The sequence below is a fragment of the Amycolatopsis sp. NPDC000009 genome (assembly GCF_055563465.1).
The window spans coordinates 149279-523020 of the sequence record NZ_JBVHDI010000004.1 but is presented as its reverse complement, the minus strand read 5'-3'; the positions used below and the strand labels follow the sequence as shown (position 1 = coordinate 523020).

Here is a 373742-nt window from a genome sequence, read left to right as displayed (position 1 = left end):
TCACACCCACAACGGAACGCTACCCCACGCCCCGTTACAATCAGCAACAACACCAACACAGCCAGAGCCAGCGGCCAGCTAAGTAAGTGGCATTGCCCAGGGATGGGTGGGGGGTGGGGTCGCGGGATTCAGCCGAAGTTTTGGGATTCGCCTCGGTAGGTGGGGACGGTTCGGTCGACGCGGTCGCCGACGACGACGTGGTAGTGCGTGAAGCGTTCGGCGAGTTCGCCGGCCTTCGCGTGGCGCAGCCAGACGCGGTCGCCGAGGCGTAGGTGCCGGGCGGCCTCGCCGGAGACGGGGGTTTGGACTTCGCCGGCGCCTTCGAATCCGAGCAGCGAGAGTCCTTCGGGCAGGTAAGGCGTCGGGAGTCGCGAAGACTCGGCGGGGCCCGAAGCGATGTAGCCGCCGGAGAAGAGCGTCGCGACCTTCGGCGCCGGGCGGCGTACCACGGGCAGCGCGAACATCGCGGCCGGGCGCGGCGAGAAGTGCGCGTAGCCGTCGAAGAGCGTCGGCCCGATCAGGCCCGAGCCCGCCGCGATCTCGGTGACGGCCGCTTCGGCACCGGTCGATTCGACGCTGCCGCTGCCGCCGCCGTTGACGAACTCCAGATCCGCCAGGGCCCGCACCGCGCGGACCGCGGCCGCGCGGCGTTTCGCGATTTCCACAATGGACTTCCGCTGCATCCAGCCGACGAGCGAGTTCTTGACGCCGCCGCCCGCCGCGTCGCCGAGCCCGGCGATCTGACCTTCGTACGCCATCATCCCGACGAGCCGGAAACCCTTGCGGGACAAGATGGTCCGCGCCAGATCCGCGGCCTGCCGCGGGCTGAACACCGGCGACCGGCGGGTGCCGACGTGCACTCCGGGCAGCGGCCGCCACGAAGCGTCGAGCTCCAGGCAGACCCGGATTTCGGGATGCCCCTGCCCCAGCGCGGCGTCGACCAGGTCGAGATGTTCGGGCGAGTCGACCATGATCGAGATGGCCGCCCGCGCCCGGTCGTTCGCCGCCAGCCGGCGCAGCGCGCCGTGGTCGGCGGTCGGATACGCCACCACGATGTCCTCGGACGTCCCCTGCTCGACATGCCAGACGGCTTCGGCGAGCGAGTAGCACATGAGGCCCTCGAAACCGGGCCGCGCGAGCACCCGTTCGAGCAGATACCGGCAGCGCACGGATTTGCTGACCACACGGATCGGCTTCCCGGCGGCCCGCCGCAGCAGGTCGGCGCCGTTCGCGTCGAACGCATCCAAGTCGACAACCGCGAACGGAGGATCCAGGTCCTTCGTCGCCAAGTCGTACACCGTCGCACTGGTCACCCGAACTAAGGTACGACAGAAGGGCTTGAAACGCGAATACTATTCACTTACTGTTTCGGCACTCGAGCCTCTCGGAATAGGTGGGCGCATGACTCGGTGGACCAACTGGGCGGGAACCGCGGCGGCTTCACCCCTTCGCGTGCATCGGCCGCGGGACACGGCCGGGATCGCCGAGGCGATCGGCCGGACCACCGCGGACGGGCGGCGTCTGCGCCCGCTCGGCAGCGGCCACTCCTTCACGGCGATCGCCGCCGCGAACTCCGACGCCATGGACCTGACCGGCTGGACCGGTATCGCGTCGGCCGACGTCGCGAAAGGCCTGGTCACCGTCCGTTCGGGCACCACGCTCAAGCAGCTCAACGCCGAACTCGACGCGCTGGGCCTTGCCATGACCAACCTGGGCGACATCGACGCGCAGACCGTCGCGGGCGCGATCTCCACCGGCACCCACGGCACCGGCGCCCGGCTCGGCGGGATCGCCACCCAGATCGCCGCGCTCGAACTCGTGCTCGCCGACGGCACCGTGGTCACCTGTTCGGCGGACGAGCGCCCCGATCTCTTCGCCGCGGCGAGGGTCGGGCTAGGCGCGCTCGGCGTCATCAGCACGGTCACCCTGCGGTGTGAACCTTCGTTCCTGCTCTCCGCCCAGGAGCGGCCGGAACCGCTCGAACAGGTCCTCGAAGGCTTCGACCAGTTCGCCGACGAGAACGACCACTTCGAGTTCTACTGGTTCCCCTACGGCAAGAACGCCCTGGTCAAGCGCAACAACCGGCTTCCGGCGGGTAGCGAACACCGGCCGCTGAGCAGGCTGAAGGAGTTCGTCGACTACGAGGTCACGGAGAATGTCGCGTTCGGCGGCCTGTGCCGCCTCGGTCGCGCGGTGCCGAAACTCGTCCAGCCGCTCGGGCGGTTCGCCTCCAACATCCTCTCGGCCCGCGAGTATAGCGACACGTCGCATCGCGTCTTCGTGACTCATCGGGGTGTGCGGTTCGTCGAGTCGGAGTTCGCGATCCCCCGCGAAGCGCTGCACGACGTCTTCTCCGAACTCCGCGCGTTCGTCCCGAAGCTGGAGAATCCGGTCGCGTTCCCGGTCGAGGTGCGTGTCGCCGCCGCGGACGACATCTGGCTTTCGACCGCGAACGGCCGCGACTCCGCCTACCTCGCGATCCACCAGTTCCTCGGCATGCCCTACCGCGAGTACTTCGCCGGATTCGCGTCGATCGTCGGAGAGGTCGGCGGCCGCCCGCACTGGGGCAAGATGCACGACCTCGACGCCGCGACACTGCGCTCGCGGTACCCGCGCTTCGACGACTTCCTGCGGATCCGCAAGGAGGTGGACCCGGCCGGCGTCTTCACGAACACCTACCTCGACCGGGTCCTCGGCACCGCTTAAGCCGTTTCGAACAGCGCGCTGACCGACTCGCCGTTGTGGATCCTCCGCATCGCCTCCGCCAGCGCGGGCGCGATCGACAGGACCCGCAGCTTCGGGCTCTGCTCCTCCGGCGGGATCGGCACCGTGTTCGTGCAGACGATCTCCAGCACGTCGTCCTGCTCGCCGATCCGCTTCAGCGCACCGCTGGAGAAGAGGCCGTGCGTGCAGGCGACGCGGATCGAACGCGGTTTCAGCTCGCGCAGCTTGGACAGCAACTCGATCACGGTGCTGCCCTTGGCGATCTCGTCGTCGAGGACGATCACGTCGCGGCCGGTGATCTCGCCGATCACCGAGCTGATCTCGACCCTGTCGTCGGCGAAGCGCTGCTTCGCGCCGGCGGCGACCTGAACGCCGAGCAGCCGGGCGAAATGCGCGGCCTCCTTGGCGTTGCCGAGGTCCGGCGAAACGACGGTGGTCGCGGAGAGGTCGTACTGGCGGAAGTGCTTCGCCAGCTCCTGCAACGCGTGCAGGTGATCGACCGGCACGCTGAAGAAGCCGTGCACCTGCGGCGAATGCAGCGTCATCGCGAGCACCCGGTCGGCGCCGGCGGTCGCCATGAGATCGGCGACGAGACGGCCGCCGATCGAGATCCGCGGCGCGTCCTTCTTGTCCGAACGAGCGTACGAGTAGTGCGGCATGACGACGGTGATCCGCTTGGCCGACGCGCCCCGCGCGGCGTCCAGCATCAGCAGCAGCTCGACGAGATGTTCCTGCACCGGCCGCACCAGCGGCTGGATCAGGAAGACGTCACGCTCGCGGCAGTTGGCTTCGAGCTGGACTTCGAGACAGTCGTTGGCGAAGCGCTGCACCTTGACCGGATGAAGGGGAACACCGAGATGGGCACAGATCTCTTCGGCCAGCTCGGGATGTGCGCTGCCACTGAAGACCGCGATGTCCTCGCGCAAGGACCTACTCCGTTCATTCAAAAGACGGATTACGTCCACACACTACGGTTTCACAGAGCGGAAATGGCCTGAGAGATAGCAGTATCACCCGAGATCGCTTCGAGGACGCGGCCCGCCGTCGACGGGGTGTCGAGCAGCGCGACGAGGATCGCGGCGACGTCCTGCCGGGGAATGGGCCCACGGCCGGTGGATTCGGCGATCCGGATCTTGCCGGTGCCCTCGTCGTTGGTGAGTTGTCCCGGCCGGAGGATCGTCCAGTCGAGGTCGCGGGCGCGCAGATCGTCTTCGGCCGCTTTCTTGGCCTTGAGGTAGATCCGGAAGTCGTCCGGGACGTCCGCGGTCTCCCATTTGTCCGCTCCCATGGAGCCGACCTGGATGTGCCGCCGGACGCCCGCCTGTTCGGCGGCGGCCGCGAAGAGTTCCGCGGCCGCTCTGTCCACAGTGTCCTTGCGAGCCGTGCCGCTGCCAGGCCCGGCGCCCGCCGCGAAGATGGCGGCGTCGGCGCCGTCGAGCACCTTGGCTACGGCGTCCACATCGGACTGTTCCAGGTCGAGGACGACGGCTTCGGCACCGGCCGCCTCGAGATCGGCGACGTGACCGGGGTTGCGCACGATCCCGACCGCCTGATCACCGCGCGAGGAGAGGAGTTTCTCCAGTTTCAGCGCGATCTGTCCGTGTCCACCCGCAATGACTACTCGCATGGACCCGACGGTAGCGCGTTCAGTCCACTTCGGCAGGGAGCTCGGTTTCGCGGAGCAGCTGGTCGTAGACGATCTCGTTGACCAGGCGCGAGACCGGGTCCTCGTCGAGGATCATGCGCTCGCCGTGGCCCTCGAGGTCGAGGTCGGTGACCGCGTTGGGGTCGGCGGTGACGATGCCGAGCCCGTAGGCGCGGGCACGCGGCAGGCAGTTGCCGACGTAGTCTTCCGTCAGTACGGCAGGCGATGGGAGAACCATCGCGGCCTCGCCGTAACGTGCGAACGGAACCGCGGAGGCCATCGCGGTGCGCCAGTGCCGGGCGACCGCGAGGACGCCGATGATCTCGGCGGCCGGCGCGGGTGCGGTCGCGGCCAGCTCTGGCCATGTCCAGGTGTCGACGGTGGCGCGATCGACGACGGGACCCATGCCCATCGCGATGCGCTCGGCGTGCACGTCGGTACGGAGCCGGGCGACCACGCAGATCTTGCGGCCGAGCACGGTGGTCTCCGGCAACACGATGCCGTTCCAGCCGAGCAGGGCCGCCGCCTTGCGCGAAAGCTCCCCGACGCTCGCGGGCAGTTCGATCGGCGGCACCACCCGGCTCGGCAGTGACCGGCTGCGCTTCGCGCCACCGGCGACCGTCGAGCTCTCCATGTTCGGTGTAGCCGCCACGTTCCGCCTCCTTCGAACCTGGTTTCCCTAGGGCTCTTCATCCCGTGCCACCTCGGTGGAAGCGGCACATGAACTGTCTAACAGGGCGGGGAGGCGACGGCGCCGGACAACGGGAGTGGCTGCGATCGGCGGCGCCTTGTCATCGGTGACCGGTCGGTAGGCGGTCATCGGACTTCAGTCCGACGTGCCGCCAACCGAGTGAGGCGGAGGTAAGTGGCGTTACTCGGCGTCTCCGAACGGTCACGGACGACGAAGTGGGACGTTAGGCCATTCAGCCCAACGAATACTCATTCCACTGTGGACCTTCGCAGGTCAGGTCACGAGATCGTCGCGGTGCGGAGGAGTTCTTCGACACCCGGTGTCCGCCACTCGTCCATCACCACGATTTGCCTGTCCGCAACGAACCAGATCCGCTGGGTCACCTGTGTCTCGCCGCTTCCGCCCGTCTGTCCACGAGGAACACACTGGATCGTCCACTCCTCGTAGTTCGCCGAAGCCCCGCTGACCGGTGCGATGGTGGAAACCGTGCGGACGGCGTCACCCTCTTGGCGGAGGTCCTTTCGCCCGGCGGCGTTGCAGGCCCGGCCGCCCGCGCTGCGCCGGTAGAACTCACCGGGCCGGTACGGCGGCTGCTCGGCGGACTGCAGGCTGTTGTCCGTGAGGAGGACGTACTTGCAGTTGAAGTACTTCTTGGGATCCGGGCAGCCCGGAGCGACGAGTACCTTCTCCAGCCCCTGCGACACCACGGACCAGTCCTGCGGCAGATGCAGGGTCAGCGCGCCGGCCGAGACATCGGTGAAGCCTGGCGCGGGCGGAGCGGACGAAGTTCCCTTCAGCGGTTTTCCGCCGGTCACGCCCTCGACGAGCTCCGGGTTCAGGAGACCGGCCAGCTTGTCGTAGGGCAGCGTGTAGTCCTGGACTCCGCAGGCGGTGGCGAAGCCGAGAAGGTTGAGGTCGACGGTGACTTCGACGGCCGCCGGGGTGAACGCGAGCCACACCTTCGGCTCTTCGGCGAGGTCAGCGGTCTTGAGCGGCTGGTACGGGAAGGTGCTGCTGAGGGCACCGCACTGCTGTTTGTCCGGCCAGAGCAGTTCGGCGAGGGTCCGCAGTCCGTCGTCGGTGAACTTTCCGGGCGCGAACAACTCGGCGGGCGTGAGCGCCTTGCCCTCCTTCAGGTCGATGGTCACCGCGGCACGACCATTTCCCCAGGTCGAATGCGGTTTGTTCTCGAGGTCGTGCGTGTAGCGCACCGAGAGGTACCGCTCGTTCTGCGAGCGCACTTCGGCCTTGGTGAGGAGCTTGTACGGGCCGCGTTCCGGCTCCAGCTTGGCGGCGCCCGGGCCGGTCTTGCGGTTCCACTCGTCGATCGGCGCCGCCAGGGCGTCGTTGACGCGCTTCAGCCAGGCTTGATCGGGCGAACCGGTCACCTCGGGGTGGTCCCCGCTGTAGGGGAGGGTCGTCCCGGGCACGGTCCCGGACCGGGTCTTCATGGCGACCTTGAGCGCGACTGCCTGCTGCGTGGTCGGCGGTGACGGCGGCGGTGTGCTCGCGTCGGAGAAGACGACCACCGAGCCGACCACGGCGGCCGTCGCCGCGGCGACACCGATGGCGATCTTCAGTCCGGCCGCGATCCCGCCGGTCGACGCGGCCGCCGCGCCCGTCCCGGCGGCGGCGACCCCGGGCGCGGCCGCCGTACCGGCACTGAGCAGGACCAATGGCGTCGCCGCGGCGAGCACGCCCGCCGCCTTCGCGAGCCGTGACCAGCCCTTGCGTTCCCATTCGTCGCCGTAACCCGCACGGGCGACGCGTTCCAGTTCACCGACGAACATGAGCGCGTCGACCGGCCGGTTCGACGGATCCTTCGCCATCCCCAGCGCGACGATCTCGTGCACCGGCTGGGGGACTTCGCCGAACGGGATGGGCGCGTGTTCATGCAGCGTGCGGAGCACTTCGGTGTCGTCGGCCTGATACGGCCGGTGCCCGGCGACGCACTGGAAGAACACGCACGTCGCGGCGTAGACGTCGGTGGCGGGCGTGGCCTGTCCGCCCGACCACTGCTCGGGCGCCATGTACGCGGGTGTGCCGACGGACGGGCCGCGTTCCCCCGCCAGGACGGCCGTGCCGAAGTCGACCAGCTTGCTCTCGCCGGTGTCGGCGACGAGGACGTTGGCCGGTTTGTAGTCCCGGTGGACGACATTCGCGGAATGCGCCGCGGCCAGCCCGAGCAACGAACCCTTCAACACCGCGAGGGCGGCCTCGGGTTCGAGAGCGCCTTCGGCCTGGAGCACCGAACGCAGGGAAACGCCGTTGATCGCCTCCATGACGATCGCCGCGCCCTGCGGCGTCTCGAAGAACTCGTGCAGCTTCACGACGTGCGGACTCGACACCCGGTGGAGCGCCATCGCTTCCTGCCGAAACGCGGCCAGATGCGCGGGGTCCGCGGCGAAGCGGGAGAAGAGGTACTTGATCGCGACGACGTGGCCGGTGTTGTCCTGGCGGGCGAGCACCACACGGCCGAAGGTGCCGGTGCCCAGCTGCTCCAGCTCGGTGAAGCCGGGCAGTCTCCACTCGTCGCTCAGTTCCACTGCGCCTCTTCCAGAATCTTGTCGAGACCTGGAGTGTTCCATTCGTCCACGATCACGAGCTGCGTTTTCGGCAGGAACCAGACCCGCTGGGTGACCGTACCGCCGCCAGAACACGTGAGCCGCCACTCTTCGTAGGCGGCCCGCTTCGACCCGACCGGGCGGAGCTCCTTCACCTGGAGGACGGGCGATCCCTGGGTCTCACCGGGTGCCCCGATGGAGTGGCACGGACGCGGGCCGGACGAGCGGTTGTAGGGCTTGCCCGGTTCATACGCCCGCTTGGCGGGGTCGGTCCGCGAGTTGTCGCTGAAGACGACGCTCGCGCACTGGGCGGGCTGCATCCCGCCGCCCGCGCACTGGTCGGCCGTCACCAGGTAGCGCTCGATGGGGGCGCCGGAGAGCAGCGACCACTTCTCGGGGGTGGTGATGGTGAAGGCGCCGACGTCGGCCTCTTTGGTGCGTTGCCCCTGTGGGCCACCGAGCAGGTTCATGACCTCTGGGCTCATCAGGTGGAGGAGGTGGCGGTATTCGACGGTGACCTGCGTCGGGTCGCAGACCCGGGGGTAGCCGAGCACGGATCCGTAGACGTAGAACGTCATCCCGTTCGCGGTCGGTGCCGCCTGCAGCACCGGGTCGCCGGTGACGGACCACGGATCCGACAGCGCGCCGACCGGCAGGTGTTCGGGCTCGCTCGGCGCGTCGGCGAGGCAGTCACCCGGCTTGGCGGCGTCGAAGAGCATGTCTTCGAGCATGCGCATCCGGTCGGCGGTGCCGTCGACGTTGTCGAAGAGGCGCGCGTTGGGGATCTGTTCGCCCTTCGTCAGATCGATGACGATCGGGCGGATGCCGAACCCGCCGTGGTTGCCGAACTGGACGGAGTCGATCGAGCGTTTGTAGACGACCGTGAGCAGTTTGTCGTCCTGGCGCAGGATCTCGGCTTCGGTCTTCATATGCGGGATGTCGCCGTCGGGTTCGCGCTGTGGCGGGTAGCCGTCGGGCCAGACGTTCGCGAGCCAGCCGTCGATCGGCGCCATCAGCGCCTTGTTGACCCGCTCTTCGGCCACCTTGTCCTTCAAACCGCTGATGCGGACGTACTTGCCGTTGTAGTCGAAGCCGTCGAATTTCTCGGTTCGGGTGAGGAGGTCGACCTTCATCGCGGCGACGGTCGTCGTCGGGGGCGGCGTTTCGTCGCCGTCGGCGTTGACCACGACGACCGTGCCGACGGCGGCCGCGGTGACGGCGGCGATCGCGGCGGTCACCTTGAGGCCGACCGCGATCCCGCCGCCGGTGGCCGCCGCCGCTCCGCCCGCGACGACCGGTGCCGCGGCCGTCCCGGCGCCGAGCAGGGCCAGCGGAGAGAGGGCGACCAGGACCCCGGCGCCTTTGGCGAGCCAGTGCCAGCCGTTGCGCTCCCAGTCCTCGCCGTACGCCTTCCTGGCGGACTCCTCCAGTTCGGTGACGAACTCGGCCGCGCCCGACGGCCGCTGGGCGACGTCCTTCGCCATGCCGCGCGCGATGAGGTCGCGGACCGGTTCGGGGACCTCGCCGAACGGGATCGGAGCGTATTCGTGCAGCGTGCGGAGCACTTCGACCTGTTCGGCCTCGTACGGCCGGTGCCCGGCGACGCACTGGAAGAACACGCACGTCGCGGCGTAGACGTCCGTCGCGGGGGTGGCGATACCGCCCGCCCACTGCTCGGGCGCCATGTACGCGGGCGTGCCCGCGGCGACCCCGGTCTGCCCGGCGAGCACGGCGATGCCGAAGTCGACGAGCTTGCTCTGCCCCTCGCGGGTGACCAGGACGTTGGCCGGTTTGTAGTCGCGGTGCACGGTGCCCGCGGCGTGCGCGCCGGCGAGTCCGAGCAGCGAGCCCTTGAGAATGGCCAGCGCGGCTTCGGGTTCGAGCTTCTCCTGGCGGCCGAGGATCTCTTTCAGGGAGATTCCGTGAACGGCTTCCATGATGATCGCGGCCCCTTGCGGGGTCTCGACGAACTGGTGCAGGCGGGCGATGTGCGGCCCCGCAACGCGGCTCAGGATCTGCGCCTCATGGCGGAATTCGGCCAGGCGCAGCGGGTCGGCCGCGAACCGCGCGTACAGGTATTTGATGGCCACGACCTGCGCGGATTCGTCGTGGCGAGCCAGCACGACCCGGCCGAATCCACCTTCGCCCAGCGACCCCATCTCGGTGAAACCCGGCAAGGCCCAGTCGTCCACAGATTCCTCCGCGATTCCCGATCGTGTCCCCTTGGAGGTGAGCTGCGCCGCAGCGGTTCCCCGCCTTCCGGGTTTAGGGTTACTCGTCGGTCACTTAGCCCGTTGCGATGGAGGAACGATGCGTTCGCCGAAGGATTTCTTCGCCCCGCTCGCGGTGGGGGCACCGGAACCGCTCCGCCAGATCCCCGTGCCTCCTTCGCGGATGATCCACTTCTTCGATCCCAGCAACGAGAAGATGGCCGCCAAGGTCCCGGACATCGCCAAGAAGGTCGACGTCCTGCTCGGGAACCTCGAAGACGCCGTGCGCGCCGACCGCAAGGAGGCCGCGCGGAACGGGCTCGTCTCCATCGCGAAGTCGACCGACTTCGGCAAGACGCAGCTGTGGACCCGCGTCAACAGCCTCGACTCGCCTTGGGTGCTCGACGACCTGATCACGCTGGTCACCGAGATCGGCGACAAACTCGACGTGATCATGGTGCCGAAGGTCGAAGGCGCGCAGGACATCCACTACGTCGACAGGCTGCTCGCGCAGCTCGAAGCGCGGGCCGGGCTGACGAAACCGCTGCTGGTACACGCGATTCTGGAGACCGCCTCCGGCGTCGCGAACGTCGAAGAGATCGCGGGTGCGAGCCCCCGGATGCAAGGCATCTCGCTCGGCCCGGCCGACCTCGCCGCGAGCCGCCGCATGAAGACCACCCGGGTGGGTGGCGGACACCCCGGTTACCTGGTGCGCACGGACCCGACCGGCGAAGACCTGAACGAGGGACGCACGACGTACCAGCAGGATCTGTGGCACTACACCGTCGCGCGGATGGTCGACGCCTGCGCGGCGAACGGGATCCTGCCGTACTACGGGCCGTTCGGCGACATCCGCGACGTCGTGGCCTGCGAGGACCAGTTCCGCAACGCGTTCCTGCTCGGCTGCGTTGGCGCCTGGAGCCTGCACCCGGTGCAGATCGACATCGCCAAGAAGGTGTTCTCGCCCTCGCCCGAGGACGTCGCCTGGGCGCGGCGCGTGATCGCCGCGATGGGTGACGGCACCGGTGCGGTGATGATCGACGGGAAGATGCAGGACGACGCCTCGGTGAAACAGTGCCGGGTGGTCGCCGAACTCGCGGACGCCCTCGCCGCCGACGATCCTGAACTCGCCGCCGCGTACGACGCCGCCAGCAGTGTTTGACATCGCGCGATCGCGGACCCGTCTACGGGCCGCGACTGATCGAGTACCCGTCAGTCGCCACCGCACGGCGACCCGCAGCCGCGTCAGCGAGGCCTGCCGGCCAGAACGCGCGACCCGAAAAGATCAGGAGGCCTCCGAATGAACCCGCGACGTTCCGTCCTCTACATGCCCGGCGCGAACGAAAGAGCGCTGGAAAAAGCCAAGACGCTGGACGCGGACGGGCTGATCCTCGACCTCGAAGACGCCGTCGCGCCCGACGCGAAGGAAGCCGCGCGTGAACGCGTTTGCGCGGCCGCGTCGTCGAAGGAGTACGGCAAGCGCGAAGTGACCATTCGCGTCAACGGCCTCGACACCGAATGGCACGACGCCGACCTCCGTGCCGCCGCGCAGGCGGGCCCGGACGCGATCGTGGTGCCGAAGGTGAATTCCGCCGCCGAGGTGCACAACATCGAACGCGCGCTGGAACTCGGCGGTGCGCCGGACCACACGAAGATCTGGGCGATGGTCGAAACCCCGGTCGCGATGCTGCACGCGGAGGAGATCGCGTCGGCGTCCGAACGGCTGACCGTGCTGGTCATGGGCACGAACGACCTGGCGAAGGAACTGCACGCCGAGTTCGTCCCCGGCCGCGCGCCGCTGCTGGGCGGGCTTTCGCTCGCGCTGCTGGCCGCGCGGGCGACCGGCAAGGCGATCCTCGACGGCGTCTACAACGACGTGAAGGACCTCGAAGGCTTCGAGGCGGAATGCGTGCAGGGACGTCAGTTCGGCTTCGACGGCAAGACGCTGATCCACCCGTCGCAGCTGGAGCCGTGCAACCGGATCTTCGCGCCGTCCGAGGAGGAGATCACGCGCTCGCGCAAGATCATCGCGGCGTTCGAGGAGGCGCAGGCGGCCGGGCAGGGCGTGGTGACCGTGGACGGGCGGATGATCGAGAACCTGCACGTGGACAACGCGCGGCGGATCCTGGCGCTGGCCGAAGCGATCGGCGGTTAGGGACGGGCGGCCAACAGCCGCGCACACGAGCTGTTGGCCGCGATGTAGGCGGCGACCTGGGGAGAGATGAGCGCGGCGAGATCCCGGACGTCGTTCCAGTGACCTTGTACGTCGAGAGTGAGCAGCGGCTCGTGATGAGCGACGCGGTTCCTGAGCCGGTGCAAACGCTCGGCACGCTTGTCGACGTCGCGGCGATCGGTACCGGCTTGAAAGGCCAGGTGCAGGTAAGGAACCCACAGCGGGTCGTGATGACGTCGCGCGGACAAGTATCGCCAGAAGCCGAAGTTCAGCTCGGCGATCACCTTCCCCGGCGACGGTGACGCGGGGTGCTTGACCTTCGGGGTCGCGTTCCTGATGGCTTCGGCCACCAGCCTCCTGCTTGTCTCGTTGACGTCATAACGCGTGCCGTTCGCGGATTTGTGCCATCGCGAGGGGAAGATCGTCGTCGCTTGGAAGACCCAATGCGTCCCTCCTGTGGCAGCGTGGCTCAGAGCCCGGTCATACGCGTTGCGCAGAGCCACTTCCAGGTGACACAGATCGTGGTGGAACGCCGCGGATACCGCCGTGTTCCACTCGTACAACCTCATCGCCAGCTCTCGGTCCTGGTTCGCCGCTTGCAAGTAGACCGTGAACCTCGGCTTCGACAACCAGATCTCGATCCAATCCCCCGCGCGAGCGCTGGTCACTCTCATGGCTCCTCTGCTAAGCTGACCGACGAATAGCCCCGGATGGCCCCTGACCTGTTGGTCATGTCACCGGGGCTTTGATCTTTCTGTTGCCGGACGGCAAAGCAACGCGCACCTGACGCATTTCGTCCTCTGGATGCGGTCGTTGCACGCGCAAGGACCGCATTCAGAGGACGAAATGCGGGGGTCTCAGGGCCAGGGGCGCGGAGTGGGCCGAAGGGTTTCGAAGGCGGCAGCGGCGCGAAGGACGTCGAGGTCGGCGAAGCGGCGCCCGCTGATCTGCAGGCCGATGGGCTGGTCGTCGCTCGTGTAGCCGCAGTTGATCGAGACCGCGGGCTGGCCGGACATGTTGTACGGCACGGTGAACGCGATGTGCTCGAACGGGCGGCGCGGGTCGTTGGTCGGCGAGGGCCACTCGGCGGGCGGGGCCGAGACCGGGCAGGTCGGTGACAGGACGACGTCGAAGCGTTCAGTCGCGCGCAGGGTCGCGACGGCGATGGCGTCGATCTGCGCGAAACCGCGGTAGGCGTCGACACCGCTGACGTCGGCGCCGCCGGCTGCCCAGTCGGCAATGTACGGCAGCACCTTCGCGCGGCGGTCCTCGGGCAGGGCGGACATGTCCGACCAGGCGCGGACGCGCCAGAAGGTGTCGAGCCCGTCGAGCATTTCGCGGCGCAGGAACGGCGAAACCGGCTCGACAACGGCGCCCGCGGCTTCGAACAGCCGCGCTGCTTCGGTGACGGCGGCGATCGTCTCCGGCAGCACGGGTAGTCCCACGCCCGGATCGAGATGGAGTCCGATCCGCAGACCCTTGACCTCGGCCGAAAGCGACGACCAGTCGAGAGACAATGGTGGCAGCGAGAGGTGATCGCGACCGTCCACACCGGACAGAACGCTCATCAGCAGCGCGGTGTCGGCCACGGTCCGCGTCATCGGCCCGGCGACGCGGCCCAGGAACGGCGGATCCACCGGCACCCGGCCGAAGCTCGGCTTCAGCCCGACCAGGCCGCACCAGCCGGCGGGCAGCCGGATCGAGCCGCCGATGTCGGTGCCGACGTGCAGCGGGCCGTAACCGGCGGCGGCCGCCGAACCGGCACCGGCGCTGGAGCCGCCGGGCGTGCGCGTGGTGTCCCACGGATTCCGCGACGCGGTGTGGAAACTCGACAGCCCGGACGTCAGCATCCCGTAGTCCGGCATGGTCGTCTTGCCCAGCAGGACCCCGCCGGACTCGCGCACGCGAGCGCCCGCCGGGGCGTCTTCGGGCGCGGGCGCCAGTGAGGTGGCGGCCGTGCCGAGCGGAACCGGGGTGCCGCGGGTCGCGATGTTCTCCTTCAGCGTCAACGGAACGCCGTCGATGGGACCGAGCGGTTCTCCCGCGTGCCAACGGCTCTCGGACGCCTTCGCGTCTTCACGCGCGCCGCTCGGGTCGTACGCGTAGAGCGCGTGCAGTTCGGGTTCGCGCGCCTCGACGCGGGCGAGGACGGCTTCGGTGACCTCGACCGGCGACAGCGTCCCGGCACGGTACTGCGCGACCAATTCGACAGCGGTCAGATCAGGCAACTCCGGCACAGCAAGGCTCCTTACGTCGCGGGCGGTTCGAAGCGGCCGTCGACCGCGGTCCAGCCGCCGTCCACCGCCAGCACGGAGCCGGTGACGAACGACGACGCGTCCGAGGCCAGGTAGACGACGGCGCCCGCGAGTTCGTCCGGGCGCGCCCATCGGCCGAGCGCGCCTTTGGTCGCGTACGCGTCGTACCAGCCCGGATTCGCCTTGATCTGCGCGGTCAGCGGTGTCTCGACGACGCCGGGCGCGATCGCGTTCACCCGCACGCCCGCCGGGCCGAACTCCGCCGCGGCCGTGCGGAACAGCTGCACCAGCCCGGCTTTCGTCGCCGCGTACGGCCCTTGACCCGGCTCGACGGTGGTGCCGCGGATCGAGGAGAACCCGATGATGCTCCCCCGCCCGCGTTCGACCATCCCGGCGCCGAACGCGCGGACGACCTCGAAGGTCGCGCCGAGGTTCAGCGCGATCACCCGGTCGAATTCCTCGCGCGTGTACTCCAGCAGCCGTTTGCGCACGTTGGTCGCGGCGGTCAGGACCACGATGTCGATCTCACCGAGTTCCGCCGCCGCGCGGGCGGCCGCACCATCCGAAAGCAGGTCGATCTCGTATGCCTCGCCCGCGCCGGTTTCCTTGGCGGCGGCGACATCGCGGTCCGCGACGATCACCTCGGCGCCGTGCGCGGCCAGTGCTTTCGCGGATTCGCGGCCGATCCCGCTGCCACCACCGAGGACGACGGCTCGCCTTCCGTCGAGCCGGAACAGGTTCGCATAGCTCACGGGCGCAGCACCGCCATTCTCGTCACGGTCAGTTCTTCGACCGCGAACCGCGGTCCTTCCCGCCCGATCCCGGAATCCTTCACGCCGCCGTACGGCATGGTGTCGGACCGGAAACCGGGTACCTCGTTGACCACCACGCCGCCTACTTCGAGCTCGTCGAGCGCGCGGAACGCCGTCTTCAGGGACGTGCTGAACACCGAAGCGTGCAGCCCGTAGCGCGACGCGTTGACCGCGTCGAACGCTTCGTCCACAGAGGACACGGTGCGGACGCAGACCACGGGGCCGAAGATCTCCTCGTCCCAGCACTCGACGCCGTCGGGCACGTCGAGCAGCACGGCCGGCCGGATCACCGTGCCGTCGACACCGCCCCCGACCAGCCGCGCACCGGCCGAAGTCGCTTTGTCGACCCACTCCTGGACGCGCCTCGTCGACCCCGGGTCGATCAGCGCCGAGACCCGCGTCTTCTCGTCGCGGGGGTCACCGATGACGACCTCGCCGAGCCGCGAGAGCACCCGTTCGGTGAATTCCTCGGCGACCGCGTCGACGACCAGCACCCGCTGCACCGAGATGCAGGCCTGGCCGGACGCGTAGAACCCGCCGCGCAGCACGGCGTCCGCGGCCGCGTCGAGGTCCGCATCCTCGGCGACCACCAGGGCGGCGTTGGAACCCAGCTCCAGCAACGTCTTCGTGGGCGCGGCGTCCCGGGCGATCCGGTGCCCGACCAGCGCCGATCCGGTGAACGACACCGCGCCAACCCGCCGGTCCGTGACCAGCGCCGAGCCGACTGCCGCGTCACCGGTGACCAGCTGGACCATCGCGGGCAGGTCGGTCAGCGAACGCACCAGATGCACGAGCCACAATGTCGCCAGCGGGGTCTGCGGCGCGGGTTTCACCACCACCGGACAACCGGCGGCGATGGCGGGCGCGATCTTGTGCGACGCCAGGAGCAGCGGATAGTTGAACCCGGCGATGCCGACCACGACCCCGATCGGCTTGCGTTTCCAGAACCCGGCCAGCCCGTCGCCGGAGGGCAGTAGATCAAGCGGCACAGTCTCGCCGTGCAGCCTCGAGACCTCCTCCGCGGCGGCCTGCCAGGTGACGATCGTGCGGGCGACCTCGACGCGGCAGTCGACCAGCGGTTTACCGGTCTCCAGCACCAGAAGCTGCTCGAATTCGGAGCGCCGCGCTTCCAGAGCGGCGGCGACGTCGTTCAGGAGCGAACGCCGGGTTCGCGACGGCAAGGCCGCGACCTGCTTGAACACCGCGACCGCCTCGTCGATCGCGCGGGTGGCCAGCTCCGGCGTTCCGACCGGTGCCCGGCCGATCTCGCTCCCGTCGTACGGGAAGCTCACCGGCAAAGTGTCCACAGTGGATACCCAGCCGTCACCGATCGGCAGGCCCTCCGGAGCTTGCGCCCATGGACCCTCAGCGGAAAAAAGTACTTCGGGTCTAGCCATCGTCCCCTCCCCGCAGCCTGGCCAGCTCGGCCCGCAGATTCGGCGCGGCCGCCAGCAGTTCCCTGGTGTACTCGTGTTCCGGCGCGTCGTAGACCTGGTCGACGTCGCCGATCTCGACGATTTCGCCGCGCCTCATCACCGCGACCCGGTCGCAGACGTGCCGCACCACGCCGAGGTCGTGCGAGACGAAGATCAGCGTCAGCGAGTACAGCTCGACCAGCGACGCGAGCAGGTCGAGGATCTGCTTCCGCACCGAGACGTCGAGCGCGCTCACCGGCTCGTCCGCGATGAGGACGCTCGGATTCGGAGCGAGCGCCCTGGCGATCGAGATGCGTTGCCGTTGGCCGCCGGAGAACTGGTGCGGATATCGCCCCGCGGCATCCGAAGGCAGGCCGACGGCCTTCAGCAGTTCCGAAACCCGCGTGGGATCCCGGCGGCCCAGAGGTTCGGAGATGATGTCGCGCACCCGCATCCGCGGGTCGAGCGAACCCATCGGATCCTGGAAGACGATCTGCAACTCCGACCGCAGGAAGCCGAGTTCGCGCTCCGGCAAGGTGTCGACGCGCTTGCCCTGGAACGAGACGCTGCCCGCCGTCGGCTTGTCGAGCGCGGCCAGCAATCTGACCAAAGTGGACTTTCCGGAACCCGATTCGCCGACGATGCCGAACCGCTGACCAGCTTCTACGTCGAACGAAACGCCGCGCAGCGCATGCACATCGCGGCGCGTGTAGCGGCGTTCCAGATCTCTGACCGAAATCATCATCGGCTCGCCTCCAGATCCGAAGCGGCCAAGAGCTTCTTCGTGTACTCGTGTTTCGGTGCGGTGAGCACCTCGCGGGTGGTTCCGGCTTCGACGATCTCGCCGTCCAGCATCACCAGCACCCGCTCGCAGACCGACGCCACGACGGCGAGATCGTGGGTGATGAACAGCAGCGCGCTGTCCCTCTCCCGCACGCCGTCGAGGATCAGTTCCAGGATCTGCGCCTGCACGGTGACGTCGAGCGCCGTCGTCGGCTCGTCGCAGATCAGCAGCTTCGGATCGTTGGCCAGCGCGATCGCGAGGACGACCCGTTGCCGCTGCCCACCGGACAGTTGATGCGGATACGCGCGAGCGACGCCGGGCAGGCCGACGGAAGCCAGCAAAGCCTCGGCATCCTTCCCGCCGTTTCGGTGGATCCGCATCGGCTCGGCCACCTGCGCGCCCACCCGCATCGCCGGGTTCAGCGCGGTCATCGGTTCCTGGAACACCATCGACATCTCGTTGCCGCGCAGCCGGGATAGTTCCTTCTCCGACGCGCCCAGCAGCTCGCGGCCGCCGAGTTTCACCGAGCCGGACGCGGCGAGCTCTTCGGGCAACAACCCCATGATCGACAACGCCGTCAACGACTTCCCGGAACCCGACTCGCCGATCAGCCCGACGCGCTCACCGCGCGCGATGCCGAACGAGACGTCGCGGACCAGCCCGGAGATGCCGAGACCGTGGACTTCGAGCGTCATAGCCGCGCCGCCAATCGGGGGTCGAGACGATCGCGGAGGCCGTCACCGAGCAGGTTGAAGCCGAGGACGGCGATGGCGATCGCGACGCCGGGCACGAGTGCGAGCCGCGGGTGCAGGGTCAGGAACATCTGGGATTCCTGGAGCATCCGCCCCCACGACGGCGTCGGCGGCCGCGTGCCGAACCCGAGGAACGACAGCGCCGCTTCCGCGAGCACGGCGATCGCGAACGACACCGACGCCTGCACGATCAGCAGCCCGGAGATGTTCGGCAGCACGTGCCGCGCCGCGATGTTCAGCCGTGAGCGCCCGGCCGACCGCGCGGCCAGCACGAACTCGCTGCTCATCACCTGCAGCGTCCCCGAACGCGCGATCCGCGCGAACGACGGGATGGTCGCGATGCCGATCGCCACCATGGCGGTCAGCGTGTCCGCCCCGAACACCGCGCCGAACATGATCGCCAGCAGCAGCGCGGGGAACGCGAGCACGAGATCGTTGACCCGCATGACGAACTCGCCGAGCCAGCGCGACGACATCCCGGCGAGGATGCCCAGCGGTGTCCCGATCAGCGCGGCGATGCCGACCGCGACCACGCCGACGTACAGCGTCGTCCGCGCGCCGACCATGAGCTGACTCAGCACGTCGCGGCCGAAACTGTCCGTGCCCAGCGGATTGGCGCCGCTGAAATCGTGCAGCCGGTTGGCCGCGTCGACCTTCACCGGGTCGAACGGCGTCCACACGAACGAAAGCAGCGCGGCGACGACGATCAACGCGACCAGGACGCCGCCGATGACGAGAGTGCGGCTACGCATCAGGAACCCCGCAATCTCGGGTCGAGCACCGTGTAGAGGACGTCGACCACGAAGTTCACCAGCAGCACGCCGACCACCAGGACCAGCACGATCCCCTGCACGGACAACAGATCCCGCGACGCCACCGAGTCCAGCAGCATGCTGCCGAGGCCGGGCAGGACGAACACGCGCTCGACGACGACCGCGCCGATCAGCAGGGTCGACAGTTGCAGGCCGAGCACCGTCACCACCGGCACGGCGGCGTTGCGCAGACCGTGGCGGAACAGCGCTTGGAACGGTCGCAGCCCCTTGGATCGCGCCGTGCGCAGATAGTCCTGACCGAGCGTGTCGAGGACGGCGGACCGGACGTAGCGCGTGAGCACCGCGCCCTGTACGAGCCCCAGCGACAGCGCGGGCAGGACCAGGCCGCGGAGGAATTCGCCCGGATCCTGCACGGGCGGAGTCCAGCCGCCAGAGGGCAGCCAGCGCAGCTGCACCGCGAAGATCTGCACCAGGATGATGCCGGCGAGGAACGCGGGGATCGCGACCCCGATCTGCGACAACCCGGAAACCGCGGTGCCGTCGGCGTTCCGATGCCGCACCGCGGCGAACGTCCCGGCCGGGATCGCGATCAGCAGCGCCACCAGCATCCCGGCCCCGACCAGCCACAACGTCACGCCGAGCCGGTCGGTCAGCGCGGGTCCGATCTCCTCGCGCGTGACGTACGAGCGGCCGAAGTCACCTTGCAGGACACCGCCGATCCAGTCGAAGTACTGCGTCACCAACGGCCTGTCGATGCCGAATTCGGCGCGTGTCTTCGCGACCAGCTCCGGTGTCGCGTTGACGCCGAGCGCGACCTGCGCCGGATCACCCGGCAGCACGGCCATGAACAGGAACACCACGATGGACGCGACCAGCACGCTGGCCACCAGGATCCCCAGGCGGCGGAGCACCTTGACCGTCATCGCGGCGCCAATCCCGTGAGATCGAAGGACTCGCTGACCTGGTTGCGGACGAACCCGGTCACCTTGTTCTTCGCCACGATCACGTTGGGGAACAGGAAGAGCCAGTCGGCGGCGGCGTCTTCGGACAGCCGCCGGGCGACCTGGCGCATCGCGTCGATCTGCTCCTGAGGCGTGCCGGCGTCCGCCTTCGCCAGGTTCTGCTGGACGGGCTTGCTGTCGTAACCCCAGTAGTACTTCGGCCTGCCGAAGGTGACGATGTCGCGCGCCTCGACGTGCTGGATGATCGACAGGTCGTAGTCGCGGTCGGTGAAGACCTGTTTGAGCCACACCGCCGGGAAGTCCAGCGGTTCGATCGTCACCGTGACCCCGACGTCCGCCAGTTGCGACGCCACCACCTGCGCGGACGAGACGGCGTACGGCAGGTTCGGGATCCGCAACCGCAGCGAAGAATTCGGCTGGCCCGCTTCCGCGAGCAGCGCTTTCGCCTTCGCGGGATCGAACGGGTACGCGTTCGACAGGTCCTCGTACCAGGGGTCCGTCGGCGGGACCATACTGCCGATGAGCGTGCCGCGGCCGCCCCAAGCCGTGTCCAGCAAGGCCTTTCGGTCGATGGCGTACGACAGCGCTCGCCGCACCCGGACGTCGTTCAGCGGTGGGCGCGCGTTGTTGAACGCGAGCGTGACCTCGCTGTTCGTCGTGCCTTCGACGACGGTGAACCGGTCGTCGCTCTGGAACTGCGGGATCGAATCCGGCACGGTGATCGCGGAGATGACGTCGATCCCGTTGCTGAGCAAGGCGTTGTTGAGCGCCGTCGGATCCTTGATGTACTTGAGGACCACCGTCGAGTACGCCGGTTTCCGGCCCCAGTACGCGGGATTCTGCTTGAGCACGATGGAGTCGCCACGCCTGCGTGAGGACACCGTGTACGGCCCGGTGCCGATCGGCTTGTTGGCCAGATCCGCGACACCGGTGCGGCTGAACATCGCGCCGAGACGGCTGGTGAGGCTGAACAGCCAGCCGTTGCTGGGTTTCGTGAGCACGACCCGCGCGTGGTCCGGCGCCACGACGTCGACCCGGTCGACGACGTCCATTGTGGACTTGATCGACACGGTCCAGTCCGTCTTCACGCGCATCAGCGAGAACTTGACGTCTTCGGCGGTGAACGGTGCCCCGTCGCTGAACTTCGCGTTCTTCCGGAGCTTGAAGTCGTAGGTCCTGCGGTCTTCCGAGATCGTCCACGATTCGGCCAGCAGCGGCACGATCTTCGCGTCCGCGTCGAGTTTCACCAGGCCCTCGTAGACGTTGTAGAGCAAGGCCTGCGGGATGGCGGCGCCGTCCGTGCGGGTGAAGTCGAAGTTCGCGGGTTCGGCGGTGTAGCCGATGGCGAGCGTGCCCGGATCCTTGGCCACGGTGGCACTCGATCCGGCGGAGCAGCCGGACGCCACCAACAGCAACGCCACTGCCGCGTGAATCCGGGCTTTCATCCTGCCCCCTGACCGGTAGACTGGTCTGACCAGTAAACCAGACGAGACGGCAGGGTCAAGATGGAATTCGAGCCGGTCGCCCCTGTCCGCGCGTACCAGCGTGTCGTCGAACAGATCGAGGAAGCCGTGTTCAGCGGCCGGATCAAACCCGGCGACCGGCTGCCGAGCGAACGCGAGCTGATGGTCCAGTTCGACGTCGGCCGCTCGACGGTGCGCGAGGCGCTGCGCGTGCTGCAGGCGGCGGAAATGATCCGCTCGCGCCCCGGGGATCCGCGCGGGCCCGAGGTGCTGGCCGCTTCCCCCGCCGCGTTGCACCGGTCGATGCACCGGCTCGCCCGCGCCGACCACATCGGCCTTTCCGAGCTGTTGCAATTCCGCATGGTTCTCGACGGTTCCGCACATCTGCTCGCCGCGCAGCTCAGGACCGAAGCCCATCTCGCCGAGCTCGCCGCGGCGCTGGAGGCGATGCGTGAGGGCGTCTCGAAGGGTTTCGCGGAGTTCTCCCACGCGGACGTCGCGTTCCACGAGGCCATCGCCCGCGCGACCGGGAATCCGCTGCTGGTGATCAGCGGCGAGGTCGTCCGCGGTGTCGTACTGGAACTCATCGAGGACAAGCTGGAACACGCCGACGACCGGACGGCCCTGATGCGCAACTGGCTGGCGCATCACGAAGAGGTGCTCGGCGCGATCCGTGACTCCGACGGCGAACGCGCGTCGCGGCTCGCGAAACAAGCGCTCTACGACAACTACGCCGAGTACGTCCCCGAGGAGCAACGTCGCCTCTTGCGGCCCCTCCTTGCTTGACCCGCCCCTACACTCACTCAGGTGGGGGATATCAAGAAGCCTTCGACGACGCGCCAAGGCGTCGGTCTCGCCCTGTCCGGCGGCGGCTACCGGGCGATGTTGTTCCACACCGGGGCGCTGTGGCGGCTCAACGAACTCGGCTGGCTGTCGAAGATCTCGACGGTTTCCAGCGTCTCGGGCGGCTCGATCGCCGCGGGTGTGCTCGCGCACGCGTGGCCGGACCTGAAGTTCGAAAACGGTGCCGCGAACAACTTCTACGACGAAGTGGTCGCCCCGGTCCGGAACCTCGCGCGCACCCGGCTCGACATCCCGGTCACCTTGCTGGCCATGGCGATCCCGTGGCGGAGCGCCGGTGAGGAGCTGGCGCGGGTGTACGCGAAACACCTGTTCGGCGACTGCTGTCTCAAGGACATCGACCCCACGGGCCCTCAGTTCGTCTTCACCGCGACGAACCTCCAGGACGGTGCGCTGTGGTGGTTCTTCCGGCAGGACGGACCGCACGGGAACATCCCGCTCGCGACCGCGGTGGCCGCGTCCTCGGCGTTCCCGCCGATGCTTTCGCCCGTCGTGCTCCAGGATCCTCATTCGGACGACCGGAAACGCAAGATCGTGCTCAGCGACGCCGGCGTCTACGACAATCTCGGCCTGGACCCGGTCGAAGGGCACGCGACGGTGCTGGTGAGCGACGCGGGCAAGCGGATGAAGGTCAGGCGGAAGATCAACCGCGACTGGGGGCGGCAGCTGCTGCGCGTGCTCGACGTGATCGACAACCAGGTGCGCGAACTGCGGCGGGGCGCGTTGCTGAAGTCCTATGTGGAGAAGGATTTCAGCGGCGCCTACTGGGGTTCCTACGTCGATCTCGAGAACTTCGAGCTCAAGGATTCGCTGGACGCGCCGGTGGATCTCACGCACAAGCTGGCGGAGACCCCGACGCGCCTGACGAAAGTGCCGGAAGTACTGCAGGAGCGGTTGATCAACTGGGGTTACACGGCCTGTGACGCGGGGATGCGGAAGTGGGTCGACACCGAAGCGACCGCCCCCGACGGGTTCCCGTTCCCGGCCGCCGGCCTGGGCTGAAAGCGTCCTTCACCGCGTCAGACGTGACGAAAGGGCCCTTCACCGCATCGGATGCGGTGAAGGGCCCTTTCATAGCGCTCGTCAGGCGACCAGGTTCGCGTACACGATGACGTTGTCCTTGTAGCTGTGCTCTTCCTGGTCGAAGACACCGCCACAGGTGATCAGCCGCAGCTGCGGCTTGTCCGTGTTGCCGTAGACCGCTTCCTCGGGGAACTGCTCCTTGGGCACCTGGTCCTTCTTCTCGACCACGAACTTCAGGCTCTTGCCGTCGCTGCGGTCGACGACCACCTCGTCACCGGGGTTGAGCTCGTTGAGCTTGTAGAAGATGCCCGGCTGCTTGTTGCCGTCGACGTGGCCGAGCAGGATCGCCGGTCCGACGTCGCCGGGCACCGGGGAAAACCGGTACCAGGCGGCCTGCATCGGGTTCTTCGCCGACGGGACGGACATCTTGCCGTCCTTGCCGATCGCGACCGTGACCAGGCTCGATTCCGCGCCGATCTTGGGGATCTTCACGTTCGTCGGGCGAGCCCCGTTGAACGGTTTGACCACCGGCGGTGCCGATTCCGCCGCCGGCTGCGCGGCGGGCGGGGCGGGTTCGTCGGTGCCGCATCCCGTCAGCGCGAGAGAGAGCACAAGGGCGGCCGCGACCAGGCGGCCGCCCTGCGTGAGGAGCTTCATCGGATCAGGCCGCGGTGGCGCCGAAACCGGTCTCGATGCCGCCCTTGGGCTTCAGCTTGACCTGCTTCTTCGGCTTGGCCTCCTTGTCGGCGCCCGGCGCGGTCGCGCCGCCGCCGATCTCCTCGATCTCGATGTCACCCTTGCCCGGCTTGCCGTCGCAGGTCCAGGTGAAGGTGCTCGAGGTGCCGTTGAAGCCGGGCTTGGCCTCGATGGCGTAGACCCAGATGAAGGCGTCGGCGCCGTCCTGGAACGAGTCGGTGATGATGTAGTCCGGCGCGGTGACGTCGGTGGGCTCCGAACCGCAGAAGATGGCCAGCGCGCCTTCCTTGCCCTCGACGTATCCGGCGCCGACGTTCAGCTCCGGCAGCGGCGGGGTGGTGGTGGTCGGCTTCTCCGAGGTGGAGGTCGGCGACGGCTTGGCGGAAGTCGGCTTCTCCGAGGTGGAGGTCGGCGTCGGCTCCTGCGAGGACGACGAGGCCGGAACGCTCGTCTCGGTCGTCACCTTGCCACCCGTGTAGGACGGCTCGGCCGGAGTCGAGGTCGCGGTCTCGCTCGACGGAGCCGGCGGCGTGGTGGTCGTCTCGGTCTGCGCCAGCGCGACCGGCGTCACGGCCAGCGAGATGACGGCGCCGGCCAGCACCGCGCCCGCGATGCGGCCCAACGTCTTCTTCAAAATGATCTCCCAGTGGAAACATCGCAACACAGGGTGACCCCCACCCTGCCACCACCCGAAAGGAATCACGCATTCGGGTGACAGCGCGATCCTGCCGGAAAAGTACGGAGGGACGTAGCGGATAAGACGTGACAAGAACCACCGGGAAAACCGGTAACGCTGGAATGTCCCTGCCCGATACATGGGGCCGAAAGTCGCTCAACAGAGGGAAAATCTCGCGGCGACGAACGAATGTTAACACCCGGAGGGCCGGAACGGTTGCGTTGCGGAAGTATTTTTTCCCCGGCCGCCGAACGGCCCGGATTCGCCGCTCACCCTGGCCGGATCTCCCTTTTTCGAAGACTCTCCGCACCCTTGTCACCGACCGGTTCACACGTTCGGACCACCTTTCGGTGAAACCCTGACGATTTATGACCGGACGCCGGTGCCTGGCAACCCGATGGTCACGATCAGAACACCAGGAACAAGGCCACGGCGAGGGAGAGCGCGCCGAGGAGGCCTGCGACGAGCAGCCAGGGCTTCGGCGACGTCCGGTTCCGCACCGCCCGGCCCCCGCCCACCACCGCGATCAGGAGACCGAGGCCGAACCCGATCGCGGGCAGGAAGGTGGCGAAGGTCCGGTTTTCGGCGGCACAGGCCCAGATCGTGTCGTTCGGGCAGGGTGACGCCGCGAGCTCGGCCAGCAGACCCGCCGCGACGATCGCGAGAAAGCCCAGCACCAAGAGCCAGAACAGGCCCCACAGCAACTGACCGAGCCGCCGAGGCGGTTTCGTCTCGTCCACGGGCTAGCCGAGCGCCGAGGAAAGGTCCGTCCAGAGATCTTCCGGATCTTCGAGCCCGACGCTGAACCGGACGAGCCCGGCGGGCACGTGGGCGTCGCCTGCCAGCCACGCCCGGCGCTCGACCAGGCTCTCCACCCCGCCGAGGCTGGTGGCGGCGCGGATCAACCGCAGCGAACCGATGACCTTGTCCGCGGTCTGGGCGTCCGGGAGTTCGAACGCGATCATCGTGCCGGAGCCGGGGTAACGCACCCGCGTGATGGCGGGGTGGTCGACCAGCCGCGCGGCCAGCAGCGCGGCTGTGCGCGTCTGCTCGGCGAGGCGGACCGGGAGCGTCCGCAGCCCGCGCAGGGCCAGCCACGCTTCGAGCGCTCCCGGCGTCGCCCCCAACCTGGTGCGCGCGTCGCGCAGATCCTTCGCGACGCCTTCGTCGGCCGCGATGGTCAGGCCGAGCAGCAGATCGCTGTGCCCGCCGATGAGTTTCGTCGCGCTGTGCACCACGATGTCGGCGCCGAGGTCCAGCGGTCGCTGCCCGAGCGGCGTGGCGAACGTGTTGTCGACGGCGACCAGGCCGTTCGCGGCGGCGGCGATCGTCTCGATGTCGATGACGTCGAGCGTCGGGTTGGTCGGCGATTCGAGCCAGAGCAGGTCGGCGTCCGCGGCGGCGACCCACGCGGCCGTGTCGTCCGGCGCGATCTCGGTCACCACCAGGCGCCCGGTGCGCTGCGCGTGGGCGAGCAGGCCACGCGATCCCGCGTAGGAGAACGTCGGGACGCAGACCTTCGCGCCGACCGGCAGGGTGTCGACGACGGCGCTGAGCGTCGCGATCCCCGAGGCGAACGCGGTGGCGTGCCCGCCTTCGAGCGCGCCGATCGCGGCTTCGAGGGCCTCCCAGGTCGGGGTGCCGTGCTCCCGTGAATACGCACGGTCGGCGCCGGCGTCGAAGGTGCTCGCCGCGACGATCGGTACGTTCAGCGGTTCGCCGGGGCCCTCCGGACGTCCGGCGGCGACGGCGAGGGTGCGGGGTGACCAGTCGTTCGTGTCCACCCCGCCACCGTAAACCGTGCCCCGCTAGTGGGCATACACCTCGAACTCGTAGAGGGAGTAGCCGTACTTCGTGCCGCGCTGGACCCCGGCCATCCGGATATGACGGGCGTCCACGGTTTCGAAGGCGACGTTGTCCCGACCGCCGTCTCCGTCCACTATGGACGCCACGTCCCGCCAGTTCGTCCCGTCGGACGAGACCTGCACCTTGTACGCCTTCCCGTACGCGGACTCCCAGTGCAGGACGACCCGGGAAACGCGCCGCACCGAGCCAAGGTCCACGGTGATCGACTGGTTGTCGCTCCAGTCGCTCGCCCAGCGCGTCGAGGGATTCGCGTCGATGGCGTTGGACGGCGGCGAGTTGTACCAGCCCGTCTCGTGGCTGGTCGCGCTCACCGAGCGGCCGGTGGCGAGGTTCGTGATGTCGTCGCCGCGTTTCGCCGGGAACTCCACGACCTGCTGGAAGGTCGGCCGGTTCTGGGTGCTCATCTTGTCCTGCGTGATGCCGCCGAGCGCGCGGTGGATGATCGTGTCGGCACACCACTGGTCGCCCGCGGCGCAGTCGCCGTCACCGGGGTACACGGTGTTGGCCGGTTGCGCGGCCGCCTGCGTCAGCGAGTCGAGCAGTACCCGACGGCAGGCATCGACATCCCCGCCACCGCAGTACTTCACGGCGAGCGGACCGGCGACGGGCTGGCCGAGCACCGACCGGATGTCCTTGTGGACGTAGCCCCACCAGCCGGCCTGGTACGACGAACCCGCGTGCGCCTGGCCGACGTGCTTGCCGGGGACCTCGTTCTGCCAGCCCGACGGCGACTCGTTGATCTTCAGCACCCCGACCATGGCGGCGTAGGCGTCGCCCATGCCGGGTTTGAACTGGGCGTTCACCAGCAGCGGCCACCAGGCGTCCATGATGCGGATCGCGTCGGCGTCGGCGTAAGCCTTGCTGCCCGGCGAGGTCTCCGAGCGGAGGCCGCCCGCGGCGAGCCAGGTCTTCAGCTTCGCCACCGCGTCCGCGGCCGGACCGGTCACCGGCGCCTTGTCGATCACCTTGAACAGCTCCGGCAGCACCTTCTCCGCGCGGAGGTCGGCGAGCGCGGCCTCCTCCATGGCCTGCGTGAGGTTGACCCGCGTGACCTTGGTGCCGTTGGAGATCATCTTCTTGACCCGCGCGTCGATCAGATCGCCGCGGTGCACGGAACTCTTGTCCGCTCCGCTGGCCGCGTAGCCCTTGGCCTGCGCGTTGTTCCAGCTGATGTAGTAGTCCTGGTTGATCGACTGCGGATGCTGCGACGACGGCGTGTAGTTCGCGAGGTTGCCGTCGGGGTTCCAGCCCTGCCAGTCGAATCCGGCGTCGCCCCGCACCGGCATGGCCGGGTCGACGTTCGGGTTGCGGACCGGGTTCGAGCCCGAGTTGAAGTACGCGACGTCACGGGAGTCGGCGTAGAACCAGTTGTAGGTCTGGTTGACGTCGGCCGCCGCGGCCTGGAAGTCCTGCGCGGATTTGATCGCGTCCGGGTCGTTGAACTTCTGGAAGCCGATGATCGTGTCGATCTCGTGCTGGAACGTCGACCGCAGCGACGCGTACGCGACCGGTTTGCCGCCGACCAGCGCCCGGCTCGTCACCGGCCCGTACTTGGTGCGGAAGCTGCGCAGCGTGTACGAACCTTCGGCCGTGCCGTCGGCGACGGTGGGCTTCCAGGCGTTCTTGCGTTCGACGATCTCGAACGGCAGGCACTGGCCGCGGAACCGGTAGAAGTTGGAGTTCTTCGTCGGCGCGGAACCGTTCTGCTCACACAGTTCGACGGCGTAGGTGTCGACGATGTCCTGCGACGCCGAGGTCGCGCTCCACGAGTAGTCCTTGCCGCGGCCAAGCAGCACGTACATGCTGATCCCCGCGAACGAGGCGCCGCGGGCGCTGATCCCGGGACCCTGGATCTCTTGCAGCATCAGCAATTGCGGCGCGAAGTAACCGGCCTGCGGGCCGAAGACGGCGACCGGGTGACCGCTCGCGGTCTTGGCGCCGGAGACCACCAGCGCGTTGGACATGCCGTGCTTCTCCGACAGCATGTTGCCCGGCAGGACGCCGTCGTCGAAGATGCCGCGGACGGCTTTCTGGTCCTCGGGCGCGGGCACGTCCACCTTGGCGGGTGTCGCCGTCCCGGCGGAGCCGGTCGGATCGAAGACCAGCTGCTGCCCGGTGACCGAACCCTTGTCCGGCATCGCGGCGCCCTGCGGATTCGACGGCGCCTTGCCATAGTCGAAGGTCTGTCCATTGTGGAGCGTCTTGACGGTCTCGGGGTCGTCCTCGGACCGCAGGCTCCGCCAGACCTTGTCGCCATGCTCGAGACCGTACTTCTCCTGCATCGCCAGCTTCGCGATGGCGTTCTGCACCTCACCGCCACCGCCCGCCCCGAACTGGGCTCCGACGACGGCGGCGAGGACGACGAGGTCGGTGAGCTTGAACGGCTCGATGGTCCCGGCGTTCGTGATCGCGTCGACGTGCCCGGTGAGCACGTACTCGCCGGGGAAGTAGCGGCCGCTGTGCGCGTCGGAGATGTACTTGTTGACACCTTGGACGTAGGCCTCGGCGTCGGCCTTGCCCTGCGCGCCGCGCGGGCCGCTTGCCGCGGCGTTGTCGACCTGCTTCTGCAGTTCCTGTTCGGTGTACGGCGCCGAGGCGAAGAAGCTCTGCTCGAGTTCGCGGTTGCCCTGGGCGCCGCCGGCGAACGAGGTCAGCTGGCCGCGGCCGACGCGGCGCATGATGTCCATCAGCCACAGGCGGTCCTGCGCGGCGGCGTATCCGGCGCCGTACATCGTGCCCGGCCGCGTCGTGCCGACGATCCGGGGCACGCCGGTCGCCTTGTCGCGGGTGATCGTCACGTCCGAACGCGGTTTGATCGTGCTCTCGACCTGCCCGGACGGAACCCCGAACGAGGCGTCGTTGAAGAACTGGTTGATCTTGTCCGTGGTCAGCGTCTTGTAGCCGTCGGCGAGCGAGGCGTATTTGCCGAGCTGATCGGCCGAATGCGCGGGCCGGGTGCCGAACGCCTTGTGCGCCAGGATCTCGGCGAGGGTGGCGTTCCCCTTGGTGCCGGGCGGGAGGATGTCACCGCACTGGCCGCCGCAGTAGTCGTCGAGCGCGGCCGCCACCACCGAGCCGGGTGGTGCTTCCGCGGCGTTCGCCTGAAGTGCCGGGACGGTGCCCGCCACCAGCGTCAGCCCCGCCAGCGTCGTCAAGACCCGTATGCCTCGTCGCATGAAAGACCTCCGTCGTCGGAGAGTGACGAGGCGCACACTACCCACGGGTATCCAAATTTGTGAAGACTATTCGCGTTCTTGCCACCGTTCGGCGGAACACTCGCCCTGCGAACCCAGGACCAGCACAGGTAGCTTATGGACATGTCTTTGGAGAAGCCCCAGATCGACCGCCCCGAGGGGCCCGCGCCCGCCGAGCTGGAGACGACCGACATCTCCGTCGGCGACGGCCAGGAGGCCAAGTCCGGCAACACCGTCACGGTGCACTACGTCGGCGTCTCCCACTCGACCGGCGAGCAGTTCGACGCGTCGTGGGACCGCGGTGAACCGCTCCGCTTCGGCCTCGGCGCCGGACAGGTCATCCCCGGCTGGGACCAGGGTGTCGCCGGGATGAAGGTCGGCGGCCGTCGCAAGCTGGTCATCCCGCCGCACCTCGCCTACGGCGAACGCGGCGCCGGCGGCGTCATCAAGCCGAACGAGACCCTGATCTTCGTCGTCGACCTCGTCGGCGTGAACTGACCCACACCCAGTGAGCCGAAAGGGCCCTTCACCTCATCACACGAGGCGGGGGCCCTTTCGCTACTTCCAATGAGGCGAAGGACCCCCTTCAGCCCCACCACCCCGCCAACCACCCCACCAACCACCCGCCAACCGCCGCCGACCGCACCGTGGGGGGTCCGGGGGGCTCGGCCCCCCGGGTACTGACGACCGACGACCACACGAAAAGAGGCCCGGCGCGCTAGCGCCGGGCCTCTGACCACAAGTGGGCGAGGAGGGAGTTGAACCCTCACGTCCTTTCGGACACACGGACCTGAACCGTGCGCGTCTGCCATTCCGCCACTCGCCCGAGTGCTTCGTTCTCTGACAGCTCGCAAAGCGTAGCAGGCTGATTTCACGGGTTTCACCGGGGGCCGTGTCCGACTGGCCGTACCCGGATAGGATCGACGGGGAAGCACACGTGTGAGGAGGTTGCCCGGTGGGCCGCGTCGAACGCTTTGACAGACGGCTCGAGAACCTCGTGGGCAATACCTTCGCGCGCATGTTCGGTGGCAACGTCGTCACGCAGGAAGTGGCGGTGGCGCTTGAGCGCGAGAGCGAGGAGAACGTTCGTGAGCTGGCCGGTGGTCGACAGCTCGCCCCCAATCACTACATCGTGTCGCTGGGGCAGGCTGATCACGAGCGGATGGCCGGAGACGAGCGTCGGGTCACCACGGTGCTGGCGGAGGCGGTCAAGGAACACCTCGCCGAGCACGGATGGGACACCTATGGTGACGTCGTAGTTTCGCTCGAGCGCAACGAGGCGCTGCATACTGGACAGTTCAAGACCCGTTCGTCCGTCGATCCCGACGTCAAGCCCCACGGCGCCGAAGGTTCGCCACGGTCGGCACGACCCAGCAACGCAGGAGACCCAGCAATGAGCCAGCCCCCCGGCTACGGCCAATACGACCAGGGTGACCCGTACGGCCAGCAGGGCCAGTACGGCTACGGACAGCAGGCTGGCCAGCAGCAGCCCGGGTACGACCAGGGTTATGGCGGCCAGCAGCAGGGCGGCTACGACCAGGGTTACGGCGGCGCCGCGCAGCAGCCCGGCTACGACCAATACGGCGGTGGCCAGCAGCCCGGGTACGACCAGGGCTATGGCGGCGCACAGCAGCCCGGCTACGACCAGTACGGCGGCCAGCAGCAGGGCGGCTACGACCAGGGCTATGGCGGCGCGCAGCAGCCGGGTTACGACCAGTACGGCGGTGCCCAGCAGCAGCCCGGGTACGACCAGGGTTACGGCGGCGCACAGCAGCCCGGCTACGACCAGTACGGCGGCCAGCCGCAGCAGGGCGGGTACGACCAGTACGGCGGTGGCCAGCAGCAGTACGGCCAGCCCGCCGCGGACCCGTACGCGCAGGGCGGCGGCTACGGCGGCCAGCCGGCGGCCGGTCGTCAGCTCTCCGCGAGTCTCCAGCTGGACGACGGCTCGAACCGTTCGTACTCGCTGAAGCAGGGCGGGAACGTCGTGGGCCGCGGCCAGGACGCCGACTTCCGGCTCCCGGACACCGGCGTCTCGCGCCGTCACCTGGAGATCACCTGGGACGGCCAGAGCGCGACGCTCGCGGACATCGGTTCGACCAACGGCACGACCGTCAACGGCACCCCGGTGCAGACCTGGCAGCTGGCCGACGGCGACGTGATCCGCGTGGGCCACTCGTCTCTCGTGTTCCGTACGCAGGGCTGACCGGCGGCGTCCGGAAGGGGTATCGCAGAATTGCGGTGCGGGACCTGTGGTGGATCGGCGCCTCGGGTCGTATGCGGAGAGCAGGGCCGTTCGGAGCCGACCATCCCGGACGGCACGCGCTCTCCGCGGCGTACAGGAGAAACGGGAGCGGACACAACAAGTGCCAGAGCTGGTCGTTCAACTCACCAGGGTGGGCTTTCTCGTGCTGCTCTGGCTCTTCGTGTTCGCCGCGTTGCGTGTCGTCCGTTCGGATCTGTACGCGGCCTCCGGGCTGCGAGTCGCCGTCCCGACGTTCGGCCGCAAGAAGAAAGAACCCAAGAAGCCGCGCGGCGGGAAATCGCCGCAGCAGCTGCTCGTGACCCATGGTGCGCTGGCAGGAACCAGGATCGCCTTGGACGGCAGGCCGATCCTGATCGGCCGCGCCGACGACTCGACCCTGGTGCTGGACGACGACTACGCGTCGACCCGCCACGCCCGGATCGCCCTGCGCGGGGAGGATTGGTACGTGGAAGATCTGGGCTCGACGAACGGGACGTACCTCGACCGGGCTAAGGTCACGGCACCCCTCCGGGTCCCGCTCGGAGTCCCCATCCGGATCGGCAAAACGGTGATCGAGCTTCGCCCATGACTCTCGTCCTCCGCTACGCGGCTCGCAGCGACCGGGGCCTGGTGCGTTCCAGCAACCAGGACTCCGTGTACGCCGGTCCCCGCCTGCTCGCCCTCGCCGACGGCATGGGCGGTCACGCCGCGGGTGAGGTGGCCAGCAAGGTCGTCATCGCCTCCCTCGCCCCACTCGACGACGACGATCCGAGCGACGATCTCCTCGCTCAGCTGCGTGAGGCCGTCCAGAACGGCAACGCGGCCATCGCCGAACTGGTCCAGCAGGACCCGGACCTCGACGGGATGGGCACGACCCTGACCGCCGTGCTGTTCGCCGGTTCGCGGATGGGTGTCGTGCACGTCGGCGACTCGCGGGCGTATCTGCTGCGCGGCGGTCAGTTCTCGCAGATCACGCGGGACGACAGCTTCGTCAACGAACTTCTCGAACAGGGCCGGATCACGCCGGAAGAGGCCGCGGTGCACCCGCAGCGGTCGCTGCTGCTGAAGGCGCTGACCGGCCACGAGGTCGAGCCGAGCCTGACCGTGCGCGAAGCCCGCGCCGGGGACCGGTACCTGATCTGCTCGGACGGCCTGTCCGGCATGGTCAGCGACGAGACGCTGTCCGAGGCGATCCAGATCCCGGATCCGCAGGCCTGCGCGGACCGGATGATCGAGCTGGCGCTCAAGGGCGGCGGCACGGACAACGTCACGGTGATCATCGCCGACGTCGTCGACGTCGACTTCGGTGAGGACGCGCCCATCGTGGGCGGCGCCGCCGGGGACGGCAGTGACGAATTCCACCAGGGCGACTCCCCCGCCGCCCGCGCCCGTGCGCTGACCCAGCCCGCGCCGCAGCCGCGGCCCGAGGTCCAGCCCCAACAGGAGGACCCCAAGGTCAAGCGCCGGAGGCGATTTCGCTGGCTGGCGGGAGCGGTGGTCGTCCTGATCGTGCTGGCCGCGGCGGCGATCGCCACGCGGTATTTCGTGCTGAGCCAGTACTACGTCGGCGAGGGACCCGGCGAGGAGGTCGTGATCTACCGCGGCGTCCCCGGCAGCGTCCTCGGCATCGACCTGCACGCCTACGAGCAGGGCTCGTGCCCGCCGGGCGGCCTGTGCACCGACAAGCTCCTGGTGCCGGCGCTGCAGGAGGACGCGCGGATCGCGGTGAAGAACGGCGTCAAGAAGGACAACCTCGACGACGCCCGCAAATACATCGACGACTTCCTGCGGCCGCACAAGCAGCTGGCCGACTGCAAACCGAATTCCAGCTCGACTTCCACGCCGCCCACCGAATCGGCACCGCCGGTGTCGTCGTCGGCAGCCGCCCCTTCTACCCCCGCCTCGCCGAGTTCGGCGAATCAGCCAGCGGGGAGGGACTGCTCGACGCCGACCACGGCAGCACCAGGGGGCGGTAACTGATGAGCACGCCGCTCGCCGATCCGGCTTCGGCCCAGTTCGCCACGAACCCTCCGCGCGAGCTGCCCAAGCGGCGCGGCACCGAACTCGTCCTCCTCGCGTTCGCGACCTTCATCGTCACCCTGGCGCTCGTGCTGGTGGAGGCGAACCAGGAGCAGGAGCTCACCAGCTCGATCATCTGGCTGGGGCTTTCGTATCTCGCGGTGCTGACCGCGGCGCATCTGGCGGTCCGCCGCTGGGCGCCGTACGCGGATCCGGTGATCCTGCCGTGCGTCGCGCTGCTGAACGGGCTCGGCCTGGTGATGATCCACCGGATCGACCTGGCGCTCGCGGAACGCGCGGTCCAGCAGGGCAGGGAGTACACGCCGGACGTCACCAAGCAGGTGCTGTTCACGGCGATCTCGCTGGTGCTGTTCGTGGTGGTGCTGGTCGTGATCAGCGATCACCGCACGCTGACCCGCTACGGCTACACCTGCGGTCTGGTCGGCATCGTGGCGCTCGCGCTGCCCGCGGTGCTGCCGTCGAGCCTGTCCGAGGTCAACGGCGCGAAGGTCTGGATCAAGCTGCCGTTCTTCTCGATCCAGCCGGGTGAGTTCGCGAAGATCCTGCTGATGATCTTCTTCGCCTCGTTCCTGGTGACGAAACGCGACCTGTTCATGGTCGCGGGCAAGCGGATCGTCGGCGTCGAGCTGCCGCGTGCCCGTGACCTCGGCCCGATCCTCATCGCGGCGGCCGCCTGCCTCGGCGTGCTGGTGTTCGAGAAGGACCTCGGCACGTCGCTGCTGTTCTTCGGGGTCACGCTGGTGATGTTGTACGTCGCCACCGAGCGGATCATCTGGGTCGTGCTGGGGGTCGGCTTCTTCGCCGTCGGCGCGATCATCGCCTACAACCTGTTCACGCACGTCCAGCAGCGTGTCCGGAACTGGATCGACCCGCTGGCCACCTACGACGACCCCGGCGGCGGCTACCAGGTCGCGCAGGGGCTGTTCGGGCTCGGCACCGGCGGGGTCGGCGGGACCGGCCTCGGCGCCGGACGGCCGGACATGGTCCCCGAGGCCAAAACGGACTTCATCACCACCGCGATCGGCGAGGAACTCGGCCTGATCGGGCTCACGGCGATGCTGATGCTGTACCTGATCCTGGCGATGCGCGGGATGCGCAGCGCCCTCGCCGTCCGCGACACCTTCGGCAAACTTCTCGGCGGCGGTCTGTCGTTCGCCCTGGTCATGCAGATCTTCGTCGTCGTCGGCGGCGTCACGAACCTGATCCCGAACACCGGCATCACCGCCCCGTTCCTCTCCCGCGGTGGTTCTTCACTGCTCGCGAACTACATCCTGGTGGCCCTCCTGCTCCGAATCTCCGACGCCGCCCGCAAACCCGCCGTGCGGCCGAAGCCGCAGCAGCCGCAGGCGCCGCTCGCCGAAGCGCACACGGTGATGGTCCAGCGGCCGCCCGCGACCGGTGAGGGGAGCCCTTCGTGAACACCCCGCTCCGCAAGGTGGGTGTCGCCATGCTCGTCATGGTGGTGCTCCTGATGGCCAACGCCACCTACATCCAGGTGGTCAAGGCCGACGACTACCGCACCGATTCACGCAACGTGCGCGTGCTCTACGACGAGTACTCCCGCCAGCGAGGCCTGATCGTGACGCCCGACGGCTCCGCGCTCGCGAAGGTCGACCCGTCGAACGACAAGTACAAGTTCATCCGGACCTACGCCGACGGTCCGATGTACGCGCCGGTCACCGGCTACTACTCGATCAACTACGGCTCGGGTGGTCTGGAGCGGTCCGAGGACGACGTCCTCAACGGCTCCGACCCGCGGCTGTTCGTGCGGCGCCTTTCGGACATGGTCACCGGCCGCGACCCGCGCGGCGGGAACGTGCGGCTGACGATCAACCCGGCCGTGCAGAAGGCCGCGTACGACCTGATGACGCAGAAGGGTTACACCGGCGCGGTGGTCGCGATGGAGCCCAAGACCGGGCGCATCCTCGCGATGGTGTCGACGCCGTCGTTCGACCCGAACAAACTGGCCTCGCACACCACCAAGGAGCAGGTCGCGGCCTGGTCGCAGTGGCGCGACGACCCGAAGAAGCCGATGCTGAACCGCGCGATCTCGGAGACGTACCCGCCGGGTTCGACGGCCAAGCTGCTGGTCACCGCGGCCGCGCTCGAGGACGGCAAGACCGCGGACATGCCGGTCAACACCGCGCCCAACGTGAAGCTCCCCGGTACGCAGACGACGCTGGAGAACTACGGCGGCGCGGCCTGCAAGGGCAGCACGCTGAAGGAAGCGCTGCGGTACTCGTGCAACGTGCCCTTCGCCGAGATCGCGGGCGAGCTCGGCAAGGACAAGCTGAACGCGACGGCCAAGAACTTCGGCGTCGGCGAGGACCTGACCGTGCCGATGCGGGTCGCCGGTTCCTCCCTCGGCCCGCTCGAATCGAAGGCTGCCCTGTACCAGAGCGCCATCGGCCAGCGCGACGTGCGGCTGACGCCCCTGCAGGACTGCCTGCTCTCGGCGACCATCGCGAACAACGGGATGGCGATGAAGCCGCAGCTCGTGCAGGCGCTGCTGGCGCCGAACCTGTCGACCATCGAGGACTTCACCCCGACGGAACTGACCGGTGACGCCGCGATGTCCAGCGCGAACGCCGCGATCCTGCGCGACATGATGCTCGCGTCGGAGGAGAACACGAAGGGCGCGGGCAAACGAGCCGACATCCAGATCGCCTCCAAGACCGGCACCGCCGAGCACGGCAGCGACCCGAAGAACACCCCGCCGCACGCCTGGTACACCGGGTTCGCGCCGGCGATGGACCCGAAGATCGCCGTCTCGGTGATCGTCGAGTCCGGGGGTAACCGCGGGCTCGAAGCGACCGGTGGCACCGTGGCCGCGGAGATCGGCCGCGCCGCCGTCAACGCCATGCTCGGGGGTGGATAGCGGATGCTGTCCTCGGGTCAGCTGCTGGCCGACCGGTACAAGCTGACGAACCGGATCGCCGTCGGCGGGATGGGCGAGGTCTGGCAGGCCAGTGACACGCGGCTGGACCGCACGGTCGCGGTCAAGATCCTGAAGGCGGAGCTGTCCGGCGACGCCGAGTTCCTGCACCGGTTCCGGACCGAGGCCCGGATGACGGCGTCGCTGAACCACCCCGGCATCGCCGCGGTGCACGACTACGGCGAGACGGTCGCGGACGAGCTGTCGATCGCGTATCTGGTGATGGAGCTGGTCGAAGGCGATCCGCTGGCCGCCATCATCACCCGCGAAGGACGGCTGAACGCCGAGCGAACCTTGGACATTCTGGAGCAGGCCGGTAACGCACTGCAGGCCGCGCACGAAACCGGTCTTGTGCACCGCGACGTCAAACCGGGCAACATCATGGTGACGCCGGCCGGGCAGGTCAAGATCACCGACTTCGGTGTCGCGAAGGCCGCCGACGCCGCCCCGGTGACCAGGTCCGGCATGGTCATGGGCACCGCCCACTACATCGCCCCCGAGCAGGCGCTCGGGCACAACGCCGAACCGGCGAGCGACGTCTACTCGCTGGCCGTGTGCGGCTACGAATGCCTCACCGGGCACCGGCCGTTCCTTTCGGAGAACGCGGTGACCGTCGCGATGATGCACATCCGCGACCTCCCGCCGCCGCTGCCGCCGGACGTGCCACCAGGTGCCCGCGCGGTGATCGAAGCGACCCTGATCAAGGATCCGAGACAGCGGTACAACAGCGGTGGCGAGTTCGCCGCCGCGGTGGCCGCGGTCCGCGCCGGGCTTCCGCTGCCGACGCCGTCGGGGCTGGTCAACGTGGCGTATTCGGCGGGGCAGCCCGTGATGCAGCAGCCCGGCCCGCACTCGCCGCCGAACCCGATGGTGGCCGTGGGGCCCGCGTCGCATCCCGCGATGCACCCGGTGACCGGACCGCCACCCATGGCGGTCCGCCGTCTGCCGGGCAGACGGCCACAATGGGGCTGGTGGGTGCTGCTCGCGGTGATCCTGATCGCAGTACTGGTGGCAGGAGCCTTCCTCATCGTGAGACTGGTCGGTTCGGGCAACGGACCGCAGTCGGGCGGCGTGGAAACGAGTGAACAGGTGCCGGCTCCGGGTAAGAAGTCTGAAGGTCCTCCGCCGACATCCGCATACCCAGCGGTGCCGACGGAGGGCGGCACCGAGGAGCCGGCCGGACAGGCGAATCCGGGAATGATGAGCAGCAAACCTTGGACGGAATGGAACGGCACGCAGAGATGAGCACACCAAGACTGCTCAGCAACCGCTACGAGCTGGGCGAAACGCTCGGCTACGGAGGCATGTCGGAGGTCCACCACGGCCACGACGTGCGCCTGGGCCGGGAGGTGGCGATCAAGATCCTGCGTGCCGACCTGGCGCGGGATCCCCAGTTCCAAGAACGTTTCCGTCGCGAGGCACAGAACGCGGCGGCACTGAACCACCCGGCGATCGTCGCCGTCTACGACACCGGCGAGACGAACACCGAGTTCGGCCCGCTGCCCTACATCGTGATGGAGTACGTCGAAGGACGGACTCTGCGCGACATCGTGAAGACCGAAGGGCCGATGTCGCAGAAGCGGGCGATGGAGGTCATGGCCGACGTCTGCGCGGCATTGGACTTCTCGCACCGGCACGGCATCGTGCACCGCGACGTCAAACCGGCGAACGTGATGATCACGAAGAACGGCGCCGTCAAGGTGATGGACTTCGGCATCGCGCGCGCCATGCACGACGGGCAGTCCGCGATGACGCAGACCGCCGCGGTGATCGGCACGGCGCAGTACCTCTCGCCGGAGCAGGCACGCGGTGAGTCCGTCGACGCGCGTTCCGACGTCTACGCGGCCGGTTGCGTGCTGTACGAACTCATCACCGGCGAGCCGCCCTTCACCGGCGACTCGCCCGTGGCGGTGGCGTACCAGCACGTCCGGGAAGACCCGCACCCGCCGTCGTCGGTGAACCCCGCCGTGGCGCCCGAGCTCGACGCCGTCGTGCTCAAGGCGCTCGCGAAGGGTCCGGCGAACCGCTACCAGTCGTCGGCGGAGATGCGTTCGGACCTGGTCCGCACGCTGTCCGGTCAGCGTCCGGCGGCACCGATGGTGATGTCGGAGGACGAGCGCACCCAGGTCATGGACTCCGACCGCCGGGTGCCGCCGCGCTACGACCAGTACGAGGACGAAGACGAAGATCCGGCCGCGAAGAAGAAGCGGCGCGCCTGGCTCATCGCCGGTCTCGTGGTGTCGCTGGCCGCCGTGGTGCTGCTGATCATGTGGCTGTCCAACGCGTTCAACAGCACCGGCGCGGAGAGCAAGGCCATCCCGAAGGTCACGGGCCAGTCCGAGGCCTCCGCGAAGGACACGCTCCGGGGCGCGGGCTTCAACGCGTTCGAGCCGACCAAGAAGGTGCCCTGCACCGGGGAGTCCGTCAACGGCTTGCCCGCCTGCGACGAGAACATGATCGACAAGGTCATCGCGATCAGCCCGGCCGAAGGTCAGGTGACGCCGGTCACGGACAAGATCACGCTGACCATCGGTGCGAAGCCGGAGAAGGTCAAGACGCCGGACCTCAAGGGCAAGAGCGTGGCCGAAGCCACGGCCGCGCTGACCGAAGCCGGCCTGAAGCTCGGCGCGACCACCGAGGAAGAGACCGAAGACACCAACGAGGCCGGCAAGGTCATCTCGCAGAACCCGGCTCCGCAGGCCGAGGTCGACCAGGGTTCGAAGGTCGACATCACGGTCGGCAAGTCCAAGGAACTGAAGACGGTCCCGAACTACAAGGGCAAGACGCAGACCGAGGCCGAAGCCGGGTTGAAGGCGGCCGGATTCACCCCGCAGAGCACCAACGTGGACTCCGACCAGCCCAAGGGCACGGTGCTCGAGCAGACGCCGAACGGCGGCAAGCTGCCCGTCGGCAGTGTGGTCAAGCTGTCGGTGTCGAACGGCAGCCAGGAGACCTTCGACATGCCGAACCTGAAGGGCATGACGGACGATCAGGCGATCCGGCAGTTGCAGCAGTTGGGCTGGTCGGGGCAGCTCGACACTCAAGCCGACAAGAACGGTGACCGGGATCAGGCGGGCAAGGTCAGCAAGACCAACCCGCAGGCCGGTGCGAAGGTCGCGAAGAACGCGCCGATCACGCTGTTCATCGTCGAAGGTGACGAGACGCCGACGACGTCGAGTTCGCGGCTCTTCCCGCCAGGCTGACAAGGCTGAAAAGGGCCCCGCACGGTTTCGTGCGGGGCCCTTTTCATGCCGGTACGATCAGGTCGCTACAAAGCGCTACACTGCGGCTATGGTCCGGCAGATCACTCAACGCGAGCTGCGCAACGACACACCGAACATCATGCGCGCCGTCGAAGAAGGCGACAGCTTCGTCCTCACGCGCAATGGCACACCTGTCGCGGACATCGTTCCGCACAGCCAGAAGCCGACCTTCGTTCCGTTCGGTGAGCTGCTCGAACTCCTCGGGGATCTTCCACCGGAAGATCCCGAGCGGTTCTTCGCCGACGTCGATCGCGCGGCGGACCCTGATCCTCACCGTGGCCCGGGAGAGCCGGAGCAGTGACCGAAGCGGTTCTGCTCGACACCTCGGCGGTCATCGCCCTTCCTCGTCCCGAGGAACTCTCACTCGACGCACCTGCGGCCATCAGCTCGATCACGCTCGCCGAACTGGCGGCCGGAGTACACGGCGCTGCCCGCCCCCGCGACAGAGCCTCCCGGCTGGTACGCCTCCAGCGCGTGGAGGCACGGATGGTCTGCCTCCCGTTCACTCCGGAGGCCGCTCGCATGTACGGCCAGCTGTACGCCATGGTGCTCGACGGCGGCAGGCAGCCACGGGGGCGGCGAATGGATCTCCTCATAGCGGCGGTCGCGGCGATCCATCGCATTCCTTTGGTCACCCGCAACGGCCCGGATTTCACCGACCTCGCACCGTTGGTCAAGGTGATCGCCCTGCCTGCACTGTCGACCACCGACTAGGGCGCCAAGCTGTCCAGAAATCCTTGGTAGGCCTGCTGAATCCGGCCGGCGCTGGTGTGCACCACGACCGCCTTCGGTCGCGCCGCGACGAGTTCCACGAGCCTGTCGTACATGGCCGCGAGCTTTTCGGGGCCGCCCAGCATCTCGTGTGCCTCGACGTGGTCGGGCTCGGCCGCGGCGCGGGTGCGCTCGGCGAACCGCCGGAGCACGTTGTCCTTCGTGTCGAGGAGGACGATCTCGTGGAACTCCGCGGCCGTCTCCCCGGCGAGCGTTTCCAGTCGTTCGAGGAACGCGGCGCGGCCGAGGAACTGCGGGACGATCACATCGTGGCCCGCGAGCAGATGGGTCCGCGCGGCGCTCACGGCGAGGTCGCGGGCGAGCGTTCCGGCACTCGCGGGGTCGTCGCGCCAGGAGCCGAGGAGGCCGCGGATCCGGTCGATGTCGAGATTCAACGTCAACGGGTGATCATCGGCGTACCGCCGGGCCAGCGTCGACTTCCCGCAGGCGGGTGGGCCGTTGAGCACGATGAGACGCGGCATCAGGCGTTGCGCCGCAACAGATGTCCGACGGCCGTCGCGCTCAGCAGCAAGGCGGCGACCGCCGTCACCGCGGCCACCGTGAACGGGACGGCCAGCGGCTTTTGCGAGGTCAAGGCCCGCAGCAGCGGGTTGGCCAGCGGCAGCCACTTGACCAGGAGCACGGCCGCGAGAGCGAAGATCGCGGCCAGCACGGACCAGCCGACGCGCGGGACCAGCAGCCGCGAACAGGGCAACCCGATCGCGATCCCGAACAGCGCGCAGAGCGCGTGCGCCGCGGCGCCGAGGGCGAGGGCGCCGATCGGGAAGCCGCCGGAGCGGAGGCCCGACCACGCCAGCGTCACGACGATCAGCACCGCGGCGCAGCCGAAGACGGCCAGCGTGGCGCCGCCGAGGACCGAGCGCCAGCGTCGTGCGTGGCTGAAGGTCACCAGCCGCTGGACCGGGTCTTCGACGTCGAGCATCGCGATCGTCAGCCAGCACGAGACCACCAGGAGCGAACCCGCGCTGATCCCGTACTGCGGCAGCAGCGGCGACTTCGGATCCGTGTAGAGCACGGTGTTCACCGCGAGATAGGCGAGGATCGCGGGCAGGTAGCGCTGGGAATGCCCGAGCAGCGCGAGGTAGTAGCGGGTCATGGCGAGCACGGCGCCACCTCCCGGACCGAGAAGCCGCGGTTGAGCGCACGCAGCAGGACCGCGTCCGTTTGCCCGGCTTCGACGGTCAGGACGGTTTTCCCGCCTTCGGCCACAGCTTGGCTGACCCCGGGTTCCGAGGACCAGTCGCCGTCGGGTCCGTGAAGGACGATCCTCGTCGCGCCCGCTTCGACGGGGGTCAGCAGGCCGGCGTCCATCCGGTACACGACGTCGGCGTGGGCGTGCACGACGGCCGCGCGGTGGTCGGTGAAGACCACGCTCGCGCCCCGGTCCTTGGTCTCGGCGACGAGTTCGCCGAGCACCGTGTGGGCTTCGACGTCGAGCCCTGACCAGGGCTCGTCGAGGATCAGCAGTTGTGGCTCGGCGAGGACGGCCTGCGCGAGACCGACCTTCTGGGCGTTGCCCTTCGACAGGGTCCGCAAGGGCGCGTCCGGGCCGCCGACCAGCGCCAGCCGGTCCAGCAGCGGATCGATTGCCGCCAAGTCGACATGACCGTCGACGCGGGCCATGTGCCGGAGGTACGCCCTGGCGCTCATCCGCTGACCCGCCGGGAAGCGGTCCGGCAGGTAGCCGACCCGCGGACTGCCCACGACGTTCCCCGAAGTCACCCGGGAGAGTGCCGCGAGGATCCTGAGCAGCGTCGACTTCCCCGAGCCGTTGGAGCCGAGGACGCCGATCACGCGACCCGCTGGGATGTCGAGGTCGACGTCGGCGAGCACGGGTTCGCCGCGGCCGTAGCGCTTACCGACTCCTTCGAGCCGGATCAGCGAGGTCACGCAGCAGCGGCCTTCTGCAGCGCGCGGGTCTCCTGTTCGAGCTCGTTGACCGTGGCGTCGGAGACCGGGTGCCCGGCCGAAGCCATCCAGTTCGCCAGCATCCGGTGCCCGCCCTGGGTGAGCACGGATTCGGGGTGGAACTGGACGCCTTCGAGCGGCAGCTCACGGTGGCGCATGCCCATCACGACACCGGACTCGGTGCGGCCTGTGATCTCGAACACGGCGTCGTCGATGGTTTCGGGCAAAACGGTCAGCGAGTGATACCGCGTGGCGGTGAATTCCGAAGGGAGCCCGGCGAGCACACCGTCGCCCGAATGGTGGACTTGACTGGTCTTGCCGTGCAGCAGTTCCGGGGCGCGGTCGACCGTGGCGCCGAAGACGACACCAAGGGCCTGGTGGCCGAGGCAAACGCCGAGCATAGGGATGCGTTTCCCGGCGCATTCACGGATGACGTCCATGCTCTGACCAGCGCGTTCCGGGGTGCCGGGGCCGGGAGAGACGAGCACCGCGTCGAACTCGCCGAGCCTGTCGAGCTCCACCACGTCGTTACGCCAGACGGTGCAGTCGGCGCCGAGCTGGGCCAGGTACTGGACCAGGTTGTAGACAAAACTGTCGTAGTTGTCGACGACGAGCACGCGCATGAAGCCAGCTTAGCGGCTCCCACCAGGTGGACCGTACGCCAGATCACAATGATTGTTAGGACTACCTAACTTACCGTGGTAGGAGTGAGCCGTTCTCTTCGTGTAGCCATCGTGGGTGCCGGTCCGGCCGGTATCTACGCCGCCGACATCCTCGACAAGTCCGACGCTGACGTGACGATCGACCTGTTCGAGCGCATGCCGGCGCCGTTCGGGCTGATCCGGTACGGCGTCGCGCCCGACCACCCCCGGATCAAGGGCATCGTCACCGCCCTGCACAAGGTCCTCGACAAGCCGAACATCCGGCTGCTGGGCAACGTCGACTACGGGACCGACCTGAAGCTCGACGACCTGCGCCAGTTCTACGACGCGGTGATCTTCTCGACCGGCGCCATGGCCGACCGCGCGCTCGACATCCCCGGGATCGACCTCGACGGCAGCTACGGCGCCGCCGACTTCGTCTCCTGGTACGACGGGCACCCGGACGTGCCGCGCACCTGGCCGCTGAACGCCACCTCGGTCGCGGTCCTCGGTGTCGGGAACGTGGCGCTCGACGTGGCGCGGATCCTCGCGAAGACCGCCGACGAGCTGCTCAGCACCGACATCCCGGACAACGTCTACCAGGGGCTGAAGGCCAGCCCGGTCACCGACGTGCACGTGTTCGGCCGTCGCGGCCCGGCACAGGCGAAGTTCACGCCGCTGGAGCTGCGGGAGCTGGACCACTCGCCGAACGTCGAGGTCATCGTCTACCCCGAGGACATCGAGTTCGACGAGGGCAGCATCGCCGCGCTGCGGGCGTCGAAGCAGATCGACATGGTCGTGAAGACGCTGCAGGAGTGGGCGATCCGCGACCAGGGCGACCGGCCGAAGCGGCTGCACCTGCACTTCCTGCACTCGCCGTGCGAGATCGTCGGTGAGGACGGCAAGGTGACCGGGCTGCGGACCGAGCGCACCGAACTGACCGGTGACGGCAACGTGCGCGGCACCGGCGAGTTCCACGACTGGGACGTCCAGGCCGTCTACCGCGCGGTGGGCTACCTGTCGTCGCATCTGCCGGAGATCCCCTTCGACCACACCACCGGCACCGTGCCGAACCAGGCGGGCCGGGTGCTGGACATCGACGAGGAGCAGGTGCCTGGCGTCTACGTGACCGGCTGGATCAAGCGTGGTCCGGTCGGCCTCATCGGCCACACCAAGGGCGACGCGGCCGAAACGATCGCGAGCCTGCTGGCCGATGCCGACAACCTCACGGCTCCGGCCGTCGAGGACCCCGACGCGATCCTCGGTTTCCTGACCGAACGCGGCGTTCCCTTCACCACCTGGGAGGGCTGGGGCAAGCTCGACGCCCACGAGAAGTCGCTCGGCGCGCCGCACGGCCGGGAACGCGTGAAGGTCGTGGAACGCGACGAGATGACCCGCATCTCGCGCTCCTGAGCTAGTTCCGTGAAGGCCTCCTTCCCTACTCTCAAGGTAGGGAAGGAGGCCTTCACGGCGTTCCCAGGTAGGCCAGGACCGCGAGAACGCGGCGGTTCGTGTCGTCCGAAGCGACGATGCCGAGCTTCGCGAAGATGTTCGCGGTGTGCTTCCCCACCGCCCCTTCGCTGAAGTGCAGCCGCGAAGCGATGGCGGCGTTGGAACAACCCTCGGCCATCAGCCCGAGCACTTCGCGTTCGCGCGGGGTCAGCGCGGACAGGGGGTCGGATGCGTTGCCCGCCACCAGTTTCGCGATCACTTCGGGGTCCATCGCGGTCCCGCCACCAGCCACCCGCCGCACCGCGTCGATGAACTGGTCCGCGTTGAACACCCTGTCCTTCAGCAGATAGCCGATCGCGCCGGCGCCATCGGCGAGCAGCTCACGCGCGTACAGCTGCTCGACGTGCTGTGACAGAACGAGGATCGGCAGGCCGGGGATGTCACGCCGCACGGCCAGCGCGACCTGGAGTCCTTCGTCGGTGAGCGTCGGCGGCATCCGGACGTCGACGACCGAAACGTCGGGCCGGTGCGTGCGCAGCGCCCGGTCCAGTTCCGGCCCCGTGCCCACCGCCTCGACGACGTCGAAACCGTGCGCGGTCAGCAAATGCGTCAAGCCGTCTCGGAGGAGGTACTGGTCCTCGGCGACGACGCATCGGGGTCGAGCTGGCACGGGATCTCCATGATCGCCTTCGTCGGCCCGCCGAGCGGGCTGGTCAGCGCAAAACTACCGTCGAAGGCGCCCAGCCTGCGTTCGATCCCGCGAATCCCGCTCCCCCGGGCCGCGTTCGCGCCGCCCTTGCCGTCGTCGGTCACGTCGATCCGCAACAGACCGTCTTCGTAGCCCAGTTCGATCGACACTCGCCGTGCCTCGCCGTGTTTCGCCGCGTTGCCCAGCAGCTCGCTGACCGCGAAGTACGCGCACGCCTCGGCGGGCTGCTCCAGCCGAGGCAGGACGCCGTTCACCGTCGCCCGCAGCGGACTGTCGAGCGCCATCGCCCGCACCGCGTCACCGAGCCCGCGCTCCGACAACACCGGCGGGTGAATCCCGCGCACCAGCAGCCGTAACTCGGTCAGCGTCTCGGACGACGTCTGCCGAAGCTCGGCGGCCAGCCGTTTCGCCGCGGCCGGATCGCTGTCGATCAGCGCTTCGACCGCGCCCAGCTTCATCCCCATCGCGACCAGCCGCGACTGCACACCGTCGTGCAGGTCCCGCTCGATACGCCGCAGCTCGGCGGCCTGCGCGACCGACGCGTCCGTCCGCGTCTGCTTCAGCCGTTCGACACGCTGCGCCAGCCGCGAAGCCTCTGTCGGCCCGAGAAGCAGCTTCGCGAAGCGCGCTCCCGAGCGGGCGAGCCACGGCGTCGCGAGCAGCCCGGCGACGATCGCAGCCACCGCGACAGGAGTCAGCGCGAGCGCTTGCCCGAACGGCCGCGAGATCCAAAGGGCGGTCAAGCCTCCGATACCGCCGAACACCAGCGCCGCCGTCGGCACCACCATCAGCAGCAACACCACGGTGTCGACCACCGCTGCCGCCAGGTCGCGCCAGGTCGCGCGGTCTCGTATGACCCAGCGCAAGCGCGCGAGCCGCGCCGGCCACCACGGTGTGTCGTACAGCTGCCGTCCGTACTGGTACATCCCGTCCGCCCGGGGGACGGGGAACGGCGGCTCCGGCAGGTACGGGCGGTCGATCCGCACACCGGTCCAGTTCTTGGCCTCGCGGCGCAGGGTGTCGGTCACCGTGCGGCCGGCGACGACCATCGTCGTGAACAGCGGCGACGGCCAGATCAGGCTGAGCAGCGTCGGGACCGCCATCCCGAGCTGCGCGGCCGAAAGCGCGAGCAGGCCCAGCTGGAACCCCAGCGCCTTCGATCCCCTCCTCACCCAGCCGTCGCCGGTGCGAGCCGGGCGGGGTCCGAGCCACCAGCGCGTCCACTTCCCGTACAGCCGGAGCGCGCGCGGCCCGGACAACAGAACGGCGGGCATCAGCAGCAGGCCCGCGATCGGGTTCCACAGCTGCCAGCCGAGGTCGCGGCCGGTCGCGGGATCGTCGGAGATCCATTCGAACCGTTTGGTCCACTTGATGAACCACGACCGCTTGAACAGGCTGTTCCCGTCGCGGTACCAGCCGTCGCGCTCGCGTTCCGGCTCCGGCGGCGCCGGCCGGTAGGGCGGTTCGACGTCGGCACCGCACCAGCGGCCGGCCAGCCGCCTGGTGAGCGCGGCGCGCGGACGCGTCCCTTCGAGGGCCAGGGTGTAGGCGAAGACCAGGCCGACACAGAGCAGGCAGAAACCCACCAGTTCGAGCAGCAGGTCCAGCCAGCTCACCAGCGCCAAGCCCGCGAGCGCGAAGCCTCGGCGCACTGAGGTGAGGTAGGTGCGGATCATGCGGCGAAGTCTTCCCCACCGCACCGGCCCGGCACAGTGACCGCAGAACCCCGATCAGGGTGGGTCCAGCCCCACCCCGGTTGTGGGTTCAGCGCCATTCTGGCCAAGTCCGTTGCGCCATAACGTTTTTCGCATGCCACTCATCGAAGTCAGCAATCTCCGCAAGACGTACGGGGAGCACGTCGCGGTCGACGACGTTTCGTTCCACGTGGAACAGGGCGAGATCTTCGGGATCCTCGGGACCAACGGCGCCGGCAAGACCACGACCGTCGAATGCCTCCAGGGCCTGCGGACGCCGGACTCCGGCACCATGTCGGTCCTCGGCCTCGACCCCGGCAAGGACCACACCGCGCTGCGGCAGCGCCTCGGCTCGCAGCTCCAGGAGAGCCGTCTGCCGGACAAGATCAAGGTCCACGAGGCGCTCGACCTCTACGCGTCCTTCTACGCGAACCCCGCCGACACCGGGGATCTGCTCGCGAAACTGGGTCTCACCGAACAGCGGGACAAGTACTTCGGCAAGCTTTCCGGCGGCCAGAAGCAGCGCGTCTCGATCGCGCTCGCGCTGGTCGGCCGTCCCGAGGTCGCCGTCCTCGACGAGCTGACCACCGGACTGGACCCGCACGCCCGCCGCGACACCTGGAAGCTCGTCGAGACCGTGCGCGACACCGGTGTCACCGTCCTGCTCGTCACGCATTTCATGGACGAGGCCGAACGCCTTTGCGACCGCCTCGCGATCTTCGACGCCGGACGCGTGGTCGCCACCGGCACCCCGGCCGCACTCCGCGACCGCGCCGGTAAATCCACTTTGGACGAAGCCTTCGTGGCCCTGACCGGCCGCGACTGAGCAGAGGAGACGAAATGAACACACTCGCCAAGATCACCCTGACCGAAACGAAACTCGCTCTCCGCACGCCCGGCTTCGTCCTCGGCGGACTGCTCCTGCCGACGGCCATCACGGCCGTGCTCGGGGTGATCCCCGGCATTCGCGCGGAGAGCGGAACGACGACGGGGATGCGCTTCCTCGACGCCTGGGTGCCGTCGATGATCGTGCTGGCCATGGCCATGATGGGCCTGCAGGCGATCCCCGGGATCATCGCGTCGTACCGCGAACAGGGCATCCTCCGCCGCTTCGCCACCACCCCGGTGCACCCGGCCCAGCTGCTGGTGGCGCAGCTGATCATCAACGTCACCGTGACGATCGGCGGGGTCTGCATCCTCCTCCTGACGGCGGGCGTGGTCTTCGACGTCCCCAGCCCGCGTCACCCGCTCGGCTTCCTGTTGACGTTCGTCCTCGGCACGATCGCGATCTTCGGCCTCGGCCTGATCGCCGCGGCGGTCGCCAAGACCAGCCGCGCCGCGGGCGGGATCGCGATGATCGCCTACGTCCCGGTCATGTTCCTCGGCGGCGTCTGGCTGCCGCGCCCGCTGCTGCCGGAGGCCATCCGGGAGATCGGCGCGTACGTCCCGCCGGGGGTGAAAGCCCTCGAAGACGCCTGGACCGGCACCGGCGCCCAGCCGCTGCAACTCGCCGTTCTGGCGGCTTTCGCGGTGGGCAGTTGTGTCGTGGCGGCGAAGCTTTTTCGCTGGGAGTGACGGTGGCTTCCGCCAAAGTGGTGATGATGATCGTTTTCTCTTGTGGCTTGGCCCGCGGGTGAGTAGTCAGGAAGACGGCCCACGTTCACTGTCTCCCTCGGAGGTTCGATGTCTCTGGATGTATCGCCCGCGCTGCTGGAGAAGGCCGAGCGCGGGGAGGTCTCCGACGCCGAATTCGTCGCCTGTGTCCGGGAATCCCTGCCCTACGCCTGGACCGTGATCACCGGTGTCATCGCGGAGGCCGAGGGCGCGGCCGACGGGTTCGCCGACAACGAGACGCCGCCGCCGAGCGAGGCCGAACGCGGCCAGCTGCTGCGAGCGCTGGCCTCGGACGCCATCCGCGGCGGGCTGGAGCGCCACTTCGGTGTGAAGCTGGCGTTCCAGAACTGCCACCGCGTCGCGGTGTTCAAGAAATCCCAAGTGGACAGCGACCGGTACCGCGCGTTCGTCTCCGTCCGGGGCCAGCTGCTGAACCAGAGCCCGGAACTCCGCGACTGCTAGCCCCTTCGCAGCGTGGGGAGGACCTCTTCCCCGATCCGCGCGATGTTCTCGAGCGTTCCCTCCGGCGTACCGGACGCTTCCACCATCATGATCACGTGGGAGACCCCGGTACGCCGGATGCTCGTTCCCAGCCGGTCGACGCAGTACTCCACGCCGCCGATCGGGTGCATCTCGCACAGCTTGTCGGTGTAGGACACCGGATCCTTGTCCAGCCCCCGCTTGCCGTTCAGGTAGACGTGCCCGGCGAATCCTTCTTTCAGGGAACCCGGCAACGCGGAGCGCACGACGTCCAGCGCGTCGTCCCCGACCTGGCACATCACCGTCGAGACGTGTTCGGCGGCGGAATCCCCGTACGCGGCAAGGGTTTCGATTTTGCCGTCGTCGTCGGTGTGCAGCCCGAGCAGCATCGGCAGCCCGCGATCGGCGGCGAGCCGGACCGCGCGCGAACCGGCGTCCCCGCAGGCCACGACCATGCGCGGCGCCCGCTCCGGCAGCGGCACCATCGGCACCTCACGGAAGTCGAAATGCTCCCCCTTGGCCGAGACGGTCTTCGACGTCATGGCCGTGAGCAGCAGGTCGAGACTCTCCTCGAACCCGGTTTCGTAGCGGGCCGCGCCGGTGCCGAAGACCTCCAGGTCCTGCCACGGCCCGCCCCGGCCGACACCGATCCGCAGCCGTCCGCCGGAAACCGCGTCGAGCAGCGACCACTGTTCGGCGAGCGCCACGGGATGCGCGACCGACAGCACGCTCACCGCGGTGCCGACGGTGATCCGCTCGGTGCGGCCCAGCACGTGCGCGGCGAGGGTGATCGCGGACGGGCAGACGCCGTACGGCATGAAGTGGTGCTCGGCGAACCACACGTCGTCGAACCCGGCCCGCTCGGCCGCGATGGCGGCGTCGACCGACCGGCGCAGGACATCGGCGTCCTCCTGCCCGGGAAACCGCCCGGAGACCAGAAACACCCCAAACCGCACCATCACAGACCCCCGAACGCGACTCGAACTCAGCCCAACGGTCTCCCAAAGGGCGCCCCGCGCCCGACGGAGACTTCACCGTCGAGCGCCCTCTTTCGGGCCGAAGGCCCACGGAAATCTTTTGCAGGGCGCCATCACGCCCTCGTGAGCCACCTACGATCCGGCGCCCTGCGAAATATTTCCGTCAGCGCTCGACAGATATCTCGTTGAACCACAACCGTGGCTCCAACCACGGGAAGACGACGAACATCAGCAGCGCCACGACCCCGAGCGCCAGCACGACCGCCGTCGCGAGCTTCACCGCGAAGGGCCCCGGCAGCTTGCGCCAGATCCAGCCGTACATCAGCGCGCCTCCGAGATCTTGGGCAGGAGTTCGGCGTAGGAGCCGACCTGGTTCTTCGGCACCTGCTGGGCCAGCACCGCGTGGATGATGAGCCGTTCCTTCGCCGAGAACTTCGGGTGACACGTCGTCAGCGTGAGCAGCGAGACCTGCTCGGCCTTCGGCAGGATCTCCGGGTCCTTGTACGGCACCGGGTTCACCGTGTCGCCCTTGGTCGGGAACACGATGCGGCGGCCGTTGGTCTCGCCGTAGGGGCCGCCGTCGACGGCGTTCGGGTTGCGCAGTGTCCCGACGTTCTTGCACTTCGGCTGGGCGCCCTTGCCCGCCGCCCAGCCTTCGACCTCGTCCTTGTACGGCAGCACCTTGTAGATGTAGAAGTCGGTCTGCGTCTCGATGATGATCTGGTCGCACGAGCTGAGGTTGTCCAGGTCGTTGAACGGCGCGCCCTTGCCGACCCGGTGGCCGGCGATGGCGAAGTTGCCCGGCTCGCCCGGCAGCGCCGTGCCCTTGTAGTGGCCGGGGCCGACTTCGAGCGCGGCCTCGGTGGTGCCTTCCTGGATGGTGAAGTTGAAGTCGGCGCCGAACACCGGGATGTGGATCCTGGCGAACGCCTTCCCGTCGACCAGGTCCGGATGCAGCTGCCGGTCCTTGCCCCACTCGCCGTCCAGCTCCGAACTGGCCTCGGACTGCTTGTTCGCGGAGAAGAGGTCGGTCACGTAGACCTCGTAGACCATGAACAGCAGCACCACGAGGCCCGCGGTGATGAGCAGTTCGCCCACGGTCCGGATGGCGGCGCCGCCCTTGCCCAGTTCGCGTGGCGGCGGACGTTCCTCGGTCGCGGTGCCACCGCCGACCGGTTCGAAGATGACGGTCTCCTCGGTCGACCCCGGCGGAGGCGCGGGACGACGGCGAGGCGGCGGCGCGTCCATCCGGCGGCGCGGCGGCGGCCCGTCGTAGGTCCTGCCCTCCGGCGGCCTCCGGCGAGGCGTCGGCGCCTCTCCCTGGGCACGACGGGGCGGAATCGCGTCCTCCGGCCTACGCCGGGGGGCCGGACGGCCTCCGCCGGGGGGTCGTTCGGGGTGGCGCCGTCGGCCCCCACCCGGCTCTTCCCGCTCAGCCACGCAAGCTCCTCAGTCTCGAACCAAGCCGCAGTGTCGAACCAGCACAATGTCGAACCGTGTGTGACACCAGTGTCACAGTGCGGGAAATCGACCGGTCCCGGACGGTGCCCAGCGGCGCTCGTTTACGTTAACGTGTGCACGTGGCGCTGGTTGCGCACCCGAAAGCGGGTCATCGCCACCAGGGAAGCCGAACAGTACGCGAGGAACACGATGCCGAAGTCCAAGGTCCGCAAGAAGACGGCGTACACCCCGCCGACCGATCGCCGCACGCCGGTGAAGGTCAAGGCCGCGGGCCCGTCGAACCTGTTCTACAAGATCGTGATGTTCGGCCTCATGTTGATCGGCCTGTTGTGGCTGGTCGTCAACTACATCGCGGGCGACAAGATCCCCTTCATGGCGGATCTGGGCAACACGAACTTCGCCATCGGTTTCGCACTGATGATCGCCGGGTTGCTCATGACGATGCGGTGGCGGTGAGCATTACCCCGGATGGCGGCTTGACGCCTAATTACACCGGTGTGACTCATCCCCAGTGTGGATAACCCCTGTGGATAACTACCCCACCTCCTGGGCGCCGCAACAGAACGTTGTGGTAGTGGCCTGGGTGATCACCCTGTTGTTGCTGGCAGGCGTGCTGTGGCTGGCCTTGGGCGGCGACGTCGGCGGCACGCTGCTGACCGGGGTCGCGATGCTGTCCGTGGGCGCTCTCGCGCTGCACGGCACCCTGCTCCGTCCCCGGCTGGCCGCCGGACCCGAAGGAATCCTGGCCAGGACGGTCGGCGGCGCGCACCGCTACTCCTGGTCCGAAGCCCGGCTGCGGGTCCGCACGACGCGACGGCTCGGCCGGGACAGCCTCACCCTCGAGGTCGAATCCGGCGACCACCTGCTGGTGTTCGGCCGGATCGACCTCGGAGAGGACCCCAGGGACGTCCTGGACGTCCTCACCGCCCTCAAGGGTCAGGCGTTGTCGTAGTAGTGGACGTCGCCGTTCGGGCCGTGTGACCAGCCCGGGACGGCCGGGCCCACCGCGGGCGGCGCGTATTCCCCGAAGATCTCGTACGGCGAGGCCGGCGAGCAGATCGGGTTGATCTTGACGACGCAGGTCCGCAGCGACCCGCTGAACTTCGCTTTGACGTGGCGGGGCCGCTGGTCCTCGACCACCGCCGAGCCCGCGGTGATCTCCCAGCCGGTGGCCGCGCCCGGCCCCGTCGTGCCGACGGTCTGCGTGGCCACCGCGGACGTCACGCCGGGATCGCCGAAGCAGATTTTCAACGCCGAATCGACATAGGCGACACGCAACGTGATGGCGCTGCCGGAGCCGAGGAAATAGCGTTTGGTGTACGTCTGGCAGGTCTCGGCGGCCTGCCCGGCCTGCGCGACCGAGGGTGCCAAGGCCGACGCCAGCACGGCGACGGCGGCGAGAGCTGCTGCTTTCCGGATCTTCATCTCAACCCCCAAGTTGATGATGTCAATGATCAACTCGAAGGTACCCGGATTCGTTGCTTCTCCACCGGGAATTCGGATGACCCACTCGGGGGAACTGGGACTACTCCGGGTAGCAGACGTACGTCGGCGCGCCCCGGCTGGTGGTGAGCTCACAGGACGCGGAAATCGTCTGCGAGTCCTTCCAGACGATGAGCCCGATCATCGCCACCACGACGATCGCGATCCCGCCGAGCTGCCACTTCAGCCGGTTCTTGTCCGGGGCGTACAGCAGCGCGAAGGTGACCAGCAGACCGGCGACGAAACCACCGGCGTGCCCGAGGATGGAGATACCGGGCACCTGGAACGTGATGAAGACGTTCAGGCCGAGGATCACCAGCAGCCAGGTCGGATTGAGCCTGAGCTTGATGACGATGACCGTGTACGCGCCGATGAGCCCGAAGATGGCCCCGGACGCGCCGACCACCGGGACGGCGTCGAGCCCGCTGAACACGAGGTTCGCGGCCGAACCGCCGAGCATCGAGACGAAGTAGAGCACCGTGAACGGGACCCGGCCGAGCGCGGTCTCCAGCGGGCGGCCGACGAACCACAGCGAGAACGCGTTGCTCGCGATGTGCAGCAGGCCGAACTGGAGGAAGCCCGAGGTGAAGACCCGCCACCATTCGCCGGCGGCCAGCGTCGCCGGATTCCACAGCTGGCCGAGCTGGAAGAGCTCCGAGAAGTTGTTGTTCGTGACACTGCCGGCCTGCGCGACGGTGACGAAGAAGATGATGACGTTGAGCGCCAGGAGGACAGGCGTCACGACAGCCGTCTGAATGGGCTGGGCGCCCGCGAGCGTGCGCGCGCCGTAGCCCGCGTCGCGGTACTGCTTCTGCTGGACGCGGTCCTGCTGCCGTCCTGCCTGGATGCAGTCGGTGCAGTGGAAGCCGACGGCGGCTTCGCGCAGGCAATCCGGGCAGGCCGGACGACCGCAGCGTGAACAGCTCAGCCCGGTCTGACGGTTCGGGTGCCACCAGCAGCCGGGCATGGCGGCCTGCTGGTACTGGGGATTCGGTGGTTGGCTCACGATGCCACCAACCTACCGAAATCCCCAGTGACAGGCTCTGCGATCAGCCCTCGCGGCTGATGCTGACCTTCTCGATGACGATGTCCTGCAGCGGACGGTCGGCCGGACCGGTCGCCGTGCGGCCGATCGCGTCGACGACGTCGCGGGAAGCCTGGTCCGCGACCTCGCCGAAGATGGTGTGCTTGAAGTTCAGGTGCGTCGTCGGCGCGACGGTGATGAAGAACTGCGAGCCGTTGGTGCCGGGTCCGGCGTTGGCCATGGCCAGCAGGTACGGCTTGGAGAACTGGAGCTCCGGGTGGAACTCGTCGCCGAACTTGTAGCCGGGGCCGCCGCGGCCGGTGCCGGTCGGGTCGCCGCCCTGCAGCATGAACCCGTCGATGACACGGTGGAAGATCGACCCGTCGTAGAACGGGCCCGAGTTCGTGCCCTGAGCGTTGGGCTGGGTGTACTCCTTGCTGCCCTCGGCGAGCCCGACGAAGTTCGCGACCGTCTTCGGCGCGTGGTCGGGGAACAGGTTCAGGTTGATGTCACCCTGGTTGGTGTGCAGAGTGGCCTTCAGCGCGCCACCAATGAGGGATCCCTTGCTTTCAGTCACGAGCTTCATCGTGCCATCTGCGGCAAGATCTGGGGAAAAGGGGCACGATAGGTTACAAGCAACGAAGCAGAATCAAAACGATTGATGAGGTGAAGGCCATGACCCGGGCCGCAGATTCGGTGAGCGAGTCGGCGAAGGCCGGCGCGCTCGGCCTGCGCAAACGTGCCGTCGAGGCGGGTAAGGAAGCCACCGCCCACGCCGTAGAGGTAGCCGAGCAGAAGCTCTCCGAGAGCGCCGGTGAGATCGCTAAGACCAGCCGTCGCGCGCGCAAGAAGCTCGCGAAGAAGACGGAACTGACCCGCAAGGAGCTCAAGCGCAGCTCCAAGGCGGCTCGCAAGGAGGCACTGGCCAGGATTTCCGAGATGCGGAAGCCGGGCCGCAAGGCCCGCAAGGCCGCCATCCAGGCCGCGAAGTCCGCCGGTGAGTCCAAGCGCCGGGGCAAGAAGGACTTCAAGGCAGCGAAGAAGGACTTCAAGGCCGCGCTCGTCGAGGCGAAGTCCGCCGCCAAGGGGACGCGCAAGCGTCGCCGCTGGCCGTGGGTGATCGGTATCGCCGTCGTCGGTGCCGGTGCCGCCTACGCGCTGCGTTCCAAGCAGGAGCCGCCGGTCGCGCCCGCGCCGCCGAAGGCTCCGCCCGCTCCTCCGGCCAAGCCCGCCGCTCCGGCCGCGGCCGCTCCGAAACCCGCTCCGGCGAAGCCTGCCGCTCCCGCGAAGCCCGCCGCTTCCGGTCCGGCTCCGGCCAAGCCCGCGGCGCCGAAGAACGGGCACCAGGCTTCGAACGCCGGCTCCGCCGACAAGAAGAACTGACGCTTCACCCTTTCTGCTGACGCGAAGGGTCGCCCAGGACCACAGTCGGGTCCTGGGCGGCCCTTTCACGTTCTGGTGACCAGTTCGTAGCCCGCTTCTTCGACGGCGGCGCGGACGTCGGCGATGTCGAGGTCGTGGTCGCTGGTCACGGTGACCGTGCCGTTGTCGACGTCCACCGCGACGGCGGTGACCCCCGCGATGGTCTCGATCTCCTCGGCGACGAAACCCGCGCAGTGCCCGCAGGCCATGCCGCGCACGGTGTAGGTGCGCGCGCTCATGTCGCCGGCACGGTGCGGGTGAGCGTATGTCCCCGGCGCATCCGCCCGTCGGCGGTGAACTCCCCGAAGAAGTAGACCTCCATCGTGAGGTCCTTGCCGCGATTCGTCACGTACAGGGTGCTCCGCGCGGCGATCCGATCCCCGTCCGCCACCGCGTCATGGACTTCCATCCGGCCGGTGGGCCGGTTCTTGCGGACCGGACGGGTGTGCGCGATGAGCTTCTCCCGGTCCATCCGGTGCCCGTCGGCGATCTGCACGATGTCCGGCGTGTGATAGCGGTCGACGATCACGCCCGCGTCTTCGTCGCTGTTCACCAGTTCGTCGTGGAAGGACGCGTGGAAATCCGCGATGAACTTCTTCGGATCGGTGCCATCGAAGGGCGTCATGGTGCTCCCCAAGCCGCATGCTTTATCTCTTACACGATGTAAGATATCTGCGAGCACCTACTTTGACAAGCTGTAAGAATTACGAAGGGGCGCCGTCGCCCCCGACGTGATGTCGAGAGCGGACGGCGCCCCTTCGGGTGTTCGAGCTCAGCGCGCGGCTGAACGGGTCACGCGTTCGCGGCGTGCTTGTCGATCAGCTGGCCGAGGCGGGGAAGGGCCTCCTCGACGTTCTTCTTGCCGTTCGGGCGCAGCTTCGAGTAGACCTTCTTGATGCTGTCGCGGCTGCTCTTCTCGGCGCGCGAGTCGGTGACCGACAGGAGCGCGTCCGAGGCCTCGTCGCTGCGGCCGACCAGGTAGGCACCGAAGTCGTTGCCGCCCTTGGCCTTGTAGTCGCCGTAGAAGGGCTCGAGGGCACCGGTGAAGTCGTCGAGCAGGGTGTCGACGGCGGCGGGGATGATGCCCGGCTTGATCTTCTTGACGGCGGCGAAGCCGGTCTTCACGACGGCACCCGAAACGCCGCCCTTGTCCGAGACCTCGGCGTCGACGAGACCTTCGAAGTCGCTCACGACCGCCGGGCGACGGGTGGAGTCGAGCAAGATTTCCTTGAGGGTGTCAGCCACGAAACCTGTCCTTTTGTCTTATGGGGAGAAATGATCTTTTGTGCCGCCGAGCCACACCGCAAGGCGGCCTCCGCCGGATCTGGCGCCCGCGCTGGTCCCGCGAAACCTCGCGCGTGCGGCACAGGGTAGTACAAGATCAACTTCACTCTGACGTGTGGATACCACTACCTAGAGCTTCAGCTCACCGATAGCCTCCTTCGCCACCGTACGTGCCTTGATGCTCTGCTTCTGGTTGGTGGTCACGACTACCGCGTGCCCACCCTTCGCGACCGCGTAGACGGCGCCTTCCCCGGAAGGCTGGTAGCCGCCCTTCCAGCCCGCCGGCTCGTCGGCCGGGTTCGAGGTGTCGATGGGCGCGGCCTGGTCCACCAACGCCTTGGCCACGGCGGGTTCCCCGACGTACACGCGCACGGTGAGCTGCAGTTTCCCGCTCAGCGCGTAGAAGAAACACGTCGGATGCGGCTGATCGGCCGAGGTCTTGACCTTGGAGACCTTCTGCCCGTTGGCATCCGAGACGAACTCGTTGCCGAGGTACGGGCACGGGCCCTTACCGGTGGGTTCCGGTGCGGGCGGGATGCTGGGCGCCGCGGTACTCGACGGCGCGGGCGAACTCGCCGCGGGCGGCGGCTGTTCCGTCGGCCCGCAGGCCGCCAGCAGCGGCACGACGAGCGGCAAGATCAGAAGACGTCGCATAGTGGCGTCCAGTGAAGCAGATCGCCGTTTTCGTGCGACGATGGCGCTGCGCGAGGAGTCTTCGGGAGGGTCAGTGCTCAGCAAGGAGCAGTACCTGGGTGCGGTGGCAGAGCGTATCCAGCGCAGCGGGGGCAGGCTGAACACCGTCCAGATCGGCCCGAGCGCGGCCGTCGTGGGCCTGTTCACCGAGTCCGTGATGATGTCGACGATGAACTACTGCGTGGTCGCCGCGGCGATCCCGGAGATCACCGCGCCCGCGTTGTACGACTTCACCAGGCTGGCGACGCAGCACGCGCGCGCGAACGTGATGGGCACGGTCGGCTGGACGGCCGCTTCGGTGGTCATCGCCGGGCTGATCGGCGACCGGGTGTACCCGGACGCCGCGCAGGCCGCGTCGGCGAAGTCCGGCAACCAGTTCGGCGGCGAGACGCGCATGGTGGCCGTCGACGTTTCGGCGGCGCAGATGTACGCGTTCGTCGGCGGGAAGCTGTGGGGCGCGGCGGTACAGGGTTCGGTCAACGCGAAGCTGACGTTCTGTTTCCCGCAGCCCGCCGAGGTCTATCAGCAGGTGCAGTGGGCGCAGTCGCAGGGCCAGCAGCCGCCTATGCCGCCGGGGCCGCCTCAACCGCCGCCCGGGCAGCAGCCGCCTCCCGGCTGGCAGCCGCAGCAGCAGCCGCCGCAGTACCCGGTCGGGCCGCCGCCCGCGCAGGGTCCGCCGCCGGGTCAGCATCCGCCGCACTATCCGCCGCCCGCGCCCGGCTATCCGCCGCAGCGCCCTCCGGGGTACTGATGAACCGCACGTTGCGCGGCTGGCCGTCGTTCCCCGAAGAGCTTCCGGAGTTCGACACCGAGGCCGCACCGGCGAGCCCCCGCGAGCTTTTCCTGGAATGGCTCGAAGAAGCGGGTGAACACGTCCTGGCGCCGCACGCCGTCACTCTGTCCACAGTGGACTCCGATGGGGTGCCTGACGCGCGGGTCGTGATCCTCAAGGACGTCGACGGGGACACCTGGGCGGTCGCGACGAGTTCCGAAAGCCCGAAAGGTGTTCAGCTGGCGAAGAATCCGTTCGCCGCGCTGACCTTCTTCTGGCCGGGACGAGGCCGTCAGGTGCGCCTGCGCGGCCCGGTCTCGGCCGCCGACCCCGAAGTGTCCGCCGCCGATTTCACCGCCCGGCCACCGGCGTCGCGGGTGGAGGCGTTCATCGGCAGGCAGTCGCAGGTGCTCGGAGATCCGGCCGATCTCGACCGTGCGGCCGGGGAAGCCGAGCGCTGGGTCGCCGAGAATCCCGGCGTGGCGCCGGAAACCTGGACCCGCTACCTGGTGACGCCGTCCGAAGTGGAGTTCTGGCAGGCGAGCCACGACCGGCGGCACAAGCGGCTGCGCTACCGGCGCGAGAACGGAAGCTGGCTCAGAGAACGCCTCTGGCCATAAACGGTAACTGGGAACGACGATCGTCGGGTTGTCGTGGATGATTCACGTCGGCGACGGTGAACGCCACCTTGTCCCCAGATCGTTCGGAGGCGAAATGTCCACACGCCGTCGCATCGGGGGCGCCTTGGCCGCCACAGGGCTCGCCCTGCTGGCCGTCACGACGCCCGTCGCGAGCGCCCAGACCGGCGACCCGGCGAGAGGGCTGTACTCGGTGGAGGGCGCCTCCACCCCGGACAAACGCACCGAGGTCGCCCGTACCGGCGTCGACGTCGCGGGCTCGCGCGGCGGCGCGCTGACCGTCGTCGCCACGCCGGGACAGGCCGCGGCCCTCCGCGCGAACGGCTTCGGCCTCAAGCCGCTCGGAGACTTCGACAGCATGCTGAAACAGCGGAGCGGCCGGGCGGGCACCGCGGCGGTCGCCGGCGACTTCCCACCGGGCGACGAGGCTTACCACACCTACGCCGAAACGACCGCCGAGCTGCAGAAGGCCGCGAAGGACCACGGCGACATCGCGACGCTGTCCAGCATCGGCAAGTCCCACGAGGGCCGTGAGCTGAACCTGCTGAAGATCAGCGACAACGCGGGCACGGACGAGAACGAGCCCGAGGTCCTGTTCACCTGCAACCAGCACGCCCGCGAACACCTCACCACCGAGATGTGCCTGCGGATCGTGCAGCGGTTCACCAGCGGTTACGCGACCGACGCGGCCATCAAGAAGATGGTCGACGAGCACGAGATCTACGTGATCCCGAACGTCAACCCGGACGGCTCCGAGTACGACATCACCGGCGGCGAGTACCAGGGCTGGCGCAAGACGCGGAAGCCCGTGCCGGGCAGCAGCGCGATCGGCACCGACCCGAACCGCAACTGGGACTACAAGTGGAACTGTTGCGGCGGGTCGAGCAACAGCCCGTCCGCCGAGGACTACCACGGCCCGTCGGCGTTCTCCGAGCCCGAGACCAAGGCGGTCGCGGACTTCGTCGACTCCCGGGTGGTCGGTGGCGCGCAGCAGATCAAGACGCACATCGACTTCCACACCTTCTCGGAACTGGTGCTCTGGCCGTACGGCTACACGAAGGCCGACACCGACACCGGCCTGAGCGAAGAGGAAGCGAAACGCTTCGCCGACGTCGGCAAGCAGATGGCCGCCACCAACGGCTACACGCCGGAGCAGTCCAGCGATCTGTACGTCACCGACGGCGACGTCAACGACTGGGCGTGGGGCAAGCACAAGATCCTCAGCTACACCTTCGAGATGTATCCGAAGGACGGCGGGATCGACGGCTTCTACCCGCCCGCTTCGGTGATCCCGGAGCAGACCGCCCGCAACGACAAGGCGGTCGACATCCTGATCAACGAGGCGAAAGCCTGAGATCGGCCACTCGCGACGCCCGGCTCTTCGGCGAATCCAAGCTGAAGCTCCGGGCGTCGCCCAGTTGGTCACGGACGAATTCCCCGGTCCGCGCGATCGTCTCGCGCAGCGCGGCGTCCTCGTCGCCGAAGAACTTGTGGACGATCTTGCCCGTCTCCGTGTCGAACTCCCACAGGCCGGCGATGCGGCCCCGGTCGACGATGACGTGGCTCGGCGGATCCGCCTGCCCGCCCAGCGTCTCCCCCGCGCGGCCTCCGGGGACCGGCCGTTCGACGTCGGCGTCGGCGAGCAGCCGGGGCAGCTCGCGATGCAGGAGGTGGATGCCGTCGATTCCGGCGAGCAGCGCGTACGACGGCTCGGACGGCACGGTGAACGCGGCGAACTCGTCGGCGATCTCCTTGGGCATCAAGAGATCGGTACCGTCGAGCGGCACGAGGTCCAGCTGTTCCGCGATCTTCTTCGCGCTTGCCGCGGTGAACCCGGAGAACCAGCGGAAATGCTTCAGCGACGCCGGGGCGGCCCACGAGAAGTACCGCCGGGCGAGTTCGGTCCGCGCGGTGTCCATATCGGACAGTCCGCCGCGCGGGGACGGCGTCCAGCGGACGTAGGCGTAGCGCTGCTGGTCCAGCCGCCCGTCGACGGGGACCCGGCGGATGTCGCCGCGGGCCTGGAGCAGGCCGAGTGCGAGCGGCAAAGTCGTGGTGGTGCCGCGTTTACGGCCCGCCTCCCCGAGATTGCGGACCGCCGATCCGGTGGCTTCCTTGATCGCGGCCGGGGTGAGCGGTTCGCCGGATCCGTCGAGCAGATCGGCGACGGTGACGCACAACTGCTCGATCTCGGCCTGCGTGACACCGAGGTATTTCTCCGCGGCCGCGAGTTCACCGGCAGGCGCCGCGGCGCCGACGGTCAGGCCGAGCTCGAAATCCGCCGACGGCAGGACGTAGGTGCAGCCGCGCGCCGAAGGCAGTTCGTGGATGGCGAGCCGCGCGACGTCCGCGTCGACCGTCTCGCGATCGAGGCGGGCTCTGGCGAACAGCCCGAGATAGGGTGCCGATCCGCCGACAGACCGCATCCAGCCGGTCCGCTCCAGCACGGCGGCCGCCGTCGATCCGTGCAGCGTTCCGTCGAGCCCTTGCCGATGTGCCCACCACGCGCGCAGCTTGTCGGTCGCCATGACTCCACGGTAGGCGGCGCCTCGCGGCCTGGCACGATGACCGGATGCTGGTCGAACTGGCCATCGGCGACGCGTATGGCGGCTCCTTCGAGCACGCCTACCCGAGCTTCGTCGCCGAACACAACAAGCTGACCGGGTACGTGCCGTATCACGGGCAGCCCGGCGCCCCGGCCGGTCGCTACACCGACGACACGCAGATGACGATCGCGATCGCCGAAGTGCTCGTGTCGGGACGCCGATGGACGCCGTCGCTGCTCGCCGAGCAGTTCGTGCGGGCGTACCACCGCGACCCGCACGACGGCTACGCGCCGCGTTTCCATCAGCTGCTCAGCGAGGTCCGGGACGGCGAAGAACTGCTACGGCGGCTGCACCCGCAGAGCGACAAGAGCGGTGCCGCCATGCGCGCTGGGCCGATCGGGCTCCTGCCGACCGTCGACGACGTCCTCTACCACGCGAAACTGCAGGCCAGGATCACCCACGACACCCCGGCCGGGATCGCCGCGGCGCAGGCCGCCGCGCTGGCCGTGTACTACTGCCACCATCGGGTGGGTCCGCTCGCCGAGGTCGCGAGGTGGGTCGACGGCGTCCTTCCGGAGGACGTCGGGCACGGCGGCTGGGCGCTGCCGTGGTCGGGCAAGGTCGGGCCGCAGGGCTGGATGAGCGTGCGCGCCGCGTTGACGGTGTTGACCGGCGGCGGAGGTCTCGCCCGGATGCTCCACTCCGCCGTCGCGCTCACCGGCGACGTCGACACCGTCGCGACGATCGCGCTCGCCGCCGCTTCCCGCTCGCCCGAGGTGGCGCAGGATCTGCCGCCGGTGCTGTGGCGCGACCTGGAGAACGGCGAGTTCGGCCGCGACTATCTGGCCGGACTCGACGAGCGGCTGCTGCACATCTGACGTAGGCGGGGCTCCACGGAACGCGGACGCGCAAGACTGCCGGTTTCGGCAGACTGAGCGGGTGAAGTGGCTGATCAGGAGTGGAGCCGTCGTGGCTTGGCTCGCGGTGAGCGCGCTGCTCGTCGTGGGCACGGCGAACCTGGAGCCCGATCTCGGGGAACGCCCTGTCGACGCGTTCGGCTTCGCCGTCGTCGCGGTCGCTTGTCTCGCGCTCGCCGCCGCCTGGCGGCTCCCGGTGGCGGCGGCCGGGACGGAAGCGTTTGCGCTCTTGCTCTACCTGGGGCTCGGCTATCCCGACGGTCCGGTGTTGTTCGCCGGTCTCGTGCCGCTGTTCGCGCTCGGAACGCTGCGTCCGCGGCGGCTCGCGTACGCCGTCGCGGGCGGTATGGCGGTGATAGTCGTCGGCGCGAACCTGGCCACCGGTGGAGCGGGCGTCCTCGATCTGGTCTTCGTCGGATGGGCGGGCTTCGCGGTCTTCGCGGCCGACGCGCTTCGAGCGCGGCGTGAGCGGGCCGCGGCCGCCGAGCAGGCGGAACGCGATCGCGTCCTCGGCGAGCGGCTGCGTATCGCCCAGGATCTGCACGACAGCGTCGGCCACGCGATGGCGGTCATCAACGTCCAGTCGGGAATGGCCGAGCACGTGATCGACGATCACCCGGAAGTGGCGAAGGAAGCGCTCGGTGTCGTCCGAACGGTCAGCGGGACGATCCTGGACGAGCTGAACGCGATGGTGCGACTGCTGCGCGACGACTCCGCCCCGCTCCGGCCGACGCCGGGTGTCGCGGACATTCCCGCGCTGGTCGCGTCGGCGAATCAGGCGGGCCTGGCGGTCACGCTGGACCTCGACGCTCCCGGAATCGGGCAGCCGGTCGGCGGCGCGGTGTACCGGATCGTCCAGGAATCCCTCACGAACGCCGCGAAACACGAGGCATCGGCGGCCGGGGTGACGGTGCGAGCCGACGAGAGCGGTCTGCGGCTTGACGTGGTCAACGAGGTCCGTGCGCCCGGTCCGGACGTTCCCGGCGCCGGGATCACGGGAATGGGTGAACGTGCCAGGGCGACCGGCGGCACACTGAGCGCGGGCCGTGAGGACGGGAGGTTCCGGGTGAGCGCGCGATGGCCGTGATCAGGGTGGTGCTCGCCGACGATCAGCTGCTGGTGCGGTCCGGGTTCGCGGCGCTGCTCCGGGTGGAAACTGGGATCACCGTGGTGGGGGAAGCGGACGACGGCGAGTCGGCGGTCGCCGTCGTCGCGGAAACCGTGCCCGACGTCGTGCTGATGGACATCCGGATGCCGGGCACGGACGGGCTGGAAGCCACCCGCCGGATCATGGCGGACGACCGGCTCGCCGGTGTCCGCGTCCTCATGCTGACGACTTTCGACCTCGACGAATACGTCTTCGAAGCGCTGCGCGCCGGAGCGAGCGGCTTCCTGCTCAAACACACCAGGCCCGCCGATCTGATCCAGGCGGTCCGCGTCGTGGCGGCGGGAGACGCGCTCCTCTCCCCGAGCGTGACCAGGCGCCTGATCGCCGAATTCACCGCTCGGCCGTCACCTTCGCTGCCCCGCGCGGACGGTTCGGCGTTCACCGAACGAGAGCACGAAGTCGTCCTTCGCGTCGCGCGGGGGATGTCGAACGAGGAGATCGCGCGGGAGTTCGTGATCAGCGCGGCGACCGTGCGGACCCACGTCAGCCGGGCGATGACCAAGGTCCACGCCCGCGACCGGGCCCAGCTCGTGGTGTTCGCCTACCAGAGCGGGATGGTGCGCGTCTGACGTAGCCGTCGATCCCCACACCGGCACGACGACGCGACCCTTGCCCGCGAGCGACGCTTTCGCCATGAAATTCATCGCGAAGGCCGCTCTGCTCACCACACTCCTTTCCCTGACCGGGATCACGACGGCGACCGCCGCCGAAAGACCGGCCCGCTGCGCCGAACACCGTTTCGCGGTCCAGGTGAACGGCGAACGCCAGACGGTCGCGGGCGAACTCTGCGTCCGGGGGAGGCTCACCCCGCGCACGCCGGTCCAGATCCTGTTGCACGGCGGGACCTACGACCGCGCGTACTGGGACTGGCCGTATCAGCCGCGTCGATACTCCTATGTGGACAGTGCGACCCGCGCGGGCTACGCGACGCTCAACCTCGACCGGCTCGGGTACGGCCGCAGCAGCCGCCCGGATCCGGAGACGCTCGACTTCGAGGCCGGCGGCGAGGCCGTGCACCAGGTCGTCCGGCAGCTGCGCCCGCGGTTCCGCACCATCGTCCTCAATGGACACTCAATGGGCGGGCTCGTCGCGGAACGGGCCGCGGGACGGGGCGGCGTCGACGCCGTGATCGTCAGCGGTATCCCCCGGGACCGGCCCGGCGCACGGACCGAGGCCGCGTCGCCCTTCCACCCGGCCGAACTGGACCCGAAGTTCGCCGGAAAGCCCTGGGCACGCGGCTATTTCACGACAGTCCCCGGCACTCGCGCGCGGACCTTCCACCACCCCGGCACGTACGACCCTGCGATCATTCCGGTCGAAGAAGCCCTCAAGGACACACTGGCGTCGGCGGAACTCCGCTCGGTGGGACCCGGCGCGGCGAACCGGTCGGCGCCGACGGTCCCGACGGCGTACGTCCTCGGCGAACACGACACCCTGGTCTGCGGGAGCGGCGACTGCGGCGCCGACGAGATCGTGCGGGGCAGCGGCCACTCGATCAACACCAGCCTCGCCGCGCCGGCCTTCTACCGGTGGACCTTCACCTGGCTGGCTCGAAAGTTAGGGTAACCTAACTTAGACTGGTCGCATGGATTCCTTGACGCCGGTTCGCGAGGCCGCCGACCATTTCGGGCTGGCGATCTCGACCCTGCACTACTGGGAACGCCGCGGGCTCATCACGGCCTTCCGCCGCTCGGGCAAGCGGTACTACGACGACGACCAGCTGTACCGCATCGCGCTGATCAGGCACTGGCGGCAGATCGGCGGGCTGGGCCTGGCCAGGATCACCGAACTGCTCGCCGAACAGCACCGCTGGCGGGAAGTGGTGACGGGACAGCTCGCCGAAATCGAACGGGAGCGTGCGCGGCTCGACACCGCGCACGACTACCTGGTCGAACTCCTCACCTGCCGCCGCGAAGGAAACCTCGAGGACTGTCCCTGGTTCCGTGACCGGGTCGACCTGCCTGCCGAAGCGGCGGCATCGTCACCGCCGCGACCACCGCGGCGGCCGTGAGGCAGACGGCGGAAGCGAGGAAAGCGGCGGTGTAGCCGTGCACCAGCGCCTCCCCTCTCGGCAGGCCGGCCGGTGAACCCGCGGTCACGGCCGCCGCGAGCGCCGTCGACGCGGCGAGGCCGAGCGCGCCGCTGGTCTGCCGGACGGTGTTCAGCAGACCGGCGGCCAGTCCGTTCTGGCGTTCCGGCACCCCGGTGGTGGCGGCCATGGTGATCGGGGTGAAGGCCGCGGCCGTCCCGAAGCCGAAGACCATTCCCGGTACCAGCACGGAAACGACGTACGAAGCGTGCGCACCGGCCAGCACCGCGACCCCGGCGAAACCCGCGGCACCGATCGCGCAGTACAGGGCCGCCGCACGCCGGGGCCCGATCCGCACCGACAACCCGCTCGCGCTCCGGGCACCGGCGAACATCGCCACTCCCACCGGCAGATAGGCGAGTCCGGCCCGCAGCGGCGAGTACCCGTGGACATCCTGCAGGTACAGCGAAAGCAGGATCGGGCTGGCGAGGAAACCCAGTCCCAGCAAGAAGATCACCACGTTGCCGCTGCTGACCGAGCGCAGCCGGAAGATCCCGAGCGCGACGAGCGGTTCGTCCGCCCACCTGTGCTGGTGCACCAGGAACACACCGAGCAGGACGAGCCCGCCGATCAGCGGGAGCAGCACGGACGCGCTTCCCCAGCCGTCGGCCGGAGAACGCATCACCGCGTAGACCACGCCGACGAGTCCCGCCGCCGACAGCACCGCGCCGAGCACGTCCAGCCTGCCGCGAGGCCGGCTTCGCTCCCGGAGCGGCAGCACCGCTCCGGCGACGAGAACGGCCACCACACCGATCGGGACGCTGACGAAGAACACCCATCGCCAGCCCGCCCACTGGGTCAGCAGGCCGCCGATCACCGGACCCGCCGCCGCACCGGCCGCACCCACCGCGCTCCAGGTGCCCAAGGCCCGCGCGCGACGGGCGGGTTCGGTGAAGGTCGTGGTCAGCAAGGACAACGTCACCGGCATCAGCAGCGCGCCGCCGAACCCTTGCACCGTGCGGGCCACGAGCAGGGTTTCCGGTGAAGCGGCCAGCCCGGCGGCGAGCCGCGCGACGGTGAACAGGCTCATCCCGGCCACGAAGATCCGCCGGACGCCGAATTCGTCGCACAATCGGCCGCCCAGCAACAGGAAACCCGCGAAGGCGAGCGTGTACGCGTTCACCACCCAGGTCAGCGCGCCGTCGGAGAAGCCGAGGCCGAACCGGATCGCGGGCAGGGCGACGGAAACGATCGTCGCGTCGAGGATGACCACGAACGATCCCGCGCAGGCCAGCGCGAGCACGATGCCTTCACGTTTCATACCGTCACCCTCCGCCTCCGGCGGCGGATGATCTTCCGCCGCCGGGCCAGCGTGCACGCTGAAGCGCGCTTGAGGGCAAGCCGTATTACCAGGAAGGCCGGTACCGCAGGCCTTGCTCGTAGTACTGATCGTCGGATTCGGCCGGTTCGGGCTGATCGTCCCCGGCTGGTCCGGCCGGTTCCTCCGAACGGTCTTTGAGCACCACGTTCTCGGCGCCCGCCACCGGCCGACGCGGCGCCGGTGGCGTGACGGTCTCCCCGGCCTCCTGGAACGAAGGGGTGAACCCGAGCCGCCAGCGGAGCCTGTCGGTGATGTAGCCGGCGTTGCCGATCGGCGCCATCAGTTCCGCACTGCGTTTCGCGGATCCCTGCTGCGCTTCCTGATAGGTCCGCATGACGGTGTCCGCGATCTCGGCGGGCGACATCCGCGAAACGGCTTCGCTCACCCGGAGCCGCGTCATCACGCCGTCGGTGTTGACCGAAACGGAAACGGCACCGTCCGGCGAGGACGCGTCCACCGAAAGGGCGGCCAGCGCCTCGAGCATCGCTTGCCGGTCGTTACCCGGTTTCTTGGGTGCCGGTTTGTCGGCCACGCTCACTCCTCGATGGGTGCCAGCTCCCGCGGCGGTTCCTGGAACTTGCCGTCGTTCGAGATGTCGATGTTCCGGTCCCGGACCCGCTGTTCCGTTCCCTTGTCGGTGTTCTCCGTTTCGAAGTTGCCGGGGTCGAACGTCTCACCGGGGCTGACGTCCGGCGGTTCGGGAATGATCGGCAGGTTGTTGATCTCGGTGTTGATCTTCGAGATCAGCGACTCCGACGCGCGGAACATGCTTTCCCTGATGTTGACCACGCTGTCGTGGAAGCTGTTGTAGATCATTTCGGGGCTGTCCCCGACGATGTCGGCCTGCACGGTGGCCGCCGTGGCGAGCCCTGCCCCGGCCGCGGCACCGGCGACCTGCACTCCGTTCGCGGTGGTGAAGAACGCCGCCGCGGTGAGGCCACCGGCCGGCGGCACGGCAGCCACGAGGAGAGCGGTGACAGCGGCGGCGAAGGTCGCGGCCAGCGCCTTCGACAGGGCGGATTCGTCTTGTCGTTCCTTGTCGTCCTGATACTTTTCCGCGGCGGTCAGGAAAGAAGCGGCGAGATTGCTCAGGTCGGCCCGCGCGGTCGCGATGGCGTCCCGCGCGGCCACGATGTCGGCTTCCAGCACGGTGAGTTTGGTGCCCACGCGGGAATAGGTGTTCGCGAGCCCCTGGATGTAGCTCTTGGCGCTCTCGGCCCCTTCACCGCGCCACCAGCGAAGCAATGTCAGAGAACGGTCGAGCGGCGCTTTCGTGTCCTGGAAAGCGTTCCAGAGACCTTCGTAGGCCTCGATCATGGTCTGCAGGCTGTTCTCGCCGACGAGTTCCGCCTCGGAGAACTCGAGGAAGACGTCGCGGATCTGTTCCTTCAGACCACCGCTCATGTCCACGTCGGTACCGAAGAACGGCGGGTAGAGGAAGTCCACCGCCAGGAAGGCCTTCTCGGCCCCCGCGGTGAGGTCGTGGGAGATCCCCTCGAGGAGTTTGCTGTTGTCGCCGAATCCGGCGGTGGTTTCCGCGTCCAGCGCGTTGAAGTACCCGTCCACGCCGCTACCCCTGGTTCCCGTATGCCGCGCGGTTCATTCGCTGCTTGTTGTCCTCGTCCACGGATTCGTACAATTCGGCGACCCGCTCCAAGGCCCGGGACGCGTCCTGCGTGCTGCGGTGCAGCTTCGCGAGCATCTTCTCGACGGCCTGGCGGTGTTCCTCGTAGGCCGCCGAAACCCCGCGCATGCCCAGGGTTTTCCCGAACGCGGTGTCCGGCGCGAAAAGGCCGGGGAGAAGGCTTCCCGTGACCTGGTCGGGAGCGGGCACGTCCTGCCCTCGCACACCGGTATGGGCGGTACTGACGATGTCCGCGGCATTCTGCAGTTCCTTGCTCGACAACCTGAGATCGTCGAGGTCGGTTTCGAAACTGACCATGTTCACCTCGCTGTCCGGATTCACCCCCATGTAAGCAGCGTTGACTTGGCTGGGAGCGAGACTTTGTCATCCGCGTACGGTGACGAACGTCACCACTCAGACGCAGACCCAGCAGTACAGGCGGTCGCCCCTGGTCGTGGCGGTGCGGGCGAGTCCGGCGAGGTCGGTCAGCACGGCGGCCAAGTCGGCGGGGCCGGCCTGGCCGCCGAACTCCTCGGTCCGGGACCAAGGCTCGGCCACCTCACGCAGGCGAGCCTCGTCGGCGTCGGACAGCGCGACGGACAGCTCCCCGGTCAACGCGACGACCAGACGCGCGCCTTCGTCGGCCATGGCGACCGGGGCGATGTCGCGTTCGATGATGGTCTCGTAATCGACACCGGTGAGCAGGGACTCCAGCGTGCCCAATTGCACGAACGGGTCCACCCCGTTGAGCGCGACGGTGGGAAAGGGCACCTCGTCCGGGCCGCCGACAAGGTCGATCGTGGTGGCCGCGGCGTCGTTGTCCGGCGCGGCGAAGTAGTCGAAGAGAACACCCATGCGCGCATTCTGCCCGGAAACGAAAAAGCCACCCGGTGTGCGGGTGGCCTTCGTGGAGTGGAGCTGAGGGGAATCGAACCCCTGACCCCCGCCTTGCAAAGGCGGTGCTCTACCAATTGAGCTACAGCCCCGGGTCGCAGGCGATCATGATAACCGCCCGCGCCGAAATCAGTTGTTGCGGGACGCGTCCGCGGCCTTGGCCGGGGCGCTTCCGTTGGTGGAAGCGGATCCCAGAGGACGCTCGGTGGGAGCGGTGGCCTCACGCCAGAGGTCGGCCTCGGCCTTGGCGGCCTTGTTGCGCTTGATCACGAACAGCACGCCGCCCGCGATGACCGCGAGCGCCAACAGCTTCTTCATCAGAAGCCCCCTCTTTCCGCCGAGTTGCTCCGCTTCCCCACCGATGCTACTGCACCACGTTCCACGTGGAACCGAAGACCCTGCCGGGAAGAGAAGACCGGCAGGGCCCACCGGTCTCAACACGGGCACGCCCCGGAACACTCCCGTGGCAGGCATGACCTCGGCCACCCTCGACGGCAGGATGTGCTCATGCGAGATGTGAAGGCCTGAGCGAGCGCGAGTACTTCGCCTCCGTCGCCGAACGACCACGCTTGCTCCCTCACCGAGGGAGGGGCCGACGCAGGCAGCGAAAAAGCCGACCCGCGAGAATCGCGAACCGGCTTTCGGAGTGGGCCCACCAGGACTTGAACCTGGGACCTCTTCGTTATCAGCGAAGCGCTCTAACCGCCTGAGCTATGGGCCCGAACGAGGAGAAGATTACAGGACGCCTTCCGGCGCCCTGCAACCGGGTCACTCTCGTTCGGAAAGGGTCACTTCCAGGCCTCCGGCGAGGTCGGCGGAGACGTTGTAGATGAAGGCGCTGACGGTCGCCAGCGCCGAGATCAGCACGATGTTGATGGCGCCGAGGATGGCCGCGATCCCGAAGACACGGCCGGCGCTGATCAACGGGTCGGCCGGCGCGTCGGCCCCTTCGCCGCCGACGAGCGACGAGTAGGTCCCGTTGAGTTTGTCCCAGACGCCCATGCCGTCGAGGACGGTGTAGAGGACGCCGACGGCGACGAGCCACACGAAGAACAGCGCGACGCCGAGGACGAGGGACAGTTTCAGCACCGACCAGGGGTCGAAGCGTTTGATCTGCAGGCTGGCGCGACGCGGTCCGCGGCCGGGGCGGCGGAGAGCGGTGGGCGCGGCACGGGTGCGGGAGGCCGACGGGATGGCGGAGGGGGCGGGGTCGCCCTCTCCGCTGTCGCCGAAAAGCCTCTTCGCGGCTGTGCCGCTGACCCCGTGATAGTCGGTCACGGTCGTCGCGTCCCGCTTCGGGTCCGAGTGGGCCACGTCTTCGGTGGCGACCGAAGACACCGAGACCGTCTGCTCGCTGGAGCCTTCGGGTTCCCCGGCGCCGCTGTCGCGCTGCCAGGGCGGGCTCGACGAACCCGCCTGCGCGCCGCCTGCTTCGGGCTTCTCGGATGGTGTCACGAGGTGTCAGTCCTTACCCAGTACGTGGGGCGTCGTCTACTCCTGCTCCGACGCCGGGGTTTCTTCTCCTTCAGTACTACCTGCAGTGGCGACGTCTGAGGGCTCGTCCGCGTTGCGTGCGACCGCGAGAAGAGTTGTTCCTTCGTCGAGATTCATCAGCCGCACTCCCTTCGTCTGCCTGCCTGCCTTGCGCACCTGTCCGGCCGAAGTCCGGATCACCCCGCCGCTGGAGGTGATCGCGTACAGCTCGTCTTCGGCGTCGACGATGACCGCGCCCACCAGCCTGCCACGTTTCTGGTCGTACTGAATGGTGAGCACACCCTTGCCGCCGCGGCCTTGCACCGGGTAGTCGTCGGTCGGCGTGCGCTTGGCGTAGCCGCCGCCGGTGGCGACGAGGAGGAACTTGTCCGGCTGGACGACGTTGATGCCGAGCAGTTCGTCGCCGTCGTTGAACCGCATGCCCAGCACACCGGACGTCGCGCGGCCCATCGGGCGCAGGGCTTCGTCGGTGGCGTGGAAGCGGATCGACTGGCCTTCCGCGGAGACGAGGAGCAGGTCGTCCTCGGCGGCCGCGAGGACCGCGCCGACCAGTTCGTCGCCTTCGCGCAGGTTGACGGCGATGAGGCCGCCGGCCCGGTTGGAGTCGAAGTCGGTGAGCTTGGTCTTCTTCACCAGGCCGCGGCGGGTCGCGAGCACGAGGTACGGGGCGACCTCGTAGTTCGGGATCTCGATGACCTGGGCGATCTGCTCGTCGGGCTGGAAGGCGAGCAGGTTCGCGACGTGCTGGCCGCGCGCGTTGCGGTTGGCCTCGGGCAGGTCGTACGCCTTGGCCCGGTACACGCGGCCCTTGTTCGTGAAGAACAGGATCCAGTCGTGGGTCGAGCAGACGAAGAAGTGCTGGACGATGTCGTCCTGTTTGAGGGTCGCGCCCTGGACTCCCTTGCCGCCGCGTTTCTGCGAGCGGTACAGATCGGTTTTCGTCCGCTTGGCGTAACCCGTGCGGGTGATCGTGACGACGACGTCCTCGACCGCGATGAGGTCTTCGACCGAGACCTCGCCGTCGAACGGGATGATCTTGGTGCGCCGGTCGTCGCCGTACTTGTCGACGATCTCCTGCAGCTCCTCGGCGATGATCGAGCGCTGCCGCTCGGGCTTCTCGAGGATGTCCTTGAGGTCCGCGATCTCGAGTTCGATCTCGGCGAGGGTGTCGATGATCCGCTGCCGCTCCAGTGCCGCGAGGCGGCGGAGCTGCATGTCGAGGATCGCGGTGGCCTGGATCTCGTCGACGTCGAGCAGGCTCATCAGGGCGGGCCGGGCCTCTTCGGCCGAAGGCGAGCGCCGGATGAGGGCGATGACCTCGTCGAGCATGTCCAGCGCCTTGACCAGACCGCGCAGGATGTGGGCGCGTTCCTCGGCCTTGCGCAACCGGAAGCGGGTCCGGCGGACGATGACGTCGATCTGGTGCTTCACGTAGTGCCGGATCATCTGGTCCAGCCGCAGCGTGCGGGGCACGCCGTCGACCAGGGCCAGCATGTTGACACCGAAATTCTGCTGCAGCTGGGTGTGCTTGAACAGGTTGTTCAGCACGACCTTCGCGACCGCGTCACGTTTGATCGTGACGACGATCCGCATCCCGCTGCGGCTGTTGGACTCGTCGGCGATGTCGGAGATGCCGGTGAGCTTGCCGTCGCGGACCAGGTTCGCGATGTTCTCGACCAGGTTGTCCGGGTTGACCTGGTACGGCAGCTCGGACACGACCAGGATCGTGCGGCCCTTGGCGTCCTCTTCGACCTCGACGACCGCGCGCATGCGCACGGAGCCGCGGCCGGTGCGGTACGCGTCCTCGATCCCGGAGTTGCCGAGGATCATCGCCCTGGTCGGGAAATCCGGGCCCTTGATCCGGACCAGCAGCGCGGCGAGCAGCTCGTCGTCGCTGGCCTCGAAGTTTTCCAGCGCCCATTTGACGCCGTCGGCGACCTCGCGCAGGTTGTGCGGCGGGATGTTGGTCGCCATCCCGACCGCGATCCCGGAACCACCGTTGACCAGCAGGTTCGGGAACCGCGACGGCAGGACGTCGGGCTCCTGGGTGCGGCCGTCGTAGTTGTCGGAGAAGTCGACGGTCTCTTCTTCGATGTCCTGCAGCATGTGCATCGCGAGATGCGCCAGCCGGGACTCGGTGTACCGCATGGCGGCGGCGGGGTCGTTGCCCGACGAACCGAAGTTGCCCTGGCCGTCGATCAGCGGGTACCGCAGCGACCACGGCTGCGCGAGCCGCACGAGCGCGTCGTAGATCGCGGAGTCACCGTGCGGGTGGTAGTTGCCCATCACGTCGCCGACGACGCGGGAGCACTTGTTGTACCCGCGGTCGGGGCGGAAGCCGGAGTCGAACATCGAGTACAGCACGCGGCGGTGCACCGGCTTGAGGCCGTCCCGCACGTCCGGCAGCGCCCGCGACACGATGACGCTCATCGCGTAGTCGATGTAGGAGCGCTGCATCTCCTGCTGGATGTCGACCGGTTCGATCCGGTCGTGGTCCGGAGCAGGCGGCAAGGTTTCCGTCATGAGGTCCTTCTCGTGGGAGCAGTCCTAAGGGGACAAAAGAGCGGGACGTCGCTAGACGTCTAGGAAACGCACGTCCTTGGCGTTACGCGTGATGAAGGAACGGCGCGCTTCGACGTCCTCGCCCATCAGGACGGAGAACAGGTCGTCGGCCTGCGCGGCGTCGTCCAGGGTGACCTGGCCGAGCAGCCGGTTCGCCGGGTCCATCGTGGTCTCCCACAGCTCTTCGGCGTTCATCTCGCCGAGACCCTTGTAGCGCTGGATCGCGTCGTCCTTCGGCAGCTTCCGGCCGGCCTCGACACCCGCCTGGATGACGGCGTCGCGTTCCCTGTCGGAGTAGGCGTACTCCGGGTCCTGCCGCGGCCACTTGATCTTGTACAGCGGCGGGCGCGAGAGGAACACGTGCCCGTGCTCGATCAGCGGGGGCATGAACCGGAACAGGAAAGTGAGCAGCAGCGTGGTGATGTGCTGGCCGTCCACGTCGGCGTCGGCCATCAGCACGATCTTGTGGTAGCGCAGCTTCTCGATGTCGAACTCTTCGTGGATACCGGTGCCGAGCGCGGTGATCAGCGACTGGACCTCGGTGTTCTTGAGGACACGGTCGATCCGGGCCTTCTCGACGTTGATGATCTTGCCCCGGATCGGCAGGATCGCCTGGTACATCGAGTCGCGGCCTTCCTTGGCCGAACCGCCCGCCGAGTCACCCTCGACGATGTAGAGCTCGCATTCCGACGGGTTCGTCGAGCGGCAGTCCTTGAGCTTGCCGGGCAGCCCGCCGATCTCCAGCGCGCCCTTGCGGCGGACCAGGTCGCGCGCCTTGCGGGCGGCCATCCGCGCCTGCGCCGAGGAGATCGACTTGTTGATGATCGTCTTCGCCTCGGTGGGGTTGCGCTCGAACCAGTCGGCCAGCCATTCGTTCGAGGTCTGCTGCACGAACGTCTTGGCCTCGCTGTTGCCCAGCTTGGTCTTGGTCTGGCCTTCGAACTGCGGCTCGGAGAGCTTGATCGAGACGATCGCCGCGAGCCCCTCGCGCACGTCGTCACCCGAGAGGTTGGCGTCCTTCTCCTTGAGCAGCTTCTTCTCGCGCGCGTACGCGTTGACGACGCGGGTGAGCGCGGCGCGGAAGCCCTCTTCGTGCGTGCCGCCCTCGTGCGTGTTGATCGTGTTGGCGAAGGTGTACACCGACGGCGTGAAGCCGTTGTTCCACTGCATGGCGACCTCGACCTCGAGGCCGGTGCCCTTGGCCTCGAAGGAGATCACGGACGCGTGGATCGGGTCCTTGCTGCCGTTGATGTGCTTGACGAAGTCTTCGAGACCGCCCGGGTAGCAGTAGGTCTTCTCCTTGACCCGCGCCGCCTGGCCGGAAGCGTCCGCTTCGGTCTCTTCGTCGGCGACGCGCTCGTCGCGCAGCGACAGGGTCAGGCCCTTGTTGAGGAAGGCCATCTCCTGGAGACGCCGGGAGATCGTCTCGAAGTTGTACGTCGTGGTTTCGAAGATGTCGCCGTCGGCCCAGAAGGTGATCGTGGTGCCGGTGTCCTCGGCGGGGCCGAGATCCTCCAGCTCACCGGGGATCTGGTCGGTGTACACCTGTCGCCAGCTGTGCCCGCCGCGTTTGACTTCGGCGATCAGCTTGGTCGAGAGCGCGTTCACCACGGAGACGCCGACACCGTGCAGGCCACCGGAGACCGCGTAGGAGTCGCTGTCGAACTTGCCGCCCGCGTGGAGCACGGTGAGCACGACCTCGAGGGTCGGCTTCTGCTCCTTGGGGTGCATGTCGACCGGGATGCCGCGGCCGTCGTCGACGACGCGCACCCCGCCGTCGGCCAGCAAGGTAACCTCGACCTTGGTCGCGTAGCCGGCCATCGCCTCGTCGACGGAGTTGTCGACCACCTCCTGGACGAGGTGGTGGAGGCCGCGTTCACCGGTGGAACCGATGTACATACCGGGACGCTTGCGGACGGCTTCGAGGCCTTCGAGCACCGTGATCGACGACGCGTTGTACTCGCTCTTGTTCTCGGTCACAGGCGTTGATTCTCCTCGTCTCGCCCGAGCGGACGCTCGCTCATCTCCAGTGTACTTGGCCGCGTTCGCAGACATGCGGCAAGGACACCCCTGATTTGCTCACAGGCGCGCTAATTCGTTCAAAGAAGAGTCTTGACTCATCCGAAGCACTCTGGGCGCCTTCTCGGCGCTTTAATGGGCACTGTCGCGGCGAAGCGCAACTCGGGTCAGCCGTACGTGTCACGCGGGCCGCGTCCCGGCACGTGCCGGGGCCCTTTTCGCCAACTCGGCGCCGTCGGTCCCTGGATCCGCATCTTCTTCACCACGCCGTGCCCGACGCCCTTCGCGATCTTCGCCAGCAGCTGTCCCTGGAGCAGGCGAAGCTGCGTCGCCCACGCCGTCGAGCTCGCGCGCACGGTCAGTTCGCCGTCCTTCAAGGCCACCGGCTGGGCGTGTTCGGCGACCTCTTCACCCACAAGCCGCGTCCAGCTTCCGAAGACCTGACCGTTGGCCAGCCGCGTGTTCCAGCCGCGGTCGACCGCGATCCGGGAAGCCAGCCTGCCCAGCGGTTGCGGGTCGCGGGCGTCGGCACCCGGCCCCGACCAGCGACGACGTCGCGGGCTTTGCCCTACCGAACCGGCTCCCCCTCCGGTGATACGGCCGCGGCGTACGCCCGGTTCAACCCCGCGGGCCTTTGCTTTGGCCTTCGCGGCGTCCAGAGCGGCCCGAGCGAGGTCACGCCCCGTGGCCGGTTCCTTGCTTTCGGTATCGGTTGCACCGTTCGGTACCGCAGGGGGTTCACGCTGCGTGTCGAACAAAGCTCCCTCACCCGGGTTACCGCCCGGGTGGGGGGTGTCAAGCCGCTTATCAGGCCCCTTGGTCACGCGGGGCGATAACGCTTTCCTGGTGTTATCCACACTGTCCACAGGTTTGTCCCCAGATCGGTGGGCAACTGCTGTGGCGCCGATCACCCCGGGTATCCGCTTCACGGATCACCCTCGGTTGATCTCACCATCCGCCACGAGGAACCGGTGTCCGGCCAGTTCGGCGGGCACGTCCTCGTCCACGGCGGCGGTCACCAGCACCTGCTCGGCGCCTGCCGCCACCTCCGCCAGCCGGGCCCGGCGACGCCGGTCCAGCTCGGCGAACACATCATCCAGCAGAAGCACCGGTTCCCCGGCCTCGCCACGCAGGAGCTCGTAGCTTCCCAGACGCAACGCGAGGGCGAACGACCAGGACTCCCCATGGCTCGCGTAGCCCTTCGCGGGCGCTTCGCCGAGGATGAGGTCCAGTTCGTCCCGGTGCGGGCCGACCATGCTCACCCCGCGCTCCAGCTCCAGGTTCCGCGCTCGTTTCAGTGCCTCGACCAGCACGTCCTTGAGTACGGTCTGGTCGGCGCGAGGACCGTCCGGCGTGCCGTAGCCCTCCGGCATCGCGTCGCCCAGGCTCGACTTGTACGCGATCTTCGCCGGGCGAGAGTCGGGCGCGACCCCCATGTACGCGGCGGCCGCGTACGGCGCGAGGTCCGCGATCAGGTTCAGCCGGGCGGCCAGCAACGCGGCACCCGCCACCGAAAGGTGGTCGTCCCAGACGTCGAGCGTCGACAACGCGTACGGGTCTTCGCGTCCCGTACGCCGCTTGCCCGCCGTCTTGAGCAGGGCGTTCCGCTGCTTCAGCACCTTCTCGTAGTCGGCGCGGACCCCGGCGTATCGGGGAGCGCGCAGCACGAGGAGCTCGTCCATGAAGCGGCGGCGTTCCCCGGGATCCCCGCGCACGAGCGCCAGGTCCTCCGGGGAGAACAGCACCGTGCGCAGGATCCCGAGCACGTCGCGGGGCTTGCCGACCGCGCCGCGGTTGACCCGCGCGCGGTTCGCCTTGCCGGGCGTGATCTCCAGCTCGACCGTCAGCTCGCGGTCCTCGTTGATCACCGCGACCCTGATCAGCGCGCGTTCACACCCGTGCCGCACCAACGGCGCGTCGGTCGCGACGCGGTGCGAGCCCAGGGTCGCGATGTAGCCGATCGCCTCGAGGAGGTTCGTCTTGCCACGGCCGTTCTGTCCGACGAGGACGGTCGGGCCGGGTTCGAGCGCGAGATCGGCTTGTGGCCAGGACCGGAAGTCGGTGACCTGGAGATGTCTGAGATACAACCGTCTTGCCTAGTCGCCGGCTTTCTTGACCGAGTGCCCGCCGAACTGGTTGCGCAGCGCGGCGACGGCCCGCATCGCGGCGGAATCCTCCTGGCGCGAAGCGAACCGCGCGAACAGCGCGGCCGAGATGACCGGCGCCGGGACCGCGTTGTTGATCGCCTCTTCGAGCGTCCACCGGCCTTCGCCGGAGTCCTCGACGTAGCCCTCGAGGTCGTCCAGCTCCGGGTCCTCGTCGAGCGCGCGGACGAGCAGGTCGAGCAGCCACGAGCGGACGACGGTCCCCCGCTGCCAGCCCTTGATCACCGAGGGCACGTTCTCGACGACCTTCGCGGCTTCGAGCAGCTCGAAGCCTTCGGCGAAGGCCTGCATCATGCCGTACTCGATGCCGTTGTGGATCATCTTCGCGTAGTGACCGGATCCGACGGCGCCGGCGTGCGAGAAGCCCTCGTCACGCGGACCTTCGGGGCGAAGCGCGTCGAAGATCGGCATGGCCTTCTCGACGTCCGAAGCCGCGCCGCCGACCATCAGGCCGTAGCCATTGTCCTTGCCCCACACGCCACCGGAAACCCCGCAGTCGAGGTAGCCGACCTTCTTCGTCGCGAGCAGGTCCGCGTTGATCCGGTCGTCGGTGTACTTCGAGTTGCCGCCGTCGATCACGAGGTCGCCCTCGGACAGCAGGTTGCCGAGCTCGGCGACGGTCTGCCGAGTGGGTTCACCGGCGGGCACCATGATCCAGACGATCCGGGGACCGTCCAGTTTGGACACCATGTCCTCGAGTGAGGTGGAGTCGGTGACGTCGGGGTTGCGGTCGTAGCCGACCACCTCGTGACCGGCCGCGCGCAGCCGCTCACGCATGTTGAACCCCATCTTGCCGAGGCCGATGAGTCCCAGCTGAGCCATGAAGATCCCCTTTGGTGCGAACAGAAATGGCGGCCGGTCAGCCCGGGAGGCGAACCGGCATCAGGAGGTACAGGTAGCCGGGGACGACGTTGCCCTCCTCGTCGGCGGGCTTGATCAGCGCCGGCCGGTTCGGGGTGGTGAACGTCAGTTCCGCCCGGTTCGCGTTCAGCGCGCCGAGCCCGTCGACGAGGTAACCCGGGTTGAACGCGATGGTCACCGGCTCACCCTCGTAGTCGACCTGAAGCTCTTCTTCGGCCGAACCCTCGTCGTCGCCACCCGCGGAGAGCCGCAGCGAACCGTCGTTGAACTCCAGCCGCACCTGGGTGCCACGCTCGGCGACGAGCGAAACACGCTTGATGGACTCGGCGAGCGCGGAGACCTCGATGACCGCGCGCGACGTGTGCTGCGCGGGCAGCAGCTGCCGGTACGGCGGGAACTCCGCGTCGAGGAGGCGGGTCGTGGTGTAGCGGCCGGAACCGGAGAGACCGAGAAGGCCTTCGCCGCTGGCGAGCGCGAGCCGGATCTTGGCTCCGCTGGCACCGAGCGTCTTCGCGGCCTCGGCGAGCGTGCGCGCCGGGACCAGCACCGCGGCGTCGGACAGGCCCTCGGCCGGCTCCCAGGTGAACTCGCGCATCGCGAGGCGGAAGCGGTCGGTGGCGACCAGGGTCAGCGAAGAGCCCGAGATCTCCAGCCGCATACCGGTCAGCATCGGGAGGGTGTCGTCCTTGCCCGCGGCGACGACGACCTGGGTGACGGCCTGGCCGAACGCGTCACCGGTGAGTTCACCGGCGAAGGCGGGCTGGGACGGGAGCTGCGGGTAGTCCTCGACCGGCATGGTCGGCAGGGAGAAGCGCGCGGAGCCGCAGGTGATGGTCGCGCGGGCGCCGTCGACGGAGATCTCGACCGGCTGCGCGGGCAGCGACTTGGTGATGTCGGCCAGGAGGCGGCCGGAGACCAGGAGGCGGCCGCCGTCGGCGATGGTGGCCGGGACGCCGACCGTGGCGGAGACCTCGTAGTCGAATCCGGAGACGGTGAGGGCGTCACTCGTCCCGTCGGATCCCGCATCGAGCAGGACACCGCCCAGCACCGGGACCGGAGGCCGCGACGGGAGGCTTCTCGCCACCCACGCGACGGCGTCGGCCAGCCCGTCACGCTCGACGCGGATCTTCATGCGCGCTTCCTTTCGACAGCCGAGCCCCTGACGGCTCGAAAGCTCAACGGGTCACCTCGGCCGGAGAGCGCGATGGCCAGGTGCCTCGCAGGTGTGTTCGGTCCGAGCGAGGACGCGAACGCACGTCGACACGCAGACCAGGTGCAGGGACCCACGTTAGGCCGTCCCCGGGGTCCGCGTCACCTCGGCCTCCCCTTGCTTTTGTCGACAAGACGACACGGCTCACCGGCTGTCCCCAGATTCGTCCTTCGCCTGTTTTTGTTTTGTTCTCTTCTAGAGAAGAAGAAAAGACAGCAGTAGTAATAGGCGTTGTGGATTGTGTGGACAAGGCTCGTTCGCGCAGGTCCGGGCGCCTCTGAGGCTGTGGACTCCGGGTGTGTACGGACGGTGGACAGCTCGGGCCGTCCGTGGATGGATTCGGGCGGCGCTCGATCTGTCCACAGTCATCCACAGTTGTCCCCACGGTTATCCCCAGTTGTGCGCCGGTTTGTACCCAGGGTTGTGGGCGCCGTTCGTGACCGGAATCGCTCGGGAGAGTGATCCGTGCAGCCTGCGTCACCCTTGTGCACAAGATGTGGGCAACCTGGGGACAAGGTGTGGATCTTGGTGTGGAAATGCTGTGGATTCCCTGTGAGTGCGATGTGGACGGAAACCCGATCACCCCAGCTCCCGAACCCGCCGGAGTTGTGCACAGTCTACCCACAGCATGTGGATTCCCTTTGTACACAAGGAAAATCGCGAAGCACCCCGAGACCCGCTTCGCCTCCTTCGCGCCCTTCGCCGCTTCTTTGGCCTACACGTGCTTCGGGCCTATGTAGACACAAAGAAGGGGCTCCCACCTACCGTGAGAGCCCCTGAAACCCTTATGCGCCAAGGAACTGATACTCGGTGACCCCAGGGTCTCCCCAAGGGCGCCCCGCGCCCGACGGAGACTTCACCGTCGAGCGCCCTCTTTCGGGCCGAAGGCCCACGAAAACGCGATGAAGGGGCGCCCTCCGCCCTCAACCTGAGTTGGAAGCGGAACGACGCCCCTTCGGCGCGCTTTTCGTCAGCGCTCGACAGATATCACTGCCTAGCGCGCTGCTTGATCCTCGAAGTGAGCTCCTGGACCTGGTCGTAGATGCGGCGCCGTTCGGCCATCTCCTTGCGGATCTTCTTGTCCGCGTGCATGACGGTCGTGTGGTCGCGGCCGCCGAAGGTCTGCCCGATCTTCGGCAGTGACATGTCGGTCAGTTCGCGGCAGAGGTACATCGCGATCTGGCGTGCGGTCGCGAGTGCCTTCGTCTTGCCGGGCCCGCAGAGGTCGTCGAGGGTCACGTCGAAGAACTCGGACGTGACGCCCATGATGGTCGGTGCGGTGATCTCCGGCGCGTGCGAATCCGGGATGAGGTCGCGGAGCACGATCTCGGCGAGTGCCACGTCGACGGGCTGCTGGTTCAGCGACGCGAAGGCGGTGACGCGGATGAGCGCGCCTTCGAGTTCCCGGATGTTCGCCTCGACGCGCGAAGCGATGAACTCCAGGACCTCGCCGGGAACCGCGAGCCGGTCCTGCGCGGCCTTCTTGCGAAGGATCGCGATCCGGGTTTCGAGTTCCGGCGGCTGGATGTCGGTGATGAGGCCCCACTCGAACCGCGTGCGCAGCCGGTCTTCCAGCGTTTCGAGGCGCTTCGGCGGGCGGTCGGAGGAGACGACGATCTGCTTGTTCGCGTTGTGGAGGGTGTTGAAGGTGTGGAAGAACTCTTCCTGCGTACCTTCTTTGCCTTCCAGGAACTGGATGTCGTCGACGAGCAGGATGTCGATGTCGCGGTAGCGGCGCTGGAAGGCGACCTTGCGGTCGTCGCGCAGCGAGTTGATGAAGTCGTTGGTGAACTCTTCGGTCGACACGTACCGCACGCGCATGCCCGGGAACAGCCGCTGGGCGTAGTGCCCGACCGCGTGCAGCAGGTGGGTCTTCCCGAGTCCGGATTCTCCCCAGATGAACAACGGGTTGTACGCGCGCGCCGGTGCTTCGGCGACGGCGACCGCGGCCGCGTGCGCGAAGCGGTTCGACGCGCCGATGACGAACGTGTCGAATGTGTACTTCTCGTTCAGCTTCGTCTTCGACGTCTGCGGCTGCGCCGGCGCGGTGTACGGCTGGCCCGCGATCGGCTGCCCGGAGAAGGTCGGCCAGATCTCCGTCACGGCGGCGAGGGCCTCGCCCTCTTCGTCGACTTCTTCATCGCTGTCATCGCCATCGTTGAGGCTGTTGTCCACCGGCTGTTGCCTCGGCGGCCTCGGTTTCGGAGGCTCGGGCCGGGGCCTGGTCGGGGACAGCATGCCGTCGCCCTCGGGCAGCGGAGGAGTACCCGGCACCGGACCGGAACCGTTTTCCACCCGGCTGGGTGACGTCGGTTCGTAGCGGGGGCCGGGCGAGGGCGGCGGCGGAGGCATCGAGGGCTCGGTGCTGTCGACCTTCACCGCGAGCGAGACCGCGCGGCCGAGCCGGCGCGAAAGGGCTTCGGTGATGGCGCCACGGAGGGCGCGCTCGATCGCTTCCTTGGCGAAGTCACTGGGGGCGGCGAGCAGTGCGGTGCCGTCGAGCAGGCCGATCGGCCGGGTCACCCGCATCCAGGCGCGCTGCTGCGGGGAGAGGGTGCCATCCGACAGCTCGCGCACGACCTGTTCCCAGATGACGCCAAGATTGTGCTGGTGATCGGACACCTGCCTGACTCCCCTCCCCTCATCGGTGCGCTGCGGCGAGATCACTCAGCGGCCCGAAGCGCCGGGTCGAGCGTCATCCTGGCCCGATCGACTCATGCGCACAGCAAATATCCACATAGTTGTCCACAGCTGTGCACTAATGTACGGCGGCCCGCGGTGACGTCACCTGCGGGCTCGACGTATGCCGACGGGACGCCTCCACATCCCCAAGGACACCCGGGCGCCTGCACCGTTCCACCTCGGCGAAAACCCGGGAGGGGCACGCTAACAAGCCCCGCTCGTTGCCACAAGGCATCCTCGCGCGCAAGCATTTCACGGTGTACGGCGTGTTGCCATTCGGTGCCCTCGCGTCGTCGGTGATCACTCTCCACGTACCGTCGCGGTGTGTGGTCGAGGGGGTGCCTGACGGCCTCGGGCGGTGGGTGCGTACCCTCGTAAGGTCTCCCGTATACAGCGGGGGCGTTTCGCGTGCCCACGTTGTCGTCGCTCGACGTGACGAGGCCACACGTTGGTAGGAGACACCAGAGACTGCCGTGCGTCAGCACGACACGCCAGGAACGGGTCGAACCGTTCCCGGCGGCCGAGAAACAGGAGAAGTTAGTCGTGAGCAAGGGTAAGCGCACCTTCCAGCCGAACAACCGCCGCCGCGCCCGGGTCCACGGATTCCGGCTGCGCATGCGGACCCGCGCCGGCCGGGCCATCCTGGCGGCTCGTCGTCGCAAGGGCCGCGGCGCGCTGTCCGCCTGATCCGGCCGTCGTCGAGGGACGTCGTGCTGCCGGCCGCCGCGAGGTTGCGGCGCAGTGAGGATTTCCGTGCCGTGATGCGGCGTGGGGCCAAGGCAGGCAGGCGCCGCCTCGTCGTCCATGCGTTGACCACGGACCCGCCCGATGCCGCCGAAGCGGCGCGGGCGGGTTTTGTGGTGAGCAAGGCCGTGGGGAACTCGGTGGTCCGCCACCGCGTCACCCGCCGGTTGAGGCATCTTGTTTCCGCCAGGCTCGGAACACTGCCGCCGGGCAGCTCGTTGGTGATACGGGCACTACCTCCGGCCGCGGACGCGTCCAGCGCGGAACTCGGTTCGGACCTCGACGCGTCGTTGCGGCGTCTCGGGCTGTCCGGGAAGTCCCGCCAGACGCGACCACCCGACCACGGATCAGCGGTGTAACGGCATGCGAGCCACCGAGAACGAGACCACCGAAGACGCCCGGCCCGGACCGGTGGCATGGGTGCTGCTCCTGCCCATCAAGCTGTACCGCAAGGCGATCTCCCCCTTCCTTCCTCCGGCGTGCCGGTTCTACCCGAGCTGTAGCGCGTACGCCGTCGAGGCACTGACCCGGCACGGCGCCGGCCGCGGCACTTATCTCGCGGTCCGGCGTCTGCTGCGCTGTGGCCCGTGGACCATGCCCGGCCGCGACCCGGTACCCGAGACGTTCTCGTGGCGCCACCGCCGACCTGAAACACCGATCGAGGAGTAGCTCAGTGCTCGACTTCATCTACTACCCCGTGTCCTTCATCTTGTGGTGTTGGCACAAGGTCTTCGGGCTCGTGTTCGGTGAGGCGAACGCGGTTTCCTGGGTCTTGGCGATCATCTTCTTGACGTTCACGGTCCGCGGCATCATGTTCAAGCCGTTCGTGAACCAGGTCCGGTCGATGAAGAAGATGCAGGACTTCGCGCCGGAAATGAAGAAGATCCAGAAGAAGTACTCCAACGACCGGCAGCGCCAGGCGATGGAGATGCAGAAGCTCCAGAAGGAGCACGGCGTCAACCCGCTGGGCAGCTGCCTGCCGATGCTGCTTCAGATCCCGGTCTTCATCGGTCTGAACCACGTCCTGCGGATGTTCACCATCAACCCGTACGGCGGCCCGAAGACCGAGAACTACTTCTTCGACCAGGCCGGTGTCGAGTCCTACGTCCACGCGAAACTGTTCGGGACGAACCTCGGCGAGGCCATCTACACCGGTGTCGACATGGTCAGTGGCGGCAACACGGCCGCCGGGTTCCACTGGAGCGTCGCCCCGGTCGCGATCCCGCTGATGATCGTCGCCAGCATCGCCACGCACCTCACCGCGCGTCACTCGGTCCAGCGTCAGAACCCCGAGTCGGCCACGCCGCAGACCGCGATGATGAACAAGCTGACGATGTACATCTTCCCGCTCGGTGTCCTCGTCTTCGGTGCCCTGTTCCCGATCGGTCTGCTCTTCTACTGGCTCGCCAACAACGGCTGGACCCTGATGCAGCAGCGTCTCGTCTACACGCGGATCGACAAGGAAGAAGAGGCCCGCAAGGAAGCCGAGAAGGAGAAGCGCGCGAACCTCGGTCCGAAGCCGGGCCAGAAGCCGACCGCGCCCCGCCCTGGCCAGAAGCCGGTCCAGCAGAAGAAGAACAAGCCGTCCTCCGGTGGTCAGGTCAAGAAGGCGGGCTCCCCGCACGGCTTCGCCCAGACCGGTTCGTCCGCCGCGGAGAAGAAGGACGCCAACGACGCAACAGCCGAGCCGTCGACGAACGGCTCGAAGGAGAACGGTGCGGACGTGCCCGGTCTCATCTCGGACTCGACTAAGAAATCGGGCCGGAAGCGTCGCTGACGCCGATCCGGTTCGGAGAGGAGACCAATAATGGCGGAGACGATCGACACGATCGACGCCGAGGAGAACAGCGCGGCCGAGGTTGAGGGCGCCGCTGAAGAGACCGCTCGCAAGGGAGGTGTCGACGACGACGTCCTCGTGAAGGAGGGCGACATCGCCGGCGACTACCTCGAGCGGCTGCTCGACCTTTTGGACTACGACGGCGACATCGACCTCGATGTCGAAGCGGGTCGCGCGATCGTCAGCATCGACGGTGGCGAAGACCTGGAGAAGCTCGTCGGCGCTCGCGGCACCGTCCTCGAGGCGCTGCAGGAGCTGACGCGCCTGGCGGTGCAGCAGGAGACCGGTTCGCGCAGCCGGCTGATGCTGGACATCGCGGGCTGGCGCGCGGACCGCCGTGAGGAGCTCCGCGAGCTCGGCCGCTCGACTGCCGAGACGGTGGTCTCCTCCGGCGAGCGGGTCCGGTTGCAGCCGATGAGCCCGTTCGAGCGGAAGGTCGTGCACGACGCGGTCGCCGCCGTCGACGGGGTCAAGAGCGAGAGCGAAGGAGAGGACCCGAAGCGCCGGGTCGTCATCTTCCCCGCCTGACGGTTTCTCGAACGAAGCGGCCCGCCGGTCATCCGGCGGGCCGCTTCGTCGTTTCGGGGTCGAATTACACGCGTGGCGTTTCACGTGAAACGGGCGAGGGCGAGTGGAGTTGTCCACAACTTCGGACTGTCTCCCCGCTTTGCGGTCGGCGTCATGGACAATCAGTGCAGCGCGTTTCACGTGAAACGGCGTCGAGGTTGAGGAGCGAGAGTGGGCTTGGACGGGGTCGCCGCATCGGTACGGAGTGCGGCGTCGGAAGTATTCGGAGACCGCGTCGAGCAAGCCGTCGGCTACGTCGAACTCCTGGAGCGGCACGGTGTCGAGCGCGGGCTCATCGGACCCCGTGAGGTCGACCGGCTGTGGGAGCGCCACGTCCTCAACTCCGCCGTGATCGGCGAGCGGATCCCCGACGGCGCCCGCGTGGTCGACGTCGGCTCGGGCGCGGGCCTTCCGGGTGTACCGCTCGCGATCAGCCGACCGGACCTCGATATCGTTCTGCTCGAACCGATGGCCCGCCGGGTCGACTGGCTGGCCGAGGTTGCCGAGAAGCTGGAACTCCCCATCACCGTTGTCCGCGGGCGCGCGGAGGAGCGGCAGGTACGTGAGGAGCTCGGTGGCGCGGATGTCGTCACCGCCCGGGCGGTCGCTCCGTTGGCCCGGCTCGCGAACTGGTGCCTCCCGCTCGTGCGTCCCCAAGGTGCTCTGGTCGCCCTCAAAGGAGCGAGCGCTGGAGAGGAAATCGAACGCGATCGCGTCGCCGTCCGGAAGGCCGGCGGTGACGAACCGGAAGTCTTCGAGTGCGGCACCAAGGTGCTCGAGGTTCCGAGCACGGTCGTCGTGATCCACCGTCTGCCCCCGAAACCGTCTCGATCGCGCAGGCGTAGCTAGACCGGTTCCACGTGAAACAACGCAGAACGACTCCCACGTCTAATACAGAGGAGGCTCGAGACCGGTGACTCCCCCGCCGTCCGACCCTGCGAGCGCCGGCCAGGAACTCGGCTGGACGCCCATCGCCGAAGAAGCCGTCCGCGCCGCCAGCGTGCTGCACCCCAAGGAGGGTGCGCTCCCCCGGCCGAACCGCCGGCGAGTGCTGACGGTCGCCAACCAGAAGGGCGGCGTCGGTAAAACGACGAGCACGGTGAACCTCGCCGCCGCCCTCGCGGTCCACGGGCTCAAGACGCTCGTGATCGACCTCGACCCTCAGGGCAACGCGAGCACCGCGCTCGACATCGACCACCGCTCCGGCACGCCGTCGATCTACGAGGTGCTGATCGGCGAGGTGTCGCTCGCCGAGGCGGCGGCCCAGAGCGAGCAGTCGCCCAATCTCTACTGCGTGCCCGCGACCATCGACCTCGCCGGTGCCGAGATCGAACTCGTCTCCATGGCGTCCCGCGAGACGCGGCTCAAGGAGGCGCTGTCGTCCGAGATCCTCGACGAGATCGGCGTCGACTACGTCTTCATCGACTGCCCGCCGTCGCTCGGTCTGCTGACCGTCAACGCGATGGTCGCCGCGCAGGAGGTGCTGATCCCGATCCAGTGCGAGTACTACGCGCTCGAAGGTCTGGGTCAGCTGCTGAGCAACATCGAGCTCGTCCAGGCGCATCTGAACCGCGAGCTGAGTGTCTCCACGATCCTGCTCACCATGTACGACGGCCGGACGAAGCTGGCCGATCAGGTGACGAACGAGGTCCGGAACCACTTCGGGGACACTGTGCTCAAGACGGTGATCCCGCGCAGCGTGAAGGTCTCCGAGGCCCCCGGATACGGGCAGACGGTCCTCGCGTACGACCCGGGTTCCCGGGGCGCGATGAGCTACGTGGACGCGGCCAAGGAGATCGCGCAACGTGGGGTGGAGATGAAGGAAAGGAGCGGTACGGCATGAGCGAGCGCAGAGGAGGGCTCGGTCGCGGGCTCGCCGCCCTGATCCCCACCGGCCCTCCGCCGGGTTCGGCGGCTCCCGCCGAGAACGGTTCCCCTGCCCCGTCCGCTCCCGCGAGCAAGCCCGCGGGGCCGGACGACAAGGGCTGGTTCGCGGCCAACGGCGCGGCTGGTTCGCACGGTGGAGCGGTCGCCGGCGCGGTCTACCGCGAGGTGCCGGTCAGCCAGATCAAGCCGAATCCGAAGCAGCCGCGGCAGGTCTTCGACGAGGACGCGCTCAACGAGCTGGAGCACTCGATCCGCGAGTTCGGGCTCATGCAGCCCATCGTGGTCCGGGAGCTCGGCACCGACGAGTACGAACTCGTCATGGGCGAGCGGCGCCTGCGTGCCTCCCAGCTGGCGGAGCTGGAGGCGATCCCGGCGATCGTTCGCCAGACCGCCGACGAGGCGATGCTGCGAGACGCGCTGCTCGAGAACATCCACCGCGTTCAGCTCAATCCGCTCGAAGAGGCGGCCGCGTATCAGCAGTTGCTCGACGAGTTCGCGGTCACGCACGAGGAGCTGGCTGGCCGGATCGGGCGCAGCCGGCCGGTCATCACCAACACCATCCGCTTGCTCAAACTCCCCCTCGCGGTCCAGCGACGGGTCGCGGCCGGGGTGCTTTCGGCGGGCCACGCGCGGGCGCTGCTCTCTCTCGAGGACGCCGACAGTCAGGAAGAGCTGGCCGCCAAGATCGTCGCGGAAGGCATGTCGGTCCGCGCGACCGAGGAAGCCGTCACGCTCAAGAAGAGCGAAAAACCGGCCAAGCCGAAGCCTGCTCCCCGCAAGCCGATCCAGGCTCCCGGTCTCCAGGAACTGGCGAACCGGCTTTCGGACCGGTTCGACACTCGCGTGAAGGTCGACTTGGGTCGCCGCAAGGGGCGGATCACGCTCGAATTCGGGTCGGTGGACGATCTTGAACGCATCGTGGCACTCATGGATCAAAATCAGGCAAATCAGACACGGGAAACCGATTAGGGATCACCCCGGGTCGTTTTGTCACGGTGACGATAGCTGGGTGTCGACAGAGAAGTGACACTGAGTACTTGAACTGGGGGCAAGTATGAAGGGGCTCTTCGGCGGTCGAAATCCGCGCGCGGTGGTCTTCGACTGCGACGGATTGCTCATGGACACCGAGCCGTGTTGGTCGGTCGCCGAGACCGAGTTGTTCGCTCGACGAGGTCTGCCCTTCGGTCCGGACGAGAAGGCGTTGGTGATCGGCAAGTCGCTCCCGGCCGCCGCCGACGCGATGGCGGAGGCGTTCGGCGAACCGGACGCCGGTGCCGAGATCGCGGACGAGTTGCTGAGGTTGGTGACCGAAGTCGTCAGCGCGAAAGCGGAGGCGATGCCCGGCGCGCGTGAGTTGGTCGACCTGACCGCCGCCGCCGTCCCGGTCGCCGTCGCCAGCAACTCGCCCCGGGCACTCCTCGAAGCCGCGCTCGTTCGCGGCGGGCTCTCGGAGATGTTTCCCGTGAAACTGGCCGCCGACGAGGTGGCCGCGCCGAAGCCCGATCCGGAGATGTACCTGACCGCTTGCGCTCAGCTCGGCGTCGAACCCGCCGACGCTTTGGCGTTCGAGGACTCGATGACCGGTCTTCGATCGGCGCGAGCGGCTGGGGTGACCGTCATCGGGGTTCCCACGTTGACGCAGCAGGACTTCCCCGCCGATGTCGTGATCGGCTCCCTGCGCGATGAAGAGCTGCTGGCCTGGATCCGCGGGTGGTCCCGGCGGTGACCGGTCTCCCCTTCGTCCGCTTCCAGAGTCCGGCCCGCGATGAGCGAGGAAACTTCACCGGCGTCTTCGGTCTCGTCAACGGGCTCGCCCGCGCCGGACGCCTCACCGTCGAGCAGGAAGCGTTCCGCCGGGCGAACAACGACTGGTACGACGCGAACTTCACCAACCCCGCGCACACCGATCCGAGCGTCTACGACGCGGCGCTCAATCCCGGGGCCGCGGCCTGGTTCAAGGCGACCGCTCGTGTCTTCATCGAGCGAGTCGACGGTTACCTGGCGATTCTGGAGACACACGAGATCCCGTGCGAAACCGTCTGGTCGGCGAACCCGGGGCAGGTCATCTACGAGGACGAGCACCAGGTCGTCGTCGTAGCCCGGGAATAGCGAAAGGGGACTCGCCCGCTGTGGGCAAGTCCCCTTCGTCGAGCCAGGTTCAGCTCTTGCGGGAAATCGCCCGCCCCACGAGGCCGGCGAAGACCGATCCGAGCGTGGCCCCGGACGCCTCGATCGCCACCGGGACGAGCGACGTCTCGGTGAGACCCGGCGAGGGATTCACCGCGAGGAAGTGGACCGTGCCGTCTTCGGTGATCACCGCGTCGGTGCGTGAAATATCGCGAAGCCCGAGTTGTCGGTGTACGGCGACGGCCAGCTCGCTGACCGCCTTGGCGGCGTCGTCGGGAATCCGCGCGGGCGTGAAGAAGTCGGTCAGCCCGGCGGTGTAGCGGGCGGTGTAGTCGTACACGCCGCTCTCCGGCACGATCTCGACCGCGGGCAGGGCTTCGGGCCCTTCTTCGCCTTCGATGACCGTCACGGCCACCTCGACCCCGGATACGAACTTCTCGGCGAGAACGGTGTCGCCATAAGCGAAGCAGCCGACCATCGCGCCGGGCATTTCAGCGGCGTCCCTGACGACCTGGGCGCCCAGCGCCGAACCGCCCTGGTCCGGCTTGAGGATCATGGGCAGGCCCAGCGTTTCGACCATCGAGTCGAGCACGGCCTGGGCGCCGAGTTCGCGGAAGGTGCTGTGCGGCAGCACGACCCAGTCCGGCGTGGTGAAACCCGCGTCGGCGACGAGCGCCTTGGCCGTCGGCTTGTCCCACGCGCGGCGGCAGCCCTGCGAACTGGTGCCGACGTAAGGCACGTCGAGCATCTCCAGCACCGTCTGAACCGCGCCGTTCTCCCCTTCACCACCGTGAAGGGCGACGATGGCCGCGTCGGGCCGCTGGGTGCGAAGACGTTCGAGCAGACCCGCGTCGGTGTCCCACTCCTCGACGATGAGACCTTCCGCCCGCAACGCGACCGAGAGCCGGCGTCCGGAGCGGAGAGAGACATCGCGTTCGTGGGAAAGTCCGCCTGCGAGTACGGCAACGGTGCGGTCGACCACCGAGACTCCTTTGTGCTTGGGGACGTCCGGCCGATCAGACCGTGTCCGGAGAGGGGTTCTGCGGCCCCGAGATCGAGCGTGGGCTCGCGTTACCGAAGGTACGCGCGAGGTCCATTTCGGACTCGAGCACCGCGGCGAGCCGCCGGACGCCTTCGCGGATCCGCTCGGGCGTCGGATAGCAGTAGGAAAGACGAAGCTGTCTGCTGCCGAAACCGTCGGCGTAGAAACCGGTTCCGGAGGCGTACGCGACCCGGGCCGTGACGGCTCGCGGCAGCATCGCCTTCGTGTCCACGCCTTCGGGCACGGTCATCCAGACGTAGAAACCGCCATCGGGTTTGGTCCAGCTGCAGCCGGCGGGCATGTGCTGATCGAGCGCGGACAGGATCGCGTCCCGCCGCTCCCGGTAGTTCTCGCGGAAGGTCTTGATCTGCCCCATCCAGTCGTGCGTCGCGAGGTATCGCGACACGATCAACTGGTTAAGCGTCGGCGGACAAAGCGTCGCGGACTCGGCCGCGAGCACGAGTTTCTCCCGGACGGCATGCGGCGCGAGCACCCAGCCGACCCGCAGGCCGGAAGCGAAGGTCTTCGAGAAAGAGCCCAGGTAAACGACGTTGTCAGGGTCGATCGAGCGGAGCGCGGGGTACGTCTGCCCGCTGAAGCCGAGCAGCCCGTACGGGTTGTCCTCGACGATGAGGATGTCGTTCTCCCGGCAGATCTCCACGATCTCCGCGCGCCGCTCGACGGCCAGCGTGACGCCGCCGGGGTTGTGGAAGTTGGGGATCGTATACAGGAACTTGACCCGGCGGCCCGCTTTCCGTGTCTCGGCGAGCGCGACGCGGAGCCCTTCGGGGACCAGGCCGTGGTCGTCCATCGCGACGTGGACGACGTCCGCCTGGTACGCGGCGAAGGAGCCGAGCGCGCCGACGTACGACGGGCCTTCGGCGATGATGACGTCACCCGGATCGCAGAACAGCCGGGTGACCATGTCGAGCCCCATCTGGGAGCCGACCGTCACGACGACGTCGTCCGGATGGGCCTTGATGCCCTCGAGGGCCATGATTTCGCAGATCTGCTCGCGCAGCGCCGGGACGCCGTGCGCGGAGCCGTATTGGAGCGCGACCAGACCGTCTTGGGCGATGAGTTCGCCGACCTGCGCGGACAGCGTGTCCAAGGGGAGCGCGGCGAGGTTCGGCATCCCGCCGGCGAGCGACACCACTTCGGGGCGACTGGCCACCGCGAACAAGGCCCTGATCTCGGAAGCAGTCATCCCGGCCGTACGCGCGGCGTAGCGGTCGAGATGAGGGTCGAGGTTGTGTCGGCCGGGCTCCGGCCGGACAGGGCGGTTCTCGGTCATCAGGCGCTTCACCCGTGCTTCGAAGTGGACATAGTCGCTACCGAGTGGTAGTTCCATCGAGTGTAACCACCCTCCCTTGAGGGGCCCTGGCCTTTCGGTGTTCATCACATCGGCCTATCCTCGAACCGGACCCCTTCAGTGAGCCCTGCTCGGGACAAGGCTGCGTCGGGTGATCTTCATTCAGGGAGGTTTGTCTGTGTCGCGTCGCGTCGTGGGCGTAACCCTGGACAACCTCGAGCATCTGCCCAAGAGCTGCCGCCGCTGCGTGTACTGGGAGCTGGCGCCGCATATGAAGGCGCAGGCCGAGGAATACGGCGCGACAGAGGTCGAGAAGGAAGCTTGGGTCTCCAGTGTGCTGCTGGAGTGGGGTTCCTGCGGCCGGATCGTCTACAGCGACACCCTGCCCGTCGGGTTCGTGCTCTACGCGCCGCCGAACGCCGTGCCGCGCTCGCTGGCCTTCCCGACTTCGCCCCCTGGCCCCGACGCGGTCCTGCTGACCGCCTTCCAGGTGCTTCCCGAGTTCCAGGGCGGCGGCCTCGGCCGGATGCTGGTGCAGGCCGTCGCGAAGGACCTCACCAAACGCGGGGTCCGCGCGATCGAAGCCTTCGGGGACGCCAAACCCGACGAGACCGATCCGGACGGCGGGCACAGTTGCGTCCTGCCCGCCGCGTTCCTGCAGAGCGTCGGGTTCAAGACCGTGCGGCCGCATCCGCGGTGGCCGCGGCTGCGGCTGGAACTGCGATCGGCGATCTCGTGGAAGGAAGACGTGGAGGCGGCCCTCGAACGGCTGCTCGGCCAGGTCTCCATCACGACGGCCGAGCCGAGCATGGGCCGCGCCTGATCTTTCCTCGCCCGCTTTAGCAGAGTTTTCGAGCGCGCGCAGCGACCATCCCCCGGCCTGGGGACAGCTGTGGGTAACCCGCCGAGTTATCCACAGATCGCTGATAGGAGCGGTGGAAAATCTGTGGATGGGTAGGCTGGACCTGGGGACGCCCCCCGGGAAGGGTGGGGGCTGCGCGCCGGGTGGATCTAGGGGTGGCGTGCTCGGGTGAGGGGGCACACAACCGGTTGTGCCGAGGGTGTCGGCAGGGGGATGTGCGCCCGCGCGCGGCTGTGGAGGACTGGCTACTCCGCTTTGGCGAGTTCGTGAGCCAGGACGTCCGCGAAGGTGAACGTGCCGGTCGGCTGGTCCCCTTCGCCGAGAAGATACAGGCGCTTCACGGCGACCAGGATGCCTTCGGCGACGACGTCACGGAAAGCCGGGTCCGCCAGTTTGCGGTTGTCTTCCGGGTTGGTCAGGTAGCCGATCTCGATCCGCACCGCCGGGCAGCGGGTGCGGGTGAAGATCTCCCAGGTCTTGTAGTGCGTGCGGCAGTCGAGCATGCCGGTGCGGGCGGCCAGCTCGCGCTGGATGAAGCCCGCCAGCAGCTCGCCGACGGTCGACGTGGTGCCGTTGCCGGTGCCGAAGTGGAAGCTCGCGACCCCCTGCGCCTTGGGCGAGGGGTTCTTGTCGTTGTGCAGCGAAAGGAACAGGTCGGCGCCCGCCTCGTTCGCGAACTTCGCCCGCTCGCCCTCGCTCGGGCTCTGGTTCGGGCCGCGCGAGATCAGCGCCTCCATACCCGTGGCCTGCATCCGGCCTTCGAGCCGCCGCGCCAGATCCCAGGCGATGTCCGCCTCACGCAGACCACCGGCGACGACCCCGAGGTCCTCGCCGCCGTGGCCGGGGTCGATCACGATGCGCTTGCCGCGCAGCCTGGGGCCCGCCTGCCGCACCTGCTCCTGCTCGCGCAGGAAAACCGGGCGGCCGCCGCGGGCGCGCGGCGAAGACAGCCGGTGCAGCTCGCGGATGGTGGCCGGGCCGCACATACCGTCGGCGACCAGGCGCATGTCACGCTGGAAGGTCTTGAGCGCACGCTCGGTCTGGGGGCCGAAGTGCCCGTCCGGGCGGCCGGCGTCGAAGCCGAGCTCGGTCAGCCGCTCCTGGAGTGCGAAGACGTCGTCACCCTGCATGGGTGCGGAGAACATGTAGGTCAGCGGCCGGCTGCCGAGATGAAAGCCGGCACCGCGAAGCGCCTGATAGGTGGCCGGACCCACCAGACCGTCGGTGATGAGCCCACGGCGCTGCTGGAACGCGCGCACGGCATGTTCCATCGCCGTGTCGAAGACCTCGTACTCCCCGGATTCGGTCACCGGCGGGAGCAGCTCCATCGCCGCCAGCGTGGACCTGATCTCGGCGACGTCCGGTCCGGCGTCACCGCGGCGGAGTACCCGCATGCACTCCTCGCTCTTCCCTTTGGGGCACCGATCGAGCTCGATGCACGACTATGAAAACCCTGCGGGGCGAACCCCGGTGCTCTATTGTGCCCTGTGAACTCTCGGTGAGCGCGGAGGCCCGGTCGGTGCGTCAAGTGCCCGTTCGTGGAACTCGTCCAGGCGTTCCCGTAACGGAGAGATTTACCCGTTCCCCGTGACGACGAAACCCGGAGCCTGGGCAGGCCCCGGGTTTCGGCAGGTGAAACGCGAGATCAGAGGACGTCGGCGAGGTCCGACAGCAGCGCGGCCTTCGGCTTGGCGCCGACGATCTGCTTCACCGGCTTGCCGCCCTGGAACAGGATCAGCGTCGGGATCGACATCACCTGGTAGTCACGCGCAGTGTTCGGGTTGGCGTCGATGTCGAGCTTCGCGACGGTCAGCTTCTCGCCGTTCTCCGCCGCGATCTCCTCGAGCACCGGGGCGACCATCTTGCACGGACCGCACCAGGTCGCCCAGAAGTCGACCAGGACGGGCTTCTCGCTCGTCAGCACGTCGTCGACGAACGTCTTGTCGGTCACCGTCACGGTGTTGGCCATGGTGTCTCCTTCTGGGTGGTGAAACTCCGGTGATGGGAAAGTCAGTTGGTGGTGGCGCCGTAGCCGCCACCAACCAGCTCAGGGGTCTCCTGGGCGGCCTCGACACCGGCGTGCTCCGCCAGCCATCGTTCCGCGTCGATCGCCGCGGCGCAGCCCGAACCCGCGGCGGTGATCGCCTGCCGGTACGTGCGGTCGACCAGGTCACCCGCGGCGAAAACCCCGGGAAGGTTCGTGTACGAGGTGCGGCCCTTGGTGAGCACGTAGCCGTCCTCGTCGAGGTCCACCTGGCCGCGCACCAGCTCGCTGCGCGGGTCGTGACCGATCGCGACGAAGAACCCGGTCACGTCCAGCTTGGACTCCTCGCCGGTCACCGTGTCCTTGAGCTTCAGGCCCTCGACCTTGCCCTCACCCTCGACTCCGGTGATCTGCTTGTTGAGCGCCCACTTGATCTTCTCGTTCTCGCGGGCGCGCTCCAGCATGATCTTGGAGGCGCGGAACTCCTCGCGGCGGTGGACGATCGTGACGGACTTGGCGAACTTCGTCAGGAAGGTCGCCTCCTCCATCGCGGAGTCGCCGCCGCCGGCGACCACGATGTCGTGGTCGCGGAAGAAGAAACCGTCGCAGGTGGCACAGGCCGAAACACCGCGGCCGAGCAGCTCCTGCTCGCCGGGCACGTTCAGATAGCGGGCCGCGGCACCCATCGAGAGCACGACCGCGCGGGCGGCGTAGCGCTTGCCGTTCGCGAAGACGTACTTGACGTCACCGGTCAGCTCGACGGACTCGACGTCCTCCTGGCGCAGGTCGGCGCCGAAACGCTTGGCCTGTTCGCGCATCTCTTCCATGAGGTCGGGACCCTGGATGCCTTCGCGGAAGCCGGGGAAGTTCTCGACCTCCGTCGTCGTCATCAGCGCACCGCCGAACTGCGTGCCTTCGAACACCAGCGGTTCGAGCTGCGCTCGAGCCGCGTAGACAGCGGCGGTGTATCCCGCAGGACCCGACCCCACAATGATCAGGTTCCTGATCTCCTCGGCAGCCACCCGTGACCTCCGCTCGTAGTGACCTGTGCACCAGGCTCAACACGATCGTAAGGGCCGGTGTTCCCGGGGTGACCGGCGCTACTTTCTCCTGCGCTGCGCCTCAGCGGAGATCCGACCTCTAGCGCCGCTAGAAAAGCTAGCGCGATAGCAAAGGTCCCTCGCTCCCCCCGAAATGGGGCTGGTGGGGAGCGAGGGACCAGTGAGGTTTCGGTCGGTTACTTCTGTCCGATGATTTTGTCGAAGAGGACCGCCGGGTTGCCCGGGCCGCAGTCGGCACCGAAGGCGACGATGCGGAACTGGGCGAGTTTGCCTGTGGTGTAGATCACCATCACGCCGTCCTTGCCCGCGACGTTCACCGGCCGGATGCCCTCCGGCCGCACGTCTGCGTCCATCCCGGCCGCGGTGACACAGGCGTCGAGGCGTTCTTCGGTCTTCAGCGAGCCGAAGTCGCGGACGCCGATCGCTTTGCCGACGAGGGCTTCGGCCCCGCCGCCGTCTCCGCCGACCGAGGGCCCGGAAGGAGCCGACGGCGCGGGTTGGGCGATACCGCCCGAATCCGGCTCCCGAGTGGTCGGGACGACGATCGCCACGGCGGCGATGGCCGCCGCCGCCACGGTCGCTATCCCGGCGCCCCAGCCGATCCGCTTGTTCCGCCGCCGCCGTGCGGCCGCGAGGTCCACCACCGGGGCGACCTGCTCCTGCTGCCCTTCAGATGCGCCTTGAAACGCAGGCGTCGCCCGCATTTCGGCGGCCAGCGCGGCGTCGATCCGGGCCGCGTATTCCGCCGGCATCGGCGCGACCGGCTCGTTCGCGAGTTCCGCGAGGTCGGCTGTGGTCGCTTCGAGTGCTTCGATGATCGCCAGTGCTTCGGGGTCGGCGTTCACCCGCGGCCACAGCTCGGCCGCTTCTCGCTCGTCCAGCACACCTGCGTGCAGGTCGGCGAGCACATCGACAGACCACGGCGGACCGACGGTCCCACCGATCCCCCTGCTCTCGTCTGTCATCGTCCCTCCCCGTCACCCGGCGTGCCCTGAGGACGCCTGGCACCCCGTTGCGGGGTAGCGCGCTCTCGTTTGCTTTCGTGAGTTGGGACGTTCGCAATCGCATCGGGGTTCCGTAGATGTCCGAGAACCTTCGCGAGCTTTCCGCGACCTCGGGCACACCGGCTCTTGACCGTGCCCTCGGCGATGTTGAGCATCTTCGCCGTCTCGGCGACGGAGTATCCCTCTACGTCGACCAACACGATCGGGGCACGCTGTTCTTCGGGGAGCTGGTCGAGGGCTTCCTTGACGACCAGGCTCGTCTCGCGTTCCGACATCGAGTCACGCGGCGAGGCGGGCTCGTTGAATTGCCCGGTCTCGGGCAGCGGAACGGTCGGTCTTGCCTTGCCCCGCCGGATGCGGTCGAGGCACGCGTTCACGACGATACGGTGCAACCACGTCGTGACCTGCGATTCCGCTCTGAAGTTGCCCGCTGCTCGGAACGCGGAGATGAAGGCGTCCTGCAGGGCGTCCGCGGCTTCTTCCGGATCCCGCAAGGTGCGCAGGGCTACCGCCCACATGCGGTCTCGATGTCGCTGGACCAGTTCACTGAACGCGTGCGGGTCTCCAGCGGCATGCGCCGCTATGAGATCCGCGTCCGTGGGAGCTGCAGCTGTCACCCGGGAGAGCCTACTGACTCGGGCGTATCACTCGAACGCGACGTACGCAGGCAGGTGACGACAAGCGCGCGCGTCTTCGCCGGAGGCTCGGATCGGGGGCGGCGGGCCGCGACCGGAGCTCCGTGAGGCGAATCGAAAACCACGGCCTGGCGACGCCGATCCGAAAGCGCGCCCAGCGGGCACTGACCCGGTGTCCGCCGTCACCCCGCAGGCAGGAAGGTCAGCTCTTTGAGTTCGGTGACGAACTTGCCGCCCTCGTCTTCACCCAGCTGAGTGATCCAGATGATGAAGTACTGACCCTGCTGAGGCTGCTGCAACGCGATGGTCGACTCGCCCGCCGTGAGGTCCCCGGTCCCGACGACCTTCGTCTCGTCGAGCTTCGGGTTCTTCTTGTCGGCGGAGCGGATCTCGACCTTCGAGCCGGGGCTCGCCGCGTCGAGCTTGACCTGGGTGAGGTTGATCGGATCCTTGAAGGTCACGACCAGCCCGACGCCGTCCTTGAGCACCGGGAACTGCTTTTCGTACTGGTCGGTCTTCCACGAGGTGACCGTGTCGCCGTCGGTGGCGTTCCTGGCCTTGCCGGGGCTGTCGCCCTTGCTGCCCGGGTTGTAGACGGCCACGGCCGACGGCTTCACCGCGGCACCCACGGCGGGGGACGGCTTCTGCTGGGCGGGCGGCGGCTGCTCGCCCGACGGCGGCGGCGCGACCTGCGAGGAGGACGCGGCGACGTTGATCTTCGGACCGCTGGACTTCGACTCGCCCTGGAACAGGTTGATCAGCATCATCCCGCCCCAGGCGAGGATGACCACGGTCGCGACGACCAGCACGGTCACGCCGAACGCCAGCTTCTTCCGCCGCGCGACGTCCTTGACCGGCTTCTTCGTCGTCCAGACGGTGCCGTCCGATTCGGCGACGGCTTCTTCCTCGCCGACCGCCTTGATCAGCTGGGTGCGCTCTTCGGCTTCGGCGACCTGGTCCAGCACGCGCAGGATGGCCGCGCTGGTGCGGATACCGCCGTGGCCGCCGTCCTCGATGGTGCGGACGGCGAGCGAGGACAGCTCGACCGGCACCGTCGGGACCAGTGAACGCGGCGGGATGACGCGGCCGGTCGGCGCGTGCGGTGCCGCCGGGATCGCGGCCGGGCCGCCGGGCAGGGCCCATCGGCCGGTCAGCAGCAGGTACAGGACGGCGCCGAGTGCTTTGACGTCGTCGCGAAGGGTCGCTTCGGGCAAGGGGCCCGGGAAGGCGAGCTTCAGCGCGCCGTCCGGCGTGAGCCGGAGACGCTGCGGATGGTCGAGGCCGAGGACGAGACCGTTCTGATGGGCGTGGTCGACGGCTTCCGCCAGCGCCTGCACCATCCGGGCCGCCGCGGCGGGCGCCACCGGGCGCTGCGCCACGAGGTCGACCAGGTCGCTGCCCTTGGTCCATTCCGCGACGACGACACCGAGCAGACCTTCGCTCGAGGTGACGCCGCTGCCGAGACTGAGCACGTCGAGAACCCGCGCGACCCCGCCGTGGCCGAACTTCGAGGCGTGCGCGGCACGCTCCAGCGTCCGGCGCGCGAGCCGGGCGGCTTCCGCGTCCGCGGGGTCGCCGACCAGCAGCGTCAACGCCACGTCCCGCTTCAGCTGCCCGTCGCGGGCACGCCAAAGATGCGCGGCGGCCCGCTCGTCCACCCCGAACTGTGCGAGCAGGCGATACCGGCCGTCACCGACGACCCGGCCAGGGGCCAGCGACCCGCCTTGGGCCCGGATGCCCATCTGGCCGGCCTCCCCTGCCTGTTCGCTCCGTCTCGTATCCACCGCACTCTCCCGCGTAGCTCCCGCCCCGAGGGTACCCAGAATACGACCCGTGAACGCGCGCCATCCGTACGTGAATCGTTATCCGCGCTTGATCAACCGGGTGATCCTCGCCGTGGCCGGCTTCAATTCCTCGACCTTCAAGGCCATGAGCACGCCGAACGACACCACGATCCCGACCATCGTTTGCAGCAGAAGTTTCACCCAGGCATGGAAAGTAGGCCCGAACGAGTCAGGGACGATCTGCCCGGCGAGCCACGCCGCCCCGACCCCGAGCACACTCGCGACGACCGTGAAGAGGATCACCCCGAGAACCCGCTTGCTCCGGAGATTCCCGAGGGTCACCCACAGCCAGACCTGACCGAGGATCGCGCCGACGACGAAGGTGAGGCCGTTGACCATCATCACGCCGAGCACGATGTTGTCCGGGGAGAGCAGCGCCGGGCACAGGTACAGCAACGGCACCTTCACCACGGTCATCACGATCATGATCAGCACCGGCGTCCGCGCGTCCTTCATCGCGTAGAACACCCGCATCTGCAGCATGACCAGCGCGTACGGCAGCAGTGCGAACGCGGAGATGGCCAGTGCCTCGCCCATCCGCGACGCGTTCTCGACCGTGCCCTTGCCCAAGGTGAACAGCGCGATGCCGACCGAACCGCCCACCACGGTCATCACCGCGGAGATCGGCAGGAGCGTCACCGTCGAGATGCGCGACGCGTAGGACAGGTCGCCGATCAGCTTCTTGTGGTCGCCGTCCGCGGCCGCGCGGCTCATCCTCGGCATGATCGCGGTCAGCAGCGACACCCCGATGACGCCGTACGGCAGCTGGAAGAGCAGCCACGCGTTGCTGTACGCGGTCACACCGCCTTGTGAACCGCTGGTCAGCACGCGGGTCGTGATCGTGTAACCGATCTGGCTGACCGCGACGTAGCCGACGGTCCAGAGCGCGAGCCCGCCGAACTCCTTCATGCGCTTGTCGATGCCCCAGCGCCACTTGAACTTGAACCCGGACCGCAGCAGCGGCGGGATCAGCAGCACCGACTGCGCCACGATGCCGAAGGTCACGCCGAGGCCCAGCGTCAGCAGCTTCGGGTCGGTGATCGACACCGGATCGGTGGAGATGTTCCCCGGCATGATCCACACCACGAGGATGGTGAAGATGACGACCAGGTTGTTGATCACGGGTGCCCACGCTGTCGGGCCGAAGATGTGCTTCGCGTTCAGCACCGCCGAGAGCAGCGCGAACAGACCGTAGAAGAAGATCTGCGGCAGCAGCAGGTACGCGAACGCGGTGACCAGCGCGGGATTGGCGTCACCGTTGTCGTCGACGTAGAGCTTGGTGATCAACGGCGCCGCCAAGACGGCGATCGTCGTCCCGATCACGAGCAGCGTGCCCGCCACCGTGACCAGCCGCTGGGTGTATGCCTCTCCGCCGTCCTTGTCGTCCTGCGACCGCACGAGCAGCGGGACCACGAGGCTGGACAGGACACCGCCCATCAGCAGCTCGAAGATGATGTTCGGCATCGTGTTGGCGACGTTGAACGAGTCGTTCTCCACCTGGGCGCCGATGGCCGCGACCAGCAGCAGCTTCCACGCGAAGCCGGTGATGCGGCTGATCAGCGAGGCGATCGCCATCCGGCCGCTGGACTTCGCGATCGACGGCGCCTTCGCCGGAGCGGCGACGTCCTGCTCGCCGGTTTCCCCCGGCCGCGGTTTGACCAGCGGCGCGTCCTTGATCGCCGGCATGACCTGCGTGGCGAGCTGGTCGTACGGGCGGAGGACGTCGGGGTCGGCGACCGGCCAGCGCGATCCCATCGGGACGCCGGGGGTGCGCGGGATGAACCGCGTCGCGTCGGGTTCGTCGCGCCGGTCGACCTGCCACGGGCGGACCGGTGGCGGCTGACGGCGCCCGCGATGCGGCGGAGGCGGTGTCTGGTGGAGCGCCTGCGGCTGGGGTGGAGGTGCCGCCGGACGGCGCGGCGGCGGATTCTGGGACGGCTGCGGCAGCGGCGGGCCCTGCGGCGGCGGAACCGGCTGACGACGAGTCGGCGGCGGAGGCGTCCCCTGGGCAGGGGGCACCTTCCGCGGCGGTGCCTGGTTCGGCGGCGGGGTCTTCGGCGGCCTCAGCCGCCGTGTCTCGTCGTCGGGGCGGCCTGCCACCCGCTGCCGGCGTCCGTCCACCGGAGGCGGGGGCGGGGGCGGCGGCACGGCCCGCCGCGGGCGCTCACCGCGTTCGGGCGGGGGCTGCTGCGGGGGCGGCTGACGACGCTCCGGACGGCGTGCGGGTCCATCGGTGCGGCGGGGCGGTGGCGGAGTGCCTTCGCGCCGGGGACGGCCTGCACGCTCGGGCGGTACACCCGGCTCTCTTTCCAACGCGTGCCCAATCCTCGGTGCTCGGCTACGTGATGCCCGGCGGCATCGTTCGACCCAGGGTAATCGGCAACGGCCGGAAACACTTAAACCTGTGCGTCCTCGGTCACACGCGGGGCGGGTTCGTTCGCCCGATCGGCTCGGGAGTCCTTGATCCTCCGGTAGATCCGCCTGGACGACAGGAGCAGCAGCGCACCGGCCGCCGTGATGGTGATGATGATGGTGATCGCGCCGTACTCCGTGGACGTCAGCTCGAACCGCGCGGCCGAACCGAGCGGGGTCCCGTCGGGCGTGGTCAGCGAGACGTCGACGCTGAACCGGCCGGCCCGCAGCGCCTCGACCGGGAGCAGCCGGTTGCGGGCACTGTTGGCCGGGACCATCTGCGCCTGCAACAGGGTGTCGTCGGTCGGGCGCAGGCCGACGTTGTTCTTCAAGGCGACCTGGACGGCGACGCCGACCGGCAGGTTGTTGGTGATGAACACCGGCAGCGGCGCCGCGCCGGAAGCCAGCGCGATCGTCTGCTTCGGCCGCTCGACGGTGACCTGGCTGCGGATCGCCTCCAGTTCGCCGCGGGCGTTGCCGGTGACGGTCGCGGCGTCCGCGCCGCGCCACGACGTCGACGCGGCCCGGATGAGGGCGAGCCGCACCGGGGCGATCACGTCGGCAGGCCTCACCCGTTTGGTGGCGTCCATCGTCATCGCGGACGACAGGCCCAGCGTCTCGTTGTCGAGCTGGGACATCTTCGCGGTGACGTCGCCGCCGGTCGCGGCCGTCAGATCCTTCGGGTCGTAGTTGACCGACGCCGTCCCGGACGGGCTTTCGCCGAGCAGTTCGGACAACGGCGCCGACTTGAGCAGACCGGCGGCGTAGAACTCGCCCATCCGCTCCAGGAAGGTGGTGAGCTCGGCGCCGGTCGCGGCCCAGTGCCGCGGCGGCGCGATCAGCAGCCGCGAGCGCCCCGCCCCCTCGTTCTGCCCGCCGAGCCCGGCACGGAACGCGATGGCGCCGAGCCCGTTCTGGGTGGACTCCGAGCCGTTCAGCGCGGACGAGATCAGCGCGTCGATCGGCTGCGCGCGCAGGTCCGTCCCCTCGATCGAGACTCCGCTCGAGAGCGGCGTACGGGACTGGAGCTTGCCGGAATCGGTCAGCACGGTCTTGACGCCCGCCTTGCCGATCGCATCGACGGTCTGCGAATCGAGGGCGCCGCCGGGCCAGAGGACGCCGTCCTGCGGCTGGATACCGAGCAGATTCTTGATCGTCCCCGCGCCGTCGAGCGCGGTGGTCATGAGCGCGGTGTCGGTGGCGTCGCCGGCGCGGACCTTCGTCAGCGCGGTGAGGTCGGCGTCGGCGAACGGAAGGGTGACCACGCACCGGCCCGCGACCAGCGCCTTCAGCCTGCCGAGCCAGTTCTTCGCGGTCTCGACGCCCTTGCCGGGGGCGCCACCCGCGATCTGGTAGCCGCGGGTCATCCCGTCGACGGTCGCGACCAGGTCGGGGTCGATGGCCAGGCACAACGAAGACGAGACCTTCGTGTCGGCTTCGGCCGCGCGTGCCGCCTCGACCAGCGAGTCCAGCCGTCCGCCGGCGGCCAGTTCGTCGGCCAGCCGCTCGTCCGCCAAGGTCAGCGGGCCGCCGAGCGGGGCGGAGACGACGTGCACGGCACTGTTCGCGATCGGCCACAGCAGACTCGTGGCCGGGGCAGATGGCGGGCGTGACCCGGGAGCCTTGCCGGGGACACCGAGCACCGGCATCAACAGGGTGACCGCCGCCAGCCGCTCCGGACCGCCGAAATCCGGGGTGCCGTTGACGTTGACCAGCAGCGGGTACACGCCGGTCTTCGGGAACTGGAGCTTGGCGGACGGGCCGAGCGGGACGGACAGGTTCAGCGCCGCGCTCTGTCCGGGCTCCAGCTCGTCCGGTTCGAGATCGACGAACTCGGTCGCGGCGAGATCCTTGAACTTGTCGCCGGCGAGGACGTCACCGATCTGCTGCTCGGTCTGGAGCCGCGTGCCCAGCTGCAGCCGGACACCCAGTTTGCTGATCCGCCGGTCGCCGACGTTGGTGACGCGGCCGGTGACGGTGAGCGAAGCCGAGGTCGAGGTGACCACGCGGGGGTTCAGCTGGTCGAGGTCCACGCGCAGCCGGGGCTGCTCCTGGGCCTGCGCGCCCGCGACGGGCAACACGGTGAAGACCAGGAACAGGATCGACAGGACAGTGGCGGCAAGCCGCTTCACTCAGGTGCTCCCTCGGCGGTGTGCTGTTGCTGCGCGAAGAGTTCTTTGGCCTTCCGGACCAGCTTGCGCTCGTCGGAGTAGGCGAGTTTGGTCTCCAGGTCGGCGAGCGGGACCCAGGCGACCTCGGTCACCTCTACATCCTCGTCCGAAAGTTCGCCGCCGATGGATTCCAGGATGAAATGGTGCACCGTCTTGTGCACGCGCCGTCGCTCGGCCACGAACCAGTAGTCGATGGTGCCCAGCGGCTCGAGGACCTGCGCCGAGATGCCGGTCTCTTCCTTCACCTCGCGCACCGCTGTCTGCTCCACCGTTTCACCGTCCTCGATGTGGCCCTTCGGCAGCGACCACAGCAGTCTGCCGTGCCGGTCGAGCCGCCCGATCAGCGCGGCGTTCGCCCGTTCGGCGTCGACGACGAGCCCGCCGGCCGAGGTTTCGTCGACCGTGGTCAGCCGCCTTCCCCGCCTGCGCCTCCGCCGGCGGCCCGGCTTCGAAGCGCCGGAGCGCCCGGCTGATCCAGACATGCTGCGATGCTAGAGCAAACGGCGGTACAGGTACGCTGGCTCTCCGTGCCCATGGTGGGCCGGGTCGTAGTAAGTGTCTCAGTAAGTACATCCAAATCGTGGTGGGATTGTCGTGAACAAGGTGGTCGCCGGGCAGGCGATTGCGGGGAAGAGCACTGCGATGCAGAACGCCGTGACCGAGCTGATGCGCATCTCCCCGCTGGCGGACGAGCTCGCGAAGCTCTTCGCGAAGGCGGGACACAGTCTGTACCTGGTCGGCGGCAGCGTCCGGGACATGATGCTCCGAAGGCTGTCGAGCGACCTCGACTTCACCACCGACGCCCGCCCGGACCAGGTGCTCAAGATCGTCAGCGCCTGGGGCGACGCGGTGTGGGACGTCGGTATCGCGTTCGGCACCGTCGGGGTGACCAAACAGGGCATGACCCTGGAGATCACCACGTTCCGCGCCGACAGCTACGACCGCGTCGGCCGCAACCCCGAGGTCACCTTCGGCGACAGCATCGAGGGAGATCTGCTCCGCCGCGACTTCACCGTCAACGCGATGGCGATCGACCTCGCGAACAAGACCTTCGTCGACCCGCACGACGGGCTCCAGGCACTGCAGGACAAGGTGCTGGACACGCCCGCCACCCCGCAGGAGTCCTTCGCCGACGACCCGCTGCGCATGCTGCGGGCCGCGCGGTTCTCCGCGCAGCTCGGGTTCACCGCGGCGCCGCGGGTGGTCGACGCGATGTCGTCGATGGCCGAGGAGATCGACCGGATCACCGCCGAGCGCGTGCAGGCCGAGCTGTCGAAGCTGCTGCTGGCGGACGACCCCCGGCCCGGGATCGAGCTGCTGGTCGACACCCGCCTCGCCGACCGCGTGCTGCCCGAAGTGCCAGGGATGCGGCTGGCGATCGACGAGCACCACCAGCACAAGGACGTCTACCAGCACTCGCTGACCGTGCTCGCGCAGGCGATCGACCTGGAGAAGTCGCACGAACCGACCTCCGAGCCGGATTTGATCCTGCGGCTCGCGGCGCTCCTGCACGACGTCGGCAAGCCCGCGACGCGCGAGTTCCAGCCCGGCGGCGGTGTGAGCTTCCACCACCACGAGGTCGTCGGCGCGAAAATGGCCCGCAAACGTTTGCGTGCGCTGAAGTTCTCGAAGGAGATCGTCCAGGACGTCAGCCAGCTCGTATTCCTGCACCTGCGGTTCCACGGCTACGGTAAGGGCGAGTGGACCGATTCGGCGGTGCGGCGCTACGTCACCGACGCCGGCGACCTGCTGCCCCGGCTGCACAAGCTGGTGCGCGCCGACTGCACCACGCGCAACCGGAAGAAGGCGGCCGCGCTGCAGGCGACCTACGACGACCTCGAGCGGAGGATCGAAGCCATCCAAGCGCAGGAGGACCTCGATCGGGTCCGCCCGGACCTCAACGGCGAAGAGATCATGCGGATCCTCGGGCTCAAGCCGGGGCCGGACGTCGGCAAGGCCTGGAAGCACCTGAAGGAACTGCGGCTCGACCGCGGTCCGCTGGAGCACGACGAGGCGGTGGCCGAACTGCGGAAGTGGGCCGCCGAGAACGGCATAGGCTGAGATAAACCCCGTTGGTCTCTGGATCCACGTGGCGTAACCCGAGATACTCCTGCCGGTGCTCCGGGCAGGGGGAAAATCCATGGCGAAGCGGCCGCCCAGTTTCCTGGTGACATTGCTGCGTCGTGGCGCGCCCGCGCTGGCGACGGCGACGAGCGAGCTGTCGGACGAGGTCGGCGACCCGACACCGATGCGCGCGCTCCGGCGGATCCAGCACATGTCGGGGCCCATCGACACGGCCCATCGCGACAACCTGCTGCTCAGAGCCGCCCGCTACGTCGCCCTCGTCCCGCTGGTCTACCGGCTCTTCGCGGTGCCCGGAGCGTTCGGCGTCTACGTCTCCACGCACGGCATGATCGGGATCGGGCCGGTCGGGCTGGTGGCGCTCGGCTCGGCCGGGCTCTCGCTGTACGGCATCCGGTGGATGCTGCGCTCGGCGCCGTTCCGGCCGCAGTTCGCGGCCCGGCTGCTGGCGATCGACCTCGTGTTCACGCTGCTCGCGCCGCTCGCGGTCGGGGCGCTCGTGCCGGCGTCGGTGTTCACCGAGGCGATGGCGATACCCGGCAAGCACCTGCTCGGCGAGGTCGCCCTGCTGGCGCTCGCGCTCGGCATGCCGGCCGCGGCGGCGCTCGCCGTCGGCAGCTTCCCGGTGCGGATGCTCGCGTCCCTGCTCGGCACCGGCCAAGCCGCGCCCGGCGACGCCATGGCCACCTTCCCGTCGATCCTCGGCGTCCTCTTCACCGCGAGCGGCGCCCTGGTCCTGATCGGGCTCGGTACGCGGCTCGCCCTCGCGTACGGCATCCGCAACGGCCGCATCGCCGAACGCGCCCGCCAGCACCGGATGCTCCACGACTCCGTGCTGCAGACCCTCGAAGCGATCGCACTGGCCAACAAGGGCGACCCGGCCACCCGGCTCGACGAGGTACAGCGCCTGGCGCGGGCGCAGTCGTTGGAGCTGCGGCGGACGATCGAGACCGAGGCTTCGGAACGGTCGGAGGCCGGCTCGCGGCCGCTGGGCGAAAAGCTCGCGTCGCTGGCGGCGGAGATGGCGCGGGACGGGCTGCGCGCCCAGCTCGTGATCGCCGAGCTCGACGACGACACGCTTTCGGAGGTCCGGCAGATCGCCATCCGCGACGCCGTCCGCGAGTCCCTGCGCAACACCCTCAAACACGCCGGGACGGACAAGGTCGTCGTCCGGGTCGAGGAGCAGGAAGGTGGCGTCGCGGTGATCACCCGCGATCACGGCGCCGGGTTCAGTCTCGACTCCCGGCCCGCCGGTTTCGGGATCAGCGAGTCCATCACCGCCCGGCTGAACGAGGTCGGCGGGACCGCGCGGGTGGAGTCGGCTCCGGGCAATGGCACCAGAGTCACCCTTTGGGTGCCTTTCTGACGGTAAACAGGAGAACATGAAGAAAACGGACGTCCTGGCCGAAGCGCTCACCGCGTACCGCGACGGTGACCGCGCCACGGCGGCGGACCTCGCCGAGCGTGCCGGATCCACACTCGGCATCGAACTGCACCGGTACCTGACCGAGGGCGGCGGTGGAGGGGTGTACGACCAGCCCGCCGCGTTCACGGCGTTCATCCGCGGCGGAGGGAACGTCAAGCTCTACCGTCAGCTCAGCGCCATGCTCGCCCGGCGCTACGGCAGTGTCGGTTCGCTGCTCGACCTCGGCTGTGGCGACGGGCTCGCCGTCGTCCCCGCGCTCGAACAGGCGGACCGGCAACCGGGCCGGATCGACCTGGTCGAGCCGTCGAGCGCGCTGCTCGCGGAAACGCGGAAGCAACTCGACGGCACGCACGGCCTGCACACCTGGGACGCCACCGCGCAGGAGTTCCTCGCCCGCGACGACGACCGGCAGTGGCAGCTGACGCAGTCGACCTTCGCACTCCAGTCGATCCCGACCGGCGAGCGCACCGAGGTCCTGCGGGCGCTCCGGCCGCGCACGGCGTGTCTGGTGCTCGCGGAGTTCGACGTGCCCGACTACGACGAAGACTCCCCCGAGTACCTGCTTTCCCTGGTCACGCGCTACGAACGCGGGATCTCGGAATACGGCAAGGAGGCCTCGCTGGTGGCACAGGGGTTCCTGCTGCCGATCCTGCTCGGCCTGGTCAAACCGGGGGCGGACCGCACGAACTGGGAGCAGCCCGCCACCGATTGGGCTTCGCAGTTGAAGGAAGCGGGCTTCGCCGGCATCCGGATCGAGCCGCTCGCGGACTACTGGTGGTCGCCCGCGGTGCTGATCACCGCGTCCTGAAGTTGGCTACGTTGGGGGCATGGGGATCCCGCTTTCCGCGCTCGAACTCGCCATCGTCGAGGACGGCCGCGCGGCCACCGAAGTACTCGCGTCGACGGCCACCGTCACCACGAAACTGGAGGAACTGGGGTATCACCGCGTCTGGATCGCGGAACACCACGGCTCGCCCGCCATCGCCACGGCTTCGCCGCCGGTGCTGGCCGCGCATCTGGCGGCGGTGACGTCGTCGATCCGGATCGGCTCCGGCGGGGTGATGGCGCCGAACCACGCCCCGCTGGCGGTCGCCGAGCAGTTCGCGACGCTTTCCGCGCTGCACCCCGGCCGGATCGACCTCGGCGTCGGGCGTGGTCCCGGCACCTTCGACGAGAAGATCGTCCGCGCGTTGCGGCGGGGCGCGGATCCGGCGACGGACGACGAATACCGCGCCGACGTCGCCGAGTTGCTGCGCCATCTGGCCGGGGAGACCGGGATCCGGGTGCTGCCCGGCGAGGTCCCGACGCCGGAGCCGTGGCTGTTGTGCTCCAGTGCGGCCGGCGCTCTCCTCGCCGCCGAGCTCGGCCTGCCGATCGCGGTCGCGCACCACATCCGTCCGCAGAACACGGCCGAGGTGCTGCGGACGTATCGCGAGAACTTCAAGCCGTCTCAGTGGCGCGAAGAGCCGTACGTGATCCTCTGCGTCGAGACCATCTGCGCGGATACGGACGCCGAAGCGGCCTACGTCGCCGGGCCGTGCGCGGTGATCAAGTCGTACCTGCTCAACGGCGAGGGCGGCGACCTCGCCTTCCCGACCAGGGAGCAGGCGGCCGCGCACGAGTTCACCCCGGAGTCGAAGGAGCTGATCGCGCAGTTCACCGCCGCGCAGGCGCACGGCGGACCGGAGAAGGTGGTGCGGTCGCTGAAGGACTTCGCCGCGGCCACCGGTGCCGACGAGCTGATGCTGACGGCACCGGTGTACGACGCGGCCGCGCGGGCCCGGTCCTACGAGCTGGTCGCGAAGGCCTTCTGACTCCCTGCATTTAGTCCTCTGGATGCGGTAGTTGCGTGTGCAAGGACCGCATCCAGAGGACGAAACGCGGGTGGTCAGACGCGGGAAAGCGCGCCGGTTTCGAGGTGCTGGGCGATCGGCCGGGGCAGCACGTAGGCCACGGCCCCGCCCGGCGTCCCGTTCCACGGCGCGGTGATGCCGGTGACCACACGCAGCGGCCGCACGACGCGGTAGAGCCGGCGCTCCCGTTCGCGGTCCGCGGCCAGCGACGTCTCGATGAACCGCGCCGATTCGGCGTGCACGAGATTGCCGGTCTCGTTGCCGAACCGCTGCACCGTGGTGCCCGACGGCAGGACGACGATCCGCTTGCGGCGGAAGAAGTTCAGCGGCGGTTCGCCGCGCAGCGGCAGGATCGGCCAGTCGGCGGGGTTGTCGGACTCCTCGTTCGCGCCCATCGCGCCTCGCGCCGGGTACAGCAGCAGGGTGCCGAGGAAGAACCGCGCCGCCTCTTCGAGTTTGGCGAACGCCACCGGCTCGTCCGTCGGCGGACGCGAGACCTCCCAGCCGCTCTCGGTGCGGCGCAGGGTCCAGAGCCCCGGCTCCGGCACCGCGTTAGCGCCGATCCGGTAGGCCGTCGGCGCCACCCCGTGCTCGGCCAGCCGCTGGTAGAGGACGTCCAGCACCTCGACGGCCCGGATGTCGCGCGCGGGTTCACCGTCGCGTTCGACGCGGGTGCGGGCACTTTCGTCCGGCAGGTCCGCGGCGGTCTGCGGCGGCCGCGGCTTGCCGACGATCTCCGCCTCCGCGGTCGCCCGCACCAGCTCGCCGACCAGCGGCGGCCGGAATCCGGCGGCCCGGATGTGCTCGATCAGTTCCGGCTCCGGCGGCACCCCGTACTTGCGCAGGTAATGCGGGACCGCGGCGGGCCAGATCCACACGCCGTCGGTGTGGAAGGCGTTCGGCACGTCCGGCGGGCCGTTCGGGGTGAAGATGTCGGGCTGCGGACCCGGCCGGGTCAGCGCCACGGGTGAGCGGAAGAGGTAGTCCAAGACGCCGCGCATCAGGTCCGGTGGCACCGGCGGCCGGTTGACGACCGGGCGTTCGCCCTCGTTGTGCGCGTCGACGACCTTCGCGTGCCGGAACACGACGTCCAGCGGCAGTCCCGCCTTGGCCGAAAGCCAGGCCGGGACGTGCTTGGTGTCGCGCGGGAAGATGGCGAGCTCGGTCGCGTACGCGCGCGGCGACGGCTTCCCGCCCTCGTTCGGCGCGAGCCGCCAGGTCGGTTCCTGCTCGGCGTCGAAGTCGAAGTCGAAATGCGATTCCGAGTCGAGCGTGAAGGTGCCCTGGAACCAGGTGCCGGTCTCGGGCTGGTGCATCGCCGCGCGCAACCGCGCGAACAGCGAACCGAGCTCCGGCGGGGCCGCGATCGACACCGACACCGGGCCGTTGCCCTCGTCGCCGACCGAGCGGACCTCGAGTTCGGAGTAGTCGCCGACCTGCCGGAACTGGGCGCCGACACGCTGCCAGCCCGGCGGCAGCACCCGCAGCAGGGTCCGGCCGATGGCACGCAGCAGCGCGCCCTGGTCACCCGTGCCGATCGACGGCCGGGCTTCGGGTGTCTCGACGAAATCGTGCCTGGTCTGCCACAACGCCGTCAGCCGCGACGGCGAGGCGGTGGTCGAGAAGTCCGTCAGGCCCAGTTCGGCCGCGCGGGCCGCGTCCTCGCCCGCCCAGCGCAAGGTCAGGTCGCCGCCGCCGGAGCTCGGCGCGATCTGGAAGTGCTCGTCGTCGAACCGGCCGTACGACTGGAGGCTGAAGGTCGCGCCGACCTCGCCGTTCAGCACGACCCGGGCCGGGCGGCCGTTCCAGTCGCGATCGAAACCCTCGGGCGCCGCTTCCCCCGGCGGCGCGATGAGCAGCAGCGTGCCGTCTTCGGTCGACCGCTGGGCCGCGAAGACGGTGTCCCCCCAGACGGCGTACAGGCCATCCGGCCGCTCCGCCGCTTGAACCCGGTAACGCACTATGTGTCCCCTCCCCAAATACCCCAAACCGGAGGTAAATCTAGTGGGCCGGATAGCGGGCGTACCACCGGTCGTCACCCGGTGCGTTCCCGCCGAACTCCGCGAGCGCGTCGTCCGCCAGCCGTCCGATCACCTCGGCCAATTCCAGCTTCTCGAGCCAGTCCGTCCGCAAGGCCTGTTCGCCGTACATCGCGCCGACGAGGTTCCCGCAGACCGACCCCGTCGAGTCGCTGTCGCCGCTGTGGTTCACCGACGCGAGCAGCGCGGTGTTCGCGTCCGTGGTGGTCAGGGCGACGTAGACCGACATGGAGAGCGCGGTTTCGCCGATGTGCCCCTGCCCGAGCGATTCGAGCTTCTCCGGCGTCGGGGCACCTTCCCGTGAGAGGGCGAGTGCCTGATCGAGCGCCACGCTCTGCTCCTCGTGCCCCTGGTACCTCTCCAGCTCGGCACGGGCGGTCGCGATGGCGTCGAGCAGCGGCTTCCCGGCCAGCAGTTCGCGCACGATCACCGCGAAAGCACCCGACGAGAGATACCCGCTCGGGTGACCGTGCGTCAGTGCCGCGCTCTCGGCGCCGAGCCGGAACACCTCGGCCAGGTCGTCCGACCACAGCGCGACCGGTGCCGCGCGCATGATCCCGCCGCAGCCCTTCGAGTTGTTGACCGGCTTGTCCATGCCGGCGCGCACGCCCGTCTTGCCGTACGCCTCCAGCTCGCCGAAGCAGGTGAGCCCGGGCGCGCGACGGCTGAACAGCTCGCGGTTCGTGATCAGCCAGCCGTCCGGTTCCGCGCTCGTGTCCTGCGGGCCGCGTGCCCGCTCCCACGAGACGCCCTGGGTGTGCAGCCAGCGCTGGTAGGCCAGCTGGAGCGACTGCTCGACGGGAGTGGTAGCAGCGGTAGCAGCGGTAGCAAAGGTCCCCTGCTGCCTCCGGCTGGTAGTAAAGGTCCCTTGCTCCCGGCGGGCGGCGGCATGGGCCCTGATCAGGCCTTCCAGGGTGAACAGCGTCATCTGGGTGTCGTCGGTGATCCGCCCGACGCCGCCGTACGCGGGGATGAGGTCGGTGATCCCGGCGGGTCCGGCGATCTCGCGGATACGGTCGATCGAGTCGAACTCGGTCTTCGCGCCGAGCGCGTCGCCGATCGCCCCGGCGAACAGGCTGCCGCGCAGCCGCGACCTGGTCGCCGGATGTTGAAGCCACTCGCGCATTTCTCTACTGATCTCCTCGTGGATACCGGTTCGCGTCCCAGCGTCGCCGCTCTTCGGGCTCGCGGGGCAGGCCGAAGCGGTTGAAGTAGTAATACGCGTCGCCCGCCATGGCGTCGACGACGCCGAGGTCGGCGAACGCGGCGAGCCAGGACTCCGGCAGACCGGGCACGGTGAGCCTGGCGCCCACCATCGCCCCGGTCAGCGCCGCGGTCACCGTGCCGCCGCGGGCGGCCAGCGCCAGCGCCGCCTCGGCGTCGTAACCCCGTTTCGCGGCGGCGAACAGCGCCCGGCCGAGCACCGAAAGCGGTGTCCGGCCGTCGCCGATGCTCTCGAACTGCTCGACGTCATCACCGTCGACGTCGTCGCGGAGGTCGAGCACGGTCTTGACCAGCTCGCCGACCTCGCCGCTGTACTCGTCGAAGCCTTCGAGGAAGTTCGCGACCGCCGGTTCGCCGTTCTGGGCCGCGAGCTGGGCGCGGAACACGTTCACCAGCAGTTCGGCGCCGTGGACGACCTCGTGTCCGGCGGCGGATCCGACCAGCTCGCGGACGACCTTCATCGCGTAGAACGTGCTGTCGGCGGGGCCTTGCACGCCACCGGTCACCGTCGCGGCGAGCGCCGTCGCCAGCAGGGCCGAGAACTCCGCGGGGGCCGGTCCGGCGGCCGCGGTGGCCTTGGCGACCCAGCCGTCCGGCCGTCCGCCCGCGGGCAGCGACGCCGGGATCTCGGGCTTGTCCGGGGTCGGGTCCAGGCCGCGGATCACCGATTCGGTGTGGAACAGCAGTTGCCGGGTCAGCCCGCCGAGCGGCAAGCCGTCGGCGGGATCCGCGCCCGAACCCAGTGCGTCTCCGAGCGCGAAGCCGACGTACGCGCCGAGAAGCCGCGGGTACGCGAAGCTGCCGACGGGGAGCGTCGGGTCGTAGAACTTCCCGAAGGTCCAGGCGCTCGGGCGAGGCTCGCCGTTGTCGTAGAAGTGCGTCACGAGGCCGTTGGCGAACAGGTCTTCGGGCAGTTCCGGCAGCGGACGGCCGTCGTACTTCGCCCGGGAGCGCTCGAACGACAGCGTCGAGGCGCGGACGTAGCGGGTCAGCTCGTCGCTGCTCAGGGGGTAGCCGTTGTCCCTCGCCTGGTCGACGAGGCTCCGCAGATTCGCGACAGCGGCGCCTTCGTACTCCCCGCTGAAGTACGCGGGGCGCCCGACGGACTCGGGGCGCTCGGTGCCCGCCGGAAGCTCGAGGTCGGCGACCTGCCGCAGCGTCTCCGGGTAGACGTTGAAGGTCTCCGGACGGCCGGGGTTGACCAGCAGGCCGACTCCGGGGTTGTCCTTGGCCCGCCGCAACAGCACGCGGGGCTGGACTCGCTGCCACATCGTGTACTCCGACGGTACCTGCGCCTCGGAGGTGTAGACGACGAAGCGCGCGCCGGCGTCACCGAAGTCGCGGACCTGGAGGTGGCCGTCCTTCGCCGGGGCCAGGACGTCGAGGTCCAGCATCCAGTGGACGAAGTCCTCCGGCGTGATCCATTCGACGCGCAGGTAGCCGAGCAGGGTCTCGACCGGGCTTTCCGGTGCCGGGCGGCCGGAGAATCGCGGCCCTGGCCGGTGATCGGGGTTCGCGCGGACCGCGCCGGTCGGCTCGCCGTACAGCGTGTGCTGCTCCCAGCGCAGGATCGCCGCCTTCGGTACGGGCAGGCCGGGTACCGCGTCCGGGTCGAACTCGGGATCGACGATCTCCGTCCACCGGGTGAAGGCGTCGGTGTCCTCGCCTGCCGCCGAAACGGCCATCAGCTCCAGGTCGAGGCGGATCTCACCGCCGTCGTCCGGGACGAAGGCGACCGGGCTGGGGAACAGGCCGGCGCTGGGGTCGGTCCCGTCGAGCCAGCCGACGGTGTTGTACGTGACGTTCCAGCCGTCGGTCGCGCGCACGACGTAGTCGCGGCGCACCCGCAACGCGCCGGTGCCCTCCCCGCCTCGGCCCGCCAGCCACTCCTCGACGCGGCTGACGGCTTCCTCTTCGTTCATCGTCCCCATCCTGGCCTGTCGGTGAACCCGCGACCGCGATCGACGTCGGCAGGACGCTGCCTGGTCATCCACGTCACAGGCGTGGAAAGGGCGTCCCGGGCGGGTTCACGCCTTCGGTCATTTTCGGCTTCCATCTCAGCTCCGCCGCCCATCCTGTTCACCAGCGCGGATACCGCTGGGCCCAGCCGTCGACCTCGTGCAGTGCCGAGTGGCGGTCGAAATGCCAGAACGCGTCCGTGGCGATGTTCTCCAGCAGGTAACGCAGTTCCAGCTGCTCGACCCACTTCTGGGGCAGCCCCGGGATGCCGGTGCGGGCGCCGAGCAGCGCGCCGGCGATGGCGCCGGTGATCGCGCTGCGGCCCGAGTGGTTGACCGCCCGCAGCAGCGCCTGCTCCGGGTAGTTCTCGAAACCGGACAGTGCCGCGAACGCGCGGCCCAGCACCGAAAGCGTGCCCTTGCCGTCACCGATCAGCTCCGGGACCCGCAGATCGGGCAGGCCGTGCTTGCCGAAGAACGGCACCGATTCCGCGACCATCGCCTTGAGATCCGCCCAGACCGGCCCCCGCTGGTGCGGGTTCTGGTCGCTGAAGATCTCCCGGGAGGTGTTCCAGACCGGGTAGCTGAACGCCTCCGAGGTCAGCGCCGGTTCGAACAGCCAGGTCAGGTAGGTCGCAGCTTCGACGTCGACCTCGCCCGGATGGGTCACCGCGACGAGGTCGCGCACCGCCTGGCGGACGCCGCCGCTCAGCGCGCTGCCCGGCCCGGCCGCGGTCATCGCCGCCGGCAGTGCCGCGACCAGCGCGTCCGGTCCGCTCATCGGCATCGCCGTCGGCGAGATGGTCGCCAGCGCGTGATAGGCGTTCAGTTCGGCGTCGTCGGGAGTGCGGCGGACGCGGAGTTCCGGCACCTTCACGAGCCAGCCGTCGGCGTTGTCGAGCGGCGCGCCCTGGGTGTGCAGCCAGCGCATCAGCGAGTTGCGCGCGACCGTCCCGAGCGCCTTTTCGGCGTCGCGGTTCTCCGGCTGCTCGCGATGCGGGCTGCGGATCACGGCCTCGGTGTAGAACAGCAGCCGCTGGGTGAGCGGCCCGATCCGGCCGGGCAGGTCGAACGCGACCGGCAGATCGGTGACCCCGTCCGGGCCGTAGGTGTTGTGGATCTCGTCGAGCCGCATCCGGTCGACGGCCGCGCCGAGCGCCTCACCGAGCGCGAAGCCGACGTACGCGCCCGTGACGCGCTGCCAGCCGTAACGCGAGCTGGAGCGGTCTCGCTCGAAGTACTTGCCGAAGGTGTCCAGACGCGGCTGGATCTGCCCCTCGTTGTCGTAGCCCGGCGCCAGCCCGTTGGCCCGCAGGTCGTTCGGGCGGCCGCGGGGTGGTTCCGGCTGCCGGAGCCGCGCCAGCCACGACTGGCCGAGGACGGTCTTCTGGCATTCCTCGGCGCTCAGCTCGAACCCGCGGCGGCGGGCCCGTTCGGCGGCGGCCAATGGCGGCTTCACCGGCTCGGACAGGCCCATCTTCGCGGCGGTGTCGACGGCGAGCGCCTCCAGCTCCGGGTCGGCCTCCGGGCAGCGCTCGTTGACGTCGACCCCAGGGCCCCGGCGCGGGAACCGGAGCGCGGTCTCGGCGAGTTCGGCGCCGCTGACGTCCTCGAACGTCGCGGGACCGCCGTTGATCACCAGGTTCGGCGGGCTCTCGTAACCCGCGAGGGTGGCGATGTCGACCTTCCAGTACCCGTGTTCACGGGACGGGAGGTTCCTGGTCGAGCTGAACACCCGCAGTTCGGCGCGTTCCTCGTTGAAGTAGAACCGTTCCGTCTTGCCCGACGCCAGGTCGAGCGGGACGTAGACCTCGCAGCGCAGCAGCCCGACGAGCAGCTGTTCCCTGGTCAGCCAGCCGACGCTGGCGAACGAAAGCAGCGTTTCGAGCTTGTTCTCCGGCTTCGGGTAACCGCGGCGGACCGGGCCGGCCTTGTACTCCGGGTTCTCCCGTTCTTCCCCGGTCTGCACGCCTTCCGCGTTGACCTTGACCCAGCCCGCGACGACCGGCGGCGGGACACCGAGGTCACCGAGCCCGGCCTTCGCGTACTCGGGGTCGACGACCTCGCGCCAGGCCTCCTGGCCGGGGAACGCGACCGGGACGCTGAGCCCGCCGGGCTGCGGATGCGCCTGGCGCAGCTCGCCGTCCGGTTCGCGGACGATCACCGACGGCGGCGGGAAGATCTCCTTCTCGGCATGACCCTCGTCGAGGAAGGCGATCGTGTTGTAGGGGACAGACCAGCCCTCGGGGATGCGCAGGACCTTCTCGTGGTTCACGCGCAGGCCGGCGCCGCCCGGTTCGGACACGTCCGGACCGTGGACCGCGCGCAGCCACTCTTCGACCTTGGCTACCGCTTCCGCCGATTCCACCTACTCGATCCTCTCCAGGCTGCCGTCGGACACGTGCTCGGCGATGGTCCTCGGGAGCACGTAGGCCACCGCCCCGCCGGGCATGTTCGCCCAGGGGACGGTGACACCGATGATCACGTGGAGCGGGCGTCGCAGCCGGTAGGTCCCACCGACGCGCTCCCGTTCCAGCGGCAGGGACGTCGTGGCGAACCGTACCCCTCCGTGGTGAACCAGATTGCCGGTCTCCTCGCCGAACCGCAGTACGACCGTACCGGCGACCATCCGGCTCACGCGCTTGTTGCGGAGCAAGGTGAGGGGAGGCTCACCCGGCGCCGCCTGCACCGGCCAGTCGGCGAGTTCCTTCGCCGTCTCCAGTGGTGTCTCGTGTCCGGCGGTCATCCTCGCCGGATGCAGGAGAACCGCGCCGAGCAGCTGATGCGACGCGTCTTCGAGCTTGTCGAAGTACTTCGGCGACACCGGGGCGCCGTCCGAATAGGCGGCGACCTCCCAGCCCTTTTCGGTGAAGTTGAGGCACCAGGCGCCGTCCGCGCGGTCGCCGATGCGGTAGGCCTCCGGCCAGACGGCGTGCTCGCCGAGCCTGCTGACCAGCACGACCAGGAGTTCTTCGTCGGTCAGCACCGGATTCGGCGACGTCTCCAGCTCCGCGGCGATGTCGCCCTCGGTCTTCTTGACGTCGGAGCGGCCCGGCTTCGGCCGCGGCTTGCCGAGGAGATCCGCTTCCGCGGTCCGCCGCACGAGGTGTTCGACGTACGGCGGCTGGAACCGCTGGCCGCGGATGTGCGCGACCAGGTCCGGCTCCGGCGGGATCCCGTATTTCCGCAGGTAGTGCGGTACGGACGCGTGCCAGATCCAGGTGCCGTCGGTGTGGTAGCTCTCGGGGACGTCGTCGTCGGCCTCGGGATCGAAGATGTCCTTCCCGAGCCCGCTGCCGGAGAGGATCGCCGGCTCACGCTCGAGGTACTGCGCGATCAGCGGCGCTTCGGACTCGTCCAGCTCCGGTCTGTCCACCACGGGCGGCTCGCCCTCGGTGTACGCGTCGACGATCCGGGCGTGCCGGAACTCGACGCGCAACGGCAGCTGCGCGCGCAGCCGCCACCAGTCGGGGACGTGCTCGTCCTCGCGGGGGAATGCGGCCAGTTCGTCCGGGTACGCCGAAGCCGACGGAGCCTTGGTCCACGCCGGTTCGTCGTCGAGGGTGAAGTCGAAGTCGAAGGTGCCGTCGGGTTTCACCGTGAACCGCGACTGGAGCCAGGTCCCCCGGCCGATCGCGTACATGCCGGTGCGCAGCCTGCCGAAGAGTTCGGTCAGCTCGGGCGCGGGCGTGAGGTTGTGGCCCTCGAGTTCGGTGTGATCCCCCGCCTGCCGGAAATCGGCGACGGCCGGATGCGCCGCGTCGGCGGTACCCGAGCGGATGAGCTTGCCGATCTCGACCAGCAGCCCGCGTTGTTGTTCCGGAGTGAGTTGTTCCACGTGAATCATCGCGCCCGGTTCGGCCGGCTGAGCGGGCTCATTCCGAGTCCCCTTCCGCCGGTGGTTTGTATTCGGGGAAACGCGGCTCCGCCCGGAACGACGGCGGCTCCCCGGCGGCGCGCCGGGCCAGCTCGTCCTCCCACATCTTGAAGGTGCGCTTGCGCAGCGACTGGATCAAGGCCAGTTCCTGGGGTGCGAGACGGCGGTCTTCGCGGTCGGCTTGGGCGTAAAGGCCGTCGATCGTCTCGTAGAGGGCGAAGACCGCACCCTCGCCCTTGAGCGAGTACGCACGGGCGACTTCGGTTTCCTGGACGAACTTCTCCTCGGACACCTTGCTGATATCCGAACTCGCCATCGCCCGGAGGACCTCGCGCACGTGTTCCGGCTTCTCGTCGAACTCGCCGGTGCGAGAGTTGAGCAGGTAGCCGGTGAGACCACCCTCCGGTGTCTTGTCGACCCGGTAGGTGCCCGCGTAGTAGGTGAAGTAGGCCGGAGTCTCGATCATGCGTTCTCCTCGGGAGGCTTCGGCAGCCCCAGCTTCAGGCCATCCATGAACCTCACCCGGACCTGATTGATCAGTGCGGCTTCCAGTTGCGCCTGTTGCAGGGTCAGCCTGCCCTTGCTCTTCGCGTCCTCGCCCGCCGAATCGGGGATGTTCTCGTCCATCGCCCGGTTGTACGTCGGGAAGTCCCGGCGGACCTCGTACAGGGCGTGCTCGAAGACGGCGACGTCGTCGATGCTCTTCAGGTGCAGCCGCAGCTCGGCGACGTGCCCGTTCGGCAGCCGGACGTTCATCTGCAGGTCGCGGTAACCGCTCGCCTGCGGGTTCGCGAACCGGTCTTCGAACTTGACGATCTCGAGATCGTCACGCGCCATGATCTTGTTCAGCGCGTTGTAGGCGGCCGCGACCGAGTCGAACTGGATCTTCGCTCCCACCAGATCGACCAGCCGGGCGGCGTTACCGTCGTATTTGGCGATCTTGGCCAGCGCCCGGCTTTCCGTCTTGGGTTCGGTCCGGGCGCCGGGAATGTCGTTCTCCCCCGCGATCTCGGCGACGATCCGGTTGAGATGCCCCTGGTTGCCGGCCCAAGCGGCCTCTTCCCGCGCGAGGAATTCCTTGATCTTGGCGAGGTTCCCGATGTGCTCCTTGGGGAATCCGGCGTGGACCCGGTGCTCCACTTTCGAGGTGGCGGCCATCTCGGCCGCCGCGTCGGCGATCCCCCGCTGTTCCGGGGTCAGCGGCGTCTCACCCGGCCCCGCCTGTTCGACGCGGTCGATCAGCTGGTTGTCGTTCGAGTGCGCCTCGTGGAGGGCGTCCGCGAGCATCGGGATCGCGTCCGGATGCTGGAGCAGGCTGCCGATCGTCTTCGGATTGTGCAGCAGCGAGTCGACGAGGTACGAGTTCTTCGGTTCGAGCATCAGCTCGATGAGCTTCGGCTGACCAGGCAGATGGTCGCGGATGAAGTCGCTCAGCGGCCCGAGGTCGTGCTGGACACCGTCGTCGGTCGTGATCCGGACCCGGTCCCTGGTGTCGTCCAGTCCGGCGAGCGCCGCCTCGAACTCCGGAGTGGCCAGCAGCCGTTCGGCGTTCGCGCGTGCCTGGGGATCGACGTGCGAGGGGGGTTCCGGAAGCGACTGGGACGCCATGCCGTAGCCCCCGTCGTGCGGCGGCGTCACGATCGGACGGCCGTCCGGCCCGATCCGCGACGGCTGCACGTCAGGGCCGTCTTCCCTGGCGTAGGCGATCCGCGGGTCGACGGGCCGCGCCGACGAGGTCTCCGTCCGCGTGGTGTGCGCGTCGGCGTGCTGCGCGGCCGGGCCTTCCGGGACGCCGACGTGCATCAGCTTCACGTCCAGCGGCGGATGCGGCAGATTCATCAGCGCGCCGGACTGCGGGTCGATGAACGCGACGCCGTCACGCGTGTTCGCCACCATGGCGACGTGCCCGCGCTCGACGCCGTTCTCGTCGAGGTACTTCACCGCCACGACCGCGTGGTGATCGGTCGGCATCCCTCGCATCTCACGGATGACGGTGTCGTAGTCGGCGCGGTCGGAGAACTCCCCGCCGAACCGTCCCTCGACGTGCTCCAGCGTGCCGCGGCTGTCCATCTCGTGCACCAGCAGCGGATCGGCGGTCGAATCGATGCCGTTCAGCCGGTCCATGTACGCGCCCGGCGTGCGGGTGCAGTTGGAGCGGTAGCCGTTCGCCAGCGCGTCGGGGTCGTTGAAATGCGGGTTGACCTCGCCGAGCCGCGGATGCCGGTCGGCGATGTACGCGGCCTGTTGCTCGGGACTCGCCGAACCGGCGTGGATCGCCGGTTCACTCGGCGGGTTCGTCGCGACCGCCAGCGCCGAGTGGTCTCGCTCGGGGGCGGGCAGCTCGATCGTGTCGTCGGTGACGGGCTGCTCGCCGTACTCGGGCCCCTTTTCGACGTCCGCGACGCCGTGGTCCGCCGGGTTCTCCGTGGTGACGTGCGGGGTCTGCGGCTCGTCGAAGCCGCCGAGGCGCGCCATCGACTGCGCCTGGGCGAGACGCGCGAGTTCCGGCGCCTCCGCCGCGTGCCGGGCCCGCCGCTCGTCCATCTTCTGCTTGGCGGTCTCGGGGTCGAGGTAGCGCGGGTCGCCGGGAGTGACCTCTTCGGCGTGGATGACCCATTTCGGCCGGTCGACCAGCGGCGGAGTCTTGAACTCCTTGCTGTGCACGTAAAGCTGGGTGGCCGGCTTGTTGATGGCCTCGTTCTCGCGCGGGTTCTCGGCGAGCGACGAGACGTCCTTGCCCGTCTTCGAGACGATGTGGATCTCGACGTCTTCGCCGAACTTCGACTTCGTGTCCGGCGAGGTTTTGATGGTCGAGCTGGTCATCGTCGGCTCGGGCACGGTCTGGCCGGGTTCGTAGTGCGCCGCCATGATCGCGGCGGCCTGCATGTCACCCTTGGTGTCGATGCCGCGGATGGCCTCGCCGTGGAAGTCCGGCAGCTCGTTGAGCGCGCCGACGATCGCCCGGGTGCTGCGCTGGGCGTTTTCGAAGTCGGGGTGCGACTCACCCTTGCGGTTGGCTTCGTTGATCGCGTACGCGTGTTCGCGCGAGTACGAGTAGATCGCTTCGGCGGCCTCGGGCGAGACGCGGTCCTTCAGCGGGCTGGCTTCGAGCCGCTTGAGCGCCTTCTCGCGAGCCTGCTCGGCGAGTTCGGTGCTGTCGTAGCGGTCCCGGAGGCTCTTGTGATCCTCCGGCGTGCCACGGAAACCGTCGTCGGAGAGGTAGCTCTCGTCGACTCGCGCGGGGGTTTCTTCCGGGCCCCTGAGCCGGTCGGCGATGTCGAGTTCGGTCTTGGGCGCCTGCTCCTGGACCGGGGTTTCGGTGTGCACCGTCTCCGGCGCTTCCGAGTGGTGGACGTGCGGAGCGTCGCCACCGCCCATCGGCATCGCCTTGATCGACGCCGGATCGTCGGGCAGCGTCACGAGCCGCCCGGTCATCGGGTCGGCGAAGACCACGCCGTGCGGCGTGTTCACCGCGGCGACGATCCTGGTCTCGATCCGGTCCTTGGCCCGCGGCGAGCCTTCCGGCGCGGTCGGATCGGCGGCGGCGTGGTGCTCGAACGCCACCGCGGTCCGCGCGCCGACCGGACGTTCGCCCAGCTCACGGGCGATGTCGGCGAAACCGTTCCGATCAGACCACTGCCCGCCGAGCCGGTCGCTGACGTGCTGCAGCGGTGAACCGCCGGTCGACGGCGCGGCGACCGAGTCTCCGCCGTTCATCCGGTCTTCGAACGCGACCAGCGCTTCGGCCGAGTTCGTCTGGTAGCCGTCCTTCCACGACTCGGGCGCGTAGTAGTTGCGGGTGTTGGCCTCGCCGATCGCGGGGATCTCGTCCATGAGCAGCCGGACCTGCTGGTGCGGCGTCTCGGTCGAACCGGCGTGGATGACCGGCGTCCCGCCCTCTTCGAGTGGCTTCGCGAGCTCGGACCAGCCACCGTCCGGAACGTGTTCCCTCGGCGGCTTCGGGAGCTCGCGGGCCGGGGCGTCGGTGACGTCGACCCAGCCGCCCTTGCCGTCGGCCACCTTGGTTTCGAGCCCCGCGAGACCCTGACCCTGGAACAGCTCCGGGTGATCGCGGCGCAGCTGGGCTTCCTGGTCGGCGGCTTCCTGCGCCAACCGTTCCTGCACGGCGTTGTTGTAGTCGCGCCGCTCGGCGACCTTCTGCTGCACCTGCTCCGCGGTCAGGTGGTCGTCGCCGTCGACGACCTCCTCGCATTCGACGATCCACTTCGGCAGGTCGTTGGGCGAACCGTCGTCGAGACGCTTCTTGTAGTGCGGGTGCTCGGGATGCCCCGGCCCCATCTTGACGTCGGTGACGCGCAGCTGCGTCGCCGACTTCAACAGGACTTCGCGTTCTTCCTTCTTGGAGGCGAGGTCTTCGATATGGCGTCCGGTCTTCGACTGGATGCGCATCTCGACTTCGCCGGGGAAGGTGCTGTGCGGATTCTCGGGGGTGACCCGCGACGTGCTCAGCATCTGCGGATCGCAGACGATCTGGTCCTTGGCGTGCGCTTCGAGGAAGGCCCGGATCGCGCTCTCGTTGCCGTTGAAGTTCACCCGCCGCGATACGAGCCCCTCGTAGGCGGGCATCTCGTTGAGGCCGGAGGTGATCGCCTCGATGTGTGGACGGAGCGCCTCCAGCTCCGCGCCACCGTGCCGCTGGGCGTGCGTGATCCGCTCGGCCATGTCGGTGCGCGTGTAGCTGTGCACCGCGTACGCGCCCTGATCCGACATCTCCTTGACGCGCGGATCTTCGTGGGCGTCGCGTTTGGCGAGACCTTCGCGGCGGACCTGTTCGCTCCGCGCTTCCCCGGTGTCCTTGTCGAAACCGCGCTTGTCGATCTGCGTCTCGGCGAGCGCGCGGTAGGCGGCGGGATCGTCCGTGTGGAAGTCCGGATCCGTCAGGTACGGCTCGTCGACCGTGGGCTTGTCGTCGGGCGTGACGTCCTGGGGCGCGTCGGTGTCCTTGGGGGACTCGACGTCCTTGGGAGTCTCGACGTCCTTGGGAGTCTCGGTGTCCTTGGGAGTCTCGGTGTCCTTCGGGACGTCCGTGTCCTTCGGAGCCTCGACGTCCTTCGGGAGCTCGGTGTCCTTGGGCAGGTTGTTCTCGCCGCGGTCCTGAGGTGCCTGCTGCGGCGTGTGCTCCACCGGCCGTACCGGAGGCTGCTGCTGCGGACGTTGCGGCTGCTGGGGCCCCGCGTTCGGGTCGTGACCAGGGCGCGGTGCCGGGACATGCGGCGGACGCTGCGGGCCACCGAAACGCGGCGGCTCGGCACCGGGCGGCATCGGCCTGCCGGGCTGCTGTCCCGGATGCCCCGGCTGACCGGGGTGGTGACCGGGTGGCGGCGGCATGGGGCCGCGGTTGCCGGGGAACGGGCCGTTGCCCGGATGCTGGGGCCGCGGCGGAGGCGGCGGATAGCCCGCCGGACCGCGGTTGCCCGGCGGTGGGCCGGGCGGCGGTGTCTGCGGACGCGGCGGGACCCCGCCGTTCGGACCAGGTCCAGGCCTGCCCTGATAACCCTGGGGCGGCCTCGGCGGACCCTGCGGACCAGGGGGCTGCGGCGGTTGCTGAGGACGCTGGCGCGGGCCGCGGTCCTGCGGATATCCACCCTGACCGGGATGCTGCTGCGGCGGGCGCGGGCCCATCGGGCCGGGCTGACCCTGCGGTCCTCGCGGTGGCATGGGGCCGCCACCACCGGGAGGCGGCGGCGGAGGCGGCGCGAAACCACCCGGAGGCGGCGGCTGCATCGGCTGCTGGCCCTGGAAGGGCATCGGGCCGGGCTGCTGGTCGAACCGTGGCTGCTGTGGTCCGCCGTTGCCCGCGAAACCCGCGGCTTGGACGCCGTCGTTCGGCCGGACGGGCCGGGACGGATCGTGTCCGGGAGGCGGGAAACCGCCGCCAGGGGTGGGCCCGTTGCCGCCGGGCGCCATGCCGTAGCCACCCGACGGAGCGGGCGAGCTCGAACCCGGGTTCGACGCCATGCCGTACCCGCCGGAACTCGACGGCGCGCCCGTGGAAGCGGCGGGCGGCATCGCGCTGGACTGCGAAGGGCTCGGCGAAGGACTGTGCGAGGGGCCCGGCCCCGGGCTGGACGCCGGGCTCGGTGCCGGCCCTTGGGACGGGCTCGGCGCGGGGCTCGAAGCGGGTGTCTGTCCCGGCGCCTGCGACTGCGCGGCGGGTGCCTGCTGCTGATTCCCCGCCGCGGCTTGCTGCTGCTGACCGGATCCGTTGTCGGCGGTGGCCGCCGGGGCGTTCTGGTGGGTCTGCGCCGCACGCTGACCGTCCCCGGTGTTCGCCGGGGCGTCGGCCGGACGTTCCGGGGCCTGCGTCGCGGACTGGCTGACCCGGTCACTGTCCGCGGTCCGCTGCGGATCGGCGGTACCGTCCGAACCGCGGCTCGAAGCCGCCGGACCGTCCGAAGTGGACCGTGGCGCTGGATCCGATGAAGAGTCCGACCGCGAAGAAGAACCGGAATCCGAAGAGGAACGCGAGTCCGAAGAAGAAGAGCCCGAGTCCGAAGAGGAACGCGAGTCCGAAGAAGATCCGGAGTCCGACGAAGAACCTGAAGACCCCGGGGTACGCGAAGGCGTCCCCGCATCACCGGTGTCCACATCCGGCGTCGAAGGCCCGTCACCCGTCGAGGCGCCGGGCGTGTTCGCGGCCTTGATGTCGCCGATCTGGCTCTTCGCCCCGTCGACACCGCCGCCGACCGCTCCACCGGACGCGCCCATCAGGACGTCCTTGGCCGAAAGCTTGTCCAGGTCACCGGTGACGGCCGCCTGCCCGACCGTGCTGGCGACCCCTTCGGCCGCGCCGCGCACGGCACCCCGCGCCGCGCTGTCGACGATCTGGCCGCCGACGCTGTCGGAAAGGCCCTTGGTCGCGCCCTTGCCGATACTGCTGCTGCCCGCGCCGACCACGCCGTCGACGGCGCCGCTGATCGCGGAATCCTTGGTCTTGCTGAAGTCCCAGCTCTCGCGGTCGCCCTTGGCCATCTGCAGGCCCTGGATTCCCGCGTCCATGGCGAGGTTCATCGCCGTGTTCTGCAGGACCTCTTTGCCGATCTTCTTCAGGCCCTCCTTGAGAAGCTTCTCCAGGAGTTCCTTCGCGACCTTCTTGAAGCCTTCCTGCGCGAGCTTCTGCATCAGCTGCCGGAAGATCATCTGGACGGTCATACGGGTGGCGATCTGCGCCGGCGCGATCCCGGCCGTCGACCCACCGAACGTCACCGCCGCGGCCGCGATCATCGCGACGATCTGCGCGGCCAGGATCACCAGCGAGATGATGATCATGTACTTCGTGTACTCGACGTCCAGCGCGGTCGCGTTGCACGAGTCGCCGAGCGCCTTCGAGGAGTCGGCCAGCGACTTGAAGTACGCCTCGTCGCCCTCGACGAACTTCTTCCATGCCTCGGCGAACTTCTCCGCACCCTGGCCGCTCCAGCCGCCGAGGACCTCGGTGGCGCCCTTGGTCGCGGTGTCGGCGATCGGCTGGATCGCCTTCGAAGCGTTGTGCCAGGCGTCGCGCAGTTCGCGGAGCTTGTCCTCGTCGCCTTCGGGCCAGCTTTCCCCGACGACGATCGGCAAGAGCCACTTGACCGCGTCGGGCATCTCCATACCCACGGCGCTAGACCTTCTTGTCCAGCGTCGACTTGATCTCTTCCTCGGCGTTCGTGAACGCGGTCATCGACCGTTCGACGTTGTGCTGCATGCCCCGCAGCGCCTCGACGACGTTCGCGAACCCTTCGGACGAGCCCTGCGCGCCGGGCTCGTAGTCCTTCGCGAACTCCTTGCCCGCGTCGTCGTTGCCCCAGCATTGGCCGAGCGAGTTCATCGCGGCCAGCAGTTCCTTGCCCGCTTCGTCCAGCTGGTCCGCCGCGATCCCCAGTTTGGCCGCGGCCGTCTTCACCGCTTCCGGGTCCGCGGTGAACCCGGCGCCACCCCCACCGTTCGGCATCAGACTCCCCTGGTCAGCCAGCTCGAGGGCGGCTCTTCCTCATCGTCGTCCTGCTGACGTACCCGTTTCGGAATCGGTTTCGGTGCCGGCGGCGCGGGAGGGGCAGGCGGCGGAGGCGGCGGGGCGTCGTCCTTGATCATCAGCGGGGCGTCGAAGTCTTCGTCGGACTTCGCGGGCGCGGCCGCCTCCTCCTCTTCCGCGAGGAAGTCCGGGATCGCGGGCATCAGCCCCTGCAGTGAAGGCGCGCCTTCGATGAGGTCCGACAGGTCCGGCAGCCCTTCGGTGATCGGGGCCATCAGCTCGGCGACCTGCTGCTTGACCTGCAGCGATCCCTGGCGGACCAGCGTCAGCACGGTGTTGGCCAGCTGCGCGGGATTGGTGCGCTCGAAGGCGTTCGGCTGGATTTCGAGCTTGGCGAGCGTGCCGGTCGCGTCGATGGTGGCGCGGACGAGGCCGTCCTGCGAGACCACCGTCGCCGACGTCTGCGAAGCGGCTTCCTGCGCGTCCCGGAGCTGGGCCGTCTGCCGCTCGAACTGTTCGAGCAGCGTGTCGACCTGGTCCTTCATGGCGGCATTACGCGCTTCGAGGCGTGCGCTGTCGTCGCCGGCCGTCGTCACTTGAGCCCCCGCGAGTGCTTGATCCCGGGCATACGCCACCCGGTGTCGGTAGGCGTCACCCTAATGCCAACGCCCGCGCCATATCACCGGATCTGGCGTTTTCGCACGGCGAGCAGATGACCGGCCGCTCCCGCCAGGTAGAGGACGGTCGCGGTGACGAGCAGCCCCGGCGAGCGGCCGTCGGCCGGGATCACCGTCGCGGCCAGCGAGACCGCGACGACCTGGGTGATGTTGAAAAGCGTGTCGTAGAGCGCGAAGACCCGTCCCCTCGCTTCGTCCCCGACGTCGAGCTGCACCGAGGAATCGACGCAGAGTTTCAGCACCTGCCCGGCCCCGGTCACCAGGAACGCCGCGAGCAACGCGGTGGGGATCGCCATCGGCAACCCGAGCGCGGACTGCGCGACCGCCGCCAGCACCAGCGCTCCCACCACCACGCGGACCCTGCCGAACAGCTTGATCAGCCGGGCGGTCAGCAGTCCGGCGACGAGGATCCCGGCACCGGCGAACGCCGCCATCTGGCCAAGCCCCGTCATCCCGGCGGCGAAGTGGTTGCGCATCAGCAGCACGGTCACCAGCAGCGAGATGCCGTACGACGCGCGATGGGCGAACAGCGCGACGAACCCGGCCGTCACGCTGGGCGTCCGCCACGCCGCCTTCGCGCCGTCCGCCAGGCCTCGGGCGACGGCGAGTGCCGGGTTCGACGGCTCGTCGACCGTCGACGGCCCGAGCAGCCCGCGTGCGAATCCCGAGGCCAGGACGGCGGCGCCGATCCCGCCCAGCGCGGCGACGGCGGTGACCCACGCGGAACCGGCGTCGTCGGCGCCGGTCAGCGCCCGGAGGCCGATCGCACAGCCGCCGCCGACGACGGCGAGCACCGAACCCCAAGTGGCCGCGAAAGCGTTCGCGGCGACCACCGACTCCTCGTCGACGACGTGCGGAAGCGACGCGGACAGCCCCGAGCCGATGAACCGCGAGATGCCCTCGGACGCCAGCGCCAGGGAGAACAGCCCGATCCCGGCCGATCCTGTGCCGACGGCGACGGCCGTCGCGAGGATGGTGGCCGACCGCAGCAGACTCGCGAAGATCAGGACCTTCCGCCGGTCCCAGCGGTCGAGCAGCGCGCCCGCGAACGGGCCGACGATCGAATACGGCAGCAGCAACGCCGCGAACCCGCCCGCCATGGCCAGCGCGTCGGCGGCTCGTTCGGGGTTGAAGAGGACGGCACCGGCCAGCCCGGCCTGGTACATGCCGTTGCCCCAGTGCGCGGAGAACCGCGTGAACAGCAGGCGGCGGAAGTCACGGTCGCGAACGAACGCCCTGGTGGGCGCCGTGGCGGTGATCGTCACGGCACCAGCCTATAAAGGTGGCCGATGCGCTTTGAGGTCGCCTCTCGGCGGCTATGCGCAGTGTGGCTCCAGCCGGACGGTATTCCACAAAGGCGGTTCTTCAGTGAGCCCGGGGGACACGGAAAGCGCACCGACCGTTGTGTCCAACGGTGCTCGTGATGCTGTTGTTCCCAGAGCCGGACGATTTGTCTCCACTCGAAGTGGGATCATGGCGGACGTGCCAGCGGACGCCGAGGTCGAACCGGGAACGCTCCTGGTCGCCGCCCCCACGATGTTCGATCCCAACTTCAGGCGGACCGTCGTGTTCGTCATCGATCACCGGGACGAGGGAACGCTCGGCGTCGTGCTCAACCGGCCGAGTGACGTCCCGGTGTACGACGTGCTCCCCAACTGGGGCGGGCACGTCGCCGAACCGCAGTCGGTGTTCGTCGGCGGGCCGGTGGAGAAGAAGACCGCGTTGTGCCTGGCCGCGCTGCGGACCGGCGAGACGGCGTCGAGCGTGCCCGGCGTGATCGCCGTCCGCGGCCCGGTCGCGCTGGTCGACCTCGACACCGATCCCGAGATCCTGGTGCCGAAGGTCCGCGGTGTGCGGGTCTTCGCCGGGTATGCGGGCTGGGACTCCGGCCAGCTGGCGAACGAGATCGAACGCGAAGACTGGGTGATCGTCCCGGCGCTGCCCAGCGACGTCCTCGCTTCGCCGCACCACGACCTGTGGGGTCAGGTGCTGCGCCGGCAGGGTATTCCGCTGGCGCTGCTGGCCACCCATCCGGGAGACCTCCAGCGCAACTAGGCGGTGGCGGTGTCGGCCTTCTTGAAGACGCCGCAGGTGCCGCAGGCGCAGCCACTGCATCCGGCGGGCCGCTCCGGCTCGGGCTCCGGCACCGTCGAGGCCGCGCGGTTGCCGAGCACTCCCCCGGCCGCGACCAGCGCGATCATCCCGATCACGCCCACGAACGAAGCGAGCAGCAGCCCGAACGTCGTCGGCATGACCAGCGCGGCGATCCCCGCGAGCACGGCGATCACGCCGCCGGCCAGCGTCGGGACCCCGGCGACCTTGTTGCCGATCCGGAAGGCGTCCTCGCTGCGCATCGTGGCGGCGGTGCGCACGCCGGCGCCGCGGTCACGCGGCAGCTTCTCGCGCAGGCCGAGGAACCCACCCCAGCCGACGAGGACACCCAGCACGATCGGGACCAGCGCTATGACGAACACTCCACGAGGATAAGCGTGACGCCCCGGCAACCTGCCGGATACCCTGATCGACTGTGCTACAGGCCATGTCACGCCACGTCTTGAAACTGCGGAGTCTCACTGCCGCCCTGATCGGGGCCGTTCCCCTCACCCTGATGGCCGCACCGGCCGCCGAAGCGGGTCACCGTCCGCTTCGCCTGATCGGGGAACAGATCGTCCCGAACGCCCTGCCCTACGAGGGCACCGTCGTCGGCGGCCTGTCCAGCATCGATTTCGACCCCCGCACCGGCGAATACGCGCTGATCTGCGACGACCGGTCGGCTCTCAACCCCGCGCGGTTCTACACGGCGAAGTTCTCCCTCGACGCCAAGGGGCTCGGCCCGGTCACCTTCACGGGCACCAAGCCGCTTCTGCGTCCCGACGGCACGACATACCCGCCGCTCGCGAAGAACGACCCCGCGCAGCCGCCGAACATGCAGACCATCGACCCCGAAGAGCTGCGTGTCGACCCCTGGACCGGCCGGTACGTCTGGTCGCAGGAGGGCGAGCGGTCGGCGGCGGCGCTGATCGACCCGTCGATCCGTGAGGCGGAGCGCGACGGCTTTTACGTCCGTGACCTGCCGATTCCCGCCAACGAGAAGATGACCGAGACGACGGGGCCGCGGCAGAACCTCGCCCTCGAAGGCCTCACGTACGCGGGCTTCGGCTCGCTGGTCGCGAGCTCGGCGGAGGGCCCGTTGCTGCAGGACGGCCCGGAGGCGAACACCACGTCGGGCGCCCTTTCGCGCATCACCCTTCAGTCGCGGTTCGGTCCGGTCCTCGCGCAGTACGCGTACCCGCAGGAGAAGGTCTTCGCGTCGCCGAACCCGCCCGGCGCGTTCGCGACCACGGGTATCTCGTCGCTGCTGGCCGTCGATCAGGCCGATCCGACCCGCTACCTGGTGATGGAGCGTTCGTTCGTCACCGGCGTCGGCAACAAGGTCCGCATCTACGAGATCGACACCAAGGGCGCCACGAACGTCCTGAAAACGCCCTCGCTGGCCGACGCGAAGAAGGTCAAGCCGGTGAAGAAGCGCCTGCTGGCGGACCTCGCGGAGTTCAAGTTGTCCACTGTGGACAACATCGAGGGGATGACCTGGGGGCCGCGCCTCCCGAACGGTGAGCGCAGCCTGGTGCTGGTCAGCGACAACAACTTCTCTGCGACGCAAGTGACCCAGTTCATCGCTCTGGCGGTCCCCTCGGAACGCCTTTGACCAGCGGGTTAGACTGGACCCATGAACACGGCTCGGCTGCTCCTTAGCCTGCCGCGCTGAACTCGGCCCCACGGCCGGGACCAGCGCGGCGACCCCTCATGCCCTCCGGGCTGGGGGGTCGAGTTGTTTCTGGAGTGGCTTGACGTGGATGAGCACGGAGGATTTCGGCGATGAACCAGGCGAGCGAAGGCGCCGACGCGGCCCCTCAGCACCGCTACACCGCGGAGCTGGCGGGCCAGATCGAGCAGCGCTGGCAGGACTACTGGTCCGACCACGGCACCTACCACGCACCGAACCCGGTGGGCCCGCTCGCGGACGAGAGCGGGGAGGTCCCGTCGGACAAGCTGTTCGTCCAGGACATGTTCCCGTACCCGTCGGGCGCCGGCCTGCACGTCGGGCATCCGCTGGGCTTCATCGCGACCGACGTCTTCGCGCGGTATCACCGCATGATCGGCCGCAACGTGCTGCACACGATGGGCTTCGACGCCTTCGGCCTGCCCGCCGAGCAGTACGCGGTGCAGACAGGGCAGCACCCGCGCAAGACGACCGAAGAGAACATGGAGACCTACCTGCGCCAGATCCGGCGCCTGGGCCTGGGGCACGACGAGCGTCGCCGGATTTCGACGATCGATCCGGACTACTACAAGTGGACCCAGTGGATCTTCCTGCAGATCTACAACTCCTGGTACGACGAGAAGGCGGGCAAGGCCCGGCCGATCGTCGAGCTGGAGACCGAGTACGCGCAGGACAAGCGCCGTACCCCCGATGGCCGCAACTGGTGCGAGCTGACTCGCGCCGAACAGCTGAAGATCATCGACTCGCATCGCCTGGTCTACCTGTCCGAGGCACCGGTGAACTGGTGCCCCGGCCTGGGCACGGTGCTGTCGAACGAAGAGGTCACCTCCGAGGGCCGCAGTGAGCGCGGCAACTTCCCGGTCTTCCGCCGCAATCTGCGTCAGTGGATGATGCGGATCACCGCCTACGCCGACCGGCTGGTCGACGACCTGGACCTGCTGGACTGGCCCGAAAAGGTCAAGTCCATGCAGCGCAACTGGATCGGCCGCTCGCACGGTGCGCGCGTGTCGTTCGAGGCAGGCGAGCAGAAGATCGAGGTCTTCACCACCCGCCCCGACACCCTGTTCGGCGCCACGTATCTGGTGGTCGCGCCCGAGCACCCGCTGGTCGACGAACTGACCGCCGCCACCTGGCCGGAAGGCGTCGACGCCCGCTGGACCGGTGACGCGGCGACGCCCGCCGAAGCGATCGCCACCTACCGTGCGGCGGCGGCGCGGAAGTCCGAATTGGACCGTCAGGAGAACAAGGAGAAGACCGGCGTCTTCACCGGCTCCTACGCGGTGAATCCGGCCGACGGCAAGGAGATCCCGGTCTTCGTCGCCGACTACGTCCTGATGGGCTACGGCACCGGCGCGATCATGGCGGTCCCCGGCCAGGACACCCGCGACTGGGAGTTCGCCGAGAAGTTCGGCCTGGAGATCATCCGCACGGTTCAGCCGACGGAAGGCTTCGAGGGCAAGGCTTTCACCGGCGACGGGCCCGCGATCAACTCCGGCTTCCTGGACGGCATGGGTGTCGGCGAGGCCAAGAAGACGATGATCGGCTGGCTGGAGGAGAACGAGCACGGCCGCGGCACCGTCCAGTACAAGCTGCGCGATTGGCTGTTCTCGCGCCAGCGCTACTGGGGCGAGCCGTTCCCGGTCGTCTACGACGAGGACGGCCAGGTCCACCCGCTGCCGGACAGCATGCTGCCGGTCGAACTGCCCGACGTCGCCGACTACTCGCCGGTGACCTTCGACCCGGAGGACCGGGACAGCACACCGTCCTCGCCGCTGGCGCGCGCCACCGACTGGGTCGAGGTCGAGCTGGATCTGGGGCAGGGCAAGAAGACCTACCGCCGCGACATCAACACGATGCCGAACTGGGCGGGCTCCTGCTGGTACCAGCTGCGGTACCTGGACCCGACCAACCCGGACGTGTTCGTCGCGCCGGAGAACGAGGCGTACTGGGTCGGCCCGCGTCCCGCCGAGCACGGCGTCGACGACCCCGGCGGCACGGACCTGTACGTCGGCGGTGTCGAGCACGCGGTGCTGCACCTGCTGTACTCGCGGTTCTGGCACAAGGTGCTGTTCGACCTGGGCCACGTGTCGTCCAAGGAGCCGTACCGGAAGCTGTTCAACCAGGGTTACGTCCAGGCCTACGCGTACACGGACGCACGCGGCGTCTACGTCCAGGCCGACCAGGTCGAGGAGCGGGACGGCAAGTTCTTCTTCGGCGACGAAGAGGTCAAGCAGGAATACGGCAAGATGGGCAAGAGCCTGAAGAATGTCGTGACGCCTGACCAGATGTCCACCGACTACGGCGCCGACACCTTCCGCTTCTACGAGATGTCGATGGGCCCGCTGGACGTCTCGCGGCCGTGGGCGACCAAGGATGTCGTCGGCGCGCAACGGTTCCTGCAGCGGCTGTGGCGCCTGGTCGTCGACGAGGAGACCGGCGAACTGCGGGTGTCCACTGTGGACGCCACGGACGAGGATCGCAAGCAGCTGCACAAGACGGTCGCCGGGGTCCGCGAGGACTACGCGGAGATGCGGTTCAACACGGCCGGCGCGAAGCTGATCGAGCTGAACAACTACGTCACCAAGACCTACGGTTCCGCCGAGGCCACGCCGCGGGAACTGGTGGAGCCGCTGGTGCTGATGCTGGCGCCGCTGGCGCCGCACCTGGCCGAGGAGCTGTGGAAGCGCTTGGGCCACGCGGATTCCCTGGTGCACGGGCCGTTCCCAGTCGTCGACGAGAAGTACCTGGTCGAGGACTCCGTGGAGTACCCGATCCAGGTCAACGGCAAGGTGCGCTCGCGCGTCATCGTGCCCGCCGACGCGGGCAAGGACGCCGTGCAGGCGGCCGCGCTGGCCGACGAGAAGGTCGCCGCGCTGGTCGGCGACGGCACGCCGCGCAAGGTGATCGTCGTGCCCGGACGGTTGGTCAACATCGTGCTGTAGCGCCGTGGCCGATAGCCGCCAGCGTCGAGGGTCATGAGGCGATTCGATGGAGTTGTTCAAGGACAACGAAATCGAACGGAGAACACCCCCATGACCCTCGACGGCAAGGTGGCTTTGGTGACCGGCGGCAGCCGCGGGATCGGTGCCGCCACGGCGATCCGGCTCGCCGAAGACGGCGCGGACGTCGCACTCACCTACCAGAACAACGCCGAACTCGCGGCCGGTGTCGTGGACAAGATCAAGGCGCTCGGCCGCCGGGCGCTGGCGATCCAGGCCGAAAGCGCAGACGCCGCGGCCGTGGTTTCCGCGGTCGACACGGCGGTCGCCGAATTCGGCAGGCTCGATGTGCTGGTCAACAACGCAGGCGTCGGCTTCGTCGGCCCGCTCGATCAGACGAGCCTGGAGGACATCGACCGCGTGCTCACGGTCAACGTCCGCGGCGTCTACGTGGCCACGCAGGCCGCGGCCCGGCACCTCGGCGACGGCGGGCGCGTGATCACCATCGGCAGCTGTGTCTCGGACCGGGTACCCGGCCCCGGGATGTCGCTGTACGCGGTGAGCAAGACCGCGCTGCTGGGCATGACCAAGGGCCTGGCCAGGGAACTGGGGTCGCGCGGTATCACCGTGAACATCGTCCATCCCGGACCGACCGACACCGACATGAACCCGGCCGACGGCCCGTACGCCGCCGACCAGCGGAGCCTGACGGTGTTCGACCGCTACGGCTCCCCGTCGGAGGTCGCCGCGACCGTGTCGTTCCTGGCGCGGCCGGAAAGCAAGTACGTGACCGGCTCGACCGTCTCGGTCGACGGCGGGCACGCGGCGTAGCTACTCGGTGGACAGGCCGATCTCGCGCGCGAGATCGGCCAGCATCGCCTCGAAGAGGACGTCCGGTTTCGAGAACGGGATCGGATAGTTGCCGAAGACCTCGAGCGTGACGTGCCCGTAGAGCCGGGCCCAGAACTGGATCATCAGGTACGTCACGCCGAGGTCGAGCTTTTCCAGCGGGAACGTCGCCCCGGACTCCTTCAGCACGGCGAGCAGTTCCGCTTGGAACGACGTGAGATCGTCGCGCAGCTCGGCCGGGACCACGTCGTTCGACGGTGTCACCAGATCGTGTGTCGCGAGCACCTGCCCCGCCGCCGCGAGGAAGATCCGCCCGAACGGCTCGTCCAGCCTGCTCAACGTGTCGTCACCCGCCGGTGACGCGAAGACCAGCGTGAACTCCTTGGTGTGCGCGAGCGCCCAACGCCGGAATCCCTTGCAGATGGCGAAAAGCCGCAACGCGCCCTCGTCCGGAAGCTGCGCGATGTCCTCGGCGAGCCCGGCCGCCAGATCCGCGACGACGTCCGCGCGGAGATGCTCGACCAGATCGTCACGGGACCCGTAGTAGCGGTACAACGCCGGCGCCGTGATGCCGAGCTCGCGCGCGATCGCCCGCAGGGTCACGGCCTCCGGGCCATGCTCGACCAGAAGCGTCCGCGCTGTCCGGCGGATGTCCTGATCGGTCGCCGCCCGCTCACGGACCCTGCGGCTGGGGTTGGTCATCCGGGCATTCTAGGTGGTCAGTACGGGGATTACCCCAGAAGGCGAGCCTGAAGCCTCGTGAGCGGCCGGAGCGCGAGGAGGATCGGAACGGCCATCCCGGCGGCGATGAGCAAGTGCACGATCCATGCTCCCGCCAGTGTCGGCCCGCCCCACGTGCCTTCCGGGTCGCTTCCGGTCCAGAAGAGCCCGTAGGTCGCGATGCGCCCGACGAGGTAGAAGAGCAGCAACGCGAGCAGGAACGAGACCGCGCTCGGACCGAAGGCCGCCACGAACCGCGGCCGAGCCCCGCTCTCCTGCCCGAGCCAGCGCCGCGCCAGCCCGCGCTGGACCTTCGCGCCACCGAGATACCCCGGCAGCACGAGAAGCGCGTAGACCGCGCGTTTCCAGTCCAAAATCGTCATACCCGACACGCTAGGGTCACCTGACCTGCGGAAACATGAGGTAAACCGTCGGATCGGGTAGGGAAAACCGGAGGTCGCTGTGGTGATCCACACGACCGGGCCGCGGATATGCGCCAAACGTTCCCCGATGTCAGACGGGTATGCCACACTCGGTCGCCGAACGGCTACGACGTGAACAGGGGAGGTTCGCGTGTCGAACCCTGAGCAGCTCTTCGCTGATTTCGAGGCCAAGCTGGCCGACGCCCAGCGAAAGGCGAATCAGATGCGCACCGAGATCGAAAGCGTCTCGGTGTCCGAACGCAGCAAGGACGGCCAGATCTCGGTCAAGGTCAACCACGCGGGGAACCTCGTCGGCCTGGAGATCGGCCCGTCCGTGCGGGACAACCCCGCGCTGGCGCAGGAGATCCTCCGCGTCGTCCAGAGCGCGCAGAGCAAACTCGCGGGCGCGATGCAGACCGGCGTGCCGTCCATCGCGGGCACCGAGACCATGAACGAGCTGGTCAGCCAGCTGCACAGCGAATACCCGGAACCCGAACCGACGGGTTACGTCGAGGGCGGCCACGAGGAGGCGGACGAGGACGACCGCTTCGTCGCCGAAGACGAACTCGACGCTCCTCCGCCCCCTCAGGCTCCGAAGCCGCCCGCCCCTCCGTCCCCGCCCGCGCCGCCGCGTGCCGCGCGCAGGCAGCAGACGGACCACGAGGACGACTACTTCACCGGCGGCGACTTCCTGCGCTGAGCGGGTTCTTGAGGGAGGGAAAGCACGATGACAGGACCAGGATTCGACGTCGATCCGTCCGCGCTCGAGACGCATCGAGGGAAGCTCGACGCGCTCACGGGGCGGATCAACACGGCCTTGGACGCCGCCGAGCAGACGATGCATCCCGAGGCGTTCGGAATCATCGGCATGTCGCTCGCCATCTCGTTCTCGATGGCGCAATCCGTCGCGGAAGACGCCGTCAGGACGGCCGCGACGAGCGCTGACGACCACGCCGACCGGGTCAGGGTGTGGCAGCAGCGCAAGGAAATAACCGAGGACGAGTACAAGAAACTCTTCAAGGTATAGGGCCGCCCGATGACTGAGAACCCTGTTGCAGCGAACCCCGTCCCGAAGGCGCCGAATCGGCTGGTCGCCACGGACGGTGCGGCGAAGGAAAGCCCGCTCGAAGGCGCGGGCCTGATCCAGGACTTCGGCGACGCCCTGCTCAAAGCCTCTTCCGGGGACTGGGGTGAGGGACTGGCCAACCTGGTGATCGGTGGCGTTTCCTTCGCGTCCGACATGTCCGACCCACTCGGTGCGCTGGCCAAGGCGGGAATCGGCTGGGTGATCGAACACGTCAGTTTCCTGCGAGAACCGTTGGACTGGCTGACAGGTGACCAGGTCGCGCTGGAGAACCTGGGCGGCACCTGGGGAAACATCGGTGACGAGCTGTCGAAAGTCGCCGAAGAGCTGCGCCAGGACGTAGCCAGGGATTCGGCCACCTGGACCGGGACCGCCGCCGATGCCTACCGCGCGTTCGCGAACGACCGGGCGGATCTCTACGAATCGGTCGCCACCGGGGCGCAGGGCATCTCGGTCATGATCGCGATGTGCAAATCGATCCTCGCGGTGGTCCGCAGCGTCGTCCGGGATCTGATTTCCGAATGCGTCTGGAAGCTCATCTGGATCGTTTGCCGCTACCCGGGGCCCGCGATGCCGGCCGGACTGGCCGCCGAGGGCGTTCCCATGGCGATCAGGTGGGCGACCAAGATCATGGACAAGGTCAAGCAATTGACCAAGGCCTTCGGAAACGCTTCGGGGCTCGTCAAGAAGCTCGGCGAGATGTTCGGAGAGGCGAAGCGGCTTCTTCAGGGCGTGAACGTCAAAGACGTCGCGAAGAATTTCGGGAACGATGTCACGGGCCTGGCCAAGACTTTGGGCGACGACATCGCCAATATCGCAGCGTACGGCAAGGTCGGCGCGAAGGACATTGCCAAGGACGTCGGCGACGCGGTGAAGGAAGAGATCAACAAGGTCCCCGGCGCCATCGCCAAAGAGGCGATAAAAGAGGCGAAAAAGAAAACCGGTGAGATCGTCGACAAAACGAACCCGAGAAACGAAAACAAGACGGACGGCAACGCGCAGGCCCAGCCTGTCAAGGCCGAGTCGACCGTGCAGCCGGTCTTCGATCAACCAGGTGGACAACGGATATCGGGATCGATCTAGCACTCGATCTCAGAGCTCGGTCGTCCGGAGGAAGTCATGAAGTCCGTCGTGAAACCCGTTGTCACCTGTGTCGCGGCGTGGACCCTGCTGGCGTTGTTCGTCATCGGTGTGCTCACGTTTCTCCGGATCGCCGGTGTTCCGATCACCGTTTCCGGCTCCGAACTCAGGGAGGCCGACGGGACCGCGACTGTCAGGGAGTGTGCCGAGTTCGGCCCACTTTCGGCTCGAGGAGCGGGCTATTACTGGAAATGTGTCGCCGAGGTGCGGACAGGTCCGGATCGAACACCGGTCGAGGTCGAGTTCGGCCCCGACGAGCTGACACCGGCCGACCTCGGACAGCAGGTGTTCGTGGACTACGCCGCCAAAGACTGGCAGCGGAATGTCCCGCACCCCTACGAATTCCTCGCGGTGATCGGTCTGGTCGCCGTCGGAGGCCTGGGGTTCATCGGTTACGCAGTCGGCCCCGAGGCCGTCCTGAAGTGGCTGGTGCCGACCCTGCGGCGCGATACCGGAAGAACACGAGCACCGGCTGAACCGGAATCACTGGATCTGCCGGTCGAGCTGAAACTGCCAGTACCCGATGGAGGAGATCGGACCGGGTCCGTCGCGGCGTTCATCTTCTTCGCCGCGACAGGGGCCGGGTTTCTGGTAGTGGCGGGAACCATGATCGTGGCGACGGTGCGGCTGAGGCCCGACGATATGGCGACGTATCTGGTCGCGCTTCCTTTCTTGCTACCAGGTGTCGGCTTGCTCGCGGTGATTCCCTCGGCACGGCGGAGGCTTCGGGTCACGTCGGGAGCATCGCTGGTTCCCGCGCAGTTGACCTCGAGAGGGTTCGTGCAGACTGCGCGCGATGGTTCGCCACGCCGAATCCACTGGTCGAGGATCAAGCGTTTCGTTTTCGTGGAACGGGCAGGAGACCTGGTCGAGGTCCACCTCACGATCGTGGGTGAAAAGAGGGATGAAGACCTGGCAGCAGCCTTCTGCACGCCTTCCGATCACGGATATCTCCTCACACCTTTTCTGCGGCTTCAAGAAGCCGAGCGTCTGTCAGCCGTGGTCGAGAACTTCAAGCCGGGTTTGACGCGCTGGCCAACGAGAGAGGTGAGCCGAGGCGGACTCGGCTTGCTCAGGCCGCCCAAGAGCACAGTCGTCAGGTTGAAGAACGCCTCATCGGGGATTTCGGCGGAGCGGCGGATCTCAGCCAGCCGTCCCTCGCTCACCCGGATGACGGTGATGCTGCTGGGCGCTTCTCTGCTGATCTGGTCGATGACGGTCGCCGCGTCCGGACGGGTGGCAATGGATCTGTTCGTCATCACCGCCGTGGTGCTCGTCTATCTCGCTGCTTCCCTGTACCGAGGTGACCGCGGGACTTTCATCCTTCGGAAAGACTCCCTGAGCTGGCAGCAAAGGGATCTACCCGAAGTGAAAGTCCTCTACGCGAACATCGACAACATCGTGGTGAAGCCTGTTCCTCGGGGCAACGGCCGCTGGTACTACAGCGTTCACGTCGTGCCGAGTGAGGATGACGAATATGTCCTGGCCGAGCGAGTGGGCGCAGCCGCCGCGAACCGTCTCGTGGGCCTTGTCCAGCCGCGACCGGTAGCGGCCGAGTCGATGGAAAACCGTTCGTGAACCTGGCCCTGGGGCAGGCGGTGCGAAGCCGGGGCGGCAAACGGCCACGACGTGAACAGAGGAGGTTCGCGCGCCTCTTCGTCGTCCGGAGCAAACTCGCCGGCGCGACGCAGACCGGCGGTCACCAGGAGGCGGATGAGGACGACCGTTTCGTCGCCGAAGACGAATTCGATGTGCCTCAACCCGAAACCGCCCGGCCAACCGCGTGCCGCGCGCAGGCAGCAGACGGACCACGAGGACGACTACTTCACCGGCCGCGACTTCCTGCGCTGAGCGGGTTCTTAGAGCATGGATGTTCAAGCGGAAAGCGGCTAGCCCAGCGAATCCGCCCAGCTGCTCGCGGCCAGCAGGGATAACAGCTCTTCGGCCATTTTCCTGGCTGGACCGCTGTCCGACCGGTCGTCGGCGATGGTCCGCAACACATCCGCCTCGGCCCGGATCCTGCGCTCGATCGCCTCGACCAAGTCCACCGGCTGGTCGTCTTCGTCCTGGTAGTTCGCATATCCGGGTTCAGGCGCGAAACAACCCCACCAGTCCAGCAACACCGTCAAAACCTCGGCGCGCGGCTTTCCCGGCCGATCGCGGGCGACTCGCAGCAGGATTGTCACTGCGGGGACAGCGGCCGGATAGAGCGTTCCCGCGTGATCGTTGCTCACCGCGCCGGCTAGGCGGCCGACCGCCAAGGCGGCAGAACTGTCCTTCGACGCGGGTGTTTCCAACGTTGCGGCCGCGCCGGCCGCTTCCTCCGGCCTGTACCACTCCGGGCTGGGAAGTGCAGACCAGTTCCCCGGGTTCATCGCCTCACTGTATTCAGGGTCTGCGGTTTCGGCGCCGCCGAAACCGGGGCGCCGCCGGCGCCGATCACTCGGGGGGCTACGTGATCGACGCCGGCGACCCGATGCCCTTCTCCCGGCACCGGCCGGGATCGGGGCAACGTCACCGCTTGGAAGCGGCAACGCATCTCAAGAGCGGGCGTGATCGCCGAAGTGACGCCCGGGGGAAGGTTATCCCCCGAAAGAGTGACGGCGTTCCGCTGCTCGCCTGATTGTCGCACTACCCGCCGAGAAAGTTACAAAGTTCTTCACATCTTCGCCCGGAGAAGGGGCATGACCGGACAACTGCTGGTCATGGCATCGTTTCCTCCATGACATCTCAGGTGCTGGTCATCGGGTCCGCCAATGCCGATCTCGTCGTCCCGGTCGACCGGCGGCCGGGTGGTGGCGAAACCGTACTGGGTGGCGACACGGTCTTGTCGCCGGGTGGCAAAGGCGCCAACACGGCGGTCGCCGCGGCCAGGCTCGGCGCCGACGTCGCGTTGCTGGGGGCGGTCGGCGACGACCCGTACGGCGAGCTGCTCAAGCGGTCGCTGGCCGAGTCCGGGGTGAACACGGACTCGCTGCGCACGAGCGAGCGTCCGACGGGGATCGCGTACATCACGGTCACACCCGACGGCGAGAACTCGATCCTCGTCTCGCCCGGCGCGAATTCCGGCCTGCGGCCCGAGGACGTCGACCTCGACGGCGCCGAGGTCGTGGTGTTGTCGCTGGAAATCCCGCTCGAAACCGTCGAGCACGCCGTCGCGAAGGCCGTCGAAAGCGGCGTGAAGACCCTGCTGAACCTGTCGCCGGCGGCCGAGCTTTCCGCGAAGACGCTCCAGGGGCTCGACGTGCTGCTGGTCAACGAGCACGAGGCGGCCTTCCTGCTTGGTGGCGAGGCGGACTTCCCCAAGCTGCTCGACCTCGGTCCGAAGGCCGCTGTCGTGACGCTCGGCGCGAAGGGGGCGGCGGTGGTGACCGCGGACGGCGTGACGGAGGTGCCGTCGCCGAAGGTCGAGGCCGTCGACACCACGGGCGCCGGTGACGCTTTCGCCGGGGCGCTCGCCACCTCGCTCGCGAAGGGCGACGAGCTGGCCGACGCGGCGCGCAAGGCCGTGAAGGTGGCGGCGATCACCGTGACCCGCCAGGGCGCGCAGCCTTCGTATCCGACGGCGTCCGAACTGGAATGATGTCCTCTTCTGTGTTCTGCTGGTGGCTATGAGTCAGGTCACGCCGCCGATGAGATATGGTCTAGACCATGCCGTCTGAGTCACTGTCCGGGGTCGCCGTCAGTCCCGGCCGCGCGAGCGGTCCTGTCGTCCGGGTCGCCGAGCCGCTCGGCGAACCCGCGAGCACACCGGCACCGGCCGATCCCGCCGCCGAGGCCGCCCGGATCGCCCCGGCCGCGCAGATCGTGGCCGGCAGGCTCGAGAAGCTCGCCGAGACGGCTACCGGTGAGGCCGCGACGATCCTCATCACCACCGCGGCGATGGCGGCCGACCCGGCGCTCGTCTCTTCGGCGGAGCAGCTCGTCAAAGACCAGAACCTGCCCGCGCCGCGTGCGGTGCACCAGGCGGCGGGCAAGTTCGCCGACGCGCTCGCGGCCGCGGGCGGCTACATGGCCGAGCGGGCCCGCGACGTCCTCGACGTGCGCGACCGGCTCATCGCCGAACTGCTCGGCATCGCGCCTCCCGGCGTTCCCGCCCTCGACTCGCCGAGCGTGCTCGTCGCCCGCGACCTCGCGCCGGCCGACACCGCCGGCCTCGACCCGGACAAGGTGCTCGCGCTCGTCACCGAAGAGGGTGGCCCCACCAGTCACACCGCGATCCTCGCCCGCGCGCTCGGCATTCCCGCCGTCGTCGCGGTCCGCGGCGTCCTCGCGCTCGACGCGCAAGCGCTTGCGGTGGACGGTGACACCGGGGTCGTCGAGGTCGCGGACCCGAACGCCGAAGTCGTCACGGCCGCCAAGACCGGCGCGATCGAGTGGGACGGCACCGGCGCGACCGCCGACGGGCACCGCGTGAAGGTGCTCGGCAACGTCGGTTCCGCGACCGACGCCCAGGCCGCTGCCGAAGCGGGCGCGGAAGGCGTCGGCCTCTTCCGCACCGAGTTCTGCTATCTCGACGCGTCCGCCGAGCCGAGTGTCGAAGAACAGCGCAAGGCCTACACCGCCGTGCTCACGCCGTTCCGTGGCAAGCCGGTCATCGTCCGCACTCTCGACGCGGGCGCCGACAAGCCTCTCGCGTTCCTGGAGCCCGAGGACGAGCCGAACCCGGCGCTCGGCGTACGCGGGCTTCGCGTCGCTTTCGACCGGCCCGAGATTCTCGGCCGCCAGCTCGAGGCCATCGCGGGTGCCGCGAAGGACTCCGGAGCCGAGGTTTCGGTGATGGCCCCGATGGTCGCCACCGCCGCCGAGGCCGCCTGGTTCGCCGAGCGCGCCCGCGCCGCCGGAATCGCCCGCGTCGGCGTGATGATCGAGATCCCGGCCGCCGCGCTGACCGCCCGCGAGATCCTCGACGCGGTCGACTTCGTCTCCGTCGGCACCAACGACCTCGCGCAGTACACCTTCGCCGCGGATCGCCAGCTCGGCGCGGTCGCCAAGCTCAACGACCCGTGGCAGCCCGGGCTGCTGCGCCTGCTGAAGGTCATCGGTCAGGCCGCCAAGGACACCGGCAAGCCCGCCGGTGTCTGCGGTGAGGCCGCCGCCGACCCGAGGCTCGCGCTGGTGCTGGCCGGGCTCGGCCTCACGAGCCTGTCGATGAACGCGCCCGCCGTGCGCGCGGTCGGCGCGAGCCTGGCGGCCACGACGCTGGCCGAATGCGAGTCGCTGGCCGACGCCGTTTTGGCCACCGCGGACCCGGTCGCCGCGAGGCAGGCCGCGGCAGAGTCTTCTGTCGCGCGCTGACGAAACCCGCCGAAGGGGCGCCCTTTGGGAGACGCCAGGCGATAGCAAAGGTCCCCCGCTCCCCGAAAAGGATCGGGGGGCATGTCGAAATCCGGTCCACCGCTTCGACGCCTAGGTGAAGACACCGAAGCGACGAAAGGACCGGACCATGACGACCACCATGACCCTCCATCCATGCCCCCGCCGCCGCCCTCGACGGAGACGCTCCGCGTCCAGGCCTGTTCACGGTGCTGGACGCCGGGAATGGGTCGGGCTGGCCGTGCTGGCCCTCCCCACCTTCCTGGTCTCCCTCGACGTCTTCGTGCTGATCCTCGCGCTGCCGAAGCTCAGCCAGAGCCTCGGCGCCGACAGCACTCAGCAGCTGTGGATCATGGATGTCTACGGCTTCATGATCGCCGGGTTCATGGTCACCATGGGCACCCTCGGCGACCGCATCGGCCGCCGGAAACTGCTGCTCATCGGCGCCACGGCGTTCGGAGCGGCCTCCGTGCTCGCCGCGTTCTCGACGAGCGCGCTGATGCTCATCGCCGCCCGCGCGCTCCTCGGGATCGCCGGTGCGACGCTCGCCCCGTCGACGCTCGCCCTGATCAGCAACCTGTTCACCGACAGCCGTCAGCGTTCGCTCGCGATCGGAATCTGGGCAGGCTGCTTCACCGTCGGCGCGATCGTCGGGCCGATGGTCGGGGGCGTGATGCTGGAGCACTTCTGGTGGGGTTCGGTGTTCCTGCTCGGTGTCCCCGCGATGGTCCTGCTGCTCGTGGTCGGCCCGAAGCTGCTGCCCGAGTACCGCAACGAGAACGCCGGCCGGGTCGACCTGCCGAGTGTCGCGCTTTCGCTGGTCACGATCCTTCCCGCGGTCTACGGCATCAAGGAACTCGCCCGCGAGGGTGTGCACGTGGTCCCGGTGGCCTCGCTCCTGATCGGTCTCGGCTTCGGTGTGGTGTTCGTGCGGCGCCAGCGAATCCTCCAGGACCCGCTGATCGACCTGACGCTGTTCCGCGCCCGCGCGTTCACGACGGCGATCGGCGGGATGTGCGCGTTCACCATGCTGGGTGGCACGACCATGCTCTTCGTCGCGCAGTTCTTCCAGATCGTGCTGGAGCTTTCGCCGGTCGGCGCCGCGCTGGCGCTGCTGCCCGGGATGCTGGCTTCGACCGTCAGCTTCCTCGGCGCGCCGATCCTGGCCCGCCGCGTCCGCCCCGCCACGCTGATCGCCACCGGGCTGGCGGGTGCTGTCTGCGGATTCCTGCTGCTGACGCAGGTCGAGGCCGGCGCGGGTCCCGTGATCCCGTCGATCGCCTTCGCCATCACCTGCCTGTGCGGTGGTCCGCTGGTCACCCTGGGGACGGATCTGGTCGTCGGCTCCGTGCCGCCGGAGAAGGCCGGTTCGGCGGCCTCGCTTTCGCAGACCGGCAACGAGTTCGGCTACGCGCTGGGCATCGCGACGGTCGGGACGCTGGGCAACGCGGTCACCCGGTCACGGCTCGCCGACGCGGTCCCCGCGCCCGACGCGTTCGCCAGCGGGATGCACGCGGTGTCCGGGCTGGCCGCGCTGGTGCTGGCCGTGGTCGCGTATTTCGTGCTCCGGCACCTGCGCCACATCTAGCCGAAGAAACCCCGCCGCGGGTACTTGATGATCAGCGACCCCCCGTGCACGCGCCCGGTGATGACGAACCGGGGTGTGCCGGGGCGGCCGTTCGACCGCGTCCGGTCGTCGAGGTTGCCGAACTTGATGTCGGTGATCGAGTTGGTGTCGACGGCACCGTTCTCGGGGATGGTGATCTCTACCGGACCCCATTTGGCCTGCAGCTCGATATGCACCACCGGGTACCGGATCTCGGCCTGGGAGAAGTCCAGTTTCGTGGCGCCGTACTTGTTCCGGATCACCATCGACTCGGGAACCAGCCAGTTCCCGTTGCGCTGCAACGCCGAGTACTTGCCGTTGAGCTCCATGACCTGCCCGGACGGCTGCGCGTAGGCGTGCTGCTGAGGCGGAGCCCACGGGTTCTGCTGCCGCCGCGGCACCATCCCCGCCTCGGGGTGCACCAGGCCCGGCAGATCCGTGAGCACCGCGTTCAGCTCACCGCGGGTCTTCGAGGCGAGGGCGCGATCGGTCCGCTCGGTGAACTCGTCGAGGTTCAGCATCCCGAGACCGATCGCCTTCTGCAGCACCTCGACGACGTGTTCGCGCTCCGCGTCGGAGACCCGGATGTCCCGTCCGGTCAACGGCTTGGTCTCGGTCGTCGGCTGCTCTTCCTCGCCCATGCCAGGAATGGTAGAACCGATTCTCACGCGCGAGATCGGGGAAATACCCTGAACAGACCCGCATTTCTCCCCTGTGCCGCCCTGATGGCGGCCGTCCTCATGCTGGCCGGGTGCACCTTCGGCGGCGAGGCAAAGCTGCCGGCGGACAGGCCGGAGCCAACCACGCCGCCACCGTCGAAACTCGAAGGCTTACCGGTGGACTACGCGGGGTTCCGCCTGGTCATGACGACGTCGCCGCCGTCGGTGCTCGACCCCGCCACCGGCGCCACCACCCCGCTCCCGGGCGCTCCTGGCGGGGATCGGGTCAACGACGTCCTCCGCGTCGGCAAGTTCCCGGTCGTGCTGTCGGCCGCCCGCTGCGGGCCGTCGTGCCTGGAGCCGTCCGAAGTGCTCGTCTACGGCGATCCCAAGAACCAGCCGTGGAAGCTGGGCAAGGCCCGCAGCGTCGCCCCGTCGGCCGACGAGAGCGGCGTCTGGCTGATCCGCGACGAAGGCAACGACCTCTGCCGCCTCCAGTACGTCTCCCTGCTCGGCGCGGAGCGCGATCGTGGCCGTCCGGCGAGCTGCGCGACAGCCGTGCGCCAAGAGGTGCCGAAGGGGCTGCTGATCACGGTGAACAGCGGGACGGCGAGTGCCGAGGACGTGCTGATCGATCCCGCCACCGGCCGCGCCTTGCACCAGTTTCCCCGGGTACTGGCGATCACCAAGGAGCGGATGCTGCTGGCCGAGCTGACCGAGTTCTCCGTGCTCGATCTTCGCAACGATCAACGGACCCGGGTCCAGCGGCCGGTGGCCGACGGCGCGCCCGGCATGGTGGTGCCGAGCCGCGACGGCTACAAGGTCGCCGTGGTGTTCGGTGACCCGGCCTGGGCGGGGACCGCGACGCAGACGGCCGACGTCTGGGTGCTCGCCCTCGACACGCTGACCTGGACCCACGCGCCCGCGATGCCGATCGCGACCGAGCTCAAGCGGGTCGCGATCGAGTGGACCGAAAGCGACGACCTGGTGATCGCGACCGACGTCGTCGCGAACTGGCGCCTCGACCGGCCACAGTGGACGGTCGTAAAGACCCCGCTGCCCGCCGGGCGGAACCAGCGGGTGGTGGCGATCGCGCAGGGGTGAGCTACTCCTCGTCCAGCCCGTGCTCGATGGCGTACCGGGCGAGCTCGACGCGGTTGTGCAGCTGGAGTTTCCGCAGCGTCGACTGGACGTGGTTCTCCACCGTCCGATGCGACAGCACGAGCTTCTCGGCGATCTGCCGCGCCGTCATCCCCTTCGCGACGAGGCGCAGGACGTCGGTCTCGCGTTCGGTCAGCCGCGGCGGCGCGGGCCCGTCGTCCGGCGCGTCGGCCATGCGGCGGTACTCGCCGAGGACGAGCCCGGCGAGCCCGGCGGTGAACACCGGATCACCCGCGGCGGTCCGCTTGACCGCGTCCACCAGCTCGCTCGCCGAAGCCGATTTCACCAGGTAGCCGGACGCCCCGGCCTTGACCGCTTCGAGGACGTCGCTGTGCTCGCCGCTCGCGGACAGCACCAGGACCTTCGTCGACGGCAGTTCCGCGGTGATCTCGCGGGTGGCGTCGACGCCCGAGGTTTCGCCGAGGTTGAGGTCCATCAGCACGACGTCGGGCTGGACCGTCCGCGCGATCCGCACCGCGGCGGGCGCGTCCGGCGCGGTGGCCCGCACGTCGAAACCGTGCTCGGCCAGGTCGCGCGCGACCCCGTCCCGCCACATCGGATGATCGTCGACCACCATCACCGAGACCCGTGCCTCACCGGTCATCGCTTTCCCCTCGCCGCGACTGGAACCTTGACTTCCCATTCCGTGCCCTGGCCGGGCGCGGTGTCCAAGGCGGCACTTCCGCCCAGATCCCGCACGCGCCCCTTGATGGACTCCGCGATACCTAGATGTCCCTCGGCCGCCGCGCGTTCCAAAACACCGGGCGCGATTCCCGGCCCGTCGTCGCGAACGCTGACGACGACCTCGGTGCCGAGGTCCTCCAGCAGCACCCAGGCGTGTGCCTCTTCACCCGCGTGTTTCTCGACGTTCGCCAGCGCCTCGCGCGCCACGGCCACCAGCTCCGAGGTCACGTGCTCGGGCAGCTGGACCTCGCCCGCGGGCGTCGAGACCTGCACCGACGGCGTCGCGAGCAGCTGCAGCGCGGCACGGAGATCGGTGGTCCCGTTCTCGCTCGGATGCGTCGGCTCGGTGGTGACCAGCGCGCGCAGCGCGATCTCCTGCTCGCCGGCCAGTTTCGCCAGCTCGGCGGCCTCCCCGCCGAATTCGGCGCCGCGTTTGCGCACCCGCGCGAGCACCTGGAGGACGCTGTCGTGGATCGAGCGGGCGAGCCGCTCCCGTTCGGCCGTCGCGGCCTCCATGCGCAACGCCCTGGTCAGCGCGTCGGCCGACCGGCGGGCCATGGTCGCGGCGAGCCCGATCACGAACCCGCTCGCGGTCAGCAGGAAACCGTCCCGCGCGACGTCGACGTCGAACCGCCAGCGCACCAGCCCGGTGACCACCGAGACCACCAGCCCGGCGAGCACCCCGCCCACCGCGCCGAACCGGGTGCCGGCGGCCGCGGGCGGGACCGCCGCCCACACCGTCGTGATGAGCGGGATGTTGGCGTCGAACTGCGCGGTGGTCAGGATCCACGCCGACGTGAACATGAGGGCGACGGTGAGCACGAGATCGACACCGACCAGCCACGGCCAGCGGCTCGACGGCCGCGCGTAGAACACGCTGCTGACGATCGTCCACACCGTCATCAAGCCGAACGACGTCCACGCCAGCCACTTGTTCGCGTAGCCGTCGTAATGGACGACGAACGAGCCGAGCGCGAAGAGCAGCGTCGTCACGCGGAGCACGATCACCCCGCGCCACAGCGGAGTGGCCGGGTCCCGCGTGCCGAGCGCCGAAACCGCGCGCCAGAGCGGGGTCTCGGTCATGACTTGGCTTCGGACTCTTCCCCGGCATCGTTCGGTTGTGCCGCCTGATCCCGCAGGACGTCGATCTCGGCCGGATCGGGATCGTGTTCGTGCAGCAGCGACCGGATCCCCGCGTTGAGCACCGCGAGCAGCGGCACCGAGAGCAGCGCGCCGGCGATCCCGGCGGCGACGAGACCGGCGGTGATCGCGAGCACCACGGCGAGCGGGTGCAGTTTCACCGCGCGGCCGAGCAGGATCGGCTGCAGCACGTGGCTTTCCAGCTGCATGACACCGATGACGATGGCCAGCACGATCAGCGCGCCGACGATGCCCTTCGTCACCAGCGCGATCAGCACCGCGACCGCGCCCGCGATCACGGCGCCGATGATCGGGATGAAGGCGCCGAGGAACACCAGGGTCGCCAGCGGGATCACCAGCGGCACCCCGACGATCGCCAGCCCGATGCCGATGCCGACCGCGTCGACCACGGCCACCGCCGCCGTCGCGCGCACGTAGCTGACCAGCGACGCGAAGCCGCGCCGCCCGGCGACGTCGACCCGGTTCCGCACGCGGCCCGGCACCCCGCGGACCAGGAACTTCCAGATCTGGTCGCCGCCGGAGAGGAAGAAGATGAGGATGAACAGCGTCAGGATGAAGCCGGTGACGATCTCGCCGACCGTGCCCGCGGTGGTGAGCGCGGTGGTGGTGATCGACGCCTGGTTGTTCTGCAGGAAGCTGATCGCCTGGTTGATGAACTCCTGGATCTGCTCCTGACGCAGGTGCAGCGGCCCGTCGATGAGCCAGACCTTGATCTGGTTGAGGCTCTCCGTCAGCTGCTTCTGCAGTTCGGGCAGGCCGGAGGAGAACTGCGCGACGACGAACGTCAGCAGCCCGCCGAGGACCGCGAGGCCGGCGATCAGCACTATCCCGGCCGCGAGCCCGCGCGGGAATCTCAGCGCCGTCAGCTTGGAGACCGCCGGCGCGAGCAGCGCGGCGAGCAGCAGCGCGATCGACAACGGGATCACGACCACCGACAGATAGCCGATGAGGAACACGATGACGTAGAGCGCGGCGATCACCACGATGAAGCGCCACGACAACGCCGCGCCGATCCGCAGGCCGCGGGGCACCAGGTTGGTGACGTCTTCGGTCGACTCGGAGAGGAACGGATTCGCCGGGTCGAATTCCGGCTGTTTGCGCTGGGGCTCGCTCACGCGCTCACCGTATCGGTCCGGGGCGACGTTTCCTGAGCATTCCGGGCAACGCGCACGGGTCGGATTCGCCCGATGCGACGCTTGACACACCGCCCTTCGGTCGACTCGGGAGTAACCAGGCTCCGCCAGCCTCGATCACGCATCGTGATTTCGGGCTACACCGTGTGTTCTTCACACGATCGTGCCATCAAGGTGGTTCAAAGTCGCGTAAGCCTTCCGCTCTTTGCTTACCTCGGTCCCGCAACCACGAACCGAGGCGACAGGAGACCGAGTGACGAACGCGGCGAAGAACGAGAGGCGGGGCGCGGCGCGCTTCGGCCGTCTCGCTTCGCGTGCGCTGTTCGTGCTCGGCGGCGCCGTCGCCGGTTCCGCCGCCGCGTGGGCCGTTTCCGGCGCTTCCGCTTCCGCGGACATCGCCCCCGTGGTCTCCGCTCCCGAAACCAGCGTCACCCCGGTCACCGACGCCACCGCGGCGGGACTGACCGACGTCTCCCACGGCGCCTCGAAGTTCGCCGGTGACGTCGCGGGTGCGATGTGCGGCGACAGCCAGCAGGACGCCACCACGTGGTCGATGCCCGGCGAGAACGAGTCCGGTGCCAAGAAGCACCACTGCGGCGACCTCCGTGCCGACCGCCACGAGGTCTCGACGCGCGTCAGCGACGCGGTCACCGACTTCGCGGACGACTCGGTGGTCACCCCGGTCAAGCGCACCCTCGGCGCCGTCGAGCACATCGTGCGCAAGCCGCAGGACACCCGCCAGGTGCTGGACGAGACCATCGCCCCGTCGCCCGACTTCGGCCGGAAGGTCTGGGACCTCCTCGACCCGAACGGACACGGCGACCTCGTCCCGGAGCTCCCGGTCGGCCAAACCCCGGTGAACCCCGAGTCGCCGCTGGACACCTTCGGCTCCGGTGAGCAGGTCACCGACTTCGCGCAGCTGGCGACCACCCAGTACCCCGGTTCCCTCGAGACCGTCCTCCCGATGCCGGCCCTCGTGCAGCAGCACGGTGCCTTCGATCAGGTCGAGGACGCTCCGGCGCGTGACGGTCACCATGGTGACTTCCCGCGTCCGATCACCCCGGCGCCGCTTCCCGTCGCGCCTTCCTTCCCGACTGTCCCCGGCGGCTCCGCCCCCGGTGGTCACCTCGACGGCCTGACCCACGGCGTTCCCGCCTGGGTCGCCGCCGCCGTCGAGCGTTCCCTGACCGGCTACGCGCTGGCAGGCACGCGGTACATGCCGCTCACCCCGGGCTCGCAGCCCGGCGTCACTCCCGACTGAACACCTCCCTCCGCGGGGTAGCCGACGCGCCTCACGCCTCCCGATTCCGGGCTTGGCTTCGCGTCCGCTCCTGATCCCCCGCGAAACGGCGGTGCGCTTTTGTGCGCCCGCATTCGCTCCACCCCCCTTGGTGCCTCTCCGGACGGCACCTCCTCGAACCCGAAAGGGAACCCGAAATGAAGGAGAAAAACCCCATGCAATCCTGGGCAAAGCGCGGACTCCAGACCGCGTTGGTCACGGGTGGGTTGTTGATGCTGGGCACCGGCATCGCCTCGGCTGACGAACAGGTCAACCCCGACACCCCGGCCTCCCCGCTCGACGCGAACGTCACCGTTCCCGTCCAGATCGACAACAACGCCGTTGGCACGCCCCTCGGCCAGGCCGACCTCCCCGGCTACCAGGGCGAGATCAGCACCAAGGCCGTCACCAAGCCCGTCTCGGAGGCGCTGGACTCGGCGTCGTCGCCCGGCGGCAGCACCGACGGCATCGGCGGCGGGCTCCCCAGCCTTTCCGGCAAGAACGCGGTCCCGGCCCCGCTGGCGGCCAAGGACTCGGCCCGCCAGGTCAGCGGTGGCGTGACCGGTGGTGGGTTCACCACCACGGACGACATCCTCAAGGGCAACAAGGTCGTCGGTGACGTCGTCGTCCCGATCCAGATCGTCGACAACGCCATCGGCGTGATCGGCGACGCCGAGGTCGAGGGTGGCACCCACGACCAGACCTGGGCGCACCACCAGGACGTCGAGACCACCGGTGAGGACTCCAGCCTCGCCGGGAACGTCGTGGCCCTCGACTGGGCGCTGCCCGTGCAGATCGCCGGCAACGGCGGCGGGCTCGCCGGCGGCACCGGCCGCGTGGTCGGCGGTTCCGCCAGCCAGAGCACCACCGAGACCGGCAACATCACCACCGACGGCGAGGGCTCCGCCCTCTCCGGCAACGTGCTGGCCGGCCAGTTCGCCACCCCGGTCCAGGTCACCGGCAACGCCGCCTCCTGGATCATCGGCAACGCCAACAGCTCCGGCTACGAGGCCGAGACCGAGGCCACCTCCGGCGGCTGGGTCGAGACCGACGGTGACGACTCCGCCCTCGGCGGCAACGTCGGCGCGGTGCCGATCGCGCTGCCGGTGAAGGTCAACGACAACGCGGCCGCCGCGTGGGGTTCGCTCGCGAACTCCAACAGCAGCTCGTCGGCGGACGCCACCGCCGGTGACACCACCCCGGGCTGGGCCGACGTCCCCAGCTACGTGCAGACCTCCGGTGAGGACTCGGCCGTCGCGGGTAACGCGATCGTGCCGCAGACCGCGGACGTCGCGAACGTCGGCGGCGTGGCCGCCAGCTGGATCGGCCTCGCGAACACCGGCACCGAAGGCGGCACCAGCCAGTCGAGCACCGTCGACGCCGGTGGCTTCGTCAGCACCGAGGGCGAAGGCTCCGCGGGCGGCGGCAACATCGTCGACCCGGCCGTGGCCGCTCCCGTCGAGGTGACCTGCATCGCGGGCACCTACATCGGCAGCGCCAACGTCGCTTCGTGCGAGAACACCGTCGACGCGAACGCCGGCAACGGCAGCCACACCACGGGTGACGACTCCACCCTGGCCGGCAACATCGTCAACACCCAGGCCGCGCTGGCCCCCGAGGTGTTCGGCGTCGCCGGCTCGCACATCGGACAGGCGACCGCCGAGGCGTCCGAGACGAAGACCGTGACCGCGGGCGCCTACGACGGCACCACGGGCAACGACTCGTCCGGCTCGGGCAACATCGTCCAGGTCCCGGCCGCGGTTCCGGCCGAGGTCTTCGGCGTGGGCGGCTCGTTCATCGGTCAGAGCACCGCCTCGGCCGAGGAGACCAAGGTCGTCTCCGGCGGCGGCGGTGGCAACACCAACGACGACAACGGCTTCCTCAGCTCCAACCTGGGCACCGTGCCGGTTTCGCTGCCGGTGCAGGCGTTCGGGATCGGTGGCGCGTTCATCGGCCAGGGCCACGGTGCCGCCGACGGTGACACCACCTCCAACGCGGGTGGCGACGTCAACGCGACCGGTGACGGTGGCGCGGGCGCGGGCAACCTGGTCTACGGTCCGGTCTCCCTGCCGGTCCAGGCGCACAACTTCGCCGCCGTGCTCGGTGGCATCGCCTCGGGCGAGGGCACGAACCTCACCGACTCGACCGCAGGCGGCGACGCCACGGCCAACGGTGAAGAAGGCGCGCTGGCAGGCAACATCGTCCAGACGCCGATCGGTGGCACGGGCCAGCTGACCGGGCACGGCATCGCCGGTGCGGGCATCGCCGAGGGCGAGAGCGTCAGCGACGTCCTGTCGGAGGCCGGCGGCGACGCCACCACCACCGGCGACGAAGGCGCGGTTTCGGGCAACATCATCGGCGTGCAGGCGCTGCCGATCGTGCCGATCACCCACGACGCGGTCGCGGCCGCCGGTCTGGCCGACGCCGAGGGCTCCAACACCGTCGACGCCCTTTCGGGTGGCGACGTGGAGACCTCGGGTCTCGACGGATCGCTCTCGGGCAACATCCTCGACATCCCGGCCGCGGTCGACCCCGAGGTGTTCGGCAACGCCGTCGCGGTGGCGGGTGCCGTGTCCGAGACCGAAGCGACCAGCATGATCACCGGCCAGGCCGGTGGCGACAGCATCACCGACGGCAGCGGATCGGCCCTCTCGGGCTTCAACTTCCACCACCCGCTGGTCTTCGTGGTGCCGCTGAACGAGTTCGAGATCCCGATCCTGGCGATCGCGGACGAGAACTCCGAGGACTTCACCGAGATCAACGGTGAAGAGTTCACCCGCGCCTTCACCGACTCGGTCGGTTCGGAGATGCCGATCGACGCGCTGCCCGCGCTGCCGTTCGGTGCCCCCGCGCTCGACGGTGCCGGCGCCATGCCGTCCACCCCGGCGATCGGTGGCGCCCGCGCCGACGGTCCCCAGGTGGCGACCCTGCCCGTGCAGGTGGCCGGCCTGACCGCGCTGAAGCAGCTGCAGACCATCCCGACGACGCTGCCGAAGTCGGACCTGCCCGAGCTGCCCGGCACCCCGGCCCTGCCCGGTGTCCCGGCTCTGCCGAAGACCCCGGGTCTGCCCGGTGACGCCGCTCGTGCGGACGCCCCCAAGCTCGCCCAGCTGCCGGCCCTCCCGGCGCTGACCAACGGGCTGCCCACGAGCAAGCTGCCGGTGCAGCTCCCGGCCACGGGCAACCTGCCCACCGCCGGCAACCTGCCGGCCGCGGGCGAACTGCCGGTGCAGCTGCCCACCTCGGGCAGCCTGCCCGTCGTGAGCAACACCCCGGCGATGCCGACCGCGCAGGTCCCGGCTCTGGCGGGCGTCGACTCGTCGCCGCTGAGCATGTTCCAGCGTTTCATCGGCACCCTGACCGGCAAGAAGTTCCACACCATGTGAACCTGCCAGTCGGCTAGCGCCACTGAATGAACCGAAGCGGGCCCGGAGTCACTGACTCCGGGCCCGTTTTGTGTGCCGTTCAGCCCCCAGGGGTGAAAAGCGCGTCCTGGGCGGCGCCCATCGCGGTGAGCACCGCGCCTTCCAGCACCGCGCTCCCACCGACGGTGCCCGCCCGCACCTCGGTCCGCAGCGGCGAGATCTCCGAGAGCCGACGGCTCACCCCGGCCGCCAGCGCGTCTCCGCCGGCGCGGCCGATCTCCCCGCCCAGCACGAGACAGCCAGGGTCCAGGACCGCGGTGACCGCGGCGGCACCGATCGCGATCCGCTCCGCGACTATCTCCAGAAACTCCTCGGCGTTCGCGTCGATCGCGTACCCGACAGCCGCTTCGGCCGCTTCGGCGTTGTCGGCCGATGAAGCCGGGACGCCGTGCGCGCGGGCGAGTTCGCAGATCGCGGCGCTGCCCGCGAGGGTGTGGAAGCCGCCGTCGCAGTCGGTCGCCGTCGGCAGCCGGCCTGGGCCCAGCATCGGCAGGAACCCGATCTCCCCCGCGCCGCCCGACGCGCCCCGCCTCAGCGAACCGTCGAGGACGACCGCCGCGCCGACCCCGAAACCGAGCCACAGCAGGACGAACGTGTCCCGGTCGCGGGCCGCGCCGAGCCGCTGTTCGGCGGCGGCCGCGAGGTTGACCTCGTTCTCCAACAGCACCGGGACACCCAGCCGTCGCCGGAGTTCGTCGACGAGTTTCCCGTGCCACGCGGGCAATCCCCCGGCGTGCCGCAGGCCGCCGGTCGCCGGGTCGACGAGACCGGGAGCGCCGACGGCGACCGTGTGCAGCTCGGTCGCGCCCGCCTCGGCGGTGGTCGCCTCCAGCAGGGCGATCGCCCGCTCGACGGCCACGTCCGTGTCGACGTCGAGGTCGAACGGCAGCGAGGCCTCCGCCCGGGTCCGGCCCAGCAGGTCCGCGACCGCGACGGCCACGCCGTGGGTGCGGACATCGAGGCCGGCGAGGTACGCGCGTTCGGCGACGATGCCGTACAGCTTGGCGTTCGGGCCGCGGCGTTCCGCGCCCGCCTCGCCGACGATCTCGATCAGCCCCGCGTCCTGCAGGCGTTCGACGAGGTCCGCCACCGTCGGCCGGGAAAGCCCGGTCAAGGTCTTGAGCTGGGCGGCGGTCAGTGCGCCTTCGCGGTGAAGCAGGTCGAGGGCGAGGCGATCGTTGATGGCACGCGCCGTGCTCGGGGAGGCGGACGGCATCCGGATGACACTCACCGGCAGATCCTCCCAGAATTAATTATCAGGTTCCCTTCCTGATAGTTTACGCTGACGTCCGTCGAGTCGTCTCATGGACCTTGGGGGCCCAGTGACCAACACAGTGGAAACCGTCGGCGGGCCGACGCGGCGGGTGCGGCAGGCGCGGATCGCCATCGCCGCCGTCTTCGCCGTGCACGGCGCGGTGACCGGCAGTTTCGCCACCCGGATCCCGTGGATCCAGGAACACGCGGGGATCAGCGCGGGCCAGCTCGGCCTCGCGCTCGCCTTCCCCGCCATCGGTGCCTCGCTCACCATGCCGCTCGCCGCGCGGATCGGGCACCGGCTCGGCGGCAGGCTGGGGCTTCGGCTGCTGCTCGCGTACTGGACGCTGGCGCTGATCCTCCCGTCCCTGGCGGGAAACCTCTTCACCCTGTGCCTCGCGCTGTTCGTCATGGGCACCGCGGCGGGCACCTCCGACGTGCTGATGAACGCCCTCGGCGTCGACGTCGAGGAGCGGATGGGCAAGTCGGTCATGTCGGGGCTGCACGGTATGTGGACCACGGGTGCGCTCGTCGGCTCCGCCGCGGGCACGCTCGCCGCGCATGCCGGGATGGACGCCCGGCTCCACTTCGCGATCGCGTCGGCCGTGCTCACCGTCGCCGGCGCCCTCGTCTGCCAAGGCGTCTTCGACGTCCGCAGCGCACCGGACGAGAACCCGCCGCCGAGGTTCGCGCTGCCGCCGAAGTCGGCCGTGATCATCGGCGCCGTCGCGTTCTGCGCCGTCTTCGCCGAAGGGGCGAGCCTCGACTGGTCCGCCGTCTATCTGCGTGACGTGCTCGGCACCTCGCCGGGGATCGCGGCCGCGTCGACCACCGCGTTCACCTGCACGATGGCGATCGCCCGGCTCTCGGGCGACGCGCTGGTGCGGCGCTTCGGCTCGGTCAACACCGTCCGCGCGGGCGGCGCCTTCGCGACGATGGGCGGGCTGATGGTCGTCTTCGCCGTCCATCCGGTGATGGCGATGGCCGGTTTCGCGCTGATCGGGCTCGGCGTCTCCGTCGTCGTGCCGCTCGCCTTCGCGGCGGCCGGACGCAGCGGGCCGACGCCGAGCCAGTCGATCGCCGGCGTCGCGACCATCACTTATTCGTCGGGTCTCGTGGCGCCGTCGCTGATCGGCGGGATCGCCGACCTGACGTCGCTGACGGTGTCGTTCGCGGTGGTCACGCTGTTGGCGCTCGGCCTGGTGGCGGGCGCCGGTGTCCTTCGATCCCGTTAGTCGAACTGGAGGGAACGTTTGGCGAGGCCGTACCAGTAGCCGTCGATGACGGTCCGAGGTACGTATTCCCGCCGAGGACCCATCGGCGCGGTCTCGCCTTTTCCTTCCGAAGAGCTGGCGCCGAGTGACACGAACAGCGGTGCGAAGTGTTCGATCCGGGGGTGTGCGATGGCCGCGGCGGGCGCCTTGTGCTGGAAGTCCAGCAACGCGTCGAGGTCGCCCTGGTGCAGGGTTTCCGCACCCCAGTGGTCGAATTCGCTCGACCACGACGGCGGCACCCCGTCGGTGCCGTCGGTCTGGCGCATCGCGCTCAGGTTGTGGGTGAAGAAGCCGCTGCCGATGATCAGCACACCTTCGTCGCGCAGCGGCGCGAGCTTCCGGCCGAGGTCGAACAGCTCCCGCGGGTCCAGCGACGGCATGGACACCTGCAGCACCGGGATGTCGGCGTCCGGGTACATCTCCACGAGCGGGACGTATGCGCCGTGGTCGAGGCCGCGGTCGGGCGCGTCGTGCACCGGCGTCTGGGACGAGCGCAAGAGCTTCCGCACCTTGTCCGCGAGCTCGGGAGCGCCGGGTGCGGCGTATTTCACCTGGTAGTAGCGATCCGGGAAACCCCAGAAGTCGTAGACCAGCGGCACCGTGGTGGTGGCGCCGAGGGTCAGCGGTGCCTCTTCCCAATGCGCCGAGACGACGAGGATCGCCTTCGGCCTCTCGAGGTCCGCCGACCAGCCGGCGAGCTGGCGGGTCCAGGTGGCGTCGTCGGCGAGCGGCGGCGCGCCGTGGCTGAGATAGAGCACCGGCGTCATGTCAGCTCCAGGTGTTTGAACTTTCAACTACCAGGATAGACGACGTCGCCCGGCTTCGCCTTATTCCCGGGCGAGGTTCGCCGCCATGCGTTCCAGTACGCCGACCGTTGTCCGGTAGTCGTCGTCGCTGATGCCTTCGGTCGTGCGGGCACGGAACTCGCTGATCGCCGTCTTCAGCCGGAGGTGTGCCTCCCGGCCTGCTTCGGTCAGGCCGTCCTCGTCTATCCAGCCGCGAAGGCGCAGGTCGGCGATGATTTCCCGGAGATCTCCGAATGGCTTCAGTGCTTCCTCGGGCGACGCTCCCGTGTTCAGGACCTGCCAGTGGCGGCGGGTCAGTGATTCGGCGGCGAGGAGGTGGTCCAGTGAGGATTCGAGGGCCTGGTGAAGGTGGGCGAACCAGAATCCGATGGGCTTCATGGATACTCCTCGGGTAGACGACAACTACATGTAAAAGTACATGCACTTGGTGAGGAGGGGTAATGACGGACGCCGTGGCCGACGTGGAACGCGCGATGAGCGCCATCCGGCGGAGTCAGGCGAGGCGATCATTGTCGAAACTCGCCCGCGACCGCGCCGAATCGATGCCGGACCAGGCGATCCAGGGGCTGCTCGACGCCGTCGAGGCGGCCGAGGAGAGCGGTGAACCGGGGACCGTCACCAGTCTCGCGGCGGCGCTGACCATCGACCAGCCGCGCGCGAGCCGTCTCGTCGCCCGCGCGGTCGAGGACGGTTTCCTCCGGCGTGAAGCCGATCAGCGCGACGGCCGCCGCGCCGTCCTCGTGCTCACCGAAGCAGGCCGCGCCGAAGTGACGCGTATGCACGAATTCCGCCGCTCGGTGTTCGCCGAGGCGATGGCGGACTGGACGGACGACGACCGCCGCGAGTTCGCGCGGCTGCTGACCGCGTTCGTCCGGAACTACGGGGCACTCGGCGTGAAGTAGTTGACCAGGAGCTCGCCGGGGTCGCGGAACAGCAGCGACCTGTTCCCCCACGGCATCGTGGTCGGCTCCTGCACGATCTCGGCCAGGCCGGCCAGCCGCTCGTACTCCCGGTCGACGTCCTCGACGCGGAACTCGAGGATGGCGGTGCGGTTCGACTCGGGCACCGCGGCTCCCGCGCCGAACAGTCGCATCGTCTCGGCGCTGCCGATCGCCAAGGTGCACGACGGCCCGACGAGTTCGGCGAACTGCTCGGAACGCCATCGCGCGGCGAGGCCGGTCGCCTTTTCGTAGAAGCCGGCGAGGCGGGCGACGTCCTGGGTGATCACGCGGACGGAAACGAACTGCATGGCTGGTCCTCTCGGTGCCGGAAAGCGGGACACCGGCCACGCTAGGAGCAATACCGGGCAGAATCCGCCCGGTATTCTTTGCGATGTGACCAGGCCCATCGCCCGTGTGCTCGCGTTGCTGGAGATCCTGCAGAGCGGCGGCACGCGCACGGTCGCCGAGCTCGCGGGGCGGCTCGACGTGGACGAACGCACCGTCCGCCGCTACGCCGAACACCTCGTCGAGCTGGACATCCCGGTCCGCTCGGTGCGCGGCCGGTACGGCGGCTACCGGCTGGCCCCCGGCTACCGCATGCCGCCGCTGATGCTCACCGACGAAGAGGCGCTGGCCGTCCTGCTCGGCCTGGTCACGGGGCGGCGTGCCGGGCTGATCACCACGTCGGTCGCGGCCGTCGAGAGCGCGGCCGCGAAGGTCCGCCGGGTCCTTCCCGAAGCGCTGGGCCGTCGGCTGGACGCGCTGCTGGAGACCGCCGACTTCACCACACCGGCCAGGAAAGCCCTGTCGGCCGAAGCCGCGGTGCTGCTCACCGTCGCGGAGGCGGTACGGGACAGGCATCCGGTCGGGCTCGCGTATCTCGCCGGACACGGCGGAGCGAGCGAACGCGTCGTCCATCCGTATGGCGTCGTGGCGCATTCCGGCCGCTGGTACCTGACCGGTTTCGACTCGGCCAGCGGCGAGGTGCGCACCTTCCGCGTCGACCGGATCAAGTCGGCGGAGCCGCGGCCCGGGACCTTCGAGGCCCCCGGTGACTTCGACCCGGCCGAGCGGGTGCTGACCGCGTTGGCCGAGACGCCGTACCGGCACGACGTCTCCGTGCGGATCCAGGCGCCGCCCGAGGAGATCCGCGCCGTCTTCCCGCCGTCCGTGGCGACCCTCGAAACGGACGGCGACCGGGTCCGCGCCCGGATCCGGGCCGAACGGCTCGACTGGATCCCGGCGCGGCTCGCCGCGCTCGACCGGCCGTTCGTCATCGAACGGCCGGCCGAGCTGCGGGGTCTGGTCAGGGCGCTGGCGGACCGGCTGGCCGAGCGAGCGCGCTGACCGGTCGTGCTCACTTGCCGCAGAACACCGTCCGGACGAGCTTGTCCAGCGCCGCCGGGAACGACGGCAGCGGGTCCTTCTCGGAATCGCCCGCGGTGACCGACGCGGTCAGCGTCTTGCTGCCGTCGAGCGAGCTGTACATCATCGCCGCGTAACCGTTGTTGCTGCCGTTGTGGTTCACGATGGTGCCGCAGCCTGGACCCAAGTCCTGTGTGAACTGCCCGAGACCGTAGAAGCCATACAGGCTTTCGCTGCCGGGGTGCGTCTCGCGCATCTCGGCCATCAGCCGGGCCGGGAGCAGCTCTCCGCTCTGCAGCGCGGAAAAGTACGTCTGGAGATCCTTGGTCGTCGAGATCATGTCGCCGGCGCTGGAGATCCAGGACGGGTTCTGGTGGGTGACGTCGATCGTCTTCCACTGCCCGGCGTCTTCGTAGCGGTAGTAGGCGTGGGCGTACGGCTTGGGCATCCCGGCCCACGCGCCCGGCGACAAGGTGTCGCGCAGCTTGAGCGGCCGCAGGATCCGGCGGGCCAGCTCGTCGGCGAAGGGACGGCCGGAGAGCTTCTCCACCAGCAGCCTGGCCACCACGTAGTTGGTGTTGGAGTAGCTCCAGCCGCCGCCCGGCTCGAAGACCGGGGGCTTGGACACCGCCAGCCGGACCAGCTCCTCCGGCCGGTAGGTGTGGAACCGCAGATCCACCCATTCCTTGCCCGCCCACGGGATTCCCGGCGTGACCGTGCCGTCCGGGTGGTACTGGCCGGTGTGGTTGAACAGCCCGCTGGTGTGCTGCAGCAGCATCCGCACGGTGATCCGCGAATCCAGCCCGAACTCGGGAAGAAAACCGGCGACCGGGGTGTCGAGCCCGATCCGGCCCTCGGCCACGAGCTGCAGCACCAGGGTCGCGGTGAAGTTCTTCGACGTGCTGCCGACGCGGAAGTGGCCGTTGGTCGGCGGTTTCGCGGTCCCGCCCAGCTCGCGCACCCCGGCGCTGCCGGTCCATTCGCCTCGCTCGTCGCGGACGCGCACCTGCATCCCGCCGAACCCGGCGTCGACGAATTCCTGGGCGACCTGACGCAATTCCGGCCGGTCCTGCCCGGCGGAGGCCGTCGGCACGGCGACGCCCGTCAGCAGTGCGGCGGCCAGCGCGGTGAGGCCGATGCGGCGGAAGGTCTTCAGTGTCTTGGTCATGGCGATCACGTTCGCGGACCGCACTGACACGGGACGGTCACGGCGCTGACACGCGGGCTCCGATGCCGTCGAGGAGGAAGTCGAGGCCGGCGCGGAAGGTCTCGTCGGCGTCAAGGTGGACCGCGTCGCGCACGACCTTGGCCAGCGCGGGGAGCTTGCCGGTGGCGAAGGTCCGCGTCAGGTAGGGGCCGAGCGTGGCCTGCCATTTCTTCTCGTCCATGCCGGTGGCCCGTTCGGCCCGGCGCTCGGCGATCTCCCGGCGCACCGCGCCGATCGTGTACGCGTTGACCGCCGAGACCACCGGCATCGCGGAGTCGACCCCGACGTCGCCCAGCGCCGCCAGCACGGCCTCCGAGGTGGCCAGCGCGTGCGGCCCGAGCTGGGGCCTGCCGCCGAGCAGGTCGGCGAGCCATTCGTGCCGGTGGACCGCGTGCCGCATGGCATTCGCGAGTGACCGAAGCACCTCCCGCCAGCCTTCGCCGGTGGGCCGGATCTCGGCGTGTACGGCGTCGACCATCAGGTCGAGCAGCTCTTCTTTGCTCTCGATGTAGCCGTACAGCCGCATCGGGCCGACGTCCAGCGCGGTGGCGACCTTGCGCAGCGACACCGCGTCCAGGCCGTCCGCGTCGGCGAGCCGGATCGCCGCCCGCACGATCAGCTCCCGGCTCAGCGGGGCCAGCGCCGGACGACTCGGCGGCTCCGGCCGCTCCCACACCACCATGCGGCGACAATACACCGCATCGTTCGATACAGTGTATTGATCAATACGGTGTATCGAAGGAGTGGGATCATGACCATCGCCATCGTCGGAGCGGGCCTCGGCGGCTTGGCCCTCGCCCGGGTTCTGCACGTCAAAGGCATCGACGCGGTCGTCTACGAACGTGAATCGTCGCGCGACGCCCGCGGTCAAGGCGGCATGCTCGACATCCACGCCGACACCGGCCAGCGGGCGTTGCGCGAAGCCGGCCTGTTCGACCGGTTCTCCGCGATCGCCCGCGGCGAGGGCCAGGACATGCGGCTCCTCGAACCGGACGGCACCCTGCTGCTACGGGAGGACACGCCCGACGACGCGCCGTTCGAGCGACCCGAGGTCGACCGCGCCGACCTGCGTGATCTGCTGCTGGACTCCCTCCCCGGCCACACGGTGCGCTGGGGACACGCCTTCGAATCCGCCGAAGACGGCGTCCTGCATTTTTCCGATGGGCACAGTGCCGATGGGCGCACCGCGACGTACGACCTGCTGGTCGGCGCGGACGGCGCGCATTCCCGCGTCCGCCCGCTGCTCACCGACGCCCGCCCGGCGCATCTCGGCCACAACTTCGTCGAACTCCGCATTCCCGATGTCGACCGCACCCATCCCGACCTCGCCGCGATGGTCGGGCGCGGCACCTATTGGGCGCTCGGCGACGGCAAATCCCTGGCGGCTCAGCGCAACGGCGACGGCACCGTGCGCGTCGGCCTCAGCTTCTACGGCACCGGCGAGGACTGGTTCGCCACCGCCGGGATGCCGCTCGACGATCCGGCCGCCGCCCGGGCGTGGCTGATCGGGGAACTCGACGGCTGGGACGCCCGGTTCATCGCGCTGATCGCGGCCTGCGACGACGTGGTGGTGCCACGGTCGATCGCGGCTCTCCCGGTCGGCCTGACCTGGCCGTCGGCACCGGACGTCACCCTGCTCGGCGATGCCGCGCACCTGATGCCGCCGGTGGGGGAAGGCGCCAACCTGGCCCTGCTCGACGGCGCCCTGCTCGGCCTCGCGCTGGCCGCGCACCCGGGCGATTTCCCCGCCGCCGTCAAGGACTACGAACGCGAGATGTTCGATCGCGCCGAAGCCGCCGCCCGGATGTCCGCGCGGGTCCACGAACTCCTGACCGCGCCGGACGCCGCCCGGAAAATGCTCGCGTTCTTCCAACCGGACCGAGGCCGAGATGCTAGGAACGGAAAATCATTTCGTTCATAGTCGAAGAGGAGCGGGAGTGACCCATGCGCGAAGGAGTTCTGGCGGGTGGCGCCCCGTACCTCGAATTCGGCACGGGAAGCCCGCTCGTGGTCTTCCGGGCGGTGCTGCCGGACTCGGCCAACCCGACCGGGTTCGCCCGTTGGGCGGAGGTGCGATCCCTCAAACCGCTGGCCGAGCGGTTCACCGTGCTGACGGTCGGCAGGCGGCCGGGACTCCGGCCCGGCGTCACCATGGCCGATCTCGCCGCCCACCACGCGGAGGAGCTACGGCAGCGGTTCGATCGCCCGGTGGACGTCCTCGGCGTGTCCACGGCCGGTAGCCTCGCGCTGCAGTTCGCCGTCGACCATCCCGGCCTGGTGCGACGGCTGGTGGTCGGCGCCACGGGCACCCGGCTCGGCGCGGAAGGCCGTCGCGTCCAGCGCCGGTACGCGGATCTGCTGGCCGCCGGACGGCCCCGGGCCGCGGCCATGGCGCTGGCACCCACGGTCGCGGACTCCCTGCCCGGACGGGCTTTGCTGGCCGGGCTGCTGGGCCTGGCCTCCGGCCGCCCGGCGGACCCGGACGGCATGGTCGCCATGCTGCGGGCCGAGGACGCGTTCGACATCGAAGACCGGCTCGGCGAGATCACCGCGCCCACCTTGGTGATCGCCGGTTCGCAGGACGCCCTGTACCCGCTCGAACTCGCCGAGCGAGTGGCCGACAAGACCCGCCGCGGTGATCTCAAGGTCTATCCGGGACGACGGCACCACACGGTGATGAGCGATCGCCGCTTCACCAAGGACGTCTTCGAATTCCTGCTCTGACGAAAGGCGGCCATCGCTTAGGCTTGAGGCGAACCTGCCCTAGGCGCGCCTACCCGGTAAGGGCGCGTCCGCAGTCGGAGGGGGAGGCTGCCCGTTCGAGCCGGGCCAGGTCCGAAGGGCCCCTGCGTTCGCGTAGGGGCCCTTCTCTTGCGCCGCTAGTCGTGTGACAGGTCGACGAAGCGGCTGTAGTGCAGCTGATGCGCGACGGTGATCGTCGCCGTCGGCCCGGCACGGTGCTTCGCGATGATCAGGTCCGCCTCGCCGGCACGCGGGTCGTCCCGCTCCCAGGCGTCGGGGCGGTTGACCAGGATGACGAGGTCCGCGTCCTGCTCAAGCGAGCCGGACTCACGAAGGTCGGACAGCATCGGGCGTTTGTCCGTCCGCTGCTCGGGACCACGGTTCAGCTGGCTGATCGCGATCACCGGGACCTCGATCTCCTTGGCCAGCAGCTTCATCTGCCGCGAGAACTCCGAGACCTCCTGCTGCCGCGACTCGACGCGCTTGCCCGAGGTCATCAGCTGGAGATAGTCGAGGACGACGAGTTTGAGGTCGTTGCGCTGCTTGAGCCGCCGGGCCTTCGCGCGGATCTCCATCATCGTCATGTTCGGCGAATCGTCGACGAACAGCGGCGCCTCGGAGACCTCGCTCATCCGGCGCGCGAGCCGCGTCCAGTCGTCGTCGGACATCTTGCCACCGCGCATATCCGCCAGGCGGATCCGAGCCTCGGCCGAGAGCATGCGCATGACGATTTCGGTCCTGCTCATTTCCAGCGAGAAGATCACGCTGGTCAGACCGTGTTTGATGGACGCCGAACGCGCGAAGTCCAGCCCGAGCGTCGAGTTGTGGGTCGGGACCATCGATCGTCCGGCCAGGTAGAGATGGTCCGGCGCGTCGACCTCCACACATCGCACCGGGACGGAGGCCACGGGGCGGACGTCCACGACGTAGCGAAGGTGTGGCCGGACGCGGACGTTGGTGAGGCGTTCCTTCTGCTCGAGGTGCTTCCGCTGCAGCCAGAACACCCGGTCCTGGGTGGTGAAGCCGAGAATGTACGCCGTCGAGGTCTCTTCGCTGCGCCCCTTGACCTTCTTGGTCGTGAACGCGCAGCGGTACCCGAGGCTGACGATCAGTTCCCTGGTCTGCTCGGCGAGCACCTTGCTCGTCACGGCGAACTGAACCGCGCCTGAATGGGTGACGGTGCCGTCGGTGTCGAGCAGCCCGGCCAGCAGCGCGCGGCGTTGTTCGACCGATGCCCGCAGATACTCCACCGGGATGTGCTTGTTACCGAGTACGCCCATCGTGCGAAGAATCGCCTGCACGCTGCCGTGTTCGTTGCGGCAGGTCTGGCAAAGCCGCATGCCTGACGACGGGCGCCCGCAGTCGGGGCAGGCCGGCGCGGGAACCGGGGAGCTTTGGAAACGCACCTTGCCGCCACAGGACCGGCCGCACGTCCGCACCTGGGAGGTATGGGGAAGGAACGGCTCGCCACAGACCTCGCAACGCCGGTACTCCACCGGATCCGGCGGAACCAGGCGAAGGGTGTACGACATTTCGCCACGGCGTTCCACCAGGAGGCCCGCTTCCCCCTCCAGGTAGCAGATGATCTCCGGGTCCGCCGTGGTGAAGCGCGCACTGGCCGAGTGGCCGTCACCCAGCCAGGCTCCGAGCGCGTACGGGTGAAGCGGGAGTTCGCGTTCAGGCAGTTGCAGCGGTGCCGTGGTCGCGATCGAGTGGTTGGCACGCTTGTCCGCCGTCTCACAGCGCAGCGTGGCCGCCAGTTCTTCGGTCGTCCGCACCGCCGGCCCGGCCGCCGAGCGGCGGGACGACCTCGTGTCGGTCAGCCATTGGTGTTCGGCGTCCGCGAGGAGCACCGTGCCGTCCGAGAACTCGACTTCGTAACAAGGGCGGCCGTCCATGACCTCGGTCGCCGCGACCACGGTCGTGGGGCGGCCGTTCGCGCCGATCAGCCTGTCACCGGGCTGAACCTCGCCCATGGTCGTCCAGCCCTCGGGAGTGGGCAGTGGGGTGTCCAGCGCGAGCGCTTTCCCGACACCGGGCCGCGCCGCGACGATGATCATCTGGCCGGGGTGCAGACCGTTCGTCAGATCGTCGAAATCGGCGAACCCGGTCGGGATGCCCTGCGACTGCCCGCCGCGCGACGCGATCGCGTCGATCTCGTCCATGGTCGGCTGGAGCAGCTCTTCCAGCGCGACGTAGTCCTCGCTGGTGCGCCGCTCCGTGACGTCGTAGATCGCGGCCTGCGCGCGGTCGACGACCTCGTCGATGTTCGCGCCGTCGGCCGCGGCCGCGCCGTAGCCGTACTGCACGATCCGCGTGCCCGCCTCGACCAGGCGCCGCAGCACCGCCTTCTCGGAGACGATCTCGGCGTAGTACCCGGCGTTCGCCGCCGTCGGCACCGTCGCGATCAGGGTGTGCAGGTACGGCGCGCCGCCGACCCGGCCCAGCTCGCCTCGGCGCTCCAGTTCGGCGGAGACGGTGATCGGGTCGGCCGGTTCGCCGCGGCCGTAGAGGTCGAGGATTACGTCGTAGATCGCCTGGTGCGCGGGCCGGTAGAAATCGTCGGGACCGAGGGCTTCGATGACGTCGGCGACGGCGTCCTTCGACAGCAGCATGCCGCCGAGCACGGACTGCTCGGCCGCGATGTCCTGCGGAGGCTGGCGGTCGTACTCGCCGCCACGCGGACCGGGGTCGCCGGGACCCGGGTCGGACTCCGCGTACATCGGATTGCGGTCGTCGGTCAGCGCCACCGCTGCTGCCACCTCCTCAAGACATCGAACACGCGTTCGATTATGCCAGAATTTCCCCGGTTGGTCCGTCCGCGTCCGCCTGCCCCTCCCGCGGCGTCCGGCGCTCCCCTGTGCTCCCCTTTTCGGCCGGACGACCACCACGGTGCGTACCGGTCCGGCGGGCACGGTAGGCCCCCCGAAAGGACGAGCGCAATTTCGCCTGGGGACCGCCCTGTGGACAACCTGGGGATGACTGGGGGCAACCCTTCACAGGTGGGCCGAAGCCTGTGTACAACTTGTGGGCAACGATGGGATGGTCTGACAAAAGTGCTGGTCAGGGCCTGTGGAGACACTGTGGAGAACTTTATTCAACTCGCCACGGCGTGTCGGGCAAAACTCGTCGTTCGGCGTGTCGCACGCGGCCGCACAGGTGTGCCCTGTGGATGGATGACACGGAGAGTAGAGGGGTCGTCCGCCCGGCTGAACGGAGCGGAATTCAGGACGCGAACAACCTGCCCTGTGCGCTCCGTAGTCGTTCTCCGAGAATCTGCTGGTCGGCGGGCGTGAAGGCGATCCTCGGCTCGCCACTCCCCGGTACCTCTTCGGTCAGCCACCGGCCTTCGGACGTATCGATGTAGTTCACCGGACGTTCGATCCGCTGCCGCGCGCCACTCCGGCCGCGGGCCGCGACGTAGAGGCTTCCACTCCCCAAACGGCGTAACGCGAGAATGCGGCGAAGCTCGTCGGCCTCCTGGCTGCCGGCGCTCTGCCTTCCGCTGCGAAGGACCTCGAAGCCTTCCTCCTGCGCAGTCGACGAAGAGCGCGGTGCCTCGACCTGGCTCTTCGGGACGGCGACCGGCCGCCCGCGCCCCGGCGCGAGCTTCGGGATCTGGTCGAGGAACTCGGTGAGCAGCTCTTCCGGCCGCACCGAAGCGAGCGCGATGCCATCGTGCTCGCTGTGCCGCGCGAGGACGAAGCCCTCTCCGCCGGCGCTCCCCGCGAGCAGGGTGAAGCTCAGCGCCTTCCCCTCGAACCCGCCGTCGACCCAGCCGTAGTACTCCAGCGACGGCCTGGCGATCGCCTCGAGCGTCGCCTTGAACCCGGGGTGCAGCCCCCGCGCGCCGAAGAGTCCCTGGCTCGCCAGCTCCTCGTTCGTCCGCTCGTCCTCGGCCCGCTGTGCGTCCTCGTCGAACCAGGTCGGCGTTTCCGACAGGATCGTGTGCGGCTCACCGCCGCGGCGGCGGATCAGCGTGATGAGGGTGCCGGTCGTGATCGTGACCTGCTTGTCCAGCACCGGAACTGCCCCCTAGTCGTTCTTTGTTCGTCCAGCCCGGAACAAGACAAGCCGGGCGCGCCCCAATCTTGGCACGCGCCCGGCCCGCTCGTGACGACTACTCGCCGATCACCGGCGGTGCGGTGAGTTCGTCGGTTCCGAAGATCTCGTTGGGGTCGTCGCCGACGAGGAATTTGGAGCTGCGCTCCTCGTCCTCGCCGCCCTTGCCCCTGGCGCCACCGGCTCCCATACCGCCCATGCCGCCCATCATTCCGCCGGCGCCACGGCCCGCCCCGGCACCGGAACCCGAACCGGCCGCGCCGCCGCCCATGCCGGCGCCGCCCATCGCCCCCGCGTTGCCGGGCAGGGCCGCGCCACTCCCGCCACCGGGACCGAACCCGGGGCCGAAGCCACCGTCCGGGCCGAAGCCGCCCGCGCCGGGGATGTCGGTACCGCCGAAGCCGCCGCCACCGCCTCCGCCGCCACCCGGGCCGAAGCCGCCGGCGCCGGGGATCTTCGGCGGGGTGTAGCCGGACGCGTTCGTCCCGTCGTCCCAGGACGGCGGCTTGTAGTTGCTGCCGGGGATGTTCGGGTTGTACTGCCCACCGGGCAGGTTCGAGCCCGGCAGATTCGACCCGGGAAGGTTCGATCCCGGCAGGTTGCTGCCCGGGAGGTTCGACCCGGGCGTGCCGATGCCCGGCATGTTCGAACCGGGGATGTTCGGCGTGCCCGAACCGGGGATGCTCGGCATCGAACCGGGCGGCGTCGAGATGCCCGGCATCCCGTTGTGCCCGTTCCGGTCGCCCTGGCCGTTCCCGTTGCCGTCCTTGTCCTTGCCGCTTCCGCCGCCGTTGACGTCGACGTTCGTGTTCTGCCCCTCCATCTTGGAGTAGGTGGGCAGCTTCTTGCCGTTCTCGGAACTGGCCTTGAAGTACTCGTTGAACGCGTCGACGTTCGCTTGACCCTTGTCGTTGTAGTCCCGGATCGCGCGGTCGGTGTCGGTGGTCCACGGCGTGATGGAGTTGAGCAGGTTGTTCTTCGGCGGTTCCTTCGGCACCTGCTGCACCTTCGCCTTCACCGTGGTGAAAGCGGTGTTCTGCTCGCCGAGGTACTTGTCGGAGTCCACCAGCTTCTTGCCGGAGTCCTCCATCCACGCCCGCAGCGGATGCGCGCCGGACTGCTGCGCGGCTTCGGCGCTCTTACCGGTCCAGGCGGCGTCCATCTCCTTCGACAGGTTGTCGATGGTGGTCAGCCGTTCCTGGTAACCGGCCTTGAGCCGGGTCGCCGCGGCCTGGCCCTCCTGGATCGACCCGGTCCCCGGACCGGTGACGATCTTCTCCCAGATGTGGTAGCAGTCGATCTTGCGATCGCCGCCCGACGCTTCGAAGTCGCCGGATTTCGTGGTCGCCAGGTTGTAGGCCGAGTACCCGGCGATGATCGGCAGCAGGAACACGCGTCAGCCCTCCTTCAACGTCTCGATCATCGCTTCCCCCACTTTGAGCGCGACCGGGCACGGATCGCTCGCGCCCGGTCCGTTGTCGTACTGCACCAGGATGTTCACGGCCAGCTGGTCGGTCACACCGACGAAGAGGCCGCATTTGCCGCTCTTGCGGCCGTCGACCGCGGCGGCGTACACCGCCGGGTACCCGGCGACCTCGGTCGGCTCGAAGTACTCGTCGTTGGCCTTCGTGTCGTAGACGTCGCTGAGGCCGTTCTTGTTCGCGAGCACCGGGCTGATCTCGATCTGGTTAAGCCGGTCTTCGGCGGCGAAGATCGAGCAGCCGGGACCGACGCTCGTGGTCCGCTGTTCGCCTTCGCCGAGACCGAGCTCGGTCCGCTTCGCCGCGGAAAGCGCGGAGCAGGCGTCGTTCTCGATCGACGAGGTCTTCAACGGGTTGGACACCTTGGGCGCGGAGCCGGACGAGCCGCTCGACGCACTCGGGGCGCCGGCCCCGGTCGTGTAGGACGGCTCCGAAGAGGCGGTGCCGTTCTTGGTGCCCGAACAGCCGGCGACCAGCGCGCCCGCGGCGAGGAGGAGAACGAGGGAACGTCGCATCACACGGCCTTGTGCTTGTTGAGCGAAGCCTGCGTTTCGGCCTCGTTCGTGGCGATCTTCTGCTTGGCGGCGGTCAGCTGGTCGATGTAGTTCTTGACGTAGTCCTGCATCTTCTGGTTCTGCTCCAGGAACGCCTTGCCCGACGGGTTCGCCAGCTTCTCCCAGTCGCCGCTCGCGAACTCCTTGCCCGGCGCCTTGACGTTCGCCATCAGGTTCGCGTCGGCGTAGTCCCTCTTGAGCTCGACCTGCAGATCCGTCCACTTCTTGATGATGCCGTCGATCTTGTCCTTGTCGAAGGTGAACCCGCCGCCACCCCCGCCCGACGTCGGCTTGTCAGGATTGGCCGGCGCGGAGACCGTGACCTTCTCCTGCCGGTTCTGCTCGGCGTTGCTGTCGTAAGCCATTGGTTCCTGATCCCCTTTTGAGTCCCCGTGCCTCGACGTCGAGTCAATCCTAAGACGTGACCCGGCATGATGGGGTTCCCCGTAAAGCAAAGGGCGGGACACCTCCGGAATGGAGACGTCCCGCCCTGTGCCGAAGCGGTGTTACTTGGCCTTGACCTCGAGCCGCACGTCGACGCGGACGTCGGGGTGCAGACGGGCGCCGACCGAGTGCTTGCCCACGGTCTTGATGTGGTCCTTCAGCTCGATGACGCGCTTGTCGAGCAGCGGGCCACCCGCGGCCTTGATCGCGTCCACGATCTCGGCGGTGGTGATCGAACCGAAGAGCTTCTTCGAGCCCTCGGCCGCCTTGCCGCTCAGCTGGATGGCGCCGAGGCCCTCCAGGGTCGCCTTGATCTCCTTGGCGTGGTCGAGGTCGCGGATGCGACGGCTCTCCTGCGCCCGCTTGATCGTGCGCACGTTCTTCTCCGCGCCCTTGGTGGCCACGATGGCGTAGCCGCGGGGGAGCAGGTAGTTGCGTGCGTAGCCGTCCTTGACCTCGACGATGTCGCCGGGCCCACCGAGGTTGGCGACGTCGGTGGTGAGAATGATCTTCGCCATTGACGTGCCTCCTTAGCGTGCGGTCGAGGTGTAGGGCAGCAGCGCCATCTCGCGGGAGTTCTTGACCGCGATGGCGATGTCACGCTGGTGCTGGCTGCAGTTGCCGGTCACGCGACGGGCACGGATCTTCCCGCGGTCGGAGATGTACTTCCGAAGCAGGTTGGTGTCCTTGTAGTCGATGTTCTCCGGGCGGCCCTTCTTCTCGGCCTTGCAGAACACGCAGACCTTCTTCTTGGGCTTGCGGATGGGTGGCTTGGCCACGGTATTTCTCCTGGATTTCTACGTAGTGGTTGTCTCGCGGCGTCTCGCGGAGCTCTCGCCCGCGGTGGATCGCCTGATCAGAAGGGCGGCTCGTCGGAGAAACCGCCGCCACCGCCGCCACCGGCGGGCGGGGCGGAACCCCACGGGTCGTCGGCGGGCGGGCCGGACTGGCCACCGCCGCCGCCACCACCGAAGCCGCCGCCACCGCCACCGGTGCCACGGCTGACCTTGTTCACCTTGGCGGTGGCGTAGCGCAACGACGGGCCGATCTCATCGACCTCGAGCTCGACGACGGTGCGCTTCTCGCCTTCCTTGGTCTCGAAAGACCGCTGCTTGAGGCGCCCCTGCACGACGACACGCGCGCCACGCGTCAGCGACTCGGCGACGTTCTCGGCCGCCTGACGCCAGATGTTGCAGCGCAGGAACAGGGCCTCGCCGTCCTTCCACTCGCCGGACTGACGGTCCAGCGTGCGCGGGGTGGACGCGACCGTGAAGTTCGCGACCGCCGCACCGGAAGGGGTGAAGCGAAGCTCCGGGTCGGACGTGAGGTTGCCGATCACCGTGATGACGGTGTCTCCAGCCATCGGGAAAGTCCTTCGGCTCAGGCCTTGGCGGCGGCGGTCGCGGCGCGCTTGATCTCGCGGCGCATGACCTTGGTGCGGAGCACGGTCTCCTGCAGGGAGAGCTGACGGTCCAGCTCCTTGACCGCTTCCGAAGTCGAGTTCAGGTCGAGCAGCGCGTAGATGCCCTCGGCGTGCTTCTTGATCTCGTAGGACAGCCGGCGACGGCCCCAGACGTCGACCTTCTCGACGCTTCCGCCCGAAGTGCGGATCACGTTGAGGAAGTTGTCCAGGGTCGGGGCCACCGTACGCTCGTCGAGCGTGGGGTCCAGGATGACCATTACCTCGTAATGGCGTGACACAACCACTCACCTCCTATGGGCTCGCGGCCACGGACTGTCCGTGGCAGGAGGGTTTGTCCAGGTAAGCGTACCTGGCGGTGCCGACGCTTCTGCTCCCGGCCCTTCTGCTCCCGGCGGTCAGGAGACGCGGCGCAGGACCCAGGTGCGGACCAGTGCGGCGGTCACACCGGCGAGCACGAGCACGGCGAGCAGCATCGGCAGCTGGACGTCTCCGCCGGGCAGGCCGTCGGTAGCGAGCGCTTCGGCGTTGCCCGCGTTGCGGACGTCGGGGCCGCCCTGCCCGGCCTGTCCGTCGGTGCCGTACTGCGGGGCACCCTCGCCGGGGAGCGGGCTGTTGGCCGGGTAGCGCACGCCCGGCGCCACCGCGACACCCGGCTGCGCGACCGGCAGGTTGCCGTAGTCGCGCGGCGGGGCGTAGCCGGTGCCGTTGCTGCCGCCGGGGAGCAGGCTCGGCGAGGCCGGGAGGCCGTTGGTGCCGCCGCCGTTGCCGCCGTGCTGCGGGGCCGTGGTGCCCGGGGCAGGCAGGGTGGGCGCGACGTAGTTCGTCGCGACCGTGGTCAGGCCGCAGCTGCCGGCGACCTTGTGCTCGATGGAGTTCAGCGTCTTTTCGGGGTTCAGCCCGAGGCCCCAGGACTTGGTGTCCTTGACCGCCTGGCGAACCGCCGCGCCGATCGCCTTGCCGTCGATCGAACCGCCCGCGGCGTTCGGGACCGTGCCGAGGTCGATCTTGTTGACCTTGGCGATGTCGTTCGCGGCGACGTCGTAGAGCGCCAGCGTGCCCGCCTCCCGCGCGCCCGCCCGCACCAGTTCCTTGACCGAGGTGCCGGTGATCGCGACGGTGTCGCCCATCCCGCCGTTCACGGTGCCGCTGCACGCGTTCGCCAGCGTGGTGGCCGCCGAGGCGGTACCCGCCGTCAGGAGCGCGCCACCGGTGACCATGGTCGCGAGTGCGGTGACGGTGAGCGCCTTGCGGGTGGTCTGCCAGATGGTGGTCTTCCGCACGGGCGCGTTCCTCCGGGTCGGTGGGGGCGTGTGGCAGTGCGTCAGGAATCACTGCAACGGGGATAACGAGGGAGTGACCCGAAAGATACTAGGCGGTAGGACTAACTTGTAGCGGCCATTCGGCGGAGCACCCAGGTGCGGACGAGGCCAGCGCTGACTCCGGAGAGTGCCAAAACGGCGATCAGCAGCGGCAGTTTCCCGTCCTGGGTGAATCCGTCGCTCACACTCGGTAGCGCTTCGGCCTGTCCTGCGGTCTGGACGTCCGGGTTGCCGTTCTGGTTTTCGGTCGCGATGCCGAACTGCGGCGCGTAACCCGGGATCTGGCCGCCGTACCGGAGGCCGGGCGACGGGCTGAAGAGACCGGCCGTCGCCATCGGGATGGAGCTGTAGTCGCGCATCGGGGCGTAGCCCGTGCTGATCCCCCAAGGCAGGCTGCCGAAGTTGGGGGTGAAGGTGCCGGGCAGCAGCGGGCTGTTCGCCGCCGGGATGCCGCCCGCCGGAGCGCCACCCTGCGCGGGAGCGCCCGGCCCGCCCGTCTGGGGGCCACCGCTGCCGGGGGTGCCGGGAGCGGGTTTTTCCGGCTGGGGCTGGGTTCCGGGAGCGGGCTTGCCGCCGCCGGTCAGGGCTTCGTGGGTGCCGCTGACGGCGCCGTTCAGCGCCTCCGCGGCGGGCGCGCCGACGACCGGGACCGGCGCGACGACGGTGTTCACCACGGTCACCGTCACCTTGCAGACCGTGCCGAGCAGCGCGTTGATCGTGCCCGTGAGCACCCCGGAGACCGGGCCGGCCTGGCCGAGGTTGAGCGGGATACCGAGCAACGGGGTCTTGCCGAGGATCATGTCGCCGGTCTTGGCGGTCACCGATCCCCCGCAGGTCGCGGTCTTGGTCTCGGCGGCGGCCGTACCGGGCATGGCGAGGGCGGCCGAGCCCGCGAGAATGAAGGCCGACGCACCCAGGGCGGTCGCCCTCCGTGTCCGTTCGCGCATGCCTTCGACTCCTCCGTCGTCGGGGTCACCTACCCGGATAACGACGCTAATGGAGACGAGTAACGCCCGCTCACTCGAAGAGGTCAGGCATTCGAGTGGAAGCGGGCGTCACTTACGGTGAAGATCAGGCGGGCTTGCCCCGCAGCCAAGCGCGGACCAGAGCCGCGGCGACGACGGCCAGCGCAAGGACCGCGAGCAGCAGCGGCAGCTTGGCCGGGGCGACGGGCGCCTGGATGGCCTGCGCGTTGCCCGCGTCCTTCTCGTCGACGGTCGGCGGTGGCACCTCGCCGGGGATGATCTCGGTGATCACCGGCGCCTGGACGAAGCTGCCGGGGAGCAGCGCCGCGTTGCCGATCAGGCCGGCGATCGAGTCGCCGCCGATGCCGGTGGAGGAACCCGGACCGGTCTGCACCGGGAGTTCGCTGCCCGGGCCACCGGGCTGACCCGGGCCCGGCGTCGGAGGCTGCGGCGGCTGGGGGTCTTCCGGCGGCCGCGGGGACGGTGGGGTCACGACTGGCGGCACGTCCTTCGTGACGCCTTGCGTCAGATTCCCGACCGCGTTCACCGTGCCTTGCGCGGGTTCGCAGACGCCCTGCGCGGCGAGGTCGCCGACCGCGTTGTCGGTGAGGCCGGTGGTCTTGACCAGATCGCCGACCGGCAGCGAAAGCAGCGGCTTCCGTCCTTCGGCGGTCTTGGCCTTCGAATCCAGGCCGACCGTCAGCGCCTCGGGCGAATTCAGCGGTGCGCCCGCGTCGAGAACCAGTCCGTCGGCGGACTTCCCGTTCTGCAGCGTGGCGGCGCAGTCGCCGGAAAGGGTCGGATTCGGTTCCCCGGCGGCCGTCGCGGTCATCGGGAACGCGAGTCCGGCCGTGACCGAAAGCGCGAATCCCCAAGCCGTGATCCGCCCGGCAGTCTTCCCCATCGAGTTCGTCCTCCGCCCCTCAGGACCCACGCGGTTTAACGGAACGCGCTCACGCTACCCCACGAGCGTGACCGACTGGCCCGTGCCGTGGGGAAATGTCCAGTAGTACTTTGCCAACATGAAAATCGGTGCCCATGTCCGCGACGACGATCCGCTGGCCGCGGTCGCCGAGCGTGAAGCCGAAGTCCTCCAGTTCTTCCTTTCCGACCCGCAGGGCTGGAAGGCTCCCAAACCCCACCCGCACGGTGAGGCGATCAAGGAATCGCCGGTCGAGGTGTTCATCCATTCGCCGTACCTGATCAACGTGGCGTCGATGAACAACCGCATCCGTATCCCGTCGCGGAAGAACGTCACGCAGCACGCGAACGGCGCCGCCGCGATCGGCGCGAAAGGGCTCGTCGTGCACGGCGGCCACGTCGGTGCGGGCGAGGACGTCGAAGAAGGTCTCGTCAACTGGCGCAAGCTTTTCGAGCGTGAACAGGAAAAGGGCGGTTTCGCCGTGCCGATCCTGATCGAGAACACCGCGGGCGGCGACAACGCGATGACCCGCGACCTCGACACGATCGCCCGGCTCTGGGACAAGGTCGGCGAATTCGGCGCGGGTTTCTGTTTCGACACCTGCCACGCGTACGCGGCGGGCTGGGACCTGACCGAGGCCGTCAAGAAGGTCAAGGCCATCACCGGCCGGATCGATCTGGTGCACCTCAACAATTCGCGTGACGAGTTCGGTTCCACCCGCGACCGGCACGCCAACGTCGTCGGCGGTGACGGCACGATCGATCCCGAGGTGCTGGTCGCGGTCGCGGCCGAGGCCGGCGCTCCGGTGGTCGTCGAAACCCCGGCCGACGGACAGGCCGCGGACATCGCCTACGTCCGGGAACGCGTCGCCTGACATCCGCTCTCGAACCTGGGAGGGAGAGCGTTCCCTCCCAGGCGGGAGGGCCGGGCACGCCGATCGCGAAAGGCTCGACCTCGAGACCGGGAAACACCCGGTGCTGGAGGGGAAGCCATGAACATCAGGTCGAAGATCGCCGCGGTCGCCGTGCTCGCCGTCGCGGCGGGAACGCTGGGGGCGACGCAGGCGACGGCGGCTCCGTCGTCCGGCTCGGTCGTGATCGGATCGGCGGGCGGACCGCTGCCGTTCCCCGGTTTCGAGGGCGACCCGGTCCGCTTCGATTTCGCCGCGTTCGGGGAGCCCGGGAAGTCGTCGGGCCGGTTCCACGTGAATCATCTGACCAAGGACGGAAAGCCGTTCGCCGACTTCGACGGCAAGGTCGACTGCGTCTCGCGTGACGGCGACCTCGCCGTCCTGACCGGCGTGATCGAACGTGCCGACATCCCCGGCTTCCCGGTGAACCTGGTCGGGCGCCGGGTCGGCTTCTCGGTGCGGGACGTGCCGGGCGGTCACGACCGGATCGGCTGGAGCTGGGCCGTCGGGGGCTTCGAGCAGGACGTCCTTCTCTGCACGGCCCCGATCCCGTTCTTCCAGACGAGTACGGGTGGCTACGTCGTGCGCTGAATCGGCTTGACCCTCACGCCGCGGGAGGGTCGAACCTGTGCCGCATGAAGAATCGGACCGTGTACCGGGCGGAGGACGGCGAGCACGTCGGCTACGTCGTCCCCGCGCCGGAAACCCGTTGGCAGGCACTGACCGTTTTCGGCTACCCGCTCGGCGGGCCCGCCGCCTTCGACGACTCCGTCGCGCTGCTGGAGGCCGAGGGGCTGGCCATCCTCGCCGAGCGCTGGTCGGTCAAGCAGGGTGACGACTGGGTCAGCTGTCGTCTGGTCGAGACGTCGCCCGAAGCCGTCATCGTGCGAATCGACGACTTCGGGGCCGAGGACTTCGGGAAGCACGTCAGGCTGGAACGTCCTGGGCCCGAGGTGCTGAAGCGCGTTTGACGGTGCGCGCGTCGGGGGCGCCGTCGAGGAAACCGCCGATCGGATCGTCGTCCCCGGCGGCGCGGACGAGGTCTCCGCGCGGCTGGTAGATCTCCCGGATCACCAGCGCGCAGAGGCCGACCACCGCGAGATCGCGGACGACGACGGTGCCGAGGAACCAGTCTTCGGGCAGGCCCTTGTTGTCGACGCCGAGGTAGTACATCATCCGCGGCGCCCAGACCAGCGCGTCGAGGATCATCCAGCCGAGCAGCAGCCGCCAGCGCGGGATCGCGAGCACCGCCAGCGGCACCAGCCACAGCGAATACTGCGGGCTCCACACCTTGTTGGTCAGCAGGAACGCGGCCACCACGAGGAAGGCCAGCTGGCCGAGCCGCGGACGGCGCGGCGCCTTCATCGCCACGTACCCGATCCCGGCGCAGGCGGCGAGGAACAGCACCGCGACGACGGCGTTGAGCACGACCGGTGTCTGACCCGTGGCGAGCTTCCCGTCGAAACCGGCCCAGCCGGAAAAGTGGGAGACCACGTTGTAGAGCGAGTCGGGATCCATCGGGCGCGCCGTGTTGAGCCGGAAGAACTCCCACCAGCCGGTCGGCGCGGCGAGCGCGAACGGGACGTTGGCCACGACGAGCGTCGCCGCGGCGAGGCCGGTGGTGAGCGCCCACTGTTTGACCTTGCCCGCGCGCAGGCACAGGAAGAACAACGGGATGAGCAGCAGCAGCGGATACAGCTTCGCCGCCGCGCCGAGGCCGAGCAGGAGGCCCGCGACCTCGGGACGGCGCCGGGCCCACGCGAGCAGCGCGGTCGCGGTGAACGCGGTCGCGATGGCGTCGAAGTTGGTGAAGACGTGCACCAGCGCCAGCGGCGAGATCGCGACCAGCGCGGCGTCCCACGGGCGGCGTTTCAGCGATCGGCCGGTCGCCCACACCGTGACGAGCCAGGCCAGCGCGAGCCAGAGCGCGGAGATGTTGAAGTACACGGCCACCGGGAGCGCGCTGGGCAGCCAGCCCGATTTCGCGACCGAAAGCCACGCTTCGGTGATCTTCGCGTTGATCCACTGGAACAGCCCGGTCGCGACCGGGTACTCCATGTACCGCGTGGTCTCCTTCGCCGTTCCCGCGTCTTCGGTCCACGAAGTCACGTACGGGAAGGTGTCCGGATCGTTCAGCCGCTCGGAACTGTAGAGCGGGATGATGTCCGAGTAACACATCGCGACGAACGGGCGGCCCGCCCGCCAGTCGAGCTGATGGGTCCCGGAGTCGTCGGTGTACTCCTGGATGCACGACGCCTTGCCGAACCACGACAGCACCAGCGCGAGACAGGCCAGCAGCAGCCCGACCCGCTGCGGTGACCAGAACCAATGCCGGCCCACGGCCGCGTGCTCGCCGAGCGGGCCGCCGATCGGCCGGGTGGCCGCGGCCACGAGCGGTTCGTTCCAGCTCGGGATGACCCGCTCGCCGGGGGTGAGGGAGAGCGGAGCCTCGGGCTGGGGCGTCTGGTCGGGCACGTGGCGGATGTTAGCGCCTGCCGCGTGTCGTCCGTCTGGACACGCGTGTCGGCCACCTGATCACGCGTGTCGTCCGTCCGATCACGCGTGTCGGCCATTCGATCACGCGAAAACGCCGTCGCCGCCGTCGTAGAACCCGGCCAGCACCTCCGCCGCCGCGCCGAACGCGACGACGTCGTCGCCCATCTCGTCGAGATCGACTTGGATCCGTTGCCAGTGCGGCAACGGCAGCAGCTCCCGCAGCCGCGCCGCGACGGTGTCGCGGTAGACCTCGGGCTCCGCGCGGACCGACCGCCCGGTCAGCACGACCCGTTCGAGGTCGAGGACCTGGACGAGGTCGGCGAGCCCGATCGCCAGCAGGCCCGCCGCCTCTTCCGTGGTGGCCGCCGCGTTGTGCAGCACCTCGACGCAGCCGCGGCGGCCGCACGCGCAGCGCGGTCCGTCGAAGGCGAGCGTGGTGTGCCCGAACTCGCCCGCGTTGGTCCGCGGCCCGCGATACAGCCTGCCGTCGATCAGCAGGCCGACGCCGATCCCGGTGCCGACGAGCACGACGGCGGTCGCGGCCTCGGCACCCTCCGGCCAGTGCTGGGCGAAGGCGGCGGCGTTGGTGTTCTTGTCGAGCCGCACAGGCAGTCCGGTGCGTTTCGCGAGCAGGTCACGCAGGGGGACGTGGTGCCAGCCTGGCATGTTCGTGGCGTCCCGGACGACTCCTTCGCGGTGGTCGAGAGGGCCGACGCTGCCGACGCCGAGGCCGAGGACACCTTCGCGCTCGACGCCGTCGAGTAGCGCTTCGGTCGCTTCGCCGAGGGCGGAAACGGCCTGGTCGGGGGTGAATCCCGGGGGCAGCGCCCCGCCGCGTGACGCGATGATCTTCCCGGTCAGGTCGGTCATCAGCACCCGGAACGAGTCCCGGTCGAGCTGGGCGCCGAGCGCGTGCCGGGCGTTCGCGCGGACGCGCAGCAGGGTGCGCGGCTTGCCGACGCCGGACGCGGCCTGGCGTTCCTCGTCCAGCAGGCCTGCTTCGAGCAGTTCGGGGACGATCTTCGAGACGGCCTGCTGGGTGAGCCGGGTGCGTTCGGCGAGTTCGACGCGGCTGAGGCCGCCCGCGCGCAGGATATGCGTGAGCAGCAGCGTCCGATTGTGCTGGCGCAGGCCGCGCAGATTGACCCCGGTCTCCGGCATAGCGCGCATCCTGCCATGACTGGCTGATTACGCAACACTGTTGTTTAATGGGGTCATGGCTGACTTGCGAGTGGGGATCTTCGGATACGGCACCGGCGGACGCGTTTTCCACGCGCCCCTGGTCGACGCGACACCGGGGCTGACCCCGGCCGCCATCGTCACCTCGAACCCGGACCGGGCCGGGCAGGCGAGCACCGACTATCCGGCCGCCGACGTGCTGCCGGACGCGGACGCGTTGTTCGCGAAGGCCGGCGAGCTGGACTTGGTCGTCGTCAGCACGCCGAACCGCACGCACGTTCCGCTCGCGCTTCGGGCGATCGAGGCGGGCTTGCCCGTCGTCGTCGACAAGCCCTTCGCGCCGACAGCGGCCGAAGCGGCGAAGGTCGTCGAAGCGGCGAAGGCCAAGGGTGTCGGGCTGACGGTCTTCCAAAACCGCCGTTTCGACTCGGACTTCCTCACCGTCCGGAAGGTCCTCGAGACCGGACGTCTCGGTGACGTCTTCCGCTTCGAGTCACGCTACGACCGCTGGGTGCCGAAGCCGCGGGACAACTGGCGCGAGTTCGGCGACCCCGCCGAGGCGGGCGGCCTCCTCTACGACCTCGGCGCGCATATCGTCGATCAGGCGCTGCAGCTGTTCGGCCCGGTCTCCGAGGTCTACGCGGAGGTCGACAGGCGCCGCGCCGGGGTGTCCGTCGACGACGACGCCTTCGTCGCACTCCAGCACACCAACGGGGTGCGCTCGCATCTGTGGGCGTCCGCGCTCGCCGGCACCCGGAACCCGCGCTTCCGCGTGCTCGGCGACAAGGCGACCTTCACGAAGTACGGCCTCGACGTCCAGGAGCCCCAGATCAAGGACGGATTGCGGCCCGGCGACCCCGGCTGGGGTGTCGAACCGTCGTCGGACGCCGGCGTGCTCGGTGTGAACGACGACGTCGAAACCGTGCCCACCGAGGTCGGCCGGTACGAGGACTTCTACGCGCGGGTGCGCGACGCGCTGCTCGGAAAGGGCGGCTTCCCGGTCGATCCGGCCTCCGCCGTCGAGGCGCTCCGGGTCATCGAAGCCGCACACCGTTCGGGTGCCGAACGGCGCGTCGTCACCCTCTAGCTATTCGTTGTCACCTCTGCCGCCGCCCCGGCCTGGCCCGTTGCCGCCTTCTTCTTCGCCGCCGTTGTTCTGGCTCGACGAAGGCGGGTTCCGTGAACTGGACGTCTCTTCTTCCTCGTTCCGCGAGGAAGAAGACCCGGTGGACGGCCCGGTCGACGGCGTGCCGGTCTCCGTCGAGCCCTCCTCGTCGTCCGGCGGGGTCTGCGTCGACGGGACGTTGTTGCTGTCGTCCCCGCCGATGATCTTGACCTTCTCGAAGCGCTCCCCCGGCTTCCCGTTCAGGTACAGGGAAAGGAACTTCTGCCAGATCGGCCCGGCGATCGTCGAACCGAAGATCGACTTGCCGTTCTTGCCCTTCAGCGCCTTGTCACCGTCGCCACCGACCCAGACCGCGGCCGAGATCGACGGCGTGTAGCCGACCATCCAGGTCTGCGAGTTGGCGTCCTTCGCCGACGCGGGCTCGCCCGGCCGGTACGTGTGCTGCTGGGTTCCGGTCTTGCCGGCGCACTCGTGGTTGTTGGGGCACTTGAGCTTCGAGAACGGGATGACACCCTTGAGCGACTCGGTGACGTTCCCGGCGATCTGCTTGCTCTTGTCGGCGTCGTCGGAGAACGCCGGCTTCGCCTCTTCGGGAGCCGAGTACGCGGCCTCGTCCTGCGAGTTGGTCACCTTGACGATGAAATGCTTGTCCCGTCGCTGCCCCTCGCCCGCGAAGGTCGCGTACGCGGCGGCCATGTCCTCCGGGGTGACGGCCGTCTTGCCACCGCCGAGCGCGATGTTGTTGTCGGCGAACAGTTCGGAGACGCCTTCGGGGGCGGGTTTGACCCCGGCGTCCTTGGCGGCCTGCGCCACCGGCCCGGGCTTGGTCACGTTCACGACCATGTCGTAGAACACCGTGTTCGCCGAGCGCTGCATCGCTTCGGACACCGTGCACTGCGCCGAACACGAGCTGCCGGGACCGGCGTTCCGGATCGTCTGCTTCCCGAACTGCCGGTTGTTGGAGCCGTCGAACGTCGAGTTGATGCCGCCCTTGCCCATCTGCATGTACGCGGTGAGGTCGAACGGCTTCATCGACGATCCGGGGTTCTGCGGTGTGTTCGCCCAGTCGCGGCCCTTCTGGTCCTTGCCATTGGGCCCCTTCACGATGGACGGGCCACCGTAGTACGCCTTCACCCCGCCGGTCTTGGGGTCGATCGCGACCAGCGCGTTGAGCAGGTTCTCGTCGGTCTGGCCCTTCATCCCGTCGGCCACCGCCTGCTCGGCCGCGGCCTGCGCCTTCGGGTCGATGGTCGTGTAGACCTTGTAGCCACCCCGGTAGTAGACGTCGGCGGTGATGCCGTTCGCGGCGAGCTCGTCCATGACCTTGTCGCGGATGAACGGGTTGACCACCCCGGCCTGCTGCTTGTCCTCCTGCGGGATCGGCGTGGGGAACTGCAGGTTCGCGCGGTCCGCCGCGGAGAGGAAACCGTTCTGCACCATGCGGTTCAGCGCGACGTTCCAGCGTTCGTTCGCGACCTTCGGGTTCTCCGATCGGCCCGGCTGCTGGATGAGCCCGGCGAGGAGCGCCGCCTCGGAGGCGTTCAGCTCGCCCGCGGGCTTGCCGAAGAACGCCTGCGCGGCCGACTCGATCCCGTACGCGCCGCGCCCGAAATAGATGATGTTCAGGTACGCCGAGATGATGTCCTTCTTCTCGTACGTCTGGTTCATCTTGAAGGACTTGGCGAGCTCGGTCCATTTACGGGCGAGCGACGACTCGTCTTCCCCGCTGGCGACCTTGATGTACTGCTGGGAGATGGTCGAGCCACCGCCCTTGCCCGCGGTCACCTGGTTGTAGACCGCGCGCAGGATACCGCCGACGTCGAAGCCGGAGTTGGTCTCGAAGGAGGCGTCCTCGGTGGCGATCACGGCCTTCTTGACGATGTCCGGGATCTGCTCCGGCGTCAGGATCTGCCGGTTGCCGCCCTTGGGGACGTCCTTGCCCATCTCGGTGTTGTCGGCGTAGTAGTACGTCACCGCCTGGCCCTGCGTGGCCGCGATGGACTGCGGCGACGGCACGTCGACCGCGAAGTAGGTGATCACGAACGCGATCGCCGGGATGACGACGAAGAGGCAGAACAGTGCGAGCAGCACCCGCCGGATCCGTCTCCACCTGCGCTTCTTGCGCTGCGCGGGGGTGAGGATCGGCTTCCCGTTCTCGTCGGTCTCCGGGCCGTAGGGCTCATCGTCGTACGGCTCGTCGTAGCCGCGGTCGGTGGTGCCGTTGTGCTCGTGATGCGTGATGAGGTCCGGCTCGTGCTGCGGCGCGACCGGTGGCCGCTGCGGACGGCGCGGTGGCGGCGGCTGCTGCTGGGACGGCCCCTGGCGTTGCCACGGCGCCTGACCCGGGGGGCCCTGCCGCTGCCCGTGTCCGGGGGGCGGACCGGCGGGGCGGCGGGGCGGTCCGGCCGGGCGTTGCGGACGACGTGCGGGGTCAGGGTCCTGACCTGGCCATCCGCCGTGGGGATCGTCGTTCACTGGGACGTCCTCCGAACCTTCCGTGGTGAGCGCGGTCCTGCGGTCGCAGGTCTCCTTCTAGTTAAGACGTATCGGATCGGTTGAGGTTCATCGGTGTGAAGAAAAAAGGTGTGCCGGGCGCTCGCCCCGGCACACCTTTCAGCACCTGTTCAGCCCCAACGTCACGGATCTTCGGCGTTCGGGAACAACGGATCCGAAGTCCCCGGGCCAGGCCTCGTCCAGCTCGGCTTCGTCGGCTTGGTGGGTTTCGTCGGCGTCGTCTCGGTCGGCTCGGTGGGCGTCGTCGGCGTCGGGGTGGTCGTCGGCGTCTCGGGTGTGGTCGTCGTCGGCGGCGGTTTCTGCGCCGTCGTCGTCGGCACGTACCGCGCGTCCTTGCCGATCGCCTTGACGCTGTCGAACTTCTCCGACGGCTTGCCGGTCATGTACCGGGACATGAAGTCTTCCCAGATCGGACCGGCGATGGTCCGGCCGTAGACCGGCTTGTTGTTCTTGTCGTGCAGCGGCTTGTTGCCGTCTCCGCCGACCCACACCGCGGTCGAGATGCTCGGCGTGTAGCCCACCATCCAGGTCTGCGCGTTGCGCTCGCGGTAGCTCGCCGGGTCGTCCTTCTGCGGGTCGTACTGCTGCGTCCCGGTCTTGCCCGCGCAATCGTGGTTCTTCGGGCACTTGAGCTTCGAGTACGGGATGACCTCTTCGAGCGCGTCGGTGACGTTGCCCGCGATCTGCTTGCTCTTGTCGGCGTCGTCGCTGAAGGCGGGGGACCCCTTGGGAGCGGTCTCGTCGAACTCGACCTCGTCCTGGGCGTTGGTCAGCTTGGCGACGAAGTGCTGCTTCTGCCGGACACCCTCACCGGCGAACGTGGCGAACCCGGCCGCCATGTCCTCCGCGGTGGTGACCGTGCCACCACCGCCGAGCGCGATGTTGATGTCGGGGCTCAGCTTCGCCTTGCCACCGTCGGCCTCCACCATCACGCCGGCTTCCTTCGCGGCCTTCGCCACCGGGTCGACCTTGGTCTCGTTGCGGACCATGTCGTAGAACACGGTGTTCGCGGAGATCTTCATCGCCTCGGCGACGGTGCACTGGGGACCGCAACTGGAGCTCTCGCCCGCGTTCCGGACCGTGCGGCCGTCGAACTTCCGGTTGTTGGTGCCGTCGAAGGTCTCGCCGAGTCCCTTGCCCATCTTGAGGAACGCGGCCAGGTCGAAGGCCTTGAACGCCGAACCGGGGTTGTGCGGCACGTTCGCCCAGTCGATGGCCTGGACGTCCTGCCCCTTGTCGTTCTTCGTCCAGTCCGGGCCACCCCAGTAGGCGACCACGCCGCCCGTCTTGGGGTCGATCGCGACCAGCGCGTTCAGGATGTTCTCGTCCGTCTGGCCCTTCATCCCCTCGGCGACGGATTCCTCGGCCATCTTCTGCGCCTTGGGGTCGATCGTCGTGGTGATCTTGTAACCGCCCTGGTGCAGCCGGTCCTGGTCGTAGCCGCGGGCTTCGAGCTCGTCGATCACCCGGTTGCGGATGTGCAGGCTCATGGTCCCGGCGTTGTCGGCCTTCGCCTGTGCCTTCGGGATCGGCTTCGGGAACTGCGCGGCGGCACGCTCACCAGAGTCGAGCCACTTGTTCGACACCATCTGGTCCATCACGAAGTTCCAGCGCCGCTGCGCGTAAGCGTCGTTCTCGGACCGGCTCGGACCCTGGATCAGCCCGGCGAGCAGGGCGGCCTCGGACGCGCTGAGCTCCTTCGCCGGCTTCTTGAAGTAGGCCTGCGCGGCCGCTTCGATGCCGTTCGCGCCGCGGCCGAAGTAGATGGTGTTGAGGTAGGCGGTGATGATCTCCTCTTTGGACATCTGGTTGTTCATCTTGAAGGATTTGGCCAGCTCGGTCCATTTACGGGTGAGCGTCGGGGCCTCGTTGGCCGTGGCCTTCTTGATGTACTGCTGGGAGATCGTCGAACCGCCGCCCTGGCCGCCGGTGACGTTGTTGTAGACCGCGCGCAGGATGCCGCCGACGTCGAAACCTGAGTTGGTCTCGAACGACGAGTCTTCGGCCGCGTACACGGCCTTCTTGACCACTTCCGGGACCTCGCCGGGCTTCAGCAGGTACCGGCTTCCGCCGCTGGCCGGCGCGATCTTGCCCATCGGGCTGCCGTCGGCGTACATCAGCGTGATCGGCTGGCTCTGCAGGCTCGCGACGCTTTCCTGCGACGGGACGTCCACCAGGAAGTAGGTGATGACGAACGCGATCGCGGGCACCACGACGAACAGGCCGAACATGGCGTAGAGGACCCGGCGGACGATCCGCCAACGGCGCTTCTTGCGCTGTTTCGGCGTCAGGACCTTCTTGCCGTTCTCGTCGTCGGCGGGCGCTCCATCGTCCACGTCGTACGGGTCTTCGCCCTCGGCGCCGAACGCGGCGCTCGGGTGACGATCGTCATAGCGGTCGTCGTACGGGTCGTAGCCGTACGGGTCTTCGGTGCCGTTGTGCGCGTGATGCGTGATGAGCGCGGGCTCGCGCTCGTACGGTTCCGGCTCGACCGGCCGGACCATCGCGGTCGCCTCGTCGGCCGGGGCGGGAGGACGGCGGTCTCCGGGCGGGGGTGGCGGCGGGCGGTGCCCGGCGGCGCCTTGGCGGGAACGCTCGGCGGGACGGCCACCGGGCGGCGGCGGGGGTCCCTGCCTGCGCGGGGGCATGCCGTTCGGGCGGCGCGGCGGCGCGGGACGGCGCGGTTCGTTGTCGGAGGGCCACTCGGGGCCACCGGCGTCACCACCGGGCCACTGGGGGCCGCCGGCCGGACGCGGGTTCGCCGAGCGGGGCATGCCGTTCGGGGGAGTCCGGCGCTGGGGGCGGCGCGGCGGTTCTTCGCTCGGCCAGCCGGGTTCGTCTTCGCCCGGCCAGTGGGCACGGCGAGGTGCATCAGGCTCCTGGCCAGGCCAGGAGCGATTGCGGTCGTCGTTCACGAATGGGCCTCCCAGACCGGCGCTTCGGGGGACGCCGCTCTGTGCTCAACTGCGTTTTCGATACCTGTCACTGACCCGCTGTCCTCTGCGAGCGGGTCCGTGGCCGGGTGGTTCCCGGATCTCCTGTCCCGAGGACGTAGGACCGCACCAGGTGGTTCCAGTGACAACTCCCGCAGACCTCGACCTCGTAGACGGTGAACTCCGCGAAGTGCCCGTCCATCCGTACCAGTTCTTCCGGCGTCTTGGCCGATCCGGCCGCGTGCTTGAGCTCGTCGCCGTACACCCACGACACCAGGGTGAGTTCCTCCCGACGACAGACCGGGCAGTCCTGATCGCCTGGTCGGCCGTGGAATTTCGCGGCGCGGAGGAGGTACGGGCCCGCGTCGCAGACGTCGTATGTGCCGACCCGTCCGGAGTGGACGCCCTTGAGCAGCGCGCGCCGCTGTAAGGCGTAGTCCACGACCTGCCGCTGGTTTCGCACGCCAACAGAGTACGGGCTCTTCCTGTGTGGTCCACGCCCCGTTGTCGGCGGGACGGTCCGTACGCGGTCGGACACGCCGACGATTCGATAACTGTCCGATGAATTTCGCCCGGTTTCCGGGTACTCGATCGGGGTTAGCTACACCACTTCGATGTATCGGCGCGATATAGTGGGCCGGTAGGTTGACCGAGCCGGTCACGGTGGCCAACGCGACCGGTCGCGGTTTGTTCCCGGAAGGGGGTGCGGTGTGCTGGAGCTCGCGATCTTGGGGCTGCTGCACGAGACCCCCATGCACGGCTACGTGCTGCGCAAACGTTTGCATGAGACGCTCGGGATGTTCCGGACGTTCTCGTACGGCTCGCTGTACCCGACCCTGCGCCGGCTGCTTCGCGCCGGTTACCTCGTCGAGGAGCTCGAAGAGGTGGAAGACCGGGCGTGGGCGCGCCGGGGCAAGCGGGTGTACAAGCTCACCGCCGAGGGCAAGGAACGGTTCGCCGAACTGCTCGGCGACGCCGGGCCGCAGACGTGGGACGACGAAGGCTTCGGCGTCCACCTGGCGTTCTTTTCGAGGACACCGGCCGACGTCAGGATGCGAATCCTGGAAGGCCGCCGTCGTCGGGTCGAGGAACGCCGTGAAGGACTTCGGACGGCAATGGCGCGGGCCGAGGAGAAGATCGACCGCTACACCCGTGAGCTGCACCGGCTCGGGCTGGAGTCCAGTGAGCGGGAGGTGCGCTGGCTCAACGAGCTGATCGCGCACGAACAGGCCGAGCAGCGCGGGCCGGAGACCTGAGGCGCTCTTCGAGCGCGCTGCGCACTACCTACAACTGTTGGACTAATGAAGGAGAAACCGGCATGGGCGAGAACCGCCGCGTTCGGGTGGCCATCGTGGGCGTCGGCAACTGTGCGGCCTCGCTGGTCCAGGGCGTTCAGTACTACCGCGACGCAGATGCCGGCACTCGCGTGCCCGGTTTGATGCACGTCGTGTTCGGTGAGTACCACGTCCGCGACATCGAGTTCGTCGCCGCGTTCGACGTGGACGCCAAGAAGGTCAGCCGCGACCTGTCCGAGGCGATCTTCGCCTCGGAGAACAACACGATCAAGATCGCCGACGTGCCGCCGCTGGGTGTCACCGTGCAGCGCGGGCACACCTACGACGGGCTCGGCCGCTTCTACCGCGAGACCATCGAGGAGTCCGACGAGACCCCGGTCGACGTCGTCGCCGCGCTGCGCGAGGCCGAGGTCGACGTGCTCGTCTCCTACCTGCCGGTGGGCTCCGAAGAGGCCGACAAGTTCTACGCGCAGGCCTGCATCGACGCCGGTGTGGCGTTCGTCAACGCGCTGCCGGTGTTCATCGCCTCCGACCCCGAGTGGGCGGAGAAGTTCCGCGCGGCGGGCGTCCCGATCGTCGGTGACGACATCAAGTCCCAGGTCGGCGCCACCATCACGCACCGCGTGCTGGCGAAGCTGTTCGAAGACCGCGGCGTCCAGCTCGACCGGACGATGCAGCTCAACGTGGGCGGGAACATGGACTTCCTGAACATGAAGGAGCTGGAGCGGCTCGAGTCGAAGAAGATCTCGAAGACCCAGTCGGTCACTTCGCAGGTCGACCGCGAGCTCGGCAAGGGCAACGTCCACATCGGGCCGTCCGACTACGTGCAGTGGCTCGACGACCGCAAGTGGGCCTACGTCCGGCTCGAAGGCCGCGCCTTCGGCGACGTGCCGCTGAACCTGGAGTACAAGCTCGAGGTGTGGGACTCGCCGAACTCGGCGGGCATCATCATCGACGCCGTGCGCGCCGCGAAGATCGCGAAGGACCGCGGCATCGGCGGCCCGATCCTGTCGGCTTCCTCCTACTTCATGAAGTCGCCGCCCGAGCAGTACGACGACACCACCGCGCGCGACGAGGTCGAGAAGTTCATCGCCGGCGAGGCGTGACCGTTCTCTGACGTGGGCTGAAAGGTCCTTTCCTTGCCAAATTTGCAAGGAAAGGACCTTTCATGGCATCTGGGCACCCGCGAGAGGCTGTCTCTGGTCCGGTCCCGAACGCGAGCGTTGCGAAAGCCACTTTTGCAACGTTGAAGGTTGCGAAAGTGGCTTTCGCAACACCCCCGTCAGCCCGGAATCAGCCCTCCTGAAGCACCGACGGCAGGTCCGTGATCGCCGGGACCACCGTCGTCTCCGCCAGCACCGCCGGATCCGGCGGGAAATGCGGATTCGGCACCGCGTACACCGTCATCCCCGCGGCCAGCGCCGCGCGCAGCCCGTTGGTCGTGTCCTCCACGGCCGCGCAGTTCTTCGGTTCCGCGCCCAGGAGCTCGGCCGCCTTCAGATATACGTCGGGTGCCGGCTTCCCCGCGCCGACCTGCTCCGAAGACACCGCCGTCGGCACCGGCAGCCGCGTGATGTCGAGGAACGCCTTGATCAGCAGCGGCGGCGAAGAGCTCGCGATCGCCACCGGCCAGTGCTTCGCCACCTCGCGCACGACCCCCGGCGCGCCGGGGATGATCGGCGGTTTCTCCGCGTACCGCCGCGCCATCCGGTCGATCACCACCTGCGCGACGTCCGCGGGCCGCAGCTGGACGCCGAGGTCGTGCGCCAGGTAGGCGGCCCATTCCGGGGTGCTCATCCCCTGCATCGCCCTGGTCGATTCCTCCCGCCAGGTGCCGTGGAACTCGTGGACGACCGCCCGGCGGACCTCGTCCCACATCGTTTCCGAATCCACCAGGACACCGTCGAGATCGAAGATCACCGCTTCCACACCTTCAACCCTAGGCGCTGTTCTGTGGGCCTGCCCGCGGTCTTCGCGCCCGGGCGGTCCCTGACGGCACGGGCGGACGCGGCCGAGTACGACCCGGTACGAGGCCGATCCGCCCGCACCGCCAGGAACCACCTGGATCACGAAGCCCATCGAACAGGCCCACAGGACAGCGCCCAGGCGCTGGAAACCTGTGCGGCAGATTACTTAGCCATGCTCAGTAATTTTAGTTAGCATGGCTAAGTGACCGCGAAAGTCGCCGACCTCGCCCACCGGCTCCGCCCGCTGGTGTTCCGGCTGTACTACCTCGTCCGCCGGGAGACGCCGCAGGTGCGGCTCACCCTCACGCAGGGTTCGGTGCTGTCGGAGCTGCTCAACGGCGGTCCGCGCCGGATGAGCACGCTCGCCGGCCTGGAACGGGTCCGGATACCGACGATGACCGACGTGGTCCGCCGTCTCGAACGGCTGGGCCTGGTCAGCCGCCGCCGCGATCCCGCCGACGGCCGGGCCGTGCTCGTCGAGGTCACCGAGGTGGGGCAGCGCTTCCATCGCCAGCTGATCGTCGCGCGGGAGGAGTTCCTCCGCGAACGCCTCCTCGAACTCGACGAGACCGACCGCGTCGCGATCGAAGCCGCGCTCCCCGCCTTCACCCGATTGCTGCACGAAGACAAGAAGGAGGAACTGATCCGCGATGAGCGCTGAGCACCACTCGAGCCTGTTGGACGCCGTCAAGGGGCAGCCCAAACAGGTATGGATCACCGCGTTCGCCGCGGTCATCGCGTTCATGGGCATCGGGCTCGTCGACCCGATCCTGCTGTCGATCGCGGAGGGCCTGAAAGCGACACCCTCCGAGGTGACCCTGCTGTTCTCCAGCTACCTCGGCGTCCAGGCGGTCGCCATGCTGGTGACCGGCGCGATGAGCGCCCGGTTCGGGGCCAAGCGGACCGTGGTCGTCGGGCTGACGCTGGTAGTCGTCGCCACCGCGCTGTGCGCCGCGTCCGGGTCGATCGAGCAGCTCATCGGGCTGCGCGCGGTCTGGGGGCTCGGCAACGCCTTCTTCATCGCGACCGCGCTTTCGGTGATCGTCGGCGCCGCGACCGGCGGCCAGGCGGGCGCGATCCTGCTGTACGAAGCCGCGCTCGGCGTCGGTCTCGCGGTCGGCCCGCTGCTGGGCGCACTGCTCGGCAGCATCTCTTGGCGCGGCCCGTTCCTCGGCACTTCGCTGCTGATGCTGTGCGGTCTCGTGCTCTGCTCGATCTTCCTGACCGGCGACGCGAAGGAGAAGCGGCCGAAGATCCGGCTGCTCGACCCGTTCCGCGCGCTCAAACACGGCGGGCTGCTGCGCACGTCGATCGGTTCCGCGCTCTACACCGCCGCGTTCTTCGTGGTGCTGGCGTGGTCGCCGTTCGTGCTGGAGTGGAGCGCCGTCGCCGTCGGCCTCATCTTCTGCGGCTGGGGCCTTTCGGTCGCCGTCGCGGGCGTGGTGCTGGCGCCGAAGCTCGCCGCGAAGCTCGGCGAGCGGCACGCGACCGTGGTCGCCGTCTTCGGTTACGCGGTCCTGCTGCTGGTCATGGCGATCCCGAGCAAGCCCGTGCTGGTGGTCGGCATCATCCTGTCCGGTCTGGTGTCCGGCCTGCTCAACACGCTCTTCACCGGTACGGCGATGTCGATCAGCGGCGCCCCACGTCCGGTCGCGAGCGCCGGCTACAACTTCTGCCGCTGGCTCGGTGGCGCGGTCGCCGCGACCGTCGTCGGTCACCTGGCCGAGTGGTTCGGCGCCAAGCAGGCTCCGTTCGTGATCGCCGCGATCCTGTGCGTGCTGGCCGGCGCCCTGCTGACGATCCGCGAGAAGTCCGCCGATCCGCACACGGTTCCGGCCGAGGCGATCCTCGTGGGCGAAGAGATGTAAAGCGGAACAAAGGGTGAACACCGGACCAACGAGGGGTTTCCTCTCGTCGGTCCGGTGCCTTAGCGTCGACCTCCCGAACTGCAGATGCGGAGGTCCGCGTGAAATTCCTTCCGTTGCTGGCCGGCCATTCACCAAGCCGGGCGTCAGTGACCTGTACCTACCGCTGTGGCGACGCGTGCTTCCACGACGCGCCGAACACCTCGGACAACCCCACGTTCGCCGAGGTGCTCGGCGCGGTGAGCCGCCGCGGCGCGTTGAAGGCGACGGCCGTCGTCGCCTTGGCCGCCGGTACGCCGCTCGCGCTGGCCGCGCCCGCCTCCGCCGCCCCCGAGGGACGTCCGAAGCCGCCGCCCGGCACGGATTACCAGCGGGTCCAGCCGAACACCCTCGACGCCGTCGTGGTGCCCGAGGGCTACGAGCAGGGCATCGTGATCCGCTGGGGTGACGCGGTGCTGCCCGGTGCGCCGGAGTTCGACTTCGACCATCAGACCGCCGAGGCACAGGCGAAGCAGTTCGGCTACAACTGCGACTTCGCCGCGCTGCTGCCGCTCGACCACTGGGGACTCTCCGCGCTCCTGGTCACGAACCACGAGTACACCTCGGAAGAGTTCATGTTCCGCGGTTACGACAAGGACAACCCGACCGAGGAGCAGGTCAAGATCGCGTGGGCGGCCCACGGTCTGACCGTCGTCCAGGTGTCGCGCGGACGCGACACCGGGCACCTGCGGCCGAAGATGTCCCGCTACAACCGGCGGATCACGCTGCACACGCCGTTCAAGGTGACCGGGCCCGCCGCGGGCAGCGACCTGCTCAAGACCGCCGCCGACCCCACCGGCACGGTGGTGCTGGGCACGATGAACAACTGCGCGGGCGGCGTCACGCCGTGGGGCACGATCCTGTCCGGCGAGGAGAACATCAACCAGTACTTCGGGAACGCCGAAACGGTGACCGACCCCGTGAAGCGCAAGCGGTACGCCCGCTACGGCATCAGGGGCACCGCGACCACCCGCAAATGGGAGCGGTTCGACGCGCGCTGGGACATCGCCAGGGAACCGAACGAGGCCCACCGCTTCGGCTGGGTGATCGAGCTGGACCCGAACGACCCGGACAGCACCCCGGTCAAGCACACCCACCTGGGCCGGTTCAAGCACGAGACGGCCAACATCCGCATCGCCAAGGACGGCCGCGTGGTCGCCTACTCCGGCGACGACGAGCGCTTCGAGTACATCTACAAGTTCATCTCGAAGGGCCGGATGAAGCCGGGGAACAGCACGCACGCCCGGCGCCACAACATGACCCTGCTCGACGACGGCACGCTCTACGTCGGCCGGTTCACCGGCGACAGCCCGCCCGCCGAGATCGACGGCACCGGGAAACTGCCCAGTGACGGCGAATTCGACGGCGGCGGCGAGTGGATCCCGCTGGCGTCGGGTAGCAAGTCCTTTGTGGACGGAATGACCGCCGAAGAGGTGTACGTCTTCACTCGCGAGGCGGCCGACCGCGTGGGCGCCACCAAGATGGACCGTCCGGAGGACATCCAGGCCCATCCGTACACCGGCCGGATCTACTGCGCGCTCAGCAACAACGTCGAGCGCGGCAACCCCGGCAAGGAAGGCGCCACCGAGCCCAACCCGCGACTGAACAACAAACACGGCCAGGTGCTGGAGCTCGAAGAGCGTCGCGGGGACGCGCTCGCGCTCACGTTCAGCTGGCGGTTGTTCCTGGTGTGCGGCGACCCGGCGTCGCCGGACACCTACTTCGCCGGTTTCCCCAAGGACCAGGTCTCGCCGATCTCCAGCCCGGACAACGTGGCCTTCGACCGGCACGGCAACCTCTGGATCTCCACCGACTCGGCGGGCGCCCTCGGCATCAACGACGGCCTCTACTCGGTGCCGCTCGAAGGCCGCAACCGCGGGGAGCTCAAGCTGTTCCTCACCGTGCCCCGCGGCGCGGAGACCTGCGGCCCGATCGTCGATCGGAAGATCGTCACGGTCTGTGTCCAGCATCCGGGTGAAGTGGACGGCGCGAACGCCGACGAACCGGCCTCCCATTGGCCGGACGGCGGGAAAACCCAGCCTCGTCCCTCCGTGGTGGCGGTGTGGAAACCGGGCAGGCATGGCCTGGCGGATATCGGTTCCTAGTCGAAAAGCAACGATCTAGCAGTGCTTTTGGTCGATGGCGCGCTGCCACTGGAGCAGCGCGCCATCGCTCGTTCGCGCGCTGTTCATCTTCTGGCCAGTGCCGGATCTCTTTGGTCGCTTAACGTCACGGCGTTCCCCCGACTGGACTACGTGTACCCACCGCGACCATGGAGGCCCTGTGTCCTTCGAGCCTCAGCGGCTCCTGCCGTTGATCACCTCCCACCCCGGCGGCCGCTCAGCGGTCACCTGCGAGTACCGCTGCGGCAACGCGTGCGCCCACCCCGAACCGAACACGTCGGACAACGAATACTTCGGTGACGTCGTCAAGAACATGCTGTCCCGTCGTGGCGCGCTGAAGGCCGGCGCCGTGATGGCCGCCGCCGCGGGCGGGTTCGCCGCGCTGTCCGGCACGGCCGCCGCCGAAACCCCGGCTGGCGTTTCAGCCGCGGGCCACGGGAAGCCGGGCCGTCCCGGACGTCCGGTGCCGGGCACCGACTTCGAAGCGGTGCCGCCGAACACGCTCGACGCGGTCACCATCCCCGAGGGTTACGAGCAGAGCGTCGTCATCCGCTGGGGCGACGCGGTCGAGTGGGGCGCGCCGAAGTTCGACTTCCACAAGCAGACCGCGGCCGCGCAGGCGAAGCAGTTCGGCTACAACTGCGACTTCGTCGGGCTGATCCCGCAGGATCCGCTGGGCATCCGCAACCTCATGGTGGTGAACCACGAGTACACCACCGAGGTCCACATGTTCCCGGTCGACCAGTACGACCCGAAGAACCCGACCGAGGAGCAGGTCAAGATCGCGTGGGCCGCGCACGGCCTTTCGGTCGTCCAGGCCTTCCGTGACCCGATCGGTGGCGCCCTGCGCGTGACGCCGAGCCCGTTCAACCGCCGTATCACGCTGAACACCCCGTTCGAGGTGCGCGGCCCGGCCGCCGGTTCGAAGTACCTCAAGACCTCCGCCGACCCGACCGGCCGCAAGGTCTTCGGCACGCAGAACAACTGCGCCGGCGGCGTGACCCCTTGGGGCACCGTGCTTTCCGGCGAGGAGAACGTCAACCAGTACTTCGCCAACGCCGCCAAGGTCACCGACCCGGTGGCGGCGACACGGCTGAAGCGGTACGGCTTCTCCGGCACCGAAAGCACCCGCAAGTGGGAGCGGTTCGACAAGCGCTGGGACCTCGCGCAGGAGCCCAACGAGGCCAACCGCTTCGGCTGGGTCGTCGAAATCGACCCGAACGACCCGAACTCGACGCCGGTCAAGCACACCGCGCTCGGCCGGTTCAAGCACGAGGCCGCGAACGTCAAGATCACCAAGGACGGCCGCGTCGCCGTCTACTCGGGTGACGACGAGCGGTTCGAGTACATCTACAAGTTCGTCTCCAAGGGCAAGTACAAGCCGGGCAAGAGCGCGCACACGCGCCGCCACAACTCGGCGCTCCTCGACGACGGCACCCTGTACGTCGCCCGCTTCACCGGTGACAGCCCGGCGGCCGAGATCGACGGCACCGGAAAGCTCCCGGCGGACGGCGAATTCGACGGTGTCGGCGAGTGGATCCCGCTGGCCGCCGGTGACAAGTCCTTTGTGGACGGTTTCACCGCCGAAGAGGTCTACGTGTTCACGCGGGAGGCCGCGGACAAGGTCCAGCCGACCAAGATGGACCGCCCCGAGGACATCGAGCCGAACCCGGTCAACGGCCGGATCTACGCGGCGCTGACCAACAACAGCCAGCGCGGCCCCGCCGGCAAGGCGAACGTCGACGAGGCGAACCCGCGGCCGAACAACCGCAACGGCCACGTCCTCGAGTGGGAGGAGGACCGAGGCGACGCCGCGTCGACGAAGTTCTCCTGGCGGCTCCTGCTCGTCTGCGGTGACCCGAAGACGGCGGACACCTACTTCGGCGGCTTCCCGAAGGAGCAGGTCAGCCCGATCTCCTGCCCGGACAACGTCGCGTTCGACCGGCACGGGAACCTGTGGATCTCCACCGACGGCAACGCGCTGGGCTCGAACGACGGCCTTTTCTCGGTTCCGGTCACCGGGCCTCGGCGCGGTCAGGTCAAACAGTTCCTCACCGTGCCGAACGGCGGGGAGGCCTGCGGTCCGGTCGTGACCGATCACCTGGTGCTCGTCGCGGTCCAGCACCCCGGTGAGGACGCGCCGAACTCCGGTAGCCCGGTGTCGCACTGGCCGGACGGCGGCACTTCGCAGCCGCGGCCGTCGATCGTGTCGGTGTGGAAGAAGGGCCGCTGGGGCCAGGTCGGCCGGATCGGCGTCAAGTAGTGGCTTCCGGCGCCCCGATCACTCTCGGCAAGACTTGTTCTGCCTGATCGGGGCGCCGGACGACACCGTTCGGTGATTACGGAACCGTGTCGCGCTCACTAGCTTCGGCCCTGTGAAACGGGCAATGGTGTTGATGGTGGCGGGCGCGCTCGTCTCCGGCTTCGTCCCTTCGTACGCGCAGGCGGCGACCGTCCCGTCCGGCTGCACCGGCGGCGTCGCACCGAACCCGAGCGTCGAGCAGGGCAGCCCGCCCGCCGGGTACACGTTCAACCCGGCCGCCCCGGTGCCTCCCGGCACGCCGAGGAGCAAGCAGCCCCGGCTGTCGACGGCCAGCGGATACCAGTCCGACGGGGGTAAATACGCCCTGATCTCGACCCCGGACAAAATGATCAGCACCGCCTACGCGGCGATGAAGTTCGTGCCCGGCGGCGTCTACACCCTGACCGACTGGACCGGTACGAACGTCCAGCGCCCGGACTCCGTCCAGGAGACGGGGCTGCGGTTCTACAACGGGTCCGGCAAGGTCGTCCTGGAGAACAAGCTCAAGGTCGTGCACGCCGTCGAGGCCGACGGCAAACTGGAGCGACAGGACTTCCCGCCGTCGATCGCCCCGGCGTCGGCCGGTTCGGTGAAGTTCTTCGCCGCCACCGACCACAACTGGGTCATGTGGGACTGCGTCCACCTGCGGGTCGACTCGTTCTCGGCGAAGGCGGAGGTGCGGGACCCGGCGAGCGGCGCCTGGGGTGCCACGGCCACCCTGGAGGCGGGCACCACCGCGAACTACCGCTTCACCGTCACCAACGACGGCACCACCACGCTGACCGCCATCAAGGTCGAAGACCCGTACTGCGACGTGAACCCCGCCCCGATCGCGACCCTCGAAGCAGGCAAGACGGCGACCGTCACCTGCGACCACAAGAACGTCACCGAAGCGGACAACGGCCACGTCAGTACCGTGACCGTCTCCAGCGGGACTCTGCCGAAGAAGACCGCGACCACGACCATCAAGGTCACTCCGCCGCCCGCGATCGACGAGATCGGCGAGTTCGTCTGGAACGACCTCGACCGGAACGGGTTGCAGGACGCCGGGGAGCCGGGCGTTCAGGGCGTGAAGGTGACTTTGAAGGACGCGTCGGGCAAGGCGCTCGGGACGCTCACCACGGACGCCGACGGCAAATACCGCTTCACCAAGCTGAAAGACGGCATCTACCAGGTCTGTTTCGACATCGCCGGGCTTCCCCTCACGTACACGGCGAAGGACGCGGGCGACGACGCGAAGGATTCGGACGCGGACCCGGCGACCGGTTGCACCGCGACCACCACCGTCGGCCCTCGCAAACGGCAGGACCTGACGCTCGCGGCGGGGTTGACCGCGCCGACGAGCAGGCTGGGCGACTTCGTGTGGCTGGACAAGGACAAGGACGGCCTCCAGAGCCGCGACGAGCTCGGCGTCCCGGACGTGAAAGTGACCCTGAAGGACGCTTCGGGCAAAGAGGCCGGCTCCACCGTGACCGGCCCGGACGGGCGATACGCCTTCGAACGGGTGCCTCCGGGCTCGTACCAGGTGTGCTTCGACGTCGGCTCGCGTCAGCTGACCCGGTCCGGCGTCGCGCACCACAACGGCACCGATTCGGCGGCGGACCCCGCGACCGGCTGCACGCCGGTGGCCTCGCCCGGCTCCCCGGAGGACCTGACCAGGGACGCCGGACTGCTCGACCCGTGATCGCCGCCCAATCACGCGAGTTCGCCGCCCAATCACGCGAGTTACGCCTCCAATCACGCGAGTTACGGCTCCAAGCACGCGCGAGAATTGTCGGTGGGTGCCGCTAACGTCGCCGACCGTGACTTCCCATCTCGACGCCACCCGCGAGTCCTACGACACCGTCGCCGAGGACTACGCCGCGCTGATCGGCCCGCGCTTCGACCAGGAGCCGATCAGCCGCGCGATGCTGGCCGCGTTCGCCGAACAGGTACGCGGCCCGGTCGCCGACGTCGGTTGCGGTCCGGGGCACGTCACCGCTCACCTGGCATCGCTCGGCCTCGACGTCACGGGTGTCGACTTGTCGCCGAAAATGATCGAGGTGGCTCGTCGTCAGTTTCCTGACCAGCGGTTTTCGGTCGGCTCGATGACCGCGTTGGATTTCCCGGACGGGTCGTTGAGCGGTGTCGTCGCCTGGTGGTCGATCTTCCACCTGCCGCCGGAGGAGCTGCCGGCGGTGTTCGCGGAGTTCCGCCGCACGCTCGCGCCCGGTGGACGTCTGCTGGTCGGATTCCACGTCGGTGACGAGCGGCTGAGCCCGGAGACGGCGTACGGCCATCCGGTCACTTACGACGCCTACCTGCTCGATCCCGGCCGGGTCGCGGACCTGCTGGGGCAGGCGGGCTTCGAGGTCACCGCGCGGCTGACCATGGAAGGGAGGAAGTGGCCACAGCCCTGCCTGTCCGGCCGTGCGGTTTGACTCGCGGGCCGCGGGCCTGATCTGCTGCGCACGCAAACCGAGGCGGGCGGGGCCATGACGCAGACGAACACGACCACGGGTGAGAACACGCCCGACTGGCCTTCGCGCGCCTGGTACTTGAGGCCCTCGACCTGGACTTGGTTCGGGTTCGGCCTGGTGCTGATGGTCTACGCCGATCTGGCCTGGCGCCGCCGCTGGATGAGCGACGACGGGCTGATCGTGCTGCGGACGGTCCGTCAGATCCTCGCGGGCAACGGGCCGGTGTTCAACGTCGGCGAGCGGGTCGAGGCCAACACCAGTCCTTTGTGGACGGCCGTCCTGGCTGTCCTCGGGGTGATCCCGGGGGTGCCGCTGGAATGGGTCTCCGTGGTCACCGGGCTGGTCTTCTCGGTCACCGGGTTGTTCTTCGGCCTGGACGGTGCACGGCGGCTCTACCAGCCGCTGGCGTTCCACGGACTCGCGCCCGCCGGGGCGCTGGTGGTCTGCGCGCTGCCGCCGTTCCGCGACTTCGCGACGTCCGGGCTCGAAACCGGGCTGATCACCTTGTGGCTGGGCGGTACCTGGTGGCTGCTCGTCCGCCGGACGTCCACAATGGACGATCTGCGCACCTGGCCGGTCGCGCTGGTCGCCGGGCTGGGGCCGCTGGTACGGCCCGATCTCGCGCTCTTCAGCGCCGTCGCCTTGGTGGCGTTGCTCGTCCTCGCGCGGCCGGGGCGCCGCCGCGCGGTGGGCCTGATGGCCGTGGCGGCCGCGCTCCCGTTGGCGTATCAGGTGTTCCGGATGGGCTACTACGGTCTGCTGACGCCGAACACCGCACTGGTCAAGGAGGCGTCGGAGGCGAACTGGGCTCGCGGATGGGCATACCTGGCCGACCTCGTCCAGCCGTACTGGCTGTGGCTCCCGCTGTTGTTGCTCGCCGCCGCGGTCATCGCGGTCTCGTCCACTATGGACAGAACGTTCGTGGTGCTCACCGCGGTTCCGGTGGCCGGATCGGTGCTGCTCGCGTTGTACGTGATCCGGGTCGGCGGGGATTTCATGCATGGGCGCATGCTGCTCCCGGCGCTGTTCTGCCTGCTTTTGCCGGTGCTGGCCCTGCCGGTGACGAGGGTGACCGTGGCGCTTCTGGTCGCCGTCGGGATCTGGGCGTTCGTGGCCGCCGCTTCACTCCGCCCGGCGTACTCGGCTTCTCCGCGTGCTGTGGGCGTCACGGACGAGCGAGCGTTCTGGTCGCGGTCGACGGGGCACGAACACCCGGTCCTGGCGGAGGACTACGCCGGCCACCCGCTGATGCCGTCGGCGCTGGCCGCCATCCGCGGTGTGACCGGCCCGGCGGTGCTGGTCCAGGACTACACGACCCGGCGCTGGTACGCGTACCCGACAGACCGGCCGTACGTGACCGTCGCGGCGGACAGCATGGGCGCGCTCGGCCTGCTGATCCCGCTCGACATGCGGCTGCGCGACGGTTACGGCCTCGCGAACCCGTTCGCCGCGCATTCGACGTCGCTCCCCAACGGCCGTCCCGGCCACCAGAAATGGCTGCCGCCGGTGTGGGAGCTGGCGAATTCGGCGCGGCTCCCGATCGCCGAGGGCGGCCCGGTCCGCTCCGCGGACGTCGCGGCCGCCCGAGCTGCGCTCGACTGCCCGGCTCTCGTGGCGATCGACGCGTCGGTGCGGGATCCGCTGACGGCCGGCCGCTTCGCGGACAACCTCCTCGGGTCTTTCACGCGCGGCTCCGTGCGGTTCCCGCGCGTGGCGACCCCTCCCGTCGTGTGCGCCCCCTGATCACGCGAGTTACGCCTCCAATCACGCGAGTTACGCCTCCAATCACGCGAGTTCGCCTTCTGGACACGCGCCGGCAGTCCAGAACCGAACGACTAGCGTGACGGTATGGCTGCTCTTCCCCTCGCCCTCGTCACCGGCGCCACCCGCGGTATCGGCGCCGCGACCGCCCGCGCGCTCGCCCGGACCCACCGGTTGCTGCTCGGCGGGCGCGACGCCGATGCCCTCAGCGAACTGGCGGGCACCCTGCCCGAGGCGAAGCCGTGGCCGATCGACCTGACCGACGTCGAGGCACTGGAGACGGCGACCGCCGAAATCGGCGAGCTGGACGTGCTGGTGCACTCGGCCGGCGTGGCGCGGCTCGGCACGGTCGAGACCGCGACCGACTCCGACTGGCGGGCGAACTTCGAGGTCAACGTCCTGGGCGTCGTCACGCTGACCAGGTTGTTGCTGCCCGCTCTGCGTGCTTCCAAGGGGCACGTCGTCGTGATCAACTCGGGCGCCGGGCAGAACGCGCGGCCGGGTTGGGGGCCGTACGCGGCGAGCAAGTTCGCCGTCCGGGCCTTCGCCGACTCGCTGCGCGAGGAGGAGTCCGCGCTCCGGGTGACGTCGATCTACCCCGGCCGCACGGACACCGAGATGCAGCAGGCGATCGTCGCCGACGAGGGCCGCGCGTACGAGCCCGAACGGTTCCTGCGCCCCGAATCCGTCGCGGCCGCCGTCCTGGCCGCGGTCTCCGCCACCGGTGACGCGCACCCGACCGACGTGACCCTCCGGCCGCGCGGCCTGGTCTGACTCCCGTCCCGGGGGTCGAGGCTCGCCGCAGCCTCCCTTGGCCGTACCGCCAGCCCGTGCCTCGCGCCCGATGCCACATTGGGCGCGCGATCCGCGTTGTCCACAGCCCCCCGCCGTTGTGGACAACTAGCCCCTGACCAGCACTTTTCCACCGGCCCCAGCCCCCACCCCCGATAGACTGGCCTCGGGGCCGCCCCCTGGGACCAATGCCACTTACTTAGGGTAGGCAGCTGAGGTGTGGGCGTGGTTGCCGTTTTCGTGGCTGCTCGCGCGGTAGCGTCTGTGCCGTGGGTGTTGCGGGTGATTTGAGGTCGGTTATGTCCGATCATGGCCGGTTGACTGATGCTGTGGGGATCGGCGTGTTGACGCGGTTGTTGGATCGCGACTTGGTGGATGAGGCTATTGTCGCCTCGGGCCGCCAGGAAAAACGGGTCCGTTTGCTTCCTGCGCGAGTTGTGGTCTATTACGTGCTGGCATTGTGCCTGTTCTTTGGCGATAGCTATGAAGAGGTTATGCGTAAACTTGCGCATGGCCTTCGGATGGTGGGTTCATGGCGGAAAGATTGGGTTGTTCCCACGGTCGGCGCGATCTCTAAGGCGCGGATGCGGCTCGGCGAGGAACCGCTGCGCCTCTTGTTTGACCGGGTGGCCCTACCGATGGCGAAACGCTCGACGCCCGGCGCGTGGCTTGGCCGGCTCCGGATCATGGCAATTGATGGCGTGATTTTTAATCTCGCCGATACGGAGGACAACGAGCAGGGATTCGGGCGTTGCCGCGGCAAGAATCCTTCCCCTTTTCCGCAGGCACGGGTCGCTGCACTGGTGGAATGTGGCACGCACGCGGTGGTGGCCGCCGAGATCGACGCGTGGAAAGTGTCGGAAAGGGTTCAGGTCAAACGCCTGCTCAGGGCACTCGAGCCCGGGATGCTGGTGGTCGCGGACGCGGGCATCTACAGCTATGACCTGTGGAAATCAGCTGTTCAGACAGGCGCGGAGCTGATCTGGCGGGTCCGTGTCGATATCGACCTCCCGGTCGAGTCGGTCCTGCCGGACGGATCTTACCGTTCCCGGATCGGCGACCCTGAGATGAAACGTCACAATCGCGAATACGAACGGAAACGTCGTTCAAGTCGAGTGGCTGTGGACCTGATCGATGTCCGGATCATCGACTACAAGATCCCTGACCGGGACGGCAAATCGGAATTCATTCGCTTGATGACCACCATCCTGGATCCGGCCGAGGCGGCCGCGGCAGAAATCGCCGCAAGCTATCACGAGCGCTGGGAGGAGGAATCGGTGTTCGATGAGCTCGAAACCCATGTCCGAGGCGGATCAGGTGTGGTATTGCGGTCAAAACACACCGAAACCGTCCGGCAGGAAATCTGGGCACTCCTGTTGACTCATTACGCGGTCCGTCACCTCATGACAGAGGCAGCCGAGCAAGCCGATATCGACGTCGACAGGCTCTCCTTTATCCGGTCCTTCCGGGCTATCCGCCGCCAGGTCACCGACCAGGCGGCGTTTTCCCCCCGAAATACTGACCCAAGCAACTCAGGAAACGATCTCCGAGATACTCGAACGCCTTAATCGGCCGCGGCGACACCGCAGCTGCCCACGCGCTGTGAAGAAGGTCCAAAGCCGCTACAAAAAGAAAACCGGCCAACCAAGCACCCGTTACCCAGCGCCACCAACCGTCGTAATCCGTCAACCACGCCCAAGCGGCTCACACTCTAAGTAAGTGGCATTGCCCTGGGACGGGTGGGGGGCTGGGTAGGTGAGTCAAGAGCGCAGGCGGGCGGAGGTGTGGGCGACTTCGGCCTGCACCTTGGTGCGGTCCACCCGCAGCGGTTCGCCGTCGCCGACGACCTGTTCGCCCGCCACCCACACGTCGCGGACGCGGCGTGAGCCCGCGGCCCACACCAGGTTCGCGAGCAGTTGCTCGTCGGGCACGTCGATGCCGGTCGCGAAGGCAGGATCGTCGAGGTCGACGTGCACCATGTCCGCCCACCGCCCGGTTTCCAGCGCGCCGATGTCGGTCCGGCCCAGCGCGTCCGCGCCGCCGCGGGTGCCGAGCAGGAACGCGTCGGCCGCGGTCAGCACGGTCGAGTCGCCGGTCGCGAGCCGCGCGAACATCGCCGAGAGCTGCAGTTCCTCCCACAGGTCGATGTCGTCGTTCGACGCCGGGCCGTCCGTGCCGAGCCCGATGGCGACGCCCGCCTTCCGCAGCTCCGTCACCCGGGCGATGCCCGAGGCGAGTTTCGCGTTCGATCCGGGGCAATGCGCCATCCCGACGCCGCGAGCGGCGAACAGCGCGATGTCCTCGTCGGACAGGTGGATGGCGTGCGCGGCCAGCGTCCGGCCCCGCAGCATCCCGACCTTCTCCAGCAGCGCGGGCACCGAGCCGTGCGCTTCCCGCTGCTTGACGTCTTCGAGCGCCGCCTCGGCCACGTGGATCTGCACCAGCGCGCCACGCTCGGCCGCCGATTCCGCGGTGGCCCGCAGCGCTTCCTCGTTCAGCATGTACGCCGAGTGCGGCCCGTAGCCGACCTCGATCCGTTCGCCGGGGCCGAACCGGAGACCGTCGGTGTCGATCCAGCGTTCGATGCTCTTCAGCATCGCGCGCCAGTCCATCCCCGGCAGCTCCATGATCGGCGGGCCCAGCACCACCCGGCCACCGGTGGCGAGTACCGCGTCGGCGAGCTGCTCGCCTTCGAAGTACATCTCCGCGCTGGTCGTGACACCGTGCCGCAGCATCTCGATCGAACCCAGCATCATGCCGGTGCGGATGTCGGCGGGCTCCAGCTTCGCCTCGGCGGGCCAGATGATCTCGGTCAGCCACGGCAGCAGCGGCAGGTCGCCGCCCATCCCGCGCAGCAGCGTCATCGGGCTGTGCGCGTGCGCGTTGACCAGACCGGGCAGGAGGATGCCGCTCAACCGGGTCACGGGAGCGGACGTTTCGGGGGCCCCGGACAGGGGACCGACATGGGTGACGCGGCCCGTCTCGTCCACGTCGACCACGGCGTCACGCAGCATCGAGCAAGCGGGGTCGGCGGGGAGTACGACAGGAGCGTGGAAACGGCGTTGCATGAACCGAGCTTACGGTCAGTCCACGACGCCGCTCCGCCACGCCCACGCCGCGATCTCCACCCGGTTCCGCGCGCCGACTTTGCCCTGTACCGACGCCAGGTGCGTCTTCACCGTGGACAGCGACAGGAACAGCTCGGCCCCGATCTCGGTGTTCGTCAGCCCCTTCGCGGCCGCCTTGACCACGTCCAGCTCCCGCGCGGTCAGCGGCTCCGAAGGCGGCGTGACGTCGCGTTTCACCGTCCCGCCGTCGAAATGCTTCAGCAGCCGGACGGTGATCTGCGGCGACACCAGCGCGTCCCCGCGCGCGGCCGCGCGCACGGCTTCGATCAGCAGCGCGGGCCCGGCGTCCTTCAGCAGGAACCCGCTCGCACCGTTGCGCAGCGCGGTGTGCACGTACTCGTCGAGGTCGAACGTCGTGACCACCACGACCTTCAGCGGATCGGCCACGTCCGGGCCCGCCAGCTGCTTGGTGACCTCGAGTCCGTCGATCCCCGGCATGCGGATGTCCAGCAGGCAGACGTCCGGCCGCAGTTCGCGCGCCTTCGCCACCGCCGAGACACCGTCCGGCACGTCGGCGACCACCTCGATGTCGTCCTGCGCGTCCAGGATCATCCGGAAGCCGATCCGCACCATGTCCTGGTCGTCGGCGATCAATACCCGGATCACTCTTCTCCTTCAAGTGGTAGCCACGCTTCGACGCGCCATCCGCCGCCCGGCGCCCGCCCGGCGGAGAGCCGGCCGTGCAACAGGGCGACCCGTTCGCGCATGCCGATCAGACCGTAGCCGCCCGACCCGCCGGCCGGACGGCCCTGGGGCCCGCGTCCGTCGTCGGTCACCTGGAGGTGCAGTTCGTTCTCCTCCACCTCGGCGATGACCAGCGCCTCCTTCGCGCCGGACGCGTGCTTGCCGATATTCGTCAGCGACTCCTGCACCAGCCGCAACGCCGACCGCCCGACCTCGTGCGGCACGTTCGGCGGCAGTTCGAGCTTCATCGACGTCTTCACGCCGTGGTTCGACCGTTCGACCAGCGTCCGCAGGTCGGCGGCGAGATCGGTGGTGGCCTGTTCGCTGAACTCGCTGCTCCCGGCCGGGGCGTCACCGCGCATACTCCGCACGAGCCGCCGCATCGCCGCGAGCGCCTCCACCCCGGCGTCCTCGATCCGGCCCATCGCCTCGACCGCGACCTGCGGATTCTTCTCGCCCATCATCTTCGCCGCCTGCGCCTGCACGACGATCCCGGTGACGTGGTGGGCGACCACGTCGTGCAGTTCCCGCGCCAGCGCCATCCGCTCCGACGTCTGCGCGTCGCTGATCGCCGACTGGATGACCTGCGTGCGTTCCGAATCCCGGGACCGCAACGCCAGGCCGACCGCCACCGAGATGCCGAGCAGCAGCACCGCGGCCACGGCGAGGCCCGCGATCTCGTCCGGATCGGTCATCAGCGTCGGGGTCGGCCGCTTGGTGTTGAGGATGGACGCCATGGCGACCACCGCCGACAGCCCCGCGATCCGGGGCGCGGCCTTGCTCAGCCCGACCGCTCGGACCAGGGTGACGACCAGGCCCATCCCCGCGACGATCTGCGTCCCCGGCACCCCACCGGGCGTGGCGTAGTCGTAGCGGAGCCGGAGGAACGGCGTCACCAAAGCCGAAAGCAGCATGACCGCGGTGAGCGCGACCATCGCGTCGGCGGGCCGCCGCGGCGCCGCGATCGCGATGATCGCCGCGACGATCGAGCAGACCAGGATCGGGAAGCCGTGCGCCCCGCTCTCGTAGGTGAAGCCGAACTCCAGGATCAGCGCGATGCCCAGCATGCCGATGAGCGGCCATTGGCCCATCACCAGCTTGTTGAGCTTCTGCAGCTTCTCGTAGTTCTTCGGATGCGCCGTCCGGTCGCGTCCGGGGATCGCGAAGAGCAGCGTGCCGCCCAGCAGGATGCCGCCGAACAGCATCGCCTGCGCCATGGTGCCGTTCGACTCGCCGCCGGGGTAGTACCGGCCGGACACCGCGGTCAGCGTGGCCAGCACCAGGCCGGTGATCACGGCGAACGCGACACCCGGCCTTGTCCGGCGCGCGGCGTAGAACAGGACCTCGACCCCCGCGACCACCTCGGTGATGGACAGGTGTGCGAGCACGCTCGAGTAGGCCGGGATGTTGAAGTACCGGACGACCAGCGTGTACGCCACCAGCACGACCGAGGCCGCGACGGCGGCGACGGCGGCCCGCTTCTGCGCCCAGAGCGCGCAGAACACCATCCCGAAGATGCCGGGGAAGAGCAGGAGATCGATCCCGCGCCGGCCCGTGTCGTCGAAGGCGGCGTCGGTCACGAAGACCAGGTCGAAAGCGAGAGCGGCCAGCAGGACGACGGCGGGCATGCCGATACGTCGCGCGAGCGCACTCACCCGCGCGGGGAACTTGTTCTGGGCCGGACCTGCTGTCACACCGTGACGGTAGAGGATCCGCCGGCGTCCGCACCTTGGCCGACCGGCCCGAGCCGGGTCGGCCGATCGGCCGATGCGCGGGTGATCAGCACTGGCCGTCTGCCCGAAGTGGACACAGGCGGTTCACCGCGAAGCTCTTTCCCGAAGCAGAACACAAGTGACTGACTAGGGAGAATCACGGTGGTGGATCCACAGTGGACAGGGCAGCCGGTGCTTTCGGGCCGGGGGCTGGTGAAGCGGTACGGCACACAGCACGCGCTGGCCGGGATCGACATCGACATCCAGGCGGGTGACGCGGTCGCCATCGTCGGGCCCTCCGGCTCGGGCAAGACCTCCCTGCTGCACGTGCTCGCCGGGATCCTCCGCGCCGACTCCGGGCAGATCTTCCTGGCAGGCCAGCGCGTCGACCAGCTCAACGAGCGCAAGCGCAGCGAGCTGCGGCGCACCGAGTTCGGCTTCGTGTTCCAGTCCGGGATGCTCGTCGCCGAACTGAGCGCCGAGGAGAACGTCGCGCTGCCGTCGCTGCTGGGTGGCAAGGGCCGCAAGGAATCCATCGAGGCCGGCCGCGAATGGCTGGCGAAGCTCGGTCTCGCGGGCAAGGAGAAGCGCCGCCCCGGTGAACTCTCCGGCGGCGAGGCGCAACGCGTCGCGATCGCGCGGGCGCTGACGCACCGGCCGAAGGTGATCTTCGCCGACGAGCCGACCGGCGCGCTCGACACCCGCACCGGCCGCGCCACCATGGACGCGCTGCTCGCGGCGGCCGCCGACAGCGGTGCCGCGGTGATCGTGGTGACCCACGACCGCGAGCTCGCCGAAGCCATGCCGCGCACCGTCTCCATCCGTGACGGGCTGATCGCGACGAGGCTGGCCGCCTGATGACGCGCGGCAGGCAAATGGACTGCGGAGCGCGCTCCGGCCGTCAGGCCCCGCTATCACGGCGGCGGGGCGCCAATTACGACAACGTTCGAAAGCAGCATGTGTCGCGCCCCGGCGACGGGATCGCGGTCGCGCGCAAAATCGCGGAGGTATCGGCCTGATGAACAGCTTCCAGCTGGCCATGCGGGTGCTCCGGGTCGACCGCCGGACCCGCACTTCGGCCATCCTCACCGCGGTCGGGGTCGCCGTCGCGACCAGTCTGGTGCTCCTGCTCGCCTCCCTTCCCGGCGCCACGCAGGCCCGTTCGCAGCGGGCGATCTGGCAGGACATCGGCAGCTACTACTCCCAGTCCGGGGAGAGCCAGGGCCCGGCGCCGCTGCTGATGGCGGCCAACAAGGACTACTCGGGCGACCGCGAGATCACCCGCGTCGACATCGCCCAGACCGGCACTTCGCCGATGCTCAGCCTGCCGCCGGGCATCCCGCGGCTGCCCGCTCCCGGCGAGTCGATCGTCTCCCCCGAACTCGGGAAGCTGATCCAGTCGACGCCGCAGGCGCAGCTCGGAGACCGGTTCGGCAAACTCGTCGACGCGCTCGGCCCCGAATCGCTGATGTATCCGGAGCAGCTGGTCGCCGTCGTCGGCCACACCCCGGAGTCGATGCCGCAGACGGCGATGGCCGCGGACGGCTTCCCCAACAAGCAAGCGAAGCCGGACCCGCTGCTCGAACTGCTCGCCTGGGTCGGCGTGATCGTCCTGCTCGTGCCGAGCCTGGTGCTCGTCGCGTCTTCGGCCAGGCTCACCGCCGCCCGTCGTGAGCTGCGGATGGCGGCGCTCCGGCTGGCCGGCGCGACTCCCGGCCAGGTGACGAAGACCGTCGCCGCCGAGACGGCGTTGTCCGCCACCGTCGGCGCGCTGCTCGGCATCCTCGTGGCACCGGCGCTCCAAGGCTTCTCGACGTTCGTCCCGTGGGGCGGCGGAACCTGGCTCGCGTCGGACTTCAGCCTTTCGGTCGGCTCGACCATCGCGGTCGCCGTGGCGATCCCGCTGCTGGTCGTCCTCGCCGGGGTCCTCGGCATCCGCCGCGTGCTGAAGACGCCGCTGTTCGCGGCTTCGGCACACGCTCGCAAGCCACTGCACTGGTGGCGGCTGCTCGCGGTCCCCGTGGCCGGTGCGTTCTTCCTCTTCGCGATCACCCAGGACGACGCCAGCCTGCCGATGGTGATGCTCGGGCTGTTCCTGCTGGTCGGCTCGGCCGCGATCATCGGCCCGTGGGTCACCTCGGCGGTCGGCGGCACGTTCGTCCGGATCTGGCGCAAACCGGCGTCACTGCTGGCCGGACGCAGGCTCCGCGACGATCCGAAGAGTGCCTACCGTGCCACGGCGGGTGTCGTGCTCGCCGTCTTCACCGGTTCGATGGCGCTCACCCTGCTGCCCTCGTTCGAGTCGATGGCGGGCGGCGGCCGGACCTTCAAGGACAACGTCCTCTACGCCCAGACGGACGCGACCCAGGCGCAGCAGATCGCCGACCAGACCAACGCGTCGCTCGCCCGCAACGGGATCACCGAGAAGGCCATCTCGGTCGGGCAGGTCTACCTGTCCACCGGCGAACCGGGCACCCGCTCCCAGAACCTGAACCGGGCCTTCGTGATGACCTGCGAGGACGCCACGAAACTCCTGCGGGTGAATCTCGGTGGTTCCTGCCAGCCGGGTCCTGCGATCTACAGCAGGTACTCGATCAACCCGGCGGAGTACAGCGTGCTGTCGGAGTACGACAAGGCCGGTCCGCCGCTGGATCCGAAGGCTCCCGTGCATCTCTTCCCGTCCGGTGACGAGGACACGTACAGCACGATCGTCATCGACCCGGCCCTGGTGCCCGCGGGTGTCACGCCGGAGCGCTTCGACGTGATCGTGCCGACGACCCCGGAGAATGGCGAGGTCGTGCGGACCGCGCTGGTCGGGGCGGCACCCGGCCAGGAGGTCGGCAGCCGCGGCCTGCACCTGATCGGCCAGCAGCAGGAGCTCGGCGACCTTCGCCGGGTCACCGTCATCGGCCTGATCGCCGCCGGTGTGCTCGCCGGGTGCAGCGCGGCCGTGGCGACCGCGGGCTCGGTGATGGACCGCCGCCGCACCTTCGGGGCGCTCATCGCGGCCGGGACACCGGTCCGGGTGCTGGCGAGGGCGCTGCGGATGGAAGCGGCCCTGCCCGCGATGGTGGCCACCATCGGCGCGGGGGCGGTCGGGATCGGCGTCGGCATGGGGCTCTACAGCCTGGTCGAGAAGGACGCGGTCGTGCTGAGCCCGTGGCTGCTGGCACCCGTCGTGCTGGGAATCGGGGTGGCGTTGCTCGGGGCGTCCGTCTCGACCCCGGCGCTCAAGCGGGTGCAGTCGGAGCCTCTGGCCGACGAATAAAAGATTCGCCCGAATGGCGTCATGGCGCCTGGGCTGGCAGGTCTCGTGGGTGGAGTCGGTGGTGATCCACCCACGGGCCGGGTGCCCGGTCGTCTCTCTGTCGGGGGAGGGACGAACGGGCACCGGGGACGCGCAGGGGGCGTTCCAAGGTGCGGGGTGTGAAGGAAGGGCCGGTCAGGGACGTGGGGACGTCCTGACCGGCCCTTTCTGTGCGTCTAGACCCGCTCGAAGATCAGATCGTGCGAGATCCGGCCTTCGACGTCGGCGCGGTTCTCGAACTTCGTGATCGGCCGCCACTCCGGCCGCGGCGCCCAGCCGCCGGGCTCGCCGGCGTGACGGTTGCGCAGGAGCGGCTCGGCCGAGCAGACCTCCATCATCTGCTCGGCGTAGTTCTCCCAGTCGGTCGCCATGTGGAAGGTGCCGCCCGGCGCGAGCCGCGAGGCCACCAGCGAGACGAACTCCGGCTGCACGATCCGCCGCTTGTGGTGCCGCTTCTTCGGCCACGGGTCCGGGAAGAACAGCCGGACCCCGGCCAGCGAGCCCGGCTCCACGTGCGAGGTCAGCAGCACGACGGCGTCGCCGTGCATCATCCGCAGGTTCTTCACCCCGAGCTTCTCGGCGCGCAACATCAGCTGGCCGAGCCCCGGGTCGTAGACCTCGACCGCGACGTAGTTGAGTTCCGGCGCGGCGGCGGCGAGCTGGGACGTGGTCTCGCCCATACCCGAACCGATCTCCACCATGACCGGCGCCTGCCTGCCGAACCAGTCGTCGAAGTCCACCGGTCCTTCGGGCAGTTCGCCGACGGTGCGGCCGAGCGACGGCCAGAGTTCGTTCCAGGCTCGCTGCTGCCCGACGGTCATCCGGCCGCCGCGTTTGACATAGCTGACCACGCTGCGCATCCGTGGCTGGTCCTCGTTTTCCACCAGCCCATTAAACGCGGCGGCTGTGTTCACCGGCGAACCCGCGTCCGCGATCCCGTCGGCAGGGCGCTCGTCGGGAAGTGGCGGCACCTCGGGCGGCGGGCGCCCTGCCACCGCGATAGCGGGGCCTTCGGCCGGGCGGGTTCGGCTGTGGCTGGTTTCCGGAATACGCCTTCAGCTCCGCTTGCCAAGTTACCGGACCGCTTCGAACTCCCCCAGCCGCGAGCGCAGCCCCGCGAATCCGGCGACCGCGATCGGCGACGGCGTCGTACTGGAATGGGCGGGGAGCACGTCGATCCAGCCGTCGTGGCGGCTGGTGTTCAGCACCGTGGTCGGGATCGAATGCCCGGACGCTCCGCGTTCAGAGGGCATGAACTCCCAGTAACCGGATTCTCCGTCCGCGGCCCACGGGACGAATTCCCAGCCCGGCCGCCTGCCGAGCAGACCGGCGATGCGATCTTCGATGCGGAAACCGAGCTCCCGCGATTCGAGCCTGCCTTCCACGACGGCGCGAAGCCACCATGGCGCGGGGATTTCGCCGTGCATTCCACTGGACGCGCGGTACAGCGCGACAACGAGATCTTCGGGTGCGCGGTGCACCCAGGCGCGCCGGATATCGGCTGGCCGGGTCGCGGACGCGACCGTGCGAGGCAGTTCGATCGCCTGTGACCATTCGAGGTCGAGCATGGGCTCGAGGCGGGGCTGCATACTTTCCGTGCGGGCTTGCGGGATCATGCGTTCTACTCCCTGACCGGAATCCACCGTCAAGGATCACCTCCGGGGCCGAGAGCCGAAAAATAGGCTCATCCCGAGCATCGCCCGGTCTGGAACAGTATGTCCGCTCCGTGTGAGAGAAGCCACAGCCTCTTAACGTGGACTTAACTCCTTTGGCCGCGGTAAAAGCTCACGCATCCCTTCGATGGGTGATCATCAGCCCGGCCGCATAGACAATCACGCAGATGCCGCCGAAATAAGCCAAATAGCCCCACGGCCCCAACGGCGGTTCGAGTTTCAACATCGACACCGTGAGATCCGGCCCGGAAAACTGATTCGCCGCGAAGAACGGCATCCACTGGTAGATGTCGTCGCCGACTTTCGGAATCAGCACGACGAGTCCTTCGAGCACCTGCGTCCAGACCAGCGCGAACCCGAGCGCGAACGCGGGGCTGCGGAACAGCAGCCCGAGGCCGACGCCGAGCAGGCCGGTCAGGAAGAAGGTCAGGCCCTGGCCCGCCACCGCACGCCAGTCGGCGCCCGAAGCCAGGCCCAGGTCGGCGGCCGGTTTGATCAGGTACGCGACCGCCCAGGAGCCGAAGCCCACCAGCAGCCCGATCAGCCCGGAGAACACCCCGACGACGGCGCCCTTCGCCAGCAGGGCGGGCACGCGCGACGGCACCGCCTGGAAGGTGAGCTTCATCGTGCCCCAGTTGAACTCCGTCGCCGCCGCGAGGATGGCGAGGATCAGCACGACGGTGCGGCCGAGCGCGCTGGCGACCTGCGTCGAGTTGACGCCCGTCTGGCCTTCGAGCGGCACGAAGCCGAAGAAGAGCGCGGTGTAGGCCAGCGCGACCACCACCGCGATGGCCGCGCACCACCAGGGGGCGCGCGTGCTCAGCAGCTTGATCCGCTCCGCGCGGAGCATGTTCGCCGCGGTCATCGGGCCACCTCCGGTACGCCGGCGCCGTACTCGACGGCCTCGGCGGTGAGTTGCATGTACGCCTGTTCGAGCGAGCCGGTGAGCGGCTTCAGCTCGTGGAGGGTCGCGCCGGCGGCGAACGCGAGTTCGCCGATGGCGTCACTGTCCATTTCGGACACGACGAGCGCGCCGTCCTCCTCGCGGAACTCGGCGCCCTTGCCGGTGAGCGCCGTCCGCAGCTCGGGCAGATGCGGGCTGCGGACCCGCACGCCGAGGCCCTTCGCCCGGCCGACGAAGTCCTCCATCGTGCCCTGATAGATCAGCTTCCCGCGCCCGATCACGACGAGGTCCTGCGCGGTCTGCGCCATCTCCGGCAGCAGGTGGCTGGACACGAACACGGTGCGTCCCTCGGCGGCGAGCGCGTGCATCAGCTTCCTGATCCAGACGATGCCTTCGGGGTCGAGCCCGTTCACCGGCTCGTCGAACAGCAGCACCCGGGGGTCGCCCAGCAGCGCCGTGGCGATCCCCAGTCGCTGCGACATCCCGAGAGAGAACTGCCCGGCCCGTTTGCGGGCGACCGAGTCGAGCCCGACCAACCGGAGTACCTCGTCGACCCGTTTGTCGGGCAGGCCGTTGGTCGCGGCGATCCACCGGAGGTGTTCGCGCGCGGTGCGGCCGGGATGCCGCCAGGTGGCGTCGATCATGCCGCCGACCGTCCGAAGTGGATCACGCAGCTCGCGATAGGCGTGGCCGTCGATCGTCACCGTGCCCGACGTCGGGTTGTCGAGCCCGAGCATCATCCGCATGGTGGTGGACTTCCCCGCCCCGTTGGGGCCGAGGAACCCGGTCACCCGTCCTGCTTCGGCGGTGAAGGAAAGTCCGTCGACGGCGAGCTTGTCGCCGTAGCGTTTCGTGAGTCCGGTGGCCTCGATCATCAGCCCTCCCTTCAGTGGATTCCGACATTACGCGGGAAAGGACCGGGCTGCCCCCCGATAGGCGGCCCGGTCCTTGTTCCCCTTTTTCTCCCCGTCCGGATGCCTCACTCCCCCGAGCGGGGCATCCGGCTTTCTCCCCTGTGGAAGTTCTTACGCGTCGCGCTTGTTCGCGACGGCCAGCGAGATGGCCAACAACACCAGCGCGAAACCGGCGAAGTAGGCCAGCGATCCGGCCTGGCTCAACGGCGCTTCCGCCGCGGCGGGGCCCGAGCCGGTGAGGAAGCGGTCCGCGACGTGGAACGGCATCCAGTCGTAGATGTCCTTGCCGATCTTCGGGATGAGCTGGATCAGGTTCTCGACCGCGAGGGCGTAGATCAGCACGAGCGAGATGGCGCCGGCGCTGTGCCGGATCAGGATGCCGACGGCGATCGCGATCACCGAGGCGAGGGCGAACACCACGCCCACTCCGGCGACGCTGACCCACTCCGCGGTGGTGTTCAGCATGAGATCTTCCGGCCGCATGACCGACGCGAGGCCCCAGGCGCCGAACGCGGCGACCTCGCCGATCACGAGCGACAGGATCGCGACCACGCCGGTCTTGGCCAGCAGCGCCGCGGTGCGATTCGGCACGGCCTGGAAGGTGGTCCGGATGGTGCTGAAGCGGTATTCGGTGGTCACCGACAGCGCGGCGAGCACCATGATCACGGCCATGCCGAAGCCGTAGCCGAACTGGGTCAGGCTGACGTCGGTGAGTTCCCCGGCCGGGGCGGCACCGGAGACGATGGCGGCGAAACCGATCACGACCGCGAGTGCGGCCAGCGCGCACCACCAGGGTGAGCGGGTGGTGAACAGCTTGATGCGTTCCACGGCGAGCAGAGTCATGGCTTTTCTTTCCTCGAAGAGTGATCGGTTACCGGGCGGCGGTGACCACTTCGGCTGCTTCGGCTTCGAGACCGGTGTGGTACTCGACCGAGTCGCCGGTGATCTGCATGAAGGCCTGCTCCAGGGAGCCGGTCTGCGGGCTGAGCTCGTGCAGCACGATCTGGTTGGCCGCGGCGATCTCGCCGATCTTTTCACTGTCCAAACCGGACACCACGAGCGCTCGGTCGGCGTCGGTGACCTGAGCGCTCGCCTGCGTCAGCGCGGAGCGCAGCGCGGGAAGTTGCGGCGACCGGACCTTGACCGTGTTCTCGGCGGCCCGCGCCACGAAGTCCTCGGTGGAGGACTGGGAGATCAGCCGCCCCTTGCCGATCACGACCAGGTGGCTCGCGGTCAGCGCCATCTCCGAAAGCAGGTGCGAGGAAACGAACACCGTGCGGCCTTCGTCGGCCAGCCGGTGCATGAACTTCCGGATCCAGAGGATGCCTTCGGGGTCGAGGCCGTTGACGGGCTCGTCGAAGAGCAGGACCTCCGGGTCGCCCAGCAGTGCCGCCGCGATCCCCAGCCGCTGCGACATGCCGAGGGAGAATCCGCCGGCGCGCTTTCCGGCGACGCTGGTGAGCCCGACGATCTCGAGCACCTCGTCGACCCGGCTCTCCGCGATCTTGTTGGATTTCGCCATCCACCGCAGATGCGCCCGCGCCGACCGGTTGGGGTGCACCCACTTGGCGTCCAGCAGCGCGCCGACGGTCCGCAGCGGGTCTTTCAGTTCGCGGTAGAGCTTGCCCCCGATGCGCACCTGACCCGCGGTCGGGTTGTCCAGACCGAGGATCATCCGCATGGTCGTGGACTTGCCAGCCCCGTTGGGGCCGAGGAACCCGGTGACCTCCCCCGGCGCGACGGAGAAGGACAGGTCGTTCACCGCCAGTGTCTTGCCGTACCGCTTGGTGAGGCCCGCTGCCTCGATCATGTCTGCTCCCCTCGGCGACTGCGAGAACAATCGTCGTCCATGTGGGTGGCCGGGCGCGTCATCCTGAGGTGCCAACCTGATACCCGACCTGAGACGTAGCTTGCCGTCTTCCGGCGGCGTACGCGATCGGTGATACCCCTGAGAGTGACCCTGATTCGCCAGGGTTAATGAATCGTGGTTCAATAATGACATGGCGCGGCCCCGGAGCATCACCGACGAACGACTGCTGACCGCGGCGGGAACCGTGATCGGCATGGTCGGCCCGGGTTTCACGCTGGCCCAGGTGGCGGCGGAGGCCGGCGTCGCGGTCGGCACCGTGGCCCAGCGGTTCGGTTCGAAGAACGGTCTTCTGCTGGCGTTGAGCCGGTCGAACACGCGATCCGTCGTCGGGCTGATGCGGGAATGCGCCGAACTGGCCGATCCGGTGGAGGCGCTGCGCGCGGCGGTCGTCGTGGTCTACGAGGGCCTGGGCGACGCCGAGACCGCGGCGAACCATCTCGGGCAGCTGGGCGTGGACATCGGGGATCCGGAGCTGCGTGCCCTGCTCGGTGAACATTTCACCGCCGTGGAAGCGGAATTGCGGCGGCTGGTGCGCGTCGCGGCGCGTGACCTGCCGGGTGCGCCGGGTGTCGTCCGCGCGGCGCGGGTGCTGCTGGGGGTGGCGAACGGGGCCGCGCTGGACTGGTCGATCCGGCCGAAGGGCCGGATCGCCGAACGGATGGGGCAAGACGTGGACGCGGTGCTGACCGCGTGGAAGGGAGTGTCCTGAATGGAACAGAAGGTGGCCGTGGTCGCGGGGGCGACGCGGGGATGTGGCCGGGCGATCGCGGTGGAGCTGGGCAGGCTCGGCTGGACGGTGTTCGTCACCGGCCGGACGACGCGTGAGCACCAGTCGCCGATGAAGCGGTCGGAGACGATCGAAGACACCGCGGAGCTCGTGGACGCGGCGGGCGGCCGGGGGATCGCCGTCCGGACCGACTTCACCGTGGTGTCCGATGTGGACGCGTTGCGGGCGCGGATCGAGTCCGAAGTGGACGGGCGGATCGACGTACTGGTCGACGACGTCTGGGGCGGCGACCAGTACGCGGACTTCGAGGGGGCGTACTGGGACTCCAGCCTCGACGACGCGCTCACGCTGGTGCACAACGCGATCGACACGCATCTGATCGCGTTGCACCGGCTGCTCCCGCTGGTGGTGAAGCGGGAGGGCGGGCTCGTCCTCGAGGTCACCGATGGCGACCACGACGAGTACGTCGGCGCGGGGATCCCGTACTTCCTCGCGAAATGCGGCATCCGCGCGATCGGCAGGGCGCTCGGCGCCGAGCTGAAGAAGTACGGCTGCGTCGGCATGACCGTCACGCCGGGCTTCCTGCGTTCGGAAGCCATGCTCGACCACTTCGGGGTCACCGAGGAGACGTGGCGCGACGCGGTCGGCAAGTCCGCTCCGGTCGACTTCGCCATCTCGGAGACTCCGGCGTTGCTGGGGCGGGGTGTCGCGAAGCTGGCGACCGACCCGGAGGTCTCGCGGTTCGCGGGCAAGACGCTCGCGTCGTGGACGCTGATGAACGAATACGGTCTGACCGACGTCGACGGCTCACGACCCGACTTCGGCAAGTGGATGGCCGAAGTCCGGGACGCGGGCAAGGACCCGGAGACGGCGGAGCACGCCCTGTACCGCTGAGGCACCGGCCGCCGGCCCGTGTCGCGAAAGCCGCTTTCGGGACGTCTGACGTCGCGAAAGTGGCTTTCGCGACACGCCTCGACCATGGGCACCTAGCGGCACGTCAGCGGGCTGGTGAAGAACTCGCCCGCGCCTCCTTCGACGTTGCGAAAGCCACTTTCGCAACGTTGAAGGTTGCGAAAGTGGCTTTCGCAACCTTCCGTCCAGCGCCTGGCCGGGGAGCTACTTCTTCCCGGCCAGCACGTCCAGGTAGTGCTGGTTAAACATGACACCGAGGACGTTGCCGAACGGGTCGACGACGGCCGCGGTCACGAAGCCCGGCCCGCGCTCGATGACCGGCTCGTACTCCTTCGCGCCCTTCGCGAGCAGCTGCGAGAAGGCGTCCTCGACGTTGTCGACGGCCCAGTTCGCGATGGCCCCGCCGGGACCGGGCTGGGCCATCGGCGGCCGGAAGTCGCCGCGGACCAGGCCGAACTCGTGTTGGTAGTCGCCGATCCGGTACTCGACGTACGCCGGTGTCCCGTCGGGGCCGTTGCGGACGAAGTACGGCTCGATCCCGAAGAGATCCGAGTACCACTCGATCGCGGCGGCCATGTCGTCGGCGTAGAACGTGGTGGTGGTGAGACCTCGCAGCATTTCCTTCTCCTCAGGTAGTGGCTCTGAGGACAAGCATCCGCCGCAAAGTGCTCACCGAATGACCACTTTCCCGGCGAGGTCTCAGGAGACCCCGGGACGCGCCAGCCCGGTCTCGTAGGCGAGCACCACGGCCTGCACCCGGTCGCGCAGATCCAGCTTCGACAGGATCCGCCCGACGTGCGTCTTCACGGTCGCCTCGGAGAGGAACAGTGTCTCGGCGATCTCCAGGTTCGAAAGGCCCTTCGCGATCAGCACGAGCACCTCCCGCTCCCGTTCGGTGAGGACATCGAGCTCGGCCGCGTCCCGCATCGGCTTCCCGCCGCCGCCGACGAACCGGTCGAGCAGCCGCCGGGTGACCGACGGCGAGACCACGGCGTCGCCCGAAGCGACCGCCCGCAGCGCCGACACCAGGTGATCCGGCTGCGTGTCCTTCAACAGGAACCCGCTCGCCCCGCCCTGCAACGCCGAATAGACGTACTCGTCCAGGTCGAACGTCGTCATCACGAGCACCCGCGCCGTCCCGGCCTCGACGATCCGCTTCGTCGCCTCGACCCCGTCCAGCACCGGCATCCGGACGTCCATCAGCACGACGTCGGGCCGCAGTTCCTCGGCCAGCCGGATGGCCTGCGCGCCGTCACCCGCCTCGCCGACGACGTCGATGTCGGCCTGCGCGCCCAGGACCATCCGGAACCCGACGCGCATCAATTCCTGGTCGTCGACGACCACCACCCGTATCACGTCGCCAACCTAACCGGGAGCCTCGCGTGCACCTGCCACCCTCCACCGGGGGCGGGCCCGACCTCCAGCGTGCCGCCGAAGACGTTCGCCCGTTCCCTCATTCCGATCAATCCGTTCCCACCGGGGACGGTGAGTCTTCGTGGCGGCGCGGCGTGCTTCGCCGCCGCGGGCACCAGCTGTTTCGCGCGGCCGGCGCCGTCGTCGGTGACCTTGACGTCGATCACGTCCGCCTCCCGCCGCACCACCACCTCGGCCTGCGCGCCCTGGCCGGCGTGTTTCAGCGTGTTGGTCAGCGACTCCTGCACGATCCGGTACACGCCGAGGGACACCCCGGCGGGCAGCCCGCTCAGCGCGTCCGGCCCGATCGCCAGCGTCACCGGCACCCCCGCCTGCCGGATCCGGTCCGCGAGGTCGGTCAGCGCGCTGGCGTCCGGCTGCGGTACGCGCGGCTCGTCGTCGCCGTCGCTGCGGAGCACGTCCAGCAGCCGTCGCAGCTCGGCGAGCGCGCCGCGGCCGGTCTCCGAAATCGTCTGCAAGGCCCGTTTCGCCATCTCGGGATTCCCGTCGACCGCGTAGGACGCGCCGTCGGCCTGCACGACCATCACGCTCACCGCGTGCGCGACGACGTCGTGCAGCTCACGGGCGATACGTCCGCGTTCCTCGCCGACGGCGATCCTGGTCGCCTGGTCCCGTTCCGTCTCAAGTAGATGCAACCTGGCTTCCACCTCCTCGTGATAGGCGCGCCTCGCGCCGGCGAACTCGCCGAGCGTCCAGCACAGTGCGCTGGAGAACACGCCGATGATCGCCAGCACCCACACGTCCTCCGGCGGATCGACCCAAAGCTGGACCCCCGAGGTGACCAGCGTCGCCACCAGATACAGCAGCCCCTGTTTGCGGCCGACGTAGACCAGTACCGAGTAGATGCTGATCATCACGGCGAACGCGCTGGCGGCGCCCAGTTCCAGCGCGCCGTGCGGGATGCCGATCAGCAGCACCAGGTACGCCGACCACAGCGTCGCCTTCCGCCGGAAGACCAGCGGGGCGACCATCGCCATGTCCAGCGGCACCGTCACGTACCAGGGCGGCATCGGGACTTCCGGCGTTTCGGTCGCCGCCACGTAGACCAGCAGGTCGATCAGTAGCAGGACGACGGCGATGAGACTGTCCCCGGCCATGGGGTGGGCACGCATCCAGAGGCTCAACCGTCGCACCTGGTAACACTATGTCGGCCGGTGCCGCTCGCGCGTCGGTCGCCGGTACCACCTTCGGTGCGACCCGAGGATGAGCGGCATGGCACGATTCCCCTCGGTGTGCTCGACGACTGGGAGGGGTGGGCACCGTGACCTCAGCGACGGAGCAGGGCCGTCTCGCCGGCCCGCTGTCGATGTCGGTGGCGAACCTCTGCCACCGCCTCCAGCCCCAGGTGTCCGCGCGGACCGCGGCCGGCTTCGCCGAAGTGCTGCGGCGCTTGGGTGGCCCGCTGCAGGTCGCGGTCGCGGGCCGGATCAAATCGGGGAAGTCCACCCTGGTCAACGCCCTGATCGGACGCCGGGTCGCGCCGACCGACGTCGGTGAGTGCACCCGGCTGGTGACCAGGTTCCAGTACGGCACGGTCGACCGCGTCGAGATCGTCTTCAACGACGGCCGCAAACAGGTGCTGCCCTTCTCCGCCGACGGGATGATCCCGGCCGAACTGGGCATCGACATCGACAAGGTCTCGCATATCGAGGCGTACCTCACCAACGCGGTCCTGCAGGGCATGACCGTCATCGACACCCCGGGCCTCGGCTCGCTCGACGCCGCTTCGGTGTCGCGGACCGAGGAGCTGCTGGGCGCGGCGAAGCACCGCAAGCCCGAAGACGACGAAGAGGATGAAGAAGGCTCCGACGAGCTGGACGACACCTCGCGCAACGCCGTCGCGGGCGCCGAAGCCGTGCTTTACGTGGTCACCCAGGGCGTGCGCGCCGACGACCAGCAGGCGCTCGCCGCGTTCACCGCCGCGACCGCGAGCCGCGAGGCAGGCCCGGTCAACGCGATCGCGGTGCTCAACAAGGCGGACACCATCGCGCCGGAGTCGGTCGAAGGCTCGGGCGGCGACGTGTGGAAGGCCGCGACGCTCCTGTCGGAGAAGCAGGCCGCGACGCTGAAGCCCCGTGTCGCGGACGTGCTGCCGGTGATCGGGCTGATCGCGGAGTCGGCCGAGTCCGGCGGGTTCACCTCGCCCGACGCCGAAGCGCTGCGCCAGCTGGCCGAGATGGACGACGACATCCTCGAGACCATGCTGATCTCGGCGGACATCTTCACCAGCTGGGAATGCGACGTCGCGGCGGGCACCCGGCTGCGACTGCTGGAGAAACTGGACCTGTTCGGCGTCCGGTACGCCGTCGAGGCGATCCGGAAGGAACCGGAGATCACCGCGGGCTCGCTGCGGCGGAAGCTGCTCGACGCCTCCGGGCTCGAAGCCGTCCGCCAGCGGCTGAGCATCGTCTTCGCCGCCCGCGCCGACGGCATCAAGGCGGCCGCCGCGCTGGCCTCGGTCACCGCGCTGGCCCACGCGTCCGGCGACCCGGCCGAACGGCAGCGCGTCCACGACGCGATCGAGGTCCTGCTCGCCAAGCCCGAGGCGCACCAGCTGCGGCTGCTCGAAGCGCTCACGCTGGTCGCGTCCGGCGCGGTCGACATGCCCGAGGACCTGTCCGAGGAGGTCCTGCGGGTCGGCAGCAACGCCGACATCGGCGCCCAGCTCGGCAAGCCGGGTGCTCCGCGCGCCGAGCTGGCGGCCCACGCCCTGGAGCGGGCCGGCTGGTGGCGTTCCTTCGCGTCCTTCGGTGCGACGCCCGCCCAGAGCCGCGTCGCGCACGTCGTGCACCGCGCGTACTTCCTCATCTGGCAGCAGATCCGGGACTGACCCCCCGCGCATTTAGTCGACTACTTGCCTGGAAGCCTTCCGGCGCCTGACCGCGGCCGGGGCAAGTAGTCGACTAAATGCGCGGATTGATAAACCGAGCGCTCGGTCTAATAATGGGCGCATGGAAACGATCGTCGACGAGCCCCAGTGGCTGCGCACGGCCTCCTGGATCGGCTGCCCGCTCGCCGGGGCCGCGCTCGGCTGGTTCCTCCACTCGATCTCGGGCTGGGTGGCGTCACTGAGCTGGATCCCGTTCAAGGGCCCCTTCAAGCTCGCCTCGGAGATCCCCCAGCCCTGGGGCACGGTCACCGGGATCGGCGCCGGCCTGGTCCTCGGGCTGTTCTTCGCCGCGGTCTGGGCGCACGAGCGGCTGATCGTCAAGGTGACGCCGACCCGCGTCACGCTGACCACCAAGGGCCGCAGCCGCGCGTACGAAGCCGAGCTGGAGGCCGTCTTCTTCGACGGCAAGGAGCTCGTCCTGCTCGCCGCGGACGGCCGGGAGCTGGTGCGGCAGAAGGGCGACGTCGACCGCAAGGCCGTCGCCAAGGCCTTCCTCGACCACGGCTACCCGTGGCACGCCGAGCCGCCGGCGGTGAAATGAGGACGGTCGACCCGGCCAAGCACGAGGCGAAACGCCGCGCCATCCTCGACGCCGCCGCGGGCTGTTTCGCGATGAAGGGTTTCGAGAAGACGACGACGGCGGAGATCTGCCGCGCCGCGGGGATCAGCACCGGCAGCCTGTTCCACTACTTCCCGAACAAGCGCGCGGTGTTCGTCGGCATCTTCGAGCAGGACGCCGACGAGACCGCCGCCCTGCTCACGGCCGCCGAAGAGATCGAGGATCCGGGGGAAGCCATCCTCCAGGTCGTCACCCACGTGTCGGAACAGCTTCTGCACCCGGTCATCGCGAAGCTCGTCCTCGAGGTCGCCGCGCAGTGTTCCCGCGACGCCGAGCTGGCCAGGCTCATCCAGGGCAACGACCGCGCGCTGCGCGACGGTCTCGTCGCACTGGTGACACGGGCGATGGACGCGGGCCGGATCGACCCCGGTTTCGATCCGGAGACGGTGGGCAGCTGGCTCGTCGCCTTGGTCGACGCGCCACTCTCCCGCGTGATTCTGGAGCCGGACCTCGATCCGGCGGCGGAACTCGCGGTGATGAAGGAGCTGATCGTCAGATTCCTCCGTCCCGTTCTGCCGATTTCGCCCCCGGCCGTCGGGCCCGTGCCCGACACTGGTGAAATCTCCCCGGGCTGATCGGTAGGCCCGGGACACCAGTTACGGGGGGTCGATTCGGGTGGGTGCCTGGCTGCGCAAGAAGGCGGTCGAAGTGGAGAATCCGGACGACGTGCCGACCGGCCAGATCTCGGCGGCGATCATCGCCGAAGCGGACGGCGAGATTTCGCCGTCCGAGGGAACCGAGGCCGTCGAAGCCGCGTCGAACACCGATGTGGAGTCCACGACCACGGGTCCGGCCGACCTCGAACAGGCTCTCGCCGACAGGCAGACACTGATCCAGCTGTGCCTGTACGCCCTTGATCGCGCGCGCAGCGGCGGCGTCGTCGAGCGGCTCGAACACGGTCTCGCCGGGATCGGCGTCCGTGCCCTGCGCCCCGACGGTGAACGGTTCGACCCCGCCGTGCACGAGGCGGGCGGCGCGGTCGCGACCGAGGATCCGGCGCTCGAAGGGCTCGTCGCGGAGACCGAGGTGGTCGGGTTCGCCGATCACGAGCGGGTCCTGCGCGCGCCGATCGTCATCGTCTACGCGAAGAAGGCCCAGTGACCGCTCCGAGCGCGGCGGCGAATCTCCCGGCGGTCGTGAAGAGCACCCGCGAGCAGCTGCTCACCGTCGTCCGCGAAGCCGATCCCCAGGCCGCGAAATGGGTCGAGGACATCCGGAAGGCGCGGCCGAAGAAGCCGTCGGTCGTGGTGGTCGGCGAGACCAACCGCGGCAAGAGCTCGCTCGTGAACGCGCTCCTGTCCATGCCGGGACTGTCCCCTGTGGACGCCGACGTCGCCACCGCGACCTATCTCGTCTTCGAGCACGCCGAGCAGTGGTCCGCGCAGGCCTGCTATCCGGGCCAGCTGGCGCCGGTGCCGATCAACCTCAACGACCTCATCCACTGGGTCTCGGCCGCGCACGAGCTGCCGGAAGGGCAGATCCCGCCGCGCTACGTCGAGGTCTCCGGCCCGGTCCCGCTGCTCGAACGAGTGTCCATTGTGGATACCCCGGGCGTCGGCGGGCTCGACTCGATGCACGGCGAACTGGCGAAGGAGGCCGCCGCCGGCGCCACCGCGCTGCTGTTCGTCGTGGACTCCTCGTCGCCGTTCACCGCGCAGGAGCTGCAATTCCTGCACGACATGGGCGAACGCGTCGAGACCGTGCTCTTCGCCCTGACCAAGACCGACCAGTTCCGCGGCTGGCGCGAGGTCCTCGAAGCCGACCGGCGGCTGCTCGCCGAGCATGCCCCCCGGTTCGCCGACGCGGTGTTCCACCCCGTTTCCGCGCGGATGTTCGAGACGGCGGCCAAGGCCCCGAACGAGCAGATGGCCACGATGCTGCGCGAGAAGGCCGGGATCGCCGCGTTGCAGGGCGCGTTGCAGGAGATGCTGGTCGGCCGCTCGGCGATGCTGGGCGAGGCCAACACGCTGCGCGCGCTGTCGAGCGCGCTCGGCGAGCTCAAGGCGAAACTCCAGGCGGAAAGCCGCGCGCTGTCCGCCGGCGAGGCCGAGGCCGAGCAGCTGCGCCAGCGCCGTGACGACCTGACCACCGAACGCCGGTCTTCGACACGGGGCTGGCAGCTGAAACTGCGCGCGGAGATCCAGCGGACCCGCGTCGAGGTCGGGCACGAGACCAGCAGGCAGATGCGCGACGCGTCGACGCATTTCCGGCAGCTGATCGACGGCGCGAAACGGGACGCCCTCGCCGCGCTGCCCCAGCAGGTCGACATCGCGTTGCAGACGACGTCGCAGCGGATCTCGATGCTGCTCTCGCAGCGGCTCAACCAGGTCACCAACGTCGCGCTTTCGGAGCTGTTCTCGCCCGAGGAGCTCGAAATCATCCGCGGCCAGTTCGCCAGGGCGGGCGGCCCGCCGGTCGTCCTGCGCCCACCGGACAAGAAACCGCCGACGGCCGAGGACAAACTGCTCATCTTCATGGGGGTTTCCGGCGGTCTCGGCGCCGGGAAGGTCGCCGCGCTGCCGCTGGCGGGGGTCGCGATCCTGAACCCGGTGATCCTGCCGGCCACGATCATCATCGGCCTCGGTGCCGGCTGGTGGATGGCGCGGACCCGCAAACACGCGTCCGACAAGCAGCATATGAAGCAGTGGCTGGTCGAGGCGATCGCCGACGCGCGGTCCACGCTGGACCAGCTCGTCGCGGAGCAGCTGATCGAGGCCGAACAGCAGCTGTCGATGGCGCTCGACGAAGCCCTCGGCCGCCGCATCGACGCGATCGAGGCGGAGCTGAAGGAAGTCGACAAGACGATCAAGATGGGCGCGCAGGAACGGGCGAAGAAGATCTCCGTCGTCGCGAAGCGCCTGAAGGACGTCTCGGACGGCCGAGACCGCGCCGAGGCGCTGCTCGGTCGCATTCGGTCACTGCGCGACACCTGACCCGGGTGGCCGGTGTTGTGGACCGGAACCGAACCGGCCTACGGTGAGTCATAAGCTTCGACACACCAGCAGGTCAACGAGGGGGTTATCCCATGTGGGTCGACGAGAGCGGCGGCACGGACACCGAGTCGGGCTCCACCGAAGCGGTCACCGTCCACGTTGACGGCGAGGAGTACCAGGCCGAGCTCAACTACGACCTCGACAAGGACGGCGTCAACGACGCCGCGGTCATCCAGCACGAGGACGGCACCGGCCAGGCGTTCGTCGACACCGACGGCGACGGCGAGGCCGACCAGTACGCGGTGCTCGACGAGAACGGCAAGGTCGTCCAGGAGGCCGTCTACGACGAAGCCTCCGGCTCCTGGGTCGAGGCCGGTGGCGGCGGCAACGACGACGGCTCCGACGCGGGCACGAGCGGCACCATGCACGCCGACATGCCCAGCGGCGACGTCGAGGTCGGCCCGCCGACCATCGACACCGACGGTGACGGAACACCCGACACCGCCGTCGTCCAGACGGAGGACGGCCGCACGATCGCCTTCACCGACAAGGACGGCGACGGCAGCGCCGACATCGCGGTGGAGACCGACGCTTCCGGCAACTCCAAGACCTACGAGCACACCGGCCCCGGCCAGTGGACCGAGGTCGGCAGCGGCCTGGTCAGCAACGACATCGACTCGGCCTTCACGAGCGCTCCGGCGGCCGGAGGCGACACCGCGGCCGACCCGGCGGGCGACGCGGCGTGGGGTGGCGCGGGCACGGAAACACTCGAAGGTGTGGCGAAGATCGATTCCGCCACCGGTCAGTGGATCAGCCCCAACTGATTCCGAAAATGGCCTGGACCAATACAAGAATGGTCCAGGCCAATTCGGAGCGGCAATTCCTGTAATCCTGGTCACAGAACAGCCCGGTACGAGACCTCGTGCCGGGCTTTCTCGTGTCCGATTCGTCCGGCCGCTGTGCCATCGGTCACCGGAAGAATTTCTGCGTATGGCCCATTCCGGTGATACTGAATCGATTCCCTTATCGTTCTTGTGAGAGAACCGACAGGTCAGCTCTCGGTTACCTGCCGGTCATCCGGCTACTCTCGGGGAATCCCAAAACCTGCACACCGGTCTTCCCGCCGGTGTGCGAAGCCATTCGGTCGCCGGCATCGAAGCCCGCATCGGAACAGCGTCGTTCCCGGTGTGGGCTTCTGCCGTCGGAAGTCAGGAGTAGAGATGACCGCAGTCGCCATCCCTGGACTGGAAAATGCGCCGACGACGCACAGTGGCGTGCTGTCCTGGGTCCGGGAGGTCGCCGAACTGACCACTCCGGACCGCGTGGTGTGGGTCGACGGGTCCGACGAAGAGGCCGCCCGGATCAACGCCGAGCTGGTCTCCGCCGGCACGTTCGTGCAGCTCGACGCGAAGCCCAACTCGTACTGGGCCGCTTCCGACCCGAATGACGTCGCCCGCGTCGAAGAGCGCACCTTCATCTGTTCCGAGAACGAATCCGACGCCGGTCCCACCAACAACTGGATGGACCCGGCCGAGATGAAGGCCACGATGACCGAGCTGTACCGCGGATGCATGCGCGGTCGCACGATGTACGTCATCCCCTTCTGCATGGGTCCCCTCGGAGCCGAGGACCCCAAGCTCGGGATCGAGATCACCGACTTCGCCTACGTCGTCGCCTCCATGCGCGTGATGACCCGCGCCGGCAAGGCCGCGCTGGACAAGTTCGTCACCGAAGACGGCACCGAGCGCGAGTTCGTCCCCGCCCTGCACTCCGTCGGCGCGCCGCTGGAGCCGGGCCAGGAGGACGTCTCGTGGCCGTGCAACACCACCAAGTACATCTCGCACTTCCCCGAGTCCCGCGAGATCTGGAGCTACGGCTCCGGCTACGGCGGCAACTCGCTGCTGGGCAAGAAGTGCTACTCGCTGCGCATCGGCTCGGTCATCGCCCGCGACGAGGGCTGGCTGGCCGAGCACATGCTGATCCTCAAGCTGATCTCGCCCGAGGACAAGGTCCACTACGTCGCGGCGGCGTTCCCGAGCGCCTGCGGCAAGACCAACCTCGCCATGCTGCAGCCGACCATCCCCGGCTGGCGCGCCGAGACCCTCGGTGACGACATCGCGTGGATGCGGTTCGGCGAGGACGGCCGCCTGTACGCGGTGAACCCCGAGTTCGGCTTCTTCGGCGTCGCGCCGGGCACCGACTGGCACACCAACCCCAACGCGATGCGCACCATCGAAAAGGGCAACACGGTCTACACGAACGTCGCGCTCACCGACGACGGCGACGTCTGGTGGGAGGGCATGGGCGAGAAGCCCGCGCACGCCACGTCCTGGAAGAAGCAGGACTGGACGCCGGAGTCGGAAGAGAAGGCCGCGCACCCGAACTCGCGCTACTGCACGCCGATGTCGCAGTGCCCGATCCTCGCGCCCGAGTGGGACGACCCGCAGGGCGTGCCGATCTCGGCGATCCTGTTCGGTGGCCGCCGCAAGACCACGGTCCCGCTGGTGAACGAGGCCCGCGACTGGCAGCACGGCGTGTTCATGGGCGCCACCATGTCGTCGGAGACCACCGCGGCCGCCGCCGGCGCGGTCGGCAACGTGCGCCGCGACCCGATGGCCATGCTGCCGTTCCTCGGCTACCACGCCGGTGACTACTTCAAGCACTGGCTGGACCTCGGCAAGAACGCCGACGCGGACAAGCTGCCGAAGATCTTCTACGTCAACTGGTTCCGCCGCGGCGACGACGGCCGTTTCCTGTGGCCGGGCTTCGGCGAGAACTCGCGGATCCTGAAGTGGGTCATCGACCGTGTCGAGGGCAAGGGCAACGCGAACGAGACCCCGGTCGGTTTCGTGCCGAACGCCGAGGACCTCGACACCGACGGCCTCAAGGAGCCGCTGGCCGACATCCAGGCCGCGCTCGACGTCTCGGCCGAGGAGTGGCGCCAGGAGCTGCCGCTCATCGAGGAGTGGTTCGAGAAGATCGGCGACAAGGTCCCGTCGTCGCTGCGTGACGAGCTGGAGGCGCTCAGGCAGCGCCTCGGCTGATCGCCCGAACGCCGGAGAAGGCCTCATCCTCGGAGTCATTCCCGAGGATGAGGCCTTCTTCCGTCGCGCTCGGTACCGTGGCCGCATGGTCAAATTCGGCGTCAACATGGTCGTCCCGGAGACCCGTGCGGCGTGGGTCGAGAAGTGCCGCAAGGCCGAGGACCTCGGATTCGACGTGATCGGCGCGGCCGACCATCTCGGCATGGCGCCGCCGTTCCCGGCCCTCGTGCTCGCCGCCGAGGTGACGAGCCGCCCGCGGCTCAACACCTTCGTCATCAATACCGCCTTCTACAACCCGGTGCTGCTGGCCCGCGACGTCACCGGCACGGACCAGTTCACCGAGGGCAGGCTGGAGCTCGGCCTTGGTGCCGGTTACGTGAAGGCGGAATTCGAAGCGGCGGGAATGGAGTTCCCGCGCGCCGGAAAGCGCGTCGACCATCTCGAAGACACCATCAAAGAGCTCAAACGGCTCTATGCCGACGTTGATCACAAACCACCGACCGTGCAGAAACCGGGCCCACCGCTGATGATCGCCGGACGCGGCGACAGGCTGCTCACGCTCGCCGCCGAACACGCCGACATCATCGGGTTCACCGGTACGGCGGCCGTTCCCGACGGTGGCGCGCTCGCCGTCGACGACGCGGCCGGAATCGAAGAGCGGGTGGACTTCGTCCGCGGAAAACTGAACGGCCGCGTTGTCGAATTCAATATCCTCTCGCATTTCGTCGCCGTGGTCGAAGACCGGCGAAAAGGTTTGGAGAGTCTGCGAGAGCTGCTCGACGGCAAGCTCACCGTCGACCAGCTCGCCGAACTTCCGACGGCCCTCGTCGGCACCCACGAGCAGATCGCCGAACAGATCCTGGCGCATCGCGAGCGGTTCGGTTTCACCTATTTCACCGTGCTGGAGCACAACATGGACGCGCTCGCACCGGTGATCGAGGCGTTGCGCGGCAAATGATCGACGTACGCGGGCTCGGTGTCCAGGCCGGGGAGCACTGGCTGTTCGACGAACTCGACTTCGAAGTCGAGGCGGGCGAATGCGCCGTCATCGTCGGCCCCAACGGGGTCGGGAAATCGACGCTGCTGCGGTGTCTCTACGGAACGCAGACCCCGCAGCGGGGCCGCGTCGTCGTCGCGGGCGGTAAGCCCGACGAACGCGACGTTTCCTTCCGCCGCAAGGTTTCCGTGCTGTTCGACGATTCCGACTTCTTCGCCGAGCTGACCCCGCTCCAGCATCTCGAACTGCTGGAGGGTTCGTTCGGGGCCGAGCTGGGCGATTTCGGCGCGCTTCTGGCCGACGCGGGGCTTTCGGAACGCGCGAAGGTCACCGCGGGCAAGTTCTCGGCCGGGCAACGTCGTCGTCTGCTGCTTCTCGGTGCGACCGCGCGGCCGCACGACGTCCTCCTGCTCGACGAGCCAGAGCGGGCGCTCGACGTCGCCGGGAAGGAATGGCTGACGTCGTTGATCAAGCGTTCGACCGCCGCCGGGGCGGCCGTCGTCGTGGCCACGCACCATCCCCCGCTGCTCGAAGCGGCCGACTCGACCCTCGAGTTGTGGTGACCACGAAGGCGCCCACGCACGTCCCCGGACGGCAGCGGTTCGGCGGATTGCTCAACGGTGACTATCAGACCTTCTTGGCACTGTTCGGCTTCGGTGCGTTGTTCACCGCATTCCAGAACCTGCCGACGCTCCGGGATTTCCTTTTCGGACAGTCTACAGTGGACTTTCCGGCGGTTTTCGGGCTGTTGATCGTGCTGTGTGCGATGTTCTGGCGCGGCCTGCTGCGTCGAGGCTTCGTCTGGGCCGAACCGGCGGCGCTGACGTGGATGGACTTCGCCCGCGTCGACAGGCGCCGTGTCGTGGTCAAGCGGATGTGGACGCTCTGGGCCGCGCTGGTCGTGGTGGTCGGCTACATCGGGGCGCTGGTCACCGCGATCGGCGGCGGATCGAAGGACGTGTGGATCGCGATGTCGGCGTTGACCGCGTCCGGGGCGATCCTGGCGGCGGTCACCGCGCGGCGGACGGCGATTCGCGGGGAAACGCTCGCGCCGGTCGTGCTCGCCATGGCCGGTCTCGCGTTCGCCGCCGCGGGATGGGGCCCGATCGCCGTCGAAGTGCTGGCCGGCGCCCTGTTCGTGGTGGCGTTCGCGGTGGCCTTCGGCGGCGAGCCGATGTCCGGCGTCGGGCGCCAGGAACTCGTCGACGGCTGGAACGCGCGGCTCCTGCGGGCGATGGCCGCGGTCTTCCTGGATCCCATGCTGCTGATCCCGGAGTCGAAGCCGGTGCCGTGGTTGTCGCTGCGGCGTCCGACGACGTTGCGGCTCGCGTGGGCCGGGGTGCTCGGCCGGATGCGCTACGCGGCGGCCAGTGTGGTGATCGTGTGCCTGGCCGGCGTCGCGCACCTGGCTTTTCCGGCCATCCCGGCCGCGCCGCTGTTCGCGTTCGGCGCGTACGCGGCGCTCGTGCCGTTCGTCGGCGGGCTCGGCGAACTGTGGCGCAACCCCGGCCGCCGGCGGTGGCTCGGCGCGTCCGACTGGGAGTTGCGGCTGGTCAACGGCCTGGTGATCGCGCTGCTTGGGCTCGTCTGGGGGATCCTGCTCGGCCTGGTGACGCTGACCCTCGGCGTGGTCCCGGCGTGGCCGGTGTGGCTCACGGTCCCGCTGGCCGTCGTCGCCGCGGCACGGACGGCGACCCGGCCGCCGATGAACTACGACGTCAGCGGCGGGGCGGCCGGGCTGCAAGCCTTGCGTGGCGTCGACGTGCTCGTCGTCGGCACCGTCTTGCTCAGCGTGATCGCCTGAGGTCACCCGTTCCCGCGTTCGGATCATCCGGATACTCCGAACGCGGGTTACCCTCGATGCGACGAAAGGAGCACGAGTGGGCGGCGGGCACGCACCGGGAAAGGGACGGCGGGCGACCAGCGAGTTTCCCGCGGGCTGGACCGACGAGCAGATCATCGCGGTGATCAAGGACGTCGCCAACGATCCGAGCGAACCCCGCCTCAGAATGCACAACGGCCGCTGGCGGTGCGCCGGCGAACGGTACGGCGTGCACCTGATCGTGCTGGTGGAGGACAACGGCCACGTCAAGACGGGCTATCCGGTGGCGGGCCCCGGCGTGGTCCGCAACCCCGACACCGCCGCCGACCCGGCGAACCCGACCGTCGCCGACCTCGCCGCCGGCCGGATCAGCTTCTTCGGCGACAGCCTGCTCGACCAGATCGGCGACCGGATCGCGCCGGACGTCCTGGCCTTCTATCGCACCTTGCACTGGTCAGGTGAGTGGGAAGAGCTGGCCGACGTCCTCGTCGCGCACGCGATGAACGAGAACCTGCGTCTGGGTGTGGACGAATACGCCACGCTGGAAAGCCTGCTGAACAGCTTCGACCTGCCGATCGACGGCTTCCTCTATCTGAACGACCGGGTTCACGCCCTGGCCGCCCTGCGTCCCTAGCTCGCTTCCGCGACCGGTGAGGTGCCCTGCTCGGCGGCCGCTCGCAGCGCGTCCAGCGGCAGCCCCACGGCGTCCGCGATCGCCATCACCGTGAAGAAGGCCGGCGTCGGGATCCGCCCGGTCTCGATCTTCCGGAGCGTCTCGACCGAGATCCCGGCCTCCGCCGCGACCTCGACCATGCTCCGCGACGAAGCCGCGCGCGCGTCCCGGAGCGCCAGGCCCAGCCGCTCGCCGCGTTCACGTTCCTCGTCCGTCAACGGCACTCGCACCATGGTGCCGATACTAATACCGGTCGGCTTGGTCGTGAGTGGTGATTCGGGTTCCCCCGCTGGATGGACGCCACGAACCGTCCGCCGGATCACGCGTGTCGTCCATCCAATCACGCGTGTCGTCCAGCTGATCGCGTGAAAGTGCCATTCCGTGTACCGGCAGTAGGTACTTGGGACACTCTGGGCCTCAAATCCGAATCGCCACTTACGACTGACCCCCACCGAGTTACCCCCAGCCTGTGGACAACTCTGTGCACAGGTCGTGGACAACCCAAAGAAAGGGCCCCGCCGAGCCGAAGCTCGACGGGGCCACAATCCCTAGTGGCTTCAGGCGCCCGCGGGCACCGGAAGTGGGAGTCCGGGGAGGCTCTGGTCGTTCGGCACCTTGCCGTCGACGAGGTAGTCCTCCACGACCTTGTCCACACCCGCGTTGCCGCCGGCGTAGATACCGTGGTCACCCTCACCGGTCACGGTGATCATCCGCGAGCCGGCGAACGCGCGGTGCGCACGGGTCGCACCCTCGAGCGGGGTGGCGGGGTCGTTCACCGACTGGACGATCAGCACCGGCGGGACGCCGCGGCCGTCGAGCTTCGGCAGGTCGACCGGCTTGTTCTTCCAGAAGATGCACGGCTGGATCAGCCAGCCCGCGCCCAGCAGCGGCAGATCGCGGTCGATCAGCTTCTGCGACTGGCGGATGACGCTCCGCCGGTTGCCGGTCCACTTGCCCTCGTTGCAGGGGATGGTCCAGAAGCTGGCGTTGTAGGAGTCGCCGTCGGTCGGGACGAACAGCGGCTGCGGGCCGATGACGCCGTCACCGTCCACCGTCTCCGCCTTGACCTTCTGCGCGGCCGAGGCCTTCTGCTGCTGCGACGAGGTGCCCTCGGTCAGCGTCTTCAGGTTGACCAGGTAGTCGGCCAGCGCGGTGAAGTTGCGCTTGTTGTAGAGGTACGACGCGATGGTCGAGTCGAGGGCGTTGGCCGAAACCGGGACGCCGTCCACCTCGACCGGGTTCTGGGTCAGCGCGAAGCGGACCTTCTCGTAGGTCTGGCGCGCGGCTTCACCGGTCTTGCCGAAGCCGTAGACCTTGTCGTACTTGCCGATCCACGGCAGGAAGTCCTGACGCCAGCGGCGCTCGAAGCCGAGCGGCTGCCAGTCGAACGAGTTCTGCCAGGTGGTGGTGAACTCGGTCGCGGAGTCGAGCAGGAAGCGGCCGGTCCGGGTGGGGAACTGCTGCGCGTAGTGCGCGCCCATCCAGGTGCCCGCCGAGTAGCCGACCCAGTTGATCTTGTCGCGGCCCAGCAGGACCCGCAGCAGGTCGATGTCGCGGATGGTCTGCGCGGTGTTGATGAGCGGGCCCAGCTCGCCGGACTTCACCTGGCAGGAGTCCGCCGCGTACTTGGTGGCGTCCAGGATCAGGTTGAGGTTCGCCCGGCTGCGGTCGCGCGGGTCGAGATCCGAGCCGGTGCCGATCGCGTTGCCGCAGGTGATGTTCGTGCTCTTGCCGGTGCCGCGCGGGTCGAGACCGATGATCTCCTGGCTCGCGCGCAGCTTCGTCTGGTTACGCAGACGGGCCGGGAAGTTACGGCCCGGAGCTCCGGGACCACCCGGGTTCGTGATGACGCTGGCCGTCGCCTTGCCGCTGGTGGCGGCGAGGCGGCTGACGGCGATCGTCAGGTCGATGTTCTCGTTCGTCTTGTACCAGTTACGCGGCGCGCGGTAGGTCGCACACTCGATGTTCTCGGCCCCCGGAGGCGGCGCGGACGGCAGCTCGCCGGCGGTGCACTTGTGCCAGTCGAGCTTCTGGTCCGCGTACTTCGCCGGAATGTTGGTGGAGTTCAGCGGCTGCTGCCCGGCAGCCTCCGGCCCTGCGAACGCAGGCGTGAACCCGGCCAGCATGGTGCCGGCGACAGCCGGGATCACCACCGCATAGCGGAGTTTCTTCATCCGATGCCCCTTTGATCATGCGTGCGAAGTTCCTGTTCGCGACTGCGGCTATTGATATCCGCCGGGGACTCCGACGGCAACCGCCCTTCGTCGGATGAGGGCTCGCTGATCAAATCGATATCGGGTACGCGTGACCCGGACGGGGGAGAGGTTCTAGGGTCATCGGGACCATCCGGGGGTACGGGAACGTTAAGTGAGGTCCGATGGCGTCGAGTAAGGCAGACGGGAAGGTGAGGGGCTTTCAGTTCAGCCCCTGGAACCTCCTGCTGATCATCCCGTTGCTGGTGCTGATCACGTCCTTGTTCAATTCGGACGGTCCCCGGCTGTTCGGGATGCCGTTCTTCTACTGGTTCCAGTTCGTGTTCGTGGCGGTCGGTGTCCTGTGCACCTGGATCGTCTACGTGATGACCAAGGACAAGCCGACCAGTGAGCGTCCCGACCGGCTGTCCGTGGACGAGCTCGACGAGGGGGACGTCAAGTGACCAACATCCAGTGGCCCGAGCTGATCATCTTCACGATCCTCTTCGCGGTGGTCACCGTGCTCGGCTTCGTCGCGTCGCGCTGGAAGGCCGGCAACACCCTCGACCACCTGGACGAATGGGGCCTCGGGGGCCGCAAGTTCGGTTCGTGGATCACCTGGTTCCTGCTCGGCGGTGACCTCTACACGGCGTACACGTTCGTCGCGGTCCCCGCGCTGATGTTCAGCGCCGGTGCGATGGGCCTGTTCGCGCTGCCGTACACGATCATCGTCTACCCGATCGTGTTGATGCCGGCGCTGCGCATGTGGTCGGTCTCGCGCGTCCGCGGCTACGTCACGCCCGCCGACTTCGTCCGCGGCCGGTTCGGTTCGCCGACGCTGGCGCTGCTGGTGGCCATCACCGGCATCGTCGCCACGATGCCGTACATCGCGCTGCAGCTCGTCGGCCTCGAGGCGGTTCTGCGGACGATGGGCATCAACGGCTCCGGCATCGTCGGCCACCTGCCGCTGCTGGTCGCCTTCATCATCCTGGCGGTCTACACCTACCAGTCGGGCCTGCGCGCACCCGCGCTGATCGCGTTCGTCAAGGACATCCTGATCTACCTCGTGATCATCGTGGCGATCATCTACCTGCCCGCGAAGCTCGGCGGCTGGTCGGCGATCTTCGACGCGGCCGACGCGAAGTTCGACAAGACGCCGTCTCCCGCGGACGGCATCCTGCTCAACGCCAACAACCAGTTGCAGTACGCCACGCTGGCACTCGGTTCGGCGCTGGCGCTGTTCCTCTACCCGCACTCGCTCACCAGCGTGCTCGCCTCGCGCGGCCGCAGCGTGATCAAACGGAACATGGTCGCGCTCCCGGCGTATTCGCTGGTGCTGGGCCTGCTCGCGCTGCTCGGCTACGTCGCGATCAGCGCGTCGGTCTCCCCGATCAAGAACAACGCCACCGGCAAGCCCGACACGAACACCATCGTCCCGGTGCTGTTCGACTCGCAGTTCTCGTCGTGGTTCGCCGGCATCGCGTTCGCCGCGATCGGTATCGGCGCGCTGGTGCCCGCGGCGATCATGTCGATCGCTGCGGCCAACCTGTGGACCCGCAACATCTACAAGGAGTACATCAAGAAGAACGCGACGCCGGGCGAGGAAGCGAAGCAGGCCAAGCTCGCTTCGCTGATCGTGAAGTTCGGCGCGGTGGCGTTCATCCTGTTCATCGACCCGCAGTTCTCGATCGACCTGCAGCTCATCGGCGGTGTGCTGATCCTGCAGACGCTGCCCGCGGTGGCGATCTCGCTCTACACGCGGTGGTTCCACCGCTGGGGCCTGATCGCCGGCTGGGTGGTCGGCATCGGCTGGGGCTTGACCATGCTCTACAACATCCCGAACCCGGCGACCGGCAAGGCACACTTCGGTGGTTCGGCGCTGAAGCTCGGCGATCTGTCGATCTTCGGCTGGCATCCGCTCAGCGGCTCGCAGTTGCAGATCTACGTCGGATTCGTGGCGTTGATCGCGAACCTGCTGATCGCGGTGATCTTCACGGTGATCGCGCGGCAGATGAAGGTCTTCAACGGCACGGACGACACCGAGGCCGAGGACTACCACGCCGACGAACACGACAAGGATCTCCGCGAGATCGGCGTCCACTGAGTCAGTGGTGAGAAGGGGCCGCGTCCTGCCGGGGCGCGGCCCTTCTCGTCGCTGCGGTCGCCGCCAGGTAGAGGGTGAGACCGTTCAGCAGGTGCCAGAGGAAGTGCGTCCCCGCTGGGAAGTTCCCGCAGACCGTGTGGTCGGCCGTGCGGAACGACAGGGACACCCCGAAAACGCCCGCGGCGAGCGCGAACCTGCGACGGTCTTCACCCTTGAGGACGACCGCGAAGACCACGAGCCCGATCAGCGCCGAGAGATACAGCCCGCCGCCCAGCGACGCGACGACGGCGGTGAAGGCGAGGAACACGGGGATGCCTAGCCAGGACAGCCTCCGGCCGAAGCCGAAGAACACGTGCGGGAACACGGCGGCGTAGTACAGGACGAACACCAGGATGAAACCGGTGTCCGCGGCCGCGGACCAGCGGGTGGCCAGCAGATGGAACGCCGTGCTGCCGAGGAACACCAGTCCGATGAGGGCGCCGAACACGCGGCCCTTCGGTTGCCGCCAGACGGCGATCGCCGCGATCAAGAACGCGAGATTGCTGAGGCTGTTGAGCGGCTCGCCCCACAGCCCGGGGGCGAGGCGTTCGCAGTAGCCGTCGACGTACGCCGTCCAGTTCACTCCCCCAGCCAATCCTGGCCGCGTGAACACCGGATGTCTTCGACGTCGCTACCTCCGCTTTCGGGCCGCTGCCGCGCGTTGCGAAAGCCACTTTCGCAACCTTCAACGTTGCGAAAGTGGCTTTCGCATCACCCCCGCGCGCCTTCGCCCATACCCACCGGCTGGATCCCCGATTCCTGAAGGGTCCCTTTGAGACGCTCGATGTCCCAAAGGCCCCCTTTGAGACATCCACCCGAGTTGTCCACACCCACTCGCCGTTGTGGACAACTCGGCCCCACCACCGCCGGAACCCACCCCGCGTCACCCCCTCCCGATACGCTGGTGCGGGGCGCGCCCCCCTGGGAGCGGTGGGGGGTGGGGGGACGCGCGGCGAGGCGGAAAAAGCGCTGTTCAAGGGGTCGTGGAGCAGGCCGCCAGGCGTCGGGCGAGGAAGCGGCGTTGCGGCTCCGAGCAGGGCAGCGCGAGCGCTCGCCGATAGTGTTCCGCGGCTCGCGCCGGGTCTCCGGCACGCAGCCACAGCGCGCCGAGCACGGCGGGCAACAGGGTGTAGTCCGGCAGGTCGGCCTCGATGGCTTCGAGTTCGGCGATCGCCGAACCCAAACCACCGTCCACCATCGAAAGCGCGATCGCGCGGTTCAGCCGCGCCACCGGCGACGGCCGCAGCGCCAGCAGATCGTCGTACAGGCCGACGATCCGGCGCCAGTCCGGCGGCGAAGCCGTGCCGTGGCACAGCGCGATCGCCGCCTCGACGTGGTACGCCGACATCTCCGGCCCGGTGCACGCCCGCTCGAACAGCCGCGTCCCCTCGGCGATCATCGCGTGATCCCAGCGGTCCCGGTCCTGCTCGTCGAGCAGCAGCAGGTCGCCCTCCCGGTCGACCCGCGCGGGCAGCCTGCTCCCCTGCAACAGCATCAGCGCGACCAGCGCCCGCACCCTCGGCAGATCCGTCTTCGGCTCGGCCAGCAGTAGCCGTCCCAGCCGGATCGCCTCCCCGCACAGTTCGCCGCGCACCGCGACCTCTCCGGTCGTCGCGTCGTAACCCTCGTTGAAAAGCAGGTAGAGCACGGCCAGCACACTGTCCACTCTGGACTCCAGCGCGTCCGGCCCCGGCAGCGAAAGCGGCTTCCCCGAGTCCCGCAACCACTTCTTCGCCCGCACGAGCCGCTGCGCCACCGTCGCCGGTTTCGTCAGCAGGGCCGCCGCGATTTCGTTCACCCCGAGCCCGCCGACCGTCTTCAACGTCAGGGCCACCTGCGAGACCGTCGGCAGTGCGGGATGGCAGCACAGCAACATCAGCACGAGTTCGTCGTCCGTACCCCGGCCGTCCTCGCGACCGTCGAGCTCCACGAGCCGCGGCAACAGCGTGCGCAAGGTCCGCTCGCGCCTGACGACGTCCATCGCCCGGTTCCGTGCGGCGCGGAACAACCAGCCCTGCGGGTTGTCCGGCACCCCGCACTGCGGCCAGGTGCGCAGCGCCTGTTCCAGCGCGTCGGCGACGGCCTCCTCGGCAAGGTCCAGCCGTTCGGGGCCGAGCGCCCTGGCCAGCGTGGCGACGATCCGCCCGGCGCTGTGCCGGAACAGATGCTCCACCACGCCGGCCGGACGGCTCATGACGGCGTCATTCCTCGCAACCGCGTTCACCGATCTTGCGCACCTCGATCGGCCCGAACGCCAGATGCGGATGCGTCGCGAAGATCTTCTCCGCCTGATCGAGGTCCGCGGCCTCGATCACCTGGTAGCCGCCGACGATCTCGGTGGCCTCGGTGTGCGGACCGTCGGTCGCGCCGACCTCGCCGCCGGTGCCGCGCAGCACCCGGCCACCTCGCGACAGTCCGCCGCCGCCGACGAAACGGCCTTCCTTCGTTCGTTCGTCCGCCCAGGCGATGTAGCTCTCGAGCACGCGTTGTGCTTCGTCGGGGCCGAGGTGATCATGCGAATCCGACTGGGACCGCAGGAAACCGGCGTAGTGGGGCATGGTGTCCTCCTTGGGAATCGATGGCCCCTAGACGAACGAGCCCCCGGCGAATCGACATCAATACCGGAAGAGCCGGTCGTGCAGTTCACGCTGCCGCGCGAACCAGGCACTCAGCCTGGTCCGGCGGCGACGGCGTTTCAACACCTGCTGGACTTCGCGCACACAGGGTTCGTGTGGCGCGAAGGCCTTCCCGGTCAGGAGGACGGCGTAGTGGCCATCCGGGCAGCGACCGGAAACGGAGATCATCCCCGGTGTCAGATCGTCGACGAAATCGATCGAGCCGACCCCGACCACGGACCGGCGGTCGCAGGTCGGGCAGTAGACGACGAACACCTCACAGCTCCAGCCGCCAGGTCTGCCCGGTCAGCTCGTAACCGAAGCCGGTGATCGTCTCTTCGCTCACCAGCTGGAAGCCGGCTTTCCGGTAGATCGCCCGCGCCGCCTCCAGCAACGAGACCGTCCAGAGTTCCATCGCCTGGTAGCCGGCCGCCCTCGCGAACTCGACGCATTCGGCGACCAGGCGTTTCCCGACGCCACGTCCACGCGCGGCCGGTTCCAAGAGCAGCATCCGCAGCTTCGCGGTGGTGCCGTCTTCGGCGGGCATGCAGAAGATGCTGCCGACGCGTTCGCCGTCGAGTTCGGCGATCCAGCCCGCTTGGCGCGCGTCTCCGCGCCGGTCGACGTACTCCGCGACGACACGGGCGACGAGCGCTTCGAAGCGTTCGTCCCAGCCGTATTCGCGGGAGTAAAGGGCACCGTGGCGGTGGACCACCCAGCCGAAGTCACCCGGCCGGGGCGGGCGCAGGACCAGCGCGGGATCCGCCGCCCGCTCGCCGACCAGCGAGGTGATCGTGCCCATGGCGCCGAGCAGCCGCTCCTGCTCGTCGTCGCCGAACCGCCCGAGCAGCGAGCCGATCCGGCCCACCGATCGTTCGTCGAGGACGGCGAAGGCCTTGCGGCCGGTCTCGGTCAGCCGGACGATCTGACGGCGGGCGTCCTCGTCACTGCGCTCGCGGGTGAGGAGACCACGCTCTTCGAGTCTCGCGAGCAGCCTGCTCGCGTACCCGGCGTCGAGGTCGAGACGTTTGCGCAGGTCGGTGACCTGAGTCGAATCCTGCTGCGCGAGTTCGAAGATGACCCTGGCTTCGCTCAGGGAGTACTCGGCGTCGGCCGGTCCTTCGTCGAGGACACCGATCACACCGGTGTACAGGCGGTTGAAGGCCCGGACGGTCGCCACCCGGTCCGCGGTTCGATTCATTTGACCACCTCAACAAATTCGTTGACTGGGTCAAGTGTTACTCCGCGAAGCGGTGAAGGCAAGAAATCTTTCGGGGGTGGACATATGGAAACCCCGTGATGCTGCCAGGTCGGGGGTCCGCCAGCATCACGGGGTCGTAGAGGGTATCGACGCCACGTTCCGCGGCGTTACACCTCACGCACTATGTGTCGTAGGTCACTCGAATGGGCGACACCTACAACGGTTGTCGTCGGGTCAGCGCATGTGCGTGTGACGCGCCTGGGAGATAGCGATGAGCTCCTGACGAACGGTCGCGGTGGCCGCGGTGTCGATCGCCCGGTTCAGGGCCCGGCGAGTGCGAGCCTCGGCGCGACGGGCACGGAGCTTGGCGGCGATGTTGTTCATCGGTTTTTGTCATCCCCTTGGGAGTAGATCTTGCGTCTTCGTGGCTGTGCTTCTAGTATGCACCCTTTTTCACAAGGAAGCCAACGATTATCCGGTGACTTGGCACACCTGCCGATGAATCATCGGCAACGAGCGCGTAAAACCGGAGGGATTTGGTGGTGCCGGTCACTTCTTGGTAACGCTGGAGGCAGCACGAAGCGACGGTAGGCCTATCTACCACTTTCTAGGATTTATGCGATAAAGCCTGAGAGAGGCTTAGTCCCGGCCGAGCAAGTAGTGGCCGAAATGCGGGACGGTGAAGGCGATGTGCCCACGCTCGGCGGAGTACACCAGGCCCTTCTTCATCAGGCTGTCCCGTGCCGGAGACAGTGACGAAGGTTTCCGCCCCAGGTAGACGGCCACATCGGCGGTGCCGGCGGACTCGTCCCGGCCCTGGGTCAGCTCGGCCATCGCGAGCAGGTACTCGCGTTCGGCCGGCGTCGCGCGCTCGTAGCGAGAGCCGAAGAAGCCGACCGCGAGCTCCGACTCGGCCTCCGGCGCCGCGACCTGGACGTCCTTCACGGTGATCGGATCCGCCGGAGCGGCATCCCAGGCGGCCTTGCCGTAAGCCTGGATGAAGTACGGGTATCCGCCCGACGCGTCGAACAGGGCGTCCAGCGCCTCCGGTTCGATGCCCGCGTCCTCGCGTTCGATGGGCGCCATCACCGCGAGGTCGGCGTCTTCGCGCTCCAGCCTGTCGATACGCGCGTAGCGGAAGAGACGTTCCGAGTACGACTTCGACGCCGAAAGGACGGCGGGCACGTGCGGCAGACCCGCGCCGACCACGACCAGCGGCGCCCCGGACTGCGAGAGCTCGTGGCAGGCGGCACAGAGTGCGGAAACGTCCTCCGGCAGCAGATCCTGGATCTCGTCGATCAGCAGCGCGACCCCGGTGCCGACGTCGGCCGCCAGCTCGGCCACCTCGGTGAACAGCTCGACCAGGTCGATCTCGATGTCGCCCGAATCGGCGCGGCCCTGCGCGGCGGGCACGTCGATGCCCGGTTGCCAGCGGTCACGGAGCTTCGCGTCCGGTTTGTTGGCGCGCAGCGCGAACGCCTTGAGCACGCCGAGCACCTGCTCGACCCGGTCCGGCGCGCGATGGCGCACGGCGAGGTCGCGGATCGCGCGGTGCAGCGCGGCCGAAAGCGGCCGCCGGAGTTCGGTGTCCGGGCGGGCTTCGATCTTGCCCGCGCCCCAGCCGTGCTTGATGGCCCTTGAGCGCAGCTCGCCCAGCAGCACGGTCTTCCCCACGCCACGCAGGCCGGTCAGCATCAGGCTGCGCTCGGGTCTTCCGCGGGCGACCCGTTCGAGCACGACCTCGAAGGCCTGGAGCTCGCGCACGCGGCCTGCCAGCTCGGGCGGCCGTTGACCGGCGCCCGGGGCGAAGGGGTTGCGGATGGGATCCACTCTCACACGCTATCGGCATTTCTAGCGTCGGTCCGATATTCCGCCATAGAGGGATAGGCGTGTCGCGGTAGTGGGGCCGAATGGTCTCCCCAAGGGCGCTCTGCGCCCGGCGGAGACTTCACCGTCGCGCGCCTCTTTCGGGCCGGAGGCCCACGGAGGCGGTTTGCAGGGCGGCTGCTGGTCGAGCAGAGGTTTCATGCGGTCTCCGCCCTGCGGGGCGCCTTCGTCAGCGCGCGACAGACGAACAGGGACGGGTCTGCAGCCCCGTCCCTCGTTCCTACTCACTCAGGTTGCGCTCGGCGTAGACCGTCATCGCGTCACGGATGTACTCCGCGGTGCCGGCGCCGTGCTTCTCGTCGTACTGCCCGTAGCGCGGGTCGTCGACGTACAGCTGCCCGAGACCGGCGAAGTAGCCCTTCGACACGGCCCGCACGGCCGGCCGAAGCCACTCGTACAGCCGCTGCGTGATCGCCTGGGCCTCGTCGCCGTCGGCGGGCAGACCCTTGGCGCGGGCCTCACCGAAAGCGGCGGCGATGTCCTTCTGTTCCTGCTGGTGCGCCTTCTTGTCCTCGGCGCTCAGCGACTTCCACCACCGGTCACCCTGCTTGTAGGCGTCGGCGCCCCAGCGTTCGGTGACCTCCTTCTCGTACTTCGTGTGGTCGAAGCCGTCGAACACTTCCGTTGCCATCAGTTGTTCACCTCTCTCCGTCTTCTTCAAGGTCGTCCTGACCGATTCGATCTGCCGTCCGAGCCGCTGTCGCTCCTGCTCCAGCCACTTCAGGTGCGTGCGCAGCGCCGCCGTGGTGTCCTGCTCCCCCTCGAGGACTTCGCCGATCGCGGGCAGGCTCAGCCCGAGTTCGCGAAGCAGCAGGATCCGTTGCAGCCGCACCAGCGCGTCCTGGTCGTAGTAGCGGTATCCGTTGCTCCCCACCCGGCTCGGTTCGAGCAGCCCGATGTCGCCGTAGTGGCGCAGCGTGCGGCTCGTGGTCCCGGCCGAGCGGGCGATGTCCTGGATCGACCACTCCGTCTCGTTCGGCATGTCCACGAAGGTAGAGGTTGACGTTGCGTCAAAGTCAATCGAAGTTCACCCGTCCGTGGCATGGTTCACGAATGAAGACATTCGCGCTGGTCATCGCCGCTGCGCTGACCTTGACGACGGCCGGGGTCGCCGACGCGCATCCGCGTCGCGCCTTCGACATCCAGGCTCACCGCGGCGGGCTCGGCCTCACGGTCGAGAGCACGCTCGCGTCGTTCGGCAAGGCGATGGAGCTGGGGGTGACCACCCTCGAACTCGACATCCAGATCACCAAGGACGGCCGGGAGGTGATCACCCACGACCGCAAGACGACACCCGCGAAGTGCCGCGACACCGCGCCCGCGACGCCCGGCGACCCGGCGTACCCGTACGTCGGCAAGTACGTGAAGGACCTGACGTTCGCGCAGGTCCGCACGCTCGACTGCGGTTCGATCCGCCAGCCCGCGCATCCCGGCCAGACGCTCTCCCCCGGCGCCAAGATGCCCACGCTCGCCGAGTTGTTCCAGCTCGCCCGCGACCACCGCGCCTGGGGGATCAAGTTCAACATCGAGACCAAGGTCGAGGCCGCCGCGCCGCACGAGACCGCGCCGCGTGAACAGTTCGTCCAGCGGGCGGTACGCGAGATCGTGCGCGGCGGGTTCGCGCACAACGTCTCGATCCAGAGCTTCGACTGGGGCGCGCTGATGCGCTTCCGTGAGGTCGCGCCCTGGATCCCGACGGTCGCGCTGACCCAGCCCGAGTTCCTGCAGGCCGGTCAGCCGGGCAAGTCGCCGTGGCTCGGTGGGCTCGACATCGACGACTTCGGCGGCAGCCCCGTCCGCGCGGTGAAGTCGTTCGGCGCGAAGGCGCTCTCGCCGGTGCACGGCAACCCGCAGGGCGGCAAGGTCGGCGACCCGGACTACCGGCCGTTCACGACGAAGGCTCTGGTCACCGAGGCGCACCGCGCGGGGATCAAGGTCGTGCCCTGGACGATCGACGACCCGGCCACCATGCACAAGCTCATCGACGACGGCGTCGACGGCATCATCACCGACTACCCGGACCGGCTGCGGGAGGTCGCGGCGGACCGCGGGTTCAAGCTGCCCAAGGCGTATCGAGCCCGCTAGGGGAATCTAGCTCTATCTAGTGTCAGAGAAATATTCCGGGATACACCGTTAGCGCGGTTCGGCGACGTGGCGGGCGGGAAGACTGGGGTTAGGTTTGTTTCCCGGGTCCGGATCAGAAAGGTTACGACCGTGATTCTCCGTCGCGTCGCACGTCCGCTCCTCGCCGCGATCTTCATCTCCGGTGGGATCGGCGCGCTGAGGGACACCCAGGGGCACGCCAAAGCCGCGGAGCCGTTCCTCACCGAGTCCTTCGACAAGCTGGAGGGCGTGGTGCCGGAGTCGGTGCCGCGCGACCCGGCCACCCTCGTCCGGATCGACGCCGTGGTGAAGGTCGGTGCCGGGGTCGCGCTCGCCGCGGGCAAGGCACCGCGCCTGGCCTCGCTGCTGCTGCTCGGCAGCCTCGTTCCGACGACGCTGGCCGCGCACCGGTTCTGGGAGATCAAGGAACCGGCCGAACGTCAGCAGCAGCAGATCCAGTTCATCAAGAACGCCGGCCTCGCCGGTGGCCTGCTGCTGGCCGCCGGCGACACCGCCGGCAAGCCGTCGCTCGGCTGGCGCGCGAAGCGGGCTGCCTCCAAGACGGAGAAGCGCGCCGAGAAGCTGGCGAAGAAGGCCGAGAAGGCCATCACGAAGTAACGCCCGCATTTAGTCCTCTGGATGCGTCTCGCATCCAGAGGACTAAATGCGTGGGGGTCATGAGGTGAAGGCCTCGATGTCCTCCGCCTCGACGACGGTGCGCACCTCGACCTCGATCTCGTCGAACAGGGCGGCATAGGACTCAGCGAACGAGACGGCCTCGGCCAGGTCCTTGGCGTTGATCAGCGCGAACCCGCCGATGACCTCCTTGGCCTCGGTGAACGGGCCGTCGGTCGCGGTGATCTTGCCGCCGCGTCCCTTGCGGACCCTCGCGCCGCGCTCGGAGGGGTGCACGCCCTCCGCCGTGATCAGGATGCCCTTCTCGAACGAGTCCTCGATGAAGGCGCCCATCTTCTCGATGAACTCCTTGCTCGGGTTCCAGGCTTCCGGGGCGCTCTCGTCGAGCCGGTGCATCATCAGAAACCGCATCGCTGCTCCTCAGTGTCTTGGCGGGGCTGTTTCTACCCCGCCTTCACCGACGCGTCGAGCGGCTCGACGGCGGTTCGACATTTCATTCAGAAAGTTTTCCTAGCGGCTCGCGACCTTCTTGTACTGGGCCGTCGCGAGCGGCGCGAAGATCGCGATGATGGCGACGCAGCACAGGATCGCGTACAGCGAAGCGTGCTCGGCCGGCCAGCCCGTCGGCGCCGCGCCGAAGCGGTTCCCGAACAGGTCGCGGGCCGAGTTGATCACCGCGGTGAACGGGTTCCAGTCGGCGATGGCCTTCAGCACTCCCGGCAGCTTGTCCGCCGGGACGAACGCCGTCGAGATGAAGCTCAGCGGGAACATCCACATCAGCCCGGCGCTCTGCGCGACCTCGACGCTGCGGGCGACGAGCCCGATCCACGCGCCGACCCAGGACAGCGCCCAGGCGAACATCAGCATCACCAGGTAGCCGAGCACCGCGTCGAGGAAACTGCCGCGGATCCGCCAGCCGACGAGCAGCCCGCACAGCGACATGACGATCAGCGCGACCACGCTGATCACCAGATCCGAAGTCGTCCGGCCGAAGATCACCGCGAGCCGCGAGATCGGCAGCGAACGGAACCGGTCGATGATGCCCTTCTGCAGGTCGTTCGCGAAACCGATCACGGTGAACGCCGAGTTGAACGCGACCGTCTGCGCGAAGATGCCCGCGATCAGGAACTCCCGATACGCGAGCCCGCCCGCCTCGCCGCCGATCGCGTCGCCGAAGACGTACGCGAACAGCAGCACGAACATGATCGGCTGCAGGGTCGCTGCCATCAGCCAGTCCGGGTTGCGCTGGACGTTCTTCAGATTCCGCCAGGTGATCACGCCACCGTCGGAGAAGGCCTTCGCGACCGCGCTCACTTCTTGTCCCCCTCGTCCGTGGCATGTCCTGTCAGCGAAAGGAAGACGTCGTCGAGCGTCGGCCGGTGCAGCGCGACGTCCTGAATGGCGACGCCGTGGCCATCCAGCCGCCGCAATGCCTCGATCAACGCCTTCGGCCCGCCCTCGACCAGGACGTCGACCTTGCGGGTGTGCTCGTCGACCGACGGGGTGCCCGAGCCGACCTCGGTCAGCACCTGCGTGGTGATGGCGAGGTCGCTCGTGTTCGCCACGACGAGCTCCAGCCGCTCGCCGCCGATCTCCTGCTTGAGCTCGTCGGCGGTGCCGCGCGCGATGACCTTCCCCTTGTCGATCACCACGATCGAGTCGGCGAGCTGATCCGCCTCCTCCAGGTACTGCGTGGTCAGCAGCACGGTGGTGCCGTCGGCGACGAGCTCCTTGATGACCTCCCAGGTGTCGATCCGGCCGCGCGGGTCGAGCCCGGTGGTCGGTTCGTCGAGGATCACCACGGTCGGCTCGGCGACCAGCGCGCCCGCTAGGTCGAGCCGTCGCCGCATACCGCCGGAGTACGTCTTGGCGGGGCGGTCCGCCGCGTCCTCCAGCCGGAACCGGGCGAGCAGCTCACGTGCCCGGGACTTCGCCGCGGCCTTCTTGCTCCCGTACAGCCTGCCGACCATGTACAGGTTCTCGAACCCGGTGAGGTTCTCGTCCACGGCGGCGTACTGCCCGGAGAGCCCGATCGACCGCCGGACGGCGTCGGGGTGGGCCAGCACGTCGTGCCCGGCCACCTCCGCCTCGCCCGAATCCGGGCGGAGCAGCGTGGTCAGGATGCGGACCGTCGTCGTCTTCCCGGCACCGTTCGGCCCCAGGAGGCCCAGCACCTTGCCCTGGGGGATCGACAGGTCGACCCCGTCGAGCGCCCGGGTGGACCCGTAGGTTTTGACCAGCGCTTTCGCCTGAACTGCGAACATGCGGTCAACCTAGACCCCGGCACCGACAAAGGCACCGGGGTTTTTCCCCGATCCGCTGCGGGCGAACGCTACTTTTCGAGAATCGCCGTCACGCCCTGGCCGCCGGCGGCGCAGATCGAGATGAGTCCGCGGCCGGAACCCTTCTCGTTCAACAGTTTCGCGAGGGTGGCGACGATACGGCCGCCGGTCGCGGCGAACGGGTGCCCGGCCGCCAGCGAGGAGCCGTTGACGTTCAGCTTCGCCCGATCGATGGAGCCGAGCGGTTCGTCGAGGCCCAGCTTCGACTTCGCGAACTGCGGGTCCTCCCACGCCTTGAGGGTGGCGAGCACCTGCGAGGCGAAGGCCTCGTGGATCTCGTAGAAGTCGAAGTCCTGCAAGGTGAGCCCGGCACGCTTGAGCATCTGCGGGACGGCATACGCGGGCGCCATCAGCAAGCCTTCGTCACCGTGGACGTAGTCGACGGCCGCGGTCTGCGAGAACGTCAGGTACGCCAGCACCGGCAGCTTCCGCGCCTTCGCCCACTGCTCGGTCGCGAGCAGGACCGTCGACGCGCCGTCGGACAGCGGCGTCGAGTTGCCCGCGGTCATCGTGCCCTCAGGGCCACCGAAGGCGGGCTTCAGCTTCGCGAGCTTCTCGACGCTGGAGTCCGGCCGCAGGTTCTGGTCACGCGCCAGCTTCAGGTACGGCGTCACCAGGTCGTCGAAGAAACCCTTGTCGTACGCGGCGCCGAGACGCTGGTGGCTGGTCGCGGCGAGCTCGTCCTGCGCCTCGCGGGTGATCTCCCAGACCTTCGCGGTCAGCGCCGCGTGCTCGCCCATGGACAGGCCGGTCCGCGGCTCGGAGTTGCGCGGGATCTCGGGGACGATGTGGCCGGGGCGCAGCTTCGCGGCGAGCTTCAGCCGGTCGGGGAGCGTCTTCGCGGCGTTGAGCTGCACGAGGATCTGACGCAGGTCGTCGTTGACCGCCAGCGGCGCGTCGGACGTGGTGTCGACGCCGCCCGCGATGGCCGAGTCGATCTGGCCGAGGGCGATCTTGTTGGCGACGTTGACGATCGCCTGGAGACCGGTGCCGCACGCCATCTGCACGTCGGAGGCCGGGGTGGCGGGGTTCAGCCTGCTGCCGAGGACGCTTTCGCGGGCGAGGTTGAAGTCGCGGGCGTGCTTGAGCACCGCGCCGGCGGCGACCTCGCCGATCACCTCGTCCTGCAGGGAGAAGCGGCTGACCAGGCCGTCGAGGGCGGCCGTGAACATGTCCTGGTTCGACGCTTTCGCGTACGGACCGTTCGAGCGGGCGAAGGGGATCCGGTTGCCGCCGATGATCGCGACCTTGCGCACGGGTGCCGTCCTTTTCGTGGCCATTTTTTCCACTCCTCCGTAGGCTCTCTCACACTGTAACCTACTAGCGAGTAGGTTAGACTGCGACGTGACGCAAACTGCACGGGAGGCACGTAATGGCTGACAGGTACCAGCAGTTCACGAAATCCCCGGTGGGGAAATTCGTGGTGCCGAAGCTCGGCCTGCCGAACCCCGCGACGCTCCGCCGGTACAAGCCCGGCCAGCCCGCTCTCGAGGGTCCCGCACTTCTGGGTGCCGCGCCGGGCGGCCGTCTCGAAAAGGTGATCGAGGCACAGCTGCACCGCGCGGGTATCGAGGTCGTCTCGGCCGCGACGGACAGGCACGCCGCGCTGGTCTTCGACGCGACAGGCGTGAAGGACCCGAAGCAGCTCCGCGAGGTCTACGACTTCTTCCACCCGGTGATCCGGAGCGTCGGGCCGTCGGGCCGCGTCGTCGTCCTCGGAACGCCGCCGGAGCTGGCCGAAGGACACGAGAGGATCGCCCAGCGCGCTCTCGAAGGCTTCGTGCGCTCCGTCGGTAAGGAGCTGAAGCGCGGCGCGACCGCCCAGCTCGTGTACGTCGCCGAAGGAGCCGAAGAGGCCACTGAGTCCACGCTCCGGTTCCTGCTTTCGTCGAAGTCCGCCTTCGTCGACGCCCAGGTCATCCGCGTGGGCACCGAGACCAAGACCGCCTCCGCCCCGGCCGACTGGACGAAGCCCCTCGAAGGCAAGGTCGCCCTGGTCACCGGCGCTTCCCGCGGTATCGGCGCGGCCATCGCCGAGGTGCTGGGCCGCGACGGCGCCCACGTCGTCGCGCTCGACATCCCCGCGCAGGGCGCGGACCTGTCCAAGGTGGCGAACAAGGTCGGCGGCTCGTCGCTGCAGCTGGACATCACCGCCGCCGACGCGCCGGAGAAGCTCGCCGAGTACCTGACCTCACGCCACGGCGGTGTCGACATCGTCGTGCACAACGCGGGCATCACGCGGGACAAGACGCTCGGCAACATGACCGAAGGCGGCTGGGACTCGGTCATCGCGGTCAACCTCGCCTCGCAACTCGCGGTGAACGAGAAACTGCTCAAGGACAAGGTGCTGCACGAGAACGGCCGGATCATCGGCGTCTCGTCGATCGCCGGGATCGCGGGCAACGTCGGGCAGACCAACTACGCCACCAGCAAGGCGGGCGTCATCGGCATGGTGAACGACGGTGCGCCGAAGCTCGCCGAGTACGGCGCCACGATCAACGCCGTCGCGCCCGGTTTCATCGAGACGAAGATGACCGCCGCCGTGCCGCTGTTCATCCGCGAGGCCGGGCGCAGGTTGTCCAGCCTCGGTCAGGGCGGGCTCCCGGTCGACGTCGCCGAGACGATCGCCTGGTACGCCAACCCGGCTTCGGCCGCGGTCAACGGCAACGTGGTCCGCGTCTGCGGCCAGGCACTGCTGGGGGCGTGACCATGCCCGTCAAGGAACTCCACGAATCGCCCAGCCTGTCTTCGCTGTACCCCAAGGCGTTGCTCGGCTCGCTGCGCAAGAGCGGCGGGAGCACGCTGCCGGGCACCGAATTCGTCCGCGAGGGCGTCGTCGTCGATCCGGGGCACCTCGCCGCGTACAACCAGGTGTGCGGATTCCGGCTGGACGACGTGCTCCCGGCGACGTATCCGCATATCCTCGCGTTCCCGTTGCAGATGGCGCTGATGACCGAGGCGGACTTCCCGTTCCCGTTGCTGGGCATGGTGCACGTCGCCAACCGGATCACCCAGCACCGGCAGCTGCGGCTCGACGAGTCGTTCACCCTGCGGGTGCGCGCCGAGGATCTGCGCCCGCACGAGAAGGGCCAGCAGTTCGACGTCGTCAGCGAGCTGCTGGTCAGCGACAGTCCTGTGTGGACGGACGTCAGCACGTATCTGCGCCGTGGCGGCGGCAGTGGCGAGAAGACCGCGCGCGGTCAGCTCACCCAGCCGACGGCCAACGCGATCTGGCACGTGCCCGGCGACATCGGCCGCCGCTACGCCGAGGTCTCCGGCGACCGCAACCCGATCCACCTGCACCCGATCACCGCGAAGGCGTTCGGCTTCCCGGCCGCGATCGCGCACGGCATGTGGACGAAGGCGCACGCGCTCTCGGCGTTCGAGGGCAGGCTGCCGGAGGCGTTCACCGTCGACGTCAAGTTCAAGCAGCCGGTCCTGCTGCCCGCCAAGGCGGCCTTCACCACCTGGAGTGAAGGCGACGTTGAATTGGGTGAGCGGCGCGAAGCGTCTCCTTTGAGGGCGGCGGTGGGGCGGGGCTGGGCTTTCGAGCTGTGGAACGCGCGCAAGCCGAAGCCGCACTTGGAGGGCTCAGTCGTCGCTCTCTGACGGTTTCCAGATCTCGCCCTCGACGAGGTCGTTGAACCCGAGCCAGACCAGGTTCATCAGCCACGAGGCGAGCACGCCGTCGGAGACGTCGGGGTGGTCGAGCGCCCAGTCGGCCAGGGACTCGGCCGCCCCGACCAGCGCGGCGGACAGCCCCGCGCCGGAGAACTCGGCCTGCTCACCGAGCCCCTTCCGGGTACCCGCGGAGACGACCAGCGCGGCGACCAGCTCGATCGCGCGGGTGCGCATGTCGGTGATCTCCGCGGCGAAGGCGCCGCCGACGGTCATGGCCTGGCGGTGCAGCACCGTCCAGGACTCGCGGTAGTCGGCGACGAAGCGGTAGAACGCGCGAAGGCCGTGCCAAAGCTGCATGTCGGGCGGCAGATCGGGTTTGATCCCGTCCTGCACGGCCTCCAGCAGACGGGTGGCTTCGCGGCGGATGCACGCGCCGAAGAGATCTTCCTTGGACCCGAGGTAGGTGTAGATCATCGGCTTGGACACGCCGGCGACCTCGGAGATCTCGTCCATCGACGCGGAGTGATAGCCGTAGCGCGAGAACACCGAGACCGCAGCGTCCAGGATCTGGCGTTCCCGCACCGCTCTCGGCAGCCTTTTGGCGCGTTCGGCGGGACGCGGCACTTCCTCGGACACTCAGGACCTCCCCTTGGTTCGCGTAAGACGCTACCGGGCCACCACCGGCAAGGGTGATTTCGGCACGCTTGCCCGCCTACCTACTCGCGGGTAGCCTTACGCTCGGGTAGGCGGAACTGGAGGGAAGATGACCGAGATCGTGGGGCTGGCCGGCCGCGCGCTGGTCGACGCGCTGGAACGGATCGAGCCGGATTCCGCCGAAGCGCACTCTCTCGACGTCAACGAGGTCGCGGGCGCCATCGACCCGAAGGACCTCGGCAAGGACGACGTCCGGCGGCTGCTGACCGCCTTGGGGCGGCTCGCCGAGTCCGCGCCCGCCTTCGACCTCCGCAAGGTGGACCCGGCCCGCTTCGCGAACCTCGTCGCGCGCGCCTCGCGTACGCAACTCGAGAGCGTCGTCGCCGAACGGCCGCTCCGGGAACGGGTGCTGCGCGAGATCTTCGACCGCATGGGTGCCCACATCCGGCAGGACCGCGCGAAGGCGCTGCACGCCGTCGTGCACTGGCGGCTCTCCGGCGGCACCGGCGACGGCGGGTACGACCGCTACGAAACGGTGATCTCGCACGGCGAGTGCACGGTCAGTCGTGAGATGAAGGGGAAGCCGAGGGTGACGATCACGATCGCGCCCGTCGATTTCTTCCGGCTCATCACCCATCAGGCGACGCCCGCTGTGCTATTCGTCACCGGAAAGATCAAAGTAAAAGGTGACCTGGCGTTCGCGGCGGGATTGATCGGTTTCTTCGACCTTCCGAAACCGGCTTGAACCCGGTCGAGCGGATACACTTCCGTGCCGTGCCCCGAAATTCCCCGAACCGGCGCTGGCGGGACAAGGTACGCCTTTCCCGTCCGTCGAGGCCGCACAAAACGCGCACCGGTGGCGAGCACGTCGTCAACGCCTTCGCTGAGAAGCTCGAACTCGCCAAGCTGAGCCCCGAGCAGTTCACCCAGGTGCTGGAAACCCTGCACATGCTGGGTGAAACCGGTGCGGGCATCGAGCTGAGCTCGCTGGAGACCGAGGTTCTCGTCGACGTCGTGCAACGCGCGTCGCGGGAGCAGCTCAAGGCCATCGCCGACCATCCGGAACTGCGTTCGGCGTTCCTCGACGAGATTTTCCGCAGAATGTCGGATCATTTCGTTCCGGACCGCGCGCGGCATGTCGACTTCGTCGTCGCGTGGCGTTTTACCGACGGTGACGGAGAAGACGGTTTCGATCGTTTTCAGACGGTCATCGAAGACGGAGTCTGCGTTTCCAGCACCGATCTCGCACGCACTCCGGACACCACCATCACGCTGTCCGTCGACGACTTCATCCGGATGGCCACCGGCAACGCGGCGGTGGCGGCGATGTTCGTGACGGGCAAGGTGAAGGTCAAGGGCGAGTACGCGCCGGCCGTGCGGTTCAGCGGGTACTTCGACATCCCGAAGCCGAGCGGGGGCTAGCGTCCTGTTTCATCGAGGGTCCGCTGCCGCGTCCGGCGATAACGGACGTTCGGACTGCGCAGGTTCTTCTCTGTCGCCTCGATCAGGCCTTGGCGAAGAAGAACGCCGATCCACCGGGACACCGTCCGGTCAGGAAGACCTGTCTCCGCGACCAAATCGGCACGGCTCGCTTCCTTTTCGTCCAGCGCCGAAAGAATCTCCTCACGGCGATCGGCACGGCGTTGTTCCCGGACCGGGCCGTCGACAGACGCTGGAACAACGTCGTCGGCGAGGGTGTAGTGCGCGTATCGCCTTCCGCCGGCGGGGACGAGCAGACCGCGGGCGACCAGATCGCCGAGCTCATCGGTGGCGACACGAGAGTCGAGGTTGTTGGCGTTACGGTAAGCCTGATTGTTGAGCGTCTCGCCGTGGAACAACATCGCGAGACCATGGCATTGACTGTCGGTCAGTCCATGTTCGTGAAGGGACGCGATCCACTGGACGGCGCCGTCTCCCATCAGTGTGTGATTGGGGAACGTGGCTGAGAAAGTGGAGATGTCATCGGCGAACCGTGGTGGACTGAGCTTGGCGTCGCGCATGGCGGCCAGCATCGCCGGAATTCCGGAGCCGCGATTTTCGCAGATCGGACGGTCTGAGCCTGGTAGCGGTGTGTCTTCCAGGACCTTCAGCAAGGTCGCGTTGCGAGCCGAGGACGTGCCTTCCACGCCGAGATTTTCCTCGCGAACCGATCCGTAGAGGCCCCCGGGATTGCGAATGACGAGGCGGTCGGGATACATCTCGACCTGTACTTGAGTTCCCTGCGAGGGGCCGGAGTAGTCGCGATGGACCAAGGCGTTCACCACTGCCTCGCGTAGAGCCGTTTCGGGATATTCCCAAGTCTCGGCGCGCCCCGCGCCACGAATCGTGGATCGACGCTTCATGTTGCGACGGAGAGCGACCAGGGCTTCGTCGACGATCGCCGGGATCGGACCTTCGGCCGCGATGTTGTCGATGAACCTCGTCCCGCTTCGTGGGTCCGGTCCGGACTTGGTCGGATAGTGGACGAAGGTCAGCATGAGCTGAGGGAAGAACTCCTGCGGATACTCGCCCAACGACAGGAGCCCGGCCAACGACAACTCGTCTCCGACGAGAATCTTCGCGCGGCGCAACGCCGAGGTGTCGTCGAGGTTCGCAAAGGCTCTGCCGCGATGACGGCGGAGGCGGCTCAGGAAGGTGGCGGTCAGTGCTCCGTCGAGGTTCGCGACCGTGGTGCCGGGGACGGGCTGCTCGTCGTCTCGGGGTTGACCACGGTTCGCCAGCATCAACTGGACCTCGTAGGGACTCAGCTTCCGATCTCCATCGGCGACCCTGATGAAGCTGCCCTGTGTCATGCCGGTGCCGCGGTTGTACGCGGGTTTGCTGCCGGTGGGCAGTTCGGCGATCTCGGCCACTACCAGATCAGCGTCCTCGAAGCGGTGCGTCCCGATCAGCGGCCGGAGAGGGGGCTCCAGGTTCTCCGAACACATCGCGGCCAGATCCGCCTCCAGCTTCGCCGCGTCTCGGACGCCGGTCGCTTCGAAACCTTGGGTTTCGTCGAGGCCGAGGATCAGGACGCCGCCGTTGGTGTTGGCGAAGGCGGAGAGTGTCTCGCGGACACTCTTGGGCAGCTTCGTCTCTGCGCGTTTTGCCTCCACGAACGCATGATCACCGCCGAGTGCGCGGAGATTCGCGATGATCTCGATGAGTTCTTCGTGGAGCATGTCGCCGTCCTAGCTTCGCCACTAGCTTCGCCACTGGCAGTGTAGTGGCGAAGCTAGTGGCGAAGTCGAGCGGCGCCTAGCCCTCGACGATGCGGCCCTCGATCACCGGCGGCTGCTTCTTGGCGGCCTCGGCGGGCGGCGTGTCCACGACGACCTCGCTGTCCACGACCATCACCGGCCCGCGGGCGCGGTTCGCGAACTTGACCGCCCGGCGCGCCATCCGCTTCTGCCAGACCTTCCGCGCGACACTCCGCGTCGGCGGCAGGATGAACAGCAGGCCGATGACGTCGCTGACGAAACCGGGCAGCAGGATCAGCAGGCCGCCGAACCCGATCAGCATCCCGTCGGTGAGTTCCTTCTCCGCGTCGGCGGGACGGCCGAGCCGTGCGGACTCGGCGAACGCGCGGAAGGCGCGGCCGCCTTCGCGGCGCGCGAGCCAGGACCCGACGAACGCGCCGGCGAAGAGCAGCGCGATCGTGCCGAGGACGCCAACGGCCGAGCCCACCGCCCACACGGCGGCGATCTCGGCGACGACATAGAGCAGGAACGCGACAGCCATACTTGGACAACGTACGGCTTGCCCGTTTTGCTCCCAACCCCCGGTCAGCCGATCCGGCGCAGGAACTCCTCGGCCTCGCGTGGCCTGGTCAGCACGATCCGTCGCGCGTGGGCCCCCTGCTCCGCGATCCGCCGCACCGTCCGTTCTCGATGGTGCTTCGGCCAGCGCCAGACGTAGGAGTAGAACTCCAGGTCCAGCCTTTCGGGGCAACCGGACGCCTGCTTGTCCTGCCCGTACTCGCGCAGGCACCGGACCAGCACCCGCCGGAGGCAGACGCGGCGCGGGTAGTCGAGGAAGACGATCGTGTCGGCTCGCGGGAGCCGGAGATGCATCGACCCTCCGTAGTTGCCGTCGATCACCCAGGCATCGGACGCGATGACCTCCTGCTGGACGGCATGGAATTCGGCGTCCGGCGCCGGTGTCCACCCCGGCCGCCAGTAGAGCCGGTCGAGATGGGTGACCGGCAGGCCGAGCGCGGCGCCGAGCCGTCGCGAGAACGTCGACTTCCCGGCACCGCTGCAGCCGACGACCATGATGCGCCGCATGGTCAAGCCTCGTCGAGGTACGCGGCAGCCTGCAGGGTGAACAGCTCGGCGTAGCCCGCCTTCGCGGCCATCAGCTCGTCGTGCGTCCCGTATTCGGCGACCTTTCCGTGCTCCAGCAACAGAATCCGCTCCGCCTGCCGCACGGTGGAGAACCGGTGCGAGATGTACAGCGTCGTGCGTCCCTCCGAAAGCTCCCGCAGCCGCGAGAAGAGGTCGTGCTCGGCCTGCGCGTCCAGGGCGGAGGTGGGCTCGTCGAGGATCAGGATCGGTGCTTCCCGCAGGAACGCCCTGGCCAGCGCGATCTTCTGCCATTCGCCACCGGACAGGCTGACACCCTGGTCGAACCAGCGGCCGAGCGGCGTGTCGTAGCCGCTGGGCAGGCGCTCGATCCGTTCGTCGGCGCCGGCCCGGTTCGCCGACGTCTCGATCCGTTCCCGGTCGACGAGGTGCGTCAGGTCGCCGAGCCCGATGTTTTCGGCCGCGGTGCCTTGATACGTCACGTAGTCCTGGAACATCGCGCTGATCTGCCGTCGCAGTTCCACCGGGTCGTACTCGCGGATGTCGACGTCGTCGAGCAGGATCCGTCCACCGGTCGGGTCGTACAACCGGCACAGCAGTTTGAACAGGGTCGACTTCCCGGCGCCGTTACGGCCGACGACGGCGACCGTTTCCCCCGGCCGGATTTCGAAACTGACGCCGTCGAGGGCCGGGTCGGGCGCACCGGGATAGGTGAAGGACACCTCCTCGAACCGGATGTGACCCTCCACTGTGGACGGAAGAGGGCGCGGCTCCGGCGGTGCGACGATGTCCGGCTTCGTCCCGAGGAAGCGGTACAGCGTGTCGAGATAGAGATTGTTCTCGTACATCCCGGAAAACGCGGTGAACAACCCTTGGACCGATGTCTGCACCGATGCCGCGGCGGCCGTGTACAGCGCGAGATCGCCGAGGGTGAGCCTGCCGCCGACGGCCTCCAGCGCGATGTACAGCGCGATCGCGGATCCGGCGGCGGTGCTGAGCAGGCCCCAGGACGTCGAGCTGACACTGCGCTTGCGGGTCAGTGTCCGCTGCCGATCGTAGAACACCTGGCCGAGCCGCTGGAACCGGTCGACGAAGTACGGGCCGAGACCGAAAAGCTTGGTCTCCTTGGCATACGTGTCCGTGGTGACCAGGGAGTTCAGGTAGTCCATCCGCCGTTTCAGCGGCGACATCATCAGCGTCAGCCAGAACGCGCGGGCGCCGTACTTCGACTGTGAGATGAAGGCGGGGATCGGCGCCACGAGCGCGACGAGCGCCAGCAGCGGACTGATCGAGACGAGCAGCGCGATCATGCTGCCGAAAGTGATCACCGTCCGGATCAGGCCCAGCGCGGAGTTCATCATCGACAGCGGCCGCGTCGGCGCCTCCTGCGCGGCCTGGCGCAGCATGTCGTAGGACGCGGAACCCTCGAAGTACGAAAGGTGCAGTTTGCTCGCGTGGTCCATCACCTGGTGGCGGATGGTCAGCGTCATCCGTTCCTGCAGCAGTGACTGGCCGTAGGTGGTCAGCGCCTGCGAAACCGCGGTGAGCACGAGGATGCCGAACTGGAAGAGGGCGACACCGACGATCGCGCTCTTCGTCCCGTGCCCCTGGATCGCCGCGACCACGGAATCGATCAGCAGCTTCGCGATGTACGCGGTCGCCGTCGGGAGGAGACCGGAAAGCAGGGTCACCAGGGTGATCACGATGGTCAGCACCGGGCTCGCCTGCCACGTCAGCTTCGCGACCTTCGGCAGGCCGCGGACCGTACCCGCGATGTTGACCCACATGCGGTCGAGCCGGGATTTCAAGTCTTTCGGGAGGACCTCGGGCTCGGGCTCCGGGATGTCGACCGGGCCGGTCAGCCCGCTGTCGGGAACCGTCGACGGCGGGCGACGGCGCCTGCCGCCGCGCGCCACGAACAGCTCCAGTCCTCCACCGGGCGGGCCGATCACGCGGCCGCCAAGGCGCCGTTGAGGAACACGTCCACGAGCTCCATCGTGGTGGGCTCGTCACCGGTCTCACTGAACCGGATCCGGCCGCTGAACAGCAACGAAAGGAAGAGCGCCGCGGACTGCGCCGGCGGCAGGCGCAGCCGGTCCTTCTCCGGTTCGAACAGCTCGGCCATGGCGTCACGCATGACGTTCATCGACTCCTTCCGCCGGTCCCGGCGAGCGTCATGGCGATGCTCCGGCCGCTTGCCGGAGCCGTGCATGATCGCCATCAGCGCGCCCATGCGCTGGAGGTGTGCGCTGAGCGCGTCGGCGGCTTCGATGAGCCTGTCGTCGAGGGATTGGTCGAGGTCGATGACCGCGAGCGCGTCGAGCACCTGGTCGGGTTTCAGTGCTTCGGCGAAGCAGGTGGCGAACAGTTCGTCCTTGTCCTTGAACACGCGGAAGACCGTGCCTTCGCCGATGCCCGCGGCGCGCGCGATCTGGCTCGACGTGACACCGGGACCGTGTTCCACCAGCAAGGGCAGCACGGACTGGACGATCATCCGGCGCCGCTCGTCGGCACTCATCCCCGGCGCTCTCCGCCGGGCGGTGGTCTCTGTCATGCCTCCAACTTAACGGAGTGAGCACTCACTCCGTCAACCGATTAAAACAGAGGTCCGTGAAGGCCTCCTTCCCTACCCTGAGAGTAGGGAAGGAGGCCTTCACGGACCTTGGCTCAGTAGGTGATCGCGACCGCGGGGTCGGCCAGCAGCGCGCCGACGTCGGCCAGGAACTCCGAACCCTGCTGCCCGTCGACCACGCGGTGGTCGAAGCTCAGCGAAAGCTGGAGCACCTTGCGAACCTTGATCTCGCCGTCGACCACCCACGGGGTGTCCTTGATCGCGCCGAGGCACAGGATCGCGGATTCGCCGGGGTTGATGATCGGCGTCCCGGTGTCGACGCCGAAGACACCGACGTTGGTGATGGTGATCGTGCCGCCGAGCATGGCCGCCGGGGTGGTCTTGCCCTCGCGGGCGACGTCGGTCAGCTCGGTGAGCGCGATCGCGAGTTCCTTCAGCGACATCGAATCCGCGTCACGGACCTTGGGCACGACGAGCCCGCGCGGGGTGGCCGCGGCGATCCCGAGGTGCACGTAGTCCTTGTAGACGATCTCCTGCGTCGCCTCGTCCCACACCGCGTTGACGTCCGGAGTGCGCTTCGCCGCCAGGCAGACGGCCTTCGCCGCGAACGTCAGCGGGGTGACCTTGACCCCGGCGAACTCGCGCGACTTCTTGAGCTTCTCCCGGAACTCCATCATCGGCGTGACGTCGATGGTCAGGAACTCCGTGACATGCGGGGCGGTGTACGCGCTCTGCACCATCGCTGCGGCGGTCGCCTTGCGGACGCCCTTGATCGGGACTCGGCGTTCCCGGGTCGCCGGGTCGTAGCCACTGTCCACAACGGACGGAGCGGCGGCGGGAGCGGAACCGTTGGCGGCCGCCTGAACGTCGTCACGGGTGATGACGCCGCCGTCGGCGGAGCCGGTGAGCGCGTGCAGGTCGACGCCGAGGTCCTTGGCGAGTTTGCGTACCGGCGGCTTCGCCAGCGGCACGTACCCGCCCTTCGGCTTCGAAGGCTCGGCGGGAGCGGGCGCCACAGCCACCGGTGCGGCGGCAGGAGCGGCCGGAGCCGCGCCCTTACGCGCACGCCGCTGCGTGACGACGGCCTTGGAGCCGTAGCCGACCAGCGGCTTCATCTCCTCTTCCGCCGGCTCCTCCGCCACGGGCGCGGCGGTGGGTGCCGGGGCCGCCTTGCCGTCCGGGTCGACGTCGATGGTGAGGATCGGCGCGCCGACCTCCACCGTCTGGCCCGGTTCGACGAGCAGTTCGGTGACCACGCCGGCCCACGGGATGGGCAGTTCGACGGCGGCCTTCGCGGTCTCGACCTCGACGACGATCTGGTTCACCGTGACCTTGTCACCCGGCTTGACCTGCCAGGCGATGATGTCGGCCTCGGTCAGCCCCTCGGCCGTGTCGGCGAGGGGGAAGTGTTTGTACTCGGGCATTTCAGCGATTTCCCCCTTACCAGGCGAGTGAACGGTCGACGGTGTGCAGCACCCGGTCCAGGTCGGGGAGGTAGTGCTCCTCGAGTTTGGCCGGCGGGTACGGCGTGTCGAATCCGGTCACCCGCAGCACGGGGGCTTCCAGCGAGTAGAAGCATTCCTGCTGCACGCGCGCGGCGATCTCCGAGGTCAGCGACGACTCCGACGGCGCCTCGCTCAGCGCGATGAGCCGCCCGGTCTTGCGCACCGACTCGAACACCGGCTCCAGGTCGAGCGGGGACAGCGTCCGCAGGTCGATGACCTCCAGGGACTTGCCCTCGTCCTCGGCGGCGGCCGCCGCGTCGAGCGCGACCTTCACCGACGGGCCGTACGCGACGACGGTGGCCGTGGTGCCTTCGCGGACGACGCGGGACTTGAACAGCTCGTCCGGCGTGCCCTCCGTGTCGACCTCGGATTTCATCGCGCCCGAGTGGTACAGCTTCTTCGGCTCGAAGAACAGGATCGGGTCGTCGGACTTGATCGCCTGCTGGATGCCCCAGTAGGCGTCGACGGCGTTCGAAACCGACACGACCTTCAGGCCCGGGATGTGCGCGAACAGCGATTCGGGCGACTCCGAGTGGTGCTCGACCGCGCCGATGCCGCCACCGAACGGCACCCGGATCACGATGGGCATCTTGATCTTGCCCTGCGTCCGGTAGTGCAGCTTCGCGACCTGGCTGGAGATCTGGTCGAAGCCCGGGAAGATGAAGCCCTCGAACTGGATTTCGCACACCGGGCGGAAACCGCGGACGGCGAGGCCGACCGCGGTGCCGATAATGCCCGACTCCGCCAGCGGCGTGTCCAGGACGCGCTGCTCGCCGAAGTCCTTCTGCAGACCGTCGGTGATGCGGAAGACGCCGCCGAGCTTGCCGACGTCCTCACCCATGATCAGGACCTTGGGGTCCTCTTCCATGGCGCGCCGGAGGCCGAGGTTGATCGCCTTGCCGATGGTGAGTTTCTGGAGGTCGCTCATTTCAGTGTCCCTCCGCCCCGGCGAAACCGTCCAAGTAGGACAGGAACTCTTCGCGCTGCGCGTCCAGCAGCGGCGTGGACTCCGCGTACACGTTGGAGAAGATCCGCTCCGGTGGTGGTTCCGGCATGTTGAAGCAGTACTCGCGCAGCTCGGCCGCGAACGCGTCGGAATCGGCCTGCACCTGGTCGAAGAACGCCTGGTCGGCGCCGCCACCGCGGGCGAGGTACGCCCGGACGCGCTCGATCGGGTCCTTCAGCTTCCACTCCTCCAGCTCGTCGGAGAGCCGGTAGCGGGTGGGGTCGTCGGTGGTGGTGTGCGCGTCCATCCGGTAGGTGAACGCCTCGATCAGCACCGGTCCGTTGCCGTGGCGGCACTCCTCCAGCGCCCAGCGGGAAACCGCGAGGCAGGCGAGGACGTCGTTGCCGTCCACGCGGATGCCGGGGAAACCGTAGCCGCGGGCGCGCTGGTACAGCGGCAGACGCGACTGGCGCTCGGTCGGCTCCGAGATCGCCCACTGGTTGTTCTGGCAGAAGAACACGAGCGGCGCGTCGTAGACGGCGGCCCAGACGAAGCCTTCGTGGACGTCGCCCTGCGAAGTCGCTCCGTCACCGAAGTAACAGATGGTCGCTTCGCTGTCGTCGTCGCCGACCTTGCCTTCGAACTTCTGGCCCATCGCGTAACCGGCGGCGTTGAGCACCTGGTTGCCGATCACGATGGTGTACGGGTGGAAGCCGTGGGCCTTGTAGTCCCAGCCGCTGTGGTCGGTGCAGCGGAAGATGCCGAGCACCTCTTTGAGGTCGACGCCGCGGGCGTACGCGACACCGTGCTCGCGGTAGCTGGGGAACGCCATGTCCCCCTTCCGCAGCGCGCGGCCGGAGCCGATCTGCGCGGCCTCCTGCCCGAGCAGCGGCACCCAGATGCCGAGCTGGCCCTGGCGCTGCATCGCGTTGGCCTCGCGGTCCGCGCGGCGGACCAGGACCATGTCGCGATACAGGCCCTTGAGGGCTTCGGCGTCGATGTCGTCGACGTAGCGGTCGAATTGCGGCGAAGAGATCCGTTCGCCCTCGGGGGTGAGCAGCTGAGTCAGCTCAGCGCCACCTTCGCTCGTTGCTCGCAAACCGGCGATCACCTGTTCGGGGGAAGGCTGCGCCGCTACGGCGGCGGGACCATCTCCAGGCTCCGGGTGCGTCCAGTGTTCGGACGGCATGCGCTGCTCTCCTTGATGTCGGCGCCTCTGGCGGCCACTTGTGGCGGCCACAGTGACTGCGCCGGCGGGGACCAGCGCGTCGGATCTGAAGCGCTGGGTCACCGTCGGCGTTGACGGTTCGTGCGCACATCCTGGCATGCCGGACGCCGTTTTGGTCAGTGGCGGATGCTGATTTGTTGCTGAGAAAGGGTGCCTGATCAGGGAAAATGCTAGGAAGCCCGAGTGTGGGGCCGCCGAAAGTAGGGAATTCACCCGCGGGCCGACCAGCGGACGACGGACCCGGACGGGTGTCCTGGGCGGCTCGATCGATGACGATCCGTGCCCGCCGCTGTGATCCATCCCACTCCCCGGCACCCGTGGCAGGATGGCGGACGTGGAGCAGAAATCCGTACGCGAAACCGTGGTTTCGAACTGGACGAACGACGTCCTTCCCAGCCTGTCCGGCCTGGTGGCCATCCCCGCCTTGTCGCCGGCGTTCGACCCCGAGTGGGCGAAGACCGGTCACCTCGCCGCCGCCGTCGAGCACGTCCGCTCCTGGATCGCCGCCCGGGAGATCCCCGGCGCGACGCTCGAGGTCGTGGAGCTCGAAGGCCGCAGCCCGCTGCTGGTCGTCGACATCCCGGCGACGTCCGAAGCGGCCGAAAAGGGCACCGTGCTCATGTACGGGCACCTCGACAAGCAGCCGCCGGTCGGTGGCTGGTCCGAGGGGCTCGACCCGTGGACGCCGGTGATCCGCGACGGCAGGCTGTACGGCCGCGGCGCGGTCGACGACGGCTACTCCGGCTACGCGGCGACGACGGCGATCGAGGCCGTGCGCGCAGCCGGCGGCGAGCACTCACGCGCGGTCGTGCTGCTGGAGACCGGTGAGGAGTCCGGCAGTCCGGACCTGCCCGCCTACGTCGAGCACCTGAAGGAGAAGCTCGGCGAGGTCTCGCTGGTCGTCTGCCTCGACGCCGGCGGCACCGACTACAAGCGGCTGTGGCTGACCACCAGCCTGCGCGGCATGCTGCACGTCAACGTCACCGTGAAGGTGCTCGAGTCCGCGCAGCACTCCGGCATGGCCAGCGGCATCGTGGCGAGTTCGTTCCGCGTCCTGCGTGTCCTGCTCGACCGGATCGAGAACGCCGAGACCGGCGAGATCAAGCTCGCCGAGCTGAGCGTCGACATCCCGGAGAACCGCGTCGAGGACGCTCGCGGTGTCGTCGAGATCGCGCCCGGCGCGGCGAAGACGCTCTTCCCGGTGGTCGGCCGGACGGTGTCCGACGACGATCTGGAACTGCTGCTCAACAACTCGTGGCGGCCGACGCTGTCGGTGATCGGCGCGGAGGGCTTCCCGCTCCCGGCCGATGCGGGCAACGTGCTGCGCGACAGCACCACGCTCACCCTGAGCTTCCGCCTCCCGCCGACGGCCGACGCGAAGGCCGCGATGGAGGCGGTCCGCCGTGTCCTCACCACCGACGTGCCGTACGACGCTTCGGTCGAACTCGGCGACTTCCAGGCCGAAAACGGCTGGAACGCGCCGGACACCGCGCCGTGGCTCGACGACGCCCTGCACCACGTGAGCGGCGAGGTCTTCGGCGCGCCGCACAAGAGCTTCGGCATGGGCGGGTCGATCCCGTTCATGGGGCTGCTCGGCGAGAAGTACCCGGACGCGCAGTTCGTGGTCACCGGCGCCTGCGGGCCGGACTCGAACATCCACGTGCCGGACGAGTGGCTGAACATCGATTTCGCGCAGCGGGTCACCGAGGCGGTCGCGCACATCCTGGACGCGCACGCCCGGAGCTGATTCCTCCGTTCACGCTGCGATGAAAGGTCCTTTCCCAGCAGAATTTGCCAGGAAAGGACCTTTCATCGCACGCGCGGGAGGATCATGTTCGAAGGCTTCGAGCTCGAAAACGTCGACACCGGCGAAGTGACCTTCAGGGTCCGCCACGGCGGCTCGGGGCCGCCGCTTGTCCTCCTGCATGGACATCCCCGCACGCACACCACCTGGCACGCCGTCGCGCCTGAGCTGGCGGACGCGTTCACCGTCGTCTGCCCGGATCTCCCCGGCTACGGCCAGTCCTCGAAACCCGAGACCACCGAAGACCACTCCGCGCATTCGAAGCGCGCCATGGCCCGGCACATCGTCGCGCTCATGCGTCATCTCGGGCACGAGCGGTTCGCCGTCGTCGGACACGACCGCGGCAGCTATGTCGCCCACCGGCTGGCGATGGATCACCCTGAGGTGGTCACGCGGCTGGTCATCCTCGACGGTGTCCCCATCGGTGAGGCGCTCGCCCGCGCCGACGCCGGCTTCGCGCGGAAATGGTGGCACTGGTTCTTCTTCGGCCAGCTCGCGAAACCCGCCGAGCGCGTGATCAACGCCGACCCGGACGCTTGGTACGGCGGCGATCCCGAGGCGATGGGCGCGGAGAACCACGCCGACTTCCTGCGCGCGATCCACGATCCCGAGACCGTCCACGCGATGCTCGAGGACTACCGCGCCGGCCTCGGGCCCGACCGCGAAGCCGACGACGCGGACAAGGCGGCCGGGCGAAAACTCGCCTGCCCGCTGCTCATGCTGTGGTCCAGCCGCGACGACATGGCCGAGCTGTACGGCGACCCGATCGCGGTGTGGCGCGAATGGGCCGACGACGTCCGCGGCTTCGCCGTCGAGTCCGGGCACCACATGGCCGAGGACAACCCGGCCGACCTCGCGGCGGCGCTGCGGGAGTTCCTGGGCTAGGCGAACTTGTCCAGCGCCGCGGTCAGTTCCGTCAGCTGCGGCGTGAAGCGCTGGTACGAGAACGGCGTCTCGTTGTTCCACGGGATCAGCTTCCCGGCCTTCACCGCGGGCAGCTGGGCCCACGTCGGCACGCCGCCGAGCCCGTCCGGGCCGAGCGACAGCGAACCGCCGCGGTTGTCGTACATGATCACGTCGGCGGGGTACTTGCCGATGTTCTCCCAGCTGATCTGCTGGTAGTAACCGCCCTGGCTCTCGTCGGGCGCCTCCGGCGTGACGAAGTCCAGCCCCTTGCTCTGGTAGTGCTTCGAGGTCGCGAACTTCGGCGCGTTCGAGACGTACACGGCGTCCTTCTGCGCGGACACCAGAAGGATCTTCAGCCCGGCGGCCTTCTTGGCCGCTTCGGCGAGTGCGGCGTCGGCCTTCTCGTACTCTTCCTTCGCCGCTCGGATCGCCGGAGTCTCGGTGTCGGCGCCGAGCGCCTTCGCGAGCGCGATGAACTTCGCGATCCCCTCGGGCATCGAGATGTCCTGCAGCCGGACCCCGACGCTCGGCGCGGCCTTGTCGATCTTCTCCGTCTGCGTGTCCGGGACGTACCACATCTGGTCTTTCAGGTACATCACGCTGACCAGCAGTTGCGGGTCGAGCGAGACGAACTTGTCGAAGTTGAACTCGTTCCACACGTTCCCGAGCGAGGTCACCGCGTTCAGGTCGACGCCGCCCGCCTGCGGGTCCGGCTTGCCGTCGGCGAACTTGGAGGGGCCGAAGATGCCGACCGACTTCACGCCGAGATCCCACAGCGCCGCCGCGGCGGTCACCTGCGCGACGATCCGGGTCGGCCGCTCGCCTTCGAGCTTCCGCCCGCGGTCGTCGGTGAACGACCAGGTCGCACCCGCTCCCCGCGAGGGTGTCTCTTCCTGGTAGCCACAGGCGGTCAGGAGGCCGGTGGCGCCGAGCGCCGCGGTGCCGGCGAGGAAGCCGCGTCGGGAGAGGTGCATGGAGATCTTCTTTCACCGGGGGACCGAAGTTCGTCGTTAGGCTAGCCTTCCCTTATCGTGAACGCCATGGTCCAGCTCACGGAGCGCGTCAGATCACCCAGGACCGGCGTTTCCGTGAGAACGCTGGTCCTGGTGGGTTCCCTGGCGGCGCTCGCCGCCGTCGTCCTGCTGTCGATCGGCTTCGGCTCGAACCGCCTTTCCCTCGGCGAAGTACTGCACGCCCTCTTCGCTTACGACGGGAGCTACGCCGACGTCGTCGTCCGCGACGATCGACTGCCCCGCACGGTGCTCGGCGTCCTGGTGGGGATGGCGCTCGCGCTGGCGGGCTCGCTCATGCAGGCGATCACCCGCAACCCGGTCGCGGAACCCGGTCTGCTCGGCATCAACCACGGTGCCGCGGTCGCGATCGTGCTCGGCTCCGCGGTGTTCTCGGTGACTTCGCCCGGCGAGTACGTCTGGTTCGCCTTCGCCGGCGCGCTCGCCGGAACCGCGCTGGTCTCGGTGATCGGCGGGACGCGCGGCGCGACGAGCCCGCTGCGGCTGGTGCTGGCCGGGGTCGCCGTCCAGGCGGTGTTCGTCGGGATCAACCAGGGCATGCAGATGGTCGATACGCACAACCTGCAGGCCATGCGGTTCTGGCTGGTGGGTTCGCTGGTCAACCGGAACGCCGACCAGCTGTCCGTGCTGCTGCCGTTCTTCGTCGCGGGCGTGGTGATCGCGATCGTCCTGGCCCGCGCGCTGAACGCGCTGGCGCTGGGTGAGGACACGGCGCGCGGTCTCGGCGCGAATCCGGCGCTCGTCCGCGTCGCCGGCATGGTCGCCGTCGGGCTGCTGTCGGCGTCGGCCACCGCGGCCTGCGGGCCGATCGCCTTCGTCGGCCTGATGATCCCGCACGTCGTCCGGACGCTGATCGGCCAGGACGAACGCTGGGTGATGCTGATTTCGGCGCTGCTCGGGCCGGTACTGCTGCTCGGCTGCGACGTCCTCGGCCGTCTCCTCGGCTCCCCGGGAGAGATCCAGGTCGGCGTGATGACCGATGTCGTCGGCGGGATCGCGTTCGTGATCGTGGCCCGACGGCTGAAGGCGGTGCGCCGATGACCGCGCTCGTCCGTCGTGAGTCCGGTTTGGACAGACGATCGCTGGTCGTCGTCGCCGCGCTGGCCCTGGTGGTCCTGGCGCTCGTCGTGCTCTCGGTCGGCACCGGCGACTACGAGATGAGCCCAGGCGAGGTGCTCGCGACCCTGGCAGGCCAAGGGACGAAGGCCCAGTACCTGGTGGTCACGGGGCGGCTTCCGCGGGTGCTGGTCGCGATCCTCGTCGGTGCCGCGCTGGCGCTGGCCGGGGCGGTGTTCCAGACGATCACCCGCAATCCGCTCGGCAGCCCGGACATCATCGGCTTCACCACCGGTTCGGCGACCGGCGGTATCGCGACCCTGCTGCTCATCGGCTCCGGCCCTGGTCTCGTCTCGCTCGGCGCGCTGGTGGGCGGGCTGCTGACCGCGCTGGTCGTGATGGCGTTGTGCGCGCCGCACGGCCTGCTGAGTTCGCGGCTGGTGCTGCTCGGGATCGCCGTCAGCGCGGTGCTGGTGGGCGTGAACTCGTATCTGCTGGTGAAGGCGAACCTCGAAGCCGCTTCGCAGGCCGTCGGCTGGCTGGTCGGTGACCTCTCAGGCCGTGACTGGAGCTACTTCGTGCCGCTGGCGGTCGCGTTGGCGGTGTTCGCCCCGATCGTCTTCGCGAACGGCCGCGCGCTGCGCATGCTGGAGATGGGCGACGACACCGCCACGGGTATCGGCGTCGACGTCCGCCGGGTGCGGCGGACCTTGGTGCTGGTCGCGGTCGCGCTGGTCGCCGCCGCCACCGCGGCGACCGGGCCGCTGCCGTTCATCGCGCTCGCCGCGCCCCAGCTGGCGCGCCGGATGACGCGCCTGCCGGGGCCCAACCTGGCGGCGTCGGCCTTCGCCGGCGCGACGCTGGTCGTCGCGGCGGACTACCTCGGCCAGCGGCTGCTGGAGTCCTCGCTGCTGCCCGCGGGAGTGGTCGCGGCCGCCCTCGGCGGCGCGTACCTGCTTTGGCTGTTGCTGCGGCGCAGGGCCTAGGTCAGCCGGGTCAGCTGCACCGAGACGTCCAAAGTGGACTGGCCGCCACCGGTGAAGATGCCCTTGAGCGGTGGCACGTCGGCGTAGTCGCGGCCGTACGCGACCCAGACATGCCGCGGCCCGACCGGGATCGCGTTCGTCGGGTCGTAGGCCCACCAGCCCCCGGTCCAGACGTCGACCCAGGCGTGGCTCTCGCCTTCGACCGTCTCGCCGAGCTTCGCCTCCGGTTTCGTGTGCAGATACCCCGAGACGTACCGCGCCGGAACGCCGATCGCGCGCAGCATCACCAGCGTGACATGCGCGAAGTCCTGGCAGACCCCTTCGCGCGCACGCCACGCGTCGGTCGCCGTGCTGTGCACGCCGGTCGTCCCCGGCTGGTACTTGAGCTGCTGGTTGACCCAATCGCAGACCGCGAGCACGGCCTCCGCCGGGTCGAGCCCCTTCCGCAGTTCGCGCGCGACCTTCGTCAGCTCCGGGTCGCGGGGCGTGTACGGCGTCGGCGTCAGGTATTCGGTGCGGTGGTCGACGACGGTGTCGCCGCGAAGGTCCTTCCAAGTCGCAGAGCGGACCGGCTCGCCTTCGTCGGCGGTCTCGACCACCGACGTCGCGAGCACGGTGAACTCCGTGTGCGGCGCGTGAAGGTCGAACGACGTGACGACGGTGCCCCAGTAGTCCGTGTACCGATAGGCACGGGTCGCGGGCGTCGTCTCGACGCGGTTGACGACCGTCGTCTGCCGACGGTCGGATCGCGGGGTCAGCCGCGCCTCGTTGTACGACTGCGTGGCCGGCGTCGCGTACCGGTATCCGGTCCGGTGGGCCACCCGAAGCTGCCAGGTCACAGCGAAACCTCCGCACCGCTCCAGGCCACCCAAGGCGACGAATGGAAGTACTGCACCGAAACCGCGTCGCCGATGTCCTTGATCGAAGTCTGCAGGGCGCCGAGCCGTTTCGGCAGGTCCTCCAGCAGATCCGACGGCCGCAGGAACTCCAGCTCGCTGCGCGCGCGGCCGAGCTGCCGCAGCGCCTCGGACTTCTCGTTGGCACGCGAGTTGACGCCGGGGTCCAGCCGCTCCAGGCATTCCTCGGCCTGCCGCAGCGCGTGGAACACCGAACGCGGGAAGAGCGTGTCCCGCAACAGGAACTGCACGACCCGGGCGGCGTCGAGCGCGCCGCGATAGGTCCGCAGGTAGGTGTCCTGCGCGCCCGCCGAACGGAGCACGGTGATCCAGCCGGGTGACGACGCGCTGTCCTGGACCCGCGAAAGCAGCAGCCGCACCACCATGTCCGCGCGTTCGACCGACCGGCCGAGCACCATGAACAGCCAGCCGTCGTCGCGGCTCATCGTCGAATCGGCGAGCCCGGCGAACATCGCCGCGCGTTCCTCCACGAAGGACAGGAACGCGTGCGGCCCGGCCCGGCGCGCGTACCGCTGCCGGTCCGGCACCGCGTTCCACGTCGCGTTCAGGCATTCCCACAGCTCGGTCGAAACGACCTCGCGGGCGCCGCGCGTGTTCTCGCGGGCGGAGTTGATCGAACCGACGATCGACGCGGGATTGTCCTTGGCGTAGGCGACCAGTTCGGTCAGCTTCCACACGTCGAGCGAGTCCATGCCCTCGGGCGAGATGCCGAGGACGGCGAGCAGCTGACGGCTCGCGTGGTCCGGGTCGACGCTCGCGTCTTCGAGCAGCTGGTGTACGGAGACGTTGAGGATCCGGGAGGTGTCATCGGCGCGTTCGACGTACCGGCCGATCCAGTACAGCGATTCCGCGTTGCGGGCGAGCACATCAACCTCCCTTATGCCTGTTGCTGCTGCTGTTGCTGGGTGGTGGTCAGCTCGGGACCCTGTTCGGCGACCAGACCGTCCACTTGGGACAGTGCGCCGAGCGCGGGGCGTTCCAGCTCCCGCTCCGCCGTCGAGGACCGCGGCGCCAGCACCCAGGTGTCCTTGGAGCCACCGCCCTGCGACGAGTTGACCACCAGGCTGCCTTCCGGAAGCGCGACCCTGGTCAGCCCGCCCGGCAGCACGAAGATGTCCTTGCCGTCGTTGACCGCGAACGGGCGGAGGTCGACGTGCCGCGGCGCCAGCCGGTCGTCCACTTTGGACGGAACGGTGGACAGCTGGACCACCGGCTGCGCGATCCAGCCGCGTTTGTTCGCCCGGACCTTGCGTTTGAGCGCGGTCAGCTCCGCCTGCGTCGCGTCCGGGCCGAACACGATGCCGTAGCCGCCGGAGCCTTCGACCGGTTTGATCACCAGCTCGTCCATCCGCTGCATGACCTGGTCGAACTCGTCCGGCAGCCAGCACCGGAAGGTGTCCACGTTGGGCAGCAGCGGCTTCTCGTTGAGGTAGTACTTCACCATCTCGGGCACGTAGGTGTAGACGAGTTTGTCGTCGCCGACGCCGTTGCCCACCGCGTTCGCGACCACCACGTTGCCCGCGCGTGCCGCGTTGAGGATCCCGGCCACGCCGAGCACGGAATCCGGCCGGTAGTGCACCGGATCGAGGAACTCGTCGTCGATCCGCCGGTAGATGACGTCGACCTGCCGCTCACCCTCGGTGGTGCGCAGGTAGACGACGTTGTCACGGCAGAACATGTCGCGGCCTTCGACCAGCTCGACGCCCATCAGCCTGGCCAGCAGCGAATGCTCGAAGTACGCGGAGTTGTGCACGCCGGGCGTGAGCACCACGACCATCGGGTCGGCGACGTTCGCCGCGGCCGCGGCCCGCAGCGCGCGCAGCAGATGCGAGGCGTAATCGCCGACCGGGCGCACCCGGTGCTGGGCGAACAGGTCCGGGAACACGCGCGCCATCGTGCGGCGGTTCTCCATCACGTACGACACACCGGACGGGTTGCGGAGATTGTCCTCCAGTACCCGGAACGTGCCCTCCTCGTCACGCACCAGGTCCACGCCGGACACGTGGATGCGGACGCCGTTGGGCGGGTTGATCCCGAACGCCTCACGCTGGAAGTGCTCACACGAGGTGATCAGCCGTCGCGGGAGAACGCCGTCGCGCAGGATCTGGCGGTCGCCGTACACGTCGGCGAGAAACGCTTCGAGCGCGCGGACCCGTTGCGCCACACCACGTTCGAGTTTGCTCCATTCGGCGGTGGTGATCACGCGCGGCACCAGGTCGAGCGGGAACGGGCGTTCCTGGCCGGACAGCGAGAACGTGATGCCCTGGTCCACCATGGCCCGGTCGATCGCCGCCGAGCGGGACGAGAGATCGGCCGACGTCAGCGCGGAGATCGATTCGTACAGCGCCCGGTACGGCTGGCGGACCGTGCCGTCGGCGGTGAACATCTCGTCGTACGCGCCCGCGTGCGGCCGGGACGGCGAGAGATAGCCGTCGAACTGCGCCCCGGGTTTCGCCGCGCGCCGCGGCGACGTCGTCGTCCGTGGGCGGCGGCCCGCAGGTGGGAGCCGCGGCGCCGGGTTGTTGTTCATGGTCGCCATACTCGCTCACCCTGCCATGCCGGCGCGATACCTCATGCAACGCCCGTGACGGCCGAAACGGCGCTGTAACGTCGCAGTGCTGTGATTGCCGCCGGATGAGTGGCAATATGCGTGCTCTCGACACATGGGAACTACGAGGAGTGACGACGTGGCTCGATTCAAAGCGCTCGCCCTGATCCCGGCGCTCGCCCTGACCGCGGGTGCGCTGTCCGCGTGCGGCGAGGAAGGCGGAACCGCGGCCGGCGGCGTCCAGCTCGTCGCGTCCGGCAAGGTCACCACCTGCACGCACCTGCCCTACCAGCCCTTCCAGGTCAAGCAGGGCGACAAGATCGTCGGTTTCGACGTCGACCTGGTCGACCTGGTCGGCAAGAAGCTGGGTGTCGAGCAGAGCATCGTCGACATCGCCTTCGAAACCATCGAGTCCGGCGAAGCGATGAACACCGGGCAGTGCGACCTCGCCGCCGCGGGCATGACGATCACCGACGAGCGCAAGCAGAAGTTCGACTTCTCCGACCCGTACTTCGAGGCGACCCAGGCGCTGCTGGTCAAGACCGGTTCGCCGATCAAGGACCTGTCGAACGTCGCGGGCAAGAAGATCGGCGTCCAGTCGGCCACCACCGGCGCCAAGTACGCGGAGAAGGAGGCCAAGGGCGCCGAGATCGTCACCTTCGACGACCTGGCGCTGCTGGAGCAGGCCGTCAAGAACGGCACGGTCGACGCGGGCGTCAACGACAACGGCGTGCTCTACGACTTCGCGAAGACGAACCCGGACACGACGGTCGTCACCGAGTTCAAGACGAACGAGTTCTACGGCATCGGCGTGAAGAAGGGCAACAGCGCTCTCCTCGGCAAGATCAACGAGGTGCTCAAGGCGTCCGCGACGGACGGCTCGTACGCGCAGATCTACCAGAAGTGGTTCGGCAAGGCGCCGACCTGGCAGCCGGGCAGCCCGGCTGCCGGTTGATAGTCCGTCTCCCGTGGCCGGTGCCCAGCGCACCGGCCACGGGTTTGTCACCACTTGTTTGAGGAGAGAAATGGCTTTGAGCCGCCGCCAGCGACGTTCGGCGTTCCGGACCGGGCAATACGTCCTGCTGCTGGTGATCGTCATCGTGCTCGCGCTGCTGGCCGATTGGAGCAGGATCGGCAAGGCGTTCTTCGATCTCGAAGTCGCCGCCAAGCAGTTTCCGGACGTCATCACCGTCGCACTGAAGAACACCATCGTCTTCACCGCGCTGGGTTTCGCGCTCGGCCTCGGGCTGGGCCTGCTGCTCGCCCTGATGAGACTCTCCTCGGTCGGCCCGTACCGCTGGTTCGCGCGCGGGTACATCGAGTTCTTCCGCGGCCTGCCCGCGCTGCTCATCTTCCTCGCCGTCGGCATCGGTGTGCCGACAGCGTTCGACACGACCCTGCCGCGCAACGTCGCGATCATGCTGGCGCTGGGCATCGTGTCGTCCGCCTACATGGCGGAGACCATTCGAGCCGGTATCCAGGCGGTGCCGCGCGGGCAGGTCGAGGCCGCGCGTTCGCTCGGCATGTCGCCCGCCCGCACGATGATCACCGTCGTGATCCCGCAGGCGTTCCGGATCATCCTGCCGCCGCTGGCCAACGAGCTGATCATGCTGACGAAGGACTCTTCGCTGGCGTTCCTGCTCGGCACCACCCCGGCGCAGCAGGAACTCGCGCAGTTCAGCCGTCAGGCGCTGCTGGAGGCCAAGGGCCTGACCCCGATCGTCGTCGCCGGTCTGTGTTATCTGGTCATCACCATTCCGCTGTCGATCCTGCAGCAGCGGCTAGAGAAGAAATACGGAGCCGGCGTGTCCGGCGGAGGAACGGTATGAGCAGCCAGACGATCGTCGAGGTTTCGGGACTGCACAAGGCGTTCGGCGAACTCGAAGTGCTCAAGGGCATCGACCTGCACGTCGAGCGCGGCCAGGTCGTCTGCATCATCGGCCCGTCGGGCTCGGGCAAGTCGACGCTGTTGCGCTGCGTCAACCTCCTCGAGGAGCCGCAGCAGGGCAAGATCGTGGTCAACGGCAGCGAGATCACCGACCCGGACGTCGACATCGACGGCGCCCGCACGAAGATCGGCATGGTCTTCCAGTCGTTCAACCTCTTCTCGCACCTGAGCGTGCTCGAAAACCTCACCGTCGCGCAGCGCAAGGTGCTGAAGCGCGGCAAGGAAGAGGCGGAGCGCGTCGCGCGGGAGAACCTGGCGAAGGTCGGGCTGGCGGAGAAGGAATCCTCGCTGCCGACACAGCTTTCCGGCGGGCAGCAGCAGCGCGTCGCGATCGCCAGGGCGCTTTCGATGGACCCGGACGTCATGCTGTTCGACGAACCGACGTCCGCGCTCGACCCCGAACTGGTCGGCGACGTCCTCGCGGTCATGCGGCAGCTCGCGCAGGAGGGCATGACGATGCTCGTCGTCACGCACGAGATGCAGTTCGCCCGCGAGGTGGCCGACATCGTGCTGTTCATGGACGGCGGCGTCGTCGTCGAGCAGGGCTCGCCGGACCAGGTGATCGGGGACCCGCAGGAGGAGCGCACGAAGACGTTCCTCTCGCGGGTCCTGAACCCGAACCACCAGGGCTAACGCCCGCGAAGCTGCGACTCCAGCTGGACGACCTTCGAGACGATTTCGTGCGGCCCGGCGCCCATGAGGCTCACCCAGCCCTTGGCGTCCGGGCCGAACACGACGCGGCCCTGATCGGTGTCCATCCAGCCGGGTGGTCTCTCGACGCGTTTCCGGTTGCCGCCACCGTCACGGATGGCGACGTAAAGCCTGCCGAAGAAGGTGTGCGGCGACCGGATCCACTGGAGGATCTTCTTGGCGTCACGGATGCTCGGCCCGGTTCCGGTCAGCATTTCGCCCTTCATCAGGACCTGCAGATCGTCTTCCGAGCAGTTCAGGGACGGGGTGCGCGCGGCGGGGGCCTCGGGGAGCAGAGCGGTGAAATCCTGCGCCAGTGTGTCCGGCCGCGTCGGCGTCAGGTAGACGACCTTGTCGACCAAGACCACCGTGACCGCTTCCCGGCCACTCCCCGCGGCGCGAACGGTCCGCTCACGACCTTCGGACTTCACCCACGAGTAGTACTCCACCGCCGGCCGCTGCAGAAAACGCAGCGTGTCGAGGAATTCGTCGTCGATCCGGCCGCGGGTGAGCAGCCCCTGTCCGTCCAATTCGGACTGAGCGGTGGCCGCGAGCTCGCGACGTTCCTCGGGTAGATACCACTGCGCGCCGCGGACGAGCGTCGGATGGATGTCGCCGAGATTGTGTTGGTCCAGCAGGGTTTCGTAGGTCTGGAGCGTCAGCTCGACGGGTTTCCGCAGCACGATTACGCGCCGATCACCGGCGGAACCGGCTTGTCCCCGTCGTAGCCGCCGAAGAGGGAGTCGCCGTCCTCTTCCTGCAGCGTGATCTTGCGCTGGTGCTCTTCGTCCTCGCCGCCCTTGCCCTTGCCGGCACCGGCGCCCATCCCGCCGCCGCCCATGCCAGGCGCTCCGGGCCTTCCCGCCGCCGCGGGGCCTCCCGCCGGTGTACCGCGCATCGCACCTTCGCCGGGCATCGCGGCGCCGACGCCGCGGCCGGGCCCCATGCTCCCCGGCCCACCGGCCGACCCACCCGGCCCGAACCCGCCACCGGGCCCGAAACCGCCACTGAACCCGCCCGTTCCCGGGCCGAATCCACTGCCGCCACCAGGTCCAGGACCGCCGGGGGCCGGCCCGAAGTTGGGAGGTCGGAAGTCACCTGGACGCCCCTGCACCCTGTCCTCCGCCCAGGACAGCTTCGTCCGATCGTTCGGCTCCGACGACGGCAGCGGTCGCGGGACCTGCGGAACCCTCGGCGGCTGCGGAACCTGCGGCGGCCTCGGTGCCTGATACCCCTCGGCTCCCGGAGGCGCGCTGTACGAACTCGGCCCGCCGGTGTAGCCACCGGGACCACCGTGCCGCCCGGAATCGCCGGGCCCGCCACTGAACCCGCTGACCTTGGTCTGTCCAGGATCGATCGGATCCGGCGTGATCGGCCCCGACGAAACGTTCGGATCGTGCGCGGCCGGATAAGCCGGCGCGAGCGACTGCTGCCGCGGCTGGGTGCTCTGGTAATACGGCTCGTAGATCTCGACGTTGTGCTTCGTGTCCGCGTCGAACTTCGCCGCCGCGATCTCGTCGTCACTCGCGCCGATGGACAAGACGTCCTCGGGCCCGCTGTCCCCCGCGCGCTCCTTCTCGACCGGGCGAACATTGCCGCGCGTGTAATGGAAAGAGGCGTTCTGGTCGAACATCGACTGCCTGGCGCGATCCATGTTCTCGCCCGCGAGCTTGGAGGTCGCGATGAGCGGCGCGAGGCCCGCCGTTCCGGAGTCGGCGGCCTTGCCCTTCCAGAAGGAACTGAGCGCGGTTTGGCTGTCCCCCATGACCTTGCTGATGTCTTCGTGGATCACCAGTAGCTTGTGGGAGGCCACTTGCGCCGCGTCAAGCCGTGTCGTCGTTTTGGGATTGGCATTGAGCTTGGTGAAGATCTCCCAGCCGCTGTAAGTCATTGGGCAGCCTTCAAATGCTGGATGGTGAACTCGGCGATTTTCACACTTAAACCACACGGGTCATCCAGGTGAGGGCTTCCACGCCGCAGTTGTGTGACCAGGACGTATGTCATGTCGTCGCGAAGGCCTACCGCGAGCTGGCAAGCGCCTTTACCTTCGCCGCCATTCGCGTACTCGACTGCTGGATATCCAGCGATATCCGGCAGTGGCTTGAACGTCGTGACGCCGCTGCCTTGTGCCTTGAGGGCATAGAGATGGCTGAGTCCGTCGGGCTGGCTGACGTTCAATGCGCCGCTGACGTTCCCCGCGGAATTGGCGAAGATCCAGGCGCAGCCACGCCCACCCGCGATGTCTTCGGCCGCGGCGCTTTTCAGCGGTCCACCGACGCCTTCGACTTCGGACTTGGTAGCCGCGCTGCATGGCTCTGTGGCTAGCAGATCGGTTTTCAACGGAGTCTGCACGGCCGGGGCCCCTGCTCGCGGCAGACCAGCGGACGAGGGGGCCGGTGCCGAGGTGGGGCCTTCCGGCGTCTTGTCGCCATTGCAGCCCGTCGTAAGAAGCAAAGTCGTGCAGGTGATCGTCGCGGCGATGGTGAGCCGTCGCATTCAGAGGGCCTTTCCTGCTTGCCGGATCGCGTCGAGCGCGGCCTCGTCTTGTCTCTGGTAAGCGTCTCGTATGTCCTGCAGCGTTTGCATGTAGGCCGTTGTGTAATCGATGGCCCCCTTCAAGAATGCCTGATAGGAGGCACCTGACTGGTTCGCTAAGGCGACGTATCCATGACTGGCGACCTCGTCTCCCATCGCATCGATACCGGTCAAGTGAGAAGACTCTGCCAATGCCCGGCGGTACTGGTCGTCAAGGCTGTCTTCGAGGGACTTGATGACCTTGTTCATCGCCTCGGGGTCGAACTCCCAGCCGCCGTTCGCCGAAGCGGCCGCAAAGTCGGCTTTCGCCTGGCCGGTACCGAGTTCGCCGTAGTTGGGCGGAGGTTGCGGCGCTGGCGCTGCGGTAGCGCCTTGGATCAACCCCGAGCCCTGTGGCGGTGCCTGCGGCTCTGGGCCGTTGATCTGGTCGTAGACCCCCTGAGGGCCACGTCCCGGTCCTGTCATGTCGTGCCTCCCCGCACGGGCCGCGATGGGGCGCGACCTACCCGTAGTTCCCTACCGACTCCAACCGGTGACGATAGCAGTAGATAGACCCTTGATCAGCACCTTCGTGGAAGATCACCAACGAAAGATGTGGCCATCGCCGTAGGTTGTCCTGAACGTCGGTTTCGCGTGGTCAGGGCTTTTAACAGCCGCGGCTGCCACCTTGGTCGCCATTCCGCAAGGATCGGACAGCATCGGGTTTCCTGTGGCCAACAGTGGAGTCACTGTGTAGGTGAGGTCGTCTCGAATGCCGGCTGCGAGCACGCAGCGCCCTTTCCTTCACCGCCGTTGTCATAGATCACGCCGGGGTGACCCTCGATCGAGTCGACAGGTTTGAATGTCGAGAGGCAACCCAGTGCGTGCTGGGCGTACAGGCTGCTCAGGCCATCTTTGTTGCCAGGGAGGAGACCGGCGGTCACGCTGCTGGGGCCGGATTCGAAGATCCAACCGCAACTTTTGCCCATGGCTCCGTCGTCAGTCACGGTCCGCTCGACCTTGCCGCCGATCGCCTCGATCTCGGCGGCGGGGATGGCGCTGCACGGGTCCGCCTCGACGGTCGCCGTGGCGGTGATCGGTTTCGTCACCGCCGGAGCTCCATCGGACGGAAGCCGTGGCGCAGACGGCGAACTCGTCGTCGCCGTGCCAGTCGTCTGCGTGCCGCAACCGGCCAAGACCAAGAACGCTTCATACCGTGGGCCGCGAAGGGCGCGACCTACCCGTAGTCCATCTCCGACTGCGGTGAGTGACCGTAGCAGCGAACCACGGACCCGGCGGCCGATCCGGTCAAGATCACCGACGTGGACCCGAACGGCCTGGTCCGGAACCCGCGGCGGCCGTTCTGCCGTCGTACGCCCGTGGCAGGTTCCGGTCTACTGGCCTGGGCCACTTGCGAATCCCGTGCGTGATCGGCTTCGCTGGTGGCCGGGGAACGACGGGGGAGGGAAGCGAGACGATGCCGGGTTTTCGGCGCAACAACGGGCCGCGCGATCCGGGGGAGGGCGACCAGAACGGCGACACGTCGTTGCCGCCGCTCGACCCGTTCGATCCGGACCCCGACAAGCGGTACGAGGTCTCGGCGTCCGAGCTGATGAAGCCGGGCACGACGGGGCTGCTCCGCTGGCGTCGCCAGGCGACCAACGCGCCGATCGTGCAGGTCGAGGACGCGTACATCACCGGGACGCTCGATCTGCGCGCGGCCGACATCAAGTATCTGTTCCGGTTCGAGCGGTGCCGGTTCGAGCATCCGCCGGACGTCCGTGAGGCGCATCTGCTCGGGCTCGTGTTCCGCAAATGCTGGCTGCCCGGGCTCAAGGCGCGCAATCTCCGCACCCGCAACGACGTCCGCCTCATCCGCAGTGTCGTGCACGTCGACGCCGAGCACGAGATCGAGGAGACCACGGTCCAGCGCGGCGACGATCGCGAGCGCGGGATGCCGAACGCGGCGGTCAACCTCACCGACGCGGTCATCGAGGGCTCGGTCGTGCTGACCCGCACGGTGATCACGCATCCGCGTGGCAAGGCGATCCAGGCCGACCGGGTCAACATCGTCGGTGCGCTGCTGGCGTATCGGCTGGTGGCCAACGGGGAAGTCCGCATCCCGGGCATGCGCGCCGGCGGTAACGTCAACTTCTCCGGCGCGACACTGAACAACCGGGACGGTTTCGCGCTCAACGGCAACGGGATCCACATCGGCGGCAGCCTGCTGTGCGAGGTGGACAACTACGGGCCCGCCGCGCAGCGGAAACGCTTCTCCGCCAGTGGGATCATGTTCCTGCCGAGCGCCACTGTGGACAGTGACATCATTTTGCGCGAGGCCAAGCTTTCGGTGAACCAGGCCGGGCCGATCGTCGTCGACGCGTGGAAGTCGAACGATCCGTACATCGACCCGCGGCCGGCGCTGGTCGCGGATCGCTCGACGGTCAAGGGGAACCTCGAGCTGAGCGACGGTATGCAGGCGACCGGGACGCTGCGCATGGTCAACGCCCGGATCGGCGGTTCGCTGCGGCTGGCCGGTGCCGAGGTCCAGGTCGTCCGCGGGCAAAGCATTCCTTACTACGACCGCGCGATCCACCTCGACGGGACGACCATCGGCGGCGATCTGGAGGCGACGAGCCTGCGCGTGCCGTCCGGGCAGTTGCGCATGGCCGACATCACCGTCGGCGGCAACGTGCTGGCGTGGAACTCGATGTTCCTCCACCCGCGCCGCGACGTCTTTTCCGCGCGGCGCGCGAAGGTCGCGGGCAACTTTCAGCTCACCGACGCGACCGTCCAGGGCACTTTGCGGTTGCAGGGCGCCGAGATCGGCGGCAGCGTGAACCTCTTCGGCACGAGCCTGACCGAGCCCGGCGCCCGCACGCGCACCAGCTATTCACTGGACGTCCGCACCGCGCGGATCGGCCGAGACCTGATCCTCACCGAGAACAAGGAACGCCCGTTCGTCGCGCAGGGCGGGGTCAACCTCGACGGCGCACAGGTCGCGCGGCGCGTCGACTTCCGCGGCGCGCGGCTCGGTTCCCTGCCGCAGCACGGGATCGCGCTCGACGGCAGTGACGTCTCGGCCGACGAATTCCTGCTCACGCCCGGCGTTCCGCCGGACGGCCGGATCGTGCTGCGGCGCGCGCATTGCGGGACGCTGGGCGACAACGAGGCGTTCTGGGCGTCGTCGAGCGGGATCGAGCTGGAGGATTTCCGTTACGACGCACTGCAAGAGGACATCGCGCTCGACGACGACCGGGCGATCGACCATCGGATCGCGTTGCTGCGCAAGGCGATGGACGGCTACCGCCCGGGACCGTACGACCAGCTGGCGGCGACGCTACGCGCGTCCGGTAATGAAGAGCACGCCTCCACGGTGCTGCTGAAGAAACAGCAGTTCCGATACGAGGCGCTCGCGAAGGGCTTCAAGTTCTTCGGTCCCGGCGTGCACGTGTGGAGCTGGTTGCAGCGGTCGATGGTCGGTTACGGCTTCCGTCCGGTGCGCGCGCTCGGCTGGCTGCTGACGCTGCTCGTGCTGGGGAGCCTGTGGTTCGGGCTCGGGGTCGACGACTGCGTCACCAATCCCAAGCTGACGGTGAGCGGGCCGCGGTGCCTGGTCAACCAGGACGACACCGGCCTGCAGTGGAATCCGGTGCTGTACACGATCGACCTCCTGGTCCCGATCGTCGACTTCGGCAACAAGTCGCGCTGGTACATGCACGGTATGGACAACTGGGTCGCGGCCGGGTTCACCGCCTCCGGCTGGGTGCTGGCGACGACGGTCGCGGCCGGTATCAGCCGGATGCTCCGCCGCGACAACTGAGGGTATTTCACATACCATCAGTACGGAGGTATGTCATGACGCAGCGCAGCGCCACCGGCAAGATCGCGATCGCCGCCCCGCCCGAGAAGGTGTACGCCCTGGTCAGCGACCCGGGCGCCCTCGCGGACATGGCCGAGGAGTACGAAGGGCACCGATGGGTCGGTGCGGCGAAGGAGCCCGCCGTCGGCGCGCGGTTCCGTGGCCGAAACCGCCGCGGGATCCGTCGCTGGAGCACACTCTCGACGATCACGGACGCCGACGAAGGCAAGCGGTTCGCGTTCGAGGTGACCACGTTCGCCGGTCTTCCCGTTTCGCGCTGGCAGTACGACATCGAGGCGACGGATGACGGTTGCGTGGCCGTCGAAAGCACGTGGGACCGGCGGCCTGCCTGGCTGCGCGGGCCGACGTCGCTGTTCACCGGGGTCTGGAAGCGGGGCGACGCCAACCGGGCGAACATCGCCGCGACGCTGGCCCGGCTGAAGGCCGCCGCCGAGTCCGCTCACTCCACGAACCGCGACCAGAACTCGACCTGACGAGGCCCGCCGGGCGGCGGCGGGCCCAACGGCTGGTCGCAGAAGTCGTGCCGCAGGTATCCCCGCAGGTCGTAGCCGTAGTAGACGATGTCGGTCTGATACACCGACAGCACCGGATATCCCGCGCTCCCGGCGATTCCGGGCAGATAGCGATGCCCGCAGACGGGCACCAGCTGCGGGGCGAGCGCCAGATGCGAGCGGGCTCGCGCGAGCGCGTCGGCGAGGTCGATCGGGCGCATGCCCCAGTCCGGCAGCCAGAAGCCGTTGTGTTCGACGTCGTAAAGTACCCCGTCGACCGGCCAGTCCAGGCGTTTTCGCAGCTGGTCGGGGTTGCCGCAGCGCCAGTCCGGCCAGCGGTCGCCGATCGGCACCCCCGCGCTCAGGAACGTGCGGTGATCGGCGGCGAACCGGAAACCGAAGCGGGCTTCGACGTCGTCGAGCTCGGCCTCGCTCAACCCGGGACGCACGGGTTCGGCCAAGCTCGCCTGGAGGTCGTGTGCCTCCTCGATGGTGAAGGCGTGCTCAACAGTGGACATGTGTTCGAGCCTAAATCGCCCACCGCGAAGCCGCCTTCTCTTTTAACACCACTCCCTCATCACCCACATGAGGCTCCTCCCCTGGGGTGAGCTCGCCCTCTCAACGCCTGGACCTCGGAACAGCACGGCCGGGCGTGTAGTTCACTCATGGCGTGACTTCCCCACGAACGCAGTCCCGCGTGCGGGCGCCCGAGCTCGACGGAGACGTGTGGCTCAACACCGGTGGCGAGCGGATCACGCTCGCCGGGCTGCGCGGCCGCGTCGTCCTGCTGGACTTCTGGACCAGCGGCTGCGTCAACTGCCTGCACGTGCTGGACGAGCTGCGCCCGCTGGAGGCCGAGTTCGCCGATGTCCTGGTGACGATCGGCGTGCATTCGCCCAAATTCCTGCACGAGGGCGAGGTGGCCGCGATCGAGGCCGCCGTGCGGCGCTACGAGGTGCACCACCCGGTCCTCAACGACCCGAAGATGGCCACCTGGTCGCAGTACGCGGTCAAGGCGTGGCCGACGCTGGTCGTCGTCGACCCCGAGGGTTACGTCGTCCACGTCGCCGCCGGTGAGGGGCACGCCGAGGCGCTGCGCCGGGTGATCGCAGACCTCGTCGACACCCATGAGGCCAAGGGCACGCTGCGCCGCGGCGGCAGCCCGTACGTCCCGGCCGAGGAGCAGCGCACCGAGCTGCGCTTCCCGAGCAAGGCCGTGACCACCGCCGAGGGCCGCATCCTGGTCGCCGACACCGGCAACCACTCCATCGTCGAGTTCGCGTCCGACGGCGAGACGATCATCCGCCGCTTCGGCAGCGGAGAACGCGGAGCGCAGGACGGGCCGTTCGACCTGGCGAGTTTCACCGAGCCGTCCGGGATCACCCTGTTGCCGTACGAGGTCGCCGAGCGCGCGGGTTACCACGCCGTCGTCGCCGACACGGCCGGTCACCGGCTGCGCGGTATCGACCTGATCACCGGTGAGGTCTCCACGGTCGCCGGCACCGGCCGCCAGTGGCGCGACGGCGTCGACACCGGCAAGGCGCTCGACATCGACCTCACCAGCCCCTGGGACGTCGCCTGGTGGGGGCCCGCGGGCGGCGTCGTGGTCGCCATGGCCGGCAACCACACGCTGAGCGTGTTCGAGCCGGTCTCGGGCACCATCCGCCGCTTCGCCGGCACCACCGTCGAGGGCTTGCGTGACGGCGACGTCCACGAAGCGTTCTTCGCGCAGACATCCGGCCTCACGCCCGACGGGCAGAAACTGTGGCTCGCGGACGCGGAGACGTCGGCGCTGCGCTGGATCCAGCCCGAGGGCGAGACGTTCACCGTGCACACCGCCGTCGGCGTCGACCTGTTCTCCTTCGGACACGTCGACGGTCCCGCCGGCAAGGCGCTCCTGCAGCATCCGCTCGGTCTCGCCGTGTTGCCCGGCGACACCATCGCGATCGCCGACACCTACAACGGCGCGATCCGCCGGTACGACCCGCTCACCCGGCAGGTGACCACGCTCGCGACCGGCCTCGCGGAGCCGTCCGGCCTGCTCGTGCACGACGGCGAACTGCTGGTCGTCGAGTCCGCGGGCGGCCGCATCGGGCCGGTGCCGCTCGGCGAGCAGGCGGTGGCGGGGGACGCGCACGCGGTCCGCCGTCCGCCGACCGTGCTGGCGCCGGGTGAGCTGGAGTTCTCCGTCGTCTTCACCCCGCCACCGGGTGAGAAGCTCGATGACCGGTTCGGCCCGTCGACACGGCTGGAGATCAGCGCGTCGCCGCCGGAACTGCTCGCCGACGGCGCGGGGGTGGGCACGGATCTGTTCCGCAAGCTCCGCTTCGCCGAGGGCGTCTCCGGCGGTGTCCTGCAGGTCGTCGCGCAGGCCGCGAGCTGCGACGACGGAGGCGAGCATCCCGCTTGCCGCATCACCCGCCAGGACTGGGGCGTGCCGGTGCGGTTCGAAAAGGGCGGAGAAAGCGTGCTGAGCCTGGTCATGGCGGGGGATCCGGGTAAGTAGAGTCGTACTCGTGTCAGACGGGCCGAAACTCGAGATTCAGATGCTGCAGGACAGGGTGCTCGTGAAGCTGTCCCCCGAGGACGGAGAGCGCCGGAGTTCCGGCGGCATCGTCATCCCCGCCACCGCGCAGGTCGCGCGGCGCCTCGCGTGGGGTGATGTACTGGGCGTGGGCAACAGTGTGCGGAACGTCAAGACCGGCGACCGTGTGTTGTTCAACCCGGACGACCAGCACGAGGTCGAGATCCAGGGCGAGGGGCACCTGGTGATGCGGGAACGCGACATCCACGCCGTGGCGACCGAACGGACCGAACACGGCACGGGGTTGTACTTGTAGCTCGGCCACGGGAGGGGTGGTGGGAGTTGGCACGCGACGACCAAGACGACCTGTTCACCGACGACCTTCTCCCGGACTCCGACCAGGGCCTGGTGGACGAGCTCTTCGAGGGCGACAGGGTGGTGCATCCGCCACCCACGCCCGCGTCGAAGCTGCGCCGTGGGCTCGGCAAGGCGCTCATGGCCACCGGGGTGCTCATGGGCCTCTTCGTGGTCGCGTACGCGGTCGATCTGATCGTCAGCGCCGGGGACGTCCCACGCGGTGTCACGGTCGCGGGGATCGACGTCGGCGGCCTCACGCACAAGGAGGCCGAGTCGAAGCTCCGCCGTGAGCTGGAGCCCAGGCTGATCGAGCCGGTGCGGGTGCGGGCGGGTGACGTCCGGACGGTGCTGTACCCGACGTCGTCCGGACTGGGCTTGGACTGGCCGCAGACGCTGGGGCGCGCCGGGCATCAGCCGCTGAGCCCGTACACGCGGCTGATGTCGTTCTTCAGCAGCCGTGAGGTCGGCGTCGTCACCTGGACCGACGCGCCGAAGCTCGAAAAGGCCGTTTCGGACCTCGCCGCCGCGAAGCTGAACCGGCCGCCGGTCGAAGGGAACATCACGTTCCAGCCCGTCGCGGGCACCGACGGCGGTGTCGTCCCGGCCGCGGTCGAACCGCGGAACGGGCAGACGGTGGCCGACCTCAAGGAGGCGGTCACCGCGGTCACGGACCACTGGCTGAGCGACGAGGGTGTCGAGTTCAAGGTGAACGTCGCGCCCGTGAAGGCGACTTCGCCCGGCGTGCACGCCGCGCTCGTCAAGATCGTCGTGCCCGCGGTCGCGAAGCCGCTCGTCATCCGCGGCGAAGGCAAGGACGCGACACTGAAACCGGACACGATCGCGGGGTCCTTCCAGTTCGCCGCACGCGACGACGGCAACCTCGAAGTCCGCATCGACCAGGGCAAACTGCGCGCCGCCGCGCAGCCTCAGCTCAAGGAGACCGAGACCGACGGGGCGGACGCGCAGATCGTCTTCGTCGGCGGCAGGCCGGCGGTGCAGCCGTCGAAGGACGCGCGGAAGGTCAACTGGGACCTCACGTTCTCGTCGCTGACCTCGGTGCTCGCGAAGAGCGAAGAGCGGGAGCTGAGGGCGGTCTACGACGCCAGCAGCCCGGCCGTCAGCACCGACGCGGCGAACGTCCTCGGCATCAACGAGATCATCGGCGAATTCACCACGTCGGGTCTGAGCGGGCCGGCGATGACGAACGTGCAGGCGTTGGCGGGCAGGATCTCCGGCGCCATCGTGAAGCCGAACGAGACGTTCAGCCTCGGCGCGCGCTCCGGCGCGAGGACCGCGGACGCGGGCTACGTCCCCGCCCCCGTGAACGAAGACGGCACCGGCCCGGTCGTGGTCGGCGGCGGTGTCTCCCAGCTCGCGACGACGCTCTACAACGCCGCGTACCTGGCGGGGCTGGCCGACGGCGGGCACCTGGAGCACGACCACTACCTCGACCGCTATCCGGTCGCACGTGACGTCAAGGCGATCGACGACGACGGCTCGCCGGTCGAGCTGCAGATCATCAACGATGCCCCGACCGGGATCGCGATCCAGGTGCTTCCCGCCAACGGTTCGGTGACCGTGCGGATCTGGGGTACCAAACGGTTCTCGGTGCAGAGCGTCGCCGGCGAGCGGCACTCCTACGTCCCCCAGCCGGTGCGGATGGGGTCGGGCCCGGGTTGCGTACCCGATCCCGGTGCGGCCGGGTTCGGCACGTCGGACACCCGCGTGCTGATCGACGTCGTCACCGGGACCGAGGTCCGCCGGGAGACCCGCAACGCGACCTACGCGCCGCGGGCCGCGGTCATCTGCGCCTGAGTGCTCACCGCAGCACCATGCAGCCGCGCGCCTCGAAGTCCGCGAGCCACGGCGGCTCCCGGAGCTCCTTGTTCCAGCGCAGATCCAGTTTGTCCAATTTGGACAGCCGGGCGATGGACGACGGCAGCGAGGTCAGCTTGTTCTCGCGCAGATCCAGCTGACGCAGCTCGCTCAGCTCACCGAGGGAGGACGGCAAGGAGGTCAGCAGGTTCTTCCGCAGATGCAGTTCGCGTAACGCGGAAAGCGTTCCGATCGACTCCGGCAGTTCGGTCAACCCGTTGCCGTACAGGCGAAGTTCACGCAACGAGGCCAGCCCGGAGAGATCTCCCGGAAGCGTGGGGATGCGATTGTCCGTGCAGCCCAGGTATTTCAGCCGCCCGAGCGAACAGAGCGCGGTGGGGAATTCGGTGAGCCGGTTGTCGCTCAGGTAGAGGTATTCCGTCAGCCCGGACAGCTCGCCGAGTTCGTCCGGGAGGGTCGAAAGCTCGTTGTGCCCCAGATCCAGGGTGTGCAGATTTCGCAGGGCGCCGATCGCGGGAGAGATGGCGGTCAGCCGGTTGGCGGCCAGATTCAGCACCCGGAGCCCGGAAAGCGACCAGAGCCGGCCGGGAACGGACGTCAGCCGGTTGTCGTACAGGTCCAGGAATTCGAGCGAGGCGGGGAGGGGGAGGCCGCGCAGGGAGGTCAGCCCCTGGCCACCGAGTTCGAGTCGAGTGGTCACAGGGGCCGACCGTAGGCGATACCAGCCCTGGTCAGGTCACGGTGCGGTGCCCGCCGCCCTTGACCTTCGCGTAGATCGCGGCCGCCCCGATCACACCGATGATGGCCGCGCCGACCTGGAAGGCGTGGCGGATCCAGTCGATGCCCGGGGTGTCACGGACACCGAACACACCGGCGAGCCAGTTGCCGATGAACGCGGCGATGATGCCGACGATGATCGTCAGCCACATCGGGATCTTCTGATCGCCGGGCGCGATCATCCGGCCGATGACGCCGAGGATCAACCCGACCACGATCGTGGTGATGATGCCCCAAAGGCCACCCAACATGGTTCCTCCTTCGCTGGAGATCGATGAGCCCACGGTGACACCGATTCGGGCTCGTCGCGCCTCAAGCCCCCTTACCGGGTGACACCGCGGCGTCCGTAGAGGTTCGCGGCCAGGGTCACCCCGATACCGGCGACGACGATCTGGGTGATGAGTTCGAGCCAGTCGAAGCCCTTCGTGTCCGCGTAGCCGAGTCCACGGGCGATCGCCGTGCCGATGAAGGCGGCGACGATACCGACCACGATGGTCAGCCAGATCGGGATGGACTGCTTGCCGGGCGCGAAGAACCTGCCGAGCACCCCGAGGATCAAACCGACCACGATCGCCGTGATGATGCCGGTGATTGTCATTGACACTCCTTTGCCGAGGTCTCCGCCAACGGGCGGACTCAGCACGGAAATGCCCCCGGGAATCCTCCTCGAAACCACGAAGAGCCCCCTCCGGACCGGAGAGGGCTCTTCGTCACGAAACCGTTTAGAACGCGGCTTCGGGGATCTCCATGAGGCTGTTGTCGGCGGCCTCGACGATCGCGCGGCGCGACGTCAGCTCCGGCAGCACGCTCTTGGCGAAGAACGACGCCACGGCGAGCTTGCCCTCGTAGAACGGGACGTCCTTCGCCGACGCGCCCGCGTCGAGCTTGCCGATGGCGACCTCGGCGTGCTTGATGAGCTGCCAGCCGATGAGCAGGTCGCCGACCGACATCAGCAGGCGGACCGTGTGCTGGCCGACCTTGTTGATGTTCTGCGGGTCTTCCTGCGAAGAGGTCAGGTAGCCGATCAGCGAGCCGAGCATGCCCTGGGTGTCCTCGAGCGCCTGCTTGAGCAGACCGCGCTCGTTCTTGAGCCGCCCGTTGCCGATCTCCGACTCGATGGTCTTCGTGATCTCCCCGGCAAGGTAGGCCAGCGAAGCGCCCTTGTCGCGGACGATCTTGCGGAAGAAGAAGTCCAGCGACTGGATGGCCGTGGTGCCTTCGTACAGCGAGTCGATCTTCGCGTCACGGATGTACTGCTCGATCGGGTAGTCCTGCAGGAAGCCCGACCCGCCGAGGGTCTGCAGCGACTGCACGAGCTGCTCGGTCGCGCGCTCGGAGCCGACGCCCTTGACGATCGGCAGCAGCAGGTCGTTGACGCCGTGCGCGATCTTCTGCGAAGCCTCGTCACCCTCGCCGGTCCACACCTGGTCCTGGAAGGTCGCCGTGTAGAGGTACACCGCGCGCAGGCCCTCGGCGTACGCCTTCTGCAGCATCAGGGAGCGGCGGACGTCCGGGTGGTGGGTGATGGTGACGCGCGGCGCCGCCTTGTTCAGCATGTTCGGCAGGTCGGCGCCCTGGACGCGCTCCTTGGCGTACTCGAGCGCGTTGAGGTAGCCGGTCGACAGCGTCGCGATGGCCTTCGTGCCGACCATCATGCGGGCGTACTCGATGACCTGGAACATCTGGGCGATGCCGTCGTGCACCTCGCCGAGCAGCCAGCCCTTGGCGGGGGTGCCGTGCTGGCCGAAGGTCAGCTCGCAGGTGGTGGAGGCCTTGATGCCCATCTTGTGCTCGACGTTGGTGACGAAGGCGCCGTTGCGCTCGCCCAGCTCACCGGTCTCGCCGTCGAAGTGAAACTTCGGCACGAGGAAGAGCGAAAGGCCCTTGGTGCCGGGCTTGGTCTCGATGCCGGGGCCCTCGGGACGCGCCAGCACCAGGTGCATGATGTTCTCGACCATGTCGTTCTCGGCCGAGGTGATGAACCGCTTCACGCCGTCGATGTGCCAGGAGCCGTCCTCCTGCTTGACGGCCTTGGCGCGGCCGGCGCCGACGTCGGAACCGGCGTCGGGCTCGGTGAGCACCATGGTGGCGCCCCAGCCGCGGTCGATCATGATCTGCGCCCAGCGCTTCTGCTCGTCGGTGCCGTTCTTGTCGACGATGCCGGCGAAGTTCGGGCCCGCCATGTACATGAACAGCGGCGCGTTGGCACCGAGGATCAGCTCGGCCGCGGCCCACTGCACGGTCGGGGGCAGGCCGAAGCCGCCCAGCTCGTTCGGCAGGCCCAGCCGCCACCATTCGCCGTCCATCAGCGCCTGGTAGCTCTTCTTGAACGACTCGGGGATCTTCACCGAGAAGGTCTTCGGGTCGTACACCGGCGGGTTGCGGTCCGCGTCGGCGTACGAGTCGGCGAGGGGACCGGAAGCGAGCTTGTTCAGCTCGGTCAGCACGCCGCGGGCGGTCTCCTCGTCGGATTCCGCGAGGACGCCCTTGCCGAGGCGGTCCTGCACGCCGAGTACCTCGAAGAGGTTGAACTCCAGGTCTCGGACGTTGCTCTTGTAGTGGCCCATTTCGTCACTCCAATGTGTTCGGCTCCCCGGCCGGGCACACGTCCCCTACTCGCCGGTAACTTCAGGATATTACCTGTGGGTAACCGGCGGCAAGTGAATGGCCACTGTTGTGATGTGTAAATCAGCAATACGGGGGGTCTCAGCGGGATGACGGCGCGATCGAAGTGGTCGCGGGCGGCTCGGCCGCGGTGTGCGCGTCGTCGGGGTTCGTGACCAGGATGCCGGAGCGGAACGCGATGGTCACCGCGTGTGTCCGGTCGCGGGCGGAAAGCTTGCGCAAGATGCTCTTGACGTGCGTCCGCACCGTTTCCACGGACAGGAACAGGATCTTGGCGATCCCGGAGTTCTCCAGCCCCTCCGCCACCAGCTGCAGGACCTGGTATTCGCGGCGGGAGAGCGGCATCAGGCCGCGCGCGGTCGCCGGTTTGGGGGCGTCGCCCGGCTTCGGGACCATGGGCTGGCGTTTCGGCCGCGCGGTCAGCGCCGCCAGCGTCGGGTCGATGTACCGGCGGTCGCTGTGCGCGCGCCGGATCGCCTCGGCCAGGTGCCGCCCGTCGGTCGCCCGCGGCACGATCGCGTGCACACCCGCCGCGATCGCCGCGGCGAGGTACTGCTGCGTGCGGTTGGTGTCGCGGATCATCGTGATGATGACCAGCGCCGGGTCGCCGCCGCTGAGCAGGCGGGACAGGTGGCAGTTCGGGTCGAGCGCCGAATCCAGCACGATGACGTCCGGTTTGAGCTGTTCGCACAGCTGGAGTGCCGCGTGGTGGCTCGACGCGTGCCCGAGCCACTGCAGGCCCGGTGTGCGGTGGACCAGCGAGCTCAGGCCCTCGCAGAAGATCGGGATCGGATCGACGGCGGCCACACCGAGTCCGCGGCCGCCTGGTGACAGTCCACCAGGCCTGCCGGCCTGCGTTCGGTTCGGCTCGATGCTTCGCATCACGGACCCCTCCGTTTTCCTGCCCGCCATCTCCGGACGAGAGGGCTCGTGAGCCCATTCGGTGACCACCGCCCCCCGGCGTGGTCACCCTCGTCAACCGGTCCCCCCTGCGGGACCGGACAGAGATGACACCTCGTAACTATTACGAGTCAGTAGGCCGGAGCACGTGACGCGATATCCCCCTCATAGATGTATCGCCTCGTCGCGGCAAACTCTGCGTATCAGCTGGTTGTGGATCTCTGGCTCGAATGAGCGCGCCGAGGGTAAAACCTGACGGGTTCACTACTCAGAGTGGACTTCGGCACACCGTGCTCGATTAAAGAGCCGGCCGAATTCGTCTCCGAGCGCCGCGGGCGTCCAATGCGCGTTCAGCCCGCTGGGATTGGGCAGGACCCAGACCCGTGCCCCGCCGATCTCGCCGTCCTGCGGGCCGACCTTCGCCTTCGGCAGGCCGAACGCTGTCCGGAAGGCCGTGATCCCGACCACGGCGAGCCAGCGTGGCCGGTATTCGGCGACCCTCGCCGTGAGGAGGCGCCCGCCTTCGCGGAATTCGTCCGGGGTCAGCTCGTCGGCCCGCGCCGTCGTCCGCGCGACGACGTTCGTGATGCCCAGGCCCAGGCCGAGCAGCTCGTGCTGCTCGCTGGGATCGAGCAGGCGCGGGGTGAAACCGCCGCGGTGCAGCGCGGGCCAGAACCGGTTCCCCGGCCTGGCGAAGTGCAGGCCGAGCGCGCCCGAGTAGAGACCAGGGTTGATCCCGCAGAACAGCACGTCCAGATCGGGCGCGATGACGTCGTCGATGGTCTTGCCGTAGGCGGCGGCCAGCTCGTCCTTGGTCGGTTTGGTCCTCACCCCGCCAGTTTCCGGCACGCTGGCGGGTATGGATCAGGGGGCGTTCACGGCCGACGGCTGCGCGGTCGAGGTGTACCGGCTGCTGCCGCCCGGCGACGAGCCGGGGATCGTGCACGCGGCGATCCCGGAAGGCGCCTCGATCCTGGAGCTCGGCAGCGGCACCGGGCGGATCACGCACGCGCTGCTGGACCTGGGGCATCAGGTGGTCGCGGTGGACGACTCGCCGGAGATGCTCGCCCACGTCCGCGCGGACAAGGTGTGTTCGAAGATCGAGGAACTGCGGCTCGAACGGGTCTTCGACGCGGTACTGCTGGGCAGCCACCTGGTCAACACCGCCTCCGCGGTCGATCGCGAGGCCTTCCTGTCCACCGCTCGCGCCCATGTCGCACCCGGCGGCCGGGTGCTCGTCGAATGGCATCCGCCGCGGTGGTTCGAGTCGGTGCGCGATGGCCAGGGCGGCACGCTCGGCCGGGTCGGCGTCCGGCTCGACCAGGTCGTCCGCGACGGCGACCTGCTGTCGGCCGTCGTGCGGTACTCGGCGGCGGGCCGGTCCTGGAGCCAGCCCTTCACCTGCCGCCGGCTGGACGCGGAGGCGCTGAACACCGCACTGACCAGGGCGGGCCTGGTTTTCGAGCGCTGGCATAGCGACGACCGAACCTGGTTCTCGGCGACCCCCGCGTGACCTGGGACACCCACTTTCGTCTCAAGGGGTGGTCAACTCACCACGATGTGCGTACTGTTTGTGATCTCGCACACAAGGTCGTATCGAGGAGGCGTTTTGCAGCTTTCGCTCATCCTCGGCCTGGTCGCGTTGATCTTCGTGGTGGCCACCGTGCTGGTGATCGCGGAAGACCGGCGGGCCGCGCGGCGCGCGGCCCAGCGACGGCAGGCGAGGCTAGCGGACCTGGGCGAGGTCGACCCGCTCGCCACGCAGCGGCTGCATCTCGACCGTTGAGGGAACGGGCTTCCGCACGAGGCTGAGCAGCAGCGCCCCGGCGATCCAGCCGAGCATCGCGCCACCGGTGTTGTTGAGCAGGTCGTCGACGTCGAAGATCCGGTAGACGTAGGGCGCGGTGCCGAAGTTCGCGGTCAGCTGCGTGATCTCGATCAGCAGCGACGCGGCGAGCCCGATCAGCGTCGTGCCGATGAGGCCGCGTTTCCAGAGGGTCCTGGCGAAGAAGCCGAGCGGGACGAACAGCAGCACGTTCATGGTGGCCTGCTGGAAGGTCTGGGTGGTGAACCAGTCGGCCATCGGCAGCCCGTGCTTGAGCAGTTCGGTGTGGATGTCGGTGACCCACTGGAACGGGTTCAGCTGCACGGTCTGGCTCAGCCGTCGGGCGCCGGGGCCGGGCAGCGGCAGGAAGGTCACCGCCAGGGTCATGGTGACGTAGAGCAGCACGGCGGCCGTGGTCAGAACGGGACGAAGCCGCACCCGGCCGTGCCGCGCGTGCAGGACGATCAGCTGCGGGATCAGCACCGTCGCCCAGAGCGCGAAGAAGCCGATCAAGCCGTACTGCAGGGCGGTGACCTGTGCGTTCGTCATGACCACGACGTTATGGATCAGCCGGGTGCGGCCACTTCGGTCGAAGGGCCGCCGCCGCCGGGGCCGGATCGGCCGAGTGGCCGACCCCGGTCTTGGCCGATCGGCGATATTCGATCCCTGATCCGCCGTCGGACGTGGGATTCTGCCTGGATGGTGCTCGTTCGACGGCTCATCCCCGCGGACCTCGACGTCTTCCGTGAGATCCGCCTGCGTGCCCTGACGGACACGCCCGAGAACTACGGCTCGATCGCCGCGGCCGAACGCGCGCAGTCCGACGAGGAGTGGCTCGCGAAGCTGGCCGGGGACGTCTGGTTCGCCGCCTTCGACGACGGGCGCGCGGTGGGTCTCGTCGCCGGGCGGGCGCGCGACGACGGCTGGATCCTCTATTCGATGTGGGTCGCGCCCGAAGCCCGTCGCCGGGGATTGGGCACCAGGCTGATGGGTGAAGTGCGGTCGGCCGCCGAGGAAGACGGTGCGCGCGAGGTGTGGCTGCACGTCGCGGAGGACAACGACCACGCGCGGCGGTTGTATCTGCGGCTCGGTTTCATCGCGACGGGGGAACTGGAGCCGATGCCGAACGACGTCACCCGGCGGCGCGAACGTCTCTATCTGCCGGTCGCCATGTGACGTTTGCCTATCGTCCTGCTTTCTCCCCTGGTGAAGGTCAAATCCGCAAGGCAGACTCCACCGCCGTGCGAATCGGAGGAAGCATGAAACTCTCTACCCGGCTGGCCGTGGTCGCCGGTGCCGCGCTGACCGCGCTGGCCGCCGTCGCCGCGCCCGCGTCCGCCACGTCGGCGACCACCGACGTCCGGCTGATCACCTTCAACGATCTGCACGGCAACCTCGAACCGCCGTCCGGTTCGAGCGGCCGTGTCACGCTCCCCGACGGCAAGACCGTCAACGCGGGCGGTGCCGCCTACCTCGCGACGCACCTGAAGAAGCTTCGCGGCGAAGTACGCAACTCGGTCGTCCTTTCGGCCGGCGACAGTATCGGCGCGTCGCCGGTGATCTCGGCGCTGTTCCACGACGAGCCGACCGTCGAACTGCTGAACCAGCTCGGTGTCGAGGCTTCCGTGGTGGGCAACCACGAATTCGACGAGGGTCTGCAGGAACTCCGCCGGATGCAGCACGGCGGCTGCCACCCGGCCGACGGCTGCCAGTTCCGCGAGTCCTTCAAGGGCGCGAACTTCCCCTTCCTCGGGTCCAATGTGTACTACGAGAACGGCTTCCCCGCGCTGCTGCCGTTCAGCATCGAGTTCTCCGGCGGCGTCCCGATCGGTGTCATCGGCGCGACGCTGAAGGATCTGCCGCAGGTCGTCACCCCGGAGGCGATCAAGGGCCTGAAGTTCGGCGAAGAGGTCCAGGCCATCGACCGCACCGCCAAGATGCTCGACATGTTCGGCGTCAAGGCGCAGGTCGTGCTGCTGCACCAGGGCGACAACTCCGAGACCGCCGGTCCGGACGAATGCAAGGTCAAACCGGGCGCCGCGACCGCGATCGCGCGGAAGGTGACGTCCAAAGTGGACGCCATCTTCACCGGGCACAGCCACCAGCAGTACAACTGCGTGATCAACGACCCCGAGGGCAAGCCTCGCCCGGTGATCCAGGGCGCGTCGTTCGGCCGCCTGCTGTCGGTCGTCGACCTGAAGATCGACCGCCGCACCCTCGATGTCGTCCGTGGCGAGACCAAGGCGCACAACCAGATCGTCACCCAAGACGTCAAGCCGGACCGTGGTGTCCAGGACCTGATCGACGAGGCCAAGGTCAAGGCCGCGCCGATCGCGAACAAGGCCGTCGGCACCATCACCGCGGATCTGGTCGCCAAGGGCGCCCCCTCCGGCGAATCGCCGCTCGGCGACGTCATCGCGGACGCCCAGCTCGAAGCCACGAAGTCGAACGGCGCGCAGATCGCCATGACGAACCCGGGCGGCATCCGCACGGACTTCACCTTCCTGTCCTCGCCCGCCGGCGAGGGCGACGGCGTCGTGACCTACGGCGAGGCGTTCGCCGTGCAGCCGTTCGCGAACATCATGCAGACGATCACGCTCACCGGGGCCGACCTGAAGAACGTGCTCGAACAGCAGTGGCAGGCCAACGGGGTCGTGCGGATCCTGCAGATCTCGAAGTCGCTCAAGTACTCGTACTCGGCGTCGGCGGCCCAGGGGGCACGTGTCTCGAACCTGACGCTCGACGGCACGCCGATCGACCCGGCGGCGTCGTACCGCGTCTCGGTGAACAACTTCCTCGCCGCCGGCGGGGACGGCTTCACCGAGTTCACGAAGGGGACCGATCTGTCGGGTGGTCCGGTGGACCTGGACGCGCTGATCGCGTACTTCGGGGCGCACCCGGGTATCGCGCCGCCTGCCGCGGACCGGATCACCGTCGTGCCGTAGCTGCTCTCGCGGGTGTCGTGAAAGGGTCGTTCCTGACGTTTTTCGTCCTGAACGACCCTTTCCTGACATCCACGGGGTGGATTTGTCAGTGACCCAGGGCACAATGGCCGCCATGACGACCTGGGAAGAAGTCGTGGAACTGGCGGGCAGGCTGCCCGAGGTCGAGGAGTCCACTTCGTACCGCACGCCGTCGCTCAAGGTCGCGGGCAAGAGCTTCGCCCGGCTGCGCACCGAGGCCGAGGGCGGGCTGATGCTGCTGTGCGAGCACGCGGAGAAGGAGGCACTGCTGGCCTCCGGCGACCCCGCGTACTTCACCACGCCGCATTACGACGGCTACGGCGCGATCCTCGTCGACCTGGAGAAGGCCGAGAAGACGCAGCTGCGCGAACTCATCGAGGATGCCTGGCGGATGAAAGCACCCGCCAGGCTCACGAAAGGACTGAACGACTAGGGCGTGTTTCATCTGCCTGTTCGATGGGCTTCGTGATCCAGGTGGTTCCTGGCGGTGCGGGCGGATCGGCCTCGTACCGGGTCGTACTCGGCCGCGTCCGCCCGTGCCGTCAGGGGCCGCCTGGGCGCGGAGACCGCGAACTTGGCTGATGAAACGCGCCCTAGCGGAGTTCACCTTCGAGCAGACTCATCAGGTACTCGTCGTGCCACTGGCCGTTCCGGCCGCGGAACGACTGCCGGTGCCTGCCGTCCACCTGGAACCCGATCTTCTTGTAGACGTGGATCGCGGCCTCGTTGTCGACCACGACCCACAGCGCGATCATGTGCAGCCGCATCATGTCGAAGCCGTAGCGGCAGAGCGTGCGCATGGCGTCGGTCCCGTAGCCGCCGCCCCAGTGGTCCTTCTCGCCGAGGTAGATGTCGAGCTCCGCGCGGCCGCTCTCCGGCGTGGCGTCACGCAGGGTGCAGGTGCCGATCAGCGTGCCGACGGCGAGGCTCTCGATCGCGAAGTTCACCTGGCTGAAGCTGTTGGGCTTCCGGTGGGCGAAGCGCTCGCGGATCTGGGCGAGGGATTCCGGGTGGTCGGCGGTCAGCCAGCGCGTGACCTCCGGGTCGTTGTGCCAGCGCCACAGCGTGTCCGCGTCCTCGGGTTCCAGCGGGCGCAAGCGGATCAGTTCACCGGTCAGCATCGTCCATCCCAAGATCGGTATCGGACTTTCCAGACTATTGGGCGACACCTGCGAGCAGCCACCGCTTAACGGGGACTTCCAGCAGCACCCTGGCGCCGAACGGCTCGATCTCCACGCCCGCCGCCCAGCCGTCGTACTTCGCCGACAGGGCCGCCAAAACGTCCTCGCGCAGGGTTCCGCGGTGGACGCGTGCCAGGCCTTCGGCGACAACCGGCGCGTCGCCGTCCTCCAGTGCGATGCTGACGCGAGGATCGTTGCCGGCGTTGCGTACCTTCACGTTCCGCTCGCCGCTGCCGATCCAGAAGACGTCGTCGAGGTACACGAACCACACCGGCGTGACGTGCGGCGATCCGTCCGCACGGAGCGTGCACAACCAGGCGTTGCGCTCCCTGGCGAGCCGTTCGATAAGCGATTGATCACGTTTCACCAGGTCAGCCTGCCCGAAAGCTAGGGTGCCGGGCGTATGAAGGTCCACCAGTACTGCTACTTCGCCTTGAAGAGCGAAACCGTGTCCGCCGGGGAGATCACCGCGCGGCTCGGCATGGAGCCCGACGAGGCCCTGGTACTGGGCTCGCGGTCCGCCGAACACCGGTTGCCGCGGATGCACGCCTGGAAGGTGACGCATCGCGGTTCGGAACCGGTCGACGACCAGATCGAGAGCGTGATCGGCAGGCTCGCCCCGGTCCGTCCGGAGATCCGGAAGCTGGTGGACGAGGGGGCGAGCGCGGTGCTGCAGGTGGTGCGCTACTTCCATCACCGTGACGGCGGCGAGGAGTTCGGCTGGCACCTCTCGCCGGCCGTGCTCGCGTTCCTCACCGAAGCCGCCGCCGCGCTCGACGTCGACGAGTACGACCTCAGCGAATGAGCTTCGGCCGGTCCGGTGCGCGGCGGGAACGCCGAAGATGGTGGGATGGTGCCCCACAGCCGGACAACCCCGTTGGGAGCCCAGCATGTCGAGCGAGAACTGGCCGCTGAGTCAGGATCCCGAGTCGCCGGTGATCATCTCCCGGTCGCTGGTGGAGGATCCGTCGAACCTCGCGTTCGTCGTCCTGGACGACGACGGTGACTGGTTCATCAGCGACGGCAACGAGTTCTCCGAGGACATGGAGATGAACAAGGACGCGTTCGGCGCGCTGCCGCTGCGGGAAGCGGTGGAGCTCATCCCCGAACTCGCCGCGCTCGCCGGCCTCCCCACCGGCATGGCCGCCGACTGGGATCCGGAGCGGCGCTCGTGGCTGCTGAGCTCGGTCGCCGACTCGGACGACGACGAGGAAGACCTCCTGGTGCGCGCCGCTCGCCTCGCCGCGTGGACGCATCCGGGCTCGCCGCTGGAAGAAGTCCAGGTGAGCACCGAACTCGCCGAGATCTCCACCGACCCCGCGGCCCCGGCCCGCGCCGTGCGCCAGGTCGTCCGCGAGGCCGACGGCAGCTGGCTGCTCGTCGGCTTCCAGGTGCCGGAGAACGAGGACTTCGAGGTCGAAGCCCTCGAAATGGAGCATGCCGTCACGCTGTACCCGGACGTCGCCCTGGTGCTGAGCGCAGCACCTGGTCAGGTCTACGACCGGCCGAGCGCCGACGCGCCTTGGGAACTCGTCGAAGGCTGACTCAGCTCAGGTCGCAGTACATGACGTGCAACCCGATGCGCCCCAGCGTCGGGTGCTCGAACGCGCCCGGCACCGTCCCGACGATCTCGAACCCGAGCCGTTCGTAGATCCGGATCCCGGCCACGTTCGACTCGGCGACCGCGTTGAACTGCATCCCCGCGAAACCCTGTTCCCTGGCCCACTCCAGGGCGTTCGCGCACAGCGCGCTCCCGACACCCTTGCCGCGCAAGTCCTTGTCCACCATGAAACTGGCCGTCGCCACATGCGATCCGGGTCCGCCGCGGTTCGGCCCCATCTTGGCCGTGCCGAGCACGCGGCCGTCCTCGACCACGACCACCGTCCGGCCCGGCGGCTTCTCGACCCAGGTCCGGCGGGCGTCGTCCTCGGTGAGGTCCGGGTCGTAGGTGTATGTGTCCGCCGCCCGCACGACTTCGCGCACGATCGGCCAGACCTGGGGCCAGTCCTCGTCACGGAACTCCCGGATCTCCATATCCGGCACCGTAACAACGACGGGAAATCAATAACCCGTCCGGCGGTTCCGGTAACACCGCCAGGCGAAACCGGAACCCACGAGCAATCCGGCGCCGGTCGAGGCCGCGTCGATCCAGACCCTCGTCGCACCGGACTCCGGTTCGACGCGTGCTCCCAGTGGCAGGCCGGCCGCGATCTCGTCGATCCTGGCCTGGACCGACCGGTGGTCGAAGACGCTCAAGTCGCCGTCCTCCGCCAACGTGGTCAGCCAGCGGCGAACTTCGTCGTTCTACGCGCGGGAGAAACCGGGGAATTCGAGCGAAGCCGTCCGAAACCCGCCAGGACCCATGCATTGCAGCGGCTTGCCTGTGGACGCGTCGAGGTATTGACCTTGCGGCCCGCATTCGTCGCCCGCCTTCGCGAAGATGACGGTGTACGCCCCCGGGCCGCTGCCCGCTGACCTGGTGGGCGAGTTTCATGATCGGCTCCAGTCGTGGCAGGAGCAGGCGGTGGGGCGGACGTGGGCGACGTGGATCGCCTTCAAAGTCGGGAGGTTGATCCAGTAGGCGGAGTTCTTGTTGAACCCGGTACCGCCGGAGGCCGGGTCGGAGACCAGGACCTGTTTGGTGGCGGGGTTGTAGCCGATGGCGGTGAACCAGTGCTGCACGCCGACTTTGCTGCTGCTCCAGCCCGAGCGGCCGAGGCTCAGGATTGAGTAGTCCTACTTACTTGGTGTGGGTAGATCGACTCGAAACAGTGTTTTCGCTGCTCACGGGTGGTGTGACGGGTTGAGTGGGTACGCGTCGCTGTCGTAGGGTGACTAGTGGTTACCGACGACGGGGAGGCGTTTGTGACGGGTTATCAGGTGGTGGTCGACAAGATCCGCGGCACGGGTCAGGCCGCCGGGCGGGTCGTCGATGGCCTACGTGGCGCTGGGTGTCCGGCCACGGTGCCGACGGGTGATCTTGGTATGCCGGGGTCGCGGGCAGCGTTGGCGATGGCTCGGGTCAAGCATGTGTTGGTGTCTCGGCAGGCGCGCTTCGAAGCCCGACTCGATACTCACGCAGGGAACATGGCGAAGGCCGCGGACTTGTATTCGGGCCAGGAAGCGGCTGCGGCGGCGGATATCACGGTGCCCGTGCCTGGGTCTGGACCGGTGAAGGCCAACTGATGGTCACGTGGGGTGAGGCGACGCGCTGGAATCCGGCGGTGCTGCAGGAGGCGGTCGGGGCGATCAACGCGGCTTACAACAAGCTGGTGGCGTGTTCGGATGATCTGCGCGACATCAACACGCCTGAGGGGTGGCATGGTGACGCGGCCGGCGCGGCGGCCACTGAGGTGAATCAGATTATCGATGGTCTGGAGGAGTACGCAGCGGACATCGCGGCGTTGCGCCGAGCGGCCGGTGATACCGGGGATGCGATCACCGGTGTGCAGAACGGGGTGCGGGAAGCCGAGACGATCGCCTCGGGCAACCACTTCACGATCGCGGCCGATGGCGCGGTCGTCGACAACGGGGTGCCGGATGTGCCACCGGAGCAGGCTCGGTTGGTCGCGGAGGAGCGCGCCCGGCTGGCCGAAGAGCTGAAAGACCGGGTCGAGCAGGTCTTGCGGCAAGCGTCCGACATCGACGACGACTTGTGCGCGGTGTTGGGGCGGATCGAAGCCGGGAACGTCATCGATGCCACGGGGAACGACAACGAGAACACCAGCCTGGCTGCGGCAGGCAACTCGGGAGCGGTGAACGGCGCCTTGTCGGTACTGGCTCCTCCGCCGGTGGGCGCGGATCCGTCGATGAACGCCGCGTGGTGGGCAGCCTTGTCCGAGGCGCAGCGCAAGCAGTTGATCGCGCAGCACCCCGATTGGGTCGGTAACCGGGACGGGGTGAAAGCCTCCGATCGCAGCAGCGCGAACCTGAACCTGCTCGAGGAGCAGAAACGCGGCTTTGCCGCGGAGCTGGAGCGGCTTCGGCGGGAGGATGGCGATTCCGATGAGATCGCGCGCCTCGAGGAGCGGGTGAAGGCGATCGACTCGATCACCGGGATGATGCACAACCCGGACGGCAGCCTGAACCCGAACCGGCAGCTGATGTCACTGGATCTGACCGGTGATCATCCGAAGGCGGCGATCGCCAACGGCAATGTCGACACCGCCGAGCATGTCGCGGTGTTCACTCCGGGTATGAACTCCACGGTCGATGGGAACATGCCGGGCTACGTTGATGACATGGATGGTGTCGCGCGCAGCGCCGAGCGAATGCTCGCCACCCAGGGTGGTGGTTCGGTGGCCACGGTCACGTGGATCGGCTATGAACCCTCCACCTTCGATGATCCGGCGTCGTTGATGGGGTTGGCGACCGCGGAAAACGTGGACGTCGGCGGGGACAAACTGGCGAAGTTCGATCAGGGCATCAACGCCTCGCGCCCGACTGATCCGCATCTGACCGCGTTGGGGCATTCGCAAGGGTCGATCGTGACCGGGATCAGCCTCACCCACGGCGGTACTGGGGTGGATGACGCGGTGGTGTTCGGCAGCCCGGGTGTGGCGAACAATTTCGGGACTGACAACACTGCCCACGACCTGAAGGTGCCCGAGGGGCACGCCTACAACATCAAGGCCGAGGGTGACGCGGTCGCCCAGTATGTGCCGGAGACGTGGCGGTATGGCCGGGCGCCGTATGCGATGGAGGGGATGAATCAGCTGTCGGCTGATGCCGCGGTGGGCGCTGATGGGGCTCCCCTGGCGGCGTCGCAGGGGCACAGCGAGTACACCAAGACGATGCCCGGTGGGGCTGATTCGACCAGCAAGCACAACATCGCCGCTGTCGTTGCGGGTATGCCGCAGTTGGCTGTCGCCGCCCGCTAGGAAGACGTGTTTCTCATGCCGAGCCGAACTTCTTTTGCCGTGATCATGACCGCGAGCCTGCTGCTGTCGGTGGCGGCGTGCAGTGATGGCGGGCAGTACCTTGGAACACCATCTTCGGAGAAGTCGATGCCCAGTCAGGAGCAGTACGCCGAGCTTTCCCGTAGGCCGTCGATCGAGGAGGCGGTCGCGCACTACGACAAGCTTCGCCAGGCCCTGCAGTCGAGACTGTCCACGGAACTTGGGGTGACGGGCTGGGTGGACAAGCAGGACGGACGCCAGTCGGGGTGCTCGAACGAGTTCCCCGGTGTGGACAGCCGGGACGCGGTCCGGATGTTCTTAAGCTTCTTGATCGCGCCGAAGCCGGCGGGCGAGCAGTGGCCGGCGGCGACGCGGATCATGACCGAGGTCGGCGCGGCACATGGGTTCGACAAACCGGGACTGCAAGTGAACAAGCCGCCGGCGTTCGAGTTCGAGCTGAAAGACCAGTATCAGGCGAGCGTGACGCTGTCGACGGATAAGACCACGGTGATCTCGATCGAGACCGGCTGTCACTTGACGACCGCGGCCAAGCAACGCGCTGGCGGGGCTCCTGCTTCGGGAACCTCTCGGGGGTGAGCGTGCTGGATACCTCGGAATCGCCAGCGCGTCGCGGGCTGCTGGCGGTGGTGTGTGTGGTGTTGGTGCTCGCGGGTGGGCTGGTCGCGTTCACGCTCGGTGTGGGTGGGGCGATGAGCAGTGACTCGTGCCGACCTGGTGACTGGTCATTCTTGTGCACCAGCACTGGCCAGAACGTCGCGTTCTGGCTTCCGCTCGCCGGTTGGATAGCCTCGATTGTCCTCGGCGGGCTGTGTGTCGCGCGGCTCGAGCGGCGGAGCCGGTCCCCGTGGCTTGGGGTCGCTGTGGGCGCGGCGGCGTTCCTGGTCATCGTGGTGATTGACTGGCTGATCGTATCCAGGTGAGGCCGTAGCGGGGTGTCCCGGTTTCGCCTGGACGCGCTACGAGGTGCTAGACGGTGAGCAGCCATTGCCTTGGGATCTGGTTCGCCAGGCCGCTGCGGAGCGAACCAGATCCATGGCCACTGTGTGGACGAACGTCGGAGTGTTGTCTCAAACGTGTGCCTCGCCTGTCGTGTGGCTAGCTTGCCTTCGTCCCCTCGTGGTCCTGGCTGGCGGGAACTGCTGATTCGCCTGGCAGCAACGTCGGGATATGGGCGAAGAGTGCTGCGCGCTGAACGAAGTGACCGCTCTTCGTCCATTCAGGTGCCGCGTTGTTGATGCGCAGCAGTTCAATGAACTCGGTGAGGGCGACGTGCGCGGCGTCGGGTCGTTGGCTCTTCCAGTGATCGTGAAGCCAGTCCAAGGGCAACGAGTCCTGAGGGTAGGTGGCGACGATGGGGAGGAAGTCGGGCGCGGGTAGAGCGTCCGTCGTGTCGGCGAAGAAATGCTCCCGCACGTAGAGGCTCTTGCCGTTGACGTAGCGCTGAGGTCGGATGGATGTGGGAAGCCGGCCAGGCAGACTGGCGCGGGTCATGCCGTTCCATCGTTGAGGATCCCGGCGGCTAAGGCATCGGGCAAGCGCTCCGGAGGGCAGTTTGTCAACGCCGAGAGCGAGAAAGACTGCGCGGCAGTCGACGACGAGCGGTGGACCCTGTCGGTGGTACTGGGGGTGAGCGTGAGCGTTGGTGACGGCGACGCAAGGGTGTTCGGCGACCCCGACACGCGAGAACCGCTGACCGAGTGGGACGACGCGGTAGAGGCCGTGGAAGACCCGGCGCACGTGGTCACCTTCGGACGCCAGGTCCAATCCAAGGGCATCCTCGGCGGCTCCGAAGAAGCCGGACGACACATCGGCTACCTGAGCAAGTACCTCACCAAATCCACCGGTGAAGTCGTCGAAGCCGACACCGCGCGGCAGAAGGATCATCACGACCGCTTGCACGCGGAACTGTCCGTGACGCCCTGCTCGCCTCGGTGCGCGGTGTGACTGCTCTACGGCATCAACCCAAGGGAGCCAACGGAAAGACGACTCCGGGGCACTGCAAAGGACGGGCTCACCGGCGAACCACGCTCGGCCTGCCGGGGCGTCGGGTGCTGGTGTCGCGGAAGTGGTCGGGCAATACGCTCGTTGACCACAAGGCCGATCGGAAGGCTTTCGTGATCGAGGCGCTGGCGGCGGTCGGGATCGAAAAACCAACACCGGACCCGACGCGGCTGGTATGGCGCAAGGTCGACTCGAGCGACGCGAATGTGCCCCCTCGGGACCACTTGGTGATGCACGCCATCTCCGAACGCATCACCTGGAAAGCCGAGTACGACAAGGCATTGCTCGCCGCTCAGAGTCCGCCGGATCTTTCGGCAACTCAGGGTGTGGCTGCTTAGGAACTGGGGGAGGGAACACGTGGAAGCCAAGTATCTGACGGTCGAAGAGGCGGCCGTCTACCTCAACACCGGCCTTCGCTTCGTACGTCGACTGATCGCCGAACGTCGGATCGCCTTTCACAAGGCGGGGGTTCATGTCCGTCTGGCTCTCGCAGATCTGGAGAGCTTCATGCAGGCGGGGCGGGTGGAGCCGATCACGCGCGCCTCGGTCCGCCGTGACCTGGGAAGGGCGGCCTGAGATGGCGAACAGGCGTGGGCATCGTGGTTTCGGGACTGTTCGGCAACTTCCGTCCAAGCGGTGGCAGGCTCGCTATCCCGGACCTGACGGAATCATGCGGCCAGCGCCTGACACCTTCGACACGAAGCGGGCCGCTGAACGCTGGCTGTCGTTGACGGAAACGCGGGCAAAGCGCAAGCTCGGCGACTACGCGGACCAGTGGATCACCCAACGGCCTGGGCTTCGCCCGCGAACGGTCGAGCTGTACAAATGGTTGCTGCGTAAGCACATTGCACCGGACCTTGGTGGGGCCGAGTTGGGCAAGCTGTCGACGGCGGTCATTCGTCAGTGGCGCGCGGATCGTCTGGTGTCTCGGAGTCCGTGACCGCCAAGGTCTATCGGCTTCTGCGGGCGATTTTGAACACGGCGGTGGATGAGGACAAGATCTTGCCGCGCAATCCGTGTCGAGTCCGCGGTGCCGATCGCGAGAATCCGGACGAACGGCCGGTGATCACCGTGGCCCAAGTGTTCGACCTGCCCAGCCGGATGCCGGAGCGTTTCCGTGCCCTGGTGCTCCTCGCCGCGTTCGGTTCGCTGCGGTGGGGTGAGGTGACCGCGCTGCGCCGGTGCGACGTCGCTGAGGACGCGGGCTGGGTACGGGTGTCGCGTGCGATGGTCGAGGTCCCCGGTCGCGGGCTCATCGTCGGGCCGCCCAAGTCGAGGGCGGGTGTCCGGACGCTGATCATCCCGACGGCGATCGGCCTGACCTGCTGCGTCACCTGGAGACCTGGGTCAAGCCCGAACAAGACGCGCTGCTCTTCACCGCCGAGCGAGGTGGGAACGCGGTGCGTCGGCCGAACTTCAGTCAGCGGACGAAGTAGGTCGAGATTGTGGAGAAGATGGGTTTGAAGGGGCTGCACTTCCACGACCTGCGGCATGCCGGGAACATCTGGGCGTCGAAGGCGGGCACGTCGACCAAAGACCTGATGGCGCGGATGGGACATGACGACATGCGGGCGGCGCTCATCTACCAGCGGGCGACGAGTGAGGCCGACGCGCAGATCGCGGACCGGCTGGCCAAGTTCGTCGACCGCCACCGCAAGGGCACGACTCCGGACGACGACGAAGATCAGGACGGCCAACCGGTCCCGGTCGGCTAATGGCACGTTAATGGCACGCGAGAGCCGATGAGCGGACAAAGCGAAAGCCCCAGGTCCTAAGTGGACATCCACTGACCTGGGGCTTTCGCGTGAGAGCGGATGACGGGAATCGAACCCGCGTATTCAGCTTGGGAACCAGGGTGATCATGCTGGAAAGTGCCCCTGACCTGCGGATGGCACTTGCTCGGAGTGGCCGCGATTGACCGTGGTTGACCCCTCTGAATGGCCCGCTAATGGCCCAACGCACCCCGTCCTCACCTGCGTCTTTGTGCCTGTTCGCTCCGCTTCCCTCGCCCCTGCCATCTCTAGCACCGGGTCGGTCGTGTCAAGGCACGCTTTCCCGCCTTGATGCGGGCGGCACGGTGTTAGACGCTGAGTAGCGAGGGACAACCCGGTGACCACTGCCACGCGGTCAGGTGGGTCGGGTGATCTGACGTCGTGCTCCATAAGTCTCCGCTGGCGGCGGCGCGCTGCGCGGTGCTGCCTCATCGGCGGGCTCGCCCGGCGGCGCCTGCCGGAGCGGAGCGGGAGGCCGGCGTCCGCCATGGGGCGAAGCCCGCCGTACGGGCGGTGACATGCGCGCCGCCGGTGGCGGCGCCTTGATCCCATAGAGCCAAGTTCGGCAGATGATCTCAAAGACAGCATCTGCGGTGCGGCAGGCGCCGCTCAGAGAGGTTGCACTATCCGGCTAAACCAGCAGTGGAGTGCCATCGAAGCTGTGCACGTGCATGAGGGTGGAGATCGTTGAATCACGATCAATATGTTCATCAAGTAGTGGCTTGCCCTCAGAGCCTGCGCCATCGGAGGCAGGTCCGATGATCGGGATCCACCAGACGCCATAGGTTGGCGCTTGAGTTGCGACGAGCAAAGTGTCGGCATCGTCCAACTGATCGAAGATCCATTGCAGGGTGTCATCTGGGGTGCATGCAACGATCACGACATCGCCTGTGGCGGCGTGATTCATGCTTTTCAGTTGAGCACCTTGCCCGAGGAGGTCCCAGCCTCCATGAAGGATCTCTAGGACCCGGTGACGTTCCTTTTCGTCTTGATCTTTGGCAATGCGGACGTACACACCGTCAGCCAGCGGCAGCTCAACGTGTTCGACAAGGCGGAGTTCTGGGACGTCGTAGTGGAACCGAGCAGCATCAGCGAACTTGGCCCGAACCTCGTCGACAGTCGCGCCAGATGTGTAGACGCTCTGTGGATAGGAGTAGGTGCTCCAGGGGGAACCTTCTTGCGGAGAGTAGCGGTAGATCGCGTGGACGGTCTTCATATGCCGACTACCTCCCTTGCCTCCTGCTCGCTGAGCCCAACGTCTCTTACCAAGATACTGCGTACGAGGCCGCCCGCCACCGTCTCGCCGTCATGAAAAGCAAACGTGAAGAGGGCCTTCCGACCTTGGTACCTGCGGTGTGAACCCTCTTGGCGCTTTGGGGCGCCGCAATGTGCCTCGATATGGCGGCGAAGCTTCCTCGCCTTCATCGATGGCCAGCGCGGGGTCATGTGAGCGAGGTCGCGCTTAACGGCGGCGCTGTTACACGCCCTCTGGCAGTCTTCCGCGACGGAAAGCCGAAGAGATGATCTCCTAGTCTCCGGGCCGCCCCTGACCGACCTTCGAGTTGCTGGACGTGTTCAAACTGTCACGCTAAGTTTGCAGCATGGAGCACAAGCGGGACGTAGCCCAGTTTGGCGAGAGCGGCTTTCCGTTCAAAGTGTCCGTCGAGACCAACGGCTTTCAGGGCGGTGATGCTGGCCATGGAGGCTATGTCGAGGTAGCGATAGCCGACACCGATGGTTTTGCGGTCGTGGCGAAGCCATCTCAGGAAGCCGATGAGGTTGTGAGACTCCGTGCTTCCGGCGACCTGGAAATGCTTGCCTTGGCTGAGGGCTTGGAGTGGGCAGGACGTCGTTTGCGTGAGCTGCTTGGACCGACAGGCGTTCCAGATACGGCGGAGCCGCCCTGGTGAGCCACGGTGCACCTGCACTCTGTGCGATCGTTATGGAGGGACTAGGGCATCAGCTCTGGCAGAGAAGCCGAGCAGTGAAGCCTGCCTTGACCAAACGGGCATAGGCGGCGGCAGCATCGGACGTGACTGGCTGGTGGACCGCGAAGCCGCGCTCTGCATAGACGGTGATGCGTTGGGTGTCGCCGACCAGCATGTTGATGACGCGGTCCACGTCACCGATGCTCTCGATGTACTCGTCCAACGGCAGCGGCCGCGAAGCGCAGATGACGTCGACCTCGGGCCAGAGCTTCTTGCAGGTCGCGTAAGCGCGTCGCTGCTGGTACGGCCGTGAGATGAGGACGACCGACCCGACCTCGATGCCGCGTGACTCCAGGAGCATCCGCGTGAGCGTGATGTTGTCCCCAGTGTTGCGCGCCTCGGGCTCGACCAGGATGGCGTCATCCGGTACGCCCAGCTCAAGCGCATGTTCGCGGTATTGCACTGCCTCGCCGCGCGGGAAGCGTTCGACGGTCGTCGGCGCGTTGGCCCCGGTGAAGACGATGAGCGGGAACATTCCAGCGTGGAACAGTTCCGCGGTGAAGGTCGCGACCCCGAGATCGTGGCTGCCGAGTCCAATCCCCACGTCGGCGGGCCGGAGTTCGTGGTGCATGTCGTGGTAGTCCCAGAGCGTCTGGACGTCGGCGCGGAGTTCGTCCGGCAGGGTGGTCGAACGCTCGGGCATCTGGGTCTCCGGGGTCAGTCGGGGATCTTGAAAGTGTAGGTCCAGGAGAAGCGGCTTGCGGCGTGCACGCCACGTGCGAACTCGACCACGCGGCCGTCACCTGTGTATGTGCGTCGTTGCAGCACCATGACGGGTTCGCCTGCGGGCAGTTCGAGCTGTTCCGCCTCGTCGGGCGTCGGCATCCGCGCATAGAAGGTCTCGGTCATGGTGTCAGGCTCAAGACCTTGCAGGGTGAGGACCAGAAACCCGCCGCCTCGTCCGGCTGGGCCGGGGGTTGGGTCGACGATGGGCGTGCCTTCGACGTCGGCGGGCCGGTAGTAGCTGGTGAGTACGTGGGTGGGCTGGCCGGCGTCCTTGACTAGTCGTGCCCGCTCGTAGACCGGTGATCCGACCATGACGCCGAGGGCGTCCGCGACTTCTCGGTCAGCTTCGACCTTGGCGACGGTCTGCGTCTGGTCGGTCGGCTTCCAGTCTCGGCCGGATGCTTCACGGTCTGCGACGAAGGCGACGGTATCGCCGTACTTCCACTTGCTCTTCGCGTACCGATCTTTGCCCAGTCGCTTCATGGGCGGGCGTGCACGAACGACTGTCCCGCGTCGTCTGATCGGCGTGACCAGTCCTTCGGCTTCGAGGACCCCAACGGCCTTGCGAACGGTGTTGACGTTGACGTCGTACTCGTCGGCCAATTCGTCTTGCTTGGGCAGCGTGGTGTCCGGGGCGTAGTCGCCCCGCTGGATCGCGTCTCGCAGGATCGCGGCCAGCTCGCGGTACCCAGTGCCCACCTGGTCCTCCTTCGTCGGTCGATAACGCTAGCGGTATCACCCCATCATGGTCTACGGAGCCCGATAGAGATAGTTCTATTGACAACTCGCGCGACGAAGCGCTTAATAGAACTACCTCTAACAGGTGTAAGCCCGATAGGGCTCCAGAGACGACAGGAGACAGACGACATGGCGATCGCCAAGGGACACCGTTTCGAGATCGACTTTGATGCCGCGTTCCCGCTGGGGCTGGTGATGGTCGGTGAGATCGCGCCGGACAACGAGTACCAGTCGCGGGAAGACCGGTCCGCTGGCCGACCTGTTCGTCAGCGGGTCGACGAAGTGACGGGCAAGCGTCAGTGGAAGGCCACGGTCACCGACCCGAGCGAGACGAACTCCAAGCGTGCGTCTTACGACGTCACGTTCCTGGCAGATGTGCAGCCGGTGCCGACCACGTCGGAGGTGCTGCCGGGTATGCGGCCGATCGAGCTGGAGGGCCTGACGGCTGAGCCGAAGGTGGCTGGTCAGGGCGAGTTCAAATACCAGTCCTATGTGTTCCGCGCGACCGGCTTCAAGACCGCTGCATCGGGTGGCGCTTCGAAGTCTGGCCGGGCCTCCAACGCTGCTGAGTCCACGCCCAAGGCGGCGTGATGACGGGCCGGGTGCTTGGCAGTCAGGGCGTGGCCGTGGTTCCACCGCACCTGGTCCAAGCCTGGGAAGAGGCGTACCGCCACTACAGCGCGATGGCGCAGCGGACCGCACATGGCGGGGACGCCCTGGCGGCGCATGACATGGCCGTCGCTTCCTTCGCGGTGGCGTCGGCGTGGCGGGATCTGGCAACGCAGGGCCAGTTGCCGTGGTGGGTGCTGGCGGCGGTGACGGCTGCGGCTGAGGGGTTCGAGGAGAACGCGCGGTCGTGGGAGATGCGCGCTTACAGCGAGGAAGGGCAGGGCCGTGGCGTTCAACGCGATGTGGAAGCCGGGACGGCAGGCGGTCGCGGGCATGCAGGGCCATGGTTCGGCGAACCCGGCCCTGGTGATCTACCTGGATCCGGACAGCCTGGCGATCCTGCCGCCCTCCGACCCGGCCGAGTGGCCGGAGTTCATCCGGCTCCTTCGCCAAATCCGCGACAGCGCGGACGAACTGGCCGTGTTCCTCGACAAGCACAAGGCGGTGCGTAATGACGACGCCGGGCCGGAATGAGCCGCAGACGCTGAAGGACGCGCACGCGGTAGCGGCGGCGAGTCGTCCTCTGCCGGGAGCAAACCTGTCGGCGTGGCTGAAATGGCACCAAGCGAACGCGCGGATGTACCGCGCTGTGTCCGATGTGGACCGAGGGCACCACCACGAACTTCGTTACTGGGTGGGCTATGAGGAGCGGAAGGCGGAGGAGGTGGCCGCGCAGATTCAGAAGAACAAGTCTCAAGCTAGCTGAGAACTCAATAGCTGTCGGGAAAACGTGCGTGGGGACGTGCGGCGTACAAACACGTCCTCACGCGCTTCCCGAGTCTCGTAAGGCGCAGAACCGGTAACTGGCCTAGGAAACCTCGCCGGTCCTGCGCTGTCCACAACCTCTGGAAGTGAACAATGACAACGCTAAACGATGGCAACAAGCGACCGCTAGACGGGGTCACCCGAACGCGCTGCACAGTCTGCAAGCGGTTCGCGAAGCTTCTGCCCGGTGAGACGGAATGCGCTCCCTGCCGGGGAATGCTGCCGCTGGACCTGACCGGCGGTGGTCGCCGATGAACACGAACGGGATCGGTCTTCTCCTCGTCGGCGGCGGAGTGCTGGGTGTGGTGGTGTGGCTGCTGCACAAGCTCGGCCGCGCGCTGGCCACGATCGCGGAAGTCCTCGCCGCCGCTGCGGTCGTCTTCATTGCACTGTGGTCGGCGGTGAAGTTGTTGGGGTGGCTGGGAAAGCAGGTCTTCGCGCACTGGCGTACCAGCCTCGGCGTGATCGCGGTGGCGGTCTGGTGGCAGTGGCTCGGCTGGCTCTCGCTAGCCGTCACCGTGGGTTCGGTCGCGGTGGTGCTGGTGGTGTGGCGGCTGCTCGACGTGGTGTCGTTCGACCGGTGCTGTGGCCGGTTCCTGCGGGCGTGGTGGCTGCGCTGGTTCACCTACGCCCGGAAACTGCCGGGCTGGCTGCACGCCTGCGGTCTGTCCATCTCCGACGGCACCGTGCCCGTGGAAGTGACCGTCAACCTCGTCGGGCGTCGCCGGAAGGCTGTCTCTCGTACTGCGGGCGGTGGTGCTGCGGTTCAGGTGCCAAAGGTGCTGGGCGTGAAGTCGGGGCCGTCCTGGGATGAGGTCCGGGTCCGGCTCGTGCCGGGGCAGAAGCCGGAGGACTTCGACGACGCCGCTCGTGCTCTGGCTGTGGCTCGTAAGGTCACGCGGTGCCAGGTGCGGGAGCTGGAACCCAACGTCGTCTCGTTGGACTTTCAGCGCCGCGACCTCCTTGAAGCTTCGGTGGACTGTGCGGAGCTGCCGGACCTGGCGGCCGTCGACGGCGTGGATCTGCGGCGGGTGTTCGCCGGACGCACTGAGTATGGGAAGGACTGGCGGCTGCCGCTGACCGGTCCGGGCGCTCACATGCTCGTCGCCGGTGCAACCGGGGCCGGAAAGAACTCGGTCATGTGGTCCCCGCTTGTGTCGGCGGCCTCGGCGATCCGGGCCGGGACCGTGCGGGTCTCGGGGATCGATCCCAAGGGAATGGAACTTGCCTACGGGCGCGGGGTCTTCGCCCGCTACGGCGTCGCGGGTAAGGAAGCGATCGAGGTCCTGGACGACCTGGTCGACGGCCTTGAGTCCCGCAAGCGCGAGTTCGCCGGGCACACCCGCAACGTCCCGATCTCCACCGAGCATCCGTTGGAAGTGCTGGAGTTCGACGAGATCGGCGCGCTGACCAAGTACACCGACCGCAAGACCCGCGAAGCCATCGTCGAACGGGTCGCCATCCTGACCACCCAAGGCCGGGCGCTCGGCTACACGGTGCGCGGGTATGTGCAGGAACCGACCAAGGACACCGTTCCCGTGCGGGAACTGTTCCCACGTCGGGTCTGCCTGCGGGTCACCTCGAAGACTCACGTCGGGATGGTCCTCGGTGACGGCGCGTACGAGCGAGGCGCGTGGGCGAATCGGATCGAGGAGTCGGCTGCTGGTGTCGGCTACATCTGGGGTGAGGGCATTCGCGAACCGCTGCGGGTCCGCGCGGGCTGGGTGCCGGACGAGACGGTCAAGGCGCTGGAGACCTACGTGACCAACGGCGGTGCCCACGTGATCGACCTTCCTGTCCGCCGTGGTGGAGAGGAGGTGGCGGCGTGAACCGCGTTCTGGTGTTTCTCGATGCGATCCGCGATCACCTCGACTCCCACGCCTTTCCGCCGGTTGCGTCCGTGCGGGTTGGTATTGGCTCGGACCCGGTGTCTGTCCAGCTCGATACCGACCGTCTGACGAACGTGGCGCGGAGCTTGGTCGTCTGGGCGGATTCGCTGGAGAACGTGACTGCCTCGATTTGGCGGGTTCCCCATGGCGGCCGTGTGCATCTGGAAGTACAGGGCCGGACGCCCTGCGGCATCCCGGTCGTGGTCTACGGCGGAGTCCGGTTCGACGAAGTGACCTTCCCGGACCTGCCTGCGGGGATGCGGCAGGAGATGCCGGTGTTCGCGCTGCGGCAGTGGAACAGCTCTGGGGAGGTGGCAGCGTGACAGGCACCAAGGAAGCCGCGGTGACCCCGCCGGCGAACTCACGGGCCGCCCGGATGCGCGAACCCCTCGCGTCGGACGTGGTGAAGGCGACCGCTGAGAAGCACGGCGTCTGTGTCCGACCGTTCACGATGGAGGTCGGCGACACCGACACCGGCGAACTCCGCTACGTCCCCGTTCCCTGCGGCTCGACCGTCGAATCGGTCTGCCTGCCGTGCGCTCGGAAGGCGAAGGCGCTGCGACAGGTCCAGTGCCGTGAAGGCTGGCACATGACCGAGGAACCTGACTTCACCTCAGAGTCGCCGACTGAGGCGCAAACGGAGCTGCTGGCGTTCCGGGCTGACCTCGTCGCGGCCTACCGCGAAGTGAGCGACCAGGCGGAGGCCGACGAACTGCGGGAAGAGATCCAGGGAGTCGACGACGAACTTCGGCAACTCGGGATGCGTGGCCGTCTCCCGTCGATCGACCTGCCCATCAAGAAGGCGGTGAAGCGGTCGACGAAACGGCGGCAGGACGCGCCGAACCTTCCTCGGCGCAAGGTCGCCAAGACGACGGTCGGGCGGGAGTACGCGGGGCGGTTTCGGCCGTCGATGTTCGTCACGCTCACCTGCGACACCTACGGTCCGGTCCGCTCCGACGGTGCCCCGGTCGATCCGTCGACGTATGACTATCGGCGGGCGGCTCGGGATGCCGTGCACTTCTCCGCGCTAGTGGATCGTTGGTGGCAGAACCTGCGGCGCGTGGTCGGCTGGGACGCGCAGTACTTCGCCACCGTCGAACCCCAACGACGCGCGGCACCACACCTGCACGCGGCCATCCGGGGATCGGTGCCGCACGACGTCATCCGCCAAGTCACCGAAGCGACCTATCACCAGGTCTGGTGGCCTGCGCACGACCAGGTCGTCTACGTCGACCGGATGCCGCTGTGGGACAGCGACCGCCGAGTGTTTGTCGACCCGGACACGCGAGAGCCGCTGACCGAGTGGGACGACGCGGTGGAAGCCGTGGAAGACCCAGCGCATGTGGTGACCTTCGGCCGTCAGGTGCACTCGAAAGGCATCCTCGGCGGTACGGAGGAAGCCGGGCGGCACATCGGCTACCTGACGAAGTACCTCACCAAGTCCACGGGTGAGGTGGTCGAAGCTGACACCGCGCGGCAGAAGGACCACCACGATCGGTTGCACGCGGAACTGTCCGTGACGCCCTGCTCGCCCCGGTGCGCGGTGTGGCTGCTGTACGGGATCAATCCCAAGGGCGCCAACGGAAAGACCACACCAGGACACTGCAAAGGGCGCGCTCATCGGCGGACCACCCTCGGCCTGCCGGGGCGGCGGGTGCTGGTGTCGCGGAAGTGGTCGGGGAAGACGCTCGTCGACCACAAAGCCGACCGGAAAGCGTTCGTCCTGGAAGCGCTGGCGGCGGTCGGGATCGAGAAACCCGCACCCGACCCGGCCCGGCTGGTCTGGCGCAAAGTCGACTCCGGCGACCCCTCCGTGCCACCTCGGGACCACCTGGTGATGCACGCGATCTCGGAACGGATCACGTGGAAAGCCGAGTACGACAAGGCATTACTCGCCGCGCAGAGTCCGCCGGACCTTTCGGCAACTCCGCTGGCAGCTTAGGAACTGGGGGCGAAACCGTGGGAAAGAACTATCTGACAGTCGAAGAAGCAGCCGAGTACCTGAACACGCGTGTCCGGTTCGTGCGGCGGTTGATCGCGGAGCGGCGCGTGGCGTTCCACAAGGTCGGCGTACACGTGCGGTTCGCGGTCGCTGATCTTGAGGAGTTCATCCAGGCCGGTCGGGTCGAGCCGATCACGCGGTCTTCGGTGATCCGGGACCTCGGAAGGGCGGCCTGACATGGCGAGTAAGCGAGGCCGTCGGGGTTTCGGCAATGTCCGGCAACGAGCATCGGGGAAGTGGCAGGCGCGTTATCCGGGACCGGACGGTCAGATGCGGAACGCTCCGACGATGTTCGCCAGCAAGCGCACGGCCGAACAGTGGTTGTCCGTAACCGAAACGCAGATCATCAAAGGCGAGTGGATCGACCCTGAGAAGGTGAAGGTCACGCTTGGGCACTACGCGGACCAGTGGATTACACAGCGACCTGGCCTGCGTCCGCGCACGGTCGAGTTGTACCGGTGGCTTCTGCGGAAGCACATCGAAGCGGATCTCGGCGGCGTCGAACTGGGCAAGTTGTCGACGGCGATCGTTCGGCAATGGCGTGCGGATCGGTTGGCGGCCGGAGTGTCCGAGTCGGTCACTGCCAAGGCGTACAGGCTGCTCCGGGCGATCCTGACGACGGCGGTCGACGAAGACAAGATCTTGCAGCGGAACCCTTGCCGGGTGCGGGGCGCCGACAAGGAGAATCCGGCGGAGCGGCCGATTCTGTCCGTCCCGCAGGTGTTCGATCTGGCTGGGCGGATGCCGGAGCGGTTTCGGGCGCTCGTGCTGCTGGCCGCGTTCGCGTCGCTCCGTTGGGGTGAGGTGTCGGCGCTGCGGCGGTGTGACGTCGCGGAGGATGGGAGTTGGGTCCGGATCTCGCGGGCGTTGGTCGAGGTTCCGGGTCGCGGGCTGATCGTCGGTCCGCCGAAGTCGCGGGCAGGAGTGCGGACGCTGATCGTTCCGGCGGCGATTCGGCGAGACGTAGTGAAGCACCTCAACGCGTTCGTGAAGCCGGAGCACGACGCGTTGCTGTTCACCGGTGAGCGTGCGGGCAACCCGGTGCGTCGGCCGAACTTCAGCCAGCGAACCAAGTGGACGGAGGTCGTGGCGAAGATGGGGCTCAAGGGCCTGCACTTCCATGACCTCCGGCACGCCGGAAACATCTGGGCGTCGAAGGCGGGCACGTCGACCAAAGACCTCATGGCGCGGATGGGGCATGACGACATGCGAGCGGCGCTCATCTACCAGCGGGCGACGAGTGAGGCTGACGAACGGATCGCCGACCGGCTCTCGAAGCTCGTCGACCAGCACCGGACGGGCGGCGCGGATGACGATGACGACGGTCTGAGCGGTCAGCCGGTCCCCGTCGGCTAATGGCCCATTAATGGCCCAGCCGGAAGATCGGCCAGCCAAAGCGAAAGCCCCAGGTCCACAGTGGACATCCACTGACCTGGGGCTTTCGCGTGAGAGCGGATGACGGGAATCGAACCCGCGTATTCAGCTTGGGAAGCTGATGTTCTACCATTGAACTACATCCGCAGTGCTCGGCCAGCATACATGGTCCCGATCTCCTCTTGCCAAGCCCCACCCCATCCTTGACGTCGCCCTCGAAAGTGACAACACTTGTTGTCGACCTCGGAGGTGATCCGGATGGGCGAGCGACTGCCTGATCCCGAACTGTTCCGTCAAGGTGGGTTCCGGGTCGCGTCGAGGTTGTTCATCGAGGGCGACATCAGGGGCGACGAGCGCCAGGTCGCCCGGCTGCGGCGGTTCGCGCAGCGTGAGGACCCGGCGGCCGACGTGCTGGTGCCGTTGCTGCGAAGTGGGGGGCAACCCAAGTTCGAACAGGCGCTGCGGCAAGGCATCGACAGCGTCGAGAGTCCGCCGGAGGAGCTCGAAGCCTTCTTTCGCGACGTCGAGGCGACGCCGTACTGGGTCGACCCGGACCGCCTCGACAGCGGAGCGCGGGCGATCACGCGCGCCGGGTTGCTCGGCCTCTTCCCGCTCGGTGACGTTTCGCTGATGGGCGGTTATCTCGCGTCGCGCGCCACGAAGGCGCTCGTCGGCACCGGCGAGATCGAGTACAAGGCCGCGCGGCGGCTCGTCGAGACGGCGACGTGGTGGATCCACGTGACGACGCCGGGCGCGCTGGTGCCCGGCGGGCGCGGGTACGAGTCCGCGTTGCGGGTGCGGATCGTGCACGCGCACGTCCGCGCGGCCATGAACCGCCGCAAGGACTGGGATTACGCCGCTTGGGACAAGCCGGTCAACCAGGTCCAGACCGCGGGCACGCTCCTGCTCTTCTCGCTCGTCTACGTCTTCGGCACGCAACTGCTCGGGCTCCGCTACAGCGCCCGCGAGCGCGCCGACATCCTCCACCTTTGGCGTTACGTCGGCTGGCTGATGGGCGTCGACGAGGAACTCCTGCCCGCCGGCGAGGACGACGCCTGGCGTCTGCTGTGGCTGCTCGCCACCACCGAGTTCATCCCGGACGACGATTCCAAACGGCTCGCCGCGGCGCTCATGAAATCCCACGCCGCGATCGGCGAGGGCCGGGGCGCGGTCGGCAAGGTCCTCTCGTACGTGTCGGTGGCGGGGCACGGGGCGATCAGCAGGCTCCTGCTCGGCAAGACCAACGCCGACTTCCTGGAGCTGCCCGACGATCCGCTCGCCCAGGCGGCCGTGGTCGCGGTGGCCGGCGTCAACTTCGCCGCCGAGACGGTCCGGCGGGTGGTGCCCGGCGCGACGGCGCTCCAGGAGCTGATCGGGGCCGCCGGACGACGCCACTATCTTCGGCAGGTCACCAAGGTGTTCGGGCTCGACCCGACCTACGGCAGGCACATGAAGGCCGCTTGACTACGCTGATCGCGTGCTCCTCAGCGACCGTGACCTCCGTAAAGAGCTCGACGCAGGCCGTCTCGGCGTCGACCCGTTCGACCCGACGATGGTCCAGCCGTCGAGCATCGACGTGCGACTCGACCGCTACTTCCGCGTGTTCGACAACAGCAAGTACACGCATATCGACCCGCAGCTCCAGCAGGACGAGCTGACCTCGCTGGTCGAGAAGGAGGGCGAAGACCCCTTCGTCCTCCACCCCGGTGAGTTCGTCCTCGGGTCCACCTACGAGACCGTCACGCTCGCCGACGACCTCGCCGGCCGCCTGGAGGGCAAGTCCTCCCTCGGCCGCCTCGGTCTGCTCACGCACTCCACCGCGGGCTTCATCGACCCGGGCTTCTCCGGCCACATCACCCTCGAGCTGTCGAACGTGGCGAACCTGCCGATCACCCTCTGGCCGGGCATGAAGATCGGGCAGCTCTGCATCTTCCGCCTGTCCAGCGCGGCGGAGTTCCCGTACGGCTCGAACGAGGCCGGTTCGCGCTACCAGGGCCAGCGGGGCCCGACCCCGAGCCGCGCGTACAAGAACTTCCACCGCGTCGACACCTGGCGCTAAGAAGCGACCGGGGCTTCCCAGTCGATCCGGTGCCGCCACATGAAGGCGTTCGGATCCTCCTTCGGCGGGTTCTTGAACGCCCGCGTGAGGAAGAAGTCCCGGATCACCCGTCCGACGGGGCCGACCGCTTTCGAGTCGCCGTTGCGCTTGCCGCGCTCGACGACGGCTTCGACGCGCTCGCGTCGCAGTCCTTCGTAGACGGCGAGCGCCTTCGGGATCGAGGGCACGTCACGCAGGCATCGCGCCAGCGTGACGGCGTCCTCGATGGCCATCGCGGCGCCCTGCCCCGCCGCCGGTGAGGTCGCGTGGGCGGCGTCGCCGATGACGACCATCCGGTCCGTCCGCCAGGTCGGCACGCTCGGGAAGTCGTACGTCGCCCACGGCCGGTAGATCTCCCGCGTCGCGCGCACGATCTCGACGGCCGGGGTGCGGTCCACCGCCAGCTGCCGGATCAGGTCCTCTCGCCAGGTGGTCGTCACGGTGAGATCGCCTGGAGACGGCTCACGCTTCCGGGGCACGTTCGCGAACCACCAGACGCCGCCGTCCGGGTGGACGACGTGGGCGAAGAACAGCCGCTTGCCGAACGTCATGTGCATGACGCCGGGTTCGTCGTCCAGACGCAGGCCTTCGGCCAGCCCACCGGTGTTCAGCAGTGGCACGTACCGAGGTGAGGGTGCCCGCGGGTCGATGATCGTCCGCACCCGCGAGCGGAGCCCGTCCGCGCCGATCAGCAGGTCGCCTTCGGCCGACGAGCCGTCCTCGAAGGTCGCGAGGACGCCCGAAGCGGTCTCGCGCGCGTCGGCCAGACGCTTGCCGTAGTGGATCTCGATGCCGCGCCTGACGGCTTCGTCGCGTAGGCCGATGTACAGGTCGGAGCGCAGCACCGTCTGGCTTACCGTGCCGTCTTCGAGCTGCCCGCCGAGGGCGAAATCCGCCAGTTCGCGTCCGTCGCCGAGGTGCATCTTGATCCGCGGCGTGTCGAACCCCAAGTCTTTGACCAGGCTTTTCAGCCCCAACGGCGCCAGTGCGTCGAGGCCGTTCACCGCGAGCGTCAAGAACGCGCCCACTCCTTCGGCCGTCCGGTCGTAGGCCTCGTGGATCACCGGTTCGTGACCCGTCTCGTGCAACGCGATCGCCGTGATCGTGCCCGCGATACCCCCGCCGGCGATCAGTACCTTCGCCACTTCGTTCACCCCATCGAATCTCTTAGAAACTAATTCGTTCTGTCGAACTAAAGACTCCGCTAGGCTGGCCGATGTGTCAAGCGAGCGAGCGGAACTGGTCGAGCGGATCCTCAACGAGTCGCGGGCGCTGTCGACGGAGACGGTCATGTTCCACACGGCCATCGCCGAGCTGAGTGGTCTTTCGGCGGTGGAGAACAAGGTGGCCGACTACCTCGCCCGCTTCGGGCCGCAGACGCCGAAGGCCCTTTCGCGGCTTTCGGGGCTCGCGCCGGCGTCGATCACCGCGCTCGTCGACAGGCTCGAAGGCAAGGGGGTCGTCGCCCGGAAGCCGCATCCCGAAGACCGGCGGAAGGTCCTCATCGAGATCGATCCGGCGAGGATGGACTCCGTCGCGCCGTTGTGGGATCACCTGGTGAAGTCGGTCCGCGAGGCCTGCGAGAACTACTCGGACGGGGAGCTGGAGACCGTGATCCGCTTCCTCGTCGACGCGACGGCGATCACGCACGACTCCACGGGTCGCCTCAGCCGCTGACCGGTATTACTACTTTCGGGGGTATTGCCGTAACCGGTTCGTGATAAATTTCGGCCCCGTGTCCCCCAATAGAACGCGAAGCCGGTTACTGCTAGTCACGCTCAGTGTCCTGCTGGGCGGGGTGATCGCCAGCGCGAGCTACCTGATGGTGACCGATCGGTTCCAGGGCACCGCGTTGAGCAATCTCTCGTTGAGTGTGCCCGACACCAAGGGCAGGCCAGGCGACGCGCTCGCCAAGCCTCCCGCCTACTTCGGCCAGACGTCCGCTCCGGCCCCCGGCGGCCCCGCGCCCGAGCCGCCTGCCCCGACGTCGTCTTCGTCCGCGCCCACGTCTTCCTCCGCGCCGCCCGGCTCGTCCTCCGCCGCGCCCGAGCCGCCGGCCCAGTCCTCAGAGGCCCCCAAGCCCACTCCGAGCAAGGCTCCGGAACCGCCCCGTTCGCAGGACAGCTCGCTCGCCGGGCAGGTCGTCGACCTCGTCAACGCCGAGCGCGCCGACGCCGGCTGCTCGCCGGTGAGCAACGAGTCTCATCTCGCCGCCGCCGCGCAGGGGCACAGCGACGACATGTCGGCCAGGAACTACTTCTCGCACACGACACCGGAAGGCGTCACGTTCGATCAGCGCATCCGCGCCGCCGGCTACGACAAGCCCGGCGCCGAGAACATCGCCAAGGGCCAGTCGAACGCCGCCAAGGTGATGGACGCCTGGATGAACTCCGAGGGCCACCGCGCGAACATCCTCAACTGCAAGCTGAAGAAGATCGGCGTCGGCGTCAACACCAAGGGCATGTACTGGACGCAGAACTTCGGCTACTGACCCTTGTCCCAGTCGCCGTAGCGCGCCAGCACGGCCGCGCGCAGCTCGCCGTCCGTGCGCGGGACGGGTTCGATGAACACCTCGGTGACGTCGCCGAAGGTCTCCGCCAGTTCGGCCGCCATCCGGACACAGGCGCGTTCGACCTCCGCGGCGCCGAGTGAATCGTCGAAGTCCACGCGAGCGCAGACGAGCACCTGATCGGTGCCCATCAGCATGGTCTGCAGATCGACGACGGCTTCGAGCTCGGGCGCGTTCCTCAGGTGGTCGCGCACCGAACGCACCAGCCTCGGATCCGCCTGCCTGCCGATCAGCAGACCACGGTTGGTGCGGCCGAGCAGGTAGGCGACCAGCGCGAGCAGGACACCGATCGCGATCGACGCCGCGCCGTCCCAGACGTGCGAGCCGGTGAGCTGGTGCAGCCCGATCCCGGCGAACGCGAGCAGCAGGCCGATCAGCGCGGCCGAGTCCTCGAACAGCACGGTCTTCGGCGCCGGGTCGTCGATCATCCGCAGATAGACGGAGACCTTCTGGCCCGACTCGGCGGCATCGTGGCGCACCTGCCGCACGGCCTGGAACCACGAGACGGATTCGAGGGCGAACGCGATCGCGAGGACGACGTAGCCGACGATCGGATCGGTCTGCTCGGTCTCCTCGCCGAAGACGGTCGAGAAGCCTTCGTAGAGCGCGAACATCGCGCCAGAAGCGAAGATCGACACCGCCGCGAGCAGCGACCAGAAGTACCGCTCCTTGCCGTAGCCGAACGGGTGGACGCGGTCGGCGGGCCGTCCCGACCGTTTCAACGCGGTCAGCAGGAGGAGTTCGGTGATCGTGTCGGCCACCGAGTGCGCGGCTTCCGACAGCATCGCGCCGGATCCGGTGATGATCCCGGCGATCAGTTTCAGCACGGCGATGGCGAGGTTGACCCCACCCGCCAGCACCACGGTCAGGGTGCTTTCGTCACCGGATTCTTCACTCACCTCGCGTAGCGTAGTGCGAGTGTGCCGATCTCACAGGCGACGCAAACCCTGCAGTACCCGTTCCATCAAGGCGAGTGCCGGGTGGCCGTCGAATTCAGCCTGTGTTTCATGAACGGTGACCAAACCGAGTTCGGCCATATCACCCAGAAGGACCTTTGCAACGCCGAGTGGAACGCTTAGTGACGCGGCCACTTCGGCGACGGAAGTCGGACGACGGCACAGCGATCTCACGGAATGGAATTCGACGCTGAACCCCGGCGCGTTCCACGGCGCGTCGTTCCGGACGGAAATCATCGCTTCGATCGCGAAGTTCCGTTTGGACTGTGTGCGTCCGCCCGTGCGGACGTACGGGCGGACGCGCGTGCGACGGCGTTCCTGCCGCGGCGGCCGCCGGGCGGCCGGGATGCTGGGGATGGTCGCTTCCTGGGCCATCCTGGCGAATGCCGCGGAAGAAGGGACGCGGGCGGGCGGGCGAACGGTCGGCGACCCCGGCATCGCGAGCCGGTGTTCCTTGACCGAGCGGAGTTCGTGCCGGTTGCCCATCGATTTCCTCGCCCCTTTTTTCGGATCCGCTGCAGCCTATCGCCACGGTGTACCGCCGAACGGGTAACGGGACCGAATGGTCCGGACGTCATAAAACAAGAGGGAACATTCTCTCGCATTATGTGCGAGAGAATGTTCCCTCCGGTCGTGACGTGCTACTTGTCTTCTTCGGGAAGCGGGGTCCCGGTGGCGGTTTCGTCGGTCGGCACGTCGGCCTTTCCGTCGAGTTCGGCGTCCGAGACGGCGTCCAAAGACGGCGCTCCCGCCGGGACCAGTTGCGGTTCCGGCTTCCGCTTGACGGCGGTCAGCAGCAGCTGGGCGACGTCGACGACCTCGACCTTCTCGCTCGCCTGCCCGTCGCTCTGGCGCGCGGTGACGCCGTCGGTGAGCATCACGCGGCAGAACGGGCAACCGGTCGCGATCTTCGACGGGGCGGTGCCGAGCGCTTCGTCGACGCGCTCGACGTTGATCCGCTTGCCGATCTTCTCTTCCATCCACATCCGCGCGCCACCGGCGCCACAGCACATCGAGCGGTCGCCGTGCCGCGGCATTTCGCGCAGCTGCGCGCCCGAAGCGCCGACGAGCTCACGCGGAGCGTCGTAGACCTTGTTGTGGCGGCCCAGGTAGCACGGGTCGTGGTAGGTGACGTCCTCGGCGACCGGGGCGACCGGGGTCAGGTGCTTCTCCCGCACCAGGCGGTTGAGCAGCTGCGTGTGGTGCACGACGTCGAACTGGCCGCCCAGCTCCGGGTACTCGTTCGCGAGGGTGTTGAAGCAGTGGGCACAGGTGACGACCACCTTGCGCGCCTTGCGTTCGCGGCCCTCGAACACCGAGTTGAGGATCTCGACGTTCTGCTGCGCCAGCATCTGGAACAGGAACTCGTTGCCCGCGCGGCGGGCCGGGTCGCCGGTGCAGGACTCTTCCGAGCCGAGCACGGTGTACTTGACGCCCGCGATGTGCAGCAGCTCCGCGACGGCGCGCGTGGTCTTCTTCGCGCGGTCCTCGAACGCGCCGGCGCAGCCGACCCAGAAGAGGTACTCGGTGTCGCCGAGGTCGCCGTCGAACACCGGCACCTCGAAGTCCAGGTCCTCGGTCCAGGCGAGCCGGTCCTTGGCGTTCTGGCCCCACGGGTTGCCCTTGTTCTCCAGGTTCTTGAACATCCCGTTGAGCTCGCTGGGGAACGCGGACTCGATCATCACCTGGTAGCGGCGCATGTCGACGATGTGGTCGACGTGCTCGATGTCCACCGGGCACTGCTCGACGCACGCGCCGCAGGAGGTGCAGGACCACAGGACCTCGGGGTCGATCACGCCGCCGTCGTCGCCGATGAGGGCCTTCTGGGACTCGGCGATCGCAAGGACGTCGATACCCGCGTACATGTTGTCGCCGGAGAGGCCGACCTCGTCGCCCGCCATGTCGCGCTTGCCGCCCGCGAGCAGGTACGGCGCCTTCGCGTAGGCGTGGTCGCGAAGCTGCGTGATGAGCAGCTTCGGCGAGAGCGGCTTGCCGGTGTTCCACGCGGGGCACTGCGACTGGCAGCGGCCGCATTCGGTGCAGGTGGAGAAGTCCAGCCAGCCCTTCCAGCTGAAGTCCTCGATCTTGCCGACGCCGAAGGTGTCCTCGTCCGGGTCGGCCTCTTCGAGGTCGAGCACCTTGCCGTTGCTCATCATCGGCTTGAGCGCGCCCAGCGCGACGCCGCCGTCGTCCTCGCGCTTGAAGTAGATGTTGAAGAAGGCACTGAACCGGTGCCAGGCGATACCCATGGTCATCGTGCGCGCGATGACGATCAGCCAGATCGTGGCGCTCATCAGCTTGACGAACGCGAACACCGAGACCAGGTCCGGGCTGGCGGGCAGCAGCTCGCCGATGGGGTGCGAGACGAACGCGGCCCAGATCGGGGTTTCGTGGACGTTCAGCGCGGACTTCGCGGCGCGGACGCCGATGATGCCGATGCCCTCGATGAGCACGACGGCCTCGATGAAGTACGCCCACTTGAAGTTGGAGCCCTGGAAGCGGGACTGCCGGTCGGCGCGACGCGGGTGGTTCTTCTGGCGGACCCAGATCAGCACCAGGATGCCGACGATGGTGCCGACCCCGAGCAGCTCCATGAGCAGCTGGAAGAGGGACCAGTCGTCGAGGATGGGCCAGCCCCAGGTCGGGACGAAGACCTCGCCGTACGCCTCGAACAGCGCGAGCGACCCGATCAGGAAGCCCCACATGACCAGCCAGTGCGCCGGGCCGACGCTCTTGACCTTGTTCATCCGGGTGTGCGCGGCGAATTCCTTGATCAGGGTCTTCATGCGCGGAATGAACGGGCCGTTGCGGGTCGAGTCCGGCTGACCGAGGCGGATCACCCGCACGAAGCGGGCGATGGTCGCGAAGAACATTCCCCAGGCGACGACGCCGAGCAGGACCGCGATCCCGCCGAGCGTCAGCTGTACAGCGCCCATCGTCGGGTGCCTTTCGTCCGAGTGAAGCGTGTGGTGGTTCGGGCAGACTAATGCTTCTTACTGATGGGTAACCCACTGACCGCGCCCAAGTCCCACCGATGTGGTGTACGCCTCTCTTGGTTTTAAGACGATCGTCCAGGTATTTTTTGTGACATGGGTGCGTACCTTCTCCTCGCTTTGGCCATCGCCGCAGAGGTATCCGCGACGGTGTCGTTGAAACTTTCCGAGGGCTTCAGCAAGGTGGGCCCGTCGATCGTCGTGGTCGTCGGGTACGCCGTCGCGTTCGTCGCGCTCGCGTATGTACTGAAGGCGGGCGTGCCGGTGAGCGTCGCGTACGCGATCTGGGCCGCGGCCGGGGTCGCGCTGGTGGCGGCCGTCGGGATGGTGTTCTTCAAGGAGCCGGTCAACCTCTCCGTGATCGCCGGTCTGGTACTGGTGGTCGGCGGTGTCGTGTTGATCGAGGCGGGAGGCGCGCACTAAGTGAAGATCCAGGTCGACGGCCGGAAGGCCAGGGGCGAGAAGCGGCGCGAGGAGATCATCGCGGCCGCGTTGCGGGTGATCGAACGGGACGGCGTCGCCGGCGTCACCCACCGGACGGTCGCCGCCGAGGCGGGCGTGCCGACGGCGTCGACCACCTATCATTTCTCCAGCCTGGACGACCTGCTGATCGCCACCCTCATCTCGTGCGCGAGGGATATGGCGACCGAGGTCTACTGGATGATCGACCGCGCCCGCTCGCGCGGCAGCCGCGGCGCGGAAGAGGTCGCCGGCCTGCTCGCGGAGGCGCTGGGCCCGAGCCGCGGCCGGACGATGGCGGAGTACGAGCTGTACCTGCTGGCCGCGCGCAAACCCGAGCTGCGGCCCGCCGCCCGGCGCTGGCTGGACGTGCTCACCTCGATGGTCCGGCACGACGACGAGGTCGCGTTCCGGGTGTTCCTCGCCGGGATCGACGGCCTGCTGATCCAGGGCCTCATCGACGACGAACCGCCGTCCGCGGAGGAACTGCGGCCGGTGGTGGACTACCTGCTGAAACCGCGTTGACCTGCTGGGTAGCGTTCGGATCATGAGGACTGTCGGCGCTTACGAACTGGACGACGACCCGGCACGCGTGGACCTCGACGTGGTGTGGAAGCACCTGTCCACCGAGGTCTACTGGGGGAAGTGGCGGGACCGCGAACTGGTCGAGAAGGTCTTCCGGAACGCGTGGCGCGTCGTCGGCGCGTACGAGACTTCGAGCGGCCGGCTGGTCGGGTTCGCGCGGGCCTTCTCGGACACCATCGGCAGTGCTTATCTCGCGGACGTCTTCGTCGTCGACGAGGCGCGCGGCGCGGGGCTCGGCAAGGAACTGGTCCGGGAGATGATCGACAACGGGCCGGGCGCTGAGTTCCGGTGGATGCTGCACACCGCCGACGCGCACGGGCTGTACCGGCAGTTCGGCTTCGGCGACCCGCCCGAGGGGCAGTACATGGAGCGGAACCGGGCGAACGGGCAGGCATAGCGGGCCACTCCGCCGAGGTCTCGCTCAGCCCACCGACGTTGCGAAAGCCACTTTCGCAACCTTCAACGTTGCGAAAGTGGCTTTCGCAACGTCACCTCGGCCCGTCCGGCGGGCGAGCGCCGCGCCGGCCCGGTGAGACGAGTGGCCAAGTCCGTGAGGGCCTCCTTCCCTCCCCTGAGAGCAGGGAAGGAGGCTCTCACGGGAAGCCGGTTCAGCCCTTGTTCTCGTGCAGGGCCGTGAGCGACGCCCGGGCGATCGCGTGGCTGAAGAGGTTGAAGCCGAGGAAGGCGGGCGTAGCGTCTTCGCCGACTTCCAGCTTTTCGACGTCGACGGCGTGCACCGTGAAGATGTACCGGTGCGGCCCGTGTCCGGGCGGCGGTGCGGCGCCGAGGAACTGCTTCACGCCACCGTCCCCCTTCAGGGTCACAGCGCCCTCCGGCAGGCCGGAGCCCGCCTCGTCGCCCGCGTTCGCGGCCAGCGCCGTCACCGACGCCGGGATGTCGAACACCGCCCAGTGCCAGAACCCGCTCGCCGTGGGGGCGTCGGGGTCGTAGCAGGTCACCGCGAAGCTCTTGGTCCCCTCGGGGAAGCCCTCCCACGACAGTTGCGGCGAACGGTCCTCGCCGCCCGCGCCGAAGATCCCGGAAAGCTGGGGCGTCGGCAGGAAGCCGCCTTCCTCGATGTCGGTGCTGCTCAAGGTGAAGGCAGGCAGATCGGGCAGGAATTCGTACGGATCGGGTGCCTGCGGCATGCGTCCTCCTGATCGTCGAACAGATGACGGAGCCAGGCTAGGCGCTGTGCGGTGAGTCTGTTCGATGGGCTTCGTGATCCAGGTGGTTCCTGGCGGTGCGGGCGGATCGGCCTCGTACCGGCTCGTACTCGGCCGCGTCCGCCCGTGCCGTCAGGGGCCGCCTGGGCGCGGAGACCGCGAACACGACTTGCCGGACAGTGCCTGGGACCCCGAGAGCCCGGGCGCGGGATCAGGGACGAATCCGGGGGTTACCCCTATGTCCAACCCGCCGCGCTGCCCTTAGCGTCGAGCTACACGAAAACCTGCTCTGGAGGGACTCAAGACCATGGCGCGCCCACTCCTCGCGATCGGAGGCATCGCGTTGATCGGCGTCGGTGTCCTCACCGGCCTCGGCTGGTGGTGGCCGTCCGACGCGGAGGCCACCTCGGAGGTGACCCAGCCGATCCGCAGCGTGCGGATCGACAACGACGAGGGCCGGGTCAAGATCCGCACCGGCGAGGGGCCGGTCCGGATCCACCAGGAGTTCGAGTACCGCTGGAACAAGCCGGGCGAATCGTTCCGCGTGGAAGGTGACACCCTGGTCCTCGCCGACTGCGGCACCACCTGCGAGGTCCGTTACGACGTGGTGGTCCCGGCGGGCGTCCCGGTCTCGGGCAAGCTCGATTCGGGGGCGGTCGACATCGCCGGAGTGTCCACTGTGGACATCACGGTCGACTCCGGCGCCGTCTCCGTCGCGGACGTGCCGGGCACCGTGAAGGTGCGGTCCGACGCGGGCCGCGTCGAGCTGGCGAACATCGGCCAGGCCGTCACCGTGCAGGCCGCTTCCGGCGCCATCAAGGGGGAACGGCTCGGCGGCAACGTCGAGGCCCGCACCGACAGCGGCCGTATCGAGCTCGAACTCCTCAAGGGTGCCGACGTCACCGCGCAGACCGACAGTGGTTCGGTCGAGGTCACCGTGCCGTCCGGCGAGTACAACGTCACCGGCGGCTCCGGCAGTGGCCACCGCGACATCGACGTGAACCAGTCCGGTTCGGCCCAGCACAGGCTCGATCTCAACACTGACAGCGGAAGCGTCAAGGTCCGAGCGGCCTGACGGAATTCATCGGGGGAACACTTTCTCATGGGGAACAAGGAGAAGCGCGTCCTCGGCGCGCTCGCTCTCGGCGCGCTGACCGCCTTCGGGATCGTCGGCTGCACGGGGGAGTTCCAGCAGAAGCTGAGTGACGGCGCGCCCGTCACCGAGCAGGTCACCGCGATCCGGGTGGACGTCCCGGTCGGCGGGGTCACGCTCCGGGTAGAGGACGGCGCGCCCGTCTCGCTGCGCCGCGAAGTGACGTACACCGGCAAGAATCCCGGCAAGACGTACAGCGTCGAAAACGGCACGCTGGTCCTCGGTGGCTGCCAGCAGTGCGGCGTGGACTACGACGTCGTGGTGCCGCGCGAGCTGGCGATCTCCGGGACCATCGGTACCGGCAAGATCACGCTCGCCCGGGCGGCTTCGGTCGACCTGAAGGGGGACGTCGGCGACCTCAAGGTGCTGAGCACGTCCGGTCCCGTCAACCTCCGCACCGGCACCGGCGACATCGAGGTCGGTCTCGCGAAGCCCGGCGCCGTCACCGCGAACGCCGAGGTCGGCAAGGTCGTCGTGTCCGTCCCCGACGGCGCGTACCAGGTTCGCGCGAAGGCGGAGGTCGGCAAGGTCGAGACCGGCGGAATCCGGCAGGACCAGACCTCGGCGAACGTCCTGGACCTCCAGTCGGGCACCGGCTCGATCACGGTGAAGCCGCTATGAAGACGCTGGCCGCGATCACCGCGCTGACCCTGCTGCCGCTTTCCGCGCTGCCCGCGTCCGCCGCCTCCGGGATCGACTGGGCGCCGTGCGCGACCGAGTACGCGCCGACGCTGGAATGCGCGAAGCTCCCGGTGAGCGACGGTTTTTCGATCGCGCTGGCGAAACTGCCCGCGACCGAGCCCGCCCGCCGCGTCGGTTCGCTGCTGACGAATCCGGGCGGGCCGGGCGGCTCCGGCGTCACGGTGCTCAAGTACGGCGGCCGCGGTTTCGCGCTGGACCAGCCGGAGATGGCCGAAGTGCGGCAACGGTTCGACGTCATCGGGTTCGATCCGCGCGGCGTCGGCGAAAGCACGCCCGCCATCACCTGCGGGCCGGGTCTGCACGATCCAGCGGTCAGCCGCTTTCCGCGGAGCCGCACCGATTACGACAAGCTGCTCGCGCACAACCGTGCTTCGGGCGGCGAATGCCTGAAGCGGACCGGGCCCGGATTGTCCTCTGTGGACACTTGGCGGGCCGCGGACGACGTCGAAGCGATCCGGGTCGCCCTCGGCGAGGCGAAGGTGAACTGGCTCGGCATCTCCTACGGGTCCGAACTCGGCGCCGTTTACGCCGAGAAGTACCCGAAGCGTGTCCGGACGATGGTGCTCGACGGCGCCATCGACCACTCGCGGCCCACCAGACAGGCGGTCCTCGAAGAGGCCATCGCGACCGAGAGCGCGCTCAAGGACTTCGCGCGGTGGTGCACGACGTCGGCCGAGTGCGCGCTTCGCGGCAAGGACGTCCTCGCCGCCTACGACGCGCTGATGCGAACGCCCGATGGTGTGCCGTCGAAACGGCTCGGACGAAACTTGACCGCCGAGGAGATGGCGGCCGGCGTCTACGGGAGCCTCATCCTCCCGGCGTTCTGGCCGGACCTCGCGAAGGCGATCGAGAGCGCGACGGCGGGCGACGCGGACGGGTTGCTGCCGTACTCCCAGCTCGACCCGTCCTACGGCGCGTATCGCGCGATCGGCTGCCACGACTTCGGCTCGCCGTTCACCTCCTACGCCGACATGCGGGCGATGCAGGGGCTGGTGAAGACCCTCTCGCCGCACAGCTGGCGGTACTCGGAGTTCTGGGACATGGCGAGCGGGTGCGCGGGCTGGCCGGTGCCTTCGGCGTACCTGCCGCGGCCGCAGCGCGTCCAGGGCGCGGCGCCGATCCTCGTGGTCGGCGGCGCGCACGACGCCGCCACGCCGCTGGCGTGGGCGAAGGGGCTCGCGCGGAACATCGAGAACTCGACGTTGCTGGTCGACGCCGGGTACGGGCACACGGGGCTGCTGAACTCGGCCTGCGTGCGCACCGAAGAGGTGAAGTACCTGGTGACAGGGCTCACACCTCGTCCCGGCACGGTCTGCCGGTGACCCGGGAACAAGACGCCCGGGTCGCACGTTGAGCCGGATACAAGGTTGAGTGAGGGTGACTCAAGTCCGGCTTGACGGAAGCCCTGCCATCCCGATACAACTTGCGTTGAGCCCACTCAAGGTGGGTGAGAACGTGCAGGTCACGAACTAGCAGGAGGATCACACCATGGCGCGAGCGGTCGGCATCGACCTCGGCACGACCAACTCGGTCGTCGCTGTCCTTGAGGGCGGCGAGCCGACGGTCATCGCCAACTCGGAAGGTTCCCGCACCACCCCGTCCATCGTCGCCTTCGCCAAGAACGGCGAAGTGCTGACCGGCCAGCCGGCGAAGAACCAGGCCGTGACGAACGTCGACCGGACCATCCGGTCGGTCAAGCGGCACATCGGTACCGACTGGAAGACCGAGATCGACGGCAAGGCCTACACCTCGCAGGAGATCAGCGCCCGCGTGCTGATGAAGCTCAAGCGCGACGCCGAGGCGTACCTTGGCGAGACCATCACCGACGCGGTCATCACCGTCCCCGCCTACTTCGAGGACGCGCAGCGGCAGGCCACCAAGGAGGCCGGGCAGATCGCCGGCCTGAACGTGCTCCGCATCGTCAACGAGCCCACCGCGGCCGCGCTGGCGTACGGCCTCGACAAGGGCGAGAAGGAACAGACCATCCTGGTCTTCGACCTCGGTGGCGGTACGTTCGACGTCTCGCTGCTGGAGATCGGCGAGGGTGTCGTCGAGGTCCGCGCGACCTCCGGTGACAACCACCTCGGCGGTGACGACTGGGACGAGCGGATCGTCACCTGGCTGGTCGACAAGTTCAAGTCGTCCAACGGCATCGACCTCACCAAGGACAAGATGGCGCTCCAGCGCATCCGTGAGGCGGCCGAGAAGGCGAAGATCGAGCTGTCCAGCTCGAACTCGGCGGGCATCAACCTGCCGTACATCACGGTGGACGCGGACAAGAACCCGCTGTTCCTCGACGAGCAGCTCTCCCGCGCCGAGTTCCAGAAGATCACCTCGGACCTGCTCGAGCGCACCCGCAAGCCGTTCAACAACGTCATCCGTGACGCGGGTGTCGCCGTCGGCGACATCGACCACGTCGTGCTCGTGGGTGGTTCCACCCGCATGCCCGCCGTGTCCGAGCTGGTCAAGGAGCTGACCGGCGGCCGCGAGCCGAACAAGGGCGTCAACCCGGACGAGGTCGTCGCGGTCGGCGCGGCGCTGCAGGCCGGTGTGCTCAAGGGTGAGGTCAAGGACGTCCTGCTGCTCGACGTGACCCCGCTTTCGCTGGGCATCGAGACCAAGGGCGGCGTGTTCACCAAGCTCATCGAGCGCAACACCACGATCCCGACCAAGCGTTCGGAGATCTTCTCCACCGCGGACGACAACCAGCCCTCGGTGCAGATCCAGGTGTTCCAGGGTGAGCGCGAGATCGCGGCGCACAACAAGAAGCTCGGCATGTTCGAGCTGACCGGTCTCCCGCCCGCCCCGCGTGGCGTGCCGCAGATCGAGGTCACCTTCGACATCGACGCCAACGGCATCGTGCACGTCCTCGCGAAGGACCTCGGCACGAACAAGGAGCAGTCGATGACGATCACCGGTGGCTCCGCGCTGCCGAAGGACGACATCGAGCGCATGGTCAAGGACGCCGAGGCGCACGCCGAGGAGGACAAGCAGCGCCGCGAGGAGGCGGAGACCCGCAACCAGGCGGAGACGCTGGTCTACCAGACCGAGAAGTTCGTCAAGGACAACGAGGACAAGCTGCCCGACGAGCTCAAGGGCAAGGTGAAGTCCGCGATCGACGAGGCCAACGAGGCGCTCAAGGGCACCGACTCGGCGAAGATCCGCGAGTCCATCGAGAAGCTGAACACCGCTTCGCAGGAGCTGGGCACCGCGCTCTACGCCAACGCCACCCCGGGCGCCGAAGGTGCCGCCGGTGAAGGTGCCGCCGGTGCGGCGGGCACGGGCGCCGGTTCGCAGGCCAAGGCGGACGACGTCGTCGACGCCGAGATCGTCGAAGAGGACGAGAAGGACAAGAAGTGACGGGACGCTACGACGAAACCGAGGGCCGGGGCCCGGAGGAACCGGTGGTCGTGCGGGACCGCAGGCGGATCGATCCGCTGACCGGTGAAGTCCGCTCGGCCGCCCCGGCCGCCGAAACCCAGGACGGCCCGAAGCACGCCGCCCCGGTCGAAGAGACCGTCGAACCGGAGCCCGCGGCCCACGCGGGCCCCGGCCTCGGGGAGTCCATCGTGGACGATTCGGTGACGGTGGCCACGGGGCTGGAGAAGGAGCTGGCGGAACGCACCGCCGACCTCCAGCGGCTCCAGGCCGAGTACGCCAACTACCGCAAGCGCGTGGACCGTGACCGCGAGCAGGTCGTCGCCGGTGCGAAGGCGTCGGTCGTCAACGATCTGCTCCCGCTGCTCGACGACCTCGAGCGCGCGGAACAGCACGGCGATCTGACGGGCGCCTTCAAGGCGGTCGGCGAGAAGCTCGTCGGGAGCCTGCAGCGGTCGGGCCTCGAGCCGTTCGGCACCGAAGGCGAGCCCTTCGACCCGAGCGTTCACGAGGCCGTCCAGCACAACACGTCGCCGGACGTCGCGGGGCCGACGGTCACCATCGTCATGCGCCGCGGCTACCGCTTCGGCGAGCGCGTGCTGCGTCCGGCGATGGTCGGGGTCACCGACCACGAGCCCGGCGCCGCACCGGCGGCGCAGGACGCCCCGGTGGACCCGCCCGTGGGTGGCGAACTGCCGCTCGAGGGCGAACTTTTCGATGAGAACGAACGCTGATCGGCGATACGGCGTGAAAGGAGGAGACGTTCGGTGAGTGCACGGGAATGGATCGGTAAGGACTTCTACCGTGAGCTGGGCGTCTCCTCCGACGCCACCGCGGACGAGATCAAGAAGGCCTATCGCAAGCTGGCCAAGGAGAACCATCCCGACGCCAACGCGGGCAACGCGGAGGCCGAGAAGAAGTTCAAAGCGGTCTCCGAGGCGTACGGCGTTCTTTCCGACACGTCCAAGCGCAAGGAGTACGACGAGGCTCGCCGCCTCTTCGGCTCCGGCGGTCCCGGTGGCTTCGGCTTTCCCGGTGCCGGTGGTGGCGGTGGTTTCGACGTCGGTGACATCTTCGGTCAGGCGGGTCAGCAGCAGGGCGGTTTCGGTGGTCTCGGCGACATCCTCGGCGGGCTCTTCGGCCGCCGCGGCGCCGCCGCCGGTGCCACCGCGAACCGGCCGCAGCGCGGCTCGGACGTGGAGACCGACGTCCGGATCGACTTCGCCGAGGCGGTCAAGGGCGCGACCCTGCCGCTGCGGCTGTCGAGCCCGGCGACCTGTTCCACCTGCGGCGGAAACGGCGCGAAGCCGGGGACTTCCCCGAGGACGTGCGCGACCTGCCAGGGCAGCGGGCTGGTCAGCCGGAGCCAGGGCGCGTTCGCGTTCTCGGAGCCGTGCCGCGACTGCCGAGGCCGCGGCACGATCATCGACGACCCCTGCCCGGAATGCGCGGGCGAGGGCATCAGCACCCGCACCCGGACGCTGACCGTGCGGATCCCGCCGGGCGTCGCCGACGACCAGCGGATCCGGCTGGCGGGTCAGGGCGAACCGGGCCGTGGCGGCGCGCAGCCGGGCGACCTGTACGTCCGCGTGCACGTCGCTCCGCACGCGGTGTTCGGGCGCAAGGACCTCGACCTGACGATCACCGTGCCGGTGTCCTTCTCGGAACTGGCCCTCGGCGGCACGATCACCGTGCCGACGCTCGAGGGCAAGGTCTCGCTGAAGGTGCCGCAGGGCACGGCGAGTGGTCGAGTGCTCCGGGTACGCGGCAAGGGAATCGCGAAACGCGACGGCTCGCAGGGCGATCTGCTGGTCACCCTGCAGGCGGCCATCCCGGCCAAACTGGACGACAAGGCCCGTGAAGCGCTGGAGGCCTACGCGGAGGCCATGGCCGACCACGATCCGCGACCGGAGATCACCGAACTTCTCGAAGGCAGGTGAGCACCATGTTCGGCGGGCTGCCGCACGGTGCGGACGAGGACACCCCCGTGTTCGTCATTTCGGTGGCGGCGCAGCTTTCCGGCCTGCACGCGCAGACCCTGCGGTCCTACGACCGGCAGGGTCTCGTGTCACCGGGCCGGACCTCCGGTGGTGGACGGCGTTACTCGATGCGGGACATCGCGTTGCTGCGCGAAGTGCAGCGACTGTCCCAAGAGGACGGTGTCAATCTCGCCGGCATCAAGCGGATCATCGAGCTGGAGAACCAGGTCGACGCGCTCCGCGCGCGGATCGCCGAACTGACCGAGGAGCTCACGGCGGCGTACGTCGCCGCCGAACAGACGGCCGCGGCCGTGCACGCCTCCTACCGCAAGGACCTCGTCCCGCTGCGGCAGCAGACGGCGCTCGTGGTCTGGAAGCCCAAAAAACGCACTTAGTCCTCTAAATGCGGGGGTCGAGGCAAGGTGGCAGGTTGCGAAAGCCACTTTCGCAACCTTCAACGTTGCGAAAGTGGCTTTCGCAACGTCGGCGGGCGGTGAGCGGTCGGACCTGGTGGCCGCTGCCCGAGGGACTTGCGCTATGCAGCCGACCTGCCCCGTTCGCGAACCTCGCGCCCGAGACGTGTCGCGAAAGCCACTTTCGGGACATCAGACGTCGCGAAAGTGGCTTTCGCGACACAGTCGCTTTGCCTCTCACGAACGCATTCAGAGGACTAAACGCGTCATTGGCCGGGCACCAGGGTCCGGATCTGCTGGACCTCGCCGGTGCGCGAGTCCATGATCCGCTGGGCCAGCGCCTTCGCCTCCGGGTTCTTGCCGTCCTTCAGCTCGGTCCTCGCGAGCGCGACCCCGTTGTGCTGGTGCGCGACGAAGATGTCGGCGAAGTCGAGACTGAACTCCGCACCATCCTTTTTGGACAGTGCTTCGAGGAGCCCCTTGTCGGTGAGCCCGTCGCCACCGTGATGGTGGTGCGCGTGCGGGTCCGCCGAGCCCGTCTCGGGTTTGCCCCAGGCCTTCAGCCAGTTCCGCATGTCGGTGGTCTCGGTCTGCTGGGTCGCCTCGATGGCGGCCGCGAGATTCGTCAGCTCCTGCTTCTGCGCCTGCTTGGTCTTCACCAGTTTGACGATCTCCACCCCCTGGTCGTTGTGGGCGATCATCATCTGCAGGAACATCACGTCGGCGTCGTTGTACTGCGCGGACGCCGCCGCCGATTGGGGGACCGGGGAGATCGGGGCGCCGGCGTCGGTCGGTGAGCCGTCGCCGGCCCCGCAGCCCGCGAGGGCCACGAGACCGGCGACGAGAACGAAGGCCAGCTTCACTGCCGGGTCCACAGCGCGGGAGTGTTCGGCGGTTCCCAGCCTTGGAGCGCCGTATGCGCCATCTGGCACCGGTAGGTGACGCCGCCGTAGGTCACCGTGCTGCCGACCGTGTAGGACGCCCCGGCCGCCCAGGTGCCGCCGGCGGGCGGGTTGGTGGTGCTGGTGGGCGGGTTCGACGTCGTGGGCGGGTTGCTGGTGGTCGGCGGGGTGCCGCCGCCGATCTGCAGGTCGATGCAGCTGTAGAAGGCCATCGGCGTGTCCGCGATGTTCCAGACGGCGAGCACCTTCTGACGGCCGCTGAAGCCGTTGAGGCTCACCGTGTGCGACGTCGGGTCCTTCGGCGCGGAGTTGTTCCCGCTGATGTCGGCGATCTTGGTGCCGCCGATGTAGTACTCGTAGTTCGTGGTCCGGTGGTAGGCGGTGAACTTCCAGTTGAAGGTCACGCTGTTGCCGACCGACGCGGCAGGCCACGGCTTCGACTCGTCGTTGAGCTCGGCGAACTGGGGCAGCCCGCCGTTGCAGCTGCGGAGACCCTTGGGGCCCTCGACGCTCTGGGGTTCGTAGACGATGCTGCCGCAGCCCGACACCTTGCCCTGGGCGCAGTTCGCCTGGCGGCTGGGCGGGGACAGCACGTAGCCGTGGGCGCTGGCCACCTGCGGGACGGCCACGATGGCGATCGGGGCGAGGATCGCACCGGCGGCGGCTGCCACGAGCTTGCGTTTGACGGTCATGCCGGCTCCTGAGGGATGGAACGACGGTGTTCCCGTGAGGGGAGCAATGTGGTCTAGACCATAAATCCGCCGGTGACCGCGGTCAATGATTCACTGACCTACTGCTGCGTCGAGCTCAAGTGGAACAGCCGATCGGCCTAATACGAACGACGCGCCGGCTCAGTCCAGGGTGAAGGGGTCGTACTTGATCCGCGCCAGATCCGTCCCCGCGGCGAGCAGTTTCGCGATCGTCGCCCGGATCATCGACGGCGACCCGGCGACGTACACGTCGCGGTCCTTCCATCCGCCGCGCTGGGTGACCGCCGTGGCCAGCGTGCCGCGGTCACCGCCGGCGATGGTGCCTTCCTCGGTCACCGGGGTCACCGTCAGCCAAGGGCAGGTGACGGTCAGCCCGCGAAGCTCGTCGAGGGCGTAGAGGTCTTCCGGGCGGCGGCCGCCGAAGAAGAGATGCACCGGAGGGTTGTTCTTCCAGCGTGACATGTCGTCGAGCAGGGCGAGCAGCGGCGCGACACCGGTGCCGCCGCCGATCATCAGCAGCGGACGGCTTTCCGTGTGGTGCACCGAAAGCGCGCCGAGCGACGGGCCGAGCCGCCAGACGTCGCCGGATCGGGTGTGATGGACGATCGCCCGGGAGACCCAGCCGCCGCGTACGGCGTGCACGTGGAACTCGAGCGTCCCGTCGTCGTGCGGCGCGGTCGCCGGGGAGAAGTACCGCCACATCCGCGGCCGCTGCGGGACTTCGACGCTGACGTAGCCGCCGGCCCGGTACGGAAGCGGCTGGTCGGTGCGCACCTTGATCACGGCGACGTCGCGGGTGGCGAGCCGGTGTCCGACGACGGTCGCCTTCCACCACGCCGGCCCGATCTCCTTGCCCGCGGCCTCGCGCATGTTCTTCGAAATGACGCCGTACGCCGTCACCCAGGCGTCTTCCAGTTCCGGCGTCCAGTCGTCCTTCAGGAACCTTTTGAGCGCTGCGATCAACGCGACACCGACGGCGTCGTAATGGCGGCCGAGGACGTCGAACTTCCGGTGGTCCCGGCCGAGTTGCCCGAGGAAAGTGGCCAGTTCGTCGGGCCGGTCCACCATCTGGACGACGTAGACGAGTGCGCGCAGCAAACGATTTCGCTGTGTGGCCATGTTGATCGGGAACAACGCCCTGGCGTCCGGTGAAACGGAGAACAGCACGCCGTAGAAGTATTGGGACAACTCCTCGGCCTTCGTTTCGACGGCGGCGAAACTCTCCCTGATGAGCTTGGCCATCTCGACGGTCTTGTCCGCCGGCGGTGTTTCGATCAAGGGCGGGACGGGAGCCGGTGAAGATCTCGACGGACTCGGTGGATGCTCGTACTTCACTGTTTCGGCAGTCATGGGTGAACGATTTTCTCCAGTTGGATCGGGCATATTCTCCAGACCCGATGTCATCGTGCTCGTGTTCCCCCGCGGGTTCCCGACTGTATGCCCGAACGTCGCGAAAGGATCCAAGAATGGTTGTTTCCCGCTCGAACGGAGCAAACGATATACGCGCCGTCAACCCCGTCTGGCACTAAGTAAAGGTGATCAAGCAGGCGGGATTTTCCTTGCTCACCAGTGGTTTTCGCCACGGTGGACGGAAAACGTGATCCGCCGATCGGGTGGGTTCTTCTCCGTGTTTACCGGGTCACGTAACGGTATGCGGCCGGTGCCTGATCACCATTGTGGAATCGAATTGCTAGTCGATGGTGAAGGGGTCGTACGCGATCTGGTCCAGCGCGCTGCCCGCGACCAGCATCCGGGACACCGTCGCGCGGATCATCGCGGGCGAACCAGAGACGAGGATCCGGTGCCCCGGCCAGGATCCTTGCTGGGTAACGGCTTCCGCGAGTGTGCCCTGCACGCAGCCAGGGGCCTCTTCACCGCGTTCGACCACCGGGGTCACGGTGAGCCACGGGTTCGTGGCCGCGAGGGCGCGCAACTCGTCGAGGTCGTAAAGGTCCTCACGCGACGGTCCGCCGTAGAACAGCTGGACCTTCGGGTTCTCGCCCCACTGCGCGAGGTCGTCCAGGATGGCGCGCAACGGCGCGACGCCGGTACCGCCGGCGATCATCAGGACGTCACGGCCGTCGCTCCGGTCGACCGAAAGCCTGCCGAGCGGCGGCCCGAGCCGCCAGACGTCGCCGGGCTGGGTGTGGCTGACGATGGCGCGCGACACCCAGCCGCCGTCGACGGCGCGCACGTGGAACTCGATGCCGCCGTCCTCGCGCGGCGCGTTCGCCGGGGACAGGTAGCGCCAGAGCCGTGGCCGCTGCGGTACTTCGACGCTCATGTACTGACCGGGCTGATACGGCACCGGGAATTCGGGCTGGACGCGGACCAGGGCGAGATCCCAGGTGAGCCGCCGGTGTTCGAGTACGGTGGCCGACCACGACGCCGGGTTGACGTCGGCCGCGGCGGCCTCCTGCATCGCGCGGGCGACGATGGTGAACGCCTCCGCCCAGGCCCGTTCGACCTCGGGTGTCCAATCCGGGCCGAGGTGGTTCTTCAGCGAGGCGAGCAGCGCGGTGCCGACGGCCTCGTAATGCCGCGGGATGACGCCGAACTTGCGGTGGTCGCGGCCGAGCTGGGTCAGGAACGGCACCAGGTCGTCGGGCCGGTCGACCATCTGCACGATGTGGACCAGCGCGCGGACCAGCCTGCCGCGCTGGACCTCCATGTTGATCGGGAAGAAGTCGCGGGTCGCGGGCGCGAGGGTGAACAGCATCCCGTAGAAGAACTGGGAGATCTCCGGGATGAAGGGTTCCGACTTCGCCCAGGTGTCCCGGATGAGCCGCACCATCGCGGTGACCGCGGGCGGGGCTTCGCGCGGCGCCGAGGACCGCGGGACCGGGCTGACCGCGTCGGCCGTCACGGGCTGGGAGTCGCTGATCGGGTAGCGCATGCCGGAAGACGGTTCCCCAGGTTCACGAACGAGGGACCACTGGAGAAGAATTCACGGATCATTCACCTCTCCGGTCAGTGGCTGTCGGGCCGGTCGGCTGGTTCCGGCTCGTTCGCGAGACTAGCTGCCGAGAGGCCTTTTGCCCGCATCGTTGCTCCGGACGGGTGTACTCGAAACCGGTCGGCAGTGGGCGATCTCACGAGGTAAATAGTTGTCTTACGCAAGTGTCGCCGAATAAAGTTGTACTGTACAAGTAGCCAGGAGGCACCGATGAGCTCCGCCGACGACGCCAAGGTCGAACTGATGCGTGAGTTGAAGGCCGCCTCTCAGCTGCAGCACGCCTGGATAATGCAGGCCTGGCAGGACGATCCCGGTCTGCACCCGGCGGCCGCGATGCTGCTGTCGGATCTGGCGAAGCACGGCGAGGCGCGCCCTTCGGAATTGGCCAAACGACGCTTTGTGGATCTTTCGGTCGTAAGTCGTCAAATCTCCCAGCTGTCCGCGGCGGGCATGGTGGACCGCCGTCCCGCGCCCGAGGACGGCCGTGCGTCGATCATCAGCATCTCCGAGCGCGGGCGCGCGGAACTGAGCCGCAGGCGGGCCGGATATCTGGAGTTCATGGAGCGCGCGCTCGGTGACTGGGACGACGAAAAGGTCCTCGAGCTGACCACGCGGCTGGCGGAGATGAACACCGACGTCCGCGCGGCCCTGTCCGTCCGGACCTGCGACGTTTGACGTCGGCCGTTCCTACCCGCCGGTCTTGACTGAACGGACCTTTCGTAGCGCCGAGACGCCGGTAGCGTCGTATCAGTGCGTAACCGGGTCGCGTTGCTGGTCGCCTTGGGAATCGACAACTTCGGCTCGGGACTTTTCCTCCCGCTCGGGCTGGTCTTCGTCGTCCGTGTGGTGGGTCTCCCCCTCGCCCAGGCGGGGAGTGCGGTCACTCTCGGTGCACTGGCCGGCTTGCTCGTCCCCGCGTTCGCCGGACGGCTCGTCGACCTGATCGGCCCGCGGACGGTGATGATCTGCTCCCACGTCCTGCAGGCCGCCGGAGCGAGCGCCTTCCTCGTGGCCGGCGGGTTCGCCGGGGTCGTCGGCGCGTCCGTCATGCTCGCGGCAGGACAGCAACTGTTCTACAGCTCGCAGTTCTCGCTGATCGCCGACGTCGCGGGTGAAGGCCCGAAGGACCGGCCGTTCGCCGAAGCCGCGATGGTCCGCTCCGCGGGCTTCGGGCTGGGCGGGCTCGCGGCGGCCGGGCTGCTGGTGTGGATCGGGCGCGAGGGGCTGTACGTCGCCGTGATGGTCGACGTCGCGACCTTCGTCATCGCGGCGGCCATCCTCTCGACGCTGGTCACGCCCGCCCCTCGGCGCCTGCCGTGCCGCTCGGGGTGCGCGCGGGTCTGGCGGAACCGTCCGTACCTGGCGCTCATCGTGTTCAGTGGGCTGTTCGCGCTCACGATGGATTTCTTCCTCATCGGAATACCGGTGTACGTCTTCAACGCGTTGCAGGGGCCCCGATGGCTTCCTGGGGCGATCATCGCGCTGCTCACCGTCGTCACCAGTCTGGGTGGAGTCGTCGCGTTGCGGCTCACCCGGAAGCTGACCCGGATCGCCGCCATGCGCGCGGGCTCGGCGTTGTTCGCGGTGTGGTGCTTGGCGTGTCTCGCGGTGGTGTTCGTGCCCAAGGTCTTCCAGCCGGTTTACCTGCTCGGGGCGACCCTCGTGCTGGCCGCGGGCGATCTCGCGTTCGGCCCGCGCTCCGGGGCGCTGGCCGAAGCCGCGGCGCCGCCGGAGGCACGAGGCCGGTATCTGGCGGCCTTCCAATACGCGTTCACCCTCGCCGCGGTGATCGCTCCGGCCGTCGTGGCGTTGTTCTCCGTGGCAGTGTGGATCCCGTGGGTGCTCGTGGCCGCGTGCGCCTGTACGGCCGTGGTCGGCCTCGGCCGGGTGGGTCCGCGTCTGCCCGCGGAGGCCGTCTCCCCGACGGGGGGCTGAAACTTTTCAGGGTTGAGCGGAACAGACTCAACTTTGCTGACGTTGTACCTGTCGACAAGCTTTTGCACGACCTAGTACGAGGTGAGGGATGGACGCTTTCAACCCGACCACGAAGACCCAGCAGGCGATCTCGTCGGCGGCGCAGGCGGCCACGATGGCGGGCAACCCGCACGTGGCGGCCGCGCACCTGCTCGGCGCCCTGCTGGCGCAGGGTGAGGGGCTCACCGCACCGCTGCTGACCGCGGTCGGGGCCGATCCGGCGCAGGTGCACAAGGAGCTGGAGCCGCTGATCGCCGCGCTGCCGTCGGCGACGGGCGCCACCGTGTCGAGCCCGCAGTTCGACACGAACGCCGTCAAGGCGCTGACGCACGCCCAGAAGCTCGCGACCGAACTCGGCGACGAGTACGTCTCGACGGAGCACCTTCTCGTCGGCCTCGCCACCGAAGGCGGGCCGGTGGCCGAGCTGCTCAAGCGGCACGGTGCCACCCCGGACGCGCTGCGCGAGGCGTTCGCCAAGGTGCGCGGCTCCGCGCGCATCACCAGCGCGGACCCCGAAAGCACGTTCAAGGCGCTGGAGAAGTACGGCGTCGACCTGACCGAACGCGCCCGCGCCGGCGAGCTCGATCCGGTGATCGGCCGCGACACCGAGATCCGCCGCGTGGTGCAGGTGCTCTCGCGCCGCACCAAGAACAACCCGGTGCTCATCGGTGAACCCGGCGTCGGCAAGACGGCCATCGTCGAAGGGCTCGCCCAGCGCATCGTCGCCGGTGACGTGCCGGAGTCGCTGCGCGGGAAGCGCGTGGTGGCGCTGGACCTCGGCTCGATGGTCGCGGGTGCCAAGTTCCGCGGCGAGTTCGAAGAGCGGCTGAAGGCCGTGCTCAAGGAGATCACCGACTCCGCGGGCGAGGTCGTCACCTTCATCGACGAGCTGCACACCATCGTCGGCGCCGGCGCGACCGGCGAGGGCGCGATGGACGCCGGCAACATGATCAAACCGATGCTCGCCCGCGGTGAGCTGCGGATGGTCGGCGCGACCACGCTCGACGAGTACCGCCAGCACATCGAGAAGGACGCCGCGCTGGAGCGGCGCTTCCAGCAGGTGCTGGTCGGCGAACCGTCCACAGAGGACACCATCGGCATCCTGCGCGGGCTCAAGGAGCGGTACGAGGTGCACCACGGTGTGCGCATCACCGACGCCGCGCTGGTCGCCGCCGCGACCCTGTCCGACCGCTACATCACCGCCCGGTTCCTGCCGGACAAGGCGATCGACCTGGTCGACGAGGCCGCGTCGAAGCTCCGCATGGAGATCGACTCGCGGCCCGTCGAGATCGACGAGGTCGAACGCGCCGTGCGGCGGATGGAGATCGAGGAGATGGCGCTGTCCAAAGAGGACGACGTCGCTTCCAAGGAACGTCTCGCCGCGCTGCGTTCGGAGCTGGCCGAAAAGCGGGAGACGCTGACGGCGCTGACCGCCCGCTGGCAGAACGAAAAGGGCTCGATCGAACGCGTCCGTGAACTCCAGGAGCAGCTGGAGCAGCTGCGCGGCGAGTCCGAACGCGCCGAACGTGACGGCGACCTCGGCAAGGCCGCCGAACTCCGCTACGGCCGGATTCCCGCGCTGGAGAAGGAGTTCGAGGCCGCGACCGCGGCCAGCGAGGTCAGCCAGCAGAACGTCATGCTCAAGGAAGAGGTCAGCGCGGACGACGTCGCCGATGTGGTCAGCGCGTGGACCGGCATCCCGGCCGGGCGGCTGCTGGAGGGCGAGACCGGCAAGCTGCTCCGGATGGAGGAGGAGCTCGGCAAGCGGGTCATCGGGCAGAAGGAGGCCGTGCAGGTCGTCTCGGACGCGGTGCGCCGCACCCGGGCCGGCGTCGCCGACCCCGACCGGCCGACCGGTTCGTTCCTGTTCCTCGGCCCGACCGGCGTCGGCAAGACCGAGCTGGCGAAGGCGCTGGCCGAGTTCCTGTTCGACGACGAGCGCGCGATGCTGCGGATCGACATGAGCGAGTACGCCGAGAAGCATTCGGTGGCGCGCCTGGTCGGGGCTCCTCCGGGCTACGTCGGCTACGACCAGGGCGGCCAGCTGACCGAGTCGGTGCGCAGGCGGCCGTATTCGGTGGTGCTGCTGGACGAGGTCGAGAAGGCGCACCCCGACGTGTTCGACGTGCTCCTCCAGGTGCTCGACGACGGACGCCTCACCGACGGCCAGGGCCGCACGGTCGACTTCCGCAACACGATCCTGGTGCTGACGTCGAACCTCGGCTCGCAGGCCATCGCCGACCCGTCGCTCGACGAGCGTCAGCGCAACGACGCGGTGATGTCGGTGGTGCAGCGGCAGTTCAAACCGGAGTTCCTCAACCGGCTGGACGACATCGTGGTCTTCCACGCGCTGGGCACCGACGAGCTGACGTCCATTGTGGACATCCAGATCGAGCGGCTCGCCACGCGGCTTTCGCGGCGCCGCCTGACGCTGGAGGTCACCGCCGGGGCGCGTGAGTGGCTCGCGCTGAACGGCTTCGACCCGATCTACGGCGCGCGGCCGCTGCGGCGGCTGGTGCAGTCGGCCATCGGCGACAAACTGGCGAAACAGCTGCTGGCCGGTGAGATCAGGGACGGCGACACGGTCCGGGTGGACATCCCGGCCCAGGAGGCGTCGGAGGCCCTGACGGTCACCCGGGTGGACTGAGCCCTCGTGAGTGGTAAGGACGGTTAGAACCGTCCTTGCCACTCACGAGCCCTGGTGCCCGAACGGCATCCGGCGACCACGCGTGTCGTCCATCCAGTCACACGTGTCGTCCGTCTGATCACGCGCGATCGCTCGCCACTCACGAGCCTTGGCGACACAGCGATTTGTCGACCTTTCGCGGCGTCTTTCGTGGTCTTTCCCGGGCGCGGCACCGAAAGGGGTGGCGCGACACGGCGCCCGGCGGTCACATCCGGTGAGGGCAGGGGGATACCCTGACCGTCGTGGGTATTCCGGCGTGGATCTGGTTCGTCATCGCCGCCGTCGCCTTGGTGGCGGGGCTGGCGCTGCTCGCGGCCGACCGGGCGAAGGAGGGCTCGCGCAATCGCGAGCGCATGCGCTGGGCCGAGCTGCGCGGCTGGCAGTTCGTCGAAGAGGACGAACGGTTGCCGCGGCAGTGGTCCAACGGCGCGATCGGGTACTTCGGTGCCCAGCTGGCGGTCAACGTCGTCGCCGGGTCCACCTTCACCTCCGACGGGCGGCGCCCGGTCTTCATCTTCGACATCGAGACCGAGGGTCAGATCCCGGCGGTCGTGGTCGCCGTGCGGTGCAACCGCGTGCACGAGGTGCCGCTGGAGATGTGGCTGTCCAGCGTGCCGTTCCAGCGCCAGGACATGCCCGAGATGCTCGGCCCGATCGGTCAGCGCTACGCCTTCGCCGACGACTCCGAGGGCGCCCGCAAGGTGATCACGCAGGATCTCGTCGACGCGGCGGACTCGCTCGGCGGCGACGTCGGCGTGGCGTGGCTGGAGAACGAGTGGGTGCTCGCGAGCGTCGCCCCGAACGCCGGGCCGTCGCGGCTCGAGCGGCTGCTGCGCGACCTCGGCGAGATCGCCGACATCGTGGACCCGTTCGACGAGGAGTACGACAACGCCTCGACCCCGGGCCGCCACTGGCAGGCCGAAGCCGCCGACGACATCGAGCCCCAGGCTTAAGCCGGTTCGAGCTCCAGCGGGAGCGCCCCGGCGATGAAGCCGGTGTGCGCCGGTTGACCGAGCACGGTCAGGTCGAGCGTCCCGGACTGCGTCAGCCGCCCTGCCTGAGCCGGATCGGCGGTGGGCAGGACCCCGCGCAGAGACGACGTCGAGGTGCCGCGGGCGGACGCCACGCCGCCGATGCCGAGGTCGCCGCTGATCGTGTGCGAACCGGATCCGGTGAATCCGGCGTCGTGCTGCGCCAGATTCACGTCCTGACCGGTGGTGACCAGCCCGGTCGACGGGCCGATGGTGCCGCCGAGAGCGTGCTCCTGGCCGTAACCCGCGCCCGAGCCGACGTCGAGGGGCAGGACGCCGCTGAACCGGCCGTTGCCGTGCTGGGCCGAGGTCGACCCGATGGCGGCGAAGTCGCCGACGTCGACCGCGTGCCCGGACGACCGCCCGGCCTCCAGCACACCGCCGAGGTCGCCGGAGAAACCGCCGTCGAGCGCCAGCGCCCGGTCGAGGGTGCCGCCGGTGTGCTGTTCCGTCTCGTTGATGACGCCGACCCCGGGCAGCGGGCGAACGGCGTGATAGGTCCCCTCGGCCACGCGAAGGGCGCGGCCGTCCTCGGAGACGAGGGTGGGGACGCCGGTGCGCGGGTCGAGCGTGACTTCGGTCAGGCGTGCGCCGGTCCGGTCGAGCTGGGTCTCGTTCCCGGCGACGACACTGCCGTAGCGGTCGAGCTTCACCGCTTCCCGCTGGCCCTGCTTGACGGCCTCGGACGTCTTCGCCGCGGCGAGCGCGCCGACCTTGTCCGGACGGGCCGTGACCCGGTCGCGGGTCTCGATGGTCTCGCTCACCGAGCGGCGGACGTCCGCGACAGCCTTCGCGTCGCCGACGTCCTTGCTGAAGACGTTCCGTTCGGTGTTGGTCAAGAAGCCGCGAAAGACGGTCGTGTCGTCTTCGCTGGTGAAGCCGACTCCGCGATCGAGGCTGCCCTCGCGCTGGTGATCGAGAGGAAGCGGGATCGACGGATCGGTCTGGGTGGCGAGCGCGGTGGCCGGGCCGGCGAGCAACAGCGCCAGCGGCGCCGCGCCGACCGCGACTTTGGGCAGGTAGCTCGGCTTTCGCCTGCTGTGCTTCCCCATGGGGCCGGACAATACTTCCCGACTTCGGTGGTTGCACGTCAAATCCCCACGGTGGGTGACCCCCACGCATGCCCCAGCCGAACGTGTTCCCGGAACCCGACCGAGGAGTAGGTTCCCGATATGACACAGACCGCCCTGATCACCGGCGCGACCGCCGGCATCGGCGCGCAGTTCGCGCGCAGGCTCGCCGACGAGGGGTACGACCTCGTGCTCGTCGCCCGCGACGTCGACCGGCTGGAGGGCTTCGCCGCGGAACTGGTCGAGGCGCACGGCGTCGACGTCGTGGCCCTGCCCGCCGATCTGTCCGAAGTGGACGGACGGGCCCTGGTCGAGGACCGCCTGGCCGAAGCGCCGGTGGACCTCCTGGTGAACAACGCGGGCTTCGGGCTCAACGGCGATTTCTGGACCATCCCACCGGACGCGCTCCAGCGTCAGCTGGACGTCAACGTCACCGCCGTCCTGCGGCTGACCCGCGCGGCGCTGCCGGGGATGCTCGACCGCGGCGAGGGCGCGATCATCAACGTCAGCTCGGTCGCCGGCTTCTTCAGCGGCCGCGGTTCGACGTACACGGCCAGCAAGAACTGGGTCACTTCGTTCACCGAGGGCATCGCCGCCTCGCTGCCGGACGGCATCCGCATGATGGCGCTCTGCCCCGGGTTCACCACCACCGAGTTCCACGAGCGGGCCGGGCTGGACAAGCCCGGCCCGAAGGCGTTCTGGCTCGGCGTCGAGCAGGTCGTGGACGAGGCGCTCGCGGATCTTCGCCGCGGCAAGGTGATCTCGGTGCCGAGCCTGCAGTACAAGGTGCTCGTCGCGGTCGGCGGGCTGCTGCCCAGGGCGGTGTTGCGGAAGCTCGGTGGCGGTTTCGGCGGGAAGGGCCGCACCTAATCGTCGTCGGCGGTTTCGATCGACCGAACGCCGTCGGTCGCGGCGAGCACGGTCGGCGCGGCGGCGTGATCGGGCCCGGTGAGGTCGAGCGACACCGTCACTTCACCGTCGCGGTCGTCGGTGATCCGCAGGGACGTGATCGACCATCGGCGGCTCGTGCACAGCGCCAGCAGGTCACGCAGGACACCGTGGCCGTCCACGTAACTCACGCGAAGCCTGGTCGTGCCCGTGCCGCCGGGCAGATGCCCGGTCAGCCGGGTGAAACCGAGCACCACCACGAAATGCAGGGCCGTCACCACGACCGCCAGCAGCAGCAGACCGGCGCCCGCCGCCATGCCGATGGCCGCGGTCTCCCAGACGGCGGCGGCCGTGGTGAGCCCGTGGATCGCGCCCTGCCTGGTGATGATCAGCCCGGCGCCGAGGAAACCGACACCGGAGACGATCTGCGCCGCGATCCGGGACGGGTCCAGGACGATCTGCCCGCTCGTGAGGATGTCACCGAAACCGTACTTACTGACCAAAAGGATCAACGCGGACGCGGTGCCCACGATGGTCTGGGTCCGCAGTCCGGCGCTCTTGCCCCTGAGCTGCCGTTCCAGCCCGATCGCCGCCGACAGCGCGAACGCCGTCGTCAGCTCACCGATCTGGAGCCAGCCCTGTCCGTTCGAGACCATCACCCCACAGTGCCATCGGCCGGACGAGGGTTCGAGCCCGTGCCGGGCGGGTACGCGTGGATCATGAAGTCATCACTTCTCGTCATCGCGGTGGCGTTGCCGCTGGCCGCCTGTTCCACCGAACCGGCGCCCGCCCCGGCGGCACCGGGGCCGGTCGCGGCACAGCCGGTGAAGGCGATCCAAGAGGCGTCGGGCGCTTTGCCCGACGGGCGGGTGTTCGACGTGGAGCCCGCGAACGACGGCTGGGAGATCAAGGTCGCGTCACACGGGCAGGAACACAAGGTGCGCGTGAGCCCGGACGGCGGCCGGGTCCTCGGGAAGCAGCAAACCGCGAAGCCGAGCGACGATTTGGCGAAGGTCGGGCAGGCTGGTGTCGACGCGGTCATGGCACTCCAGGCCGCGCAGCAACGCCAGCCAGGTGAGCTCGACGAGATGGAGATCGACTACGCCGCCGACGGCACCCTCGTCTGGGAGGTCGAACTCCGCGACGGCAAGGGGATCGAGCACGACGTCGATGTCGACGCCCGGACCGGCGCGGTGCGGTAGGGCTCGCCCTACCAAGGAGACGCACGCTCGCCCCAGGGTGCTTCCGACCTGGGATTCCTAGTGTTCTCCCCATGAACACTGGGTGGAACGGTGACGCGGTCCGGCTCGACGGCGTCCGCAAGGAATACGGCAAGGGCGTCGTCGCTCTGGACGGGGTGACGCTGGCGTTCCCGCGCGGCGGTTTCACCGCGGTGATGGGCCCGTCGGGGTCGGGCAAGAGCACCTTCCTGCACTGCGCGGCCGGGCTGGACCGGCCGACGTCGGGGTCCGTCGTGCTCGACGGGCAGGAGCTGGCCGGGATGAGCGAGACGAAGCTGACGAAGCTGCGCCGCGACCGGGTCGGCTTCATCTTCCAGGCCTTCAACCTGCTTCCGGCGCTGACCGTCGAGCAGAACGTCACGCTTCCGCAGCAGCTCGCCGGTGCCAAGCCGGACCGCCGGGTGGTCGAGGAGATGCTGGCTCGCGTCGGGCTTTCCGGCCGCCGCAAGCACCTGCCCGGCGAACTTTCCGGCGGGCAGGCACAGCGCGTCGCGATCGCGCGGGCGCTGGTCACCCGGCCCGCCGTGGTCTTCGCCGACGAGCCGACCGGCGCACTCGACACGCGCACCGCCGCCGAGGTCCTCGCGCTGCTGCGCGACTCGGTCCGCAGCACCGGCCAGACGGTGATCATGGTGACCCACGATCCGATGGCCGCCTCCTACGCCGACCGCGTCATCTTCCTCGCCGACGGCCGGATCGCGGACGAGCTGCACGCGCCGACCGCGGACGTCGTCGCCGAACGCATGACCCACCTGGGTGCCTGGGGCGGCTCGGTCAGGGCGGGTGCGTGATGCTGCGACTCGCCTTCCGGACCTTGCGCCTGCGCAAGGGCGGCTTCATCGGCACCTTCATCGCCGTCTTCTTCGGCGCGCTGATCGTCGCCTCCTGCGGTGGCCTCATGGAGACCGGGATCCGTAGCAACGCGGAGCCGCAGCGTCTCGCGGCCGCGCCGATCCTCGTCACCGGTGGCCAGACCTTCGCGCTGCCCAAGGAAGACCCGGCTTCCCTCGAAGCCGACGACAAACGCAAGTTCGAGGACGCGCGACTCCCCGAGCGGGTCCGGCTCGACGACGGGCTGGTCTCCCGGCTGCGTTCCGTTCCCGGCGTCTCGAACGTCGTCGGTGAAGTGAGCTTCCCGCTCGCGGCGGGCGGCAAGCCCGCGCTCGGTCACGCTTGGGACTCCGCCGTCCTGACCCCGTACTCGCTGGCCGCGGGTGCCGCGCCCGCCGCGGGCGAGGTGGTCGTCGAATCCACGTCGGGGGCCAAGCCCGGTGACGTCGTCGAGGTCGCCGCGCGCGGCAAGACCGAAACGTTCCGCGTCGCCGGCGTGGCCGGTGCGCCGCGTTCGATCACACAGGCCGCCGTGTTCTTCTCCGCCGCCGACGCCGCCCGGCTCTCCGGGCACCCCGGCAAGGCCGATGTCATCGGCGTCTTCACCGATCCCGGCGCCGACGTCGAAGCGGTGCAGGCGAAGGTCGCCGAGGTCGCGGCCGGGGCGAACGTCCTGACCGGCATCGACCGCGGTGTCGCGGAATTCCCCGAAGCCGATTCGAGCGGTGCCAACCTGATCGTCATCGCCGCGGTGTCCGGCGGGCTCTCGGTGATGGTCGCGATGTTCGTCGTCGCCAGCACTCTGAGCCTGTCCACCCAGCAGCGTTCACGCGAACTCGCGTTGATGCGGGCGATCGGCACGACCCCGCGCCAGCTGCGGCGCATGGTGCTCGGCGAAGCGCTGGCCGTCGGCCTGCTCGCCACCGCGCTGGCCGCGGTACTCGGCCCGTTCCTTGGCGAGTGGCTGTTCGGGCAGCTCGTCGAGAACGGTGTGGTGCCCGCGGTACTGCGCTTCTACCAGGGCTGGTTGCCCGCCGTCGTCGGCGCGGGGGCCGCGATGCTCGCGGTGTTCATCGCCGCTTTCTTCGCGGGCCGTCGTGCCGGGAAGATCCGGCCGACCGAGGCGCTCGCCGAGGCCGCGGTGACCCGGCGCTGGCTGACCCCGGCCCGCGTCATCGTCGCCGCGCTCTGCTTCGGCGGCGGCACCGCGCTGGCCATCGTGACCGTCGCGGTGATGACCGGTCCGATCGCGGCCAGCACCGCCGGACCCGCGGTGATCCTCTGGGCGCTCGGCGTCGCGATGATCACCCCCGGTGTCGCCAAGGTGATGACGGCGATCCTGCAGTGGCCGATGCGCCTGCTCGGCGGCATCGACGCCCGGCTCGCGGTGCTCAACACCAGGGCGGGCATCGTCCGGGCGGCGGGCGCGGTCACCCCGATCATGCTCGCCGTCGGGATCGCGACCGCGAACATCTACCTCCAGACCACCCAGCAGGAGCTGGCGAACCAGGCCTTCACCGAAGACGTCCGCGCCGACGCCGTGATCGCCTCCGCGGCCGGCGGGCTGTCCCCGGACCTCGTCCAGCGGATCCAGGCCGTGCCAGGGGTCGCCGGAGCGTCCGAGTACGTCACCAGCAGCGTGTTCCTCGAGAACCCGTACGACTCCTCCGACGAGGGTCGCCCGGCGGTCGGCCTCACGGCCTCCGGCGCGGGCGCGACGACCGACACCAAGGTGGTCCAAGGCGACCTGAAGGCGCTGGCCGGAATGACCGTCGCGCTCCCCGAGGTCTTCGCGAAGGACTTCGGCCGCGGCGTCGGGGACACGATCGGCCTGAGGCTCGGGGACGGCACCCCGGTCGACGTCGAGGTCGTCGCGGTGACCAGCCAGCGGCCCGGGTTCGAGAGCCTGCTGCTCCCGGCCGGTCTCCTCGCCCCGCACACCACCGCAGGGCTCGCGCCGCAGATGCTGGTGCGCGCCGCTGGAGACGTCGATCCGGCGGCGCTCACCGACCGGCTTCGCGAGGCGACGGCCGGGCTGCCGGTGTCCGTCGGCGACCGGGCGGCGCTCGTCGCGGCGCACGACAAGGACCAGGCCGTCGGCGCGTGGGTGAACTACCTGCTGGTCGGGATGATCATCGCCTACACGGTGATTTCGGTCGCGAACACGCTCGTGATGGCGACCGTCCGGCGGCGCCGCGAGTTCGGCCTCCAGCGGCTCACCGGCTCGACCAGGGCGCAGGTGCTGCGGATGGCCGGGTTCGAAGGCGGGCTCGTCGCGCTGGTCGGGATCGTGCTCGGCACCATCGTCGCGGCGGGCTCGATCGTCCCGTTCTGCCTGGTGGCGGCCGATTCCCTGCTGCCGATGGGCTCCCCGCTGATCTACCTGACCATCATCGGGCTCGCCGCGGCGCTCGCGCTGGCGGCAACCCTGGTCCCGGCCTGGGCGGCGACCCGCGGCCCGGCCGTCGACGCGGCGACGGCCGGCAATGACTAGAGCTACCGTCGAAGGACCCGGCGGGCCGTGTGTAAGACTCTCGGCCGTGGCGTACCCCGGTGTTGATCAAGCGGCGAAACTCGAACTGGCGAGACTGGTCGGCGAACTGGCCGTCGTGCACGGCAAGGTGACCTTGTCCTCTGGCAAGGAAGCCGACTACTACATCGACCTCCGGCGGGCGACGCTGCATCACGCGGCCGCTCCGCTCATCGGGAAGCTGCTCCGCCAGCTCACGCACGACTGGGACTACGTCGCCGCCGGCGGCCTGACCCTCGGCGCGGACCCGGTGGCGCTGGCGATGCTGCACTCCGCGGCGACCGACGGCGTCGTGCTCGACGCGTTCGTCGTCCGCAAGGCCGTCAAGGAACACGGCATGCAGCGCCGGATCGAAGGCGTCGAGGTGCTGGGGCAGCGCGTGCTCGCCGTCGAGGACACCTCGACCACCGGTGGCAGCGTGCTCACCGCCGTCGAGGCGCTGCGCGAGGCCGGAGCGAACGTGGTCGGCGTCGCGACCGTCGTCGACCGGGACACCGGAGCGCGCGAGGCCATCGAGAAGGAAGGCCTCGAATACCGTTACATTCTGAACAAGGACGATCTCGGTCTGTCCTGACTAAAGCGTCCCGAACGGGGCATCCTCCGTGCGGACGGAGGATGCCCCGTTTTTTCGTGAGCGTTTCTCAATACGAGAGGGGTAACGTCGCAGGTAGGGGTGTGAAAGGGGGCTTGAGGTGGCGGGTTTCCTGGCGAACGTGACAGTCGCGGTGCATATTTTCGCGCTGTTGTTCATAGGATTCGGTGGTTTCCTGGCGTGGCGGTGGCCGAAGGTGATCTTCGTGCATGTGTTCTTCGCCGCATGGGGTGTCCTCGTCAACGTCTTCCCGTGGCCCTGCCCGCTGACGGCGGCGGAGAACTACTTCCGGCACCAGCAGGGCCTCGGCGACCTGCCCGGCGGCTTCAACGCCTACTACCTCTACGACACGGTGTTCCCGCGCTCGTCGCTGCCGGTCGTCGTCGTGATCGCGATGGCGACGGTGATCATCTCCTACATCGGCGCGTACCAGCGCTGGCGTCACCGCCACCACGACGGGGACGCACCGGCGCACCGCGTCAGCATGGGCTGAGTGACAATCACCGGGTGAGTCTCGAAGAGGTCGGCCCCACCGAGTGGGTGGCGAAGGAAGAGGTCGGCGTCGGTCCGTGGGAAGGCGAGTGGCCTTCGGACGAGCGCTACGACCCCGAGCTCCTGGCCAACGGCGACCGCCGCAACGTCGTCGACCCGTACCGCTACTGGCGGCGCGAGGCCATCGTGTCCGATGTGGACAGCCGTCGGCACCCGTTCCACGTGGCGATCGAGAACTTCCAGCACGACCACAACATCGGCACCGTGGTCCGGACGGCGAACGCCTTCGCCGCCGCCGCGGTGCACATCGTCGGACGACGGCGCTGGAACCGGCGCGGCGCCATGGTGACCGACCGTTACCAGCACCTTCTCCACCACGAGGACGTCAACGGGCTGCTGACCTTCGCCGCGACGGAGGGGCTCGCCGTGGTCGCCGTCGACAACACCCCCGGCTCTCAGCCCGTCGAGACCGCCGAGCTGCCGCGCGAGTGTGTCCTGCTGTTCGGCCAGGAAGGGCCGGGCCTGTCGGCCGAGGCGCAGAAGACGGCGTCACTGGTCGTCTCGATCGCGCAGTTCGGCACGACCCGCTCGATCAACGCCGGTGTCGCCGCCGGGATCGTCATGCACGCCTGGGTCCGGCAGCACGCCGACCTCTCCCAGGCCTGGTGACCCCCGCGTTTCGTCCTCTGGATGCGGTAGTTGCACACGCAAGGACCGCATTCAGAGGACTAAACGCGGCTAGACGGGGGTCACCTCCACCGGGATGCCGTTCAGCACGGCGTTCCCGGACGGGACGTCGAGCAGGGTCTCGTCGGCGACCAGGTTCGAGTTGACCCCGGCATGCGCGGCGGCGACCTTCGTCCGCGTTCCGTCGAGGTCGTGACCCCAGCCGTGCGGCATGCTCACCACACCGGGCCGGACGTCGGCCGTGACCTCCACCGGCGCTTCGAGCTTCCCCGCCCGCGACGTCACCGCCGCGAGCCCGCCGTCGGTCAGCCCGAGGCGGGAGGCGTCGTCCGGGTGAATCTGGACGGTGCACCGGTTCCCGCCGCGCACCAGCGGCGTCAGGTTGTGCATCCACGAGTTGTTCGAGCTCAGGTGCCGCCGTCCGATCAGCAGGAGCCCGCCGTCCGGCGCCTTGTCCAGCTCCGCGCGCAGGCGGGGGACGTCCTTAGTGATCGCTTCCGGCGCCAGCTCGACCTTCCCGCTCGCGGTCGCGAGCGCCTCCGGCAGCCGCGGTTTCAGCGCGCCGAGGTCGATGCCGTGCGGGGCGGCTTCGAGGTCGGCCAGGCTCAGCCCGTACGGTCCACCGCGCAGCATCAGGTCGATCATCCGCGCCGGGCCCGTGCGGCCTTCGGCGAGCGCCAGGTCGACACCGGTGCGCCGCGCCGTTTCGCCCGCGACCATCGTGTCGAATGCGGCGACGTCGACGTCCGGACCCTGGCCGGCGGCGATCCCCGCGAGCCGCAGCAGGGTCACCCACTCCTGCGGCAGCTCGGTTTCCAGCGCCTGTGGTGTCCAGTTCGCGACGTTGCGGACGGCGAGCGCGTACAGCGCGACGTCGTAATGCGGCCGCTCCAGCGGTGACGGCCCGGGCAGGATGACGTCGGCGTGCCGCGTGGTCTCGTTGAGGTACACGTCGAGGGAGACCATGAAGTCCAGCTGCCGCAACGCTTCCGTGAGCCGCGCGGAGTTCGGCGTGCTCAGTGCCGGGTTGCCGCTGATGGTCACCAGCGCCCGCACCTGGCCTTCACCGGGCGTCTCGATCTCGTCCGCGAGGGTGGCGACCGGCAGCTCGCCGAGCACCTCGGGATACCCGCGCACCCGGCTCGTCCAGCGGCCGCTGGTGAACGGCGAAGACCGGCGGGGTCGCCAGAGCGCGGGCAGCGGGAACATCACGCCGCCTTCGCGATCGAGGTTGCCGGTCAGCGTGTTGACGACGTCGACCAGCCAGCTCGCGACGGTGCCGAACGACTGCGTCGTCGTCCCCATCCGGCCGTACACCGCGGCGCGCTCGGCGTCCGCGAGTTCGAGCGCGATGCGGCGGATCTCGGCGGCGTCGATCCCGGTCGCGGGCGCGACCGCCTCCGGCGTGAAGGGCTCGGCGAGTGCTCGGACCTCGTCGACGCCGTTCACGTGCGCACCGGGCCGGACGCGATTCTCCGCGAACAGGACGTTGACCAGCGCGAACAGGAACAACGCGTCGGTGCCCGGCCGGATCGCGTGGTGTTCGTCGGCGAGCTGCGCCGTCCGGGTGCGGCGCGGATCGAGGACGACGATCTTGCCGCCGCGCTGCTGGATCCCGCGCAGCCGCCCGCGGGTGTCCGGGGCGGTCATCAGGCTTCCGTTGGACACCAACGGGTTCGCGCCGAGGATGAGCAGGTGTCCGGTGCGGTCGAGGTCGGCGACGGGAATGGTCTGCGGGTCGCCGAAGAGGTAGCCGGAGGAGAAGTGCTTCGGCATCTGGTCGACCGTGGTCGCGGTGTAGAAGTTCCTGGTACCCAAGGCTTTGAAGAACACGCGGCCGTAGAGCACCAGTGCCGCGTTGTGCACCGTCGGGTTGCCGGAGTAGACGGCGACGGCGTTCTTGCCGTGCTCGTCGATGATCGGCCGGAGCCGCCGGTCGATCTCGGCGAACGCCTCGTCCCAGGTGACCTCGACGAACTCGCCGCCGCGTTTCACCAGCGGCGCGGTCAGCCTGTCCGGGTCGTGGTGCAGCGCGCCGAGTGAAGCGCCCTTCGGGCAGATGTAGCCCTGCGAGAAGACGTCCTCGCGGTCGCCCCGCACGCGGGTGACCAGGCTCGTCTCGTCGATCGTCACCTCCAGCCCACAGGTGGCTTCGCAGAGCGGGCAGGTCACATGCGCCGTGGTCATGAAGCACCTCGCGGGTTCGGGAGTCATCCCAACATACTGAGCGGTATGTCACCGGGCAAGGGATGATGGCGCGATGACTGCTCTCGCCGACCGGGCCGCGATCGCCGAGCGCGCGATCCGCGGCAGGCATCTGCGCCGCGTGTGGGGGCTGCCCGGGACCGTGCTCGGCCGGAGCGGCTGGCCGCCGTCGGCGGGGCAGCGCGTCCATTGGCACTGGAACTACTGGTGGCAGGCGCATCTGCTGGACACCCTCGTCGACGCCCAGCTGCGGGACCCTTCACCGGATCGGCTGAAGCTGATCGACCGGTTCGTGGTCTCCGTGCGGCTGCGCAACTTCGGCAAGTGGATCAACGACTACTACGACGACATCGCCTGGCTCGGCCTCGCGCTGCAACGTGCCGGACATCTCGGGCTGGACGTCCGCGGTGGGCTTGAGGCGATCAGCTCGAGGCTGCGCGAAGGCTGGACCGACGACGCGGGCGGCGGGATCTGGTGGCGCGTCGGCGACGATTTCAAGAACGCGCCCGCGAACGGCCCGGCCGCGATCTTCCACGCCCGCGAAGGCGCCGTCGAACACGCGCGTGGTTTGACCGGCTGGATGACCGAGCGGCTCGTCGACCCGGATTCCGGCCTGGTCTGGGACGGCCTGCGGGTCGGCTCCGGTGAACTGGTCAAGCATATTTTCACGTACTGCCAAGGGGTTTACCTCGGCGCCTGCCTGGAACTGTCCGAACTGGACAGAGTGGAGCGGACGATCCGCGCGGTCGCGGAACACGTCGCGCCGAACGGGGTGATCCGAGGTCAGGAGGGCGGCGACGGCGGCCTGTTCGGCGGGATCCTGGCCCGGTACCTGGCGCTCGCCGCACCGCTGGTGCCGAGCGGGATCGCGCGCGACCTGGTCCTCCGGTCGGCTGACGCCTGCTGGTCCGGTGCCACCGAGACGCCGCACGGGCCGGTCTTCAGCGCCGACTGGGCGACTCCGGCGCCTTCGCTGCCCCTCGCCGCCGACGCTCCCGAACGCGACCTGTCCGTCCAGGTGAGCGCTTGGATGCTGCTCGAAGCCGCGGCCACCCTCGACGCCCGCGTTTAGTCCTCTAAATGCGTCACCAGCCGCCCTGAACGACCCGGTCCTGACCCTGGGCTTGCCCCGCCCGCACGGTCGGGCGCACGTGTCGCGAAAGCCACTTTCGGGACATCAGGCGTCGCGAAAGTGGCTTTCGCGACGTCAGCGGTGGGCGGGAGCGCGACTGGGCGGCCGGTAACTACCGCATTTAGAGGACTGGATGCGGCAGACATCGAGCGCGAATGTCCACAAGGGACACTTCGCGCCGACAGAACGCCCGATTTATGCCTTTATGTGCAGTTTCGCGTGGGGTCGTGAGTGGTAAAGAGGGTTAGAACGATCATTGCCACTCACGACCCCCACGCAAAGCGCTCAAATCGGGCATCGGGTGGGCCCTGGTGTCTCTTGTGGACGGTTCAGGGTCGGTCTCCTCAATACGTGTGCGCCAACGCGCGGTGCTAGACCGCATTTAGAGGACTTAAAGGCGTCACCAGACGTCGCCCGAGCGCCAGTCGCAGGTGATCTCCCCGTCCAGATCCAGGGTGACCCCCACCGGCAGCACATGGATGGACCCGTCGTCTTCCTTCGTCGCCTCGATGCCCGAAGGCGTCATGGCCGACGAAGTACCGCGCCACAGCAGCCAGCCCCGCGACGCGTAGAACTCCAGCGCCTCGTCGGACGCCGAAAGCGCCCCGAGGTCGTACGCCTTCCGCAGGACCCGCTCCAGCGCGTCCATCATCGCGGCGCCGTGCCCGCGCCGCCGGTGGTCCGACCGGACGGCGACCGCCTCGATATAACCCGTGCGGAGGACCCGTCCGTCGTGCACGAGCCGCCGCTGGACCAAGGACGCGTGCCCGATCAGCTCGCCGCTCTCCCAGACGAGCGTGTGCATGCCGCCGAGGGCGTTCTCCCAGTCGTGGTCGCTGAAATCGCCGTCGAAAGCGTCGTCCAGCAGAGCGCGCGCCGCCCTCAGCACGCCTGCTTCGAGGTCGGCGGTGTGCACGGTCCACAGGTCGGTCATTCCGCCATCTTCACCCGGCGGCGGCGTTCTGACCAGCGAGTTGTGATTCAGCAGCCGCACGACTGACGGTGTATGAAGCGCGGTGCGAGCCGTACGGATTCGGGTCGTCGCTCAGGGTCGGTGATCCGGGCCAGCAGGAGTTCGACGGCCTTGCGCCCGATCTCCTCGATCGGCTGCGCCATCGTGGTGACCGCCGGGGTCACCTGCCCCGCCCACTCCATGTCGCCGTAGCCGACGATCGCCAGATCCCGCCCGATCCGGATGCCGAGCCGGTGCGCCTCGTACTGGACGCCGATCATCATCGCCTCGCTCGCCACCACGAGCGCCGTCGGCGACGGCCAGCTGTCGAGCAGCTTCGCCGTCGCGGCGGCGGCTCCGCCCGGGGTCGACTGCCCGCACGCGACCAGCTGCGACGTCCACCGGAGGCCGGAGCGGCCGAGGCCGAGCCGGTAGCCCAGCGCCCGCTCCTCGTAGGTCGTCATGTCCTCTTCGCCCGAGATGAAGCCGATCTTGCGGTGCCGCAGCCCGGCGAGGTGCCGCACGAGCGCGCACACGGCCTGGATGTTCTCGGAGCCGACCTGGTCGACGTCGTTGCGGCCGGCCATCCGGTCGACGAGCACGGTCGGCACGCCCATCCGGACCAGTCCGTTGATCACCGCTTCGTCGCCGGCCGCCGGGACGAGCAGGACACCGTCGACGCGGTCCGCCCGCAGCGCGCGGATGACCGCGGCTTCTTCGGCGACGCTGTCACCGGTGTCGGCGAGGGTGATCTCGCAGCCGTGACGGCGCGCGGCGCGGCGGATGGCGCGGACCAGTTCACCCGAATACGGGTTCGCGTGCATCGCCATGGCCACCCCGAACCGGTGGGTGACAGGGGTGTCCTCCCACAGGGGTAACGCCGGGGACAGTGCGGTCATCGCTCCACGCCTTCATTCGAGCTTGAATGACGGTAACGGCTGACGGAGCGTCACTCGGCGGCGAGACCGGAAAGTCTCCCAACAATCATCAATGTGAGTGAACGAGAGCGCATCCGCAGGACGCGCGATGGCGGAGCGTAGGCGGAATCCGCATCGTCTGGGCCTTGCGTGCCGGATCGTTGATCCTGGCCAGCAGCAGGCGCACCGCCTGTGTGCCTATCTCCTCGATCGGCTGCGCCATCGTGGTCAGCGGCGGATCGACCAGATCGGCCCATTCGACGTCGTCGTAGACCACCACCGGCAGGTCGACGCCCGCCCGCAGCCCGCGGCGCCGCAGCTCGTGCAGCACCCCGACCATCATGGTGTCGTTGGCGACCACCAGCGCCGTCGGCGGCTCCGGCAGCGCGAGCAGCGTGCTCAGCGCGAGCGCCCCACCGGCCTGCGAGGACTGGCCACACGCGACCAGCTCCTCCGACCAGGTCAAACCCGAGCGGCCCAGCCCCAGGCGATAGCCGAGGATCCGCTCCTCGCTGGTGCTCAGCCCGGCCGTGCCGCTGATCATGCCGATCCGCTGATGCCCGAGCGACGCCAGATGCGCGGTCAGCGCGGACGTCGACTGGATGTTCTCCGCACCGACCTGGTCGACGTCGGTGCGGGTGGAGAGCCGGTCGATGAGCACGGTCGGGACGTCGAGCGAGACGAGTTCGCCGATCACCGAGCCGTCGCCCGGCGACGGCGTGATCAGCAGCCCGTCGACCCGGCGCGAACGCAGGGTCCGCACGGTCTCACGTTCGGTGTCGACGGTGTCGTGCGTGTCCGCGAGCAAGACCGTGTACCCGGCCAGCGCGGCTTCTCGCTCGATCGCCTGGATCAGCACCGCGAAGTACGGGTTCGCGATGAGGGAGATCGCGACGCCGATCGAGCGGGTCCCGCCGGTCACCAGCGAGCGGGCGATGGCGTCGCCGGTGTAACCCGTCTGCTCGATCGCGCGCAGCACCGCCAGCTTGGTGTCCTCGGCCACCGCCCTCGTCCCGTTGACCACATGGGAAACGGTGGTGATCGAGACTCCCGCCAGCTCGGCGATGTCGCGTTGGGTGGGACGGGACGAGCGAGACGGCGGCATTACCAATCCTCGGGAGTCAGCTGGCAAGCGTTTGCGCAAACGCTTGCGACTGAGCATAACCCTGTCTACCTTCCGGTCCATCACGGACAGCCTTGAATCGGAGGGCATCCCCATGAGACAGCGCAGTCTCGCCGCGCTCGCCCTGGCCACCGCACTCGCGGTGACCTCGGCCGGGTGCACCGTCGAACGCCACTGGGGTGGCGGATCGAACGCGGGCGGCGGTGGCAAGGCCAAGGTCGGCCTGGTCACGAAGACCGACACCAATCCCTACTTCGTGGAGCTGAGAGCGGCCGCCAAGGCCGCCGCCGAGGCGAACGGCGCGGAGTTCAGCGCGCTCGCCGGCCAGTTCGACGGCGACAACGACGGCCAGGTGCGGGCCATCGAGAACCTCATGCAGCAGGGTGCGAACACCATCCTGATCACGCCGAGTTCCTCGACCGGTGTCCTCGACGCCATCGACCGCGCCCGCAAGGCCGGGGTGCTGGTCATCGCGCTCGACACGGCGACCGAACCGGACACCGCCGTCGACGCCACCTTCGCCACGGACAACTTCGAGGCCGGACGTCAGCAGGGTGCCTACGTCAAGGCCGCGCTGAACGGCAAGCCGCCGAAGCTGTTCATGGTGGACGGCACCGCCGGGTCCACAGTGGACACCCAGCGGCACACCGGGTTCCTCAAGGGCATCGGGCTGACCGACGCGTCGCCGGAGATCAAGGGCAAGACGCCCGCGAACGGCGACCAGAGCCTCGCGCAGCAGGGCGTGGAGAACCTGCTGCAGCGCACCACCGACATCAACGCCGTCTACACGATGAACGAGCCGATGGGCCGCGGCACCTACGCCGCGCTCCAGGCCCGCGGCCTGGTGAACCAGATCGTGATGGGCTCGATCGACGGCGGCTGCGAAGGTGTCAAGAACGTGCGCGACGGCCAGTACGCCGCCACGGTCATGCAGTTCCCCAAGAAGATGGCCGAGCAGGGCGTCCTCGCCGCCGTCGAATACGCCAAGACCGGGAAGAAGCCGAGCGGGTTCGTCAACACCGGTTCCGCGGTGATCACCGACAAGCCGATCCCCGGCGTGGAGAGCCAGGACACCAAGTGGGGCCTCGAGAACTGCTGGGGGACGAAATGACCACTGCGACCCTCAAGAGCAACGAACGGCCGTCGATCGGTGAGTTCTTCCTCCGCGCGCCCGCCGTCGGGCCCGCGCTGGCCCTGCTCGTCGCGATCGTGGTGTTCTCGCTGTCGACGGACACCTTCCTCGACCTCGACAACCTTTCCCTTGTGGTGCAACAGTCCCTGGTGATCGGCACGCTCGCCCTCGGGCAGACGCTGATCATCCTGACCGCGGGCATCGACCTGGCCAACGCGGCCGCGATGGTGCTCGCGACGCTGATCATGGCGAAACTCGTGGTCGGCGGCGTCTCCGGGATCTGGGCCCTGCTGCTGGGAATCGTGGCGACCGTGGTGATCGGGATGGTCACCGGTTCGCTGGTCACCCGGATCAAACTGCCGCCGTTCATCGTCACGCTCGGCCTGCTGACCGTGCTCACCGCGGCCGCGAAACTGTTCGCGAGCGGGCAGGCCGTCCCGGTCGCCGACGAACTGCTCAAATGGCTCGGCACCCGCCGGTACCTGTTCGGCGGCATCCCGATCACCTACGGCATGACGCTCGCTTTGCTGATGTACCTGGGACTTTGGTACGCGCTCACCCGGACGCCCTGGGGCAAGCACGTCTACGCGGTCGGCAACGCGCCGGAATCCGCGCGGCTGTCCGGGATCAAGGTCAACCGCACGATCCTTTCGGTGTACATCGTCGCCGGCGTGATCGTCGGGATCGCCGCCTGGCAGGCGCTCGGCCGCGTGCCGAACGCCGACCCGAACGCCTTCCAGCTCGGCAACCTCGACTCCATCACCGCGGTGGTGCTGGGCGGCGCGAGCCTGTTCGGCGGCCGGGGTTCGGTACTCGGCACGATGATGGGCGCGCTGGTCGTCGCGGTCCTGCGGTCCGGGCTGACCCAGCTCGGGGTGGACGCGCTCTACCAGGACGTCGCCACCGGCGCCCTGCTCATCGGCGCGGTGTGCGTCGACCGGTTCGCGAGGAGGCAGCAGTCATGACGACGCCCACGTTGTCCGCTCAAGGGCTGGTCAAACGCTACGGCCGGGTCACCGCCATCGACGGCGCCGACTTCGAGCTGTTCCCCGGCGAGGTGCTCGCCGTCGTCGGCGACAACGGCGCCGGGAAGTCGAGCCTGATCAAAGCCCTTTCCGGAGCGGTGATCCCGGACGCCGGAGAGATCAAAGTGGACGGTCAGACCGTCCACTTCAGGTCCCCTTTGGACGCTCGGCACTACGGAATCGAGACGGTGTACCAGGATCTCGCCGTCGCGCCCGCGCTCGACATCGCGTCGAACATGTTCCTCGGCCGGGAAAAGCGGCGCACGGATCTCTTCGGGCAGCTGTTCCGGAAGCTGGACACCGGGGCCATGCGGGCCGACGCGCAGCGGATCCTCGACGAACTCGGCATCAACATCAAGTCGATCACGCAACCGGTGGAGACGTTGTCCGGCGGGCAGCGCCAGGGTGTCGCGGTCGCGCGGGCGGCGGCGTTCGGCACCAAGGCGGTGATCATGGACGAGCCCACCGCCGCGCTCGGCGTCGCCGAATCCGGCAAGGTGCTCGACCTGATCAACCGTATCCGCGAACGCGGCCTGCCGGTGGTGCTGATCAGCCACAACATGCCGCACGTGTTCGACATCGCCGACCGCATCCACGTGCACCGCCTCGGCAAGCGCGTCGCGGTGGTCTCGCCGAAGACGCACACCATGAACCAGGTCGTCGGCCTGCTCACGGGTGCGTTGAAGATCGGCGAGAACGGCGAAGTCGAAGAGGTCGCGTCGGCCGTCCACACGGGGCTGTAGTGCGGGTGCTGCTGGCGGGCCTGTGCACCGTCGACCAGGTTCAGCGCGTCGCCGAGATCCCGGCGCCGGGCGAGAAGGTGCGTTCGCTGTCGATGGACGTCGCCGCCGGGGGGCCGGCGACGAACGCGGCGGTGACCGTGGCCGCGCTCGGCGCCGGGCCGACGCTGCTGACGGTCGCCGGTGCGCACCCGCTGGCGGCACTCGCCCGCGCCGATCTCGAGGCGCACGGCGTCGACCTGGTCGACCTCGATCCCGGACGGCCCGATCCGCCCGCGATCAGCGCCATCGTCGTCCGTGACTCCGACGGGGAACGCACCGTCGTCTCGCGCAACGCCCACGCTTCCTCGCGTTTCGTCCTCTCGATGCGGTCCTTGCACGCGCAACTACCGCATTCAGAGGACGAAATGCCTGGGTGTGTGCTCCTGGACGGGCACCATCCGGAAGTGGCGCTGGAGGTCGCGCGCTGGGCGCGGGAGCGGAAAGTGCCGGTGGTGCTCGACGCCGGGAGCTGGAAGCCGGTCTTCCCCGAACTCCTGCCGCTGGTCGACATCGCGGCGTGCTCGTCGCTGTACCGCGGGGACGATCCGCGCGAGCACGGCGTACCCGTGGTGATCACGACCGCCGGGCCCGATCCGGTGCGCTGGTCGACGGCGGACGGATCCGGTGCCGTCGCCGTCCCCGTCACCCGGGCGCGTGACACGCTGGGCGCGGGCGATGTGTGGCACGGGGCTTTCGCGTACGCGGTCGCCCGGGACCGAGGGGACGTCCCGGGCTGGATCGAGTTCGCCAACGAGGTGGCCGCCGAACGGGTGCGGCATGAAGGACCGAGGTCGTGGACGGCCGCGGTCGCGAAGATGGGAGAAGGACTGCCATGACAGCGATGCCTCCGGTGTTCGAGGACCTGTTGCGCAGGGCTCAGACGCTGGCGAAGCCGGGACAGCGCAGCGTGCTCGGCATCGTCGGCGCCCCCGCGTCCGGCAAGACGACACTGGCCTGGGGCCTGGCGAAGGCGCTGGGTACGAGGGCCGCGGTGGTCGGGATGGACGGCTTCCACCTGGCGCAGGTGGAGCTCCAGCGGCTCGGGCGGGTGGAGCGCAAGGGCGCCCCGGACACCTTCGACGCCGCCGGGTACGTGCACCTGCTGCGCAGGCTCGCCGAAGGCCGCGAGACGGTCTACGCGCCCGAATTCCGCCGGGAGATCGAGGAGCCGATCGCCGGTGCCGTCGCGGTCACGCCGGACGTCCCGCTGGTCATCACCGAGGGCAACTACCTGCTCATGCAGGACGACCTGTGGAGTGGCGTGAAGCCGATCCTCGCCGAGTCGTGGTTCCTCGCGCCGGACGAACCCGAGCGCATCGAGCGGCTCGTCTCGCGGCACCGCCGCTACGGCCGTTCGCTGGTCGAAGCGCGTCGCCGCGCGCTCGGTTCCGACCAGCGCAACGCCGATCTGATCGCGTCCACCAGCAGCCGGGCCGACCTGGTCCTCGAGAACCTCCCGCTGGTCAACTTCGCCATATGATCCGGTCATGACTGGGGTTCTCATCGTCACCGGCGGCAGCAAGGGCATCGGCGCGGCGGTCTGCGAGCTGGCCGCCGCGCGCGGTTACGACGTCGTCGTCAACTACGCGGGTGACGCCGAAGCGGCCGAAGACGTCGCTTCGCGAGTCCGGAAGCACGGCGTCCGGGCGATCACCCGGCGCGGCGATGTCGCGTCCGAAGCCGACGTGGTGGCCCTGTTCGACGCCGCCGTCGAGCTCGGCCCGCTCGCCGGGCTGGTCGCGAACGCGGCCATCACCGGCAACACCCCCGGCCGCTTCGACGAATACGACGTCGACGTCGTCCGTCGTGTCGTCGATGTCAACATCACGGGTGTCTTCCTGTGCGTCCGCGAGGGCATCCGCCGGATGTCCACCCGGTACGGCGGTGACGGCGGCGCGATCGTGACGCTGTCCTCCACCGCCGCGCGGACCGGTTCGCCGGGGGAATGGGTCCACTACGCGGGCACCAAGGCCGCGGTCGAAACGATGACCTACGGCGTGGCGCAAGAAGTGGCGAAAGAATCCGTCCGGGTGAACGCGGTCGCGCCGGGAATGATCCACACCGGACTGCACGCCGCGGCGGGTTTGCCCGACCGTATGGAGCGGATCGCGCCGACCATTCCGATGGGACGGGCGGGCGAGCCCGGCGAAGTCGCGGAAGCCGTGCTGTGGCTGCTTTCCCCGGCCGCGTCGTACACCACCGGGACGGTATTGACCGTCGGTGGAGGACGTTGACACCCAGGGCCACGAGGCGGTCACGAGGCGATATCGGCTCCGCGTGCGGTTCAGCCACTTTTTAACACTGTTTCCCGGCGGATATCACGATTCATGTGGGAAGTCGGCGGATCGCCTCGTGGCCCGAAGCGCCTGTGTCACCCTGGGGACGCCCCCAAGCTCTTGATCAGGACGGTCATCCCCGATGTCCAAGCTCATGTCTGTGCACCACCTGGCACTCACCGTGACCGACGTGGACCGGAGCGTGCCCTGGTACGCCCGAGTGCTCGAACTCGAGGAGTTCACGCGTCGTGAGGACCCCGAAACGGGTCTGCGGAAGGTCGTGCTCAGGTCGCCCAGCGAGGGTTTCGCGGTGGTACTCGTCGAGCACCAGGACACCGAGCGGCCGCGGTTCGACGAACGGCGGACAGGTCTGGACCACGTGGCGTTCAAGGTCTCTTCGCGTTCGGAGCTGGCCGAATGGGAAGCGCGGCTCTCGGAATACGGCGTCGTCTACACGCCGTCGAAGGGCTCTCGGACCTTGGAAGGCTCGTCGGTCATCGTGTTCCGTGACCCCGACGGCATCCAGCTGGAGATCTGGGCGGACCCCGAGGTTTAGGCGGTGCTCTCTTCGGTCTCTTCGGCGGGCCGCCGCATCTCCTGGCGGTAGCGGATCACGCCGTAGGCCGTGCCCACCACGAAGAACGCGACGCTCACCCACAGCGCGACCGTCTTCACCCACGGAAGCTGGTCCAGCAGACCTGCACCGTAGTAACCGAGCAGCACCAGCGTCGGCACCCAGAGCAGCCCGCCGAGCGCGGTCGCGAGCGCGAACCGGCGCGGATCCATCCGCGCGGTCCCGGCGATGAGCGGCGCGAGCGTGCGGATCCACGGGATCCAGCGCGCGGCCACGATGGCGAAGAAACCCTTGCGATCCAGGAAGGACCTGGCGCGGTCCAGGTTGTGCCGGTTCAGCACCTTGCCGCCGCGGCGCGCGATCAGTTTCGTGCCCGTCGACCGGCCGATGTAATACCCCACCTGGTTGCCGAGGATCGCGACGAGCAGCGCGGCGGCCGACAGCAGCCACGCGTTCAGGTCGGAGCCGTGCTGCGCGAGGACGACCCCGGCCGCGAACAGCAGGGAGTCGCCGGGCAGGAAAAGGCCGATGATCAGCGCGCACTCCACGAAGATGAAGCTCAGCACGATCACCCAGACGAGCACCGGCCCGGCGGTGTCGAGCCAGCTCACGCCGATGCCCGCGGCCTCGGTGTACACCTCAGTCACGACGCGAGCCTACGTGTACTTCGCGAACCGCATGCGGCCGAACCGGGGAATCGGGGTGTCCGAAAGGTCCGGTCGTGCGCCTCACCCGCCCGTTCATAGCGTTTGAGTAGCGATTCGGGACCGGCAGATCATGGCTTGGCCACCTCCCGCAGGACGGTTTCGCGTGACTGGATGGACGACACACGTGACTGGCCGGACGACACGCGTGTCCAGATGGACGACTCGCGGCGAAATCCGGGGGCGAGCGTGTCGTCCGGCCAGTCACGCCTTCCCCGAGTGCGGCAAAGGGGGCCTTTCCTCGCGAATTTCGCGAGGAAAGGCCCCTCCATCGCAAGCCGGACTAGTGCTCGACAAGCTCGTCGAGCGCCTGGTCGTAGCTCAACCGGACATCGTGTTCGGCTTGATCACCGCCCAGCAGCTCCACCCGGCTGGTCGCCGGCGGATACCCGCTGGCGATCACCGTGTAGGTCCCGGCGGGCAGGTCGCTGACCGTGTAGTTGCCCTCCGCGTCGGTCCTCGCCACGGCGGCGACGCCACCCGACGAGTCGAGCACGGTGATCCGCGCGTCCGGCACCACCCGGTCACCGTCGGTGCGGGCGACCCCGCTCAACAGGATCGTGCTGACCAGCTCGAAGTCGTGGCGCAGCACCCCGGCCCCGGTGGCGGTCAGCGTCGCCGCGACCGGCCGGAACCAGCGACCGCTGGCGACGAGCGTGTACCGCCCGCCCACGATGCCGGCGAACGAGTAGACGCCGTTCTCGTTCGTATGCGTCCTGGCCACCTGATTGCCGTTGTGGTCGATCAGGGTCAGCGCCGCACCCGCGACGTTCGTGGCGTCGTCCCGGCGGACATGCCCGCTGATCTGGGCGGATCCCGCCCGGTAGGCCCCGTTCCCGTTGGCCAGCGCGTGCTTGCCGGGCTCGACGGGCGCGGTCACGACCGTCTTCTCGGACGCCGTCTCGACAGGTGCGTCGTCCTCTTCGAGGAGTGCTTCGCCGCCTTCGAGGGCCGAAGCCGCCGAAGGAGCCGAGCCGCCGAGAAGCGGGATCTCCTTCATGAACATCAGGACCAGCGTCGCCAGCAGCGCGACCGCGCCCGCCACGTAGAACACCGTGGTGATCGACTCGGTGAAGCCGATCAGCACCGGGGTCTTGATGGCCTCGGGCAGGTTCGCGATACCGCTCGTGTTGGTGGTGAGATCGCCCAGCGCCGCGGCGCCTTCACCGGTCGGCGCGTTGCCGCCGAACGCCTTGGTGATGTTGCCCGGCAGGACGTTGAACAGGATCGTCAGGAACACCGCGACACCCGCGGTACCACCGATCTGCCGGAAGAACGTCGCCGAAGCGGTCGAGACGCCCATGTCGCTGCGCGGGCCCGCGTTCTGCACCGCGATGATCAGCGTCTGCATGCAGGAACCGAGGCCGAGCCCGATGATCGCGGCCGCGACGAGCGGGTGCCACAGCGCGCTGTTGTACTCGACCTGCGCGAAGAAGAACGCGCCACCCGCGATCAGCAGCGTGCCGATCACCGGGAAAACCTTGTAACGTCCGGTTTTGCTGGTGATCTGGCCCGAGATGATGGAGGCGCTCATGATGCCGGCCATCAGCGGGATCATCAGCAGCCCCGACTCGGTCGGCGAGAACTCCTGCACCACCTGCATGTACTGCGGGATCATCATGATCGCGCCGAACATCGCGACACCGACGATGATGCCGCCGATGATCGCGACCGTGAAGGTCGAGTTCTTGAACAGCCGCAACGGGATCAGCGCCGCGTCCTTCATCAGCTTCTCGATGAAGATGAAGGCGACCACGCCGATGGCACCGACGACGTAGCAGATGATCGCGCTCTGCGAGCCCCAGCCCCACTTGTTGCCCTGCTCGGCGACGATCAGGAACGGGACGACGGCGACGACGAGCGCGAGCCCGCCCCACCAGTCGATCTTGTGGTCGTGGCGCTGGTGCGGCACGTTGAGCACGCGGGCGACCACGAACAGCGCGACGATCGCGATCGGCACGTTGATCAGGAACACCCAGCGCCAGCCGGCGATGTCGTAGCCGAAGACGCTGCCGAGCTTGTCGAAGTCGGCGAAGAACCCGCCGAGCACCGGGCCGAGCACGGTGGAGATACCGAACACGGCGAGGAAGTAACCCTGGTAGCGGGCACGTTCCCGCGGCGGCACGATATCGCCCATGATCGTCATCGCCAGCGACATCAGACCGCCGGCGCCGAGGCCCTGGATCGCGCGGAACGCGGCCAGTTCGTACATCGACGTCGCGAACGCCGAGGCGACCGAGCCGACCAGGAAGATCGAGATCGCGGCGATGTAGAACGGCTTGCGCCCGTAGATGTCGGACAGCTTGCCGTAGATCGGCGTGACGATCGTCGAGGTGATCAGGTAGGCCGTGGTGATCCAGGCCTGCAGGTCGAACCCGTTGAGGTCGTTCGCGATCCGGACGATCGAGGTGCCCACGATCGTCTGGTCGAGCGCGGCGAGGAACATGCCCGACATCAGGCCGATCAGGATCGTGACGATCTGACGGTGACTGAGCCGGGGTCCGTCTTCTGAGACGGAGGGTGGACTTTCCACTGCGGAACTCATTGCTTCAGGCCCCCTTGGCCTTCGACGCCGACGCGGGGTCGGCGAACTGCGGAGATGTTTTTTCGATGTCGTCGTTCAGCCGGTGGAACAGCGAGTTGAGGGTCTTCCGGTCGTCGTCGGACCAGTCGCCGAGCACCTCGGCGAGCCACTGGTTCCGCTGCTTGCGGTTCTCCTCGAAGACCCGGAGTCCTTCGGCGGTCGGTGCGAGCAGGCAGGCGCGGCCGTCTTCGGGGTCGGCCAGGCGCTCGACCAGGCCGTGCTGGACGAGCGAGCTCGACTGCCTGCTGATGGTCGAGATCTCGGAGTGCAGGAACTCGGCGAGTTTGCTGGTCCGCTGGGGGCCGACGTGGATGAGGCAGAAAAGGATCGCGTACGCGGCCCGCTCGATGCCGTCCGGCCCCTGCTTGGACACCTGGGACTTCGCCCGGTTGACCAGGCGCACGAGCCGCACGAGCTCGTGCCCGAGGGTGTCGGCCAGATCGAGGTCGGCCTTCGACCTGGTGCCGGGTGTCGTGGGTGTCATGGTGGTCTCTCTCGCCGGTTGCTTGGTCACTGCAACTAGTTGCCTAGAGCAAGGATGTGCCTCTCAAGGATGCTTCGCAAGGAGAAAGTGACGTTGTGTGTCGGATGACACTTTAGTTGCCGCATGCAAGCACATTTATTCGTGCATGTTTGTCCGGTTCGCCCTGAGCTGCACTTTTGCTTTGATGGAGGCATGACCGACTCCGCGCTCTACTCGATCCTCGCCGCCCGCGACTTCGGCACCCTCGCCACCATCAAGCGGGACGGCAGGCCGCAGCTGTCGACCGTCAACTACCTCTACGACGCGGACGCCGGGGCGATCCTGATCTCGATCACCGCGCCGCGCGCCAAGACCAAGAACCTCCAGCGCGACCCGCGGGCGACGTTCCACGTGTCGACCGAGAGCGGTGACGGCTACGTCGTCGTGGAAGGTCCGGCGGTGCTCACGCCGACCGCCGCTTCGCGCGACGACGAGACCGTCGACGCGCTGGTGGATCACTACCGGCGGGCCCGGGGGGAGCATCCGGACTGGGACGAGTTCCGCGACGCCATGGTCGCCGACCAGCGCGTTCTGCTGACCATCCCGATCGAGCGCGTCTACGGGATCCAGATGTAGATCTCCCGCGTTTCGTCCTCTGGATGCGGTAGTTGCACGCGCAAGGACCGCATTCAGAGGACGAAACGCATGAGGGGGTCAGCGCTGGAGGCGGGCCTTGATCTCGTCGATCCGGTCGAGCAGGGGGCTCGCGTCGCCCCGGCCGAGCGCCGCCCGGAGGTAGAGGCCGTCGCCCACCAGGATGATCAGTTCGGCGGCCAAAGTGTCGTCGACGTGTTCGCTGATCAGGTCCTGGAGCTTCTGGTTGTAAACCTGGACGACCTCGGCGACCCGTGGTTCGCTGAGCATGATCCGGATCGTCGCCATGGTCGTGCGGTGCAGTGCCTTGCGCTCGGTGACGTCGGTGATCGCCGTCCGCAGGTACCAGGAAACGACGCCTTCTGGCGCGTTCCGCGCCTCTTCGAGATCCGCTTCCGACAACGTGGCGAGACGCTCCATCAGGCCGTCTACCAGGGCTTCCTTGGAGCCGAAGTGGTAGAGCAGGCCGCCCTTCGAGACTCCGGCGTGCGCGGCGACGGCGTCGAGGGTGACCCCGCCGGGACCCTGCTCGATGAGGATCTCCTCGTACGAGTCGAGGATGCGTTCCTTCGCGGTGGGCTTCGCCATATCAGTTGACTATACCGTCTGGACGGTTTACCTTCGCATCAGGCGGTAACTGTACCGTCCAGACGGTTTAGCTAAAGGAGAGTGCGCCATGGCGGGGCGCAAGCAGTGGTGGGCGTTGGCGGTACTGGTGCTTCCGGTGCTGCTGATCAGCGTGGACATGACGGTGCTCGGGTTCGCGCTGCCGTTCCTGTCCGAGGATCTGGCGCCCACCGGTGCGGAGCAGTTGTGGATCGTCGACATCTACTCGTTCATGCTGGCGGGCCTGCTGGTCCTGATGGGCACGCTCGGTGACCGCATCGGCCGTCGCAAGCTGCTGCTCATGGGCGCCGCGGCGTTCGGTGCCGCGTCGGTGCTCGCGGCCTTCTCGACCAGCGCGTTCATGCTGATCATCGCCAGGGCGCTGCTCGGCGTGGGTGGCGCGACGCTGATGCCGTCGACGCTGTCGCTGATCCGCAGCATCTTCGTCGACCCCAAGCAGCGCCGGACCGCGATCGCGGTGTGGAGCGCCGGGTTCTCCGGCGGGATGGCGCTCGGGCCGGTGCTCGGCGGGTGGCTGCTGGAGCACTTCTGGTGGGGTTCGGTGTTCCTCATCAACGTGCCGGTGATGCTGGTGCTGCTGATCATCGGACCGTTCGTGCTGCCGGAGGCGCGTGACCCGAAGCCGGGCCGCTTCGATCCGCTGTCGGCGCTGCTGTCGCTGGCCGCGATGTTGCCGGTGGTCTACGGCATCAAGCTGGTCGCCGAACACGGCTTCACCTGGAAGGCCGCGGTCAGCGTCCTGATCGGGCTCGCGCTCGGCGTCGTGTTCGTCCGCAGGCAGAACAGCCTCGACGAGCCGATGCTCGACCTGAAGCTGTTCTCGAACCGGGCCTTCAGCGGCTCCGTCGTGACGAACATGCTCGGCGTGTTCGCCATGGTCGGCCTGCTGTTCCTGGTGCCGCAGTACCTGCAGCTGGTGCTCGGGCTGACTCCGGTCGTCGCCGCGCTGTGGATGCTCCCGGCGACGGCCGCCGGGATCGCCGGCGCGCTCATCGCGGCCTGGCTCGCGAAGCGGATCCGGGTCTCGGTGCTGGTCAGCGGTGGTCTCCTGGTCGCGGCGGTCGGTTTCCTCGCGCTGACGCAGGTGTCGTCCGGCGGCGGGCTCGCGTACGTCGTGGTGTCGTTCACGCTGCTCGGCGGCGGTGTCGCCCTGTCGGAGACGCTGACGAACGACCTGGTCATCTCGGCCGCCCCGGCCGAACGCGCGGGGGCCGCTTCGGCGATCTCCGAGACCGGGTTCGAGCTGGGTGGCGCGCTCGGCACGGCCATCCTCGGCAGTGTCGCGACCGCGGTCTACCGGTCCGGCCTGCCGGAGGGAACGGCCGAGTCCGCCAGGGACACGCTCGGTGGCGCGGTCGCGACGGCGCAGCAGCTCGACCCTGTGGCTGGGCAGGCGCTCCTGGAATCGGCTCGCGAGGCCTTCACTCAGGGGATGCACGTCACCGCATGGGCGGGCGTGGCCGTGCTCGTCTATACAGGTGTTCAGGCCTTCGTTCTGCTAGATCGGAAAAAAAATTCCGCAGTGCGGAGCTGATCCGGCCTACGATGAGGGCATGAACAACCATGCCCTGGTCACCCGCCTCCGCGAGCATCTCGGCGACGCCGCGGTGCTCACCGACACCGACGTCACGGACGCCTATTCGCGCGACATGATGCCGCTGGCCGACAGCGGCAAACCCCTCGCGGTGGTGCTTCCGTCCGATGTGGAGGGTGTGCAGGCCGTGGTCAAGGCCTGTGCGGAGTTCGAGGTGCCGATCGTGCCCCGCGGCGCCGGCAGTGGTCTGTCCGGCGCCGCGAACGCGATCGACGGCTGTGTCGTGCTGGTGCTGACGAAACTCGACCAGATCGTCGAAATCGACGAAGGCAACCGGCTCGCCGTCGTGCAGCCCGGCGTGGTGAACCTCGATTTCCGCAACGCGGTGGAAAAGCACGGCCTGTTCTATCCGCCGGATCCGTCCAGCTACGACTGGTGCACCATCGGCGGGAACCTGTCCACCAACGCGGGCGGACTGTGTTGCGTGAAGTACGGCGTCACCACGGATTCCGTGCTGGGGCTGGAAGTCGTGCTCGCCGACGGCTCGGTGCTGAAGACCGGGCGCCGCACGGTGAAGGGCGTCGCGGGGTACGACCTCGCGCGGCTCTTCGTCGGCAGTGAGGGCACGCTCGGCGTGATCACGCAGGCGACCGTCGCGCTGAAACCGTTGCCACAGCTGCCCGCCACGCTCGTCGCCGCCTTCAACAGCACCGAAGCGGCGGGCGAGGCCGTCGCCCGGGTCGTGCGTGAAGGCCTGGTGCCGTCGCTCATGGAGATCATGGACGCGACGTCCATCAAGGCGGCCGAGGCCTACCTCAAGACCGATCTCGGCACGAGCTCGGACTGCAAGGCCTTGCTGCTCGCGCAATCCGACTCCGGCGGCGAGGTCGCGCGGCGGGAACTCGCCGCGCTCGAACAGATCTGTGTCGACTGCGGCGCGGATCTGGCGTACGCCACCGAGGATCTCGAAGAGGGCAAGATGCTGCTGCAGGCGCGGCGGGTCGTGCTCACCGCGCTGGAGATGTACGGCGTCTGGCTGACCGACGACGTCTGCGTGCCGCGCACGCGCATCGCCGAACTGATCGCCGGCTGCGAGCGGATCAGCGAGGAGGTCGGCCTGCGGATCGCCGTCGTCGGCCACGCCGGTGACGGCAACATGCACCCGACGATCGTCTACGCGCCCGATTCCGAGGAGGAGTTCGCCCGCGCGCGGATCGCCTTCGACGCGATCCTCGACGTGGCCCTGTCGCTGGGCGGGACGGTCACCGGCGAGCACGGTATCGGCCGGATCAAACGCGAGTGGCTCGCCAAGGAGATCGGCGAGGTCGGCATCCAGGTGCACCGGCAGATCAAGCGGGCACTGGACCCGGGGAACCTCTTCAACCCGGGCTCGATGTTCTCCCTCTGACCTCGTGAGTGGTAAGGACGGTTAGAACCGTCCTTACCACTCACGAGGCGCGAGGAAGGGTCAGTCGCGGACGCGCGGGATCTGCTGCGTGACGTCTTCGGCGGTGTCGGCGACGAGACCGGTCGCGGTGTTCGCGTGCTTCTTCTCGCGCCGCGACTTCAGGTACTCGATCACGATCGGCACCACCGAGACCAGCACGATCAGGATGAAGATCGCGTCCACGTTGTCGCGGATGAACGCGACGCCGCCGAGCAGGTGGCCGAGCGCGGTGATCCCGGCGGCCCACAGGATGCCGCCGATGACGGTGTAGACGAAGTACTTCTTCGGGTCCATCTTGCCGATACCGGCGATCCAGGTGATGAACGTCCGCACGAACGGCACGAACCGCGCCAGGACGACCGCCTTCGGCCCGTGCTTCTCCAGGAAGGCGTGGGTCTGGTCCACGTACTTCTGGTTGAAGAACTTCGAGTCCGGCTTGCGGAACAGCCAGGGCCCGATCTTCCAGCCGAGACCGTAGCCGACCGCGTTGCCGATCAGCGCGGCGACGGTGACCAGGACGCACACCAGCCACAGCGGCGCCTCGATCGAGCCGTTCGCGATGAACAGGCCCGCGGTGAACAGGAGTGAGTCACCGGGCAGCACCGGGAAGATGCTGCTCTCGATGAAGATGATCAAGCAGAGGATGGTGACGACCGGAACGGTCAGTCCGCTGAGCAGGTGCTGCGGGTCCAGCCACTCCGGCAGGAGGCCCATCGTCGTCACGGTGTTCTGCGCCAGGATCACACCAAAACGGTACAGGGTGACGCTGAGTGCCCTGACCCGGCGGGAGAGGGCGGCTCAGATCAGCGTGAGCAGCCCGATCACCGAGCCTGCCGCGAGCCCCAGCAGGACGGCCAGCAACAACACCCAGTACGCGGGCAGAGGCGGGCTGCTCGGCGAAGGTGCCGGAGGCGGCGTCGCGCGCTCCGCCAGCCTGGCCGTTTCCGCGTCTTCCAGCGCGACGCGCTCTCGTTCGAGCGAGTCGGCACCGGCGCCGGACAGCAGCCCGTACTGCAGCGGCAGCTCGTGCTCACCGGGAGTCCCGGGGTTACTCTCGGTGTCCGTTTCGGCCGGTTTGTCCGTGGTTGTCTCGGCGGTCCGCTCCGCCGAAGGGGCGAAGACGGCTTGGGCGCGCAGGGCGTCGGCTAGGAGCTTCTCCGGGTCCTTGGGCTCGCTCATCCGGGACTCCTTTCGCCGCTACCCGTCGCTGACCGACACACCGCCTTCGACCGCCCCGCTCAGCGGAGCCGTGGCGCTCAATGTAGCCGCAGCGTCGTCCTTGACCCATTCGCCCTGACGAAGCACCTTGACCGGCCGCAGGTCCCGGTCGAGCACGACGACGTCCGCCGCGAGCCCGGCGCGCAGCGAGCCGGTCCGGTCGGCGATGCCGAGCAGTTCGGCGGGGCGCCCGGAGGTCGCGCGCACGGCGTCGAGCAGGTCGATACCCGCGCCGCGGACCAGGTTGCGGAAGGCCGCGTCCATGGTCAGCGTGCTGCCCGCCAGGGAGCCGTTGCCTGCCAGGGTGGCGACACCGTCGCGGACATCGACCTCGAGGCGGCCGAGGATGTAGCTGCCGTCGGCGGCGTCGGTGGCGGACATGGCGTCGGTGATGAGCACCGTCCGGCCCTTGCCGGCGTGGTGCGCGGCCAGCCGCAGCACGGTCGGGTGCACGTGGACGAGGTCGCAGATCAGCTCGACGGTGATGCGCTCGTCGTCGAGTAGCGCGCCGATCGGGCCGGGTTCGCGGTGGTGGAGCGGCCGCATGGCGTTGAAGAGGTGGGTCGCGACGGAGGCGCCCGCGTCGATCGCGGGGATGATCTGGTCCTCGACGCCGTCGGTGTGCCCGATGGCGGCGATGACGCCCGATTCGGCCAGCTGGCGGACCGCCTTGATCCCGCCGTGCAGTTCAGGGGCGAGGGTGACCATCCGGATGTCGCCGCGGCCCGCGCCGAGCAGCGCGTTGACCGTCGCCGTGTCCGGCTCGATCAGCGTCGCCGGATCGTGCGCCCCGCAGCGCGCCTTCGAGATGAAGGGTCCTTCAAGGTGAATTCCGGCAAGTTCACCCTCTTGGACCAGCTCACGCAGGGCCGCGATCTGGTCCCTGAGCACCGGGATGGGGTCCGAGACCAGGCTGCCGAGCATGGTCGTGGTCCCGTGCCGCCGATGCGCGCGGACCGCGCGGATCAGCTCCTCGGGATTCGAGCTGGAAAACGATCCGCCCCCACCGCCGTGGCAGTGGGTGTCGACGAAGCCGGGCACGACCAGGCATCCGTCGACGTCGACGCGATCGATGTCCGGGGGTGTCCCGGAACCGACTTGGACGATCTTGCCGGCGGCGATAGCCAGCCAGCCGTCGTCGAGTACACGGTCCGGGGCGACGACCCGGCCGCCCACGATCACGAAATCTCCGGCGCCTCTCACGCCCCCCAGCATATATTGGTCTGGACCAAGCATGGCGGCACAACCCAGCGGTCGAGATGAAGGCCGGGCATCAGTTCGGTGACTGCATCGCTTTCTGCAGTGCTTCGAGCGCCCGGCTGGCGGTTGACTTAACGGTACCTTTCGAAATCCCGGCGGCCTCCGAGATTTCGGCCTCACTCAGCCCACCGTAGTAACGGAGGACCAGAACCTCGCGCTGGCGAGGGGGCAGCTTGGACAAAGCGCTCACCACGGCCTGATGTTCACTCGACAGCATGGC

At 68.5% G+C, this 373742-nt stretch carries 364 protein-coding genes, 4 tRNA genes and 1 pseudogene (1 of these 369 cut by a window edge); 176 read left to right on the top strand and 193 right to left on the bottom strand.

Translation table 11 applies throughout. The features are described from left to right. Nucleotides 1–128 precede the first annotated feature (128 nt). The gene (locus tag ACZ3HL_RS15995) at nucleotides 129–1313 is read right to left on the bottom strand and encodes an amino acid deaminase/aldolase (RefSeq protein ID WP_219146737.1); all 1185 of its coding nucleotides are present in this window, start codon (nucleotides 1311–1313) and stop codon (nucleotides 129–131) included. Between the two features lie 88 nt (nucleotides 1314–1401). On the opposite strand from ACZ3HL_RS15995, the gene ACZ3HL_RS15990 reads away from it, so the two are divergent. Beyond that, complete coding sequence (locus ACZ3HL_RS15990; RefSeq protein ID WP_465531609.1) at nucleotides 1402–2706, top strand: D-arabinono-1,4-lactone oxidase; 1305 nt, start codon at nucleotides 1402–1404, stop codon at nucleotides 2704–2706. Here ACZ3HL_RS15990 and ACZ3HL_RS15985 read toward each other — a convergent pair. From ACZ3HL_RS15985 to ACZ3HL_RS15965, 5 genes are all read right to left on the bottom strand, one after another. After that, a complete protein-coding gene (locus ACZ3HL_RS15985; RefSeq protein WP_465414440.1) occupies nucleotides 2703–3650 on the bottom strand; it encodes a ribose-phosphate diphosphokinase in 948 nt (315 codons plus the stop codon). The two genes, ACZ3HL_RS15990 and ACZ3HL_RS15985, sit on opposite strands and share 4 nt — an antisense overlap. A 50-nt stretch (nucleotides 3651–3700) precedes the next feature. After that, nucleotides 3701–4351, bottom strand: coding sequence for an NAD(P)H-binding protein (locus tag ACZ3HL_RS15980; RefSeq protein WP_465531607.1), 651 nt, complete (start codon nucleotides 4349–4351; stop codon nucleotides 3701–3703). 19 nt (nucleotides 4352–4370) lie between these two features. Then, nucleotides 4371–5021 (bottom strand): hypothetical protein, encoded by a 651-nt coding sequence (locus ACZ3HL_RS15975; protein WP_240596315.1) that lies wholly within the window; start codon nucleotides 5019–5021, stop codon nucleotides 4371–4373. 317 nt (nucleotides 5022–5338) lie between these two features. Further along, nucleotides 5339–7606, bottom strand: coding sequence for a serine/threonine-protein kinase (locus tag ACZ3HL_RS15970; RefSeq protein ID WP_465531605.1), 2268 nt, complete (start codon nucleotides 7604–7606; stop codon nucleotides 5339–5341). Further along, entirely contained in the window at nucleotides 7597–9816 is a 2220-nt protein-coding gene (locus ACZ3HL_RS15965; protein WP_465531603.1) for a serine/threonine-protein kinase, read from the bottom strand. Before ACZ3HL_RS15965 ends, ACZ3HL_RS15970 begins: the two co-directional genes overlap by 10 nt. A gap of 118 nt (nucleotides 9817–9934) precedes the next feature. Between ACZ3HL_RS15965 and ACZ3HL_RS15960 the strand changes: the two genes are divergently transcribed. Next, the gene (locus tag ACZ3HL_RS15960; protein ID WP_465414431.1) at nucleotides 9935–10996 is read left to right on the top strand and encodes an HpcH/HpaI aldolase/citrate lyase family protein; all 1062 of its coding nucleotides are present in this window, start codon (nucleotides 9935–9937) and stop codon (nucleotides 10994–10996) included. A 138-nt stretch (nucleotides 10997–11134) separates the two neighbouring features. Then, a complete protein-coding gene (locus ACZ3HL_RS15955) occupies nucleotides 11135–11989 on the top strand; it encodes an HpcH/HpaI aldolase/citrate lyase family protein (RefSeq protein WP_465531601.1) in 855 nt (284 codons plus the stop codon). Here ACZ3HL_RS15955 and ACZ3HL_RS15950 read toward each other — a convergent pair. The 9 genes from ACZ3HL_RS15950 to ACZ3HL_RS15910 all read right to left on the bottom strand — a co-directional run bounded on the left by ACZ3HL_RS15950 (nucleotide 11986) and on the right by ACZ3HL_RS15910 (nucleotide 21205). Beyond that, a complete protein-coding gene (locus tag ACZ3HL_RS15950; protein WP_465531599.1) occupies nucleotides 11986–12675 on the bottom strand; it encodes a hypothetical protein in 690 nt (229 codons plus the stop codon). The genes ACZ3HL_RS15955 and ACZ3HL_RS15950 overlap by 4 nt on opposite strands. A gap of 189 nt (nucleotides 12676–12864) precedes the next feature. Then, the gene (locus ACZ3HL_RS15945) at nucleotides 12865–14244 is read right to left on the bottom strand and encodes an amidase (RefSeq protein ID WP_465531597.1); all 1380 of its coding nucleotides are present in this window, start codon (nucleotides 14242–14244) and stop codon (nucleotides 12865–12867) included. A gap of 11 nt (nucleotides 14245–14255) precedes the next feature. Further along, on the bottom strand, nucleotides 14256–15014 hold the full coding sequence (locus tag ACZ3HL_RS15940) for an SDR family NAD(P)-dependent oxidoreductase (RefSeq protein WP_465531595.1): 759 nt from the start codon (nucleotides 15012–15014) through the stop codon (nucleotides 14256–14258). Beyond that, nucleotides 15011–16471, bottom strand: coding sequence for an aldehyde dehydrogenase family protein (locus tag ACZ3HL_RS15935; protein WP_465531593.1), 1461 nt, complete (start codon nucleotides 16469–16471; stop codon nucleotides 15011–15013). Before ACZ3HL_RS15935 ends, ACZ3HL_RS15940 begins: the two co-directional genes overlap by 4 nt. Then, complete coding sequence (locus tag ACZ3HL_RS15930) at nucleotides 16464–17234, bottom strand: ABC transporter ATP-binding protein (RefSeq protein ID WP_465531591.1); 771 nt, start codon at nucleotides 17232–17234, stop codon at nucleotides 16464–16466. The genes ACZ3HL_RS15935 and ACZ3HL_RS15930 overlap by 8 nt, the downstream gene beginning before the upstream one ends. Further along, nucleotides 17231–17968, bottom strand: coding sequence for an ABC transporter ATP-binding protein (locus ACZ3HL_RS15925; protein WP_465531589.1), 738 nt, complete (start codon nucleotides 17966–17968; stop codon nucleotides 17231–17233). The genes ACZ3HL_RS15930 and ACZ3HL_RS15925 overlap by 4 nt, the downstream gene beginning before the upstream one ends. Then, nucleotides 17965–18777 carry an ABC transporter permease gene (locus tag ACZ3HL_RS15920; RefSeq protein ID WP_465414417.1) on the bottom strand — a complete coding sequence of 271 codons (813 nt, stop codon included), beginning with the start codon at nucleotides 18775–18777 and terminating at the stop codon, nucleotides 17965–17967. Before ACZ3HL_RS15920 ends, ACZ3HL_RS15925 begins: the two co-directional genes overlap by 4 nt. Continuing rightward, the gene (locus ACZ3HL_RS15915; RefSeq protein ID WP_465414414.1) at nucleotides 18777–19721 is read right to left on the bottom strand and encodes an ABC transporter permease; all 945 of its coding nucleotides are present in this window, start codon (nucleotides 19719–19721) and stop codon (nucleotides 18777–18779) included. The genes ACZ3HL_RS15920 and ACZ3HL_RS15915 overlap by 1 nt, the downstream gene beginning before the upstream one ends. Next, nucleotides 19718–21205 carry an ABC transporter substrate-binding protein gene (locus tag ACZ3HL_RS15910; RefSeq protein ID WP_465414411.1) on the bottom strand — a complete coding sequence of 496 codons (1488 nt, stop codon included), beginning with the start codon at nucleotides 21203–21205 and terminating at the stop codon, nucleotides 19718–19720. The genes ACZ3HL_RS15915 and ACZ3HL_RS15910 overlap by 4 nt, the downstream gene beginning before the upstream one ends. A 60-nt stretch (nucleotides 21206–21265) precedes the next feature. On the opposite strand from ACZ3HL_RS15910, the gene ACZ3HL_RS15905 reads away from it, so the two are divergent. Continuing rightward, nucleotides 21266–22009, top strand: coding sequence for a FadR/GntR family transcriptional regulator (locus tag ACZ3HL_RS15905; RefSeq protein ID WP_465414409.1), 744 nt, complete (start codon nucleotides 21266–21268; stop codon nucleotides 22007–22009). A 21-nt stretch (nucleotides 22010–22030) separates the two neighbouring features. After that, nucleotides 22031–23086 (top strand): patatin-like phospholipase family protein, encoded by a 1056-nt coding sequence (locus tag ACZ3HL_RS15900; protein WP_465414407.1) that lies wholly within the window; start codon nucleotides 22031–22033, stop codon nucleotides 23084–23086. Nucleotides 23087–23167: 81 nt separating this feature from the next. Here ACZ3HL_RS15900 and ACZ3HL_RS15895 read toward each other — a convergent pair whose 3' ends face one another. The 5 genes from ACZ3HL_RS15895 to ACZ3HL_RS15875 form a co-directional block, all read right to left on the bottom strand. Continuing rightward, nucleotides 23168–23764: a class F sortase gene (locus ACZ3HL_RS15895; protein ID WP_465531587.1), complete on the bottom strand. Its 597-nt coding sequence runs from the start codon at nucleotides 23762–23764 to the stop codon at nucleotides 23168–23170. A 4-nt stretch (nucleotides 23765–23768) separates the two neighbouring features. Continuing rightward, nucleotides 23769–24437, bottom strand: a complete 669-nt coding sequence (locus tag ACZ3HL_RS15890; RefSeq protein WP_465531585.1) for a hypothetical protein — start codon at nucleotides 24435–24437, stop codon at nucleotides 23769–23771. Between the two features lie 449 nt (nucleotides 24438–24886). After that, nucleotides 24887–25219 carry a hypothetical protein gene (locus tag ACZ3HL_RS15885; RefSeq protein ID WP_465531583.1) on the bottom strand — a complete coding sequence of 111 codons (333 nt, stop codon included), beginning with the start codon at nucleotides 25217–25219 and terminating at the stop codon, nucleotides 24887–24889. 3 nt (nucleotides 25220–25222) lie between these two features. After that, nucleotides 25223–26263, bottom strand: coding sequence for a trans-sulfuration enzyme family protein (locus tag ACZ3HL_RS15880; RefSeq protein WP_465531581.1), 1041 nt, complete (start codon nucleotides 26261–26263; stop codon nucleotides 25223–25225). A gap of 24 nt (nucleotides 26264–26287) precedes the next feature. Then, nucleotides 26288–29521: a penicillin acylase family protein gene (locus ACZ3HL_RS15875; protein ID WP_465531579.1), complete on the bottom strand. Its 3234-nt coding sequence runs from the start codon at nucleotides 29519–29521 to the stop codon at nucleotides 26288–26290. A 141-nt stretch (nucleotides 29522–29662) separates the two neighbouring features. Between ACZ3HL_RS15875 and ACZ3HL_RS15870 the strand changes: the two genes are divergently transcribed. Next, the gene (locus ACZ3HL_RS15870; RefSeq protein ID WP_465414396.1) at nucleotides 29663–30037 is read left to right on the top strand and encodes an FKBP-type peptidyl-prolyl cis-trans isomerase; all 375 of its coding nucleotides are present in this window, start codon (nucleotides 29663–29665) and stop codon (nucleotides 30035–30037) included. A 245-nt stretch (nucleotides 30038–30282) separates the two neighbouring features. Here ACZ3HL_RS15870 and ACZ3HL_RS15865 read toward each other — a convergent pair. Beyond that, a tRNA-Leu gene (locus ACZ3HL_RS15865) sits at nucleotides 30283–30365 on the bottom strand. Nucleotides 30366–30494: 129 nt separating this feature from the next. On the opposite strand from ACZ3HL_RS15865, the gene ACZ3HL_RS15860 reads away from it, so the two are divergent. The 9 genes from ACZ3HL_RS15860 (at nucleotide 30495) to ACZ3HL_RS15820 (ending at nucleotide 40736) form a co-directional block, all read left to right on the top strand. Then, nucleotides 30495–31745, top strand: a complete 1251-nt coding sequence (locus ACZ3HL_RS15860; protein ID WP_465531577.1) for a DUF3662 and FHA domain-containing protein — start codon at nucleotides 30495–30497, stop codon at nucleotides 31743–31745. A 160-nt stretch (nucleotides 31746–31905) separates the two neighbouring features. Further along, nucleotides 31906–32373 carry an FHA domain-containing protein FhaB/FipA gene (locus ACZ3HL_RS15855; protein WP_276365536.1) on the top strand — a complete coding sequence of 156 codons (468 nt, stop codon included), beginning with the start codon at nucleotides 31906–31908 and terminating at the stop codon, nucleotides 32371–32373. Beyond that, nucleotides 32370–33764 (top strand): protein phosphatase 2C domain-containing protein, encoded by a 1395-nt coding sequence (locus tag ACZ3HL_RS15850; RefSeq protein ID WP_465414392.1) that lies wholly within the window; start codon nucleotides 32370–32372, stop codon nucleotides 33762–33764. Before ACZ3HL_RS15855 ends, ACZ3HL_RS15850 begins: the two co-directional genes overlap by 4 nt. Beyond that, nucleotides 33764–35242: an FtsW/RodA/SpoVE family cell cycle protein gene (locus tag ACZ3HL_RS15845; RefSeq protein WP_465414390.1), complete on the top strand. Its 1479-nt coding sequence runs from the start codon at nucleotides 33764–33766 to the stop codon at nucleotides 35240–35242. The genes ACZ3HL_RS15850 and ACZ3HL_RS15845 overlap by 1 nt, the downstream gene beginning before the upstream one ends. After that, entirely contained in the window at nucleotides 35239–36702 is a 1464-nt protein-coding gene (locus tag ACZ3HL_RS15840) for a peptidoglycan D,D-transpeptidase FtsI family protein (protein ID WP_465414388.1), read from the top strand. Before ACZ3HL_RS15845 ends, ACZ3HL_RS15840 begins: the two co-directional genes overlap by 4 nt. A gap of 3 nt (nucleotides 36703–36705) precedes the next feature. After that, the gene (locus ACZ3HL_RS15835; RefSeq protein ID WP_465531575.1) at nucleotides 36706–38004 is read left to right on the top strand and encodes a protein kinase domain-containing protein; all 1299 of its coding nucleotides are present in this window, start codon (nucleotides 36706–36708) and stop codon (nucleotides 38002–38004) included. After that, nucleotides 38001–39962: a Stk1 family PASTA domain-containing Ser/Thr kinase gene (pknB, locus tag ACZ3HL_RS15830; protein WP_465531573.1), complete on the top strand. Its 1962-nt coding sequence runs from the start codon at nucleotides 38001–38003 to the stop codon at nucleotides 39960–39962. Before ACZ3HL_RS15835 ends, pknB begins: the two co-directional genes overlap by 4 nt. Nucleotides 39963–40050: 88 nt before the next feature. Beyond that, a complete protein-coding gene (locus tag ACZ3HL_RS15825) occupies nucleotides 40051–40323 on the top strand; it encodes a type II toxin-antitoxin system Phd/YefM family antitoxin (protein ID WP_465414382.1) in 273 nt (90 codons plus the stop codon). Further along, nucleotides 40320–40736, top strand: coding sequence for a PIN domain-containing protein (locus ACZ3HL_RS15820; RefSeq protein ID WP_465414381.1), 417 nt, complete (start codon nucleotides 40320–40322; stop codon nucleotides 40734–40736). The genes ACZ3HL_RS15825 and ACZ3HL_RS15820 overlap by 4 nt, the downstream gene beginning before the upstream one ends. On the opposite strand, the gene ACZ3HL_RS15815 is transcribed toward ACZ3HL_RS15820, so the two are convergent. The 4 genes from ACZ3HL_RS15815 to ACZ3HL_RS15800 are packed head-to-tail and all read right to left on the bottom strand — an operon-like array spanning nucleotide 40733 to nucleotide 43345. Continuing rightward, nucleotides 40733–41275, bottom strand: a complete 543-nt coding sequence (locus ACZ3HL_RS15815; RefSeq protein WP_465531571.1) for an AAA family ATPase — start codon at nucleotides 41273–41275, stop codon at nucleotides 40733–40735. The two genes, ACZ3HL_RS15820 and ACZ3HL_RS15815, sit on opposite strands and share 4 nt — an antisense overlap. Next, nucleotides 41275–41919 carry a hypothetical protein gene (locus ACZ3HL_RS15810; protein ID WP_465414378.1) on the bottom strand — a complete coding sequence of 215 codons (645 nt, stop codon included), beginning with the start codon at nucleotides 41917–41919 and terminating at the stop codon, nucleotides 41275–41277. Before ACZ3HL_RS15810 ends, ACZ3HL_RS15815 begins: the two co-directional genes overlap by 1 nt. Further along, a complete protein-coding gene (locus ACZ3HL_RS15805) occupies nucleotides 41907–42704 on the bottom strand; it encodes an ATP-binding cassette domain-containing protein (protein WP_465531569.1) in 798 nt (265 codons plus the stop codon). The genes ACZ3HL_RS15810 and ACZ3HL_RS15805 overlap by 13 nt, the downstream gene beginning before the upstream one ends. Beyond that, complete coding sequence (locus ACZ3HL_RS15800; RefSeq protein WP_465531567.1) at nucleotides 42701–43345, bottom strand: aminodeoxychorismate/anthranilate synthase component II; 645 nt, start codon at nucleotides 43343–43345, stop codon at nucleotides 42701–42703. Before ACZ3HL_RS15800 ends, ACZ3HL_RS15805 begins: the two co-directional genes overlap by 4 nt. Before the next feature lie 111 nt (nucleotides 43346–43456). Here ACZ3HL_RS15800 and ACZ3HL_RS15795 point away from each other — a divergent pair, with 111 nt between their 5' ends. After that, the gene (locus ACZ3HL_RS15795; RefSeq protein ID WP_457960665.1) at nucleotides 43457–44776 is read left to right on the top strand and encodes an FAD-dependent oxidoreductase; all 1320 of its coding nucleotides are present in this window, start codon (nucleotides 43457–43459) and stop codon (nucleotides 44774–44776) included. 52 nt (nucleotides 44777–44828) lie between these two features. Here ACZ3HL_RS15795 and ACZ3HL_RS15790 read toward each other — a convergent pair whose 3' ends face one another. Both ACZ3HL_RS15790 and ACZ3HL_RS15785 read right to left on the bottom strand, forming a co-directional pair. Continuing rightward, nucleotides 44829–45485 carry a response regulator gene (locus ACZ3HL_RS15790; protein ID WP_126734789.1) on the bottom strand — a complete coding sequence of 219 codons (657 nt, stop codon included), beginning with the start codon at nucleotides 45483–45485 and terminating at the stop codon, nucleotides 44829–44831. Then, nucleotides 45425–47200 (bottom strand): sensor histidine kinase, encoded by a 1776-nt coding sequence (locus ACZ3HL_RS15785; RefSeq protein ID WP_465531565.1) that lies wholly within the window; start codon nucleotides 47198–47200, stop codon nucleotides 45425–45427. Before ACZ3HL_RS15785 ends, ACZ3HL_RS15790 begins: the two co-directional genes overlap by 61 nt. A gap of 133 nt (nucleotides 47201–47333) precedes the next feature. On the opposite strand from ACZ3HL_RS15785, the gene ACZ3HL_RS15780 reads away from it, so the two are divergent. The 3 genes from ACZ3HL_RS15780 to ACZ3HL_RS15770 all read left to right on the top strand — a co-directional run bounded on the left by ACZ3HL_RS15780 (nucleotide 47334) and on the right by ACZ3HL_RS15770 (nucleotide 49294). Further along, nucleotides 47334–48044, top strand: coding sequence for an ABC transporter ATP-binding protein (locus tag ACZ3HL_RS15780; RefSeq protein WP_465531563.1), 711 nt, complete (start codon nucleotides 47334–47336; stop codon nucleotides 48042–48044). A 14-nt stretch (nucleotides 48045–48058) separates the two neighbouring features. Then, entirely contained in the window at nucleotides 48059–48793 is a 735-nt protein-coding gene (locus ACZ3HL_RS15775) for an ABC transporter permease (RefSeq protein WP_465531561.1), read from the top strand. Nucleotides 48794–48901: 108 nt separating this feature from the next. Continuing rightward, the gene (locus tag ACZ3HL_RS15770) at nucleotides 48902–49294 is read left to right on the top strand and encodes an SCO5389 family protein (protein WP_005161845.1); all 393 of its coding nucleotides are present in this window, start codon (nucleotides 48902–48904) and stop codon (nucleotides 49292–49294) included. Here the strand turns inward: ACZ3HL_RS15770 and ACZ3HL_RS15765 are convergent. The 3 genes from ACZ3HL_RS15765 to ACZ3HL_RS15755 form a co-directional block, all read right to left on the bottom strand. Continuing rightward, a complete protein-coding gene (locus tag ACZ3HL_RS15765) occupies nucleotides 49291–50256 on the bottom strand; it encodes an LLM class flavin-dependent oxidoreductase (protein ID WP_465531559.1) in 966 nt (321 codons plus the stop codon). The genes ACZ3HL_RS15770 and ACZ3HL_RS15765 overlap by 4 nt on opposite strands. A gap of 196 nt (nucleotides 50257–50452) precedes the next feature. Continuing rightward, complete coding sequence (locus tag ACZ3HL_RS15760; RefSeq protein ID WP_465531557.1) at nucleotides 50453–50611, bottom strand: hypothetical protein; 159 nt, start codon at nucleotides 50609–50611, stop codon at nucleotides 50453–50455. Continuing rightward, nucleotides 50611–51537 (bottom strand): class E sortase, encoded by a 927-nt coding sequence (locus ACZ3HL_RS15755; protein WP_465415004.1) that lies wholly within the window; start codon nucleotides 51535–51537, stop codon nucleotides 50611–50613. The genes ACZ3HL_RS15760 and ACZ3HL_RS15755 overlap by 1 nt, the downstream gene beginning before the upstream one ends. Nucleotides 51538–51939: 402 nt before the next feature. On the opposite strand from ACZ3HL_RS15755, the gene crgA reads away from it, so the two are divergent. Both crgA and ACZ3HL_RS15745 read left to right on the top strand, forming a co-directional pair. Further along, nucleotides 51940–52206, top strand: coding sequence for a cell division protein CrgA (gene crgA, locus ACZ3HL_RS15750; RefSeq protein WP_126734831.1), 267 nt, complete (start codon nucleotides 51940–51942; stop codon nucleotides 52204–52206). Between the two features lie 118 nt (nucleotides 52207–52324). Next, a complete protein-coding gene (locus ACZ3HL_RS15745) occupies nucleotides 52325–52702 on the top strand; it encodes a PH domain-containing protein (protein WP_465531555.1) in 378 nt (125 codons plus the stop codon). On the opposite strand, the gene ACZ3HL_RS15740 is transcribed toward ACZ3HL_RS15745, so the two are convergent. From ACZ3HL_RS15740 to ACZ3HL_RS15730, 3 genes are all read right to left on the bottom strand, one after another. Next, nucleotides 52687–53175, bottom strand: a complete 489-nt coding sequence (locus ACZ3HL_RS15740) for a hypothetical protein (RefSeq protein ID WP_465531553.1) — start codon at nucleotides 53173–53175, stop codon at nucleotides 52687–52689. The two genes, ACZ3HL_RS15745 and ACZ3HL_RS15740, sit on opposite strands and share 16 nt — an antisense overlap. Nucleotides 53176–53275: 100 nt before the next feature. After that, nucleotides 53276–54238, bottom strand: coding sequence for a rhomboid family intramembrane serine protease (locus ACZ3HL_RS15735; protein ID WP_465531551.1), 963 nt, complete (start codon nucleotides 54236–54238; stop codon nucleotides 53276–53278). Between the two features lie 43 nt (nucleotides 54239–54281). After that, the gene (locus ACZ3HL_RS15730; protein WP_034321953.1) at nucleotides 54282–54842 is read right to left on the bottom strand and encodes a peptidylprolyl isomerase; all 561 of its coding nucleotides are present in this window, start codon (nucleotides 54840–54842) and stop codon (nucleotides 54282–54284) included. An 89-nt stretch (nucleotides 54843–54931) separates the two neighbouring features. Here ACZ3HL_RS15730 and ACZ3HL_RS15725 point away from each other — a divergent pair, with 89 nt between their 5' ends. Further along, nucleotides 54932–55639 (top strand): hypothetical protein, encoded by a 708-nt coding sequence (locus tag ACZ3HL_RS15725; RefSeq protein WP_465414354.1) that lies wholly within the window; start codon nucleotides 54932–54934, stop codon nucleotides 55637–55639. Nucleotides 55640–55704: 65 nt separating this feature from the next. Here ACZ3HL_RS15725 and ACZ3HL_RS15720 read toward each other — a convergent pair whose 3' ends face one another. From ACZ3HL_RS15720 to ACZ3HL_RS15705, 4 genes are all read right to left on the bottom strand, one after another. Further along, nucleotides 55705–55917: a heavy-metal-associated domain-containing protein gene (locus tag ACZ3HL_RS15720; protein WP_465531549.1), complete on the bottom strand. Its 213-nt coding sequence runs from the start codon at nucleotides 55915–55917 to the stop codon at nucleotides 55705–55707. After that, complete coding sequence (locus ACZ3HL_RS15715; protein WP_465414350.1) at nucleotides 55914–56303, bottom strand: nuclear transport factor 2 family protein; 390 nt, start codon at nucleotides 56301–56303, stop codon at nucleotides 55914–55916. Before ACZ3HL_RS15715 ends, ACZ3HL_RS15720 begins: the two co-directional genes overlap by 4 nt. Before the next feature lie 167 nt (nucleotides 56304–56470). Further along, complete coding sequence (locus ACZ3HL_RS15710) at nucleotides 56471–56923, bottom strand: DUF6918 family protein (protein ID WP_465414348.1); 453 nt, start codon at nucleotides 56921–56923, stop codon at nucleotides 56471–56473. Between the two features lie 168 nt (nucleotides 56924–57091). Beyond that, nucleotides 57092–57616, bottom strand: a complete 525-nt coding sequence (locus ACZ3HL_RS15705) for a DUF2020 domain-containing protein (protein WP_465414346.1) — start codon at nucleotides 57614–57616, stop codon at nucleotides 57092–57094. Nucleotides 57617–57689: 73 nt separating this feature from the next. Here ACZ3HL_RS15705 and ACZ3HL_RS15700 point away from each other — a divergent pair, with 73 nt between their 5' ends. The 3 genes from ACZ3HL_RS15700 (at nucleotide 57690) to ACZ3HL_RS15690 (ending at nucleotide 60419) form a co-directional block, all read left to right on the top strand. After that, nucleotides 57690–58406 (top strand): hypothetical protein, encoded by a 717-nt coding sequence (locus ACZ3HL_RS15700; RefSeq protein ID WP_465531547.1) that lies wholly within the window; start codon nucleotides 57690–57692, stop codon nucleotides 58404–58406. Next, nucleotides 58406–59047 (top strand): pyridoxine/pyridoxamine 5'-phosphate oxidase, encoded by a 642-nt coding sequence (locus ACZ3HL_RS15695; protein ID WP_465531545.1) that lies wholly within the window; start codon nucleotides 58406–58408, stop codon nucleotides 59045–59047. The genes ACZ3HL_RS15700 and ACZ3HL_RS15695 overlap by 1 nt, the downstream gene beginning before the upstream one ends. A gap of 94 nt (nucleotides 59048–59141) precedes the next feature. Further along, the gene (locus ACZ3HL_RS15690; protein ID WP_465531543.1) at nucleotides 59142–60419 is read left to right on the top strand and encodes a M14 family metallopeptidase; all 1278 of its coding nucleotides are present in this window, start codon (nucleotides 59142–59144) and stop codon (nucleotides 60417–60419) included. On the opposite strand, the gene ACZ3HL_RS15685 is transcribed toward ACZ3HL_RS15690, so the two are convergent. Further along, nucleotides 60400–61593 carry a DNA glycosylase AlkZ-like family protein gene (locus tag ACZ3HL_RS15685; RefSeq protein WP_465531541.1) on the bottom strand — a complete coding sequence of 398 codons (1194 nt, stop codon included), beginning with the start codon at nucleotides 61591–61593 and terminating at the stop codon, nucleotides 60400–60402. The two genes, ACZ3HL_RS15690 and ACZ3HL_RS15685, sit on opposite strands and share 20 nt — an antisense overlap. A 44-nt stretch (nucleotides 61594–61637) precedes the next feature. Between ACZ3HL_RS15685 and ACZ3HL_RS15680 the strand changes: the two genes are divergently transcribed. From ACZ3HL_RS15680 to ACZ3HL_RS15660, 5 genes are all read left to right on the top strand, one after another. After that, complete coding sequence (locus tag ACZ3HL_RS15680) at nucleotides 61638–62489, top strand: ADP-ribosylglycohydrolase family protein (protein ID WP_465531539.1); 852 nt, start codon at nucleotides 61638–61640, stop codon at nucleotides 62487–62489. Nucleotides 62490–62550: 61 nt separating this feature from the next. Beyond that, on the top strand, nucleotides 62551–63615 hold the full coding sequence (locus tag ACZ3HL_RS15675) for a sensor histidine kinase (protein ID WP_465531537.1): 1065 nt from the start codon (nucleotides 62551–62553) through the stop codon (nucleotides 63613–63615). Beyond that, the gene (locus ACZ3HL_RS15670) at nucleotides 63606–64265 is read left to right on the top strand and encodes a response regulator (protein WP_465414332.1); all 660 of its coding nucleotides are present in this window, start codon (nucleotides 63606–63608) and stop codon (nucleotides 64263–64265) included. The genes ACZ3HL_RS15675 and ACZ3HL_RS15670 overlap by 10 nt, the downstream gene beginning before the upstream one ends. A 64-nt stretch (nucleotides 64266–64329) precedes the next feature. Further along, nucleotides 64330–65262: an alpha/beta fold hydrolase gene (locus ACZ3HL_RS15665; RefSeq protein ID WP_465531535.1), complete on the top strand. Its 933-nt coding sequence runs from the start codon at nucleotides 64330–64332 to the stop codon at nucleotides 65260–65262. A gap of 19 nt (nucleotides 65263–65281) precedes the next feature. Further along, complete coding sequence (locus tag ACZ3HL_RS15660; RefSeq protein WP_465414328.1) at nucleotides 65282–65707, top strand: helix-turn-helix domain-containing protein; 426 nt, start codon at nucleotides 65282–65284, stop codon at nucleotides 65705–65707. On the opposite strand, the gene ACZ3HL_RS15655 is transcribed toward ACZ3HL_RS15660, so the two are convergent. From ACZ3HL_RS15655 to dnaA, 16 genes are all read right to left on the bottom strand, one after another. Beyond that, entirely contained in the window at nucleotides 65595–67046 is a 1452-nt protein-coding gene (locus tag ACZ3HL_RS15655; RefSeq protein ID WP_465531533.1) for a DHA2 family efflux MFS transporter permease subunit, read from the bottom strand. The two genes, ACZ3HL_RS15660 and ACZ3HL_RS15655, sit on opposite strands and share 113 nt — an antisense overlap. Before the next feature lie 85 nt (nucleotides 67047–67131). After that, nucleotides 67132–67638 (bottom strand): YbaB/EbfC family nucleoid-associated protein, encoded by a 507-nt coding sequence (locus tag ACZ3HL_RS15650; RefSeq protein ID WP_465414324.1) that lies wholly within the window; start codon nucleotides 67636–67638, stop codon nucleotides 67132–67134. Between the two features lie 2 nt (nucleotides 67639–67640). Then, on the bottom strand, nucleotides 67641–68672 hold the full coding sequence (locus ACZ3HL_RS15645; RefSeq protein ID WP_465414322.1) for a hypothetical protein: 1032 nt from the start codon (nucleotides 68670–68672) through the stop codon (nucleotides 67641–67643). A gap of 4 nt (nucleotides 68673–68676) precedes the next feature. Then, on the bottom strand, nucleotides 68677–69078 hold the full coding sequence (locus ACZ3HL_RS15640; protein ID WP_465414319.1) for a hypothetical protein: 402 nt from the start codon (nucleotides 69076–69078) through the stop codon (nucleotides 68677–68679). Between the two features lie 66 nt (nucleotides 69079–69144). Next, nucleotides 69145–69585 carry a hypothetical protein gene (locus tag ACZ3HL_RS15635; protein WP_465531531.1) on the bottom strand — a complete coding sequence of 147 codons (441 nt, stop codon included), beginning with the start codon at nucleotides 69583–69585 and terminating at the stop codon, nucleotides 69145–69147. Nucleotides 69586–69643: 58 nt separating this feature from the next. Next, nucleotides 69644–69716, bottom strand: a tRNA-Ala gene (locus ACZ3HL_RS15630). 37 nt (nucleotides 69717–69753) lie between these two features. Further along, nucleotides 69754–69942: a DLW-39 family protein gene (locus ACZ3HL_RS15625; RefSeq protein ID WP_034321928.1), complete on the bottom strand. Its 189-nt coding sequence runs from the start codon at nucleotides 69940–69942 to the stop codon at nucleotides 69754–69756. A gap of 329 nt (nucleotides 69943–70271) precedes the next feature. Next, nucleotides 70272–70345: transfer RNA gene (locus ACZ3HL_RS15620), tRNA-Ile, on the bottom strand. A 47-nt stretch (nucleotides 70346–70392) separates the two neighbouring features. Then, nucleotides 70393–71079: a DUF3566 domain-containing protein gene (locus ACZ3HL_RS15615; protein WP_125679336.1), complete on the bottom strand. Its 687-nt coding sequence runs from the start codon at nucleotides 71077–71079 to the stop codon at nucleotides 70393–70395. Nucleotides 71080–71115: 36 nt separating this feature from the next. Beyond that, nucleotides 71116–73641: a DNA gyrase subunit A gene (gene gyrA / locus ACZ3HL_RS15610; RefSeq protein WP_465414315.1), complete on the bottom strand. Its 2526-nt coding sequence runs from the start codon at nucleotides 73639–73641 to the stop codon at nucleotides 71116–71118. Nucleotides 73642–73692: 51 nt separating this feature from the next. Then, nucleotides 73693–75660 carry a DNA topoisomerase (ATP-hydrolyzing) subunit B gene (gene gyrB / locus ACZ3HL_RS15605; protein WP_457958987.1) on the bottom strand — a complete coding sequence of 656 codons (1968 nt, stop codon included), beginning with the start codon at nucleotides 75658–75660 and terminating at the stop codon, nucleotides 73693–73695. A gap of 206 nt (nucleotides 75661–75866) precedes the next feature. Continuing rightward, nucleotides 75867–76358, bottom strand: coding sequence for a DciA family protein (locus ACZ3HL_RS15600; RefSeq protein ID WP_465531647.1), 492 nt, complete (start codon nucleotides 76356–76358; stop codon nucleotides 75867–75869). Between the two features lie 273 nt (nucleotides 76359–76631). Next, on the bottom strand, nucleotides 76632–77786 hold the full coding sequence (gene recF, locus ACZ3HL_RS15595) for a DNA replication/repair protein RecF (protein WP_465531529.1): 1155 nt from the start codon (nucleotides 77784–77786) through the stop codon (nucleotides 76632–76634). 9 nt (nucleotides 77787–77795) lie between these two features. Next, nucleotides 77796–78686 carry a phosphogluconate dehydrogenase (NAD(+)-dependent, decarboxylating) gene (gnd, locus tag ACZ3HL_RS15590; protein WP_465531527.1) on the bottom strand — a complete coding sequence of 297 codons (891 nt, stop codon included), beginning with the start codon at nucleotides 78684–78686 and terminating at the stop codon, nucleotides 77796–77798. A gap of 37 nt (nucleotides 78687–78723) precedes the next feature. After that, complete coding sequence (gene dnaN / locus ACZ3HL_RS15585; protein WP_020632653.1) at nucleotides 78724–79857, bottom strand: DNA polymerase III subunit beta; 1134 nt, start codon at nucleotides 79855–79857, stop codon at nucleotides 78724–78726. 1065 nt (nucleotides 79858–80922) lie between these two features. After that, entirely contained in the window at nucleotides 80923–82557 is a 1635-nt protein-coding gene (gene dnaA / locus ACZ3HL_RS15580; protein ID WP_125679342.1) for a chromosomal replication initiator protein DnaA, read from the bottom strand. A 603-nt stretch (nucleotides 82558–83160) separates the two neighbouring features. On the opposite strand from dnaA, the gene rpmH reads away from it, so the two are divergent. The 10 genes from rpmH (at nucleotide 83161) to ACZ3HL_RS15530 (ending at nucleotide 89761) form a co-directional block, all read left to right on the top strand. Further along, nucleotides 83161–83304: a 50S ribosomal protein L34 gene (gene rpmH / locus ACZ3HL_RS15575; RefSeq protein WP_005154511.1), complete on the top strand. Its 144-nt coding sequence runs from the start codon at nucleotides 83161–83163 to the stop codon at nucleotides 83302–83304. A gap of 23 nt (nucleotides 83305–83327) precedes the next feature. Continuing rightward, nucleotides 83328–83720: a ribonuclease P protein component gene (gene rnpA, locus ACZ3HL_RS15570; protein ID WP_465414308.1), complete on the top strand. Its 393-nt coding sequence runs from the start codon at nucleotides 83328–83330 to the stop codon at nucleotides 83718–83720. A 4-nt stretch (nucleotides 83721–83724) separates the two neighbouring features. Continuing rightward, the gene (gene yidD, locus ACZ3HL_RS15565) at nucleotides 83725–84030 is read left to right on the top strand and encodes a membrane protein insertion efficiency factor YidD (RefSeq protein WP_016338357.1); all 306 of its coding nucleotides are present in this window, start codon (nucleotides 83725–83727) and stop codon (nucleotides 84028–84030) included. Between the two features lie 4 nt (nucleotides 84031–84034). Next, nucleotides 84035–85138, top strand: coding sequence for a membrane protein insertase YidC (gene yidC, locus ACZ3HL_RS15560; RefSeq protein WP_465531525.1), 1104 nt, complete (start codon nucleotides 84035–84037; stop codon nucleotides 85136–85138). Nucleotides 85139–85168: 30 nt separating this feature from the next. Beyond that, complete coding sequence (locus ACZ3HL_RS15555; protein ID WP_465531523.1) at nucleotides 85169–85726, top strand: Jag family protein; 558 nt, start codon at nucleotides 85169–85171, stop codon at nucleotides 85724–85726. A gap of 210 nt (nucleotides 85727–85936) precedes the next feature. Further along, nucleotides 85937–86614, top strand: coding sequence for a 16S rRNA (guanine(527)-N(7))-methyltransferase RsmG (rsmG, locus tag ACZ3HL_RS15550; RefSeq protein WP_465414301.1), 678 nt, complete (start codon nucleotides 85937–85939; stop codon nucleotides 86612–86614). Nucleotides 86615–86678: 64 nt separating this feature from the next. Further along, entirely contained in the window at nucleotides 86679–87608 is a 930-nt protein-coding gene (locus ACZ3HL_RS15545; RefSeq protein WP_465414299.1) for a ParA family protein, read from the top strand. Beyond that, nucleotides 87605–88621 (top strand): ParB/RepB/Spo0J family partition protein, encoded by a 1017-nt coding sequence (locus ACZ3HL_RS15540; protein WP_465414297.1) that lies wholly within the window; start codon nucleotides 87605–87607, stop codon nucleotides 88619–88621. Before ACZ3HL_RS15545 ends, ACZ3HL_RS15540 begins: the two co-directional genes overlap by 4 nt. An 85-nt stretch (nucleotides 88622–88706) precedes the next feature. Continuing rightward, nucleotides 88707–89378, top strand: coding sequence for an HAD family hydrolase (locus tag ACZ3HL_RS15535; RefSeq protein WP_465531521.1), 672 nt, complete (start codon nucleotides 88707–88709; stop codon nucleotides 89376–89378). Continuing rightward, a complete protein-coding gene (locus ACZ3HL_RS15530; RefSeq protein ID WP_465531519.1) occupies nucleotides 89375–89761 on the top strand; it encodes a hypothetical protein in 387 nt (128 codons plus the stop codon). Before ACZ3HL_RS15535 ends, ACZ3HL_RS15530 begins: the two co-directional genes overlap by 4 nt. Nucleotides 89762–89810: 49 nt before the next feature. On the opposite strand, the gene ACZ3HL_RS15525 is transcribed toward ACZ3HL_RS15530, so the two are convergent. After that, on the bottom strand, nucleotides 89811–90761 hold the full coding sequence (locus tag ACZ3HL_RS15525) for a D-alanine--D-alanine ligase family protein (RefSeq protein ID WP_465531517.1): 951 nt from the start codon (nucleotides 90759–90761) through the stop codon (nucleotides 89811–89813). A 34-nt stretch (nucleotides 90762–90795) separates the two neighbouring features. Beyond that, on the bottom strand, nucleotides 90796–92115 hold the full coding sequence (locus ACZ3HL_RS15520; protein ID WP_465531515.1) for an aminotransferase-like domain-containing protein: 1320 nt from the start codon (nucleotides 92113–92115) through the stop codon (nucleotides 90796–90798). Between the two features lie 196 nt (nucleotides 92116–92311). Here ACZ3HL_RS15520 and ACZ3HL_RS15515 point away from each other — a divergent pair, with 196 nt between their 5' ends. Further along, complete coding sequence (locus ACZ3HL_RS15515) at nucleotides 92312–92956, top strand: GNAT family N-acetyltransferase (protein ID WP_125679353.1); 645 nt, start codon at nucleotides 92312–92314, stop codon at nucleotides 92954–92956. A gap of 284 nt (nucleotides 92957–93240) precedes the next feature. On the opposite strand, the gene ACZ3HL_RS15510 is transcribed toward ACZ3HL_RS15515, so the two are convergent. From ACZ3HL_RS15510 to ACZ3HL_RS15470, 9 genes are all read right to left on the bottom strand, one after another. Next, nucleotides 93241–94389 (bottom strand): N-acetylmuramoyl-L-alanine amidase, encoded by a 1149-nt coding sequence (locus ACZ3HL_RS15510; RefSeq protein WP_465414286.1) that lies wholly within the window; start codon nucleotides 94387–94389, stop codon nucleotides 93241–93243. A 251-nt stretch (nucleotides 94390–94640) separates the two neighbouring features. Continuing rightward, nucleotides 94641–94964 (bottom strand): thioredoxin, encoded by a 324-nt coding sequence (trxA, locus tag ACZ3HL_RS15505; RefSeq protein WP_101611569.1) that lies wholly within the window; start codon nucleotides 94962–94964, stop codon nucleotides 94641–94643. A gap of 41 nt (nucleotides 94965–95005) precedes the next feature. After that, entirely contained in the window at nucleotides 95006–96001 is a 996-nt protein-coding gene (gene trxB, locus ACZ3HL_RS15500; protein ID WP_465414283.1) for a thioredoxin-disulfide reductase, read from the bottom strand. A 215-nt stretch (nucleotides 96002–96216) separates the two neighbouring features. Continuing rightward, on the bottom strand, nucleotides 96217–97005 hold the full coding sequence (locus ACZ3HL_RS15495; protein ID WP_465414280.1) for a hypothetical protein: 789 nt from the start codon (nucleotides 97003–97005) through the stop codon (nucleotides 96217–96219). After that, complete coding sequence (gene sigM, locus ACZ3HL_RS15490; protein WP_465414278.1) at nucleotides 97002–97661, bottom strand: RNA polymerase sigma factor SigM; 660 nt, start codon at nucleotides 97659–97661, stop codon at nucleotides 97002–97004. The genes ACZ3HL_RS15495 and sigM overlap by 4 nt, the downstream gene beginning before the upstream one ends. 200 nt (nucleotides 97662–97861) lie before the next feature. Continuing rightward, nucleotides 97862–99421, bottom strand: a complete 1560-nt coding sequence (locus ACZ3HL_RS15485) for a hypothetical protein (RefSeq protein WP_465415001.1) — start codon at nucleotides 99419–99421, stop codon at nucleotides 97862–97864. Between the two features lie 120 nt (nucleotides 99422–99541). Next, a complete protein-coding gene (murJ, locus tag ACZ3HL_RS15480) occupies nucleotides 99542–101644 on the bottom strand; it encodes a murein biosynthesis integral membrane protein MurJ (RefSeq protein ID WP_465531513.1) in 2103 nt (700 codons plus the stop codon). A 275-nt stretch (nucleotides 101645–101919) separates the two neighbouring features. Beyond that, the gene (locus ACZ3HL_RS15475; protein ID WP_465531511.1) at nucleotides 101920–104067 is read right to left on the bottom strand and encodes a DUF6049 family protein; all 2148 of its coding nucleotides are present in this window, start codon (nucleotides 104065–104067) and stop codon (nucleotides 101920–101922) included. Beyond that, nucleotides 104064–104588, bottom strand: a complete 525-nt coding sequence (locus tag ACZ3HL_RS15470) for an NUDIX hydrolase (protein ID WP_465414271.1) — start codon at nucleotides 104586–104588, stop codon at nucleotides 104064–104066. Before ACZ3HL_RS15470 ends, ACZ3HL_RS15475 begins: the two co-directional genes overlap by 4 nt. A gap of 160 nt (nucleotides 104589–104748) precedes the next feature. Here ACZ3HL_RS15470 and ACZ3HL_RS15465 point away from each other — a divergent pair, with 160 nt between their 5' ends. From ACZ3HL_RS15465 to ACZ3HL_RS15450, 4 genes are all read left to right on the top strand, one after another. Beyond that, on the top strand, nucleotides 104749–106167 hold the full coding sequence (locus ACZ3HL_RS15465; RefSeq protein ID WP_465531645.1) for a CCA tRNA nucleotidyltransferase: 1419 nt from the start codon (nucleotides 104749–104751) through the stop codon (nucleotides 106165–106167). 79 nt (nucleotides 106168–106246) lie between these two features. After that, entirely contained in the window at nucleotides 106247–107554 is a 1308-nt protein-coding gene (locus ACZ3HL_RS15460; protein ID WP_465414267.1) for a sensor histidine kinase, read from the top strand. 16 nt (nucleotides 107555–107570) lie between these two features. Further along, nucleotides 107571–108422, top strand: coding sequence for a class I SAM-dependent methyltransferase (locus tag ACZ3HL_RS15455; RefSeq protein WP_465414264.1), 852 nt, complete (start codon nucleotides 107571–107573; stop codon nucleotides 108420–108422). A 19-nt stretch (nucleotides 108423–108441) separates the two neighbouring features. Then, nucleotides 108442–109428 carry an LLM class flavin-dependent oxidoreductase gene (locus tag ACZ3HL_RS15450; protein WP_465531509.1) on the top strand — a complete coding sequence of 329 codons (987 nt, stop codon included), beginning with the start codon at nucleotides 108442–108444 and terminating at the stop codon, nucleotides 109426–109428. Between the two features lie 74 nt (nucleotides 109429–109502). Here ACZ3HL_RS15450 and ACZ3HL_RS15445 read toward each other — a convergent pair whose 3' ends face one another. From ACZ3HL_RS15445 to ACZ3HL_RS15400, 10 genes are all read right to left on the bottom strand, one after another. Continuing rightward, complete coding sequence (locus ACZ3HL_RS15445) at nucleotides 109503–111428, bottom strand: TNT domain-containing protein (protein ID WP_465531507.1); 1926 nt, start codon at nucleotides 111426–111428, stop codon at nucleotides 109503–109505. A 40-nt stretch (nucleotides 111429–111468) separates the two neighbouring features. Beyond that, a complete protein-coding gene (locus ACZ3HL_RS15440) occupies nucleotides 111469–112632 on the bottom strand; it encodes an ADP-ribosylglycohydrolase family protein (protein WP_465531505.1) in 1164 nt (387 codons plus the stop codon). A gap of 4 nt (nucleotides 112633–112636) precedes the next feature. Further along, nucleotides 112637–114652 carry a YrhB domain-containing protein gene (locus ACZ3HL_RS15435; protein ID WP_465531503.1) on the bottom strand — a complete coding sequence of 672 codons (2016 nt, stop codon included), beginning with the start codon at nucleotides 114650–114652 and terminating at the stop codon, nucleotides 112637–112639. Between the two features lie 157 nt (nucleotides 114653–114809). Then, a complete protein-coding gene (locus tag ACZ3HL_RS15430; RefSeq protein ID WP_465414253.1) occupies nucleotides 114810–117056 on the bottom strand; it encodes an ADP-ribosylglycohydrolase family protein in 2247 nt (748 codons plus the stop codon). Continuing rightward, on the bottom strand, nucleotides 117057–118526 hold the full coding sequence (locus ACZ3HL_RS15425; protein WP_465414251.1) for a TNT domain-containing protein: 1470 nt from the start codon (nucleotides 118524–118526) through the stop codon (nucleotides 117057–117059). It abuts the gene before it with no gap. A 37-nt stretch (nucleotides 118527–118563) separates the two neighbouring features. After that, entirely contained in the window at nucleotides 118564–119031 is a 468-nt protein-coding gene (locus tag ACZ3HL_RS15420) for a hypothetical protein (protein ID WP_465531501.1), read from the bottom strand. After that, nucleotides 119028–126179, bottom strand: coding sequence for a WXG100-like domain-containing protein (locus ACZ3HL_RS15415; protein WP_465531643.1), 7152 nt, complete (start codon nucleotides 126177–126179; stop codon nucleotides 119028–119030). Before ACZ3HL_RS15415 ends, ACZ3HL_RS15420 begins: the two co-directional genes overlap by 4 nt. 10 nt (nucleotides 126180–126189) lie before the next feature. Continuing rightward, nucleotides 126190–126519, bottom strand: coding sequence for a WXG100 family type VII secretion target (locus tag ACZ3HL_RS15410; protein WP_340685748.1), 330 nt, complete (start codon nucleotides 126517–126519; stop codon nucleotides 126190–126192). Next, nucleotides 126519–127136, bottom strand: coding sequence for a YbaB/EbfC family nucleoid-associated protein (locus tag ACZ3HL_RS15405; protein ID WP_465414245.1), 618 nt, complete (start codon nucleotides 127134–127136; stop codon nucleotides 126519–126521). The genes ACZ3HL_RS15410 and ACZ3HL_RS15405 overlap by 1 nt, the downstream gene beginning before the upstream one ends. A gap of 83 nt (nucleotides 127137–127219) precedes the next feature. Continuing rightward, complete coding sequence (locus tag ACZ3HL_RS15400; RefSeq protein WP_465531499.1) at nucleotides 127220–128482, bottom strand: MFS transporter; 1263 nt, start codon at nucleotides 128480–128482, stop codon at nucleotides 127220–127222. A gap of 208 nt (nucleotides 128483–128690) precedes the next feature. Here ACZ3HL_RS15400 and ACZ3HL_RS15395 point away from each other — a divergent pair, with 208 nt between their 5' ends. After that, a complete protein-coding gene (locus ACZ3HL_RS15395) occupies nucleotides 128691–129272 on the top strand; it encodes a YqgE/AlgH family protein (RefSeq protein WP_034323973.1) in 582 nt (193 codons plus the stop codon). Here the strand turns inward: ACZ3HL_RS15395 and ACZ3HL_RS15390 are convergent. Beyond that, nucleotides 129269–129691, bottom strand: a complete 423-nt coding sequence (locus ACZ3HL_RS15390) for an SdpI family protein (protein ID WP_465531497.1) — start codon at nucleotides 129689–129691, stop codon at nucleotides 129269–129271. The genes ACZ3HL_RS15395 and ACZ3HL_RS15390 overlap by 4 nt on opposite strands. Nucleotides 129692–129825: 134 nt before the next feature. Between ACZ3HL_RS15390 and ACZ3HL_RS15385 the strand changes: the two genes are divergently transcribed. The 3 genes from ACZ3HL_RS15385 to ACZ3HL_RS15375 all read left to right on the top strand — a co-directional run bounded on the left by ACZ3HL_RS15385 (nucleotide 129826) and on the right by ACZ3HL_RS15375 (nucleotide 134768). Continuing rightward, a complete protein-coding gene (locus ACZ3HL_RS15385; RefSeq protein ID WP_465531641.1) occupies nucleotides 129826–130923 on the top strand; it encodes an esterase-like activity of phytase family protein in 1098 nt (365 codons plus the stop codon). 170 nt (nucleotides 130924–131093) lie between these two features. After that, nucleotides 131094–133940 (top strand): leucine--tRNA ligase, encoded by a 2847-nt coding sequence (gene leuS / locus ACZ3HL_RS15380; protein ID WP_465531495.1) that lies wholly within the window; start codon nucleotides 131094–131096, stop codon nucleotides 133938–133940. A gap of 90 nt (nucleotides 133941–134030) precedes the next feature. After that, complete coding sequence (locus tag ACZ3HL_RS15375; protein ID WP_465531493.1) at nucleotides 134031–134768, top strand: 3-oxoacyl-ACP reductase family protein; 738 nt, start codon at nucleotides 134031–134033, stop codon at nucleotides 134766–134768. On the opposite strand, the gene ACZ3HL_RS15370 is transcribed toward ACZ3HL_RS15375, so the two are convergent. Both ACZ3HL_RS15370 and ACZ3HL_RS15365 read right to left on the bottom strand, forming a co-directional pair. Next, on the bottom strand, nucleotides 134769–135488 hold the full coding sequence (locus ACZ3HL_RS15370) for a TetR/AcrR family transcriptional regulator (RefSeq protein ID WP_465414233.1): 720 nt from the start codon (nucleotides 135486–135488) through the stop codon (nucleotides 134769–134771). It lies immediately after the preceding gene. Between the two features lie 29 nt (nucleotides 135489–135517). Further along, nucleotides 135518–135889, bottom strand: coding sequence for a hypothetical protein (locus ACZ3HL_RS15365; protein WP_465531492.1), 372 nt, complete (start codon nucleotides 135887–135889; stop codon nucleotides 135518–135520). Between the two features lie 190 nt (nucleotides 135890–136079). Between ACZ3HL_RS15365 and ACZ3HL_RS15360 the strand changes: the two genes are divergently transcribed. From ACZ3HL_RS15360 to ACZ3HL_RS15340, 5 genes are all read left to right on the top strand, one after another. Next, nucleotides 136080–136628 (top strand): YbaB/EbfC family nucleoid-associated protein, encoded by a 549-nt coding sequence (locus ACZ3HL_RS15360; protein WP_465531490.1) that lies wholly within the window; start codon nucleotides 136080–136082, stop codon nucleotides 136626–136628. A gap of 27 nt (nucleotides 136629–136655) precedes the next feature. After that, complete coding sequence (locus ACZ3HL_RS15355) at nucleotides 136656–136955, top strand: type VII secretion target (RefSeq protein WP_465531488.1); 300 nt, start codon at nucleotides 136656–136658, stop codon at nucleotides 136953–136955. 9 nt (nucleotides 136956–136964) lie between these two features. Then, nucleotides 136965–138095 (top strand): WXG100 family type VII secretion target, encoded by a 1131-nt coding sequence (locus ACZ3HL_RS15350; protein WP_465531486.1) that lies wholly within the window; start codon nucleotides 136965–136967, stop codon nucleotides 138093–138095. Between the two features lie 36 nt (nucleotides 138096–138131). Next, complete coding sequence (locus ACZ3HL_RS15345; RefSeq protein WP_465531484.1) at nucleotides 138132–139730, top strand: DUF6346 domain-containing protein; 1599 nt, start codon at nucleotides 138132–138134, stop codon at nucleotides 139728–139730. Between the two features lie 135 nt (nucleotides 139731–139865). Further along, nucleotides 139866–140003: a hypothetical protein gene (locus tag ACZ3HL_RS15340; RefSeq protein ID WP_465531482.1), complete on the top strand. Its 138-nt coding sequence runs from the start codon at nucleotides 139866–139868 to the stop codon at nucleotides 140001–140003. Nucleotides 140004–140041: 38 nt separating this feature from the next. On the opposite strand, the gene ACZ3HL_RS15335 is transcribed toward ACZ3HL_RS15340, so the two are convergent. Beyond that, on the bottom strand, nucleotides 140042–140527 hold the full coding sequence (locus ACZ3HL_RS15335; RefSeq protein ID WP_465531480.1) for a hypothetical protein: 486 nt from the start codon (nucleotides 140525–140527) through the stop codon (nucleotides 140042–140044). 347 nt (nucleotides 140528–140874) lie between these two features. Here ACZ3HL_RS15335 and ACZ3HL_RS15330 point away from each other — a divergent pair, with 347 nt between their 5' ends. The 3 genes from ACZ3HL_RS15330 (at nucleotide 140875) to ACZ3HL_RS15320 (ending at nucleotide 145056) form a co-directional block, all read left to right on the top strand. After that, entirely contained in the window at nucleotides 140875–141735 is an 861-nt protein-coding gene (locus tag ACZ3HL_RS15330; protein ID WP_465531478.1) for a ribokinase, read from the top strand. Nucleotides 141736–141803: 68 nt separating this feature from the next. Then, a complete protein-coding gene (gene ptsP / locus ACZ3HL_RS15325; RefSeq protein ID WP_465531476.1) occupies nucleotides 141804–143450 on the top strand; it encodes a phosphoenolpyruvate--protein phosphotransferase in 1647 nt (548 codons plus the stop codon). Between the two features lie 160 nt (nucleotides 143451–143610). Then, nucleotides 143611–145056 carry an MFS transporter gene (locus ACZ3HL_RS15320; protein ID WP_465531639.1) on the top strand — a complete coding sequence of 482 codons (1446 nt, stop codon included), beginning with the start codon at nucleotides 143611–143613 and terminating at the stop codon, nucleotides 145054–145056. Here ACZ3HL_RS15320 and ACZ3HL_RS15315 read toward each other — a convergent pair. Further along, complete coding sequence (locus tag ACZ3HL_RS15315; protein WP_465414219.1) at nucleotides 145053–145715, bottom strand: DUF1707 SHOCT-like domain-containing protein; 663 nt, start codon at nucleotides 145713–145715, stop codon at nucleotides 145053–145055. The genes ACZ3HL_RS15320 and ACZ3HL_RS15315 overlap by 4 nt on opposite strands. An 84-nt stretch (nucleotides 145716–145799) precedes the next feature. Here ACZ3HL_RS15315 and ACZ3HL_RS15310 point away from each other — a divergent pair, with 84 nt between their 5' ends. Further along, nucleotides 145800–146837 carry a hypothetical protein gene (locus tag ACZ3HL_RS15310; protein ID WP_465531474.1) on the top strand — a complete coding sequence of 346 codons (1038 nt, stop codon included), beginning with the start codon at nucleotides 145800–145802 and terminating at the stop codon, nucleotides 146835–146837. A gap of 1 nt (nucleotide 146838) precedes the next feature. On the opposite strand, the gene ACZ3HL_RS15305 is transcribed toward ACZ3HL_RS15310, so the two are convergent. Genes ACZ3HL_RS15305 through ACZ3HL_RS15295 form a run of 3 tightly spaced genes read right to left on the bottom strand, consistent with a single transcriptional unit; the run spans nucleotide 146839 to nucleotide 149854 of the window. Then, nucleotides 146839–147498, bottom strand: a complete 660-nt coding sequence (locus tag ACZ3HL_RS15305; RefSeq protein ID WP_465414216.1) for a response regulator — start codon at nucleotides 147496–147498, stop codon at nucleotides 146839–146841. After that, nucleotides 147495–148661: a MacS family sensor histidine kinase gene (macS, locus tag ACZ3HL_RS15300; RefSeq protein WP_465414214.1), complete on the bottom strand. Its 1167-nt coding sequence runs from the start codon at nucleotides 148659–148661 to the stop codon at nucleotides 147495–147497. Before macS ends, ACZ3HL_RS15305 begins: the two co-directional genes overlap by 4 nt. Further along, nucleotides 148658–149854, bottom strand: coding sequence for an AI-2E family transporter (locus ACZ3HL_RS15295; RefSeq protein WP_465414212.1), 1197 nt, complete (start codon nucleotides 149852–149854; stop codon nucleotides 148658–148660). Before ACZ3HL_RS15295 ends, macS begins: the two co-directional genes overlap by 4 nt. 271 nt (nucleotides 149855–150125) lie before the next feature. Here ACZ3HL_RS15295 and ACZ3HL_RS15290 point away from each other — a divergent pair, with 271 nt between their 5' ends. Further along, nucleotides 150126–151133: a hypothetical protein gene (locus ACZ3HL_RS15290; RefSeq protein WP_465531472.1), complete on the top strand. Its 1008-nt coding sequence runs from the start codon at nucleotides 150126–150128 to the stop codon at nucleotides 151131–151133. Nucleotides 151134–151327: 194 nt separating this feature from the next. Next, on the top strand, nucleotides 151328–154537 hold the full coding sequence (locus ACZ3HL_RS15285; protein WP_465531470.1) for a beta strand repeat-containing protein: 3210 nt from the start codon (nucleotides 151328–151330) through the stop codon (nucleotides 154535–154537). Between the two features lie 79 nt (nucleotides 154538–154616). Here the strand turns inward: ACZ3HL_RS15285 and ACZ3HL_RS15280 are convergent, their stop codons facing one another. Further along, nucleotides 154617–155807, bottom strand: a complete 1191-nt coding sequence (locus tag ACZ3HL_RS15280) for an ROK family transcriptional regulator (protein WP_465531468.1) — start codon at nucleotides 155805–155807, stop codon at nucleotides 154617–154619. 91 nt (nucleotides 155808–155898) lie between these two features. On the opposite strand from ACZ3HL_RS15280, the gene ACZ3HL_RS15275 reads away from it, so the two are divergent. After that, the gene (locus tag ACZ3HL_RS15275; protein ID WP_465531466.1) at nucleotides 155899–157065 is read left to right on the top strand and encodes an MFS transporter; all 1167 of its coding nucleotides are present in this window, start codon (nucleotides 155899–155901) and stop codon (nucleotides 157063–157065) included. Here the strand turns inward: ACZ3HL_RS15275 and ACZ3HL_RS15270 are convergent. Further along, complete coding sequence (locus tag ACZ3HL_RS15270; protein ID WP_465531464.1) at nucleotides 157062–157871, bottom strand: dioxygenase family protein; 810 nt, start codon at nucleotides 157869–157871, stop codon at nucleotides 157062–157064. The two genes, ACZ3HL_RS15275 and ACZ3HL_RS15270, sit on opposite strands and share 4 nt — an antisense overlap. A 60-nt stretch (nucleotides 157872–157931) precedes the next feature. Beyond that, nucleotides 157932–158288, bottom strand: a complete 357-nt coding sequence (locus ACZ3HL_RS15265; protein ID WP_465531462.1) for a MarR family transcriptional regulator — start codon at nucleotides 158286–158288, stop codon at nucleotides 157932–157934. A 62-nt stretch (nucleotides 158289–158350) separates the two neighbouring features. Here ACZ3HL_RS15265 and ACZ3HL_RS15260 point away from each other — a divergent pair, with 62 nt between their 5' ends. Continuing rightward, entirely contained in the window at nucleotides 158351–158812 is a 462-nt protein-coding gene (locus tag ACZ3HL_RS15260; protein WP_465531460.1) for a MarR family winged helix-turn-helix transcriptional regulator, read from the top strand. On the opposite strand, the gene ACZ3HL_RS15255 is transcribed toward ACZ3HL_RS15260, so the two are convergent. Continuing rightward, nucleotides 158788–159159 (bottom strand): VOC family protein, encoded by a 372-nt coding sequence (locus ACZ3HL_RS15255; protein ID WP_465531458.1) that lies wholly within the window; start codon nucleotides 159157–159159, stop codon nucleotides 158788–158790. The genes ACZ3HL_RS15260 and ACZ3HL_RS15255 overlap by 25 nt on opposite strands. A gap of 85 nt (nucleotides 159160–159244) precedes the next feature. Between ACZ3HL_RS15255 and ACZ3HL_RS15250 the strand changes: the two genes are divergently transcribed. Continuing rightward, complete coding sequence (locus tag ACZ3HL_RS15250; RefSeq protein WP_465531456.1) at nucleotides 159245–160198, top strand: helix-turn-helix transcriptional regulator; 954 nt, start codon at nucleotides 159245–159247, stop codon at nucleotides 160196–160198. A 10-nt stretch (nucleotides 160199–160208) separates the two neighbouring features. Here ACZ3HL_RS15250 and ACZ3HL_RS15245 read toward each other — a convergent pair whose 3' ends face one another. Then, the gene (locus ACZ3HL_RS15245) at nucleotides 160209–161384 is read right to left on the bottom strand and encodes a serine hydrolase domain-containing protein (RefSeq protein ID WP_465531454.1); all 1176 of its coding nucleotides are present in this window, start codon (nucleotides 161382–161384) and stop codon (nucleotides 160209–160211) included. A 37-nt stretch (nucleotides 161385–161421) separates the two neighbouring features. Next, nucleotides 161422–162105 (bottom strand): TetR/AcrR family transcriptional regulator, encoded by a 684-nt coding sequence (locus ACZ3HL_RS15240; protein ID WP_465414189.1) that lies wholly within the window; start codon nucleotides 162103–162105, stop codon nucleotides 161422–161424. A gap of 69 nt (nucleotides 162106–162174) precedes the next feature. On the opposite strand from ACZ3HL_RS15240, the gene ACZ3HL_RS15235 reads away from it, so the two are divergent. Together ACZ3HL_RS15235 and ACZ3HL_RS15230 are read left to right on the top strand one after the other, a co-directional pair. Continuing rightward, nucleotides 162175–163344: an FAD-dependent oxidoreductase gene (locus tag ACZ3HL_RS15235; protein WP_465531452.1), complete on the top strand. Its 1170-nt coding sequence runs from the start codon at nucleotides 162175–162177 to the stop codon at nucleotides 163342–163344. 23 nt (nucleotides 163345–163367) lie between these two features. Then, nucleotides 163368–164147: an alpha/beta fold hydrolase gene (locus ACZ3HL_RS15230; protein ID WP_465531450.1), complete on the top strand. Its 780-nt coding sequence runs from the start codon at nucleotides 163368–163370 to the stop codon at nucleotides 164145–164147. Between the two features lie 155 nt (nucleotides 164148–164302). Here the strand turns inward: ACZ3HL_RS15230 and dnaB are convergent, their stop codons facing one another. The 12 genes from dnaB to ACZ3HL_RS15170 form a co-directional block, all read right to left on the bottom strand. After that, nucleotides 164303–166915 (bottom strand): replicative DNA helicase, encoded by a 2613-nt coding sequence (gene dnaB, locus ACZ3HL_RS15225; RefSeq protein WP_465531637.1) that lies wholly within the window; start codon nucleotides 166913–166915, stop codon nucleotides 164303–164305. Between the two features lie 475 nt (nucleotides 166916–167390). Next, a complete protein-coding gene (locus tag ACZ3HL_RS15220) occupies nucleotides 167391–168188 on the bottom strand; it encodes an ESX secretion-associated protein EspG (RefSeq protein ID WP_465414182.1) in 798 nt (265 codons plus the stop codon). Nucleotides 168189–168285: 97 nt separating this feature from the next. After that, on the bottom strand, nucleotides 168286–169620 hold the full coding sequence (locus ACZ3HL_RS15215; RefSeq protein WP_465414180.1) for a PPE domain-containing protein: 1335 nt from the start codon (nucleotides 169618–169620) through the stop codon (nucleotides 168286–168288). A gap of 3 nt (nucleotides 169621–169623) precedes the next feature. Continuing rightward, nucleotides 169624–170223, bottom strand: a complete 600-nt coding sequence (locus ACZ3HL_RS15210) for a DUF3558 domain-containing protein (RefSeq protein WP_465414177.1) — start codon at nucleotides 170221–170223, stop codon at nucleotides 169624–169626. Beyond that, nucleotides 170223–170627: a hypothetical protein gene (locus tag ACZ3HL_RS15205; RefSeq protein WP_465414175.1), complete on the bottom strand. Its 405-nt coding sequence runs from the start codon at nucleotides 170625–170627 to the stop codon at nucleotides 170223–170225. The genes ACZ3HL_RS15210 and ACZ3HL_RS15205 overlap by 1 nt, the downstream gene beginning before the upstream one ends. A 141-nt stretch (nucleotides 170628–170768) precedes the next feature. After that, nucleotides 170769–171224 carry a 50S ribosomal protein L9 gene (rplI, locus tag ACZ3HL_RS15200; RefSeq protein WP_005168124.1) on the bottom strand — a complete coding sequence of 152 codons (456 nt, stop codon included), beginning with the start codon at nucleotides 171222–171224 and terminating at the stop codon, nucleotides 170769–170771. A 12-nt stretch (nucleotides 171225–171236) separates the two neighbouring features. Continuing rightward, nucleotides 171237–171485, bottom strand: a complete 249-nt coding sequence (gene rpsR, locus ACZ3HL_RS15195) for a 30S ribosomal protein S18 (protein ID WP_005168122.1) — start codon at nucleotides 171483–171485, stop codon at nucleotides 171237–171239. 77 nt (nucleotides 171486–171562) lie between these two features. Further along, nucleotides 171563–172069, bottom strand: coding sequence for a single-stranded DNA-binding protein (locus ACZ3HL_RS15190; RefSeq protein WP_007032318.1), 507 nt, complete (start codon nucleotides 172067–172069; stop codon nucleotides 171563–171565). A gap of 17 nt (nucleotides 172070–172086) precedes the next feature. Then, entirely contained in the window at nucleotides 172087–172407 is a 321-nt protein-coding gene (gene rpsF, locus ACZ3HL_RS15185; RefSeq protein ID WP_016338288.1) for a 30S ribosomal protein S6, read from the bottom strand. A gap of 117 nt (nucleotides 172408–172524) precedes the next feature. Beyond that, nucleotides 172525–173409 carry a hypothetical protein gene (locus ACZ3HL_RS15180; protein WP_465531448.1) on the bottom strand — a complete coding sequence of 295 codons (885 nt, stop codon included), beginning with the start codon at nucleotides 173407–173409 and terminating at the stop codon, nucleotides 172525–172527. Nucleotides 173410–173510: 101 nt separating this feature from the next. Beyond that, the gene (locus ACZ3HL_RS15175; protein WP_465531446.1) at nucleotides 173511–174395 is read right to left on the bottom strand and encodes a hypothetical protein; all 885 of its coding nucleotides are present in this window, start codon (nucleotides 174393–174395) and stop codon (nucleotides 173511–173513) included. A gap of 124 nt (nucleotides 174396–174519) precedes the next feature. Further along, the gene (locus tag ACZ3HL_RS15170) at nucleotides 174520–175317 is read right to left on the bottom strand and encodes a hypothetical protein (protein WP_465531444.1); all 798 of its coding nucleotides are present in this window, start codon (nucleotides 175315–175317) and stop codon (nucleotides 174520–174522) included. Nucleotides 175318–175435: 118 nt separating this feature from the next. Here ACZ3HL_RS15170 and ACZ3HL_RS15165 point away from each other — a divergent pair, with 118 nt between their 5' ends. The 3 genes from ACZ3HL_RS15165 (at nucleotide 175436) to ACZ3HL_RS15155 (ending at nucleotide 177216) form a co-directional block, all read left to right on the top strand. Further along, the gene (locus ACZ3HL_RS15165) at nucleotides 175436–176209 is read left to right on the top strand and encodes a deoxyribonuclease IV (RefSeq protein WP_034314318.1); all 774 of its coding nucleotides are present in this window, start codon (nucleotides 175436–175438) and stop codon (nucleotides 176207–176209) included. Between the two features lie 117 nt (nucleotides 176210–176326). Next, complete coding sequence (locus ACZ3HL_RS15160; RefSeq protein ID WP_465414167.1) at nucleotides 176327–176836, top strand: hypothetical protein; 510 nt, start codon at nucleotides 176327–176329, stop codon at nucleotides 176834–176836. Nucleotides 176837–176880: 44 nt separating this feature from the next. Next, nucleotides 176881–177216: a hypothetical protein gene (locus ACZ3HL_RS15155; protein WP_465414165.1), complete on the top strand. Its 336-nt coding sequence runs from the start codon at nucleotides 176881–176883 to the stop codon at nucleotides 177214–177216. Here ACZ3HL_RS15155 and ACZ3HL_RS15150 read toward each other — a convergent pair. Together ACZ3HL_RS15150 and ACZ3HL_RS15145 are read right to left on the bottom strand one after the other, a co-directional pair. After that, nucleotides 177173–178720, bottom strand: coding sequence for a glycosyltransferase family 87 protein (locus tag ACZ3HL_RS15150; RefSeq protein ID WP_465531442.1), 1548 nt, complete (start codon nucleotides 178718–178720; stop codon nucleotides 177173–177175). The genes ACZ3HL_RS15155 and ACZ3HL_RS15150 overlap by 44 nt on opposite strands. A gap of 102 nt (nucleotides 178721–178822) precedes the next feature. Further along, nucleotides 178823–179902, bottom strand: coding sequence for an ROK family transcriptional regulator (locus tag ACZ3HL_RS15145; protein WP_465531440.1), 1080 nt, complete (start codon nucleotides 179900–179902; stop codon nucleotides 178823–178825). Between the two features lie 55 nt (nucleotides 179903–179957). Between ACZ3HL_RS15145 and ACZ3HL_RS15140 the strand changes: the two genes are divergently transcribed. Further along, complete coding sequence (locus tag ACZ3HL_RS15140) at nucleotides 179958–181007, top strand: Gfo/Idh/MocA family oxidoreductase (RefSeq protein WP_465531438.1); 1050 nt, start codon at nucleotides 179958–179960, stop codon at nucleotides 181005–181007. Here ACZ3HL_RS15140 and ACZ3HL_RS15135 read toward each other — a convergent pair whose 3' ends face one another. The 3 genes from ACZ3HL_RS15135 to ACZ3HL_RS15125 all read right to left on the bottom strand — a co-directional run bounded on the left by ACZ3HL_RS15135 (nucleotide 181008) and on the right by ACZ3HL_RS15125 (nucleotide 186956). Then, a complete protein-coding gene (locus ACZ3HL_RS15135; RefSeq protein ID WP_465421275.1) occupies nucleotides 181008–183521 on the bottom strand; it encodes a transglycosylase domain-containing protein in 2514 nt (837 codons plus the stop codon). 161 nt (nucleotides 183522–183682) lie between these two features. Beyond that, nucleotides 183683–186064: a transglycosylase domain-containing protein gene (locus tag ACZ3HL_RS15130; protein WP_465421448.1), complete on the bottom strand. Its 2382-nt coding sequence runs from the start codon at nucleotides 186062–186064 to the stop codon at nucleotides 183683–183685. Nucleotides 186065–186542: 478 nt separating this feature from the next. Further along, nucleotides 186543–186956 carry a DUF5318 domain-containing protein gene (locus ACZ3HL_RS15125; RefSeq protein ID WP_465531436.1) on the bottom strand — a complete coding sequence of 138 codons (414 nt, stop codon included), beginning with the start codon at nucleotides 186954–186956 and terminating at the stop codon, nucleotides 186543–186545. Between the two features lie 247 nt (nucleotides 186957–187203). On the opposite strand from ACZ3HL_RS15125, the gene ACZ3HL_RS15120 reads away from it, so the two are divergent. Together ACZ3HL_RS15120 and ACZ3HL_RS15115 are read left to right on the top strand one after the other, a co-directional pair. Next, nucleotides 187204–187749 carry a PadR family transcriptional regulator gene (locus ACZ3HL_RS15120; RefSeq protein WP_005168208.1) on the top strand — a complete coding sequence of 182 codons (546 nt, stop codon included), beginning with the start codon at nucleotides 187204–187206 and terminating at the stop codon, nucleotides 187747–187749. Between the two features lie 62 nt (nucleotides 187750–187811). Beyond that, entirely contained in the window at nucleotides 187812–188894 is a 1083-nt protein-coding gene (locus ACZ3HL_RS15115) for an inositol-3-phosphate synthase (protein WP_465531434.1), read from the top strand. Between the two features lie 187 nt (nucleotides 188895–189081). Here the strand turns inward: ACZ3HL_RS15115 and ACZ3HL_RS15110 are convergent, their stop codons facing one another. Next, nucleotides 189082–189717, bottom strand: a complete 636-nt coding sequence (locus tag ACZ3HL_RS15110) for an HAD family hydrolase (RefSeq protein ID WP_465531432.1) — start codon at nucleotides 189715–189717, stop codon at nucleotides 189082–189084. 240 nt (nucleotides 189718–189957) lie between these two features. Between ACZ3HL_RS15110 and ACZ3HL_RS15105 the strand changes: the two genes are divergently transcribed. From ACZ3HL_RS15105 to ACZ3HL_RS15065, 9 genes are all read left to right on the top strand, one after another. Next, the gene (locus ACZ3HL_RS15105; protein WP_465421281.1) at nucleotides 189958–190416 is read left to right on the top strand and encodes a MarR family winged helix-turn-helix transcriptional regulator; all 459 of its coding nucleotides are present in this window, start codon (nucleotides 189958–189960) and stop codon (nucleotides 190414–190416) included. Next, nucleotides 190406–191623 carry an MFS transporter gene (locus ACZ3HL_RS15100; protein ID WP_465421283.1) on the top strand — a complete coding sequence of 406 codons (1218 nt, stop codon included), beginning with the start codon at nucleotides 190406–190408 and terminating at the stop codon, nucleotides 191621–191623. Before ACZ3HL_RS15105 ends, ACZ3HL_RS15100 begins: the two co-directional genes overlap by 11 nt. A gap of 98 nt (nucleotides 191624–191721) precedes the next feature. Next, nucleotides 191722–193764, top strand: a complete 2043-nt coding sequence (locus tag ACZ3HL_RS15095; RefSeq protein WP_465531430.1) for a PhoX family protein — start codon at nucleotides 191722–191724, stop codon at nucleotides 193762–193764. Between the two features lie 178 nt (nucleotides 193765–193942). Next, nucleotides 193943–196045: a PhoX family protein gene (locus ACZ3HL_RS15090; RefSeq protein ID WP_465531428.1), complete on the top strand. Its 2103-nt coding sequence runs from the start codon at nucleotides 193943–193945 to the stop codon at nucleotides 196043–196045. Between the two features lie 112 nt (nucleotides 196046–196157). Next, nucleotides 196158–197768, top strand: a complete 1611-nt coding sequence (locus ACZ3HL_RS15085) for a DUF7850 domain-containing protein (RefSeq protein ID WP_465531426.1) — start codon at nucleotides 196158–196160, stop codon at nucleotides 197766–197768. Nucleotides 197769–197886: 118 nt separating this feature from the next. After that, nucleotides 197887–198504 (top strand): class I SAM-dependent DNA methyltransferase, encoded by a 618-nt coding sequence (locus ACZ3HL_RS15080; RefSeq protein ID WP_465531425.1) that lies wholly within the window; start codon nucleotides 197887–197889, stop codon nucleotides 198502–198504. A 54-nt stretch (nucleotides 198505–198558) separates the two neighbouring features. Next, nucleotides 198559–200286, top strand: a complete 1728-nt coding sequence (locus ACZ3HL_RS15075) for an arabinofuranosyltransferase AftB family protein (RefSeq protein ID WP_465421291.1) — start codon at nucleotides 198559–198561, stop codon at nucleotides 200284–200286. A gap of 105 nt (nucleotides 200287–200391) precedes the next feature. After that, a complete protein-coding gene (locus tag ACZ3HL_RS15070) occupies nucleotides 200392–201078 on the top strand; it encodes an SDR family oxidoreductase (RefSeq protein ID WP_465531423.1) in 687 nt (228 codons plus the stop codon). Between the two features lie 317 nt (nucleotides 201079–201395). Continuing rightward, on the top strand, nucleotides 201396–202664 hold the full coding sequence (locus ACZ3HL_RS15065; RefSeq protein WP_465531635.1) for an IS4 family transposase: 1269 nt from the start codon (nucleotides 201396–201398) through the stop codon (nucleotides 202662–202664). A gap of 192 nt (nucleotides 202665–202856) precedes the next feature. Here the strand turns inward: ACZ3HL_RS15065 and ACZ3HL_RS15060 are convergent, their stop codons facing one another. The 3 genes from ACZ3HL_RS15060 to ACZ3HL_RS15050 are packed head-to-tail and all read right to left on the bottom strand — an operon-like array spanning nucleotide 202857 to nucleotide 206602. Then, nucleotides 202857–204164: an amidohydrolase family protein gene (locus ACZ3HL_RS15060; RefSeq protein ID WP_465531421.1), complete on the bottom strand. Its 1308-nt coding sequence runs from the start codon at nucleotides 204162–204164 to the stop codon at nucleotides 202857–202859. 15 nt (nucleotides 204165–204179) lie between these two features. Then, nucleotides 204180–204830 carry a response regulator gene (locus ACZ3HL_RS15055; protein ID WP_126737430.1) on the bottom strand — a complete coding sequence of 217 codons (651 nt, stop codon included), beginning with the start codon at nucleotides 204828–204830 and terminating at the stop codon, nucleotides 204180–204182. Then, nucleotides 204827–206602, bottom strand: a complete 1776-nt coding sequence (locus ACZ3HL_RS15050) for a sensor histidine kinase (RefSeq protein ID WP_465531419.1) — start codon at nucleotides 206600–206602, stop codon at nucleotides 204827–204829. The genes ACZ3HL_RS15055 and ACZ3HL_RS15050 overlap by 4 nt, the downstream gene beginning before the upstream one ends. A gap of 180 nt (nucleotides 206603–206782) precedes the next feature. Here ACZ3HL_RS15050 and ACZ3HL_RS15045 point away from each other — a divergent pair, with 180 nt between their 5' ends. Continuing rightward, nucleotides 206783–207478 carry an ABC transporter ATP-binding protein gene (locus tag ACZ3HL_RS15045; RefSeq protein WP_016338261.1) on the top strand — a complete coding sequence of 232 codons (696 nt, stop codon included), beginning with the start codon at nucleotides 206783–206785 and terminating at the stop codon, nucleotides 207476–207478. 160 nt (nucleotides 207479–207638) lie between these two features. Beyond that, nucleotides 207639–209888 carry an FtsX-like permease family protein gene (locus tag ACZ3HL_RS15040; protein WP_465531417.1) on the top strand — a complete coding sequence of 750 codons (2250 nt, stop codon included), beginning with the start codon at nucleotides 207639–207641 and terminating at the stop codon, nucleotides 209886–209888. 215 nt (nucleotides 209889–210103) lie between these two features. Here ACZ3HL_RS15040 and trmB read toward each other — a convergent pair whose 3' ends face one another. The 6 genes from trmB to ACZ3HL_RS15010 all read right to left on the bottom strand — a co-directional run bounded on the left by trmB (nucleotide 210104) and on the right by ACZ3HL_RS15010 (nucleotide 215228). Beyond that, the gene (gene trmB / locus ACZ3HL_RS15035) at nucleotides 210104–210787 is read right to left on the bottom strand and encodes a tRNA (guanosine(46)-N7)-methyltransferase TrmB (RefSeq protein ID WP_465421452.1); all 684 of its coding nucleotides are present in this window, start codon (nucleotides 210785–210787) and stop codon (nucleotides 210104–210106) included. A gap of 213 nt (nucleotides 210788–211000) precedes the next feature. After that, nucleotides 211001–211543, bottom strand: coding sequence for a hypothetical protein (locus ACZ3HL_RS15030; protein ID WP_465421302.1), 543 nt, complete (start codon nucleotides 211541–211543; stop codon nucleotides 211001–211003). 169 nt (nucleotides 211544–211712) lie between these two features. After that, nucleotides 211713–212465 carry a hypothetical protein gene (locus ACZ3HL_RS15025; protein WP_465421304.1) on the bottom strand — a complete coding sequence of 251 codons (753 nt, stop codon included), beginning with the start codon at nucleotides 212463–212465 and terminating at the stop codon, nucleotides 211713–211715. After that, nucleotides 212462–213379: an ABC transporter ATP-binding protein gene (locus ACZ3HL_RS15020; RefSeq protein ID WP_465421306.1), complete on the bottom strand. Its 918-nt coding sequence runs from the start codon at nucleotides 213377–213379 to the stop codon at nucleotides 212462–212464. Before ACZ3HL_RS15020 ends, ACZ3HL_RS15025 begins: the two co-directional genes overlap by 4 nt. 150 nt (nucleotides 213380–213529) lie before the next feature. Next, nucleotides 213530–214261 (bottom strand): ABC transporter permease, encoded by a 732-nt coding sequence (locus ACZ3HL_RS15015; protein WP_465531415.1) that lies wholly within the window; start codon nucleotides 214259–214261, stop codon nucleotides 213530–213532. A gap of 28 nt (nucleotides 214262–214289) precedes the next feature. After that, nucleotides 214290–215228: an ABC transporter ATP-binding protein gene (locus ACZ3HL_RS15010; RefSeq protein WP_465531413.1), complete on the bottom strand. Its 939-nt coding sequence runs from the start codon at nucleotides 215226–215228 to the stop codon at nucleotides 214290–214292. Nucleotides 215229–215418: 190 nt separating this feature from the next. Here ACZ3HL_RS15010 and ACZ3HL_RS15005 point away from each other — a divergent pair, with 190 nt between their 5' ends. Together ACZ3HL_RS15005 and ACZ3HL_RS15000 are read left to right on the top strand one after the other, a co-directional pair. Next, nucleotides 215419–215997: a TetR/AcrR family transcriptional regulator gene (locus ACZ3HL_RS15005; protein WP_465421312.1), complete on the top strand. Its 579-nt coding sequence runs from the start codon at nucleotides 215419–215421 to the stop codon at nucleotides 215995–215997. Next, entirely contained in the window at nucleotides 215998–216909 is a 912-nt protein-coding gene (locus ACZ3HL_RS15000; RefSeq protein ID WP_465531411.1) for an SDR family NAD(P)-dependent oxidoreductase, read from the top strand. Nucleotides 216910–217131: 222 nt separating this feature from the next. Here ACZ3HL_RS15000 and ACZ3HL_RS14995 read toward each other — a convergent pair whose 3' ends face one another. The 3 genes from ACZ3HL_RS14995 to ACZ3HL_RS14985 form a co-directional block, all read right to left on the bottom strand. Beyond that, nucleotides 217132–217545, bottom strand: a complete 414-nt coding sequence (locus ACZ3HL_RS14995) for a VOC family protein (RefSeq protein WP_465531409.1) — start codon at nucleotides 217543–217545, stop codon at nucleotides 217132–217134. Nucleotides 217546–217626: 81 nt separating this feature from the next. Beyond that, nucleotides 217627–218283: a response regulator gene (locus ACZ3HL_RS14990; RefSeq protein ID WP_037307422.1), complete on the bottom strand. Its 657-nt coding sequence runs from the start codon at nucleotides 218281–218283 to the stop codon at nucleotides 217627–217629. Beyond that, nucleotides 218280–219473: a sensor histidine kinase gene (locus ACZ3HL_RS14985; protein WP_465421454.1), complete on the bottom strand. Its 1194-nt coding sequence runs from the start codon at nucleotides 219471–219473 to the stop codon at nucleotides 218280–218282. Before ACZ3HL_RS14985 ends, ACZ3HL_RS14990 begins: the two co-directional genes overlap by 4 nt. Before the next feature lie 194 nt (nucleotides 219474–219667). On the opposite strand from ACZ3HL_RS14985, the gene ACZ3HL_RS14980 reads away from it, so the two are divergent. From ACZ3HL_RS14980 to ACZ3HL_RS14930, 11 genes are all read left to right on the top strand, one after another. Continuing rightward, the gene (locus tag ACZ3HL_RS14980) at nucleotides 219668–221191 is read left to right on the top strand and encodes a dynamin family protein (RefSeq protein ID WP_465421456.1); all 1524 of its coding nucleotides are present in this window, start codon (nucleotides 219668–219670) and stop codon (nucleotides 221189–221191) included. Between the two features lie 121 nt (nucleotides 221192–221312). Next, entirely contained in the window at nucleotides 221313–221792 is a 480-nt protein-coding gene (locus ACZ3HL_RS14975) for a YqeB family protein (protein WP_465531407.1), read from the top strand. Beyond that, entirely contained in the window at nucleotides 221789–222445 is a 657-nt protein-coding gene (locus ACZ3HL_RS14970; RefSeq protein WP_465531405.1) for a TetR/AcrR family transcriptional regulator, read from the top strand. The genes ACZ3HL_RS14975 and ACZ3HL_RS14970 overlap by 4 nt, the downstream gene beginning before the upstream one ends. 40 nt (nucleotides 222446–222485) lie before the next feature. Further along, the gene (grpE, locus tag ACZ3HL_RS14965) at nucleotides 222486–222971 is read left to right on the top strand and encodes a nucleotide exchange factor GrpE (RefSeq protein WP_465421324.1); all 486 of its coding nucleotides are present in this window, start codon (nucleotides 222486–222488) and stop codon (nucleotides 222969–222971) included. Continuing rightward, the gene (locus ACZ3HL_RS14960; RefSeq protein WP_465531403.1) at nucleotides 222968–224803 is read left to right on the top strand and encodes a dynamin family protein; all 1836 of its coding nucleotides are present in this window, start codon (nucleotides 222968–222970) and stop codon (nucleotides 224801–224803) included. The genes grpE (ACZ3HL_RS14965) and ACZ3HL_RS14960 overlap by 4 nt, the downstream gene beginning before the upstream one ends. Before the next feature lie 92 nt (nucleotides 224804–224895). Beyond that, nucleotides 224896–225627: a DUF6802 family protein gene (locus ACZ3HL_RS14955; protein WP_465531401.1), complete on the top strand. Its 732-nt coding sequence runs from the start codon at nucleotides 224896–224898 to the stop codon at nucleotides 225625–225627. Between the two features lie 396 nt (nucleotides 225628–226023). Further along, nucleotides 226024–227847, top strand: a complete 1824-nt coding sequence (locus tag ACZ3HL_RS14950; protein WP_465421328.1) for a phosphoenolpyruvate carboxykinase (GTP) — start codon at nucleotides 226024–226026, stop codon at nucleotides 227845–227847. A gap of 85 nt (nucleotides 227848–227932) precedes the next feature. Next, on the top strand, nucleotides 227933–228805 hold the full coding sequence (locus tag ACZ3HL_RS14945) for an LLM class F420-dependent oxidoreductase (RefSeq protein ID WP_465531399.1): 873 nt from the start codon (nucleotides 227933–227935) through the stop codon (nucleotides 228803–228805). Next, the gene (locus ACZ3HL_RS14940) at nucleotides 228802–229407 is read left to right on the top strand and encodes an ABC transporter ATP-binding protein (RefSeq protein ID WP_465531397.1); all 606 of its coding nucleotides are present in this window, start codon (nucleotides 228802–228804) and stop codon (nucleotides 229405–229407) included. The genes ACZ3HL_RS14945 and ACZ3HL_RS14940 overlap by 4 nt, the downstream gene beginning before the upstream one ends. Continuing rightward, the gene (locus tag ACZ3HL_RS14935; RefSeq protein ID WP_465531395.1) at nucleotides 229401–230648 is read left to right on the top strand and encodes a DUF6297 family protein; all 1248 of its coding nucleotides are present in this window, start codon (nucleotides 229401–229403) and stop codon (nucleotides 230646–230648) included. The genes ACZ3HL_RS14940 and ACZ3HL_RS14935 overlap by 7 nt, the downstream gene beginning before the upstream one ends. A 76-nt stretch (nucleotides 230649–230724) precedes the next feature. Then, nucleotides 230725–231300, top strand: a complete 576-nt coding sequence (locus ACZ3HL_RS14930) for an EndoU domain-containing protein (protein WP_465421336.1) — start codon at nucleotides 230725–230727, stop codon at nucleotides 231298–231300. On the opposite strand, the gene ACZ3HL_RS14925 is transcribed toward ACZ3HL_RS14930, so the two are convergent. Both ACZ3HL_RS14925 and ACZ3HL_RS14920 read right to left on the bottom strand, forming a co-directional pair. Continuing rightward, nucleotides 231297–231572 carry a helix-turn-helix domain-containing protein gene (locus ACZ3HL_RS14925; RefSeq protein WP_465531393.1) on the bottom strand — a complete coding sequence of 92 codons (276 nt, stop codon included), beginning with the start codon at nucleotides 231570–231572 and terminating at the stop codon, nucleotides 231297–231299. The genes ACZ3HL_RS14930 and ACZ3HL_RS14925 overlap by 4 nt on opposite strands. Before the next feature lie 324 nt (nucleotides 231573–231896). Then, on the bottom strand, nucleotides 231897–233513 hold the full coding sequence (locus ACZ3HL_RS14920; RefSeq protein WP_465421340.1) for an alpha/beta hydrolase: 1617 nt from the start codon (nucleotides 233511–233513) through the stop codon (nucleotides 231897–231899). 203 nt (nucleotides 233514–233716) lie between these two features. Here ACZ3HL_RS14920 and ACZ3HL_RS14915 point away from each other — a divergent pair, with 203 nt between their 5' ends. Together ACZ3HL_RS14915 and mctP are read left to right on the top strand one after the other, a co-directional pair. Continuing rightward, complete coding sequence (locus ACZ3HL_RS14915; protein WP_465421342.1) at nucleotides 233717–233995, top strand: DUF3311 domain-containing protein; 279 nt, start codon at nucleotides 233717–233719, stop codon at nucleotides 233993–233995. Beyond that, a complete protein-coding gene (gene mctP, locus ACZ3HL_RS14910) occupies nucleotides 233992–235635 on the top strand; it encodes a monocarboxylate uptake permease MctP (protein WP_465421344.1) in 1644 nt (547 codons plus the stop codon). The genes ACZ3HL_RS14915 and mctP overlap by 4 nt, the downstream gene beginning before the upstream one ends. Nucleotide 235636: 1 nt before the next feature. Here the strand turns inward: mctP and ACZ3HL_RS14905 are convergent, their stop codons facing one another. The 8 genes from ACZ3HL_RS14905 to ACZ3HL_RS14870 form a co-directional block, all read right to left on the bottom strand. Further along, nucleotides 235637–236257 (bottom strand): hypothetical protein, encoded by a 621-nt coding sequence (locus ACZ3HL_RS14905; RefSeq protein ID WP_465531391.1) that lies wholly within the window; start codon nucleotides 236255–236257, stop codon nucleotides 235637–235639. 390 nt (nucleotides 236258–236647) lie between these two features. Beyond that, complete coding sequence (locus ACZ3HL_RS14900; protein ID WP_465531389.1) at nucleotides 236648–237868, bottom strand: RNA polymerase sigma factor; 1221 nt, start codon at nucleotides 237866–237868, stop codon at nucleotides 236648–236650. Nucleotides 237869–237875: 7 nt separating this feature from the next. Then, complete coding sequence (locus ACZ3HL_RS14895) at nucleotides 237876–238232, bottom strand: YciI family protein (protein WP_465421350.1); 357 nt, start codon at nucleotides 238230–238232, stop codon at nucleotides 237876–237878. A 57-nt stretch (nucleotides 238233–238289) separates the two neighbouring features. After that, the gene (locus tag ACZ3HL_RS14890) at nucleotides 238290–238565 is read right to left on the bottom strand and encodes a hypothetical protein (RefSeq protein WP_465421352.1); all 276 of its coding nucleotides are present in this window, start codon (nucleotides 238563–238565) and stop codon (nucleotides 238290–238292) included. Nucleotide 238566: 1 nt separating this feature from the next. Next, complete coding sequence (locus ACZ3HL_RS14885; protein ID WP_465421354.1) at nucleotides 238567–239490, bottom strand: bifunctional helix-turn-helix transcriptional regulator/GNAT family N-acetyltransferase; 924 nt, start codon at nucleotides 239488–239490, stop codon at nucleotides 238567–238569. A gap of 234 nt (nucleotides 239491–239724) precedes the next feature. Beyond that, nucleotides 239725–239874 carry a hypothetical protein gene (locus tag ACZ3HL_RS14880; RefSeq protein ID WP_007032374.1) on the bottom strand — a complete coding sequence of 50 codons (150 nt, stop codon included), beginning with the start codon at nucleotides 239872–239874 and terminating at the stop codon, nucleotides 239725–239727. A gap of 255 nt (nucleotides 239875–240129) precedes the next feature. Continuing rightward, nucleotides 240130–241320: an ATP-binding protein gene (locus tag ACZ3HL_RS14875; RefSeq protein ID WP_007032375.1), complete on the bottom strand. Its 1191-nt coding sequence runs from the start codon at nucleotides 241318–241320 to the stop codon at nucleotides 240130–240132. 277 nt (nucleotides 241321–241597) lie between these two features. Next, nucleotides 241598–242359: a MerR family transcriptional regulator gene (locus tag ACZ3HL_RS14870; protein ID WP_465531387.1), complete on the bottom strand. Its 762-nt coding sequence runs from the start codon at nucleotides 242357–242359 to the stop codon at nucleotides 241598–241600. 71 nt (nucleotides 242360–242430) lie between these two features. Here ACZ3HL_RS14870 and ACZ3HL_RS14865 point away from each other — a divergent pair, with 71 nt between their 5' ends. Beyond that, nucleotides 242431–243462 (top strand): glycerophosphodiester phosphodiesterase family protein, encoded by a 1032-nt coding sequence (locus ACZ3HL_RS14865; RefSeq protein WP_465531385.1) that lies wholly within the window; start codon nucleotides 242431–242433, stop codon nucleotides 243460–243462. 129 nt (nucleotides 243463–243591) lie between these two features. Then, entirely contained in the window at nucleotides 243592–244098 is a 507-nt protein-coding gene (locus tag ACZ3HL_RS14860; protein ID WP_465531383.1) for a DoxX family membrane protein, read from the top strand. Between the two features lie 57 nt (nucleotides 244099–244155). Here the strand turns inward: ACZ3HL_RS14860 and ACZ3HL_RS14855 are convergent, their stop codons facing one another. The 4 genes from ACZ3HL_RS14855 to ACZ3HL_RS14840 all read right to left on the bottom strand — a co-directional run bounded on the left by ACZ3HL_RS14855 (nucleotide 244156) and on the right by ACZ3HL_RS14840 (nucleotide 247738). Beyond that, nucleotides 244156–244527, bottom strand: coding sequence for a YciI family protein (locus tag ACZ3HL_RS14855; RefSeq protein ID WP_465531381.1), 372 nt, complete (start codon nucleotides 244525–244527; stop codon nucleotides 244156–244158). A gap of 99 nt (nucleotides 244528–244626) precedes the next feature. Further along, the gene (locus ACZ3HL_RS14850; protein WP_034314193.1) at nucleotides 244627–245430 is read right to left on the bottom strand and encodes an ABC transporter permease; all 804 of its coding nucleotides are present in this window, start codon (nucleotides 245428–245430) and stop codon (nucleotides 244627–244629) included. Next, on the bottom strand, nucleotides 245427–246380 hold the full coding sequence (locus ACZ3HL_RS14845; RefSeq protein ID WP_126736186.1) for an ATP-binding cassette domain-containing protein: 954 nt from the start codon (nucleotides 246378–246380) through the stop codon (nucleotides 245427–245429). The genes ACZ3HL_RS14850 and ACZ3HL_RS14845 overlap by 4 nt, the downstream gene beginning before the upstream one ends. 68 nt (nucleotides 246381–246448) lie before the next feature. Next, a complete protein-coding gene (locus ACZ3HL_RS14840) occupies nucleotides 246449–247738 on the bottom strand; it encodes an acetyl-CoA C-acetyltransferase (protein WP_465531379.1) in 1290 nt (429 codons plus the stop codon). Nucleotides 247739–247830: 92 nt separating this feature from the next. Here ACZ3HL_RS14840 and ACZ3HL_RS14835 point away from each other — a divergent pair, with 92 nt between their 5' ends. Then, nucleotides 247831–249165, top strand: coding sequence for a 3-oxoacyl-ACP reductase (locus ACZ3HL_RS14835; RefSeq protein WP_465531377.1), 1335 nt, complete (start codon nucleotides 247831–247833; stop codon nucleotides 249163–249165). 2 nt (nucleotides 249166–249167) lie between these two features. After that, nucleotides 249168–250067: a MaoC family dehydratase gene (locus ACZ3HL_RS14830; RefSeq protein ID WP_465531375.1), complete on the top strand. Its 900-nt coding sequence runs from the start codon at nucleotides 249168–249170 to the stop codon at nucleotides 250065–250067. Here ACZ3HL_RS14830 and ACZ3HL_RS14825 read toward each other — a convergent pair. Then, on the bottom strand, nucleotides 250050–250715 hold the full coding sequence (locus tag ACZ3HL_RS14825; RefSeq protein ID WP_007032385.1) for a TetR/AcrR family transcriptional regulator: 666 nt from the start codon (nucleotides 250713–250715) through the stop codon (nucleotides 250050–250052). The genes ACZ3HL_RS14830 and ACZ3HL_RS14825 overlap by 18 nt on opposite strands. A 127-nt stretch (nucleotides 250716–250842) precedes the next feature. Between ACZ3HL_RS14825 and ACZ3HL_RS14820 the strand changes: the two genes are divergently transcribed. Both ACZ3HL_RS14820 and ACZ3HL_RS14815 read left to right on the top strand, forming a co-directional pair. Next, complete coding sequence (locus ACZ3HL_RS14820; RefSeq protein WP_465531373.1) at nucleotides 250843–251478, top strand: SCP2 sterol-binding domain-containing protein; 636 nt, start codon at nucleotides 250843–250845, stop codon at nucleotides 251476–251478. Between the two features lie 29 nt (nucleotides 251479–251507). Continuing rightward, a complete protein-coding gene (locus tag ACZ3HL_RS14815; RefSeq protein ID WP_465531371.1) occupies nucleotides 251508–252155 on the top strand; it encodes an SCP2 sterol-binding domain-containing protein in 648 nt (215 codons plus the stop codon). Here the strand turns inward: ACZ3HL_RS14815 and ACZ3HL_RS14810 are convergent. From ACZ3HL_RS14810 to pdhA, 8 genes are all read right to left on the bottom strand, one after another. Then, nucleotides 252152–253894 (bottom strand): ATP-binding protein, encoded by a 1743-nt coding sequence (locus ACZ3HL_RS14810; protein ID WP_465531369.1) that lies wholly within the window; start codon nucleotides 253892–253894, stop codon nucleotides 252152–252154. The genes ACZ3HL_RS14815 and ACZ3HL_RS14810 overlap by 4 nt on opposite strands. 76 nt (nucleotides 253895–253970) lie before the next feature. Then, nucleotides 253971–254453: an FxsA family protein gene (locus ACZ3HL_RS14805; protein WP_465531367.1), complete on the bottom strand. Its 483-nt coding sequence runs from the start codon at nucleotides 254451–254453 to the stop codon at nucleotides 253971–253973. Nucleotides 254454–254497: 44 nt separating this feature from the next. Beyond that, nucleotides 254498–254998, bottom strand: coding sequence for a P-loop NTPase family protein (locus ACZ3HL_RS14800; RefSeq protein ID WP_465531365.1), 501 nt, complete (start codon nucleotides 254996–254998; stop codon nucleotides 254498–254500). Between the two features lie 2 nt (nucleotides 254999–255000). Further along, nucleotides 255001–256944: an ABC transporter ATP-binding protein gene (locus ACZ3HL_RS14795; RefSeq protein WP_465531633.1), complete on the bottom strand. Its 1944-nt coding sequence runs from the start codon at nucleotides 256942–256944 to the stop codon at nucleotides 255001–255003. Nucleotides 256945–256964: 20 nt separating this feature from the next. Next, complete coding sequence (locus tag ACZ3HL_RS14790; RefSeq protein ID WP_465531631.1) at nucleotides 256965–257534, bottom strand: TetR/AcrR family transcriptional regulator; 570 nt, start codon at nucleotides 257532–257534, stop codon at nucleotides 256965–256967. A 149-nt stretch (nucleotides 257535–257683) separates the two neighbouring features. Then, nucleotides 257684–259012: a dihydrolipoamide acetyltransferase family protein gene (locus ACZ3HL_RS14785; protein WP_465531363.1), complete on the bottom strand. Its 1329-nt coding sequence runs from the start codon at nucleotides 259010–259012 to the stop codon at nucleotides 257684–257686. A 16-nt stretch (nucleotides 259013–259028) separates the two neighbouring features. Further along, nucleotides 259029–260021, bottom strand: a complete 993-nt coding sequence (locus ACZ3HL_RS14780; protein WP_219147036.1) for an alpha-ketoacid dehydrogenase subunit beta — start codon at nucleotides 260019–260021, stop codon at nucleotides 259029–259031. Between the two features lies 1 nt (nucleotide 260022). Beyond that, nucleotides 260023–261228, bottom strand: a complete 1206-nt coding sequence (gene pdhA, locus ACZ3HL_RS14775; RefSeq protein ID WP_465435478.1) for a pyruvate dehydrogenase (acetyl-transferring) E1 component subunit alpha — start codon at nucleotides 261226–261228, stop codon at nucleotides 260023–260025. A 373-nt stretch (nucleotides 261229–261601) separates the two neighbouring features. Between pdhA and ACZ3HL_RS14770 the strand changes: the two genes are divergently transcribed. Continuing rightward, complete coding sequence (locus ACZ3HL_RS14770) at nucleotides 261602–263014, top strand: M20/M25/M40 family metallo-hydrolase (protein WP_257483456.1); 1413 nt, start codon at nucleotides 261602–261604, stop codon at nucleotides 263012–263014. A gap of 84 nt (nucleotides 263015–263098) precedes the next feature. Next, entirely contained in the window at nucleotides 263099–263956 is an 858-nt protein-coding gene (locus ACZ3HL_RS14765) for an alpha/beta fold hydrolase (RefSeq protein WP_465531361.1), read from the top strand. On the opposite strand, the gene ACZ3HL_RS14760 is transcribed toward ACZ3HL_RS14765, so the two are convergent. Then, nucleotides 263953–264951, bottom strand: coding sequence for an ABC transporter substrate-binding protein (locus ACZ3HL_RS14760; RefSeq protein WP_465531359.1), 999 nt, complete (start codon nucleotides 264949–264951; stop codon nucleotides 263953–263955). The genes ACZ3HL_RS14765 and ACZ3HL_RS14760 overlap by 4 nt on opposite strands. Before the next feature lie 114 nt (nucleotides 264952–265065). Here ACZ3HL_RS14760 and ACZ3HL_RS14755 point away from each other — a divergent pair, with 114 nt between their 5' ends. Both ACZ3HL_RS14755 and ACZ3HL_RS14750 read left to right on the top strand, forming a co-directional pair. Beyond that, nucleotides 265066–266049, top strand: coding sequence for a FecCD family ABC transporter permease (locus ACZ3HL_RS14755; RefSeq protein WP_465531357.1), 984 nt, complete (start codon nucleotides 265066–265068; stop codon nucleotides 266047–266049). Next, on the top strand, nucleotides 266046–267050 hold the full coding sequence (locus ACZ3HL_RS14750) for a FecCD family ABC transporter permease (RefSeq protein ID WP_465531355.1): 1005 nt from the start codon (nucleotides 266046–266048) through the stop codon (nucleotides 267048–267050). The genes ACZ3HL_RS14755 and ACZ3HL_RS14750 overlap by 4 nt, the downstream gene beginning before the upstream one ends. Here ACZ3HL_RS14750 and ACZ3HL_RS14745 read toward each other — a convergent pair. From ACZ3HL_RS14745 to ACZ3HL_RS14735, 3 genes are read right to left on the bottom strand one after another with little or no spacing between them, the layout of a single operon-like run. Next, on the bottom strand, nucleotides 267047–267889 hold the full coding sequence (locus ACZ3HL_RS14745) for a transglutaminase family protein (protein WP_465531353.1): 843 nt from the start codon (nucleotides 267887–267889) through the stop codon (nucleotides 267047–267049). The two genes, ACZ3HL_RS14750 and ACZ3HL_RS14745, sit on opposite strands and share 4 nt — an antisense overlap. Next, complete coding sequence (locus ACZ3HL_RS14740; protein WP_465531351.1) at nucleotides 267886–268833, bottom strand: alpha-E domain-containing protein; 948 nt, start codon at nucleotides 268831–268833, stop codon at nucleotides 267886–267888. The genes ACZ3HL_RS14745 and ACZ3HL_RS14740 overlap by 4 nt, the downstream gene beginning before the upstream one ends. An 11-nt stretch (nucleotides 268834–268844) precedes the next feature. After that, the gene (locus tag ACZ3HL_RS14735) at nucleotides 268845–270506 is read right to left on the bottom strand and encodes a circularly permuted type 2 ATP-grasp protein (protein WP_465421383.1); all 1662 of its coding nucleotides are present in this window, start codon (nucleotides 270504–270506) and stop codon (nucleotides 268845–268847) included. A 148-nt stretch (nucleotides 270507–270654) separates the two neighbouring features. Between ACZ3HL_RS14735 and ACZ3HL_RS14730 the strand changes: the two genes are divergently transcribed. The 3 genes from ACZ3HL_RS14730 (at nucleotide 270655) to ACZ3HL_RS14720 (ending at nucleotide 273096) form a co-directional block, all read left to right on the top strand. Continuing rightward, nucleotides 270655–271470, top strand: coding sequence for a basic amino acid ABC transporter substrate-binding protein (locus ACZ3HL_RS14730; RefSeq protein WP_465421385.1), 816 nt, complete (start codon nucleotides 270655–270657; stop codon nucleotides 271468–271470). A gap of 70 nt (nucleotides 271471–271540) precedes the next feature. Then, a complete protein-coding gene (locus ACZ3HL_RS14725; RefSeq protein ID WP_465421387.1) occupies nucleotides 271541–272344 on the top strand; it encodes an amino acid ABC transporter permease in 804 nt (267 codons plus the stop codon). After that, nucleotides 272341–273096 (top strand): amino acid ABC transporter ATP-binding protein, encoded by a 756-nt coding sequence (locus ACZ3HL_RS14720; RefSeq protein WP_465421389.1) that lies wholly within the window; start codon nucleotides 272341–272343, stop codon nucleotides 273094–273096. Before ACZ3HL_RS14725 ends, ACZ3HL_RS14720 begins: the two co-directional genes overlap by 4 nt. On the opposite strand, the gene ACZ3HL_RS14715 is transcribed toward ACZ3HL_RS14720, so the two are convergent. The 5 genes from ACZ3HL_RS14715 to ACZ3HL_RS14695 form a co-directional block, all read right to left on the bottom strand. After that, entirely contained in the window at nucleotides 273093–273836 is a 744-nt protein-coding gene (locus tag ACZ3HL_RS14715) for an ESX secretion-associated protein EspG (protein WP_465531349.1), read from the bottom strand. The two genes, ACZ3HL_RS14720 and ACZ3HL_RS14715, sit on opposite strands and share 4 nt — an antisense overlap. A 2-nt stretch (nucleotides 273837–273838) precedes the next feature. Then, the gene (locus ACZ3HL_RS14710; protein WP_465531348.1) at nucleotides 273839–275044 is read right to left on the bottom strand and encodes a hypothetical protein; all 1206 of its coding nucleotides are present in this window, start codon (nucleotides 275042–275044) and stop codon (nucleotides 273839–273841) included. After that, nucleotides 275041–275649 carry a DUF3558 domain-containing protein gene (locus ACZ3HL_RS14705; RefSeq protein WP_465531346.1) on the bottom strand — a complete coding sequence of 203 codons (609 nt, stop codon included), beginning with the start codon at nucleotides 275647–275649 and terminating at the stop codon, nucleotides 275041–275043. Before ACZ3HL_RS14705 ends, ACZ3HL_RS14710 begins: the two co-directional genes overlap by 4 nt. Beyond that, nucleotides 275650–276153 carry a PE domain-containing protein gene (locus ACZ3HL_RS14700; protein ID WP_465531344.1) on the bottom strand — a complete coding sequence of 168 codons (504 nt, stop codon included), beginning with the start codon at nucleotides 276151–276153 and terminating at the stop codon, nucleotides 275650–275652. Between the two features lie 260 nt (nucleotides 276154–276413). After that, entirely contained in the window at nucleotides 276414–276863 is a 450-nt protein-coding gene (locus ACZ3HL_RS14695) for a DUF3558 family protein (RefSeq protein WP_465531629.1), read from the bottom strand. A gap of 281 nt (nucleotides 276864–277144) precedes the next feature. On the opposite strand from ACZ3HL_RS14695, the gene ACZ3HL_RS14690 reads away from it, so the two are divergent. Both ACZ3HL_RS14690 and ACZ3HL_RS14685 read left to right on the top strand, forming a co-directional pair. Beyond that, nucleotides 277145–279490: an oxidoreductase gene (locus tag ACZ3HL_RS14690; RefSeq protein WP_465531342.1), complete on the top strand. Its 2346-nt coding sequence runs from the start codon at nucleotides 277145–277147 to the stop codon at nucleotides 279488–279490. Nucleotides 279491–279525: 35 nt separating this feature from the next. Then, nucleotides 279526–280023, top strand: a complete 498-nt coding sequence (locus ACZ3HL_RS14685) for an SRPBCC family protein (protein ID WP_465531340.1) — start codon at nucleotides 279526–279528, stop codon at nucleotides 280021–280023. Here the strand turns inward: ACZ3HL_RS14685 and ACZ3HL_RS14680 are convergent. Continuing rightward, complete coding sequence (locus tag ACZ3HL_RS14680; RefSeq protein ID WP_465421405.1) at nucleotides 279990–280559, bottom strand: hypothetical protein; 570 nt, start codon at nucleotides 280557–280559, stop codon at nucleotides 279990–279992. The two genes, ACZ3HL_RS14685 and ACZ3HL_RS14680, sit on opposite strands and share 34 nt — an antisense overlap. A 179-nt stretch (nucleotides 280560–280738) precedes the next feature. On the opposite strand from ACZ3HL_RS14680, the gene ACZ3HL_RS14675 reads away from it, so the two are divergent. Genes ACZ3HL_RS14675 through ACZ3HL_RS14665 form a run of 3 tightly spaced genes read left to right on the top strand, consistent with a single transcriptional unit; the run spans nucleotide 280739 to nucleotide 284737 of the window. Next, on the top strand, nucleotides 280739–282547 hold the full coding sequence (locus ACZ3HL_RS14675; protein WP_465531627.1) for an NHL domain-containing thioredoxin family protein: 1809 nt from the start codon (nucleotides 280739–280741) through the stop codon (nucleotides 282545–282547). 40 nt (nucleotides 282548–282587) lie between these two features. Next, the gene (locus tag ACZ3HL_RS14670; protein ID WP_007032412.1) at nucleotides 282588–282881 is read left to right on the top strand and encodes a GroES family chaperonin; all 294 of its coding nucleotides are present in this window, start codon (nucleotides 282588–282590) and stop codon (nucleotides 282879–282881) included. Nucleotides 282882–282907: 26 nt separating this feature from the next. Then, nucleotides 282908–284737: a VanW family protein gene (locus ACZ3HL_RS14665; RefSeq protein WP_465531338.1), complete on the top strand. Its 1830-nt coding sequence runs from the start codon at nucleotides 282908–282910 to the stop codon at nucleotides 284735–284737. A gap of 4 nt (nucleotides 284738–284741) precedes the next feature. Here ACZ3HL_RS14665 and ACZ3HL_RS14660 read toward each other — a convergent pair whose 3' ends face one another. The 6 genes from ACZ3HL_RS14660 to mug all read right to left on the bottom strand — a co-directional run bounded on the left by ACZ3HL_RS14660 (nucleotide 284742) and on the right by mug (nucleotide 289891). Then, complete coding sequence (locus tag ACZ3HL_RS14660; RefSeq protein WP_465531336.1) at nucleotides 284742–285458, bottom strand: leucine-rich repeat domain-containing protein; 717 nt, start codon at nucleotides 285456–285458, stop codon at nucleotides 284742–284744. A 31-nt stretch (nucleotides 285459–285489) separates the two neighbouring features. Then, nucleotides 285490–285786, bottom strand: coding sequence for a GlsB/YeaQ/YmgE family stress response membrane protein (locus ACZ3HL_RS14655; RefSeq protein WP_465421411.1), 297 nt, complete (start codon nucleotides 285784–285786; stop codon nucleotides 285490–285492). 71 nt (nucleotides 285787–285857) lie between these two features. Next, the gene (locus ACZ3HL_RS14650; RefSeq protein ID WP_465421413.1) at nucleotides 285858–286133 is read right to left on the bottom strand and encodes a GlsB/YeaQ/YmgE family stress response membrane protein; all 276 of its coding nucleotides are present in this window, start codon (nucleotides 286131–286133) and stop codon (nucleotides 285858–285860) included. A gap of 124 nt (nucleotides 286134–286257) precedes the next feature. Beyond that, on the bottom strand, nucleotides 286258–288102 hold the full coding sequence (locus ACZ3HL_RS14645; RefSeq protein ID WP_465531334.1) for an acyl-CoA dehydrogenase: 1845 nt from the start codon (nucleotides 288100–288102) through the stop codon (nucleotides 286258–286260). 139 nt (nucleotides 288103–288241) lie between these two features. Then, nucleotides 288242–289042, bottom strand: coding sequence for a response regulator transcription factor (locus tag ACZ3HL_RS14640; RefSeq protein ID WP_465531332.1), 801 nt, complete (start codon nucleotides 289040–289042; stop codon nucleotides 288242–288244). A 282-nt stretch (nucleotides 289043–289324) separates the two neighbouring features. Then, nucleotides 289325–289891 (bottom strand): G/U mismatch-specific DNA glycosylase, encoded by a 567-nt coding sequence (mug, locus tag ACZ3HL_RS14635; protein WP_465421418.1) that lies wholly within the window; start codon nucleotides 289889–289891, stop codon nucleotides 289325–289327. 28 nt (nucleotides 289892–289919) lie between these two features. Between mug and ACZ3HL_RS14630 the strand changes: the two genes are divergently transcribed. Both ACZ3HL_RS14630 and ACZ3HL_RS14625 read left to right on the top strand, forming a co-directional pair. Next, nucleotides 289920–290573 carry a class I SAM-dependent methyltransferase gene (locus ACZ3HL_RS14630; RefSeq protein ID WP_465531330.1) on the top strand — a complete coding sequence of 218 codons (654 nt, stop codon included), beginning with the start codon at nucleotides 289920–289922 and terminating at the stop codon, nucleotides 290571–290573. Nucleotides 290574–290669: 96 nt separating this feature from the next. Then, complete coding sequence (locus tag ACZ3HL_RS14625) at nucleotides 290670–290846, top strand: hypothetical protein (protein WP_192747174.1); 177 nt, start codon at nucleotides 290670–290672, stop codon at nucleotides 290844–290846. Here the strand turns inward: ACZ3HL_RS14625 and ACZ3HL_RS14620 are convergent. Next, nucleotides 290787–291434, bottom strand: a complete 648-nt coding sequence (locus tag ACZ3HL_RS14620) for a VanZ family protein (RefSeq protein ID WP_465421423.1) — start codon at nucleotides 291432–291434, stop codon at nucleotides 290787–290789. The genes ACZ3HL_RS14625 and ACZ3HL_RS14620 overlap by 60 nt on opposite strands. Before the next feature lie 150 nt (nucleotides 291435–291584). On the opposite strand from ACZ3HL_RS14620, the gene ACZ3HL_RS14615 reads away from it, so the two are divergent. From ACZ3HL_RS14615 to ACZ3HL_RS14605, 3 genes are all read left to right on the top strand, one after another. Then, nucleotides 291585–292061, top strand: coding sequence for a GNAT family N-acetyltransferase (locus tag ACZ3HL_RS14615; protein ID WP_465421425.1), 477 nt, complete (start codon nucleotides 291585–291587; stop codon nucleotides 292059–292061). An 83-nt stretch (nucleotides 292062–292144) separates the two neighbouring features. Beyond that, nucleotides 292145–293830 carry a bifunctional metallophosphatase/5'-nucleotidase gene (locus ACZ3HL_RS14610; RefSeq protein ID WP_465531328.1) on the top strand — a complete coding sequence of 562 codons (1686 nt, stop codon included), beginning with the start codon at nucleotides 292145–292147 and terminating at the stop codon, nucleotides 293828–293830. 112 nt (nucleotides 293831–293942) lie between these two features. Beyond that, nucleotides 293943–294281, top strand: a complete 339-nt coding sequence (locus tag ACZ3HL_RS14605) for an MmcQ/YjbR family DNA-binding protein (protein WP_465421430.1) — start codon at nucleotides 293943–293945, stop codon at nucleotides 294279–294281. Between the two features lie 160 nt (nucleotides 294282–294441). On the opposite strand, the gene ACZ3HL_RS14600 is transcribed toward ACZ3HL_RS14605, so the two are convergent. Continuing rightward, nucleotides 294442–294969 (bottom strand): GNAT family N-acetyltransferase, encoded by a 528-nt coding sequence (locus ACZ3HL_RS14600; RefSeq protein ID WP_465531326.1) that lies wholly within the window; start codon nucleotides 294967–294969, stop codon nucleotides 294442–294444. A gap of 34 nt (nucleotides 294970–295003) precedes the next feature. Then, nucleotides 295004–295396 (bottom strand): pyridoxamine 5'-phosphate oxidase family protein, encoded by a 393-nt coding sequence (locus ACZ3HL_RS14595; protein WP_465421434.1) that lies wholly within the window; start codon nucleotides 295394–295396, stop codon nucleotides 295004–295006. Nucleotides 295397–295432: 36 nt separating this feature from the next. On the opposite strand from ACZ3HL_RS14595, the gene ACZ3HL_RS14590 reads away from it, so the two are divergent. Continuing rightward, entirely contained in the window at nucleotides 295433–295834 is a 402-nt protein-coding gene (locus tag ACZ3HL_RS14590) for a DUF4279 domain-containing protein (RefSeq protein ID WP_465421438.1), read from the top strand. Nucleotides 295835–295919: 85 nt separating this feature from the next. After that, on the top strand, nucleotides 295920–296573 hold the full coding sequence (locus tag ACZ3HL_RS14585) for a hypothetical protein (RefSeq protein ID WP_126736146.1): 654 nt from the start codon (nucleotides 295920–295922) through the stop codon (nucleotides 296571–296573). Between the two features lies 1 nt (nucleotide 296574). Here ACZ3HL_RS14585 and ACZ3HL_RS14580 read toward each other — a convergent pair whose 3' ends face one another. From ACZ3HL_RS14580 to ACZ3HL_RS14570, 3 genes are all read right to left on the bottom strand, one after another. Next, nucleotides 296575–297063: a GNAT family N-acetyltransferase gene (locus tag ACZ3HL_RS14580; RefSeq protein WP_465531324.1), complete on the bottom strand. Its 489-nt coding sequence runs from the start codon at nucleotides 297061–297063 to the stop codon at nucleotides 296575–296577. A 27-nt stretch (nucleotides 297064–297090) separates the two neighbouring features. Next, a complete protein-coding gene (locus tag ACZ3HL_RS14575) occupies nucleotides 297091–297285 on the bottom strand; it encodes a hypothetical protein (protein ID WP_465531322.1) in 195 nt (64 codons plus the stop codon). Between the two features lie 234 nt (nucleotides 297286–297519). Continuing rightward, entirely contained in the window at nucleotides 297520–297711 is a 192-nt protein-coding gene (locus tag ACZ3HL_RS14570) for a hypothetical protein (protein ID WP_465531320.1), read from the bottom strand. A 156-nt stretch (nucleotides 297712–297867) separates the two neighbouring features. On the opposite strand from ACZ3HL_RS14570, the gene ACZ3HL_RS14565 reads away from it, so the two are divergent. From ACZ3HL_RS14565 to ACZ3HL_RS14550, 4 genes are read left to right on the top strand one after another with little or no spacing between them, the layout of a single operon-like run. Continuing rightward, nucleotides 297868–298215: a hypothetical protein gene (locus ACZ3HL_RS14565; protein WP_465531318.1), complete on the top strand. Its 348-nt coding sequence runs from the start codon at nucleotides 297868–297870 to the stop codon at nucleotides 298213–298215. Next, the gene (locus tag ACZ3HL_RS14560; RefSeq protein ID WP_465531316.1) at nucleotides 298215–299909 is read left to right on the top strand and encodes an alpha/beta hydrolase; all 1695 of its coding nucleotides are present in this window, start codon (nucleotides 298215–298217) and stop codon (nucleotides 299907–299909) included. Before ACZ3HL_RS14565 ends, ACZ3HL_RS14560 begins: the two co-directional genes overlap by 1 nt. 15 nt (nucleotides 299910–299924) lie before the next feature. After that, entirely contained in the window at nucleotides 299925–300524 is a 600-nt protein-coding gene (locus ACZ3HL_RS14555; RefSeq protein ID WP_465531625.1) for an LppA family lipoprotein, read from the top strand. Further along, nucleotides 300521–300868, top strand: coding sequence for a hypothetical protein (locus ACZ3HL_RS14550; RefSeq protein WP_465531314.1), 348 nt, complete (start codon nucleotides 300521–300523; stop codon nucleotides 300866–300868). Before ACZ3HL_RS14555 ends, ACZ3HL_RS14550 begins: the two co-directional genes overlap by 4 nt. A gap of 175 nt (nucleotides 300869–301043) precedes the next feature. Here ACZ3HL_RS14550 and ACZ3HL_RS14545 read toward each other — a convergent pair whose 3' ends face one another. Continuing rightward, nucleotides 301044–301439: a hypothetical protein gene (locus tag ACZ3HL_RS14545; protein WP_465531312.1), complete on the bottom strand. Its 396-nt coding sequence runs from the start codon at nucleotides 301437–301439 to the stop codon at nucleotides 301044–301046. Between the two features lie 153 nt (nucleotides 301440–301592). Between ACZ3HL_RS14545 and ACZ3HL_RS14540 the strand changes: the two are divergent. The 5 genes and pseudogenes from ACZ3HL_RS14540 to ACZ3HL_RS14520 all read left to right on the top strand — a co-directional run. Beyond that, nucleotides 301593–302287, top strand: a pseudogene (locus ACZ3HL_RS14540) (replication initiator); the annotation flags it as partial. Nucleotides 302288–302306: 19 nt separating this feature from the next. After that, on the top strand, nucleotides 302307–302525 hold the full coding sequence (locus ACZ3HL_RS14535) for an excisionase family DNA-binding protein (RefSeq protein ID WP_465531310.1): 219 nt from the start codon (nucleotides 302307–302309) through the stop codon (nucleotides 302523–302525). Next, nucleotides 302422–302889 (top strand): N-terminal phage integrase SAM-like domain-containing protein, encoded by a 468-nt coding sequence (locus ACZ3HL_RS14530; protein WP_465531308.1) that lies wholly within the window; start codon nucleotides 302422–302424, stop codon nucleotides 302887–302889. The genes ACZ3HL_RS14535 and ACZ3HL_RS14530 overlap by 104 nt, the downstream gene beginning before the upstream one ends. After that, complete coding sequence (locus tag ACZ3HL_RS14525; RefSeq protein WP_465531306.1) at nucleotides 302886–303413, top strand: hypothetical protein; 528 nt, start codon at nucleotides 302886–302888, stop codon at nucleotides 303411–303413. Before ACZ3HL_RS14530 ends, ACZ3HL_RS14525 begins: the two co-directional genes overlap by 4 nt. Further along, a complete protein-coding gene (locus tag ACZ3HL_RS14520; protein WP_465531304.1) occupies nucleotides 303404–303664 on the top strand; it encodes a hypothetical protein in 261 nt (86 codons plus the stop codon). Before ACZ3HL_RS14525 ends, ACZ3HL_RS14520 begins: the two co-directional genes overlap by 10 nt. Before the next feature lie 688 nt (nucleotides 303665–304352). Here the strand turns inward: ACZ3HL_RS14520 and ACZ3HL_RS14515 are convergent. Next, entirely contained in the window at nucleotides 304353–304937 is a 585-nt protein-coding gene (locus ACZ3HL_RS14515) for a hypothetical protein (RefSeq protein ID WP_465531302.1), read from the bottom strand. Continuing rightward, nucleotides 304934–305146 (bottom strand): type II toxin-antitoxin system HicA family toxin, encoded by a 213-nt coding sequence (locus ACZ3HL_RS14510; protein ID WP_465531300.1) that lies wholly within the window; start codon nucleotides 305144–305146, stop codon nucleotides 304934–304936. Before ACZ3HL_RS14510 ends, ACZ3HL_RS14515 begins: the two co-directional genes overlap by 4 nt. Nucleotides 305147–305322: 176 nt before the next feature. Here ACZ3HL_RS14510 and ACZ3HL_RS14505 point away from each other — a divergent pair, with 176 nt between their 5' ends. Continuing rightward, complete coding sequence (locus ACZ3HL_RS14505; RefSeq protein WP_465531298.1) at nucleotides 305323–305631, top strand: hypothetical protein; 309 nt, start codon at nucleotides 305323–305325, stop codon at nucleotides 305629–305631. 49 nt (nucleotides 305632–305680) lie between these two features. On the opposite strand, the gene ACZ3HL_RS14500 is transcribed toward ACZ3HL_RS14505, so the two are convergent. Next, entirely contained in the window at nucleotides 305681–306352 is a 672-nt protein-coding gene (locus ACZ3HL_RS14500) for a YdcF family protein (protein ID WP_465531297.1), read from the bottom strand. A 14-nt stretch (nucleotides 306353–306366) separates the two neighbouring features. After that, a complete protein-coding gene (locus tag ACZ3HL_RS14495) occupies nucleotides 306367–307134 on the bottom strand; it encodes a GntR family transcriptional regulator (RefSeq protein WP_465531295.1) in 768 nt (255 codons plus the stop codon). Between the two features lie 168 nt (nucleotides 307135–307302). On the opposite strand from ACZ3HL_RS14495, the gene ACZ3HL_RS14490 reads away from it, so the two are divergent. The 8 genes from ACZ3HL_RS14490 to ACZ3HL_RS14455 all read left to right on the top strand — a co-directional run bounded on the left by ACZ3HL_RS14490 (nucleotide 307303) and on the right by ACZ3HL_RS14455 (nucleotide 313854). Then, entirely contained in the window at nucleotides 307303–307764 is a 462-nt protein-coding gene (locus tag ACZ3HL_RS14490; protein WP_465531293.1) for a hypothetical protein, read from the top strand. A gap of 303 nt (nucleotides 307765–308067) precedes the next feature. Further along, nucleotides 308068–308316 (top strand): hypothetical protein, encoded by a 249-nt coding sequence (locus ACZ3HL_RS14485; protein ID WP_465531291.1) that lies wholly within the window; start codon nucleotides 308068–308070, stop codon nucleotides 308314–308316. Then, complete coding sequence (locus tag ACZ3HL_RS14480) at nucleotides 308294–308548, top strand: AMED_5909 family protein (protein WP_465531289.1); 255 nt, start codon at nucleotides 308294–308296, stop codon at nucleotides 308546–308548. Before ACZ3HL_RS14485 ends, ACZ3HL_RS14480 begins: the two co-directional genes overlap by 23 nt. Before the next feature lie 310 nt (nucleotides 308549–308858). Continuing rightward, entirely contained in the window at nucleotides 308859–310436 is a 1578-nt protein-coding gene (locus ACZ3HL_RS14475) for an FtsK/SpoIIIE domain-containing protein (RefSeq protein ID WP_465531287.1), read from the top strand. Next, nucleotides 310433–310819, top strand: coding sequence for a hypothetical protein (locus tag ACZ3HL_RS14470; RefSeq protein ID WP_465531285.1), 387 nt, complete (start codon nucleotides 310433–310435; stop codon nucleotides 310817–310819). The genes ACZ3HL_RS14475 and ACZ3HL_RS14470 overlap by 4 nt, the downstream gene beginning before the upstream one ends. 53 nt (nucleotides 310820–310872) lie before the next feature. Continuing rightward, on the top strand, nucleotides 310873–312438 hold the full coding sequence (locus tag ACZ3HL_RS14465) for a replication initiator (protein ID WP_465531623.1): 1566 nt from the start codon (nucleotides 310873–310875) through the stop codon (nucleotides 312436–312438). A 17-nt stretch (nucleotides 312439–312455) separates the two neighbouring features. Beyond that, entirely contained in the window at nucleotides 312456–312674 is a 219-nt protein-coding gene (locus ACZ3HL_RS14460) for a helix-turn-helix domain-containing protein (protein WP_364207287.1), read from the top strand. A gap of 1 nt (nucleotide 312675) precedes the next feature. Next, nucleotides 312676–313854 carry a tyrosine-type recombinase/integrase gene (locus ACZ3HL_RS14455; RefSeq protein ID WP_465531282.1) on the top strand — a complete coding sequence of 393 codons (1179 nt, stop codon included), beginning with the start codon at nucleotides 312676–312678 and terminating at the stop codon, nucleotides 313852–313854. Between the two features lie 94 nt (nucleotides 313855–313948). Here the strand turns inward: ACZ3HL_RS14455 and ACZ3HL_RS14450 are convergent. After that, a tRNA-Gly gene (locus tag ACZ3HL_RS14450) sits at nucleotides 313949–314019 on the bottom strand. Nucleotides 314020–314130: 111 nt separating this feature from the next. Between ACZ3HL_RS14450 and ACZ3HL_RS14445 the strand changes: the two genes are divergently transcribed. After that, complete coding sequence (locus ACZ3HL_RS14445) at nucleotides 314131–315336, top strand: oxygenase MpaB family protein (RefSeq protein WP_465531280.1); 1206 nt, start codon at nucleotides 314131–314133, stop codon at nucleotides 315334–315336. A gap of 13 nt (nucleotides 315337–315349) precedes the next feature. Beyond that, entirely contained in the window at nucleotides 315350–315931 is a 582-nt protein-coding gene (dcd, locus tag ACZ3HL_RS14440) for a dCTP deaminase (protein ID WP_125679521.1), read from the top strand. On the opposite strand, the gene ACZ3HL_RS14435 is transcribed toward dcd, so the two are convergent. Then, nucleotides 315928–317115, bottom strand: coding sequence for an FAD-dependent oxidoreductase (locus tag ACZ3HL_RS14435; protein WP_465531279.1), 1188 nt, complete (start codon nucleotides 317113–317115; stop codon nucleotides 315928–315930). The two genes, dcd and ACZ3HL_RS14435, sit on opposite strands and share 4 nt — an antisense overlap. A gap of 73 nt (nucleotides 317116–317188) precedes the next feature. Between ACZ3HL_RS14435 and ACZ3HL_RS14430 the strand changes: the two genes are divergently transcribed. Both ACZ3HL_RS14430 and ACZ3HL_RS14425 read left to right on the top strand, forming a co-directional pair. Further along, nucleotides 317189–317647 (top strand): MarR family winged helix-turn-helix transcriptional regulator, encoded by a 459-nt coding sequence (locus ACZ3HL_RS14430; RefSeq protein WP_465531277.1) that lies wholly within the window; start codon nucleotides 317189–317191, stop codon nucleotides 317645–317647. Between the two features lie 121 nt (nucleotides 317648–317768). Next, the gene (locus ACZ3HL_RS14425; RefSeq protein WP_465531621.1) at nucleotides 317769–318461 is read left to right on the top strand and encodes a CAP domain-containing protein; all 693 of its coding nucleotides are present in this window, start codon (nucleotides 317769–317771) and stop codon (nucleotides 318459–318461) included. On the opposite strand, the gene ACZ3HL_RS14420 is transcribed toward ACZ3HL_RS14425, so the two are convergent. From ACZ3HL_RS14420 to ACZ3HL_RS14410, 3 genes are all read right to left on the bottom strand, one after another. Then, a complete protein-coding gene (locus ACZ3HL_RS14420) occupies nucleotides 318455–319438 on the bottom strand; it encodes a cation diffusion facilitator family transporter (RefSeq protein ID WP_465421483.1) in 984 nt (327 codons plus the stop codon). The genes ACZ3HL_RS14425 and ACZ3HL_RS14420 overlap by 7 nt on opposite strands. A 30-nt stretch (nucleotides 319439–319468) precedes the next feature. After that, nucleotides 319469–319981, bottom strand: a complete 513-nt coding sequence (locus tag ACZ3HL_RS14415) for a DUF742 domain-containing protein (RefSeq protein WP_465421485.1) — start codon at nucleotides 319979–319981, stop codon at nucleotides 319469–319471. A gap of 155 nt (nucleotides 319982–320136) precedes the next feature. Beyond that, nucleotides 320137–322431: a (Fe-S)-binding protein gene (locus ACZ3HL_RS14410; protein ID WP_465421487.1), complete on the bottom strand. Its 2295-nt coding sequence runs from the start codon at nucleotides 322429–322431 to the stop codon at nucleotides 320137–320139. Between the two features lie 153 nt (nucleotides 322432–322584). On the opposite strand from ACZ3HL_RS14410, the gene ACZ3HL_RS14405 reads away from it, so the two are divergent. From ACZ3HL_RS14405 to ACZ3HL_RS14395, 3 genes are read left to right on the top strand one after another with little or no spacing between them, the layout of a single operon-like run. Continuing rightward, nucleotides 322585–322911, top strand: a complete 327-nt coding sequence (locus ACZ3HL_RS14405) for a DMT family transporter (protein ID WP_465421489.1) — start codon at nucleotides 322585–322587, stop codon at nucleotides 322909–322911. Then, nucleotides 322912–323472 (top strand): TetR/AcrR family transcriptional regulator, encoded by a 561-nt coding sequence (locus ACZ3HL_RS14400; protein WP_038521642.1) that lies wholly within the window; start codon nucleotides 322912–322914, stop codon nucleotides 323470–323472. A 22-nt stretch (nucleotides 323473–323494) separates the two neighbouring features. Beyond that, complete coding sequence (locus ACZ3HL_RS14395) at nucleotides 323495–323929, top strand: GNAT family N-acetyltransferase (RefSeq protein WP_465531275.1); 435 nt, start codon at nucleotides 323495–323497, stop codon at nucleotides 323927–323929. A gap of 211 nt (nucleotides 323930–324140) precedes the next feature. Here ACZ3HL_RS14395 and ACZ3HL_RS14390 read toward each other — a convergent pair whose 3' ends face one another. After that, complete coding sequence (locus ACZ3HL_RS14390) at nucleotides 324141–324680, bottom strand: YbhB/YbcL family Raf kinase inhibitor-like protein (protein ID WP_465421494.1); 540 nt, start codon at nucleotides 324678–324680, stop codon at nucleotides 324141–324143. A gap of 325 nt (nucleotides 324681–325005) precedes the next feature. Between ACZ3HL_RS14390 and ACZ3HL_RS14385 the strand changes: the two genes are divergently transcribed. The 7 genes from ACZ3HL_RS14385 to ACZ3HL_RS14355 all read left to right on the top strand — a co-directional run bounded on the left by ACZ3HL_RS14385 (nucleotide 325006) and on the right by ACZ3HL_RS14355 (nucleotide 332305). After that, entirely contained in the window at nucleotides 325006–325773 is a 768-nt protein-coding gene (locus tag ACZ3HL_RS14385; protein ID WP_465531273.1) for a DUF4097 family beta strand repeat-containing protein, read from the top strand. Between the two features lie 27 nt (nucleotides 325774–325800). Next, nucleotides 325801–326472, top strand: a complete 672-nt coding sequence (locus tag ACZ3HL_RS14380; protein WP_465531271.1) for a DUF4097 family beta strand repeat-containing protein — start codon at nucleotides 325801–325803, stop codon at nucleotides 326470–326472. Then, complete coding sequence (locus ACZ3HL_RS14375; protein ID WP_465531269.1) at nucleotides 326469–327875, top strand: alpha/beta hydrolase; 1407 nt, start codon at nucleotides 326469–326471, stop codon at nucleotides 327873–327875. The genes ACZ3HL_RS14380 and ACZ3HL_RS14375 overlap by 4 nt, the downstream gene beginning before the upstream one ends. A gap of 166 nt (nucleotides 327876–328041) precedes the next feature. Further along, the gene (gene dnaK, locus ACZ3HL_RS14370; protein WP_465531267.1) at nucleotides 328042–329913 is read left to right on the top strand and encodes a molecular chaperone DnaK; all 1872 of its coding nucleotides are present in this window, start codon (nucleotides 328042–328044) and stop codon (nucleotides 329911–329913) included. After that, complete coding sequence (gene grpE, locus ACZ3HL_RS14365) at nucleotides 329910–330665, top strand: nucleotide exchange factor GrpE (RefSeq protein ID WP_465421506.1); 756 nt, start codon at nucleotides 329910–329912, stop codon at nucleotides 330663–330665. The genes dnaK and grpE (ACZ3HL_RS14365) overlap by 4 nt, the downstream gene beginning before the upstream one ends. 33 nt (nucleotides 330666–330698) lie before the next feature. Continuing rightward, nucleotides 330699–331871: a molecular chaperone DnaJ gene (gene dnaJ, locus ACZ3HL_RS14360; RefSeq protein ID WP_465421508.1), complete on the top strand. Its 1173-nt coding sequence runs from the start codon at nucleotides 330699–330701 to the stop codon at nucleotides 331869–331871. Between the two features lie 5 nt (nucleotides 331872–331876). Next, nucleotides 331877–332305, top strand: a complete 429-nt coding sequence (locus ACZ3HL_RS14355) for a heat shock protein transcriptional repressor HspR (protein WP_034312642.1) — start codon at nucleotides 331877–331879, stop codon at nucleotides 332303–332305. A 284-nt stretch (nucleotides 332306–332589) separates the two neighbouring features. Here the strand turns inward: ACZ3HL_RS14355 and ACZ3HL_RS14350 are convergent, their stop codons facing one another. The 4 genes from ACZ3HL_RS14350 to ACZ3HL_RS14335 form a co-directional block, all read right to left on the bottom strand. After that, the gene (locus tag ACZ3HL_RS14350) at nucleotides 332590–333198 is read right to left on the bottom strand and encodes a DUF305 domain-containing protein (RefSeq protein WP_465421510.1); all 609 of its coding nucleotides are present in this window, start codon (nucleotides 333196–333198) and stop codon (nucleotides 332590–332592) included. Then, entirely contained in the window at nucleotides 333183–333917 is a 735-nt protein-coding gene (locus ACZ3HL_RS14345; RefSeq protein WP_465421513.1) for a lytic polysaccharide monooxygenase, read from the bottom strand. The genes ACZ3HL_RS14350 and ACZ3HL_RS14345 overlap by 16 nt, the downstream gene beginning before the upstream one ends. A 159-nt stretch (nucleotides 333918–334076) precedes the next feature. Next, nucleotides 334077–335177 carry a globin domain-containing protein gene (locus tag ACZ3HL_RS14340; protein ID WP_465531619.1) on the bottom strand — a complete coding sequence of 367 codons (1101 nt, stop codon included), beginning with the start codon at nucleotides 335175–335177 and terminating at the stop codon, nucleotides 334077–334079. A gap of 448 nt (nucleotides 335178–335625) precedes the next feature. Then, entirely contained in the window at nucleotides 335626–336831 is a 1206-nt protein-coding gene (locus tag ACZ3HL_RS14335) for a globin domain-containing protein (RefSeq protein WP_465421515.1), read from the bottom strand. Between the two features lie 270 nt (nucleotides 336832–337101). Between ACZ3HL_RS14335 and ACZ3HL_RS14330 the strand changes: the two genes are divergently transcribed. The 4 genes from ACZ3HL_RS14330 to ACZ3HL_RS14315 all read left to right on the top strand — a co-directional run bounded on the left by ACZ3HL_RS14330 (nucleotide 337102) and on the right by ACZ3HL_RS14315 (nucleotide 342504). Next, complete coding sequence (locus ACZ3HL_RS14330) at nucleotides 337102–337566, top strand: MarR family winged helix-turn-helix transcriptional regulator (RefSeq protein ID WP_465531265.1); 465 nt, start codon at nucleotides 337102–337104, stop codon at nucleotides 337564–337566. 75 nt (nucleotides 337567–337641) lie between these two features. After that, the gene (locus ACZ3HL_RS14325) at nucleotides 337642–338826 is read left to right on the top strand and encodes an MFS transporter (RefSeq protein WP_465531263.1); all 1185 of its coding nucleotides are present in this window, start codon (nucleotides 337642–337644) and stop codon (nucleotides 338824–338826) included. Between the two features lie 88 nt (nucleotides 338827–338914). Further along, nucleotides 338915–341512: an ATP-dependent chaperone ClpB gene (clpB, locus tag ACZ3HL_RS14320; RefSeq protein ID WP_465531261.1), complete on the top strand. Its 2598-nt coding sequence runs from the start codon at nucleotides 338915–338917 to the stop codon at nucleotides 341510–341512. A 281-nt stretch (nucleotides 341513–341793) separates the two neighbouring features. Further along, nucleotides 341794–342504: a type III secretion system chaperone family protein gene (locus ACZ3HL_RS14315; RefSeq protein ID WP_125679540.1), complete on the top strand. Its 711-nt coding sequence runs from the start codon at nucleotides 341794–341796 to the stop codon at nucleotides 342502–342504. On the opposite strand, the gene ACZ3HL_RS14310 is transcribed toward ACZ3HL_RS14315, so the two are convergent. Then, complete coding sequence (locus tag ACZ3HL_RS14310) at nucleotides 342501–343634, bottom strand: hypothetical protein (RefSeq protein ID WP_465531259.1); 1134 nt, start codon at nucleotides 343632–343634, stop codon at nucleotides 342501–342503. The two genes, ACZ3HL_RS14315 and ACZ3HL_RS14310, sit on opposite strands and share 4 nt — an antisense overlap. A gap of 120 nt (nucleotides 343635–343754) precedes the next feature. On the opposite strand from ACZ3HL_RS14310, the gene ACZ3HL_RS14305 reads away from it, so the two are divergent. Next, nucleotides 343755–344522 carry an SDR family NAD(P)-dependent oxidoreductase gene (locus ACZ3HL_RS14305; protein ID WP_465531257.1) on the top strand — a complete coding sequence of 256 codons (768 nt, stop codon included), beginning with the start codon at nucleotides 343755–343757 and terminating at the stop codon, nucleotides 344520–344522. On the opposite strand, the gene ACZ3HL_RS14300 is transcribed toward ACZ3HL_RS14305, so the two are convergent. Further along, a complete protein-coding gene (locus ACZ3HL_RS14300) occupies nucleotides 344519–345199 on the bottom strand; it encodes an MgtC/SapB family protein (RefSeq protein ID WP_465531255.1) in 681 nt (226 codons plus the stop codon). The genes ACZ3HL_RS14305 and ACZ3HL_RS14300 overlap by 4 nt on opposite strands. A 60-nt stretch (nucleotides 345200–345259) precedes the next feature. Between ACZ3HL_RS14300 and ACZ3HL_RS14295 the strand changes: the two genes are divergently transcribed. The 6 genes from ACZ3HL_RS14295 to ACZ3HL_RS14270 all read left to right on the top strand — a co-directional run bounded on the left by ACZ3HL_RS14295 (nucleotide 345260) and on the right by ACZ3HL_RS14270 (nucleotide 350895). Further along, nucleotides 345260–345742 (top strand): PepSY domain-containing protein, encoded by a 483-nt coding sequence (locus tag ACZ3HL_RS14295; RefSeq protein WP_465531253.1) that lies wholly within the window; start codon nucleotides 345260–345262, stop codon nucleotides 345740–345742. 71 nt (nucleotides 345743–345813) lie between these two features. After that, entirely contained in the window at nucleotides 345814–346572 is a 759-nt protein-coding gene (locus tag ACZ3HL_RS14290) for an ABC transporter ATP-binding protein (RefSeq protein ID WP_126736110.1), read from the top strand. Then, nucleotides 346572–349106, top strand: a complete 2535-nt coding sequence (locus ACZ3HL_RS14285) for an FtsX-like permease family protein (RefSeq protein ID WP_465531251.1) — start codon at nucleotides 346572–346574, stop codon at nucleotides 349104–349106. The genes ACZ3HL_RS14290 and ACZ3HL_RS14285 overlap by 1 nt, the downstream gene beginning before the upstream one ends. A gap of 46 nt (nucleotides 349107–349152) precedes the next feature. Then, nucleotides 349153–349716, top strand: coding sequence for an orotate phosphoribosyltransferase (gene pyrE, locus ACZ3HL_RS14280; RefSeq protein ID WP_016338130.1), 564 nt, complete (start codon nucleotides 349153–349155; stop codon nucleotides 349714–349716). A gap of 118 nt (nucleotides 349717–349834) precedes the next feature. Further along, nucleotides 349835–350227 (top strand): DUF2784 domain-containing protein, encoded by a 393-nt coding sequence (locus ACZ3HL_RS14275; RefSeq protein WP_016338129.1) that lies wholly within the window; start codon nucleotides 349835–349837, stop codon nucleotides 350225–350227. A gap of 14 nt (nucleotides 350228–350241) precedes the next feature. Further along, the gene (locus tag ACZ3HL_RS14270; RefSeq protein ID WP_465421537.1) at nucleotides 350242–350895 is read left to right on the top strand and encodes a TrmH family RNA methyltransferase; all 654 of its coding nucleotides are present in this window, start codon (nucleotides 350242–350244) and stop codon (nucleotides 350893–350895) included. 69 nt (nucleotides 350896–350964) lie between these two features. Here the strand turns inward: ACZ3HL_RS14270 and ACZ3HL_RS14265 are convergent, their stop codons facing one another. Continuing rightward, entirely contained in the window at nucleotides 350965–353100 is a 2136-nt protein-coding gene (locus ACZ3HL_RS14265; RefSeq protein WP_465531249.1) for a molybdopterin-dependent oxidoreductase, read from the bottom strand. A gap of 73 nt (nucleotides 353101–353173) precedes the next feature. Here ACZ3HL_RS14265 and ACZ3HL_RS14260 point away from each other — a divergent pair, with 73 nt between their 5' ends. After that, nucleotides 353174–354190 (top strand): glycoside hydrolase family 76 protein, encoded by a 1017-nt coding sequence (locus ACZ3HL_RS14260; RefSeq protein WP_465531247.1) that lies wholly within the window; start codon nucleotides 353174–353176, stop codon nucleotides 354188–354190. Between the two features lie 460 nt (nucleotides 354191–354650). Here ACZ3HL_RS14260 and ACZ3HL_RS14255 read toward each other — a convergent pair whose 3' ends face one another. From ACZ3HL_RS14255 to ACZ3HL_RS14245, 3 genes are all read right to left on the bottom strand, one after another. Continuing rightward, nucleotides 354651–355184, bottom strand: a complete 534-nt coding sequence (locus ACZ3HL_RS14255) for a GNAT family N-acetyltransferase (protein ID WP_126736105.1) — start codon at nucleotides 355182–355184, stop codon at nucleotides 354651–354653. Nucleotides 355185–355231: 47 nt separating this feature from the next. Beyond that, on the bottom strand, nucleotides 355232–356101 hold the full coding sequence (locus ACZ3HL_RS14250; protein WP_034312391.1) for a LacI family DNA-binding transcriptional regulator: 870 nt from the start codon (nucleotides 356099–356101) through the stop codon (nucleotides 355232–355234). A gap of 88 nt (nucleotides 356102–356189) precedes the next feature. Continuing rightward, nucleotides 356190–357224 (bottom strand): LacI family DNA-binding transcriptional regulator, encoded by a 1035-nt coding sequence (locus ACZ3HL_RS14245; protein WP_126736104.1) that lies wholly within the window; start codon nucleotides 357222–357224, stop codon nucleotides 356190–356192. 112 nt (nucleotides 357225–357336) lie between these two features. On the opposite strand from ACZ3HL_RS14245, the gene ACZ3HL_RS14240 reads away from it, so the two are divergent. From ACZ3HL_RS14240 to ACZ3HL_RS14210, 7 genes are all read left to right on the top strand, one after another. Then, nucleotides 357337–358353, top strand: a complete 1017-nt coding sequence (locus ACZ3HL_RS14240; RefSeq protein ID WP_465421545.1) for a substrate-binding domain-containing protein — start codon at nucleotides 357337–357339, stop codon at nucleotides 358351–358353. Continuing rightward, on the top strand, nucleotides 358350–359339 hold the full coding sequence (locus ACZ3HL_RS14235; protein ID WP_257483402.1) for an ABC transporter permease: 990 nt from the start codon (nucleotides 358350–358352) through the stop codon (nucleotides 359337–359339). Before ACZ3HL_RS14240 ends, ACZ3HL_RS14235 begins: the two co-directional genes overlap by 4 nt. Then, the gene (locus tag ACZ3HL_RS14230; RefSeq protein WP_465421548.1) at nucleotides 359336–360142 is read left to right on the top strand and encodes an ATP-binding cassette domain-containing protein; all 807 of its coding nucleotides are present in this window, start codon (nucleotides 359336–359338) and stop codon (nucleotides 360140–360142) included. Before ACZ3HL_RS14235 ends, ACZ3HL_RS14230 begins: the two co-directional genes overlap by 4 nt. 5 nt (nucleotides 360143–360147) lie before the next feature. Then, the gene (locus tag ACZ3HL_RS14225) at nucleotides 360148–361017 is read left to right on the top strand and encodes a PfkB family carbohydrate kinase (RefSeq protein ID WP_465531617.1); all 870 of its coding nucleotides are present in this window, start codon (nucleotides 360148–360150) and stop codon (nucleotides 361015–361017) included. After that, a complete protein-coding gene (locus tag ACZ3HL_RS14220; protein WP_465531245.1) occupies nucleotides 361014–361661 on the top strand; it encodes a nucleoside/nucleotide kinase family protein in 648 nt (215 codons plus the stop codon). Before ACZ3HL_RS14225 ends, ACZ3HL_RS14220 begins: the two co-directional genes overlap by 4 nt. A 7-nt stretch (nucleotides 361662–361668) precedes the next feature. Continuing rightward, a complete protein-coding gene (locus ACZ3HL_RS14215) occupies nucleotides 361669–362415 on the top strand; it encodes an SDR family oxidoreductase (RefSeq protein ID WP_465531243.1) in 747 nt (248 codons plus the stop codon). Nucleotides 362416–362599: 184 nt separating this feature from the next. Beyond that, a complete protein-coding gene (locus ACZ3HL_RS14210; protein ID WP_034312409.1) occupies nucleotides 362600–363013 on the top strand; it encodes a VOC family protein in 414 nt (137 codons plus the stop codon). On the opposite strand, the gene ACZ3HL_RS14205 is transcribed toward ACZ3HL_RS14210, so the two are convergent. From ACZ3HL_RS14205 to ACZ3HL_RS14195, 3 genes are all read right to left on the bottom strand, one after another. After that, entirely contained in the window at nucleotides 363010–363678 is a 669-nt protein-coding gene (locus ACZ3HL_RS14205) for a DedA family protein (protein ID WP_465421554.1), read from the bottom strand. The genes ACZ3HL_RS14210 and ACZ3HL_RS14205 overlap by 4 nt on opposite strands. A 340-nt stretch (nucleotides 363679–364018) precedes the next feature. Beyond that, complete coding sequence (locus ACZ3HL_RS14200; protein WP_465531241.1) at nucleotides 364019–366280, bottom strand: MFS transporter; 2262 nt, start codon at nucleotides 366278–366280, stop codon at nucleotides 364019–364021. Between the two features lie 4 nt (nucleotides 366281–366284). Then, nucleotides 366285–366803 carry a MarR family winged helix-turn-helix transcriptional regulator gene (locus tag ACZ3HL_RS14195; RefSeq protein WP_219147159.1) on the bottom strand — a complete coding sequence of 173 codons (519 nt, stop codon included), beginning with the start codon at nucleotides 366801–366803 and terminating at the stop codon, nucleotides 366285–366287. A gap of 192 nt (nucleotides 366804–366995) precedes the next feature. Between ACZ3HL_RS14195 and ACZ3HL_RS14190 the strand changes: the two genes are divergently transcribed. After that, on the top strand, nucleotides 366996–367418 hold the full coding sequence (locus tag ACZ3HL_RS14190) for a PPOX class F420-dependent oxidoreductase (RefSeq protein WP_465531239.1): 423 nt from the start codon (nucleotides 366996–366998) through the stop codon (nucleotides 367416–367418). Between the two features lie 78 nt (nucleotides 367419–367496). Here the strand turns inward: ACZ3HL_RS14190 and ACZ3HL_RS14185 are convergent, their stop codons facing one another. Beyond that, entirely contained in the window at nucleotides 367497–368024 is a 528-nt protein-coding gene (locus ACZ3HL_RS14185; protein ID WP_465531237.1) for a TetR/AcrR family transcriptional regulator, read from the bottom strand. Between the two features lie 88 nt (nucleotides 368025–368112). On the opposite strand from ACZ3HL_RS14185, the gene ACZ3HL_RS14180 reads away from it, so the two are divergent. Beyond that, a complete protein-coding gene (locus tag ACZ3HL_RS14180; RefSeq protein ID WP_465531235.1) occupies nucleotides 368113–369597 on the top strand; it encodes an MFS transporter in 1485 nt (494 codons plus the stop codon). A gap of 19 nt (nucleotides 369598–369616) precedes the next feature. Beyond that, entirely contained in the window at nucleotides 369617–371005 is a 1389-nt protein-coding gene (locus tag ACZ3HL_RS14175) for an FAD-binding oxidoreductase (RefSeq protein WP_465421565.1), read from the top strand. A gap of 60 nt (nucleotides 371006–371065) precedes the next feature. On the opposite strand, the gene ACZ3HL_RS14170 is transcribed toward ACZ3HL_RS14175, so the two are convergent. The 4 genes from ACZ3HL_RS14170 to ACZ3HL_RS14155 form a co-directional block, all read right to left on the bottom strand. Next, nucleotides 371066–371788, bottom strand: a complete 723-nt coding sequence (locus ACZ3HL_RS14170) for a DedA family protein (protein WP_126736294.1) — start codon at nucleotides 371786–371788, stop codon at nucleotides 371066–371068. Nucleotides 371789–371842: 54 nt separating this feature from the next. After that, nucleotides 371843–372223, bottom strand: coding sequence for a hypothetical protein (locus ACZ3HL_RS14165; protein WP_465531233.1), 381 nt, complete (start codon nucleotides 372221–372223; stop codon nucleotides 371843–371845). 18 nt (nucleotides 372224–372241) lie between these two features. After that, entirely contained in the window at nucleotides 372242–373444 is a 1203-nt protein-coding gene (gene nagA / locus ACZ3HL_RS14160) for an N-acetylglucosamine-6-phosphate deacetylase (RefSeq protein ID WP_465421626.1), read from the bottom strand. 91 nt (nucleotides 373445–373535) lie between these two features. Then, on the bottom strand, nucleotides 373536–373742 hold the final stretch of the coding sequence (locus ACZ3HL_RS14155; protein WP_007032484.1) for a SigE family RNA polymerase sigma factor. Its footprint extends 369 nt past the window's final position; the window shows 207 of its 576 coding nt (coding positions 370–576); its start codon lies off the right edge, out of view — the gene reads right to left on this strand; its stop codon occupies nucleotides 373536–373538.

Excerpts from the sequence above, each read along its gene's own strand:
- ACZ3HL_RS14615 (WP_465421425.1), top strand. The coding sequence starts at position 291,585 with ATGGTGCTCGTTCGACGGCTCATCCCCGCGGACCTCGACGTCTTCCGT.
- dnaN (WP_020632653.1), bottom strand. The coding sequence starts at position 79,857 with ATGAAGATCCGCGTCGAGCGTGACGGGCTGGCCGACGCCGTCGCGTGG.
- ACZ3HL_RS14785 (WP_465531363.1), bottom strand. The coding sequence starts at position 259,012 with ATGCCCGAGTACAAACACTTCCCCCTCGCCGACACGGCCGAGGGGCTG.
- dnaK (WP_465531267.1), top strand. The coding sequence starts at position 328,042 with ATGGCGCGAGCGGTCGGCATCGACCTCGGCACGACCAACTCGGTCGTC.
- ACZ3HL_RS14700 (WP_465531344.1), bottom strand. The coding sequence starts at position 276,153 with ATGACAGGACCGGGACGTGGCCCTCAGGGGGTCTACGACCAGATCAAC.
- ACZ3HL_RS14375 (WP_465531269.1), top strand. The coding sequence starts at position 326,469 with ATGAAGACGCTGGCCGCGATCACCGCGCTGACCCTGCTGCCGCTTTCC.
- ACZ3HL_RS14765 (WP_465531361.1), top strand. The coding sequence starts at position 263,099 with ATGTTCGAAGGCTTCGAGCTCGAAAACGTCGACACCGGCGAAGTGACC.
- ACZ3HL_RS14985 (WP_465421454.1), bottom strand. The coding sequence starts at position 219,473 with ATGCGTGCCCACCCCATGGCCGGGGACAGTCTCATCGCCGTCGTCCTG.
- ACZ3HL_RS14330 (WP_465531265.1), top strand. The coding sequence starts at position 337,102 with ATGAGCTCCGCCGACGACGCCAAGGTCGAACTGATGCGTGAGTTGAAG.
- ACZ3HL_RS15365 (WP_465531492.1), bottom strand. The coding sequence starts at position 135,889 with ATGACGATTTTGGACTGGAAACGCGCGGTCTACGCGCTTCTCGTGCTG.
- ACZ3HL_RS14945 (WP_465531399.1), top strand. The coding sequence starts at position 227,933 with ATGGTCAAATTCGGCGTCAACATGGTCGTCCCGGAGACCCGTGCGGCG.
- ACZ3HL_RS14355 (WP_034312642.1), top strand. The coding sequence starts at position 331,877 with ATGTTCGGCGGGCTGCCGCACGGTGCGGACGAGGACACCCCCGTGTTC.
- ACZ3HL_RS15385 (WP_465531641.1), top strand. The coding sequence starts at position 129,826 with ATGGCCGCACCGGCCGCCGAAGCGGGTCACCGTCCGCTTCGCCTGATC.
- ACZ3HL_RS14580 (WP_465531324.1), bottom strand. The coding sequence starts at position 297,063 with ATGGAGATCCGGGAGTTCCGTGACGAGGACTGGCCCCAGGTCTGGCCG.
- ACZ3HL_RS14490 (WP_465531293.1), top strand. The coding sequence starts at position 307,303 with ATGGCGATCGCCAAGGGACACCGTTTCGAGATCGACTTTGATGCCGCG.
- ACZ3HL_RS14640 (WP_465531332.1), bottom strand. The coding sequence starts at position 289,042 with ATGCGAAGCATCGAGCCGAACCGAACGCAGGCCGGCAGGCCTGGTGGA.
- ACZ3HL_RS15875 (WP_465531579.1), bottom strand. The coding sequence starts at position 29,521 with ATGCGACGAGGCATACGGGTCTTGACGACGCTGGCGGGGCTGACGCTG.
- ACZ3HL_RS15920 (WP_465414417.1), bottom strand. The coding sequence starts at position 18,777 with ATGCGTAGCCGCACTCTCGTCATCGGCGGCGTCCTGGTCGCGTTGATC.
- ACZ3HL_RS14505 (WP_465531298.1), top strand. The coding sequence starts at position 305,323 with ATGGAGCACAAGCGGGACGTAGCCCAGTTTGGCGAGAGCGGCTTTCCG.
- ACZ3HL_RS15555 (WP_465531523.1), top strand. The coding sequence starts at position 85,169 with ATGGCGGAGACGATCGACACGATCGACGCCGAGGAGAACAGCGCGGCC.
- ACZ3HL_RS15720 (WP_465531549.1), bottom strand. The coding sequence starts at position 55,917 with ATGAGCGCGCGCACCTACACCGTGCGCGGCATGGCCTGCGGGCACTGC.
- ACZ3HL_RS15980 (WP_465531607.1), bottom strand. The coding sequence starts at position 4,351 with ATGCGAGTAGTCATTGCGGGTGGACACGGACAGATCGCGCTGAAACTG.
- ACZ3HL_RS14820 (WP_465531373.1), top strand. The coding sequence starts at position 250,843 with ATGACCGAGATCGTGGGGCTGGCCGGCCGCGCGCTGGTCGACGCGCTG.
- ACZ3HL_RS15705 (WP_465414346.1), bottom strand. The coding sequence starts at position 57,616 with ATGCGACGTCTTCTGATCTTGCCGCTCGTCGTGCCGCTGCTGGCGGCC.
- ACZ3HL_RS14445 (WP_465531280.1), top strand. The coding sequence starts at position 314,131 with ATGGGCGAGCGACTGCCTGATCCCGAACTGTTCCGTCAAGGTGGGTTC.
- ACZ3HL_RS14780 (WP_219147036.1), bottom strand. The coding sequence starts at position 260,021 with ATGAGCGACCTCCAGAAACTCACCATCGGCAAGGCGATCAACCTCGGC.
- ACZ3HL_RS14670 (WP_007032412.1), top strand. The coding sequence starts at position 282,588 with ATGCTGCAGGACAGGGTGCTCGTGAAGCTGTCCCCCGAGGACGGAGAG.
- ACZ3HL_RS14725 (WP_465421387.1), top strand. The coding sequence starts at position 271,541 with ATGGCTTTGAGCCGCCGCCAGCGACGTTCGGCGTTCCGGACCGGGCAA.
- ACZ3HL_RS14915 (WP_465421342.1), top strand. The coding sequence starts at position 233,717 with ATGGCGTCGAGTAAGGCAGACGGGAAGGTGAGGGGCTTTCAGTTCAGC.
- ACZ3HL_RS14975 (WP_465531407.1), top strand. The coding sequence starts at position 221,313 with ATGGAAACGATCGTCGACGAGCCCCAGTGGCTGCGCACGGCCTCCTGG.
- ACZ3HL_RS14735 (WP_465421383.1), bottom strand. The coding sequence starts at position 270,506 with ATGGCGACCATGAACAACAACCCGGCGCCGCGGCTCCCACCTGCGGGC.
- ACZ3HL_RS15915 (WP_465414414.1), bottom strand. The coding sequence starts at position 19,721 with ATGACGGTCAAGGTGCTCCGCCGCCTGGGGATCCTGGTGGCCAGCGTG.
- ACZ3HL_RS15395 (WP_034323973.1), top strand. The coding sequence starts at position 128,691 with ATGGCGGACGTGCCAGCGGACGCCGAGGTCGAACCGGGAACGCTCCTG.
- ACZ3HL_RS15205 (WP_465414175.1), bottom strand. The coding sequence starts at position 170,627 with ATGGCTTACGACAGCAACGCCGAGCAGAACCGGCAGGAGAAGGTCACG.
- ACZ3HL_RS15160 (WP_465414167.1), top strand. The coding sequence starts at position 176,327 with ATGAACATCAGGTCGAAGATCGCCGCGGTCGCCGTGCTCGCCGTCGCG.
- ACZ3HL_RS15835 (WP_465531575.1), top strand. The coding sequence starts at position 36,706 with ATGCTGTCCTCGGGTCAGCTGCTGGCCGACCGGTACAAGCTGACGAAC.
- ACZ3HL_RS15070 (WP_465531423.1), top strand. The coding sequence starts at position 200,392 with ATGGCTGCTCTTCCCCTCGCCCTCGTCACCGGCGCCACCCGCGGTATC.
- ACZ3HL_RS14230 (WP_465421548.1), top strand. The coding sequence starts at position 359,336 with ATGACGACGCCCACGTTGTCCGCTCAAGGGCTGGTCAAACGCTACGGC.
- ACZ3HL_RS15625 (WP_034321928.1), bottom strand. The coding sequence starts at position 69,942 with ATGAAGAAGCTGTTGGCGCTCGCGGTCATCGCGGGCGGCGTGCTGTTC.
- ACZ3HL_RS14215 (WP_465531243.1), top strand. The coding sequence starts at position 361,669 with ATGACTGGGGTTCTCATCGTCACCGGCGGCAGCAAGGGCATCGGCGCG.
- ACZ3HL_RS15955 (WP_465531601.1), top strand. The coding sequence starts at position 11,135 with ATGAACCCGCGACGTTCCGTCCTCTACATGCCCGGCGCGAACGAAAGA.
- ACZ3HL_RS15260 (WP_465531460.1), top strand. The coding sequence starts at position 158,351 with ATGACGGACGCCGTGGCCGACGTGGAACGCGCGATGAGCGCCATCCGG.
- ACZ3HL_RS14995 (WP_465531409.1), bottom strand. The coding sequence starts at position 217,545 with ATGCTGCGAGGTCTCACCACCACCACGTTCTACGCCGACGACATGGCC.
- ACZ3HL_RS15000 (WP_465531411.1), top strand. The coding sequence starts at position 215,998 with ATGGAACAGAAGGTGGCCGTGGTCGCGGGGGCGACGCGGGGATGTGGC.
- trmB (WP_465421452.1), bottom strand. The coding sequence starts at position 210,787 with ATGCGCAGCGTGGTCAGCTATGTCAAACGCGGCGGCCGGATGACCGTC.
- ACZ3HL_RS14560 (WP_465531316.1), top strand. The coding sequence starts at position 298,215 with ATGGTCACGTGGGGTGAGGCGACGCGCTGGAATCCGGCGGTGCTGCAG.
- ACZ3HL_RS14610 (WP_465531328.1), top strand. The coding sequence starts at position 292,145 with ATGAAACTCTCTACCCGGCTGGCCGTGGTCGCCGGTGCCGCGCTGACC.
- ACZ3HL_RS15060 (WP_465531421.1), bottom strand. The coding sequence starts at position 204,164 with ATGCAACGCCGTTTCCACGCTCCTGTCGTACTCCCCGCCGACCCCGCT.
- ACZ3HL_RS15345 (WP_465531484.1), top strand. The coding sequence starts at position 138,132 with ATGAAGTCCGTCGTGAAACCCGTTGTCACCTGTGTCGCGGCGTGGACC.
- ACZ3HL_RS14235 (WP_257483402.1), top strand. The coding sequence starts at position 358,350 with ATGACCACTGCGACCCTCAAGAGCAACGAACGGCCGTCGATCGGTGAG.
- ACZ3HL_RS15535 (WP_465531521.1), top strand. The coding sequence starts at position 88,707 with ATGAAGGGGCTCTTCGGCGGTCGAAATCCGCGCGCGGTGGTCTTCGAC.
- ACZ3HL_RS15165 (WP_034314318.1), top strand. The coding sequence starts at position 175,436 with ATGAAAATCGGTGCCCATGTCCGCGACGACGATCCGCTGGCCGCGGTC.
- ACZ3HL_RS15235 (WP_465531452.1), top strand. The coding sequence starts at position 162,175 with ATGACCATCGCCATCGTCGGAGCGGGCCTCGGCGGCTTGGCCCTCGCC.
- ACZ3HL_RS15460 (WP_465414267.1), top strand. The coding sequence starts at position 106,247 with ATGGCGAAGCGGCCGCCCAGTTTCCTGGTGACATTGCTGCGTCGTGGC.
- ACZ3HL_RS14585 (WP_126736146.1), top strand. The coding sequence starts at position 295,920 with ATGTCGAGCGAGAACTGGCCGCTGAGTCAGGATCCCGAGTCGCCGGTG.
- ACZ3HL_RS15510 (WP_465414286.1), bottom strand. The coding sequence starts at position 94,389 with ATGCGGGTACTCCGCCGCGGTGACGCCGGACCGGACGTCGCCGAGATC.
- ACZ3HL_RS14690 (WP_465531342.1), top strand. The coding sequence starts at position 277,145 with ATGCCGGGTTTTCGGCGCAACAACGGGCCGCGCGATCCGGGGGAGGGC.
- ACZ3HL_RS14210 (WP_034312409.1), top strand. The coding sequence starts at position 362,600 with ATGTCCAAGCTCATGTCTGTGCACCACCTGGCACTCACCGTGACCGAC.
- ACZ3HL_RS15845 (WP_465414390.1), top strand. The coding sequence starts at position 33,764 with ATGAGCACGCCGCTCGCCGATCCGGCTTCGGCCCAGTTCGCCACGAAC.
- ACZ3HL_RS15075 (WP_465421291.1), top strand. The coding sequence starts at position 198,559 with ATGACGCAGACGAACACGACCACGGGTGAGAACACGCCCGACTGGCCT.
- ACZ3HL_RS15760 (WP_465531557.1), bottom strand. The coding sequence starts at position 50,611 with ATGTACGGCTGGATCTGGCGCAAGCTGCCGGGGCCCTTCGCGGTGAAG.
- ACZ3HL_RS15270 (WP_465531464.1), bottom strand. The coding sequence starts at position 157,871 with ATGACGCCGGTGCTCTATCTCAGCCACGGCGCGCCGCCGCTCGCCGAC.
- ACZ3HL_RS15370 (WP_465414233.1), bottom strand. The coding sequence starts at position 135,488 with ATGACCAACCCCAGCCGCAGGGTCCGTGAGCGGGCGGCGACCGATCAG.
- rplI (WP_005168124.1), bottom strand. The coding sequence starts at position 171,224 with ATGGCGAAGATCATTCTCACCACCGACGTCGCCAACCTCGGTGGGCCC.
- ACZ3HL_RS14810 (WP_465531369.1), bottom strand. The coding sequence starts at position 253,894 with ATGCTCCACGAAGAACTCATCGAGATCATCGCGAATCTCCGCGCACTC.
- ACZ3HL_RS14345 (WP_465421513.1), bottom strand. The coding sequence starts at position 333,917 with ATGACCGTCAAACGCAAGCTCGTGGCAGCCGCCGCCGGTGCGATCCTC.
- ACZ3HL_RS14185 (WP_465531237.1), bottom strand. The coding sequence starts at position 368,024 with ATGGCGAAGCCCACCGCGAAGGAACGCATCCTCGACTCGTACGAGGAG.
- ACZ3HL_RS14950 (WP_465421328.1), top strand. The coding sequence starts at position 226,024 with ATGACCGCAGTCGCCATCCCTGGACTGGAAAATGCGCCGACGACGCAC.
- ACZ3HL_RS15265 (WP_465531462.1), bottom strand. The coding sequence starts at position 158,288 with ATGAAGCCCATCGGATTCTGGTTCGCCCACCTTCACCAGGCCCTCGAA.
- ACZ3HL_RS14480 (WP_465531289.1), top strand. The coding sequence starts at position 308,294 with ATGACGACGCCGGGCCGGAATGAGCCGCAGACGCTGAAGGACGCGCAC.
- ACZ3HL_RS14800 (WP_465531365.1), bottom strand. The coding sequence starts at position 254,998 with ATGCGGCGCATCATGGTCGTCGGCTGCAGCGGTGCCGGGAAGTCGACG.
- ACZ3HL_RS14605 (WP_465421430.1), top strand. The coding sequence starts at position 293,943 with ATGACGACCTGGGAAGAAGTCGTGGAACTGGCGGGCAGGCTGCCCGAG.
- ACZ3HL_RS14290 (WP_126736110.1), top strand. The coding sequence starts at position 345,814 with ATGAACACTGGGTGGAACGGTGACGCGGTCCGGCTCGACGGCGTCCGC.
- ACZ3HL_RS15030 (WP_465421302.1), bottom strand. The coding sequence starts at position 211,543 with ATGATCCCGCAAGCCCGCACGGAAAGTATGCAGCCCCGCCTCGAGCCC.
- ACZ3HL_RS15775 (WP_465531561.1), top strand. The coding sequence starts at position 48,059 with ATGAACACACTCGCCAAGATCACCCTGACCGAAACGAAACTCGCTCTC.
- ACZ3HL_RS15910 (WP_465414411.1), bottom strand. The coding sequence starts at position 21,205 with ATGAAAGCCCGGATTCACGCGGCAGTGGCGTTGCTGTTGGTGGCGTCC.
- ACZ3HL_RS15285 (WP_465531470.1), top strand. The coding sequence starts at position 151,328 with ATGCAATCCTGGGCAAAGCGCGGACTCCAGACCGCGTTGGTCACGGGT.
- ACZ3HL_RS15905 (WP_465414409.1), top strand. The coding sequence starts at position 21,266 with ATGGAATTCGAGCCGGTCGCCCCTGTCCGCGCGTACCAGCGTGTCGTC.
- ACZ3HL_RS15025 (WP_465421304.1), bottom strand. The coding sequence starts at position 212,465 with ATGACCGCGGCGAACATGCTCCGCGCGGAGCGGATCAAGCTGCTGAGC.
- ACZ3HL_RS15690 (WP_465531543.1), top strand. The coding sequence starts at position 59,142 with ATGTCCACACGCCGTCGCATCGGGGGCGCCTTGGCCGCCACAGGGCTC.
- clpB (WP_465531261.1), top strand. The coding sequence starts at position 338,915 with ATGGACGCTTTCAACCCGACCACGAAGACCCAGCAGGCGATCTCGTCG.
- ACZ3HL_RS14310 (WP_465531259.1), bottom strand. The coding sequence starts at position 343,634 with ATGGGGAAGCACAGCAGGCGAAAGCCGAGCTACCTGCCCAAAGTCGCG.
- ACZ3HL_RS15785 (WP_465531565.1), bottom strand. The coding sequence starts at position 47,200 with ATGATCCGCACCTACCTCACCTCAGTGCGCCGAGGCTTCGCGCTCGCG.
- ACZ3HL_RS15310 (WP_465531474.1), top strand. The coding sequence starts at position 145,800 with ATGGCGGCCGTCCTCATGCTGGCCGGGTGCACCTTCGGCGGCGAGGCA.
- ACZ3HL_RS14720 (WP_465421389.1), top strand. The coding sequence starts at position 272,341 with ATGAGCAGCCAGACGATCGTCGAGGTTTCGGGACTGCACAAGGCGTTC.
- ACZ3HL_RS15925 (WP_465531589.1), bottom strand. The coding sequence starts at position 17,968 with ATGACGCTCGAAGTCCACGGTCTCGGCATCTCCGGGCTGGTCCGCGAC.
- ACZ3HL_RS15130 (WP_465421448.1), bottom strand. The coding sequence starts at position 186,064 with ATGGTCCGGCCGGTCGAGCCGGAACCGTACGAGCGCGAGCCCGCGCTC.
- pknB (WP_465531573.1), top strand. The coding sequence starts at position 38,001 with ATGAGCACACCAAGACTGCTCAGCAACCGCTACGAGCTGGGCGAAACG.
- ACZ3HL_RS14465 (WP_465531623.1), top strand. The coding sequence starts at position 310,873 with ATGCGCGAACCCCTCGCGTCGGACGTGGTGAAGGCGACCGCTGAGAAG.
- ACZ3HL_RS14380 (WP_465531271.1), top strand. The coding sequence starts at position 325,801 with ATGGGGAACAAGGAGAAGCGCGTCCTCGGCGCGCTCGCTCTCGGCGCG.
- ACZ3HL_RS15715 (WP_465414350.1), bottom strand. The coding sequence starts at position 56,303 with ATGACGCCCTTCGATGGCACCGATCCGAAGAAGTTCATCGCGGATTTC.
- ACZ3HL_RS14805 (WP_465531367.1), bottom strand. The coding sequence starts at position 254,453 with ATGGCTGTCGCGTTCCTGCTCTATGTCGTCGCCGAGATCGCCGCCGTG.
- ACZ3HL_RS14295 (WP_465531253.1), top strand. The coding sequence starts at position 345,260 with ATGAAGTCATCACTTCTCGTCATCGCGGTGGCGTTGCCGCTGGCCGCC.
- ACZ3HL_RS15725 (WP_465414354.1), top strand. The coding sequence starts at position 54,932 with ATGACCCGGGCCGCAGATTCGGTGAGCGAGTCGGCGAAGGCCGGCGCG.
- ACZ3HL_RS15640 (WP_465414319.1), bottom strand. The coding sequence starts at position 69,078 with ATGGGGGTGAATCCGGACAGCGAGGTGAACATGGTCAGTTTCGAAACC.
- ACZ3HL_RS14630 (WP_465531330.1), top strand. The coding sequence starts at position 289,920 with ATGGATCAGGGGGCGTTCACGGCCGACGGCTGCGCGGTCGAGGTGTAC.
- ACZ3HL_RS14175 (WP_465421565.1), top strand. The coding sequence starts at position 369,617 with ATGAACAACCATGCCCTGGTCACCCGCCTCCGCGAGCATCTCGGCGAC.
- ACZ3HL_RS14865 (WP_465531385.1), top strand. The coding sequence starts at position 242,431 with ATGAAGACATTCGCGCTGGTCATCGCCGCTGCGCTGACCTTGACGACG.
- ACZ3HL_RS14925 (WP_465531393.1), bottom strand. The coding sequence starts at position 231,572 with ATGGTGCGAGTGCCGTTGACGGACGAGGAACGTGAACGCGGCGAGCGG.
- ACZ3HL_RS15520 (WP_465531515.1), bottom strand. The coding sequence starts at position 92,115 with ATGACCGAGAACCGCCCTGTCCGGCCGGAGCCCGGCCGACACAACCTC.
- ACZ3HL_RS14410 (WP_465421487.1), bottom strand. The coding sequence starts at position 322,431 with ATGGGCGCTGTACAGCTGACGCTCGGCGGGATCGCGGTCCTGCTCGGC.
- ACZ3HL_RS15420 (WP_465531501.1), bottom strand. The coding sequence starts at position 119,031 with ATGATCGAGACTCCGGCCTACTTCACCTACTACGCGGGCACCTACCGG.
- ACZ3HL_RS14455 (WP_465531282.1), top strand. The coding sequence starts at position 312,676 with ATGGCGAGTAAGCGAGGCCGTCGGGGTTTCGGCAATGTCCGGCAACGA.
- ACZ3HL_RS14685 (WP_465531340.1), top strand. The coding sequence starts at position 279,526 with ATGACGCAGCGCAGCGCCACCGGCAAGATCGCGATCGCCGCCCCGCCC.
- macS (WP_465414214.1), bottom strand. The coding sequence starts at position 148,661 with ATGACCGAGACCCCGCTCTGGCGCGCGGTTTCGGCGCTCGGCACGCGG.
- leuS (WP_465531495.1), top strand. The coding sequence starts at position 131,094 with ATGAACCAGGCGAGCGAAGGCGCCGACGCGGCCCCTCAGCACCGCTAC.
- ACZ3HL_RS14340 (WP_465531619.1), bottom strand. The coding sequence starts at position 335,177 with ATGGCCAAGCTCATCAGGGAGAGTTTCGCCGCCGTCGAAACGAAGGCC.
- ACZ3HL_RS15440 (WP_465531505.1), bottom strand. The coding sequence starts at position 112,632 with ATGCGCGAGTGGCTTCAACATCCGGCGACCAGGTCGCGGCTGCGCGGC.
- ACZ3HL_RS14620 (WP_465421423.1), bottom strand. The coding sequence starts at position 291,434 with ATGACGAACGCACAGGTCACCGCCCTGCAGTACGGCTTGATCGGCTTC.
- ACZ3HL_RS15410 (WP_340685748.1), bottom strand. The coding sequence starts at position 126,519 with ATGCCGAACGGTGGGGGTGGCGCCGGGTTCACCGCGGACCCGGAAGCG.
- ACZ3HL_RS15730 (WP_034321953.1), bottom strand. The coding sequence starts at position 54,842 with ATGAAGCTCGTGACTGAAAGCAAGGGATCCCTCATTGGTGGCGCGCTG.
- ACZ3HL_RS14650 (WP_465421413.1), bottom strand. The coding sequence starts at position 286,133 with ATGACAATCACCGGCATCATCACGGCGATCGTGGTCGGTTTGATCCTC.
- ACZ3HL_RS14395 (WP_465531275.1), top strand. The coding sequence starts at position 323,495 with ATGAGGACTGTCGGCGCTTACGAACTGGACGACGACCCGGCACGCGTG.
- ACZ3HL_RS15495 (WP_465414280.1), bottom strand. The coding sequence starts at position 97,005 with ATGACAGACGAGAGCAGGGGGATCGGTGGGACCGTCGGTCCGCCGTGG.
- ACZ3HL_RS14885 (WP_465421354.1), bottom strand. The coding sequence starts at position 239,490 with ATGAATCGAACCGCGGACCGGGTGGCGACCGTCCGGGCCTTCAACCGC.
- ACZ3HL_RS15115 (WP_465531434.1), top strand. The coding sequence starts at position 187,812 with ATGGGCGAGAACCGCCGCGTTCGGGTGGCCATCGTGGGCGTCGGCAAC.
- ACZ3HL_RS15895 (WP_465531587.1), bottom strand. The coding sequence starts at position 23,764 with ATGAAGCTCCTCACGCAGGGCGGCCGCCTGGTCGCGGCCGCCCTTGTG.
- ACZ3HL_RS14710 (WP_465531348.1), bottom strand. The coding sequence starts at position 275,044 with ATGACTTACAGCGGCTGGGAGATCTTCACCAAGCTCAATGCCAATCCC.
- ACZ3HL_RS14265 (WP_465531249.1), bottom strand. The coding sequence starts at position 353,100 with ATGACCACGGCGCATGTGACCTGCCCGCTCTGCGAAGCCACCTGTGGG.
- ACZ3HL_RS15240 (WP_465414189.1), bottom strand. The coding sequence starts at position 162,105 with ATGGTGGTGTGGGAGCGGCCGGAGCCGCCGAGTCGTCCGGCGCTGGCC.
- ACZ3HL_RS14180 (WP_465531235.1), top strand. The coding sequence starts at position 368,113 with ATGGCGGGGCGCAAGCAGTGGTGGGCGTTGGCGGTACTGGTGCTTCCG.
- ACZ3HL_RS14835 (WP_465531377.1), top strand. The coding sequence starts at position 247,831 with ATGGCTGACAGGTACCAGCAGTTCACGAAATCCCCGGTGGGGAAATTC.
- ACZ3HL_RS14475 (WP_465531287.1), top strand. The coding sequence starts at position 308,859 with ATGAACACGAACGGGATCGGTCTTCTCCTCGTCGGCGGCGGAGTGCTG.
- ACZ3HL_RS15635 (WP_465531531.1), bottom strand. The coding sequence starts at position 69,585 with ATGGGTGTTCTCTTCGACTACTTCGCCGCGCCGGACAACGACGCCGCG.
- ACZ3HL_RS14600 (WP_465531326.1), bottom strand. The coding sequence starts at position 294,969 with ATGCTGACCGGTGAACTGATCCGCTTGCGCCCGCTGGAACCCGAGGAC.
- ACZ3HL_RS14260 (WP_465531247.1), top strand. The coding sequence starts at position 353,174 with ATGACTGCTCTCGCCGACCGGGCCGCGATCGCCGAGCGCGCGATCCGC.
- ACZ3HL_RS14190 (WP_465531239.1), top strand. The coding sequence starts at position 366,996 with ATGACCGACTCCGCGCTCTACTCGATCCTCGCCGCCCGCGACTTCGGC.
- trxA (WP_101611569.1), bottom strand. The coding sequence starts at position 94,964 with ATGGCCAACACCGTGACGGTGACCGACAAGACGTTCGTCGACGACGTG.
- ACZ3HL_RS15340 (WP_465531482.1), top strand. The coding sequence starts at position 139,866 with ATGAGGACGACCGTTTCGTCGCCGAAGACGAATTCGATGTGCCTCAAC.
- ACZ3HL_RS15800 (WP_465531567.1), bottom strand. The coding sequence starts at position 43,345 with ATGCGCGTGCTCGTCGTCGACAACTACGACAGTTTTGTCTACAACCTG.
- gyrA (WP_465414315.1), bottom strand. The coding sequence starts at position 73,641 with ATGACGGAAACCTTGCCGCCTGCTCCGGACCACGACCGGATCGAACCG.
- ACZ3HL_RS14165 (WP_465531233.1), bottom strand. The coding sequence starts at position 372,223 with ATGAGCGAGCCCAAGGACCCGGAGAAGCTCCTAGCCGACGCCCTGCGC.
- ACZ3HL_RS14385 (WP_465531273.1), top strand. The coding sequence starts at position 325,006 with ATGGCGCGCCCACTCCTCGCGATCGGAGGCATCGCGTTGATCGGCGTC.
- ACZ3HL_RS14255 (WP_126736105.1), bottom strand. The coding sequence starts at position 355,184 with ATGACCGACCTGTGGACCGTGCACACCGCCGACCTCGAAGCAGGCGTG.
- ACZ3HL_RS14335 (WP_465421515.1), bottom strand. The coding sequence starts at position 336,831 with ATGCGCTACCCGATCAGCGACTCCCAGCCCGTGACGGCCGACGCGGTC.
- ACZ3HL_RS14520 (WP_465531304.1), top strand. The coding sequence starts at position 303,404 with ATGGGTTTGAAGGGGCTGCACTTCCACGACCTGCGGCATGCCGGGAAC.
- ACZ3HL_RS15415 (WP_465531643.1), bottom strand. The coding sequence starts at position 126,179 with ATGGAGATGCCCGACGCGGTCAAGTGGCTCTTGCCGATCGTCGTCGGG.
- ACZ3HL_RS14980 (WP_465421456.1), top strand. The coding sequence starts at position 219,668 with ATGTCGGTGGCGAACCTCTGCCACCGCCTCCAGCCCCAGGTGTCCGCG.
- ACZ3HL_RS14390 (WP_465421494.1), bottom strand. The coding sequence starts at position 324,680 with ATGCCGCAGGCACCCGATCCGTACGAATTCCTGCCCGATCTGCCTGCC.
- ACZ3HL_RS15065 (WP_465531635.1), top strand. The coding sequence starts at position 201,396 with ATGTCCGATCATGGCCGGTTGACTGATGCTGTGGGGATCGGCGTGTTG.
- ACZ3HL_RS14655 (WP_465421411.1), bottom strand. The coding sequence starts at position 285,786 with ATGTTGGGTGGCCTTTGGGGCATCATCACCACGATCGTGGTCGGGTTG.
- ACZ3HL_RS15685 (WP_465531541.1), bottom strand. The coding sequence starts at position 61,593 with ATGGCGACCGACAAGCTGCGCGCGTGGTGGGCACATCGGCAAGGGCTC.
- ACZ3HL_RS14195 (WP_219147159.1), bottom strand. The coding sequence starts at position 366,803 with ATGACACCCACGACACCCGGCACCAGGTCGAAGGCCGACCTCGATCTG.
- ACZ3HL_RS15020 (WP_465421306.1), bottom strand. The coding sequence starts at position 213,379 with ATGATCGAGGCCACCGGACTCACGAAACGCTACGGCGACAAGCTCGCC.
- ACZ3HL_RS14895 (WP_465421350.1), bottom strand. The coding sequence starts at position 238,232 with ATGCCCCACTACGCCGGTTTCCTGCGGTCCCAGTCGGATTCGCATGAT.
- ACZ3HL_RS14750 (WP_465531355.1), top strand. The coding sequence starts at position 266,046 with ATGACCGCGCTCGTCCGTCGTGAGTCCGGTTTGGACAGACGATCGCTG.
- ACZ3HL_RS14240 (WP_465421545.1), top strand. The coding sequence starts at position 357,337 with ATGAGACAGCGCAGTCTCGCCGCGCTCGCCCTGGCCACCGCACTCGCG.
- ACZ3HL_RS15740 (WP_465531553.1), bottom strand. The coding sequence starts at position 53,175 with ATGAAGATCCGGAAAGCAGCAGCTCTCGCCGCCGTCGCCGTGCTGGCG.
- ACZ3HL_RS15470 (WP_465414271.1), bottom strand. The coding sequence starts at position 104,588 with ATGTCTGGATCAGCCGGGCGCTCCGGCGCTTCGAAGCCGGGCCGCCGG.
- ACZ3HL_RS15680 (WP_465531539.1), top strand. The coding sequence starts at position 61,638 with ATGCTGGTCGAACTGGCCATCGGCGACGCGTATGGCGGCTCCTTCGAG.
- ACZ3HL_RS14790 (WP_465531631.1), bottom strand. The coding sequence starts at position 257,534 with ATGAGTGCCGACGAGCGGCGCCGGATGATCGTCCAGTCCGTGCTGCCC.
- ACZ3HL_RS15485 (WP_465415001.1), bottom strand. The coding sequence starts at position 99,421 with ATGGGCATCCGGGCCCAAGGCGGGTCGCTGGCCCCTGGCCGGGTCGTC.
- ACZ3HL_RS15210 (WP_465414177.1), bottom strand. The coding sequence starts at position 170,223 with ATGCGACGTTCCCTCGTTCTCCTCCTCGCCGCGGGCGCGCTGGTCGCC.
- ACZ3HL_RS15330 (WP_465531478.1), top strand. The coding sequence starts at position 140,875 with ATGACATCTCAGGTGCTGGTCATCGGGTCCGCCAATGCCGATCTCGTC.
- ACZ3HL_RS15465 (WP_465531645.1), top strand. The coding sequence starts at position 104,749 with ATGCAGAACGCCGTGACCGAGCTGATGCGCATCTCCCCGCTGGCGGAC.
- ACZ3HL_RS14880 (WP_007032374.1), bottom strand. The coding sequence starts at position 239,874 with ATGAACAACATCGCCGCCAAGCTCCGTGCCCGTCGCGCCGAGGCTCGC.
- pdhA (WP_465435478.1), bottom strand. The coding sequence starts at position 261,228 with ATGCCGTCCGAACACTGGACGCACCCGGAGCCTGGAGATGGTCCCGCC.
- ACZ3HL_RS15450 (WP_465531509.1), top strand. The coding sequence starts at position 108,442 with ATGGGGATCCCGCTTTCCGCGCTCGAACTCGCCATCGTCGAGGACGGC.
- ACZ3HL_RS15850 (WP_465414392.1), top strand. The coding sequence starts at position 32,370 with ATGACTCTCGTCCTCCGCTACGCGGCTCGCAGCGACCGGGGCCTGGTG.
- ACZ3HL_RS15935 (WP_465531593.1), bottom strand. The coding sequence starts at position 16,471 with ATGGCTAGACCCGAAGTACTTTTTTCCGCTGAGGGTCCATGGGCGCAA.
- ACZ3HL_RS15175 (WP_465531446.1), bottom strand. The coding sequence starts at position 174,395 with ATGCGCGAACGGACACGGAGGGCGACCGCCCTGGGTGCGTCGGCCTTC.
- ACZ3HL_RS15660 (WP_465414328.1), top strand. The coding sequence starts at position 65,282 with ATGGATTCCTTGACGCCGGTTCGCGAGGCCGCCGACCATTTCGGGCTG.
- ACZ3HL_RS15755 (WP_465415004.1), bottom strand. The coding sequence starts at position 51,537 with ATGGACGCGCCGCCGCCTCGCCGTCGTCCCGCGCCTCCGCCGGGGTCG.
- ACZ3HL_RS15930 (WP_465531591.1), bottom strand. The coding sequence starts at position 17,234 with ATGATGATTTCGGTCAGAGATCTGGAACGCCGCTACACGCGCCGCGAT.
- ACZ3HL_RS14545 (WP_465531312.1), bottom strand. The coding sequence starts at position 301,439 with ATGACCCGCGCCAGTCTGCCTGGCCGGCTTCCCACATCCATCCGACCT.
- ACZ3HL_RS14760 (WP_465531359.1), bottom strand. The coding sequence starts at position 264,951 with ATGCACCTCTCCCGACGCGGCTTCCTCGCCGGCACCGCGGCGCTCGGC.
- ACZ3HL_RS15255 (WP_465531458.1), bottom strand. The coding sequence starts at position 159,159 with ATGCAGTTCGTTTCCGTCCGCGTGATCACCCAGGACGTCGCCCGCCTC.
- ACZ3HL_RS15770 (WP_005161845.1), top strand. The coding sequence starts at position 48,902 with ATGTCTCTGGATGTATCGCCCGCGCTGCTGGAGAAGGCCGAGCGCGGG.
- ACZ3HL_RS14840 (WP_465531379.1), bottom strand. The coding sequence starts at position 247,738 with ATGGCCACGAAAAGGACGGCACCCGTGCGCAAGGTCGCGATCATCGGC.
- ACZ3HL_RS14920 (WP_465421340.1), bottom strand. The coding sequence starts at position 233,513 with ATGAAGAAACTCCGCTATGCGGTGGTGATCCCGGCTGTCGCCGGCACC.
- ACZ3HL_RS14250 (WP_034312391.1), bottom strand. The coding sequence starts at position 356,101 with ATGACCGCACTGTCCCCGGCGTTACCCCTGTGGGAGGACACCCCTGTC.
- ACZ3HL_RS14200 (WP_465531241.1), bottom strand. The coding sequence starts at position 366,280 with ATGAGTTCCGCAGTGGAAAGTCCACCCTCCGTCTCAGAAGACGGACCC.
- ACZ3HL_RS14405 (WP_465421489.1), top strand. The coding sequence starts at position 322,585 with ATGGGTGCGTACCTTCTCCTCGCTTTGGCCATCGCCGCAGAGGTATCC.
- ACZ3HL_RS14500 (WP_465531297.1), bottom strand. The coding sequence starts at position 306,352 with ATGCCCGAGCGTTCGACCACCCTGCCGGACGAACTCCGCGCCGACGTC.
- ACZ3HL_RS14530 (WP_465531308.1), top strand. The coding sequence starts at position 302,422 with ATGTCCGTCTGGCTCTCGCAGATCTGGAGAGCTTCATGCAGGCGGGGC.
- ACZ3HL_RS15455 (WP_465414264.1), top strand. The coding sequence starts at position 107,571 with ATGAAGAAAACGGACGTCCTGGCCGAAGCGCTCACCGCGTACCGCGAC.
- ACZ3HL_RS15005 (WP_465421312.1), top strand. The coding sequence starts at position 215,419 with ATGGCGCGGCCCCGGAGCATCACCGACGAACGACTGCTGACCGCGGCG.
- ACZ3HL_RS15140 (WP_465531438.1), top strand. The coding sequence starts at position 179,958 with ATGGCTGACTTGCGAGTGGGGATCTTCGGATACGGCACCGGCGGACGC.
- ACZ3HL_RS15870 (WP_465414396.1), top strand. The coding sequence starts at position 29,663 with ATGTCTTTGGAGAAGCCCCAGATCGACCGCCCCGAGGGGCCCGCGCCC.
- ACZ3HL_RS15320 (WP_465531639.1), top strand. The coding sequence starts at position 143,611 with ATGACCCTCCATCCATGCCCCCGCCGCCGCCCTCGACGGAGACGCTCC.
- ACZ3HL_RS15190 (WP_007032318.1), bottom strand. The coding sequence starts at position 172,069 with ATGGCTGGAGACACCGTCATCACGGTGATCGGCAACCTCACGTCCGAC.
- yidD (WP_016338357.1), top strand. The coding sequence starts at position 83,725 with ATGCGAGCCACCGAGAACGAGACCACCGAAGACGCCCGGCCCGGACCG.
- ACZ3HL_RS15815 (WP_465531571.1), bottom strand. The coding sequence starts at position 41,275 with ATGCCGCGTCTCATCGTGCTCAACGGCCCACCCGCCTGCGGGAAGTCG.
- ACZ3HL_RS14510 (WP_465531300.1), bottom strand. The coding sequence starts at position 305,146 with ATGAAGGCGAGGAAGCTTCGCCGCCATATCGAGGCACATTGCGGCGCC.
- ACZ3HL_RS15010 (WP_465531413.1), bottom strand. The coding sequence starts at position 215,228 with ATGATCGAGGCAGCGGGCCTCACCAAGCGGTACGGCAAGACACTGGCG.
- ACZ3HL_RS15100 (WP_465421283.1), top strand. The coding sequence starts at position 190,406 with ATGAGCGCTGAGCACCACTCGAGCCTGTTGGACGCCGTCAAGGGGCAG.
- ACZ3HL_RS14590 (WP_465421438.1), top strand. The coding sequence starts at position 295,433 with ATGAAGGTCCACCAGTACTGCTACTTCGCCTTGAAGAGCGAAACCGTG.
- ACZ3HL_RS15655 (WP_465531533.1), bottom strand. The coding sequence starts at position 67,046 with ATGAAACGTGAAGGCATCGTGCTCGCGCTGGCCTGCGCGGGATCGTTC.
- ACZ3HL_RS15990 (WP_465531609.1), top strand. The coding sequence starts at position 1,402 with ATGACTCGGTGGACCAACTGGGCGGGAACCGCGGCGGCTTCACCCCTT.
- ACZ3HL_RS15960 (WP_465414431.1), top strand. The coding sequence starts at position 9,935 with ATGCGTTCGCCGAAGGATTTCTTCGCCCCGCTCGCGGTGGGGGCACCG.
- ACZ3HL_RS14855 (WP_465531381.1), bottom strand. The coding sequence starts at position 244,527 with ATGCGGTTTCTGATGATGCACCGGCTCGACGAGAGCGCCCCGGAAGCC.
- ACZ3HL_RS15825 (WP_465414382.1), top strand. The coding sequence starts at position 40,051 with ATGGTCCGGCAGATCACTCAACGCGAGCTGCGCAACGACACACCGAAC.
- ACZ3HL_RS14900 (WP_465531389.1), bottom strand. The coding sequence starts at position 237,868 with ATGAGCCGTCCGGCCGGCGTGGTGGAGCATCTGTTCCGGCACAGCGCC.
- ACZ3HL_RS14645 (WP_465531334.1), bottom strand. The coding sequence starts at position 288,102 with ATGGGCCACTACAAGAGCAACGTCCGAGACCTGGAGTTCAACCTCTTC.
- ACZ3HL_RS14940 (WP_465531397.1), top strand. The coding sequence starts at position 228,802 with ATGATCGACGTACGCGGGCTCGGTGTCCAGGCCGGGGAGCACTGGCTG.
- ptsP (WP_465531476.1), top strand. The coding sequence starts at position 141,804 with ATGCCGTCTGAGTCACTGTCCGGGGTCGCCGTCAGTCCCGGCCGCGCG.
- ACZ3HL_RS15540 (WP_465414297.1), top strand. The coding sequence starts at position 87,605 with ATGAGCGAGCGCAGAGGAGGGCTCGGTCGCGGGCTCGCCGCCCTGATC.
- ACZ3HL_RS15170 (WP_465531444.1), bottom strand. The coding sequence starts at position 175,317 with ATGGGGAAGACTGCCGGGCGGATCACGGCTTGGGGATTCGCGCTTTCG.
- ACZ3HL_RS15305 (WP_465414216.1), bottom strand. The coding sequence starts at position 147,498 with ATGACCGGTGAGGCACGGGTCTCGGTGATGGTGGTCGACGATCATCCG.
- ACZ3HL_RS15435 (WP_465531503.1), bottom strand. The coding sequence starts at position 114,652 with ATGAACGAAGAGGAAGCCGTCAGCCGCGTCGAGGAGTGGCTGGCGGGC.
- ACZ3HL_RS14830 (WP_465531375.1), top strand. The coding sequence starts at position 249,168 with ATGCCCGTCAAGGAACTCCACGAATCGCCCAGCCTGTCTTCGCTGTAC.
- ACZ3HL_RS14845 (WP_126736186.1), bottom strand. The coding sequence starts at position 246,380 with ATGTTCGCAGTTCAGGCGAAAGCGCTGGTCAAAACCTACGGGTCCACC.
- ACZ3HL_RS14705 (WP_465531346.1), bottom strand. The coding sequence starts at position 275,649 with ATGCGACGGCTCACCATCGCCGCGACGATCACCTGCACGACTTTGCTT.
- ACZ3HL_RS14285 (WP_465531251.1), top strand. The coding sequence starts at position 346,572 with ATGCTGCGACTCGCCTTCCGGACCTTGCGCCTGCGCAAGGGCGGCTTC.
- ACZ3HL_RS15040 (WP_465531417.1), top strand. The coding sequence starts at position 207,639 with ATGAACAGCTTCCAGCTGGCCATGCGGGTGCTCCGGGTCGACCGCCGG.
- ACZ3HL_RS14555 (WP_465531625.1), top strand. The coding sequence starts at position 299,925 with ATGCCGAGCCGAACTTCTTTTGCCGTGATCATGACCGCGAGCCTGCTG.
- ACZ3HL_RS15230 (WP_465531450.1), top strand. The coding sequence starts at position 163,368 with ATGCGCGAAGGAGTTCTGGCGGGTGGCGCCCCGTACCTCGAATTCGGC.
- ACZ3HL_RS15355 (WP_465531488.1), top strand. The coding sequence starts at position 136,656 with ATGACAGGACCAGGATTCGACGTCGATCCGTCCGCGCTCGAGACGCAT.
- ACZ3HL_RS14220 (WP_465531245.1), top strand. The coding sequence starts at position 361,014 with ATGACAGCGATGCCTCCGGTGTTCGAGGACCTGTTGCGCAGGGCTCAG.
- ACZ3HL_RS15155 (WP_465414165.1), top strand. The coding sequence starts at position 176,881 with ATGAAGAATCGGACCGTGTACCGGGCGGAGGACGGCGAGCACGTCGGC.
- ACZ3HL_RS15375 (WP_465531493.1), top strand. The coding sequence starts at position 134,031 with ATGACCCTCGACGGCAAGGTGGCTTTGGTGACCGGCGGCAGCCGCGGG.
- ACZ3HL_RS15015 (WP_465531415.1), bottom strand. The coding sequence starts at position 214,261 with ATGACTCTGCTCGCCGTGGAACGCATCAAGCTGTTCACCACCCGCTCA.
- gnd (WP_465531527.1), bottom strand. The coding sequence starts at position 78,686 with ATGGCTCAGCTGGGACTCATCGGCCTCGGCAAGATGGGGTTCAACATG.
- ACZ3HL_RS14970 (WP_465531405.1), top strand. The coding sequence starts at position 221,789 with ATGAGGACGGTCGACCCGGCCAAGCACGAGGCGAAACGCCGCGCCATC.
- ACZ3HL_RS15350 (WP_465531486.1), top strand. The coding sequence starts at position 136,965 with ATGACTGAGAACCCTGTTGCAGCGAACCCCGTCCCGAAGGCGCCGAAT.
- ACZ3HL_RS15315 (WP_465414219.1), bottom strand. The coding sequence starts at position 145,715 with ATGGGCGAGGAAGAGCAGCCGACGACCGAGACCAAGCCGTTGACCGGA.
- ACZ3HL_RS15245 (WP_465531454.1), bottom strand. The coding sequence starts at position 161,384 with ATGACCAAGACACTGAAGACCTTCCGCCGCATCGGCCTCACCGCGCTG.
- ACZ3HL_RS14305 (WP_465531257.1), top strand. The coding sequence starts at position 343,755 with ATGACACAGACCGCCCTGATCACCGGCGCGACCGCCGGCATCGGCGCG.
- ACZ3HL_RS14415 (WP_465421485.1), bottom strand. The coding sequence starts at position 319,981 with ATGGGCAACCGGCACGAACTCCGCTCGGTCAAGGAACACCGGCTCGCG.
- ACZ3HL_RS15780 (WP_465531563.1), top strand. The coding sequence starts at position 47,334 with ATGCCACTCATCGAAGTCAGCAATCTCCGCAAGACGTACGGGGAGCAC.
- ACZ3HL_RS15665 (WP_465531535.1), top strand. The coding sequence starts at position 64,330 with ATGAAATTCATCGCGAAGGCCGCTCTGCTCACCACACTCCTTTCCCTG.
- ACZ3HL_RS14870 (WP_465531387.1), bottom strand. The coding sequence starts at position 242,359 with ATGCCGAACGAGACGGAGTGGTCGATCCAGGACATCGCCCGCTCGGCC.
- ACZ3HL_RS14245 (WP_126736104.1), bottom strand. The coding sequence starts at position 357,224 with ATGCCGCCGTCTCGCTCGTCCCGTCCCACCCAACGCGACATCGCCGAG.
- ACZ3HL_RS15695 (WP_465531545.1), top strand. The coding sequence starts at position 58,406 with ATGAACCGCACGTTGCGCGGCTGGCCGTCGTTCCCCGAAGAGCTTCCG.
- ACZ3HL_RS15145 (WP_465531440.1), bottom strand. The coding sequence starts at position 179,902 with ATGCCGGAGACCGGGGTCAATCTGCGCGGCCTGCGCCAGCACAATCGG.
- ACZ3HL_RS14680 (WP_465421405.1), bottom strand. The coding sequence starts at position 280,559 with ATGTCCACTGTTGAGCACGCCTTCACCATCGAGGAGGCACACGACCTC.
- ACZ3HL_RS14955 (WP_465531401.1), top strand. The coding sequence starts at position 224,896 with ATGTGGGTCGACGAGAGCGGCGGCACGGACACCGAGTCGGGCTCCACC.
- ACZ3HL_RS14515 (WP_465531302.1), bottom strand. The coding sequence starts at position 304,937 with ATGAAGACCGTCCACGCGATCTACCGCTACTCTCCGCAAGAAGGTTCC.
- crgA (WP_126734831.1), top strand. The coding sequence starts at position 51,940 with ATGCCGAAGTCCAAGGTCCGCAAGAAGACGGCGTACACCCCGCCGACC.
- ACZ3HL_RS15335 (WP_465531480.1), bottom strand. The coding sequence starts at position 140,527 with ATGAACCCGGGGAACTGGTCTGCACTTCCCAGCCCGGAGTGGTACAGG.
- ACZ3HL_RS15670 (WP_465414332.1), top strand. The coding sequence starts at position 63,606 with ATGGCCGTGATCAGGGTGGTGCTCGCCGACGATCAGCTGCTGGTGCGG.